Raw genomic sequence first — 340,342 nt, forward strand, 5'->3', positions numbered from 1 at the left:
TGATTATCCTTTGATCAGATTGTCAGACATCATTTTGATCAAAGCTGAAGCTGCTTTCCGTCAAGGAAAATTAGATGCTGCTTTAGCTGCTATCAACCAAGTGAGAACTAGAGCAAATATGCCTGCGTTCACTACCTTGACTTTAGATGACATCTACAATGAAAGAGGTTATGAATTGTTTGCTGAGGCTTCCAGAAGAACTGACATGATCAGATTCGGAAAATGGAATGAGCCTTGGTGGGAAAAAGGAGCTTCTGAACCATACAGAGCATTATTCCCAATTCCATTGCAACAAATCAATGCAAACCCTAACTTGACTCAAAACCCAGGTTATTAATAGCATTTGATAAATTAAAGTAGAGGAAGTGTACTTTTGTGCACTTCCTTTTTTTTCAAAACCCCATGAAAATTAGGACTTACATCCTATTTCTAACCCTTTTATCGATTTCCTGCTCACAACAAGACAGGAAAGAAATCCCCCTATACCAATTACTCTCTGAAGAGGAATCTGGAATCAGTTTTAGAAATGATCTGAATTACACCGAACAAGTCAATCCTTATACATTTAGAAATTTTTACAATGGTGCTGGAGTGGCACTCGCTGATATCAATCAAGATGGTTTGATCGATATTTTTTTTGCTGGAAATCAAACCTCCAATAGACTTTACCTCAACGAAGGAAATCTAAAGTTTAAAGACATTACAGTTTCGGCTGGACTGGAATCTGAAAACATCTGGTCCACCGGTGTTAGCATGGCTGATATCAACAGCGATGGATTAACAGATATTTTTGTTTGCAAATCAGGACCTCCAGGAGGTGCCAAAAGACACAATGAATTGTTTATTAATAACGGTGACCTGACCTTCTCCGAAAAATCTACATCCTATGGGTTGAATGATGCAGGTCTTTCCCAACATGCCGTATTTTTTGATTATGATAAAGACGGAGATCTCGATCTTTACCTTCTTAGCAATTCCACCCGATCAGTGGGTGTTTTCGATTTACGTGAAGGGCAAAGAGAAATCCGCGATGAAACGGGAGGAAACAAACTTTACAGAAACGAGGGAGAGAAATTTACAGATGTAAGCGAAGAAGCGGGAATCTTTGGAAGTGCGATTGGTTATGGGCTCGGCGTCACTGTAGCCGACCTCAATGCCGACAGCTGGCCAGACCTGTATGTTTCCAATGACTTTTTCGAGCGCGATTACCTCTATCTCAATAATCAGGACGGTACATTCAGCGAACAATTGCCAGACTTGATTTCAGAACTCAGCATGGGCTCCATGGGTGCAGATATCGCCGATCTCGACAATGATGGTAGACCGGATATTTTTGTCACTGAAATGCTTCCTGCAAAACTGGAACGGGTCAAAACAAAAACTCCACTTGAAGATTGGGATAAATACCAAGCGAATATCAAAGCTGGATACCATCATCAATTTACTAGAAACACGCTTCAAAGAAATCTTGGATTCAATCCAGAGACAAACAAACCCATATTCTCTGAAGTATCCCGGCAAACAGGCATGGAAGCGACAGATTGGAGTTGGGGAGCTTTGATCTTTGATGCGGATAACGATGGTCTCAAAGATGTATTTGTTGCCAACGGGATCGTTAAAGATTTGACTGATTTTGACTTCGTGGACTTCTATGTAAACAATCAGGAAAAAGTCGAAGGTTATAGAAAAGACTCTGTTCTTTTGACCAAAATGATTGATGAATTTCCTTCCAATCCGCAGCAGAATTATTGGTTCAAAAATTTGGGAAATTGGGAGTTCGAAAATCTCGCTGATTCCATTGGGCTTTCGCAAAAGACATTCAGCACAGGAGCAGCTTATGGAGATTTGGACAACGATGGGGATTTGGACTTGGTCATCAATAACCTGAACGAAAGAGCTTATATCTATCAAAACAACACACGAGAAAAAGGCGGGAACTCAAATTACCTAACAGTTGATTTGGGACAGGAATTTGGGGCTCAGGTAACTTGCTTCATCCAGAACAAAGAGCTCTATCAAGAATTTCAGCCAGTCAAAGGATACATGTCGTCTGTCGATCCCAGACTTCATTTTGGCTTGGGGGATGCCACCAAGGTTGACTCCATTCAGGTCAAGTGGTCTAATGGGGAAATCAGTCTTTTCAAAGAAATTGCGGCAAACCAAACGATTGGATTAAAACAAATTAGTCTCGCAACCAATCCACCAGTTAGTAGATCAGGAAATTCTTTATTCACTAAGTCGACTTACAATATTCCTTTCTCCCATGAGGAAAGCGAGTTTATAGATTTTGACAGGGATCGGCTTCGATTTTGGATGATCAGTAACGAAGGTCCTCAGGCCGCTGCTGCGGATATTAATGGAGATGGATTAGAAGATTTGTTTCTTCCAGGTGCCAAAGGCCAAAGCTCAAGTTTGATGATCCAGCATGCGAATGGTGATTTTAAGCCGGTTCAAGGCGACTTATTTTCAAAAGACAACTTAGCTGAGGATGTCGTTTCGCATTTCTTTGATGCCAATGGAGACAGCTACCCGGATCTGATCGTTGGTGCTGGTGGAATCGAGTTTGCAAATGGCGCGATCCAATACCAAGACCGTCTCTACCTAAATGATGGAAAAGGAAATCTGAAAGAAACTGAAACCAATTTCCCAACTCAACCAACTGGATTCATTCTTTCGGAGGATTTTGATTTGGATGGTGATGAGGACTTAATATTTGGCTATCGATCAATTCCTTTTGCTTATGGTTTACCAACATCCATCTCATTTTGGAAGAATGACGGACAAGGTAATTTTGAAGACGTTTCCAGTTCTTTCGGATTCGATTTTTCCAAAATCGGAATGCTTACAGCAGGAGCTTGGGCAGATCTAAATGCGGATGGTAAGCCAGAATTGATTGTGGCTGGCGAATGGATGCCAATTCGGATTTTCACATTATCCAATGGAAAGTTTGAAGAAAAGACTCTTGATTTTGGATTTGCCGAAACAAATGGTCTTTGGAACACTTTGCAAGTAGAAGATATCAACGGAGATGGTCAACCCGATATTTTAGCTGGAAACCTAGGCCTCAATAGCCGATTGAAAACTTCGCCTGAAAAGCAACTTCAACTCTACATCAATGACTTTGATCAAAATGGATCCTTAGATCCGATTTTGGTCAGCTCAAACGGTCAGCAGGCTATTCCTTGGCTGATGAAAAATACTTTATTGAAGCAGCTGCCATCATTAAAGAAACAATTGCCAACCTACGCTTCTTACCAGAATAAGAGTTTGCAAGAGCTCTTTCCAAAAGAAGTTTTGGCAAATTCTTTAATTTTGAAAGCAGATATCTTAAGTACAAGCGCTTGGGTGAATCAAGGCAATGGTACCTTTGAAAAACTCCAATTGCCACAGGAAATCCAATCTGCACCGGTATATGCCATTCAATCCTTTCAGGATCTAGAGGGCAGACAATTCCTGATCTTTGGTGGAAATCAAAGCAAGATCAAACCTGAACTTGGTAGCCAGATGGGAAGTTTTTCCTGGGTGCTTCAAAAATCAAAAGAAAATAAGTGGGAAGTTTTACTTCCGGAAAATAGCGGAATTTATGTCCCTGGTGAGATTCGGGACATTTTATCAGTCCGCATTAATAATGAAGATCATTTACTCTTTTTGAGAAATAATGAAAATACAATTGCATTCAAGATTCGTTAGTTTAGGATTTCTTCTCTTGTTGTGCCTTAGCGCTTGCCAGACTCCTTATGAAAAGATGGTCGCGGAAGAATTGGCGTCAGGAAAAGAAGTGAAAGAATTATTCCTCGGGTTGGAACTGGGAATGTCCAGAAAAGATTTCTTTGAAACATGTTGGGAGCTAAACAGCAAAGGCATCCTGACTAATGGACCAACGGAATTAAGTGTGGAATACGATGCTCCATTACCTTCAGGAAATGCAGCAAAAATGAGGTTTTACCCTAAGTTTGAAAATGATAAAATCTATATGATGCCAGTGGAGTTTGCATACGAAGGCTGGGCTCCGTGGAATGAGGAATTATCCGTGGAAAAATTGAGGGAAGATGTGCTCCAGCTATTTGAAAAATGGTATGGAAAAGGTTTTATCGAAGTGAGTAATGAAGACAAAAGTCAAATCGCATTTGTCAAAGTTGACGGCAACAGAAGGATCAGGATTTTCAAAAAACACCTTTCTATTGTCAGAGCTGAGATTTTGGATTTGAAAGTACAAGAAGAACTAGAAGCAGACCCATCATGAGAAAAATAATTGTTGGTTTACTCCTGTCTTCCGTTCTGTTCTCCTGCCAAGAAGAGCAAAAGTCAGAAACTACCCTATTCAAAAAGATAGACCCTAAGGAGTCAGGAATAGATTTCAGAAACGACCTTTCTTTTGATGAGGAATTTAACATCTTCACCTACCGAAATTACTACAATGGAGGTGGCGTTGCCTTGGGCGATATCAATAACGATGGCTTGCTCGATATTTACTTTTCAGCCAATCTAAGCGATAACAAACTCTATCTGAACAAAGGAAATTTCCAGTTCGAGGACATCACTGATCAAGCTGGTGTGGCTGGTAAAAGTGCCTGGAGTACCGGTGTAGCAATGGCGGATGTCAATGGAGATGGTTTTTTGGATATCTATGTCTGCAACTCCGGAGATATCGCTGGTGACAACAAGAAAAATGAATTATTCATCAACAAAGGAGACGGAACCTTTACGGAACAAGCTGAAACTTATGGTTTAGCAGATCAGGGGTTTTCCACCCATGCGGTTTTTTTCGACTATGATAAGGATGGAGATCTCGATGTCTATTTATTGAACAACAGCTACGAGGCTATCGGAAGCTTCAACAAGATGCAAAATGAGCGTCCAAAAAGAGACGCTGTAGGTGGGGATAAATTATTCAGAAACGATGGTGAAAATTTCACTGATGTCAGCGAAGAAGCGGGGATTTTTGGATCAATAATCGGTTTTGGACTGGGAATTACTATCGGAGATGTCAATCAGGATACTTGGCCGGATATCTTTATCTCAAACGACTTTTTCGAAAAAGATTACCTCTACATCAACAATCAAGATGGAACTTTCACAGAGTCTTTGGAATCCAGTATGAGATCTATCAGTGCTGCATCCATGGGTGCTGATATTGCAGATATCAACGGGGATGGGCTTTTGGACATCTTTGTGACTGACATGCTACCTGAGATTCCTACAAGACTGAAGCAGGTAACGACTTTTGAAAACTGGGACAAATTCCAGTTCAATAAAACTCACGGATACCACTATCAATTCTCCCGAAACATGCTTCATGTCAATAATGGAGACGGAAGCTTTAGTGAAATGGGAAGACTGGCAAATGTAGAAGCTACTGACTGGAGTTGGGGAGCTTTGATATTTGATATGGATGGAGATGGGATGAAAGATCTTTTTGTTGCCAATGGAATTTACCAAGACATCACCGATCTGGATTACCTGAATTTCATCGACGATGAAGAGACCAAAATCAAAATCATTTCTCAAGAAGGAGTGGATTACAAAGCTCTGATTGATCCGATTCCAATTAATCCTGTCTCTAATTATGCTTATCACAACTTAGGAGACTTGCATTTTGAGAATAAGGCAAATGATTGGGGATTGGGAGAACCGATTCAATCCAATGGCGCTGCTTACGGAGATCTGGATAATGACGGGGATTTGGATCTTGTGGTGAATAATGTCAATGATCCAGCGCTATTATTCAGAAATGATACCCGTGAATTTTTCCCAAATCATCATTTCCTACAGTTGCAGCTGAAAGGAAAAGGTAAAAACACGGAAGCAATCGGTACACAGATACTTGTCAAAGCCGGAGACAAAAAGTTCTATATGGAACAAATGCCAAACCGTGGCTTCCAATCATCTGTGGATCCAAAATTGACTTTAGGGCTTGGGGAGCTTTCCTCAGTTGATGAAATCAATGTGCTTTGGCCTGATGGTTCATTCACACAAATGAAATCCGTTTCAGCCGATCAATTGATCCAACTGGACTGGAATGAAGCTGGTGAGATGCCTGATAATTTTGATTTTTTTGAAAAACCAGCCGGAGATTTCTTCGAAAAAGAAACAGCTTCCAAATTGGAATTTACACATCAGGAAAATCCAATGGTTGATTTTGACCGAGATCGACTTACCTACCACATGCTTTCAACAGAAGGCCCCGCCTTTGCCAAAGGCGATGTGAATGGAGATGGTTTAGAAGATCTTTACCTGGGAGGTGCGAAAACCTTTGTTGGTAAGTTATTCCTGCAACAAAGGGATGGCAGCTTTAAACTATCTGAGCAATCTGCTTTTGCCATAGATGCTCTTTCTGAAGATACTGACGCACTTTTTGTTGATGTAAACGGAAATGGGATTTTGGATTTGGTTGTTGCTTCGGGCGGAAATGAATCCGGTTTGGGTTCGCCTGATCTGATGGATCGAATTTATATCAATGACGGAAAAGGGAATTTCGAGAAAAAACAAAACACCGGATTTGCTTCAGTTTTAGGAAGCAGTTCTGTCATAAAAGTTTTGGATATCAATTCCGATGGAGCGATGGACCTGTTTATGGGGGGAAGATTGGTGCCTTTTGTTTACGGAGCTCCTGCCTCAAGTACACTTTGGATCAATGATGGGACAGGAAGTTTTACTGATCAAACGGATCAAATAGCACCGGCTCTCAAAGAAATCGGCATGGTAACAGATGCCGCAGTATTGGATTATGATCAGGATGGAAAAGAGGATTTGATCTTGGTGGGAGAATGGATGGCGCCAACTTTCCTAAGAAACACAGGAAATAAACTGGATCTGATTGAAATGCCGGAAATGGAATCCCTAAAAGGCTGGTATAGAAGTCTGGCTGTTGGAGATTTTAACGAAGACGGTAAACCTGATTTGATTCTTGGAAATCATGGCTTAAACACCCGGTTCAAAACTGATTCGGAGCATCCAATTTCAATGTATTTAAATGATTTTGATCAAAATGGAGCGGTGGAACACATCTTTACCCGCCAAAATGATGGCTTGCAGGTCCCCTATACTTTGAAGCATGAACTGGAAAAGCAAGTGCCAGGTATCCGGAAAAAATACATGCGGTATAGCAATTACAACAATGAAATGCTGACGGATTTATTCCCAGAGGATGCCATTGCCAATTCTATCCGCAACCAAATAAATCAATTGGCATCCGGAATTCTGATCAATGAAGGAAATGGAAAATTCACGTGGAATGCTTTGCCAAGAATGGCTCAGAAATCCTGGATTTTCGCAATTCAAACCACAGATCTCAATGCAGATGGGCATTTGGATTTGATCCTTGGAGGAAACTTGACACAAGCGAAACCTGAGGTCGGAAAATATGATGCCAGCTATGGTGAAATCCTACTAGGAAATGGTGATGGGACATTTACCTATTGGCCAAACTCCCAGCACGGAATGAAGCTGGAAGGAGATATCCGGGCTATTGACAAGCTAGACGAGGATCAATTCTTGATTGTTAAAAACAGCGGTACAGCTGAAATTTGGAAGGTTACAAATAAGTAAAATGAGAATTAAATCACTTGGTTTACTGGTCTTGGCTTGTGCTTTCTTTTCCTGTGAAAAAGAAACCGAACAAGCGACCAAGCTTTTCGAACTCCTACCTTCTGAACAAACAGGAATCAATTTTGAAAACAACCTGACCTCCACGCCTGAATTTAATATTCTCGAATACCTGTATTTCTACAATGGAGGAGGCGTCGCTGCCGGAGACATCAACAATGATGGATTAATAGATCTTTATTTTACTGGCAACCAAGTTTCAAACAAACTTTACCTCAACAAAGGGGATTTTAAGTTTGAAGATATCACAGATAAAGCCGGGGTGACAGGCGAAAATGGCTGGTCTACTGGAGTCACGATGGCCGATGTCAACGGAGATGGATTATTGGACATCTACGTTTCGCAGGTCGGAGATTACAAAAGCATAAAAGGCAAAAACCGACTTTATATCAATCAAGGAGACGAAACCTTCCTTGATTTGGCATCAGAATATGGCCTTGATTTCGTTGGATTCAGCACCCAAGCTGTATTTTTTGATTACGACCGGGATGGAGATTTGGACATGTACTTACTTAATCATTCCGTCAAATCGCCTGAGGTTTTTTCCAAAGCTTCTACCCGCCAAACTCCCGATGAGAAAGGAGATAAACTTTTCAAAAATCTAGCAGCTGAAGGTGAAAACAGGTTTGAAGATGTGACAGTCGAATCAGGAATTTATTCCAGTATCCTAGGTTTTGGACTGGGTGTTGGGGTAGCTGATTTCAACAGCGACGAATGGCCTGACATTTACGTTTCCAATGATTTCACCGAAAATGATTACCTCTATATCAATCAGCAAAACGGAACTTTCCTTGAATCCTTAGAAGACAAAATCGCCAATACCAGCCGGTATAGTATGGGAAATGATTTGGCTGATTTGAATGGAGATGGAATGCCGGAAATCTTCACAACAGATATGCTTCCTGAAAACCCTGAAATCTGGATGAAATCAGTTGGAGAGGATAAGTCTGAAGTTTATCAGATCAAAAAGCAATTTGGATACAATGATCAATATGTGAGAAATCACTTGCAGGTCAATCTTGGAAATGGGGATTTCAGTGAATTGGCATTGTTTGCAGGGGTATCAGCTTCAGATTGGAGTTGGTCGCCATTGATTTTCGACATGGACAATGATGGTCTCTCGGATATTCATGTGACAAATGGAATCGTCAAGCGACCTAATGATCTGGATTTTATCCAGTATAGCCAAGAAGTGGACCCGAACAGCTCGATGGAGCAGTTGAGGAAAACCCAGATTGACATGCTGCCAACAGTTAAGCTGTCCAATTATGCATTCCAGAATACTGGGGAATTAAAATTCACAAACAAAGCAAGTGCTTGGGGATTGGATCAACCAAGCTATTCCAATGGCTCGACTTACGCAGATTTGGATAATGACGGTGACCTGGATTTAATTCTAAATAACCTCAATCAACCTGCTTTTGTCTATAAAAATCATTCAGAAAAATCTGGGAATAACTTTCATTCTGTTACCCTAGAAAATCAAGCTTTTAATCAATTCGGTATTGGATCCAAAGTGACTGTCTTCAGCGGCGATCAACTTTTTTCACAGTATGTTGGGAATAGTCGTGGCTTCCAATCAGCAGTTAGTCCAGAGCTGGTTTTTGGATTAGGAAATTCTGAAAAGATCGATTCTGTTTGGGTTGAATGGCCAGAAGGCGAAAAAGAAGTTTTTCTTGATCTTAAGACAAATAGCAAAGTAACGCTTGAAAAAGGAAGAGGAAAAGCTTTTGTAACTTCTTCTACCCAAAATTCAAAAGAGGAAAAATTCCCATCCATTGACTGGATGCATGAAGAAAAGACAGAAGTGGATGAAGTCAAAAGAGAGTATTTGATACCACGTTCTTTTTCGGTTTTAGGCCCTGCTTTGGCAGTAGCAGATGTAAATTCTGATGGATTAGAGGATGTCTATTTAGGAGGTGCTAAAGATCAGCCTGGAGTTCTTTACCTTCAAAAATCCTCAGGTGAGTTCGAAGCAGTTTCCAATCCTATTTTCCAGCAACTTGCCAAGGCGGAGGATGTCGTTGCTGAGTTCGCAGATTTCAATCAAGATGGATTGATGGATTTGATCGTGGGAAGTGGCGGCAATGAATATGATCCAGGTAATCTCTTCCTTTTCGACAGAATCTACTTTGGTAAAGGAAATGGCCAATTTCAGTTTATTCCAAATGCCCTGCCTCCTATAGGAGAAAACACCTCCACGATCGCAATCCATGATGTGGATGGAGATGGGGGTCTAGATCTGTTTCTGGGTGCTTCGGTTGTTGCGGGAGATTATGGAGCTTCACCAAAAAGCAGCTTGTTGATCAATTTAGGAAATGGCCAATTCAGGGATGAAACTAGTGACTGGATGGGAACTGAAGGCAATCTGGGCATGATCAATTCAGCAGTTTGGGCTGACCTTGACGGGGATTCTATCGAGGAATTGATCCTTACTGGAGATTGGCAGCCAATCAGAGTATTTAAATTGACCAGCGATAATCGCTTGAAAGAGACTTCGATTCCTGGTTTAGAAAGATCAGCAGGATGGATCCAATCTTTAAAAATCGCTGATATAAATGGTGATGGTCGTCCTGATATTTTAACAGGGAATCTGGGAGAAAACTCAAAATTGAAAGCGAGTTATGAAAATCCACTTTGGCTTTACCATGCAGATTTTGATGGAAATGGACAGGCTGATCCATTGATTTTTCATTACATGGAGAACAAGCTGGTTCCTTTTGCAACCCGAGACGATCTGATAAAACAGATTCCGGGAATCAAAAAACTTCATGGCTCTTATGCTGATTATTCCAGGATCTCCAAGCCAGAAGAATTATTTCCTAGCCCTGCATTGAATGCAGCTAATAAGTATCCGGTTTTTGAATTGAGGTCTGGGGTTTATTTCCAACAAGAAAATGGAAGTTTTGTATTCGAGCCATTTCCTAGTTCGGTTCAATGGTCTCCTGTCATGGATATGTATTGGGATGACAACCAAAAAACCTTGCATTTGGCTGGGAATTTCTCAGGATTCAGGGTTGATCTTGGAAAAACAAACAGCCTACCTTTCCAATCTTGGAATTATCAGGGAGGATCTTGGAAGAAAATAAATTTGAACTCTGATATTCCAAATCAATCAGAAATCAGAAGAATCCGTCCTATTTCAGTTAGTGGAGGAAATTATTTGTTGGCAGCTCCAAATTCATCTGTCCCTTATTGGGTCAAAATCCCTTAATTGAAGCCCTTCAATATTTGCAAAATCGTTAATTTCCAATACTTTTGACCACCCAAACGAATCAGAACAAACGTTAAAAAGTTTGAGCTTGGCCGCTGATTATCTTAAATTTACGGTCTATTACTACCCTATCACTTGTAAATATCATGCGTTTTATAAAAATCATAGCAAGTCTTTGCTTGCTGATTACTGTAATATCCTGTCAAGAGAAAGTTGATTATTCCAACGTAATTACGGACGGAACTTATCTCAGCAATGCCCAAAATAGAATTACTGAAGTAATTATCCACGACATCTTTTCTCCTCCAGTTGCGGCTAGAATTTATTCTTATTCCAGCTTAGCAGCTTATGAGGTTGCTGCAGCAGCAGATCCAAATTATGTGTCTTTGTTAGGCCAGTTAAATGGTTCTGAAAAGACGACTTTCAATCCTTCTGAAAAAGTTTACTTGCCTTTGGCATCTTTGGCAGCCTACTATTATGTAGGAACCGGACTTATCTTCTCTGAGGATATGATGAATGAGCATAGAGATGCAGCCTATGCCGAATTGAAAGAAAAAGGTATTCCAGAGGATGTATTTGAAGCATCTATTGCCTTCGGCAAAGAAGTTGGAGACGCAATCAAAGCGTACTCCTCTAAAGACAATTACCATCAGAGCCGTTCTTTTCCAAAGTACACAGTGACTGGAGAATTTGGCACTTGGGAGCCAACTCCACCTGCTTACATGGAGGCGATTGAACCTCATTGGAACAAAATCAGAACTTTTGTTTTGGATTCTGCGGCACAGTTCAAACCACTTGCTCCACCTCCATTCTCTATTGAGCCAGGATCGGAATTCTACAATGCTGCCAAGCAGGTTTATGATGCTGCTGTGAATGCCGGAACAGAACAAAAGGAAATCGCTTTGTTTTGGGATTGCAATCCTTACAAAATGAATGTCAAAGGCCATGTGATGTTTGCCGAGAAGAAAATCACTCCCGGTGGTCATTGGATGAGCATTGCATCTATTGCAAGTAAAGCGGCAGGCAAAGACTGGAAAGGAACAGCCGAAACTTTTGCTCTGACAGGAATTGCCCTAAATGAGGCATTTATTTCCTGTTGGGATGAAAAATATCGCAGCAACCTGATCAGACCGGAAACTTATATCAATCAATACATAGATGAGGAATGGGTTCCACTTTTGCAGACTCCACCTTTCCCAGAGCATACAAGTGGACACAGTGTTGCTTCATCAGCAGCTGGCTATACTTTAGGACAACTTTTCGGGGATGAATTCCATTTGGTTGACAGTTCGGAAGTAGCTTACGGTCTACCTGTTAGAGAGTATAATTCCTTTAGCCAAGCTTATAAGGAGGCTGCAATCAGCAGATTTTATGGAGGAATCCATTATATGCCAGCTATAGATTATGGAGTCTCCCAGGGACTGTCCATCGGAGAGTTTATCTGGAAAAATATCAGTACAAAGCCAGAAAGATTGGCAGAGGCAAAATAAAGGAAAGCAGCTCATTTAGGGCTGCTTTTTTTTGCTCATACCCTTTCCGAAAATTATCAAAATCCTAAGAAATCGTTAACAAAGGGGGGTTTAGCCCTGTTTTTGTTTTATATCACAGGGATATTCCCTATCTTCTGGAATACGCCCATTTGAATGGATTTTATTTCATTCTCGTTTTTTAACTAGCAAACCACCCATGGCAAAAACCATTATAGTATCCAACCGCTTACCTATCAGTTTACGACACCGGAACGGCAAATTTGAATTCAAACCCAGCGCCGGAGGATTGGCCACAGGATTGGATTCGATTTATAAATCAGGAGAAAATATCTGGATTGGCTGGCCCGGAAATACCGTAGATGATGCCGAGCAGAGAGCTGAGATTATTTTGGAGCTTTATGATCTAAAAATGGCTCCTGTCTTTCTTACTAAAACAGATGTAGAACAGTTTTATGAAGGTTTCAGCAATGAAACACTTTGGCCGGCATTTCACTACTTTACCCAGTACATGATTTACAATCCCGAGCATTGGGAGGCTTATGTCCGGGTGAATCAAAAATTCTGTGATGCCATTGTCAAAAAAGCAGATCCCGATGATACCATTTGGGTGCATGATTATCAGCTGATGCTTTTACCCCAAATGCTTCGTGAGATATTACCAGATGCCACTATCGCATTTTTCCAGCATATTCCTTTTCCTTCCTATGAGATTATCCGAATGATTCCTTGGAGAAGGGAGATTCTCGAAGGTGTTTGCGGAGCTGATTTGATCGGTTTTCATACCTATGATGATATGCGGCATTTTCTCAGTGCAGTAGGTAGAATTACCGGAATGTCAGGCGAAAGCGGCTATATCCAAGCAGAAAACAGAATTATAAATGTGGATTCATTCCCAATGGGAATTGATTATCACAAGTTTGCGAAGCAGGCTAAAAGCAGAAAAACACAAAATATAGTCAAGGATTTCCGTCAGAAAGTCGGGGATCAGAAACTTCTTTTGACCATCGATCGACTGGATTATTCCAAAGGAATTCCTCAGCGGATTCATGTCTTTGACCAATTGCTGAAGCAGCATAAAGAACTCCGTGGCAAGGTCTCCATGATTATGGTTGTGGTTCCTTCCAGAGACAAGGTACAGTCCTACAAAGAACTCAAAGAAGAAATTGACTTATTGGTCGGAAGAATCAATAGTGAGTATTCAACCCTAGATTGGGTTCCTGTGCATTATTTCTACAGAAGCTTTCCTTTCGAGGAACTGAGTGCTTTCTATAGCATGTCAGACATTGCTTTGGTCACTCCTCTTCGGGATGGAATGAATCTAGTGTGTAAGGAATTTGTCGCCAGTAAAAATGACCAAACGGGTGTATTGATTCTCTCTGAAATGGCCGGAGCCTCCAAAGAGCTTCAAGATGCTATTTTGGTGAATCCAAATGACAGGCAAGGTGTCGTAGATGCTATCTATGAAGCCCTTTCCATGAAGGAGGAAGAACAGAAAGAGCGAATCGCATCTATGCAGGAAAGCCTCAAGAAATATGATGTATTCCAGTGGGTAAAAGTCTTTATGGATCGGGTAGGCCATGTTAAGGCCAAGCAAGCCGAACTTACCTCCAAAGATGTGGATGCCAAAGTCATCAATGAAATTCAGGCAAGCTTTAAAAAGGCCAAGAACCCGATTTTCTTTTTGGACTACGATGGCACATTGACAGGATTCAAGTCAAATCCTCAAGATGCAGTTCCTGATGCAGAGTTAAAAAGTCTGGTGAAAGATCTGAGTGGAAAAGCTCAGGTAGTTATTATTTCAGGGAGAGATAAAGACACCCTCGGAAAATGGTTTGCAGGTCAAAATATCGACATGATCGCAGAGCATGGAGTTTGGGTACATCTCAAAGACCAAGAAGAGGATTGGCAGCTCTATGCTGAAGTGGATGATAGCTGGAAGGAAGACATCAGAAATGTGATGGAATATTATGTGCTACGTACCCCTGGGGCATTTATTGAGGAAAAACACCATTCTTTGGTTTGGCACTATAGAAAAGTGGAAAGTGGCTTAGGAGACCTGAGAATGAGAGAGCTTTTCAGCCACTTGAAATACATGGCCAGAGGACATAACTTACAGGTATTGGAAGGAAATATGGTCTTGGAAATAAAGCGACCTGATATCAACAAAGGCAGAGCCGCAACTTCCATGATGAAAGGACATGACTTTGATTTTATCCTGGCAATCGGAGATGATTGGACAGATGAAGATACCTTTAAGGCCATGCCTAAAAATGCCTATTCAATCCGAGTTGGATACGCATATACCCAAGCCAATTACAATATTAAATCGGTGAAGCAAGTAAGACAGTTGCTTCATAAATTGGCTGACTGATACATTAATGCCTCTATCAAAAAATACCTGTAGACAATCCTACAGGTATTTTTTATATAGATTTTTTAAGATTCTGATATCTAGATCCGTCAATTCTGAACTGACCTCTTGCTGAACGAAATGCAATTTGAAGGATTGGATTGCCAAGGCTGGGTTGCTCACATCATAGCCGATAATTCGAAGAGCAATAACCGGATCAAAAGCATCTAGAGGCAATGAATCACTGCTTTGCAAAGGAATGGAAGTATTGGTATCCAATGGATTTATCTGAGGGTAAACCACCTCTTCATCGTACCAAAAACCATATCCTTCCTCAGCCAATTTCTTCCATGGGAAATATTTATTCGGATCTACTTTTCGGGAAGGTGCAATATCTGAATGACCAATAAAATTGGCTGTTGGAATTCCATATTTCCACTTCAACCGCTTACAGAGAATCAAAAGACTTGCTATTTGCTCCTCGGAAAAAGGCTCGAAACCATTATTATCCAATTCAATCCCAATGGATACGGAATTCAAATCTGTGACATTTCCCCATTTACCTCGACCTGCATGCCAAGATCTAAGGTAATCATTGAGCATTTGGACGATCGTACCATCTCTTCCGATCACATAATGAGAGCTGACCTGTGTGCTGGTTTTGGTAAACGTGGAAATGGTTTGACCTAAGGAATCCTGAGCAGTATGATGAATGATTACAAAATTGGGGCGACGAATGCTGAAATTCGTGGTTCCAACCCATTCATCTGTGATGCTGAGCGTATCGTAATTCAGTTCTTCTTTCGTCTGTGGGATTTCTAAATATGCTTTTGCTACCTCTTTGACATTCTTGCGGTATTCCTTATTGATTTTTTTGTAAGGATTGGATGCACAGGAAACAACCATTAGGGAAATGCAAAAACCTAAAAGAAGCCTTGTGATTCTCTGAATATTCATAGAAAACAATAATTAATAAACAGATGAAGCTACAAGTATTGTACTAGTTCTTAAATGCCATTTAAAAAATAAAGGCTTTCCAAAAAACAGACCTTCGAGGTTTTGAGAACCTCGAAGGTCTTAATCAATTATAAGAAATTTGGTCTATCCAATTTTTTACCGATTCGGAAAGCGGCATTCATCAAGCCCACATGAGAATAAGCTTGTGGGAAATTTCCCCATTGGCTGCCGGTTTTTTGGTCTACATCCTCTGAGAACAGCTGTAAATGATTGCAGTATTTGGTCAAAGTTTCAAAGCCTTCCACAGCTTCATCGATTCTTCCTACACAAGCCAAAGCTTCTATATACCAAAATGCGCAGATAAGGAAAGTAGTCTCTGGTACCCCAAAATCATCCATGTGTTTGTATCGGTAAAAGAGGAAATCTTTTGCCAGCAACTCTTCTTCCAAAGCTTTCAAATGTTCATTGGCTCGCTCCAGATCATCTCCAAAATACCCCATGGTAATCAACTGGAGGGTAGAAGCATCCATGTAAGTTGAACCTACCGCTTGTGCATAAGCTTTCTTTTCTGGCAAATAGCAGGACTCTATCTTTTTGGCAGCTTCATCTCGCAGATAAATTGCTTTTTGATACATGTCATCGCTTTTTAGTCGGATCCCGATTTTAGCAGCGGCACTTGCTCCCGCCCAATGGAAGAGAAAAGTATAGCAATGCTCTTGGGCAAGGTTTCTAAACTCCCATAGCCCGGCATCTTTTTCATTCATGGTCGCCTCAATCTTATCCAACAGATTCATGATCATTGGCTTCGAATTACTCCTCTCCTCCTCCGTAAATCGCTGATCAGAATAAAGCGGTAAAAGCGAAACCAAAACCTGACCATACAGGTCATTTTGGATATGGGTATAGGCTTGATTGCCAAAGCGAACGGGCTTATTCCCCAGATATCCATCCAAATCAGAAATTTCCTCTGTCAACAAGGAGTCCCCAGTAATGGAATAAAGCGGTTGATATCTTCCGTCAGCGCCAGGCCTAAGGTTATGGATAAATTCGAAATACTTTTCCAGCTCCTCGAAGTGTCCCAGGCTATTGAAACAAGTCAAGGTATAATAGGTATCTCGGATCCAGCAATAGCGGTAATCCCAGTTTCGGGTCGAGTTTGGAGCTTCTGGTAAGCTGGTCGTCGAAGCCGCGATAATAGCCCCAGTATCTTCGTATTGATGGATTTTTAAGATGAGTGCAGACCTCAAAACCAATTTCTGATGAAAGTTGGGTATGCTGGTAGACTTCACCCATTCCTGCCAGTAGGCAGTGGTGGCATGAAGAAAGCGCTCGGAAGTTGTCTCAATTGGAGCTTCCAAAGGTCTTCCATAAGTAAGGACCAAGTAGATCGGACGATGAAGCGCAAAGGCCTTTTCATCCATAATATAGCTCATGGGAGCATTGGTGGTCAGTCTGAGTTCCTGATCAATTCCCATGTAGCGGATGTGATTACTTCCCAGACTTGGAGTTAATTTCAGATTGCCATAATCTGTCACTGGCTCACATTTGATCTTTATCCTAGGCGAACCTTGAATCGATTCTATTTTTCGGATCAGCATCAAGGGTTTATAGTAGCGGTCAAAGTTTTTGAACCGAGGCGCAAAATCAGTGACTTTATAGCTACTATCCCCATAGCTTACCGTGGTTTCCAAGATATTGGTATTTTCCCGGTAGGCCTGAGTAGATTCAAAATCCCCAGATTCTGGAAGAATGGTAAACTGCCCTCCTCGCTCCCTATCAAGCATTCCTCCGAAAATAAAATCCGAATCAAATCTAGGTAGGCACAACCAACTGATATTCGTGTCCTTTTCTACGTGGGCGATATAAGCACAATTGCCGATCAACCCACTTCCGTAGGTGTGTTTTTTCATTAAAGTCTTTTTTGATGATTGAAAAAATGTTTGGCTACCGGGTTTGACTTCAAGAAAACAAAAACTAGGCCCTATTCCAAGGTTTTATTGGATTTAGGTAGTCCTGACTTACAAATACAACTTCTTATCCCTGATATAATCTTCCACTGAATCGGGAAGCAGGTATTTGACGGATTTGCCGGCTAAAATAGATTTGCGGATAAAAGTTGCCGAAATATCCAATAAAGGAGCATCGATGAGTTTGATATTCGGATGCTCAAAAACTGTGGTTTCCCCGGGTCTTGGATAGACAAAAATCTCATAATTGTCCAAGATCATCTGGTAGTTTTTCCAGCGCTTGAGTTGCACGAGATTATCCGAACCCAAAAACAAACAAAACTGATGCTGTGGATATTGATCTGTCAAATAGGCAAGGGTATCGATAGTATAGCTCGGCTTAGGCATTCCAAACTCCACATCTGAAGCTCTGAAATGAAAATTATCCTCTATGGCGAGCTCTACCATTCTCAGTCTATCAAATTCATGAATCAGCGACTGTCGTTTTTTTAATGGGTTTTGGGGACTTACCACAAACCAAACCTGATCAAGGTCTGTCCGGTCATGAAGGGTATCGGCAATGATAAGATGACCGATATGGATGGGATTGAAGGAGCCGAAATAGAGTCCGATTTTCAAAATTCTACTTAGCTAAAAAGTCTCCGACTAATTGCTCTGCCTCTGCTGAGGATACCGCAAAGTCATCATTGACGATGGTCACATCAAATTGAGGTTCAAATTTCGCCTCAAATTCAGCCTTGAATAATCTTCTGGATAATGATTCTTCAGATTCCGTTCCCCGGTCGTTAAGTCTGGTCTTTAGCACTTCCAGACTGGGCACTTTTACAAAAATTGCCAAAGCCTGCTCTCCAAAATATTTTTTGAGAGCCAAGCCTCCTTTTACATCTACATCAAAAATAACGGCTTTGCCTGAGTCCCAGATGCGCTGGATTTCCTCTTTGAGGGTTCCGTAGAAATTCCCTTCATAGACTTCTTCCCATTCTATAAAGGCATTTTCATCAATCTTTTTTTTGAATTCTTCCTGAGAGAGAAAGTAATAATCTTTGCCATGTACTTCATGTCTTCCTCTTTTGTCGCGGGTACATGCTGAAATAGAAAATCCCAAGTTTGGGATTTTTTGGATCAGATGTCTGACGAGTGAAGTTTTTCCTGAACCGGAGGGTGCAGAAAAAATGATGGCTTTGCCTTGGGTCATAAATTACTTGATCTCCTGAATTTTTTGGCGAATGCAATCTGCCAATTCATTCGGTACCTCTTGCTTGGTACACTTTGTTTTCAACACATCCCGGATAGCCTGCTCTAAGTGAAAATGCTCAAAACAAGGCTGACATTTCGCCAACTTCTCTTTCAGGACTTCTTTGGAGTTATCCATTTCCCCGTCCAGAATGCTTTCTAACAGCTCAAAGCATTTGCTGGTGTCATCGCATTTCAGCTTTCTTGCACCGGATGTTTCTTCATTCATTGCCATGTGTAATTCTGATTATATTTCCTCCTCTTCTTCCGTATTATATCCCATATTCTGGGCATAACCTCTCAGTTTTTCCTTCAATAGGTTCCTTGCTCTATGAAGTCTGGATCTTACAGTTCCGATCGGAATATCCAGGATCTTTGCCATTTCCTCATATGTAAAGCCTTCAAGATCACAAAGGATGATCACTGTACGGAAATCCACTGCCAAGCTATTCAATGCATTGGAGATCTCATCTCCCAGCATATCTTTGACAGAATCCGCACGCAGATCAGTAGTACTTTGATACTGAACATCATCAGAGTTGTAATAAGTTTCAACTTCCTGATAATCTACTTTGGCAGGCTGTTTACTTTTCTTACGGTACTCGTTGATAAAACTGTTTTTCAGGATGCGAAACAACCAAGCTTTGGCGTTGGTTCCTTGCTCGAAGGAATTGATAAACCGATAAGCTTTGAGATAGGTGTCCTGTACAAGATCTTTCGCATCATCCTCATCAAAGGTGAGTCGATAGGCAAAATTGTACATGGAGTCTATGTGTGGCATAAACTCTCCATCGAAGATGGTGTTTTTCTCTTCCTGAGAATATTTCCTTCGCTGTACTTCCGACATAAGTTTCAAAAGTAATAATTGAGTCAATTTATAACTAGGAATCGGGAACTTTTCCCTTCTTTTCCTTTATTTTGTTTGATGAAATGGCTTTAGCAGCCAAATTCCCCGCTTACATTCTATGTTTTTCTTCCGGCTGTTCTCAAGACTACCTCTTTCTGTCCTTTATTTGTTTACAGATGTGCTTTATTTGGTAGCACGTTATGTGATCCGATACAGAAAGAAAGTCATAGACGAAAACCTTTTGCATGCTTTTCCAGAGCTCTCAGACACAGAGCGAAAAAAGATCCGAAACCGTTTTTACAGGAATTTTACTGACACATTTGCCGAAACGATCAAAATACTGACAATTTCGGAAGAAGAATTCAAGAGAAGGTTTGTCATAGTAAATCAGGAAGGTTTAGATGCTCCGGTGAAAAAAGGGATCAGTTCATTGATGGTCACGGGTCATATTTTCAATTGGGAAATGGGTGTTGTCGGTACCAACTTGTACTCCGAAGTACCGATTGAGACAGTCTATTTGAAAGTCAACAATCCCTTTTTCAACGAACTGATCAAAAAAATCCGGACACGATTTGGCGGATATGTGACAGAGAAGAAGGAGTTTCGAAGAGCGATGCTTACTTTGGGAAGAGATCCACGGATCGTCTTGCTGGGATCCGATCAAAGACCGCCGGCATCGGAAAACCGATACCAGAGGGATTTCATGAATCGTCCGGCAGTTTTCTTTGAAGGAGCAGAATTTCTTTCTAAAAAAATGAACCTGCATGTTCATTATGGAAAACTTAAAAAAGTAAAGCGGGGTTACTATCATTACGAATTTATCCCCTTGGCTCAGCCTCCATACGATCAACATCAGCCTCATAGCATTACGGATTTGTTCTGCGAAATGCTGGAGCAAAATATCCGGGAGCAACCTGACATGTACCTCTGGAGTCATAAGCGATGGAAGATCTCCTGATTAGGTAAATAGAAAAACGATTAGAAGCTAGAATGGATTACCTAGAAAGCCTTAACCCACCCCAGCGTGAAGCTGTAGAACATACCGATGGCCCTGTCATGATCATTGCAGGTGCCGGTTCCGGCAAAACCAGGGTGCTTACTTATAGAATTGCACATTTGATTTATGCCAAAGGCGTAGATGCCTTTAACATTCTTTCGCTGACTTTTACCAATAAGGCTGCCAGCGAAATGAAACATAGAATCGAAGCTTTGGCGGGTCTGGAAGCAAGAAATACCTGGATGGGTACTTTTCACTCGGTCTTTGCAAAGATCCTGCGGGTGGAATCTGAAAAAATCGGCTACCCCTCCAACTTTACCATTTACGACACCGATGATTCCAAATCGCTCATCCGCTCTATCGTAAAAGGAATGCATCTGGATGATAAAGTTTACAAAGCCAACACAGTGCTTTCCAGAATTTCCGGAGCAAAAAACCGTCTGATTTCCTGGCAGGCATATCAGGACGATCCATTTGTGAAAGCAGATGATGAGGCTGCCATGAAGCCAAAAATGGGAGAAATCTACCAGAGATACCAAGAAAGGCTTTTCAAAGCCGGGGCGATGGACTTTGATGATTTGCTATTCAATACCAATATCCTTTTTCGGGATCATCTGGACGTGCTGAACAAATACCAGCAACGATTCAAATACATCATGGTAGACGAGTTTCAGGATACTAACGTGTCCCAGTATTTGATCACTAAAAAACTTGCTGCTGTACACCAGAATATCTGTGTGGTAGGTGATGATGCTCAAAGTATCTACGCATTCCGTGGAGCGGATATTCAAAACATCCTAAATTTTGAAAAGGATTATCCAGACCTTTTTGTGGTCAAACTGGAGCAAAATTACCGTAGCACTAAGACCATTGTGGAAGCGGCAAATTCCATCATCGATAAAAATAAAGCCCAGCTTAAAAAAGTGGTTTGGACTTCCAATCCGGACGGTGATCAGATTGAATTGATCAAAGCGAGTTCAGATAATGAGGAAGGAAGAATTGTGGCCACTACAATTTTCGAAGAGAAAAATAACAAAAAACTCAGCAACAACGATTTTGCGATTCTTTACCGCACCAACTCACAATCCAGATCGATAGAAGAGGCGCTTCGCAAAATGAACCTCACCTATAAAATCGTCGGTGGACTTTCCTTCTACCAAAGAAAGGAAATCAAGGATCTGATGGCATACATGAGATTTACCGTGAATCCGGCTGATGAGGAGGCTTTTAAACGAGTGATCAATTATCCCAAAAGAGGGGTCGGCGATTCTTCTGTAGAAAAAATGCTGGTGGCAGCCTACGAACATGACATCCCGCTTTGGGAGGTTGTAACCAATGCCCATAGCTTTTTACCGGGAAGAGCTGGAAATGCCGTGGATGATTTCGCAACCATGATTAAAGCTTTCCAAATTGATGTAGAGCGAAAAGATGCTTTCGAAGCAGCCAATAATATCGCAAAGCAAAGTGGTTTGCTGCGTGAACTCTACGAGGATAAGACGATCGAGGGCCTCAACCGCTACGAAAACGTCCAAGAATTACTGAATGCCATCAAAGAGTATGTTGACAATCCTGAAAATGAAGATAAAAGTCTTGGTGCTTTTTTACAGGAAATAGCACTCTTGACAGACAATGATCAGGACAAAGATCAAACTGAAGCAATCACTTTGATGACCATTCACTCGTCCAAAGGCCTGGAATTCAAACAGGTATTTGTGGTGGGCTTAGAGGAAGATCTTTTCCCCTCTCAGATGATGATGCAAAGCCGGGAAGACCTGGAAGAAGAAAGGCGATTATTTTATGTGGCGACGACAAGAGCCATGGATAAATTATACTTTACCTATGCTTTGACTCGTTACAGATTCGGAAGATTGCTGAACTGTGAGCCAAGCAGATTTTTGGAGGAAGTGGATCCGGCTTGCATCAAGGTAAACAAAAGGATGGCGGCGACAAGAGAAATGCCTGGCGCTCTGCGAAAAGAAGGATTACCTGGAAGCTCTGGATTTATCGGCATTAAGAAAAAACCAGAAACAAGAGTTGCCACGACGATGAAAGTCCATACGCCTAGTCCGGACTTCAAACCGTCCAATACCAATAACCTGCGAGCAGAACAATTGGTGGAGCATCCAAAATTTGGATTTGGAAAAGTACAAAAAATTGAAACTGAAGGACTTAATAGAAAAGCAACGATTCAATTCGAACATTTTGGTGAGAAAACATTATTACTTAGCTTTGCGAAGCTCAGAATTATAGACTAATCACTTGCCTACCTGCCTTTTGGTATTTTTTTGCTACCTTTTACTATGCAAAAATGGGAGGCCACATGGAGCAACTTGAACCTGACAAACAAAAACTCATTTTGAAAGAATACGGCAAAAACGTTCAACGCCTGGTTGATCATATCACGGGTATTGAAGACCGCGAAAAACGCACCGCTAGTGCGTATACGGCAATAGAAATCATCAAGCAATTGAATCCTTCTTTGAAACAGGAGAATGATCAAAAGCTTTGGGATGACTTATACATCATGTCTGATTTTAAATTGGATGTGGACAGTCCCTTTCCGATGCCGGAAAAAGAACTTTTAGGCAAAAAGCCTGAGCCGATTGGATATCCAAAAGGAGAAATCAAGTTCAAACACTACGGCAGAAACATAGAGAAACTAATCGAAAATGCCATCACGATCGAAGACGATGAAGAGCAGGAAGCTGCCATAATCTTTATCGGCCAGCTGATGAGAAGTTTTCATACCACTTGGAACAGAGACAATTTCGACGATGGAATCATTTTGGATGACATCAAGACGCTGTCAAAAGGAAAACTCCATATTGATTTGGAAAAAGTGAAAGAAAACGGCCTTTTTGAATCAAATACTCGCCGTGATTTCAAACTTCCAATCCAGGAAGAGCACAACCACAAAAACAAGCGCCAACACAACAACAAGCGCAGAAACAATAACAACCACAACAAAAAACGTAGAAATTAATGGCATCTTTTCGGGTCAAAGGGGGAAATCATCTAAAAGGTGAAATCATCCCACAGGGAGCGAAAAACGAAGCTTTGCAAATCCTCTGTGCTGTCCTGCTCACCCCTGAGGAAGTCACTATTCATAAGATTCCAAATATTCGTGACGTCAATAAACTGATCGAACTTTTGGGAGATATGGGAGTAAAAGTGACCAAATTGGGACCTGAGTCTTATTCTTTCAAAGCAGACCAAGTCAATTTAGATTATTTGGAAACAGAGGACTTTCTGAAAAAAGCCTCTGCCCTACGTGGTTCAGTAATGATCCTAGGTCCTCTTTTGGCTCGTTTCGGTACGGGTAAATTATCCAAACCAGGAGGAGACAAAATTGGTCGACGCAGAATGGATACCCACTTTTTCGGCTTCCAAAAACTAGGTGCCAAATTCCATTACGATTCAAAAAACGAGATATTCCACATCGACGGAAACAACCTGAAAGGTTGCTACATGCTTTTGGATGAAGCTTCTGTAACTGGTACCGCCAATATCGTCATGGCCGCTGTGATGGCTGAAGGCAAAACGACTATTTACAATGCTGCCTGTGAGCCTTACCTGCAGCAGCTTTGTGATATGCTCAACCGTATGGGGGCAAAAATCACGGGAGTTGGTTCTAACTTACTCCATATAGACGGAGTAAAGAAACTGGGAGGCACTGAACATAAGATGCTTCCGGATATGATTGAGATCGGTTCTTTCATTGGCTTGGCAGCCATGACTCAATCTGAAATCACCATTAAAGATGCGCAAGTTCATAGGCTAGGAATCATCCCTGAGACCTTCCGAAGAATGGGTATCAAACTGGAGATCAAAGGTGACGATATCTACATTCCAGCACAAAAACATTACGAAATAGAGACTTTCATTGACGGTTCAATTTTAACTGTTGCGGATGCTATTTGGCCAGGCTTTACCCCTGACTTATTGAGTATCGTGCTGGTTACAGCCACTCAAGCAAAAGGAACTGTTTTGGTTCACCAAAAAATGTTTGAAAGCCGTTTGTTCTTCGTGGATAAATTGATTGATATGGGAGCACAGATCATCCTTTGTGATCCGCACAGAGCAACAGTGATCGGCCTAGACAGAAAATATCCTTTGAAAGGCATCCGAATGACATCTCCTGATATCAGAGCAGGGGTTTCTCTACTGATCGCTGCCCTTTCTGCCAATGGAACCTCCATCATCGATAATATCGAACAAATCGATCGAGGATATCAATACATCGATGAACGCCTCAATGCTTTGGGTGCTGAAATCGAACGAATCGCTTAATCTAATCCGGCCAAGTGCCGGGTTACCTTTTTAAAAATTCAACGCATCAATATTGTTGGAAGAAGTACAAGTCAAAAGAAAACCTCCTGTAAATCTTCGGCCCGAAGATGAACGACTTTTTATTGACGCGTATGAAGTGAATTTTCAAATCAGGCCTATACTGCATCTTGAAAATGTTGCTGTACTTCAGGACACGGTTTTTTCACCTTCGCACATGAGTTTTTATGCCACCTATACACATGTGAATTCGCTGGGTCCACTTCCTATAGGAAAAAGAATAGCTCATTGTCTTTTAAAAAAATGGAGAAAAATTCCCCACGGCATCTGGATCAAAGATGAATGGAGTGCCAATTATTTCCATTGGATGACTGACTGTTTACCGAGACTTTGGCTGGGATTGAACACGGAAATTTCCGATCGGGTTTTTCTGCATGATTCTTACCGACACCTACCTTATGTCACCCAAAGTCTGGAAATGCTCAAAATCAGACCTATTTTCTATCAATCCAATGAAAATCTTTGGGTAGAAAACCTAGTGCTTACACCAAGAACTGCCACTTTTCCAAACTTCCACGAAGAGCTTACTCAAATGACTAGGGAAAAGCTCAGCTTAAAAACCTCGAAAGAGCCTTTTAGGAAAGTTTATATCAGCAGAAAATTCGCACCGAAGCGAAAAACCCACAACGAGGTAGATGTGGAATTGCTGATGATTCGCCATGGTTTCGAAATAGTTTATACTGAAAAGCTTACTCTGAAAGAGCAGATTCGCTTGATGTCCGAAACCAAAATTCTGGTTTCTCTTCATGGTGCCGCATTGACCAACATGATTTTTTTACCAAAAGGTAGTTCAGTAGTCGAACTCCGAAATCAGGGGGATTCTAAGACACAGTGCTACTACAATTTGGCAAATGCCCTTGAACTCCCTTACTATTACACTTTGAATCAGGGAGATACAGACGATTCCATCATGACAGATTTCACTGTAGATCTTGTGGCTTTGGAAGAGGTACTGGAATCTCTTGCTGATTAATTTTCATACAATCCCAGCTCCTTTCTTTCCTTCTCATTTTTTTTGGTAAATTCTCATCCAATTTGCCTAATTAACCTATGAAAAAGAAAAAGCTCCGCAGCCAAGAATGGTACGGAAGAACCGGAAAAGACGGTTTTATTTATAGATCTTGGATGAAAAACCAAGGCTTTCCCCATCACTTATTCGAAGGAGACAAACCTGTCATCGGGATCTGTAACACTTGGTCAGAACTCACACCTTGCAATGCACATTTCAGAGATTTAGCAGAAGCCTTGAAACGAGGCATCTGGGAAGCTGGTGGCTTTCCATTGGAATTTCCTGTGATGTCCTTGGGTGAATGCTCCATCAAGCCTACTGCCATGCTTTTCAGGAATCTTGCCAGCATGGACGTGGAAGAGAGCATCCGAGCTAACCCAATGGACGGAGTGGTGCTGATGTGTGGTTGCGATAAGACTACCCCTTCCCTAGTTATGGGAGCAGCCTCTGTGGATATTCCAGCGCTGGTTGTTTCAGGTGGCCCTATGTTAGTCGGTCGTTTCAAAGGAAAAAAAATAGGCACTTCAGATGTCTGGAGGTTTGCTGAAGATTTTAAAACTGGCAAGCTTTCGCAGGAAGATTTTATCGAAGCAGAAGCAGCCATGTCACGATCTGTGGGGCATTGTGCTCCAATGGGAACAGCCTCCACTATGGCGGCAATGGTAGAATCCTTGGGCTTAGCACTTCCAGATAATGCAACAATCCCAGCTGCCGATTCCCGTAGGAAAGTTTTGGCACATATGGCCGGAATGAGAATCGTGGAAATGGTCAATGAGGATTTGAAAATGAGTAAAATCCTGACCAGAAAAGCCTTCGAAAACTCTATTATGGTTAATGCAGCTTTGGGTGGTTCTACCAACTTTATCTTGCACTTGACCGCCATTGCCAAACGAATCGGAGTAGAATTAGACCTGACGGATTTCGATCATTTCTCCTCTAAAATACCGTTGATTGCCAATGTCCAGCCTTCTGGTGAGCATTGGGTGGAAGACCTTTTCTATGCAGGTGGATTACCCGCTGTGATGAAAGAAATGGAGAAACATTTGCATACGGATGCTTTGACAGTAAATGGAAAAACTATCGGAGAAAACATCCAAAAAGCCGAGTGCTATGACAGAAACCTCATTGGCACCATGGAAAAGCCAATTAAACCCGATTCTGGAATAGCAGTTTTGAAAGGAAATCTTTGCCCCAATGGCGCAGTGATCAAACCTTCTGCTGCCAGTCCACATTTATTGACTCATACCGGAAAGGCTGTGGTTTTTGAAACCATCGATGAATACAAAGCGATGATCGATAATCCAAATCTGGATATTGATGAAAACTCCATAATGGTCATGAAAAATGTCGGTCCGAAAGGTTATCCCGGCATGCCGGAAGTAGGTAATATGACCCTTCCTAAAAAAATCTTGGACAAGGGAATCAAGGATATGGTTCGGATTTCTGACGGAAGAATGAGCGGCACTGGCTACGGAACAGTCGTGCTCCATGTTTCCCCAGAATCAGCCGTCGGAGGCCCACTTGCCTTAGTTCAAAATGGAGACATGATTGAATTGAATGTGCCAAATAGAACTTTGAACCTTTTGGTTTCTGAAGAAGAAATGGAAAAAAGAAGGGCGAATTTCAAACCAACTCAATTGCCTTATGAGCGCGGCTATGTGAATCTGTTTTTGGATAAAGTGAACCAAGCGCATGAGGGAGTGGATTTTGATTTTCTCCAAGGCAGTTCCGGATCTGAGGTCAAAAGAGATTCACATTAGAATTTAAAGGATGTCCAAAAGAAAAACAGCCATCATCACAGGCGCTGGGCAGGGAATTGGACTGGCTATCGCCGAAAAACTAGCAGCTCAAAGCGTCAACCTCATCCTTAATGATCTGGAAGAAGGTTTGATCGAAGATGCCTGCAAAAGAATCTCTGTTCACCACGGGATGCCAGCTATTGCCATCCCGGGTGATTCGAGTTCTCAAGCTGTCATTGATGCGATGATAGAGGCAGCGATTTCTAATTTTGGTTCGGTGGATATTGTTATCGCTAATGCAGGGATTACTTTATTTGGCAGTTTTCTGGAGTACAAGCGAGAGGATTTTATGAAGGTAATGCAAGTCAATCAAGCTGGCACTTTCTTCCTGGCGCAAGCAGCGGCAAATCAAATGAAATCCCAGCCAACTGGGGGAGCAATTTTATTGACTTCGTCTGTGACAGCTCATCAAAGCCATGAAAACCTTGCTGCCTATGCAATGAGCAAATCAGCCATCGAAATGCTTGCTAAAAATCTGGTTTTGGAATTAGCACCTTTGGGAATCAGAGTGAACACTATTGCCCCGGGAGCCACTATGACTTCCCGAACGGCTTTGGATTCTTCCTATGAAAGTACCTGGTCGAAATTGACCCCTCTTGGAAGACCTGCCTCACCGGAGGATATTGCTGCAGCAGCGGCATTTCTGGTTTCAGATGAAGCAAAGCATATCACGGGTCAAACTTTAATCGTGGATGGAGGCTGGACCAGCATCAGCCCTTCTCCCTACAACTAAGAACATCCTGATTTCAAATAATTTACAAACGGGGATTAATTTTTGGCCCAAAAAACAATTGAATTCAATTGCCTGTTATATTTACTAAAAAACCACTGCGCTATGAAAAATTTTAGTTTTGTAATCCTATTAATTTGGGCTTTGAGTTCTTGTCAACCTAAGGAAACCATGCCCGATACTTTACCTATGAAAGTGGCTATTGCCTATGGTTTTGATAAAATGGATCAGGTAAATAGCATTGGCTTTACTTGGAATGTTCAGCGTGATTCTGTGAATTCTGTTTCCCGAACTTACCTATGGAACCTGAAAGACAAGACAGTAGATTTCACTGACTCAGATACAACTTATTCCTACAGCTTAATGACAGATTCTCTGCCTCCAGCTGACAAAGCTTTTATCAATGATAAATACTGGGCTATGATGCCTTTCCAATTGGGTTGGGATTCTGGCTATACCTTCGAGACAGAAGAAGGAGTAAGTACGCCTTTGAAAGGAACTACATCTACAAAACTGACTATCCTTTATAACTCCAATGATGGCTATACACCAGGAGATGCTTACGATCTATATCTAGATGAAAACAATAAAATTTTGGAGTGGACATTCCGAAGAGGCAATGGAGAACAAGGTGCTACTTGGACTTGGGAAAATGAGACTCAATTAGGACCACTAACTTTTGCCCAGGACCATATGGGAGCCAATGGTAAACGCTTTATTTGGATATCAAATCTCTCAGTGAACTAAGTCTAAAAATTTATAACTCAAAGCCATGGCAAACGTCATGGCTTTTTTTTGCCAATTCCAATATATGCTTCTTGAATATATTGACGAAATTTTTAATTTTATCAAAGCACTCCTGCTAGTTGTGGATAATTACGATATAGACGCAATAGAGGAAGGGAGTGGCGTATATACAAGTGTTGTAAAACATTTGAACAAACCAACAACTATGGAAATAGACCATATATTCATCTTTTCAAAAAATTACGGAAAAGAAGCCGATAAATTGGTTGAGTTTGGTTTTATTGAAGGAAGTAGTCGAACTCATCCAGGACAAGGGACAACGAATCGAAAATTTTATTTTGAGAATTTTTTTCTCGAAGTTCTGTGGGTCATTGACGAAGCTGAAATACGAAGCGACTTGACTTCTAAATCAAAACTTTGGGAACGTTCACAATTTGACAAAAATCATTTTTCCCCTTTTGGTTTGTGTTTAGTCAACTCAAAACGTACTGACAAGCTTTTTGAGCGAAGCGAGATTTATCAGCCGAATTACTTTCCAGAAGGAATGTCAATTGACATAATTACAAACGAAAAAAATCCAAATTTACCTTGGACTTTTAGACTTCCATATCGTGACGAAAAAAAAGCCCATAACGAGCCAACCAATCACAAGAATGGAATACGGAAACTCACTCAGGTGGAATTTGAAATACCATTAAATAAAGACGAGATAGAATTTAAGACCTTTTTTAAAAGTAGTGAATACATTGATTTCAAAGGTGGTCAACGAAATCATTTAACTCTTGAATTTGATAACTTTAATCAAAAGCAAGTGATGACATTTGAAGGACTAAATTTATCCATAAAATACTGAAAAAAAACGTTTTACAACAACGCATATAGCTTATGGCGAGTGAACGGCTATCAGCAAGGAATTCGCTCCGCAGGTAGCTTTTGTTTCGCTGGACAGGAAAGTGCTTTGAAACCGCCACAAGCCATATGAAAGCCGTTCTCCCAATCTGGAACCTTATAAAATCCTTCTAAACGTAGATTGCATCCACGTTTTTTCTGAAAAGTCAGAACCTCTTTAATTCCCCAATTTTTTTTTAAATCTCCAATTCTCTTATTCTTCTGAGTCTACCTCACCCAAAATAAAAAGGCTTCCTTATCTTTAGATAAACCAATCTAGCTATGAAGCCCAAACAAAACCGCCGTGATTTCCTTCTAAAAAGCTCAACCCTATTAGGAATAGGTATCTTTTTAAATCCTTTGGATCTCTTTTCAGCTCCGAAAAAAGTAGAATATATGGTAGGAGATATCATGGATCTGTTTATTTCTAAAGTCCCAAATGCCCCATTTAGTCCTACGGTAGACACTTTAAAAGCAGGTTCCAGAGATCAAGTTGTCACCGGAATTGTTACGACCATGTTTGCTACGATCACTGTAATTCGGAAGGCAATTGAGCTAAAAGCCAACTTTATCATCGTACATGAACCTACTTTCTATAATCATCAGGATGAAACTGCTTGGCTGGCTTCAGATCCTGTCTATCAGTTTAAAGCTGATCTCTTGAAAGAAAATGGAATTGCGGTCTGGAGAAATCACGATTATGTGCACAGCCTACCAATAGACGGAGTTCAAGCAGGAGTGGTCGATGAATTGGGCTGGAATGAATATTATAATCAGAATGCTGTCCTGAACCTTCCGGAAACTACTCTAGGAAATTTGATAGATCATATCAAGTCGAAACTCGGGGTTCCAGCTTTGAGGTATGTGGGTGATTTGAATCAAAAAGCCTCAAAAATCCTTTTGTTACCTGGCGCGATCGGTGGAAGAAGACAGATAGAAATTATGATGCAAGAGAAGCCAGATGTACTGATCTGTGGAGAAAGCCCGGAATGGGAGACCCCAGAATATGTCAGAAATGCCAATGAAATGGGAGAAAGCCTTGGCTTGATTGTTATTGGACATTCTGCCAGTGAAGAAGGAGGATCAGAATTTATGAAATCCTGGATTGAGGAAAACGTGAAAGGAATACCTGTTTATCACATCCCAAGTAGTAACTCATTGGAAATCATTTAGTATCTTCAGATAACTAAATTTTTCAAAAGTGAATAAATTTGCAAGAGCAGTTATTACAGTCTTTACTTTTTTAGGAAGTTATTATTTCTCCTATTGGCTAATAGTAATTCTCTTAGCAGTCTTATTTGGTGAGGAATTCGACCTTAAATGGGGAACAATTCTAATCAATGTCGTAAGCCTAGCACTCGCTGTTTACCTTGCAAAAATCGTTTGGAGCAAAAACATTTTAACCAAGAATTCCACAATTCCATTGGGGAAATATATTCTTACAGGTGCCATTGCTGTAGGAATTACAGGTTTTTTGATTGGTTTTATTGGGCCTATGATTTTTACACCTGATTCAAATCAAGGACCGATGTTAGGAATTTTTATTACAGGACCTGCTGGATTGGTTTTGGGAGCTATCGGTGGATTAATTTTCGGGTTAATCAAAAACCAAATGATAAAAAAAGCTGCCAAGAATGATCCAGGCAGCTTAGAATAGTTTGAGAATCTACAAACTCCAGGTATTTCCCACATCCGAAAGCGGAATACAACCGAGGTATTCGCCTGGAATAGGATCATAGCTCAGGATGTTTTTTCCAACTTCTTCCGAGGAAAAATAAGCCCATAGCGCCATGGATTTAAGCTGGCGATAAAAGGCAACAGGTTTTTGCTCTCCGACAGCAGTTCCCCAGACACCTGGGTTGAATTTAGCCGTTTCTGCCTCTGCTTTTTTCAAAACTGCAGTTTTGTCTTCCTCACTTAAATCCGCGAAAACGCTTCCATATTCATCCTTGCAGGCTGCATTGAATTTATCAATTTCAGCTTTTACATATTCTTGAGCAGACTGATCATAAGCTTTGGCATACATCAGATCCATGAAAATATCTACTTTCACATCCAATGCCCCAGGGGTTTCTGTTCTTGGTAAAATCGTATCTACAAAGGAAGCCAAAAAGACTGCCTGATCTTGATTTAAAAACTGAGGAACCCAATCCACACGCTTTTGCTCCTTGCATGATTGAAGCAGGGAAAGCAAAGTAGGTGTAGCAACTGCTGACCCTGCCAGCAGGGCTGTTCTCCGTAATGCGTTTCTTCTGTTCATAGGATTATAGGTTATTTTTCTTGAGTTCGGATACTGCGAAATTTGCTGCTCTGGCTGTCAATGCCATGTAAGTCAGGGATGGATTCACACAGGATGAAGAAGTCATACAAGCCCCATCTGTCACAAAAACATTCTTTGCTCCATGGACCTGATTGTTTCCATTCAGCACGGAAGTCTTGGGATCTCTGCCCATTCTTGCTGTACCCATTTCATGGATCCCATAACCCATTTCATGCTCGTTGTCAAAATCCATGATATCTTGAAGACCTGCTCTTTCAAGCATTTCCTTGGCATCTTCTCGAATCACTTTGTTCATCGCCAACTCATTTTCTCCCCACTCGGCATCAATGCTTAGGGTCGGCTGACCCCACTTATCCAAGACTTCTTTATTCAAATAAACTTTGTTCTCATGGTTTGGAAGACATTCTGCAAATCCTGTAATGAAAAATTCCCAAGGCCCTGGTTTCATCAGGCTATCTTTAAATTCCCCTCCGAAATTTTCCTGATTCGATCCAGCTCCCCAGCCAGCTCTTCCTCCACTTCCTTGGAATCCAAATCCTCTTACAAAACGATCTGTTTTGGTTTGTTCATCCAGATTATAATAGCGAGGAATATAGATCCCATTCGGTCTTCTTCCCTTGTAATATTGATCATCGAAGCCTTCCACTTTGCCCATGGCCCCAACACGATAAGTATGATCCATTAGATTATGGCCTAACTCACCACTGTCATTTCCTAGTCCATTTGGGAATCGGTCTGAAGTAGAATTCATCAGAATCTGCGTGGTGCTTAAAGTAGAAGCATTGCAGAATATAATCTTTGCTTGATATTCCAGCATCTCACTTGTTTCAGAATCAATGATTCGTACTCCACTTGCTTTGCCAGTCGTTTCATCATAAATGATAGACTGAACGATCGAGAAAGGTCTAATTGTCAAGTTTCCGGTTGCATTCGCAGCAGGCAAAGTCACCGCATTACTACTGAAATAGGCTCCATAAGGACAGCCTCGGTCACATCGGTTTCGGAACTGACATTTGCCGCGACCATTTAATGGTTCAGTCAAATGTGCCACCCTTCCAATGATCATATTTCGACCATTGTATTCCTTTTCGATTCGCTCCTTCACATGCTTTTCCACACAATTCAATTCCATTGGAGGAAGAAAATGGCTATCTGGCAATTGGGGCAAGCCCAAAGCCTCTCCAGAAATTCCGGCAAACTTTTCCACATGGGTGTACCATGGAGCAATGTCCTTGTATCGAATTGGCCAATCAACTCCATGACCATCTTTTAGATTTGCTTCAAAATCAAGATCAGACCAGCGGTAGCATTGCTTTCCCCAAAGTAAAGATCTGCCTCCCATCTGATGGGCTCTTACCCACAGGAAAGGTTTTACTTCTGTGTAGGGATTTTCAACATCATTCGCATGAAAATGCTCATTATTTGCCCCGATAAATCCAGAGCGGATGCCTTTGGGATGTCTTGCTTTTTGCTCAGGTGTCAGGCTTCCTCGCAGCTCAGTGTCCCAAGGATCCAAAGTCATCGTTGGATAATCTGTCACATGCTCTACAATCCTTCCGCGCTCAAGAACTAGCGTTTTCAGCCCATTCTCGCATAATTCTTTTGCTGCCCAGCCGCCGCTGATGCCCGACCCAATGACAATGGCGTCATAGGTCATCTCTTTTTTTGCGTCAATAATAAAATTGGCCATGGTTTGAGTTTAATAGGCTTGTAAGATAAACAAATCCCCAAAATGAGCGAGGGGATTAAATCGAAACAAATGGTAGCCCATATGTTAAATTCATGGCAGTAATGCTATAGAATTTCTGCAAGAAGTCAAAACTACCTTCTTCAGCTCTTATAATTCACCAATAGTTGCTCTCCTTCTATTTTGAAACATGGCTTTACTCCGTCGATTTCATTTCCTGAAAACTGATTTGCTTGAAAAGTACCCAGATTAGGAGCTGATAAAACTTTATACCATTTGGAAGGATCGATAACTTCACCTTTGACAGGATAAAACTCAAAAGTCATCTCAATCGAATGCATTATCAGGCCCTCAGAAACCTGCAGCATTACGTCTTTCCTTCCAAGCTCCATTAGTAAAATTCCACCAGCTAGTTCCAAACTTCCGATACTGATATTTTGTGAAAGCCAGCCCAGATCTAGTGTTCCATTTCCAAATAACTGGATTTTTGCATTTCCACCCTGAGCCTGATCACTGAAGCTGATCTTTCCTCCCTTTCCTCCATTTAGCCCTCCATAAGCAATCAGCAAGGCATCTCCGGCAGATGCAATACCTGCAAAGGATGTCAAACCTCCTTCAGCTCCAGGAATACTTCCACCAAAATTCAAAAAAGTACCTTTTCCAGCTGTTGGAACCTTATCCTTGGGATGATCTGCCATCAGATCCGGACCATTTGGCGTAATAGCATCCTTATCTACATAAACAGCAAATTCGGTAAACCCTGGAGCGCCGCCAGAAGCTTCTGCAGGCTGATTTCTATAAGTACCATGGCCTGCAGTAGGGAAATTATCGGTAGGTAGATTTATTGAAAAGATCGTATGACCTGCTGAGGATTTACCAGAAATCATACTTCCGTAATTGATGAAATTGGCTTTTGCTCCCGTTGGACAGCCATATTTTGCAGTAAATTCCGTATGTCCTCCACCTCCGGTTTTTTCGGTAGTTGCACCATAATTGTGATAAAAAGCATGACCCGCTGAGGCTCCTTGTTGACCCATGATGGGAGGATTATTATTGAAACTGGTAACTCCGCCATTTCCTCCCTGAACTGAAGCTGGATAGTTATGGAAATGAGCATTTCCACCATCAGCGATTCCATCAAAAGCCACATCTCCGCCATTCGCTTTGTAAAATGTCCCTCCATAATTATGGAATAAGCCATGGGCGGCATTGGATGATCCATAGAACTGGGTATTCCCACCATCACCACCTGCGACAGTGCCACCAATATTTGTGAATTTGGCGTGAGCTGCTGTGGCATTGTCATGAAAAACAGTGTTCCCAAAAGTATCCCCATCTATGCCTAAACTTCCATAAATGATAAAGGAAGCATTTTCCGCAGTGGAATAATCACTAAAACTCACTTCACCTCCCACGGTACTTCTCTCAGTCTTTGGAGGAGCTTGCTTTCCTGTTCGCACCACAAAATTAGCTGATCCGGCTGTGGCATGATCTGCAAATCCTATGATTCCGCCTCCGTACCCATTTTCCAAAGATTCCGGTCCTGAATGATAGGTCATCTCATGCCCTCCCGCTGTGGCGTTATTTGCAAATTTTAATTGTGGGAATTTGAAATTTGCTCCAGTTCCCGCCACCACAAAACTTTGGGTGACTTTAGAATGATTGACTATCCCGTAGCCCTCGATGGTCAATGCAGGTTTGCTGGGTGTAGAACCAAAAAGAAATGTAAAAGACGGTGCTTCTGGGGTAAATTCAATCTCATCAATTTTGGCAGTTTCTAAAGTTGAAAAGGTAATGAGAGTCTTCTTTGATTTTGAAAAAATAGCTTTGGTACTTGGCACTTGCTGAGTATCCCAATTTCTTGAGTCATTCCACTCCTCTGTTTCTGCCCCATCTGTCCAAATTGCTTTACTTTCTTGATTTTTCATGTTCGATTCTATTAAAAGTTTTGATTTTTCTAAGCTATCCTTGGCAATAGGCTAAAAATAATACCAAGTCATCTGCTTAAGTTACTAATTTATCTTTCGATTCTATTCTTCATGGAAAGATTTTGAACAGCAGAAATTCCATGGATCGGTTCAACCAAGTTTCATTTATCTCAACAGAAATCAAATTCAATTCTAGCTAAGTCTTTTCCGATCATTTCGCTTATTTTTCAGTCATGAAAAAATCTGTAAGCATTCTCTGTTTTTTGATCTGTCTATCCACCCACGCTTTTGCACAAAAACTAAGTCGTGAGGAGGAAAAATTAATCGCTGAAGTAGAAAAGAACTATGCCTCCACAGTGGCTTTGTTGGAAGAGGTAACGAATATCAATTCAGGTTCCTTGAATTCAGAAGGAGTCAAAGCTGTTGCAGATGTTTTTGCCAGAGAATTTGAAAAAATCGGCTTTGAAACAGAATGGCTGGTGTTGCCTGCTGAAGTCAAGCGTTCAGGACATTTCATTGCCAGTAGAAAAGGTAGCAAAGGAAAGAAAATCTTTATCATTGGCCACTTAGATACGGTTTTTGAAAAAGACATGCCTTTTTCTCCCTTCACTTACCTCAATGATTCCACAGCTACTGGACAAGGTGTAAATGATATGAAAGGTGGAGATGTAATGGCTTTTGCCAGTCTAAAAGCCTTGCATGATTTGGGTTATTTAAAAGATCGAACTGTAACGGTTTATTTTACGGGTGATGAGGAAAGCTCTGGTAATGAAGAATTGTCCAGAAAAGACTTTATCGCAAGAGCCAAAGAACATGACGTTGCGCTCGGTTATGAGACAACGCAAAGCTTTGGGATTACCACTGTTGCAAGAAGAGGCAGTAGTGGCTGGCAATTGAGAACAAGTGGTAGACAATCACATTCCAGTGGTGTATTTAGAGAATCTGTGGGATACGGTGCCATTTATGAAGCAGCGAGAATCTTGACTGAATTTCAGGAAGAATTGGCTGGAGAGCAATATTTGACATTCAATCCCGGCCAAATAATCGGGGGCTCGGACATATCCTATGATGCTGAAACAGGCAAAGGAGAAGCCTTGGGCAAAACCAATATTGTTGCACGTGAGGCATTTGTAACTGGAGATTTGAGGTTTTTAGGAGAAGACCAAAAAGCTGCCGCCCGCCTAAAAATGCAAGCCATTGTAGACCGCCATTTGAATAAAACTGATGCCGAAATCATCTTTAATGATGGACTACCCTCTATGGTTCCTACAGAAGCTAATTTAGCTTTGGCAGAAATCCTCAGCGAATTAAGTCTGGATATGGGCTTAGGAGAAGTAAAACCAGGAGACCCAGGAAGCCGAGGTGCGGGAGATATCTCCTTTGTGGCCGACTACTTGGATTGCCTGGATGGCTTAGGTGCATCGGGTTCGGGTGCCCACGCTCCAGGAGAAACAATTAACATGAAAGAATACCCAGAATTGATCAAAAGAAGTACCTTATTTTTGTACCGTCTGACGAGGTAAGTCTGATCAAATCCTACTTGAATGCCACGGAAAAAGTCTAAAAAGATACCCGCAGGTCTTATTCTGCTTTTGATTCTATTGACCTCAGGTGCGGGCTATTTAATCTTCACCACTTGGAATCAGCTCCATAATACTCCCTATTATGCCAATTTGCCTGCTTCTGAACAGGAGGAATTGAAATTTGACTATGTCTTCAAAACCCAACCAGAACCAATTCTTGGGATTGACATCTCGCATTATCAGGGAAAAATTGATTGGAAAAACCTGGAGCTTCAAATTAAAGATAAGCCAGTACAGTTCTTCGTTTTCAGAGCCACAATGGGCTACGATCAAGATAAATTGTTTCGGGAATATTGGAATGCTTTGGATACGATGAATGTGATTCGTGGGGCCTATCATTATTACCGACCCAATGAAAACAGCACGAAACAAGCAGAAAATTTCATCAAGCGTGTGAAACTAAGTCGGGGAGATCTAAGACCTATTTTGGATATCGAAAGACATTCTACCATTCAGTCTAAGGAAAGACTCAGAACAGGAATTCAGAATTGGCTGGAGCTGGTGGAAGCGCATTATGGTGTAAAGCCCATCATTTATACCGGCGATACTTTCAACAGACATGTTTTAGTCGGGAATGGCTTTGAAGATTATCCACTTTGGATAGCAAATTATAATCCCGTGAAACATCCCGAAAGCGATAATTGGGTGATTTGGCAGTTTTCTGAAAAAGGGAGAATGAGCGGAATCAAAGAAAATGTGGACTTGAATCTTCTTAGAGGAGGAATGGAAAGCTTGGAAACACTCCGCATTGATTGAGTAGATTACCATCAGAAGACACTTAAGATTCTTTGGAATTGGATTATAGAGCAGAAGATTTTAAATTCCTGAATAGCCCTGTTCCAAATGAAAAAAAATCTTCTAGCCACTCTCTCCCTTTTCTTCACTTTTTACGCTGCCTTTAGCCAAGAGAAAAAACCCAACATTCTATTTCTGATCGCTGATGATTGGTCTTTTCCTCATGCTGGGGTTTATGGAGATCCTTTAGTCCGCACACCGACATTTGATCGCTTGGCAGCTGAAGGTGCTTTGTTTAACAATGCCTATACCGCTTCCCCTTCCTGCTCGCCTTCCAGAGCAGTTGTATTGTTGGGTAGATATCCGCATCAAAATGAAGCCGGAGGAAATCTTTGGTCAGAATTCCCAGCCCAATATCCTACCTATGTTGGCATGCTGGAAAAAGACGGCTATTTGACCGGCTCAACTCGCAAAGGTTGGGGACCTGGAGAATTCAAAGTCAGTGGAATGGAGCATAATCCGGCAGGTAAGAGTTTCAAAGATTTTAAAACCTTTCTTGCACAAAGGGCAAATGATGAACCTTTTACTTTTTGGTTTGGAAGTACTGATCCTCATCGGGAATATGTTCCAAATACCGGGATCCAAACTGGAATGTATCTCGAAAATGTAAGCGTACCAGGTTTCTTCCCGGATAACGATTGTGTCAGAAATGACATTTTGGATTACTTTTTTGAAATAGAAAGATTTGACCGGGAATGCGGACAACTGCTAAAAATGCTGGAAGAAATCGGGGAGCTTGACAATACCATTATAGTCATGACTAGTGACAATGGGATGCCTTTTCCTCGAGCAAAGGCCAATTTATATGATTATGGAACCCGCATGCCTTTAGCTATTAGATATCCTAAGAAAATCAAAGCCGGGACTGTAATTGATGATTTTGTAAATTTTGTTGACTTCGCTCCCACTTTTGTAGAATCCGCAGGATTAGAACATCCCACCATGAGTGGACAGTCACTTTGGCCGCTTTTTGCAGGGGAAAAGCAAAACAGAGATCAGGTTTTCCTAGAAAGAGAAAGGCATGCCAATGTGAGGAAGGGTGATTTGTCTTATCCTATGCGGGCTGTAAGAGATCATCAGTATTTGTACATCCGAAACATGATGCCTGAAAGAAATCCTGCCGGTGATTCAACGGCCCATCAATCCGTCGGTCAATACGGAGACGTGGATAATTCCGTCACCAAGTATTTGATTATGAGTCTAAAGGGTAAAAGCCAAGCAGGAAAACCTGATTACTTCAAACTGGCTTTTGAAAAGAGGCCAGCTGAAGAGCTCTATGATGTCATAGCTGATCCCTATCAATTGAATAATCTGGCTGAAGATGAGACTTATGCTACCGTAAAAGCAAAAATGAACAGTCAACTACAAGACTGGATGGCAAAAACAGGTGACCTGAGAGCAAAAGAACCTAGATCCCTTTATTGGGACCAGGTCCGATACACACCAACTTATCAATTTCAGGATTATGATTTTGAGCAAAGACTTCAAGAATACCGAATCAAGCCTCCCTTTGGAAAGGATTCAAGAGAGGGAATTCCTTGTTTAACAAACCTTCAATAATTCCTATTCCTCCACTTCCTCCACTTTTAAAACAATGGCCTTTTCACTTGGCTCATATCCAATTCTATGAGCCAAAACGTACAAGGAATCTCCAGCTGCTGCCTCAAATGGCTCTTGGTAGACAGACCATACGTCTTTAGAAGATTTTTTATAACCGATAGAAGCGCTAGGTGTGCCGGATCCCAAGGCTACCAAACCATCTTCAAACAGCACAATAGGTTCTTCAGTGACCGGAGCAGTATCTTTTCCACCCCACCATTCTTTGACCATTTCCATTTCAGGTTTAGCACCCAGATCCCCATAATAGTTTATCCAATCCAAATGTGCTTTTCTCATTTCCTCCAACTTCGCATCATATTCAGGGTTTCCAACCAGATTATTGAATTCCCAGGGATCAACTTGGGTATCGTATAATTCTTCTTTTGGCTTTGTCTCATCAAACCAGCGCTCTTGATCAGGAGTAAGTTGCCCTTGTTCATGGAGCTCAAGTAAATGAACCATAAGTGGATTATTTAATCGATACCTGATGTTTTGATAGTTTGGCTGGTTGATCATGTAATTTCGGATATACTTATAGCGCCCATCACTTACTGCTCTCACCCGATCTACCTCTGAATCCATCCTATCCCGGGCAGCATAGACATATTTTCTAGGTGCTGATTTCTGAGGCCCCAAAAAAGGCTGACCTTGCATGGATGGAGGAATTTTGATCCCTGCCAATGAAAGTACCGTGGGAGCAAAATCAACAAAACTCACCAATTCGTCAGTTACAGATCCAGGTTCTAAAAAAGGAGCTTTGATTAAAAGCGGAATTTTTAACCCTCTATCATACAATTCTCTTTTGAAATAAGGCATCCCATCACCATGGTCTGAATAGTAAAAGATAATTGTGTTTTCATACAATCCGGCATCTTTCAGTTCCTGAATAATCTCTCCTACCTGGGTATCCATGCGCATCACATTTGTAATGAATCGCGCCATGGTATGTCTGGAAATGGAATCGTCAGGATAAACAGGAGGAACAGTTACATCAGCCGGATCTACCAACAAAGGTTCATCTGCTCTTGCCCAAACTTGTGACTCATGCGAAATCGTCAAGTTAAAAATGGAAAAGAAAGGTTGATTGGGATCAGGTCGATTTTTCCAGTGAGCATTGTTACTGCTCTCATCCCACATAGTTTTTGGTGCTACGAATTGGTAATCTTGCTTTGAATTGTTGGTAGTATAATACCCAATCATCCTTAAATATTCAGGAAAACCTTTCATTCCGTCCGGCAGAACAGTCGAATAAGATTTGAACCCTTCTGGATAAGCATCCAGTGCGTTGGCAGACATTCCCAATGTCCGCATATTATGTGCACCTATGGAAGTTTGATAGGCTCCTGTGATAATGGCAGCCCTACTCGGAGCGCAAACTCCTGCAGTGGAAAAAGCATTGGTATATTTTAAACTTTCGGTAGCAAACTGATCCAAAACGGGAGTTTTACCTCCAGTACCACCATAAGCTCCCAAATGCTCTGGAGACATATCTTCATTCACAATCCAAACGATGTTTGGATGGGTAGGATAATCTATCTCCATTTTTTGCTCCTCTGGCTCAGAACAAGAGAAAAATAAATAGCATAAAGCGAGAACTAAACTATTGATGCGCAAGGATGAAATTTTCATAGTTTTCTTTCAAAATGGGAAAAGTTAATTTAGGCTTTTTACCAGAAATATTCATCCCCCATACAGATAAATTCCAACAATTCTTAAATTGGATTATATGAATGGATCCATCCTTCCCTTATTTCTTGGAGGTCTTATTTTATTTATTTTTTCTATTTCCCGCTTGTCAGCGGTGCTGGAGAATTTTTTTTCAGAAAAATCCAAAACCTACATCCATCAATACACAAGGAACAGTTGGCTTTCTTTATTGGTGGGAATTGTAGTTACTGTCTTGATGGGCTCCTCATCAGCAGTGATTATTCTGACCATCATCTTAATAAATGCCAAAGCCCTAAACTTTAGACAATCAATCGGTATCATTCTGGGGGCTAACCTTGGCACAACCATGACCAGCCAATTGATTGCCTTGGACATTTCCAGTTTTTCAGTCATTCCCCTAGGCATCGGGCTAATTATTCAGCTTTTCATCAAAAAGGAGCCTTATTCTGAGTATGGAAAAGTCCTTTTCTATTTTGGAATGCTGTTTTTTGGAATGTTTGTCATGGAAGAGTCTGTCATGCCACTTCGGGAAAGTGATCTTTTTGAAACTTGGGTCACCAAAGTAGAAGGAAATCAATTTCAAGGTGCTTGGGTTGGAGGATTGATTACCCTACTTATACAGTCCTCCAGTGCAACGGTGGGAATTGCTATTCTCCTAGGAAAACAGGGCTTAATCAATGCAGCAGGAGGTGTTTCCTTGATGCTAGGAGCTGAACTCGGAACTTGTTCTGACACCCTACTTGCCACCATCAAAGGCAAAAGAGCTGCTATTCGAGCGGGGGTATTTCATTTGGCATTCAATCTGATTTGCATCACTCTAGGATTGATTTTTTTCTCCCAATTTCTAATTCTTGTCAGCTGGATTTCCGATTCATCTGAATTAGATCATCTCATAGCAAATGCACATGTGATATTCAATGGATTGGGTGTACTCTTATTTTTTCCTTTGATCGGCATTTTTGAAAAAATACTGGTCAAATTAATCCCTGATAAAGAATCGTTGACTCCCTGAAAACTTCTAAATCGCTGCAAGCTTTAAAGAGACTTTCTTTTGATTTGAAGCTTTGCTAAATTATATCCTCAACGAGAACCCAAAAAAAATGTCTTCACCCGAAAAGCTGAATCGACGCGAATTCATCGGAACAGCGGCAACCATTGCAGCTTCTTTTTCAATTGTCCCCTCTCATGTCATTGCAGGCTTGGGAAAAGTTCCTCCCTCTGATCAGATTACTGTAGCCAATATCGGTTGCGGCACTCAAGGTCTTCGAGAAATGGGAGGTTTATTATTAAATCCCCAAATCCGCGTGGTGGCAGTATGTGATTCAAATAAGTACACAGAAGATTACATAGACTGGTCACCTTACGGGATCAGAGATGATATCAGAGAGGTTTTGGGAGATGATACATGGTGGGAAAAAGCAAATGGAATCCCAGGAGGCAGGGATGTTGGACAGGCTTACGTTGAAAAATATTACGCAAAAAACAACCCCGGAGGAACATACAAAGGCTGCAGCTCCTATGAGGATTTTAGAGAGCTTTTTGCAAAAGAGCAAGGAATCGATGTTGTCAAAATCATGACTCCTGATCATACCCATGCGCCGATTGCTATGGCAGCCATGGAAAAAGGAATTCATGTGGTAACTCACAAACCCATTTCCAATAGGCTTTTAGAAGGAAGAAAAGTTATTGAACAGGCTAATAAAACCGGTGTAACCACCCATTTATTGGCATGGTCTGATCGTCCAGAATACCGCCAGATAAAAGCATGGATGGATGAAGGTTTGATCGGAGATCTTAAAGAAATCCACAATTGGTCTTATCGGCCTGTTTGGCAGCAATGGACCAAAAGACCCACAGAAACCAAACCAATACCCAAAGGATTTAACTGGGATTTGTGGCTGGGGCCAGTTCCCGACATGCCGTATCATCCTCACTATACCAACAACGTCTTTCGGGGCTGGTACGATTTCGGGGGCGGTTCGGTAGCGGACATGGGGCATTATAGTTTGTTTCCGCTTTTCGAAACTTTGGGCATCACAAATTCTCCAATAGTTGCAAAAGCATTTGGCACAACCACGCGGGAAGAAATTGATCATGTGTATCATTGGGTGGAAAATAATGTGGCCTTTCCTGCAAGCTGCATGATCAAATGGAAATTCCCTATGCAAGCATCTTTGCCAGAATTTGATCTCTTTTGGTATGATGGAGGAATGAAGCCCTTCGCTCCGGAAGAATTGGAAGCAGCAGGAAAAGACACCCCTGAAGAAGGCTTAATGCTGGTAGGCACAAAAGGCAAAATCTTAGGAGGATTCCGTGGCGAAAACCCAATATTACTTCCGGAAAGCAAAATGGCAAGTAGGCCTGACTCAGAAAAAATTAATTCCAGAGAGGTAGATCGGAACACGGATATGTGGGTTGAGGCTGTAAAAAATGGAAGTCAAACTCCCGGAAGCTTTACCAGAGCTCAAACTATTACTGACACGATCAACCTCGGTGCGATAGCCTTGCGAGCAAATAAAAGAATCGAATTTGATCCCGAACTTGTGAAAATCACAAATGACGAAGCTGCCAATCAATTCCTTAGCAGAACTTACAGAGCAGGCTGGGAAATCTAAAAACAGGCAATAAAATTACCGAACATATATTTTTCAAATCTTAACCCAAACATCATGAATAACCGAAGAACTTTTCTTAAAAATGCCGGTCTAGCCACTGCCGCAATTGGAATGGGCATACCGCAATTCAGTTTTGGTTCAACAAAAGCTGACCCTTTGTTTAAAATCTCACTTGCAGAATGGTCTTTGAATAAGGCCCTATTTGCAGGAAAAATCGATCATTTGGATTTTGCAAAACTTGCTAAAGAACATGAGATTGATGCTGTAGAATATGTAAATCAATTTTTCAAGGATAAAGCCAAAGACATGGCTTACCTCAGGGAAATGAAAACCCGTGCAGATGGAGAGGGTGTCACCTCTGTTTTGATCATGTGTGACGGTGAAGGAATGCTTGGAGCGGCAACTTCCGAAGGAAGAAAGCAGACGGTGGAAAACCATAAAAAATGGGTGGAAGCTGCCAAGTTTTTAGGTTGCCATGCTATACGGGTCAATGCCTATTCGGCAGTTCCCTGGAGTACCAATCCTGCCGATGCCAAAACTGCTATGGATATCACCAGCTCAGGATTGAGGCAGCTTTGCGAATTTGCTGAGGATTTTGATATCTCTGTGATTATTGAAAATCACGGAGGTTTCTCAAGTGATGCTAAATGGCTGGCAGAAATGATCAAAGAAACTGCGCATCCTTTAGCGGGCTCATTGCCTGATTTTGGCAACTTCCGAATCGCCAATGAAAACAACAAAGACATTTCTTACGATTCCTATCGAGGAGTGGATGAATTGATGCCTTATGCTAAAGGAGTCAGTCTAAAGCCAAAAGTTTGGGATGATCAAGGCAGGGAACATCCTTTGGATTTTACCAGAATGATGAAAATTGTGTTGTCCCATAATTTTCATAGCTATGTAGGAATCGAGCATGGAGTTGAAGGCAGGGAATGGGAAAGTATCTTCGAAATCAGAAGAGATCTGGAAGATGTCAGAAGAACTCTGGAAGCTCAAAGAAATAAGTAAACATTGGCTTAATTCTAAACTTTTTTCAAAGGATTCAGTAAAACAAACTGAGTCCTTTTTTTTATCAACTAATGAAAACTGAATTTTTAGCAACAGTCCCAGTTCTACCTTCCCAAAACATTGCCCGGGATTTGGAATGGTACGAGAAGAATCTGGGTTTTAAGAAGATTTTTGGAGATGATATGTACGTCGGCATTCATTTAGAGAATGTCTGGCTTCATTTACAATGGCATGCTGACACAGAGGATGATCCTTTATTGGGTGGCTCAGTTGCCAGGATTTTTGTCAATAATATTGAGCCTTATTTCAATAGTCTAGTTGCCAAAGGAGTACTTACGAAAGACAAGCTCCGAAAAAATACTCCATGGGGAACACATGAGTTTGGCCTTTATGACTTAAATAAGAATGCGATTTTCTTTGTGGAGGATGTTTGATAGGCAAACTTATTATTATTCTTTTTTCTTGATTAAAAAGTTAAATTCAAACTATTAAAATCTCTTTATAAATATTTGAGCCACCTAGCCTTCAGCATTATGACTGAAGAATTCAAGCTTTTCTCAAAAGCTGCTAGGTTTTATTTTATCAAATTTTATAAAGATTCAAATGAAAAAATATAATACTATCGCTGTCATCGGCGGAACAGGGAAGTCTGGAAATTATCTTGTTAAAGAACTCCTCGAAAGGAATTATAAAGTAAGGTTACTAGTCAGAAACCCAGAAAAATCTCCTCCCACTAAAGAAAATCTAGAGATAGTTTTTGGTGATGTTCTAAATCCGGCTTCTATTCGAGAATTACTAAAAGAAAGTGAAGCTGTGATAAGTACTCTTGGTTTAGGAATTCCAATAAGTCAAAAAACCATATTTTCAGAAACTACAAAAAGTATAGTTGAGGAATTTAAGAGAATTAATTTAAAGCGGTATATAGTACTTTCTAGTTTAAATGTTGATACAGACTTAGATGATAAAGGCGATTTTACTAAAGCTGCAACTAAATTCATGTATGACAATTTTCCCATTTCTACTCAAGATAAACAGGATGAGTATGATTTGTTGAGCAATTCGATTTTAGATTGGACAATTATCCGATCATCCATGATAGAATTAACAGATCAAAAAACTGATTATTTAGCCTCTACAATTGACTGCAAAGGGCAAAAGATTTCTGCCTCAAGTTTGGCAGAATTCCTAGTTGACCAATTGGAATCTAATGAGTATTTAAAAAAAGCACCATTTATTTGGAATAAATAATTGACTAATGGCGTGGGAATTCTCATGCCATTACTTTCCTTTTAAACCAAGAAATTGAAAAACGAAAATATTAACGATGAACCAACAACTAGGACAGCTTGCTCTCCTCGTCAAAGACTACGACGAAGCAATAAATTACTACACTCAGATACTCGGTTTTGAACTTTTAGAAGACACTAAATTATCAGAAACCAAGAGATGGGTCCGGGTCTCTCCTCCTGGATCAACTTGCCATTTACTTTTAGCGAAAGCTTCAAATGACAATCAGATAGCACAAATCGGATATCAGGCTGGAGGTCGTGTGTTTCTGTTTCTTTACACGGATGACTTCTGGAGAGATTACAAAAAATACACAGCCCGAGGAGTGGAGTTTATCCGAGAACCTAGTGAAGAAGAATTTGGGACGGTTTCTGTGTTTAAAGATCTTTATGGAAACCTTTGGGATTTGATCGAAAAGAAATAAGCTTCCAAAAAGTAAAAAATCGATAATTTTGATGGCATACCTTTAATCTCGATGGAAACCCAACCAAATAATCCGCTTCACGGAGTAAAACTAGCCGACATGGTCGCTCACTTAGTTGAGTTTTATGGTTGGGAAGAGCTCGGTCAAAGAATCACCATCCGCTGTTTTACGCACGATCCTTCCATCAATTCCAGTTTGAAATTCCTCAGAAAAACTCCCTGGGCCAGAGAGCGGGTGGAGGGATTGTATTTGAAGGCTTTGCGGGATGCGAAGAAGAAATAATTTTTTCTCGCAGAGTCGCAAGGATTGAGCAATTCCATCAAAACATAGAATTAGAATCCTCCAAACTTAGCTCAATTGGTGATTTCTGTTAAAGCTTTACTTTGCTCAACTCTGGGAAACCTTTGCGACCATCGCGGTAAAAAAATTTAGTCATTTAATCTTCTCAGATTTAAATGAAAAAAGCCCGAAGTATTCTCCGGGCTTTTCGTTTTATGGGTTGTGGTTGTTTATACGTAGTTATTCAACATCACTGGCATTACTAGCATCAGGATGTCTTCATTTTCGTCTTGCTCAGCTGGGACAATTAGACCCGCTCTATTTGGAGCAGAAAACTTCAAAGTCACTTCTTTGCAGGAAAGGTTATTCAACATCTCCACCAAGAATTTTGCATTGAAGCCGATTTCGATATCCTCTCCATCATGCTCACAAGACAATCTTTCATTTGCTTCATTGGAGAAGTCAAGATCTTCTGCAGAAATCAACAATTCGCTTCCTGTCAACTTCAATCTTACTTGATGGGTAGTTTTGTTGGCATAAATCGCAATACGTCTCAATGAACTCAAGATCTCAGATCTATCGATTGTCATCAAGTTAGGATTATCAGCAGGGATTACATTTTCATAATCAGGGAATCGCTCATCAATCAAACGACAGATCATCTTGATGCTGTTGAATTTGAAATATGCGTTTGACTGATTGAATTCTACAGTTACTGGAACGTTTTCAGAAGGCAAAGTAGACTTCAAAAGATTCAAAGCCTTTCTAGGAATAATCAAGCTTGCTGCACTGGAAGAAGCTACATCCACTCTTCTATATCTGATCAATCGGTGACCGTCAGTCGCAACAAAAGTTGTATTTGTTGGGCTCAGGTTAATATAAACCCCAGTCATTGCCGGTCTTAATTCATCAGAGCTCGTTGCAAAAATCGTATTTGAAACTGCGCTGGCAAGTACTTCAGTAGACATATCCACGGTAGTAGCATTGCTGACAGTTGGTATTTTAGGGAAATCAGTCGCGTTTTCGCCTGCCAATCTGTATCGACCATTATCAGAACTGATTTCTACAGCGTAAGTATCATGATCGATACTAAAAGTCACTGGTTGTTCCGGTAGATTTTTTAGAGTCTCGATCAATATTCTAGCAGGAACTGCAATATTTCCATCCTCTTTAGCCTCCACGTGAATCTCAGTGATCATCGAAGTCTGAAGATCAGAAGCAGTAATGGTCAAAACACTGTCTTGAATCTCAAAAAGGAAGTTTTCCAAAATAGGAACAACAGGGTTGGTAGTCACCACGCCGTTGATCGCTGAAAGCTGCTTGAGTAAGGCAGAAGAGGAAACAATAAATTTCATATCGAAGGGCTTATTAAATTTAATTCTTGCAATGGGGGTAAATTTATAAATAAAATCGATTCAGAACCGTCCCGATTCAGAAAGACTCGAAATTATTATCCACAAATAGCACTTTTTTAGCTAGTTTATTTTTCGGGAGTAATTTTGAACCCTGGTCCACCAGACCAAAGCCCCGATTAAAAGTAATACTAAAACTGGCGCGACCACATTAATCAGTTGCCAAAACGTTTTTTGCTCTACTATTTTCACCTTGTTCAATGGCCTGATCTGGAAAGTCCTGGTTCTGGAAGCAATAATCCCTTCCGGATCCACCAGGTATTTGACCATATTTCTAAGGAAAAGCTTATTGGCGTAAGTGACTTGACTAAAGGGATCCTCTCCCAAAGGCAAAGGACTGCCATCCTGAATACTTCTTTGGCTTTGAAAGACATCTCCATCCCCAATGACAACTACTTTTCCGGAACCAGACTCTTTAAAATCAGCTTTTGCAAATCCTTCAGGCAAAAACCTATTCTTGAAGAGCGATGTAAAATTTCCCTCCAGGAGGTAGGCCAAAGGAAGGTATTTCTCCGTGAAACTGGCAATCGGAGGGGCTTGCTCCATGTCGCTAAAGGCAACTCTAGCTGGTGCAGTTAGGATTTTGGAAGCCTCTGAGGTGAAAATCAAAGGTGTTTTCCTCACACCTTCTGCCATCACGGTATCTAGGCTGCTGGCAAAACGAAAATAAACCACATCAAGTCCTTTGGTAATCGGATGCTGCTGCATGCTTCCCGCCTGAATAAAAAAGGGCCAAGGCAAAGGAACCATTTGATCTTGGTTACCAAAATTCCCTGCCATCACGGGAAAGTAGCCAAAATTCAAATCTTGGATCAGGTCCTTGTTGATTCTGATTCCATACTTAAATAATAAATTTTCAAGTCCTGAATCTACGGGCATCGCGAAAGTGCCTTCTCCTCCAGCTTGAGCCATATCAACAGCCACTCCATCGACCATGACCACCAGATTCCCTCCGTTCATGACATATTGATCCAAAAGATAAATTTCCCTTTCAGAATAAATCTCTCTAGGCCCTTCGATAAAAATGATTTTGAAATTAGCTAAATCAGCAGCTGTCTTTGCCTGTTCCAGAGGAACTTTAAAAAGCTCAAACTCTCCATCCAAAGCCTCTACTAATCCAAATCCTTCATCTTCTGACATTTCTCCATGCCCCATGATCATGGCAATGGAAGACTCCTCGGGATTTACCAATTTATTGATGGCATTACTGAGTTCAAATTCTAAGTTCTCGATAGACTGATTCAGAATTTCATCAGGCCCCATGCCTTTCTCACCCTTCAAAATCAAAGCACCTGTTTCGAATTCTGCATCACTGACCAAAATCCCTGGAAAAATCAAAGTTGCCTGCTGCCCTGCGGTTTGGTTTACATATACATTGGTAGGATTTATCCCATAAGTGGTCAGAGATCCTATAAATTCTTCTTGTTGAGATGCCTCTACACTCAATGGATCAAAGTAGGAAAATGTAATCGGCTCTGGGCTGTAAGCATTAAATGTTCGCACGGTTTCTTCCATAGACTTTTGAAGTCTTCTCATTCCCCCAGGAAGATTTTCTCCAACCAAAAGGATGTCCACATGGATAGGCTCGGTGATGCTTTCCAAGACTTTTTCAGTAGCCGGATGAAGGGAATATCTTTTCTCCTCTGTCAGGTCAATTCGGAAATTAACCAACTGGGCAAGTAGGGCAATGACGATAAGTCCTCCGAAGAGAATAATCCAATATTTAGGGCTATTTGAACGGTTACTTTTCATCTGTTCTTCAAGACTAAAACACTGGATCCCAAAAACAACCAAATCATTCCCAACATAAAGAATACATCACTGGAATCGATTACTCCCCGGCTCAGATTGATGTAATGAAAACTCAGGCTCAATTCCTCCACCCAATAGGCAAAATTACCTACTTGCAGATCAGCCAAAGCTGAAAATCCGAAATACAACAGAAAGCAAAGAAACACTCCCAAAACAAAAGCGAGAACCTGTTGGGAGGTCAAGGCACTGGCGAATAAACCGACCGCTGCGAAAACAGCTCCGATCATGAGTAAACCAATCCATGAACCAAAGAATCCTGCCTGATCTAAATTCCCAACTGGATCACCTAGCTGGATAATACTATAGCAATAAATAAGTGTGGGCAATACTGCCAAAACCACCAAAAACAGCAAAGCCAAATACTTGGCAAGGATGATTTCGACCAGATTCAATGGAGAAGTTCTAAGCAATTCCCAGGTACCTGTTTTTCGTTCTTCGGAGATCGTCCGCATGGCGATGGCCGGAACCAAAAAAGTAAAAACGTAAGGTGTATAGGTAAATAAAGCTTCTAAGTCGGCATATCCATATTCCAACACCGAGCTTTCCGGAAATACCCAAACTATCAAGCCAATTGCTATTAGAAACAAAGCCAACACCAAGTAGCCCAGAAGGCTCCCAAAAAATGCATTGATTTCTTTCAGAAACAGACTATTCATCGGGTTATAACTGTTTTTCAGAGGTCCTCTGGAAACTCGCATGGCTAATAACGATTCCAATGTATAGATTCTTCGTTATGCTTGATTTCATTTCGTGATTTCTCTGAAGATTTGTTCTAAATTCTTTTTGTTTTGGTTCAGGCTGATCAGATTTAGATTTCTTTCCTGCACTATTTTCATAACGGATTTCCTCGCCTCAGCTGCGTCTTTTGCGGTTATCAGGAGTGTTTTATCGCCTTTCTTGCCGAAAGCAATTTGACCGAGATTCTCAAACCAAATCAACTCAAGACTTTCCTCTGTTTCCAATTCCAGCACCACTTCAGTGGCTCCAGATTTTAAATTTTCCAAAGGTTCAGATATGAGGATTTTTCCTTTGTTGATAATCACTACATCCTGGCAGATTGCTTCCACTTCCTGCATGATGTGGGTAGATAAAATCAGCGTTTTATCTTTTGCAATTTCTGAAATCAGGTTTCGGATTTCTACCAACTGATTTGGATCCAATCCAGTGGTGGGCTCATCCAAAATAATAACCTGCGGATCATGGATCAATGCTTTGGCCAGACCAACCCGCTGTCTATATCCTTTGGAAAGTTGTCCGATTTTTTTGTGCTGCTCTGGCTCCAATCCAACTTTACCCAAAATCTCTTTGATCCTTTGGCTTCTGTCCTTTCCAGTCACTCCATAGATCCCTGCCGAAAATTCCAGGAATTCTCTGACATACATATCTAAATACAAAGGATTGTGCTCTGGTAAATAGCCGATCATCGGGCTGACTTCTTTGGGATGAGCAAGAGCATTTTTTCCCAAAACACTAACTGCCCCGCTGTCAGCTTGCAAAAAACCTGTAATGATCTTCATGGTAGTGGATTTACCTGCACCATTGGGACCAAGAAATCCTAAAATTCTCCCAGGCATGGCTTTGAAAGACACTTGATCCAGTGCTTTCTGAGTTCCGTACAGTTTGGATAATTGGGATACTTCTAAGGACATGGGGTTATTTTACACGATCAAAAGTAAGCAAAAATTATAGTTTCAGAGCCTCATCTCGGCTTTGGAAGCTTATTGATCTGAGATAACAAACCAAGAAATAAAATAATTTTTCAGCCTTGGGCTGAAGCTTACTTTCCTCTGCTAAGATTTTCCAGCAACTGGTCAATTTCTGTGATGCCTACATACTCTGCGACCAATTCTTTTTTAGAGTTGTAGCAGAAAATGGATGGTACACTTCTGATCTGATAGAAACTTGCCACATTCATATCGGCATCCAGCAGAAAGTGAACAAAGCTTTTGTCTTTGATTCCAAGTTCCTCGACAAAGCCAATCATTTCTTCTTTGGGTTGGACCGTAGTGAAAATGAGGTTATAGTCTTTAAATTCATCAATTCTCTTTGAAATGGAGCCCAGCTCATCTTGGCACAAATGACAGGTAGAGTTGAAATAAATAAAGAGCGTCGGTTTGTCCTGAGCGAGTTGATGAATTGAATTTGCCTTTCCGTTGATATCATTCAATGTGAAATCCGGTAAATCCTTTGGAGCAGAAAGAGCTGGTAAAGCTTCAATTTCTCCATTTTGAGAGGAATAAGCCATATAAGCCGTGCATCCAAGAAGCAGCGTAAATAAGATGATCAGATTTACTTTTTTCATAGTATGATTTCAAAACGATTCAGGGCTCAAAATAAACACTAAACTTGCTGAAAGCAATTTAATCCCTTGCTAAAAGCTTTTAAGCAGTTTTGTTTTCATAGACTGTTATAAAAAGCAAACACCCACAAAGCAATTAAACTTTGTGGGTGTTTGGAGTTCATTATCAAATTTCCAGAAGAAATTACTTTTTCCCTTTTGGCCTTAAAGGTCTGCATTCCACATCTACCACAAAATAATTCGGATGGGTTTCCAGGGTCTGAACAATCGTGGAAGCCACATCTATTGGGCGCATCATATTTTCATGAGCATCCATACCTGGTATGTCATCAAAGAAATTAGTCTGGATAGATCCTGGGTATATGGTAGAAACTTTGATTCCAAAATCTCGAAGTTCCATGTACAAAGAATGTGAAATACCTCTGACAGCATGTTTTGTCCCAACATAACCTGCAAATTGGTTTACTCCATTCAGCCCGGCGATGGAGGCTACATTCAAAATATGACCTTCATCAGCAGCTTTCATGCCTGGAATCAAACGCTTGGTGACATAAAATATCCCATGCACATTCGTATCAAACATGGCTTTCCAATCTTCAGAGGAGAAAGTTTCTGTAGCTCCAGCAATTCCAAAACCAGCATTATTGACTAGAATACGGATGTCAGTTCCCAATTTGGAATTAGTCGCTTGAAATGCTTCTTCGACAGAATCCTCATTTGAAACATCACAAGTGAAAAAATGAAAGTTAGCATGGGTGAAGTCTGGCGCAGTTCTACCCCATCCGGCAACAGTGGCTCCTTTTTCCAATAATTGCTTTACTACTTCCAATCCCACACCTTTACTGACTCCTGTTACTACTGCTATTTTATCTTTTAAATCCATTTTTGCTCTGTTTAAACTATCCCATTCTAAAGCATTTCAAATCAAAATAGTTCTCTTTTGAAGGATCAATTTCTGATTATTGGGGATTCAAGAACTGTTCTTGTCTGTATTTTTCTAAATTTGATCAAATTGGATTTTAACCATCAACCATGAAAAAATTATTATTACCCTTACTACTAATCTCAGGATCTGCCTTTGCGCAGTCTAAATTAAAACCTGCGATAGATTCCAAGGCCAGCTCTATCGAATCGAAAGTTGTGGAGTGGAGAAGAGATATCCACATGCATCCGGAATTGGGAAACCAGGAATTCAGAACAGCCAAGAAGGTTGCAGATCATCTTCGTTCGCTGGGAATTGAAGTAACAGAAAATGTAGCGGTGACTGGCGTCGTAGGTTATTTGAAAGGTGGAAAACCAGGCCCGACAGTAGCACTTAGAGCTGATATGGATGCGCTGCCTGTGACAGAGAGAAATGATCTTCCTTTCAAATCCGTAAATACTGCCACCTATAATGGCCAGGAAACCGGAGTAATGCATGCCTGCGGACACGATACCCACGTGGCCATTTTGATGGGTGTTGCAGAAGTATTGGCTTCTATGAAGGATGATCTTCAAGGCAATGTGAAATTCTTCTTCCAACCAGCAGAAGAGGGAGTTTATGACGGAACCACGGCCGGAGCAGAATTGATGGTTGAAGAGGGTGTTATGGAAGATGTTGATGCTGTTTTTGGACTACACATCGCTTCCCAAATGGAAGTGGGTAAGATCGGATACCGGTCTGGACCTGCTATGGCTGCAGTTGATAATTTAGAAATCAAGGTTAAAGGTCGTCAAGCTCACGGAGCTTCACCATGGTCAAGTGTTGACCCAATAGTGACCAGCTCACAAATTGTCATGGGGCTTCAGACAATCCTATCCAGAAGTGTAAACATCACTGAAAACCCTGCTGTGGTTACAGTCGGAGCAATTCATGGTGGAATTCGTCATAATATCATTCCTGAGGAAGTGGATATGATTGGAACCATCCGAACTTTCGGAGATGAGCAGCAAGAACTAGTGCACAAAAGAATTACTGAAATCGTAACCAATATCGCTGAGAGTGCTGGAGCAACTGTGGATTTGAAAATCGAAAAGCTTTATCCATCTACAGTAAATGATCCGGCTTTGACCGCTGAAATGCTACCATCTATTGTTGCTGCAGCTGGTGAAGGAAATGTTATTTCAATGCCTCCAATTACAGGAGCAGAAGATTTTAGCTTTTTCCAGAGAGAAAAACCAGGACTATTTATCAACCTAGGCGGTATGAAAAAAGGTGGCGATCCAACAACCACACCTTCCCACCATACCCCTGGATTCTACATTGATGAGGGAGGTTTTGTACTCGGTATGAAAGCCCTAAGCTATTTTGTAGTGGATTACATGGGAATGAAAAAATAATCATCAAAGCAAAAAACCAAAGCCTCGAATCAATTATTGATTCGAGGCTTTTTTATTGGTCAAACCACCATGGAGGCGTGTCATTGCTGCTGTTTTTAAATTCGCTACATCGCAAACAGGTCTTTGGATAATCATCCAGTGGGCGATTAGGGGCGTAAGTACATACTTCTGGATTGAAGAAAGGAACATCAGCCCGGGTAGTATAAATCCTTGTCAGATTTACTTTGGCCACTTCAAAATATCCCAAAACTACTTCCTCACTATCATCCACATTGTAAATATTCCCATTTACCGGAGCTGGAGGGGTATCAAATACTGACCCTGTATTATTGACCAGTTCCTTGATTCTTCGCCAATACTCAAAAGCCTCCCGATCAGTGCTGACCTGTCTTACATTGAAATAATGCCTGCTGAGAAAAGACTCATCAATCACGCGCTGGGCTACAATTTGGCTGGTCATACCTCCAGGGTTATTTAGCAAATCCCCATTTACTAAGGTTATCCTACTCGGATCAGGATACCCAAAAACATAGCAATCCGGTGGAGCCCTATTAAAGGGATTGGGGAAAAAAGTCAGATTCCAATAATAGGCTTCATCCACATCCCATCTTAAATAATATCCTCCAGTTTCCTGAGGAAGCGTGGCGGTTGTCTCGATAGAGATAAAAGCAGTTTCAGGTTGATCTTCGATAATCCCTCGGGTAAAGGAGTAAGACAATTCATCAGAACCCACGATTTTCGGCATGACTTGAGGCTTTGACCGGTAAGTCCTTCCCTGAATTTCTATTTCAAGATAAATATCAGTTGCCCGCTCCAGGTCTAAACCGGTATTCATTTCATATTGCCCGATTTTGGTTTCAGTGTAGACTACATTCGATCTGCCTTCTGGGTTATTTGCAATAAGCTTAACAGTGGCTCCAGAAACCGGTCTTGGCAAATCATTGAGCGTAAAATAATCTCCTGACAGTAAGGGTTCTCGGTCCGCTGAGGTTGTTTCGGAAAGGAAAACCAATTGTGGTTCATTCAAATTATTGACCTGACCAGATACTATCAGTTTTTCTACTCCTTTATTCAAAGGAAAATCAATTTGATCCACGCAACTCACGCAAATCAAAGTGCTCCACAAAAGCAGATATTTTAAAATTGTCTTATTCATCTGCAGCTCCTCCAAACTTTATACTATAGGTAATTGATGGGAAAATTGCCCCAAGAACCGCCAATCGATAAGGCCGTAATTGCTGGGAATCCCCGTCTTTTTGCCAAAAAACCGAATAGGCATTTCTTCTACCAAGTAAATTATAAATGCTAAAATTCAAGCTGTCGCCTTTTTTGGAAAACACTTTTTCTACGGTGTAAGAAAGGTCTACCCGAAAATAATCGGGAACACGATATTCATTCCTTCCGGTGTATTCCGGTACAATCAAACCACCAAGAACATAGGAAGAATTTACAGCTGAAATCGGCCTGCCAGTGGCGTAGTTGATACTTAAATTAAACAAGCCTCTCGGGTACATTTTTCTGCTGAGAATAAAATTGACTTCATGCGGCTTATCAAAATTTGAAGGAAACCAATCTCCATTGTTGATCTGCTCTTCGGAAAACTCGCTGATCGTTCTAAAAAAGGATCGGGAGTAAGTATAAGCAAGCCAACCAGTTACTTTCCCAAGATTTCTTTTGATCAAAAACTCCAAGCCATAAGCTTTCCCGTCTCCAAAAACCAGTTCGGTTTCTAGATGTGGGTTTTGGAAAATCTTCGCAAAATTCCTGTATTCCACCTGGTTTTCCGTCAACCTATAAAAAGCATCAACAGAGTATTCCCAGGTATTTCCTTCTGAATTATGAAAAATCCCCAAGGAGAAATTATCTGATTTTTGAGGTGGAATGTAAGTCGTGCTCAATTGCCAGAGATCAATAGGCGTAGGACCAAATGTATTACTTACAGACTGAATATATTGAAACAAACGGGCGTAACTCATTTTGACAGAGGTGCGATTTCCCAAATTCCTTCTTAAAGATATCCGAGGTTCAAGCCCGGAATATCCTTTGATTTTTCCTTTTCCTTCTACAGTGTTTGAGATGATATTTTCTTCAGAAATTGAAGCATTTGGAGCGTATTGAAAGACTGTATCAGGTCCCAATTGTGAAAACCCTGAAAATCTCAATCCAGCAACTACACCGGTATTTTCATTGATATCCCATTCCATAGTCGTAAATCCAGCTGTTTCCAAACCCTTTTCTTTCCCTACTTCAGAAGGTTGAACAGACGAAAAATCATCATATGGAGTCAGTTTTTCAGGTTTGCTGGCGTAATTAATTGCTTCTGCACCAACTGTAAAAGAGAGGTTTTCATTTGCCCAAACTACTGAGAGTTTCCCTTGCTGGTACCGCATTCCATTGGAAACATTCGCAGCCTCAGCTCCCACAGGATCAAAAAATGAATTTTGGAAATCTCCATCCGCAAAAAGCGCTGAAAGAGAAAGATTCTCATTAAGAATCCCTCGATACTTCAGTGAACTGACCCTGTTCACCCAATCGTACCCAAACTCCTCCGAAAACTTAAAATAATCACTGGTCAAAAGTGTGTTTGCTTCCAGATTATGCCCCTTTGCCAACTCCCAAGCTAAACCTACATAGCCATCATAAAAATTCAATTTGCTGTTTTTGATATCAAAGTTCCGCGCCTGTTTCAGCAACCAATTGGTATTTGAAACTCTGGCACCCAAAATGATACTTGCTTTATTTTTTGACAATGGACCTTCCAATAAAATCCTTCCATTGGATGTACCGATTCCTAACTGACCTCCCCAGTTTTCTTTATCTCCTTCCCGCATTTGGATATTCAGAGCTGAACCAGCTCTTCCTCCAAAATTTGCCGGGAGATTGCCTTTATAAAGAGTGAAGTTTTCAGTGACATCAGTATTGAATGCAGATAAGAACCCAAGCGCATGATTAGAGCTTAAGACCATGACTTCATCCATCAAGAGTAAATTCTGATCAGTTTTTGCACCTCTTACATTTATTCCAGAAGTGCCTTCCCCGACAGTACTGACACCGGGAAGTAATTGAAGCCCTTTGAAAATATCAGCTTCGCCCAAAAAGGCAGGAATAGCTTTGAGCTCTCTTGTTGTAAGTTTTGTAACACCAGTTATTGGATCCCTTACATTCCTATCCGGTTGATCAGATAGCACCACCACTCCTTCCAGTTCAAAGCTTTTGTCTTCCATCTGCAGATCCAAAACTGCATTTTCATAGATAGTAATCTGAGTGGCCAAAGGGATTTTGGACAGACTTCTAAATACAACTTTGTGAGCTCCTGGCTTGAGATTTACCAAATAAGTCCCAAAACGATCAGAATTAATTCCCGAATAAGTTCCATCAACATGTAAACCCACACCTTCGATGGGCTCTCCCGAATATTTATCAGTCAACTTACCTGTAAGTATGTATGAGCTAGCAGAATTGCCAGTATTCTTACCGAAAGAAAATGAAAGTGAATCGGTTTGCCCGAAGGCAGGAAAACATGCTACCAATACAAGAAAAATGGTTCGTTTGATGGCATGCAGCATAGCTGAAAAGTTTCAGATCAAAATTGGGTTTATCACTCTTACCTAAACTACTAAAAATGAGCTTTGTTCGGAAAGATTACTTGATGATTGGAAGAAATTAAATGTATAAAGGTCAGGTTTAGTTTACATCTGCTTGACCAATTCGGACATGATCTTTGCTAATACAGGTTCCGCTTGCTTGGCCGCAGCGATGACTTCTTCTAAGGTAATTTTCTTGATTTTACCCTCCACTCCCAAATCCGTTATGGCTGACATACCAAAAACTTCCACTCCCATTTGTCTTGCCACAATCACTTCAGGTACCGTACTCATTCCCACAGCATCAGCACCTATAGTACGAAGGTATTTGTATTCAGCTGGTGTTTCCAGATTCGGTCCCTGCACTCCTGCATAGACTCCTGTATGAAACATAAACTTATGCTCGACAGCTATTTTTTCTGCCAATTCTATCAATCTTCTAGAATAAGCATCACTCATATCAGGAAATCGTGGACCGAATTGATCCATATTTTCCCCTCTCAAAGGGCTTTCAGGGAATAAATCAATATGATCTGTAATGATCATCACCTCACCGACATGTTGAGAAGGATTAAGACCTCCACAGGCATTGGACACTAATAAATGCTTGATACCAAGAGATTTCATCACTCGAACTGGGAAAGTCACTTCTTTCATGGAATATCCCTCGTAGTAATGAAATCTTCCTTTCATGGCTACCACTTTTTTATCTCCAATGCTTCCAAAAATCAATTTTCCAGAATGACTCTCTACTGTAGATAGTGGAAAGTGGGGAATCTCGCTGTAATCAATTTCAAGGTCTACATGAATTTGATCGCCTAGTTTTCCTAACCCTGTTCCCAAAATTATCCCGATATTCACGGCATTGGGAAAAAGGTTTTTGATAAATAAGGCGGCTTCTTGAATCTGGTCTGCGTAGTTCATAAGGACAAAAATTCTATTCAGGTAAAGATATTAAAATTGGCCTTTGTTCGAACCATTCCATTAAACAGCTTGTATTAGTTGACAAATAATTCTCGCATGATCAAAATTGTCGTCGGCACCAACCGAAAAAATTCTGTCTCTAAAGTAATCGCTGAGCTTTATCAGGCTATCCTAAAAGAAAAAGGAGCTGAATCCGAAATCTTGGAATTGGAAAATCTTCCGATAGATTTTATTGAAACGGCCATGTATGAGAATAATGGCAAAAATGAGGAATACAACCAGTTTCATGATAAACTGGAATCAGGGAAAAAATTTGTCTTTATCGTGCCCGAATACAATGGATCCTTTCCGGGAATTTTAAAAACATTTATAGATGGGATGACCTATCCCAATACATTTAGAAATAAAAAAAGTGCCCTAGTGGGCATCTCTTCTGGAATCGGGGGAGGTGGCCTCGCTTTGAGCCACCTCACCGATATATTCCATTATCTGGGTATGCATGTCCTTGCTCTCAAGCCGAGGCTCGCTAAAATAGAGCAAAATATGTCAGATAACCTGCTCACCAACAGGTTGTACTTGGAATTGCTGCATACCCAAGCAGAAATGCTGCTTGAATTTTAGGACTTAGTCCACATTATCATGCAGGAATCTGTTGTTTCCTAAGATCTCATTGTCATCGTTCAGATTGTACTTACTGATGTTTTGCTCTGAACTATGCTGAGGCTCATTCAACTTTACGTTTTTACGCTGATAAGCAGGAACTTCCATTTTCTCCTTTAATTCTTCTGGAGTTGGGTTAAATGACCTGTTTCCTCTTAGCTTTTCAAAACGCTCATGAGCTCTTTGAATAGCTTTTTGCTTCATTTGCTCATAGTAATCATTTGCAAAAGCAGGTGCAGCTGGTTCAGATTCCTCTTTCTTAGGCTCTGGCTGATTTTCTGGCTCTTCTTCGTAAAGATCATGCACGATTTTTTCCGGCTCAGGCTTTACAAATTCAAACTCAGACTTTTCTTCCTGCATTGGCTTTACTTCAAAATTAAACTCAGACTCAGTCTCTTCTTCTTTCTGAACTGGTTTCTCTTCCTGCTTTTTCTCAGTAGGTGTTACTTTTGGAAAAGAGAATACAAAAGTTGAATTATTGGCAACCGTCTCTTCTTTTACTTTTTCGCTTTTTCCGGAATCAAGGTTGATCACTGTCTTCACAGCTTCTTGTTCAGGTGCTTTTTCTTTTACGCTGGGAGCGATTACCGGAGTAGGAAGAGGAGTTTTCATTTCTGCCTTTTTAGCAGCTCCTTCCAATCTGTCCATTTCAAAACCTGTAGCAATAACAGTAACTCTGATTGCTTTGCCTAGTTCAGGATCGATACCTTGACCGAAGATAACTTCTGCATTGTCACCTGCTTTTTCCTGGATGTATTCAGTGATTTCACTCAATTCGTCCATAGACAATTCCTCATCTTCCCCAGACATGATAGAAAGCAAGATTTTTTCAGCTCCTTTGATATCCACATTGTTCAATAATGGAGAGGAAATAGCAGCACCAGCAGCGCGGATCGCTCTGCCTTCGCCTTCTTCTGTAGAAGATCCCATGACAGCAGCTCCAGCATCTTTCATTACTGTTTTCACGTCTTCAAAATCGACGTTTACGTCTTGATGAATTGTGATGATTTCAGCAATTGATTTGGCAGCGGTGGTCAAAATATCATCTGCTTTGCCGAAGGCAGTTCTGATAGCCAGGTTGCCATAGATCTCTCTCAATTTATCATTGAGAATAACCAATACAGTGTCACAGTTTTCACGCAAAGATTCGATTCCTTGCTGTGCCACGTTCATTTTCTTTTTACCCTCAAACATAAATGGAGCAGTGACAATACCTACTGTCAAAATGTTGAGTTCTTTAGCGATTTTAGCAATCACCGGAGCAGCACCAGTACCGGTTCCTCCACCCATACCTGCGGTGATGAAAACCATTTTGGTGTTGTCTGCCAATAGCTCACGAATCTCATCCTGAGATTCAATGGCTGCGTTTTTACCTTGCTCAGGATTTGCTCCTGCGCCTAAACCTTCTGTAAGGTTTGCTCCCAATTGAAGTCTCAAAGGAACCGGACTGGATTTTAAAGCTTGTGCATCGGTATTGACTACCACAAACTCCACATCTTTGATTCCTTGGCTGAACATGTGGTTTACGGCATTAGAACCGCCACCCCCAACGCCAATTACTTTGATAATCGACTTCTGATTTTTTGGAAGATCAAATCTGTAATCTTTCATGTTATCTGACATATTTATTTATTGGTGAATTAGTTTCTGTTGTTAGTGTGAAAAGGTATACAGGGAAATAAGCGGCAGAGCTACTTATCTCCCTCAATCATAAGCCCTAGTAGGTAATATCGTCTCCGATGTCATCGGTAATCAAGCCTTTCAGCTTTGCTCCGATACTTCGGAAAATATCTTTGGATATAATTTCTTTATGCTCTGGTTTGGATACCGGTCCTGTATTGGCAATTCGCTTTCTATAGCTTTCTTCGCGATCATCTAAGGATTTGAAGCCAGCTAAAACAAGACCTACAGAAGTGGCATACATTGGCGACTTCACTTCCTCCACTACTGATTTACCCAAGTGCTCATTTGGATAGCCGATTCGGGTATCCAAGCCAGTCATGTATTCAAATAGCTGGCTGATGCACTGGAGTTGAGATCCTCCTCCAGTCAATACAATCCCTGCAGCAAGTTTCTTATAATGGCCAGACTGCATGATTTCGTTTTGGACGATCTCGATGATTTCCTCCATTCTTGCCTCGATAATGGATGCAAGATTCCGAATAGAAATCTCTTTAGGAGGTCTGTTTCTCAATCCTGGAATCGACACGATTTCATTTGGATTAGCTTCATTGGCAATGGCTTTTCCAAATCTTGTTTTCAATAATTCAGCTTGGTTTTGCATCACCATACATCCTTCTTTGATGTCAGTAGTGATGATATTTCCACCCAGTGGAATGACAGCCGTGTGGCGAATTATATTTTCATAGAAAATCGCAATGTCTGTGGTTCCACCTCCAATATCTACCAAGCAAACGCCTGCTTCTTTTTCCTCATCGCTGAGAACGGAAAGTGAACTTGCCAATGGCTCAAGAATCAACTGCTTGGAAGTGAGGTTGCCTCTTCGAACACATCGGTTGATGTTATTAATAGCGGTGGTTTGGGCAGTAATGATATGGAAGTCTGCCTCTAGGCGAGTTCCAGACATCCCTACCGGATCTTTGATTCCACCTTCATAATCCACAGTATAATCCTGTGGCATGACGTGAATGATGCTGTTCCCTGGAGGAACAACAATATTTTCCATGTCGCTGGAAAGTCTGCGGACATCCTCTACCGTAATCTCATCTTCAGTAGGGGTACGCATGATACTTCCATGGACAATTTTGCTTTGGATATGCTGTCCAGCAATACCTACAATGACTTCAGCGATATCCACATCGGCCATTTCGGAAGCATCTTCCACTGCCTTTTGGATCGCGTGAACAGTCTTGTCAATATTGGTTACCACACCACGGTTTACACCATCCGAGACGGCTTTACCCATTCCGAGTACTTCGAGTTTGCCAAACTCATTTTTTCGGCCGATGATCGCACAGATTTTGGTTGTCCCAATATCTAGTCCGACGATTAGTCTGTCATTTTCCATTCCCAAGCTATTATTCACAAACAATTTGATCTTTAAACTTTACACTCACCCTCGAATAGGCATTCCAGCCTTTTCGCGGTAAAATCTCTTTATAGAAGACTTCTATTTTTTTAAATTTTTCTTTTATATCCTTCGCATCTCCAAACTCTATCACCTGCTTGCCCACTTGCTGCATCATTCGGATATCTGTTTTGGAGTTGATTTCCAACTCCGGTATCTGCGCTGCCCAAAACTCATCTTCCACGATGAAATTGATCAGCTCCATTAATTCAGGCATCTGCTCCATAACATCTCCCTTTTCCATCAACTGCTCGGCATGTTTCCCCTGCAAAATCAGCACTCTACTGGTGTAGGATGGAGAGGTTGGAATAACTTTCCCCTCAATTGTGATGTAAGCATCAGCAGCATAGGGCCTAGCAATCCTTGCAATCGGCTGATGCTGTTGGATTGTCAAATAAAGAATCCCTTTTTGACCGATTGATGCCTCCACTGATTTAATGAAAGGATGTCCGCTCAATCGATCCTCAATTGCCTTGAGCTGCACTTCCTCCAGCATCAAACCAGCTTTCAATTCAGGGAAAGCTGCTTTCAGCATTTCCGTCACTTCTTTTTCTTCCACGAAATAGACTCCGCTGACACCTTTGATATTGATTTCGGTACCTTGAAAAGTCTTATAAGTGGTCTGTTTTTCCACAAAGCCTATGAAGCCGACCAGCACCAGGCTTAGTACCAGAAAAACAAGCGTCTTTTTGATTCTGATCTTTTTCATACTGTGTTCATTTTTTGTCTGGAATTCATCCAAGAAGCGATTCCCGGTACCAAACGATCAATATCTCCAGCTCCCAAAGTCACTAAAACCTCAGGATTTGACTTTCCTAAATAATCCATCAAATCAGCCTTGCTCACTAAGGACTTCTTTTTAGATTGGATTTTCTCCAGCAGCATTTCAGAGCTTACTCCTTCTATCGGTAATTCTCTAGCCGGATAGATATCCAGCAAAATCACCTCGTCTGCCAAGGACAAACTTTCAGAAAATCCCTCTGCAAAATCTCTTGTTCTGGAATACAAATGCGGTTGGAAAATCACTGTCAGTTTATTCATCGGATACATCGCAATCACCGAACTTAGACATGCTCTGATTTCCTCAGGATGATGAGCATAATCATCGATATAAACCGAATGCTTCTCATTTCTATGAATTTCAAATCGCCTCTTGACACCTCTAAAAGATGCAAGCCCTTTTCTGATCTGATCATCTGAAATCTGATGCTCGGTGGCTACTGCAATTGCTGCCAAGGCATTTTCCACATTATGAAATCCCGGAATAAACAATTCCAAATGAGGGATTACTTTTTGTCCATCGACGTAATCAAAAACAAAAGACCCAGGTCTTGCCTGAATATTTTCAGCTCGGATTCCTTCGGATCTTAAGCCATATTTTCGAGTGAATACCTTTGGCATCCGCTCCTGTCCCAGTCTTTCAGCGGCATTGAACTGGATGAAGAGTTTCCCCTTCTTATCAATCAGTTTGATGAATTCCCCGAAACCATCTAATATGGTATTCTCATCTCCGTAGATATCCAAATGATCTGCATCGGTACTTGTGACTACAGCCTCATTTGGATGAAGTCTCAAAAATGAGCGATCAAACTCATCAGCCTCCACTACCACTAGACTCTGCTCTTTTGCCTTCTTTTCGCCAAGAATCAAATTGCTTTGATAATTCTGCGTGATACCTCCCAAGAATGCTGCAACAGGTTTACCTGCCACTTTCAACAAATGGGCAATCAGGGATGAGGTTGTCGTTTTGCCATGAGTTCCTGCCACAGCGATGGTATGGAAGTTTTTGGTCACGATTCCCAACACCTCAGATCTCTTCTTCAGGTCAAATCCATTCTCACGGAAATATGCCAGTTGCACACTATCCTTGGGCATGGCCGGAGTCCAGACTACCAAAGTAGAAGCCGGTGACTCTTTTACTTCGTTTGGAATTGTGTCCAACGAATCCTCAAAAGTAACCTGCATTCCTTCGGTGATTAATTCATCTGTCAAAGTAGATGGCGTCTTGTCATATCCAGACACAACAAATCCTTCATGACGGAACCATCGGGCCAAAGCACTCATGCCTATGCCGCCGATACCGAGGAAGTGGACGTTATGTACAGATTCGAAGCTCATGCTACTAGTTTTTCTAATTCTTTTCGAATGGCAATCGCAGCATCTGGTTTTGCCAATTCTTTTATGTTTTTCCCCAATGCTTCTCCAATAGCCGTATCCTGCATCAGTTCATCAAGTTTTGTTTTAAGTGCTCCCACTGCCTCACGATCTTTCAAAAGCCAAGCAGCTCCGTGGCTCACATAGGCCATCGCGTTTTTGGTTTGATGATCTTCAGCCACATTTGGAGAAGGGATGAAAATCACCGGCTTTCCAACAAGAGACAATTCTGAAACTGACAAAGCCCCGGCACGCGAAACGATGACATCTGCCGCAGCATAAGCCAAATCCATTTCCCGGATAAATTCTCTCAAGTGGATATTTTTCAGTCCAGAGGCCGAAGTCTTCTCAAGCATTTCCTTGAAATAAAACTTACCCGACTGCCAAAGCACCTGATACCCTGCTTTGTCCAAAGCTTTCATATCCTTCAAAACAGCCTGATTTAAGGTTCTTGCTCCTAATGAGCCTCCTAAAATCAGAATGCATTTTTTTCCTTCTTCTAATCCAAAATGTGCTAGCGCCTTTTCCCGCTTTCCTTCCAACTCAAGAATGTCTTTGCGAACTGGATTTCCAGTGTAGGTTATTTTTTCCGCAGGGAAAAACTGCTCCATGTTTGGATAAGCCACACATATTTTTCTTGCCTTTTTTGCCAAAATCTTATTGGTCAAACCAGCATAAGAGTTTTGCTCCTGAACCAAGGTTGGGATTCCTTTACTTTGAGCAGCGTACAAAACAGGTCCGCTGGCATAGCCTCCCACTCCCACTACAACATCTGGCTTAAAATCCTTTACTATCTTTTTCGCCTGGTTAAGACTCTTGAGCAGTTTGAAAGGGAATTTCAAATTCTCCAAAGTCAATTTTCTCTGTAATCCTGCCACTGGCAATCCTTCAATTCTATAGCCAGCTTCCGGTACTTTTTGCATTTCCATTTTGCCCAAAGCACCTACAAATAGAACTTCGCTGTCTGGATATTCTTCTTTCCAGGCATTCGCAATGGCAATAGCAGGATAGATGTGGCCACCTGTTCCTCCTCCACTGATCATGATGCGATATGTTCTTTTCGTTTCGATGTTATGCAGTTTTTAATCTTGACTTATTCAATGCACCAACTGTACTCGCAGATTCCTCATCCTGATGGTCTCCCCGACTCACAGAAAGGATAATACCGAGAGAAATCCCGGTAAACACCAAGGATGTTCCTCCCATACTCAATAGAGGTAGTGGCAATCCTGTGATAGGACCTAATCCTACAGCAACAGCCATATTGACTAGGGCCTGGATAACCAAAGCGAAGCTGAGTCCTGCGGATAGCAGACCTCCGAAGGCCTTATTGGAATTTGCGACGATTCTCATGCCGCGGTATAGCAATGCCAGATATAGGAAAAGCACTGACACTCCTCCCACCAATCCATATTCTTCGATGATAATGGCGTAGATAAAATCTGAATAAGGATGCGGCAAAGAATTTCTCTGTTCACTGTTTCCTGGACCTTTGCCAGTCACTCCTCCAGTTGCTATGGCGATATAGGATTGCTCCGCTTGGAAAGGCACTTCCTCCTCATCCATAAAGGCTTCAATTCTGGAAAAGAAAGTTTCTCCACGTTGTCCCAAAAAGACAGCCGCAGTTAATCCCAACATTCCCACCATGACAACCATGGCTAGATATTTTACCGGAACTCTTCCTACAAACATGATCAGCAAGCAAGTCAAAAGAAGAAGGATCGCTGTGGACATATTCGCAAGCGCTATCAATAGGCAAATGATACCGATGGCAATGATGATTGGGACAAAGGTGTTTTTGAAGTCCTTAATATTATTCTGTTTTCTGGCCAACATAGCTGCCAAAGCAGCAATCAGGGCTAATTTGGCTAAGTCAGAAGGCTGGAAAGCCTGATTGATCACAGGGATAGTCAACCATCTATTCGCTTCATTGATGTTGGATCCAAACATGTAGGTCAACAACAATAGCGGAATAGATAAATACATAGCCAATCTGGCATACAGCGCATAATTTCTATAAGGAATCTTGTGCGCAAACCACATCACTACCAAGGACACCAAAACCAAGAATGAATGTCTGAATAGATATACTTCTGTATTTCCTCCGGCATACTTATAGGCCAAAGAACCTGTAGCGGAATACACTACCAGAATACTGAAAAGCGAAAGCAAAATCACAATCCCCCAGATTAAGGGATCGCCTTTGAAATGCTCATCTATCCATGCTTTAAACTGATTCATGCGATGGTTTCTGGTTTGAGTTCTTGAACAGCGGCACGAAATTGATTGCCGCGATCTTCATAATTCTTAAACAAGTCAAAACTTGCACATGCTGGCGAAAGCAAGACCACATCACCAGGCACGCCTAGAAGTTGTCCCCAGCTTACTGCTTCTTTGATATCCTGAGTTTCCCGGATATCATTGATCAAGGGATGAAATGCTTTTTTCAGCTTTTCATTATCCTTTCCAAGGCAGATCAGACATTTCACCTTTTCTTCTACAATTGAAGAGACTACACTGTAGTCATTTCCCTTATCCACACCTCCAGCTATCCAGATCAATGGATTTTTATAGGCATCTAATGCATAAGCTGTTGCTTCTACATTCGTTCCTTTGCTGTCATTGATGAATTTTACTCCATCAATTTCTCTTATAAGTTCCATGCGATGCGGTGCATTCTTAAATGTGCCAAAAGCTTTAATCATTGAAGCTTCATCCACACCAGCCATCAAAGCTGCCATTCCCGCGCAAAGGGCATTCATGAGGTTATGCTCACCTTGGATCGAAAGTGCATCCACTGGAATGGTTGCAGATCCTTCGGGAGTTTTTAGGACAAGAGCATCCTCAGAAACAAATGCTCCTTTATCAACTTTTTGATCCTTAGAAATCCAGAAAGTTTCTGGCCTGAACTTCGCTTTTTTCAATCCTTCTTGAGTAAAAGGATCTGCTACATTCAGAATAGCCTGGTTTCTGGAACTCATATTTTTAAACAGTCGGAATTTCGACTGGATATAATTATCGATTTGGTAATCGTACCGATCCATATGATCTGGCGTGATATTGGTCAAAATCGCAATGGAAGGTTTGAAGCTGAAGAATCCATCGATCTGAAAACTGCTGCATTCTATGACCCACCAATCGTGATCTTTTTCAAGCAACTGAGCTGCCCAACTTTTACCTACATTTCCTGCCAATCCTACATCCAAACCTGCTTCCTTGAGCAAATGATAGGTAAGTAGTGTTGTAGTGGTTTTCCCATTAGTACCGGTAATCGCAATAATTTTACCTGCGCTAAAGCGATAAGCAAATTCAAGTTCATCGATAACTGCAATACCTTCTTCCAAGGCCTTTTTGACAATAGATGCACTAGTCGGAATTCCTGGTGATTTGATGATCAAATCAGAATTCAGAATCACCGCCTCGGAATGCAATCCTTCCTCAAAAGGAATCTCTTCCATCTCCAGCAGAGCTTTTCTGGCGTCGGAAATTTTACCGGCATCAGAAACCCAAACGGCAAAGCCATTCCGTTTTGCGAGCATCGCTGCTCCCAATCCGCTTTCTCCTGCTCCCAGAATGGCTATTTGTTTCATTTTCTTTTTATCTCAACTTTAATATTGCAAGCGTAATTACTGCTAATAGAATACCTACAATCCAAAAGCGAGTGACGATTTTGGCTTCAGGAATATTCTTTTTCTGATAATGATGATGCAGGGGCGACATCAGGAAAATCCTTCTTCCCTCCCCATATTTTTTCTTCGTGTATTTGAAATAACTCACCTGAAGAATCACACTAACATTTTCGATAAGGAAGACTCCGCACATGATCGGAATCAAGAGTTCTTTTCGAAGTGTCAATGCCAAAACAGCGATTACTCCTCCCAGCATCAAACTTCCAGTATCTCCCATAAACACCTGGGCTGGGTAGGCATTGTACCAGAGGAATCCGATACAAGCTCCGATAAATGCCGAAGTGAAAATCACCAACTCACCTGAATTAGGGATAAACATGACATTGAGGTATTGGGAGAAAATGGCGTTACCGCTGATGTAAGCAAAAATGGCAATGGTCAGACCGATAATAGCAGAAGTACCCGCCGCCAAACCGTCAATTCCATCGGTTATATTGGCCCCATTTGATACCGCTGTGATAATGAAAATCACCACTAGGATATACAATACCGGAGTCATTGATTCCCCCAAGAAATCCAACAATGTCTCGTAGTTCAGCTCATTGTTCTTGACAAATGGAATGGTGGTTTTAGCCACGTTGACATCTTTGAAAGCTGGTGTTTCCACAACTCCTTCTTCGATTGAAACAGGGTTTTGGAATTCCCGGATGACAACATCTTCATTGAAATAAAGCGTAGCGCCGACGATGATACCAATCCCTATTTGTCCAACGATTTTGAACCTTCCGGCCAGTCCTTCTTTGTTTTTCCTGAATACCTTGATGTAATCATCCAGAAAACCGATTCCGCCTAACCAAACAGTGGTAATCAACAATAATAGGATGTACACATTATTGAGATCTGCAAATAGCAAAGTCGGGATCAAGATCGCTGCAATCATCATCAGACCTCCCATTGTCGGAGTTCCTTTTTTCTGGGATTGTCCTTCCAAACCCAGATCTCTGACAGTCTCCCCAATTTGTTTTCTTCTGATCCAATTGATGATATTCTTACCAAAAGTGATTGTGATAATCAGAGAGAAAAACGCAGCCATACCCGCCCGGAAGGAAATGTATCGAAACACTCCTGTGCCCGGGATGTCTAAGACTTGATCTAAATACTCAAAAATCGGATACAACATTCTTAGTTCGAGGTCAATTGGGTTAAATACTCTGTCACCACTTCTGCATCATCGAAATGGTGTTTTACTCCCTGAATCTCCTGGTAATCCTCATGTCCTTTACCAGCAATCAGGATGATATCTCCTTTATTAGAAAGCATACAAGCTGTTTTAATTGCCTCTCTGCGATCTTCAATTGTCAATGTTTTTCTAAGTTCTGTCGGGCCAATACCTGCCTGCATATCTTTTAGAATAGCCATCGGTTCTTCAAATCTTGGATTGTCCGAGGTCAAAATCGCTTTATCGCTCTCCTGAACAGCAATTTTTGCCATGATCGGCCTCTTGGTTTTGTCACGATTTCCTCCACATCCTACGATCGTGATCAATTGCTCATTTCCAGTCCTTACGCCATTGATAGTTTTCAGCACGTTGTCCAATGCATCGGGCGTATGTGCATAATCTACAATCGCGGTAATGCCACCTATTGAAATTCTATCGAATCGACCTTTGGCACCTTTTATTCCTGAAAGCTCCCGCAAAACTTCTTCTTCATCTTCTCCCAAGAGGATCGCTGTTCCCAGCACTCCCAAAAGGTTGTATGCATTGAAAGATCCTATCATTCTGAACCAGACCAACTTTCCGTTGATATCCAATTCCAATCCTTCTAGTGTATTTGAAATGATTTTTGCTTTGAAATCAGATGGAGTCTTCAATCCAAAAGTCTGATGAACAGCCTTGCAGTTTTGAAGCATGACCATTCCTCTTTTGTCATCCCCATTCACTAAGGCAAATGCATCTTTAGGCAGATCATCGAAGAGTTTTTTCTTGGCTTTGATGTATTCATCAAAAGTCAAGTGGTAGTCTAGGTGATCATGGGAAATATTTGTGAAAACGGCTCCTGCAAGCTTTAAACCTGCTATTCTCTCCTGCACTATGGCATGTGAACTCGCTTCCATAAAGCAATGAGTACATCCAGCATCGACCATTTTGCGAAGCAAAGCCTGTACGCTTACCGAGTCAGGTGTGGTATGAGTCGCAGGAATTACTACTTCATTGATTTTATTTTCAACAGTGGAAAGCAAGCCAGTGCTATAACCCATACCTAGGTAAAGCTGATGGAGTAAGGTCACCGTGGTGGTTTTTCCATTGGTTCCCGTAACTGCTACTACTTTGATCTTCTCTGATGGATTGTCAAAATAATTTGCAGCCATGATTCCCATCGCTCGGGCAGCGCTTACTACTTGGATATAGGCTATGCCTTCAGTAAGTTTTTCGGGTAGCCTCTCGCAAATGATCACGGTTGCACCTTTTGCCAAGGCAGCATCAATGAAATCATGCCCGTCGACTTGGGTTCCCGGGATTGCCACAAAAACAGAACGCTCCTGTACTTTGCGGCTATCAAAGACAATATCCTGAATCCGCAACTCCATATCACCGGTGGTGCTGACCAAGGAAACTTTATATAATATGTCTTTAAGTACTTTCATTAGCCCAATACAAGGTTAATAGTGGCATTCTTTATTACTTCGGTTCCTGGCGTAAGTGATTGGTTTTTGACCACTCCCTTTCCAGAATAATTTACTTTCAGTCCTTTGTTTTCAAGGATAAATAAGGCATCTCTAAGAGGCAATCCTGTCACATCTGGTATTTGAGGCGTATCAACCTCTGTGTTCTGCCATTGGATAGTTTCACCTGTAGAAACTGTTCTTACCCATTGCTCGGAATTTGCAGGACTGGCTTTTACTCCCAGTTCTTCGAAGATCTCATTCATTTCTTCACCTCTTCCGGCTCGGATATAAGGCATTTTTGGATTTGTATTTTCAGCCTGGAAAATCTGACTTTGATTGTGAGGATTCAATTCAATATCCAGCGCATAGATTCTGTCTGCGATTTCTTTAAAGACTGGAGCAGAAACATCGCCACCGTATGCCGCAAATCCTTTTGGATTATCAATCACCACGATCATGGAATATTTCGGATGATCGGCAGGGAAGTAACCCGCAAAACTGGTGTAGTACTTTTGGGTATATCTCCCGTCAATTAGCTTCTGTGCAGTACCTGTTTTACCAGCTATTTTATAATCTGAATTCGCAATATTTTTGGCAGTTCCTCTTACTACTACACCCTCCAATAATTCCTGCAAAAGTTTGATTGTCTTTTCGGAAGCAATAGCTTTTCGAACAATTTCAGGTTCATATTCTTCTTCCAGGGTATTACCTTTTGCAATTGCCTTCACGATGTATGGTTTCATCATGGTCCCACCATTCGCTACGGCATTATATAATGCAAGTGTATGCAATGGATTCACCTTGATTTCATACCCTATTGAAATCCATGGAAGGGAGGTTCCATACCAGTTTTTATCTCCTGGCTTTTTGAAATAAGGTTTTCCTTCTCCGACGAGCTGGAATCCAAAAGGCTCCTTTATCCCAACCTGATCCATGTAAGCCATGAACTTGGAAGGACTTGACCCAAAATGCTCATCCACCAATTTGGATACAGCCACATTGGAAGATTTTTCAAAAGCCTCACGGATTGTAAGCGTACCATAACCGCCATTTTTGGCATCACGCATGGTTCTGTCATAGAATTTATGCGCTCCGTTTCCAGTTTCTATCTTATCATTCAGGCTGATTTTATTCTCTTCCAAAAGAGCCAGCATAGAAAGCAATTTGAAAGTGGATCCAGGCTCAGTATTTCCCTGATCGCCGATGGCAAAATTGTAGTTTTCACCATAGCCATTTCCACTCTTGTTCTTTTGAAGGTTTGCGATGGCTTTGATCTGTCCTGTTTTTACTTCCATCACAATGACAGAACCGAATTCAGCTTCTCGATCCACTAATTGTCTTAAAAGAGCGGTTTCAGCAACATCCTGAATGTTGACATCCAAAGTCGTAATGACATCATACCCATTTTCAGGCTTGACATCTTCCGCATCAAATACCGGCTTCCAACTTCCTCCAGCCAATCGCTGGAATAAAGCTTTGCCATCCTGACCTTTCAGGTAATCATTGAAGGAATATTCGATTCCGGCACCGTACTCATCTTCATTCAAAAAGCCAACAGTTCTGCTGGCAAGTGAATTAAATGGTCTATATCGTTTTTCGACTTTTTCAAACAAAACTCCGCCGCCAAGTCTACCTCCTCTGAAGATGGGCCATTGAGACATTTCCTGCATGTCTTGGTAGCCGATCTGCTGTCGGTTCAAAACCAGATAGCGTTTGTGATCTTTTCTAGCATCGGTGATCATCCGCTTGTATGCTGTAGCAGATTTGTCTTTGTAGAAAGCTGAGAGCTTTTGAGCCAATGAATCGATTTTGGATTTAAAGCGGTCTTCCTTGACAATAGTCGGATCGATGGCTACTCTATAAAAAGGTAAGCTTGTAGCCAAAAGACTTCCATCGCCAGCATAAATATTGCCACGAGTGGCAGGTACTTCGCGGTACTGGAAATTAATTGTCTCAGCCTTTTCTCTCCATTTATCTCCGTCTTTCAGTTGTAACTGGGCAATCCGATAAGGTATTGCACCTGCTACCAGTGCAACCAGGATGAAGACCACCCTCACTCTTAATAATATGGATCGCTTTATATTCACTTATCTACCTCGATTTTGATCGGTGGTTGATTTAATTCTTCTATTTCTTGTGCCGCTACTTTTTTTGCAACTTCTGATTGCATGCTACTCAGCATGTATTCTGCTTCCAGAGTGGTGACATCTGCTCGCAAATCCTCCACTTCTTGCTGGGCTTTTTCTATTTTTCTCACCATGTTTTCAGCACGGTGGTTACTCCATATATAGATGAGCGCCAAGATCACTACAAATCCAACCGGCGGAACCAGCTGTACTGGTACTCCCTCGCCAAGCAAACCTGTGACATTTAACTTTTCCTCTATCCAAGTGAAAATGGTCTTTCTAGGACCTCCGCTCTTTTTAGGAGCATTTCCAGTTTTCAGTTTCTTTTTAAATGTATTCTCACTCATTTTCCTGTCTTTTTGGCTACTCTCAGCTTTGCACTTCTGGCTCTAGGGTTTCTAGCTACTTCTTCTTCATCCGCCACTTCTGCTCCCCGGATCACCGGTTCGAGAGGTCGGATCAGATTTCCATAAAAATCCTTTTCCACTTCACCCTGAAATTTTCCTTTTTGGATCAGGTTCTTGACCAATCGGTCTTCCAAGCTGTGGTAACTCATCACCACCAGCCTACCTTCGGGTTTTAGAAGCTCCACCGCATCCAGCAACATCTCCTCCAAAGCACCCATTTCATCGTTTACTTCTATTCTCAAGGCCTGAAAGACCTGAGCATAGTATTTGAAATCTTTGCCCCGAGGAGCATATTTCTTCAGGAAAGACGTGAATCCTTCCGTAGTTTCAAATGGTTGAGAAGCTCGCTCTGACACAACTGCTTGTGCTAAAGTTTTTGCATTCTTTATTTCTCCATAAATGCCAAAAATCTTATGAAGCTTAGACTCCTCATAAGTATTCAAAACTTCCTTTGCCGACAGCTCCGCGGACTGATTCATTCTCATGTCCAGATTTCCACTAAATCGGGTAGAAAATCCCCGAGCCGGTTCATCTATTTGATGAGAAGAAATCCCCAAATCTGCCAAGATCCCATCTACCTGTCTTACTCCATGTAGTCTGAGGTATCTTTTTAAATCCCTGAAGTTGGCCTGAACAAATGTGAAGTTGCTGCTTTCAGGAATGTTTGCCATTGCATCCTCATCCTGATCGAAGCCATACAGATGTCCTTTGTCCAAATACTTCAGAATCTCCCGGGAATGACCTCCACCACCGAAAGTGACATCCACATAGATTCCGTTGGGATCTATAGCCAAGCCTTCAGTGCATTGGGCTAGCATCACTGGGATATGGTAAACAGACTCTGTCATAGCTTTAGGAGAGATATTTTTCCATCAGTTGAGACAAGTCTGCAGGATCAGCAATGATGTTCTGCAAATATTTCTCTGGATTCCAGATTTCTATTCTACTGCCCATTCCCACGACCACTACGTCTTTTTCTAGCTCACCATAGTTGAGGTATAACCTTGGAATCAGCAATCGACCCGCACTATCCAGCTCCACCTCTACACTGGTGATGAAAAATGAACGCTGCAACTTTCGCTGCTCTGCATTATTGATGGACAGGGATCTAACCTGGCTTTCTAATTTCTTGTACTCATTCATTGGATAAAGAGCCAAGCATTTGTCCTCTGCCATACGAAGCATTAGGGCAGACCCATTCGCCTCAGGTATCGCCGCCTTTATTTTGGCAGGCAACACCAGACGCCCTTTGGGATCCAGCTTGCAATCGTATTGACTATTGAACATCGCGCTCTTTATTTCTTGAATAAGTGGTAAAGACAAAAGTAATAAAATGATATACACATTCTACCACTTTCCCCCACTTTTTCCCACTTTCTCTTAAAAGTAGCCAAAACTTTCATCCAAGCCAATATTTAGACAAATATTTCAAGGATTTTTTTAAAGGTATTCGGATGATTAACAGGTCTTTATAAAGTTCAAAAACCATCGATTTTAGGCCGTTTGGAGGGTTTTTATTCCAGAATAATCCAATTTATGATTTGATAGCACTTTCAGTTGATGAAAAAGTGGGGCGTTTTCCCATAAATTTTTGTAAAATTTTATTTGAGTGGGGCATTTTCCCATTTTAGAAAAATAGTACCCTACAAAAACTGTAGGGTTAATTAAATTTTCGGATTAGCTTTGTCGATCTACCTCCAAACCTATGAAACAACTGACCTTTATTTCATTCCTGATTTTGGCGATGGCCTGCAATTCTGTCCAAAAAGAGCCAACCAATTTTGAAGGAGAATGGCATGGGTACCTCGATATTGGAGATGATCAGCTTCCCTTTTGGATGACCTTGGAAAAATCTGGAGATGACTGGACTGCTTACCTTCAAAATGATTTAGAAAGACTGGCAGTACCGGACGTTTCGATCAAAGGAGACAGTATTCACATTGTCATGAATGCTTTTGATTCAGAGGTATTTGCAAAAATGGATGAGGAGGGGAAAATCGTTGGTAGATATGTCAGAAACTACCAAGAAAATTACAAATCCGGTTTTGTAGCAGAGCGAAATGTTGAAACTCGATTTCCGGTGACTGCTCCTCCAAAATCCGACTTCACCGGCAAATGGGAATTTGAATTTACGAGATCAGACAGCAGCACTTATGAGGCGATTGGAGTCTTCAAACAAGAAGGGAACAAAATCTCAGGAACGATATTGACCAATTTTGGAGATTATAGATTTTTGGAAGGAAATGTCAGCGAAAACACTTTTTCACTGAGCGCTTTCGACGGTGGTCATGCCTTTTTATTCGTTGGTTCGGAGGATGAATCAGGTTCTGTGCAAGGTAGATTCCGATCCGGTCCCATTTATTTTCAGACTTTCAAAGCCAAACGAAACGAGGATTTTGAACTCCCGGAAAATGCTTCCTTGACACAACTAAAAGAAGGCTATGAAACTTTGGATTTTAGCTTTCCAGATGCGGATGGAAATGTTATTTCTTTGAGTGATTCTGTTTTTAAAGACAAAATAGTTTTGGTGCAGTTATTTGGAACCTGGTGCGCCAATTGTATGGATGAAACCAACTTTTTGGCACCTTGGTATCTGGAAAACAAGTCAAAAGGAATTGAAGTTGTTGCCTTGGCATTTGAGAGCAAACCGGATTTTGAATATGCAGCTGGACGTTTGAAAAAACATGCAGAAAGATTTGAAGTGCCTTATCCACAGCTCATTGCAGGAACTTCAAATAAAGAAGAAGCTTCGAAATTTTTACCTGCTCTGAAGCAAGTTTTAGCATTTCCGACTTTGATCTATATGGATAGAAATCATCGGGTTAGAAAAATTCACACAGGATTCAGCGGACCAGGAACAGGCGAATATTACGACCGTTGGAGGGAGGAACACCAATTATTTATTGACAAGCTTTTATCAGAATAAAAAAGGTAGTTAAACAAAAAAGACCTGTTCATCGAACAAGTCTTTTTTAAAGCATCAACACACAATTTTACCTTTTCAGGCAATTATCTTTAAGAAAACGACGAGTTATTTGTTATCGTCTTTTTTCTTCAATTCTTCTTGTAGCTTTTTTTGGAACTCCTCTATTTTGGCAGCATTCTCTTTTTGCCATGCTTCCATTCTACGCTGGTATTCCTCCATTTTAGGCTGCATTTCTTTTTCCCAAGCCTTCATCTTTTCCTCAAACTCCTTCATCTTCGGCTCATTGGCTTTTTGCCATTCCTGCATCTTCGCTTCAAATTCTTTCATTTTTGGCTCATATGCTTTCTGCCACTCTTCCATCTTCATCTCAAACTCCTTCATCTTGGGTTCATTGGCCTTTTCCCACTCCTTCATCTTCTGTTCATATTCCTTCATTCTTGGAGCATTCTCTTCTTCCCAAACCTTCATTTTCTCCTCAAATTCTTTCATTTTAGGCTTCATGGCTTCCTCCCACTCTTTTGCTTTTCTCTCCATATCAGCAGCTCTAGCTTCAATGTCTTTCTTCCACTTTTCCTTTTCCGCTTTGGTCATTCCCACTGTATCTTTCTCCAAATTCTTCCAATCGACACCAAAGTCCCAAAAACCTTCCATCCCTTCAAATTCTATTGGAGGCATTGGGGCCATCTGAAACTCCATTGGTGGCATTGGTGCCATTTCAAAGCTAGGTATTGGGGCCATTTCGAAGTCCATCATAGGAGCAACACCAATCTCAAAATCCATTACTGGAGCCATGGCCTCAGCAGGAAATTCAGGCATTGGAGAAAGTGCCAACTCGGGCATATTTTCTAAAACTAAAACTTGTCCATTATGCTTGTAGACATAAGATCCTTTCTTATTGTTTTTCAAGATCACAGTATCTCCGTTGCGGATAATGGTATCTCCATTTATTTGAAAACGGTATTCTTTTCGATCTTTCAACTCAATGACTTCTCCCTCCTCATTTATCCAAGTAGGAACGCCATCGGTGATAATCACCTTTTCGGTTTTTTCTTCAATAGTATCCTGAGCAGCAAGAACTGATACAGATTGAGCTTTTGCTGCCTTTTCAACAACTGACACCTCACTTATTGGTCGGATACTTTCAGCTTTAGCTGGCGAGTCTTGTTGTGCACTGGCCATTAGACCTGCACTGAGTATTAATGTGATTAACATAGGGATAGAAATTATAGGGTTCTGAGGATAGGTCTGAGCAGGATAGCCCAAAATTCTTTTGATGCGTTGTAATGTAGGATTTCGCTTCTTGCCGGCAGCTAGGGCTAATTCAGGAGGATTTTGCTTTGCAAAATTCAATACCTCTGCCAAGCCATAGGCTAGTTCTTTGGCTGAAACACCAGCTGAAACCGCAAGATCATCGGAAGCATTTTCACGCAATTCTTTGACAGTTTGGCTCATCCACCAGAAACAAGGATGGTAGAAAAATACCACTTCCAAAGAAGACTGGATCAGGTTTGCCAAATAATCATTTCGCTTGACATGCGCCAATTCATGAGCAATGATTGCTTCTAATTGACTTGGTGAAAGTTGGAAAATCAAACCCGCCGGGATTAAGACGATTGGTTTTAAAAAGCCAAATGTGATGGGAGACTGACCAAATTCTGTGATTCTTAATTGGACTTTTTTGCGGAGTCCCAAGCGGCTTCCCACTTCTTCCATCATGTGATTGAGATCAGGATTTAGATTTAGATTGGAAGATTTGCGCAGAAGACGGATTTCCGAAAGGCTATTAAAAAGTCGAAACATGAACAGCAAGGCTCCCAAAAACCAAAAATTAACTAAAAGCGGCAATTGAGTTTCGATCCAAAAGATCATTCTTGGTATAAAAGCTTCCACGCTCATTGATGAGACTTGGGTAGACTGCTCCAAAATCATCGCGTCAACCACCATTTTATCGAAAATCGAAGCTGGAGCCTGAGAGGCCAGTTGGTAGAGGAAAGTCCCAAATGCTACAAAAAGGGACAAGCCCAAACTCCCCAATGCCATGTTGTATTTAAAATTGGGGCTTCTTTTGGCGAAGACTTTTAAGGAGAGCCAAAGTGCAGCTCCGATTACTACCAATTGCCAGATGGAATGAACCAAAGTCCATCCAAGGGCATAGAGTAAATTATCCGGTATCAAATCGTTTAAAATTGTCATCAGGATTTCCGTTCTAGTTGGTCTAAAAATTCTCTTATTTCATTTAATTCTTCTTTGGAAGGATTCTCTTGTCCAAGCGCCTGCATCACCAACTTCTTGGCAGATCCACCAAAGGCTGTTGCCATCAGATTTTTCAAAAGAGACTTCTGGGTTTCCCCTTGGTTAGTCGCTGGTTTATAAAGATGCGTTCTGCTTTTCTCATCCCGGGTCACCATACCTTTGGCATGCATAATCTGCATGATCTTCAGCGTGGTGGTATAACCCGTTTCTTTGGTTTTGGAAATCTCCTCATGTATCTGTCTGACACTGGCTTCCTTCTTCTCCCAAAGCAGGGATAAAATTTCTAATTCGGCTTCTGTAGGTTTGCTCATGATTAGCTTGTACGATATCTTTCGTACCAAAGTTATACGAAGACAATCGTAATTTCAAAAATTCTACGAAAATAATCGTATTAAAAAGTGTTAAATACTTATAAATCAACTTTTAATAATTTTTATTTATCGATTAACGAATCTATTTAAATTGATTGCGCCAGATCTGAACTTTCTTACCGAAACATTAGTTGTATATACATTGAATTTTTGGACAAAACCAACTAATACCATGAGTAAAAAACAACACTTATTACAACCTATCCAGGTTGGAGATCAGACATTTTCTAACCGCGTTTGGATGGCTCCAATGACAAGATCAAGAGCTGCCAATCCTGAAAACAAGCCATTTGATTTACATGCTGAATATTATAAACAGCGATCTTCTGCTGGTCTAATTATTACCGAAGGATCACAGATTTCAAAAAGAGCTGTCGGTTATATAAATACACCCGGAATCTATTCCCAAGAACAAGTAGAAGGATGGAAGGAAGTGACCAAAGCAGTTCACGAGGAAAATGGTCACATTTTCATCCAGCTTTGGCATGTAGGAAGAATCTCACATCCGGACTTTCATAATGGAGAGTTGCCATTGGCACCATCTGCCATCAATCCAAATGAAAAATCATATACTCCTGAGGGCTTTAAAGAAACCGTGACTCCAAAAGCAATGAGTCTGGAAGAAATTAAGCAGACAATTCAGGATTTTAAAAATGGAGCGAAAAACGCTATGGAAGCAGGTTTTGACGGAGTAGAAATCCACTCTTCCAATGGCTATTTATTGCATCAATTCTTCAATGCTACGAGCAATGTACGAACAGACGGGTATGGTGGAAGCATTGAAAACAGAGCAAAAATCCTTTTTGAAGTCATTGATGCCATCAAAGAAGTCATGCCTGAAAACAAAATTGGTGTAAGATTGAATCCTTCATTGAACGGAGTATTCGGAATGAAAGCGGATGAACAGACAATTCCAACTTTCGACTACATCATCAACAAATTGAATGAGTACGATCTGGCTTATCTGCACCTATCAGAGCCATTTTCAGACGTATCCGATATTCCTTACTTAGAGCCAAACATTGCCAAAAGATACCGTCCGATGTACAAGGGCACTTTGGTAATCAATAATTCTTTTGATCAGGAAAAGGGTAACAAAATCATCGAGGAAGGACTGGCTGATGCCGTAGCATTTGGCAAGTTGTTTATTTCTAATCCAGACCTTCCAGTTCGCTTTGAAAATGATGCGAATTTGGAAGAATGGGATCAGGACACTTTCTATACCCCAGGAGAAAAAGGATACACAGACTATCCTTTATTGAAGGAATCTGAAGTTGGATAATCACCATTAAGGCCGGATATTCCGGCCTTTTTTTTACATTTAAAATATGTGTCTAGTAGCATTGTCCTGGCAAAACCATCCGGAATACCCCTTAATTATTCGGGCAAACCGAGATGAGTTTTTCGAAAGACCCAGCCAGAAAATCCACCAATGGGAATCGGGTTTTTATGGTGGTAAAGATTTAAAAAGCGGTGGAACTTGGATGGGATTTCATCCAAATGGTAGATGGGCATTACTCACCAATTACCGTGATTTTAAGCATCCTAAAACTGCGCAGATCAGCAGAGGAAAATTGGTTCAGGATTTTTTAGAAAATACAATTTCTCCAAAAGCTTACCTAGAATCTGTCAAAGCCAACCAAGAAAAATACGATGGGTTTAACTTGCTTGTCTCTGATGGAAGCGAAGTGTACTATTTCAGCAATTTTGGAAAAGAGATCGTCAAAGTAGCTCCGGGAATTCACGGCTTGAGTAATGGGTTGTTAGATGATCCCTGGCCAAAAGTTGAACTAGCAAAATCAGAAATAAAGCAAAAACTGGAAGAAAGTATCAATGTGGATTCACTTTTAGACACACTCACTTCCAAAGCAACTTACCCAATCACTGAGTTGCCAGATACAGGCGTTCCCAAAGAAATGGAAATCGGGCTTTCTGCCCAATTCATCCGTTTGGGGGATAATTACGGCACAGTTTCCGCGACTGCTCTTACTTTAGACAAATCCGGAGAAGTATGCATGAAAGAGCGCAGTTTTCAGCCTGATTACAGTAAATTCACCGATGAAACTTGTTCGTTTCAAGTACTCAAACCTAGAATCTAATGCTAAATAAATTATATGATGTTTTGATCGTGGGAGGAGGCCCAATTGGCCTTGCCTGTGGAGTTGAAGCCCAAAAAGCGGGTTTGGATTATGTGATCCTGGAAAAAGGAGCATTGACCAATTCGATATATAATTACCCGATCAACATGACTTTTTTCTCCACTTCTGACAGATTGGAGATGGCAAATATTCCATTTATGTCAATTGGAAATAAGCCAACCCGAACAGAAGCATTGGAATATTACAGAAGGATTTTCTTCCATTTCAACCTGAATGTAAAGCTCTATGAAGGTGTAGAAACTTTGACTAAAAAAGGAGACATTTTCGAAGTCAAAACATCCAAAGGAAGGTATCAAACCAAGAAAATCATCTTGGCAACAGGCTTTTACGATTTGCCCAACTTAATGAATGTACCCGGTGAAGACCTACCCAAAGTCCAACATTATTACAAAGAACCTTGGCCTTTTATTGGTCAGAAAGTGCTGGTAGTCGGTGGGGCGAATTCAGCTGTTGATGCAGCGTTGGAAACTTGGAGAAAAGGCGCCGAAGTCAGCATGGTTCTTTTGGAAGAGGAGGTGGACCAAAATGTAAAATATTGGGTTCGCCCGGATATTATGAACCGCATCAAGGAAGGCTCAATCAAAGCATTTACCAAATCCAGAATCAAAGAAATCCGAGAACTTGAAGTAGTGATTACAACTCCTGAAGGAGAAGTCACCGTCGAAAATGATTTTGTACTCGCTATGACAGGCTACAAACCAAATTTCGCTCTATTAGATCAATTAGGCGTGGAAATGAGCCAGGATGAGAAAAGACAGCCATGCTACGACGAATTGAACCAGGAATCGAATGTCCCTGGAGTCTATCTGGCTGGTGTGGTCTGCGGAGGCTTAAATACCCGAGAATTCTTTATTGAGAACAGCATCGTGCATGCTGAGATGATTATGAAGGATATCAGGGAGAAATTGGGTTAATCCTGACTTTCCACAGGTACTAGCTTTCCCCAATAAACTGTAAATTCCTCGGCCTCAATGTTAGGATCCGGTTTTTTCATCCACACTATTTTGCCGTTTTCAACCATAAACCCATTTTGGTACATCTTAGGAAGATTAACAGGAATCATTTCTCCATTAGGTTTCCTTAGAACAGTCCGCATTTTAGCCTCTTCACTAAGCCTTTCCTTGGTTTCATCCGGCGCATCACCCGCCACAACCAAGGCAATAGCCCCTTTATCTTTTGGACTTGGCGAATAAGTGATTAATAAATCTTCTCCGTATTGGGCTAAGTTAATAATGGAAGATGCATAAGGACGCTTTTCAAAACTATTAATCTTACCTAATTCAATAGAACCTTCTTCAAAACCGGGATGAGTCTCAAACCCTTCAAGTTCCAAACCTATTGATTCTATCAACTTAGGAGTCTCATCAGCCCAATCATAGATATACAAAGTTGGTTCTCCTTTAAACATCAGGTAGAGCAAATTACTTTTCTGATCAAAATGAAAGATTGGTCTGAAATCTCTAAAATAAAAAACATTCCCATTTAGAAACTGGGAGCTTTCTGGAAATGAAATCAACTTTTTGGTCTCATTTGTCTGAATATCTGTCATCAATACATTCTTTCTTTCCTTCAAAAAATCTGGATCATACTTCCCATCATACTCTTCTATAATATCTAAAGAATAGAGGAGGTACTCTTTTCCATTCTTCTCTATCAGCTGCTCACTATCAAATAAAGAAATAGCTGAGCCTAAACTTACTTGATCTTGAAATATTCTAAAATCCTGAACTACTTCCCCATCCATCTCTAGAACTTTCAGACCATGCATGATATCAGCTACCACTATTTTTCCATTCTTACCAAATGAGAAATTTGAAGATGCCATTCCAAACCGACCAGGAACATCTCCTTCTTTTTCCCATTGATCTACCAGTTGCCCATCTTTATTAAAAATAAAAACCTGTGAAGAAGCCATATCCCTAAAAACATATTGATCACTTTGTGATCCTTGATATAAAAAAACTCTTGCCAATATGTCTTTTACAGTGAGAGAATCAATTTTACGGAATTCATAGTTTAATTCTTGAGTGAATTCAATTTCTGAAGATTTTTTTGAGTCACATGAAAACCACAAAGCAAGTACAGCAATTAAAAACGAGTATTTTTTCATAGGTCAAAATTAAAACTGATAATAATGAATAATCCTTAGTTATTCAACTATTCCTAATGAGAGAATTTATTCTTCTCGCTAACTCATGCGAAACCCTTATCTTTGTACCTGATTATGAAAAAGAAACCATTCACCGTTGTCTATGAAGACAACCACCTATTGATCGTCAATAAAGCTGCCGGAGTATTGGTGCAGGGGGATAAGACGGGCGATAAGACTTTGACGGACTACCTGAAAGATTACATTGCCAAGAAATATGATAAGCCGGGAGCAGTTTTCTTGCATCCTATCCACAGACTGGACAGACCTGTAAGTGGTTTGGTGGCTTTTGCCAGAACATCCAAAGGCTTGGAGCGCATGATGGAGCTTTTCCGCAAGCGAGATATACATAAAGTTTATTGGGCCATCGTGAAAAGAAAGCCTCGTGAAGAGCAAGGAAAATTGACACATTGGCTAGTCAAAGACGAGCAAAAGAACTTCGTCACAGCGCATGAAAAAGAAGTTCCAGGCTCACAAAAAGCGGAATTGAATTATAAAACCTTGGGATTTATGAATGACCACTGGCTCTTGGAAGTTCGTCCGGTTTCCGGCAGACCTCATCAGATTAGAGTTCAGCTGGCATCCATGGGTTGCCCGATCCGAGGAGACTTAAAATATGGATTTGCAAAAGCTAATCCTGATGCCAGCATTAATCTACATGCATTTAACCTGGTCTTTGTTCACCCAATCAAAAAAGAAAAGCTCTACTTAAGAGCTGCTGTTCCTGAAGAAGAGTTCTGGGAGCAATTCTTGGAGTTTGAAACGGTAAAAACAAAAGACCAGCATTTAAATAACTCCTTCTCTGGATAAAAGAATTTGAAATGATCCTGCTTTCGTGGGATCATTTTATTTTTATACCTTATTTTTAATTCCGTTTTCTTCTTAGTCCCAACTCAATATGAAAAATCTGCTTTTCCTTTTCTTCGGTCTTTTTCTCTTGGCCTCTTGCGGTTCAAAATCAAATGAAAAAACCATTTACATCGTAAGGCATGCAGAAAAGGAACTTGTGGGTGATGATCCCAAGCTACTTCAGGTTGGTCAAATCAGAGCTGCAAAACTGGGACAGATTTTAGCAGATAAGGAAATCAAGCATGTGTTCAGCACAGATTACAGAAGAACAAAAGAGACTGCAGCTCCAACTGCAAATGCCGCTGGTTTGGAAATTCAGACTTACGATCCTAGAAATAATGATGCTTTGGTTGAGCAGTTAAAAAGTCTGGAAGGAAATGTTCTGGTAGTGGGACACAGTAATACAGTCGGACAAATCGCAAATTATTTTGTGGGCGATGGAGAAAAATATGGAGATCTAGAAGATACCCAGTATGAATTTATTTACATCGTGACTTTGGATAAAGAAGGTAAATCTGCAGTGGAGCGAAAGACTTACAAGGATTATTAAACTAAAGAAAATCCACTAATTCATTGCCTATTTTTTTATGCTGGATACTATAAAGTGGTCCAGACCTTACTTTCTTCTAAGAAGAAAAGAAGTGATTTACATTTTACTCTTTATTAAACGACCCTTCTACCTTAAAGGAATGGTACCGAAATGAATTCTCATCTGGCATTTCATTTGAAATCGCAAATACTTTAGATTCATTTGGAAGAAGTCTCCCCAATTTGCTTTCTATTTCAATTTCTCCCCAGCTTCCATCCCTTTGAATCACTGTCAAAAAATCCTTCCCAGTTGAGACTCCGTCTCTGTAGGTTCTATGCCTTCTCAAAATCTGATTTTTTGAAGGATCAACTAATAAATCAATAAATTGAGTTGATTCTCCCACTTCTCCTATTTTTGATCTCGAATAGTCTTTATAATAGGTAGATTCCGTTTCCTTGAAATTTGTTGGTTTAATCAAATACTCTTTGGTTTCGCCGGTATTCAAATCTAATAGATAGACCTCTGGTAAATATCGAAATGCATAGGCCATTTTCCCTCCATAGACTGAAATTAAGGGAGGTAGAGATTTGTAATATCCTTTTCCTTCTTGAATGAGGTTTTCGGGAACATCAAGTTTTAAAAATTCAGCTCTTTCATCAATTATAGAATACTTCAAGAGGTCAATCTCTTTGTCATAAGATTGAAATCTATTTTTATGTGAATTAGAATCCTTAATCCAAAGATAAACCTCACCTGTAATTGGGTCCCAATTGGACCTGAAAATCACGCTAATGCTTTTACCTGAAATCCCTGAATTTTCGAGAATATCTTTATAGTAAATCTCTTTAAGCTTTTCTCCTTCAAGATTGATTATGGCAAGACTTTCAGAAGTTGAAATAAGAATTTGACTCTGAAATAGAATAGATGAAAAAACATTGGAAGGGATTGAATTTGGTCCATCAAAATTAACTTTCACTCGACCGATAAGCTCATTTTTGACTAAATCAAACAACTGAAACTCTTCTCTACCCCTATCAAAAGAAAGTAATACTCCCTGACTATTGATCTCAGAAATTCTGGGTATACTTAAAAAAGGCTCTTCTTTTTCTTGAACTTGAAAATCCTCCGAACTGACAATTTGATAAGTCTTACTTAATTCTTTTTGACTACAGGAAAATAAAAGAATAAAAACAATTGAAAAGACTTTATTTTTCATTGATGTTTTCCAAAAAGATATCCTCAATGTGCTAAACCTATTTTTTTAATAATTTAAACTAAGATTTTTTTATTCCTAAACCAAAACCAGTTCAATGCCCTTTTCCTCCAATTTTGACTTATACAAATCCGGAATGCCTGAGTCCGTGATAATTACATCCACATCTTCTAATTCACAGATTTTCCCAAATCCCTTTTTGCCAAACTTTTTAGAGTCAGCCAATACAATAGTTTTTTGAACATTCTTGATCATCTGTGCATTCAGATGCGCTTCCATCATATTGGAAGTGGTCAATCCATGCTCCAAACTCACGCCATCTACGCTTAAAAAAAGTTTACTGCAGGCAAAATTCTGGAGCATTTCCTCAGCATAGTGCCCTACAGCAGAGCTGCTGCTTTTTCTCACAACTCCTCCCAATTGGACCAATTCCACTTCAGGAGAATCTATTAAAGCCAATGTCACATTCATCGCTGCCGTAAGAACAGTCAAAGGCATATTTTTGGGAATTGCTTGAGCGAATGCTACCACGGTGGTTCCTGAACCTATTAAAATCGCTTCGTTATCTTCTAAATATTCCAATGCTTTTTGAGCAATCTTGCTTTTCTCCTCTACTTGCTCAAGCTTTTTGACACTAACTGAGCGATCGGAAACGTAAGGGGAAGCGGGTGTTGCACTCCCATGGGAACGATAAAGGAGTCCTTTGTCTTCCAACAACTTCAAGTCCTTTCGAATGGTCACCATGGTTACTTCCATGTTTTTCGCAAGATCAGATACCGACACAAAACCGGCCCGATTCAACTCATCAAGAATATACTTATGTCTTTCAGCGATTGTCATTTGCTTTTCTTTCTGACCTAAAATTAAACAAAACAACAGGAAAGAATAGAATAATCAAGATTATTTACTTTTCTTTTATTTCTTTTTCTTTCTTTTTATATTACTTTTAAGTCGATTTAGAAAGAAATGAATAGAGAAGAAAACATAAACCAACTCAAAGACTCCACAAAAATCTGGGATATTGCCGTGATTGGTGGCGGTTCATCTGGATTGGGAGTAGCATTGGATGCTATTTCTAGAGGTCTTTCAGTTATATTATTGGAGAAAGCTGACTTTGCCAAAGGCACTTCCAGCCGAAGCACCAAATTGGTCCACGGTGGCGTCCGCTACCTAGCGCAAGGCGATGTAATGCTTGTTTTGGAAGCATTGAAGGAAAGAGGAAAGTTGCTTAAAAATGCCCCACACCTTGCGCATGACCAGCCTTTTATCATCCCTATTTATACTTGGTTTGATCGGATTCAATACAGTATTGGTCTTAAACTTTATGACTGGATGTCGGGAAGGTTGAGTTTGGGTAAATCTGAATTCATTTCTAAAAAAGAAACAATCAAGAGACTGCCAGCCGTTTTGCAAAAAGGACTGATGGGTGGTGTGGTGTATCATGACGGCCAATTTGATGATGCAAGATTGGCTTTGGATATTGCACAGACAGCCGATGAGGCCGGCGCTTGTATTCTTAACTATACCAAAGTCAGTAGTCTGGAAAAGAACGAATCCGGAAAAATCACAGGATTGAAGGTTCAGGATGTCCTGAGTGGTAAAAAATATCCCCTTCAAGCAAAAATGGTCGTAAATGCCACGGGAGTTTTTGCAGATAAAATCCTTCAAATGGATAATCCTGAGGCTCCAAAAATGATTCAACCAAGTCAAGGAATTCATTTGGTCTTGGATCTGGGTTTTCTGGGAGGAACTGATGCACTGATGATTCCAAAAACCAGGGATGGAAGAGTGCTTTTCGCAGTTCCATGGCATGGCAAACTGGTGGTTGGAACGACTGATACTCTTCGGGAAAAACCGAAACTAGAGCCAGAAGCCTTGCAGAAAGAAATAGATTTTGTATTAGAGACCGCAGGTGGCTATTTAACCAGAAAACCAACCCGAGATGACGTCAAAGCAGTTTTTGCAGGCTTAAGACCTTTAGCCAGACCAAAGGAAGGTAGCACTAAAACAAAAGAAATTTCAAGATCCCATAAAGTAATCGTCTCAGAGAGTGGACTAGTCACTTTGACTGGTGGAAAATGGACGACTTTTAGAAAAATGGGAGAAGATACGGTAGACTATTTTCAGCAAGTGACCGGCGAAAGCCCCGCCGCCAGCAATTCCTTGGACATGAAAATTCATGGCTACACAGATTCGCTGCCTTCTGGACATTGGCAGCTTTATGGAGCTGATGCCAAAGCCATTCAGGGCCTGACTTCTGAAAACACGGAATTTGCAGAAAAACTACATCCTGACTTCCCAAATATTGCCGCTGAAGTAATTTGGGCAGTTAGAAAAGAAATGGCTGTCAAAGTAGAAGATGTGCTATCAAGAAGAATTCGTATTTTGATCCTGGATGCTCAGGTAGCGATCGATGCAGCGCCAAAAGTAGCTCGATTGATGGCTGCCGAACTTCAAAAAGATGAAGCATGGATCACTCAGGAGTTGGCTGATTTTCAGAAAACTGCCGAGAAATATTTGATTAAAAAATAACCTAACATGACCCAAGAAAAACCCTACTTAATGGCTCTGGACCAAGGCACAACTAGTTCCAGAGCAATTATTTTTGACAAAAAAGGGCAGATTGTTTCTGTTGCCCAAAAAGATTTTAAACAACATTTCCCCAATTCCGGCTGGGTAGAACATGATCCACAGGAAATCTGGACCAGCCAATCCACAGTGATGGTGGAATCTCTGATCAATAAAGGAATCAGAGCAGATCAGATCGCAGGAATCGGAATTACCAATCAGCGGGAAACCACAATCGTTTGGGATAGAAAGACGGGAAAAGCTATTTATAATGCTATCGTTTGGCAAGACCGACGAACTGCAAGCTTTTGCAATCAGCTCAAAGAAGCGGGGCATGCTGAAATGATTGCATCCAAAACAGGACTCATTATCGATGCCTATTTTTCGGCTACCAAGATTCGTTGGATTTTAGAAAATGTAGAAGGTGCCAGAGAAAAAGCTGAAGCCGGAGAATTGGCTTTTGGTACGGTAGACTCTTGGCTGATTTGGAAACTTACTGCTGGAAAAACGCACATCACTGACATTACCAATGCCAGCAGAACGATGATTTACAACATCCACACTCAGGAATGGGACAAAGAGCTTCTTGATCTTTTTGACATACCGGCTTCTTTACTTCCAGAAGTAAAATCCTGTAGTGAAGTTTATTGCGAAACCGCAGGAGATGTTTTGAGTGTCAAAATCCCAATTGCGGGAATAGCCGGAGATCAGCAAGCTGCCTTGTTTGGTCAACTTTGCACCCAACCTGGCATGGCCAAGACTACATACGGAACAGGTTGTTTTTTAGTCATGAACACAGGAACAGAAGCCGTCAGATCTCAAAATCAATTATTGACGACAGTAGCCTGGAAAATCGGAGACGAGATTAATTATGCTTTGGAAGGTTCGGTTTTCATCGGTGGAGCGGCAATTCAATGGCTTCGTGATGGGATAGAGCTATTCAAAGACGCCAAAGAATCAGAGAACCTGGCAACTAGTCTGGATGATAACGATGGGGTTTATTTTGTCCCGGCCTTAACCGGATTAGGTGCTCCTCATTGGGATCAAAATGCAAGAGGTGCTTTTTTTGGGATCACGAGGGGAACCACCATTGCCCATTTGACCAGAGCTGCCTTGGAGGCAATTGCTTATCAAGTTCATGATGTGTTGAAAGCCATGGAAAAAGACTCAGGCAAACCCACTCAGGAACTTAGAGTAGACGGTGGCGCGACAGCTAATAATTTTTTGATGCAGTTTCAAGCTGACTTGCTAGACTGCGAAATCAAGCGGCCTAAAATCATTGAAACCACCGCGATTGGAGCAGCATTTTTGGCTGGGCTGGCAGTAGGATTCTGGAAAAGTCAAGATGAACTCCAGTCACTTTGGGAATCTGATAGAAACTTTCAGCCGGAAATGAAATCGGAAACACGTGAAAAAATGCTACATTTTTGGCATAAAGCAGTTGAACGATCTAAAAACTGGGTAGAATAATGAATCCATACATCGCAGAAATCATAGGAACCGGCCTGCTCCTTTTGTTAGGATCTGGGGTTGTTGCCAACATGCTTCTTCCAAAAACAAAAGGACATGGTGGAGGAATTATGGAAATCAGTACTGCTTGGGCTTTGGCTGTTTACGTGGGAGTTGTAGTAGCAGGGCCATATAGTGGCGCACATTTAAATCCGGCTGTTACTATCGGGTTGGCTGTTGCGGGAAAGTTTGATTGGAATTTGGTACCTGGATATATCGGTGCGGAAATCCTAGGAGCCATGATCGGCGTTGGGATCGCTTGGCTATTTTACAAAGACCATTATGAGGCTACGGACGACCCTGGATTGAAAGCAGCACCATTTGCAACCTCTCCAGCCATCAGAAACCTACCGCTCAACTTCTTTTCCGAGTTAGTTGGGACCTTCGTCTTAATTCTAGTTATTCTTTACAATGCGGGAGTAAAAATCGGTGATGCTACTGAAACTCCAATTGGAATGGGTTCATTAGGAGCTATTCCGGTTGCCTTTTTGGTTTGGGTGATTGGTTTGGCATTGGGTGGAACAACCGGTTATGCCATCAATCCAGCGAGGGATTTTGGACCGAGATTGATGCACTCGATTTTACCTATCAAAGGAAAGGGAAGTTCGGATTGGGAATATTCCTGGGTACCTATTTTAGGACCTATCGCGGGAGCAGCTCTTGCGGCGGGTCTCTTTTTGGTAGCAGGATCTTAAAATCAAGACAAGAAAAAGCCTGAGATTTTCTAGATTCTCAGGCTTTTTATATTTCAAATTATAGGTTTCCTATCCCTACTTCAATACTTCTCTTGCAATTACCATTTTTTGGATTTCTGAAGTCCCCTCGCCTATTGTGCAGAGCTTGGAATCTCGATAATATTTTTCAACAGGGTAATCCTTTGTGAAGCCATAGCCTCCAAAGATTTGAACTGCATCATTTGAAACTGAAACACAGACTTCCGAAGCATAATATTTTGCCTGAGCAGAAACCAAAGTCACTTTTTCCCCTCTATTCTTTAAGTCAGCCGCTTTCATAATCAATAGTTTGGCTGCCTCCACCTGAGTAGCCATATCCGCCAGCTTGAATGAAATCCCTTGAAACTTACTGATTGACTTTCCAAACTGCTCTCTTTCTTTTGAATAACTAATGGAAGCTTCTAGAGCTCCTTCCGCGATCCCAAGGGACAAAGCAGCAATTGAAATTCTCCCTCCGTCCAAGATCTTCATGGATTGGATAAACCCTTCCCCAACATTTCCTAAAATCTGGGATTCATGAACTTTACAATCTTCAAAAATCATTTCCGCAGTCTCAGACGCACGCATCCCCAACTTATCTTCTTTTCGACCTCCTGAGAAACCTTTCGTACCTCTTTCTACAATGAAAGCTGTCATTCCATGAGAATCTCCAACATCACCTGTTCGAGCAATAACTACTGCCACATCTCCGGAAACCCCATGCGTTATGAAATTTTTCGCTCCATTGATCACCCAATGATCTCCATCTTTTACTGCCACTGTTCGCATATTTCCAGCATCAGAACCTGTGTTTGGTTCAGTCAAGCCCCAAGCACCCAGCATTTCGCAAGTAGCCAATTTGGGAAGGTATTTTTGCTTTTGATCATCATTTCCAAACATCATTATATGTCCGGTACATAATGAGTTATGAGCAGCCATAGATAGCCCAATAGATGGATCCAACTTGGAAAGTTCTACGATAGCAGTGACATATTCATCATAACCAAAGCCAGCCCCTCCGTATTCAGTTGGGACCAACACTCCCATGAGTCCCAGCTCTCCAAGTTTTTTAAAAAGTTCTTTTGGAAAATACTGCTTATCATCCCACTCCTTTCGAAAGGGGGTGATTTCTTTTGCTCCGAAATCCCGGATCATATCAGCAATCATTCGCTGATTTTCATTTTCATTAAAATTCATAGAGTAAGCTATATGGGTTTATATATTCATTTAACCCTAAGATTCAGAATAAGTTTGGTTTCCCCAAATCGGATAAAACCAACTATTATTTTTAAAATATGATTCTTTTCTTCTCTATGCATTGTCGAGACTTAATTTACCCTACTATTTTTCGAGTTATCTCCCTAAAATCAATTTTATATTTCCTTTTTACAATCAAATAAATTTGATTTATTCGGCTTCAAATCAATATTTTATGACCTTTATTAAGCGACTAATCCTAGTCAGCCTTTTTCAGATCCTTGCTATTTCCAGTTTTGCACAGTCCATTTTTGATGTATTGGATAGCTTAAAAAACGAATTACAACTCAAAAAAAATCCTGCCGAAAAAGTCCCGATTCTCTCTGATCTAACATGGTATTATGTGCAAGTGTCTTTGGATACAGCAATTCTTTACGGAGAAGAAGCAATTGAACTTTCGAAAGAAATAGATGATCCCGTTTTACTCAGTCAGGCTTACAGTGATCTTGCTTATGCTTGGATGGAAAAGGGAGAACTGGTAAATGCCCGTCAAAATTATGAAGCCGCTTTGGAGCTTCGCTATGAAATTGGTGATTCCTCTAAAATCTATGGTACCATCACCAATCTTGGCTCGGTCTATCAACGGGATTTCCAATCTGACTCCGCCATGTCAAATTACCTGAAGGCGCTTTCATTTTTTGAACGGGAAGGCAATGAGAAAAATGCGGACTTTATCCGAAACAACATCGGGGTTATTTATTTGGAACTTAAAAATTATCCCAAAGCTCTGGAAATTCTCGAGCAAGTGGCTAAATACAGGGAAGAAAATGAGGATTACCATAACCTAGCCACGACACTCAATAATCTCGGAAGTATTCATAAGCATTTGGGAGATGATGAAAAATCAGAAGAGGTCTACAAACAGGCTTTGGAAATCTACCAGGATATAGGAGATGCATATTACACTTCCACGACCTATAATAACCTGGCGACTTTATACAACTCACAGAAACGAAGTAAACTGGCAATTGAATTTGCAGAGGAAGGTCTAAAACTAGCGGAGCAAGCAGGAGCCAGCTATGATTATACACTTCTATTATCCAACCTGGCCCAATCCTATCGAGATCTCCGGGATTTTGAAAAATCTCGCGAATACTATCTGAAATCGGTAGAAGGATTTAAAGCCCAAAATGCAGAAGAGGACCTGATGACCATGTATCTTTTGATGTCGCCAGTGTATGCTGCACTGAATATGCCTGACAGCTCAGCTTATTATACAGATGAATATATAGATCTCCTTCGTAAACTGAATGAACAGGAAATTCTAGAGCTGACTTCAGACCTTGAGACCCGATATCAAACTGAAAAGAAAGACCGAGAAATTGCCGAACAGCGATTAGTTCTACGAACCAAAAACATCCAACTTTTTGGCTCTTTGGGCTTGGCATTGGTCCTAGCCTTGGTTGGATATCTACTTAACAAACAGCAGAAACTCCGAAACCGCCAGCTGCAACAGGAAGCTGACTTGAAAGCCGCTTTGGCACAAATAGAAACCCAAAACCAGCTTCAGGAGCAACGGATGATCATCTCCAGAGACCTTCATGACAACATTGGTGCTCAGTTGACATTTATTATCTCTGCGATCGAAAACCTCAAATATTTTGATCCTATCAAAGACTCACTCACAAAGCGTTACGATTCTATTGCTGATTTCACTAAGCAAACCATCACAGATCTTCGGGATACAATCTGGGCTATGAATGCCGGGCAGATCACTTGGGAGCAGCTTTCAGGTAGGATTTCCAACTTTCTGCAAAATGCCAAAACGAGTGCATCACAAGTTGATTTTGAGTTTCAAAAAGATGAATCCATCGATTCTGATTTCAGGCTTACTAGTTCCTCAGGAATCCAAGTTTATAGGATAATGCAGGAAGCCATTCAAAATGCGATCAAATATGCATCTCCAGATCAAATCAAAGTAACTGTGGTCCGAGAAGGGCAAAACTTCCTTCTAAACGTTGAGGATGACGGGACTGGATTTGTTGAGTCAGAAATCACTCCGGGAAATGGACTATTCAATATGCGTAAAAGAGCCGAAGAGCTGGGAGGAAAGATTTTGATCCAGTCTAATCGAGGAAGAGGAACTTCCATTCAATTGACTTGCCCCCTTGGCTGAATTCGACTAATAGAAATAGGCAATTTGCCGTATTCTATATCCAACAGCTAAATTCTAGATTTGAGTCTTGCCAAAAGGCATGTCTCAGAAGAATTTATGCTACAACCTGTTCTGGAAAATGGAGGAGTGGAATTACTGGTGCTACTGGTTTTGGTTGCGATCGCGATCCTACATATTCTTCTTTTCAGGGAATATATGCACCAAGATAAAATCCAAAAAGAACGGCTAAAAGCAATGGAAAAGCTGGTAAACTCCGAGCTTTTCAGATCCAAATCCTTAACGATTCAAGTGAAGAAATTAGCTTCTATTAAAGAAAGAACCCAAGACCAACTAGACTTGATCAAACTGGAAGTCGAAGCGATAAAACTGAATGAAGATCCAAAACTGGAGGAAAAGAACAAACAATAACCGAAACCTTATTCACTTCAAGAACTTGTTCAAACTCACATGGGGTAGTTCTTTTTGATATTTCGGATCAAATCCTCCAGACCATTTACTTTGACTTCGTAAATCGTCTGCAACATTTCTCCCAGTTTGCCTTCCGGAAATCCTTTGGAATGGTACCAAATAACATAAGGTTCTGGCAGATCAATAAGGTATCGCCCCTTGTATTTTCCAAAAGGCATTTTGGTATGGGCAAGCTTGATCAGAAAAGTTCTATCTGGCTGTATCAAATCGTGGATAATTGGATTTTATGAAAAGCAGAATCTAGGATCATCCTTGTTAATTTTCAAACTAGGACTCTAAATTCAATTTGATCTTCTTACTTTAGGAATATCACAAAGAAAGGAAAAGAGTGCTAAATCATGACTCTTTCAAGATTGCATTCTTTCTATTATTTCCTTTTGTATTCCAATTTTAGCTATCCAACGATGAAAAAAATCACTTCCCTTTTCCTCTTGTTTTTTGTTTTTCAATTTGCCTACTCCCAAGAAATTATCGGGCAATGGAATGGCGTCTTGAAAGTTCCTGGCGGTCAATTAAGGCTGGTTTTCAATGTTTCCGAAACAGAAAACGGTTACTCCTCCACCATGGATAGCCCGGACCAAGGTGCAAAAGGAATCCCAACTACCAGTACCAGTTTTGAGGATGGGGTTTTGAAAATTACGATAGCGAATGCCAGAATTGAGTATCAAGGAACTTTGGGAGAAGACAATAAAATCGTGGGAACTTTCACCCAAGCCGGACAATCCTTTCCAATGGATCTATCCAGAGAGATTGTCCAAAAAGAAGTTCCAAAACGCCCTCAAGAGCCTCAAAAGCCTTTTCCTTATTATTCCGAAGACATCAAATTTGACAATGCTAAAGCGGGTATTACGCTGGCAGGAACTCTAACTTTACCCGAAGAAAAAGGCAATTTCCCAGCAGTGGTGCTGATTACCGGCAGCGGTCCCCAAAATAGGGATGAGGAAATCCTGGGACATAAACCTTTCTTGGTTATCTCTGATTATCTGACCAGAAACGGAATTGCAGTATTGCGATTTGATGATCGAGGAACGGCAGCTTCTGGAGGAAATTTTGGAACTGCTACCAGCAACGACTTTGCAACGGACGTTCAAGCTGCGGTGGAGTTTTTGAAAACCCGAAAAGAAATAAACAAAGATAAGATCGGCTTAATCGGACATAGTGAAGGAGGATTGATTGCACCAATAGTAGCCAAGGATTCACCCGATATCGCTTTTTTAGTTCTTTTAGCTGGCACAGGAATTCCTGGAGGTGACATTCTCTTACTGCAGCAAAGACTTATCGGAGCATCTTCTGGAATGACCCCAGCTCAATTGGATGAAAATGAGAAGATGAGTTCAAAGACTTTTGAAATTGTAAGAAATGCTGCTTCTGATGAGGACCTCAAGAGAGAATTAGCCGGATTAATGATTCAGACTTTCCGGAGCATGCCAGCAGATCAGGTTCCCGAAGGATTGACAGAAGGGGATTTTGTAAATGCCCAAATGAAGCAGTTAACCAGCCCTTGGATGATCAATTTTATCAAATATGATCCAGCCCCAACTTTGGAAAAAATCAAGATTCCTGTGTTGGCAATCAATGGATCCAATGATCTTCAGGTTCCACCCAAAGAAAATCTCGGAGCCATCAAAGCTGCTCTTGAAAAAGCAGGAAACGAAGATTTCACAATTCAGGAGCTTCCAGGTTTAAATCACCTTTTCCAGGAAAGCAGCACCGGAGCAATCAGCGAATATGAGACGATTGAACAGACCTTCTCACCTGATGCCTTGGAGCTGATCTTAAAATGGATACAATCGAAGGTAAATTGATTTCAAAAATCACCAGTTGGTTTTTGATTATAGAATTTAAGCAAAGAAATCCTACCATTTGCTAACCAAGATTTACAAAAAAAAGTCCTAGCATCTGCTAGGACTTTTTTGTTTGGTTTATGATTATTTCATTCCATCAAACTGCTTTTTGATGGCTTCAAATTTAGATTTCAGTTCCTCTAATCTTTCATAAGCATCTTGTCCAGGTTTTTGATCAGCCTGTCCTAACATAGAATATAAATAGCTCGCCTGATCTTTTAGCATTGGCTCCATATAGGTTCCGTCAGGTGTAACCAACTCATTGTAAATCGCATCCAGTCGATCTTTTTTCAACTGGACATTTTTGGCTGGACTTTCCTTTTCCAAAACCATTTTTAATGCTTCTTTTTCCTCTTCTACCGCAGCGATTAGTTTTTCTATTTCATCTCTGAAAGCTTGAACTTCCAAAGTCAAAGCTTCTTGCTCGGCTACCTCTTCTTCTGAAACCATTGTCACTCTTGGGTCCAGTCTCACTTCCACATCTTTCACCACCACTTGATCGCCTGCAACAAGTCTAGCCTTGTAAGTACCAGTTGAAACCAAAGGTCCATTTCCGGTGTAGGCTCGCTTAGGATCTTTATCCCATCCGCCTTGATGTCTCATATTCCAGGTAAAGTGATTCATACCGGCATTATTTGGCAAACCTCCCGAAGCTGGTGGCTCTGAAAATTCAGTAGACATATTTCTAGTCGTATCCACCTTCTCTCCTTTTGGCGCATCGGCTCGGAAAGCTCTCACCACTTCTCCTTTTTCATTGATCAGTTCCAATCGAAGATTATCCTGCTTATCTGCTAAATAATAATCCAATTGAGCTCCTCCTCTTGGGTATTCCGGCCCATTTGTTTCGCTTCTAGCGTACAGTGTATTTCTGAATGCAGGCTTCGTATCAAACATTACCACAGCCTGCGAACCAATAGAATTGACAGCTCTCAAACTAGTCAGGTTATCCAAAATCCAAAAACCTCTACCCATAGTGGACATGACCAAATCATCTTGATGGATTTTGATATCGGTGATTGGAGTGACTGGTAAATTACTTTTAAAAGGAGTCCAAGTTTCGCCATCATTTAGAGATATAAATAGCCCAAACTGCGTTCCTGCATATAAAACACCTTCTTTTTCTGGATCCTCACGAACCACCAAGGTTGGGAAATCACCGGGAATCCCATTTGTACCGTCAGTCAGCAAGGACCAAGTTTTGCCATAATCCTCAGTCTTATAGATGTATGGTTTATCATCACCCAATAAATACCTCAAAACTGCCACATAGGCTTTGGCGGGATCATGAGGAGAAGGTTCAACTGCATCGACTCTGCCTCCCTTTGGCATATTTGGCGTAACATTATCCCAGTTCTTGCCACCGTCTTTGGTCACATGAACTGGTCCATCATTGGCTCCTACCCAGATTAGACCTTCTTTGAGTTTGGACTCTCGAATAGCATAAATAGTACTGTAATATTCCTCACCAGTAATATCTCTGGTAATCGGTGCACCTGAAATAACCTGAGCTTCTGGATCAAAAGCAGTTAAATCCGGCGAAATAATCTCCCAGGTTTTCCCGTCATCCGTGGTCTTATGCACATACTGCGAAGTATGGTAAATCACATCTGGATTGTGCTGGGAAACATGGATCGGAGCAACCCGCTGAAATCTGAATTTCAAATCAGTAGGATTATGCCCGTAAATATTTGAGGCTCCAACATAATATTGCATTTCCTGACCGGAGGTCTTGTCATAGACTCCAAATCTTCCTTTACAATTCGAATAAACGATGTTTGGATTGCCTGGCTTTGGCACCGCTGGGCCTGTTTCGCATCCACCCACATTGATGATATAGGAATTACTTCCAGCCTGTACACTGATTGGAGCCATGCTAGGAACGGCAATAGCGCTGTAATTATCCTGTTGCCCTGCATATAGCCAATAAGGATACTGATCATCCACCTCCACTGTATAGAGTTCTGCAGTCGGCTGATTGAATTGGGTAGACCAGCTTTTCCCTGAGTTTTGAGTCACATTAGCTCCTCCATCATTTCCCTGAATCCAAATCGTGGTATCATTTGGGTTGATCCAAATATCATGATTGTCTCCATGTGGAGTAGAAATAGATCTCCAGGTTTTACCTCCATCATAAGAGCGAAGGAAACGCAGTGAATTGTTATAAACCGTATTGGCGTCTTTTGGATTTGCCTCGATATTGGTATAGTAAAAAGGTCGGTTTGTCAAATTTGGATTGTCTGACACAAACTCCCAGCTCTCTCCCCGATCAGCGGATCTATACAAACCACCTTGGTTTTCTGATGCTTCGATATTGGCATAAACGACATTAGGATCTGCTGGTGAAACTGCAAAGTCAATTTTGCCAGTCAAGGCAGTTGGTAAGCCATTGGTCAGTTTATTCCATGTTTTTCCAGCATCTGTCGACTTATAAACACCACCCTCGGAAGATCCGGAAATGATGGTCCATGGTTTTCTTTCGCCTCTCCAAGCGCCTGCATAAATGGTATTAGGATCATCCGGTGCCAGCTCCAAATCGGAAATTCCCACACTGTCAGAATGATAAAAAACCTTATCCCAAGTCTTTCCTCCATCTGTGGTTTTAAACACACCTCTTTCTTCATTTCTGGCGAAAGCCTGACCTATCGCTGCTACATACACGATATCAGGATTTGATGGGTGAATCTCCACCGCACCTATTTGCCCTGATTCTTTCAAGCCAATAAACGCCCAGGTTTTACCTTCGTCAACTGACTTGTAAACTCCTTTACCCGTAATCACATTGGATCTAAGACCATCAGAGCCTGTTCCTACATAAATGATTTCAGGTTGTTTTTGATAAACGGAAATGGCCCCAATCGAGGGAGTTGGAAAATATCCATCTGAAATATTTTCCCAAGTGATTCCATAGTCATCCGTTTTCCAAACTCCTCCTCCGGTAGCACCCATGTAAAAAACAGAAGGCTTAGATTCTACCCCTGCAACAGCCGTCACACGGCCTCCACGAAGTGGTCCAACATTTCTGAATTTGTAGGTATTTAAAATAGGAGTTAGATCTTGAGAAAAAGCAAGAATGCTAAGGGGAAGTAAAAAGGCGGTGGTCAGTAGCTTTTTTAGCATAAGAATTACATTTAAGCGAGAATATAATTCGAAAATGCATGAAATAACAAGGCAATTATAGGAATGGATCAGACCACTTGATTTTACTGGTTTGATGAGAAGACTAATTGAAAAATCGTTCGGCTTTTAATCTGCTTTTTCAAAAACCAGAAAATGCTGGATTTTTAAAAATTTCCCATTTTCCACAAGCTGAAATCCATTGTCTTCCAGTTCTTTCTTCACCTGTTTCACAGTCATTTTATGTAAAGGCTTTATGGGAATGGTCGGATCTTCTCCACGGTATTCTAACAAAATCAGCTTTCCAGAAGGCTTCAAGGATTTTCTGATGGAACCCAGCATTTCTTTAGGATAGGACAATTCATGATAAACATCGACCATAATGGCCACATCGATGGCATTTTCAGGAAGATTAGGTGTAGTTTCTTCTCCCAAAACTGCTTCTACCTGCTCAAAGCCCAATTCTTTACTTTTATTTTGAAGGTACTGGACAGCAGCACTTTGAATGTCGACTGCATAAACTTTCCCATCTGGTACTTTTGGTGCGATTCTGAAAGTATAGTAACCCGAACCTGCTCCAATGTCTGCTACCACACTGCTTGAATTAATCGGTAAATTTTCAATTGCTGCGGTGACGCGTTCCTCTTCTTCTCTACTATCTCGCTCGAGCCAGTTTTTCCCAGCAAAACCCATCACTTGAGAAATTTCCCTTCCAAGATAAATTTTACCTGTTCCATCCCGACTTGGAGATTTAAAAGTGTAGGAAGAATCCTGAGCCTGACAAGAAAAACTGACCCATCCAAAAATCAACAAACTGAATAAATACCTCATTTTTAGCTCTTTCTCTTTACAACTCAATTTTACCAATGCAGGTTTTGAGAATTATTTCGAATAAAATTAATTTTTCTTCCCTTCGTCGTAGGGGTAAGATGCTTTTCTGTTGTCCTATTTATAAAAACCCCTCAAAACCTTAACTTGCAGGACCAGCAACTTTGCCTCCATGCAATCCACAGATCAAATGATTTTTCAGTCGATCAAATCAGGTGATGAAAAAGCACTGGAGATGTTATTTAAAGAATATTATCAGCCTTTATGTCGCTATGCGAATTCCTATCTACCAGATCCCGATGATGCGGAAGAGGTGGTACAGGGTTGCTTTATCAAACTTTGGGAAAAGCGCGAAAACATCCAGATCCAAAGTTCCGTCAAGTCGTATCTCTATCAAATCATCCGAAATGCCTGTCTGAATGAAATCAAGCATCAGAAAGTGAAGAAAAATTACGGTGAAATGATGACTTACGAGGGAACTCCGCAAAGCGAATCTTCAGATCAATCCACTTTAAAGGATGAATTGGAGCAAAAAATTGCCGCTGCCCTTCAGTCACTTCCGCAACAGTGTCGACTGATATTTACCATGAGTAGATTCGAGGAATTGAAATATCAGGAAATTGCGGATCAATTAAATTTATCCATTAAAACAGTCGAAAATCAAATGGGAAAAGCCCTCAAACTGATGCGAACCCAGCTTCAGGAATACCTCCCTTTGATTGTGATACTGTTTAACTTAGTCTTGGAATGATGAGCGAGCAGGAAGAATATTACATAGATAGCCTCATCGCCAAATACATTGTCGGTGAAATCAGCCCTAGCGAAGAAAAAGAGCTGATGGATTGGTGTGCTCTATCCAAAGAAAACCAAAAACTCCTAGATGATGAGGTCTTGATTTATCAAAAAGCGAATCTTGGGGCTTCCCAAAGTTTTGACACGGAGCTTGCTTGGCAAAAAATCCAACCACAAATCCAAAAGTCTGGAAAAGCCAAAATCATCACATTCCCAGTCTGGAAGTTAGCTGCAGGTTTCCTTCTTATCTGCGCGATGTCCTTCTTAATCTATCAGCAATTCGGCTCCACACAAGAATTTGAATTTACCAGCAAAAATGAGGTAGAAACCCAAATCCTTCCTGATCAAACAAGCCTTGCTATCAACCGAGGTTCAGAAGTAAGCATCGCCTATAATGAGCGCAAAAAGACCGGTCTTATACAGCTAAGTGGAGAATCCTTGATTTCCATACCGGAGAGCAAAAAAGTCAACTGGCAAGTGCAGGTAGAGCAGTTATTTATAGAGGATATAGGCACAGTGTTTAATGTCAAAGCCTATCCAGAAAGCCCGATTGTAGAAGTTTCAGTTTTGGAGGGAGTGGTGCGTATGTATCAGGAAAACGAGGAAGGAATTCAGTTGAAAGCTGGAGAACAAGGCATTTACGATAAAGCTACAGGGGTATTTTCTAAAGCAGAGGCAGATTCTAATGTAGATGCTTATTCCACCAAATCTTTCTCTTATTTCAACGAAGACTTGGCAAGCATCATCTCTCAACTTAGCGAAGTTTACCAGACATCCATTCGGTTGGAAGGAAACATTGGCGGATGTAGGTTGACTGTGGATTTTGAGGAAGAAGAACTATCTACCATTCTGGCGATCATCTCTGAAACTCTAAATTTGGAAATCAACGAAACCGGAGAAGAAATCATCCTATCTGGCACAGCTTGTAATTAATTTTTTGATATGAAAATCTATCGGAACCGGCTTATTCTCGCCTTTTTACTGGTTTTTGGAAATTACTTTGTTGCCGTTTCCCAACAGAATTATTTGCTGGAAAAGAGGGTCAATCTGACTGCTCAGAACGAACCCATGGACGGATTTCTCAACAGACTTTCCAAAGAAGTCGGAGGAGTTTTTTCCTACAGTCCCTCCACGGTGGATATTAACAAAAATGTATCAGGAGAATTCACCGACCTTTCCTGTAGGGAAGTTTTAGAGGAGATTTTTGAAGGCTCAGTCAATTATAAACAAAAAGGAATTTACCTGATTCTTACCCCTGCTCCGCCTTCAGATAAAGAAATAACGATCAGTGGCTATGTCGTAGACCAGAAGTCAGGAGATCGAATCAAAAATGCAACTGTCTATAATCCAATTACATTACAATCCTCAACCACAGATGAGTTTGGTTTCTTTGAATTCCAAGTGAAAAATCCTGCTGCTGAAAACTTTCAACTGGTGGTTAATAAAAAGGATTATGCAGATACTTTACTCGTGGAAAACAGACAATCCCGATTTCAGAAAATATTTCTCAAATCCGAAGGAGAAAACGCTTCGCCCATCGTCCAAAGTCTGACGGAGCCAATGAAGAATTTCTGGATTTGGACTAAAAATTCGGTAGGCTTTACCAACCTGGAAAATGTTCAGGATACCATCAACAGAAAATTCCAGGTCTCCTTTGTTCCATTTATTGGTACAAACAGGAAAATATCTGGTTCTGTAACCAACGATTTCTCTTTCAATATTCTGGGTGGTTTTTCCGGCGGCACAAACAAAGCTGAATTGGGAGGACTTTTTAATATCAACCGTGGCGACGTGGGAAAACTACAACTCGCAGGTTTATTTAATCAAGCAGGAGGAACCGTCAGTGGTTTGCAAATAGCAGGTCTCGTTAATGCCAACCTCGATTCAGTGAAAGCAGTACAGTTGGCAGGGGTTTCTAATTTTACCACTGGCCCTGTGCGGGGAGTTCAAGGCGCTGGTGTCCTCAATATCGCAACTTCAACAGTCAATGGCACACAACTCGCAGGGGTGATTAATTACACACATCGAGATGTCGAGGGTGCGCAGATTGCAGGTGTGATGAATATTGCCAGAAATGTGAAAGGCCTGCAATTGGGATTATTCAATTATTCTGACAGCATTTCTGGAGTTCCTATCGGCTTGATCAGTTTTGTAAGGAAAGGTTATCATAAACTGGAAATCGGTACTGACGAGGTACTTCCATTGAATTTTTCGCTTCGAACAGGAACTAGAGGATTTTATAACATGCTTTTTGCAGGAATACGACCTGAAAAGGCTGATTCGGTAACTTGGGCATTTGGCTATGGCGTAGGAAGTTCTCCCAAATTAGCCAACAAACTTTTCCTCAATTTGGAATTGAGTTCGCAGCAATTGATCAAAGGAAATATACAAGCCCTTAATCTGATCAGTCGCGCTTACATTGGTCTGGATTACCAGTTTGCCAAACATGTTGGAATCTATGCCGGTCCTAGTTTCAACCTTCGCTATTTCGACAACTCCTTTACGGATCATCCAGAATTATTCAGCATTACAAACCCGAAAATCCGCTCTGAAAAAACTCTTGCAGACAATTTTAAAAGCCAGACTTGGTGGGGATTCAGAGCTGGAATCCGCTTTTTTTAATTTTTTTTTAAAAAATCCACATCATTCATAGGGGTAAAAAAGATTTCGATTGTCTTAAAAACGAAATCTAAACCAACACTATGAAAACGTTTAACAAATTGTTCGGGGCATTGATTTTCTTTGCCCTGAACCCACTTTCAGGATTCACACAAACCGAGGAAAATTCATCTTCCAATGAAATTCGCCATACGGAATTACAAATTTCGATTTTGCCTTATGTAGGTACCAATGGCACGAATTCAGGCAATTATATCAATGACTTTTCCTTCAATCTGCTGGGTGGATATTCTGCAGGAACTTCGAAACTGGAGCTTGCTGGACTATTCAATATCAATCGATTTGATATGCAGTCAGTCCAAATGGCTGGGCTTTTCAATCAAGTAGGCGGAAAGGTATCAGGAGTTCAGTTTGCCGGTTTGATAAACACAGCTATCGATTCCGTCAAAGCGGTACAGGGAGCTGGACTTGTCAATTTCACCGCTGCTTCTTTAGAAGGCGCACAACTTGCAGGCTTGGTTAATTTCGCCGGTCAAAGCACCCGTGGATTTCAAGGGGCTGGGTTGGTGAATTATGCAGGAAACAGTCTCGAAGGGGTACAGGCAGCAGGTTTGGTAAACTTTGCCAGAGGTGAGGTCAAAGGAACCCAACTAGCAGGTTTGATAAACTTTACTCCAAAGGATATTCAGGGTGCCCAAATCGCTGGAATCCTAAACTTTGCGAGAAATGTAGAAGGCACCCAGATCGGTTTAATAAATTATTCGGATAGCATTTCAGGCGTACCGATTGGTCTACTTAGCATCATCAAAAACGGGTATCATACTTTTGAGATCAGCACTAATGAAATTCTTCCATTAAATCTAGCCTTCAGAACTGGAACGCGAAGTTTCTACAATATTCTCTTTGCCGGGATCCGTCCAGAAAACACTGAATTCACCACTTGGTCCTTTGGTTATGGTATCGGATCTTCTCCCAGACTTGGCAAAAAAACCTTCCTCAACGTAGAGCTAACTTCCGAGCAACTCAATCGTGGAAATGTGGAAGCTTTAAACCTGATCAATCGATTCTACATTGGATTTGACTTCCAAGCAGCAAAGAAATTCGGGATTTTTGTGGGCCCAACAATCAATTACAGATTGTATGAAAACTCCTATGATCAGCATCCAGACCTGTTTTTATACGACAACTTTAAGCTGATTTCTGAAAAGACCTACCGATACAACTCTGATCTAAGTGGCCAATTCTGGTATGGCTTCAGAGCTGGAATCCGATTCTTCTAACCCTCAACTATTTCTCGACCCATTAGCATCCTGAAATTTCCTCAGGCTGGAATTCTATTCTCAAAATTAAACCAACCTACTATGAAAAAGATTGTAAAACTTTTCCTGATTCTTTGGATCATACTATTATCAGGAAGTGTAAAAGCCCAAGTACTTACGCAGACTATCCGAGGTCGAGTGCTTGATCAAGTAACCCAAGCTCCCATGCCTGGCGCAACAGTAATGCTCCTAAATACAGAGCCTATAGTTGGAGTGATCAGCGATGATTCCGGAGAATTCAGGCTGCCAAATGTACCTGTCGGTCAGCAATCCTTACGAATCAGTTTTGTAGGCTATAAAGACCTTGTTCTCCCTTCGGTTTTAGTGAATTCTGGAAAAGAGGTGGTCTTGGAGGTTTCTCTGGAAGAAGATATCACCCAGATCCAGGAATTTGTAGTGACGGCAACTGATAAGGATCGGACTGTAAACGACATGGTTGTGGTCAGCGGAAGGACATTTTCTGTAGAGGAAACGAGAAAATTTGCAGCAGCTGTCAATGATCCTGCTCGAATGGCAGCTTCTTTTTCAGGGGTAGTAAGCACGGATGACGGAAACAACAATATTTCTATCCGAGGCAATAGTCCTAATGGTTTACTCTGGAGAATGGAAGGCATTGAAATCCCAAATCCAAATCACTTTGTCAATCCCGGAACTTCAGGCGGTGGCGTCTCGATATTGAGTTCTCAGTTGTTGGCGAATTCAGATTTCCTTACAGGAGCTTTTGCAGCTGAATATGGTAATGCTCTTTCCGGAGTTTTTGATTTGAATCTAAGGAAAGGCAATAATGAAAAGCAGGAATTTACTGTTCAGGCAGGTTTTCTAGGTCTGGATCTTGCGGCCGAAGGACCGATTGCAAAGAATTACAGAGGTTCTTATCTAATCAATTACCGATACTCTACTTTATCCCTCTTGTCCAAGCTAGGATTGCCTTTGGGAGATTTTGTAACCAATTTTCAGGATTTGTCCTTTAATGTTTTTCTTCCAACTGGTTCAAAAAGCAGTATTTCTCTATTTGGATTTGGTGGTTTGAGTGATCAAAAAAGCCAAGCCAATCTAGACTCCTTGACTTGGGAAAGTGAAGGAGATCGCTACAGTTCAAAATTCCTTTCCAATACTGGAGCAGTTGGAATCAAGCATTCACTGACTTTGAATAAATCTAATTTCCTGCAGACAACTGTTTTGGCTTCTGGAAATACAATCGGTGATCAAGGATCCAGACTTGACAATGAATATGTAGATGAAAACCGATACGATGAAAAATTCAACAACTCAAAAATCACCTTTAGCTCAGTTTTGAATTCTAAACTATCTGCAAGATCTAGCTTGAGAAGTGGCATTTACCTAAACCAACTCTATTATAATCTTTATCAAAACAATTTTCATGAAGAGTCAGAGGAAATGGTTAAGGAGATTGATTCTAAAGGAAATACCCAAAGTATTCAGGCTTTTTCTCAATGGAATTACAAAGCCAATGAAAGACTGACGCTGAATTTTGGATTACACTATCTGCAGCTACTTCTCAATAATTCAAGCTCATTTGAACCAAGATTTAGCGCTGCTTATGAACTGGATGAAAAGCAACGAATCAGTTTGGGGTATGGACTCCATAGCCAGGTTCAGCCACTCGGAACTTATTTCGCAGAGGTAGAAAAGGATGGAATTATTTCACTTCCGAATAAGAGTTTGGATTTAAGCAAATCACATCACTTTGTGCTTGGATATGACCGCAGCCTGAATCCTTATCTCAGAATGAAAATTGAGGCTTATTACCAGCATCTGTTCCAAATTCCAATCAAAGAGGGTAGCGATGAAACCTATTCCATCATCAATCAGCAATGGTCATTTACGACAGATCCTTTGATCAATGAGGGATTGGGCAAAAACTACGGTATAGAATTGACTTTGGAGCAGTTCACGAATAACAACATGTATTTTTTGCTGTCTACTTCTTTGTATAATTCCCAATACAAGACGCAGGAAAATGTCTGGAGAAACACCCGATACAATGGAAATCTGAACATCACATTTACTGGGGGAAAAGAATTTGCTCTTCAAAAGAACAGGGTTTTGGGAGTTAATCTCCGTGGAATTTATGGAGGAGGCCTTCGGACTACTTCCATTCTCTTGGATGAGTCCATTGCAAAAGGCGAGACTGTTTTGGATAATTCACATGCCTTCGAAAATCAAAACCCAGCTTATTTCAGAACTGATCTTCGATTTAGCTTAAAAAGAAACAAAGAAAAATCGACGAGAACCTGGGCTTTGGACATCCAGAATGCAACAAATAGAAAAAACATTTACGGGGAATATTTCGAGCCTATGGATGCGGAAATCAAAACAGCATATCAATCTCCCTTGATTCCTATTCTGAGCTACCGAGTTGAGTTTTAATCAAAAAAAAGGATGGTAGAAAATCTCTACCATCCCTTTCCAATATCATAAAAAGGGTTTTAGCTCAATTCTTTCTTCAGGATCTTACCCGTTGCTGACATTGGAAGTGCATCCATAAACTGGATGATCCTTGGATATTTATAAGAAGCGATATGCTCTTTGGTCCAAGCGATCAAAGTCTCTTCTTTCAACTCAAACCCTTTATTCAAAACCACACAAGCTTTGATTTCCTCTCCGGATTCTTCACTTGGGACGCCAATTACAGCCACCATAGAAATCGCATCATGCTTCATCATCACTTCCTCGATCTCTCTCGGATAGACATTCAGCCCCTTTCGGATGATCATCTCTTTGGTTCTATCCACGATGAAAAAGAACCCGTCCTCATCTTTTATGGCAACATCACCTGAATAAAGCCAGCCATCTTTCAAGGTTTTGGCTGTTGCCTCAGGATTGTTGTAATATCCTTTCATCACATTATGACCTCGGTAAATCAGTTCTCCTTTTTCGCCAACGGGCAACTCTTTTCCTTGATCATCTACGATTTTTACTTCCACTCCCCAGATAGGTACACCTACCGAACCAGGCTTTTTCCCGAATTCTCTTTGGTTAAATGTCACAACTGGTGATCCTTCAGACATGCCATAGCCTTCATAAATCGGAACATTAAACTTTGCCTCAAAATTTTCCAGCACACTCACAGGTAAAGCTGCTCCCCCAGAGACACAAGTTTTTAGATTCTTGGCAATTCCTTTCAGGTCAAATTCCTGACTTTCAAAGTTCAAAAGTCCCCAATACATAGTAGGTACCCCAGCAAAAATGCTGACTTGGTGTTTCTGCATTAGTCCCAATACTTGGGATGCATCAAATCTCGGCAGTAAAACACTGGTAGCCCCAACATTTAAGCCTGCATTCATAAGCACTGTCATGGCAAAAATATGGAAGAGAGGCAAGACAATCAGTTGCGTATCCTCCTTATGCAAATCCAGAATCTTGACAGAAAGCATGGCATTCAAAGCCAAATTGGAATGGGAAAGCTCAGCCCCTTTTGGTTTCCCAGTTGTCCCAGACGTATAGATAATCACAGCCGTATCATCTGCTCCAGTTTGAACCGTGTTATACACTGGAGACTGTCCAGCCATCAACATTCCTAGTGTTGAAGTTCCTTCGATGGGAGAAGGATCAGTCATTTGCGGAGTGATGACAAAAAAATGCTCGCATTCATTCACTTTTTGAAATCCCTCGAAACCTTCTTTTGCCATGGGAAGCTCTTTTGTTCCCTCAAAGCAGAAATAGGCTTTGGCTCCTGAATTTTGCAGGTGATATTCTATTTCATCATGTTTCAACAAAACCGAAAGTGGAACAACTATGGCCCCAGCTTTCAAAATCCCATAGTACACCATGGGGAAATAAGGCAAGTTCAGGCAACTTAAGGCAACCCGGTCCCCTTTTTGTATCCCTGCAGCATTGAGACCATGGGCTATCTGATTGGCAGCACCATTGATCTGCGCAAAACTTAAGTGCTTGTCCATAAAAATAAAAGCATCTTTAGAAGGATACTTTCTGGCACTTTCTTCCAGCAAAACGGAGAGATTCATCATTGGATTATTGCTTTGAGTGAAATGATAAACAGGAAGCCTGATTTATTAAACCTTCTTCAATCTAAGTATTTTTTGACTCTTGAAGGAATTTAAGCGAGATCAATCCGGTAGTGAAAAAGCCACATAGGCATCAGAACTTTTGGTTCCTTTGCCTCCGCCGCAGGCAATTACTAGAAATTGTTTCCCATTCATTTCATAAACTGCAGGAGTCGCATGCCCGGAGGCTGGAAGTTTTGCTTCCCAAAGAAGCTCTCCGGTTTCTTTGTCAAAAGCTCTTATTTTTTCGTCTTTGGTAGCTGCAATAAACAAAACCCCTCCAGCAGTGGCTACTGGACCACCATAATTTTCAGTACCAGTTGGCTCAAAACCTTGAGCACTTAAGGAATCTATCTCACCCAAAGTCACTTGCCATTTCTTTTTACCGGTATTCATATCTATGGCCGTCAATAATCCCCAGGGAGGATTGGAACCATACAAGCCTTCTTTGGTCACCAATCTTTTGTAACCATTCATGAAATACCTTGGACTAAGTGGAGCATTTTCTGACTCCAGTTCCTTTTTATCCCCAGAATCTGCTTGTTTATCCAAAAGAAAATTCACCAAGACCTTCCTGTTTTCTTCAGAAATATGATCAAAAGCTGGCATCGCACCTCTTCCTTTTCTAAGCAATTCTGCCAAAGAATCTGGTTTATATTTTTCCTGTAATCCGAGCAGAGAAGGGATGGAAGGAGGGTTGCCTTTTCGCTCTAATCCATGACAATTCCCACAATAGGTGGAATAAATCGACTGACCTATATTTTCAAAAGCTGCATTCGGGGTCATTTCAATGAGCCATGGTACTTGATTGGCATTCACATAGAGTGTCTGATTTGTCGGATCGAATGAGGCTCCTCCCCATTCTCCACCACCGTCCATACCAGGGAATAAAACAATCCCATGCTCAGCACTTGGTGGTGCCCAGGTATCACCAATTTTGACATTGGAAAGCTGAGCTCTTATATCCGCTTCCCATTCAGGCTTAAGATTTAAAATATCTTGGTCCTGAAAAGTCATGTTCATAAATGGCTCCGGCAAAGTTGGAATCGGTTGGGTTGCTGCCGTTTTCTCGCCTGCAAGCTCGCTTTGCGGCATCGCTATTTCTTCTATCGGCCAAACAGGTTCTCCCGTCTCCCGGTCAAAAACATAAGTCATTCCTTGCTTTGAAATCTGAGCGACAGCATCAATCCATTTTCCATCTTTCTGGATTCGGATCAGATTTGGATTTGCAGGGAAATCCCTATCCCAAACATCATGGTGAACTGCCTGAAAATGCCAGATTCTTTCTCCGGTATTGGCATTTATCGCTATTAAGGAATTGGCAAAAAGATTATCGCCTTTTCTATATCCTCCCCAAAAATCATAAGTTGCAGACCCTGTCGGAACAAAAACAATTTCTTTTTCCTGATCTACAACCATCCCTGCCCAGTTGTTTGCCCCTCCAATTTTCTGGATAAATTCCGGGTCCCAGGTATCATATCCAAACCCTCCTTCATGCGGAATTGTATGAAAAATCCATTCCCTCTCTCCCGTTATTACATTATATGCCCGAATATGTCCCGGTGCTGCATCCAATCCTTCGGAAAGCCTCATTCCGATGATAATCTTATTCTTGAAAATAACTCCCGGAGCATTAGCAACAATCAAAAAATCTTCTCGCTCTGTATCCAACCCTTTTCTAAGGTCAATTTTCCCACCATCTCCAAAAGAAGTTATTGGTTGTCCAGTAAGTGCATCTACCGCCATGAGCCAGTTTCCTGCTCCAAAAAGGATCCTTTTGTCCTCTCCCTCTTCCCAGTAAGTAACTCCTCGATTTGTTCCAGCCCAGGAATTTTCTCCTCCCAAAATCTGAAACGGATCAAATCGCCAAAGCTCTTTCCCAGTGGCAGCATTTACTGCGAAAACATTCAACTTTGGCGTGGTGCCATAGAGAAGTCCATTCACCACGATTGGTTGGCATTGAATCTGGGAGCGCTCTGTAGCATCTCCTGTCCTATAGGTCCAAGCTACCTCGAGCTGGTTGACGTTTTCTTTGTTTATCTGATTTAAAGAAGAATACCTCGAACCATCAGCTGGCCCCCCATAGTGAGACCAATCTGTGTAATCAGTTTTCTCACTGGACTGCGTACATGCTACAAATCCTAAAAAAATCAGGAAAAACAAAGCCTTAATAATCTTCATGGTTTCGGGTCTAAGCTAATTCAAGCAAGAATATCGCTTTTTTTTGAGGCCATTCAAAATCCCAAGTTCAAGAAGAATTCAATAAGTATAGGCTATAGAAGTCTAAGGATTGTAAGGAAAATCCAGCGGGTCAGGATACTGAAATTGAAACCCGAATTCAACTATTTTCTTTGAGTCAATCAGTCTGTCCTCGCCTTCTTTTGGAGTTTCGTAGCTTGCTGGTGGTTTGATCCCTAGGTCTAGCGCATTTTTTTCATAAATCTCTTTGCGCAGAGGATGGATAGGTGCCACCACGTTGAATGTCTCCTCCCAAATCTCGTTTTCCAGAATCCATGCTATAGATCCAACCGAATCAACTTGATGCAAATAATTGACACGGGTATGTCCAGCTACATTTTCTTTTCCTGAAAAATACTTACCAGGTATCCGGCTTTCCCCCATCAAACCTCCAAATCTGAGAATACTCAGGTTATAGGATTTACTTTTAAGCATCATTTGCTCACCTTCCCAAAGGGTGGTATTTCCTGAGTTTTCTTTCGTCAGCGGAAAATCTTCTGAATATGCTGATTCAATACTTTCGTTGGGATAAATTCCAGTACTGGATATAAAAACAACTTTTTTGGACCCAGCCTGATTAATCAGGGTTTTAAGATACTTGAGTTGCTCCAGATAAAAATCAGCACTTTGAACCCTAGATCTAGGAGGAATATTGATTACTAAATATTCTGATTCGAACAGCTTTTGGAATCCAATTCCTTCTGGATGGGGGTTCAATTTAAATTGAACTGCCTCAATCCCACTGGAGGAAATTTCATCCCTTTTCTGTTCCGATGTGGTGCTACCTAAGACTTCCCAGCCCTTTTTCTGTAAAAAATGAGCTAAGGGTAAACCCGTCCAACCTAATCCTATTATTGAAACTCGCTTCATAAATATTATAAAAAAACCTCCGATCAGGAGGTCTCATTTTTAGCTTTTCTTTGGCATAGTCCCTAAGAGAATGTCCCATAAAGGAGTACTCACTCCAAATGCTACATCAGGGTCTTTGTAATGGTGGATTGCATGATTCACCCAAAGAACCTTCATGAAATTTTTAGGTGGTGCAAGAGCATGTACCAAGTAATGAAATCCCAAATAACTGGCATAACCAATCAAAAATCCAGGTAGAAAATAATAGGCATAATCACCCATGATCAATTTGAAAACCAAGTAGAATATCGCTGCATATGCTGCCGAAACGAAAGGAGGCATTGCTAAACGATACTTATCTTTTGGGAAATCGTGGTGAACACCATGAACGGTGTATTGCAATTTATCTTTGACAGGATTGCTAGGTTCCATGTGGAAAAAGTGCTTATGCATCATGTATTCCACAAAAGTGAATACTATATAACCAATAGCTGCAATGCCTAACCCCACCAATAAATCGATAGATGTTTCCGTAAGAGCAATGTATAAGGAATAACCTGCAAAGATCACAAACATCGTAATAGGAATGAGTATGTGTGTTCTCGTCAATCTTTCCAAAATCGGGTTGGTAAACATCTGAGCGGTTCGGAAATTATCCGGTTTATCCAATCTTCCAATCTTTTTCATAAAAAGGCTGTCTATACTGTAATCAAGTTCTTAGCTCTCAGGGTTTGAAACCTTCGATGCACAAAGTTAAGGTATTTGAGTTACTTAAGGGTTTAAATGTGTTTCTATAATTCAAGAAAATATTAAATACGTGCTAAAGTAGACTCTATCGTCTTCTGATAATAATCTACATACATTGGTAAAATCGCTGAAATATCAAATTCCAGTGCTCTATTTAATGCGTTTTGTTTGAATGTAGGCAAATTTTCGTCGGCAAGGATAAAAAGCGCTTTATCTTTCATATCTCGCACATCTCCCACTTCACAAACAAAGCCTGTCACTCCATTTACGTTCAATTCAGGAATACCTCCTGCATTGGAGGATAAAATTGGAACCTCACAAGCCATTGCTTCCAAAGCAGCCAAGCCGAAACTTTCTTTTTCAGATGGCATCAAGAATAAATCAGCCACAGACAAAACTTCCTCAACAGCATCCAATTTACCGAGGAATCTTACATCATCGCATGTACCAAGTTCCCTGCAAAGACGCTCCATTTTATCTCTTTCCGGGCCATCACCTACCAAGAGTAATTTTGCAGGTACTTTTTTCCTTACTTCATAGAAAACACGAATTACATCTTCCACACGCTTGACTTTCCTGAAATTTGAAGTATGAACCAAGAGCTTCTCACCATTTGGACAAATAGCCAATTTGAAATGCTCTTTCTTTTGCTTTTTGAATCGTTCTAAATCAATAAAATTAGGGATTACCTGAATATCCCTCCTGATTTGAAAATGCTCGTAGGTTTCTTTTTTGAGATCTTCTGAAACCGCAGTTACTCCATCTGACTGATTGATACTGAAAGTAACGACAGGTTCATAGCTTGGGTCTTTACCTACCAATGTTATATCCGTACCGTGAAGTGTAGTCACCACAGGAATCTGTATTCCTTGCTCCTTCAAAATCTGTTTTGCCATATAGGCTGCAGATGCATGGGGAATAGCATAATGCACATGAAGCAAATCCAGTTCTTCGTATTTGACCACCGAGACCATTTTGCTGGCCAATGCCAACTCATAAGGAGCATGCTCAAAAAGCGGATAGCTTTTTATATCCACTTCGTGGTAAAATAGATTTTCACTAAAAAAGTCCAAGCGAGTTGGCTGTCGGTAGGTAATGAAGTGCACCTCATGGCCTATTTTAGCTAAACCTTTTCCAAGTTCTGTTGCTACTACGCCGCTACCTCCAAAAGTCGGGTAGCAAACTATGCCTATTTTCATGTGATTATTATTGATTTACTATCGCCACATGGAATCTCGCATTGTCTGAACTCATCAACATACCAGGTAGTATAAGTCTTGCTTGATTTCATATTTCAGATAGTGTCGGTGTTTAAACCTGATTTTAAACACGGTTTGGGCTTATTTTTGTTCAAAATAAAGATTTTAAAAACAAAAAGATTTACATTTTTAGATTTTGACCTCATACTACATCTTGGTATCCAATGATTTGTATACTTTTTAAGTATCTAAAAAACTTTGAAATATGACTAAAATAAGATTTCAAAGTCTCGATTTTTTCAATACCTCTGCTTATCAACTCTCATTTCATTCTATTGTTAAGTGATTTATTCTTTAATTGAAACTTAGTTGTTCAGTCTATAAAATTCACAACATGGGATCTGACTCGAAAATAAAATTGCTGGAGGCGATGTCAATTGGGATTGGCGGAATGGTTGGAGGGGGAATTTTTGCAGTTTTAGGACTTGCTGTTTCTTTAGCAAAAGGAGCAACTCCGATCGCATTTTTGGTTGCCGGCGCTTTGGCTTTGATTACATCTTACAGTTATGTGAAACTCTCTTTAGGATTTCCTGATAGAGGTGGAACAGTCAAATTTATCAATCAGGGATTCGGAAAAACTGTATTTAGCGGAGGTATTAATAATCTGTTGTGGATTAGCTACATCATCATGCTCTCACTCTATGCCTCAGCTTTTGGTTCATACGCCCCAAACCTTTACTCAGTAACAGGAGATTCAGGAATCGATTTTCATATCTATGCAAGTGCTGTGATTTTATTGGCTACTGCTATTAATTACTATAGCATCAAAGTAGTGGGAGAAATCGAATCCACAGCAGTCTTCATAAAACTATTCATCTTGATCGGCTTTGTGGGAGTAGGCTTGTACGGTTTGATCGGAAATGAAAATCTCGAGCAATTATCACCTAGCAAATGGGAAAACACATTTCAGATCCTTGGGGGAGGAATAGTCATTTTTGTGGCCTATGAGGGCTTTGAATTGATTGCCAATGCTGTTCCTGATATTATCAACCCTAAAAAAAATGTCCCAAGAGCTTATTACTATTCAATTGGCTTCGTCATTTTATTATATCTCCTGATTGCAATCGTTACGGTAGGATCATTGCCGTTTTCAGAAATTGCTAAAGCTGAGGATTACGTACTTGCCGAGGCAGCTAAACCGATGTTAGGTCAAATCGGATTTACGATAATTACGGTGGCGGCATTGATTTCAACTTTTTCTGCCATTAATGCCTCACTCTATGGAGGTAGCAGAGTCAGTTACGAAATCGCTGAAGACGATGAACTCCCTCATGAATTAACTTCTCAATTTTGGAATCAGCCGATTGGACTTATGATCACCTCGGCCCTGACATTAGTCCTTTGTAATTCTCTGGATTTGGAAAGCATCTCCACTTCTGGGAGTATAGGTTTCTTGATTGTATTCGCCATGGTCAATTACTCTGGCTTTAACCTATCAGATCAAATTTCAGGCAACAAAATCATCCCGATTATTGGGTTTTCCTTGTGTGTTATTGCTTCCATTACATTAATAGGCCAACAATATGTTAGCAATAAATTAGGAGTTATTGTTGCTTTATCGATTGTATTCACAAGCTTCCTGATCGAATTCTTCTACAAAAAATCTGAAAGCTACCTTAAGAAAAAGAAGCAATAAATCTTTTACTTCTTTCCCATCGCCTTGTAAATGATATCGTGGATTTCTGTTCTGATGCCTTCTTTGAGTAGCTTGGTATTATTTGCATCAGGATAGACCCGGTTGGAAAGGAATACATAAATCAAATTGTTTTCAGGGTCTGCCCAGACACAAGTCCCTGTAAATCCAGTATGTCCAAACGTACTTTTTGGAGCCAAATCACCTGCCGATCCGCCTTTTCCAGCCTCAACATCTGGTTTATCCCATCCCCAGCCCCTACGGCTTTGGTTCGATTGTCTTTTTGTAAACTGCTCAATTGTTACAGGCTTAATCAATGAGACGTCGCCATAGTAGCCTTTATTCAGCATCAATTGCATCATGACTGCCAGATCATTTGCCTTACCAAAAAGTCCAGCATGCCCCGCAACTCCTCCAAACATGGCCGCTCCAGGGTCATGTACATATCCACGAACCTGTCTTTTTCTAAAAGCCACATCATCCTCAGTTGGAGCGATATTATCGACGGGCATTTTTTCAGTAGGTAAAAAAGTCATTGTATAAAGCCCTAGAGGCTCATAAAAATTCTGATCCATAAATTCGTTGAGAGGCTGATTGACGATTCTCTCCACTACAGCCTGCATGAGGTACATGGTCAGATCAGAATACACGTATTTGTACCTTCCTCCTGATTTTGGAAGCAACTTAGATTCAACTGTCCAATTCCAGATGCTATCTCTCAAATCATCTCTTCCAAACATATCATTCGAAACTGGTCTACTAAATCCTGTTTCAGCAGACGGTTTGTAATAATCCCCTCTCCAACTTCCATTTTGAACTGTTTTTACATAGTGAGGTATATAAGCCACCAAACCAGATTCATGGGTCATTACATCCTTCAGAACCAATTTTTCTTTGTTGGTGCCACGAAGCTCAGGTAAATAATCCCCCAAGGTTTTATTCATATCGAGCTCCCCCCTGCTTTGTAAAAACATTACAGCCTGAGTTGTGGCCAATACTTTTGTGATGGATGCCAAATCATAAACAGTTTCAGAATTTACTTTTGGGCTGTCTTTATATTCCAGTTTGCCATAAGATCTTTCAAAAACTACCTTTCCATCTTTTACCACCAAAACATTTGCTCCTGGAGTCGCCTGGATACGAATAGCTTTTTCTGCAACTGCGTCAATTTCATTTAAAACCTCACTATCCAAACCTACACTTTCCGGAGTCCCGTATGAAAGTCTGTGATTTCCTGCCAAAAATCCTCCCACACCTTGGGCGAACTGATCACTGACAGAAACAGGGAGAATCCCCTGCGCCGGTCTTCCGCCAAACAATACTTGAGGAGCCAATTCTTGAGTTATCTCATTATTTTCAAAAGCAAAAACTACGTTATCCAAGCCTTCTAGGTATTGGGCGGCATATGCATTTCCAAAGAGTACAACCACAACTTTTTGTCTCTTACTTAAGTCTCTTAGCAAATCTACATCCGCAGGGGCTATCCCGAATTTCCGCTTGGGACTATTTGTAATTCCCATCAAACCAACTACCACCACATCAAAGTCCTCCAACTTTTTCATGGTATTGTAATGGGTAGTCTGGTCGGCGGCTTTGCGGATTTCAAAATGTTCAAATTGAGAGTATTTGGACAAGAATTTTTGAAATTCCTTCCCTTCATCTCCGATAGTCAAGCTCGCGAATTTCTTTAGGTCCAATTGCTTAAAAGGAATAAGACCATCCTTATTTACAGCCACAGTAAAGGCATCCGCATAAAGCTCTTCTGTGATTACCTTCGTTTCAGCAGTATTTAATCTTTCGATCAAACCAGCTGTTTTAATTGGCTTATAATTATTTAATCCTGCCCAATATTTAGCTTTCAATACTTTTTTTACGCGCCGATTTACCTCGCTTTCGGCAATGACGCCATCCTCAACAGCGCGTTTGATCATGGCTTTAGCCTTTGGCACATCTTGAGAATAAAGCAGGATGTCATTTCCTGCCAAAAGTGCTTTCAAATCTACCTCTCCTGGTGCATTGGTATTAGCAACCCCTTTCATATTTAAGGCATCCGTAAAAATCAAGCCTTGGAAATTCATCCTGTTTTGAAGCAGGTCAGTCACAACTTTTTTGGAAAGACTGGTAGCCATATTGGCTGCTGGATCCAGACTTGGAATATTCAAGTGTGCAACCATCACTGACATCAGATTTTCTCTGAAAAGCTCTTGATAAGGGTATAAATCCACGTCCCAGATTCGCTGCTCTGGATTTTTGATCACTGGTAAAGAATAATGGCTATCCACTTCGGTGTCTCCATGCCCTGGAAAATGCTTTGCATTAGCGATGACGCCGTGATCTTGCAAGCCTTTCATATAGGCAACGGCTCTTTGCGTGACCAATTCTTTATTTTCCCCAAAAGCTCGGTAACCAATTACAGGATTATCAGGATTTGAATTGACGTCTACCACTGGTGCAAAATTGATGTGCATCCCTAGTTCTTTGAACTGTCGCGCCATCTCTGTACCCATTTTATAAATCAACTTAGAATCCTGAACGGCTCCCAATGTCATTGCTTTTGGAAAGTCCGGAACAGAATCCAAGCGCATACTGATACCCCATTCGGCATCCATAGCGATAAATAAAGGCGTTTTGGCCTGGGCTTGGTAATAATTAGTCAGCCTTGCCTGTCTCTCGGGCCCTCCTTGAAAAAATATAAGTCCACCCAGGTTTTCATTTTTTACCAATTCGGAAATTTCATCTACGTGTTTTTGGTCTTTGTTGGAATAAGCTGCAACCATGAACAACTGACCTAAGCGTTGATCAAAATCCAGGGCATTAAATACGCTGTCCACCCAATTCAATTGTAATAATGCATCCTCACTGATCAGTGGATCTTCCACAGCGACCATCTTGTCAGATCGCCCTGAGGTAAAAAGAAATGCTATCAATCCAACGGTCAAAACCCTCCAAAGCTTCATGCTCATTCCCGAGTAAAATTTTTAATCCTTAACTTTTAAAATAAATTTGTGAAAACGGCCAGCCGGGAAAATTCGTTTGATAGAATTCCGCACCTTTGTTCCTGGGCCGTCAACTGGTCTTAATTAGTGGAACTAAAGGATAATTGAAGATATAAAAGTTCGAGCAACATTAACCGCTTTTTAGGGTTTAAATCGCTAGAAATTTGATATCCGGTCTTTGATTAGGAACTTAAACCCAAACTGAGCCTTTACCCTAACGTAAAGTTTCATCAAAATATACATTGCCATGAAATTTCCATCCGTATTCCGTACTGCCAGCCCTATGCGATTTGACATCAAACCGAGGTATTATGATCCGATTAAGGAGGAAATAGACCAGAGGACATCGAGGATCAAACAGGAGCTTAAAGCTGAAGGATTACTTACTTCAGAAGAACTGGATGGTGACAAAAGGTTCCAATCTGGCATCAGGGGAGCATTTGCCCAGCACAGAGGGATCAAAGAACGCAGTAGCAATCCTTTTACATCGGTAGCAATGATTCGTTCTTTCATCTTTTTCATCCTTTTGGGAGGACTGGGAGGTTACATTTATTTGGGTCCGGTAATTTTCGAATACATCCTTTACTTTACAGGAATAGTAGCTGGGATTTATTTTTTCTTCAGGCTAAAACCAAAAAGTAAAGATGAGTGACATCATTCAGCTCTTACCTGATGCCATCGCCAATCAGATTGCAGCGGGTGAGGTTGTGCAAAGACCTGCTTCTGCGCTAAAAGAATTATTGGAAAATTCGGTGGATTCAGGAGCAACTCAGATCCAAGTCATCGTCAAAGAAGCTGGCAAACAGCTGATTCAAGTAATTGATAATGGGAAAGGAATGTCCGGAACTGATGCCCGCATGAGTTTCGAAAGACATGCCACTTCCAAAATCAGGACAAGCAGCGACCTTTTCTCCATTCGGACCTTCGGGTTCAGAGGAGAAGCTTTGGCATCCATTGCTGCTGTGGCACAAGTGGAATTGAAAACCAAACAAGCTGATTCAGATTTGGGAACTTTGATCCAGATAGAAGGATCTGAGGTAAAAAAACAAGAACCAGTTGCAGCACCCAATGGGACATCTGTGTCCATGAAAAATTTATTTTTCAACGTTCCTGCACGAAGAAATTTCCTAAAGTCCAACCCAGTGGAAATGCGCCATATGGTGGACGAATTCCAGCGTGTGGCCCTTTCCTATCCAGAAATTTCTTTTTCCTTATATCAACAAGATTTAGAGGTCTACAACCTTCCTTCAGGAAAGTTGAGCCAGCGAATCGTGGGAATTTTTGGTAAAAACTACCAAGGTCAGCTCGTTCCCTGTGAAGAAATTACTCCTCATATCAACGTAAAAGGCTATATCGGCAAACCTGAACACGCTAAAAAAACACGAGGAGAGCAGTTTTTCTTCGTCAACAATAGATTTATCAAAAGCAGCTACTTGAACCATGCGGTTTCAAATGCTTTTGAAGGATTGATTCAATCCGATCAGCATCCTTTTTATGTGCTTTTCTTGGAAATCGATCCAGCCCATATCGACATCAACGTACATCCCACTAAAACCGAAATCAAATTTGATGACGAGCGAACAGTATATGCCGTGGTAAGATCTGCCGTAAAGCAGGCTTTGGGAGCGCATCATGTCGTACCATCTCTTGACTTTTCTTTTGATGTGAATTTTACAGATAACTGGACTAAGGATCCGGATAAAAAAGATCAGGTAGACCGAGAATACAGCTACAAAAGCTATAATACCCCTGAATTCAAAAAATCAAACACTTCTGGATGGGAGCGGCTTTTTGAAGCCAATAACTCTTCACCAAGCCCATCTGCCAAACGTGAAATCCCAGACGAAGACACGGAAATACTCACCTTCCCAAGTCGAGCTACACCAGAAGAAAATCGGGATTACATTCCTAGAAATCCAGATACTGAATCCACAGGCACCACCTTTCAGGTTGAGTTATCCTACATAGTTGCTCAATTATCTACAGGAATGTTGATTTTAGATCAGCAGATTGCGCATGAAAGAATCTTGTACGAGCGATACATCAAGCAATTGAATTCTGCTCAAGGTCCTTCCCAGCAATGCCTTTTTCCTCCTACCCTTCAATTAGGAGCGTCAGATTTTGCCTTGGTGATGGACATTTTACCAGAGCTGCATAGTTTGGGCTTTATGGTTTCAGAATTCGGTAAAGACACCATCATTATTCAGGGCGTTCCGGCTGATGTGCAATCCAAAAGTGAAAAGGAATTATTTGAGGGATTGCTAGAGCAATACAAAAACTTCAAGAGCGAACTCTCACTTGATAACAGGGAAAATTTAGCTCGTTCACTAGCCAGAAAATCTTCCTTAAAAAGAGGACAAAAATTAACATCCCAAGAGATGGAAACCCTCGTTGGGCAATTATTTGCTTGTCAAAACCCAAATTATGGGCTTTCGGGGAACAAAACCTTCGTAAAATTGGATTTATCCAGCATCCACTCCTTCTTCGGAAAATAGTATGTTTAGAAATATCACACCTGTAGTTCAGAATCTATTAATCATCAACGTGGTCCTTTTCCTGGTTTCAGGATTTTTGTTTCCACAGTTGGGAGATATGTTTGCCTTGTACTACATCAACAGCCCTTATTTCCAGCCTTTCCAGTTTCTGACTTACATGTTTATGCATGCTGGGTTTTGGCACTTGTTCAGTAACATGTTGGGCTTGGTTGTCTTTGGACCTCTTTTGGAACAATTTCTTGGCCCCAAAAAACTTTTGATTCTGTGGATGGTTTGCGGCGTGGGCTCCGGCGTTTTGTATTCGGCTTATACCTCATACAAAATGAATTCGCTTCAAACTAAAGTGGCAGCCTTTCAGGCTGACCCAGACCCAGAAGCATTCAACAAATTAGTGATTGAAAATCGAGGCTTTTTTGATAGAGCCATTTTTGATTTTGTGGATGACTACAGCAGAAACCCGAATGATCAGGTAAAAATCAGCAGGGCAAGCCAAACCTTGGATGCTATTCTTGATATTCAGGGCAATATACCTATGGTTGGTGCATCCGGGGCATTGTTTGGGATTTTGATTGCCTTTGCCATGCTTTTCCCCAATACGCAGTTATTCCTGCTCTTTCCTCCAATGCCTGTCAAAGCAAAATATTTAGTGCTTTTCTATGGACTTTACACGATTTACAACGTACTGGTAAATAATCCTACGGACAATGTCGCCCATTTTGCCCACCTTGGAGGTTTAATAATCGGCGGAGTTTTGGTTTACTTCTGGAAAAAAGACAGAAACTGTTTCTATTAAATTATGTACGGGAATTTTTGGGAAAATCTTCGGAATGCCTTCTGGCATGACAACAACAGTCTCTACAAACTGCTAGCCATCAATATTCTGGTATTCATGGTGGTTTTGGTAGCAAGAGTAATGCTGACCATCACAGGCTTTGGAGATATTTATGCTGCAGGTATATCTCATTTGATGATGCCTGCCTCCCTTTCTAAATTGGCTACCCAACCTTGGGCTATTTTTTCTTATATGTTTCTACACGAGGGGATCTTTCACATCCTCTTCAACATGCTTTTTCTATTCTGGTTTGGTCAATTGGTTCACCAGTTTTTGGGAAGTAGAAAATTGGCCAATCTGTACATTCTCGGTGGAGTTGCAGGAGCCTTGTTTTATGTCCTGATTTATAACTTGGCACCCTATTTCCGTGGATCGGTAGATAGTTCTTTGATGTTGGGAGCAAGTGCAGGCGTTTTTGCAGTTGTTGTGGGAGCGGCCACTTTAAGCCCAAATACCACCTTTTTTCTGATCCTACTTGGACCGGTAAAAATCAAATACATCGCCATTTTCTATGTAGTACTATCTTTTGCCAAATCTGCTGGAGCAAATGCAGGTGGAGAACTTGCGCATTTGGGTGGAGCTCTGCTAGGCTACTTGTATATTATTGAGCTGCGAAGAGGAGTAGATTGGGGAGCTCCAGTTCAGAAAGTCGGAATATTCTTTGAGAATTTATTAAGCAAAAGACAAAAGGTTAATGTGTCCTATCGCAAACCAAAATCTTCTGGTGGATATAAACCATTTTCAAAGGCAGCCGATACAAAACCCGCTATTAAATCAAGTGATGCTTCTCAGGAAGAAATCGATGTGATTCTTGACAAGATTGCAGAGAAAGGCTACGAGGCCCTTTCCAAAGAAGAGAAAAGAAAGCTTTTTGAATTCAGCAAAAAGTAAAAATCATAAAGGAAATGCCAGTCCAAATCTAAATCCTGCCTCGCTGGGTGATTGGCTTTGCACTTTGAATTCCGTGCTTAATCCTACCCAATCAGTCATTCGGATATAAGCTCCAACTCCCACGTTTGCTCCTTTGATATTTCTTTTGGTGCCTGCCCCATCTGGATTGTTGTTTTCCCAGTTCTGACTGTATCCAGCCATAAAATAGAGTTGGGAGGCTCCTGTGGAAATATAATAGCGTAAGTCTGCACTGAAATTGCTCATTTTACCAACGTTCGGAAAAATCTTCGTGTAACTCGGCATGATGGCAAAATTGTCTACGAAAAAATATTCAATTCCTCCACCGACTCCAAAATACTTATATCTCAAGCCATAAGTTCCTAAAAGATGGGCTCTGCTATCTCCTTGCACCTGGGCTGAAGCAAAGTCAGAAAAAGCAAAACAAACAAACAGCAAAACAATTACTTTTTTCATAAGCTGGAGATTAAGATTTAAAAAGATAAATGGCTTTTTGCAGGATTCAAAACCTGACTTTATTAAATCGCTGCTACTTCATTTTTATTAGCCAACTGACCACAGGCAGCATCAATATCCTGTCCTCTGGATCTTCTGACTTTTGCGATAATCCCCTGACTTTCCAAAACCTTTACATACATGTCCACAGCCTCTTGTTTGGCCTGCCGGAATTCCCCTTCGTCAATCGGATTGTACTGGATGATATTCACTTTTGAAGGAATGATTTTACAGAATTTTGCCAAAGCTTTTGCATGGCGTTCATCATCATTCACACCATCCCAAATCACATACTCATAAGTTACTTTTCGACCAGTCTTCTGATACCAATATTTCAAGGACTCACCCAATTCCTCGATAGGATTTGAATCGTTGATCGGCATCAAACGGGAACGCGTCTCATTGATAGCTGAATGAAGGGAAACTGCCAAGTTAAACTTGACCTCGTCATCAGCCATTTTTCGGATCATTTTTGTGACGCCTACGGTAGACAAAGTAATTCTTCTAGCTGCCATTCCTAGTCCCTCAGGAGAGGTAATCTTATCAATGGCAGCAATCACATTGGCATAGTTGAGCAAGGGCTCGCCCATTCCCATGAATACAATATTGGTCAAAGGCCGCTGAAAATAAGTTTCAGCTTCTTCCTTGATTGCTACTACCTGATCATAGATTTCGTCAGGGTTCAAATTTCGCATGCGTTTCAATCTGGCAGTCGCACAAAAATTACAATCCAAGCTACAACCTACTTGGGAAGAAACACAAGCAGTAATTCGCTTACTGGTGGGAATTAAAACAGACTCAACGATTTTATCATCATATAGCTTAACAGCATTTTTAATGGTCCCATCGTTTGAATGCTGCATCAAGTCCACGCGGATATGATTGATTGAAAAATGCGTTTTCAGCATTTCCCTTGTACCCAAAGAGATATTGCTCATATCATCAAAATTCTTCAATGATTTGTGCCATAGCCATTCATAAACCTGTTTGGCTCGAAACTTCTTTTCCCCATGTGAAAGAAAAAACTCTTCCAGTTCAGGGAGGCTAAGTTTACGAATGTCTCTTTTCTGAATTTCTTCCATGCCGCAATTTAGGTATAATGACTGGAAAATAGGATTTATCCTTTCTCCGCCATGAGTTCGCAAATTAACAAGAACTTGTAGAGCCTTTGTTCCTGACTTTGTAAATTGATTTCAAAATCAGCATTTATGAAACTCAAGGTTTGTTTGATCCAGGATAGCCCGGTTTTCTTTGACAAAGAAAAAACAATGCAAAAAGTCGAAGAACTATGCATTATTCATGCGAAAGCAGGGAACCAGCTATTGGTTTTTCCTGAATCTTTTATTCCTGGCTATCCCAGAGGATTTACTTTCGGTGCCAAAATCGGAAGTCGAAGTGAAGCAGGTCGAGATCTTTATTTGGAATATTATCAAAACAGCTTTGAATTAGGAACTGCCGATCAGGAAAGGTTGGAAAGACTTTGTCGGGATTTAAAAATCTATTTGGTAATCGGTGTGACAGAGCGGTACTGCAAAAACGGGAGTTTGTATTGCTCTATGTTATATTTTTCACCGAAAGGATTACTCGGTGTTCATCGTAAAATCAAACCTACTGGCACGGAGCGTTTGATCTGGGCTGAAGACTCAGGTAAATCCCTCGTCAGTTTTGATACCAAAATAGGCAAACTGGGTGGACTGATCTGTTGGGAAAACTATATGCCCCTTGCCAGAATGGCCATGTATCAACAAGGAGTGGAAATCTACATTGCCCCGACAGCAGATGCCCGGAAAAACTGGACAGCCACCATGCAGCATATTGCTTTAGAAGGAAGGTGCTTTGTCTTGGGGTGCAATCAATATTTCAAAAAATCCATGTACCCAGAGAGATTTCAAGAAGAAGTTTCAGAAGAGCCTGAGGAAATATGTAATGGTGGAACAGTCATAATATCACCGATGGGAGAAATTCTAGCAGGTCCATTGTTCGGAGAAGCTGGGGCTGTTTCCTATGAGATTGATTTAGATCAGATAATAAAAAGCAAATTGGATTTTGATCCTATCGGGCATTATGGAAGAGATGACATCTTTCAATTCCATGTTTTGGGGCAACCCAAAATAAAAAAAGAAGAATAACCAAAGCGTACACAAAGTCTCAAATTGGGGAATTCTTGTTTTTTGGAAGAGTTTTCTATTGTCCTTAAGTAGCTTTTTGGCCTTTGCATCATATTTGAGGCGCTTGCAATGGACGAGAAGAATGAAACATGAGCGAATTTTTAAAAAACTGGGGAGAAGCGGCGAATACAAGTTTTGGATTTTTTTGGATGGCTTTATGGGCTTTTTCACTGGGCTACCTCATCAGTAGCATGATTCAGGTTTTTGTAACAGAAAAAAAAATGCAGCAGTTGATGGGAGACAAAGAAGGCAAAGGAATTTTGCTCGGAACCATCTTTGGCTTTATCAGTAGCTCATGTAGTTTTTCTGCGCTGGCCACTACCAAATCCCTTTTTAAAAAAGGTGCAAGTTTTATCTCGTCAATTGCATTTTTACTTGCCTCCACCAACTTGGTAATTGAATTAGGAATCATCATTTCCATATTTCTAGGATGGCAATTTGTAGTGGGAGAATATGCAGGCGCTGTTTTACTCATTTTGATCAGTTGGCTTTTGATTAGAATCATAAAGCCAAAAAAACTGATTGAATCAGCTCGAAAAAACCTGTCAGAAGGAGAAATGGGAATGGGTGAAATGGGCACCTCCGATCAGGAAACCCTGAACTCCGAGAAAAGCTGGGCCAAAGTAGGTCGTCAATTTGGAATGGAGTGGAAAATGGTCTGGAAAGATGTGACCATAGGATTCACTATTGCGGGGATCGTGGCAGCTATAGTTCCTGATTCATTTTTCCAAACGCTATTTATCAATAGCGGTCAAGGAAATACAGACTATTCATTTCTGGAAATTCTGGAACATATTATTGTCGGACCAGTCGCTGCTTTTTTGACTTTCATCGGCTCGATGGGAAATATCCCATTAGCTGCACTTCTCTTTGGCAAAGGAGTAAGTTTTGCCGGTGTCATGGCTTTTATTTTCAGTGATTTGGTTGTATTCCCAGTTCTTCGAATCAATGCCAAATATTACGGCTGGAAAATGGCCTTGTTTATACTCTTACTGCTTCTTTCTGCATTAGTTATCACTTCCTTGGTACTTCATTACTCCTTTGATTTTATTGGAATTCTACCTGACCCATCACAGGTCAAAATGGAAAATGAATCTTTTTTCAAAATCAATTACACTTTCTTCCTGAACATAGCATTTGCAATAGGATCCGCATTTTTGATTTGGCTTGGATACGGTAAGTATCAAAAAATGAAATACATGAAGGAAATGGCTCCTAAAAGTAAGACTCTGGAGACTGTTCTGAAGTATGTCGCTTTCCTTTGCTATGTTTGGCTGATCGGCGGAATGGCCGTTCATCTATTCATTGGGTAAGGCTACTTATGATTAAGCATTAACCAACCTTTTGGGTCTACTTTCAATTCAAACAAACTAGGTACAAAAGTAGGTTTTGAACCTAAACTGATTTTTTCTAGGCCATTAGAAGTTTGAATTTCTACCGGAATCTTAAAACCTATTCCTTTCAAGCTCACCAAATAACCTGATTTTCCTTTCTTCTTGATGTTAACTTCTGGGATCTCAGTAGTTTTTAAATAATAATTCAAAAATTCACTCAGGTCCTGGCTCGTATAAGCGTTCACAAAATCAATAAAATCCTGGGTTGTCACTTGATTTTGATAGGTAAATCTTTCGTCGTTATTGAAAGCTTTTAGCATCGGAAAAAAGACCTCATCCCCAAGAACACCTCTCAGACCATGGACCACAGCCGCCCCTTTGGAATAAATTTCTCCATGATAAGCTTCTTCCTCAGTACTATTTGGTGGACTTACAACTGGTTTTGCGTGTGGAATGGATTGAATCACAGACGCTGCCTGATTAAAATAGGCCTCCGAACCTCCATGTTCTTCAAAAAACAACCAATCTCCAAAGGCAGTAAATCCCTCGTGAATCCACATATCTGCCCAATCCCCAACTGACATTTTATTCCCAAACCATTCATGTCCAAGTTCATGATGGAGTAGCCAATCATACTGCACTTTTCCCATTGGTACAAACTGGAAATTATTCCCATAAGCATTGATTGTCTGGTGCTCCATTCCCAGATAGGGAGTTTCGACCACGGCGATTTTATCATTTGGGAAAGGGAACGCCCCAAAATATTTTTCATGGGTAGCTGTACTGACTTTTAATACCTCTAAAAGTGCTTCAGCTTTTAAACGATCCTCCTGCAGCACAAAAACCTGCATCATAATATCTTGTCCTGAAATGGATCTAAAAAGAGTATGCGCTTCATGAAATACTCCCAATGTAAAATTGACACCATAATTATTGATGTGATAATCTGTAGCCCAATGATAGGTTACCAAATCACCCTCTTCTATCTTTTCCAAAAGTCTCCCATTCGCAGCAACGAAATAGGGCTTTTCAACAGTAAAGAATAAATCCACTCCTTGACTAGGCTCGCTAGAAGGATGATCCAATGCAGGCATAAAAATCTTTGCTCCTTCTCCTTGGGAGGAAAGTCCCATCCAATGGTTTTCCAAAAGATCAATCTCCCAAGTAAAACCTCCAGTCCAAGGTGGATTCAAAGCTATTGGAGTGACACCTCCATAAAAAATCTCCACTGAATTGCATGTGCAATCAATAGGTAGAATATCCAAGAGATCGTTTTGGTGTACAAATGACACCTCTTGCCCATTCATCAGTACCTTTTCTACCTGATATTCATCGATTAAATTAAGTCTAAGTGTATCGAGTTTTTCTGCAGCTTCAAAAGTCACCAGGTTCTTGCCCTGAATAGATTTTGTATTGGGTATGATTTGTAAAGACAACTCATAGTGCAAAACCTTAAATTTTTCCTGCAAAGGATCCATAGGACCACCCCAATCCCAGTTTTGAGCGAAAACGGTATTCAGCAAGTTGCAGCAAAAGAAGGCGAGAAGGATGATTCTTTTCATAGATTAAAGGTAGGCGATCAGAGATACTTATCGTGTTTTATGTTTAAGATCAAGTCTCTATTTTGTATTCAGCCGATACAAAACTTCCAGCATTGGAAATCCAAAGTTCTCAGTCATTTCTTCAGAAATTCTGACAAATCCATTTCGCTCATACAGACTTACCGCTGGATCCAAACCGGAAGTCGTATACAGGTAGGCTTCTTGGTAGTGTTTTTCGTTGAAAAAATCCATCCACTCCTGCATGAGTTTCTTTCCAAGGCCTAACCCTCTGAATTCCTTCTCAAGTATAAAATATCGCAATTGGGCCTGGTTATTTGATCGATGCATCAGCAATAAAAAACCAACCATCCTACCGCCTGATTCAACCACCCAAACACGATCCAATTCTGGATTGTAATCATGATAAAATTCCACCAAACTCTTCATCACATAAGCTTCAAAACCGATCGGAAAGCCATGTTCCTCCCCATAAATTTTCCCATGCAGAAAAGCTACTTGACCCAGATCTCCAGCTTTTAGATAATTGCGGATAGAAATTTGATTCGCCTGAAATTCCATAAATCTTCAATAAAAAAACCGCCCTTCCAGGCGGTTTGAATTTAGTCTTCGGAATAGTTAAAGCTATCCACTTGTTCTTTTACCCAGTCCAGGTATTTCGAATTTTTATATTCATACCATTCGCCTTTGTATTTGGAATCGTCAATCAGGAATTTAAAACCAGTAGCTGCTTTGGGTTTACTCAAAGCATTTACCAAGTCTTCTGCCAAGACTTTTTCCTTCACTTTTCTATCAATAAAATCCTGCATCATCTGATGTTCTTGAGCAGGTTCCATTTTTGTGAATTCGGCGAAATTGTCAGGATTTTCTTCTATTTCATCTAGAATATCCTCTTCCTCCTCGGTAAGGTCATAGTTGAAATAATCTTCATCATCAGGCATATGATGTATCTTCTTTTTATCGATTTGGTAGAAGACAACATTGCCTTTCAGCAATTGGGCGGAAATTAATCCCACCTCTTTTTCAGTAAGCGAAAACATGAATGAGTTACAAAATTTTTGGAAAAATAGTGAATGTCAGATTTGCATCAAATTGTTTTTAATCAAGCAATTGAAAAGGATTGAAAATAATTCTTTCTATTTACTTAAAAAGGCCCCTTAAGACCTCAGAATCAATAAAATGACCTCCAGAAAAGTTAAGTATTTCTGGAACTTTGCCAAAAGATTTTATGAAATCTTCTTGTTTTTTGAGCCTTTCCGGCGTCAAAAACTCATCTTGGTCTCCCAACACGATAGTCATGGTGGTATTTTCGAATCTTTTTCGGCTTTCTTCGATGTTTAAATCATGGGCAAAACCTCCTGCCCAAAGGATCAATTGATCAATTTCTCCTGTCCAGCGGCTTGCCCATCGAGTGGCAGTGGCCGCTCCCTGAGAAAAGCCCAAAACATTTACTTTTGGTGAATTTTTATACGCTTCTAAAAACCCCTCGACCAATTTGTCCAAGTATCTATGGTTGTTTTCGATAGCCAATTCACGATCATGACTGGTCATCCAATTGGCTCCCACTCTTCCATGAAAATCTTTCAGGTAGGAATAATTCGTTCCTTCCGGGGCTAAAAAAATCCTTTGTTCACTATCAAAAGGTAAAAACTTCCGGATGAAGAATTCTGTCAACTGCCCATAGCCATGAAAGAGAATCCAAACTTCAGATTCTTCAAAATTAGGTTCATGTGAAATGGAATAAACTGCTTCGAAATTAAACTGAATACGCTTTTTCAAATTTTCAGCCATTTAAGTCATCAAATTTAAACGGTAAAATAGAAGCCACTCCGGGCACCTTGATCACATGGCCATCGGGTTTTAAAATCAGCAATTCGATCGATTGATTGAATCTCATTTCTGTCTCGCTGATAGTTTGTCTGCAAAGTCCACATGGTGAAACAGATGCCCATTCCTCCTCCCCTGATCTCTGGGCAACTATAGCCATTTTTTTGACAGGGCTATTAGGGAAATTGGCGCCTGCAAAGCCCAACAAAAGTCTTTCGGCACAAACTCCTACAGGAAAACTCACATTCTCTTGGTTACTAGACTGAAGAATTTCCCCTGAATTCAAAAGTAATGCGGCTCCTACATGAAATTTGGAATAGGGAGCATAAGCATCTTTTGAGATAGACTTTGCACGATCAATCAAGGTTTGCTCCACTTCGGATAACTCATCCCAGGTACATTCCTCAATTTCGGTTTCGATTTTTAATTTCTTGCTCATGATAGTTATGGAGCTTTCCTAACGTCCAAAGTACTGATTTGTTCCAATTTTCCGCCATCTCCTTTTGAGACTTAAAATTATTAATCAATTTAGATCAGCGAATTCTTGAAGACTATGCAGACTATTTTGATCCTCGGAGGAGGTAAATCCTCCACTTTTTTAATTGATTACCTAGTTGATACATGTTTGTCCAAATCACGCAAAGTGTTATTGGCAGATTTAGACTTGGAACTCGCAAAATCAAAGCTAAACGAAAGAAAAAACACGGAAGCCAAATCGCTGAATATCGAAAGTGAGCAGGAACGTGAAAAGCTGATTTCAGAAGCAGATCTGGTTGTTTCTATGCTTCCTGCATTCCTTCATCCAATCGTGGCAAAAACCTGTTTGGAACTCGGAAAGCACTTTTTTTCTGCCTCCTATGAGTCAGATGAAATGAAAAGCCTGAAATCAGAAATTGAATCTAAAGGGCTCTTTTTCCTTAATGAATGCGGACTTGATCCTGGTATTGATCACATGTCCGCAATGAAAATAATCCATGAGGCAAAAGATAAGGGGGATGAAATTTTGTCTTTTAAATCTTATTGTGGTGGTCTTTTGGCTCCGATGAGTGAAGACAATCCTTGGAAATATAAATTCACCTGGAATCCCAGAAATGTTGTTCTGGCAGGTCAAGGTGTTTCAAGGTATATTGAAAAGGGCGACTTGAAATTTGTCCCTTATCATCAAGTTTTCAAAAGAACAGAAACACTACACTTTGATCGCTTAGGGGATTTTGATGGGTATCCAAATAGGGATTCACTCAACTATCGAAAAGTTTATGGCTTGGAAAACATCCAGACCATGCTGCGAGGAACCTTACGAAGAGCGGGTTTTTGTAAAGCTTGGGATGTTTTTGTTCAACTAGGGTTAACTGACAATTCCTTTGAAATGGAACTGCCAGAAGGAAGTTCATTAAAGAATTTTTTAAACACTTTCCTTCCATTCAATCAAGATTTATCCGTTGAGGAAAAATTGGCTGAGGCAATTCCAACCATGGATTTTCCGACTTTTGAAAAGATCCAATGGCTGGGATTCTTTGGTAATAGAAAGCTTCCAAAAACAAAAGGGAGTCCAGCTGCGATCTTACAGGCTATTCTTGAGGAAGATTGGGCTTTATATCCTGAAGATATTGACATGATCGTCATGCAGCATCTTTTTGAAATCAAAAGTGCTACATCAATCAAAAAAATCACTTCAAGCTTGGTTTGCTTTGGCGAGGATTCAGTCTATACCGCTATGGCAAAAACCGTAGGACTTCCACTTGCTATTGCAGTAGATCTCTTTTTGGATAAAAAAATCAGATTAAAAGGTCTATATGTGCCTGTACTTCCTGAAATCTACGAACCCATTCTTTCTGAACTCTCAGCTCGAGGAATACACTTTGTAGATAAAGAAGAAATCCTAACTGGAACAGGCTCCAATTAAGGATTCCAATCAAACGGAGGATTGATAGAAGAATCTTCCACTACCCTGCAATCGTCTGCGATGATTTTCCTCGGCTGTCTAAAATCTAAGTCAGCCCCATTGATATAGATTCTTTCTTTGACCTCTCCAGCCGCCATAAAGAATCCCAAAACAGTTTCATCGGGATTGTCCAGACTAATCATATTGCCACGGATATTGGCAGGCGGCGGATCAAAAACAGAACCGCTTAACTCTGATTGTTGCTTTACCAACCTTAGGAATCTATACGCTTCCTGAGATATACTGAATTGGGAAATATCAATTCTGAAAGTATTGACAAACCGTAGCCCATTGTCCAAAACAAACCCTGCTGGCAACCGAGTACTTAATCCATTGAAATTATCATCCTGAGCAATGAATATTGCAGTATTGCTGGTTTTCTCTGTTTTATAACATACTTCACAGCAATCCTTTGGTGCAGGAGCACGGCTTGGAGGTGGTTCGGTATAGAGGTCTGGCCTTGTTTCTAATACATGAACAGACTCACCCTTTTTCCAAAAATAAAAATTGTTTTCATCTGCAGGATCCTTTAAATCCACCAAGAATTGTACCCCTGAATCCTCATTGATTTCACCCTCTACAGGGATCCGCTCTACTTGATAAGAAAGATTATCTATGGGAGGTACAGCACTTAATTTCTCAGGAAGAGAGGTATAAACTTTTCCATCTGACAATTGAATCTGCAAAGTGTAAGACCTTCCAACTTCACCTGAAAATGAAGCAGGAGTCAGATAATTCCCTCTATTTTCATTGTCCTCGGTCAGAAATATAACCTTTCCTGTGTCGTCCCGCACAATGACTGTAGCACCTGCCACCGGCCTAATCAATCCTTCAAAAACACTTCCATAAGTATCACTTCGGGTGAGTTTGATGTTATGTGGACCTAGTTGATCAGTAATGATACCCTCAATTGTCAGCAACTGCAATCCTTCCTCTACCGTAACTTCGTAGGGATCTATGCAGCTGGCTAACGCTAAGATTATGATGAAAATATATTTTTTCAAAAATTCTGTTTTAGGCATTTAATCAGGGATTCCAATCTGCCGGTGGATTCAATTGCGAGCCCTCAATCACCCTACAATCGTCCGGGATAATGGTTACTGGCTGTCTAAAATCAAGTTGATTTCCGTCAATATAAACGGTCTTTCGAGTTTCTCCAGCTGCTAGAAAATACCCTAACACCACTTCTTCTGGATTATCCAGACTGATCATATTACCTCTGATATTTGCAGGAGGTGGATCAAAAACAGAACCTGAGATTTCCACTTGCTGCTTTACCAATCTCAAAAATCGATAAGCATCTTGCGATATACTTAACTGTGATAGAACTGTTCGGTAGGTTTCTACAAATCGATTTCCATCATCCTCAATAAACCCTGCAGGAATTTTAGTACTCAAGCCATTAAAATTGTCATCCTGCGCAAGATAAATTCCTTGATTCCCCAATAACTCTGTTCTAAAGCAAGTGATACAGCAGTCTTTTGGTTGAGGATCACGGCTCGGATTTGTTTCAGAAGGACGAGGGGTAAAAAGATCAGGCCTGGTCTTCAAGACGTAGGTCGATTCTCCAGTTCTATAATAATAGAAATTATTCTGGTCAGATGGATCGTCAATTTCAGCTATCAATTGCACCCCAGATCTTTCATTTATTTCGCCCTCCACTGCAATTTTCAAAACATCCACAGAAATATTCTTAAGCTCTGGACCAGATTCCACCCGCTCTGGAAAGGAGGTATATACTTTTCCATCAACCAGTTGGATTTGCAAAGTATAAGCTCTTCCTATTTCTGCAGAAAAATTTGCAGGGGTATAATAAACTCCTCTATCTTCCGCGTCCTCGCTCAGAAAAGTGACTTTCCCCAAGTCATCCCTTACAATAACCGTAGCATTTGACACTGGTCGGATCAATCCTTCAAACACGCTTCCATAGGTATCACTTCTAGTCAATTTAATACTATGAGGACCTGGAGCTGAAGAGATAAATCCATCAACAGTAAGCAATTGAGCACCCTCTTCAATTTCAGCAGAATAGGGCTCAATACAGGCCGCCAAAAGAAATAATAGAATTACGTAGTAATATTTTCTCAGCATCTTCTTAGAACTTAATTGAATAACTGATACTTGGTAATGGAACTCCCAAAACTGCCAACTTCAAGGCCTGAGGCGGTGCTCCTAACTCATCCACAAAGAACAAGGAGAATGGGTTTTTCCTACCATACACATTCAGAATAGAGAAGGTCCAATCGCCATCATAGAATTTGCCTTTACCCTTCAGTTTAAAATTGACTGCTAAATCCAATCTATGGAAATCAGGTAGGCGCTGTTCGTTTCTTCTGTCAAAATACGCAAGGCTATTTCCAGAATAGTCAAATTTCGCTTCTGGGAAAGTAACCGGACGACCAGTGCTATATCCGAAAGTTGCTGACACGGAAGTATTGGTACTCACCTTATAATTACCAATTAAAGTCACGTCATGTGGCTTATCAAAATTGGAAGCATACCATTCTCCATCATTGATTATTTCCTCTTCGAATGGAGTAATAACCTGTCTTAAGCTTCTTGAGTAAGTATAGGAAACCCAACCAGTAAGACGTCCCAAATTCTTTTTGACATATAGCTCTATCCCGTAAGCTCTGCCATTGGCTGGGACAAGTTCCGTTTCGATATGGTTTTGAAGGATCAGGTTTGCTCCGTCTTTGTATTCCACCACATTTTGGATGTCTTTGTAGTAAACCTCAACGGATGTTTCAAAAATATTCCCCTTGAAATTGTTGTAAAAACCTAAAGAAATCTGATCCACGATTTGTGGTTTCAGGTAATTATCACTCAACTTCCAAATATCGGTTGGTGCAATTGTGGCTGTGTTTGAAATCAAATGAATGAATTGGTACATTTTATTGTATCCAACTTTAATAGAGCTGCTTTTGGAAAAGGAATATCGAAGAGATCCTCTTGGGCCTAAACCATTATAAGATTCAATTTTTTCACCATCAGCATAGGTGGTTTCACTGATAGCAGAACCATCTGAAATAGGTTCGTTTTCAGCATATTGTCTTACCACTCGCGGACCATAGTAGTTGTACATGTCATATCTTAAACCATAAGACATCCCGAATTTTTCCCCGATTTCAAATTCATGCTGAAAGTGAACCCCTGATTCTCTACCCAATTCATCCTGTACTTTCTTCGGTAAAATTCCAGACTCTTGACCTTGAGAAGGAATCAATTCCCCTGGCTGCAATTTGACCTGCTTAATATCAGCTCCAAAAGTAATTTTATTGGTTTCACTGAACAGGTAATACATATAAGCTTTCACTCCGAAATCCTGTATTCCAGAATTCAGATCAAAATCATTGATTCCCGATCTATTGAAAATACTGTAATCATATTGGGTGTAATAGCCTAAGGCTTCAATACCCATTTTTGTGTTAAATCTGCTTTTCCACTGAAGTGAATGGCTGTTATTTTTCCAGGAAATGGTTGTATCTGAGGCAAAAGCAAAGTCATCGTAAGAGGTGTAATAACTGTAGGTAAACTCTGTGTTTTCAGAAACTGGGGCAGAGATCACCAAATTACCATCATAGAAATTAGCTTGAGAATTTTTCAAATCCGGATTGCTCAAGGCTCCCAAGAACCAATTGATATAAGATCCCCTGAAACCTCCACGGATGGAAACTTTTTCCTTAACAAGTGGACCATTGAATCCGACTTTTCCAGAAAAATTACTCAACATCAAATCACCACCCCATCGATCGATCGAACCGGCTTTTGGTAAAATATCCAAAATACTGGAGCCTCTCCCACCGAATCTTGCAGGAATAACAGATTTGTACAAAGTAACATCGTTAACAGCATCCGCATTGAAGGATGTGAAAAGTCCGAAAAGGTGTGTTGGATTATAAATTGGAGCACCTGCAAACTGTATCAGATTTTGATCTGCTCCTCCCCCTCTGACATTCAAACCTGCTGCTGCTTCACCCACTTGGCTCACTCCTGGAAGTGTCGCCATGGACCGGATGATATCTACTTCTCCTAAAAATGGGGGCAATTCACGCATGGTATTCATGCTCAATGTAATCGCTCCCATATCGGTAGATCGGATGTTTTTCTCAGGATCTCTTCCGTAAATCACCACATCATCCAATTGAAAATCTTCTTGGATCATCCTTATTGCAATCCTTCCATCGCCAACGGCAGTAATTGGATAGATTATAGTTTCGTAGCCTACATACCTAAATTGGAGATTGTACTCTGCCCTTTCCAAAGTCAATTCAAAGGCACCATTATTATCAGTGATCCTATTAATATTTAACTCAGGAACTGTGACAGTGGCTCCAACCAATGCATCTCCTGTGATCTCATCAGTAATCCTTCCACTGATTTTGATCCCCTTTAATTGACCAATATCCCGTCCAACTACTTCGCGCTTGACTTCCGTTTGCGCGAAGCTCCAATGACTGGCTAGTATAAATAGAACTAGTAAAAGTTTTTTCATATTCAGAGATTATAGTCCATTTGGATCAAACTTGTAAAGATTCATAGGGAAACTACCAGCTATTGTAATGTCAGGCATTCTCATAATATATAGGAAGCCATCTTTTTCAAAATGAGCCACAGTTATATCTTGTGCCGTTCTAGGAATATCATTTTTTGATATCCATGTCATGGTGTTCAGATTTAACTCCCACAAATCAGTCGTTCTTCTATATAAACCAACATAGGCTTTGTCCCCAATGACTTGCCCCATTCCATACCCTTGGCCTAGGTTACCTGGGTAAGTGGAAACAGAATTCCATTGCCCAGAACTCACATCATACTTCCAAAGAATCGCCTCGGAATCCACCACATAAAAATTTCCTTCGTATACGAAATTTGCATTGGTTGCTGAAAACTCGACTGGACTTTCAGGAAGATTTTGCCAAGCCTTAGTGGATGGATTATATTTTCTTAATGCTAAAGGGTTTCCTTCTTTACTACCCAAAACGTATAAACTTCCATTGGACTCAAAAGCAATTGATTCTCTACTTTCAAATGGTAAATCCGGAAGCCTTTCAAAACCCCCTCCGTTTATTCTCCAGAAAGACTGATTAATTGTATAGGGATTGGGAGTAAGCGCTGCAGTTCCTCCTCCGATATAATTATTTGTAAAAAATGCAAATGACCTTGAACTTCCTGGAAATGAAACTTCTTTCCATGATTTAGAGCCTAAATCAAACTGCTGAAACTTTGAATAAAAACTATTTTTTGAAACGGTCCCAAGCCCAATAATTAGACCATTGGAGGCATTATAAAAAACATTATCGTAGATTCTAACTGATTCAGGGAATTTAGAAATCAGTTCATAAGTACCTATTTGATATTCAAAGGAAGTAGGGAATTCTAGGGTTTTGTCTTGAACTACCACCCTTATTGGAACAGATACATTGCTAGCACTAGGAATTGTAACCTTAATTCTAGATTCAAAATCCAGAGAATTTATAACTGCTTCATTTTCTCCAAAAAACACTTTTGTGTCAGCTGTGAAGTTTTGACCGATTATATCTAAGGTTTGACCAACAGCTCCGAATGTAGGAGAGAAACTTTCCAAAACTGGACCAAGTGTGTTCAATTGAATTACGTTTCCAAACTGGATCTCTCCTCCTAGATCCATAAACGTCTTCGCGAAATAGCTCTTGGAATTTGTCAACCCGTTTGCCTCCCCGATGAATCTACCAGGACCATCCTTAGGACCAAGAGAAATTATAATTGGCGAAGCAAAAGCCTCATCTTCCGAAAGATAAAAACCATGATCGGCAACAGTGATTGTTTGATTTGTTATTAAGCGACCAAGAAGTCTGACATTTTCGGCACTTGTGTAAAGCACCTCTTCTGTAACCAAAACAGTTGTTTCGGATTCTTCTTCAGTACAAGCCCATCCCAAAAAAAGCACAATTAAAATGCTCAGAGATAGAAGTTTTCGCATGAGTTTTTTCTTGTAATAAATTTATTAACCAAAAATATAGAAATACTGATCACAAACAATTTTTAGCTGGAATCAAATTCTAAAAATTCGGAATTGAAAGGTCAAAAATTACTGATTTCACAATGAAAAAGTGTTTTAATTGAAAAATATGGGTCAAAAGCAGATAATTAATATCAAATTTTTGCACCTTTTTTTAACCTTAGGGTATTTAAAAAATCAAAACCTCGGAAACTCAATCAGAACCCCAAAAGGAATCCAGAAACGACGGAACTATAGGATTCATGCGGGGATCCATCTGGGTTTTTGATGATGATTTCTGAGACAAATAGCTCTTTTGAATGAAAGGAAAAAGAACATATCATACGAAGTATTTTCTTTTCTTGCCGATCGCGGATCAGATATTTCCTGTTCAAAAAGAAGGATTCTTTGGCAGCTACTTTCTCAAAATCCATCATTTGCCTTTCCGGTAAAATCACCCAAAATTCTCCATCTCTTTCCAATAACTTGGATGCGGAAATCACTAAATCTTCAAATGACAATTCATCCGTATGAAGTGCCTGATTCCGCTGTTGATCCTGAGATTTGAGGTGATGTGGAAAATAAGGGGGATTACTGACGATTAGATTAAAAAGATCAGGGGAAGAAAAGTCCTGAAACTTCCCTCTCCAAATACTCAATTGTTTGGCAAAGACACTTTCCTCAAAATTATCCTTTGCTTGATCTGCTGCCTCTTGATCCAGCTCAACTGCTGTTATCTGCGCCTCGTCAAAACGTTGGGCTAACATCAAGGCAATCACACCTGTTCCTGTACCAACATCAAGAATCATTTTTGGATTTTCAGCTGTCGCTAATCCTCCCAACAAAACCGCATCTGTGCTGATTTTCATGGCACATCGGTCCTGATTGATCCGAAATTGCTGAAATTGAAACCAGCTATTTGCCATCAGGTTCTGGCTTTGCTAAAAAAGCTCATATTAAAGCGTGGCTTATCATCCATCACATTCAATTCATCCTCTGAAACCCGCTTCACGCTTTCTATTGTATAAAAGGCCTTCTCATCCAGGCTTTTCACTTTTTCTATGAATTTTGCCAAGGCCTCTCTTTTCATCACTGTAAAGGTCAACTGAACTTTGCCATACCTTCCTTCCGCTCCTACATTGGTAAATCTAAAGTCTTCATTTTTCATGTATTCCATGAGCTCAGGGTTTGGCTTAGGAGTGATAATTCGTACTAAAACTCGACCTAACGCTAATTTTTCTTCAAAATACATCCCAACGTAAGTTCCTGTTCCAAAACCTGCAGCATAGGCGACATAAGACATGGGATTATTGATATTCTGAAAAATCTGCCCGATGGCCAACAACCAAATTAATGCCTCAAAAAACCCAAGAAACGGAGCAATATTCTTTTTCCCATTCATCATAAACATGATTCGAAGGGTATTGATCGAAACATCGCCAACACGTGCACAAAAAATCAAAAGCGGCATTATCAGATAGTTGAATAAATTTTCTGAAATCCCCAGTGAAAGCATGAAATCTTGCATTTTTTTCGGTTTTGGTTGTCCAGGCAAAATTACATGGTAATCCTCCATAAAAGAAGGAAAGAAGAGGATATTGGCAAATACTTAGATCTTCCTGTCTCTACCTGCGGCCATCCCAAATCCAGTGAACAATACGGAGAAAAAGACCAAAAACCAGATTAAAATATTCCAGGAACCGAAAAGGTCCAAAGAAATGCCAAAAAGCATGGGACCCAAGGCGGCTAAATAATATCCAGAAGATTGAACCATTGCCGATAATTTGGCTGTAGTCTGATCTTCTGAAGTCCGCAATGAAATCAAAGTATAGGCAATACTTAAACTTGCTCCCATACCAAGTCCAATAATAGTCAGGGACAAATAGGTGATCCATTCGGTCTCGAAAAAGAGCCCAAGAAATCCAAAAATATAGGCTATACCTACAATCAGAACAACTCCTGATTGTTGTCTGAGTCTGATCAAAACCGAAGGTGCAAAATAAGACCCTATTAAAGAAACCAGCTGCATGATGGATGAAACAGCTCCGGCTTCTACTGGCGACCAACCTCTAGCTACCAACATATCTGGCAACCAAGCTGTCAGTGTGAAATACATTACGGATTGGCAACCCATAAAAATCGTTATTTGCCAAGCCAATTTTGATTTCCAGACGTTTTTTGCTGGTTTGGATTGAGTGTCCATTCCTGCTTTTGGACGACTTAGTTGAGGAATCCAGATAAGTAATGCCAAAACCATGAAGATTGCCCAAAAGGCTAAGGAGCCTCTCCAACCGAAATTCAAATCAACAGCGATTGGTACGGAAGTTCCAGCAGCAATAGCAGCAAATAAAGACATCATTGTTGCCAATAAAGCTGTCATTAATCCCAGCTTTTGGGGCAGTCGAACTTTAATTAAAGGGATCAATAGGACATTCGCGATCACTATTCCTATCCCAGTCATAGCTGTCCCAAGCAACAACAATTCAATTCCTCCTACTACACGAAGTATGACTCCAGCGGTCAAAATAGAAATGCCTAAAAAAACGGCTCTTCCCATTCCCATTTTCTTTCCGATAGCCGGAGCAAAAAGGGAAAAAGTAGCAAAGGTTAATAAGGGTAAAGTTGTCAGGAATCCGGCCAGCCCATTTGATAATCCTAAATCCTCACGAATAAATGGAATCAAAGGCCCAACGGAGGCTATTGAAGTCCTCAAATTAATGGAAATCAATAAGATCCCTGTAATTAAGAGAGACTGGGAAGATGGAGATTTTATCAAGATCGGAATTGAAAACTGGAGATGGAATATATAAAATTATCTCAAGCTCTAGACTCGACAAGCTCTTTTACGCATGCCACCCAAGTATCTCCTGAATTCAAGCTTGGTACCAAATCCCAATGCTCTCCTCCCATTTCCTCGAATTGCTCTTTGTATTCTTGGCCTACCTCGACAGTGGTTTCCAAGCAATCTGCCACAAAAGCAGGAGAGAAAACAAGAACTTTCTTAACTCCTTCAGAAGCCAGTTTTTTGATCATATCCTCTGTGTAAGGTTGGATCCAAGGATCTTTACCAAGTCGGGATTGAAAGCAGGTCATTACTTTATCCTCTGGCAAACCTAGCTTTGCAGCAATAAGTCTGGTCGTTTGGAAGCATTGTGCCCGGTAACAAAACTGATTAGATGGGCCATATTTATTACAGCATGCACCCAACTGACAGTAATTATCAACCGACCCTTTTCTGATCTGGCGCTCTGGCAATCCATGGTATGAAAAAAGGAATCGATCGTATTCTTGTTTTTCCATCATTTCCTTGCCAAGCTCTTCCCAAGCTTTAAGGAACAGAGGATGATCAATAAAATTGCTGATAAAGGAAATTTCAGGGATGATCTGCCATCTTTTCACAATTTCCATCACCTTGTCAATCACTGATCCATTGGTTGCAGAGGCGTACTGCGGAAAAAGTGGCAAGACAATAATCTTCTTGACCTTTGCCTTCATCAATTCTTCCAAAGCTGATTCTATAGACGGGCTTTGATAGCGCATCCCCATGGTAACAACAAACTGGGTTGGATCTAAGACCTTTTCCACTTTGGCTTTTAAATCTTCGGTATGAAAAAGTAGAGGAGAACCTCTGTCCGTCCAAAGTTTGCGATACTCTCCGGCTGATTTTGGGGATCTGAAAGGAGCTATAATGAGATTGACCAATAACCATCGCGGAAAGGAAGGAATGTCAATCACTCTTCCGTCCATAAGAAATTCGCGAAGATATTTTCGTACATCCCCAGTAGCGGTACTATCGGGAGTTCCCAAATTCACCAGCAGGACGCCGGTTTTTCCGGATTTGATCATTTTCTTTTGATTGTGGGTAATTCCAAAGACAACCCAAAATTACATCCCTTTGTTAACTTAAGCCAATTGATCTGACAAATGAGCCATTGAAAAAAGCATTTATATTTTGAGTTTTTGTGCCCAGTTCATCAATGGGCCTGAACTGATACTAGAGATCAAAGCCAAAATTACCAATCCTATAAATAAGGATTCAGATACTAAGCCTGTTTCTAAAGCAATCAATCCCAAAATGATATCCATACTTCCTCTGGTACTCAAGCCAAAGCCAACGATTATCGACTCTTTCCTTGGAATTCCCGCATACCTGCCTCCCAGATAAGCACCAAAGTATTTGGTCAATAGACCAAGGATAACCACGACTCCGGTCACTCCCGGATCAAATGCCTCCACGAAATTCACTTTCAAACCTATGGAAACAAAGAAGATCGGGGCGAAAATATTATTGATAAACTGGTGCAGGATTTCTTTTGCTTTTTCTGTCAAATACTCAGAATCACCCAAAGCAACACCTATAATAAACGCACCAAAAATGGCGTGAATCCCGATAAACTCTGTAAACGAAGCTGCCAAAAAACAAATCGCAAGTGAGAGGGACAATAACCCACCCGGCCAAGCCAGATTCTTATTGATCCAGGGTAAAACTCGATTGATTAATCCCTTGCCTAAGGTCAACATAAAGAAGGTAAAGAACAGAGTCAGGCCTATAGTCGGCCATACTCCCAACCCTTCACTACCAGATTCGGAAAGAGATAAAATGACGGAAAACACAATCCATCCAAGAATGTCCACAATCATCGCCGCTGCGATAATGAGCAAGCCTGTTTGGGTTTTGAATATCCCTAAATCCATGAGGATCCTAGCAACTACAGCTAATGCCGTAATCGAAATCGCCAAACCAAAAAACGTGGATGCTACCGCCCTGTCATGGATATTTACTCCCAAAAACTCAGGGAAAGCATACGCCAATACAAAGCCTGCTATGATGGGGAGAGCCATCGAAGCTGCGGCTATTTTCAGGGCATTTTTACCTTGATTCCATACCACCTGAAGCTCGACTTCCAATCCTGCGATAAACAATAAGAGGACTACAGAAATCTGGACAAAGCCGTCCAAGGCAACATTTGACAATTCATGGGAGCCAAAAAGATATTCTTGAGCTCCTGGGAAAAGCGTTCCGAGTATTGTTGGTCCAAGAATAATCCCAGCAATGATTTCACCTACCACAGCGGGTAACTTAAATCTTCTGGCTAATTCTGAAAAAACGCGGGCCATGATCAGCATGGCTGCGAGTTGGAGGAGTAGATTAATAACCTCCTTATGGTTTAAAGTTTCCATGGGAGATTATTTTTTTACGATTAACAGATTACAAGGAAGAGTACTTAAAAGGTCTTCAAGATCATGAGGAAATATACGGTCAAAGAAATTCAGCTTGTGTTCATCTCCCACTACCAACAAGTCTGCTCCGATTTTTTCACTGAATCTTGCCAATTCTATGGCCCATCTTCCTCCGGTTACTTTGATGCTTATTTTCAATTCGCCTTTATCCAATTTGCTTAAAATCCCCTCCACATATTTGATTTCGTCCTGCACCAATTGCCTTCTGGTATGTGCTACTTCTTGTTCTGAATCTTCCGAAGCAGTCCCCATTTGTAGGCCATACATCTTGATTTCGTTCAAAATGAAAATCTGATCAGCATGTACTTTTTTGGCGAAATCAATCCCATGCTCAATCAAGTAAGGGGTGATGGGAGTTTGTGTTCCATTAAAAACTATCTGGGAAAAACCTGTGGTTTCTATTTTTGGTTCAATTAAAGTCAAAACCGAGCAAGGTGCTTTTCGGATTATTTTTCTCCCCACGGATCCCAGGTAGTAGGTCAAAAAGCTTTCATTCTTTAATGCACCAGCTACCAACAAATCCACTTTTTCATCCCGGCAAGCCTCAAAGATCATTTTCGCTGGCTTTCCTTCTTTCCAGATAATTTGTGTTCGAGCCTGATCTAGCGCTGCAGCCTCAATAATTCCATTCAATTTAGCTTCAAGCTCATCCGTTTTTTTTCCGATATGAATCAAAATCAGATCTGCATCAAAAAGTGAAACCAGTCTTTTCGTTTCAGAAATCAACGCCTCCATTCTAGGAGAAAACGCGATGGCAAGGGCTATTTTGTGGTACATGGCAAAAGTGCTATTTGCCTGAAATAAGCGAATTTTCCCGATGTGTACAACAACTAGAAGTATCTTCCCCACTTATCCCGAGCAATGTCCATTTAAGTGGCATTTAAGCAAGCGAAAAAAGTACTTCCTGAAAAATGAATAAATTATGACAAAATTTAATGAAAGTTAGGGCTTAAGGCCCCTCCGAAAACACCATGTATAACCCTAGAATTTTATGAGAAAATTATTACTAACCGGCTTACTCATGGGTAGCTTAGGTTGGTCAGTAAGTGCATTTGCACAAGCTGATTATCCGACGCTCGCTCAGGTAAACCAAAGGCTTCAAAAGCTTGGTTCCGGTGCTTCTGCGGAACTCAAATCACTTACCAAAACTGAAGGTGGAAAAGACATCTGGGTTCTTAAAGTGGGAACAGGCGCACTTGATGAAAAACCTGCGATTGCTGTTGTGGGCGGAGTAGAAGGATTTCATGTTTTAAGCGTGGAATTAGCACTACAATTCGCAGAAAAACTGGTAGCTGACCATTCAGAAGCATTGGAAACTACCACATTCTATGTGTTTCCAAACATGTCTCCAGATGCATATGAGCAATATCATGCAGCATTAAAATATGAAAGAAGAGGAAATGCAGTAGCGGTAGACCATGATCGGGATGGAACTCCAGGAGATAATGGATACACTGACCTCGATGGAAATGGGATGATCACTTGGATGCGAGTTGAGGATCCAATGGGAGAATATGTAATCTCTAAAAAGGATGAGCGCGTGATGCAAAAAGCGGATCGAAGCAAAGGTGAAGCTGGAAAATACATTCTTTTGAAGGAATCAAAAGATGATGATAAAGACGGCAAATTTGCGGAAGATCTAAAAGAAGGGATTGCTTTCAATAAATCCTTGACTTACAAATTCCCTGTTTTTGAACCGCTAGCTGGAGATATCCCTGTTTCGCAAAAAGAATCCAGAGCTCTTTTGGACTACCTATTTGACCAATGGAACATTTTCGCTTTTGTTACTTTTTCACCGGCAAACAACCTGTCAACACCTTTGAAATACAATGCAGGGGATGCAAGAAAACGTATCGTAACCTCAATTTTGGAAAAGGACCAAGCGATCAACGCGATGGTTTCTGGAGTTTATAACGAGACCATCTCTGAAAAAGCCTACCAACAAACCAACCAGGGAACTGACGGGGACTTTTTCCAGTGGGCTTACTTCCACTTTGGTAGACTGAGTTTCGGTACGCCTGGCTATTGGACACCTGAGTTTAAAGGAAAGACAAACCCTGAAGAAAACTACCTTGCATGGGCAGATTCACTTGGCTGGAACAATGTCTATACTCCTTGGAAAGAAATCCAACATCCTGATTTCCCAGGCAAAAAAGTAGAAGTCGGTGGGATCAACCCATTTGTAATGGTCAACCCTCCTTTTGAAAAAGTAGGAGAAATTGCTGAGGAACACACAGATTTTATTTTGAAGCTGGCAGAGATGCAGCCGAAATTAGAAATGCACAACATCAAAATTGAAAGCATTGGAAATGGATTGACTAGAATTTCAGCAGACTTGTTTAACAATTCGCCAATCCCTACCCATTCTCAAATGGGAGAAAGATCCAGATGGCTGCGTAAAGTCCGAGTCGATCTGAATGTACCTGCTGAAAGGATCATTTCCGGAAATAAAATCGAGCTCATTGATGTGATTGGAGCTTACGAAAAAGTGGAATTGAGCTGGATCGTAAAAGGAAACGGAGATGTACCGGTAAAAGCTGGAGCTTCTCACGTAGGTTTTATCAATGCTAATTTCAAACTCTAAACTCTAAAAATCATGAAAACAACAAAATTAATCGTTGGGCTGGCTTTTAGTGCTTTGAGTCTGACTACACTACCCACACAGGCTCAGGAGAAGTTCTTCCAAGCAGTGGGAACTCCATACAATCCGAAGGTAGAAATAGCTTTCAACCGCTATTATACTTACGAGGGTTTAGTGGACAACATGAAAAAAATTGCGGCTGCCCACCCTGATATCGCCAAGATCGAATCGATTGGTAAATCCTATCAAGGAAGGGATATGATGACTTTGACTATCACTGATTTTTCAGCTGGTAAAGACACAGACAAGCCTGCCATGTGGATTGATGGAAACATTCATTCCAACGAAATTCAAGGTGGAGAATTCGCGCTTTATGCTGCTTGGTATTTGACAGAAATGCATGCTGACAATGCTTTTATCCAACAATTATTGAAGGATAAGACATTTTACATCACACCTTCTATCAACCCAGATGCTAGAAATGATTTCTTTAACGAACCAAATACTGCCAATTCGCCAAGATCTGGTATGATGGTTTTGGATAATGATGGAGATGGCCAAAACGGAGAAGATGGCATGGATGATCTAGATGGAGATGGACATATCACGATGATGATCAGAAAATCCCCAACCGGTAGATTCATCAAAGATCCTCAAGATCCAAGGAAACTGATCATGGTAGGTGCTGATAAAGTAGGCGAATATGAAATGCTAGGACAAGAAGGAACTGATGGAGATGGAGACGGCAGAGTCAATGACGATGGCGTAGGTTATTATGACCCGAATAGAGACTGGGGATGGAATTGGCAACCTGATTACATCCAAAGAGGTGCCTTGCGTTATCCTTTCACACTTCCGGAAAATCGCAATATCATGGAGTTTGTAATGAAGCATCCAAATATCGCCGGAGCTCAAAGTTTCCATAATTCAGGAGGTATGATCCTGAGAGGTCCTGGAGCAGAAGAAGATGTGAGTACTTATAACAGAGAAGACATCAGAATCTACGATGCCATCGCTTCTAAAGGAGAAGAAATGATTCCGGGATACAGATATTTAACAGTTTACAAAGATCTTTATTCTGTGTTTGGAGGAGAATTGGATTGGTTTTATGGCACCAGAGGTGTTTTCACTTATTCCAACGAGCTCATGAATTCCTATTTGTATTTCCACAAACAATCGGAAGGAAGAGGTCAGGATGAAATGTATAAAGTGGATGAGTTATTGACCATGGGAGATGCCTTTGTGATGTGGCATGAATACGAGCATCCTCAGTTTGGAACAGTAGAAATCGGGGGTTTCAAAAAGACATTTGGAAGAGCACATCCTGGTTTCTTATTGGAGCAAGATGCGCATAGAAATGCAGCATTCACGATTTATCATGCCTATCATACTCCAAAACTATCTGTCATGGATGTGAAAGAAGAAGATTTGGGAGGAGGATTGAAGTCTATTACAGCGACTATCTTCAATGAAAGACTAATGCCAACGCATGCAAGTCAGGATTTGAAATACAAGATTGAAAGACCAGACTATGTTACAATCTCTGGCGCTAAAGTGGTAGCTGGATTTGTAGTGGAAGATGAGGATTTCAATAAGTATACTGAACAAAAAATGAATCCTGAAAAAATCGAAGTAGCAAATATTCCTGGAATGACAGGCGTAAAAGTGAAATGGATTGTTTCTTCTGGATCTAACTATTCCATCTCAGTAGATTCTGCCAAAGGCGGAAAAGCAAGCTGGAAAAAGTAAGATTTCCTAAATTTAATATCATTAAGCCTCGGGGAAACTCGAGGCTTTTTTGTTTTAAAGCTTTGGCATGGCCTGCTGCTTGCGGGAATTAAGGCATCAAATAAGTTTTCAATTCATAAAATCATAGCATTATGTCTAAAAAACATGGCCCAAGTATCAAAAACAGCGATCAATACGAAGCTTTGCTTGACAAAGGAATGAGTAAAGAGAAAGCTGCCAGAATATCCAATGACCCCAATTCGGGTAAAAAGGGTGGCAAAGCCCAAACTTATGAAGAGCGAACCAAAAAAGAACTCTATCAAAAAGCCAAAGAAGTCGGAATCGAAAATCGCAGTAAAATGACGAAGGCTGAATTGATCGAAGCCTTACGGAATAACTAAAAAAAAGTCCCGCACCTTTGCAGGAGCGGGACTCGGATAAATAATAGCTGGTTTCAATTATAGGCTGGAAACGTAAGTTTCAAAACCACTAGCGGTTGATACTTTGAAAGTAATGCTTTCGCTAGGCTTAGCAATTGAATAGATTTTATGAAGTCCTTGAGGATTATCGATTCTTTCAGTGTGGATCAAGTGACCACCATCGTAAATAGAAACCAATACTTCTTTTGCTTCCAAGTTGCTAACTAGCAATCTGTACTTGTTATCTGCCATTTTAGAAACTCTTGAGAATACTGCTGGAGCTTCTGCAACGAAAGTATCGAAAGTAGCTGTTCTCAAAACACCTGACTCATCCAATACTTCTACTGAATAAGTACCTTCTGGAAGCGCATTTAGATCATATCTCTTAGCGAAAGCTTCCTCTTTGTTGATTTTATCTCTCATCACCAATCTGTCTTCAGAGTCAGTGATTTTAACGATAACTGTTCCTTGTGGAACCGCAGTGTAAGTAACTGCTACCTTTTTAGCTTCAGTCTGTCTGATGCTTACAACTTTGTCTTCGTCTGTTGCGAATGCTCCTGTCGCGATCCCCGCAGCAAAAAGCAATGTGAATAATTTTTTCATTTTAATAATTGGTTTAATAGGTTTTAGATTCTGTTTGTAACCTCTGGATGGCTGTTCCATCTAGGGGGGATATTTTGGGGTTACAGGGTCTCCGAGATCATGTCCGGACATTGTTTACTCTACAAAGGTACCTAACGGAATCTATTTTGCAAATGTTTCAACAAAAAATACTTTTCATTGTTGAATTCGTAAGAATTTTAATGATTTGTTAACGATAACATATTTTTCTTCCGCTATCGATTGCGGAACTCGCTTCATTTGGACTTTTGACCCTTCTGCAGAATTTTATATACTAATTATCAATTTAAACCAAATGATGTTGCCACACTAAATTCTATTTACGGCTGAAAAAAAATTGTTCTTTGGATAAAAAAAAATTTAAAAAAGTTTTTCAATCCCCGTAAAACCTACTGTTAAATATGTAGTTATCCCGATTTTCATAAGGATTTGCCACATGATTTTAAAAAAAATACCAGCTTTTTGAGCTGGTATTTTCATTATTCTTTAAGAAATGAAGCTATTTCAGTGAATCCCTTTACTTGTAGCTTTTGCTATAGTTTCAGAATCAAACTCACCTTTCAACTCAACTACCATCAGGTCTCCCTCATCACCACCTACCAAAACCACTAGGTCGGAAATGGTTTTTCCACCTTTTGAATAAACCAAAACTCCGCCTTTGCCTTCTGAAGCTTCCATTAGCAATTCATATCTTTCTTTTTCCAATCCCTTTTGAAGCGCCTTAAACTCTGCTCTTTGATAATCCGCATTATCAGGAAGTGTGAAGAAATTTAATTTCTCTACGGATTTTGCCACAGTTGCCATGTCATTTTTGTCCATGTCAATTTTAAATCCGTCAGCAAAATTCATAAAGTTGCCTCCCAGCTCCAGGTGAAAAAAATCATCATCACTTTTATATTTATCATAAAGTGCCTTGACGCTTTTACTTTGTGCCTGAACCGCCATCACCGATCCGATGAAGGCTAGTGTTAAAATCAATTTTTTCATGTGTAATAAGGTTTAGTTTTCTTTTATTTATTTCCTTTTGGCCCCTTGCTCCCTTTACTATAGGAGTCCATTCCAGGGATATCTGTTTTTTCTGCCAACAAATTCAAATCTTCATAAGTGAATGTCCCAAGCATGGAGAGCAAAGTAAAATCCCCATCACTGTCTCCTGAAAGCATCAAGAGCTCACGCACCAGACCTCCCTCTTCCCTCACCATGAACTTGAGATTGGAGCCCTTGTCTTGAACGTCCATCAGCTCTTCGTATTTATTTTTGGTCAATGTGCTCATCGCTTCCTTATAGAGTGATTGTCCATTTACTTCATCCGAACTCAAGATCCGAATGCCCTTTACTTTCTGGATCAAAGCTCCCAAGTCTTCGGCATCCTTGTCATTTTCTGCGTTGCTTTTCAAAAACCCTCCAGCCATCTGCATCATTTTTGGAGAGATATAAACTCTCGAAAATCTATCATCCTCCATATACTTGGAGAAGAATTTCTGAATAGCGTCATCTTGTGCATGGGCTTTGAAAACCAGTGCCATCAGGATTATTGGTAGTATTAATAATTTTTTCATGTCTTTATTTTTTAACCGTTCCAAACATTTGGTTGGTTGTATTCAAATACTTGATTTCATTCATGACTTGCATTTGCTCCTGACCTTTGGCCATATTGGATTGAATCAGGGCAAAGGCCTGCATTACTTCTACATAAGCTTCCCGCTCTTCTTGCTTTTGCTCATATACTCTCCATCCTACAAATGATGCTGTGAAAATCGCCACCGAAGCTGCCCAACTCATCCACATAGTATCGATTTTTCTCACCTTGGTTTTTGGAATCACTAAGTTCACAGGCTCTTCTTTCTTGAAAGATTCGAAAGCGCCAAAAAAGGCTTTCTCCTCTTCAAAATCTGATTGGGATGATAAGAGCGATTTCAATTCCTGCTCTTCTTGCAGTGAAGTCTCTCCTTCCCAGTATTTTTCAAGCAATTGTTCTATTTTCTCTTTCATGGCTTAATACTTTTTTTGACCAAATGAAATCTCCTATGATTTCTTCCCCTCTTCTTTCCTATCATTTTCATACCTGATTCCATCATCCGGCCTTCATCGCAATCATTTTTTCCCTGATCTTAGTTCTGGCCCGATGCAAATTGACTTTCACCTGCTCCATGCTTATTTCTAAATAATCAGCGATCTCTTCATAACTCATACCCTCCACTTCTCTCAGTTGAAATATTTCCTGCTGTTTCAGTGGCAAGTCCTTCATGAGGATCATCACTTTTCTCACCGATTCTTTTGTCTCTTCATTGACAGGTTCATTTACCTGAATTTCTTCGAGGCCATCGAGATCTTCCCATCGCTTCGAGGATCTGTAATGCATCAGAACTTCATTTTTCAAACTCTTGACTAGCCAGCCGGATAAATTGGGATGGTTCTTCAATTCCCCTTCCTTTTGAAAGGATTTTTCGAAAACATTTTGAATCAGGTCTTCAGCCAAAGCTCTATCCCTAATCCAGAGATAGACCAAGCGGTAAAGCTTTGATCGCTTGGGCCAAATATGTGTTTCAAAAAATGACTTCATTTTCTTAGGTGATGCATTAAAAACGGGATTGTTACAGATTCACAGAAAAAAAATTAAAATAATTTGAAATTGGTGATTTCTTGGGTTTTAGCCAAAGGACAGAATGGCGATTCGCATATAACAAAAGTCAAAAACAGCAGGCGAGGGATTTAATTTTCTAAAGAAATTTAGTATGCATGCAGAGTATTTATTACTTTGCTTCTGCAAAATCCAGAAAAAATGAACAATCTTCTTAATCAAAAAGTCATAAAAAAAGCCCTGTCTTTCAACAGGGCTTGTGGTGATGAGTGGATTCGAACCACCGACTCACGGATTTTCAGTCCGATGCTCTACCAACTGAGCTACATCACCTTTTCTTAAAGTGATGCAAAGGTAGGTATTTGAATATTTGAAGCAAATCATTTGAAGAAAAAAATAAAGGTATTATTCCAAGAAAATAGCTAATCTCATCAATATGAGCTTTTTACCACAACTAGTATTTCTAATAATTTTAATAGGAGCGGGTTGGTTCCTGAGCAAAAGGGTGAAATTCTTACGCAGAAATATCCTTTTAGGGAAAAACACCAGCAGAAATGATCAACCAGATGCCCGCTGGAAAACCATGCTACTTGTCGCTTTTGGACAACAAAAGATGTTTAAGCGTGTCATTCCTGCCCTACTCCACTTTTTTGTGTATATAGGTTTTCTGGTGATCAACTTGGAGGTTCTTGAATTTGTATTAGATGGGATTTTGGGGACACATCGTCTATTTGCTCCTTTCTTAGGTGGAGTTTATGTGGCTGCAATGAATTTTTTCGAATTCTTGGCAGTAGCCGTTCTGGTTTCCTGTGTTGTTTTTCTGATAAGAAGAAACGTGATCAAAGTTCCACGATTCACCAAACCGGAAATGAATGGCTGGCCAACAATGGATGGAAATCTGATTTTGATTATCGAAATCATATTAATGGTTGCGATTCTTACTATGAATGCTACCGATCAGATTCTTGCAGAAAGAGGCGTAGGGCATTATTTAGCTTTGGGTGGCCTAGCATTCAGTGGGCTCATCAAACCGCTTTTTGAAGGAATGGGCGATGGTGCCCTCATTTTCATTGAGCGATTTGCCTGGTGGTTCCATATTGTTGGGATTTTGGCTTTTGCCATTTATGTCACTTATTCCAAGCACTTACATATTTTCTTGGCCTTCCCAAACACCTGGTATTCCAACCTGAAGCCAAAAGGGGAAATGCCCAATATGCCTGAAGTGACAAATGAAGTGAATATGATGTTGGGAATCCCGACAGATACACCAGCCGACCCTCCTGCTGAAATTGGTAGATTCGGAGCTAAAGACATCAATGACCTTTCTTGGGTAAATATCCTGAATGCTTATTCCTGCACGGAATGTGGCCGCTGCACTTCGGAATGTCCAGCAAATATCACTGGCAAAAAACTGTCTCCTCGAAAAATCATGATGGATGTCCGAGACAGGGCTGAAGAAGTTGGAAAGAGCATCGATGTAGGAGGCGCTGGACTTGAAGATGGCAAATCTTTATTGGGAGATTACATCAGCAAAGAAGAACTGAATGCCTGTACCAGCTGCAATGCCTGTGTGGAAGCTTGTCCTGTCAACATTGATCCATTGTCCATTATCCTTCAAATGAGAAGGTATGTTGCCATGGAAGAGTCGGGGACACCTGCACAATGGAACGCGATGTTCCAAAACATGGAAACCAGTTTCTCTCCGTGGAAATTCAGCCCTTCGGATCGATTTAACTGGGCAGAAAAAGTTAAGGATGAAGAAATGAAATGATTTCAGATTTCAGATTTCAGATTTCAGATTTCAGATAACGGAACTTGAATAAAGTCTTCAGGTTTCATTTTAAGTGAAAAAATAAATTAAAAATATGTCTACCTATAAAGTCCCAACCATGGCCGAAATGGCCGGAAAAGGTGAAAGCCCTGAAGTATTGTTCTGGGTAGGATGTGCCGGATCTTTTGATGAACGATACAAAGCCGTCACACAGGCTTTTGTCAAAATTCTAAATAAAGTCGGCGTAAGTTTCGCTGTTTTGGGTCCTGAAGAAGCCTGTACTGGCGATCCAGCAAGAAGAGCTGGGAATGAGTTTTTATTCCAAATGCAAGCTGTTGCCAACATTCAGGTCATGAATGGCTATGAAGTCAAAAAAGTAGTGACTGCTTGCCCTCATTGTTTCAATACGATCAAAAACGAATACCCGGCTTTAGGAGGAAACTACGAAGTTATCCATCATTCCCAATTCCTTCAGCAACTGATCAATGAAGGCAAGGTAACCTTGAAAGGAGGCGGAGAATTTAAAGGTAAAAAGATCACTTTCCATGACTCTTGCTATTTAGGACGTGCCAATAATGTCTATGAAGCCCCTCGAGAAGTAATCCAGGCACTTGATGTGGAATTGGTAGAGATGAAGCGTTGCAAAACTAAAGGGCTTTGCTGCGGTGCAGGGGGAGCTCAGATGTTTAAAGAACCTGAGCCGGGCAAAAAAGACATCAACATCGAGCGAACTGAGGAAGCTCTGGCTACAGGAGCGAGCACGATTGCGGTGGGATGTCCTTTCTGTCTCACCATGATGACTGATGGAGTGAAAAACAAGGAAAAAGAAAATGAGGTAAAAGTATATGACCTCGCAGAGATGATTGCCAAAGAAATGGGAATTTGATGATTCCGGATTGAATCAATTTGACCCTTTTTGCCGTTAGGTAGAAAGGGTTTTTCTTTGTCTATCTAATAACAGAAAAATGTACGTTGACTTTAATAAAATGCCTGAACATTCCAGAATCTGGGTTTATCAGGCGGAAAGAGCACTCAATGAGCAAGAAGCTGCTCAAGTCAGAGCAAAAATGAAAGCCTTTTGCGAAGGTTGGAATACCCATGGCAATTTGATGCCCACTTCATTTGAGCTCTTGGACAACCAAATTATCCTTCTGGCAGTAGATGAAAGCAATCTTGGGGCGAGCGGTTGTTCGATTGATAGTTCTGTCAGGACTCTTCGAGAGCTGGAGTCCCAACTGGGAATAGACCTAACAAACCAAGGCAAAGTAAGTTATAAAAACCAGTCTCAAATCCATGTTTCCCCAGCTTTAGGAATCAAATCAAAAGTCCTTGCCGGAGAAATTTCCGTAGATACTGAAGTAATCAACCCTTTGATCAAGGAAAAGTCCGACCTAAATAAATTATGGATTCCTGCAAAGTCTAGTTGGTTAAACAAATATTTCCCAAATTAATTAGTAATATTCAGCATAGATCGATCATCAATAGCCCTTTCAAATGAAATCGAGCATCTCTAGAAAGTCTTCAATTGACTTCATCAAAATGCGAGATTCCGTGTGGCCATAGAAAATCAAATAATACACACATGAAAAACCATTTTTTGTGGATCACTTTTCTTCTCATTTTGAGCTTGAATGCCTGCAAAAGTATTCAGGAAAAAGCCAATGACCAGTTCCTTTCAGGACAATACCAATACGCAATCAATTCCTATTCTCAGATTTTAGAAGAGGATCCAGATAATCCTGAAGCCAATTTGGCTATAGCGGAGAGTTATAGATTGTCTAATAGAATCGAAAAAGCTGGTCCATACTATGAGAAGCTAGCTGAAGAAGATCCAAGTTTTGAAACGCTGTATCGTTTGGGTTTGAGTCTGAAGGCACAGGAAAAACCTGAAGAAGCGAAAGCAGCTTTCGAAAAAGCTAAAGGCTTTACCCAAGAAGAAGAATATCTAGCCGAAACTCAGCGTCAAATCGAAGCTATCAACCTTGCGAAGGGAATTGATAATTACTTTCCAAATCATGTTTTGGTCAATTACAAGGACCTAAATACTCCTGGCGCTGATTATGCACCGGTTACCAGTGAAAATTTCATTTATTTCACCAGTGGCAGACAGGCATCTGGCTTATATCCAGCGGATGGAACTCCATACACAAAGTTGTTCAGAACCAGAGCTGAAGGAATCAGAGTTGATGTTGGCAGCATCCAATCTTTACCGGAGTTCCAGAATGAGGAAGGTTTGAATCAGGCAGCCATTGCAATCAGCCCTGATGGAAATACCATCATTTATGCGAGAGGAAATTCAACCTCTCCGAAAGACATTCCTGAAACAGCCCTATTCGCCTCCTATTTTAGAGGAGCAGGATTTACCCAGCCGATCTGGATGCCAGTGAATGAAGATGAAACTTGGTGGAACTCTACTCCAGCATTTTCACCTGATGGATCTGAACTTTACTTTGCTTCAAATAGACCTGGAGGATATGGTGGAATTGACCTCTATAAAGCCACAAAACTAGCCAATGGGGATTTTGGAAATGCAGTCAATCTTGGCCCGAATGTAAATACACCAGGTAATGAAATGTTTCCTAGGCCAGCAGCAGATGGGAAATTCTTCTTCTCTTCTGATGGGCACCCTGGTTATGGAAAATTAGATCTGTTTGTTGCGGAAAATGATGCTTCAGGCAAGCAAGTGATCAAAAATCTTGGCGAGAATTTCAACTCACCAAATGATGATTTTGGTATTTTCTTCACAGAATATCCTAAAACTGGATTTATTTCATCCAATCGCGAAGGTGGTGTTGGAGATGATGATATTTATTTCTTTGAAGACAAAACTCCTAAGCCGAAAATCGTCAATGTGCTCTTGAATGTTTATACCAAACAGCGAGTGGCTGGTGAGCCAGATGCAGTTTTGGAACAAGCAAGGGTAGTGCTTTACGATAGTGCCAACAAGCAAACAGGTGGCGACTTTTCCAATACCAATGGTCGTGTGAGATTTACGCTAAAGCCAGATGCTGACTTCACTATTATCGCTTCAAAGAGCGGATATTTTTCCAAATCAATCCCTTATACGACAGTTGGAAAAACTCCAAGACCAGAGGACTTGGTTCAAGAGGTTACCAACATAACTTTGGATACAACCATTGTTCTGGATCAGTTGATTTTGGAGAAGTCAATCGTACTTGAAAACATTTATTACGATTTGGATAAGGCTGATATCCGACCAGATGCAGCAAAAGAGCTTGATAAATTGGTTCAGATCCTGAAAGACAATCCTTCTATTAGAATCGAATTGAGTTCGCATACAGATGATAGATCTTCAGATCAGTACAATCAGGATCTTTCTCAAAGAAGAGCTCAATCGGCAGTTGACTACATCGTTTCACAAGGAATTGATCCGAGTCGACTGGTGGCAAAAGGTTATGGAGAAAGTCAGTTGATCATCAAAAATGCTCAAACAGAAGAAGAGCATCAGGTCAATAGAAGAACAGAATTTAAAGTCATAGAAATCCGGGAGTAAATAAACAAAACCCGGAAAAGATGGCCTGCAAGAAGTAAAAGACTTTGCAGGCCATTTTTTATGGGCTTAACTTTTCCCAAACATCCTCCTGATTTAGGAGGGAATACTTAACTTTGTACCCATGAACGAGCGATACATGCAGCGCGGGGTTTCCGCCTCCAAAGAAGATGTACATCAGGCAATTTCCAAGCTTGATAAGGGGCTTTACCCAAAAGCATTCTGCAAAATTGTCGAGGACACTCTTGGCAACGATCCCGATTATTGCAACATCATGCATGCCGATGGTGCAGGTACCAAGTCATCTCTGGCTTATTCCTACTGGAAAGAAACCGGGGATTTGAGCGTATGGAAAGGTATTGCCCAAGATGCAATCATCATGAATACAGATGATTTGCTTTGTGTAGGAGCGATCAACAATATCCTCGTTTCATCCACTATTGGCAGAAACAAAAACCTGGTTCCAGGAGAAGTTATTTCTGCGATAATCGAAGGAACTGAAGAGGTTCTTCAAATGCTTCGTGACAATGGCGTCAATGCTGTTTTAACCGGAGGTGAAACTGCAGATGTGGGCGACTTGGTTCGAACCATCATCGTGGACAGCACAGTCACTTGCCGCATGAGAAGAGATGAAGTCATTTCCAATGATAAAATCCAAGCAGGAGATGTAATTGTAGGTTTGGCTTCATTTGGTCAAGCTAAATACGAAACTGCTTACAATGGAGGCATGGGAAGTAATGGTTTGACTTCTGCCCGCCACGATGTTTTCAATAAAGTTTTGAAAACTAAATACCCTGAAAGTTTTGATCCTTCTGTTCCTGAAGCGTTAGTGTATTCAGGAAAATACAATTTGACGGATGCAGCACCTGGTTCGCCCGTCAATATCGGCAAACTCGTTTTATCTCCTACCCGAACCTACGCTCCGATCATGGTCGATGTATTGAATTACATGAGACCTAGGGTTCACGGCTTGGTTCATTGCAGCGGTGGTGCCCAAACGAAAGTCCTACATTTTGTAGACGACGTGCATGTTATCAAAGATAACTTGTTTGAAACTCCTCCTTTGTTCAAGATCATCCAGGAGGAAAGCGGTACAGATTGGAAAGAAATGTACAAGGTTTTCAACATGGGTCATCGAATGGAAGTTTATTTGGATGAGCGATACGCGGAAGAGATCATCGATATCGCGGAATCCTATGGAGTTGAAGCTCAGATTATCGGAAGAGTTGAACCGCATGAAGGCAAAAAAGTAACCATCAATAGTCCATACGGCACATTTGAATATTAATTGAATGTCTGCTAAAAAGCTGTTTAAGATACTCGGGAAAATCCTTTTGGGGGTTTTCCTTTTTATTTTTCTAGTCGGTATTCTGACCCTGACTACGGTGGATAGAACGCCTATTCAAGAGCAGGAATTCTACAAGAACACCATGGCTGAATTGTCTGGTATTAAGCTGAAGGAAAGCGAAGCATCTTTTTGGCTGGCTGGCTGGGGCAAAGCAAATATGACCCCCTCTCATCCCGTGGAACTGGTAGGCTATGCACCAAGAGGGAATTATGAGTTTGTTCAGGACAGCAGTTACGTCAAAGCGCTTTCTCTAAGCAATGGGAAGACTACTGTTGCGTGGCTGAGTTATGAACTGCTGATCGTCCATCCGCATTTGGCAGCAGCCGTAGAAAAAGCAATCCAAGAGGCAAAACTTCCCGTCGATCAGGTGATTTTTACAGCTACCCACACACACGCCGGAATGGGAGGATATATGCCAGGGCCCTTGGGTGAAATGGCTTTTGGTGGATACAATGAAGAGACAGTGGAACTGATAGTGAAGCAGTCTCTAATTGCTTTGGGAAGTTCAATTCAAACGCAGGACACGGTTTCTATTCAATACAAAAAAATCGATGCAAGTGAGTTTGTTGCCAATAGATTCATCAAAGACGATCCTATTGAGCCTTCGATCCGTCAATTGATTTTCACCAAAAACTCTGGTGAAAAGGCGACTTTCTTCACCTATTCGGCACATGCAACAATACTCAGCTCTAAATTCATGGGGCTTTCAGGGGATTACCCTTTTTATTTGATGCAGGATCTGGAAAAGGAGGAGTTTGATTTTGCCATGTTTGCGGCAGGAACAGTCGGTAGTCACAAGCCATTAGCTTCAGGTAATTCACCCGAGCAAATTCAGCAATATGCCCATAGCCTAGACTCGATCATGCAGGTAAAAATGACCTATTTTTCCACCATCAATCGTCACCGGATTGCCTACGGAAAACTCCCTTTGCAATTGCGGGAGCCACACCTTAGGATTTCTGATGGCATTCGACTTCGCCCTTGGTTATTCAATTACCTTTTGGGTGAGACAAATGTGCATTTTGACATTACCTTGATTGGAAACACCTTGATGATTGCTTCCAGTGGTGAAATCTCTGGCGTCTTTTTTAAAAAATGGGAAGACTTGGCAAAAGCTGAGGGTTTAAATCTGATCATTACCACTTTTAATGGTGGTTATATGGGCTATATTACTCCAGATGAATACTATGATCGGAATTTCCATGAAGTGCGGGAAATGAATTGGTATGGGCCAGGCAACGGTTCTTATTACGATGATTTGATTACCTCATTAATTCAAAAAGTAGCTAATTGACCTTGGTCAGTTTTGTCCTGATTTAAGTTCGATTTGTCCTAACTGATTCGCTAAGGCTAGCTTACTTTTGTTAAAAAAAGAATCATGAAAATTCTAAGTCAAGATTCCTACCTAAAAAGCATCAGCACTTGTAAATGTCCAAGATGTCACCAAGGTGATATGTTTGAACCTATGAGTCTAAAAAAGCCTTCCAGTTTATTTGAAATGAAAAAGAACTGTGAGGTTTGTAACCAAAGCTTCGAACCTGAGCCAGGTTATTATTTTGGGGCCATGTTCATCAGCTATGGCTTAAATACAGCACTTTTTATTGCCATTTGGGTGGGATTGGAATTATTCTACAGTGAATATTCATTGACATTACTGCTGGTTCTAATTTCTATTTCAGCCATTTTACTTTTGCCGCTTTTCTTTCGAATCAGCCGCTCTTTATGGATCGCCATATTTATTCCCTATCGGGCAAAGGAACCCAGCAATCAATCCTAAACTAGATTCCTGAGGAATTCTGCAGGTTTTTTAGGAAATTCCCAAATGCCTGAGAAAACCTTACCCATCTATCAGATTCCGGATTTTGAGACGGAGAAAATCAGCAGTTCTGAATTTTATTATTCCAAACTGGACTTTCATCTCCAAAAACATCTTTTTATCCAGAAGCCTCACAAGCATGATTTCTACATTCTCTTGCTAATCTCGTCGGGTACAGGAACTCATACCATTGATTTTAAATCTTATCCTGTAATGCCCGGTTCTGTGTTTTTCTTATCCCCTGGACAGGTACACTCCTGGCAGCTTTCGGCAGATACAAATGGCCATATTCTGTTTTTTAAAGGCTCTTTCTACAGTGCCTTGTTTACTCAAAGAAAGTTGATGAGCTTTTCTTTTTTTCATTCAAACCATGCAATTCCTGTGATGGAAATAGAGGCTGAAAAGGTGAGGGAGTTGACCTTTTATTTTGAGCGGATCGATAAGGAAATCACAGATCCAGGTTGGTCAAGCATCACTCAACTGGCATCGTACACAGATCTACTTCTCACCAACTGCTATCGCTACTATTTGGAAAAAAATCTTAATTCTAGCGCTTCAACTATGCAGCTTGATTTATTTCAAAAAATTGAAGTTTTGATCGAATCAAACTTTTTAGAAAACCGGGAAGTCTCCTTTTATGCTGACCAAATGAATATGAGTATCAAACAACTCAATTCGGTTACAAAGAAAGCTGTCGGAAAACCTATCTCACAACTGATTCTGGAGAGGGTGATCCTAGAATCTAAAAGGCTTTTGATTAATTCCAGCTTAACGATTTCAGAAATCGCCACACATTTCAACTTGGATGATCCCTCTTATTTCAGCCGTTTATTCAAAAGAAAAACCTCCTATACACCAGAAGAATTTAGGAAAAGTGTGCAATCAGAATGATTCCGGAATCCATATTTGGGCTTTGACCCAGCCTTTCCTAAAGAGTTTTTCAGAAGTTTTTTTCAGGTCATTCCGTTGGAAAATTTGCTCATAATTAGGAATATCTTCCCGCTTATGTGCCGTTACTATTCTAAAGAATTGAATCATTGCTAATGACACAAACCGCTGATATCCGGTTTTCGCTTCAAAAAAATCAGCCAAATAAATCCTCCCATTTTGATTCAGGCTTTTTTTACAAAAGACTAGCAGGGCATCGATTTCTTCATCACTTAGCGTATCCAAAACAAAATGAAGCCAAATTTCATCAAATCGGATTTCCGGTCGAAAATGATAGACTCCAAGATGAAAACTCAAGCGACTATCCTTCAGATTACTTTTAGCCAAAGAAAGCATGGATTGCGAAAGCTCCCAGTATTCTCCCTGCAGTTGTTTTTGAAAAGCCTTGTAATCCAGGCCGTCTCCTCCACCAATTATTAGTATCTTTTTAGCAGAAAGCCCTTCCAAAAAGCAGGTTTTAGAAAGCTTCAACTGCGAACCAAAGACCAGTTTGGCTAGGGTATTGTAAATAGGTGATATAAAACTATAGTGATCTTTCATTAGTTTAAACCCTAATTAACTTTCAACCCAAAACACTTTTTATGATTTCGAGCATGGCAGGATATGAGAAGCTTTGGGGCGACTAAAATTATTTTGAGAATCCTTTTGTCCATAAAATAACAAGCTAACAGATGAAAAATATATTTAAATCCATCTCGGGATTACGTCAGATTTTATCCAGTGTAGATCTTGATCAGATTTCCAAGCTATCTCAAAAAGTCGATTTAGCCAAAATGGTAGGCCTTGTCTCAAAAATGAGTGAAGAGGATCTTTCCAAAATGATGGGAATGCTAAAAGGTGGTAGTAAACCAAAAGTAATTCCTCCAGTCAATGGAGATTTCTACGAACTTGGAAAAAGTCTCCCCCATCACGAGCGCGAAATCCAATTGCGGGTTCGGGAATTTATGGAGCGGGAAATCAAACCCATTGCCAATCATTATTGGAATCGAGCGGAATTTCCGATGCAGATTATCCCAAAAATGGCTGAATTGGACATCGCGGGATTGACCTATCAGGGTTATGGTTGCCCTGGACATTCTGCACTCTTAGAAGGATTTATAGCCATGGAAATGGCAAGAATAGATACCTCAATTTCCACATTTTTCGGAGTCCAAAGTGGTCTAGCTATGGGTTCTATTTACCTCTGCGGTTCTGAGGAGCAAAAGAAAGAATGGCTTCCAGCGATGCAGAAATTAGAAAAAATCGGTGCTTTCGGTCTGACAGAACCTGAAGTAGGTTCTGGAGTTGCTGGTGGATTGACTACTACCTGCAAACGGGAAGGCGATGTCTGGGTCTTGAATGGGCAGAAAAAATGGATTGGGAATGCAACTTTTTCGGATATCACTATTATTTGGGCTAGAGATCTGGACGATCAGCAAGTGAAAGGTTTTATTGTGAGAAAAGACAATCCTGGGTTCAAAGCTGAAAAGCTGGAGGATAAAATGGCCCTTCGAACAGTTCAGAATGCATTAATCACCATGACGAATTGCGAAGTCCCTGAATCTGATCGTCTGCAGGAAGCAAATTCATTCAGAGATACTTCTAAAGTGCTTCGGATGACCCGTGCAGGTGTAGCCTGGCAGGCAGTTGGCTGTGCCCGAGGTGCATACGAACTAGCTTTGGCCTACACCAATGAAAGAAAGCAATTCGGAAGACCTATTGCTTCATTCCAGCTGGTACAGGATATTTTGGTAACGATGCTGGGTGATTTGACAGCCATGCAGACAATGGTTTTTCGACTTTCAGAGATGCAAGATTCTGATTTATTGAAAGATGAACATGCTTCCTTGGCAAAGGTTTTCTGCACACTGAGAATGAGATCGATTGTGGATCATGCGAGAGAATTATTTGGAGGAAATGGGATTTTGCTAAAGCATGATATCGCCAGATTTGTGGCAGATGCGGAAGCAGTCTATAGCTATGAAGGCACCAAAGAAATCAATTCCTTGATTGTCGGCAGAGCCATTACTGGGCACAGTGCTTTCGTCTAATCACCAGAAAAGCAGCAGCCAGGGTATAAAAAAGGTGGCTTCCATTCGGAATCTGATTTGGGAAGCTGTCAGTTTCTTATCGTAAAAGGTCAAGTAATGGATCAATGCCATTAGAAGAAGTAAACTGGCAAATACTCTGTAGAAAGAAGGAAAAAAGACAAGGCAAAGTAGGAAAGCAGCAATGAGAAAAAAGGCAAGTCTGCGGATCAGGCTGCCTACTTTTTCTTTGGAAAGTACGCTAAGCAACGAGCCAAAACCTGAAGCTTGATCTTTCCCTGAATCCAGCCAGGAAAGCATGATTAAATTCAGGTAAGCCAAGCCGATATAACCGGTCATAAGCAGGCCTATTTGCCATTCCCAATCTTCAAAAGAAAATCTAAGGAAAGGGAGCAAAGCAATTCCCAAAACATAAAAAATCGCGGTATTTGCCTCCTTCAGCCAGTGAAAAGAAATTGGCAACATTCGGATCAAAAGCATCAGGAGAAGAATCATTCCTCCCAAAACTGAAGCAACCAAGAGTTCCTTTCCAATTCCAAAGGTGACATAGGCTCCATAAAGACCGATCACAGAATTGATGATTAAGAGAAACCAAAGCGCAAGTGCATGCTTTTGATGGAAAGTATGGCGATCCATATTCGTTCCTTTTGAAAGCTTGCGGGAATCCATCAAATGGTCAAAAGTATAAATCACCCAAACGGCCATCCCCAACAAAGCATAAATCGTCCAAGGCAAGGGAACTCTCAAAAGCTTGGAAAAGAACAGCAGACCTCCCATCGCACCAAAAACAACATCTAGGGAAAGCCAAGTAAACCGCTGGTATAATTCTTCAACTGAAATCACACTTAAAGATACCCATGCATTCGGATTTGGTAGATATTGCCTATTTTAAATTTGACAAAAACCCATTGCAATGAAAAAAACCTATTTCATCCTACTTCTCATGCTATTGAGCGGCTTATCCTATGCCCAGAACCCCATTAAAATTGCCTGTGTGGGCAACAGTATCACCCAAGGACCGGGGAGAGATAATCCCGACAGCTATCCCCTGCAGATGCAAGCGCTTCTGGGAGATGCCTACGAAGTGGTGAATTTTGGAGTGAGTGGCAGAACCTTGCTTCGAAAAGGAGATTACCCCTACTGGAATGAGCCACAGTTTCAACAGGTCAAAGACTTTGCTCCGGATATTCTGGTAATCATGCTGGGAACGAATGATTCCAAGCCTCAGAACTGGCAATATGCTTCTGAATTCAGACAGGATTACCTGGATATGATTGCTGAGTTTAAGAAAACAATGCCGGTAGATGGAAAAGTCTATGTGGTCATGCCTGTACCGGTGACAAAGGATAATTTTAATATCAGGGCTGAAGTGATGAACAATGAACAGCGGATGATGATCATGGATATAGCGAGAGATTCTGGTTCAGAAATGATAGACCTCTATACTCCCTTGATGAATAAAGGCGAATTGCTACCCGATGGAGTCCATCCAAATACCGAAGGTCTGGGCATTATGGCCAGTGTGATAGCGAGAGCGATACGGCTTTAAGATTGTTGATGTCAGATTTCAGATATCAGATGTTTTCCATAAACCCTTCAGATGTTAGAAATCTGAAGGGTTTTGTTTTTTCCTATTATCAAGAACCTTTATTTTTTATGAGGAAATCACTTTATTTCCTGCTAAAGACGGTTAAAATGATGCTAAATAAAAAGCTACTAATTGCTTTCGTGCTTTATCAATTTTCAGTGGATTTTGTTTTTGGACAAAATAAATCAGATTTGGATAGCCTAAGGACTTATTACCAGAAGTGTCTAGATAAAGGTCAGTTTATGTCTGACTGTGCTCGAAACTATTTTTATACAATTAATTCAATGGATTCAATCATTTATAATAAACTATATAATTCCTTGGATTTGAATAATAGACAAAATTTAAAAAAGGAACAGAATGATTGGCTTAAGAAAAAGGAAGAATTCCTAGAAATGGGACAAAAAAAATACGAAGCAAGCAATGGAGGTTTGGATGAATTGATGTTCATGTACGATAATAATGCAGCTTTTATTGAAAAACGAATCTTAGACTTGATAAATCGGATGAAAAATAAATAGGATTAGCTTGCTACAGTTAAAATGCTTTTAGTTTTCGTGGTAAATGATATCTTTAGGAATGAATTTTTATCTGCTTTACCAAAATACATCTTTTTCAAAGTTCCATTCTCAAAAAAAAAGTGCCGTTCATTTTCCTGCTTCTCAAGAAGCAGCGAATAAAAAATGCAAAATGTGTATTTATCCAGCTTATTTTGACAGATATATAAACCAAAGGCATATAAATAAATAAGTTAGGTGCAATGCGAAAACATAAATATTGATTCATCATGTATCAAGAAGAAAAATGGAAAGAATTATGTAACGATACACTAGTACGGATGAAGGATCATGTGGAGCCATTCATTACACCAATTTGGAAATATAATGATGTAGATGAAAAAGACATTAAACTGCATGGCTCAGGTTCATATTTCGAAAATCCTTATGGACAGTTTATCATTACAAATGAACATGTAGCAAAATACAACCAAGGTTTTCGACTAACTCATTCATTCAAGGGAAGCCAAGACATTTTAAATATCCGTAATCCATTCCTTAGCGAGTTACCACCAATTGATACAGCTATAAGTAGAATTGATAATGATATATGGTTAGATCATAAATGTGAAGGAGAGGCTATTCCATTAAAAAGATTCGCAACTAAGCATTCTCCTGTTGAGAACGAATTACTTTTTTTTGCCGGCTTCAGTGGAGAAAGATCTCGAGTATTATTTGAAAATTGTTTCAGTCGTGGAACACCATTTTTAACGCAAGAATGTCCATTTCCTGTTTCCATAGAGAAGCAGGCTGATCAAACTTATCACATGTCTATTCCTTATCCACCTGAATTAGCAGAAACTAGTGATTCTTCTGAACCACTTCCTGACCCACACGGGTTTAGTGGGTCCTTGTTGTGGAATACTAAACGCATTGAATGCAAAAAAAAAGAAATTGAATGGTCTCCATCGATGGCAGAAGTTACTGCAATAATCTGGGGATGGCCATCCTCTAGTGTTTGCATTCTAGCAACAAAAATTGAGCATATCAACCTGGAAGAAATGACTCGAGAATATCAAAAGTTATAAATCGAATACATTGGAATTCATAACTAGAGGGACATATTACATTTTAGGTAACGGAATTGATTTCGAGGGTGACGAAATTGAGATATTACCTTATTTGAAGATTAGAAAAGTAAAAAAACTATCTGTTTTCGAACTTGCGAGTTTAGGAGCAAAAGGTTTTAGCCAGTGGTCATTAATTGAGCCTTTTTGCTATCTAAAAAACAATTTTGAAATAATAAGTTCCGAAAACGAATCCACATTTGGATATGACATTCTCAATAGAGCTTGGCTCTTAAATACATTACTAGTTCTTAGAAAAAAAACAAACGTTAATTCAGTTGCTCTTCTTAATCAATCTTGGAATAATTTAAAGAATGTAAATGATGTCAAAGCTAACCTTTGCGATTATCATGTCAAAATGCTGAAAACAGAAAGCTTAAATGAATTAAAAGTTGAAAGTGCTGATCTTAAATGGATAAAAGTCCATTATGAAAATGCAAATACTTTGGCTTTTGAAAATGAAAAATTCAGATACGCTTTGGAAGTAATCAACTCTTGGCGATACTCTGTAGATATTAAGAGTGCAATTGCAATTTTATGGGCTGCAATAGAAAGTATAGTGGATGTATCGATTGAAATTAGTTATAGATTATCATTAAGCATTTCATCTCTCTTATGTGAAAGAGGAGATGAAAGATTTAAGAAATTTAAGGAAATAAAAAAATTATATGGATTACGCTCTAAAGTAGTTCACGGTGCAAATTTAAAGGAGTCCGAAATTGAGAAAGCCCTAGTTGAATCTTTCAAGTTACTTTCTGAATTGATAGTTCATATGATTGAAAAGAATAAATTGGTTAAATCTTCGGATTTTGAAAATGCAATATTTAAATAAAAACACCTAACAAGGTGTATAGTGCATACCCCCACTGGGAGTAGGAACTTTGACTAAGCGTAGACCTCGATAGCAATCGGGTGCATCTACGCTTTTTTTTCATGGAATTATAGAAGAAATTATTGAGCCTTTGCGTCTTCGGGGGAGTCTTTTTAGCCTTTTGCGTTATTTTTGGCAACAAAGAAACACTCCAACACTCTCCCGAATGTGTTCAACACATTAATTATCAACTCAATCACTTAACGGAATGTGTTTACCACTTTAATTAAAGTCTCAAAGAGTCTCGGGAATGTGTTCAACACATTAATTAATATCCCAATGACTTAAAGGAAGGTGTTTATCACATTAATTATCCTCTCAAACACTTTACGGAATGTGTTCATCACTATAATTAAGGACTCAATGACTCTCCGGAATGTGTTCAACACATTAATTAATGTCCCAAAGACTCAAGGGAGAGTCCTAAACACTTAAATGAGGGAAGCAAGGAATTTCCGGAACTTTTGAGCATAAAAAAGCCGGAACTTTCGTCCCGGCTTTCGAGCGTTAAGCAACTTATCAGGCTGCTGCGGGGTCACCGCCCCGACGTTTGGACCGCTTCTCGTAGCGAACCCGCAGGTCCTCATAGATAGGCTTGGCATTCGGTAAATTCGCTTTTACTGCCTGCTGAACAGAGGCATAATAAATATTGCCTTGGTCCAGAAGCTCGGCTCCTGCTTCCATCAGCGTATCATCCAAGTTGGTGACTATCTGATTTAGAATATTATACAATGGCCCAAGCTGGTTGATCAATGTCCAATCTTTTTTCATTTCATCCACCTTATTAAAAGGCGAAATCAACTCGGGATTGGTGTCTAGGTAATCCATGACCTTTCCTACAAAAGGTCTGGACGCTTCCCCCATCTTATTGAGCGATCTTCGCTCATCTACTGTCAGGGAAATTAGATTAGGGTCCAACTTGGCCACTAATACGGCGATCGCATCTTTGATCGCTTGGAGATCTGCCGGTGAGATCTCTACGGAAACTTTGTTATCCATAAAAAAAGAAGTTAATAATGAAAGAATAGTTAAAAACGTACTAAAAGCTAAGTAGAAGAAATATAAATACCAAGCATTTAGTCGAAAAATATTAAGCCTCTAGTTAAGATTTATTTCACTGGCTATAAATGACTTACACTTACTCTCTGCAGGAGTATTAGTGTTCTTCGCGGTAAAAAAGAAAATTTGATAGTATAAAAATCTCCTGTTCTGTGAGATCCAGACCACAGCGACATTGGTTTGAAGCTGAGCGACTTAGCCTCTGAAACCCTAAAAAATAAAGTTCAAAGGGGGTATTGTATTATGTCTGCAAAATGAATAAATAGCGCGATGTTTACCCAAAGAAAAAAATTGGAGGGTAACAGCTAACTCAATCATTTAGCAAAATGCTGAAACACTTAATTTTATCCTGGCTGTTACTCACTCTTGCTGGGTATTCCTTTGCTCAAACCACTGCACCTGGTTACTATATTACTTTGAATAATGACAGTATTCCAGCGCAAATCAAAATGCCAAAATCTGTTTTTGGATCCGTTGACTTTTCAAAATTCCTATTCAAAGTAGATGTACAGGATAGTAACAACAGCATGAAGAAATTTAAACCTGAGGATATCAAGCGCTTTGGATTTATTTATAATGATGAGAATTTCACCCTCTATTCAAAACCAATTTTTACAGAAACTACCTTGAGGTTTTTACAGCCGACAGTCCTTGGAGAAAAGTCTAGTCTCTATCAATTTCAGACATACGACCAAAATGGGGTTCCACTTGGCATTTTTTATACATTAGAAAAAAGTGACGGCACCTACGCATTCCTTACTACCGGATTAAAAAGCTTAGATAAATTTAAAGAATTGCTAAAAGAATTTTACGAGGAAAATCCTGACCTACTCCAACTGATCGATTCTAGATTTACAGAGCGAAAGTCAGTTCAGGCAGACATGGTCGAGCTTGTCGAAACGGCAAATAAATAACCTGTTTTTCGAAGAAGCTTCTCTATTATTCCCCTATAAAACTAATTTGCTTCCATTCTCCCTCAATGGGATCATTTTGCTGAGCAGCGCCTGGAGTACTTCTACCTTCTTTGATGTATTTGATCAAAAGAGCTTTCATTGCCGCTACTTTTTCAGGATTTTCGGCATAAACATTTGTCTTCTCACCCGGATCGGAAGCTAAAATATAAAGTTGAACATCCGGAAGTTCTTCCTCTGCTGGATCCCCTGGTTTCGGAAAACTCCAACCCCCAGAACCTTTAGCCATAATCAGTTTCGAGTCACCTTGACGGATCGCAAAACTTCCATTGATGGAGTGATGAACCGTCGCTTCTCTGAATTCTTCAAGCGGATCATCATAATCAAACAGCCTCATTAGACTATAGCTATCTTCCCCTTCATTATCTTTTAATTGATAACCAGTAATCTCGGCACTAGTTGCCATCATATCAGTGAGGCATATTGTGTGAGTTCGGGTGGTTCCTGCTTGGATTTTTGAAGGCCATTTTGCGATAAATGGAACGCGATGACCTCCTTCGTAGGTATCTGCTTTATGTCCTCTATAAATGTAACTTGAAAAATGCCCTGCGGCTTGCATCACATCTAAGCCAGCTGCTGGTGAGCCACCATTATCTGAAGTAAAAATCACCAAGGTATTTTCTTCAATCCCAGCTTTTTTAATGGCTTCATTTACCTGACCGACATAATCATCTATCATCATCATAAAATCCCCAAAAGGTGCCAATCCGCTTTTTCCTTGCCATTCGGCTGGAGGTAAAATTGGTGTATGTGGAGAAGGCAATGCCAAGTAAAGGAAGAAAGGCTTCTCCTCTTTCGCTTGCTCTTCGATGTACTGAATGGATCTTTGGAAGAAATTGGGAGTAACTTTCTCATGGTCAAAATCCGGAGAAGTCGGACCCTCCCTCCACCAAGAATACTTGCCCGTATTTACAGTTACCGTGTCAGGAATGGCTGTGGCAGTTCCGTTCTCTACATAGACATAAGGTGCCATATCTAGCGAACCTGAATGTCCATAGGCATAATCGAAGCCCAGATCATTAGGGGTATGGGTGACAGTTTTGGAAAAATCAATCGCATCAAAATCCTGTGGTTCCCAGCCTTCGCCTTGATTTTCCTCCCCTTCTTTGATTCCCCAATTCCAACCTAAATGCCACTTTCCAATAAAAGCAGTATGGTATCCCGCATTTTTCATCACATCCGCAATCGTGGTCCGCTCGTCTTCGATTAAAGCAGGTGATTTGCCAGTGAGAACCCCACTTTTTAGAGTACTTCTCCAATTATATCTACCCGTCAAAAACCCATAGCGAGTCGGCGTACAAACAGCTGATGGCGTATGTGCATCCGTAAACTTCATTCCCTCCGCTGCCAATTGATCGATATGTGGAGTTGGGATTTTTCCTTCGGGATTAAAAGCATGAATGTCTCCATAGCCAAGATCATCTGCCAAGATCACGATGATATTAGGATGATTTGTTTCAGCTTTTTTTTCTTCCTCACAGGAAAAAAGACCTAAAAGAAATAAAAAAAACAAAGAGAAATTCCACTTTCGGTTCATGGCTTTTGGGTTTAAAAGATCGCTTTCTTTCAATATGGAATTTTTATTCTAGGCTAAATAAAAACTGAGCACTATTTCTCCAAATCAAATCGGGACAAAACCGCATATTCCGCAGCAAATGTAAAATTAAACATCCCCTCAGTATTGTTTTTGGCTTCCTCACTGTCCCAACCTTTCAATAAATCGGTTGGAAGCATTCCTTGGTGTAAAAAATTCTCGTATCCAAAGTCCAGATTTTTTTGAAACGAAGTGATATAAGTTTCAGCTTTCGGATAGTATGGATACACATCCACAAATGCCCGCATCAAGACGCCATTAAACCAATTTCTGAAGCCATTAACTTCATAAGTGTAATAACCGGGAATAGTCTGATCTCGTTTTGCAAAGAACTTAAAGCTCGCATCAGCCAATTTTTTGGCATCTTTCAAAAACCGCTTTTCACCGGTGGCTCTATATAGATCAGCAGCTCCAGAAAGCATTGTCCCACTGTTATAGGTAAACTCGGTTCCTACTGCATCTTTACAGCTTATCCCAACTCGGTATTCCACCCCATCGATGATTTCTGTTTGTGGTTTACCAGGCGTACATCCTCCCATCATATCCACATAGACACCTTGTTCACCCAGTAATTCTTCCTTTTGCCAATCATAGATCTTCTTGGCAAACTCTAGGTAATACTCACTCTTTTTGACCTGCTTTGACTTCCTTGTTACTTTGTCAGTGGGATCGATAAATCTTTGCGTGATCTGATCATTTTTTCCTTCGTAGATTTCATGAAGCCAAACCAGTGGACTGATCATCGGTCCATTACTACAGGAATGTTTGGTGACATATCCAGGGCCCCAAGTAATCCCTCCACGCTCATTTCCATCTTCGTCACGTGTAGTATCCCAACCATCCAAGACATAATCTGTAAGGTATTCTGCCTTTTCAAGGTAGTCTTCATTACCGGTAATTTTATAAGATTCCAGCAATTCACGAATCAACCACATTTGATCATCGTAGACATTTTCTATCCCCTCAACTTTAGCAGTACCTTTACTTTTCCCCCTATTTACTCCATAGACTGTCCATTCCTTTGTCTGAGTGTAGGAAGTCAATTCAAAAGTCCCCTGATAGAAATCAATGTTCTGATAAAGGTCCTGTAGTAATCCTGCATATTTTTCATAATTCTCCTCATAAAGAAGAGTATTCCCATGTTCCTTCTGCTTTTGTAAGCCATGCAAAACCGCATTTACAGCCTCTATCGCTGAAGAATACATCCATACACTGCCTGTTTCCTCAGACTTGGTTTTGGTAAAAGGATTGTAAAATCTAGCCATGGCCATGTCCTGACCTACAAAATGAGAATTGGTTGTATGGTCCAAAATCTCCATGGCTCGGTTCAGATTTTCTTCTGCTAAACTTTCTTTTTTGGAAGCCCCATCAGAAACATTATCGGTGCTGTGAGGCTGGTAATTGGTAAGCCCATAGACATGGATGAACAAGAAAAGTGAAGTTGTCAAAAATTTCATTGAATGGAAGTTTAATAGGATGATTAAAGATTCGATAAATGCATTGCTAAAAAAGTGAATTTTGATCTATTCAGGAAAGAGTATTTGATCTGCGGAATCCCTTAAAACAAAAAAACCACAACTCTAAAGAACTGTGGTTGGGTTGGATCTATTGCAATTAATAATTACCCAAGTGCTTCCGCACCGGCAACAATCTCTAGGATTTCGTTGGTGATAGCAGCTTGACGGGTTCTATTATACATTAATCGAAGTTCTTTCAGCAATTCTCCGGCGTTTTCAGTTGCCTTATCCATTGCTGTCATTCTTGCTCCATGCTCAGAAGCATTGCTTTCCAAAACAGCTTTGTAAAGCTGGATTTTCAAAGATGTTGGCACCAATTCTTCAATGATATAAGCTCTTGATGGTTCCAAGATATAATCAACTTCAGAAGTCTTTTCTTCAGCTGAATCTTCTTTTGCCATTGGCAGGAATTGCTCAGTTCTTACAATCTGAGTAGCCACGTTTTTGAATTCGTTGAATACCAAAAACACTTGGTCAAAATCTCCAGCCACGAATGAACTCATTGCATATTCGGCAGCTTGACGAACATTGGCAAAATTCAAATCCTGGAAAATCTGGAAGTAATCAGATACTACAGGAAGTCCAGACTTTTTGAAATACTCATGAGCCTTTTTCCCTAGTGGAAGAACTGTAATCTCAGTACCAGCCAACTGATCTTTGATGGCAGCGTTGGTAGCTTTGATAATATTGGTGTTGAAAGCTCCACAAAGACCTTTATCCGAAGTAACTGGGATCAAAAGCACCTTTTTTACTTCACGCTTTTCCGCATATACAATGTCAGCTGCACCTTCAGATGCCGCAGAAACATTGTTCAGGATATTCGTCAACTTCTGAGAATAGGGACGCATCTGAACAATTTTATCCTGCGCTCTTCTCAGTTTTGCCGCAGACACCATTTTCATTGCTTTGGTGATCTGCTGGGTAGAGACTACCGAGTTAATTCTTTCCTTTACTTCCTTGAGGTTAGCCATCAGTGATTGCTTTGTAAGCTATAGAAATTCCGATAGGCTATTTCAGCCTACCGGATTTTGAATATTTAATTATGCGTATTTAGGAGCTAATTCAGATGCTGCTTTTGCAAGAATCTTACCTGCACCATCGATATCACCTTTTTTGATCAAATCAAGAGCTTCTGGGTAAGAAGCGTCAAGAAGCACATAGAATTCTTTCTCGAATGCTCTTGCTTTCTCTACAGGAACAGTATCCATCAAACCTTTTGTAGAAGCATAGATGATCGCTACCTGATGCGCTACAGATACTGGAGAGTACTGAGGCTGCTTCAAGATCTCCTGGTTTCTTCTACCTCTTTCGATTGTTCTCTTAGTAGTTGCATCCAAGTCAGAACCGAACTTAGCAAATGCTTCCAATTCACGGAATTGAGCCTGATCTAGCTTCAAAGTACCTGCAACTTTCTTCATGGATTTGATCTGCGCGTTACCACCTACTCGTGATACTGAGATACCCACGTTAATCGCTGGACGGATACCAGAGTTGAAAAGGTTTGTTTCCAAGAAGATCTGACCATCTGTAATCGAAATTACGTTTGTCGGAATGTATGCAGAAACGTCACCTGCCTGAGTTTCGATAATTGGAAGAGCGGTCAAAGAACCACCACCTTTTACCAAATGCTTGATAGAATCAGGCAAATCGTTCATTTGAGAAGCGATTTTATCAGACTTGTTGATTTTCGCAGCTCTTTCTAGCAATCTTGAGTGAAGGTAGAATACGTCACCTGGATAAGCTTCACGTCCTGGAGGTCTTCTCAAAAGAAGAGAAACTTCACGATACGCTACAGCTTGCTTAGACAAATCATCATAAACAACCAAAGCTGGACGTCCTGTATCTCTGAAGAATTCACCGATAGCAGCACCAGTAAATGGAGCAAAGAACTGCATTGGAGCTGGATCCGAAGCTGGAGCAGCTACAACCACAGTGTAAGGAAGTGCACCACCTTTTTCAAGGGCTGCTACCACGTTTGCAACAGTAGAAGCTTTCTGACCAATCGCAACGTAGATACAGAATACTGCTTCTCCTCTATCGTAGAATTCTTTTTGGTTCAAAATAGCATCAATAACTACAGCAGTTTTACCTGTCTGACGGTCACCGATAACCAATTCTCTTTGTCCTCTACCGATAGGAATCATGGCATCGATAGATTTGATACCAGTCTGAAGAGGCTCAGTTACTGGCTGTCTGTAGATTACACCTGGTGCTTTACGCTCCAAAGGCATTTCATACAATTCACCAGTGATAGGTCCTTTACCGTCGATTGGGTTACCCAAGGTATCCACAACTCTTCCCAACATTCCTTCACCTACTTGTAGGGAAGCAATCTTTTTGGTTCTTTTTACGGTATCTCCTTCTTTGATTTCTTTAGAGTCACCGAAAAGTACGGCACCCACGTTGTCCTCTTCAAGGTTAAGAACCATTGCTTTCAGACCATTGTCGAACTCAATCAATTCACCGGCCTGAGCCTTAGAAAGTCCATAGATACGTGCTACACCATCCCCCACTTGAAGGACTGTACCCACTTCTTCAAGTTCCGCTTGAGTTCTTGCTCCTGAAAGCTGCTCCCTCAAGATCGCTGAAACTTCATCTGGTCTTACTTCTGCCATGATATGATAAGATTATGATTATTGCTTATTGATTTAAAACTGTTTTTCGTAATGATTTTGAATAAACTGAGATTTCAAAGTTCTCAATTTGCTACTCAAGGAATCATCAAGCTGACGATCGTTTACTTTCAAAACGAATCCACCAATAATGGCAGGATTGATTTTTTCTACCAGCTGTACGTCAGTCATGCCGGAAATTTGTTTTACCACATCCATAAATGCTGCTCTTTGTTCTGCAGTAATCGGAGTGGTAGTAGTCAATTCAGCTACCTGAATAGACTTATAAGTATTGTATTGAACTTCAAATTCCTTTGCTACATCTATTAAAATTTCCTCTCTGTTTTTTCGGGAAATAATCTCGAAAAAGGTCAAGGTCATTTTTTGAGAAGTCTTTTCTGGAAAAAGAGCCTTCAATACATTCAGCTTCTTTTCTGAATTGACAATTGGATTTTTCAACAACAACACCAAGTCATAATTGCTCTTGGACATTGCAGTCAATTTTTGAAAATCCGCATGAACCTCCTCCAGCTGTCCCTTTTCAAGGGCTAGCTCCATAATAGACTTGGCATAGCGGGATGCTACTCTATGATTTGACATGGAGGTAGATTAGTTTAGCTTAAGATCTTTGATGAATTCATCCACAAGCTCTTTCTGAGCTTTGTCTTCTGACAAATTCTTTCTCAATAATTTCTCTGTTACTTCAAGTGTAAGTGTTGCCACCTGAGTTTTCACATCTGCCAAAGCAGCTTTCTTTTCAGTTTCGATTACTGCTTTCGCATTTTCGATCATCTGAGCACCTGTTTTCACAGCTTCAGCTTTTGCTTCTTCAATCATCTTTGCAGAAGCATCATGCGCTTTTTTCAGAATTGTATCTCTTTCCAATCTAGCCTCAGCAAGAAGTTTTTCATTCTCAGCTTTCAAATTGGCCATTTCATTTCTAGCAGTTTCAGCTGCTTTCAAGGCATTTTCAATGCTGCTTTCTCTTTCGTCTAGCGCTGCAAGCATCGGCTTCCAAGCAAACTTGATCAGAATGAAAAGAAGGCCTAAAAAGCCAAATAATTGCCAGAAAATAAGACCGGAACCTGGTGTGATTAAATCCATGGTGGTATAATTTATTTCGGATTGTTCAATAATAGAAAGAAAAGGGAAAGGCCTAACGCCGATCCCTTTTCAAGATAAATTATGCGATCTCCGCGATGTTTAGCGCGATCAACAAACAGATTACCGCTGCGAACAGGGAAACCACCTCGATCAAAGCCGCGATGATCAACATAGCGCCTTGGATCTTACCAGCAGCTTCAGGCTGACGAGCAATAGATTCCATTGCTTGACCACCAATACGACCGATACCTAGGCCTGCGCCAATCGCAACAATACCAGCACCGATACCTGCTCCCATTAGAGCAAAACCAGCAGTCAACAAGATAGAAGTTAACATAAGAGTTAGATTTATAAATTGAACAAAGAAATTCCTAATTAATGATGATCGTCATGCGCGTGCTCAGCTACCGCACCACCAATGTACATTGCTGAGAACAGCGTAAATACATAGGCTTGGATTGTTGCCACTAACAATTCGATGATATTGATAAATGTCACCATCAGCGTACTTGCGATACCGATGGAGTAAGATTCAAAGATAAAGGCCAAAGCTATAAAGCCTAAGATTACAATGTGTCCTGCTGTGATCGCTACAAAAAGTCGAACCATCAAAGCAAAAGGCTTGGTGAACAAACCGATAATTTCTACCGGTACAATGATCAACAACATCGGAATTGGAACTCCCGGAGTAGCAAACACGTGCTTCCAATAATCCTTATTTCCGTTCACATTGGTAATGATGAATGTCAAAACTGCCAACACCATTGTCACTGCGATATTTCCTGTCATGTTTGCTGCACCTGGTAACAATCCAAGTAGGTTACCAAACCAAATGAACAAGAAAAGTGTGATGAGGTAAGGGACAAATTTTTTGTATTTCGGACCAATTGAGTTTTTAGCGATTTCGTCTCTTACGAAAATTACGATTGGCTCGATTAGAGCAGCAGCTCCTTTAGGCGCAACAGCACCGTTTTTCTTGTAATGATTCGCTGCAGAAAGTGCCAAAGACGCTAACAAAATCATCACCAAAAACATCATGACCACATTTTTTGTGATGGAAAGGTCTATGAAGCTTGCTCCGTCAACTCTTCCTAAATGATCGTGCTCGTCGATGTAATATCCTTCGTGAGCGAACTCTTCTCCGAAAGCGTGGGTCTCATGATTTTGAAAGTCTGAAGAACTAAAAAACTCCAAACCTCTATCTCCAGAATAAATAATTACTGGTAAAGGTAAAGTCACATGAGTATGCCCAAAAGTAGCGAAATGCCACTCGTGAGAATCTTTCACGTGATGCATGATAAAGCTTGTCTTGTCTTCTTCAGAACCTGCTGCAAAAGTCGCAGTGGAGAAAGTCGACATAAATGCCAACAATAATAGACTTAGAACCAATAGTTTACGCGTCATCAACTCTTCTTTTTGAGGGGCTACTTCGAAATCGGGCGCAAATTAGCTAGAAAGGCGTAGATATCAAAAACTAAGTAGAATAAAAAAATGATAAAGAAATCCGCGATAAACAGAATAATATTCTCCATTCCGGGCCAAACCTCTATTCCTATGAATACTAAGGAGGCAATAAATCTTAAAATCATTGCCAGAACCATGATATTAAAGAAATTTTCAGCGAAGGATTTTAGCAGAAATCCATTCAGTAAACTGATCAAAAATGAAATGATCAGCATGAAAAAATATATTTCCCAAATTTTCTCATGAATTACCTGAGGTAAGACCAGGCCTAAAATGAAAATTAAACCAGCAACAGACAGAGACAAAATCAGAAATTTGAAATGGATATTTTTTGTGAGTGACATCTACTGTTTTTTTTGCAAAACTACCTCTTTTCCCAAAAAGCACCTATCGATCCTGCTTCATACTTTGCCAAAGTTGATAAAAAGCAATTCCTATTGAAAGAAAGCAAAAAAGCAGGAGCCAGACTGGAAACTTTATACTACTTCTTTGCTGAATCAACAATCCTAAATAAGTCCCGCCTCCTATCACACCAAAAAGTTGAAAAGAAAGCCCGATGTACTTCACATAGACAGGGGTTCCATTAGTCTTTTGTTTATCCTTTTCGGGGGTTTCTTCTGACATTTAGTAGGTGAGTTAATTGTTAAAACTAGCAAAAATTTTAGGGAGTAAACCGCTCAAAATGACTTCAGAAAATATTTGAATGCGAACATCGTTCGGTAAGTAAGCCAAAAAACCTATTTTGGTACTTTAATTGGGGTAAGAGATCTATGAACAAATTTTCAAAGTTAGGGTTGGCCGTATTGCTTTTTGCCAGTGCTTGTTCATCCGAGCGGGATACTTTTACCAATCGTACTTTCCATAACCTTACTGCACATTACAACGCGTATTATTTAGCGGATCTCAAAATCAAAAATGTAGAGGAAATAGTAAAGACTAATTACAAGGAGGATTACACGCAAGTGCTTCCGGTTTTTATTCCAATCGACTCTGCAAGTATTCAGGCGGGTGTTGACACGCTGCAATCAGCAAGAGAACTAGCCTCCAAAGCAGTGGAATGGCATAAAATCAGTAAATGGGTAGATGACAGCTATTATTTGCTAGGCAAAATAGATTACCTGCAAGCCCAATTTGACGATGCCCAAAACACCTATAAATATGTCAATGTAAATAGCAAAGACAAAGACCTACGACACAAAACCCTGATTTCGCTGCTTCGATTGTATGTCGATTTACAGGAGTATGAAAACGCGAATTTCACCATTGATTACTTGAGTAAAGAGTCTGGAATCAATGAGGAAAACCGCTATGAGCTTTACAGAACCCTAGCCTATTATTATGAATCAAGAGGCGATGAAAATGGAGTTATTGGGGCCTTAGTTAAAGCTTTAGAATACGTAAATGACAAAAAAGAAGAATCGAGAATCAACTTCATCTTGGCGCAGCGCTATCAAAGAGAAGGACTCGATGCTCTTGCCTATGATTTCTACAATCAGGCCTTGGCAGGAAATCCACCTTACGAAAGAAGTTTCTTTGCGCAGTTATTTGCGCAGCAGGTAGCCGAATTGAATGCTTCCAAGGATTTGAAAAAAGTCAGAAACTACTACGAAGACTTATACAAGGATCCAAAAAACAAGGATTTGAAAGATGTGGTCGTGTATGAAATGGCGCTCTTTGAAGAAAAACAAGGTGAAATAGAAAAGACCTTGGCGCTTTTGCATCAAGCAGCCAAAGAACCTGGAAGCAATCCACGTCAAAAAGGATATATCTATCAAAAGCTGGCAGAAATCAATTTGGCCAAATTCAAAGACTATCGGGCGACTAAATATTATTTGGACAGTGCCTTGACCTTTATCAAGGAAGCAGATCCCGTAGCAATTCAGATTCAAGAACAAAAAGAGACACTAGATCAATATGTCTTTCACGTCGAGAGAATCCAGGGAAATGACAGTCTTATCAGCCTTTCCAAATTGAGTCCAGAGGAGCAGCAGCTGATCGCAGAAAACTTCATTAAAGATGAAGAAGAGCGATTATTGGCTGAGGCAGCAGCTCAGGAACAACCCAAAAGCACGAGCATTTTTGACAATTTGCTAGCCTTTAATGACCGAGGATCAGGTTCAACTTTTTACTTTGACAATGCAGTTGCCATGCAGCAAGGAGCGATTGACTTTTACAGAACCTGGGGAAACCGACCATTACAAGATAACTGGAGAAGAAGTGCGGTAAGTTTTCAAAGTACGGAGCCAACCATAGCTGAGCCAAGTGAATCGGATTCCACTGCTACAGACGACAGTTCAAATCCATTAAATCAATTACCTGATTTGGAAACACTATTGGATCAGATTCCAGATTCTGAGGAAGAGATTGCCACTCTTAATTTGGAGCTTGAAGAATCTTATTTCGAATTGGGAAAATTGCTCTATTTCGACTTGGCAGAACTGGAACAAAGTGTAGATAATCTTGAGACCTTGGTTCGGGAATATCCCACTTCCACTCGAAAACCTGAGGCATACTACTTGCTTTATTTAGCGCAAAAAGATCTTGGAGGGAACTTTCAGCAATACATTACACGTCTTAATAATGAGTTTCCTGACTCTCAATACACTTATTCGGTCAATAACCCGGATGCTGCATCAGGAAACCTTGCCTATTTAGCCTCTTCAAAAAATTACGAACAAGCATATCAGGCTTATTATCAATCAAACTATCGAGAGGCAAGATCTATCATCCAGAAAACACTGGAAGAATATCCGCTTACCAGAAATACTGAGAGATTACTGCTGCTTGATATCATGGTCACAGGCAAGCTGGAAAGCAGGCAGAGATATAGGGAACGACTGGAAGCCTATATTCAAAACAGCAAGGAAGAGGATTTGGTAGAATTGGCAAGAAATATGCTACGACCCATGATGTCTAGCGAAGAACTTGCCGAGCTCAACAAATCAGACAGTACAGCTTTAGATTCTGCTGATTTAGCAAATCCAGATTTAGTTGAAAATCAAGGAGAAGATGAACTTCCGGAATCACCTTATAAAATAAATGATTCCAATACGCACATCTTTGTGCTGGTTATGGCTCCCGAGGAAATGGAAAACGCTCCGAATTTGTTAAGTGATCTGGATAATTTTCATGCTAAAAATTTCCAGAATGCTAGACTACGAACAGGGAATATGAATATGAATCCTCAAAATTCGATTTACATCATATCACCTTTTGGAGATGCTGAAAAGGCAAAAGAGTATTACAAACAGTTTTTGAATGATTTCAAATCAGAAGGTATAAGTGAAGAAATCAAGAATAAATCTTTTGTGATCTCTATAGAAAACTTTCAGCAATTGAATAAGACAAAAAATTTAGATGAATACAGGACTTTCTTTAAGTCAGTTTATAAGTAGCTATGAGTAAAAATACAAAACCTGAATCTACCGACTGGGCCAAGAAAACAGTCAAATTTATATGGCTTGCCTTTTTGGCTGGATTTTTCGGTTTCATCCTTTTCGTGTGGATGGTCAGTATAAACTTCTTGGGTTTATTTGGCTCTTTGCCGGATTTCAAGGCACTTGAAAATCCGGAGAGTGAATTAGCTTCAGAATTATATTCATCTGATGGAGTCTTATTAGGTACTTATTTCAGAGAAAATAGAAGCCCGGTAAATTACGAAGAGCTTTCTCCAAATTTGGTCAATGCTTTGATTTCCACCGAGGATGTGAGATTTGAGGATCACTCAGGCATCGATATGATCGCGATGATGCGTGTTTTTGTGAAGTCAATTTTATTGGGACAAGATGCCGGCGGTGGATCAACTTTGAGTCAGCAGACTGCCAAAAACCTTTTTAAAACCAGAACAGATGCTTCTCAAGGAGCCCTGAGCTCAGTACCTGGACTTCGGATGTTGATCATCAAAACCAAGGAATGGATTGTAGCTACTCAACTGGAAAAAGCTTACACCAAAAACGAGATTTTGACTTTATATCTCAATACCTCAGAATTTGGTTCCAATGCATACGGTATTAAAACTGCCGCAAAAACCTTTTTCAATAAAACTCCAGCAGAGCTTGAAGTACAAGAAGCAGCTGTTTTAGTGGGTTTGTTTAAAGCTCCTACTTATTACAGTCCAGTTTATAATCCAGAGAATTCTTTGAGAAGAAGGAATACCGTTTTGAATCAAATGGTGAAAAACGATGCACTGACACGAGAGGCATATGACTCCCTGTCTAAACTTCCGATCGAGTTGGATTACAATGTTGCAAACCAAAACAAAGGTTTAGCTACTTATTTCCGGGAAGTTGTTAAAGCCGATTTATTACGCTGGGCAAAAGAAAACCTAAAATCAGATGGTTCTTCTTATGATCTATACGGCGACGGTCTTAAAATTTATACAACCATAGATAGCCGAATGCAGCGCTATGCAGAAGAAGCAATTTCGGAGCACATGGCTACCCTTCAAAAGAAATTTTTTAAAGAAATGGGAGATCGTGATCCTTGGATTGATAGCGATAGAAGAGTTATTCCGAATTTTATTGAGGATGCAGTAAAGAGAACTGAAGCTTATCGTCTTCTTAAGATCCGATATGGGACAGACACTGATTCCATTGATCTGAAGCTGAATGAGAAGAAAAAAATGAAAGTCTTTTCATGGGAAAAAGGTGAAATTGACACCTTGATGAGTACCATGGACTCCTTAAGATATTATAAAAAGTTCCTACAAACAGGTTTCATGAGTATGGATCCACATACTGGTCAAATCAAAGCTTGGGTAGGTGGAATGGATCATAAATACTTCAAGTTTGATCACGTCAAAAATGGTAAAAGACAACCAGGATCTACATTCAAACCATTTGTTTACGCCGCAGCAATTGAAAACGGCTATAGCCCTTGCTACTCTGTAATCGATCAACCTGTTGAGGTTTATATCCCTGGACAACCAGCATGGAGCCCATCAAATGCAGATGGCAAATTCTCCTATGAAAAAATGACCATCCGAAAAGCAATGGCTCAATCTGTCAATTCGATTACCGCTTACATGATGAAAAAGCTGAGTCCAAAAATCGTGGTAGAAACAGCTAGAAGATTGGGGGTAACAAGTGATTTAGAAGAGGTCCCTGCTTTGGCACTCGGGGTAAATGATGTTAGTATCTATGAAATGGTAGGAGCATTTGGAACCTTCGTCAACAAAGGTGAACATACCACACCTTTCTATATAGATAGAATTGAAGATAAAAATGGAAATGTAATTCAGCAATTTACCGCTAAAAAGCGTCCTGCAATGAGCGAGGAGCATGCTTATTTGATGACTTACATGCTCCGAGGTGGATTTGAGGAAGAAGATGGTACTAGCCAGGGTGTTCCATGGTCTTTAAGAGAAGGAAATGAATTAGGTGGAAAAACTGGTACTACTCAAAACGCATCTGACGGATGGTATATGGGAATCAGTAAAGACCTTGTTAGTGGCACATGGGTTGGAGGAGACGACCGAGCCATTCACTTTAGAAGTTGGATTGACGGCCAAGGCGGTAGAACTGCTAGACCTATCTGGGTAAAATTCATGGAAAAGGTGTATGCTGATAAAAGTTTAGGATACACTAAAGGTCCATTCCCTAGACCAGAAAGACCATTGAGTATAGAAATCAATTGTGATGTTTATGAAAAAGAAAGTCAGAGATTTGCAGACTTTGATTACGATGCAAAAAAGAATGATTTCTAAATTTTAATAAACTCAAAAAATAAAAACAGCCTAAAACCAAGGCTGTTTTTTTAATTTTAAGCCATGCAGGCATCATCGTATAAACCCGAAGAACATTTATCTCTCCCAGACCAGCCAGGCGTCTACCGTTACTACAATGCGGACAATGAATTGATTTACGTTGGCAAGGCAAAAAGCCTTAAAAAGCGAGTCAGTAGTTATTTTAACAAGAATACGGGGGTCAATCTCAAAACCCGAAGAATGGTGAAAGAGATTGTCAAAATCGAGATTACTATTGTAAACTCTGAGTTTGATGCTTTGCTGCTTGAAAATAATCTGATCAAGAAAACCCAACCGAAATACAATATTCTTCTGAGGGATGATAAAACCTATCCCTACCTCCTTTTGACCAAAGAGAACTTTCCTAGGATTTTTCAGACAAGGAAAATGATTCCTAAAAGGGGTACTTATTATGGGCCTTTTGCAAGTGTCAAGGCTATGAATAACGTTTTGGATTTGATTCGGAGTCTATTCACAATCCGCACATGCAATCTCGATCTTTCCCCTTATAAAATCGCTGAGGGGAAGTATAAAGTCTGTTTAGAATATCATATAGGGAACTGCCAAGGTCCTTGTGTGGGGCTACAAAAGGAAAGTGATTATTTGAAAGATCTAGAACACGCCAAACACATTTTAAAAGGAAATCTAGGGATTGCAAAATCGCATTTCAAACTTGAAATGCAGCAACACGCGGAGAATTTAGAATTTGAAAAAGCCCAAAAAGTCAAAGAGAAACTAGATCTACTTGAGAAGTACCAGGCCAAATCTTTGATCGCAAGCCCAAGCATTGTGAACTTGGATGTCTGTACAATTGTAACAGATGAAAAAGACGCCTATGTAAACTATCTCCGCGTAAAAAACGGAGCTATGATAGTTTCCAAAAATGTAGAGCTTAAAAAGCGATTAGATGAAACTGAAGAAGAACTCTTGCTAACAGCATTAGTAAGACTTCAAGACCAATTCCAAAGCGATGCAACCGAAGTTTTGATCAATATTGATTTGGAAGAACCAATAGAAGGGCTTAATCTGACCCTACCGAAAATCGGGGATAAGAAGAAACTGATAGAACTGTCTCTTATGAATGCCCTATTCTACAAAAAAGAGAAAGCTCTTCTAAAAGGTCTAAATGAGGATAAAAAAGACAGGGTCATCAAACAACTTCAAAAAGATCTAAGTTTACCTGAAATCCCAGATCATATTGAGTGCTTTGACAACTCAAACATACAAGGAACAAGTCCCGTGGCTAGTATGGTATGCTTTCTAAATGGAAAACCTGCCGTCAAAGAATATAGGCACTACCATATTAAAACGGTGGTTGGTGCCAATGACTTTGCAAGTATGAAGGAAATCGTCACTAGACGATACCAGCGCTTATTAGACGAGAATAAGCCTATGCCTAAGCTCGTTGTCATAGATGGTGGGAAAGGCCAGCTATCGTCAGCTGTAGAGGCTTTGCAAGAACTTGGAGTATATGGCAAAATGCCTATTATAGGAATAGCCAAAAGGTTAGAGGAAATCTATTTCCCTGGAGATTCCTATCCTATTCACATCGATAAAAAATCTGAAAGCTTAAGGCTTTTGCAAAGAATACGAGATGAAGCCCACCGCTTTGCCATTACTTTTCACAGGAAAGTAAGAAGTAAAAATGCTTTTGGAACTCAGCTTACAGCCATACCTGGAATCGGAGAAAGCACAGCTGAGAAATTATTGTCGCATTTTAAATCTGTAAAAAAATTGAAAGAGGCTTCTATCGAAGAAGTCAGTGAGGTAATCGGAGCCAGTAGAGCAAATGCTTTTTTCGAATGGATAGAAAAAAATAAAGGGGCTTAAAAGCCCCTTTTATTATTACCACTCCCAAAGAGTGTTTTCGTATTCTAATAGTTTGTATTCAAACGCCAGTGAATTAATATAGGCCTGGACTTCTGGATTCGGACTATCCGCATCCACTAAGTCAGCAATCAATGCTTCATCTGGGTTTGTGAACCTTCTCACTACAGATCTAAATAATCTTGCGTCAAAAGCCTCATCGTAAGTCAAGCTTTTTGCAATATTCTTGTAATTGATCCAACGCGCTTCTGGATGATCCTTGAAGTAATTATAGAAATCTTTATAGCGAATGTAAGCGATTGTCTTTTGACCAGCATTTGCATTAGTCTGAGAAGGCATCACAAGTTCGATATACTTGATATCAAATACCATATCAGAATGATGCTTGTCAAAAACAAAGTCTTCTTTGAAATCAAGATAATAAAGTTGCTTTACGAAAATACTGTCTCCAATTGCGTTTAACCAGAAATTATCCTGGAATTCTGCAATTGAAAGTGGCTCAGTAAAGTCTTCATCAGCAAAAACCTCCAATGCATTTTCATCTACTACGGCTTTGTAAATGTGGGTGATGATTCCATTGTCTTTGGCATCACCAGAACCGTAAAGAGAAAGATTGTACTTTTCTCGAAGGTCAATTCTTCTCCAAACTGCTACTTGGTACATCTTATCATCTTCGCGAATTCTTTTCGCAGAGAAGACAGTATCCATGTCAAATGTTCTATCCCCATAACCTGAAGGATTTAAACTTGTACCAACCTGTGCCTCACTTGAGAATGGAGCAAAAGCTGCTGCCATCAGAAGAGACAAGATTATTTTTGGAAGAAACTTTTTCATAATATTTTTATCTTGATTCTAATCAGGAATTATTTCACTCCGATTCGAATAACTCTGTTCAATGTCGAAGGAATTTTATTTCCTCTGAAGTTGGTTCTTGTAACTTGGGTTACCACAATTACAATATCATCACCAGCTCTAGCACTTTCCATCAATGAACGCATCGCAATGCTATTTCCATTGGAGATTGGAACTGTCTGACGTGGTACGTCATTTCTCAACAGTCTGACTTCTCCTCCAGTAACATCAAAGTTCGCATCTTTAGCCATGGTTCTACCGAATGTTGCTTCAGGCTTAGCCAAAACTTTTAATCCAGTTAAAGATCCAATAGCCTGTGCTTGTGCTTGATCGATTTCAGAACCATTTGATAATGTAGGAACCAAAGTTGGCTCTGGAACTGGTTTAATATCATACGTCACATCTCCAATTTTATTGCCTCCGGAGCTAACGCCAATCGTAACTTTTCCAGAAGCTCCTGGAACTACTGTCAATTGTCCAGGTCTATTCCCTTTAATGGATTGACCATTGCTAACTGCAAAATCAGGAGAATAGGTATTTCCTAAAGCTGGAACTTCAATTAATAATTCATTTGCACAATCAGCATAAAGCTGCTGAACTACCTCAGAAGATACTTTAATTACAGGCTGGGCTACATAATATTCATATTCTACTGGAAGAACTTTATCTTCTCCACCAACATTGGTTACGATTTCACCTTTCAGCACTCTTTTCGCAAGTCCTCTGTCATCATATTGACCAGCTGGAGTTACAGTAAATTCAATTTTACCAAAGCCGTTTTCTACAGGTACAGATCTTCCATCAATACTCATTGCTGGAGCTGCAGCCGAAGAACTGGAAGCGATAAACATATCTCCTTCAAATTTGGTACCGGCAGCCACCACATTGGAAGTAGCAGCAATTCTTGCTTCTACGATATCAGCCTTGAAATAGAATGTACCAATTGAACTTGTAATTTGAGACAATGCCTCACTTTCAATGTTCAACACTTCATTTTGATACTGAGAAATCAAAGCCATTACAGCTCCAACTGGAGATTTCACAAAATTCAAAGCAACGAAGTCTTTATTTCTAACTTCACTGTCATTTGCAAACAAAGGAATCTCGCCAGCATCTTTAGCGATAGGCTGGAAAGTCATATCAATCCCAATTCCACTTAAAATCTGAGAAATTTGAGTAGGATAAGCATTTAACTTTGCTTTCATTTCCTCACCTTTTCCATTGTTGGCAAACATGTTGCCTGGAATCTCAGTGTTTTTCAAGCTTGAACTCACGAAGTTTCCTTCCTCGTTTATTGCATTTGATTGAGTAATCAATTGCTGCTTTAATTCCTCTAGGTAAGTGAAAATCTCTTTAGAAGCGTTTCTTACTTCTTCAGCTGCACCTACTTTAGGAACATCTTTTTCATTATTTCCTTGCTGCTCAACGGTTGACTTAATAGAGCTTACTGTAAACTCATTTTTGGAAATATAATTCCTGGAGGTACGCTCCATGCCATCGTTTAACAATACAAATTTCTGGAGAATCTGGTTACTTACCTGGAGGGCCAATAGGGCCGTCAATACCAGGTACATCATCCCGATCATCCGCTGTCTAGGTGTCTCTTTAGCTCCTGCCATCTTTAATTTTTTAGTCTATTCTAGATGATTGAGTATAATTAACCTTTCATAGCGGATAACATTCCACCATAGATTTTATTCAATGAACTTACGTTTTGATTAAGCTTAGCCAATTCATTCTTGAAAGCTTCTGTTTCTTTTCCGGCTTCAGTAAGACCTTCCATAGCAGCAGTCATATTTGAATAGAACTTATTCAAAGTTTTCACATGGCTATTTGCGTCCTGAAGTTCCATCTCATATACTGCATTCAATGCAGAAAGATTTTTAGTTACCGTCTGAACTTGAGTATGATATTCTTTAGCATCCTGAGAAGCAGAAGACATTTCTGTCAAGGCTGCAGCAGTCTTGCTATAAGAGGCATTCATGTCGATCAACGTTTTAGCAGCTGACTTCACATTCGTAGCATATTCATTGGTAGCTACAGCTGCGTCAGATAAATTACCCATTTTCTCAGCTGAGGTAGCAAGATTTTGCATTCCTTTACCCAAGCTTTCGATCAATTCAGGACCTACTTTAGCTTTAGCTAGCATATCGTCCAATTTTTGAGAAACGCTATCTCCAGATGCTACTGCAGTTTTTCTGCCTGTTGGCTCTCCACCAGCTAATTCTGGATAAACTTTTGACCAGTCTACTTCCTCATGACGAGGCTCGAAAGCTGAAAGGAAAAAGATTGCAGCTTCCGTAGTAAGACCGATGGTGATCATCAAGTTACCTCCAGCCCAATCCAAAATCTTGAACATTGCTCCGAGAATAACTACTGCTGCACCGATACCATAGATTTTTGGCATGATGCTGCCGTAAAATTTTGACTTAAATGAATTGCTGTTGCTAGCCATGAGTAAATTTGTAATTAAGGTGTTAGGTTTTTTATCGTTGGATTTTACTGTTTGGTATTATCTTTTTCTTCTTTTTGCTGATTTAACATCCATTGAACCAGATCTACCAATAAATGTCATCACTGTTCTGAATCCGATGTGTGCTTGAGCTACATCTTCATATTCGTATGTTCTTGTACTTGTCTCTAGGTAATGTGCGATATCTTTCCAGCTACCACCACGTACAATTTTTCTTGGTTCGTTTGGATCATCATAGACTGGGTTCAAATCCCATGTGATAGAGTTAGAAGTTGCTGCATATGCATCAAGCACCCATTCCGCCACATTTCCAGACATATTATATAGTCCAAAACCATTTGGAGCAAAAACGTCAACTGGTGCAGTGTAAGGGAATCCATCATCTATGTAATTTCCTCTACCTGGCTTAAAGTTTGCCATCAAGCAACCTCTCTTATTTTTAAGGTAAGGACCACCCCATGGATACTTAGCCACATCTTTGCCACCTTTTGCTGCGTATTCCCACTCAGCTTCCGAAGGTAATCTAAATGGAGTCATGTCATACTCAGATTCGTCATTTGCTCTCATGTGATAGGTTCTCCATTCACAGTACTGCTTTGCTTGGTCCCATGAGATCCCAACTACTGGATAATTATCAAATGCTGGATGATCAAAATAGAATTCCATCAAAGGGTCTCCATAGTGATAAGAAAAGCTCGTCGACCACACAGTGGTATCAGGCTTTAGCTCATCAAGATTGAATGTAGGTGGTTCTTTAAGTGTAGTAGGAGTACCTGTTTCTAATTGACCGTTTTTCACAGCCTCTAAAAATTGTCTGTATTTATTATTGGACACCTCGTACTTGTCCATAAAAAATTCAGAAATGGTAATCTGCTTGTTCATTGAGGATTGAGTGTAAGCAATATCTTCATCAGATTGCCCCATCCAAAAAGTACCTGCCTTAACGGGCACCATGTCAATTGGTAGGTTTTGTTGCCAACTTTCCCTCTTAGGAACTCCGGTTACTTCTCCTCTTCTATTAGCCTTTTCGCTAGCAGTTCCCTTCTTGTTAAAGAGACCGCAGCCTGGTAATAGTGTCGCAACCGCCAACCCTAGAGTGATCGGCAAAATGCGAAAATTCATTTTTTTATACATAAATGACGTTTTTGAGTTCATCAAATTAGTGCCCAATATAAATTAGTCTCAAGCAGCGAAATTTAGCTGAATTTCGCACAATAATGCAAATAACCTGCCAAATTTCTCGGCTACGAAATTGTTGGGTTTATAGTTCAAAAATTGGGCTTTTTTAGGAAATTTTCACAATTCAGAAATTTTTAAAATCTGAATCTTGGAGTTCTTTGTATCACTCTTTCCACTTGCCTGCTTACGTCTGATAACGTGTAACGTAGCATTAGTTCATGACTTGTAGGAGCCTTTGCTTCCACTCCGCCAACGACTAAATCAAATGCATATCCCAATTTTAGTGAATTATCTCTTAAAATACTGTATCCTAGTATAAAAGAAATAGATTCTTCTCCTCTATAGGCCAATCCTCCGCTAATTTTATTCTGATGTGTAGCAATAACGCTTACATCGTATGAAAAATTATTAAATGAAACTGACTTTATTAGAAAACTTGGTTCTATAGCTAATTGCCCTACAGGTCTCAACCTATAACCAAATTGTAAATAGGTATGATTTTTTAACTGATTCGCATAGGAGCCATCTCCAAAGTCAAAATTAGGCTCGTTTAGATGCCGACTGCTTAATCCTATGTAATAATCTCCCCTATCAAATAAAATTCCGGCACTGAAGTTAATATTCATTTGATTTTCCTTCCCCAATGTAGGCAAGTTCGGCTCTGGGTTTACCACAATGAGCTCACCATAATCAATAGAACTTGAAAACATTCCAATAGAAGCACCAAAGCTTAAGGTGGATCTCCTGATTTGTTTATGATATGCGCCTTGTAAGTTGATTTCAAGATTGGAACTTGCACCGATATTATCATTGACGATAGTAAGACCATAGCCAATGTTTTTTGCATCAAGTCTTCCTTGTGCAGTCAAAAGCTGACTTACAGGCGCTCCTCTCTGACCAGAGGAGGTACTGTAATTTGCCCATTGTGATCTATGGAGTGCTGAGAACCTAAAGCCACCCTCTTTCCCTGCATAAGCAGGATTATAATACATGCCATTGTACATGTATTGGGTAAACTGGGCGTCTTGCTGAGCTAAAACCGGAAACGATCCGGCAAAAAGCATCAAGCAAATAAGACTTTTAAAAAAGTAATTCCATTGGCCGCTTTGAATCATTATGGCGTGGTTTGGTCTAATCTGAAAACTATTGTAATGATTTAAACTGAAAAACCACAGATTTTGATTCTAAGATTTACAAATTATTCGCTTTTTTAATGTAGAGCTCCAATGCACCAGTCATACTAGGGGCATTTGGAAGTGGTGCCTCTATATCTAAAATCAAATCCAAATCTCTTACAGCTTGAGCTGTGGTAGGACCAAAAGCTGCAATCCTTGTTTTACCTTGTACAAAATCCGGGAAATTTTGTTTCAAAGATTTTATACCAGATGGACTGAAAAAAGCTAAAATATCATATTTGACATCCGCTAAATCAGATAAATCTGCAGCCAAAGTATGGTAGATAATTGCCTCAGTGAAAGCAATTCCATTCTTTTCCATGTATTCTGGAATCACATCCTTGCGGATATCAGAGCATGGAAACAAATATTTTTCGCTTTTGTGTTTTTTGAAGTAATCAAATAAATCTTCAGCAGTCTTTTGACCTACGAATAATTTACGCTTACGGATTACAATATATTTTTGAAGGTAATGTGCTGTCTGATCGGAAATACAGAAGTACTTCATTTCTGCAGGCATTTCAATTTTGAAATCCTTGCAGATGGCAAAGAAATGATCAATAGCATTTCGACTGGTAAAAATAATTGCGGTATGCTTTAGGATATCGATTTTCTGCTTTCTGAATTCCTTCGGTGGAACTGGCTCCACCTTGATAAACTGTCGGAAATCAATCTTCAACTTATACTTCTCTGCCAATTGAACATAGGGAGAATTTTCACCCGCAGGTTTTGGTTGAGAAACAAGAATACTTTTTACTGGTCTAAACCTGTCTTTGCTATTCGCACTCATGCTGATTTTATCCTTTGAATGTCTAAATCTTATTGACCCAAAACCATGATCCACTTGGCCATGATCAAAAAGGGCACTAATTCCGCGATGCAAAGGTAAGTAAATAAATGATATTTCTTAAAGCTCAATCTATTCATCATAATTAAGAATAGGCCTAAGACACCTGCAATGTAAACCCAGAAAAAAACTGATAATGAAACACCTATCGCTGATTTGGCAGAGGAAAAATCATTGACTAAAAAAAATGCTATCACGAGAACCAATCCCGCAATTGTAATTACCACAAGGCGTAAAAGGTAGAAGAAATGAGCGAACTCCAATTTCCCCAAATCAAATAAATAGGCAATGACCCGAATGCCAATAAATTTGATCATTGTAAGTAATAGTAACCCTACTGCTCCAAACAACCATAGCAACATCAGGGAATTAAAATCTACTCCAATCCAAGTCTCCAACCATTCTTGACGGTTAAAAACTAACCCAATTACCGCCACCAATGAAGTCATCAGATTGACCATCAAGATGTAAAAAAGCACATCCACCGAAAAAAACTTCTGCAAACTTCCCGAGTCCGAAAAATCTTCAGCTGTCAGCAAAGATTCTGGTCTGATCATGGATGCAAAGAGGTATGGGTAAATCACTTTATAAATCGCCAGGATCACTAAAACGATTAATACACCTACGAAGAAAAAGTCTCTCAGATCCTGCCGGTTAAAGCGTCTATTTTGACTGACAAAATCTTTTACTTCAGCACTTTTTGTTGGTTTGTCAAAATCTGAAGAAAGAACCTTTAGCACTGAAGCGTCCCCAACACTTATCCCCTTTTTGAAAACTGTAAGCGTGACTTGATCTTCTCCAAATTCTTTGGATAAATCCTGAATATTTCTGGCAAATGAGGTATCGTTTTCTGCGTAAATCCAAAGCTTCTCTCCTATGAAAACCACAGACTTACCCGGAAACTCAAAGGAAATATTTGCTAAAGGGAAAGTTTGAAGATCCAGTGGAAGCACCAAACGGTCATTTGGGCGGATCAAAGACTCATCCATTCCTTTTTCCCACGAACTGTTAAAATCCTGAAGAACTTGCGCTTTAGCAAAAAGGCAAAAGGAGTTGACAGCTATGAAAAAAACAAAAATTTTAAACAAAGGATGCTTCATGCTCAAAATCTGGCCAAGTAGCCAAAATGTATTTTGGAATAAGAGAATGACAAAGGTTGCAAATTTGATTTTCCCAATCCATAAATAAATCTAAAAACTCCTGTGCCTGTTTCTAGATTGACTCCTGCTCCAAAGGAAATCGGGAAATCTCTTGAAGGAGCAAAGTACAGGTTTTCTAAGACACCAAAATCAGTGAAGGCCATCAAGTAAGAATTTTCACCGAAAAATAAGCGTTGCTCCATATTGATAAAACCATATGATCTAGCAAAGAAAAAGTTTTCGTTAAATCCTCTGATACTTTTTAATCCGCCAATTCGAAAAATGTCATTTTGAAGTAAATTCTTATTTCGAATCAGCCCAGTGCTACCTCGCAGCCACATTCCCCAATTTTGCTTGATGAAAAGATGTTTTTCTAATTCCAGTTTGGATGTTATTTGAGGGGAGTTTAAATCCAAGTTTGTATACACTTCTTCTGGAATCCCTGTATTTTGAATAATGCGTTTGTTTCCTGCAGCAAATTCTCCCTGAAATAAGAATCCTCTTCTCGGGAAGAAAGGAGAATCCAATCGATTCACTTGGATACCAATTCCATATAAGTTCCATCGGTAATCAGCAACTTCCGGGAGCTCGGTAGCCTCTCGATAAGAATAAGTTGAGATCAAATCACTTGCTTGGCGTCTAGTGAAAAATCGAATGGCTCCATATTTCGAAAAATCATAAGAGAAATCAAGCGAAATAAACCTACTGATAAAGGTGCTATCCTGCTTCAAAAGACTAAAGCCACCCATGATACTCAAAGGTGATCGAAAAACGAAGGATTCCTTAGCCTGAATTGCAAGTGATTGAGTTTCTGGATTCATCCGCTGCCAATGGACTTCAAAATCCCGTCCTTTCCCTCCCAAATGATACAATTCAAGATCTAATTGCCCTGTAATCAAAACTTTTCCAGGCTCATTTTCATTGGGCAACAAACCAATTACTCCATCAATCAGATTGACATTCCTATCACGAAGGAAATACGTTGGCCGAGCATTTTTAGTTTGGAAACTCAAGTTGGGTGCCTGCGAAAGTTCTACATACGGCGATCTCCGAAGAGCTTCCGTTGCCTCCTCAAATTCTTTTTGTGAAAAAGCTTCTCCAGGTTTCAATCTGCTGACCTGCTGAACATACTGGGCTTTGGTTTTTGTATTACCCGCTACCTCCACACTATCCCAAGTAATAAATGGTCCTTTTTCAAGCTTTGCTGCTGCAGTTAAATGCTCACCTTCCCTTTCCAAGCTATCGAGCTGAACTTGAGCAAATGGATATCCGGAATTCTCCAATTCCTCCAAAACAGTGGCAGTCCATTTATTCCAGTCTAAAAATCCTTCTTTTGGAAGGAAAGTGCTAAAGGCAAAATCCTCTGGGACATTTCCTTTTCTGATTTCAATTAATTGATACTTCTGGCCCGCGATGAGTTCATATTCCAAGGAATCTTGGTTTTCTAAGTTTTTCACCCAAAAGGCAGTTAGATAACCTTGCGAACTGATTTCGTTTTTGACAGCCTCAAGCTTTTCATCCACCAATTCTCTATTTTCATAGAAACTCCAACCCTCCTCTAATTTGGGACTTTCACATTCCCATTTCATCCAATAGCCGCTTTGCCCCAATCCAGGGAACGAAAACAGCAAAGTTGACAAGAGGATAAGTAAAATTGACTTTCTCAAGAGTGAAATGGGATTCATTATATTCGCAAAATAATAGAATTACAGTGGCAGGCATCTACATCCATATCCCATTTTGCAAACAAGCTTGTCATTACTGTGACTTTCATTTCAGTACCAATCTGAAATCCATGGAGGACATGGTGGAAATGATCCAGCAGGAATTGATCCTGCGCAAGAATTACCTTGGGACTGAAACGATCGAAACGGTTTATTTTGGAGGTGGAACTCCCTCTCTTCTAAAACCGGAAATGATCCACTCCATCCTTGATCAAATCCAATCTACCTTTTCCAACCAATGGAAAGAAGTAACAATTGAGGCAAATCCGGATGATCTGACTGATTCAAATTTAAAGGCTTGGAAAGAGCTTGGCTTTGATCGATTAAGCCTTGGAGTTCAAAGTTTCAATGCAGAAGTTTTGAAATTTTATAATCGGGCTCATACATCAGAGGAGTCTAAAATTGCCATTGACAAAGCAAGAGCAATCGGATTCGAGAAATTCAGTTTGGATTTGATTTATGGTTATCCTTCTGACAATCATAAGATTTGGGAGAATGACTTAAAAGAAGCACTGATTAGGGATCCAGGGCACATTTCGAGTTATGGGCTGACCGTAGAACCCAAAACCGCTTTGGGGAATTGGGAAAAAACGGGAAAGTTCACCCAAGCAAATGAAGAGTTTGTTTCCCAACAATTTGAAATGCTACAGGAAGCCATGGATCAAGGGGGGTATATCCAGTATGAGATTTCAAATTTTGGGAAGCCTGACAATTTTGCCCTCCACAACACGAATTACTGGAAAGGAATCCCTTACCTTGGAGTAGGGCCAAGTGCTCATTCATTTGACGGGAAGCATCGCGGATTTAATCCGAGAAGCAATTCAAAATACCTGAATTCATTGAAGGCTGGAGTCATTCCTTTTGAAATCGAGGAACTTAGCCCTGAGGATTCCCTCAATGAGTATATTTTAACTGGATTAAGGACCATTTGGGGTATTGACCTAGATTTGATTGAGGAAAGACATCAAATAAATCTCCGAGCGGAGAAATCCTCGGTTTTAGAAAAAATGAATGATCAAGGCTGGCTGTTATGGAAAGACAATCAACTATCTTTGAGCAAAAGCGGAAAGCTCCTAGCCGATTGTATCGCAGCAGCGCTTTTTATTTGAATCATCCAAACCATGAATAACAAGTACAATCCTTTAAGTCGAAAAAAAGAAGCCGCTCCGTTGGAATCTGCCTTCAAGGATTTGCTAAAAGCATATCGCATCGAGGATAAATTTCAGGAAAAAAGTCTGGTGCAGGCTTGGCCGAAATTAGTGGGAAAAACCATCGCAGATAGAACCACTTCGGTATTTGTAAAAGAAAAAAAACTTTTTGTTAAACTGAGCTCTGGACCCATCAAAAAAGAACTGATGATGAATAAAGGGAAGGTAATGGCTTTGATAGAAAACCAATTCGGCAAAGGAGTCGTTGACGACTTGGTATGTTTCTGATTGAAAAGTAGTTCTTCTGTCAAAAGTTTACTTTTTTTAACATTCATTCCCAATAGCTATCTTTTAGTCCTACTCTTAATTTATTTCAGTTTGAGTATTATTGTGGGACCGAATCCATGATCAAACTACCAACCATTCATATAGGTAAACTCAGCATGCTCCTGGCCATTTTGGTCTGGCTATCGCTCCTTTTTGTGGATTTGGTTCGTTTGTTTGGGATTCTCAATGAACTTGAGTCCGGTATCGCTCAGGAATTCACCTGGACACTTGAAATCCTTTTCTTTTTGACCGTTTATCTCTTTTACAATTATTCGATAAACAAAAACAGTCAAAATGATTTTTTAAACCTGATTTGGAGGGCAGCTTCTACTGGAATAATTGCAGTATTTGTCTCGATCATCATCGATATTTTCTATTCGCTCTTAGGAGACAGTAGCCTATTGAATGAGCCATTTTTAAGGAATTTCTTCTACCATGTCAACTTCGCACTGATCTCGATCTTTTTGATTTCTGGGGCCTTGCTCTGGAAGCATCTGATCCTTTATCAGAAAAACAAAAGAGTGGTCAAGCAGTGGCAAGCCTATGAGTTTGCTATGCTGATAGCCATGCTTTTTATTTATTTCAATAAAAACTCGCTAGATTATAGTTTTCTGTTTGGCTTTGTCCTCTTAGTGGGATTGGGAATTATCCTGTCGGGAAACCTCAAATGGATCCCTTATCTGACTTTTAGGGAAAAGTGGAAATCTCTCTTATTTCTTTTTATCATCATCAATTGCTGTGGATACCTGTTTTACCAAGTCATTATCTACAATGACAGAAGCAGATATGTAGTAAACCTGACAGATAACCTTTTCTTGGTTTCGCTCTTCAGTTTCATCTTTATTTATGCCTTATTTTGCTTTTTGGTCACCTTATTCAATTTGCCAACCTCATCAGTTTTTGAACAGAAACTAACGGAAGCCATCAGTTTTCAGAGATTGAGTCAGTCAATTCAGCCCGAGGAAAGTGAGGAACAGGTTTTGGATATTTTGGTCGACTCTTGCATGAGTGCGTCTTATGCTGACGCAGCCTGGCTGGAGATGGGCGACGGAGAAGGTCCCAAAGGAATTCTACAAGAGCGCTTCTTGAACAAAGAGCAAAGGGAAGAACTCAGCGATTTGATTCAAAACCTAAAAGCCGCTCAAGACTGGGCTGTGGAGCACAGACCTGATAATTTGACTCCTCTCCCGCTCCGGATCAATCACAGCCAATTTGAATCTGTTCTTTTAGTGCCTTTGGTGATCAATAAATCCGCAATCGGTCGGATGGTGCTTTGCAAAGAAGTGCGTGATGGCTTCAACAAGGAGATGATCAACATCATCAGCACTTTTGTAAGACAGGCCTGTATTGCAGTAGAAAACCACAGACTTTTGAACCAGGCAATTCAAAATGAACGCTACCAAGAGGAATTGAAAATTGCTCAGCGGGTTCAAAAATCCCTTTTGCCAACCAAACTTGATCACAATGACACCTTCGATATCTGCGCATATTCTAATGCCGCGGATGAAGTAGGAGGAGATTATTACGATACTTTTAAACTTGATGAGGATCGATACGTAATGATCATCGGCGACGTTTCCGGCAAAGGAACTTCAGCCGCATTTAACATGTCCCAAATGAAGGGGATATTCCAAAGTTTAATCCAATTGAACTTGGGCCCTGCCCAATTTATGATCAAAGCCAATGCAGCTTTAAGTCGCTGTCTGGAAAGAAATCATTTTATCACCGCATCCATCTTTCTCATCGATACCAAAGCACATACCATCTGTCATGCTCGTGCAGGACATGTCCCTACGCTGATGCATCAGGTTAAAAACAAAAAAACTGATTATCTGGGAATTGATGGCCTTGGTTTGGGGATTTTGAGAAACATGCAATATGAAAAACACGTTGAGGAAAAAACATTCAACTACTCAGCAGGTGACATTTTGGTTCTCTTTACAGATGGCATTGTAGAAGCTAAAAATGAGAAATCACATCAGTTTGGATTTGAGAGAATCAGATCATTGGTGGAGGTCTATCACGAGCTAAGCCCAAAGGAAATTCAAAACAAAATAATCGATTCTCTTCATGCCTACGTGGGTGGAGATGGACTAATAGATGATGATTATTCGATCATGGTGGTCAAATTTTCAGAATAAAAAAGAAACGCATTCGTCATGCTCACTATAGAAAAGCAACAAGAAAACAGCTCTTACATTCTCGTCCTCAAAGGCGAAATAGATGCCAGCAACTCCGTCATGCTAGATCAGGCAATGCAGGATCTTATCGCCACGGGGACCAAGTCAATTTTGGTGGATTGTGAAGGGTTGGAATATATCTCCTCCGCAGGATTGGGCGTGTTCATGTCCTATCTGGAGGATTTTCAAGAGCAGGAAATTGACCTGAAAATTTATGCGCTGTCCACTCGGGTTTTTGAGGTTTTCAAAATTCTCGGTCTGGATCAGTTGATCTCAATTTATGCCAATAAAAAAGCTGCACTAGAAGCTTGAAAATGAAGCATCAGTTAAAAATATATTGCCAAACTACTGCCCTTTCAGACCTTAGGCTGTTTATGCAAACAACTTTGCGTGAACTTCAGGTTTCTGAAAAAGATCAGCATCAATTGACACTTGCTGTGGAAGAGGTCTGCGCGAACCTGATCATCCATTCCCACCAATGCAACGGCAAAGATCAAATCCAACTGATCATCAAAGACTCACCCGAAAAGATAATTTTTGAAATAACTGATGAAGGAAAGGCATTCAACTTATTGGATTATGAGGTGCCAGACCTGAAAAAAGTCGTAAGCGAAAAGCGAAAAGGTGGTTTGGGCATCATTTTGGTAAAGACCATCATGGACGAGATAGAATTCGAGTCCAATAAAGGCACAAATACCTGTAGATTGATCAAGTGGTTTCGATCCTAATTCTTGTTAAATACTTGACATCGCATTCATTTCCCTTTATTATCTGATAAATTTGTAAAATTGCACTGAATTTAAGGCACTACAGTACATGATCTACCGAACCCTTTCGGCATTTGTATTTTCTCTAATATTGGTTTTAGCGAATTTTTTCCCCGCTTTGGCATTTTTCCAAAGTGCAGGACAGGAAGAAACGCTTCTAACAATCGGTGGAAAACCTATTGAAAAAGATGAATTGATTTATCTCATTTCAAAAGGGAAAAACTCTGAACCATCCTCTTCGGGAATGTCTAGGGATGAGTTTGAAGAAAATCTGAACCTCTTTATTAACTATAAACTCAAAGTTCGAGAAGCAGAAGAGCTTGGCTTGGACAAAACCGATGAGTTTAACAGAGAATTCAATTCTTTCAAGGAGAATTTAAAAGCTCCTTATTTAATCAAAAACTCGCTAGAAGAAGGTGAGCTTCGTAAAGCATATTCCAGAATGCAGGAAGTGGTGAGAGCTAGTCATATTCTCTTTCAATTTCCTTCCAATGCATCCCAAGAAGATAGCTTAATCGTTCTTCGCATGGCATTGAAGGTTCGTGATCAAATCAATGCAGGTGGAGACATCAACGAACTTGCGGTCGAATATTCAGACGATCCTTCTGCCAAAGTCAACAAGGGAGATCTGGGATATTTTACTGCTTTGCAGATGGTTCAGCCATTTGAAGATGCAGCTTTTTCTCTTCAGCCGGGTCAGGTTTCTGATCCTGTGATGACCAATTTTGGCTATCATATCATCAAAGTATTTGATAAAAGACCAAATCCAGGCCAGGTGCGGGTTTCCCATATTTTGGTTAGAATCGATGAAAATGATCCCAACAGTGAGGATTTGGCGAGAAGAAAAGTAGCAGATATCTACACAGAGATCCAGAAAGAAAGTACGATTTGGGAAAATATTGTCAAAAACTTCTCTGAGGATCCTTCTTCCAGTGAAAATGGAGGAATGCTTCCTTGGTTTAGCGTAGGTTCAATGATTCCTGAATTTGAAATGGCAGCTTTTTCTTTGACAGAAATCGGAGAGGTTTCCCCTCCAGTAAGAACAAAATATGGATACCACATTTTGAGATTAGAGGAGAAAAAACCAATTGATTCCTTTGAAAATCTGGAAGAAAGCATACGTTCCAAAATCATGAGAGATTCAAGATCTACTATGATACAGTCTCAGGTAATGGCGATCCAAAAAGCCCGTTACAATTTTGACGAGAACGAAACTTCTGTGGCAAACCTAGAAAACGAACTGAAAACCTTTACCAAATCGCAAATCCCTGGAGCTGTAGCTGCAAAGGGTTTGGGAGATCAGGAGCTTTTCACTTTACAAGGAAAAACTTATACAGCTGACGATTTGGTGACTTTTATAGAGGAAGAAGAATTGAGTATTCGCTCCAAAACAAGTGTCTTCGATGCTTGGTATGATCGATTTACCGCTTCTATCCTGAACCAAACTGAGGACGCCGATATTCTGGCAAATAACAAAGAGTATCAGATGCTACTGAATGAGTACCACGATGGAATCTTACTCTTCTCCCTGATGAATGATGAAGTTTGGCAGAAAGGAATTGAGGATTCCGTGGGCCAAAAAGCATATTTTCAAGAGCATATCCAGGATTATCAATGGGATGATCGGGTGGACGCTTTTATTGTAAAAGTATTGGACATTTCTCAGCTGGATCCAGCTAGAACCAAACTGAAAGGTCAGGATCTGAGTCAAGATTTGGTTCAGGCATTTAATACTGATTATAAGGAAAAAATGCCTTTGGCTTATCAAACCGAAACTGGATTGATCGAATTCAAGAAACATCCGATTTTATCCAAAGCCAATCTTTCTGAAAGCTATCAGGAAGTAGAAGCTGATGGACATTTGCATCTTATTTTATTGGGACAAAAAGCTCCGGCAGGACCTAAGAAATTTCATGAAACCCGAGGAATGGTTATTCGGGACTACCAAGAATATTTAGACAGCATGTTAATTTCTGAATTGAGAGAAAAATACCCAATTCAAGTAAACGCAAAAGCAAAAGAAGAGGCATTTGTCTCCCTCAATCAATAGACTGAATCAATACTCAATCGAATCAAAAGGTTGGACGAATACGAATGAAAATACTAAACCGATTTACACTTACTTTACTCGCATTTTCAATGCTATCATCTTTGGCAGCACAAGAATCCGCTACTCCTGCCAATGGCCAGGTATTGGATAAGATTGTAGCCAAAGTAGATAATTACATTTTGCTGGAGTCAGATGTACAAAAGACCTACATGGAAGCTTTGGCCCAAGGCCAGCAAGGTGTTACCCCTCCTACCCGTTGTGAGGTGTTCGAAACTTTGATGGTCAACAAGCTTATGGTGGCAAAAGCTGAGATTGACTCAGTGATGGTGACTGATGCAGAAGTGATGCTTCAGACAGATCAGCGCTTCAACATGGTCATGCAGCAGTTCGGCGGAAATGAAGAAACACTTGCAGAGGTATATGGTAAAACGGCCGAGCAATTAAAATCCGAAATTGAGGAAATCATCAAAGAACAATTGATTGTGCAGCGTATGCGTGCAAAAATCACAGAGGGGCTTACAGTTTCTCCAGCAGAAGTTCGTGATTTCTACAAAAGCATACCTTCTGATTCCCTTCCTTTCTTTTCAGCAGAGGTAACTGTTGGTCAGATCGTGAAGAAACCAGATGTAAACCCAAATATCAAAGAAGAAATATTTGCTAAGCTATCCCAGTTTAAGCAAGATATCTTGGATGGAAAGGCTGATTTTGCTGATCTGGCAAGAGCATATTCTGAAGATCCAGGTTCTGCAGCGCAGGGTGGTGATCTTGGCTTTTTCAGAAGTGGCGAATTAGCTCCTGAATTTGAGGCTACCGCCATGGAACTTCGTCAGGGTGAAATTTCTGATCCAGTGGAAACAGCCTTTGGTATTCACTTGATCCAATTACTTGAAAAAAGAACTGGGTCATTTAATACCCGACATATTCTGATGATCCCTAAAGCATCTGAAGATGATCTTTTGAAAGCGGAAAGATATCTAGACAGTTTAAAAACTGAAATCCAGGCTGGCAACATTGAATTTGCGAAAGCTGCAAAGGAGAATTCCGATGATAGAGGAACTTCTGATAATGGAGGATTTTTCGTAGATCCATCCAATAATTCAAAAAGATTGACACTTAGAACACTTGAAGATCCCGTTTTATACTTCACTCTAGACAGTATGGAAGTGGGCACTGTGACTAAACCAATCCGATTTGAGGATCCAAGAGAAGGTACTAAAGTGAGAATCCTTTATTACCAATCGAAATACCCTGCACACCGTGCAAATCTGGAGGATGATTACGAAAAAATGAAAGCTGCTACTCTAAGAAAGAAAGAAGATGAGCTTTTGAGTAAATGGTTTATCACAGCTAAGGAAGATGTCTTTATAGATATTGATCCTACCTATGATCGATGCCAAGCACTCGAGAGTAAGTAGCGAAACAAAAAAGCGGAAGATTAATCTTCCGCTTTTTTTTATGTCACTTGAAATTATTTCTTTCCAAAGAGCGCTTTTAAAGCAAGTCCAAATTGTTTGAATCCCTCTTTTAGGAAGCCTTTAGATTCTTTAAGCTTCGGTTCAAACTCTTCCTTCTTCTCTTTGAACTCTTTCTCTAATAAGTCTTTTCCTTTTTTAAGTTCGTCTTCTAAAGTCGTTTTCTTTTCTTTCAGATCTTGGATTTTCTTTTCAATATCTTCTTTTACTTCCATTCCAGCTTCTGAACCCTTTTGTACCAACTCTTCAATTTTGGCACCTATCTCTTTGAGGACTTTCTCAATATCCTTTGTGGTGGATTTTTGCTCTTCCATAATAAAAGTGATTTAATAGATTGATTTCTATCAAGTTAATCATTTTTCTGAAAGAGCCTGAGTGCTATTTAAAATACCTTAGAGAGACGTTCCTTCTATGGATTCTCCAGCTTGGGTTTGTTTTTCAAAAAGCTCTGCATATACACCTCTTTCAGCCATCAGAGATTCGTGATTCCCGCTTTCGATGATTTTGCCATCATCCAGGACAATGATCTGATCCGCTAGTTTCGCAGAAGAAACTCTATGTGAAATAATCACTGAAGTCCTGTTTTTCATGATCTTTTTCAAGGCATTCAGAATCACATTTTCAGTTTTGGTGTCAACTGCCGAAAGGCAATCATCCAAAATCAGGATTTTCGGTTCTTTCGCAATGGCTCTTGCAATGGAAACCCGTTGTTTTTGCCCACCAGAAAGTGTGATACCTCTTTCGCCTAGCATGGTCTCAAACCCATTTGGGAAATCAATGATATTCTGATAGACATCCGCATCCTGAGCAGCCTTAATAATTTTGTCTTTATCCGCGTAATCCAAACCAAACGCTATGTTATTTCCAATCGAATCTGAAAACAGAAACACATCCTGTGGTACATAGCCAATCTGTTTTCTAAGGCTGGAAAGGTTATATTTTTCAATCGTTCTGTTATCAATCTTGATAGTTCCAGAACTAGGATCATACATCCTCATTAGGAGGTTGGCAATGGTGGATTTTCCGGAACCTGTGGTTCCAATTATTCCCAGCGTCTGTCCGGATTGAATTTCAAAACTTACATTGTCCAAAGCTTTGATTCCTGAATCCGGATAGACAAAGCTTAGATTTTCCACCTTGATCTTCCCAGCAATTTCTGTCTCGATGTTTTCAGTGCTTAGGATGTCATTTTTCTGGTCTAAAAATTCATTGATCCGGGTTTGGGAGGCTGCTGCCCTTTGGACGATGCTTGTCACCCAACCTAAGGAAGTAACCGGCCAGGTAAGCATGTTTACGTACAAGATAAATTCCGCAATGATCCCATAACCAATCTCTCCACTGATCACTTGCATCCCGCCCACATACACGGTAATGATTGTAGAAATACCCACCAAAGCCATAATGATTGGGAAAAACAATGCATTCACTCGAGTCAAGCGAATGGATTTAATCTTATAATCTTCACTGGCATCTGTAAAATCCCTGGCGCTATCCTCTTCCCTTACAAATGCTTTGATTACCCGGATTCCTGAGAAAGCTTCCTGAACAAAAGTGCTCAGCCCTGAAAGACTCCTTTGTATTTTTTCGGAACGCTCATTGATCAGATTATTCACAAAGTAAATACTCAAAGAAAGTACCGGCAGAGGCAATAGAGAATACAATGTCAATTCAGGATTGACAGAAATCATGTAGGTGATTACCAAAGGAAACAGGATCAACAAATTCAATCCGTACATAATGGCTGGACCAAGATACATTCTCACCCGGCTGACATCTTCTGTTATCCTGGCCATTAAATCTCCTGTACTGTTTTTCCTGTAAAAGCTGAGAGGAAGGTTTTGATAATGTTCAAAAATTTCGTTTTTCATGTCGTATTCGATTCTTCGCGACATGATGATGATTGTCTGGCGGATCAAAAAGAGGAAAAAACCTCTCAACAAAGCCATGACAAGGATCAGTATTCCAAAAACAAATACGAATTGAAGGAAAATTTCTCTTGCATTTTCACCCGATCCACCGAGCTCCAAAGGCTTAAAAATAGAAAAACTCTCAACCACATAATCTATGGCAAGTCTGACTAACTGCGCAGGGATAATTACGAAAATATTGGATATCACCGTAAATACTATCCCCAAAAGCAATAAGCCCTTGTATTTGTACAAATACTTATTAAGTCTCCAAAGTGGTTTCACCAAATAAAAATTTTAAAATCAAGAAATATGTTTGCAGAAACTAGATATATTAATCCTTTGATGGCCAATAAAAGTATTTAATTTTGTATCGGCCTTTTCATTGAGGTTAAGTCCCAAATATAACACATTCTAAAAAGCTAAGTTCACATGTACGAGATTAAAGCTACCGAAACTGTGCGTGAAGGCTCCATCTTTGGACAAATCAGCACCATGAACCACGAGCAAGTCGTGATTTGTCATGATCAACCAACCGGTTTAAAAGCAATTATTGGGATTCATAACACCATTCTGGGGCCAGCTTTGGGAGGCACAAGAATGTGGCCATATACCTCAGAGGCGGAAGCTATTACCGATGTTTTGAGATTATCCAGAGGCATGACTTTTAAAAACTCTCTGGCAGGATTGAATCTTGGCGGTGGAAAAGCAGTCATCCTTGGAAACCCTTCTTTGAAAAATGAGGCATTCCTAAGAAGATTCGGAAGATTCATCGAAAGCTTAGGCGGTAGATACGTCACTGCAGAAGATGTGAACATGAATACTTCAGACATGGAGTACATCAGAATGGAAACCCGTCACGTAGCCGGATTACCTGAAATCAAAGGTGGTTCTGGAGATCCATCCCCTGTAACTGCTTACGGAACCTACATGGGAATGAAAGCAGCTGCAAAAAAAGCTTTTGGTTCTGATTCCTTGGAAGGAAAAAAAATCGGAGTTCAGGGTGTAGGCCAAGTGGGTAAATATCTGATCGAATATTTGGTGAAAGAAGGTGCTGAGGTCATGATCACAGACATCTTTGAAGACAAGCTCAAGCAGGTAGCGAAAAACACTGGAGCTACAGTAGTAGATCCTACTGTTATTTATGATCTGGATATGGATATTTATGCCCCATGTGCCCTTGGAGCCACAATCAACGATGAAACCATCGACAGATTAAAGTGTAAAGTGATTGCCGGAGCTGCCAACAACCAATTAAAAGATGAGGCCAAACATGGCCAGATTTTATTGGAAAAAGGAATTGTATATGCTCCTGACTTTTTGATCAACGCCGGTGGTGTAATCAATGTAGGTGCTGAATACTTAGGAGGATTCATTAAAGAGATTGTTTACAAACAAACTGAGAAAATATACGATACCTGTCTGGGCATTCTTGAAAAATCAGAAGCTGAAAATATTCCGGCTCAACAGGCAGCTATTGAGACTGCTAAGGCAAGAATCGAAGCGATGGGAAACGTTAAACTTCCGTTTTAAAGTATAAACCAACTTATTAAACACCACCGAAAAGCGATTTTCGGTGGTTTTTTTGTCTATAAAGTCATGGGTATAGCCCATTCAAATTGCCTATATTTGCAACTCCATTTCTAAGATATGCTAAACAGAAGAATACTAAGGGTCAAGGCTTTCCAAAACCTCTACGCTTATGAGCAATGTAAAGGATCAAACCTCAACTTGGCCAAAGATTTCATCAAAGAATCTTTTTTACCTGATCTCAACAGTATGGAGGTTCAGGATAAAGTTGCCTTAAATAAAGAAGCAGAAGAGGCTTTAAAGTTATTTGATGAGAATCTGGGAAATACACAGGCACTCAGTTCAAGTGATGCAAGTCCCAAAATCAAAAAGGTAGTCTTAGATGCTTTGAAACAATTTAAGCTTGCCAATGAAAAGGATCGAGAGTTCCTTTTGAAAAATATGGTGACTTCAGCTGAGCGAATTCCTCAGCTTTATTTATTGGCGATTCAGTTGCTACAGGCATTTGCAGCTCATGTTGGAAAAGAATTTGAGAAAAAGAGAAAATTCAATGGTGATGATCCGGCAGGATTTGCAAATGAATTGAATCTTGCCAACAATAAAGTCTTGAAGCATATCCGCGAATCGGCTTCGTACAATGCTGCAGTGGCAAGAAACAATGCAAATCTGGACGACCTCGAACTTGAAATCAGAGAGTGGTACAGAGATTACGTAAAACCGTCTGAGGAATATCAGGTGTATTTGAAAGTTACCAATCCTACCTTAGAGCAGGATTTTGAAGCAGCGGACGATATTTTGAAAAAGATCATTTTCAAAAATGAAGTCATGTTGAATTACTTTTCAGAAAAAGATCTGAACTGGACTGAAAACAAATCTGTTGTTAGAAGTCTGGCTTCCAAGGTGTTGAAAAATGCAGCATTACTAGATGAGGCAGAAAGCAGTAACCTTCCGGAGATTGCAATGAACTGGGACGAGGATAAGGAGTTTTTTCAAAATATCTTTAACTTCACCATTGAAAATGATGCCGAAAGCAAAGCATTGATCTCTCAAAAAACCAAAAACTGGGACATCGAAAGGCTTGCTTTTACAGATAAAATCATCATTTCTATGGCACTTGCAGAAATGAAAAATTTCCCAAGTATCCCAGTGAAAGTGAGTATTAATGAATACATTGATATCTCAAAAACATACAGTACGCCCAAGAGCAAGCAATTTGTGAATGGATTACTGGATGTCATGTCAAAAGAATTAACCGAAAGTGGCAAAATCCGTAAAAGCGGAAGAGGCCTTTTGGACAATAAATAAAAATATTATGAGCAATAACAGTAGTAGCAACTCATTCCTAGCATTTTTGGTTGGCGCCGGTGTCGGTGCTGCATTGGGAATACTTTTTGCACCAGATGCAGGAGAAAATACCCGTGACCGTCTGACTTTCAAACTTTCAAAGTATAAGAAAGAATTAGAGGATCTGATCAGCGAATTAGTGGAAGGAAAAGAAACACATTTGAATGAGGCAAAAACCGAAGGTAAGCGTGTGATTTCTGAAGCAAAAAACAAAGCTGAGAATCTTTTGAACGACGTAAATAAACTAATCGATCAAATAAACCAAGGAGACAATTAATATGAAAATCAACATGTTAAGTGCTGCTGCTCTATCCCTTTGCCTTGCCTTGGGAACAGCTTGTAGCCAAAAAAACGACCAAGAGGCTAAAATAAAGGCTCTTGAAGAGAAGATCGCTGCTCTTGAGACAAGCAATACTTCTGTGACACCAGTGAATGCGCTGGCTTCTCAGGCTGCAGATCCAAGTACTTTGGGTCAGTTCCAGTTTCCAGAAATGGAATATGATTTTGGTGCTATCAAAGAAGGTCAGATCATTGAGCATGAATTTACGTTTACCAACAGCGGTCAAGCGCCATTAGTTATTTCTAACATTACTGCATCCTGCGGATGTACTACACCTGATTGGACCAAAACTCCAATTAAACCAGGAGAAGAAGGTTATGTAAAAGTAGTGTTCAACTCTACCGCTAAATCAGGTTCTCAAGCTCCTACAGTGAGTATCCAGGCCAACACAAACCCAACTGTTACCCGATTGAGAATGAAAGGTACAGTTACTCCAAAAAATGCAACCGGTGTGGCTCCAGTAGGCCCAGTTAAAAAATAAACATGATTTCTACAGTATTGGCACAAGCCGCCGCAGGTGGTGGCGGCATCCTCGGACAAGTTTTCCTGTTCGGTTCTATTATTCTGATTATGTACTTTTTCATGATCAGACCTCAGCAGAAAAAACAAAAGGAAAGCAAAAAATTTATTGAAGAAATCAAAAAAGGAGATGCAGTAGTGACCATTGGTGGGCTTCACGGAAAAGTGAGCAGCGTGGAAACAGATACTGTAGTCCTTGAACTAGATAGAGGGTTGAAAGTAACTGTTGAGAAATCAGCTATTTCTTTAGACTTCTCTAAGAAAACAACTACAAGTAAATAAATTGAATTTTGCCGGAAACTAAAAAATCCTCCAAAGGGATTTCTCCTAAAAAACTCTCTGATCTAAAAGTGGTAGTCCTCTGCATTGCAGCAGCTACCACTTTTTGGATTTTAAACGCCCTTAATAAGGACGATTACAATACCATTGTGGATTTTCCGATTGAGATAGTTTACGATGAAGAAGACTACATGCCTGTCAAAAAATTACCGGCAAGTATTCAGATTGAAATAAATGGAAATGGCTGGGATTTATTGAGAAAGTACTTCAACATCAATGAGAGCCCTTTTCCCATCAACTTAGAGAATCCGGCAGAAAGAAATTATGTTTTGACAAGCGACCTGAAAAGACCTCTTGGTGAATTTTTAAGTCCTACCCAATTGATTTCTGTCTTGGAAGATTCCATCTCTTACCAGATTGATGCCATCAAAACCATCAAACTTGTTCCTAAGTTGGATTCATTGAGTTATTCTTTGGCAAAGAACCACAGAATATTAGACGACATTACCTTCACTCCTACTACTATATCTTTGAAGGGACCAACCTCCGTTTTAGAAAAGTTTGATGGCACTTATCCTGTTCAGCTCAACGAGAATAAAATCACAGAAAATGTGAATAAGAACTTGACCTTGGAGGTGCCAGAAAATCTAGAAAATGTAATTTCTTTGGTCGAAGACCAAATCAATGTTCAATTCGAGGTGATTAGTTTCTTAGAGGGAAACAAACGACTCAAGGTGAAAAAAATCAATTTCCCTAGAACAGTAACGATGGAAAATGAAGAAGTCACCATCATGATGAGTTATTTGGTGGATGGTAGAAAGGTGAATGAGTTGAAAGACTTGGAATTTGAGGCCATCCTTGACTATTCGAAAAGAAACAGAGAAGACAGTACTATCAATGTGGTGGTAAAACCTATGCCGGATTATCTGGAACAGGTAAAAGTTACCCCAGAAATCATCAAACTCAAGTATGAGTAAAGTCACTCCAAAACTGGTTGGGCTTACCGGTGGAATTGGTTCAGGAAAATCTACCGTTGCAAAAATTTTTGAAATCTTGGGTATACCTGTCTATTATGCGGATGCCAGGGCAAAGTGGCTAATGGCTCACGACCCCGCATTAACGGCAAAAATCAAATCAGCTTTTGGAGAGGAATCGTATCTTGAAGACGGCTCAGTCAATCGAGCTTACTTGTCTAAAAAAGTCTTCTCAGACCCGGAAAAGGTAAAACTTATTAATTCATTTGTTCATCCAGCCGTAGGTTCAGATTTCAAAAACTGGGCTTCTTCACAGACAAGTTCTTATGTATTAAAGGAGGCTGCCTTGATTTTTGAAACAGGCAGTTTTAAAGAATTGGATTTTGTAATTAATGTCAGTTCACCTCTTAAAGTAAGAATCGCTAGAGTATTGATGCGTGATAGTCATCGAACCGAAGAACAACTCAACCAAATTATTGATCAGCAACTTCCTGACGAAGAAAAAAATGAAAGATCTGATTTTGTAATCAAAAATGTGGACAATAAACTTTTGATTCCCCAGGTATTAAAAGTGCATCAGAGTTTGATCTCTTCAGACAATTAAGCATTCTGCTTAAAACTTTTTTAAATTTTCTCTACAGCTTTTTCTCAGACCAACTCTTATTGACAATTTTCCACTGTCCATCAATTTTCATCAAAGTCAAAAAATCATAATAATAAATCCCTGGCCAATACAATTCTGTTTCCACTGAGGCAGCATTACCCTGCACACGTATCGAAACAATTTCATTTTTATGGGTTGCCGGATCCCGAGGCTCTCCTTTGCTTGTCGCTTCAGCCCAAGTATCAAAAGTCGTCAGTGTAAAATCCTCTCCTCGATATCCAATTAGCCTAGCCTCAGGGATAAACGCTTGTCTCAATTTTGCTTTATCCCGCATCATCATCCCGTCGAAATAAAGCTGGACTGTTTCGGAAATAGCTTCTCGATCATTTGTTGATTGGGCGATTGCTAGCTCAAAGCAACTGTAAAAAAGTAAAATTGTAAGGATGGTAGTTTTCATGATGACGATTTTTATTTCCTGAGTCAGACAAATTCTCTCTACACAAATCATTCCTAGGTTCAATTTCACCCCTTAAATTTCCTTTAGCAAATAAGTCTTCCTTCCCCGATTTTTTTTTCTTTATTTCAAAGATGGAAAATATCCAAAAGCTGAGAACCGTCAATGTGACCCGATACATTCTCCCTTTGCGAGAAGGAGGTTCTTTGCCTGCTTTGGCAGATGCAGATGATGGCTTCAAATACGTCCTCAAGTTCAGAGGGGCTGGACAACGCGAAAAAGCACTGATCTCAGAATTTTTGGGAGGTGAGATCGCCCGAAGATTAGGTTTAAAAGTCCCTGAATTGGTTTTTGCCAATTTGGATCCTGCTTTCGGCAGATCCGAGGGAGATGAAGAAATCCAGGATTTACTCAAAGGAAGCCAAGGCTTGAACCTGGCTTTGCATTTTCTTTCTGGAGCGATTAATTACGATGCTTTGGCCATGCAAATTGATCCTCTTTTAGCTTCAAAAATAGTATGGTTGGACATGTTGATCACCAATGTGGACAGGACCTTCAGAAATACAAACATGCTTCTTTGGAAAAGGGAGTTATGGTTGATTGACCATGGAGCAGCTTTTCTATTTCATCATTCTTGGAATAATTGGGAGAAAAATGCTAAAGGTCCCTTTCCAATTATCAAAAATCATGTTTTGCTCCCACAAGCAAGCCAATTGGAAGAGGCGAATGAACTATTTAAAGGTTTGCTGAATGATGACTTTTTTGAGGCCTTGGTAGCTGAAATACCCGAGGAATGGCTCCTAGCTGGAGGGGATTCTGAGGATGTTTCTGCGATACGAAAAGTATATGCAGGTTTTCTTTCGCAGCGACTTTCTTATTCTGATCAATTCACTAAAGAGGCTCAAGATGCAAGGTAAACACTTATATGAGTATGCCGTGATCCGGGTAGTTCCTCGTGTGGAGCGGGAGGAATTCATAAATGTTGGTGTAATTCTCTGTGATTGGAAGAATGGCTTTCTTGGCTCAAAAATTCATTTAAATCCAGAGAAACTTCTGGCGATAGATCCGGAGGCGGATCTGGAAATGATTCAGCTCAACCTACAATCATTTGAAAAAATCTGTCAAGGAAAATCCCAAGGTGGATTAATCGCTGAGATGGATTTAGCTTCAAGATTTCGCTGGCTTACAGCTGTAAGAAGTTCAATTATTCAGACTTCAAGACCTCATAATGGGTTCAGCGATGATTTGGAAAAAACCCTCCAAAAGCTCTTTGAAGAACAAGTTGCTTAATTAAGAAACCTAAAACACAAGAAAAAAGACCATGAAAAACCTAAAGCTTACCGCTGTAGCGATACTCTTCTTTTCAGTTTCATTTACTCTCAAAGCTTCTGTTGACACGGTTTCAACTTACAGTAAAGTGATGAACAAAGAGATCAAAGCGGTAGTCATCACTCCTGATTCTTACAATTCAAATCAAGAATATCCCGTCGTTTATTTGCTGCATGGTTATTCAGGCAATTATGCCTCTTGGATCAAAAGTGCTCCACAGATTGAAGCATTGGCAAATCAATACGAAATGATTTTGGTAACTCCCGACGGGAACTTTGATAGTTGGTATTGGGACAGTCCCGTGGATCCAAGGTCCAAATATGAGACTTACTTCACTGAAGAACTGATCCCATTTATAGACCAGAATTACAGTACCAAGTCCAGCAAAGAAGGAAGAGCTATCACCGGATTAAGTATGGGAGGTCATGGAGCATTGTATTTGGCAATTCGCCATCAGGATATTTTCGGAGTGGCAGGCAGTCAAAGTGGCGGGGTAGATATCGGTCCTTTTCCGGAAAACTGGAACATGAAAAGCTACTTAGGATCAAGAGCAGAGTTTCCCGAGAGATGGAAAGAATATTCTGTCATGGGTCAACTTCATTTATTGAGTAGAAATAATCTCCCGCTAGTCATTCACTGCGGTACTGGCGACTTTTTCTATCAAGTCAATTTGAAACTACACGAAGAGCTGACTTACTTAAATATCCCGCATAGCTTTACTTCAAATCCCGGTGGACATACTTGGGATTATTGGAGAGAATCTGTTCAATATCAATTGTTGTTTTTTCATAATTATTTTGAAAGTGCAACAGCTAAATAGGGTGAATAAAGAAGTTGAGATTTTAAAGATGAAACAGCTCCCGTGAATGCTACGAAATTAACCAGACAAATGGGGCTTTTGGCCCTAATTGCTACGGGAGTTTGCTCCATGCTTGGGGCGTCTATTAACGTTGTTCCATTTATGATTCAGCGTAATGTTCCCGGTATCGGGCCTTACGTTTTGCCAGCATTTTTATTTGCTGCTATCCCTGCCTTATTTGCTGCTCTAGCTTACGGCATTCTGGCTTCAGCCATGCCCCGTGCCGGCGGAAGTTATATTTATGCAAGTCGAGGCCTCAATCCCTATATGGGTTTTGTAGCCAGCTTTTCCCAATGGTTTGGTTTATCGATTGTTATTGGTGTCATCGCTTATATCACTATTCCTTTTATCCGGGATGTGACCTCTAGTTTCGGTTGGGAAAATGTTTCTCATATATTGGAAAAAGGATGGGTAAGAGTTGGACTGGCTTTGGGACTGATTTGGGGTTTTGTGGGAGTAAACATTCGCGGCTTAAAATCTTACGAGAGGATTGTATTGCCTATGATGTTTTTGATGTTTGCGCTTGGAGGGATTGTAATCATATCAGGACTTCTATTTGATTCATCTGATTTTTTAACTGCTCTTCAGGAAAAAGAAGGAAGAACCTTTACACCCACAACAGATATCGCATTTGATTGGCGAATCTTTTTATCAGCAGCGGCATTACTCTTCTCTAGTTTTATTGGGTTCGATTCTATTGCCCAAGCAGGAGGAGAAGCCAAAAACCCGACTAAATCCCTACCTCAGGCAATTTTACTTGCAATTCTTGGGGTCGGAGCTTTCTACTTTTTATTCGCTGCGGCGGTTTATCATATTGTTCCATGGAGTTTTGTGGCGGCAGAAGCGATGGAAAAAGACATTACAGCCCCAGGACTTTTAAGCTATGTATTGCCTTCAGGTTGGGGGATTGCTATTTTGGTAGGTGCAGCAATAGCTTTAATCAACGATTTACCAGCCATGCTTTTATCAGTTTCCAGATTAATGTTTGCCTGGGCAAAAGATGGGATTTTCCCAAAAGCCATTTCAAAAATCCATCCGAAAAACAACACGCCATATGTAGCTCTCGTTGTTGCCGGACTTATGGCGAGTATAGGCGTTTTGGGTTCACATTTTGCCGGGGATTTCTTTTTGGGAATAGATATCATGGTAACTTCAATGATGGTCAACTTCCTACTAATGTGTATTACTTTGGTATCTATCACCAAGGTTAATTCGAAAGTTGCAGAACGAATCTCTGTGATAAAAAACAGAACGATTCAGTTAAGTATTGGCTGGCTAGGCATCCTTAGTTTAACAGGCTTTCTCGCCATACATACCTACAAAGATTTGACATCAGAGGTCAAAGAATGGTATTTTCATTCTACTCCTATTTGGGTTATAGTGATGGGATTGGCCAGTATAATTTTCATTTATAACTGGAGAAGATTGAAAAAAAGTGAACCCAAATTATCAGAACGATTTTTAAACCTTCCAGAAGAATAATCATGATTGGAAAAATTGAATTAGCCAACAAATTGGAGATCTCTCGAATAGTTACGGGCCTATGGCAAATAGCTGATATGGAACGGGATGGTAAAACTTTAGATCCCGTTGCCACCTCAAACTATATGAAGCCCTATTTAGACGCCGGACTTTCTTCTTTTGATATGGCAGATCATTATGGTTCGAGTGAAATTATAGCTGGGACATTTAAAAACAGCCTGTCCAATAAAAATGAGGTCCAACTTTTCACTAAATGGGTGCCAAAGCCAGGTAAAATAAGCCGAGATGATGTTCGTGAGGCAATACAGACTGCATTGGATAGGATGCAACAAACTTCCATTGACTTGTTACAATTTCATGCCTGGTTTTACCCTGATCCAAGTTGGCTTGATGGTTTATTTTACTTAAAAGAACTTCAGGAAGAAGGGCTTATCAAACATCTTGGAGTGACCAATTTTGATTCTGCCCACCTTCGTATGGCTTGTGCAAGCGGTATACCTATTGTCAGCAATCAAATCTGCCATTCAGTAATCGACCAAAGAGCTTCGCATCAAATGAAAAAAGTCTGTGAAACTTATGGTGTAAAACTTTTGGCATTCGGCACTTTAGCGGGAGGATTTCTGACTGATAAATGGCTAGGAAAATCAGAGCCTAAAAATGAAGAGTTGACCACTTGGTCTCAAATGAAATACAAGCGTTTCATTGATGCAGCAGGCGGATGGGCCCCTTTTCAAAATGTTTTGAGTTCACTTAAGAGCATTGCTGATAAACACCAAGCATCTGTTGCCAACATAGCCACTAGATATATTCTGGAAAACCCAACTGTCGCGGCAGTAATCGTAGGAGCTCGACTAGGAGAAAGCGAGCATATTGCCGATAATACCAAAATGCTGGAAATAGATTTATTACCTGAGGATATCGAAACAATAAAAAATGCTCAAAGTCAATTAAAACCCATTCCCGGAGACTGTGGGGACGAGTATAGGAAACCTCCTTTTTTAACTGCTTCTGGTGATTTAAGTGATCATTTGGAAACTATTCCCAAAGCTTTTACTCCAATCAAGACCGGAAAAAACAGAGAACAGATTTTTAGTGGGACAGAATGGGAAGAATATGCAGGTTACTGTCGAGCGGTGAAAGATGGAAATAGAATCCATATTTCAGGCACTACTGCTACTCATGGTTCCATGATGATCGGAGGAAATGATCCAGCCGCACAAACTCATTTTGTGATCGACAAAATAGAAGGGGTATTGACTTCTTTTGGGGGCTCCTTGGCAGATGTCGTGCGAACTCGGATTTTTGTCAATGAGTTGAAAGACTGGGAGCCTGTTGCCCGTGCTCATGGAGAAAGGTTCAAAGGAATCAACCCGGCAAATACCTTGGTAGAAGCAAAACTAGTGGGTGAAGGCTATATGGTTGAAATTGAAGCAGAAGCTGTTTTAAGCTAAGACATAAAAAGTAGGCTCCATTAAATTAATGGAGCTTATTTTTCTATTTCCACTTCAACTCCCGCTTTATTTTGCTCGGTAATCCATGTATCAACCCATTCAATTTTCTTATCAATTGCCTTAAGGTCTTTGGTTAAAATTGCAACTTGGGCATCTATTTCTTTTCTGATTCCTCAAGAAAAAATCAAACAATCCTAGATTCGGAATATAAGTCATAAGCAGCAACCAATAATTGTCTACCTGGAGTGTTGGTGTATCTATCATACTGGTCAATATCTGTCCGATCTTCCGCGTAAACAGGTTGATATGCCCCTTCAATATCATCCCAAATCACCAATAAATAAGCGTAGGGAATTCTACTTTTGCGGCCATTTTCCAACCAATCTTCAAAAGTCTGTTCATCCAGGGATTTAGGAAAGCTGGCTCCTTCAAACATAGAGATTAAATTTATAGGGCATTATTTAGTACTGACAAATCAGTTCTTTCTAATAAAAAAGCGTGAAGAGTATTTCTCCTCACGCATTTCTTATGTCGAAATTCAGTTTTTAGATTTTATCAAAACCCAAATAAGGATGCAATACTTTTGGCATATTGATTCCATCTGGAGTTTGGTTATTTTCTAAGATAGAAGCCACTATCCTTGGCAAAGCAAGTGCACTTCCATTTAGAGAATGTGCCAATTGGGTTTTCTTATCTTCTCCTTTGTATCGAAGTTTCAAACGGTTGGACTGATAGGTCTCGAAATTAGAAACAGAACTTACTTCCAACCATCTTTCTTGAGCTGCAGAATAGACTTCCATATCATATGTCAAGGCAGAAGTGAAGCCCATATCACCTCCACAAAGTCTCAAAACCCGGTATGGCAATTCGAGCTTTTGCAATAATCCTTGCACATAGCTACTCATACTTTCCAATGTCTCGTAAGACTTGTCCGGATGCGTAATCTGAACAATCTCGACTTTGTCGAATTGATGCAATCTATTCAAACCTCTTACGTGTGCACCCCAACTTCCAGCTTCTCTTCTAAAGCATGGCGTGAAGCCTACATTTTTTATAGGAAGATCAGACTCAAAAAGAATGACATCTCTGTACAAATTTGTAATAGGAACTTCTGCCGTAGGGATCAAATACAAGTTATCTGCCGAAGCAAAATACATTTGTCCTTCTTTATCTGGCAATTGTCCTGTTCCGTAACCAGAGTCTTCATTGACTAAAATAGGTGGCTGTACTTCCATGTATCCCTGTGCCATAGCCTCATCTAAGAAGAAATTGACCAAAGCACGTTGAAGTCTGGCTCCTTTACCCTTGTAGACTGGGAAACCAGCTCCTGCTATTTTTACTCCTAAATCAAAATCGATGATATCGTATTTTTTGATCAGCTCCCAGTGGGGTTGCTTGTCAGGATGCAAAGAAGGGATTTCTCCGTGTTCTAAAACGACTTCATTGTCCTCAGCAGATTTTCCTGCTGGTACTGAAGTATGTGGGACATTCGGGATGGTGTATAACAAAGCTTTTAGGGATTCTTCTGCGGAAGAATTTTGATCCTCAAGCTCTTTAATCTGGATTTTAATTTGAGCAGTACGCTCTTTGATCTCCATTGCCTCAGCGGCTTTTCCCTCCTTCATCAGCATTCCTATTTGCTTGGAGATCGAGTTGGATTCTGCCTGTATTTGATCACGTTGGGTTTGAGTTGATTTTCTCAAATCATCTAAACTCAACACTTCAGCAAGGACAGCTTCAGCATTTGGGAAATTTCTTTTTTGGAGTCCGGCCAATACACCGGCGTAGTTTTCTCGAATTTGATTAACTAACAGCATTTGAAAATCTTGGAAATTGAAGCCCCAAAGATAAGCATGTTATCGAACTATCACTGATTTACTGACAGATGAGAAGGGTCCTTCTAGCTCTTTCCCATCAGTTCTAAGCAAATTCACATGAACTTGATAAGATCCTTTCGGTAGATTGGCTACTCTTACAGGTTTCATCTCATCTATTTCGTACTGGTAGTCGTTGATTTTGACCTGAACTTTAAGCCCATCAAGTTCCATGTCACCACCTATAACTAAAAAATCTACGATGATTTCTTCACCTTCAGTATAGGCCTGCTCATTTCTAGGATAATTTACCGCCAAATAGGGTTCTGCTGAATATGGGAAGGGTCGGGAATCGCCAACTTGGAAATCTCTGTCAACATAATTTCCAAAATTCTTCAGGGCAAAACCTTCATCATCCACCAAATAAGCAACTACTCTATAACTCCCCTCTGTCAATTCCCTTTGAAAAATAGGAGAATAAAAGCCAACAGGATCGCCTCCATTAAGGATATTGAAAAGCTTGAAACTCTGATTACCCTCTTGCTCAAACTCATAATTCTTGATGTTAAATTCAAAAGGAACTTTGCCTGGTTTAAAAACCTGGTTGCCTAATGGGGTGTACAATTCCAAAATCGCATCTGGGTAGCTCGATGAATCTTCGTATTGATAAAATGTTACTTTTGGTATATCCTGACTATCAGATGCATTCACATCTCCGGTTTCGACTACAGATTCATTTATTTTCTTCTTTTCCTCCGAACAGCTGAAAACTAGAACAGAAAGCAGAATCAATGAAACGAGTATTTTATTCATAACAGGACTAATTTGATACTAAAGATATTTAATTTTAAAGAAAAAAAGAGTTCTACCATATTTAACATAAACCGACATGGATATCCTTTTTGATGAAATCCCAAGCTTGGATTTAGCCGATTTCACATCGGGTTCACCTGAAAAAAAAGCAGCATTTGTAAAGAAGCTTGGTGATGCATACGAAAATATCGGCTTTGTGGCCATCAAAAACCACGGTCTTTCACAGGATCTTCAAGATCGATTATATCAATCCATCAAAGATTTCTTTGCCTTGCCAGATGAAATCAAGACGAAATATGAAAAGCCAGAAATCGGTTTTCAAAGAGGCTATACCGGAAAGGGCAAAGAACATGCAAAAGGTAGAAATACAGGGGACCTGAAAGAGTTTTACCATGTGGGACAGGAACTCTCCAGAATCCCAGACTCTGATCCAATTAAGTCAGAGTACCCTGCCAACCTTTGGCCGGAGGAAATCCCAGCTTTTCAACAAGATGCAACAGAAGCCTACCAAACTTTGGAAAATGCCGGAAAAGCCATGCTTCGAGCAATTGCTCTAAATCTAGAACTTCCAGAAAACTATTTCGAGGATAAAGTAGCCTATGGAAATTCAATTTTGAGACAGATTCATTATTTCCCAATTGAAAACCCAGATGCTGTGCCAGCAGATGCGGTTCGCGCGGCTGAGCATGGCGATATTAACCTGATCACCTTACTCATGGGCGCAAGTGCAGATGGTTTACAGGTGTTGAGAAAAGACGGAAAATGGATTCCAATCACTGCTTTGCCTGATCAATTGGTTGTCAATGTGGGTGATATGCTGGAACGCCTCACCAACAAGAAACTAAAATCCACCATTCACCGGGTCGTAAATCCTCCAAAGGATAAAATGAATTCGAGCCGTTATTCAATCCCATTTTTTATGCATCCAAGATCCGAGATGGATTTGACTTGTCTTGAATCTTGCGTATCAGCAGAAAATCCAAAACAATTTACCGATGCTACTGCAGGTGAATTTTTGGATGAGCGATTGAGAGAACTTGGCTTGAAGAAATAAGATGTCCGTCAAAAAGGTACGATATTACCTTTTTCTGAAAGACATTCTTTTACTTTCAGTCACTGCTTTTGGGGGACCGCAAGCATTCCTTGCCATGCTCTTGGAGCGAATGGTGAAAGTAAGAGGGTACATTTCGGAAGATGATCTTTGGGAGCTGAATGCTTTATGCAATATGCTCCCAGGGCCATCTTCTACTCAATTGGTCTCAGCAATCGGGTTTAGAGTTGGTGGTCCTAACTTAGCCTATCTAGCGTTGATTGTCTGGATTCTTCCTGCAACCATGCTGATGACAGGCGCAGCCTTGTTGATCTCCTTTTTACAACAGAATACTCCCGGAGCGCTAAATTTTGCAAGGTTTATCCAACCAATGGCTATCGGTTTTATCATTTTTGCTGCTCAAAAGACAATAGGAAAAATGGTACAAAGTACCGAGGCAATGGTGCTAATGATGATCTCAGCATTCGTTTCATTTTTCTACAGTTCTCCTTACATTTTCCCGGTTCTATTGCTGATCGGAGGAATTAGTACTTCCATCAAGTATAAAAAACAGCCAAAATTGGAGAAAGATGCTCCATTGAAAATCCAATGGCCGAACTTCTATCTATGGGGCGGAGTGCTGGTTTTGGCAGCAATTCTCGGTGGGATAACCAAATCCCATGAAATCTTGCTTTTTGAGAATTTCTATCGAAACGGTTCTTTGATATTTGGAGGGGGGCAGGTCTTGGTTCCTTATCTCTACACTGAGTTTGTTGATTTTAAACATTTTCTGAGTTCAGAGGAGTTTTTGACTGGCTATGCTATTTCACAGGCTATTCCAGGGCCTACTTTCAGCATTGCTTCTTACGTCGGCGCGCTTTCCATGCGCGAAGGAGGAACCCTAGGATTCCTTTTTGGAGGACTGATCGGAGCCGCTGGGATCTTTTTGCCAGGGATCTTTCTGATATTTTTTGTAATTCGATTTTGGGATCAATTGAAAGTATATAGACCAGTTCGAGCAGCGCTGGAAGGGATCAATGCGGTTTCATGCGGGATGTTGATTGCAGCAGCCTATTTACTTTTCGAACCTTTGGAAGCAAACGGAATGAATATATTTTTCATTTTGGCAACATATTCCATGTTGCAGTTTACCAAAATCTCCTCTCCTGCAATTATTGCCGGCGGGGTAACTTTAGGAATTCTATATAATTACTTTCTTGCCTGAAGTGGACGAAAAACCTTCAAAAAATAAGGTGAAGGAACAAGTTTAGCCACTTCGGCGTTTTATTATCTAAATTCATTCCCTATATTTCATCTATGCAGGCCTACGAATTCATCAATAATCTTATCCCACCATTGAAACTCAGTGATAAAACTGGGATGGCTTTGGCGTGGATGGAAGAAATTCGTACCGACATACTTCCTGTCGTAGATCAGGGAAATTTTTTAGGATTAATCCGGGAAGAAATGATTTTTGACATGAACAATGCTGAAAAACTCATTTCAGAAGTGCAGTTGGATAATCAAATGTGCTGGGTTTATTCAGATAAGCATATTTATGATGTGCTGAGAGTGGGTGCCGAGCAGCATAGCAATGTAGTAGCTGTCCTTAGCAGAGATCAGCATTATTTGGGTGTGGTGACTATGGAAGACTCTATAGCTGCATTTGCAGATAGCCTTTCTATCCAATCCCAAGGAAGTGTTTTGGTGCTTTCCCTTTTCATGACGGATTACAGCTTATCGGAAATTTCAAGGATCGTAGAATCTGAAAACACCAAAGTACTGAGTTCATTTATCACCAGTGATCCTTTGGACGATGCCAAGATCAAACTAACTTTAAAGCTCGACAAACCGGAACTCAGACATATCAAAGCAACTTTAGAGCGCTTTGGATACAAAATATTAGATCATTACCAAGAAGAAAGCGGAATCAGCGGGGAAGAAGACCGAATCGGTAACTTGCTTAGATTTTTAGATATTTGATGCATGAAGGTAGCCTTACATGGCTTGGCTCTAAAAGCTGAATATTTTCAGCATGTGCAGATTCTTTTTGATGAGCTAAGCAATTATAATTTCGAAATTTTTGTCACCGAACAGTTTGACCGGCAGCTCCGGATGCATGGCAATAAAGCTTTGCTATATTGGGTTATCGAGAGCGAAGTTGATATGGGAATGATGGATTTCATGATTTCTATTGGTGGAGACGGCACTTTGCTGGATGCAGTTTGTCAGGTAGGGTCACTTGAAATACCGATTTTGGGATTGAATACTGGCAGATTAGGCTTCTTGGCCACAGTTGCCACAGCCGATATTTCCACTGCGATCAATCAATTGGCAAATGAAAATTTCCAGATTGAAAATAGAAGTCTGATTTCTTTACAATCCCACAGAAGGTTATTCAATGGATTGAATTTTGCCCTCAATGAATTCACCATTCATAAGCGAGATACTTCCTCGATGATTACAGTTCACACCTACATCGATGATAAATATTTGAACAGTTATTGGGCGGATGGGCTGATTGTTTCTACTCCTACAGGTTCTACAGGCTATTCACTTAGCTGCGGCGGGCCTTTGATTTCTCCTGAGGCAAAAAATCTGGTCATCACTCCTGTGAGTCCACATAATCTAAATGTACGTCCGATTATCGTTTCGGATGACAGCGAAATTAGTTTCGAAATAGAAGGAAGATCCGAGAAGTTTCTGATTTCTTTGGACTCAAGGTCAACTTCCATTTCTTCGGAAGTCAAGCTCAGCGTCAAAAAAGAATCATTTCAGGCAAAATTAATCAAGCTGCCACATTATCATTACTTTGATACACTGAGACAAAAACTGAATTGGGGATTTGATATGAGAAACTAGATTTACCAAAAGATTGGTAAATTCACCCTAATTAAGCTTAACAATTATTAACCCGGTAAATACTAGTAAGCGTTTTTTAAACGTTAGCTACTTCATAACTTGCATCGTCTTGAAAAAGGTCAATTTTCAGATTTTCAATCACTTAATCATTTTCTTGTTTGTTTTCTCAGGCATTTGTCTGGAAGCACAAGCACAGAAGTATGAGATTGGTGGTGGATTGGGAGTATCAGCTTACTCCGGAGACATCATTCGAAAAATTGATCCTGGCCAATTGGGCCTTCAAGGAACGTTGTTTGGCAAGAGAAATTTTGACAATGTTTGGACGCTGAGAGTGGGCCTGAGTTTGGCAAGCTTAAATGCAGCAGACAGTATTAAACCGATCGATCGATTGGCGCAGGCAAGAGATGGAAGATTTCGAGCTGGAATCATAGAGGGTTCCGCTATCATGGAATTTAATTTTCTGGATTTTCTAAGAAACAATTCCGAATTCCGCTTCTCCCCTTATGCCTTCTTTGGAATAGGGTATACTTTCGCCTTAGCCAAAGGAAACACTTTTCAATACAATGTATCTACAAGATATAGTTTGGGAACAGTTGTTATTCCTTTTGGGGGTGGTGTAAAGTATCGAATCAATGATCGATGGACTTTGGCAGCTGAAATGGGCTTTAGACCTACTATGACAGATTATCTGGACAAGATTGACAGCACAGAGCCTGCAATCCCCCGATTCCCAGACCCTAACAATCCCGATTCCCCATATGGAATTAATTATGGGAACCCTAATGATAAAGATTGGTACTATTTCTTAGGGCTTACAATAAGCTACACTTTCGCCAGTACCAAGTGCTATGCCTATTAATTAATTGACCCTTAGGGGTAAATTATTGGAAAAGAAATAGCATTTTTGTACCTCCAAAAATTAAGGTATTCGGAAAAAACTGGAATGAAGGAAGAATTAGACCGAAACAGAATCCCCCGACATATTGCAATCATCATGGACGGAAATGGCCGTTGGGCCAAGAAAAAGGGAGCCATGAGAATCTTCGGACATCATCATGCCATTAAAGCGGTAAGAGATGCGATAGAAGGTGCCAATAATTTAGGAGTAAAGTATCTTACCCTGTTTTCCTTTTCAACAGAGAACTGGTCAAGACCCAAGGATGAAGTAGAAGGTCTGATGGCTTTATTGGTAAAAACGATTGCAAATGAAGTTCCGATGATGATGAAAAACAACATCGTCATGGAAAGCATCGGCGATATCGAATGCCTACCCCAGTCCGCATATAACCAACTCATAGAAGCAAAAGAAAAAACCGCTTCTAACACAGGTCTCAAACTCGTTTTAGCACTCAGCTACAGCGGGCAATGGGAACTCACTCAAGCAGCCCGACGCATTGCTCAAAAAGTCTCAGAAGGGAAATTGAAAGTCGAAGACATCACTCAAGATGTTTTCGCCGATCATTTAGAAACTCGTGGTATTCCAGATCCAGAATTGATGATCCGGACTTCAGGGGAATTTAGATTAAGCAATTTCCTACTTTGGCAACTGGCCTACACAGAATTACATTTTACCCCTGTGTTGTGGCCAGATTTTAGAGAAAAGCATCTTATCGCTGCAATCCTCGACTACCAAAAAAGGGAGCGAAGATTTGGCAAGACAGGTGAGCAAGTTAAATCTTAAGTAATTGATGAAAAGAAGTTTACTGATTCTGTTTTGTCTGGTTTGGACAAGTTCAGCAATGGCGCAAATACGTTTGGGTCAAAGCCGCTATGCGTCTACCAAGCCAGTCAATATCCTGGAGTTGAATTATCAAAAACCTCAGTCGTATAGAATCGCAGAAATAAAAGCGGTTGGTTTGACAACGCTTGATGAAATCGCGATCATTTCACTTTCAGGATTGAAGGTGGATGATACCATCGAAGTTCCGGGTGAGGCTATCTCCAATGCCTTGAAGAAGCTTTGGGGACAAGGAATCATCGGGGATGTCAAAATCTTGGTGACCAAAGTAGAAGGAGATGATATTTACTTGCTTTTGGACCTTACCGAACGACCTAGATTCTCGAGAGTTGAATTTTCGGGGATGAATAAAACCCAAGAAAGTGAACTTCGGGACAAAGTAAATATCAGAGGTAGAGTAGTACGGGACGATGTCTTGAATACTGCCAAAAGAACGATCGAGAAATATTACCTTGACAAAGGATACCTGAATACCGATGTTAAAATCATTCAGGAAAGAGATACAACGCTTCCAAATTCCGTCAAGCTTCGCTTTGATGTGGATATGAATTCAAAGGTTAGAATCAATGCCATCAACATCTATGGCAATGAGGAAATTGCCGATTCTAAAGTCAAAAAGAAATTAAAGAAAACGAAAGAGCATGCCAGAGTCAGCGTGTTTAAGGATGTATATTCCCGAATCACAGATGCCAACGCTTCTGATTATGCCAATTCACTTTTCCATACGGACTCTGCTTCCAAAGAAGACGTACAGAATTATATCAACAAAAATTTCAAATTGAATTTCTTCAGTGGCTCTAAATATATTCCAAAAGAATACATTGAGGACAAGAAGAACATGATCAACTTCTATAACAGTAAAGGCTTCAGGGATGCAGAAATCCTAGAAGATTCTGTTTATGATTTTTCGGAGGATAAAATCAACATTGACATTGAAGTAGAAGAAGGAAGAAAATATTACTACAGAAATATCACCTTCACAGGTAATTACATCCACCCTGCCCCTGTCTTGTTGGCTAAATTAGGCATTCAAAAGGGAGATGTATATAACAAAGAACTATTGGACAAGCGTCTGAATTATGATCCTCAAAAAGGAGATGATGTCAGTTCCCTTTACCAAGATGATGGTTATTTATTCTTTAACATTGACCCAGTTGAGGTAAATGTAGCGGGCGACTCCATTGACCTGGAAATGCGAATTTTCGAAGGTCCACAGGTAACCGTAAACAGTGTCAATATCAAAGGAAATGAGCGTACTTCTGACCACGTGGTCATGCGTGAAATCCGAATTCTTCCAGGACAAAAGTTTAATAGAAGCTTACTTGTAAGAACCATCCGAGAACTTTCCACTTTGGGGTACTTTGATCCGGAAAAAATCAATCCTGATCTAAGACCTAATTTTGAAGCGGCAACAGTTGACATTACGTTTGAGCTAGAAGAAAGACCAAATGATCAGATAGAATTGTCTGGTGGTTGGGGAGGTTTCTACGGTTTCGTAGGTACAGTAGGATTGGTCTTCAATAACTTCTCAATCCGAAATATCGGAGATTTCTCCAAGTGGGATCCACTACCAGTAGGTGACGGTCAAAAGCTTTCCCTACGAGTTCAGGCAAATGGTAGAAGCTTCCAAAACTATTCTGTCTCCCTGACGGAACCTTGGTTTGGAGGTAAAAAGCCACAGGCCTTGAGTTTCAGCTTCAACCATTCTGTTCAGAGACAAGTTGATTTCTACAATCAACAAAACTTTGGAAATGAACTTGGTTTCTTTAAAATCACAGGGGTGACTTTAGGTCTTGCCAAGCGTGTTACTTGGCCAGATGATTATTTCAGTATCAGTAACTCTCTGCAGTTCCAGGTTTACGAATTTGATCAGTTTGGTACATCATTCGGTTTGAGTTATCCAACTGGTACTTCGAAGAGTATTACCTTCAACAATACAATTGCAAGAAACAACGTAGATAATCCAACTTTCCCAAGATTTGGATCGAACATAATCCTTTCAACCTCTTTCACTCCTCCTTATTCTTCATTGAATAAGAATATCGATGGGGAGTCTACCGATCAAGAGAAATACAAGTGGTTAGAATATCACAAGTGGATGTTTGATGCGTCTATCTATACTCCATTGTTTGGTTCATCTAAATTTGTGGCCAGTGCAAGAGCTCACATGGGCTTCTTAGGATCTTATGGCAGCAAATTGGGAATTATTCCACTGGAAAGATTCGTGATGGGTGGAGACGGTATGACATTTAACAACTTTGCTTTGGGCCAGGAGATCATTGGTCTTAGAGGTTATGAAAACCAATCCATTACACCGGGTAGGGATACCAGAGGTCAAGAAAATGCAGATCCTTATGGTGGGGTGGTTTATAACAAATATGTGATGGAATTGAGATTCTTGGTTTCTCCTAACCCATCTGCCACGATCTTCTTGTTAGGGTTTGCCGAGGCAGGAAACAACTGGGGATCTTATGCTGATTTCAACCCATATGATTTGAAAAAATCTGCTGGTGTCGGTGCAAGAATCTTTATGCCTGCATTTGGTCTTTTGGGTGTTGACTGGGGCTATGGTTTTGATGCAATTCCTGGATCAACCCAAAGAAGTGGAGCGCAATTCCACTTTACGATCGGACAACAATTCAGGTAAGCATGGAAATCGGGCGTGGATTAGTTAATTTATGCAAAAATTTCGTTCTGAATAAGAATGAAAAACAAGCCTTTAAAACTTTCCCTCAGCCATGAATAAATCATTGAAAATAGTATTTTTGCTGCTCTTTGCACTGCAAGTACTGCCTGCAAACGCTCAAAAGATCGGTTATGTTGATTCGGAGTTTATTCTGAATAAGCATCCAGATTATAAAGTTGTCCAACAGGAGCTTCAGAACCTGAGTGATGCTTGGAGGAAAGAGGCACAAAATTTGGATAAAGAGATCAAAGACCTCTACGTCCAATTGAAGGCTGAAGAAGTACTACTAACAGAAGAGATGTATCAGCAAAGGCTGAAAGACATACAGCAAAAAGAACAGGAAGCTCAGGCCTTTTATAGTAGAATCTTTGGTATTGACGGGCAATATTATCAAAAGCAGGCAGAACTGCTTCAGCCCCTTCAGTCTAAGATCTATGATGCGATGGAACGGGTTTCGAGAAAAAACAACTTGGCCATGTTATTTGACAAGGCCTCAGTACCTTCGGGAATTATTTATACAGATCCAAGACATGATTATTCTGAATTTGTCTTGGATGAATTAGGAATTGAAGACAACAATTAAATACAAACACAGAATGAACAAAGTAAAAGTTATCCTTTCAGCAGTAGCGTTGCTTTGCGTAGGATTCACGGCTCAGGCTCAAGAGATCAAAATTGGTTATACCAATGTGGAGTTTATCATGGACTTGATGCCAGAAATGGAACAAATCGGAGCTGATATCCAAGATTATCAAACTCAGCTTCAAACTAATATCCAGACAAAAGCTGCAGATTTCCAGCGTCAGGTACAAACTTATCAGCAGGCTGCTCAGACTATGACTGAAGAAGCAAGAGCTGCAAAAGAAGGTGAGTTGACCAAACTTCAGGCTGATCTTCAGAAATACGAGCAAGATGCTCAGGTTTCTTATCAGAGAAAATTAGGCGAATTGCTTGAGCCTGTACAGACTAAAGTAATCAATGCTATCAATGCTGTAGCAGCTGAAAACAACTACACTCATATCTTTGCTGAAAGCGCAGGTACTGCTCCTGTTTTGCTTTACACTAAAGAAGAAGACAAATTCACTGAATTGGTATTGGCAAAGTTAGGCCTTCAAATGCCTACTCCTCCAGCTGGAAACTAAACCAAGCATCTTCAATAATTAAAACCGGTTTTTCGATGATTCGAGAAACCGGTTTTTTATTTTTACCCATGCCAAAAAAGAAACCTAAAGATATTATCAGTAAAAGCCTTGATGCAATTTTGGTAGATTTCCGGGCTGACTGGTGTGGCCCCTGCCAGACTATGGATCCTATCATTGAAGAGGTTTTAGATGAGCTAGGAGGCAAAATCAAACTCCTCAAACTAGATATCGATAAGCATCCCCAGATGGCTCAGCAGTTTGCAGTCCGATCTATTCCTCACTACATCTTATTTAAAAAAGGAAAAATACTTTGGAGAAAAGGAGGATTAATTCCAAAGAGGGATTTAGAGAAAGCTTTAAAAGGGTTTATATAAAAAAAGCTCCCGTTTGGGAGCTTTAACTTTTAACTAAAGTATTTCAATCTGATCACTTCCTGTTCTGAAAGGAATCGATAATTTCCTCTTTTCAAGTCCTTTTTATCAAGACCTGCATACATGACACGGTCCAAGGCAGTTACTTCATAGCCAAGATGAGCAAAAATCCTTCTGACAATTCGGTTTCTTCCCACATGGATTTCCAATCCAAGAATCTTCCGATCTACAGACAAGACCTTCATATCATCTACAGCCACTTCACCGTCCTCTAAAGTCAAACCTTCCAGAATATCTTTTTCATCATTATGCGTCAAAGGCTTATCCAGAGTCACCTGATATATTTTTTTGATCTGGTTGGAAGGATGAGAAAGTTTGGCAGCTAATTCTCCGTCATTCGTGAATAGCAACAAACCGGTTGTATTTCTGTCCAAACGACCTACTGGAAATATTCTTTCCTCACAGGCATTACCTACCAAGTTCATCACCGTTTTTCTTTCCAAAGGATCTTCCGTTGTTGTGATGAAGTCCTTCGGCTTATTCAAAAGAACGTAGACAGGTTTCTCAGGATTTATTTTCCTTCCTTGGTAAACTACTCGATCACTTTTGCTGACTTTGTATCCCAATTCGGTAATCACTTGTCCATTGACAGAAACCAAACCCTGAGCAATCAATTCATCTGCTTCTCTTCTACTGCAAATCCCTGAATTAGCGATATACTTATTTAGTCGAAGCTGAGAATCATCTTCTTTTCCTTTTACTTTTCTTGCTGGGAGCTGATCGAAATTGTAATCAGGCCTATCGTTTTGAGCTTCAGCATTTGATTTGAAACGCTTCTTCCCAAATCCTGAAGCTTCAGATTTACCCTCAAACTTCTTTGCTTTACCAGGCGCGAATACAGGCTTCTGATCTCTTCCTCTTCCTTTGTAAACTAAGCCTGCAGCATCATCCTTTGAACCATAATATTCAGATTTCGAATCTTTGGAGAAAGGCTTTCCCGATTTGGAATCAGATTTTTTTCCAAATTTCTTAGCTCCCGGTTCACTCTTTTTATAGTCTTCAAAGGATTGAAATTTTTCATTTTTGCCTTTGAAACTTCCCTTTTTTTGGAATCCAGAGTCCTCTCTTTTCTCAAATTTGTTTCCTGAAAAGCCTTCTTTTTTATCACCAAACGAGCTTTTCTTTCCAAAAGAACCTGACTCTGATTTTGGAAATTTGTTTCCAAATTTCTTCTCACCGAAAGACTTTGGTCCATCCTTTTTAAAATTAGGTTTCTTGCCAAAAGTGCTGTTGGAATTACCTCTTTCCTTGGAATCAAAAGATCTTTTGCCCAAGTCAAATTCATCTGCTGCGGAATCCGATTTTCTGGATCTTCCTCTGGATTCTCTTCTTCCAGCACTGCTTTTTGGCTGGGACTCGGAATCGTCCGATTTGAAAAATTGCTTTTTTGGATTGTTATTTTTCATAAGTATGCAGCATCACTGCTGGATTTTTGTTTAAAATAAGCGATTGACTATCAAACGCTTAATCGGGGTGCAAAGATAAGTCCATTCCTCAAAATAATTGCAATCGCCCCAAAAAATAAAAGACCTCTTAGGAAGTCTTATTTTTATAATAGTATTCGGTAGCTAAACGAACTGATCCCTGACTTATCAGAAGTTCTTTCGCCTCTGCTTCCTCGACACCCGTAACTTCCATAATCATTTTGGTACCTCTTTCCACAAGTTTAGAATTGGAGAGTTGCATGTCCACCATTTTGTTACCTTTCACTCTCCCTAGCTTAATCATCACAGTGGTTGAGATCATATTCAAAACCAACTTTTGGGCTGTTCCAGATTTCATTCGGGTACTTCCAGTCACAAATTCAGGTCCCACCACAACTTCCACAGGAAGCTCAGCCACCTCTGCCAATGGCGATCCTAGATTACATGTAATACAACCAGTGAGCAATCCATTTTCTTTGGCTTTGCGAAGTCCTCCAATCACATAGGGAGTAGTACCAGAAGCCGCAATACCAATAATCGTATCGTCAGGATTGAATCCATATTTTTGAATATCGATCCATGCTTGTTCAGGATCATCTTCTGCATTTTCAACAGCTTTTCTGATCGCTGTATCTCCACCTGCGATAATTCCAATAACCCATTCATGGGGAACCCCATAGGTAGGAGGACATTCTGAAGCATCTAAAATCCCTAATCTTCCACTGGTGCCTGCACCAATGTAAATCAGTCTGCCTCCAGCTTCCATTCTCGGCACTATATTCTCAACCAATCGAGTGATTTCAGGTAAAACCGTTTTCACCGCAGCAGGCACAACATGATCTTCGGTATTGATATTTAACAGCAATTCACTCACCGTCATCTTTTCTAGATTGTCATAGTGGGAAGCACTTTCTGTTACTTTCATAATTTTTCCTGATGATATAGCGTCAGTCCTGAAATTGGACTTTCGATGATGAGATTTGTTTTGATTTGAGAATCCAAAGCAGCTTTTCTTAAGATATCGCTATTATAGTAAGCGATGGATCCTACGAAATTAACAGGCTTGTCTCGATAATTCTTGTATTTCATGACATGAACTTTAAAAAAGTCCACAAAGGAATTATAATAAAGCATGTAGCAATAAGGATCTGATTTATGCTCCGTAATAAATCTGCAAAAGCTAGCCATGTACCTATTCGGAAAAGGCTGGCGATACACATGCTCTTGGATGGTAGTTGCTGTCAGCTTCAGTTTATCCACTAGCTCTTCTTTTATCTGAACTGGCATTTCATCGTTGATGAAATCCATTAGAAATTTTCTGCCAATGTATCCTCCACCGCCTTGATCTCCCAAAATATATCCTGGTGCAGGTCTGGTATCTATAATTTCAGAGCCATCATAATCACAGCTATTGGAGCCCGTTCCTAAGATGCATGCAATACCAGCTTGATGTCCACAGGTAGCTTTGGCTGCCGCAGATAGATCGTGATCAACATGAATTTTGGCTTTTGAGAAAATGGTCCTCAAGGCATTTTCAACTTCTTTCTTTCTTGAGTCAACTGAACAGCCCGCACCGTAGTAATAAATCTCTTCTATTTCGGATTCAAGATTAATCAAAAACTCATGGCGCATATTAATCGCCATTTCTTCTGAGGTTTGGTAATATGGATTGAATCCCACACCTCTGTATTGGCTGATTTTTCCATTTTCATGGATTACTCTCCAATCTGTTTTTGAAGAACCACTATCTGCAATTAATATCATGTTATTCCAATTGGCCTATAGCCGTGAATTTTTCAAATACCTGTTTTGAATGTGGCGCATCTTCCAATTCTTCGGTGAGATCCTGCCCTGCCCAATGCTCATAATGCTTCCCATTTCTCCACATTTTTGAGGTAGTGACATCGTAAATCACTCCTTGAAAGGCAATCCAAATTTCAGGCTTATCCTGCCCATTTCGAAGAGCAAGTTGCTGTTTTGTATAAATTTTCATCAGAGCAATTTGATCTGGGCATTGACCCATCTTTCAGGAATCTCTCCTTTTTGGGCTACTTGATAATCTGCGTAGCTGCAAGGAACTGTACTCACTCGATCAAACTTCTCTGTTTCATTATGGGGAATTTCCATCCACCATTTCCCGCTCTTTTTACTCTTGTAAAATACCAGGGTATTTGGTTTGGAGTCCAGAGAAACAGTATACTTTATGTAATCATTGCTTTTAAAGGAAAGACTGTCTTTTCTGGAATAGAATCCTTCGATAAAATACCAAATCATCACAGCCACAACTTTTGCTGTTTTATTATGGGCATCATCATAATAAGGTTCGTAGCCATAAATCCCAATTGAACTTAGCTTTTCATTTGTTCCTGCAAACCAACAAATTTGACAGGCTTCTTCGGCAGTAAGCCCAAAAGGCTGTGCATCGACAGCACCAGGAGCATCAGTGGACTGAATTGCTGCTAAATCAAAACTCACAAAATCAGCATTTCGGATCAAAGGTTCTATTTCTTTAAATTCTGATCGAACCTGACCCAATCTCACATGATCGAAGTATAATTTTTCCATCACATTGATCAATGATGGATCAACCAGAAAGCTTTGATATGCTAAATGCGAATAGGAAAACAAGAAATTTGGCTGGTGTAAAATGATCTCTTGGGTGTGCTGATCAGCCATTGGACCGGTTTCTTCCATATCCAATTTTGCATCCACTGTCAGAAGACTGACCAATTTCTTCATCTTTTTATAAGACAAATATTGGCCGTAATCCAGATCATGCGTTCCCCCAATGTAAATCGGAAGTATCTGCTGCTTCATCAAATATTCACCTACTTGCTGAATAGCCTCACAAGTTTCTTCCAGAGTTTCTCCAGATATCAAATCCCCCAAATCCGCTACCCGAATAGCACCAAACCCTCTCTTCAGCTCATAAAGCTTTTCTCTGATTTCCGAGCTGGACCTATCTAAACTTTCATATTTCTTTATCCCTCGTGTTTCTTTCAGGCCAACGATAGCGATCTGCATTCCCTTTAGTTCGGGGAAGCTTTCACCGTAAAAATGGATTTGATGGAAGAAGGTATTATCCGGATATTTTTTCTGCCAAAGAAAATCTGCAACCGGTTCAAAGAAAGATTGAATATTCATAAGGGTGTGGTAATAGGTAAAAATAATGAAAAATTGACAGGGTTCTCAAGAGATTCTAATCCCAAATTGAATCCCAAGTCAGTTTTAAAAAGTGAAACAAATTCCTTGCCTCATCCCAATTTCAACAATTCTTTAGAAGTCAAATGCTTAGATAATTAAAAATGAACAAAAAAAATCCCGCCGAAGCGGGATTTATATTTTATCCTCCGAAATCATCGAAGCGGATATTTTCCTGTGGAATTCCTAGATCATCCAACAGTTTCAATACTGCAGCATTCATCAAAGGAGGACCGCAAAGGTAATATTCTACCTCATCTGGCTCAGGATGATTCTTTAAGTAGTTATCATACAGTACTTGGTGAATGAAACCTACATATCCATCTCCTTCTTTGTCATCAAGAGATTTTTTGATTTTCCAGTTGTCTTCAGGAAGTGGTTCGGATAAACCAATATGGAACTGGAAGTTCGGGAAATCTTCCTCAATGGCTCTGAAATGAGGGACATAGAACAATTCTTTCTTAGATCTACCTCCATACCAGTAAGAAACTTTTCTGCTTGTTTTCTCTGTATGGAAAAGGTGGAAGATTTGTGCTCTCAATGGAGCCATACCGGCACCACCACCGATGTAAACCATTTCTCTTTGAGTTGGATTGATATGGAATTCACCATAAGGTCCAGAAATAGTTACTTTATCACCTGGCTTTCTAGAGAATACATAAGAAGAACAAACACCAGGATTTACATCCATCCATTTGTTATTAGCTCTATCCCAAGGTGGAGTTGCGATACGAATTGTCAACATTACGATATTACCTTCAGCTGGGTGGTTAGCCATGGAGTAAGCTCTGAATAGCTCCTCATCATTTTTCATGACAAGATCCCAAAGACCAAATTTATCCCAATCACTTTGGTAAACATCAGCTGGGTGACCCAATTCCGGATGTGGAGTGATATCCATCTCCTTGAAATTAACGGTCACTACAGGTACGTCAATCTGGATATATCCACCAGCTTCGAAATCCAAAGTTTCTCCCTCAGGAAGTTTTACTTTAAATTCTTTAATGAAAGTAGATACGTTGTAATTTGAAATAACCTCGCAATCCCACTTTTTGATACCAAAAATCTCTTCTGGAACGCGGATTTTCATGTCATTCTTCACTTTCACCTGACATGCCAGACGAACGTTTCCTTGCTGCTCTGCTCTGCTCAAGTGACCAACTTCAGTTGGAAGAACTTCTCCTCCACCTTCTTCGACCACACATTTACACATAGCGCAAGTACCGCCACCACCACATGCGGATGGAAGGAAGATTTTTTGACCCCCTAAAGTAGACAGCAAAGTAGTCCCTGCTGAAGTAACGATTGGAGAACTTTCATCACCATTGATTACAATGCTGACATCCCCTGAATTGACCAATTTGGATTGGGCAAAAAGGAGAATAAATACCAGTAGCAATATGATTACTGTAAAAGCTACTATGGATGTGATAATTACTGAACCCATGAAATATTGGTTTTATTTTCTCGTATGGATTGATTCCAATTTTGGAACACAAATATATTTATTAATCCTATAAACAGGTCAAAACCAAAACCAAATTTGGCTCGAAACCTGAATTCATTTGATAGAATAACTGATTAATTATGCAAGAGGTTTAGCAAAGTGGTCAATCTGTTTTTTAATTGACGTCTGTCAATAATAAAATCAAGAAAACCATGCTCTAAAACGAACTCTGAGCTTTGGAAACCTTTTGGCAAATCTTTGCCGATAGTTTCACGAATTACACGAGGTCCTGCAAATCCGATCAATGCTTCCGGTTCTGCAATATTAAAATCCCCCAACATTGCATAAGAAGCTGTCACGCCTCCTGTGGTAGGATCTGTCAGTAAAGAAATGAAAGGAATTCCAGCCTGATCCAATAAAGCAAGCTTGGCAGAAGTCTTTGCCATTTGCATCAATGAGAATCCCGCTTCCATCATTCTAGCTCCTCCTGACTTAGAAATCATCAAGAAAGGAATTTTGTTTTTAAGCGAATGATCAATAGCGCGAGCGATCTTTTCACCCACTACTGATCCCATAGATCCACCGATGAAATTGAAGTCCATACAGGAGACTACGATATCCAGGCCATTCATTTTACCAACTGCTGATCTAACGGCATCATTCAGTTCTGTCTTCCGAATAGTCGCTTCGATTCTAGAAGTATAGGGTTTTGTATCTGTGAAATTCAAGGGATCTCCAGACTTCATGTCTTTATCCAACTCCTTGAATTTATTCCCATCAAACAGAATCTCGAAATATTCTTTAGAGCCAATTTTCACATGAAAATCGTCATCAGGACATACATAAGCATTGTTTTTCAACTCACGCGTATGAATGATATTTCCGTTTGGGGTTTTAAACCAAAGGCCATCAGGAGTATCCTTTTTCTCCGCTGTGGAGGTTTTGATGCCTTTGTCTGTTCTTTTAAACCAAGCCATAATATGATTTTAGGTCGTTGTTTTGACGAATCAAAGGTTACAAATTTAGTCCATATCTCCATTAAATAAAACCAGTAATCAAATAGCAACCCATTTATTCCAACTTAAATTCTTTTTGATTTCGTATACAATTCCTTTTTTACTCCTTCTTTATTTGCTTTATTTTGAGTTATAATTGATTTACAGCACTTTTCAGCTGTGATTTCAGCATTTACCCAAATACCCAACTATGAACCTCCCTTTGCTTTTACTTGCTTCTGGAATCATTCTTTTTGTAGCCTATAAATTTTATGGCTCCTATGTCTATAGAAAATTTGGGTTGACAGATGATAAACCTGCACCCTCTCATGAGTTCAAAGATGGAGTAGATTACGAGCCTAGTAAACCGATAGTCGTATTGGGCCACCACTTTGCCTCCATCGCTGGCGCGGGACCTATTGTTGGACCAATCATCGCTATCACTTTCGGATGGATCCCTGCGGTTATCTGGATCTTAATTGGCGGAATCTTTTTTGGAGCTGTTCACGATTTGGGAAGTATGGCAGCTTCACTGAAAACAGATGGAAAATCCATCGGAGTTATCATCAGAAAGCAAATTGGTCCCCGAGGCAAGCAATTATTCATTCTCTTTAGTTTTTCCACACTAATTTTGGTCATCGCTGTTTTTGCGGATATTATCGCTAAGACATTTGTAAGTAATCCAGGCGTAGCCTCGGCCTCCATTTCCTTTATTTTCTTGGCTATGGCTTTTGGATGGGTGAGTAAAATCGTAGGAAATAAAAAAATTGCTTTCGTTATCCTAAGTACGATCGGAGTAATCCTCATGTACTTTTTTGTCTATGTGGGAATGCAAATTCCATTGCTTTTAGATTATAAAATCTGGATTCTTGCTTTACTGGGCTATGCATTTATTGCTTCAGTGACTCCTGTCAGTCTGCTTCTTCAACCCCGGGATTACCTAAACAGCTTCTTATTATATGGGATGATCTTAGCGGCAGTTTTAGGGATTTTTGTTGCAAATCCAGAAGTCAAAATGAGCAATGAAATCGTGATGTCTTCTGAAAGTCTAGGCTATATTTTCCCAGTATTATTTATCACCATAGCCTGCGGAGCAATCAGTGGTTTCCACTCCCTAGTCGCTTCAGGAACCACTTCCAAACAGTTGGATAAGCCAAGTGATGCAAAAGTCGTAGGATTTGGAGGGATGTTGATTGAATCTTTCTTAGCCATCATTTCTGTAAGTGCCGTTGTGGTTCTGGAAAGAGGAGATTTCATGAGCAGATTGAGTGGAGAAGGCCCAGTTGCGTTATTTTCTACTGGTCTCGGAGGGATGATCTCAAGTTTGGGTATTCCCGAAGAATTTGCAGTTGCATTTGTTGCATTGACCGTGTCTGCTTTTGCCCTGACTACTTTAGACACTTGCACCAGGTTGGCAAGATTTACCCTTCAAGAATATTTTGAGGACATTCCTCATCCTGTAGCAAAAACAGTCGCAACCAATCGCTATTTATCAACAAGTATTGTTGTAGGCTTTTCTATTCTATTGTTGGCATCGGGAGAGTTTACCACTCTTTGGCCAATTTTTGGTTCAGCCAATCAATTATTGGCGGCTCTAGCTTTATTGACCATTGCAGTGTGGATGATTCGACAAAAAGTAAACGCTTGGTTTGTCACCATTCCTATGTTTTTCATGTTTACAGTGACGCTGGCGTCTTTGGGATTATTTGCCTGGAGAAACTTCCAAGACGAAGTTTATGTACTTTCTCTTATCGCCGCGGCCTTGTTCATCCTTGCAATTTCGCTAATGGTACTGGCTACAAAAAGTCTAAAATCTGAAGTCAAAGAACCGGCAAAGGCTCTTTGACTTCAAGATAAATTATAATGAGTTAAAAGGAGTAGCAACTTTTCGAGGGATTCTCCAAGCCAAGGAAAAATTGATCAAATAATCTGCGAAAGCTGCATCTCCGTGCACAACATCATCTGGAGTTGAGTTTTCGATATCAGTAACACTTTGAGTTCTATTTCTAAGTAAAGCGATTGGCACATTCAAGGTTCCAGTTACATTTCCTTTCATATAGCTGATCCCTGGCTCCACTGAAACAATATATCCAGGTCTTCTAAAACCGTTACTGCCTCCGATAGCATCACGTACTGGAATTCCCTCCATGCGGCCGCCAAGTGAAATCCCCAATCCATGGATTTTCTCGAAAGATTTGAAAACACCGGTTCTCACTGCATACTGATCCGGCACGCTCATGATAGCCTCATTTTCTCTTCTTCTATTGGTTGGGGTTCCATTCATTTCTTTTGGATTAAACATGTAGAAACCATCATAATACCAGAAATAGGTACTTTTAATATTCCACAAACCCTGGAAATCTACAATCAAACCTGTACCGCCATCGCCAAGTTGGATAGATTGATCTACTGTTTTCACTTCAGCAACCCCTTCAGTCCCTTGATTATAAAAGGTACTGGTAGCGGCATAATCACCTGTTGGAAATTTAATCCCCAAGCCAATGGCAGTATTGCCTTTTTTAGCTTTTTCCCCTGAAAGCAACCAATATCCAGCACCGATTCGCATGTCTCCAAATCCTTTTGAATAAGTTGTATGTCTTTCAGTACGCCCATGTTCATACAAAGAACTGCGCTCATTGTACTGCAAAGGCAGAGAAATGATTCCGTAGATTCTTTCATTAAATGCATAACTGATATTGAAATCAACACCATGTTGATGGTTGATTACCTCAGTTCCATCCTCCACACGATTTGTTTCTTCGTGTGTTCCTCTGAAGTGTCTAAATGATTTGAAGTACCGGTAATTTGCTGAAATATTCCATTCGCCTTTTTCCAGCATATTTCCTTGTCCTACGGCATTTCCCAATCCAGAAAACTGGCGAATGGCTACACAGCCCTGGCCGTATGAATTTATTGTACACAGTAACATGGCTACTGCTATAATAGTAGTAATTTTTTTCATTGTTATAGGGTAAATTGTTAAGTACTTGAAATGAGATACTTTCAAAAGATTAAAATTCTCTTATTCAGAAAATCAATTAGTTATCGAATAAGATGTATTCGAATAAAAAATCAAGAAAACTGGGGAGGTGGTGAATCAAGGGTGAACACCGGATTTTGATAAGCTGAAAAAATAAACCCTATTAAATTATTATCGATTCTTGTAGAATAAGCCTTAAATGTAAAATCTTCACTTTGAATGTAATCCTTCACGAAATTCTTCAATAGTGATTTACTTCCCTGATCGGAAGGGAGTTCATCATCTACTAAGGATGAAATCCATTTTTTAACTGTATTGTCAAGTACTTTTCTTGCAGTATCAGGCACATAAACTATCTGCAATTTGTCATTGATGTATCGTTGCTTAATGGCACGATAATACTTTCCGTCTTTTTCAAATCGGGTATTTGTCACTTGAAAATCCTCTTGAAAAGACATGTATGGAACTGACAATGGGACTTCCATTATTCTCTCTTCCAAATCTCCATTTTGCATGCTATACACTTTATCCTCCCACTTGGATTCAAGGTGGCTATCAAAGGATAAATAGAAAGCGTAATAGCCAAAATGGTAGATGGCAAAACACAACAGAAGTAATATGGAAGAGAATTTTTTCAATTCAGACACTTTACAATGCGAAAAGTAAATATAAAATCAGGCTTTCCCCAATAAATAATTAAAAACCTCTCTGGAAATAATTCAATTTGGGTTAATCCAAATTTTAATTGGTATTTCTATGTTTTTTCAAAACAAAAATCAACAACAAAATAAATACAGCTTAATACTAGAATTGCAGTACCAAAGATCTTCAGAACTTTCAATCGATTCGATCTATCCAAAAACCATAGGACATATACTGGCTTGATCAATCCCAAAACCAGTTGTAGGATGGAAATTCCAATGAAAAATTTGAGAAGAAAAAGAATTGCCTCTATCATAGGTCAAAAATAAAAAAGGAACGGCTTCCCGTTCCTTTTCTTAGTATTTATTCGAGCGAACTTATTTTTTTCGCTTGATTTCACGCATTTCGTAGCCTTCAATGGTATCATCAATTTCAATGTTGTTGAAATTCTTGATGGAAATACCACATTCGTAGCCTGCTTTCACTTCAGCTACATCATCTTTGAATCGCTTCAATTGATCGATTTCACCTTCATGAATCACAATACCGTCACGGATAACCCTGATCTTATTTTTACGGGTGATATATCCGTCCATTACATAAGAACCTGCAACGGTACCGATTTTAGAAATCTTGAATACCTCACGAACTTGAATGTTACCAGTGATAACCTCTTCAAATTCTGGCTCAAGCATTCCCTCAATCGCATCTTTGATTTGGTTGATCGCATCATAGATGATTGAGTAATGTCTAATCTCGATTTCTTCCTGCTCAGCCAATTTCTTAGCATTCGCAGAAGGTCTAACCTGGAATCCGAGGATAATCGCATCAGATGCAGAAGCTAGCAATACATCAGATTCTGAGATCTGACCAACACCTTTGTGGATGATGCTCACTTTTACTTCATCTTTAGAAAGCTTCAATAAGGAATCAGAAAGCGCTTCAACAGAACCGTCCACATCACCTTTGATGATAATATTCAATTCCTTGAAAGATCCGATTGCCAAACGACGTCCAATTTCATCAAGGGTAATGTGCTTCTTCGTACGAAGGTTTTGCTCTCTTTGAATTTGCTCTCTAGAGTTTGCAATTTCTCTTGCTTCTCTTTCAGTATCGTAAACTTTGATGATATCGCCTGCTTGAGGAGCTCCACTTAAACCAAGTAACTGTACCGGAGTAGAAGGTCCTGCAGTTTTTAGCTTTTTACCTTTGTGGTCAAACATAGCCTTCACACGGCCGTAATGTTTACCTGCCAAAGTAATATCACCGATATTTAAAGTTCCACTTTGAACCATGATGGTAGTCACATATCCACGACCTTTATCCAAGGAAGCTTCAATTACAGTTCCTACCGCATTTTTGTCAGGATTTGCCTTCAGTTCTAAAACTTCTGCTTCAAGAAGTACTTTTTCAAGCAACTCATCGACACCTTCACCTGTCTTCGCTGATAATTCCTGAGACTGGTATTTACCACCCCACTCTTCGATCAACAAATTCATATTTGCCAGCTCTTCCTTGATTTTATTAGGATTGGCATTCGGCTTATCAATCTTGTTGATTGCAAAAATCATTGGAACACCCGCCACTTGTGCGTGATTGATAGCTTCCTTAGTCTGAGGCATGATGCTGTCATCGGCAGCGATTACGATAATTGCCACGTCAGTAATTTTAGCACCTCTAGCTCTCATCGCGGTAAACGCTTCGTGACCCGGAGTATCAAGGAATGCGATTTTATGACCTGTTTTGGTCATCACATCATAAGCACCAATGTGCTGTGTGATACCACCCGCCTCATCTGCAGTAACTTTTGAAGTACGGATATAATCCAACAAGGAAGTTTTACCATGATCGACGTGACCCATGATCGTAACGATCGGAGCTCTTTCGATCAAATCTTCCGGATCATCTTCTACTTCTTCGACAATTTCATCTTCGATGGATTTGGTGAATTCAACATCATATCCAAACTCATCTGCGATGATAGTAATGGCTTCTGCATCAAGTCTCTGGTTGATCGAAACGAACATACCCAAAGACATACAAGTAGAGATAATCTGGTTTACAGAAACGTCCAACAAGGCCGCCAAGTCATTTGCAGAAATAAATTCTGTGACTTTAAGCAATTTTGTTTCTTCGTTTTCAAGATCAGTCTCTCGCTCTCTTTCTGCTTTCTTGTCTCTTCTTGATTTGGATTTTCCTCCACCAGGCTTATTGCCTTGCAATCTTGCAAGAGTCTGTTTGATTTGATCCTGTATTTCTTTTTGAGTTGGCTCGGCCTTCTGAACACGGTTCTGGCCGCCACCTCTATTTTGGTTGTTTCCTTTTTGACCTTGAGGGCGGTTACCGCCTCCTTGTCCTGGTCCACCGGCATTTCTATTTCCGGCATTGTTAGAACCACCTTTATCTATACGTTTTCTTGGACGCTTTTTATCTCTTCCTCTTTCGTCAGAAGATGCTACAGGTCCACCTTTTTTCTTAGGCTTATCTGCAGGAAGTTCGATTTTGCCAAGTACTGTTAGACCTTTTAAGGAATCTGCTTTTGCAGAAATCAATTCGCTTGGAGTTGTTTCGTCAGAGGCTGGGTTAACCGGAGCTTGTGCAGCTGGTTTAGGAGCTTGCGTAGGCTTAGCAGGAGGTGTATTTTGCTTGGGTGCATTTTGTTGGTGCGGTGCTCCAGGCTTCTTGTTTTCCTGACCAGGTCTTTGTTGATGCTGAGGCTTTCTATTGTCGCCTCCAGGCTTATTGCCTTTATATTGATTTCCTTGGCCACCTTGTTTTTGATTTTGAGTTGGCTTATTGCTACTTAAATCAATTTTACCAAGCACCTTAATTCCCTCTAATTTCGGAGACTCAGTCTCGAGTTTAGCAGGAGCAGGCTCAGCTTTAGGTTCTGCAGCTGGCTTAGGTGCAGGCGTAGGCGCAGGTTCTTCAGCCTTCACAGGCTTAACTTCTTCTTTCGGCGTTTGCGTAGGCGCAGGTGTAGAAGCTGGAGCCGGCGTAGGTGCTGGCTTCGGAGTCTCTACTGGAGCTGGGGCTGGTTCAGGAGCCTTTTCTTGCTTTGGAGTTTCTGGCTCCATCGAAATAGGCTCATGGCGCTTCCCTATCGAGAGGTGGGAAGCCTCTTCTTTATCGAGGGCAGAAGACTTGAATTCCTTTCTCAGCATCTCAACTTGTTCCATACTGATTTTGGAATTCGGATTATTCTCCACCTCAAAGCCTTTTTTAGCCATTGACTCAACTATGGTCGCCGTTCCCACGTTGAGTTTTCTGGCTATCTGGCCTAATCGCATCATTTTTTCTTCTGACATAAGCAAAAACCTCTTTCGAAATCTTAAGTAAAATAGGGTATTTAAATTGGGAAATCCCCTGTATTATTGTTCAAATTCTTGTCTGAGGATACGGAATATCTCATCGATCGTCTCTTCCTCAAGTTCTGTTCTTCGGAGTAAATCCTCCTTACTTAGGGTTAAGACACTTTTTGCAGTATCCAATCCTGTTTTTTTCAATTCTTCGATGATCCAAGATTCGATTTCGTCTCCGAATTCTACCAGATCAACATCTTCCTCTTCGTATTCATTCAATTCGCGGAATACATCAATTTCGTATTCTACCAATTTACTGGCCAACTTGATATTGAATCCTCCTTTACCGATAGCAAGGGATACTTGATCCGGCTTCAGGAATACAGAAATCCTTTTGGATTCTTTGTTGACAGTAATAGAAGATACCTTAGCAGGGCTCAAAGCTCTGGTTACATATAATTCCAGATTATCTGTGTAATTGATTACGTCGATATTTTCATTTTGAAGCTCGCGAACTACTGCATGGATTCTAGAACCTTTCATCCCAACACATGCTCCAACTGGATCAATTCTGTCATCATAAGATTCTACAGCCACTTTCGCTCTTTCTCCTGGCTCACGAACAATCTTCACAATAGTGATTAATCCGTCATATACCTCAGGAACTTCATTTTCGAATAATCTTTCCAAGAAAACCGGAGAGGTTCTAGACAAGATGATTTTAGGATTTCCGTTCATCATATCCACTCTGTGGACGATAGCTTTTACGGAATCTCCTTTTCTAAATCTGTCTTTTGGTATCTGCTCCCCTTTTGGAAGAATCAATTCATTGCCTTCACCATCCATGAGTAAGATCTCTCTTCCCAAAATCTGGTAAACTTCAGCTGAAACGATTTCTCCAACCTGCTCTTCATACTTATTATATAGGATATCTTTTTCAAGATCCTTGATTCTCTGGATCAATGTCTGACGAGCCATTTGTACAGCTCTTCTTCCAAATTCTTCCAGTTCTATTTTCTCGTATACTTCTTCACCGATCTCAAAATCAGGCTCAATCTTGCGTGCATCAGACAAACTGATTTTATCGAAGTCCCAAATGTCTTCAGAATTATCATCGACGATTTCTCGGATTCTGAAAATCTCTAGGTCACCTTTATCAGCATTGATTGTCACATCGAAGTTTTCGTCTGTTTCAAACTTCTTTCTAATCATTGCTCTGAACACATCTTCCAGGATACGGATCATGGTTGGTCGATCCACATTTTTAGATCTCGCAAACTCTGCGAAAGATTCTATTAAGATTTTGGCATCCATTTGAGTTATTTAAAAGATACTTGTACGATTGTTTTTTTCATTTCTTCAAAAGGAAGCTCAACTTCCTCCTCTGTGGCTTTTTTGCCTTTTTCTTTCTTCTTCACCAGCATTTTCACGCTGGCTTCTTCTACCTCTACTAATTTCCCTAGCAACTCCTCTCCACTGGTTCGCAAAACTTTGATGTCACGGCCAATATTTTTTTGAAATTGTCTCTTACTGTTCAATGGAAAATCCAACCCAGGAGATGAAACTTCCAAAACATAGGCACCAGGCATTAGGTCTTTTGCTTCCAACTCCTCAGAAACAGCTCTGCTCACATCGGCGCAAGTCTGAATATTCAATCCCTGATCTGCATCAATCAAGATGCTAAGGGTCGTTTTTCCAGCTTTAGAGGCCATGTTGACATCCACAATGAAATGAGATTCATCAGGAAGATGCTTTTCTACTATTTCTTCTATAGATTGCTTCAGTTCGGACATAGTATGCATAATGAAAGAGGGGACATGTGGTCCCCTCCAGAAACTTTCGAATACGGCACAAATGTAAAATAAATTTGGTGTAAAAACAATTTGAGTAAAAAATCTACAAAGAGCCGCTTTTATAAGCGGGCATTCAGAAACGACCTAAATTTTCAGGACTCGGAATAGGATGAGCTTATTGATTATTTCACTATTAAACCCAAAAAATATCGGGTTTCTTTCAGAATTCTAACATTAAGGTAATAATTTTGCCGACCCCCGTTTAATAAAGAGTGCAAGTCGTACTATATTAAACATCAAACTCCAATTCAAGCCAACAAAAAGTCAAAAATGGGATTATTCGATTTTTTCTCTAGTGATATAGCCATCGATTTAGGTACGGCCAATACCCTGATTATCCATAAGGATAAAATAGTGGTGGATGAGCCTTCCATCATTGCTATTGACAAAACAACTAACAGAGTTTTAGCTGTTGGTCGAGAAGCAATGAACATGCATGAAAAAACGCATGAAAACATCAAAACCATCCGTCCTTTAAAAGACGGTGTGATTGCTGATTTCTATGCTGCAGAACAAATGATCCGTGGCTTGATCAAAATGATTCCTGGTCAGAAAAAAGGAATGTTCCCCCAATCCCACCGAATGGTGATCTGTATTCCTTCAGGGATTACAGAAGTGGAAAAAAGAGCGGTTCGAGATTCCGCCGAACATGCCGGGGCAAAGGAGGTTTATATGATTTTTGAACCGATTGCAGCAGCAATTGGTATTGGCATTGACATCGAAAAACCTATGGGTTCGATGATTGTGGACATCGGGGGAGGTACAACAGAAATCGCTTTGATTGCACTTTCAGGAATTGTGGCTGATCAGTCTATCCGTGTGGCAGGAGATACTTTTACAAAGGATATCCTGGACTACATGAGAAGACAGCATAACTTGTTGATTGGCGAGCGCTCTGCTGAAAAAGTAAAAATCGCGATTGGATCCGCTCTGACTGAACTTGATGAGCCTCCGGAAGATTACGAAATCAGAGGTCGTGATTTGATGACTGGTATACCGAAAGTAATTAAGGTTTCTTATTCAGAGATTGCATTTGCTTTAGACAAATCTGTTTCCAAAATTGAAGAGGCAGTTCTTAAAGCGCTTGAAATTGCGCCACCGGAACTATCTGCAGATATTTATGATAACGGGATTCACCTAACAGGTGGTGGAGCTTTATTAAAAGGGCTGGATAAGAGATTGCATCAAAAAACCAAGTTGCCAATTCACATTGCCGAAGATCCACTAAGAGCTGTGGTTAGAGGTACTGGCACTGCCTTGAAAAATGTACAGAATTTCAGAACAGTATTGATGACATAAACCCTGAATGCTACGCATCCTTCAATTCCTTTATAGTTTAAGGTCTTTTCTTCTTTTTGTCTTACTTGAAGTAGTGGCAATTTGGCTTTTAGTCGCAAATAATTCTCCTCAGGGTGCAGCTTTCTTTAATAGTTCCAATGCTGTAGTCGGTTCTGTTTTAGAAACCAGATCCGACATCTCTGACTTTTTCTCACTTGCCCAAGCGAATGAAGCTTTGGTAGTAGAAAACGCGCGGTTGTTGGAACAGTTAAAAATCTTAAGTTCAGATCCTGATAGCACAGCGATCAGTTTGGATTCTGCTTTAGCAACAAACTATGAATTCATAGGCGCTCGTGTAATCAGTAATTCCTTGCGCTACGCCCAAAATCACCTGACCATCAATAAAGGTAAAAATCAGGGTGTGAAACCAGGCATGGGGATTTTCAATGAAAGTGGTGTAGTAGGAAGAGTAAAATCTGTTTCCAACAATTATGCGGTTGGGATTTCGTTGCTTAACACAGGACTACTCGTTTCCTCCAAAATCAAAACCAATGAAGTTTTTGGATCCATCAATTGGGATGGGAAAGACTCCAAAAAAGCGAAAATGCTTTATGTGCCCCGTCACGTAAAAGCAGAGGCTGGAGATACGGTGGTGACTTCCGGTTTTAATGCGGTATTTCCAAAAGGTATTAAAATAGGTGTCATCTCCGCTGTGAGTCAATCCCAAGATCCCAATTATTTGGATATTGATATTGAGCTGACCACAGATTTCAGTAAAATTTCATACGTCTATCTTGTAGAAAATAATCAAATCGAGGAACTAGATTCTTTATACCAACAATCAGAAGTACCCAATGAATTTTAGAAACCTGATTTCATTTATTTTTCTCCTTTTGATTTTAGGATTAGTGCAGATTCTTTTGCTAAAGAACCTGGCCTTATTTGGTGTGGCTTTCTGTTTTATTTATTTGATCGGGATCCTCAGCTTACCGATGCAAATTCAACATGTTTCTTTGATTCTAATCAGTTTTTGTATTGGACTCTTAGTGGATGTGTTTTACGATACACTGGGATTGCATGCCGCATCCGCAACATTTCTAGCTTTCTTAAGACCTTATTGGCTGAAAATATTAAAGCCGAATGGAGGTTATGATGATTCCAGCAACCCAACCCTTCAGGAATTGGGAATGGGCTGGTTTATCAGCTACTCCTTACCTCTCATATTTGGCTTTTGTCTGGTATTTTTCATAGCTGATCAGTGGGGAACTGGAGGCTTTTTTGGAGTTTTAAACAAAAGCTTGTTCTCCTCGATTTTTACAGTGGTTTTGGCTATTATTGTACAACTACTGTTCTTCAAAAGAAGGAGGGGAATCTGATGAATGACCAAAGACCTGTAGCAATCGTAATTTTTATTTTCTTGGTCGGTGTAGTGCTTTTAACAAAGCTCTTTCTGATTCAAGTGGTGGATGACAGCTTTATGAAAAAAGCTGAGAGGAATGCTATTCAAAGAGTGGTAGATCATCCATACCGAGGGCTTGTTTATGACCGCAACGGAAAATTGCTGGTTTACAACAATCCTATTTTTGACTTGATGCTGGTACCAAAAGAATTTGAAGTTGGGGACACCACTCGATTCCTGGATATTTTTGGCATTACCAAAGAAGAGCTTATTGAAGCATATACGGCTGCAAGGAAATATTCGCCAGTAAAACCTTCTCCCCTCATCAAGCAAATTTCAACGACTGATTTTGCAAGAATTCAGGATTATCTGATTGATTATCCAGGCTTGTTTATCATGACAAGATCAGTCAGATCCTACCCTCTTCCCATTGCAGCACACGCCTTAGGCTATATCGGTGAGATAAATGCCCGACAGTTAGAATCTGATTCTTCCAACTATTACCGTCAAGGGGATTATGTTGGTTTGAGTGGAATGGAGCGATTCTACGAGAATCAACTCCGTGGACAGAAAGGTGTGAAATACAAAATGGTAAACGTCCGAGGAGTGGATAAAGGCCCTTTCAAAGATGGGGAATACGATACCGCCTCTGTAGCCGGAACCAACATTACTTCTACCATAGATATGGAGTTGCAGCGCTATGGCGAAATGCTGCTGAATGGAAAAAAAGGTTCAGTAGTAGCTATCGAGCCAAAGACAGGGGAAATTTTAGCTATGATCTCTGCTCCTTTTTATGATCCAAACGATCTAACTGGAGCTGACTTTAGCAACACTTATAGAAGTCTTAATTCGGATGAAAGCAAACCGCTTTTCAACCGTCCAATTATGGCTACATATCCTCCTGGTTCAATTTTCAAAGTAGTACAAAGTTTAATAGGTCTGCAAGAAGGGATTCTGACTCCCGAAACAACCTTTGCCTGCAACAAGTCTTTGGTTGCTTGCCATAATCACCCCTCTCCGGTCAATTTATTCGGAGCGATCAGAAATTCTTGTAATCCTTATTATCATCAGGCTTTCCGACAAATCATCAATCAAGAAAAATCTTCAAACACTTACAAGGACACTGAAATCGGCTTGAATGCATGGAGAGAAAAAGTCCTAAAGTTTGGACTTGGCGGTAGATTGGGAGTAGACATGCCAAATGAAAAAGGTGGAGACGTTCCTTCCAGTAAATATTATGATAGATTTTATGGAGAAGGAAGATGGAAATATTCAACCATTTACTCTCTTTCAATAGGCCAGGGAGAAATGCTTGTCACTCCACTTCAAATGGCGAATTTGGCTGCAATTTTTGCCAATAAAGGATATTACTACACTCCTCATTTGGTGAAAGCTATAAATGGAGATCCGAATCAGATTCCAGAAAAATACCAGATCAAAAACGAAGTGGGGGTTGATTCCTATCATTTTGATATGATTCAAGATGCGATGGCGCAGGCACTCTATGGAACAGCGACCAGAGCTATTATCAAAGACATCGAAATTGCCGGTAAAACAGGGACTGCGCAAAATCCACACGGGGAAGATCACTCGGTCTTCGTTGCTTTTGCACCAAAAAGTGACCCTAAAATTGCTATCGCAGTATATGTGGAAAATGCTGGTTGGGGTGGTCGTGCAGCAGCAAGTACTGCTTCATTGATGATCGAAAAATACATCCGTAAAGAAATAACCAGACCTGAATTGGAGCAATATGTGCTAGCAGGTAACTTCATTTATTAATGCGGGAATCAGACATACATATTGATCGGGTTGACTGGCTAGTTGTGGCCATTTATTTTGCATTAGTCATTTTTGGCTGGTTCAATATCTATGCTGCAGTATATGATAGTCAAGCCCCTCAAAGCATGTTTGACATGTCTATCAACTCCGGTCAGCAGCTTGTAAGAATTGGTATATCTGTGGTTTTGATTGTACTGATCATGGTGGCGGATTACCGTTTCTTTGAAAACCTATCTCTATTTATCTACATTTTTTTCATTGCCTTATTGGTCGTCACTCCATTTATAGGAAAAGAAGTAAACGGTCAGGTTTTGACTGTCGGCGTTGGTTCCTTCCGAATTCAGCCAGGTGAATTTGCAAAATTGGCTACTGCATTAGCACTAGCCAAGGTGATGGAACGGCCTACCTTTGATTTGACCAAAACCAAAAATCAACTCATCGCTTTTGGTGTCTTACTGCTTCCTGTGGCTCTGATCCTTTTGCAGCCAGATACTGGAACAGCAATGGTGTATTTTTCTTTGCTTGTGATGTTTTATCGTGAAGGATTGCCCCAACGCTATTACATCCTAGGTTTTGGATTTATTGCTTTGACACTTCTATCCTTGGGCATAGAAAACAACCTTTATCTGGTCGCAGCAATTGCCATAATAATCCTGATTCTTATCCTAATGGGGAAAAAGACCTGGCAGAGGATTGTGGTATTCTCATTAATTGGATTGGGCATGATTGCCTATAGCTACAGTATCGATTTTGTTGTTTCTAAACTTCCAGACCACCAGCAAAACCGGGTTATGGTCCTTTTCAATCCCAATTTGGATCCATTAGGAGTGGGTTGGAATGTAACACAGTCTAAGATTGCTATTGGATCCGGGGGATTATTAGGAAAAGGCTATTTGGAGGGAACGCAAACAAAATTTGATTTCGTACCTGAGCAGCACACAGATTTTATTTTTTGCACACTAGGAGAGGAATTTGGCTGGATTGGTAGCTTGATAGTAATCGGACTATTCGTAACTCTTTTGGTGCGATTGGTAATAATGGCTGAGCGCCAGAAAACCAGATTTTCCAGAATCTATGGATATGGGGTCATTTCCATTCTGCTTTTTCACTTTATGATCAATATTGCAATGACCATAGGACTTTTCCCTGTGGTAGGGATTCCTTTACCATTTTTTAGCTATGGGGGTTCTTCGCTTTGGTCCTTTACCATTTTGCTTTTCATCTTCGTCAAAATGGATTCTTCGAGAGCAATGCAATTGGGAAGATTGGGATAAATCAGGATTCAAGAAGCTTTTTAAGCCATTCCTGTTTTTTCGGCTCCCTGTTTTTCACAGCGAAAGGGGTTTGAAAATGATGCGCTTTCAAAAAATTAATCTGAAGATTTTTCCACTGTTCTTCAGTTTCCAAGACTTTCATGTATTTCAATTCCTGATAGAGCCTGCTGCTTATTTCCGGATAGTCCGAACGACCTAAATAATCCAGGTCTGCATCACAGATTATTTTTTGAAGATCATTTAAAGGTGTCTGGGGAATTTTTGTAGCCATTACGAGACCTTTTACCTCTGCAATATAATTTCCCGGCATTCCGAGATCAGTCATGATTTCAGCTGCCATTTCCGAGCCAACAGCTTCATGATTGGCAGGTCCTTTCAAAAAACCCATGTCATGTACAATAGCTCCCATTCTTAACAAATACCTTTCTTCCTCGTTGAGCTTGAGTCTTTTGATGTATTGCTCACAAACATTCAGCACATCCAATGTGTGATCCATGCCATGGTATGATAAATAATCAGGCAGGTTTGCCTTTAATTTATCCAATACAATTTTTCTCAGTTTTAGGTATCCTTTCATTTATTTGAAAAAGATTTTTCAGCCTTGTAACGCTGTTCTTAAGGCATAATACAAAATAAAAACAAACAATAGGCCAATATTAAAGGAAAGAAAGCGAATTGATAGGTTGACATTACGGAATTTCGCTGCTGTAATCTTTGCATTGATATAAACTTGTTCCCCTAATTGATCCAAATAGGGTCTTCTTTCTATACTAATTTTTTCAAGAACTCTAACATATTCCTTGATCGTACCATAGGAATGGATAATATCACCAAAGAAGAAAACGCTCTTATCGAACTTGCTTTCTATCTGCGGCATAAAACATCTAAAGCTATAATAAATGGAGATAACGCTAAACAAAAACCATAAGGATAAAAAAATGTAAATGAACGGATCACTTCCAGCCACCTCAATCAAATGGTCAGAAAACTGAAAGAAAACATTGATTAAAAGACCATAAAATGAAAGGACCAAGCCCGCTTTGATTTCAGAGGCTTTAATCAGATCTCTCAAGTAATTGATCAGGTACCAATAATTATCAACGATATCTAACCCTTCATCAAACTCAGGAATATCATCTATTCCCTTTTGCTTTTTGGCCATTTATATTAAATATTTCTACTAAAAATAATTTCTTCAAATTCTAGATAATCTGTGATTTAAACAAATACTCTGAGTTTAGAAAGAGATTGAAAAAAATTTTAAAAAAAAGGGCATTAAAAAATGCCCTTTTCATCAATCAAACAAATGAAGTTTAAACTTCATCAAATTTTCTGTAGATCAATAACAGAAATTCCTGAACAGGTTCTGTATCGGTCTCCCAATTCAACTCATGCACATATCTCTGATTAACAAGCTGAATGGCTTCATTAAAGGTACGGCAATCATCTATTGATTTCAAGGCATGGGTCAATAAATCCGAGTTTCCGTCAAAAAGCTCTTTGGTAAACATAAACCGTTGGTTGATAGCCAAACTCTCAGAGAGCTCTCCAATAACCCCTTTCATACCTTTATAAGATTGAGAAGCAAACCTGGATTTCAAAGTCGAAGGATTAAGATCTGCTCCATTGGATGGTTTTGAAACAGGCTCTGCATAAACGGGCTCCTTATAAACAGGTTCTTCCACCTTTGGTTCTTCCACTTTTCGCTCGACTGGCTTTTCCTCCTCCATTTGGTCAAAAAATGAAGAACTGGTTTCCTGAACAGGTTTGGTTTCCGGAGCAGAAAAAGTCGGTTCATTCTCTTTTTCCAAGTAGGCATCCAAGTTGAATGCCTTCACATCACCCAATGTGGCTAATAAAAGATTCTCTGATTCCAAGGAGTCTTTTACTACTTGATAATTCGCACTGATTGCTCTTAAATATTCTCCTTTGTCATGTCCAAACCCTGCTTTATCGATCAAGAAAGAAACAGCGCGGTCATGCCATTTGTAATATTTTTTATTCTCCTTGAGGTAATCATTTATTTTGCTGTCTGGTGCTTTGGAAACCTCGGATTGGTAGTATCCAACCGGATCAGTTGCCAAAAACACAGCTTGGGAGACAGCAGCTTCAACCAATGGTTTTAAATCGTCCTTCTCCACTTTGATTCTGCGGGAAAGCACATTCATAAACTGTGTAAGAGCATCATGAACAGCGATATCCCGATAATCGAAATAGGGATTACTTTTTAGCTTGGCCAATTCTTCCTGCCAAAGCTCAAACAACCTTTTGATCACAAAGAAATTAACCTGCGTACTACTGGTCAGTTTGATAATATCCTGACCCGTGATGTATTTCTTATTGGAAAAAAATCTTTCGCAAACGATGCTAGCGTATTCGCTGGCATATTTTTCTAAATAATTGCTGTTAATTTGAATTGTCATTGATGAGTTCTGTTTTTAAAAACAACGAACAAATGCCTCGAATCGTCATTCAAAATTTATTTAATCGCGAGATTTATTCGAAATCCCCTGGACGTAAAGTTATCGAATTAATTCATGAAAATGGAATTGATTGGATGCATGCCTGCGGGAAAAAAGGCAGATGTACTACCTGTAAAATTATTTTGAAAAAAGGTTCAGAAAACCTGAGTCCCATGACAGCCGCAGAAGAGAATTTTTCAAAATTGGGAAGGTTAAAAGCCAATGAACGGTTATCTTGCCAAGCTCAATTAGATTCTGGAGAAATAATAGTCAGAGTAGCTGAGATCAATAAATTTCCTCATTTAGAATACAGCGAATAGGTATGTTTATCGAACCTTCATTTGGAAGGAATAAATCTCCTGAAAAGAAAGGTCAGATTGAAGTGATCTGTGGATCCATGTTTTCCGGGAAAACGGAAGAACTGATCCGTAGACTGAATCGGGCGAAAATCGCACGCCAGAAAGTAGAGATTTTCAAACCTTCTGTAGACAAAAGATACAGTGATACAGAGGTAGTTTCCCACAATGAAAATGCGATTCGATCCACCCCTGTGAATTTTGCAGGGGACATTCTTTTATTAAGTGGAGACTGTGATGTGGTGGGAATAGATGAGGCCCAGTTTTTTGATGCTGAGATCGTAACAGTTGCCCAAAAGCTAGCCAGACAAGGAAAGCGCGTAATTCTAGCTGGATTAGACATGGATTTTGAGGGTTCCCCTTTTGAGCCTATGCCAAAACTAATGGCCGTAGCAGAATACGTCACTAAAGTGCATGCGATCTGTATGAAGTGTGGGGATTTGGCTGCATTTTCCTTCCGCCTTTCTGATTCAAAACAACAGGTGATGCTGGGCGAAAAAGATGCATATGAAGCAAGATGTCGGAAGTGTTTTTTTGAAGATAAAAAATAGGCCGAAATGCTCCATAAGACTTCTGGTATTGTACTGAATTACATCAAATACAAAGAAAGTAGCATTATTGTCAAAGTCTTTACCAGAGAGTTGGGATTGAAATCATACTTGGTAAATGGTGTAAGAAGCGTACAATCAAAATCCAAAATTGCCCTATTTCAGCCCATGACCTTGTTGGATATGGTAGTTTATAATAAAGAAAACTCAGGTTTGCAGCGAGTCTCTGAAGTAAAACTTGCTCAGGCAAATCAGATGACTCCCTTTGATATGAACCGAACTGGGCTAGCACTCTTCATGACCGAAGTGATTTCAAAATCCATTTTTGAAAATTATCAAAATGAATATCTGTTTGATTTTTTGGCGTTGAGTATTTCAAAACTTGATAAGAAAGAAACCTCTTTGGGGCATTTTCCTATAGTTTTCTTATTGGAACAAGCCAAATATCTGGGATTCGCACCGGAGGATGCTTCAGGCTTTTTATATGAAAATCAAGGTCAGCCTTTTACTCCCGAGGAATTCAGTGCGGCTGAGAATTTGATGGAAATTTTGATGCAGGAAGCCTATGATTGCAAGGTCAAATCACCTTTGCTACTTCGAAGAAAGCTCCTCGACCACTTACTGGAATTCTATAATCAACAACTAGAAAATAACCAACCTTGGAAGTCCATGGCCATTCTTCGGCAGTTAATGAGCTGAATTAAAATTAATTAGAAGTAAAATTGTCTAAAAAAAATAAAAATTTGCTAAATCCAACCTGATCCTTTAATATTGTGACGTAACGCGATTGAGCAAGTCAGCCCACTTTGACTTGAGTTTTTCCTGCAGACCTTTTTTGCTCAGAAAATCAATCACGATCCCAAATACCGCATTTTACAATATCTTATTATTTCATACCCTCTTTATGTACAACATAGAAGAACTCAGAATCAGACTTCTGTCTGAACTGAAGGAAATCGCAGAGGAATTGGGAGTCAAAAACCACAAGACTCTTAAAAAAGACGACCTAGTCTATGCGATCCTTGACCAGCAGGCAATCACCCCCGAACAAGCCTTGCCAAAGAAAAAACCATCTGTAGCTGAAACTCAAGCCCCTGAGCCTACCAAATCAGCCGAACCTGCAAAAGCGGAAGAAGAGCCAGAATTTAAACCTAAATTCAAAAGACAAAACGTAACTGAAATACCAAAAGAAGTTACCCCTGAGGCTGAATCGACCGAAGAAGTAAAAAAAGCTGCTCCTAAACAGGATTGGAAGCAGAAAAAAGAGCAGCCAGCAAAAGCTGAAAAGAAAAACACGGACACTCCGGTTGCTGAAGATGCAAAAACCTTCAGACCAAGAAAGCGGGTTTTTGACGAAGTGAACAAAGAGGAGGAATCTACTCCTACCCCACCCGCTCCAAAAGCTACTGAAAAGCAAGAAACAGAAGTTGAACTGCCAAGAAGGAAAAACTTCAAATCACAAGACGAAGTGATGGCACCTGCAGCGGAAACTTCTTCTCACCACTCTAATAGAAAAAGACCTTTTGTGAATCCACGTGAATTTGACGGAGTGATCGAAAATGAAGGTGTTTTGGAGATGATGCAAGAAGGCTATGGATTTTTGAGATCATTGGATTACAATTATTTAGCATCTCCGGATGATATTTACGTTTCTCCAAGCCAGGTTAAATTATTTGGATTAAAGACTGGTGATCATATTAAAGGCTCTATCCGTCCTCCAAAAGAAGGTGAAAAGTATTTTGCCTTGTTGAAAATAGCCACTGTCAATGGCAAAACAACTGACGAAATCAGAGATCGTGTTCCTTTCGAATACCTTACTCCACTTTTTCCAGAGGAGAGATTAAACCTATCTACTTCTCCAGATAAAATGTCTACTAGAATTCTTGATTTGTTTGCTCCGATTGGAAAAGGACAAAGAGGAATGATTGTAGCTCAACCAAAAACTGGTAAGACGGTTCTTTTGCAGCAAATTGCCAATGCGATCACCAAAAATCATCCGGAAGTTCACCTGATGATCCTTTTGATTGACGAACGTCCTGAAGAAGTAACGGATATGGCAAGATCTGTAAATGCTGAGGTTATCTCCTCAACTTTTGATGAGACAGCTGATAGACATGTAAAAGTTGCCAACATCGTTTTGGAAAAAGCAAAAAGAATGGTAGAAGTAGGTCATGATGTAGTGATTTTACTTGATTCTATCACCAGACTTGCAAGAGCCCACAACACCGTGGTTCCAAGTTCAGGAAAGATACTTTCCGGAGGTGTGGATGCAAATGCGCTTCATAAGCCAAAGCGTTTCTTTGGTGCTGCTAGAAATGTTGAAAACGGAGGGTCTTTGACCATCATTGCAACAGCTTTGGTTGAAACCGGGTCTAAAATGGATGAGGTAATCTTTGAGGAATTCAAAGGAACCGGTAACATGGAATTGGCACTGGATCGTAAGCTTTCTAACAGAAGAATCTATCCTGCCATCGATGTATTGAGTTCTGGAACCAGAAGAGAAGATCTCTTGATGGATAAAGAAGAAATGCAAAGAGTTTGGATCCTTAGAAAACTAATGAGCGATATGACAGCTCAAGAATCTATGGAATTCCTTCTTCAGCGAATGAAAGGCACTAGAGATAATGCCGAATTCCTGATCAGTATGAACGGATAAGTCCATTTCTAATTCAAGCAAAAAGCCTTTGATTTTTAAAAATCAAAGGCTTTTTCTTTTTTGAAAATTTCATCAATTTTTTGAAACAGGTTTTTCAATATTTATTCGGCATATTTTTTGGTACGAATGTTGGAAATAGCTTTTTGCTAATTACATTTGGATTACCCTAATCACCTGATTTTCACCAACTGGCTTAGTTAAATAGGCCAATTTATTTTCCGACAAATTTGAAAAGTAGAATCACCCTAATTCTTCTGCTTTCATTGTGTGGAATTTTCTCTTTTCAGAGAACATTTGCTCAATGTACAGGATGTATTGTCAATAAAACCTACACCGGAGGAAATTCTGTAGGGAACTCATGGAGTCCATCAGGAGCACCAAATTCTACAACAGTTGCCAGATTTTCAGGACCTGGACCTTTCGTATGGAATGCCAGTGCCAATAATTCCGTTTCAATTTCAGGATTAGTTTTGGAACCAAATGTCAGCTTAGAAATTGGTAGAACAAATAATAATGAAGTAGCTGCATTTAATATAGTCGGGGGTTGCATTACAGTTGGAACAAATTCAACGCTATATTTTTCGTTTTTTACTAAAATGGAAAACCTGACCATTTGTGTAGAATCTGGTGGTAAATTAATTTATAATAGTGATGCTACAGGAGGATCTGCAGGCATGAGAGATGATTTCAACTTTGATAATGTTGTTATAAATCTCGCAGATGCGACCTCAACTATCGAATTTGGGGATGCTGATGTGAATGTCGGTTCTCGTGGACTTGAAATCACTGGGTGGACAGGAACAGCTGTTTGTAATGGCAGCACTCCTCCTAGCTCATCTGGTTCATCTGGAAATATTTCCTGGACATCTGACACTGATATCTGCGAGGTCTTGAACGGAAGAATTTTACCTGTCGAATTTGTCTCTTTCGATGCAATATTTGACCAAAATCTTGGTAGTTCAAAATTACAATGGGCCACTGGAAAAGAGTGGGGAAGTTCTCATTTTGAAATTGAGCGAGCTGAAAACTCCGTAAAAAATTGGGAGAAAGTTGCCACAGTTGAATCTAAAGGATTTAGCGAGGAAATTACCGAGTACCAGTTTATTGATAATGACTTGGCATTAGTTAACGGAAGTGTTTTTTACAGAATTAAACAAGTTGATTTAGATGGCAAATTCAGTTACAGTAATACTAAGGGAATTCAAATAAAAAATTCCCGATTGGATAAATCTGTATGGGTTTCATTTCCAAATCCAAGTTTAGTTGGAACTGAACCTCAAATTAAACTAGTCCAATCAGAAAGCTATAATGATGAGCCTATTCATTTCAAAATCATGAATTCAATAGGTTCTGGTATTTCAGGGATAGCAAATTCACCAATAGAATTGGATGAGATTGCTTCTTCTTTTCTAAAAAAGAACGAGATTGGTGTCTTCATCGTAAATTTGAATTGGGGAGAAAATTCTCAGTCACTGAAATTGATTAGAAATTGATTTTTCAATTTCCCAGAAACATTATTTTTATATCTAAATCCGGTATTGCATTATTTAAAACATAAAATAAGAGATTAAATAAATCCAATTTTTTACCATAACTCGTATTTATTACAGTTAAAAATTAAGCGCTAGAATATTTGCCAATAGCGTTTTTATTTTTAATTTCAGAGCCCAATTTTTAATAAAATCAAAATATAATTTTATTGATTCTATTTAATTGGTTTTTACATCATAAAAAATGCATGTTAAAAAAGTAATAGTAGACATGATATATTTCAATTATTATATTGGATTGAATAATTTGATTTCTTCGTAATTGACAAAAAAATATTTATTAACCCTTTGCTAAATAAATTTTGAAGATTTTCAAATTTCTATAGACGATTGTTTATCAATCTTTTACCCAACAATTCTTTATAGTCTCAATTCAAAGTTCTATATTTGAAATACATTTTTATGATGTTAAAATTCATTTTAATCTTAAAATGAAAATATGGCAAAACGTCTACTCAAAAGTATTCTAATTTTTCTTCTGATTTTGATCGGGTGGCATGCTTATGGGCAAACTCAGATAGTAATAACGCCAGATCCTGCTGTAAGACAATTTACAGTTCCTGCTGGTGTAACCTCCATTACCGTTGAAGTTTGGGGTGGTGGTGGAAGTGGTGGATCCAAATCAGGTTCAAATGGAGCAGTAGGTGGTGGTGGTGGTGGTGCATATTCTCGAAGTACAATCTCCGTTACGCCAGGCCAAGTAATAAACTATTATGTAGGGTTTGGAGCGCTTACAACAACAAACGGTGAAGACTCTTGGTTTGTAAACAATACCACTTTAATGGCTAAAGGGGGCGGCTCAGTACCAATGAATTCCACAAATGGAGCTGCTGGAGGTTCTGCGACAGCAGGTTTTGGTAGTGTAAAGTATAGTGGAGGAAATGGAGCAAATTCTTCAGGATCTGATGCTGGAGGTGGTGGATCATCTGCGGGGATTTCTTCTAATGGAACTAGTACAACAACGAGAACCGGGGCCTCATCTCCCAATGGAGGGGGAAGTGGCGGTGATGGAAAAGCGGGCGGTACTGGCCAAAGTGGACAGGGACGTGGTAATGATGGAACTAGTCCTGGCGGAGGCGGAGGTGGATCAGTAAGAAATAATGCTTCAGGTACAGAAATAGTAGGAGGTTATGGTGGGAACGGCCAGATTCGAATCTCCTATATTAGATTGACTTCTGCAACTGGTACCGATAATCAAACAGTTTGTGAAAATGATCCAATTGTCACAACAACCTATTCTTTTCCTCCCAATTCTACAGTCAGCGTTTCAAATCTCCCCGCTGGTTTAACAGCTGGTACTCCCAACTTAACGGCAGGAACAATTTCCATTTCTGGTACTCCTACTGCGAGTGGAACTTACACCATAAATGCAACTCCTCCTTATAATTCTTTTTTTACACTTACTAGAAATGCTACAGTAACGATGGTCAGGAGACCCAATATCACTCCTAATATTATGACAACCACAGTGTGTAGTGGGCAAACCTTTACTGTAACTCCCGTTGATGGAACAAACGGCTATGTTCCTTCTGGAACTACTTATTCTTGGGGAGCTCCCTCTATTTCAGGAGGATTAACTGGGGGAGTTGCGGGGAGTGGAAATAATATTTCCGGTACTTTGACCAACACAACCAATACTGTACAAAAAGCTACCTACACCGTAACTCCTATTGTCAACGGCTGTACTGGCCCAAACTTTACAGTCGAAGTTACAGTCGATCCTGTTCCAACAATTAATGATTTTACTGATACAATTTGTACTACAGAATCCTTTACAATCGATCCAATCAATATAACAGATGGTATTGTGCCTTCAGGAACTACCTATTCTTGGAATGCGCCTACTATATCAGGCGGATTGACTGGAGGGGTAGCAGGAAGTGGAAACTCTATTAGCGGTACTTTATCTAATCCAACAAACACTCCAGGAACTGCAACTTACACTGTTACGCCTACTTCTGGAAGTTGTATTGGTGCTGATTTTACTGTAACTATTACAGTCAATCCTGAAAACACTGCAACTCCTGTTGGAAGTGAAGATCAGTCCCAGTGTATCAATGAAGCATTAGTTGATATTAAATTCAATACTACTGGAGCAACTGGAATATCAAATGATGGAGTTGATGGTGCAAACGGACTTCCTCCAGGTGTCTCTGCCACTTGGAACGCTGGAGTAATAACTATTTCAGGAACCCCTTCATCTGCCACAAATAGCCCCTACAATTATTCGATTCCACTCACTGGTGGCTGTGGGAATGTAAATGCGACTGGAACTATTACTGTATTTGAAGATAATACTGTTTCTCCAAATACCTCAGTTGATCAAACAATTTGTATAGATACACCATTAACACCAATAACTTTCACTACTACTGGAGCAACAGGAATCGCAAATGATGGTGTGGATGGAGCAAACGGACTTCCTCCAGGCCTTTCAGCTACTTGGGCAGGAAATATTATTACGATTTCAGGTAATCCAACCGAGCATATTAATAGTCCATATAATTACTCAATTCCTTTACTTGGTGGTTGTAATGACTTATTCGCAGAAGGAACAATTACTGTAAACCGTGCTTCGGAAATCACATCCGAAAATATGGCAGATCAACGAATCTGCGATGGCACCACTTTTAGTGAACTTTCTATTAACGCTGTTGGAACTGGAACTCTTAACTACCAATGGTTCAGCAATAGTACCCCAGGTAAAACTGGATCCACTATGGTTGGATCAAATTCACCAAATTTTACACCTTCAGCAGCTTCCATTGGAACGACCTATTATTATGTCGAAGTTACCAGTGATTGTGGTCCAATAGCCACATCTAGTTTTATGGAAGCAACTGTGGAGCCGAATACAGTTATCACTACTCAAATAGATAATTCAGATGACGTCGAATGTTTTGGAGATGGGTTTGATCCATTAACAGTAGTAGCGGATGGCGCGGATTTGACCTATCAGTGGTATACTAAAACAGATAATCTTGACCCAGTAACAAATCCAGGTACTGCTGTTTCTGGAGCAACTTCTGCATCTTTTACTCCACCTTCTACAACACCACAAAATGTTGGTTATTATTACTATGTTGTAGTTTCTGGATTCTGTGGTGTGGAAACATCAATTATCTCAGGCGAATATATTGTTTTACCCCCAGTTACGCAGATCACTCTTCACCCATCCACAAATGATGTAGAAACATGTAAAGATGGAGTATTTCCTGAATTAGAGGTTACAGCGATAGGAGAAACTGATCCAATTGATTTTCCTGATATACTCTATCAATGGTATAGTAATACCACTCCAAATAATACTGGTGGGACTGCTATTTCTGGTGCTACATCTGCAACTTATACTCCAAGTAGCTCAACAGTTGGAACATTATACTATTATGCCACAGCTGCTTCTAAATGCGGTACTGTTCCTACGAATGTTTCAGGAAAATTTACTGTAAACCAACCCTCTGTTGTTATAAGTGAATCTCTCAGCGCTCAAGAAATATGCGAAGACAATACTTTTACACCTATTTCTGTTGTTGCTGATGGACATGGTACCATAAACTATCAATGGTATAGCAACACCTCTGCAGTAGCTGATACATTAGGCGCAAACGTAGTAGAGATTTCAGGAGCAAATTCAGATTCATTTACCCCCCCAACTACTTTAGGAACATTATATTATTTTGTAAAAGTATCCAGTGATTGTGGAGAAAATGTTCTCTCAAGTCCATCTGGAGCCTTTTTAGTAAATCCCCTTCCAGTACCTACATTAACTTCAGACATTGATTCTGATCCATTTGTGTGTGTAGGGACACCCGTAACTTATACTACTGAATCGGGCCAAACCAACTATATTTGGGAATTCCCGGGACAAGTTCTAAATACAGATTACACCGTTACATCTGGCGGTACATCAAGTTCTAATTCAGTTACAGTTACTTGGCTTTCTGATGGTGCAAAAGATGTTTCTATCTATTACACAGACCCTAATGGATGTACGGCAGACACACCGATTGTTAATTCTATTACAGTTGATCCGTTACCTGTTCCTATTTTGACATCCAGTATAGATGCTGATCCCTTTGTTTGTGAAGGCAGTAGTGTCGACTATACAACAGATGCTGGACAAAATAATTACACATGGGACTTTCCTGGTCAAGTAGAAAATGTAGACTATATAATCTCTGCCGGAGGCACATCCACATCGAATACAGCTACTATCACATGGTTAACAAGTGGGGTAAAAGATGTTACAATTTCTTTCACCGATTCAAATGGTTGTACTCCTTCTACACCTACAACTAACTCTATTACAATTGATCCATTACCAATTCCTACATTTACCAACTCCCCTAGTTCTGATGTTTGTGCAGAGATTGAGGAAGTAACATATACTACTCAGCCAGGTCAATCAAATTATAATTGGTCTATACCAGGCACTGCTGGTACTGATTATACAATTACAGCCGGAGGAATAGGTGCAGGTAGTAATACAGTCAGCCTTATTTGGTTATCAAGTGGAACAAAAGATGTAGAAGTTAGCTATACCGATAGTAGTACTGGGTGTATAGCTTCTAGTCCAGCAACCATTACTACAAATGTTGAAGCATTGGCAACTGTAGGACCAACTTCAAATTCTTATCCTAGTGTTTGTATCAGTAGCCCGGATTTATCATCATTTACTCAACAGACCAGTGGTGTAACTGGAATTGGAACTCCGACAGGATTACCAACAGGAGTAACAGTCAATTTTAATTCCACAACTGGTCAAATTGAATTTTCAGGCAATGTAAGTGGTGCTACACCTGGGCTTTATTCCTACAGCATTCCATTAAACGGAAATTGCACGAATGGATTAGTCGCAACTGGAACTATCGATGTAACACCTAATTATTCTCTTACAGCAATAAGTGCCGTTTCAGCAACTGTATCCGGAGGATCAGCCAGGGTTAGAATTAATGGAAATCCATCAACTCTTCCAAACGGACAATATATTGTTACCTATGAATTAGATGATGGCACACCTCCTCCGGTTGATTATACTACTACTGTTCCTTTCAGTGTAACTAATGGGACTGGCGTTTTTCCAACAGTAGCATTAACTGACTTGGATGTAGAGGTATATAAAATCACAATTAAATCAATTAAAAGAACCACAGATGTTTGCGAGATTGATTTAACCACCAATAATACAGCCTTTTTTAGTGTTTGTGGGGCAACCTTTGACCAAAATGGCACCTTCACGGTACCAGCTAATATTTATGAGATAACAATTCAAGCAACAGGGGGAGGAACTTCAGGTCAAACCGAATTAATTACAATACCAGTTACTCCTGGAGAATCTTTGGGAGTCTTTATTGGGCAAGGGGCTGGAACTGGTGCAGCAAGAAATACCTATGTCACTAGAGATTCTTCCTCGCCTGATCCTCAAAACACAAGTTTGATTTATGCTAACGGCGGTGGTGGAACATCAATAAATGGCTCAGTTATTATATCTTATACTTGCCCTGACCCAAATAAAGATGATTGTATTGAAATTATTGATGATGGGGCAAAATCAGGAACAACTGTTATAAGATTTAATTGTGACTACAATTGGTCAATTCCAGAAGGACTTTCTGAATTTTCCATTTTCTCAATTGGAGCAGGTGGTGGAGGTGGAATGGGTCCAACAGCTGGTGGTGGTGGTGCTGGTGGCTTTGCATCTACCACAATTACTAGCCCAAATCCATATGGAATGCCCGCAGGAAATTCCATTAATATAAAAGTTGGGCAAGGAGGCACAGGAGCAACAACTGTTAACGTAAAAGGAGGAAACGGTGGAAGTACCACTGTAACTTCTGACATTACAGATTCTTATGGAAACATTAACATCAATTTAAATTCCTTAGGTGGTGGTGGAGGTGGTTCATTCAATAACCTAAACGGAAGTAATGGGGCATCAGGTGGTGGCGGTGCATATAGTGATCAAACTTCAGATACTCCAGGTATAGGTGGGACTGGTATTGCAGGACAAGGAAATAGCGGAGGAAATGGTGGAAGAGGTCAACAAGCTAATCACGCCCGAGGTGGAGGTGGTGGAGGTGGTGCTGGTGCCATAGGAGGGAGCGGAAGTGGTGCTGGTGTTGGTCAGTCAAAATCAGGAGTTGGTGGAGATGGGGCCTCATTTAATTTGAGTGGAACCACCTATGGTTATGGAGCTGGTGGAGGTGGAATTGGGTTTAACTTTAATGGAAATCCTAATGAGCCTGGATTGGGTGGAGAAGTAAACGGCGTAGTTTTAGGAGGAACAGCTTCTGACAACGGTGTTGGTGGAGCAGGCACTATATATACAGGTTCAGGTGGGGGTGCAGGAACTTTAGGTGGAGGACAAGGTGGCTCAGGTGTTGTTTACATTACTTATTTTAATTTCAAAATCCTCGAAGTAGAATACCAAAGCTTTGAAGCTAAGTATAATGAAGACAATCGATCTGGAATCTTAGAATGGACTACCTCCCAAGAATGGGAAAATGACCGTTTTGAAATCGAAAGAGCGACCAATGGGGATTTGACATCTTGGAAAAAAATCGGTGAGGTAAAAGGTCAGGGTTATAAGGACACGCCTACTTCCTACAGTTTTGAAGATTTGGATTTGCCTGCTTCAGGTGGTGATATATTCTACCGTCTGAAACAAATAGACATCGATGGAACTTATGCCTATAGTGTAACCCGATCTATTCAGGTGCCTAGCTTAAATGGTAAGTCCAGGTGGATCGTGTACCCTAATCCTAGCAGTTCTGGGAATTATGTTTCCGTAGACCTTCTGGATAGAAGCAAATACCGAGATGAGCCTATTTTGGTTAGAGTTTCTGATGTGAAAGGAGTTTTCCAATCTTATTCAGTTACCACCATTGAGGAAGTAAGTGAAGCTGTTAATTATTATTTAGAATCTGCGGCTCCAGGTATTCATATTGTTCAATTGATCTGGGGTGAAAATACTGAGCAATTAAAAATCATCAGAAAATAAAAATCCTTTCTTCCAAAAAGAGCTCTTATGGAAAATCCATAAGAGCTCTTTTTATTCATTTGCCTGAAATCCTTTTCTATTCTTCCTCTTCTTTTCTTCTCGGAACTTTTGCTTGCCCCAATCCTAAGGCACCCTTTAACCCACTAAATGTAGCTCTCCACCAACCTCCAAAAATGAATTTGGATTGATCTCTCTCGTAATAGATTTTTGAGGTAACTGTGTTGTTAAAGAACTTACGTGGGTTTGAATTCTTTGTAAATGTATTAGCTAAAAAGGTCAATAGATTTAATTTTCCAGTGCCTCGCTCTAATGTCAAACTATCCAAAAACTCTATTTTGAGATCCTCATAATGGAAATTCATTTTCCCTTGGGCAATTTCATCATCGACAGTGAAATCCCATTTACCATCCGTGACTTTACCTTCTAATACCTTGACAAACACCCCACGGGAAACCATATTGTTGATGCTAGTTAAATCAAATTCTCCCATCTCTACCTCAATATCCATTGGGTATGGGTATTCATAAAAAAGTTTGCCATTCAGGACCACATCCCCTTCTCCCATTAGCTTGGTTGTAGCAAATAGATCCGTTGACATAACCGGATACTCCTCCCCTTCTTTGGTCATAATAAAAGGAGTCATTGCCAAGTTTAAATCACCGAAATAAATCGAACCAGGCAACATGGCTTTGGGAGCAAATTCCTGATATCTGATAATTCCATCTTTTACCAATACAGTATCAATCTCTACATCAATTGCCGCACTCCTTAATAAAGCCTGTGGCATCGGCTTATATACTCCTTCTTTGAGAGGAAGTCGCTTATCCCTAAAAACATCTAGTTCCAAACTATCAAAAATCAAACGCTTTGCCTTTAACTTCTTGGTAGAGAAATAGGTGTCAAAATCAATTTTTTCAAGCTTCACAGTTTTAACCATAGCGTCTATGGCATCAGCTTGAAAACCTTGTTGATTTAAATAATTATATCTGCCCACAGCTGGACCAAAGACAACATCATCTAAAATCAAATCATTACCTAAATACCTGATTTTTCCAATTTTCACCTGGCTCAAACTATCATCACTCATCAGATGATAATTTGTTAAAGAAAGGCTCAGGTCTTTCTCCAAAAGCAACTGAGGATTTACATTCTTAGTATCTCCTAATAAATCCAAGTTAAGGTCATCCAACTGAAAGTTTATTCCCTCAAAAGCCAATCTATCAATAGGACCAGTTACCTTGTTGAATAGTTTTATTCTTCCATCTTTTATGGCAAGATCTTGCAAAAGTATTGATTGAATCAAACCATCAGCTTTCTTAGGTTTCGCTGACTTAACTTTTGACTCTTTTTTGACTGAATCAAGGTAAACCTCAATCTCAGGTTCATTTAAGGTAATTTTTGAAAGATCAAAAATCCCGGTGTCCTGAATTTCTTTTAAAGTATTATTCTGAATTAAAACACTTTTGATAGTAGCAGCCACTATAGGATTGCCTGGAGATCCTTTCGTGTTTTTTGGAACAATCTGAAAATTCGAAAATGTAGTGGCGTCAACCGTATTATCTACATCCACATTCGAAAATTTCAAAGTATGCATGCTATCAGGCAGAGCAAAAGAAAAATCCTGAAGGGAAAGATTAATCGTGGAAAACAAGCCTGACAAATCTTCTCTGGTGTTCGAAGCAGAATCAAATAAAAACCCTTGGATATCCAAATCAAAATCAGTTTTGATGGATTGGGCACCGGTTGTTCCTGATCTAAAATTTATTCCCAATGTGGAATTGACGGCCTCAATAGAATCGATCTTGATCAGTTCAATTGACTTGGGCAATGCCTTTTTCCCATCTGAACGCGTTCTCGAAGAATCCTTTTTGTAATTCCTGTCTATTTCCAGATTGATCTCTCCTCCCATGACCCGGAGTTTATTCAGGTCTAGTTTATTTTCAAATAAGAAGGATTCAATATCCACTCCTCTAAATGCGACTTGAGGCAAATCCAGTGATAGAGCAATTTTACTTTCCAAGTTATCTCCTGGATTCAATTGTAAATTATCGATAAGAATCGTCTGATCCAGTGAATTATATCCAAGACCACTCGTAGTCGCGATATAATTACCGCCAGCCAGATTAAAGGCATAATTTTCTAAGCGCAAATCAATCTCTTCAGAAAAAAATGTCCTTTCTTTCTCTTCCAAACCATTTTCATTGACATAAAACCCTTTCAACTTGAGGGATAAATTATCCTCCTGAAATCCAATATTATCTTTGCCTGAAAAATTTTCATATTTGATTTTTCCGTTTGAAAAACTCAATGAATCAATTGCTATTTCCTTAAAGTAAGAGGTAAGTAGACTTCCGATTTCTCCGCTTGATTCGAGATTTGAAGTGTTGGTTTGAGTTTTCTTTTTCCGAAATCTTGTCATAGAGATTTCCGGAGCGGGTATCAGAATTTGCCGAATCTCCAATCTTTCCTCCTCAAAGGCTGCCTGCACATTGAACCCTTCTGCTCGAAATTCAGGGATATGGACGTCCAAAATGACACTTTTCCCATAAGCATCTAAAATCTGCTGGACTTGAGATTCGTTTTCAGGCTTAATCGTTAATCCTCTAATCGATAAAAGAGAATTTTTGGAATCAATAGTGACATTATCTGCCAGAAACTCATGCAAATTATCTCGAAGCTTCAATCGATATTTATCCAAGCTCAATTCTACATTTTTAGCAAAGAGGAATTCACTGATATTTCTGGAAGAATTAGGTTGAAAAAATACATCTTCCAAAGCCAGGCTGAAACTCTCAAACCCAATGTCATCACTTCGTTGACCTGCCTCATTCTTAAACTGGATCTGACCATTATCAAGATCAAAATAACCGATTTTGACATCCGATAAATACCCTTCTAATAAAGCTTTCGCTGAAAGGTTACTGGTAGAATCTGCTTCTTTTTTCCTCAACTCAACAATTTCAACTTTAGGAGAATTGAGTTTCATTGTATTCATCTCAAACTTACCCTCATTGTATAGCAACTTCAGGTTTGCTTCTGTAAGTTCAACTTTTGGCAGCGCTATCTTTATAAGATGATCTGGATCCCTTTCCTCCAAAGCCCCTTCTCTAGGTTCAAAAACCACGTTCTCAATATCAATTTCATCTTTAAAGGATGAAACACTGATTTTATCTCCTTTGATTAAATGAATCTCGTCAGAGAGGTATAGACTTGCATTTCTTATCTCCATTGAGGCATCTTCTCCATAGAAAAACTGATTTTTCTTCAATTCTTCATCATCTCCTAAATAAAACTCGATCATTTTAAAATCCAGGCCTTCAATATCGATCCTGTTTTTTAGCGTATCTATAGCATTTGATGTGATGAATTTTCCATTATTAATAGCGAGTTCCGAAATAGAAATTGATTCAAGTAGCCCTTCAATTAATTCGTTTAAATCTCCCGTGGCAGCACTGTCTTTTTGAGTCTCAGCCATTCGCTCCACTTTGATGTCTGGGTTGTTCAAAACAATTTCATCAATTGCAACTCTCGAAGTCATGAATGCTTGGTTCAAATCCACATTCCCAACCCTCAGTTCATCTAGCTCTACTGTATAGTAAGCTTTGCTCTCCTTAGTCTTATTGGGACTGAGGTAAAACTTTTTTATGTCCAGCTGATTCTCCAAAGAACTTACAAAAACCTTATCTGAATTGATCGAATGAACTCCATCTGGCAACGGGAAATTGACCTTCTCCAGCTCAAATTCAAAACCTCTTGCATTAAAGGGAGCTTCCCACTCAGCTTGGGTGGTCAAATTGATGTCTTTAATTAAAAGCCTGGTATTTTCCGCTTCCAAAGAATTTTCACTCAAAAAATTCAGGAAAAACAGGTCTGCATGGTTGATAGCAATCTCTCTAATCACCAAAGCATTGATTTTCATCTTCTCAATACTTTTTTTGACTTCTGCTTCTAAAGCTTTTACGGGTGATTCCTTTTTAACTTTTAAAGAATCACTTTTCTTACCCTCCTGACCTTCAGGCAAATTAATGTTAAAATTAGGATTGTCGAATTCCAGCTTTCCTATGTAAAAAATATTATCAGAAAAGCTGTACCATAAACTTTTAAAAGCCAGTTCATCCAAGGAAAAATCAAATAAGGTTTGGCCAGGTTTGGCCACAATCCCATCCACGGGTTTCATGATGATCCCATCCATGAAAACCCCGCGACGTAAAAGTGAAAAATTGATTCTATTGAATTCTACTACATAAACTTCTTCCGTCGCTTCATTGATCTTTCTTCTGGCCCAATTAGAAAGTAAAAGGTTGGATCCAAAGTAGACAATGAACTCCAAAAATAGTAACGCTAAAAAAACCACCATTCCCCACTTCAAAAGCTTCTTTCTGATGGGATGAGCCGATTTTGTATGATGAACTTCTTTAGACATTCCTTAGAATTTTAGCCTAAAATAGGAAATTAGAGCCATATCCTAACAAAAATAAATAGGTGTGGAAATGAAAATAGCAGCCCAAATGAGCTGCTATTTTTTTGCTGTAGGAGAAGGATTCGAACCTCCACGGGGCAGTTAGGCAATAGTCCGGTTTGAATTACGCTTTGTGCTGGGTTCCCCACCCCCGAGACAGGAGGGCTTGTCTGCCAATTTCAACACCCTACAATGATTAGAATAGGTTTTTAGGCTTGAGAGCAGAAATTCTGATGCAGGATTTTCAACAAAACTTATGAAAAATTGCATTTACTCAGATCATTTTCTTTTAAATGACTGCCCAAAATTAGAAATACCTGCCGTTTTTTAAAATTTTGACAAATTTTTCTTTTATTTTTTACAGATTATTTATTATTCGAGAATTTATTTAACGAATTCATATTTAAGACTCAAAATTTCAATGGTTTATTATAAAATCCATAATATTTTCCGAAGAGCCAATAAAGCCATATTTAATTAGGCAAAGTGTCTAATAGGCCAAATCTAATGTAAGTACCTCAGAATCAATTAGACATAAAAAAAACCACGAAACAAAGTTTCATGGTTTTAGTCAATTAACAATAAACCCAAAATAACCTGCTGTAGGAGAAGGATTCGAACCTCCACGGAGTAGTTAGGCAAATTTACGAGCTCGCTAAATGCTTTATCCTATGACCTCCACCCCCGAGACAGGAGGGCTTGTCTGCCAATTTCAACATCCTACAGTATGTGTCAGAAGAGATCTTTTATCTCTGTTGATGATTCAAATATAGGGAGGTCAAGACGATTATTGCAAATTATCTAAAAAATAAACTTAATTTTTACAGTATTTTTAATGGAAACGATTGAAAAATATCTATTCGGTAATTTGAAGAGTAAATAGAGTAATAATTTTAACGATTTTTCAATGGAAGGATAAAGAATTACTAAATCAGCATCAAAATGTATTGAAAAATGATTTTTTTTCAATAAAAAGGCGATTTTATTGATTATTTGATCAGTAAAAATTATTCAAAATTGACATATGACTCCCATTTTTCTAATACAGCGGCAAAGTCTGAAGGTAAAGGAACTTCATAATACACCTTTTCTTTGGTAATAGGATGAATAAAGCCCAAAGACATTGCATGTAAGGCCTGTCTTGGCATTAAGTCAAAACAATTCTGAACAAAAGTCTTGTATTTAGAAAATTGTGTTCCCTTTCGAATCTTATCTCCCCCGTACATTGCATCATTAAATAAGGGATGTCCCAAGTATTTCATATGGGCTCTGATTTGATGTGTCCTTCCAGTCTCCAAATTGCATTGAATCAAAGAAACATATCGCAATCTCTTAAGAACCTTCCAGTGAGTAACGGCATGCTTCCCCTGACTTCCATCCGGATACACATCCATAATTTTGCGGTTTTTCGCACTTCTTCCTACATGACCAGTAATTGTTCCTTCGTCCAATTCAGGTTCGCCCCAAACCAAAGCCAAGTAAGTCCTATCAATGGTGTGATGAAAAAACTGAGCCGCCAAATGGGTCATGACCTCTTCAGTTTTAGCAATCACCAATAAACCAGAAGTATCCTTATCAATTCTATGAACCAAGCCCGGTCTTCCCACATTTCCCTTCATTTCCGGGAGATTCTCAAAATGATAAACCAAGCCATTAACCAAAGTTCCCGACCAATTACCATGAGCTGGGTGGACAACCATCCCTGGAGGCTTATTAACAATCATCAGGTATTGGTCCTCAAAAACAATATCCAATGCAATATTCTCAGAATAAACTTCTGTTTCCTTGGGAGGACTTTCCAGCATTACCTTGATCTCATCTTGCGGCTTGATCTTGTAATTTGATTTGGTGGGCTTCCCATTCACCAATACGGAACCTAAGTCTATTGCACGCTGCACTTTGTTTCGTGTAGCATTTGCAATTTTATCACTTAAGAACTTATCAATTCTGGTTAATGTCTGGCCTTTATCTACAGTGAGGCTGTAATGCTCAAACAATTCAACTTCATCGTCCTCAAAGTCTTCCTCTGGAATATTACTCATAGTACAAAAATAGGAGGATCAATCTTAACTTTACTAAAATCTTTGAATTCCCCGAAATGCTTCAGGCAAACCCGATCTTCAATCAACCTCTAAACCATGATTTGTTTGACAAAAAACAAGTCCATGTTGAGATCAAAAGACTGGATCTGGTTCACCCTGAAGTATCCGGAAATAAATTTTATAAGCTTAAATACAATCTAGAGCAGGCAAAAAATCAAAATCTAGATACAGTGCTAACCTTTGGAGGAGCTTATTCCAATCATATTGCTGCCGTAAGTTCTGCAGCGAAGGCACTGGGTTTAAAATCAATTGGCATCATCAGAGGAGAGAAAATCCTCCCTTTGAACCCAACACTTCTTCATGCCGAAGCCAATGGAATGAATCTGCAATTCATCAGTAGGGAGGCATATCGTTCAAAAAATGAGAAAGATTTCCTAGAAAGCTTAAAAGAAGAATTCGGTTCTTTTTATGTGATTCCAGAGGGAGGAACAAATGAATTGGCTATAGCAGGTACCCAAGAAATTCTCACAGAGAATGATTCAGATTTTTCATATATAGTTTGCCCCATTGGTACCGGAGGGACTTTTTGTGGGCTGGCAAAAAGCATCAATACTGCTCAAGCTTTGATTGGGATTTCTGCTTTAAAAGGGGATTGGATTTTTGAGGAAATGGAAGATCTATACAAAAAATACAAAATCGAACCAGAAGGTAGTTTCCAAATTGAAAATGAATATCATTTTGGGGGTTATGCAAAATCGACAGAAACCTTGATAGATTTTATTTGGGGCTTCTATGAGGATTTCCAAATTATATTAGATCCAATTTATACCGGGAAAATGGTCTATGCTATATGGGAAATGATTGAAAAGGATCAATTTCCAAAAGGATCAAAAATTTTGCTTTTGCATACAGGTGGATTACAAGGAAATCAGGGTTTTACCGAAAGAACCGGCATCAAACTTCCACCTCTTTTAACGTAAAATAATCATCTGATTCTTGTGGATGAATTTTGAGAACATTAGCCAAAACAAGTCTTACCAAGGTTTTTGAAGCTAAAAATTTTGGTATCCTCGCCAATTTAGAAAATTCCTTAAGTGTGATTTTCTCCTTTTCATTCAAGGCTTTTAAAAGTATCTCTTCCTTTCTGCCGTAAGTAAAAACCATATCCTTTGGCGATTTACTCCTTTTGAGAATTTCCCAAACTTCAATACTCGCTTGCACACTTCGGTCGGCAACTCTGATAAATGCCTGTCTTTTATTCTGATACTTTAAATAATGTGGACGATTGCCACTTAGTTCAATTTTAAAAATTGCCACTCCTTTCTTAGGGTTCAGTGGAAGCGTAATTAAATCGTATGATAACTCTGGAAAAATCAGCTCTTTGATCGCTTTCTCCATCACATAAACTTCTTCCTCAATAAATCGCTGTCCCGAAACGGTCCCATCATCATCTACCCCAATCATCAAAACCCCTCCGGCTGTATTGGCAAAAGCAATCAACTCCCGAACGATTTTATCTGGGTGTGCAGCTTTCTTTTTAAATTCAATTTTCAAACCCTCCCCTTTTGCGGCAAGGCTTTTTACTTCCTGAAGGGTCATGGTTTTTGATTTTCAACTTATTTTCCCGGCCCTCGGGACAATTCTTCAAGTCTACCTTTTTGTGATTGCCATTCGTCTCTCAGTCTAGCAGCCTCCATAAAATTCAACTCCTTGGCTGCTTTTTCCATTTGCTTTTGTGTCTGAGCAATGAGTTTTTCCAACTTGTCCTTACTCAAATATTGAACTACCGGATCTGCTGCCATTACACTATCTCCAGGCATTGGCTCAGCATAAATTTTAGCATTTCTTTTTGAATCGGCAACCTTCGTTTGTCCCATGATCTTGTCTCTAGACTTGATCACCGTGGTTGGAGTGATTCCATGTTCCTCATTATAGGCCACTTGGAGAGCTCTTCTTCGCTTGGTCTCATCAATAGCCATTTTCATGGAAGGAGTAATTTTATCGGCATACATAATCACTCGGCCTTCTTGATTTCGAGCTGCTCTACCAATTGTCTGAACCAAGCTTCGCTCATTCCGAAGGAATCCTTCCTTATCTGCATCCAAAATAGCAACCAAAGAAACCTCAGGAAGATCCAAACCTTCCCTCAATAGGTTTACTCCAACCAAAACATCAAAGATCCCCAACCGAAGTTCCCTTAAAATCTCCACTCTATCCAAAGTTTTGACTTCTGAGTGAATATAACGGGATTTTACACCCGCTCTTTCCAAATACTTTTGGAGTTCCTCTGCCATTCTTTTGGTCAAAGTAGTCACTAGAACACGTGCTTCGGTTTTGATCGTCTGATCAATCTCTTCCAGCAAATCATCAATCTGATTTTGGCTTGGCCTAACATCTATCGTTGGATCCAATAAGCCCGTTGGACGAATAATCTGCTCCACTACAACACCTTCCGTCAAGCTAAGTTCGTAATCTGCCGGTGTTGCGGAGACATAGACCACTTGATTGGTGAGCTGCTCAAATTCCTCAAACTTCAAAGGTCTGTTATCCAAAGCTGAAGGCAGTCTAAAACCAAAATCTACCAGATTGACTTTTCTGGAACGGTCTCCACCCCACATAGCCCGAACCTGCGGCACAGTCACATGACTTTCATCGATCACTAATAAAAAATCGTCCGGGAAATAATCAATAAGGCAGAAAGGTCTATCGCCAGGTTTCCTGCGGTCAAAATAACGTGAATAATTCTCTACTCCTGAGCAATAACCCAGCTCTCGAATCATTTCTAAGTCAAACTCTGTTCGTTCCTGCAGCCTTTTCGCCTCCAAAAACTTTCCTTCCTTTTCAAAGAAATTCACTTGATCCACCATATCATGTTGGATTTCATGAATCGCTGTTTGCAAAGTGTCTTTTCCAGTTACAAATAGGTTTGCTGGGAAAATAGAAATGATCTTTTCGTCATTTAATTTTTTCCCGGAAATAGGATCGATTCGCTGAATTGCTTCAATCTCATCTCCCCAGAAAAATATACGATAGCCCCAATCGGCATATGCCACAAAGATGTCAACTGTATCTCCTTTGACTCGAAAAGTACCATGAGTCAGATCATGCTGAGTACGGCTGTATAAAATATCTACCAGTTTGAAAAGCAGTTGATTTCTGGGAATTCTGTCTCCTTCCTGAAGTCGAATCACATTTTTGCCAAATTCCACAGGGTTTCCTATACCATAAATACAGGAAACAGAGGCAACCACAATTACATCTCTTCTCCCGGTAAGCAAACTGGAACTGGCACTTAATCTAAGTTTTTCGATTTCCTCATTGATGGATAGATCCTTTTCTATATAGGTCCCTGAACTTGGAATAAATGCCTCTGGCTGATAATAATCGTAATATGAAATAAAATATTCGACAGCATTCTCAGGAAAAAACTGTTTGAACTCACCATAAAGCTGTGCTGCCAAAGTCTTGTTATGGCTCAAAATCAAAGTAGGTTTTTGAACCTCTTGGATTAAGTTGGCGATGGTAAATGTTTTTCCAGAACCTGTTACTCCCAGTAAAACCTGAGCTTTTTCACCTGATTCAACCCCCTCAGTCAATTTCTTGATTGCGGTAGGCTGATCCCCTGTGGGCTGATATTCTGAAGTTAATTTAAATTCCATGGTTTAATCTTAGCTTTTCCAACACGCAAACACATACGAAAAGTTTAAAATCATCGAGATATCAGACAGCAACTGTCCTATAACGAGCGATGTTGTAGTAGAGGTAATTGGTCCGAAGGATGATAACCAAAAACAGCGGGATCAAACTTGGATGAAAAGACTGCCATCCTAAAATCCAGAAAACCACAGCTGCATCGGCCAGGATTAAAGCGAAAAGCAGATATTTCCTAACCCAAGGCTTCAGAGTCTTAGCCATCAATCCAGGGATCAAAATCAAATGTCCTGGAAAAGCCCATAAAATATTCCAGTTCCATTTAGTAGAAGGGATTTCTGAAAATATCCAAAGATAAGCCAACACCAACCCTATTATCCCCAGAAGCCCAAATAGCGCTAAATCAAAACCTAGAAGGAGTTTTTTCTTTTTGAAACCAATAAATGTGATAGCTGTAAAAAGAATGGCCACAACCCAAAAAAGCAGATAAGGATTCATCAAACCCATACTTTTTTCCTTGTCTCCAAAATCCAGAATCGACAGACTTTCTTTTACCAAAGGCCTCGTTGGCCCATCACCCTGAATCTCAGCTCTAGCAAAAGCTTCTTCCATGTATTGAGGCAAAAACTGCTCTTCTCGAGGTGCGGCATCTCGGTCAATAACTGAACCTAAAGCTATATCGATTCCAAGATCTGCCCAGGGCATATATAATACCTTTTCGTCAATCAATTCCCGGAATGTTTTCTCCACTCCTTCTTGCTCCCCGTCTTGCCAGATCAATTGGTCACCCAAAACCTGCTCCAGTGCATCTCTAATTCGTGTAGCACAGTTGTCAAAGAAAAACTCATAGCGATAATTTCTCCTTTCCGGAAGGTAATTGATCTCAAGAAAATTCACCAAATCTCTACTTTGCTCAGGATTCAAGTCCAAAACCTGCTCCCGGACATTTCGCTCGAAGTACTCATACTCGTAAATAAAATCCCGATAGGTACTTACACTCAACATGTAATCAAGCTTCCCTGAAGCAAATTTCCCATAGAAGTTTGGAGTCTTAAAATTGAATGTACCATAGTTAAAGACCAGGTCTCTTCCACCCTGTAGATCCATGACGCGAACGGCGCTATGACCAAAAGCTGAATACAACTCATCCCCGGCATCACAGGTAAGCAAGCTAATTCGGTATTGCTGTGCTGACAGATTAGGTAAACTAATGAGCATCAGTACAAAACATAAAAATAAATGAAAGAAACTCTTCTTTTTCAGTTTCATATTTATTATATTAGTTACACTTTTTAAATAGTTTTTTTATGATAGCAAAGGCTACATACAATTCTATTCAGGATTTTTTTCTCTGCCGAATATACAGGATTCTTATGGCAGTTTTATTGGTTTGTGCCTTTGAAGAGAAGATCCTATCTCAAGAAATTGGTTCATATAAAACAGTTCAATCTGGAGATTATTCAGTTTTGAGCACTTGGAATACTTTCACAGGAGGTTCTTGGATCCCGGCAATTTCGAAACCCAATTCGTCTACAGATATTTACATTGATCAAACTCATACACTTCGCTTGGTAGGGAATGAACAAGTAAAAAATGTGTTCATCAATGCAGAAACTGGTGCAAATCAAAAGTTAAATTTAAATGGCTACCAACTAGAGGTATATGGCTCTTTGAATGCTTTCTCAGGAGCAGCTCCAGGAACTCCGTCTGGAACTTGGAATAGTCAAAACTGGATCGGAAATTCCATAAACAGCAAAATTATTTTTAGAGGTTCATCTAGAACAATCATTCCAAAGAACTCTTGGAGTGGTTTCTCGACAAATAGTAGATACGCTGTTGAATTTGATCCCGGACCTGGTGTTTTGCTTCAAATTGAAGAGCCTTTCAAAGCTCTAAAATTTACTATTAAATCTGGAACTGTAGTTCAAACTCTGGATACCTCTGTCATTCCGAATACTTGCTCCACTTTTTCTTTTAATAATGAAACTAGCTATGGAGCCAGCAATTTTGGGGATTTTGTAATTGAATCAGGAGGGACTCTCCTTTCAAAATGTAATTCTGGTATTCTATTCCGATCTGGAACAAATAGCGCTTCCTTATTTGACTTACAGGAAGGTGGTCAACTCATACTAGAAGGCATCTCGCCGCAAATTGAAGCTACCAACCTACTTTTGAATGGGAAACTGATTTATAGGAACACTGTTTCTGCACAAAACTTTCTCTCCAAATCTTATCTTACTTCCTCCACACCAACATCTATTCACGACCTAGAGTTACAAGGAACACAAAATCTTTCATTTCCAACTTACCTCAATATTTCAGGAGATCTTACCAAAACCGGATCAGGAAACTTTCTTTTGGCTTCTACAAGGTTGGAGTTTTCAGGCGCTGAAAACCAAGACGTTACTGGGTTTGGATTGGCAGTCGGAAATCTAACCTGTAATAAATCTGATGGAAATATTAAGTTTGAGCAAGACGTTTCAGTCTTAAATGAATTGGAATTAATTTCTGGAGTATTGGACCTTCGGGGAAATGATTTGAGCATCAATACCTCACTAACAAGTCAACTATCATACTCTGGAGGGTCTTGGAAAAATGTTGGTCTCTTTACCTATTTTGGCTCGCCTCTACTTCTAAATGCTTCAAATGCTACTTTTCCATTCGAAGATGTTTATCAAGGCGGGATCAGAAAAGTCCAGTTATTGGGATTATCTGCTGGTGGTAATCTTCAAATCTCTTTCACTGAATATAAGGGAGCAGAATACAATTCCTCTTTTTCAGACAATGACGGTACGCCTATTTTATATCGCCTTTTCAGCTATTTCCAGTTTTCAGGTCTCAATCTTTCCACCAATTTATTGGAGTTACGAATATCTGCAGACAAATTGATTGTGGATCAAGTGGATGATTTGAGAATCGTAGGAACAGGATATGCCGCCCCTGGTTCACATCTCCCTGGATTGGATCCTATTGAACTTTGGGCTAGAAGAAACTTAACTTTTAACGATTTAGCTGGAATTAACTTCACAGTTGGGAGCTATAGAACGCTCTCAGTTTTACCGATTACTTGGTTAGAAACTAGGGCCATTTATCTTGGGCCGCATGCTAAAATCTATTGGAAAGCCACGGGAATTATGCCAAAATCAAGTTTTGAAATTTACCGATTTGAAAGCTTGAAAGAAGAAAAGTTTCTGGTAGGTGTGTTGAATAACGAGGAAATTGAAAATGAGTTGGGTCTGTTTGAATTTGAGGACAGAAATATTCCTCCATTAGCTGAAGAAATTTTTTATCAAATCAAGTACAATGACTCAGATGGTTCAGAAAAATGGAGCAAAGTTTTTCGAATGGAAGGCAATAGAAATCAAGAATTAGACTACTTTATTTTCCCTAATCCTCATCTGGGTACCCAAGAAATACAACTTCATATCCCTGGATATTTTCATCCTCAAAAAATCCTTATTCTTGATTTTCAAGGAAGAGTTATCGAATCCTTCACTTATGAGAAACTCGAATTTTCCAGAAAACTCAGCAGTTTAAAGCCTGGAATTTATTTGATCCAAATCCTCGAAAGCACGAACAGAAAAACCCTTAAATTCATCAAATTTTAAATTTATCTATTGCTTTTTTCAGGATGGAAACGGCCTTTCCTGCAAAATTTTTATCTTGGTCGATAAACCCGCCACTAACCTATGACCATCCTACTTGTCCTCCTTAGTATTGCCATCCTTGTTTTACTGATTGTCTGGGCAAAACTCAATCCCTTTCTTGCTTTTATCATTGCTTCAATCGCCGCAGGCTTGCTCTTAGGACTTCCTGCCAATGAAATCGCCGGTTCAGTCCAAAAAGGAATGGGCAATTTACTAGGAGATTTGGTTATTGTGATTGTGATGGGAGCCATGCTAGGCAAACTAGTGGCAGAAAGTGGTGCAGCCCAGCGAATCGCAGGGTTCTTGATGGCGATTTTCGGAGAGAAAAATATTACCTGGGCAATGTCAATAACCGGTTTGGTGGTTGGTATCCCTTTATTTTATAATGTAGGCTTTGTGCTCTTGGTGCCTTTGGCTTTTACAGTAGCCTATCAGTACAAAATCTCTGCAGTGTACGTTGGAATTCCTCTTTTGGCATCCCTTTCTGTCACTCATGGGTTCCTTCCCCCTCACCCTTCTCCTGCAGCCTTGGTGGCGCAGTTTGGTGCCAATATGGGATTAACCTTATTCTATGGATTTATTGTTGCCATCCCAACGATTATTGTTGCTGGTCCAATTTTCGCCAAAACACTGAAGAATGTAAAAGCCAGCCCTCTGAAAACATTTCAGGCGGAGACAAGACCCGAATCAGAGCTTCCAGGAGCTTTCAACAGCTTTTTTACTGCCTTATTACCGGTTTTCCTTTTGGTGGGAATGACGGCTTTAAATTTGAATATCAGTCCTGATAGTGGTGTTGCACCCTTTATAGAATTTGTGGCCAATCCCGGAATCGTAATGTTGATTTCCGTTTTGGTAGCCACATATACTTTGGGTTTGAGGAGAAAGTATAAAATGACTCAGCTGATGGATATTTATACCATCGCTACCAAGGATATCGCTATGATTTTATTGATCGTAGCTGGAGCAGGGGCTTTGAAACAGATATTTACGGATACCGGCGTGAGTCAGGTAATCGCTGATGGTTTAAGCACATGGAACATCCAACCTCTCATTTTAGCTTGGATCATTACAGCAATAATTAGAGTTTGTGTTGGCTCAGCCACTGTTGCTGGATTAACTACAGCAGGAATCATTGCTCCTTTGGTGACAACCATGAATGTGGACCCAAACCTCTTGGTTTTATCAATTGGGGCAGGAAGCTTGATGTTCTCCCACTTCAACGATGCAGGATTCTGGATGTATAAGGAATTCTTCAACGTTTCGATCAAAGACACCATTAAAACCTGGTCCTTAATGGAGACCTTGGTAGCAGTTATTGGCTTGATTGGTGTCCTTATTTTGAATCTATTTGTATAAATAAAAAATCTAGCTCATGGAAACCCCTGAAAGCAACTTTTCAAAACTTGGTCTGAATTTACCGCCCGCTCCAAAACCATTGGGAGTATATAAACCTTGCCTTATCGATGGCAAATACCTGTATTTATCCGGGCATGGAACTGTTCAAGACGATGGTAGCCTTATCATCGGTAGAATTGGCCAGGACTTGGATATTGAGGCAGGTAAACTTGCTGCTAGGCAGGTAGGACTAGCTATGCTAGCTACGATTAAAGAAAACCTAGGATCATTGAATCGGGTCAAGCGCGTCATAAAAGTCTTGGGAATGGTAAACTGTACCCACGACTTTTTAAAACACCCTTATGTGATCAATGGCTGCAGCGAATTATTCGCTTCCGTTTGGGGAACTGAAAATGGGATAGGTGTGAGATCTGCAGTTGGAATGGGCTCTTTGCCAGATAATATCCCTGTGGAAGTGGAAGCGCTATTTGAATTGCACGAAGGCGCTTAAGGCTGAACCAAAGCTTTGTAGGAGTCAAAGATACTCATGATATCTTTCACGTAATTTACTGCTAGATGCCCTTTTGCAAACCCGCTTTTTACAACCGGGTCCTTGTAATATTTAGGGTCGGATTTTAAATCCAAAAATTCTGAGACATCCTCCCAGCTTTGGGTATTTCCTCCATATTTCATGGTCAAACGCCACGCATCCTCCACATGGCCATGGCCTATATTGTATGAGGCTAAAATGAATTTGATTCGCTCGTTTGTTTCCGGAACTCGCTCCATCCAAAATTTATCTAGGTACCGTAGATACCGCACTCCTCCTGTAAGGGATTCAATTGGATCATGGGGATTATCCACCCCAAACCGCTCCAAAGTAACGGGCATTAATTGCAACAGTCCCGTCGCCCCAGCATAAGAAGTTGCAGTGGTATCAAATCGGGATTCTTTGTAAACCAAGGAAGCTAAAAGTCTCCAATCCCAACCCAATTGCTCTGCACCATTCTTAATCAATTCATCAAATTCAGAAATTCTATTTCCCGCTAATGATGAAAAAGGACTTGTTGATCGGAAATAGCTGTTTTTTGAGTTTAGGAAATATTTTGCGTACAAATCCGGAATAAAACGAGCCTGTTTATCCTCCACCCATTCATCCAAAGAAGTCAGAAGTTGAGGAGAATTTTTACGGACAACCCATGATACTTCCCCTTCTTGGTCTACTTTCCAAGAAATATCCAACCCTTCGTAATAAGTCGCATTTGCCTGTGCAATATTTTGATCCGCAACGGTCCATTTGATCTCTCCTTTGACCACTTGGTCGATTAAAGCCTCTTCATGTTCTGTGCTCTCAAGGACCGTAAACTGAACCTGCGTTGAATCTTTGACGGCACAGAGCTGGGATTTATAGATGGATCCTTGGCGCACAACAATGGTGTCGCCTGCGATATCTTCCCAAGAATTAATCTTATTTGAGGATTTCTTCCCTACAAGAACGGTACTCATTTTACCTAAAGGAATGGTAAACTCAGCTCGTTCAGTTCTTTCAGCATTTTTCTCCAAATTCATTGCAATCAGATCCACTTGTCCTTCCTCTAAATATTCGAAAGCTTTGTCGATGTCTGACACAAGAACCAATCGAAGTTGAACTTGAAGTCTTTTGGATAAATCACGAAGGAGCTCGTATTCATAGCCCATTCGTCTGCCGCGATAAATGTAATAACCCGTAGAATTGTTATCCACTGCTGCACGAATAAAGCCTCTGGCTTTGATTCCCGGTAGATCCAGGATATACTCGTCCTTATCCAGCATTCTCCCAAAATTCTTTTCTAAGAAGGTGCATTGCACCCCAAAGATCAGAAGGGACATAACTGATATAAATAAGACTACTGCTTTCTTCATGCAAAAGGATCGATTTTGATCCGGATGTTTCTCGATTGCAGCATTTGGCAAATGCTATGCCAAAAGAATTATTAAGCATTTCTTAAAAAAAGCAAATAAAAAAATGAGCCTGATTAAATCAGGCTCAAAATATTTCTTAGTTCTCGGTAGGTAAGTCTAGCTCTTCGTAACTGTTTTCAAAAAAGATCTTGCCGGAGAGTCTCATTAGTTCAATTTCCATTTCTTTGATATTGAAAATTGAGGTAATCAATCTGTTTTCTGCTGTCAGTAAATTTACCTGGGCATCTCTAAATTCTAAGTAAGAAGAAATTCCCAATCTGAATCTTTCCAAAGCAATATCAGTGTTCTCTTTGGCCACTTCATAATTCTTCTTTTCAATTTCCAACAGGTTCTTGTTGGTCATATAAGTGTTGAACGCCCGATGGATATCAGATTTTAGCTGGATTTCATATTGATCTAAAGCCAATCCCTGCATTTTTTGCTGGACTTTTGCATTCTGGATCCTTCTGTTCAAAGTCAATCCACTGAACAGGTTCATGGTAACATTCCCTCCAAAATTCAAACCCTGTCTTTGGTTTTGAAGCAAGAACCCTGCATCTGAATTAGAAGTGTTATTCACATAGGTGCCGGTCAGGTTAATTTGAGGGAGTCTGGAAGCTTGCAGTTCTCTCATTTGAAGGAAAGCTACATTTTCCTGACGCTGGGTAATCAACAATTGCTTATTCTGGATGTATGCATTTTCTTCCAATTCTATAAGCTGCAAAGGCTCTCCAATTGTGATTGTGTCATTGACAGCGAATTGAGTATCTGGACTAAGTGCCATTAACTCGTTCAAGTTAATTCTTGCTGCATTGATGATTTGCTCCTGGTTTACCAAAAGCGTCAAATCTGAATTGTAATCCACCTCAGCGGTCAGGAAGTCTCGCTTTCCAGCGCCTCCAAGTTGATACTGCGCCTCTGCGATGTCTAACCTGGACTGACTCAACTCAAGAGTTCTCTTTAAAACCTCATAGCGTTGAAGTTCCAAAACCAATCGATAGTAAGCAGAAGAAATTGAGGCTACCGTATTTTCGACTACGATTTTTGCATCAAGTTCAGAAATTTCTGTCAGCTGTCCCAATCGCTTCATTACCACGATATTTTCTGGCTGAAAACCATAAATAGCAACTACTGAGAAATTCTCGGTTCTGGACTTCGCTCCGTCAATCGTTCTCGGTTCCGGATCATTGACGAAACGTTGCTCTACATCTTCATTACTGAAATTCCTTGCATAGGTAGCATCCAATTGTGGCAAGAAATAATCCCCTACCCCAATCTTTTGGTTTGTTTCGTTTACAGTGATATTCTCTACTGCAATCTTAATGTCCAGGTTTTTTTCCAATCCAATCTGGATGGCTTTTTCCAAGTCCAAAGATTCCTGGCTTTGTGCAAATACTACAGATCCTATGCTGCTCACGAAGAGCATGGCAATCAATTTCTTCATTAAATTCTGGCTAATCTTCCTTCTTTGGAAGTGAGATAAGTATAAATAGCTGGGATGACAAAAAGAGTCAGAATCGTCGCGAAGGTCAAACCTCCAATAACAGCAGCTCCCATTGGAACCCTACTTTCTGCTCCTGCACCTAGACCAAGTGCGATTGGTAAAATCCCTAGAATTGTGGACAAGCTTGTCATCAAGATTGGTCTGAAACGTGCTACTGCTGCACCATAGATTGCTTCATAGACTGACATTCCACTAGCTTTTCGCTGGTTGGCAAATTCCACGATCAAAATACCGTTTTTGGTCACCAGACCAATCAACATGATTATACCAATCTGGCTGAAAATATTCAATGTGAACCCTAAAGCCCAAAGAGTAAACAATGCTCCAAAAATCGCTAGAGGCACAGTAAACATAATGGTCAAAGGATCCAAGAAACTTTCGAACTGAGCGGAAAGAACCAAGTAGATCAAGATAAGTGCAAAAAGGAATGCAAAAAGCAAACTGTTAGAACTCTCTCTGAATTCTTTGGAAGCTCCTGCTACATCGGTAGAGAATGAATCATCCAAAACTTCAGCTGCGATTCTATCCATCTCATCCAAACCATCTCCAATCGTGTAACCATCCGCCAAGTTGGCTGAAACGGTTCCACTCACGAATCTATTAAATCTGTATAACTGGGGAGGAGTACTTTTTTCCTTTACTGTTACCAAGTTGTCCAACTGAACCAAATTTCCATCTTCAGCTCTTACATAGAGCATTCTTAGGTTAATCGGTTCGTTTCTGTCTTCCAGTCTCATTTCACCAACAACCTGATATTGCTTTCCATTTTTAATGAAATATGCAAATCGCTGTCCTGAATAAGAAAGCTGAAGTGTTCTGGCTATTTCCTGAACTGAAACTCCAATATTTCTGGCTTTCGCCCGGTCGATTTCAATTTCTAATTCTGGCTTGGTAAACTTCAAGTTGATATCAGAGAAAATGAATACTGGACTTTTCCCTACTTCTTCCATGAAAGTAGGAATCACTTCTTTCAATTTTTCCAAAGTTGGAGCCTGAAGTACATATTGAACAGGCAAACCACCTCTTCTATCACCAATTGATTGCGGTTGTGAAGCAAAAGCCCGTACCGCTGTATAGTCTTTCAATTTGGCATTTATCGCATTGAAATAATCTTTCTGAGTAGATTCTCTGTTTTCCGCATCGGTCAAAATAAATCTTACGAAACCTGAGTTAGTACTCGAAGAACCGAAACCAGGAGATGTTACTGAAATCAAACCAGTCACCTCATCAGGTGGGAAATTTTGTTTGAAATCAGCCACCATTTCATCAATTACTCGGTCCATGTAGCCAAAAGTAGCTCCTTCAGGGCCGCTCAATTGAATTCGGATTTCTCCACGATCCTCTACTGGAGCCAATTCATTTGGGATTTGATTAAACAACCAATAAATCCCTAAACCCATAAATCCTATTAATAGGAATGAAACCCATCTGAATTTCATAAATCCACTGAGCATTCTGTCATATCCATCGTTTAGCCAAACAAAGATTGGCTCAGTGGCATTGTAGAATCGATTGTGCTTTTCTCTTCGCTTTAACAATTTTGAACTCAACATTGGAGTCATAGTCAAGGCTACAAAAGAGGAAATGATTACAGATCCAGCTACCACGATGCCAAATTCACGGAATAGTCGACCTGTGGTACCTGTCAAGAAAATTACTGGAAGGAATACGGCTGCAAGAGCGACTGTAGTTGCAATTACGGCAAAGAAGATTTCTTCAGAACCTTGTCTCGCAGCTTCCATAGGTTTTTCACCCTTTTCTATTCGTGCATAGATATTTTCCAAGACCACAATGGCGTCATCGACGACGAGTCCAATGGAGAGCACTATACCCAAAAGGGTCAAAACATTGATCGAGAAATCCATCAAATACATGATGAAAAACACCCCGATCAAAGAAATAGGAATGGTCAATACAGGAATAAAGGTAGTCCTCCAATCCCTCAAGAAAAGGAAGATAATTGCTACCACTAGGATAAATGCCGTGATGATAGTTTCCTGAACTTCAGCAATTGAACTTCTGATATAATCCGTAGAGTCAAATCCGATCTCCAATCCTACATCAGCAGGGAGATCCTTTTTGATGAATTCCAATCTTCTATAAAATTCATCTACGATTTCAATGTTGTTTGATCCTGGAAGTGGTACCAAAACTACCCCTACCATCGGGACACCATCCCGCTTTAAAACTGTTCGCTCATTAAGAGCTGCTAATTCGGCTGTACCTATATCCTGAAAGCGGACGATATTATTTTGATCTTCTTTGATGATCAAGGAATTGAACTCCTGTGGACTACTTAGCCTACTCTTAGTTCTTACAGAAAGTTCAATGGTCTCTCCTTCGATTCTTCCTGATGGAAGTTCCACATTTTCACTTTGAACTTTTGAAAGCACATCCAGAGGAGTAACGCCATAGGATGCCATCTTCAACGGGTCCATTCTCAAGCGGATTGCATACTCTTTCTCACCCCAAATCTGAACTCTACTGACTCCAGGGATAGTTTGCAATCTTTCTTTAAATATATTTTGAGCGATGTCTGAAAGGTCCAAAAGGCTTCTTTCGTCACTCTTTACATTCAAAAACACGATAGGCTGAGAATCCGCATCTGCTTTGGAAACTACAGGTGGTTCTGCATCTGGTGGAAGGTTTCGCTGTGCTCCTGACACTTTATCACGAACGTCATTTGCAGCTGCTTCCAAATCGGCACCTACATCAAATTCCACAGTAATACTACTACCTCCATCATTACTGGTGGAAGTAAGAGATTTGATCCCTTGGATACCATTAATTGCCTCTTCCAAAGGTTCGGTAATCTGGGCTTCAATAACATCCGCATTTGCACCGACATAAGTAGTCCGCACATTGATGACTGGGGGGTCTACGCTGGGAAATTCCCGGATACCCAAAAATGAAATACCGATGGCACCAAAAAGTATGATGACAAGAGACATCACAATTGCCAATACCGGCCTATTGATACTTACATTTGATAAACTAGCCATGTTAGTTAATTTGAGTGTACTCTACAGGCGATCCCTGTCTTGCTTGCAAAACACCAGTGGTGAGCACCAGATCTCCCACTTCCAAACCACTAATGATCTGAACGTGAGTATCTGTACGAGTACCGATTTCCACTGATCTTTCTTCAGCTTTATTATCAGCACCAACAACAAAAACTTTATAACCTTGCAACTCCGGAATCACTGATTCTGAAGGTACCATCAATGCATTTTCGGTTTCGCCCAAAACAAATCGAATTCTGACGAACATTCCCGGAAGAAACTTTCGCTCTCTGTTCGGACTTTGCGCTCTGAGTTTCAGTGTTCGGGTCGCAGCATCAATCTGTGGCTCAAATGCATACACCTCGCCAGAAACTTCTTCCTGAGAAGATTCATTTGAAAAATAAATCGTTGAACCTACAGAAACCTGATTTGCATAGCGCTCAGGAATTGAAAATTCGATTTTAATCGGATCGATATTTACAAAATTGGCGATGACATCATTTGTGCCTATCACACTTCCTTCACTGACTTGTCTCAAACCCAAAATCCCATTAAATGGCGCTCTGATGATGGTTTTGGCAAGTTGAGCTTCTACCAGTTTCAAATCAGAAAGCGTCGTATTGTACTGATTCAATACAATATCATATTCCTCCTGACTGATCGCTTCTCTAGCCAGCAATTGCTTTTGTCTGTTTTCCTGACTTTCAAACAATTTCTGAGTGTATTCCAATCGCTGAAATTGAGCCTGAAGCTCGTCATCATTCAAATACAACAAAGGAGTTCCTTTTGTTACATATTGGCCTTCTTTGAATGAGATTCTTGTAACCAATCCTGAAATTTCAGACCGTAAATCCACAGATTCATTAGGGATAATAGTACCTGTAACAGATAGTTGATTTCTCAGCGTTTCTTTTTGAAGCTTGACCACTTTCACAGGCAAAGCAGTTGGTGCACCTGGTCCTGCTCCTGCAGCGGCCACGCTGGTATCGTTTGATTTACGATTGTCCAGCCTTGGGTATAAAAAAGCTGCGATTACAATGAGGACAATCCCTACAATCAGGATAATCTTAGTCTGGTTTTTCATAAATAATGAAAGTACTCCGTTTTAAATTTGATTTTGGATAAAAGCCAAAGCGTATTGGTTGAATCGTTTAGGTTGCTCCACATTGACCACATGGCCGCACTTTTCGACAATTTCCAATATTGAATTTTTATGTTCCGTTACAATTTTTTTCACTGGTTCCAAAAACATCACATCTTGATCCCCCATCACATATAAAGTAGGTATTTCAATGGCTTTTTCTTTGAAATACCGGAGCAGTGGATTGATATCTTTGGTGAGCTTAAACCATCGGATAAACTCTTTTTGACAAAGCTTTTTGGCCTCATTGATAAATAGGTTTCTGGATTCAGAATGCTGCTTTCTCGGCATGATAATAAAAGCAAACAGACTGTAGAGCCACATGTAAGGAATTACTTTCTTAAATGTATTCCCCAGAAAAACCAAAAATCTGGACTGGATATTCAGCCGGGTGATAGCTCCAGCTAAAATCAGCGATTTCACCCGTTGAGGTTCTAGCTCAGCCAGATTTCTCGCCAGAATGGTCCCTAATGAAACTCCTGCAAAATGAGCAGGCGGGATTTTCCAATAGTCCAAAACTTCAATGATATCCTTTGTGATTTCACCAAATGTATATTCTTCATTCCAAATGGCCTGATGCACATCGGCTGACTTACCATGACCTCTCAAATCAATCAACATGAGATTATATTGCTCACGAAAGTCTTTCAGCTGTTTAAACCACACTACGGAAGATCCACCTGCACCATGAATGAAGACTACCCACTCTTTGCTGCTCGGATGATGATACCTTTTACTATATAGCATGATGTTAAAACACCCAGATTAATCAAAGGTTGTCAAAGGGCTAATTTAATTCCATATTTTTTGGTTTGATGAGATAAAAGATACTGGAGGCAAATCTTCCCCATCAATGGAAAAAAAAGGTGATGTTTTATTTTGTGAATCTTTAAAAAACTTAAAATTTCCAACCTAGGGTACTTTGCACCACATAATCAAAATCACTGGCTCCCAATGTTGGCATGTTATCATAGTTCATTGACACACCCACTTTCAAAAAAAAGTCCTCAATAAAATTGTACGTCACATTAAAACCGGCATCGGACCTATACCTTCCTTTTTCGGAAAAACTTTTATAGCCAATCAGACTACCACTGAGGGAAAAAACTCCCACATCATAAAAGTTTATATCCGTGCCGAGGAAGGCTTCAAAAGTCTGATTAGATGGCAGATCGCCCATAAAATCCTCATCATTGTTGTTGATACCTGCTTGAAGATTCCAATAGGAGTGATTGGTATGAATTAAGTACTTACCAACACCCACCAAGGTATTTGCTCTCAGTTTAATCAGCTGCTGTGTATTGCTCAAGAGAGTTTCAGAAAACAATAAAAACCAGTCTTTTGGCAAAAAGAAAAGAACAGTTCCACTTGCCTGATATCTCTTGATGGGAGATGTGGATTCCTGTATTGAGCGAATGGCATTAAATGATACTCCTCCACCCCATCGGCTACCAGAATAGTTCACATGACTCAATACTGAAAACTGTCTGAGTTTATTGGATCGAGCCAAATTAAATCCCAAACTGATGTCTCCATTAAACCTGCTGGCAAATGATTCATTGATTTCATTTAGCAAAACCAATTCGTCTTTTGCGATTTTAAACCGGTTTTGCTCATCCAAGGGGATTACCTTTAAAGTTCTGGTTCCAGGATCAATTACTTGAATTTCCAAAGAGTCTTTGGAAATGGACCTTAGGTTACCTTCCAATCTTTCTCCATTTTCCAAAGTGATGAAGAACCGACTAGGACTATTTAAAAAAGTCACTTCTTTCCATTTGACTTGGATGTCTACATTGGAATAAACTGTCTTGATAAAAATTATTCCTTTGTCCAAATAAGTGATTTCCCCAACAATGACATCTTCGTTGGAAAGCTTAAGGGTATCATTCTGGGCAAGCAGTTTCGTACTTAATCCAAGAAAAAACAGGTAAAAAAAAGCTACTCTACTTCCTAACCTTATAAACTCCATCCAACAGTAGTTTGGAAAATATAATCGAGAGAAGTTGCTCCTTCAATAGGTCTGTTGTCATAGTTCATGGTAGTCCCAAGCTTCACATAAAAATCATCCAAAAATTCATATTTGACATCCAGCCTAAAGTCTGTTCTAAATCTGCCAGATTCAGAGAAACTAGGATAGGCTACCACTTGACTGAATAAACTGAGGTCTCCAATGTCATACAAGTTAAGCTCTGACCCAATGAAGGCTTCCCCTGTTTTTCGGGATGGGGTATCATCTAAATAAACTTCATTGTTAAAGTTGACCCCAGTCTGGAATCCAAAATAGGTTTTGTTGGTATGGACAAGGTATTTACCGATACCGACTTTATTACCTGTTCTTAACTTGATCAACTGCTCCGTATTGGATAGGAAAGTAATGTTATAGAGCAAAAACCAATCTTTAGGAAGGAAGTAATTAAAAGTAAAATCTGCATCAGTTCGCTTTACAGGATCCACTTCATCTTGGTTAGATCTCAGGGAATTGTATGTACTATTCGCTTTCCATCGGTCTGCTAAATAACCCAAGCCACTTCTTACATTAAACTGTCTCAGATTGTTGGCTTTTGTCAAACTCCATCCCAAGTCAATATTAGCAGAAAGCCTGCTCCAAAACCCATCATCCAAGGCATTTAGGTAAACCACTTGATCAATGGGAACCTGGACCTTACCGCCTCCTATATCTTCTGTATTTTGGTTACTCCTTCTCTTTAAAGACAAAAAATTCTCGGGATCGTAGGTGTCAATTTCTATCGTTTTATCATCCACGCTATTGACAGTGCCGTTGTAGCGTTTCCCGTTGGAAAGTGTAATTAGGTATTTTGCTTTTGAAAAAATCTGGGAAATGCCATCCCATGTAATTTTAAAATCGGAATCACTATAATCTGTTTCGATAGTCAAAACGCCTCTATCCATGCTTTTAATTTCTCCAATAATTAAATCCTTGTTTTTAAGGATCAATGAATCCGTTTGGGAATAGGCTTGAATAGATAGGCCAAAGGCCAAAAACATCAGTAAAATTCTTCTCATAGTTATATGGTTCTAAAAATCATGACATATAAAAATAAAAAAAAACACCTCTAAAAAGAGGTGTTTTAAAAATTTGTTTTGCTTTACTATTAGTTGAATATATATCTAACACCAACCTGCATTCTCCAAGTATCACCTATTGAAGTGGTATTTCGGAAAGTTTCAGTTGGGAATTCACTAGTCCCAGGAATAGTATTCAGTCTATATTCTGGTTGACCAGCACTATTCACTCCTCTATAATTCAGTAAGTTTTGCTGGAAAGCAAATTTTTGAATTCCCCATGAGGAATTAAACATATTTCCAATGTTTAGGATATCAATAGAAAGCTGAAGCTTATTTTTCTGATCTTTTGAGAAGACCAAATCTTCAGTAATTCTTAAATCGAATCTGTTCACAAAAGGTCTAATAGCACCATTTCTTTCAGCTATAGATCCTCTGTTTTGGCTTAAATATTCATCCTGATCTATGTAGTCATTTAGAATTTGAGCCTGCTCTGCTGCAGTGATTGTTCTACCTCCAACTGAAAACTCTTGGAAATTCAATTCATTTGCATTGTTCGGAATATACATCAGACGGTTAGAAGCATCTCCGAAGTTTCCAGAGTAAGAATAAGAGAATCTACCAGCATCAGATCCTTCGTAAAAGATTGATATTGTTGTATTATCTGTTTGATAAGCAATATTTGCAATTACTCTATTCGGAATATCAAATCCAGCGAAGCTTAGTTCAGGATCATTTCTATCAGATTTAACTGTAGCTGGCCATAATGAAATAGCCTGAGAACCACTTGAAGCATCTAAATCTCTTGATCTAGAACGTGTATATGCTACCATTGTAGAGAAACCATTATCAAACTGCTTTTGTAACTGAGCAGTTAGTGAGTAATAGTCTGCTTTTTTCTGGGCATTTGTCAAGTAGAATACATTTCTAAAGTCTGAATCATTAGAATAGTTTGTGCCATTCCAATATGGTCTTTGATCCGGACCATTAAAAGTACCATCCGGAGTTCTAACTACAGGGTTATAGGCGATTGGAGTAGAAACGTCTTTTGAATAAATAAACTCAAGCGTTCCTATAATTCCGAAAGGTAATACCTGGTCTACAGCTAGATTAGAACGCCAAACTTGTGGAAGTTTAAAATTCTTATCAGTAAGGTTTAATTCATTAGATAATGATTGACCAGGATTTTCAGGATTACCATAAGTAACATCCGGATTGAAAACATAATTAGGGCCTAAAGCATCTACAACATCTTCACCCTCATATCCAAGGCCACCTCTAACAACACCCGAACCGTTTACTTGATTAGATAACCAAACAAAAGGAATTCTACCTGAGAATATACCAGTTCCACCACGCACTTGAGTCGTTCTATCACCTTTTGCATCCCAGTTAAAACCAACTCTTGGAGACCACAATGGATTCACTTTTGGGAATTGGCTTACATCAGGAGTAATTGTTCCATCAGGCGTTTCAAAAGTTTTGTTCAAATCATCTAACAGATCATTTGAAGGAATGTCGATTGGGTAGAATGGAAAGTCAATTCTTAAACCACCTGTAACTTTTAAGTTCTGTGTTACTTGATATTCATCCTGCACATAAAAACCTATTTGTCCAAACTTGGTATTATCTACTGGAGGAGTTGTAGAACCATCCAATGCATACCCTTTTGCAAAAGCCTCAGGATATGAACCAGGTGTTTTATTAATTACAGTTGCTACAAAATCATCATAAGAATTGAATCTATAGAAACCGTTAAAGACAGGGTTGAATGCATTTTTGAAAGTCATATATTCAAAATTCACCCCGAAAGTATAAGTATGATTTCCTTTATAAATGGAGAAATTATCTGTGAAATTGAAGATATTATTCTCTAAAAGATTACCTACGGTAAACAATTCGTTACCCATAGACATATAATAAAGGAGATTACCAGATGCATCTGGTTCCATTACTTCTATGAAAGGGAAGTTTTGCCCACCTGGAATACCTCTCTTAGGATCTGTAATAGATGTATATCCTACGTTGATTTGATTTGACATATTTACTCCAATTCTGGAGTTAACTTCAGCAACCCAAGACTGTACTTTTCTATCGTTTGTATAGTTTGCATTTCTGAAATTCATCGCCTCGATCCCTGTTCTGTTTGTATTTCTATATCTCGTAGAAATATACCTTACAGAGTTTCCGTTAGTAGGTACATCAGTAAACGCTGAATAATTATTGTAACGTAAGGATACTTTATGATTGTCATTGATATTCCAGTCAAGTCTCGCATTAAATCTTTCTTGTTCTGAAGCAAATGCATAATTCTCATAAGGACCTGTCTCGTATCCATACAATTGAGAAAGGCTTTCTCTCACAAAATCCAATTGGGAAGCCGGTACTCTTGATACTGTTAAACCATCTGGTTCAAGTCCAGGACGTGCTGCAACTTTAGTAAAGCTTGGTACAGCTTCCGTCTCCTTTTCATAAGAAACAAAGAAGAATACTTTATTTTTAATGATTGGACCACCTAATCTAAAACCGGCAATTTCGTTTTTAGAATCACCTACGTTTAATCTAGTATCTCCAACTTTATCACCGATCATTTGATCATTTCTAAGAAAATAATAGGCGGATCCTGAAAAATTGTTTGTTCCCGATTTAGTAATCGCATTGACAGATGCTCCTGTAAAACCTGCCTGTCTTACATCAAAAGGAGCTAAGTTTACTTGAACTTCTTCGATAGCATCCAAGGAAATTGGATTTGCTCCAGCAAACTGACCTGATCCTAGGCCGAAGTTATTGTTGTAAATATTACCATCAATCGTGTAGTTATTAAACCTGCTTGAGGTACCTGCAAATGAAGTCCCATTAGATTGAGGAGTTAAGCGAGTGAAATCGTTGATGCTTCTGTTTACAGTTGGCAAGGAATTGATCTTTTCATTATTAAGGTTCAAAGCCGCTCCTGTTCTATCTGAATTCATGATTGCATCCTTAGTTGCAACAACTTCCACAAGATCCAATTCCAATCCATCTGACAATTGAACATTTAGAGTATAGGTAGAACCCAACCCAAGTACAATCCCATCAAAAACTCTTTCTTCGAATCCCACAAAAGAAACAACAACATGATAAGGACCACCTACTCTCATGTTTGGAAGAAAAAATCTTCCTTCTAAATTACTCACAGCACCGTAGCGAGTACCTGAAGGCTCATGTGTTGCTACAATGTTTGCCCCGGGAAGAGATTCCCCTGATTCGTCAATGACAGATCCTTGAATGTTTGCAGTAGTGACGCCTTGCGAAAAAGCTACACCACAACTCACAACAAGGAAAATAATCGACAACAAATTTTTCAGTAAATTTTGCCTCATAATTAATTTGTTTTGATATAAGTTGGTTTGAAATAATTCTTGTGCAAAAGTAAAATTGAGATGCGGTATTTCGGGGTAGTTATTGTTAAGTTTCACTGTTCAAATTTCACACTTTTTAACAATTAAATAATATGTCTGAGCGAATAAAATTTTCTTTTTCTTAAAATTTCTTCCATTTCTTTATCAAAAATTTGAATTCATTCCTTGATTTTTGAAACATTATTAATGTCTTTGAATCGAGTGTTATGAAATTGTAAATTCACCAATAACCAAAATATCATTTCATTACATTGCATTTATGATGCTTCAAAAGTTCAGATTCTGTCAAAAACACAAAATTTAATACGTCTTGAGAAATAAAAATTTTGCCTGGCTTTACCTCTTTCTCTTTGCCACTTTAGTGGACTTATCTTTTATTCTTGAGAAGAAACAAGAATTACGTTATTTCTCTAAACCATTGATAATTATTGGTTTATTAATATATTTTTTTCAAATCACAAAACCAATAGCCAGCACACTTTTAACAAAATCAATTTTGGGAGCATTGGTTTTTTCATGGATAGGAGACGTGCTTCTTTTGTGGCCAAACCTCTTCGCCTATGGTTTGGGAGCATTTCTTTTGGCACATATCTGCTACATTATCGGATTTAAAGTAGCCCAAAAAAATCCCGGAGAAATCGGGCAAATCAACTTTATCAAATCCTTTTTGCTAAGCCTTCCTTTTTTTATTCTCGCAGCTTTCGTGTATTACCTTATTCAACCCAACCTCGGAGTCCTAAAAATTCCTGTGATTATTTATGTCATCACGATTGTTTCGATGGTCAATACAGCTAGAGAAAGATTTGGGAAATGCCAGAATTCTAGTTTTTGGCAAGTAATGATCGGCGCGACCTTATTCTTTATTTCAGATGGTGTTTTAGCAATTGATAGATTTTACATGGAATTTCCAGAAGCAGGAATCTTGATTATGGGTACTTATGCAGTTGGCCAGTTATTGATTGTTATGGGCATCAGATCATTTGTTATCCAGCCGAAATAATCAGGGATCAAAAAATTGTTGATTTTCTTTTTAAACCAAGAATGAAAATGAGGCACCTAACCTTAGCTAGAAAGTAATAAAAAAGAGGCCGAAGCCTCTTTCTTAATTTTTCAAATTTACCAGGATAGACAGCTCTTTTAACTGCTCATCTGCAATGGTACTCGGAGAATCGATCATCACATCTCGACCTGAGTTGTTTTTCGGGAAGGCGATGTAATCTCTAATCGAATCAGAACCTCCAAAAATGGCGCAAAGCCTATCAAAACCAAAGGCAATCCCTCCGTGTGGTGGAGCTCCGTATTCAAAGGCTTCCATCAGGAATCCAAATTGCTTTTGAGCCTCTTCATCTGAAAATCCAAGGTGCTTAAACATCAATTGCTGGGTTGCTCTGTCGTGGATACGAATGGAACCCCCACCGATTTCCACGCCATTGATTACCAAATCATAAGCATTGGCACGAACAGCCCCTGGATCAGTATCCAATAATGGGATGTCCTCTTTTTTAGGAGAGGTAAATGGATGGTGCATGGCATGGAAGCGGTTCGTTTCTTCATCCCATTCCAACAAAGGAAAATCAACAACCCATAAAGGTTTGAATACATTTTTATCTCTCAATCCTAAGTCTTCGCCCATTTTCAGACGAAGTTCGGAAAGTTGCTTTCTGACTTTATTGGCTTCTCCGCTAAGAATTAGCATCAAATCTCCTTGCTCCGCACCGAAGGCCTCAGCCCAAGCTTGAAGATCTTCCGCGCTATAGAATTTATCTACTGTTGATTTGATAGTACCATCAGCGTTGTATTTGGCGTAAACCATCCCCTTAGCGCCGATCTGTGGTCTTTTCACCCAATCTGTCAAAGCATCTAATTGCTTCCGAGTATACTCAGCTGCGCCTTTGGCACAAATCCCAACTACTAACTCAGCATCATCAAAAATTCCGAAGCCTTTGCCTTTTGCTAAATCATTCAACTCAACAAATTTCATGTCGAATCGAAGGTCTGGCTTATCATTGCCATAATACTTCATGGCATCAGCAAAGGTCATTCGCTTCACTTCTTCCAGCTCAACTCCTTTGACATTGGCAAAAAGATGTTTGGTCAAACCCTCAAATGTAGAAAGGATATCCTCTTGCTCCACGAAAGCCATTTCACAATCGATCTGGGTAAATTCAGGCTGACGATCAGCCCTTAAATCCTCATCTCTAAAACACTTCACTATTTGGAAATACCTGTCAAAACCTGAAACCATCAGCAATTGCTTGAAGGTCTGAGGTGACTGGGGCAAGGCATAAAATTCTCCAGGGTTTACACGGCTTGGAACCACAAAGTCTCTGGCTCCTTCAGGAGTAGACTTGATTAATACAGGAGTTTCAACTTCTATGAAGTTTTGGGCATCCATGTATTTTCTTGTTTCCTGCATCATTTTATGGCGAAGCTGCAGTTTTTCCCTAACCACATTTCTCCTTAGATCCAGATAACGGTATTTCATCCGCAGTTCATCCCCTCCATCGGTTTCATCCTCAATGATAAAAGGAGGAACTTTCGCTGCATTTAATACTTCTAGCTTCGCAACTTTGATTTCAATAGATCCTGTAGGAATCTTATCATTTTTTGAAGTTCGCTCGATGACAGTTCCGGTAGCCTGAACGACAAATTCACGTCCTAGTTCTGCAGCTTTATCAAGCAATTCTTTCTCGCTGGAATCTTCTTCAAAAATCAATTGAGTCAATCCATATCGATCTCTCAAATCAACCCAGATCAAGCCACCTTTATTTCTGACACGCTGTACCCAGCCTGCAAGTGTTACTTCTTGATCCACGTTTTCAAGGCGCAATTCGCCACAAGTATGCGTTCTCAGCATGATATTAGTTTTTTTTGGGAGGTCAAAGATAAAGAATTGAGATTGAGTACACCACCATCTTTTTTGGATTCTCTAGTATTTTGGAGAATTCGCTGTGAAATGCGTTTTATTTGCTCCTATTCTTTGAAATTATCTCAATTTTCTGCCGAAATATCTGAAGCTTTATCTTTTCAACCTCAATTTATTTCAAAATAAATCCAGCCTTCAATTCGTTGGCATTATAGTTGACAATGTTAAAGGCTTAACGAATCTGCCCCAAAACTTGGAAAATATTCCCTTTTTTCCTTGATTAGAGGTTATTCAATCATCCCCCACAGAATTATAGATTAATGAACAAAAGATGGATCCTTGCTGCTTCCCTTTTACTCACCTTGAGTGCGGCAGCTGTATTCCAATATTTTGGGTTTTCACTTGAGTCCAAACCTCTACCCTCTCCGACAGAAGAGCTTGTGGTAGAAGATGTATCTGAGGAGGTTTACCTTTATGGGATTAATGTGACTGGCCTGAATATCGTGGAAGGAAAAGTTAGCAAAAACCAGACTCTAGCTACAATTTTGGCACCTTTCAATGTTCCTTATCAGATTATCGATGAGCTAGCCAAAAAATCAAAAGAAGTTTTTGATGTTCGTGGCATCGCTACCAATAAAAAGTTTACCATCCTTACACCTTCTGATTCTGCTCAAGCACAATTTTTTATTTATGAGCCTAATCCTGCAGAATATGTAGTTTTCAACTTAGACTCCATGAATATATACAAGGCCGAAAAGCCTGTAGAATATGTTCAAAAAGAAGTGGCAGGAATTATCGAGGATAGGAGTAATCTTTCTTCAGAAATGCTTAAGCTAAATGTCGGATATGATATTGTCGATCAATTCGCGGATTTATATGGTTGGTCTGTAGATTTTGGGGCTCTGCAAGCTGGAGACAAATTTAAAGTAGTTTATGAAGAGAAAATGATTGAGGGGAATGTTGTGGGTGTTGGTGACATTAAACTTGCCTACATGGAACACCGAGGTGAGCCATTCCATGCAATTCCTTTTGAACAAAACGGTGAAATGAATTTCTTTGATCAGGAGGGAAATAGCTTGAAAAAAGCCTTTCTAAGAGATCCTGTGAAATATACCCGAATCAGTTCAAGATATAATCTGAGAAGATTCCATCCAGTACAAAAAAGATATAAAGCTCATTTAGGAACGGATTATGCCGCTTCCAAAGGAACAGAAATCCGTTCAGTTGGAGACGGAGTTGTTACTGACGCGAAGTACACTTCTGCTAATGGAAACTATGTGAAAATCAAACATAACGGAACTTATACAACCCAATACCTTCACATGTCTAAAATCGCTTCCGGTATGAAACCAGGCCAACGTGTAAAGCAAGGTCAAGTAATTGGATATGTGGGAAGCACGGGATTAGCAACAGGAAATCACCTTTGCTTTAGATTTTGGAAAAATGGAAAACAAGAGGATTGGTTGAGAGAAAAGATTCCGCCATCCGAACCTATTTTAGCTGCCAATAAAGCTGCATTTGAATCGAAAAAATTTGAATCCCTGCAATTACTGGCAAACATCACTTATCCAGGTGAAGCTCCAAAATTGGTAGCAAAAGCAAATGAAGTTCCTGCTATTCCTACATTAAAAGCGAAAACAGATTGATTCATTTATATATCTAGAATTAAAAAGGGTTCCAAATTATTGGAACCCTTTTTAATTTCTATGAAATATATCCTTTACAGGACATCGACTTTCTTCTGTCTTCCTGAGTAGGTGAACTGGGATTTGCCTACCCTCAGTTCGGTCCTTCTGTTCAGCTGGTGCATCGCCGGGGTACAGGTCACCTCGTTGCAGTCATGAACAGGTTTTGTCTCTCCGAACCAGGTCTCTTCCATTCTGTTGTCCTCGATTCCCCTTTTGGTCAGATAAGCCTTCACCGCATCCGCTCTGCGCTCAGAAAGTCCCTTGTTATACTCATCGTCGCCCCGCTGGTCGGTGTGGCCCTCGATGTACAGCATCAGGTTCGGCATACGCTTCAGCATGATCGCCGTACGCTCCAATTCTTTCTTGTGAACGCTTCTCAGCATGCTCTTGTCAAAGTCGAAGTAGATCGTCGGGATCTGCGCGATCTCGTCCTGGATCTGGGTGAACAGGTCCTCCGGATCACAGAAGTCCTTATCCTTCAGCTCCTCCGGTATCTCATACTGCTTGCTCGGATCCGAGAATGCCTCCAGTACCAGTTCCGATCTTCTGTTCAGCTGGTGCTCGCTCTCCGGACACGGTACCCCGTTGCCGCAGTCGTTGATCAGGTTCTGCTCCCCGAACCATTCCAGTCTGATCCTTTCGGCCGGGATGTTGTACTGCGCCATGTATTCGGTCACTGCCTTGGCCCGGTTGTTTGACAACGTGATGTTGTACTCGTCACTCGCTCTGGAATCCGTATGGGATCCTACCAGCAGGTCCAGGAACTTGTAGCGGTTCATCAGCTCGCCCAACTTGTCCAGTACAGGCTTCGCATCTTCCCGGATCACATATTTGTCCAGGTCGTAATACACGATGTCCACGTATACCGGTAGCTGGTAAGGGATCGGAATCAGTTTGTATTCACGCTTCAACGTGTCTCCTGTAAAGCCTTTGGTCGTGATGTCCTCGTCGGTGATGCTGAAGTAGCCCGGTTTGCTGATCTTGATCCCGAAGTCGCTGTCAGGTTCCAGTTCTGCCGTCAGCTCTCCTTTGCCGTTTCTTTGGGTCTGTACGTTCCCGTTCTGGGTCTTGTCCCGGAGCGTGGCCAGGTAGCTGTCGCTGATCACCACGCCTTCGCAGTCGATCACACGTGCCAGAAACTGTTTGTAAACCTCTTCCACGCTGTAGATATCATCCAGTCCCATTCCTCCCTTTCGGTTTGAGGAAAGGTACACTTCTGTCTTTCCGTCTTCCTTGTCCACTTCCCTGTAGGCAAAGTCATCGGCCAGCGAGTTCACAGGCGCGCCCATGTTCTTCACATTGCTGATCCCTGTGGCGCTGTAGTCCGCCTGGTAGATGTCCATGCCTCCCATCGTCGGGTGGCTTCCGCCTTTCGAACTGAAGTAGAACTTGTCTTCTTTCCTGAACGCATGGGATTCATCACCCGGGGTATTCACCGAGGCTCCCAGGTTCACCGGTGTGCCGAAGCTCATGTTGTCGTCATATTCCGAATAATACAGGTCGTAGCCTCCCATGCCGCCGGGCATGTCAGAAGTGAAATACAGTCTTTTTGCTTCTTCATCGACAAAAGGGTTCATCACCGCATAGCCGATCGAGTCGTTGAACGGTACCGGGGTAAAGCCTTCCAGTCCCCCTTCCGCGTTCACCTTGCTGTAATAGATCTCCGGCTGTACCGTGATGTTCCGGTTCTTCTTCACCTTGGTGATCCCGCGGGTCACCGAGTAGAACAGCACGCCGGCTTCCTTCGCATAGCTAGGATCCGAAAAATTGTAGGTGTTCGGTACATTCGATACCACTTCGCTCACGTTCCCGTCCTTGTCCTGGCGGTACACCGTGAAGTATTCCCTGCCCGTGTAGTCCTGCTTCTCCTCACTGAAGATCCTGTTCCTGCCGTCGATCCGGATTCCGGGCATCTCGTCCACAAAGCTTCCGCCCCTGTCCGATACAAAGTACTTGTTCCCGTTTCCGTCAACGGTCAGGTCAAAGTCCGACTCACTCGAGTTCAGTCCTTCCACTCCTGCCACTTTCAGCTTCCGTGGGCTCTGCATCTTCAGCAGCTCGGCCACCTGGATGCTGTCAGGGCCTACCCCTTTCGATTCCAGCAGGCTCTGGGCCTCCGACAGGTTGTCTGTCAGCTGCGCATAGCGCAACAGCTGGGCAAAGTCCTCCGGCGTAGACTCCTCGTAACCTACAGTCGTCTTCCACCAGTCATACGCGTTGTCGTAGTCTCTGAGTACATCATAGGCTTCGGCCGTCTTCTTGGCCGTCTCGTAGTTCGGCTTCTTCGCATATGCCTCCTGGTAGATGGCAATGGCCGTCTCGTAGTTCATCTCAGCCATCTGCTCATCGGCATACCGTACCTTGCTCTTCTGGGCCTCTGTCGTCCCTAGTGATCCAAAGAGCAGGCCTGAGGTTATTATCAGTAGTGTTAGTGTCTTTTTCATAATCAGAACCATCTTTGGTTTTTCATCACTGCTTTTCTCGGGGTCATGTAGAAGCCTACCGACAGCTCGTGGGAGTTGTTCTTGTAGTCACTCAATACGTTCAGGTTATGGTCATACGCATAGCCCAGACGCAAACGGTCCGTGGCAAAGATCTCGATGATCGCAGCCACTGCGTTCCGGTTGTTCAGGTTCTCGGCTAGGTTGTCGTTCCAGATCTTCATGTTCGAACGGTAACTGCCACCCAGCCAGATCCTGTCATAGAACAGGAACATCGCGTTCAGGTCGTAGTTCGTCGGTGCTCCCTTCACCTCCTTGATCAGGAAGCTCGGCTTGAACTGTACCTGGTCGGACAAAGGGATCATCACACCTGCGGTCAGGTAGTAGTGGAAATCATGGTAGGCCAACGCCACATCCTCCTGCTCCAGGCTCTTCTTGCCAACCATGTTGTACATACTGAAGCCCGCATAGAAACGGTCGGTATGGAAGAAAAGTCCCGTGTTCAGGTTCGGACTGAACAGGTTGATGCGGCCGTCAGGAATCTCACTGTCCGGATAATCGTTCGGATCCAGCATGCTCCCATCTATCGAGTACTGGCTGAAACCCGCACTCACTCCCAGACCCAGCCAGCTCTTGGCTCCAGTCTGGATGCGGTACGCATACGTCAACAGTCCCCCAGTCGTACGGGCCGGTCCCAGGTTGTCGCTCAGGAAACTGATCCCGAAGCCCATCGTGCCCTCGTTGGCCGATAAGTCCGCCGTCACCGTGAACGTCTCCGGAGCACCAGGGAAATTAACCCACTGGCTCCGGTAAGTGCTCTGGATATACGGCTCCCCCTTGTATCCCGCATAACCCGGGTTGATGTGCAGCCCGTTGAATATGTACTGGCTGAACTGAGGAAGCTGCTGGCCCAAAACTTCTCCACCGGTAGTCATCACTACAAGCAAAGCAGCCATACCTAGAATTTTAAAAAGAGTTTTCATATCGCTGGAGGGTTATATGCTATAAAAGATTGAGAGGAAATTAGCTTTAATTTCCTCTCTTTTCATGGGTTCTATTTTTTGATTACTTGGATCCAACCTTTGAATTCATGGTCTTTACCATCCTTATCTTTTGCTGATAAAACATAAAAATAAGTACCTGAAGTCTGATCAGGAGCATCCCAATCATTTTGATAATTTTCAGTTTCAAAGACGTGATCTCCATATCTATTGAAAATGACAATCTCATTGCTCACAAACTTGCCTAATCCCTGGATCTCGAAGGTGTCATTGTCTCCATCATTGTTTGGAGTGATCACATTCGGAATGTGGAATGGTAAGATCTCATTCACATCGTCATCCTGATTGTTTGACTCATCAGTGTCTGTTTCAGCTGCGCTGATCTCTGCCAGATTGGTAATCAAACCAGGATCACCTGCTTTTACTTTTACACTAAATACTATCTCACTATCTGCAGCAAATACAGGTATTGTCCATGTCAGCTGATTTCCAATAACAGCAAATGTAAACTCCGTTCCACCTGTGTTAGAAATGACTTCATTGCTCAAATAAGTCACATTCTGTGGCAGGTTATCGATAAGAATCACATCCGTCGCATCAAAACCACCGATATTTTTGATTGTAATCTGGTATTCGAATTCATCTCCTTCGAAGATTTCCACTTCAAAAGAAGTCTTTTCAACTAATAGATCGACATCATCCGGAACAGTGAAGCACCTCACACCATAATCAAAATTGAAGTTGGTTGGGTCTTCCCTACTTACAGATCCTGATTGAACCAAAGGAGTCGTCACCTCACATACCAATCCATTAATATCTTGAGTGGCCAGTACTCTTCCTGAAGGATCAGGTAGGACTTTCACCAATCCAGAAGCTCCAAAGGTCAATGCTTGAGCATCAAATACAGGATCAGGTACAAGGGTCACTTCGTACTCACCATAAGGAAGAGTTTGTGTCAAAATATGTCTCCAGTATCCAAATTGACTAACAGATTCTGTTGCCTCATATCCATTAGGTCCTTTGACCAGAATATTCTCCCCTCCTGGATTTCCAAAACCAGCTTTGTTCAATTCTCCTTGGTTTTCGTCTCCTTCATAGCTACCATCTCCATTGAGATCAATCCATTCCCAATTGGAAATACTTATAGACTGTCCTGATACGATGGTGTTTTTAGTAACCTCCCCATCATCATTGGCATCAAACCACTCATTTTCGATTCCATCTCCATTGAGATCATACCATATAAATCCTCTCAGCGATGGATTTTCTACAGCGGTTCCAGAACCTACTCGTGCATATCTAAAATCAACAGGATTATAAACGCATGGCTCAACAGTGATTGAGGCCAAATCCCCATCGATAGCCCTCAGACCTTTTGTGATTTCTAGATTTTCATCCAATACTTTTATCGTGAAGTCACCAGTGGCAACACCTTTAAATTCATATCTGCCTGATGCATTGGTGATGCTAATCAAGGTATCTCCTGGCGTGTTTTCTCCTGGAAGAAGGATAACAGGAACATTTGGAAGTCCTTCCTGACCAATGATATTATAAAGTAGACCGGTCACTAAAGTCTCTCCATTACAAGAAACCTGACTTATAGCATCATCTTCACCAGTCAAAGGATCTCCGCCCACAGGATTAGGAGCTGTCACGAAGGCAATATTTACAATTGTATTATTGGCTGCAACATCTGCCTCAGTCACGGTGTAAGTGGTTACAAAATCAAGTGATTCTTGAGGAGCTAGGCTCGGAATCGTTGTATCAAAACCTGTCAGTGGATCCGTTACCTGGACATCAGCTAGTTCTACATTTCCAGTATTTGTAACTGTAATTGTATATGTGATTACTTCACCGCTTGCAATAACAAGATCCTTGTCTGCTGTTTTGATAATCTCAACAGCTGGTTTAGCATCTGTAGTTATGATTACTGTATCATTTGCTTCGACATCATTTCCAGATGGATCTTGTGCTATGACAGAAGCAATATTAGTAATGCTTCCAGCTTCCAAATCGGTCTGTGTAACAGTATAAGTTGCAGTAAATGTCACCGTCTCTCCTGGAACCAAAACTGGATTAGTTTCTACTAAACCAGCTAATGGATCTGTTGTAAGAACATTGCTTAAGGTCGTGTTGCCTGTATTGGTTACAGTCAAAGTATAAGTAATCACATCACCTACTTGATCATAGGTCGTTACATCTGCTGTTTTGCTCAGATCAATTCCAGAAGACTGAACTGCTGTCACAGTAGCAGTCGCAGTATCGCTTAAGTTGGTATTGGTGGCATCCGTTGCTGTCACTGTTGCTACGTTTACCACTTGACCAGCATCAATATCACCTTGTACAATTGTATAAGTTTCTGTAACTGTCACTACTTGGGCGGGTACCATTGAACCGATAGCTTGATTCAATCCAGTTAATGGATCGGTCAAAGTAACATTTTCAAGTGTTTCATTGCCAGTATTGGTCACGGTCAAGGTATATGAAATCACATCACCAACCGCATCGTAAGTTGTAACATCAGCGGTTTTCGTCAGATCAATTCCAGAGGACTGGTTCGCTGTTACTGTTGCAGTCGCAGTATCGCTCAAGTTGGCGTTGGTTGCATCCGTTGCGGTCACAGTTGCCACGTTCACTACCTGACCTGCATCGATATCAGCTTGGGCAATTGTGTAAGTTTCAGTTACCGTCACCACTTGGGAAGGAATCAAGGTACCGATAGCCTGGTTCAGTCCGGTCAATGGATCGGTCAAGATTACATTAGTCAAGGTCTCGTTGCCTGTATTCGTCACTGTCAAGGTATAAGTGATCACATCACTCACTTGATCGTAAGTGGCTACATTTGCTACTTTCGTCAGATCAATTCCAGGAGACTGAACCGCCGTCACAGTCGCAGTCGAAGTGTCGCTCAAGGTGGAGTTGGTAGCATCTGTCGCGGTAACCGTTGCCACGTTCACTACTTGACCAGCATCAATATCTCCTTGAGCAATCGTGTAAGCTTCTGTTACCGTCACCACTTGTGCTGGTGTCATTGAACCAATTACCTGATTCAATCCTGTCAATGGATCAGTCAAGGTTACATTAGTCAAGGTCTCGTTGCCTGTATTCGTCACTATCAAGGTATAGGTAATCAAATCACCTACCTGGACATATGTCGTTACGTCTGCTGTTTTCGTCAGATCAATTCCAGAAGACTGAACTGCTGTCACAATAGCAGTCGCAGTATCGCTCAAGTTGGTGTTGGTTGCATCAGTTGCAGTCACTGTTGCAATATTTACTACCTGCCCAGCATCAATATCACCTTGTACAATCGTGTAAGTTTCTGTTACCGTCACCACTTGTGATGGAGTCATCGAACCGATTGCTTGATTCAATCCTGTCAAAGGATCACTTAGGATTATATTATCCAAGGTTAAATTACCTGTATTAGTTACAGTCAAGGTATAAGTAATCACATCACCTGATTGATCGAAAGCGGAAACATCTGCTACTTTCGTCAGTTCAATAGCAGGGCTCTGAACTGCTGTCACCGTAGCTGTTGCCGTAGCTGTCTGGATCACAGTGTTTGGATCTTCTCCAGTAACAGTCGCCGTATTCACATAGCTGCCGCCATCCACGTCTGCCTGAGTAACCGTGTAAGTGGCCGAAACAGTTGCCGACTGACCAGGTAACAAAGTGCCTACGGATGGGCTACTGATTGTAGTTCCCGCATCGCTCACCGTCACATTGTCCAAAGTCACGTTGCCTGTGTTTGTCACTACCAGACTATAGCTTATCTGATCCCCTGCCTGTGAATAGGTAGTCGGATTAGCTGTTTTAGATAGGCGGATACCTGGGTTTTGAATTGCGGTGACTGTCGCCGTAGCCGTGGTCAACTTATCTGCACCTTTGCTGTCTTTGGCAGTTGCAGTCGCGATATTCACCACTGATCCTGCATCGACATCTACCTGGCTTACTGAATAAGTTTCATTTATCGTAGCATTCTGCTGTGGTGCCAGCGTGCCTACGTTGTATGTTAGGTTGGTCAATGGGTCTGTAATCACCACATCGTTCAGAATCAGATTACCTGTGTTGGTAACCGTCAGGGTATAGTTGATTGCATCTCCAGCCTGATCGAAAGTCGTCGGGTTGGCTGTCTTAGTAAGCTCCAGTCTGGAAACACCGATTGCTCTGACTACTTCACTGTCTGTTGTGCTCAAGGTCGTATTGAACGGATCCGTACCTTCGCCTGTGGCCGTGTTGGTCACCGTTCCATTGTCCAGATCCGACTGTAGAATCGTGTAGCTGGTCGGAATCACCGTCATTGCTCCCGGCACCAATGTTCCAATGTTCTGGTTCAAGTTGGTCAACGGATCGGTAATGGTCACATTGTCCAAAGTAAGATTACCTGTGTTGGTCACTTCCAAGGTATAATCAATCACTTGGCCTGCTGTGACATAAAGTTTCGGCGTAGCAGTCTTAATCAACTGGATTCCACCTGCGCGAACTGCTGGAACGGTTTCTCTATCTTTTGATGAAACTGTTCTTCCTCCTGGACCTTCACCGCTCACACTTGCTGTGTTGTCCACTTCGCCTGCATCAATATCTGCCTGACTCACTGTATAACTGGTTGCTATTACAGTCACTGCTCCAGGAGCTAGTTTGTCTAGAGGAAGCTGGACAATTCCAGTTAAGACATCAGACAATTCGACATTGTCCAGCGTAACATTTCCAATGTTTCTTACCGTCAATGTGTAGTCGATCACATCACCCGGTTGGGCATAGCTTGTTGTGCTGCTTTGTTTATCCAGTTTGACACCAGGTTGTCTGCTTGCGACAGACACCGCATTGTCCTTATCACTTACAGGTCTTGCTAAAGGAGTGTCTTCTACGCCGCTGGCAGAAGCCACATTCGTAATCAGGCCTGCATCCAGGTCAGACTGCTTCACTGAATAAGATGTGGTATAAACAGAACTTGCACCTGGCGCCATAGTGCCAATTGACTGCGTCAATCCGGTCAGATCATCAGTCAAGACAACTCCGGTTACCGTCACGTTACCGATATTGGTCACGATGATCTCATATTCTATTAGCTCGCCTAACGTGCTGAATACCTTATTCAGCGATACCTTATCCACTTCTATCGCACCGAAGTCCTGTGCTGCGATCAAGGCTCTGTCAGTTGCGGTTGCCGTGCTATTATCAGGAGCAGTTCCAGTCACTGTTGCCGTATTGATCAGGAACTGATTGTCAATATTCGTCTGAGTCAGTGTATAAGTCGCAGTGAAGGTCTGGCTGTCGCCAGGTACCATCGTGCCCAGACTCTGGCTGTATGGAATTAGCGGGTCGCTCAATACAACATTGTCCAGAGTAACATTGCCCACGTTGGTCACCTCAAAGGTATAGGTAACCACTTCGCCAGCATTCACGAAGATCTTCGGGTTGGCAGTTTTTATCAGATCCAGAGCAGGTGCTACGTTGGCAAGAACCAGCTCATCATCCGTTGCATCCACAGTCACATTTGCAGGGGAAACACCTGTCGCCGTAGCCGTATTCAAGATACTTCCCGCATCCACTTCTGCCTGGGTCACCGTCAAAGCAACTGAATAGCTTGCCGTCTGGCCAGGAGCCAGTGTTGGCAAAGTCGGAGAGGTAAAGCTGCTGAGAGGATCGGTCACGACCACATCGTACAGAGTCACATTACCTGTATTCTCCACTTCAAGCGTATAGGTAATCACATCACCTACCTGATTATAAGTCTGCCTGTCAGCTGTCTTTTCCAGACTGATCGAAGGACTCTGACCTGCAGTTATTCGCTCAGGGGCAGTCACCGTCAAGACCATGCTGTTAGGATCTGTGCCTACTGCTGTGGCAATGTTATCCACATAGCCTCTATCCAGGTCTGCCTGGGTAATGGTCAGGATTCCTGATACCGATTCGGTCTGACCCGGAACCAGTGTAAAGCTTGGAGAAGTATAGTTGGCAAGTGGATCATTGACCACTAAATCGGTCAAAGTCACATTACCTGTATTTTCTACTTCTAAAGTATAATTGATCAACTCACCAACCTGACTGAAGGTAGGCGGACTGGCCGTTTTCTTCAGATCCAATGCAGGAGTCTGAACAGCAATCACGGTTGCTGTTGCTGTTGTGCTCAGAGTTGTAGATGCAGGATCAAGGCCAGTTGCTGTGGCTGTATTCACAAAGTTTCCGTTGTCAATATCTGCCTGTGTAATTGTATAGCTTCCTGCAACTGTTGCACTCTGTCCAGGGAGCAAAGTACCTACATTTGGATTGGTCAAAGTAGTGCCCGGATCGCTTACAACAACACTACTTAAGGTTACATTTCCTGAGTTGGTAACCACCAGCTCGTAACTGATCACCTCATCTAATTGGCTGTAATCCCCCGGCGTAGGAGTTTTCGTCAGTTCAATAGCAGGGCTCTGAACTGCTGTCACCGTAGCTGTTGCCGTAGCTGTCTGGATCACAGTGTTTGGATCTTCTCCAGTAACAGTCGCCGTATTCACATAGCTGCCGCCATCCACGTCTGCCTGAGTAACAGTGTAAGTGGCCGAAACGGTTGCCGACTGACCCGTTAACAAAGTGCCTACCGATGGGCTACTGATTGTAGTTCCCGCATCGCTCACCGTCACATTGTCCAAAGTCACGTTGCCTGTGTTTGTCACTACCAGACTATAGCTTATCTGATCCCCTGCCTGGGAATAGGTAGTCGGATTGGCTGTTTTAGTAAGACTGATACCTGGGGTTTGAATTGCTGTAAGTGAGGTAGAAGCAAAATCATTTACTTTTTGCTTTTTAGGATCTATACCGCTAACTGTTGCAGAATTATAGATAATGCCAAAATCTACATCATTTTGAGTAGCAGAATAAACGGTGGTAACCGTCTGGGAAGCACCCGGTGCAAGGCTTCCTAAGCCTTGGCCTAAACCAGTCAGCGGATCAGTAATGTTTACTTTATCCAAAGTTACATTTCCTGTATTCCTCACGACAAGAGTAAAGTTTATGGCTTCTCCAGCTACAGCATAAGTTGATTTGTCTGATGTTTTAGTCAACTCAATATCTGGCTGCCTAATAGAGAATAGGGTAACCTGATCGCTGTCGGTAACTGGTATTAGGCTAGGATCCAAGCCTATGGCTGTAGCTGTATTTACCAAACTTCCCTGATCTACATCAGCTTGAGTGAAAGTATAGGAAGTAGTATAACTATTGATAGCTCCTGGAGCCATATCACCTACATCCACTGTCAAGTTTGTTAATGGATCAGTGACCTCCACATCTGTTAAGGTGACATTTCCATTATTCGTGACAGTGAGTGTAAAGGTCGCAACTTGATTTTCAGAATTATAGAGAGAAATATCCGATGTTTTTGTGATCGTTATTTCAGCATCTTTAGCCGCTGTTACTGTTACAGAAGCGGTCTCTTGAATAGGCTGATTAGTTGGATCTTCACCAGTAACTGTCGCCACATTTATAACTGCCCCAGCATCAATATCAGATTGAATTACCTGATAAGTTTCTGTATCCCGTACAACTTGCCCCGGTATCATTGTTCCGATATTGGAAGATAGACCAGTCAGAGGATCAACTAACAATACATTTTCCAAGGTGACATTTCCGGTATTAGTCACAACCAAGGTATAGTTGATCACATCGCCAGCAGCGTTTACCTGATTTACATCGGCAGTTTTCGTCAATAAAATATCAGGGAGTTGATTTGCATCGATTGTCACGGATGCCTGTCCATTTACAGCTGTACCTTGAGGGGAGAAGCCTGTAACTGTGGCAATATTGGTAAGTGAACCAGCATCAATATCTGCCTGGGTAATTGTATGCGTAGCAGTATAAGTCCAAACTTCACCAGGTACCATACCTGCTTTCACCTGTACAATTGGAATCTGCTTATCTACCAAAGTAACACCTACCAAAGAAGTATTACCTGTGTTGGTAACTTGTAGGGTATACTCGATTAGATCTCCTACATTTTGGTAAGAGTTTACATTGGCTGTTTTTGTAATTCCGATTGCAGGAGCATTAGATGCCGTGATTCTTTCTGTATCGATGGCTCTAAAGTCTTTTCCTTTCGGACCAGTTCCAACAGCAGTTGCTTCATTGAATATAAAGCCTCTATTCAGATCCAAAAGAGTTACTGTATAAGTAGCAGTGGCAGTTGCTGTCTGTCCTGGGGCAAGACTATTGAAGTTTTGAGTAAATGAAAGTGCAGCATCCGACAATGTAACCGGAGCCAAAGTGATATTTCCAGTATTTTCAATTTCAAACGTATACGTGATGACTTCACCTGGCACCGCATAAGTCTGTGGATTTGCTGTCTTAGTGAGCGAAATACCTCCACTTTGCGAAACATTTACAGTCGCATCATCTGTATCGGTTCTAGTAAATCCATATTGGGTTATTCCCTCAGCAGTGGCCACATTTAGGATGCTACCTGCATCAATATCCGCTTGTGTCGCTGTGTAGGTAGTCGAATAAGTCACTGATGCTCCAGGAGCAAGTGATACTAAATATTCACTTAATCCGGTTTTCGCATCATCAGTAGTAACATCATTCAGTGTCAGGTTGCCAACATTTGAAACCACCAGCGTATAAGTGATTACCTCTCCAGCTGTTGAAATGGAAGCTTTATCGGCTGTTTTCTGAATATCTATTGCTCCATTTCTCTGAACAAGCACCAAAGCATCATCTATATCAGATACAGCTTTCAGATTTGGATCATTTGCTTTCGCTCTGGCAAAATTCAGAATGAATCCTCTGTCAATATCTGCTTGCGTGGTTTGATATACGGCAGTGATAGTTACTGATTGGGCTGGATCCAGATCAAATGGAGCCGGACTAAATCCAGGAAGCATGGTATCTGCCAATTCCGTATCCGTCAATGTCACATTTCCAGTATTGGTAACTACAAATGTGTAGGTCAAATCAACCCCAGGAGTCGAAATCACCGATTGATTTACTGATTTGACAAGGCTGATTTGTGGGTTTTGCGAAGCATCCACGAGCGCATTATCCGTATCAGATTGTTGCTTGCTGTTAGAATCAGTTGATGTAACAGTCGCTGAGTTGAAAATAGAACCTGCATCAATATCCGCTTGAGTAACGCTATAGGTGGCAGTAAATACTTCCGTCTGTCCTGGAGCCATGGAAGCAATTGTCTGGCTGTAGCCTATTTTGCTGTCATCCAATTGGACATTATCCAAAGTGAGCGTACCGATATTGGTAATGGAGAATTCATAATCAATCGTTTCATTCACCTGAGAATAAGTATTGGAAAGAGCCGTTTTCGTCAGTTCTATTCCACCTTTTCCATTCGAAATTGCAATAGCATCATCCTGTCCAGTCACCTTATTTCCATCAGGCTTATTGGCTACGGATTGAACCGTATTTCTAAACAATCCATTGTCAACATCCTGCTGAGTTACCGTATAGGTCGTAGAATAGGTCAAGGTAGCTCCAGGTGCCAAAGTAGGTTCAGATGCAACCAGACCTGTTTTTGGATCTTCAGTCTTCACTAGACTTAAGGTCACATTGCCATTATTGACTACGGTAATTGCATAATTTAAAATCTCCCCAGCATTGGTAAAGACTAGAGGATTCACAGTCTTTTTGACATCCAGGATACTAAACTGAACAGCTGTAGCAGTCCAAGAATCCGAAGCTGATAAGGTAGGTCCAGCTGGTTGGGTAGCTTTTACCGAAGCTGTATTCACATAGCTACCATTGTTTAGGTCAGCCTGAGTCGTGGTATAAACTCCAGTGTAGGTAAATGAGGCACCAGGTGCCAATGTACCTGTTTCAGATATTCCGAGTTTAGAATCTGTTGTGTTGACGTTAGTCAAGGTAACATTACCCGTATTTTCAACTACGATACTGTAATTAATTGGAGTTCCAACAGCAGTAAAGAACGATTTATCTCCTGTTTTTGTCAGTTCAATTCTTGCAGCTTGATCCACATCTACTGTCACTTGATCAGTATCGGTGATCTGTTGTCCAGTAGGAGCATCTCCAGTAACAGTTACATTATTATCAATGGAACCGCTATCAATATCAGCTTGAGTAACTGTATATACTGAAGAATATGTTTCGGTTTGACCAGGTACTAGTGTTCCTACAACTTGATTGAAAGGAATTCTCGGATCATCGATCTCTACATTTCTGAGGGTCTGGTTACCGGTATTTTCTACCACAAAAGTGTAGGTAATCAAATCTCCTTCATTTCTTACCAAACTTACATCAGCAGATTTCTGAATGTCAATTTGAGGATCCTGAACTCCTATAGATTCTTCCTTATCCGTAGCTGTGACTGTCACTGTATTTGGATCCACCCCAGTTACGGTAGCAGTGTTTGGAACCGAACCGGTATCCAGGTCATTTTGAGTAATGGTGTAGGATGCCGTAGTAGTGTAAGTCTGTCCAGGTGTTAAGGTACCAATCGTATCATCTACTGAAGTGAGAACATCCACTAAATTCACCTGATCCATGGTTACATTTCCAGTGTTTTCGACAACCAAAGTGTAGTTGAGAACCTCTCCTAGGAAATCATAAGACAGTGGATTTACTGTTTTGGAAACCTTTATTTCGGCATCCTGAACAGCTGTTACAGTCACTGAATTTGTGATTGTACTGACTGGATCGGAATTCACATCTACCCCATTGACAGAGGCGACGTTAACAATACTTCCCGCATCGATATCAGCTTGAGTTACTTGATAAGAAGCAGAAACATTTAAAGTCTGTCCAGGATTTAAGCTTGCAATTGGGCTACCTCCGTTGACTGTCGCTTTAGCATCTGTCGTCACTAGATTTGTGAGTGTGACATTTCCAGTATTTGTCACCGCGATCAAATATTGAATAGTCTCTCCCACTTGACTATAGGTCTGAACAGAAGAAGATTTGACAGCTTGAAGACCTGAAGTTTGCACTGCAGTCAGGGTAACAGTATTGGAAACAGCAGATGCCTGAGCTCCTTTCGGATCAATTGCCTGAGCAGTTGCAATGTTAACTATTTGGCCAGCATCGAGATCCGCCTGTGTGACAGTATGTGTGGCAGTTACAGTCCTTACCTCGGTTGGATTAAGGACAAATGAATTACCAGCAACAACAGTAGTATTGTCAATTACTTTCGTATTTGTAAGTCTGACATTACCTGTGTTTGAGATTACAAATTCATAATTGATGACTTCATTCAAAGTCGAATAAGTACTTTGTGCAGCAGACTTCACGATATCCAAACTTGGATTCTGAATTGCTGGTACAATTACCTGATTCGAATTTCTCTTAAACTCTTTAGAATTAGTATCCTTTGCCTTTACAGACGCTGTATTTACATATTGCCCTGCATTCAGATCAGCTTGTGTGACAGTGTGAACTCCTGTAACAGTAACCGATTGACCAGGTGCAAGTGTGGTAAATTGATTCGAAGAAGTAAGCTGTGCCTTTGGATCTGTCAATTCAATCTCACGTAAAGTAACATTACCCGTATTCTCAACTACAAAGGTGTAATCTATTACATCTCCAACTTGATCATAGTTAGGAGTTGGGCTATCCTTTTTAACATTGATATTAGGGCTTTGAACTGCCGGAACTCTTATCTGATTGGTTTGCGCCGTAATCACAGTTGCATCCGGCTCACTTGCTGAGACAGTTGCTGTATTTAGATATTTACCGGCATCAAGATCAGTCTGAACCACAACATGCTCCGCATCTACAATAACGGTCTGGCCTGGTGCAATTGAGGAGATCGGTAGCGTGCTGGTAAAGGTCACATTCGGATCTTGAACCTGAACATTAAAGAGAGTTAGATTTCCTGTATTTGTGATCGAAATATGATACTCTATAATATCACCTACTGCATCATAGTTTTGAGTCGGAGTGGTTTTGGAAACCTTCATTTTTGGATCTGGTGTTCCAATCAATGTTTTGGAATCCGTCGCCGTCAGGATATTTCCATTGAAATCCCTTCCCAAAGCAGAAGCAACGTTTGTAATACTTCCCAAATCTATGTCTACCTGAGTGACCGTATAATCGACATCAAATCGAACAATCTCGGAAGGTGCAAGAACAGCCAATGTCGTATCCAAGCCTACTTTGTTGTCAACTACATTTAAACTGAAAATATTGATGTTTCCAGGATTTTGGACATAAATGCTGTAGTTGATGACTTCACCCGGTTGAGAATAGCCGCTTTGCTGAACATCTTTGAAAAGATTCAATCCAGGCGTTTGGGCTCCGTTTATGATTTCAGTGGCAGTATCAGATACAGTAGTCAAGTCAGGTTTAGTACCCGTTGCTGTGGCTATATTTTCTATCTGACCCCGATCGATATCAGTCTGAGTCACTGTATACGTTTCCTGATAGGTTTTACTATCTCCAGGATTCATTTTTACAATGGTATCAGAAAGCCCTGTATTCGGATCTTCCACCAAGACATTTGTCAGTGTTACATTGCCATCATTTTCTACTACCAAGGTATAGTTTAATACTTCACCTACTTGGAAATACCCATTTTGGGCTACTGACTTGGTAATGTCAATGCTTGCATTTTGAACTGCTGGAATAATTTCATTATCTGTCGCTATTCCCAAAGTACCACCCGTGGCTTTACCCGTGGCTGTAGCGGTATTTTCGTATTGGCCGGCATCTATATCTGCCTGCTTAGTAGTATAATTTGCTGAATAAGTCCAGGATTCGGTTACTTCCAAAACCTTGTTATTGTTCGTATCTCCAGATCTGTAGGTAGGCCCAGATGTCGCTCCTGGATCTGTAACATTCACTGACTTGATACTTACATTACCTGTATTCCTCACAATAATATTGTAAGTAAGACCTTGGCCTACTTTGTTGTAAGAATTAGGCTGAGTCGTACTCACTTTGTTGAGAGTCCAGGATGGATTTTGTTGTCCGGTAACTGTTTCCGAATCTGTCACATTTGGAATGCTGCCACTTGTTAATTGTCCAGAAGCTGTCGCAGTATTCGTGAAAGTACCCAAATCCAAATCAGCTTGGGTGACGGTATGCTCAGCAGTATAGGTCCAAGTTTCATTCAAATCCAGTTTGGTATCAGTATTAGTATCCCCAGATACATAAACTGGACTGGCATCTGCTTTTGGATCGGCTACGGTAATATTGCCAACTCTTACATTTCCAGTATTGGTAATAACAATTCGATAATCTAAAACATCACCTACAGCGGAATAAGAAGCCGGACTTGTTGTTACTGATTTATCGATTGACCAATTAGCCTGAATATCAGCAGCTACTCTAATGTCAGTTTGATCAGTGACCGGACCTGCTGTAGAAGTCGTTCCAGAGACATTCGCATCGTTAGTGAACCCTCCATTATCTACATCGTCTTGTGTGACTGCGTAGCTAGTGGAAAAGATCCAAATCTCACCTGGAGACATGATATCATCCCCTCCAGTATCTCCAGACACATAAGTCGGAACATTGGTTTTTGGATCAGTAACCAGCAGGTTTTGAATAGAAATATTACCAGTATTTTCTACAACAATGGTGTAATTGATTACATCGCCAACAGCATCAAAAGAGCTGACATCAGCGGTCTTGGTGATATTGATTTGAGGGCTTTGATTTACATCAGTCACTGTAGATGAGTTTCTGTTGTAGTTATTACCCAAAGCATCAGAGCCTACAAGTGTAGCCGCATTTGTGATACTTCCAGCATCCAAATCTGCTTGGGTCACTGTATAGGTTCCAGTATACGTCTCCACTTGATTAGGATCCAATCGAGCGATTGTTTCATCAATCGAAATCAAAGGATCTGTAACTCTCACATTAAACAAAGAGATATTACCTGTATTGGCAACTCTCAAAGTATAGGTGATCACATTGCCTACTGCATCGACCACCTTAGGAGTGGAAGTCTTGACAAATACAATGTTTGGATTCTGAGCGGCATCCACCAGTGCTTTATCAGTGGAGAATACCCGCTGTCCTTTTGGTCCTGTGGCTTCCGCTTGCGCAGTATTGGTCACAGATCCGGCGTTAATATCATCCTGATTTACAGTATAGGAAGCTACTCTGGTATAGGTGGCCCCAACTGCTAAATCTGGTATTACCAATAACGTAGGGCTAATCAGCGGATCTGAAATGCGAACATTACTTAGGGTAACATTTCCGGTATTTCTTAAAGTAAATTCATATTCAATAATATCGCCTGCCGTATCATAACCAGTGGTCAAAGCCTGCTTTTTCAAGCTGATTTTTGGAGTCTGACTACCTACTAAATTTGCAGCATCAACATCGGCTACTGTTACTCCAAGGGTTGTTTCTTCCCCAGATACAGAAGCTAAGTTTAGAATTTCTCCTAAGTCTATATCTTGCTGAGTGACAATGTAAGTTGGAGTATAGGTTCGTTTCTCGCCTGGTGAAAGTGTACCAATGGCATCTTGGAAATTCAATTTGGCATCTACCACATTGACATTATCCAAGGTGGTATTTCCATTATTGACAACCACGATTGAATAAGAGATTACCTCTCCTGCAAAAGAATAACCTGCAGCATTGGCTATTTTCTCAATGTCAATTCTTGCCGTAGGGTTACTATCAATCCAATGTGTGTCTTGATCAGTAATATCTGTGCGACCTGGATCTAATCCAGTTACCGTTGCAGTGTTGACAATTTGTCCCCGATCAATATCTGCTTGAGTCACGGTATAGGTAGCAGTCACCGTAGAAGACTGTCCTGGATCTAAATCTCCCACCACAATGGTCGATGGAGTAGCTATATTATCTGTGATCTCAATGTCTGTAATGGTCACATTTCCAGAATTGGTCACGATAAATTGGTATTCTACCACATCCCCAACAGCAGGGTCAGTATTTACAAAATTGACATTAGTTTTCTCTAAAGTCAGCCTTGGATTTTGTGAGCCACCCAATACATCATCTGCAGTATCGCTTACAGTACCTGCCTTAGGATCGGTTCCTTCCACAGTAGCAGAATTGGTAATTGTCCCGGCATTTACATCCGCTTGGGTGACGGTGTATTGCAAAGTATAGGTCAAAGTCTGGCCAGGGGCCATATCTCCTACCAAAATATCATCACCAGTCAATTGATCAGTTAATTCAACTGCACTTAAATCAACATTACCCGTATTTTCTATGACAATGACATAATCCAAAATATCTCCTGCCTGATCAAAGCCAGTATTCAGAACTGTTTTACTAATATCAATCGAAGGAGTAAATGCACCTTGAATAGTAATATCATCAGTACCTGTGATTGTAGCTCCACCCGGAGTCAATGCTGAAATGTCAGCAGTGTTGGTAATAGTACTGTTATCAACATCAAGTTGGGTGACTGTATAATTGGTATGTACCGTATAGGCCTGACCCGGTGCCAAAGAAGGTCTAGTAACATCCAATCCAGTTTGTACATCCGTGACATTTAGGCTACTAAGTGTAACATTGCCTGTATTTGCAATTACAATGGTAAAGTCAATGACTTCTCCGGCATTGGTGTAGCCTGAGGCATTGGTGGTTTTTCGAATTTCCAAATCAGGATTTTGGACAGCATTGGCATCTACCTGAGTATTGTCAGTCACAGAATTGTTATCCGGATCTGTTCCAGTGGCAGTCAACGTATTGCTGATCGAACCACTATCTATGTCTGCTTGAGTAACCGTATATGTACCAGTCAAAGATTTGCTTTGACCAGGAGCAAGTGTTGGAATGGTCTGCGACAAATTGATTTCAGGATCAGATACCTGAACTCCTGAAAGTGTCACATTACCAGAGTTAGTCACTTCCAAAGTGTAAGTGATAACCTGACCAGGGGTGTCGTAAGTGGATGGAGTTACTGTTTTATTGACAGAAATGTTTGGATTCCTATCGGCCGTAATCGTCTCACTTGCAGTTATTGAACTCAATGTTCCTTGAGCAGGTGTACCTGCTGCAGTTGCAGTATTGGTAAAAGTACCAGCATCAATATCAGCTTGGGTAATCTGATAGGTAGCTGTATAAATCCAGGTTTCGGATGGCTCCAGTTTGTTATTGCTATTAGTATCCCCACTCTGCAGAGTAGGTGCTGTTGTGACTTTTGGATCAGTCAATATCACATTCGAGATACTTACATTACCTGTATTGTCCAAAACAAAAGTATAGGTAATGGTTTGGTTTGCCTGATCGTAGGTTGGCTGAGAAGCAGACTTGTCTAGGGTCCAACTTGGACTGCTTGTCGCAGTTACTGTTTCGCTGTCTGTCTTTTCCGGTAAAGTCCCAACTACCGAACTACCATCTATCGTGGCCGCATTAGTAAAGCTACCGGCATCAATATCCGCTTGGGTAACTGTATAAGTTGCTAGATAAGTCCATGATTCCCCAACATCCAGGACACCTGTATTGGCAACATCCCCTGAAGAATAGGTAGGACCTGTGCTTGCTTTAGGATCATAAACATTTACGGTGGAGATAGAAATATTCCCCGTATTGGTGACAATGATATCATAGGTGAGTATCTCTCCAGGGTTCGCAAATCCACTTGGTGAATTGGTATTGATTTTTTCTACATCCCAATCTGGGTTTTGATCCCCAGGGGTGGTGACTTCAGAAATAGCAGGAGTTAAAGTACCAGCCACTGGAGTACCGCTGGCGGTGGCAGAGTTGGTAAAGGTACCTGCATCTACATCCGCTTGAGTTACCGTATGACTAGCCTGGTAAATCCAGATTTCCCCTACATCCAAGACTCCTGTATTTGCAAGATCCCCCGAAATATAGGTAGGTCCTGTATCAGCATTTGGATCGGTGACAACTGGATTGTTTATCGTAATATTTCCAGTATTCTCAATAACAATCGTGTATGGAATCACCTCACCTGCATTCGCAAATTGAGTCGTGGTAGTCGATTTATCGATCGTAATTCGAGGAGTCTGAGCAGCATTGATGGTCAGGTCATCTCCCCGAGCTAAAGGTGTACCATTTGGATCGGTTCCCGAAACACTGGCAACATTGGTAATGGAACCTGCATCAATATCCGCTTGAGTCACTGTGTAAGTGACAGTATAAGTTCGGGTTTGGCCAGGCGAGATATTAGGCACATTAAATGAATCACTTGTGGTGATATCCTCTACTGTGAAATTGGTTAGTGTCACATTTCCTGAATTATTGATATTCAAGAAGTATTCTATTGTTTCACCTGCCTGACTGTAACCAGTTTTATTGGCGGTTTTAATGATATTAATATCTGGATTAAGAACGGCATCTACCGTCACCGTATTGGAAATCGCAGGAGTGAGCATTCCCCCTGCTGGGGAACCTGTAGCAGTAGCTGTATTACTGTAGCTTCCCGCATCAATATCCGCTTGCGAAACAATATGGAATGCAGTATAAGTCCAAGTTTCACCTACATCCAATGTATTCAAAGGCGCTAAATCCCCTGACTTTGTGGTAGCAATATTGGTATTTGGATCTGTCAAAGTCACTGATGAAATCGAGACATTTCCAGTATTTTCTAACTGAAGTTCATAGGTAATTATATCTCCAACACTACTGTAATCTAAGGTAGGTGAGGATTTTGTTAATGTCCAAGCCGGGTTTTGGACAGCGTCAACCGTCACTGTATTGGAAATCGCAGGAGCAAGCGTTCCACCAGCCGGTGTACCTGAAATCGTTGCAGTATTTTCTACAAAACCCCTGTCTAAATCCGCTTGTGTTGTTGTATGTAAACCTACATATCTCCAGGCCTCTCCTGGACTCAAAATCCCATCGTTCCCAATATCAGTTCCTTGGATTGGGGTTTGTAATAAGTTTGGAATCAGTGGGTCATTGATAGAAATTCCTGAGATACTAACATTTCCAGTATTGGTTGCTATAAACTCATAAGGCAATCCAAAACCAGTTGTACTAAAGGATGTTGAAGAACTTCGTTTGGTTAATGTCCAAGAAGGATTTGGATCTGGGCCCCTTACCGTAACTGTATTGGATATTCCCGGAGCCAAAGTTCCGTTATTAGGAATTCCGGTAGCTGTAGCGGTGTTGCTGTAGCTACCTGCGTCGATATCTGCTTGGGTGACTCTATGAGTGGCGAAGAAGGTCCATGTCTCTCCTACATTCAAGATTCCAGATGGAGCAAAGTCGCCTAGTATGGTTTGTGAAAGAGTCGTGTTTGGATCGGTAAGGGTCACCCCGGTGATGGACACATCTCCAGTATTCTTCACTTCAATTTCATAACTAATCAAGTCTCTCACTTGATTATATTCTAGGGTAGTCGTTGATTTGGTAACAGTCCAAGAAGGATTTTTATTCGCAGTGACCCTTACTGTGTTCGAGGCGGCATCCTGCAAATTTCCACCAGCCGGTGTACCTGAAATCGTTGCGGTATTTTCTACAAAACCACGGTCTATATCCGCCTGAGTGGTAGTATAGGCACCTACATATCTCCATGCCTCACCGGGACTTAAAATCCCATCATTTCCAATATCAGTCCCTTGAATTGGCGTTTGTGACAAGTTGGGTATCAAAGGATCACTGATTGAAACACCTGAAATATTAACATTCCCAGTATTGGTAGCCACAAACTCAAAGCTCAAACCAAGCCCTGGAGCATCAAAGGTTGAAGAAGATGCTTGTTTGGTTAATGTCCAAGACGGAGTTTGATCGGCATTTGCCGTCACTGTATTGGATATTCCCGGCGCCAAAGTTCTGCTTGCAGGAGTTCCGGTAGCGGTAGCGGTGTTGCTGTAGCTACCTGCGTCGATATCTGCTTGGGTGACTCTATGAGTGGCAAGAAAGGTCCATGCTTCACCTACATCCAAGACTCCAACTTGAGGAAAGTCACCTAGTATGGTTTGTGAAATAGTCGTGTTTGGATCCGTAAGGGTCACCCCGGAAATGGCCACATTTCCAGTATTCTTCACTTCAATTTCATAGCTAAGCAAGTCACCTACTTGATTGTAAACTGGGGTAGTCGTGGATTTGGTAACAGTCCAAGAAGGATTTGGGTCGCCGGTAACAAAGGTAAAAATCACTCCATCAGGAAGATTCACTCCATTGAATTTCAACTTGGAACTGGCAATGGAATTTGGGATAATTTGCTGAACTGTACCTGTGGTGAAGTCTCCATCTCCATCCTGATCAATCAACAGTCTGTAATTATTGAGATTTGTAGTGACTCCGCTTGTTGTCAGTCCATTCAAATCAAACTCTAGATCCACAGTTCCAGGGTCCATTGTGCGCTGAACTTTCCACTCCCTCCCTAGTCTGAACGTATTCAAACCGGCTGGAAGATCCGAGGTTTGCTCGACTAAGCCCCCGTTGTCATGTCCAATGATTAAAAAGTCGCCATCATCCAAAGAACTTGGGTTGCTGATTACAATATTTCCCTTGCCGCTTTGACCTATTCCATTGCCGCTTCCACTGCTGACACTGTTGGATGAGACTTGGTTTAAGCCACTTACATCATCTCGTCCGATCCCAAACACATCATTCCAATAATTGGTATCGGTCCAGATTTGATTTCCGTCTGAATCCACATAGGCATTGACAGAAGGATCAAGAGAGACACCATATTTAATGGCCAAATAGGACTGAATTATGGCTTTATCAGATTCTGGTAGAGCAGTTGGAAATATGAGCAATTCGGCCAAATCTCCATTAAGTCGCCCTGTAGTCGCCCCTCCACCAATGACAGGGGTTAGGTCAATGGATGAAAAATCGACTCCGGAGTCTTGATTCACTGTGACAGATTGTCCATTTACCCTTGCATCTGCCAAAGCAGGATTTAAGTCAATGGAACTAATAGAAAATGTTGTACCCGAGTTAGGATTAGTGAAGGCTTGTTGATTGCCGTTGCTATCTTGATTTTTCAGGCTATTTGATAAACCCACAAAAAATCCACCTGGTCCCACTGTATTTCCAATAACCGTTCCTTCAAAGGTGGAGTTTTGATACTTAAACACTCCATAGGCTTCCACCCCGCTGATTTGGGTATTTCCCAATAGACCATCGTCAGGAAGTCCATTACTCTGCCGTTGGAAAAAATTGACGGTTGGGTAAAAATTCAATGAGCTGTCATTGACAGCAGGAGTGCCTGCCACTGAAAAATTATTGGAGAAACTCTGATCGACCCAGTTAGTTAATTTTCCGGAATTTGTGCTTACACCTTGATCACTTTTTAACCAGAGATTTGGCGATTGAAAAAGGGTGGCATTCAATGAACTGACCAGTGTAAACACTGAATTGTCCGGCAGTGCCACATTTGAAAAAAGTAGCACTCCGTTAAAGGAATCGGGAGTGACTTCCGTGACCGTACCCGTGGTAAAATCCCCATCTCCATCTGTGTCTACCAATAATCTGTAGTTATTTGGCTGATTGCCTCCCAGCGAAATACCCACCAGATCTAGGCTCAGATTTACTGTACCTACATCATTGGTGTGACTTACCTTCCATTCGCGTCCGATCCGTTTTGCATTTGTCAATCCGGAAGGCAATTCACTGGTTTGCTCTGCTATTGCACCGTTGTCATGACCGATCAGCAAGAAGTCACCGGGATCCAATGAAGAAGGGTTGCTCAAAACAATATTCCCCTTTCCAATCTGCCCGGTACCATCACCGCTACCGGTATTCATGCTATTGGATTGTGTTTGGTTTAATCCAGAGTCCCCATCTGAGCCAATCCCGAAGACATCATTATGATAGGAGGCATTCGCTGTTGCATCCCAAATAAGATTTCCAAAGCCGTCTAGATAAGACCCTGGTAGATGAATACCATATTTAATTGCGAGGTATGATTCAATTTTAAGTTTATCAACCGAAGAAAGTCCCGCAGGAAATGTAATTACTTCTGCCAGATTCCCATTAAACGGAATCCATCCAAAACCATTACCATTATTATTTGTCCCCCCAATCATTGGGGTCAATAAAATATTGGAAAAATCACCTCCAGATGCTGTTGTTACAGGTTGGGCAGTACCATTTAAACGGCCAGTAGCAAAGGGTGAGGTGGATAAGGATATATCTAGATTGTTGATAGTATAAGCATTTACAAAATCAGTATTTTCAAAACTTTGGTAGGTACCATCTCTACCATCGCCCACATAAACCCGAAAATCACGTGACGAGCCAAAAATTGCCTTCCCATAATTAATACCTGCAGTAGCTCCACCAAGAATTGTACCTGCATTGCCCAAACTATTATGCTTGAAAACAGCAAAGGCATCTACGTAAGAAATTTCTGTATTCCCGGTCAGCCGATGAGTAGGCAATACAGTTTGACTAGTAGTGTTATTGAAGCCAACTACCGGATTAAAGTTAACCGCATCAGAAGTAAAGGTTGGTGTGCCAGTAATGGTAAAGGTATTCGTACCTGTTTGATCCACCCATCCACTTAAATTCCCTGAATTTTGCGAAGTTCCTTGATCAGCTCTTAGCCAAAGATTTGAGGTTTGAAGCGGGGGACTGTTCAAATAAGTAACCAGTGTAAAAACCGCATTATTTGGAAGTGTAACATTTGAGAAAGATATTATATCTGATGCATAAGCATCTGCTGCCAGCTCAGTTACCGTACCTGTTGAAAAATCTCCATCTCCATCCGTATCGATCAAAAGTATAAAATCCGAAGCTCGAGTGCCAGAAAAAGTCAAACCAAGGGCATTGAAAGTTAAATCTATTGTACCTAAATCATTGGTATGACTTACTCTCCATTCCCTTGTCAAGCGTTGAGCTCTTGAAAGAGTGACAGGGAGATCGGAAGATTGCTCGGTTAAGGCTCCATTGTCATGCCCTATCATCAAAAAGTCGCCATCATCCAAGGAAGACGGATTGCTGAGAACTATGTTTCCTTTTCCAGATTGACCTGTTCCATCTCCAGAACCCGTATTAATACTATTGGACTGGGATTGATTTAAGCCACTAGCATCCTCTCTTCCTATTCCAAAAACATCGTTCCAATAAGCTGTGTTGTTCCAAATCACTGTTCCGCTGGAAGCTTCATAATTTAAAACAGACGGTTCCAGAGTAATACCATATTTTACAGCCAAATACGATTGGACCTTTTTCTTTTCTACATCTGAAAGAGAGTTTGGGTAAACTACTAATTCCACCAAATCTCCACTTAGCTTGCCTACATTTGCTCCACCGCCAATAGCAGGGGTTAGATTAATTGAGGCAAAGTCACTTCCATTATCTTGAGTAACACTTGCGACTGCTCCATTAACTTTTGCAGCGGCAAGGGTTGGTGATAAATCTATTGTATTTATTGAAAAAACAGAGGATAGGTTTGGATTTTGAAATGTTTGATCATTTCCATTGGTATCCCGGACCTTCATCGTATTAATTAAACCAGCAAAAAATCCACCATCACCCGAAGTGTTGCCTAGGATGGTTCCTTGATTTAATAGGTCCTTATATTTAAAAACACCAAAGACTTCTACACCATTAATTTCGGTAGTGCCTATTAATCCATTATCGGGCAATCCGTTACTTGTAGTATTGGTGAAATTAATAGACGAATTGAAATTAATGGAATTATTAAGGACTGTTGGGGCTCCATTCACACTAAAGGTGTTAATACCAATTTGATCCGTCCAACCCGTTACGTTGCTTCCTGAAGTTGTAATTCCAGCATCTGTTTTTAACCAGAGGCTGGCACCTCCAACACCTGGTCCAGGTGTTTTTGTAACCAAGGTAAATACGGTTCCATCAGCCAAGGAGATCCCTGGGAAGGTCAATATATTGGAAATGAAGCTAGTTGGGATCACAACAGTGGCTCCTGAAGAAAAATCTCCATCGGCGTCTAATAATAATTGAAAGTTATCAAGAGACCTTGTACTGAAGCTTAACCCAGTCAAATCAATCGTAAGATCAACTGTACCAACATTCCCTGTATTTTTTACTTTCCATTCCCTTGCTAATCGGGCACCTGCTCTATAATTAGTTGGCAAGTCAGTCGTTTGTTCGTTTAAGGCTCCATTGTCATGACCTATCATCAAAAAGTCGCCATCATCCAATGGAGATGGATTGCTGAGAACTATGTTTCCTTTTCCAGATTGACCTGTTCCATCTCCAGAACCCGTATTAATACTATTGGACTGGGATTGATTTAAGCCACTAGCATCCTCTCTTCCTATTCCAAAAACATCGTTCCAATAAGCTGTGTTGTTCCAAATCACTGTTCCGCTGGAAGCTTCATAATTTAAAACAGACGGTTCCAGAGTAATACCATATTTTACAGCCAAATACGATTGGACCTTTTTCTTTTCTACATCTGAAAGAGAGTTTGGGTAAACTACTAATTCCACCAAATCTCCACTTAGCTTGCCTACATTTGCTCCACCGCCAATAGCAGGGGTTAGATTAATTGAGGCAAAGTCACTTCCATTATCTTGAGTAACACTTGCGACTGCTCCATTAACTTTTGCAGCGGCAAGGGTTGGTGATAAATCTATTGTATTTATTGAAAAAACAGAGGATAGGTTTGGATTTTGAAATGTTTGATCATTTCCATTGGTATCCCGGACCTTCATCGTATTAATTAAACCAGCAAAAAATCCACCATCACCCGAAGTGTTGCCTAGGATGGTTCCTTGATTTAATAGGTCCTTATATTTAAAAACACCAAAGACTTCTACACCATTAATTTCGGTAGTGCCTATTAATCCATTATCGGGCAATCCGTTACTTGTAGTATTGGTGAAATTAATAGACGAATTGAAATTAATGGAATTATTAAGGACTGTTGGGGCTCCATTCACACTAAAGGTGTTAATACCAATTTGATCCGTCCAACCCGTTACGTTGCTTCCTGAAGTTGTAATTCCAGCATCTGTTTTTAACCAGAGGCTGGCACCTCCAACACCTGGTCCAGGTGTTTTTGTAACCAAGGTAAATACGGTTCCATCAGCCAAGGAGATCCCTGGGAAGGTCAATATATTGGAAATGAAGCTAGTTGGGATCACAACAGTGGCTCCTGAAGAAAAATCTCCATCGGCGTCTAATAATAATTGAAAGTTATCAAGAGACCTTGTACTGAAGCTTAACCCAGTCAAATCAATCGTAAGATCAACTGTACCAACATTCCCTGTATTTTTTACTTTCCATTCCCTTGCTAATCGGGCACCTGCTCTATAATTAGTTGGCAAGTCAGTCGTTTGTTCGTTTAAGGCTCCATTGTCATGACCTATCATCAAAAAGTCGCCATCATCCAATGGAGATGGATTGCTGAGAACTATGTTTCCTTTTCCAGATTGACCTGTTCCATCTCCAGAACCCGTATTAATACTATTGGACTGGGATTGATTTAAGCCACTAGCATCGTCTCTTCCTATTCCAAAAACATCATGCCAGTAGGCAGTATTGTTCCAAACAACCGTACCTGCAGAAGAGGTATAATTGCTTACTGATGGGTCTAAGGAAATACCATATTTAATGGCCAAGTATGACTCTACTTTTAGCCTGTCGCTGGCAGAAAGTGAGTTGGGAAAGAGAATAATTTCTGCAATATCACCATTCAATCCTCGCCATTGATTTCTTGCGCCACCTATCATTGGTGTCATGGTTAATTGTGTGTAATCAGTGGCTGTACCAGTTTGACTAATGCTTTGTATAGCACCATCCAACCTTGCTGTGGTATATGGAGCTGTGGTAAGGGCTAGATCATAGTTGTTGATGGTAAACTTTGACTGAAGATTTGGGTTGTTATACCCTTGAAAAACATTAGGAGTGCCATCACTTACAACTGAATTGGGAAAACTAATTCCTCCAAAAAATACTCGAGAAAATTGACCATTAGGTGCCTCTATTGACCCGACTACCGTTGCATTGCGATTAGAATTAGTCTTGTAAACAGCAAAAGCCTCTACTGCAGAGATAGAAGTGTTACCCTCTAATCTATTGACTGGGGGTTCTGCAATGGTTGTATTGGCCATACCCACAGTAGGGTTAAAGTTTACCTCATTTTGCTTATAAACTACGGTACCAATTTTGGTAAAAGTATTAATACCTGCTTGATCTTGCCATCCTGTCAAATTAGTTCCACTATTGGTTACGCCTTCATTGGCTTTTAGCCAAAGGTTGGCTCCAAGTACTCCTGGGCCGGCTTGCGGTTTTTTTGGTGTAAGTAAGGTAAACACAGCTCCATTGGGCAGGTTTACTGCATTGAAGGTAAGTTCATCTCCCGTAAAAGAAGATGGAGTAACCTCAGTCACTGTTCCATTGGTAAAGTCCCCATTGCCATCTGCATCTATCAGCAATTTGAAATCCGCAGCGGTCGTTCCTGACAGTGTCAAGTCAAGCGTGCTAAATTTAAGCGTGACAGTACCTACATTACCAGTATGGCTCACTTTCCATTCGCGGCCTATCCGTCTAAATCCAATCAGAGAAGTCGGCAAATCTGTGGTTTGTTCGGTAAAAGACCCGTTGTCGTGGCCGATTAGCAAAAAGTCATTGTTGTCTAAGCTGGAAGGGTTACTTAGCACTATATTTCCCTTCCCGCTTTGCCCAGTTCCATCACCAGATCCGGTGTTGATGCTGTTGGATTGCGTTTGATTCAAGCCACTAGCGTCATCTTTTCCAATTCCAAATACATCATTCCAATAGGTCAAATCAGTCCAAATTAGCGCCTCAGACGAAGATAGATAAGCTGATGCTGAAGGATCCAAGGAAATGCCATATTTAATGGCTAGATAAGATTGTATTTTGGATCTTTCCCTAACCGTATGGGCTGCAGGATACATAATGATCTCAGCTATTTGCCCATTATAAAGATCCTGTTCGTTAGGATCGGTTGAACGCCCGATATACGGAATAGCAGAAAATGGATTCATTGCGGCATTTGACCCTGCTAACAAAGCAGTAGCATGAAAAGTACCATCAATGTATGTTTTGTGGTTAGCAGGCAATTGCCCTGCGACGAGTTCAACGACAGAAAGCCTTGCTAAACTTGTCCCTAAATCACCAGTAGAATTAAAATAGATTCCTTGATTATTACCAGTCCGTAAATTGGTTCCTTTGGCCATATAGCCTCTGTTGGTAGTCGAACCATCTGATGACAAGGTTGAACTAATTAAGGTCAGCTGCCCACTTGTTCCAAGTTTTGAAACTGCATAAAGGGTTTGAAAGGTAATGGCTTTATTCCCGGTCAGATAATCACCATTACCATCAAAATCAATTGCATTATTGAAGTTTATTTTAGTGGCGCCTGTTTGAGGATCTCCAGATACAGTAAAGGTATTAGTTCCACTTTGATCTACCCAACCTGTAAGATTACTACCACTATTAGTTACCCCTCCATCGGCTTTCAGCCAGAGATTGGATCCTGTAACACCACCGGGAGCAGATGGCTGAGGAACTCCAGATACAAAGATTTGATAAGTCCCATCTTGAATTGCAACCGGATCATTCAGCCAAATAGCCAAACCTGTCAAATTTTCCGAGCTATTCCAGGTTACAACATGGGTTTCATAAAAATCATAAAAGTCAATCGATCCACCTGGTTGATATCCAACTGGACTGACACAACCCGCTGGACCTAATTTCTGAACTTGCCAACCTCCAAAATCAGGTTTTTCAACCCTTATTGATATAGAACCGGATGGAATACCTGCCAGATTAATAAACCAAAAGTCATCTTGGTCACTAGAAGTCAATAAACCAGAATAAGTGCCATCAGCAGCAATTAAATTGGCAGTTGAACAGCTATTATTTGGTTCGGTCTCCGTTTGGGCAAATAGCGGAAAGGATAATAATCCTAAACACAAGGCAAAAAATGAAATTGAAGAATTTTGTAAAAATCTTATCATATAATCAACTCAGGGATACTAAATACAAATTAAACTCGATGTGAAATTGCTAAGAACTACCTTTTAAATGATTTAGATCACTTAGTAAATAGATCATAGAAATCGTATTAAAATCATTATTTCTAAGACTAGTTGAATTAAACAACTCACTCATATACAATGTTTTAATTTCACGTCGCTTAAGGGCTTATTGTGTTTTAAACTTGATTTAAGTCATTCTGCGTTTTAAATGACTTGGATTCAACTTGACTAAAGTAAAAAAATGTTAATTCAAAAAGAATCTACTTCTATTCAAATAGAAATAATTCAATTAATTTTTGCAATAAAATAATGCTTAGAAAACATAAAGGAAAAATTCAAAAGCCAAGTAGAATGATTCTAATTGGCTTTTGAATTTTTATTAAAATCTTAATCCAGCGGTTAGGAAAAAGCCTTTCGTATTACCCAAATCAATATTGGATACATCCTCCTGGATATTGGTCACCGACCATTGATAAGATGCATCGATATAGAATATGGCTATGTCCAAGCCAGCTCCTGCAAATACACCCCATTGAGGTGAAGTAAGTTCATCTTTATCAAGGAATTCACTGCTTGTGCCAGTCACAATGAAAGTGGATCCACCTCCAAAAATCCTAAGACCAAATGCTGAATCAGCATTTCCCAATACATCCAAACCCACCGCAACTGGAATTCTAAATCCATGATAGGCAGCATCTGTTACTGGACCAGAATCGACTGTGGAATACTCAAAAGATGAATTTTGATAAAAAACTCCCGGCTCAAAATAAAATTTCTCACCAAAAGCTACACTGGCACCTAACTGCCAACCTGCTTGGCCTTTGGCATCAGCACCTTCACCTGTCACATTGGTAAAATTTAAACCAACACCAGGTTTAATTTGAGTTTGAGCTACAGAAAAAGAACAGCCCAACGCAAATGCAGCAACAACTAATAGAATTTTTTTCATTGTAAAAGAAGATTTAGTATGCCGCTAAATTCAGCATCCAAAAGGAATCTCTGAATTAAGTTCAAGTATCTTTTATAACAGAGGCTGTTTTTTTTATTAATCTTGTTATTTTTAATTGTAATTTTTGAGCATGAAACCTATATTTTTAACTATAAGCATGTTTTTGAGCTTTTTGCTAAGCTTAAAAGCACAGGATACGGTTTTTGTAGCCAAACATACATTTCCTTCTCCGGTAAGGAATGTATTTAACGTGGGGGAAGAAGTCTATGTGAAGACTGGAGAAAACCTCTATCTTCTGGAAGGTGAGGAGTGGGAATCTCAAAAAATACAGTTTAAAAAAGCCTATGTTTTTTATAAAGACGGCTTTTACGAATCAGATTTTATCCCTAATACAGAGCTTTTTGAGGCCAGAGGAATGAAAGATCTAATTCCCCAAAGAGGATTGTTCATCACTACTTCAGCCACCAAGGGATCGAGATTTTTTATTGCTACAGGAAGTAATTTATATGAATACGAAGTATTCGATTATTATTCTAAAAGCTATTTCAATACCTCCATTAGAGATATTTATATCAACGACAGTATCAAGGTCATTTCAACATACTCGGGGATTTTTGTCAATGATAGCATCAAATTAAAAAATCCAGGCTATTCTAATGGACCATTGACTGTAATTAATGATACCTACTTTTTGAATAGCGATGATTTATTTCAGTTTATTCCTCCTGATTCAACAATTTTAATAGAAAATGCCACTAATACTTTTGCAGGGAATATCAGAAAAACAGTAGCATGGAAAGGGAATTTGTACTCTCAAAATACACAATCCATCAATTTACTTGGAGATGATTATGAGCTCAATCCAATCCATAAAGAATATGAATACTTGGATCTTGAGCCAATTCCTGAAGGCTTGATTTTTTCCACTTCGGGCGGTAAGTTCTTATTGTTTGATGGAAGCGAAGTTATTGAATTAGTCGACTTAGGGAATCGAATAAGAGATATCTACCCTACTGAAAATTCCATCTATTTAGCAGCTGATGATGGAGTCTATAGTATCGAAAATCTAAAGCCAGAATCATTGAAAAAAATTTCAGATACTAGATTGAACGTCCATGTAGAAAAAGACAATTTTGGAAACACTTGGATTTCAACCGAAAACGGGCTCTTCATCCTCAGTAAAGAATATCCTGAACCTTTACCTCTTATTCCTGGTGTAGAATTCAATCGAGATGCATTTTTCTATTACCATGACTCAGTTTATGTGGGTGCTGTAGATGGGCTCTATATTTTGAATTCAGTTGAAGTGGCCAAAAGTTTTATCCCAGCAGCTATCAATAAAGTAATTCCTCGCAAGAGATTGGGGCTTATTCAAATAGTAGTCGGAATAATTGTGACCAGTCTTTTGGTATTGGTTGGATTTCTTTATTTCAGAAAAAGTAAAAACCCGACAAGTCAGACTGATGAATCCAAACCAAATAAAATTGATCTCCTGAAGCTAGAAAGTACAATTGTGAGCAATAAAATTAACTCAGTCGAAGGGCTTGCAAATTACCTTGAAACAAATACCGTTCAGCTCAATAGAAATTTCAGGGAGTTTAATATTACACCTGGAAAGTTCCTGAAAAGAGTAAAATTGAATTATGCTAAAAAACTACTGGAAGAAGGGAATTCAATTGAGGAAGTAGCAAACAGAGTTGGTTACTCTACAAGGTTCTTGAAAAACGAATTAGAAAATGATAATTAATCCTATTACAGGAATCTGTAAAAGATGAGTCTTTAGAAGCTTTTTGAAGTCCTTATCCTCTTTGAAAATATTATCTGACTCTATAATCAAAAAGCTAATCCAAAAAAAAGCCTGCCCTTGAATATCAAGAGCAGGCTTTTTCTATTTCTATAATTCTTATCCCTTACAGGACATCGACTTTCTTCTGTCTTCCTGAGTAGGTGAACTGGGATTTGCCTACCCTCAGTTCGGTCCTTCTGTTCAGCTGGTGCATCGCTGGGGTACAGGTCACCTCGTTGCAGTCATGAACAGGTTTTGTCTCCCCGAACCAGGTCTCTTCCATTCTGTTGTCCTCGATTCCCCTCTTGGTCAGATAAGCCTTCACCGCATCCGCTCTGCGCTCAGAAAGTTCCTTGTTGTACTCATCGTCGCCACGCTGGTCGGTGTGGCCCTCGATGTACAGCATCAGGTTCGGCATACGCTTCAGCATGATCGCCGTACGCTCCAGCTCCTTCTTGTGCACGCTTCTCAGCATGCTCTTGTCAAAGTCGAAGTAGATCGTCGGGATCTGCGCGATCTCGTCCTGGATCTGGGTGAACAGGTCCTCCGGATCACAGAAGTCCTTGTCCTTCAGCTCCTCCGGTATCTCATACTGCTTGCTCGGATCCGAGAATGCCTCCAGTACCAGTTCCGATCTTCTGTTCAGCTGGTGCTCGCTCTCCGGACACGGTACCCCGTTGCCGCAGTCGTTGATCAGGTTCTGCTCCCCGAACCATTCCAGTCTGATCCTTTCGGCCGGGATGTTGTACTGCGCCATGTATTCGGTCACTGCCTTGGCCCGGTTGTTTGACAGCGTGATGTTGTACTCGTCACTCGCTCTGGAATCCGTGTGGCTTCCCACCAGCAGGTCCAGGAACTTGTAGCGGTTCATCAGCTCGCCCAACTTGTCCAGTACCGGCTTCGCATCTTCCCGGATCATGTATTTGTCCAGGTCGTAGTACACGATGTCCACGTAGACCGGTAGCTGGTAAGGGATCGGGACCAGTTTGTATTCACGCTTCAACGTATCTCCCGTAAAGCCTTTGGTCGTGATGTCCTCGTCGGTGATGCTGAAGTAACCCGGCTTGCTGATCTTGATCCCGAAGTCGCTGTCAGGTTCCAGTTCTGCCGTCAGCTCTCCTTTGCCGTTTCTTTGGGTCTGTACGTTCCCGTTCTGGGTCTTGTCCCTCAGGGTCGCCAGGTAGCTGTCGCTGATCACCACGCCTTCGCAGTCGATCACACGTGCCAGAAACTGTTTGTAAACCTCTTCCACACTGTAGATATCATCCAGTCCCATTCCTCCCTTTCGGTTCGAGGAAAGGTACACTTCTGTCTTTCCGTCTTCTTTGTCCACTTCTCTGTAGGCAAAGTCATCGGCCAGCGAGTTCACAGGCGCGCCCATGTTCTTCACATTGCTGATCCCTGTGGCGCTGTAGTCCGCCTGGTAGATGTCCATCCCTCCCATCGTCGGGTGGCTTCCGCCTTTCGAGCTGAAGTAGAACTTGTCTTCTTTCCTGAACGCATGGGATTCATCACCCGGGGTATTCACCGAGGCTCCCAGGTTCACCGGTGTGCCGAAGCTCATGTTGTCGTCATATTCCGAATAATACAGGTCGTAGCCTCCCATGCCGCCGGGCATGTCAGAAGTGAAATACAGTCTTTTTGCTTCTTCATCGACAAAAGGGTTCATCACCGCATAGCCGATCGAGTCGTTGAACGGTACCGGGGTAAAGCCTTCCAGCCCGCCTTCCGCGTTCACCTTGCTGTAATAGATCTCCGGCTGTACCGTGATGTTCCGGTTCTTCTTCACCTTGGTGATCCCGCGGGTCACCGAGTAGAACAGCACGCCGGCTTCCTTCGCGTAGCTAGGATCCGAAAAATTGTAGGTGTTCGGTACATTCGATACCACTTCGCTCACGTTCCCGTCCTTGTCCTGGCGGTACACCGTGAAGTATTCCCTGCCCGTATAGTCCTGCTTCTCCTCACTGAAGATCCTGTTCCTGCCGTCGATCCGGATTCCCGGCATCTCGTCCACAAAGCTTCCGCCCCTGTCCGATACAAAATACTTGTTCCCGTTTCCGTCTACGGTCAGGTCAAAGTCCGACTCACTCGAGTTCAGTCCTTCCACTCCTGCCACTTTCAGCTTCCGGGGGCTCTGCATCTTCAGCAGCTCGGCCACCTGGATGCTGTCCGGGCCGACCCCTTTCGATTCCAGCAGGCTCTGGGCCTCCGACAGGTTGTCTGTCAGCTGCGCATAGCGCAACAGCTGGGCAAAGTCCTCCGGTGTAGACTCCTCGTAGCCTACAGTCGTCTTCCACCAGTCATACGCGTTGTCGTAGTCTCTGAGTACATCATAGGCTTCGGCCGTCTTCTTGGCCGTCTCGTAGTTCGGCTTCTTCGCATACGCCTCCTGGTACACCGCAACGGCTGTCTTGTAGTTGTGGTCAACTGCCATCAGCGAGTCTGCATAGCGTACCTTGCTCTTCTGGGCCTCTGTCGTCCCTAGTGATCCAAAGAGAAGGCCTGAGGTTATTATCAGTAGTGTTAGTGTCTTTTTCATAATCAGAACCATCTTTGGTTTTTCATCACTGCTTTTCTCGGGGTCATGTAGAAGCCTACCGACAGCTCGTGGGAGTTGTTCTTGTAGTCACTCAATACGTTCAGGTTATGGTCATACGCATAGCCCAGACGCAAACGGTCCGTGGCAAAGATCTCGATGATCGCAGCCACCGCGTTCCGGTTGTTCAGGTTCTCGGCTAGGTTGTCGTTCCAGATCTTCATGTTCGAACGGTAACTGCCACCCAGCCAGATCCTGTCATAGAACAGGAACATCGCGTTCAGGTCGTAGTTCGTCGGTGCTCCCTTCACCTCCTTGATCAGGAAGCTCGGCTTGAACTGTACCTGGTCGGACAATGGGATCATCACACCTGCGGTCAGGTAGTAGTGGAAATCATGGTAGGCCAACGCCACATCCTCCTGCTCCAGGCTCTTCTTGCCAACCATGTTGTACATACTGAAGCCCGCATAGAAACGGTCGGTATGGAAGAAAAGTCCCGTGTTCAGGTTCGGACTGAACAGGTTGATACGCCCGTCAGGAATCTCACTGTCCGGATAGTCGTTCGGATCCAGCATGCTCCCGTCTATCGAGTACTGGCTGAAACCCGCACTCACTCCCAGACCCAGCCAGCTCTTGGCTCCCGTCTGGATGCGGTACGCATACGTCAACAGTCCCCCAGTCGTACGCGCCGGTCCCAGGTTGTCGCTCAGGAAACTGATCCCGAAGCCCATCGTGCCCTCGTTGGCCGAAAGGTCCGCCGTCACCGTGAACGTCTCCGGAGCTCCCGGGAAATTAACCCACTGGCTCCGGTAAGTGCTCTGGATATACGGCTCCCCCTTGTATCCCGCATACCCCGGGTTGATGTGCAGCCCGTTGAATATGTACTGGCTGAACTGAGGAAGCTGCTGGCCCAAAACTTCTCCACCCGTAGTCATCACTACAAGCAAAGCAGCCATACCTAGAATTTTAAAAAGAGTTTTCATATCGCTTCTTGATTATTCTTTGATTACCTGAATCCATCCTTTGAACTCGTGTGTTCTTCCTGAACTATCTACCGCTGTCATCACGTAGAAGTAGGTTCCTGCCACTTGTCCTGGAGCGTTCCAGTCATTTTTATAATTCGTCTGTTCTAGAACATGGTCCCCGTATCTGTTGAAGATCGTGATCTCATTGCTCACAAACTTGCCAAGTCCCTGGATCTCGAAGGTGTCGTTGTCTCCGTCATTGTTTGGAGTGATCACGTTCGGAATATGGAATGGTAAGATCTCATTCACATCGTCATCCTGATTGTTTGACTCATCAGTGTCATCTTCATCAGATCCAACTATTACTGTATTTGTAATAGTACCAGCGGCTCCTGCTTTCACTCTTACTCTTATTGTGATAGAGGCTTCCGGTGCCAATGCTGGGATAGTCCAAGTAATGGCAGTTCCAGATACAGTAGCATTAACTGTTGCTCCTGAGGTATTTGCAGTGACAGTATTACTCAAGTATGTCACACCTGAAGGAAGATTATCAGTTACCACCACATTGGTAGCAGGAGTATCTCCATTCGTGATCACGATTTCGTATTCAAACTCGTCACCTTCAAAGATCTCAGCTTCGAATGAAGTCTTGGTTACTGAGAGATCAACTTGATCATTTTGCAACCTAAAGACAACGAATGCATCATCACTATTAGAAGGATTGACTACTTCACGAAGTGTATACTTCAATGTATATTCTCTTGCTTCATTAACTCCTGGGATCAAGCTCAACTCACCGTTTTCATCGATGATCAAACCTATAATTCCATCCAGTTCAGTGAATTCAAAGTCAACATCTGCATCGTCTGGTCTTACACCATTCAATCTATCATTGTCAAGGATATTACCTAGTCTACCACCGTAGCTTAGGAAGTAGGTTCCAAAGTCATCATCATTTGCAATGATTGGGTTATAGCTTACTCCGATTTCTACAAAGGCTGTTTCAGAAACACCTTCTCCGGAAATTTCACCGTCACCTGATGCAGTTGCAAAGTTGAAGAAGGATGTGTTAGCCTCAAGATCTTCTGAAGTCACAGTGTAAGTACCTGTTACGGTAACTGTTTCACCAACCGCTAGTAGATCAATGGTTTCATCCACGTTGATCATTCCATCGACAATATTGACATTCACCAAGTTTTCTTCTCCAGTGTTTGTAACAGTCAAAGTAAATGTTATCACCTGTCCTATTTCAGACACTGTTGTTACATCAGCTTCTTTTATCAAGGAAATTCCTGGTACTGGATCTGGCTCGTCTTCGATAGAGATCAATACTTCCACAGAATCCTGATCACTGACAATTACTTCGTTCGGAGCAGCACCTGTCACATTCGCAACGTTTACAACTGATTCGCCAACAACGTCTTCTTCAGTCACCGTGTAGGTGATTGTATATTCTTTCACCTGACCAGGAAGGAACAGATTAATTTGTTCTTCGAAGTTTAACATCGGATCGGAAACAACCACATTAAGCAATGGTGCATTACCAGTGTTGGTAACAGTCAAAGTATAAGTGATCTCTTCTCCTATTGCTGTGATTTCAGATTTATCAGCAGTCTTCACAATGTCAATTGCAGGATCATATTGAATATTAACCGTAGCCTGACTTTGTGCTTGAACCGGAGTTCCAGACAATGCGTCTACTGCATTCACAGTAGCCACGTTCAAGATTGGCTGACCACTCAAGATATCTTCCAATGTCACAGTGTAAGTAGTCGAGAATGACTTCATTTCACCTGGTGCCAAAGTTATATTTGGAAGGGAAAGTCCAGTCTTAGGATCGACTAAGTTACCGCTTGATAAGGTCACATTACCTGTATTGGTCACTTCCAAGGTGTAGTTCAGAACTATACCTTCTCTGCTCACAGACTCAAGATCTACTGTTTTATTCAAATCAATAGATGGTTCTCTAACAGCCTCAACAGTTGCATCGTCTTGGTCTGTCACAGTTACCTCTTTATTAGAAGTACCAGTTACAGAGGCAACGTTAAGAATTGAGCCACTATCCATGTTTTCTTGAGTCACTGTATAAGATGTCTCAATAGTTCTTACTTCTCCTGGAGCCATTGTTCCAAGGTTTTGAAGTAAGTCTGTCAATGGATCGCTTACAGTTACATTGTTCAAAATTACATTTCCAGTGTTTGTGACTGTCAGAGTATAGTTGATAACATCACCTGCCAAGTCAACAGAAGTTGGATTTGCTTCTTTCACAATGTCGATAGCAGGACTCAACGTCACACATTCCACAACTGAATCAGTATCCTCAGCAAGAACAGTTGATTGTTCTTCACCATCTTGAGGAAGATAAACCGTAGCAGAAGCAGTATTGGTTACACATTCACCTTCAATGACATCTTGAGTTATTTCAAGCTGAGCAGAGAAGTTAACAGAAGCACCTTGTGCCAATGTTGGAATGTTCCAAGTATTTCCTGTCAAATCATCCTTCACTTCAACATCGGAAAGATCTACAGTTCCGTTATTCGTCACATTGATGTTATAGGTAATAAATCCACCTAATTGATCATCATTTGAAACAACTGTTTTCGTTACCTGGATTGAAGGCTGAACCACTAGAACTGTTACTACAGCTGTATCACAGTTTGTCGGGTTAGGATTAGTACAGATTCTATACTCTAGAGTATAAATACCTGGGGCCAATCCAGTTGCAACACTTACTAATCCTGTATTAGTATCCAAGATCAATGCTCCAGGAGTACTTTCTGATACTAGAGTGATATCTACCAAAGTAGTATTCAATCCAGTTAGAGCACCTAGTTTATCATTGTCAAGTACATTTACTATATCAGTGAATCCAAACTGGCTATACACTGGGATGCTTGTCATATCATCATCCACAGCAATCGGTGGATTTGGATTTGGATTACAAGCTGCAGTTGCTCCTGGATATGCTATCTCAGAACTTACTTCAGGATTCAATTGGAACAACACATATGCTCCTGGCTCTCTTACCGCTGCAAAGTTGAAGTCTCCAGATTCCCATTGCTCATTTACAAATCTCCATCCTGGCCACTGGCTACCATATCCACCTGGTAAAGTATCCGCACCTGGGAACAACATGTACCCTTCCAATGGAATATTTTCAAATCTGATGATCTCCTGATCATTGCTATCATACCAGATCATAGTCAATGGTGCAGGGTTTCCTGGAGCCAAGTCTTGAAGGTTAAAGTTTGCTGGCTCTAGCAACCATCTTAGATATGGTGCATCCAGCTCACAATAAGATTCAATCTCATCGATAATAAGGACTGGCTCAACAACTGCAGTGATGATTGCCTCATCATAGTTTGCAGAGTTACCATTTTCAGTAATTCTATAAGTCAATTGGTAAGTACCTGCTGTAGCATTTGCTGCAATGGTAATTACTCCATTAGCATCTACAGTCAACACTCCTTCTGGATCTGGAATCACTGTAGTCAATGTGACATTTCCAGGATTTGCGGCTCCTCCCATATAGGAGTCGTTGTCGAAGGCATTGATAGTAGCTACTCCACCTGTTATAGTATAAGTACCTGCGTCATCGTCATTGGCAATGATTTCATTAAACAATGCTTCAGCAGTTGCCTGGTCAGGATCGGATACAACTTCATCTTCTCCAAAATATCCAGTGGCTGTTGCAATGTTTGTTACAGAACCATTAGTCAAATCCTCCTGAACTACTGTGTAGCTTGCAGTTAATGTAATTGATTCGTTTGGAGCCAATTCAGTTTCAGCTGCAGCTGGTATTCCAGGTACTTTATCATCACTTACTGTGAATGGACCATCAAGTGTCACATTACCAGTGTTTGTAACGATGTATTGATATTCAACCACGTTACCCACTAAACTATATGGATCTCCGCTTAGAATTGATTTAGCAATTGATAGTTCTGGTGTTTGAGTGAAACACTCAACTACAGAATCAACATCTCTTGCAATCACAATATATTCTGCAATTGGATTTTCAGATCCTGGCTCAGACTGTTCCTCAAGATATTCTCTTGCTTCAGCGAAAGCAGTGTTTTCATAGCATTCACCGTCAAGCAAATCTTGAGTGATTTCAACATTCACAGTGAATGTCTCAAATGCCATTGGCGCCAGTTCTGCTATAGTCCAGTTATCACCAGTGGTCTCATCTTCCACATAGATATCATACAAGGTCACATTACCTGTATTCTCAACCTTGATTTCGAAACTTAATTCTCCACCTAGCTCATCGTCATTAGAGATAAGAGTTTTGGTAAGGTCAAGGGATGGGTTCTGACACAAATCAACCTGTGTTTCATTATCAGTGTCAACTGAATCACCAGATAGATCATCTACAGTCATTCCATCACCATAGGTAGCAGTAACTTCTGCTTGATTGTTAATGAACCTTGTATCAGTATCTTCCTGAGTAATCACATATTCTGCAGTGTAAGTAGCAGTCTCTCCAGGCAACAAAGTACCCTCTGTATTACTTATGCTACTGCTTACAAACATTACTGCTCCCAATGTTCCTGTTCCAGTGAAGTGATAAGTTTCATCAACTATCACATTTTCCAAAGTCACGTTTCCAGTATTGGTTACCACAAATGTGTAGGTCACTACATCACCAGTGTCATAGCAATCATCTTCAGAATCAACAGATGCTGATTTCACTATTGCAATGCCTGGTTGTTGACAAAGATCTACTTGAGTTTCATTATCAGTGTCAACAGAATCACCAGATAGATCATCCACAGTTATTCCATCACCATGGGTAGCAGTAACTTCTGCTTGGTTGTTAATGAACCTTGTATCAGTATCTTCTTGAGTAATCACATATTCTGCAGTGTATGTAGCAGTCTCTCCAGGCAACAAAGTACCCTCTGTATTACTTATGCTACTGCTTACAAACATTACTGCTCCCAATGTTCCTGTTCCAGTGAAGTGATAAGTTTCATCAACCATCACATTTTCCAAGGTCACGTTTCCAGTATTGGTTACCACAAATGTGTAGGTCACTACATCACCTGTGTCATAGCAATCGTCTTCAGAATCAACAGATGCTGATTTCACGATAGCGATGCTAGGAGTCTGGATCGCATCCACCGTCTCGGTGTCTGTATTCGAGGTCACTCCGTTGCCACTTGCGCTTGCAACGTTGGTAACAAAGCCTGCATCCAAGTCAGCCTGGCTAATAACATAGCTGCCTGTCGCCGTCACACTC

At 40.5% G+C, this 340,342-nt stretch carries 255 protein-coding genes and 1 tRNA gene (1 of these 256 only partly in view); 124 read left to right on the plus strand and 132 right to left on the minus strand.

Annotated features, from left to right (window positions below):
- The 7 genes from J0A69_RS00550 to J0A69_RS00580 form a co-directional block, all read left to right on the plus strand.
- Nucleotides 1–337: the final stretch of a RagB/SusD family nutrient uptake outer membrane protein gene (locus J0A69_RS00550; protein ID WP_206584560.1), read on the plus strand. Its footprint begins 1,154 nt before the window's first position; the window shows 337 of its 1,491 coding nt (coding positions 1,155–1,491); its start codon lies off the left edge, out of view; the stop codon is at nucleotides 335–337.
- A 65-nt stretch (nucleotides 338–402) separates the two neighbouring features.
- On the plus strand, nucleotides 403–3,690 hold the full coding sequence (locus tag J0A69_RS00555; RefSeq protein WP_206584561.1) for a VCBS repeat-containing protein: 3,288 nt from the start codon (nucleotides 403–405) through the stop codon (nucleotides 3,688–3,690).
- Complete coding sequence (locus tag J0A69_RS00560; RefSeq protein ID WP_206584562.1) at nucleotides 3,659–4,243, plus strand: hypothetical protein; 585 nt, start codon at nucleotides 3,659–3,661, stop codon at nucleotides 4,241–4,243. Before J0A69_RS00555 ends, J0A69_RS00560 begins: the two co-directional genes overlap by 32 nt.
- Nucleotides 4,240–7,548, plus strand: coding sequence for a VCBS repeat-containing protein (locus J0A69_RS00565; protein ID WP_206584563.1), 3,309 nt, complete (start codon nucleotides 4,240–4,242; stop codon nucleotides 7,546–7,548). Before J0A69_RS00560 ends, J0A69_RS00565 begins: the two co-directional genes overlap by 4 nt.
- 1 nt (nucleotide 7,549) lies before the next feature.
- On the plus strand, nucleotides 7,550–10,819 hold the full coding sequence (locus tag J0A69_RS00570; RefSeq protein WP_206584564.1) for a VCBS repeat-containing protein: 3,270 nt from the start codon (nucleotides 7,550–7,552) through the stop codon (nucleotides 10,817–10,819).
- A gap of 146 nt (nucleotides 10,820–10,965) precedes the next feature.
- Nucleotides 10,966–12,309 (plus strand): vanadium-dependent haloperoxidase, encoded by a 1,344-nt coding sequence (locus J0A69_RS00575; RefSeq protein WP_206584565.1) that lies wholly within the window; start codon nucleotides 10,966–10,968, stop codon nucleotides 12,307–12,309.
- Nucleotides 12,310–12,505: 196 nt separating this feature from the next.
- Nucleotides 12,506–14,680, plus strand: a complete 2,175-nt coding sequence (locus J0A69_RS00580; protein ID WP_206584566.1) for a bifunctional alpha,alpha-trehalose-phosphate synthase (UDP-forming)/trehalose-phosphatase — start codon at nucleotides 12,506–12,508, stop codon at nucleotides 14,678–14,680.
- 39 nt (nucleotides 14,681–14,719) lie between these two features.
- Here J0A69_RS00580 and J0A69_RS00585 read toward each other — a convergent pair whose 3' ends face one another.
- The 6 genes from J0A69_RS00585 to J0A69_RS00610 all read right to left on the minus strand — a co-directional run bounded on the left by J0A69_RS00585 (nucleotide 14,720) and on the right by J0A69_RS00610 (nucleotide 19,663).
- Complete coding sequence (locus tag J0A69_RS00585) at nucleotides 14,720–15,616, minus strand: N-acetylmuramoyl-L-alanine amidase (RefSeq protein ID WP_236032560.1); 897 nt, start codon at nucleotides 15,614–15,616, stop codon at nucleotides 14,720–14,722.
- A gap of 128 nt (nucleotides 15,617–15,744) precedes the next feature.
- Complete coding sequence (locus J0A69_RS00590; RefSeq protein ID WP_206584567.1) at nucleotides 15,745–17,526, minus strand: glycoside hydrolase family 15 protein; 1,782 nt, start codon at nucleotides 17,524–17,526, stop codon at nucleotides 15,745–15,747.
- Nucleotides 17,527–17,634: 108 nt separating this feature from the next.
- Nucleotides 17,635–18,201 (minus strand): nicotinate (nicotinamide) nucleotide adenylyltransferase, encoded by a 567-nt coding sequence (gene nadD, locus J0A69_RS00595; RefSeq protein ID WP_206584568.1) that lies wholly within the window; start codon nucleotides 18,199–18,201, stop codon nucleotides 17,635–17,637.
- 4 nt (nucleotides 18,202–18,205) lie between these two features.
- On the minus strand, nucleotides 18,206–18,778 hold the full coding sequence (gene gmk, locus J0A69_RS00600; protein WP_206584569.1) for a guanylate kinase: 573 nt from the start codon (nucleotides 18,776–18,778) through the stop codon (nucleotides 18,206–18,208).
- Nucleotides 18,779–18,781: 3 nt separating this feature from the next.
- The gene (locus J0A69_RS00605) at nucleotides 18,782–19,051 is read right to left on the minus strand and encodes an anti-sigma factor (protein ID WP_206584570.1); all 270 of its coding nucleotides are present in this window, start codon (nucleotides 19,049–19,051) and stop codon (nucleotides 18,782–18,784) included.
- A gap of 12 nt (nucleotides 19,052–19,063) precedes the next feature.
- On the minus strand, nucleotides 19,064–19,663 hold the full coding sequence (locus J0A69_RS00610) for a sigma-70 family RNA polymerase sigma factor (RefSeq protein ID WP_206584571.1): 600 nt from the start codon (nucleotides 19,661–19,663) through the stop codon (nucleotides 19,064–19,066).
- Nucleotides 19,664–19,781: 118 nt separating this feature from the next.
- Between J0A69_RS00610 and J0A69_RS00615 the strand changes: the two genes are divergently transcribed.
- From J0A69_RS00615 to J0A69_RS00665, 11 genes are all read left to right on the plus strand, one after another.
- Nucleotides 19,782–20,621 carry a lysophospholipid acyltransferase family protein gene (locus tag J0A69_RS00615; protein ID WP_206584572.1) on the plus strand — a complete coding sequence of 280 codons (840 nt, stop codon included), beginning with the start codon at nucleotides 19,782–19,784 and terminating at the stop codon, nucleotides 20,619–20,621.
- Nucleotides 20,622–20,653: 32 nt separating this feature from the next.
- Nucleotides 20,654–22,915 carry an ATP-dependent helicase gene (locus tag J0A69_RS00620; RefSeq protein WP_206584573.1) on the plus strand — a complete coding sequence of 754 codons (2,262 nt, stop codon included), beginning with the start codon at nucleotides 20,654–20,656 and terminating at the stop codon, nucleotides 22,913–22,915.
- Between the two features lie 65 nt (nucleotides 22,916–22,980).
- Nucleotides 22,981–23,643, plus strand: coding sequence for a DUF4290 domain-containing protein (locus J0A69_RS00625; RefSeq protein WP_206584574.1), 663 nt, complete (start codon nucleotides 22,981–22,983; stop codon nucleotides 23,641–23,643).
- On the plus strand, nucleotides 23,643–24,950 hold the full coding sequence (murA, locus tag J0A69_RS00630; RefSeq protein WP_206584575.1) for a UDP-N-acetylglucosamine 1-carboxyvinyltransferase: 1,308 nt from the start codon (nucleotides 23,643–23,645) through the stop codon (nucleotides 24,948–24,950). Before J0A69_RS00625 ends, murA begins: the two co-directional genes overlap by 1 nt.
- A gap of 52 nt (nucleotides 24,951–25,002) precedes the next feature.
- Nucleotides 25,003–25,980, plus strand: coding sequence for a glycosyltransferase family 61 protein (locus tag J0A69_RS00635; protein WP_206584576.1), 978 nt, complete (start codon nucleotides 25,003–25,005; stop codon nucleotides 25,978–25,980).
- A 77-nt stretch (nucleotides 25,981–26,057) separates the two neighbouring features.
- Nucleotides 26,058–27,776: an IlvD/Edd family dehydratase gene (locus tag J0A69_RS00640; protein ID WP_206584577.1), complete on the plus strand. Its 1,719-nt coding sequence runs from the start codon at nucleotides 26,058–26,060 to the stop codon at nucleotides 27,774–27,776.
- Nucleotides 27,777–27,786: 10 nt separating this feature from the next.
- Nucleotides 27,787–28,548: an SDR family NAD(P)-dependent oxidoreductase gene (locus J0A69_RS00645; protein WP_206584578.1), complete on the plus strand. Its 762-nt coding sequence runs from the start codon at nucleotides 27,787–27,789 to the stop codon at nucleotides 28,546–28,548.
- Nucleotides 28,549–28,650: 102 nt separating this feature from the next.
- Complete coding sequence (locus tag J0A69_RS00650) at nucleotides 28,651–29,292, plus strand: hypothetical protein (protein WP_206584579.1); 642 nt, start codon at nucleotides 28,651–28,653, stop codon at nucleotides 29,290–29,292.
- Nucleotides 29,293–29,317: 25 nt separating this feature from the next.
- Nucleotides 29,318–30,145 (plus strand): VOC family protein, encoded by an 828-nt coding sequence (locus J0A69_RS00655; protein WP_206584580.1) that lies wholly within the window; start codon nucleotides 29,318–29,320, stop codon nucleotides 30,143–30,145.
- A gap of 317 nt (nucleotides 30,146–30,462) precedes the next feature.
- Nucleotides 30,463–31,353: a Nif3-like dinuclear metal center hexameric protein gene (locus J0A69_RS00660; RefSeq protein ID WP_206584581.1), complete on the plus strand. Its 891-nt coding sequence runs from the start codon at nucleotides 30,463–30,465 to the stop codon at nucleotides 31,351–31,353.
- 28 nt (nucleotides 31,354–31,381) lie between these two features.
- Nucleotides 31,382–31,837: a hypothetical protein gene (locus tag J0A69_RS00665; protein ID WP_206584582.1), complete on the plus strand. Its 456-nt coding sequence runs from the start codon at nucleotides 31,382–31,384 to the stop codon at nucleotides 31,835–31,837.
- A gap of 9 nt (nucleotides 31,838–31,846) precedes the next feature.
- On the opposite strand, the gene J0A69_RS00670 is transcribed toward J0A69_RS00665, so the two are convergent.
- From J0A69_RS00670 to J0A69_RS00680, 3 genes are all read right to left on the minus strand, one after another.
- Nucleotides 31,847–32,440, minus strand: a complete 594-nt coding sequence (locus J0A69_RS00670; protein ID WP_206584583.1) for a gluconate 2-dehydrogenase subunit 3 family protein — start codon at nucleotides 32,438–32,440, stop codon at nucleotides 31,847–31,849.
- Between the two features lie 4 nt (nucleotides 32,441–32,444).
- On the minus strand, nucleotides 32,445–34,151 hold the full coding sequence (locus tag J0A69_RS00675; protein WP_206584584.1) for a GMC oxidoreductase: 1,707 nt from the start codon (nucleotides 34,149–34,151) through the stop codon (nucleotides 32,445–32,447).
- A 140-nt stretch (nucleotides 34,152–34,291) separates the two neighbouring features.
- Nucleotides 34,292–36,076, minus strand: a complete 1,785-nt coding sequence (locus J0A69_RS00680; protein WP_206584585.1) for a hypothetical protein — start codon at nucleotides 36,074–36,076, stop codon at nucleotides 34,292–34,294.
- 233 nt (nucleotides 36,077–36,309) lie between these two features.
- Here J0A69_RS00680 and J0A69_RS00685 point away from each other — a divergent pair, with 233 nt between their 5' ends.
- From J0A69_RS00685 to J0A69_RS00695, 3 genes are all read left to right on the plus strand, one after another.
- Entirely contained in the window at nucleotides 36,310–37,599 is a 1,290-nt protein-coding gene (locus J0A69_RS00685; RefSeq protein WP_206584586.1) for a M20/M25/M40 family metallo-hydrolase, read from the plus strand.
- Nucleotides 37,600–37,620: 21 nt separating this feature from the next.
- Complete coding sequence (locus J0A69_RS00690; protein WP_206584587.1) at nucleotides 37,621–38,415, plus strand: glycoside hydrolase family 25 protein; 795 nt, start codon at nucleotides 37,621–37,623, stop codon at nucleotides 38,413–38,415.
- 87 nt (nucleotides 38,416–38,502) lie between these two features.
- Nucleotides 38,503–40,014 (plus strand): sulfatase family protein, encoded by a 1,512-nt coding sequence (locus J0A69_RS00695; RefSeq protein WP_206584588.1) that lies wholly within the window; start codon nucleotides 38,503–38,505, stop codon nucleotides 40,012–40,014.
- A gap of 3 nt (nucleotides 40,015–40,017) precedes the next feature.
- Here the strand turns inward: J0A69_RS00695 and J0A69_RS00700 are convergent, their stop codons facing one another.
- The gene (locus J0A69_RS00700) at nucleotides 40,018–41,682 is read right to left on the minus strand and encodes a sulfatase family protein (RefSeq protein ID WP_206584589.1); all 1,665 of its coding nucleotides are present in this window, start codon (nucleotides 41,680–41,682) and stop codon (nucleotides 40,018–40,020) included.
- Between the two features lie 97 nt (nucleotides 41,683–41,779).
- On the opposite strand from J0A69_RS00700, the gene J0A69_RS00705 reads away from it, so the two are divergent.
- The 7 genes from J0A69_RS00705 to J0A69_RS00735 all read left to right on the plus strand — a co-directional run bounded on the left by J0A69_RS00705 (nucleotide 41,780) and on the right by J0A69_RS00735 (nucleotide 47,337).
- Entirely contained in the window at nucleotides 41,780–42,733 is a 954-nt protein-coding gene (locus J0A69_RS00705; RefSeq protein ID WP_206584590.1) for a Na/Pi cotransporter family protein, read from the plus strand.
- Nucleotides 42,734–42,821: 88 nt separating this feature from the next.
- Nucleotides 42,822–44,336, plus strand: a complete 1,515-nt coding sequence (locus tag J0A69_RS00710) for a Gfo/Idh/MocA family oxidoreductase (RefSeq protein ID WP_206584591.1) — start codon at nucleotides 42,822–42,824, stop codon at nucleotides 44,334–44,336.
- Between the two features lie 54 nt (nucleotides 44,337–44,390).
- The gene (locus tag J0A69_RS00715) at nucleotides 44,391–45,344 is read left to right on the plus strand and encodes a sugar phosphate isomerase/epimerase family protein (protein WP_206584592.1); all 954 of its coding nucleotides are present in this window, start codon (nucleotides 44,391–44,393) and stop codon (nucleotides 45,342–45,344) included.
- 71 nt (nucleotides 45,345–45,415) lie between these two features.
- Nucleotides 45,416–45,778 carry a VOC family protein gene (locus tag J0A69_RS00720; protein WP_206584593.1) on the plus strand — a complete coding sequence of 121 codons (363 nt, stop codon included), beginning with the start codon at nucleotides 45,416–45,418 and terminating at the stop codon, nucleotides 45,776–45,778.
- Nucleotides 45,779–45,947: 169 nt separating this feature from the next.
- Nucleotides 45,948–46,592 (plus strand): NAD(P)-dependent oxidoreductase, encoded by a 645-nt coding sequence (locus J0A69_RS00725; protein ID WP_206584594.1) that lies wholly within the window; start codon nucleotides 45,948–45,950, stop codon nucleotides 46,590–46,592.
- Between the two features lie 76 nt (nucleotides 46,593–46,668).
- The gene (locus tag J0A69_RS00730) at nucleotides 46,669–47,055 is read left to right on the plus strand and encodes a VOC family protein (RefSeq protein WP_206584595.1); all 387 of its coding nucleotides are present in this window, start codon (nucleotides 46,669–46,671) and stop codon (nucleotides 47,053–47,055) included.
- 51 nt (nucleotides 47,056–47,106) lie between these two features.
- Entirely contained in the window at nucleotides 47,107–47,337 is a 231-nt protein-coding gene (locus J0A69_RS00735) for a VF530 family protein (RefSeq protein WP_206584596.1), read from the plus strand.
- A 227-nt stretch (nucleotides 47,338–47,564) separates the two neighbouring features.
- On the opposite strand, the gene dnaN is transcribed toward J0A69_RS00735, so the two are convergent.
- The 6 genes from dnaN to J0A69_RS00765 form a co-directional block, all read right to left on the minus strand.
- Nucleotides 47,565–48,689, minus strand: a complete 1,125-nt coding sequence (dnaN, locus tag J0A69_RS00740; RefSeq protein ID WP_206584597.1) for a DNA polymerase III subunit beta — start codon at nucleotides 48,687–48,689, stop codon at nucleotides 47,565–47,567.
- 120 nt (nucleotides 48,690–48,809) lie between these two features.
- Nucleotides 48,810–50,498, minus strand: a complete 1,689-nt coding sequence (gene gldG, locus J0A69_RS00745) for a gliding motility-associated ABC transporter substrate-binding protein GldG (RefSeq protein WP_206584598.1) — start codon at nucleotides 50,496–50,498, stop codon at nucleotides 48,810–48,812.
- Nucleotides 50,495–51,214 carry a gliding motility-associated ABC transporter permease subunit GldF gene (gene gldF / locus J0A69_RS00750; protein WP_206585763.1) on the minus strand — a complete coding sequence of 240 codons (720 nt, stop codon included), beginning with the start codon at nucleotides 51,212–51,214 and terminating at the stop codon, nucleotides 50,495–50,497. Before gldF ends, gldG begins: the two co-directional genes overlap by 4 nt.
- Before the next feature lie 87 nt (nucleotides 51,215–51,301).
- On the minus strand, nucleotides 51,302–52,207 hold the full coding sequence (gene gldA, locus J0A69_RS00755) for a gliding motility-associated ABC transporter ATP-binding subunit GldA (RefSeq protein ID WP_206584599.1): 906 nt from the start codon (nucleotides 52,205–52,207) through the stop codon (nucleotides 51,302–51,304).
- Between the two features lie 128 nt (nucleotides 52,208–52,335).
- Entirely contained in the window at nucleotides 52,336–52,860 is a 525-nt protein-coding gene (locus tag J0A69_RS00760) for a peroxiredoxin family protein (protein ID WP_206584600.1), read from the minus strand.
- A gap of 181 nt (nucleotides 52,861–53,041) precedes the next feature.
- On the minus strand, nucleotides 53,042–53,740 hold the full coding sequence (locus tag J0A69_RS00765) for an SDR family oxidoreductase (RefSeq protein WP_206584601.1): 699 nt from the start codon (nucleotides 53,738–53,740) through the stop codon (nucleotides 53,042–53,044).
- Between the two features lie 149 nt (nucleotides 53,741–53,889).
- Here J0A69_RS00765 and J0A69_RS00770 point away from each other — a divergent pair, with 149 nt between their 5' ends.
- The gene (locus tag J0A69_RS00770) at nucleotides 53,890–55,176 is read left to right on the plus strand and encodes an amidohydrolase (RefSeq protein WP_206584602.1); all 1,287 of its coding nucleotides are present in this window, start codon (nucleotides 53,890–53,892) and stop codon (nucleotides 55,174–55,176) included.
- A gap of 52 nt (nucleotides 55,177–55,228) precedes the next feature.
- Here the strand turns inward: J0A69_RS00770 and J0A69_RS00775 are convergent, their stop codons facing one another.
- The 3 genes from J0A69_RS00775 to J0A69_RS00785 form a co-directional block, all read right to left on the minus strand.
- Nucleotides 55,229–56,332 (minus strand): DUF4249 family protein, encoded by a 1,104-nt coding sequence (locus J0A69_RS00775; protein WP_206584603.1) that lies wholly within the window; start codon nucleotides 56,330–56,332, stop codon nucleotides 55,229–55,231.
- Nucleotides 56,325–58,742, minus strand: a complete 2,418-nt coding sequence (locus J0A69_RS00780; protein WP_206584604.1) for a TonB-dependent receptor — start codon at nucleotides 58,740–58,742, stop codon at nucleotides 56,325–56,327. Before J0A69_RS00780 ends, J0A69_RS00775 begins: the two co-directional genes overlap by 8 nt.
- A 123-nt stretch (nucleotides 58,743–58,865) precedes the next feature.
- Nucleotides 58,866–59,684 carry a purine-nucleoside phosphorylase gene (locus tag J0A69_RS00785; RefSeq protein WP_206584605.1) on the minus strand — a complete coding sequence of 273 codons (819 nt, stop codon included), beginning with the start codon at nucleotides 59,682–59,684 and terminating at the stop codon, nucleotides 58,866–58,868.
- 96 nt (nucleotides 59,685–59,780) lie between these two features.
- On the opposite strand from J0A69_RS00785, the gene J0A69_RS00790 reads away from it, so the two are divergent.
- Nucleotides 59,781–60,305: an NADPH-dependent FMN reductase gene (locus J0A69_RS00790; protein WP_206584606.1), complete on the plus strand. Its 525-nt coding sequence runs from the start codon at nucleotides 59,781–59,783 to the stop codon at nucleotides 60,303–60,305.
- 3 nt (nucleotides 60,306–60,308) lie between these two features.
- Here J0A69_RS00790 and ftsZ read toward each other — a convergent pair whose 3' ends face one another.
- The 13 genes from ftsZ to mraZ form a co-directional block, all read right to left on the minus strand.
- Entirely contained in the window at nucleotides 60,309–61,955 is a 1,647-nt protein-coding gene (ftsZ, locus tag J0A69_RS00795; RefSeq protein WP_206584607.1) for a cell division protein FtsZ, read from the minus strand.
- Nucleotides 61,956–62,061: 106 nt separating this feature from the next.
- Nucleotides 62,062–63,372 carry a cell division protein FtsA gene (ftsA, locus tag J0A69_RS00800; RefSeq protein ID WP_206585764.1) on the minus strand — a complete coding sequence of 437 codons (1,311 nt, stop codon included), beginning with the start codon at nucleotides 63,370–63,372 and terminating at the stop codon, nucleotides 62,062–62,064.
- A 10-nt stretch (nucleotides 63,373–63,382) separates the two neighbouring features.
- Complete coding sequence (locus tag J0A69_RS00805; protein WP_206584608.1) at nucleotides 63,383–64,141, minus strand: cell division protein FtsQ/DivIB; 759 nt, start codon at nucleotides 64,139–64,141, stop codon at nucleotides 63,383–63,385.
- The gene (murC, locus tag J0A69_RS00810; protein WP_206584609.1) at nucleotides 64,138–65,550 is read right to left on the minus strand and encodes a UDP-N-acetylmuramate--L-alanine ligase; all 1,413 of its coding nucleotides are present in this window, start codon (nucleotides 65,548–65,550) and stop codon (nucleotides 64,138–64,140) included. The genes J0A69_RS00805 and murC overlap by 4 nt, the downstream gene beginning before the upstream one ends.
- Nucleotides 65,547–66,629, minus strand: coding sequence for an undecaprenyldiphospho-muramoylpentapeptide beta-N-acetylglucosaminyltransferase (murG, locus tag J0A69_RS00815; protein WP_206584610.1), 1,083 nt, complete (start codon nucleotides 66,627–66,629; stop codon nucleotides 65,547–65,549). The genes murC and murG overlap by 4 nt, the downstream gene beginning before the upstream one ends.
- 28 nt (nucleotides 66,630–66,657) lie before the next feature.
- A complete protein-coding gene (locus J0A69_RS00820) occupies nucleotides 66,658–67,827 on the minus strand; it encodes an FtsW/RodA/SpoVE family cell cycle protein (RefSeq protein ID WP_206584611.1) in 1,170 nt (389 codons plus the stop codon).
- Entirely contained in the window at nucleotides 67,824–69,176 is a 1,353-nt protein-coding gene (gene murD / locus J0A69_RS00825) for a UDP-N-acetylmuramoyl-L-alanine--D-glutamate ligase (protein WP_206584612.1), read from the minus strand. The genes J0A69_RS00820 and murD overlap by 4 nt, the downstream gene beginning before the upstream one ends.
- Before the next feature lie 7 nt (nucleotides 69,177–69,183).
- Entirely contained in the window at nucleotides 69,184–70,395 is a 1,212-nt protein-coding gene (gene mraY, locus J0A69_RS00830; protein ID WP_206584613.1) for a phospho-N-acetylmuramoyl-pentapeptide-transferase, read from the minus strand.
- A gap of 2 nt (nucleotides 70,396–70,397) precedes the next feature.
- Entirely contained in the window at nucleotides 70,398–71,861 is a 1,464-nt protein-coding gene (locus J0A69_RS00835; protein ID WP_206584614.1) for a UDP-N-acetylmuramoyl-L-alanyl-D-glutamate--2,6-diaminopimelate ligase, read from the minus strand.
- Nucleotides 71,861–73,969, minus strand: coding sequence for a penicillin-binding protein (locus J0A69_RS00840; protein ID WP_206584615.1), 2,109 nt, complete (start codon nucleotides 73,967–73,969; stop codon nucleotides 71,861–71,863). Before J0A69_RS00840 ends, J0A69_RS00835 begins: the two co-directional genes overlap by 1 nt.
- Nucleotides 73,966–74,355: an FtsL-like putative cell division protein gene (locus J0A69_RS00845; RefSeq protein WP_206584616.1), complete on the minus strand. Its 390-nt coding sequence runs from the start codon at nucleotides 74,353–74,355 to the stop codon at nucleotides 73,966–73,968. Before J0A69_RS00845 ends, J0A69_RS00840 begins: the two co-directional genes overlap by 4 nt.
- Nucleotides 74,352–75,263: a 16S rRNA (cytosine(1402)-N(4))-methyltransferase RsmH gene (gene rsmH, locus J0A69_RS00850; protein WP_206584617.1), complete on the minus strand. Its 912-nt coding sequence runs from the start codon at nucleotides 75,261–75,263 to the stop codon at nucleotides 74,352–74,354. The genes J0A69_RS00845 and rsmH overlap by 4 nt, the downstream gene beginning before the upstream one ends.
- Before the next feature lie 4 nt (nucleotides 75,264–75,267).
- Nucleotides 75,268–75,702, minus strand: coding sequence for a division/cell wall cluster transcriptional repressor MraZ (gene mraZ / locus J0A69_RS00855; protein ID WP_206584618.1), 435 nt, complete (start codon nucleotides 75,700–75,702; stop codon nucleotides 75,268–75,270).
- A 418-nt stretch (nucleotides 75,703–76,120) separates the two neighbouring features.
- Here mraZ and J0A69_RS00860 point away from each other — a divergent pair, with 418 nt between their 5' ends.
- The gene (locus J0A69_RS00860) at nucleotides 76,121–77,341 is read left to right on the plus strand and encodes a TlpA disulfide reductase family protein (RefSeq protein ID WP_206584619.1); all 1,221 of its coding nucleotides are present in this window, start codon (nucleotides 76,121–76,123) and stop codon (nucleotides 77,339–77,341) included.
- A 105-nt stretch (nucleotides 77,342–77,446) separates the two neighbouring features.
- Here the strand turns inward: J0A69_RS00860 and J0A69_RS00865 are convergent, their stop codons facing one another.
- The gene (locus tag J0A69_RS00865; protein WP_206584620.1) at nucleotides 77,447–79,534 is read right to left on the minus strand and encodes a M56 family metallopeptidase; all 2,088 of its coding nucleotides are present in this window, start codon (nucleotides 79,532–79,534) and stop codon (nucleotides 77,447–77,449) included.
- Nucleotides 79,534–79,908: a BlaI/MecI/CopY family transcriptional regulator gene (locus tag J0A69_RS00870; protein WP_206585765.1), complete on the minus strand. Its 375-nt coding sequence runs from the start codon at nucleotides 79,906–79,908 to the stop codon at nucleotides 79,534–79,536. The genes J0A69_RS00865 and J0A69_RS00870 overlap by 1 nt, the downstream gene beginning before the upstream one ends.
- Before the next feature lie 229 nt (nucleotides 79,909–80,137).
- On the opposite strand from J0A69_RS00870, the gene J0A69_RS00875 reads away from it, so the two are divergent.
- Genes J0A69_RS00875 through J0A69_RS00885 form a run of 3 tightly spaced genes read left to right on the plus strand, consistent with a single transcriptional unit; the run spans nucleotide 80,138 to nucleotide 83,038 of the window.
- Nucleotides 80,138–81,247 carry an alkene reductase gene (locus tag J0A69_RS00875; RefSeq protein WP_206584621.1) on the plus strand — a complete coding sequence of 370 codons (1,110 nt, stop codon included), beginning with the start codon at nucleotides 80,138–80,140 and terminating at the stop codon, nucleotides 81,245–81,247.
- A gap of 46 nt (nucleotides 81,248–81,293) precedes the next feature.
- Nucleotides 81,294–82,064, plus strand: a complete 771-nt coding sequence (locus tag J0A69_RS00880) for an NRDE family protein (protein ID WP_206584622.1) — start codon at nucleotides 81,294–81,296, stop codon at nucleotides 82,062–82,064.
- Complete coding sequence (locus J0A69_RS00885; RefSeq protein ID WP_206584623.1) at nucleotides 82,064–83,038, plus strand: YpdA family putative bacillithiol disulfide reductase; 975 nt, start codon at nucleotides 82,064–82,066, stop codon at nucleotides 83,036–83,038. Before J0A69_RS00880 ends, J0A69_RS00885 begins: the two co-directional genes overlap by 1 nt.
- Here the strand turns inward: J0A69_RS00885 and J0A69_RS00890 are convergent.
- Entirely contained in the window at nucleotides 83,035–84,234 is a 1,200-nt protein-coding gene (locus tag J0A69_RS00890; RefSeq protein ID WP_206584624.1) for an NHL repeat-containing protein, read from the minus strand. The two genes, J0A69_RS00885 and J0A69_RS00890, sit on opposite strands and share 4 nt — an antisense overlap.
- A gap of 114 nt (nucleotides 84,235–84,348) precedes the next feature.
- On the opposite strand from J0A69_RS00890, the gene J0A69_RS00895 reads away from it, so the two are divergent.
- Entirely contained in the window at nucleotides 84,349–85,083 is a 735-nt protein-coding gene (locus J0A69_RS00895) for an RluA family pseudouridine synthase (RefSeq protein ID WP_206584625.1), read from the plus strand.
- 88 nt (nucleotides 85,084–85,171) lie between these two features.
- Nucleotides 85,172–85,672 (plus strand): SixA phosphatase family protein, encoded by a 501-nt coding sequence (locus J0A69_RS00900; protein ID WP_206584626.1) that lies wholly within the window; start codon nucleotides 85,172–85,174, stop codon nucleotides 85,670–85,672.
- Nucleotides 85,673–85,775: 103 nt separating this feature from the next.
- Here J0A69_RS00900 and J0A69_RS00905 read toward each other — a convergent pair whose 3' ends face one another.
- Together J0A69_RS00905 and J0A69_RS00910 are read right to left on the minus strand one after the other, a co-directional pair.
- Nucleotides 85,776–86,867 carry a DUF4221 family protein gene (locus J0A69_RS00905; protein WP_206584627.1) on the minus strand — a complete coding sequence of 364 codons (1,092 nt, stop codon included), beginning with the start codon at nucleotides 86,865–86,867 and terminating at the stop codon, nucleotides 85,776–85,778.
- 75 nt (nucleotides 86,868–86,942) lie between these two features.
- Complete coding sequence (locus J0A69_RS00910; protein ID WP_206584628.1) at nucleotides 86,943–87,704, minus strand: DeoR/GlpR family DNA-binding transcription regulator; 762 nt, start codon at nucleotides 87,702–87,704, stop codon at nucleotides 86,943–86,945.
- A gap of 126 nt (nucleotides 87,705–87,830) precedes the next feature.
- Between J0A69_RS00910 and J0A69_RS00915 the strand changes: the two genes are divergently transcribed.
- The 3 genes from J0A69_RS00915 to J0A69_RS00925 are packed head-to-tail and all read left to right on the plus strand — an operon-like array spanning nucleotide 87,831 to nucleotide 91,636.
- Nucleotides 87,831–89,396: a glycerol-3-phosphate dehydrogenase/oxidase gene (locus J0A69_RS00915; RefSeq protein ID WP_206584629.1), complete on the plus strand. Its 1,566-nt coding sequence runs from the start codon at nucleotides 87,831–87,833 to the stop codon at nucleotides 89,394–89,396.
- A 6-nt stretch (nucleotides 89,397–89,402) separates the two neighbouring features.
- On the plus strand, nucleotides 89,403–90,902 hold the full coding sequence (gene glpK / locus J0A69_RS00920) for a glycerol kinase GlpK (RefSeq protein ID WP_206584630.1): 1,500 nt from the start codon (nucleotides 89,403–89,405) through the stop codon (nucleotides 90,900–90,902).
- Nucleotides 90,902–91,636, plus strand: a complete 735-nt coding sequence (locus J0A69_RS00925) for an MIP/aquaporin family protein (protein ID WP_206584631.1) — start codon at nucleotides 90,902–90,904, stop codon at nucleotides 91,634–91,636. Before glpK ends, J0A69_RS00925 begins: the two co-directional genes overlap by 1 nt.
- Nucleotides 91,637–91,711: 75 nt before the next feature.
- On the opposite strand, the gene J0A69_RS00930 is transcribed toward J0A69_RS00925, so the two are convergent.
- On the minus strand, nucleotides 91,712–92,851 hold the full coding sequence (locus J0A69_RS00930; protein ID WP_206584632.1) for an acyl-CoA dehydrogenase family protein: 1,140 nt from the start codon (nucleotides 92,849–92,851) through the stop codon (nucleotides 91,712–91,714).
- A 235-nt stretch (nucleotides 92,852–93,086) separates the two neighbouring features.
- Between J0A69_RS00930 and J0A69_RS00935 the strand changes: the two genes are divergently transcribed.
- Both J0A69_RS00935 and J0A69_RS00940 read left to right on the plus strand, forming a co-directional pair.
- Nucleotides 93,087–95,027: a tetratricopeptide repeat-containing sensor histidine kinase gene (locus J0A69_RS00935; RefSeq protein ID WP_206584633.1), complete on the plus strand. Its 1,941-nt coding sequence runs from the start codon at nucleotides 93,087–93,089 to the stop codon at nucleotides 95,025–95,027.
- Between the two features lie 96 nt (nucleotides 95,028–95,123).
- Nucleotides 95,124–95,435 (plus strand): hypothetical protein, encoded by a 312-nt coding sequence (locus tag J0A69_RS00940; RefSeq protein ID WP_206584634.1) that lies wholly within the window; start codon nucleotides 95,124–95,126, stop codon nucleotides 95,433–95,435.
- 35 nt (nucleotides 95,436–95,470) lie between these two features.
- On the opposite strand, the gene J0A69_RS00945 is transcribed toward J0A69_RS00940, so the two are convergent.
- Complete coding sequence (locus J0A69_RS00945) at nucleotides 95,471–95,701, minus strand: DUF3820 family protein (RefSeq protein ID WP_262897709.1); 231 nt, start codon at nucleotides 95,699–95,701, stop codon at nucleotides 95,471–95,473.
- A 132-nt stretch (nucleotides 95,702–95,833) separates the two neighbouring features.
- Between J0A69_RS00945 and J0A69_RS00950 the strand changes: the two genes are divergently transcribed.
- Nucleotides 95,834–97,300 carry an alpha/beta hydrolase family protein gene (locus tag J0A69_RS00950; RefSeq protein WP_236032563.1) on the plus strand — a complete coding sequence of 489 codons (1,467 nt, stop codon included), beginning with the start codon at nucleotides 95,834–95,836 and terminating at the stop codon, nucleotides 97,298–97,300.
- Nucleotides 97,301–97,423: 123 nt separating this feature from the next.
- On the opposite strand, the gene J0A69_RS00955 is transcribed toward J0A69_RS00950, so the two are convergent.
- Nucleotides 97,424–100,456, minus strand: coding sequence for a WD40/YVTN/BNR-like repeat-containing protein (locus J0A69_RS00955; protein WP_206584635.1), 3,033 nt, complete (start codon nucleotides 100,454–100,456; stop codon nucleotides 97,424–97,426).
- Nucleotides 100,457–100,582: 126 nt separating this feature from the next.
- Nucleotides 100,583–101,284 (minus strand): class I SAM-dependent methyltransferase, encoded by a 702-nt coding sequence (locus tag J0A69_RS00960; RefSeq protein WP_206584636.1) that lies wholly within the window; start codon nucleotides 101,282–101,284, stop codon nucleotides 100,583–100,585.
- Nucleotides 101,285–101,453: 169 nt separating this feature from the next.
- Between J0A69_RS00960 and J0A69_RS00965 the strand changes: the two genes are divergently transcribed.
- The 5 genes from J0A69_RS00965 (at nucleotide 101,454) to J0A69_RS00985 (ending at nucleotide 108,402) form a co-directional block, all read left to right on the plus strand.
- Complete coding sequence (locus J0A69_RS00965; RefSeq protein ID WP_206584637.1) at nucleotides 101,454–102,032, plus strand: RNA polymerase sigma-70 factor; 579 nt, start codon at nucleotides 101,454–101,456, stop codon at nucleotides 102,030–102,032.
- Nucleotides 102,029–103,006 (plus strand): FecR family protein, encoded by a 978-nt coding sequence (locus tag J0A69_RS00970; RefSeq protein ID WP_236032565.1) that lies wholly within the window; start codon nucleotides 102,029–102,031, stop codon nucleotides 103,004–103,006. The genes J0A69_RS00965 and J0A69_RS00970 overlap by 4 nt, the downstream gene beginning before the upstream one ends.
- A gap of 9 nt (nucleotides 103,007–103,015) precedes the next feature.
- The gene (locus tag J0A69_RS00975; protein ID WP_206584638.1) at nucleotides 103,016–104,695 is read left to right on the plus strand and encodes a peptidase associated/transthyretin-like domain-containing protein; all 1,680 of its coding nucleotides are present in this window, start codon (nucleotides 103,016–103,018) and stop codon (nucleotides 104,693–104,695) included.
- Between the two features lie 80 nt (nucleotides 104,696–104,775).
- Nucleotides 104,776–105,972, plus strand: a complete 1,197-nt coding sequence (locus tag J0A69_RS00980) for a hypothetical protein (protein ID WP_206584639.1) — start codon at nucleotides 104,776–104,778, stop codon at nucleotides 105,970–105,972.
- An 81-nt stretch (nucleotides 105,973–106,053) separates the two neighbouring features.
- Nucleotides 106,054–108,402, plus strand: a complete 2,349-nt coding sequence (locus J0A69_RS00985) for a TonB-dependent receptor (RefSeq protein ID WP_206584640.1) — start codon at nucleotides 106,054–106,056, stop codon at nucleotides 108,400–108,402.
- Between the two features lie 59 nt (nucleotides 108,403–108,461).
- Here the strand turns inward: J0A69_RS00985 and J0A69_RS00990 are convergent, their stop codons facing one another.
- The 5 genes from J0A69_RS00990 to bshA form a co-directional block, all read right to left on the minus strand.
- Nucleotides 108,462–110,003, minus strand: coding sequence for a long-chain-fatty-acid--CoA ligase (locus tag J0A69_RS00990; RefSeq protein ID WP_206584641.1), 1,542 nt, complete (start codon nucleotides 110,001–110,003; stop codon nucleotides 108,462–108,464).
- Between the two features lie 99 nt (nucleotides 110,004–110,102).
- Nucleotides 110,103–112,220 carry an outer membrane protein assembly factor BamB family protein gene (locus J0A69_RS00995; RefSeq protein ID WP_206584642.1) on the minus strand — a complete coding sequence of 706 codons (2,118 nt, stop codon included), beginning with the start codon at nucleotides 112,218–112,220 and terminating at the stop codon, nucleotides 110,103–110,105.
- Nucleotides 112,221–112,322: 102 nt separating this feature from the next.
- Entirely contained in the window at nucleotides 112,323–113,147 is an 825-nt protein-coding gene (locus J0A69_RS01000; RefSeq protein ID WP_206584643.1) for a Rossmann-fold NAD(P)-binding domain-containing protein, read from the minus strand.
- Between the two features lie 39 nt (nucleotides 113,148–113,186).
- Nucleotides 113,187–113,813, minus strand: a complete 627-nt coding sequence (locus J0A69_RS01005; protein WP_206584644.1) for a sterol desaturase family protein — start codon at nucleotides 113,811–113,813, stop codon at nucleotides 113,187–113,189.
- Nucleotides 113,814–113,935: 122 nt separating this feature from the next.
- Nucleotides 113,936–115,072: an N-acetyl-alpha-D-glucosaminyl L-malate synthase BshA gene (bshA, locus tag J0A69_RS01010; RefSeq protein ID WP_206584645.1), complete on the minus strand. Its 1,137-nt coding sequence runs from the start codon at nucleotides 115,070–115,072 to the stop codon at nucleotides 113,936–113,938.
- Nucleotides 115,073–115,466: 394 nt separating this feature from the next.
- Here bshA and J0A69_RS01015 point away from each other — a divergent pair, with 394 nt between their 5' ends.
- Nucleotides 115,467–116,768 carry an APC family permease gene (locus J0A69_RS01015; RefSeq protein WP_206584646.1) on the plus strand — a complete coding sequence of 434 codons (1,302 nt, stop codon included), beginning with the start codon at nucleotides 115,467–115,469 and terminating at the stop codon, nucleotides 116,766–116,768.
- A gap of 5 nt (nucleotides 116,769–116,773) precedes the next feature.
- On the opposite strand, the gene J0A69_RS01020 is transcribed toward J0A69_RS01015, so the two are convergent.
- Nucleotides 116,774–119,728, minus strand: coding sequence for a glycoside hydrolase family 3 N-terminal domain-containing protein (locus J0A69_RS01020; protein ID WP_206584647.1), 2,955 nt, complete (start codon nucleotides 119,726–119,728; stop codon nucleotides 116,774–116,776).
- A 280-nt stretch (nucleotides 119,729–120,008) separates the two neighbouring features.
- Between J0A69_RS01020 and J0A69_RS01025 the strand changes: the two genes are divergently transcribed.
- Genes J0A69_RS01025 through J0A69_RS01040 form a run of 4 tightly spaced genes read left to right on the plus strand, consistent with a single transcriptional unit; the run spans nucleotide 120,009 to nucleotide 123,979 of the window.
- Nucleotides 120,009–120,413: a hypothetical protein gene (locus tag J0A69_RS01025; protein WP_206584648.1), complete on the plus strand. Its 405-nt coding sequence runs from the start codon at nucleotides 120,009–120,011 to the stop codon at nucleotides 120,411–120,413.
- Nucleotides 120,406–122,256 carry a DNA mismatch repair endonuclease MutL gene (gene mutL, locus J0A69_RS01030; protein WP_206584649.1) on the plus strand — a complete coding sequence of 617 codons (1,851 nt, stop codon included), beginning with the start codon at nucleotides 120,406–120,408 and terminating at the stop codon, nucleotides 122,254–122,256. Before J0A69_RS01025 ends, mutL begins: the two co-directional genes overlap by 8 nt.
- Nucleotide 122,257: 1 nt before the next feature.
- On the plus strand, nucleotides 122,258–123,049 hold the full coding sequence (locus J0A69_RS01035) for a rhomboid family intramembrane serine protease (protein WP_206584650.1): 792 nt from the start codon (nucleotides 122,258–122,260) through the stop codon (nucleotides 123,047–123,049).
- 3 nt (nucleotides 123,050–123,052) lie between these two features.
- Nucleotides 123,053–123,979: a rhomboid family protein gene (locus tag J0A69_RS01040; protein ID WP_206584651.1), complete on the plus strand. Its 927-nt coding sequence runs from the start codon at nucleotides 123,053–123,055 to the stop codon at nucleotides 123,977–123,979.
- Between the two features lie 3 nt (nucleotides 123,980–123,982).
- Here J0A69_RS01040 and J0A69_RS01045 read toward each other — a convergent pair whose 3' ends face one another.
- Nucleotides 123,983–124,453: an outer membrane beta-barrel protein gene (locus tag J0A69_RS01045; protein ID WP_206584652.1), complete on the minus strand. Its 471-nt coding sequence runs from the start codon at nucleotides 124,451–124,453 to the stop codon at nucleotides 123,983–123,985.
- Between the two features lie 62 nt (nucleotides 124,454–124,515).
- A complete protein-coding gene (gene rlmN / locus J0A69_RS01050; RefSeq protein WP_206584653.1) occupies nucleotides 124,516–125,574 on the minus strand; it encodes a 23S rRNA (adenine(2503)-C(2))-methyltransferase RlmN in 1,059 nt (352 codons plus the stop codon).
- 126 nt (nucleotides 125,575–125,700) lie between these two features.
- On the opposite strand from rlmN, the gene J0A69_RS01055 reads away from it, so the two are divergent.
- Nucleotides 125,701–126,621, plus strand: coding sequence for a carbon-nitrogen hydrolase family protein (locus tag J0A69_RS01055; protein WP_206584654.1), 921 nt, complete (start codon nucleotides 125,701–125,703; stop codon nucleotides 126,619–126,621).
- Nucleotides 126,622–126,749: 128 nt separating this feature from the next.
- The gene (locus J0A69_RS01060; RefSeq protein WP_206584655.1) at nucleotides 126,750–127,973 is read left to right on the plus strand and encodes a permease; all 1,224 of its coding nucleotides are present in this window, start codon (nucleotides 126,750–126,752) and stop codon (nucleotides 127,971–127,973) included.
- A gap of 2 nt (nucleotides 127,974–127,975) precedes the next feature.
- Here the strand turns inward: J0A69_RS01060 and J0A69_RS01065 are convergent, their stop codons facing one another.
- From J0A69_RS01065 to J0A69_RS01085, 5 genes are all read right to left on the minus strand, one after another.
- A complete protein-coding gene (locus J0A69_RS01065) occupies nucleotides 127,976–129,556 on the minus strand; it encodes a M1 family metallopeptidase (protein ID WP_206584656.1) in 1,581 nt (526 codons plus the stop codon).
- A 57-nt stretch (nucleotides 129,557–129,613) separates the two neighbouring features.
- Nucleotides 129,614–130,114: a GNAT family N-acetyltransferase gene (locus tag J0A69_RS01070; protein ID WP_206584657.1), complete on the minus strand. Its 501-nt coding sequence runs from the start codon at nucleotides 130,112–130,114 to the stop codon at nucleotides 129,614–129,616.
- A 41-nt stretch (nucleotides 130,115–130,155) separates the two neighbouring features.
- Nucleotides 130,156–130,593: a UPF0158 family protein gene (locus J0A69_RS01075; RefSeq protein ID WP_206584658.1), complete on the minus strand. Its 438-nt coding sequence runs from the start codon at nucleotides 130,591–130,593 to the stop codon at nucleotides 130,156–130,158.
- A 100-nt stretch (nucleotides 130,594–130,693) separates the two neighbouring features.
- Nucleotides 130,694–131,344 (minus strand): alpha/beta hydrolase, encoded by a 651-nt coding sequence (locus J0A69_RS01080; RefSeq protein ID WP_236032566.1) that lies wholly within the window; start codon nucleotides 131,342–131,344, stop codon nucleotides 130,694–130,696.
- Nucleotides 131,337–131,819, minus strand: coding sequence for a cytidine deaminase (locus J0A69_RS01085; RefSeq protein ID WP_206584659.1), 483 nt, complete (start codon nucleotides 131,817–131,819; stop codon nucleotides 131,337–131,339). The genes J0A69_RS01080 and J0A69_RS01085 overlap by 8 nt, the downstream gene beginning before the upstream one ends.
- A gap of 114 nt (nucleotides 131,820–131,933) precedes the next feature.
- Between J0A69_RS01085 and J0A69_RS01090 the strand changes: the two genes are divergently transcribed.
- Nucleotides 131,934–133,283, plus strand: a complete 1,350-nt coding sequence (locus J0A69_RS01090; RefSeq protein ID WP_206584660.1) for a saccharopine dehydrogenase C-terminal domain-containing protein — start codon at nucleotides 131,934–131,936, stop codon at nucleotides 133,281–133,283.
- Here J0A69_RS01090 and J0A69_RS01095 read toward each other — a convergent pair.
- The 10 genes from J0A69_RS01095 to J0A69_RS01140 all read right to left on the minus strand — a co-directional run bounded on the left by J0A69_RS01095 (nucleotide 133,280) and on the right by J0A69_RS01140 (nucleotide 145,320).
- Nucleotides 133,280–134,326 (minus strand): DUF4249 domain-containing protein, encoded by a 1,047-nt coding sequence (locus J0A69_RS01095; protein ID WP_236032568.1) that lies wholly within the window; start codon nucleotides 134,324–134,326, stop codon nucleotides 133,280–133,282. The genes J0A69_RS01090 and J0A69_RS01095 overlap by 4 nt on opposite strands.
- A 22-nt stretch (nucleotides 134,327–134,348) precedes the next feature.
- Nucleotides 134,349–135,413 (minus strand): DUF4249 domain-containing protein, encoded by a 1,065-nt coding sequence (locus J0A69_RS01100; RefSeq protein ID WP_206584662.1) that lies wholly within the window; start codon nucleotides 135,411–135,413, stop codon nucleotides 134,349–134,351.
- 4 nt (nucleotides 135,414–135,417) lie between these two features.
- Nucleotides 135,418–137,817 carry a TonB-dependent receptor gene (locus tag J0A69_RS01105; protein ID WP_206584663.1) on the minus strand — a complete coding sequence of 800 codons (2,400 nt, stop codon included), beginning with the start codon at nucleotides 137,815–137,817 and terminating at the stop codon, nucleotides 135,418–135,420.
- Between the two features lie 9 nt (nucleotides 137,818–137,826).
- Nucleotides 137,827–139,284: an IPT/TIG domain-containing protein gene (locus J0A69_RS01110; RefSeq protein ID WP_206584664.1), complete on the minus strand. Its 1,458-nt coding sequence runs from the start codon at nucleotides 139,282–139,284 to the stop codon at nucleotides 137,827–137,829.
- A 236-nt stretch (nucleotides 139,285–139,520) separates the two neighbouring features.
- Nucleotides 139,521–140,228, minus strand: a complete 708-nt coding sequence (locus J0A69_RS01115) for a tRNA1(Val) (adenine(37)-N6)-methyltransferase (protein ID WP_206584665.1) — start codon at nucleotides 140,226–140,228, stop codon at nucleotides 139,521–139,523.
- Nucleotides 140,228–140,830, minus strand: coding sequence for a DUF2179 domain-containing protein (locus tag J0A69_RS01120; protein ID WP_206584666.1), 603 nt, complete (start codon nucleotides 140,828–140,830; stop codon nucleotides 140,228–140,230). Before J0A69_RS01120 ends, J0A69_RS01115 begins: the two co-directional genes overlap by 1 nt.
- 81 nt (nucleotides 140,831–140,911) lie before the next feature.
- Complete coding sequence (locus J0A69_RS01125; RefSeq protein ID WP_317194845.1) at nucleotides 140,912–142,021, minus strand: CynX/NimT family MFS transporter; 1,110 nt, start codon at nucleotides 142,019–142,021, stop codon at nucleotides 140,912–140,914.
- A 98-nt stretch (nucleotides 142,022–142,119) separates the two neighbouring features.
- A complete protein-coding gene (gene hemH, locus J0A69_RS01130; RefSeq protein ID WP_206584668.1) occupies nucleotides 142,120–143,148 on the minus strand; it encodes a ferrochelatase in 1,029 nt (342 codons plus the stop codon).
- A gap of 99 nt (nucleotides 143,149–143,247) precedes the next feature.
- On the minus strand, nucleotides 143,248–144,483 hold the full coding sequence (locus J0A69_RS01135) for a cation:proton antiporter (protein WP_206584669.1): 1,236 nt from the start codon (nucleotides 144,481–144,483) through the stop codon (nucleotides 143,248–143,250).
- 6 nt (nucleotides 144,484–144,489) lie between these two features.
- Nucleotides 144,490–145,320, minus strand: a complete 831-nt coding sequence (locus J0A69_RS01140) for a universal stress protein (RefSeq protein ID WP_206584670.1) — start codon at nucleotides 145,318–145,320, stop codon at nucleotides 144,490–144,492.
- 214 nt (nucleotides 145,321–145,534) lie between these two features.
- On the opposite strand from J0A69_RS01140, the gene J0A69_RS01145 reads away from it, so the two are divergent.
- The 3 genes from J0A69_RS01145 to J0A69_RS01155 all read left to right on the plus strand — a co-directional run bounded on the left by J0A69_RS01145 (nucleotide 145,535) and on the right by J0A69_RS01155 (nucleotide 149,253).
- Nucleotides 145,535–147,127 (plus strand): M14 family metallopeptidase, encoded by a 1,593-nt coding sequence (locus tag J0A69_RS01145; protein ID WP_206584671.1) that lies wholly within the window; start codon nucleotides 145,535–145,537, stop codon nucleotides 147,125–147,127.
- Nucleotides 147,128–147,139: 12 nt separating this feature from the next.
- Nucleotides 147,140–148,873 carry a M14 family metallopeptidase gene (locus J0A69_RS01150; RefSeq protein ID WP_206584672.1) on the plus strand — a complete coding sequence of 578 codons (1,734 nt, stop codon included), beginning with the start codon at nucleotides 147,140–147,142 and terminating at the stop codon, nucleotides 148,871–148,873.
- Between the two features lie 131 nt (nucleotides 148,874–149,004).
- On the plus strand, nucleotides 149,005–149,253 hold the full coding sequence (locus J0A69_RS01155) for a DUF7218 family protein (protein WP_206584673.1): 249 nt from the start codon (nucleotides 149,005–149,007) through the stop codon (nucleotides 149,251–149,253).
- A 57-nt stretch (nucleotides 149,254–149,310) separates the two neighbouring features.
- On the opposite strand, the gene J0A69_RS01160 is transcribed toward J0A69_RS01155, so the two are convergent.
- From J0A69_RS01160 to J0A69_RS01185, 6 genes are all read right to left on the minus strand, one after another.
- Entirely contained in the window at nucleotides 149,311–149,874 is a 564-nt protein-coding gene (locus J0A69_RS01160) for a hypothetical protein (RefSeq protein ID WP_206584674.1), read from the minus strand.
- A gap of 522 nt (nucleotides 149,875–150,396) precedes the next feature.
- Nucleotides 150,397–150,879, minus strand: a complete 483-nt coding sequence (locus J0A69_RS01165; protein WP_206584675.1) for a DUF4252 domain-containing protein — start codon at nucleotides 150,877–150,879, stop codon at nucleotides 150,397–150,399.
- Nucleotides 150,880–150,902: 23 nt separating this feature from the next.
- Nucleotides 150,903–151,451, minus strand: a complete 549-nt coding sequence (locus J0A69_RS01170; protein ID WP_206584676.1) for a DUF4252 domain-containing protein — start codon at nucleotides 151,449–151,451, stop codon at nucleotides 150,903–150,905.
- 4 nt (nucleotides 151,452–151,455) lie between these two features.
- Entirely contained in the window at nucleotides 151,456–151,884 is a 429-nt protein-coding gene (locus J0A69_RS01175; protein ID WP_206584677.1) for a hypothetical protein, read from the minus strand.
- Nucleotides 151,885–151,966: 82 nt separating this feature from the next.
- Nucleotides 151,967–152,455 carry an RNA polymerase sigma factor gene (locus tag J0A69_RS01180; protein ID WP_206584678.1) on the minus strand — a complete coding sequence of 163 codons (489 nt, stop codon included), beginning with the start codon at nucleotides 152,453–152,455 and terminating at the stop codon, nucleotides 151,967–151,969.
- Between the two features lie 278 nt (nucleotides 152,456–152,733).
- Nucleotides 152,734–152,806 (minus strand) — tRNA-Phe (locus tag J0A69_RS01185).
- A gap of 103 nt (nucleotides 152,807–152,909) precedes the next feature.
- On the opposite strand from J0A69_RS01185, the gene J0A69_RS01190 reads away from it, so the two are divergent.
- The 8 genes from J0A69_RS01190 (at nucleotide 152,910) to J0A69_RS01225 (ending at nucleotide 161,810) form a co-directional block, all read left to right on the plus strand.
- A complete protein-coding gene (locus J0A69_RS01190; protein ID WP_206584679.1) occupies nucleotides 152,910–154,244 on the plus strand; it encodes a 4Fe-4S dicluster domain-containing protein in 1,335 nt (444 codons plus the stop codon).
- A 94-nt stretch (nucleotides 154,245–154,338) separates the two neighbouring features.
- Nucleotides 154,339–155,130 (plus strand): (Fe-S)-binding protein, encoded by a 792-nt coding sequence (locus tag J0A69_RS01195; protein ID WP_206584680.1) that lies wholly within the window; start codon nucleotides 154,339–154,341, stop codon nucleotides 155,128–155,130.
- A gap of 79 nt (nucleotides 155,131–155,209) precedes the next feature.
- The gene (locus J0A69_RS01200) at nucleotides 155,210–155,695 is read left to right on the plus strand and encodes a hypothetical protein (protein ID WP_206584681.1); all 486 of its coding nucleotides are present in this window, start codon (nucleotides 155,210–155,212) and stop codon (nucleotides 155,693–155,695) included.
- Between the two features lie 131 nt (nucleotides 155,696–155,826).
- Nucleotides 155,827–157,758: an OmpA family protein gene (locus J0A69_RS01205; protein ID WP_206584682.1), complete on the plus strand. Its 1,932-nt coding sequence runs from the start codon at nucleotides 155,827–155,829 to the stop codon at nucleotides 157,756–157,758.
- A gap of 121 nt (nucleotides 157,759–157,879) precedes the next feature.
- Nucleotides 157,880–159,043 (plus strand): AIR synthase related protein, encoded by a 1,164-nt coding sequence (locus J0A69_RS01210; RefSeq protein ID WP_206584683.1) that lies wholly within the window; start codon nucleotides 157,880–157,882, stop codon nucleotides 159,041–159,043.
- A gap of 4 nt (nucleotides 159,044–159,047) precedes the next feature.
- A complete protein-coding gene (locus J0A69_RS01215; protein WP_206584684.1) occupies nucleotides 159,048–160,397 on the plus strand; it encodes a neutral/alkaline non-lysosomal ceramidase N-terminal domain-containing protein in 1,350 nt (449 codons plus the stop codon).
- Nucleotides 160,398–160,481: 84 nt separating this feature from the next.
- The gene (locus J0A69_RS01220) at nucleotides 160,482–160,880 is read left to right on the plus strand and encodes a DUF983 domain-containing protein (RefSeq protein ID WP_236032573.1); all 399 of its coding nucleotides are present in this window, start codon (nucleotides 160,482–160,484) and stop codon (nucleotides 160,878–160,880) included.
- A 45-nt stretch (nucleotides 160,881–160,925) separates the two neighbouring features.
- Nucleotides 160,926–161,810 carry an AraC family transcriptional regulator gene (locus J0A69_RS01225; protein ID WP_206584685.1) on the plus strand — a complete coding sequence of 295 codons (885 nt, stop codon included), beginning with the start codon at nucleotides 160,926–160,928 and terminating at the stop codon, nucleotides 161,808–161,810.
- On the opposite strand, the gene J0A69_RS01230 is transcribed toward J0A69_RS01225, so the two are convergent.
- Nucleotides 161,802–162,407 carry a class I SAM-dependent methyltransferase gene (locus J0A69_RS01230; RefSeq protein WP_206584686.1) on the minus strand — a complete coding sequence of 202 codons (606 nt, stop codon included), beginning with the start codon at nucleotides 162,405–162,407 and terminating at the stop codon, nucleotides 161,802–161,804. The two genes, J0A69_RS01225 and J0A69_RS01230, sit on opposite strands and share 9 nt — an antisense overlap.
- Before the next feature lie 131 nt (nucleotides 162,408–162,538).
- Here J0A69_RS01230 and J0A69_RS01235 point away from each other — a divergent pair, with 131 nt between their 5' ends.
- Nucleotides 162,539–163,897 carry an acyl-CoA dehydrogenase family protein gene (locus J0A69_RS01235; RefSeq protein ID WP_206584687.1) on the plus strand — a complete coding sequence of 453 codons (1,359 nt, stop codon included), beginning with the start codon at nucleotides 162,539–162,541 and terminating at the stop codon, nucleotides 163,895–163,897.
- Here the strand turns inward: J0A69_RS01235 and J0A69_RS01240 are convergent, their stop codons facing one another.
- Nucleotides 163,898–164,737, minus strand: coding sequence for a hypothetical protein (locus J0A69_RS01240; protein ID WP_206584688.1), 840 nt, complete (start codon nucleotides 164,735–164,737; stop codon nucleotides 163,898–163,900).
- Between the two features lie 70 nt (nucleotides 164,738–164,807).
- Between J0A69_RS01240 and J0A69_RS01245 the strand changes: the two genes are divergently transcribed.
- The 4 genes from J0A69_RS01245 to J0A69_RS01260 all read left to right on the plus strand — a co-directional run bounded on the left by J0A69_RS01245 (nucleotide 164,808) and on the right by J0A69_RS01260 (nucleotide 167,938).
- Nucleotides 164,808–165,443: a DUF459 domain-containing protein gene (locus J0A69_RS01245; protein ID WP_206584689.1), complete on the plus strand. Its 636-nt coding sequence runs from the start codon at nucleotides 164,808–164,810 to the stop codon at nucleotides 165,441–165,443.
- A 107-nt stretch (nucleotides 165,444–165,550) separates the two neighbouring features.
- A complete protein-coding gene (locus J0A69_RS01250; RefSeq protein WP_206584690.1) occupies nucleotides 165,551–166,003 on the plus strand; it encodes a hypothetical protein in 453 nt (150 codons plus the stop codon).
- Between the two features lie 266 nt (nucleotides 166,004–166,269).
- The gene (locus J0A69_RS01255) at nucleotides 166,270–167,067 is read left to right on the plus strand and encodes a hypothetical protein (RefSeq protein ID WP_206584691.1); all 798 of its coding nucleotides are present in this window, start codon (nucleotides 166,270–166,272) and stop codon (nucleotides 167,065–167,067) included.
- A 10-nt stretch (nucleotides 167,068–167,077) separates the two neighbouring features.
- Entirely contained in the window at nucleotides 167,078–167,938 is an 861-nt protein-coding gene (locus tag J0A69_RS01260) for a HEPN domain-containing protein (RefSeq protein WP_206584692.1), read from the plus strand.
- 558 nt (nucleotides 167,939–168,496) lie between these two features.
- Here J0A69_RS01260 and J0A69_RS01265 read toward each other — a convergent pair.
- A complete protein-coding gene (locus J0A69_RS01265) occupies nucleotides 168,497–168,976 on the minus strand; it encodes a hypothetical protein (protein WP_206584693.1) in 480 nt (159 codons plus the stop codon).
- Nucleotides 168,977–169,362: 386 nt separating this feature from the next.
- On the opposite strand from J0A69_RS01265, the gene J0A69_RS01270 reads away from it, so the two are divergent.
- On the plus strand, nucleotides 169,363–169,950 hold the full coding sequence (locus J0A69_RS01270; RefSeq protein ID WP_206584694.1) for a hypothetical protein: 588 nt from the start codon (nucleotides 169,363–169,365) through the stop codon (nucleotides 169,948–169,950).
- 25 nt (nucleotides 169,951–169,975) lie between these two features.
- Here J0A69_RS01270 and J0A69_RS01275 read toward each other — a convergent pair whose 3' ends face one another.
- The 8 genes from J0A69_RS01275 to atpB form a co-directional block, all read right to left on the minus strand.
- Entirely contained in the window at nucleotides 169,976–171,544 is a 1,569-nt protein-coding gene (locus J0A69_RS01275; RefSeq protein ID WP_206584695.1) for a sulfatase family protein, read from the minus strand.
- 71 nt (nucleotides 171,545–171,615) lie between these two features.
- A complete protein-coding gene (locus J0A69_RS01280) occupies nucleotides 171,616–173,058 on the minus strand; it encodes a glycoside hydrolase family 76 protein (protein ID WP_206584696.1) in 1,443 nt (480 codons plus the stop codon).
- 164 nt (nucleotides 173,059–173,222) lie between these two features.
- Nucleotides 173,223–174,089 (minus strand): ATP synthase F1 subunit gamma, encoded by an 867-nt coding sequence (gene atpG / locus J0A69_RS01285; protein WP_206584697.1) that lies wholly within the window; start codon nucleotides 174,087–174,089, stop codon nucleotides 173,223–173,225.
- Between the two features lie 69 nt (nucleotides 174,090–174,158).
- Entirely contained in the window at nucleotides 174,159–175,733 is a 1,575-nt protein-coding gene (atpA, locus tag J0A69_RS01290) for a F0F1 ATP synthase subunit alpha (protein WP_206584698.1), read from the minus strand.
- A 33-nt stretch (nucleotides 175,734–175,766) separates the two neighbouring features.
- On the minus strand, nucleotides 175,767–176,330 hold the full coding sequence (atpH, locus tag J0A69_RS01295; RefSeq protein ID WP_206584699.1) for an ATP synthase F1 subunit delta: 564 nt from the start codon (nucleotides 176,328–176,330) through the stop codon (nucleotides 175,767–175,769).
- Between the two features lie 9 nt (nucleotides 176,331–176,339).
- Nucleotides 176,340–176,834, minus strand: a complete 495-nt coding sequence (locus tag J0A69_RS01300) for a F0F1 ATP synthase subunit B (RefSeq protein WP_206584700.1) — start codon at nucleotides 176,832–176,834, stop codon at nucleotides 176,340–176,342.
- A gap of 79 nt (nucleotides 176,835–176,913) precedes the next feature.
- Nucleotides 176,914–177,171, minus strand: a complete 258-nt coding sequence (gene atpE, locus J0A69_RS01305) for an ATP synthase F0 subunit C (protein WP_206584701.1) — start codon at nucleotides 177,169–177,171, stop codon at nucleotides 176,914–176,916.
- Between the two features lie 38 nt (nucleotides 177,172–177,209).
- Nucleotides 177,210–178,238: a F0F1 ATP synthase subunit A gene (gene atpB, locus J0A69_RS01310; protein WP_206584702.1), complete on the minus strand. Its 1,029-nt coding sequence runs from the start codon at nucleotides 178,236–178,238 to the stop codon at nucleotides 177,210–177,212.
- Between the two features lie 150 nt (nucleotides 178,239–178,388).
- Here atpB and J0A69_RS01315 point away from each other — a divergent pair, with 150 nt between their 5' ends.
- Nucleotides 178,389–178,544 (plus strand): hypothetical protein, encoded by a 156-nt coding sequence (locus tag J0A69_RS01315; RefSeq protein WP_206584703.1) that lies wholly within the window; start codon nucleotides 178,389–178,391, stop codon nucleotides 178,542–178,544.
- 141 nt (nucleotides 178,545–178,685) lie between these two features.
- Here the strand turns inward: J0A69_RS01315 and J0A69_RS01320 are convergent, their stop codons facing one another.
- On the minus strand, nucleotides 178,686–178,922 hold the full coding sequence (locus tag J0A69_RS01320) for an AtpZ/AtpI family protein (protein WP_206584704.1): 237 nt from the start codon (nucleotides 178,920–178,922) through the stop codon (nucleotides 178,686–178,688).
- A gap of 146 nt (nucleotides 178,923–179,068) precedes the next feature.
- Here J0A69_RS01320 and porW point away from each other — a divergent pair, with 146 nt between their 5' ends.
- From porW to uvrC, 3 genes are all read left to right on the plus strand, one after another.
- Entirely contained in the window at nucleotides 179,069–181,693 is a 2,625-nt protein-coding gene (gene porW, locus J0A69_RS01325) for a type IX secretion system periplasmic lipoprotein PorW/SprE (RefSeq protein ID WP_206584705.1), read from the plus strand.
- A gap of 2 nt (nucleotides 181,694–181,695) precedes the next feature.
- Nucleotides 181,696–184,002, plus strand: a complete 2,307-nt coding sequence (locus tag J0A69_RS01330; protein WP_206584706.1) for a penicillin-binding protein 1A — start codon at nucleotides 181,696–181,698, stop codon at nucleotides 184,000–184,002.
- 63 nt (nucleotides 184,003–184,065) lie between these two features.
- Nucleotides 184,066–185,871, plus strand: coding sequence for an excinuclease ABC subunit UvrC (uvrC, locus tag J0A69_RS01335; protein ID WP_206584707.1), 1,806 nt, complete (start codon nucleotides 184,066–184,068; stop codon nucleotides 185,869–185,871).
- Nucleotides 185,872–185,886: 15 nt separating this feature from the next.
- On the opposite strand, the gene porN is transcribed toward uvrC, so the two are convergent.
- From porN to J0A69_RS01375, 8 genes are all read right to left on the minus strand, one after another.
- Nucleotides 185,887–186,702 (minus strand): type IX secretion system ring subunit PorN/GldN, encoded by an 816-nt coding sequence (gene porN / locus J0A69_RS01340; RefSeq protein WP_206584708.1) that lies wholly within the window; start codon nucleotides 186,700–186,702, stop codon nucleotides 185,887–185,889.
- A 29-nt stretch (nucleotides 186,703–186,731) separates the two neighbouring features.
- Nucleotides 186,732–188,339, minus strand: coding sequence for a type IX secretion system motor protein PorM/GldM (gene porM / locus J0A69_RS01345; RefSeq protein WP_206584709.1), 1,608 nt, complete (start codon nucleotides 188,337–188,339; stop codon nucleotides 186,732–186,734).
- Between the two features lie 38 nt (nucleotides 188,340–188,377).
- Entirely contained in the window at nucleotides 188,378–189,175 is a 798-nt protein-coding gene (porL, locus tag J0A69_RS01350) for a type IX secretion system motor protein PorL/GldL (RefSeq protein ID WP_206584710.1), read from the minus strand.
- A 57-nt stretch (nucleotides 189,176–189,232) separates the two neighbouring features.
- On the minus strand, nucleotides 189,233–190,327 hold the full coding sequence (gene porK / locus J0A69_RS01355; RefSeq protein WP_206584711.1) for a T9SS ring complex lipoprotein PorK/GldK: 1,095 nt from the start codon (nucleotides 190,325–190,327) through the stop codon (nucleotides 189,233–189,235).
- A gap of 179 nt (nucleotides 190,328–190,506) precedes the next feature.
- The gene (locus tag J0A69_RS01360) at nucleotides 190,507–191,487 is read right to left on the minus strand and encodes a PorP/SprF family type IX secretion system membrane protein (RefSeq protein WP_206584712.1); all 981 of its coding nucleotides are present in this window, start codon (nucleotides 191,485–191,487) and stop codon (nucleotides 190,507–190,509) included.
- Nucleotides 191,488–191,563: 76 nt separating this feature from the next.
- Nucleotides 191,564–192,337: a uroporphyrinogen-III synthase gene (locus J0A69_RS01365; RefSeq protein WP_206584713.1), complete on the minus strand. Its 774-nt coding sequence runs from the start codon at nucleotides 192,335–192,337 to the stop codon at nucleotides 191,564–191,566.
- Between the two features lie 29 nt (nucleotides 192,338–192,366).
- Entirely contained in the window at nucleotides 192,367–193,494 is a 1,128-nt protein-coding gene (locus tag J0A69_RS01370) for a DUF4271 domain-containing protein (protein WP_206584714.1), read from the minus strand.
- Nucleotides 193,495–193,496: 2 nt separating this feature from the next.
- Nucleotides 193,497–195,122 carry a POTRA domain-containing protein gene (locus J0A69_RS01375; RefSeq protein WP_206584715.1) on the minus strand — a complete coding sequence of 542 codons (1,626 nt, stop codon included), beginning with the start codon at nucleotides 195,120–195,122 and terminating at the stop codon, nucleotides 193,497–193,499.
- Between the two features lie 122 nt (nucleotides 195,123–195,244).
- Here J0A69_RS01375 and hemW point away from each other — a divergent pair, with 122 nt between their 5' ends.
- The 7 genes from hemW (at nucleotide 195,245) to J0A69_RS01410 (ending at nucleotide 203,144) form a co-directional block, all read left to right on the plus strand.
- Entirely contained in the window at nucleotides 195,245–196,366 is a 1,122-nt protein-coding gene (gene hemW, locus J0A69_RS01380) for a radical SAM family heme chaperone HemW (RefSeq protein WP_206584717.1), read from the plus strand.
- A 12-nt stretch (nucleotides 196,367–196,378) separates the two neighbouring features.
- Nucleotides 196,379–196,693, plus strand: a complete 315-nt coding sequence (locus J0A69_RS01385) for a DUF721 domain-containing protein (RefSeq protein WP_206584719.1) — start codon at nucleotides 196,379–196,381, stop codon at nucleotides 196,691–196,693.
- Between the two features lie 116 nt (nucleotides 196,694–196,809).
- Complete coding sequence (locus J0A69_RS01390; protein ID WP_206584720.1) at nucleotides 196,810–198,873, plus strand: GAF domain-containing SpoIIE family protein phosphatase; 2,064 nt, start codon at nucleotides 196,810–196,812, stop codon at nucleotides 198,871–198,873.
- An 18-nt stretch (nucleotides 198,874–198,891) separates the two neighbouring features.
- On the plus strand, nucleotides 198,892–199,224 hold the full coding sequence (locus J0A69_RS01395; RefSeq protein ID WP_206584722.1) for an STAS domain-containing protein: 333 nt from the start codon (nucleotides 198,892–198,894) through the stop codon (nucleotides 199,222–199,224).
- A gap of 2 nt (nucleotides 199,225–199,226) precedes the next feature.
- Nucleotides 199,227–199,640, plus strand: a complete 414-nt coding sequence (locus tag J0A69_RS01400; RefSeq protein WP_206584723.1) for an ATP-binding protein — start codon at nucleotides 199,227–199,229, stop codon at nucleotides 199,638–199,640.
- An 88-nt stretch (nucleotides 199,641–199,728) separates the two neighbouring features.
- Nucleotides 199,729–201,729: a peptidylprolyl isomerase gene (locus J0A69_RS01405; RefSeq protein WP_206584725.1), complete on the plus strand. Its 2,001-nt coding sequence runs from the start codon at nucleotides 199,729–199,731 to the stop codon at nucleotides 201,727–201,729.
- Nucleotides 201,730–201,773: 44 nt separating this feature from the next.
- Nucleotides 201,774–203,144 carry a peptidylprolyl isomerase gene (locus tag J0A69_RS01410; protein WP_206584726.1) on the plus strand — a complete coding sequence of 457 codons (1,371 nt, stop codon included), beginning with the start codon at nucleotides 201,774–201,776 and terminating at the stop codon, nucleotides 203,142–203,144.
- Between the two features lie 53 nt (nucleotides 203,145–203,197).
- Here the strand turns inward: J0A69_RS01410 and J0A69_RS01415 are convergent, their stop codons facing one another.
- Entirely contained in the window at nucleotides 203,198–203,515 is a 318-nt protein-coding gene (locus J0A69_RS01415) for a hypothetical protein (RefSeq protein WP_206584727.1), read from the minus strand.
- A gap of 78 nt (nucleotides 203,516–203,593) precedes the next feature.
- A complete protein-coding gene (locus J0A69_RS01420; protein ID WP_206584728.1) occupies nucleotides 203,594–205,393 on the minus strand; it encodes an ABC transporter ATP-binding protein in 1,800 nt (599 codons plus the stop codon).
- A 147-nt stretch (nucleotides 205,394–205,540) separates the two neighbouring features.
- Here J0A69_RS01420 and J0A69_RS01425 point away from each other — a divergent pair, with 147 nt between their 5' ends.
- The 7 genes from J0A69_RS01425 (at nucleotide 205,541) to coaE (ending at nucleotide 210,698) form a co-directional block, all read left to right on the plus strand.
- Nucleotides 205,541–206,641: a Glu/Leu/Phe/Val dehydrogenase dimerization domain-containing protein gene (locus J0A69_RS01425; protein ID WP_317194825.1), complete on the plus strand. Its 1,101-nt coding sequence runs from the start codon at nucleotides 205,541–205,543 to the stop codon at nucleotides 206,639–206,641.
- Nucleotides 206,642–206,758: 117 nt separating this feature from the next.
- Nucleotides 206,759–207,943, plus strand: coding sequence for a transcription antitermination factor NusB (gene nusB / locus J0A69_RS01430; protein WP_206584729.1), 1,185 nt, complete (start codon nucleotides 206,759–206,761; stop codon nucleotides 207,941–207,943).
- Nucleotides 207,944–207,950: 7 nt separating this feature from the next.
- Nucleotides 207,951–208,259, plus strand: a complete 309-nt coding sequence (locus tag J0A69_RS01435) for a YtxH domain-containing protein (RefSeq protein WP_206584730.1) — start codon at nucleotides 207,951–207,953, stop codon at nucleotides 208,257–208,259.
- Between the two features lies 1 nt (nucleotide 208,260).
- Nucleotides 208,261–208,803 carry a DUF1573 domain-containing protein gene (locus J0A69_RS01440; protein ID WP_206584731.1) on the plus strand — a complete coding sequence of 181 codons (543 nt, stop codon included), beginning with the start codon at nucleotides 208,261–208,263 and terminating at the stop codon, nucleotides 208,801–208,803.
- A gap of 2 nt (nucleotides 208,804–208,805) precedes the next feature.
- On the plus strand, nucleotides 208,806–209,123 hold the full coding sequence (gene yajC, locus J0A69_RS01445; protein WP_206584732.1) for a preprotein translocase subunit YajC: 318 nt from the start codon (nucleotides 208,806–208,808) through the stop codon (nucleotides 209,121–209,123).
- An 8-nt stretch (nucleotides 209,124–209,131) separates the two neighbouring features.
- Nucleotides 209,132–210,097 carry a YbbR-like domain-containing protein gene (locus J0A69_RS01450; RefSeq protein ID WP_206584733.1) on the plus strand — a complete coding sequence of 322 codons (966 nt, stop codon included), beginning with the start codon at nucleotides 209,132–209,134 and terminating at the stop codon, nucleotides 210,095–210,097.
- Nucleotides 210,090–210,698, plus strand: a complete 609-nt coding sequence (coaE, locus tag J0A69_RS01455) for a dephospho-CoA kinase (protein WP_206584734.1) — start codon at nucleotides 210,090–210,092, stop codon at nucleotides 210,696–210,698. Before J0A69_RS01450 ends, coaE begins: the two co-directional genes overlap by 8 nt.
- 31 nt (nucleotides 210,699–210,729) lie before the next feature.
- On the opposite strand, the gene J0A69_RS01460 is transcribed toward coaE, so the two are convergent.
- Nucleotides 210,730–211,155 carry a nuclear transport factor 2 family protein gene (locus J0A69_RS01460; RefSeq protein WP_206584735.1) on the minus strand — a complete coding sequence of 142 codons (426 nt, stop codon included), beginning with the start codon at nucleotides 211,153–211,155 and terminating at the stop codon, nucleotides 210,730–210,732.
- A gap of 131 nt (nucleotides 211,156–211,286) precedes the next feature.
- On the opposite strand from J0A69_RS01460, the gene J0A69_RS01465 reads away from it, so the two are divergent.
- The 5 genes from J0A69_RS01465 to J0A69_RS01485 are packed head-to-tail and all read left to right on the plus strand — an operon-like array spanning nucleotide 211,287 to nucleotide 216,273.
- Nucleotides 211,287–212,069 carry a HipA family kinase gene (locus J0A69_RS01465; RefSeq protein ID WP_206584736.1) on the plus strand — a complete coding sequence of 261 codons (783 nt, stop codon included), beginning with the start codon at nucleotides 211,287–211,289 and terminating at the stop codon, nucleotides 212,067–212,069.
- Nucleotides 212,059–212,442 (plus strand): DUF3037 domain-containing protein, encoded by a 384-nt coding sequence (locus J0A69_RS01470; RefSeq protein WP_206584737.1) that lies wholly within the window; start codon nucleotides 212,059–212,061, stop codon nucleotides 212,440–212,442. Before J0A69_RS01465 ends, J0A69_RS01470 begins: the two co-directional genes overlap by 11 nt.
- 31 nt (nucleotides 212,443–212,473) lie before the next feature.
- The gene (locus tag J0A69_RS01475; RefSeq protein WP_206584738.1) at nucleotides 212,474–213,301 is read left to right on the plus strand and encodes an alpha/beta hydrolase; all 828 of its coding nucleotides are present in this window, start codon (nucleotides 212,474–212,476) and stop codon (nucleotides 213,299–213,301) included.
- A 42-nt stretch (nucleotides 213,302–213,343) separates the two neighbouring features.
- Nucleotides 213,344–214,822 carry an APC family permease gene (locus J0A69_RS01480; RefSeq protein ID WP_206584739.1) on the plus strand — a complete coding sequence of 493 codons (1,479 nt, stop codon included), beginning with the start codon at nucleotides 213,344–213,346 and terminating at the stop codon, nucleotides 214,820–214,822.
- Between the two features lie 2 nt (nucleotides 214,823–214,824).
- Nucleotides 214,825–216,273, plus strand: a complete 1,449-nt coding sequence (locus J0A69_RS01485; RefSeq protein ID WP_206584740.1) for an aldo/keto reductase — start codon at nucleotides 214,825–214,827, stop codon at nucleotides 216,271–216,273.
- Between the two features lie 184 nt (nucleotides 216,274–216,457).
- On the opposite strand, the gene J0A69_RS01490 is transcribed toward J0A69_RS01485, so the two are convergent.
- The 3 genes from J0A69_RS01490 to J0A69_RS01500 all read right to left on the minus strand — a co-directional run bounded on the left by J0A69_RS01490 (nucleotide 216,458) and on the right by J0A69_RS01500 (nucleotide 218,900).
- Nucleotides 216,458–216,709, minus strand: a complete 252-nt coding sequence (locus J0A69_RS01490) for a hypothetical protein (protein ID WP_206584741.1) — start codon at nucleotides 216,707–216,709, stop codon at nucleotides 216,458–216,460.
- Nucleotides 216,710–216,818: 109 nt separating this feature from the next.
- The gene (gene serS / locus J0A69_RS01495; RefSeq protein ID WP_206584742.1) at nucleotides 216,819–218,090 is read right to left on the minus strand and encodes a serine--tRNA ligase; all 1,272 of its coding nucleotides are present in this window, start codon (nucleotides 218,088–218,090) and stop codon (nucleotides 216,819–216,821) included.
- A 39-nt stretch (nucleotides 218,091–218,129) separates the two neighbouring features.
- Nucleotides 218,130–218,900: a hypothetical protein gene (locus tag J0A69_RS01500; protein WP_206584743.1), complete on the minus strand. Its 771-nt coding sequence runs from the start codon at nucleotides 218,898–218,900 to the stop codon at nucleotides 218,130–218,132.
- Between the two features lie 76 nt (nucleotides 218,901–218,976).
- Between J0A69_RS01500 and J0A69_RS01505 the strand changes: the two genes are divergently transcribed.
- The 10 genes from J0A69_RS01505 (at nucleotide 218,977) to J0A69_RS01550 (ending at nucleotide 228,732) form a co-directional block, all read left to right on the plus strand.
- Nucleotides 218,977–219,954: an isopenicillin N synthase family dioxygenase gene (locus tag J0A69_RS01505; protein ID WP_206584744.1), complete on the plus strand. Its 978-nt coding sequence runs from the start codon at nucleotides 218,977–218,979 to the stop codon at nucleotides 219,952–219,954.
- 1 nt (nucleotide 219,955) lies between these two features.
- On the plus strand, nucleotides 219,956–221,155 hold the full coding sequence (chrA, locus tag J0A69_RS01510) for a chromate efflux transporter (protein ID WP_206584745.1): 1,200 nt from the start codon (nucleotides 219,956–219,958) through the stop codon (nucleotides 221,153–221,155).
- Between the two features lie 92 nt (nucleotides 221,156–221,247).
- A complete protein-coding gene (locus J0A69_RS01515) occupies nucleotides 221,248–221,913 on the plus strand; it encodes a cbs domain containing protein (RefSeq protein ID WP_206584746.1) in 666 nt (221 codons plus the stop codon).
- Between the two features lie 3 nt (nucleotides 221,914–221,916).
- Complete coding sequence (locus tag J0A69_RS01520) at nucleotides 221,917–222,792, plus strand: NAD kinase (protein ID WP_206584747.1); 876 nt, start codon at nucleotides 221,917–221,919, stop codon at nucleotides 222,790–222,792.
- A 109-nt stretch (nucleotides 222,793–222,901) separates the two neighbouring features.
- Nucleotides 222,902–223,651 (plus strand): type IX secretion system protein PorG, encoded by a 750-nt coding sequence (gene porG / locus J0A69_RS01525; protein WP_206584748.1) that lies wholly within the window; start codon nucleotides 222,902–222,904, stop codon nucleotides 223,649–223,651.
- A gap of 45 nt (nucleotides 223,652–223,696) precedes the next feature.
- Entirely contained in the window at nucleotides 223,697–224,473 is a 777-nt protein-coding gene (locus J0A69_RS01530; protein WP_206584749.1) for an isoprenyl transferase, read from the plus strand.
- A gap of 7 nt (nucleotides 224,474–224,480) precedes the next feature.
- Nucleotides 224,481–227,177, plus strand: a complete 2,697-nt coding sequence (locus tag J0A69_RS01535; RefSeq protein WP_206584750.1) for a BamA/OMP85 family outer membrane protein — start codon at nucleotides 224,481–224,483, stop codon at nucleotides 227,175–227,177.
- 91 nt (nucleotides 227,178–227,268) lie between these two features.
- Nucleotides 227,269–227,799 carry an OmpH family outer membrane protein gene (locus J0A69_RS01540; protein ID WP_206584751.1) on the plus strand — a complete coding sequence of 177 codons (531 nt, stop codon included), beginning with the start codon at nucleotides 227,269–227,271 and terminating at the stop codon, nucleotides 227,797–227,799.
- A 13-nt stretch (nucleotides 227,800–227,812) separates the two neighbouring features.
- Entirely contained in the window at nucleotides 227,813–228,358 is a 546-nt protein-coding gene (locus J0A69_RS01545; protein WP_206584752.1) for an OmpH family outer membrane protein, read from the plus strand.
- Nucleotides 228,359–228,426: 68 nt separating this feature from the next.
- Nucleotides 228,427–228,732 carry a thioredoxin family protein gene (locus J0A69_RS01550; protein ID WP_206585772.1) on the plus strand — a complete coding sequence of 102 codons (306 nt, stop codon included), beginning with the start codon at nucleotides 228,427–228,429 and terminating at the stop codon, nucleotides 228,730–228,732.
- 29 nt (nucleotides 228,733–228,761) lie between these two features.
- Here J0A69_RS01550 and J0A69_RS01555 read toward each other — a convergent pair whose 3' ends face one another.
- The 7 genes from J0A69_RS01555 to accD form a co-directional block, all read right to left on the minus strand.
- Nucleotides 228,762–230,195, minus strand: a complete 1,434-nt coding sequence (locus J0A69_RS01555) for a pseudouridine synthase (RefSeq protein WP_206584753.1) — start codon at nucleotides 230,193–230,195, stop codon at nucleotides 228,762–228,764.
- 127 nt (nucleotides 230,196–230,322) lie between these two features.
- Entirely contained in the window at nucleotides 230,323–231,138 is an 816-nt protein-coding gene (gene murQ / locus J0A69_RS01560) for an N-acetylmuramic acid 6-phosphate etherase (protein WP_206584754.1), read from the minus strand.
- Nucleotides 231,135–231,977 carry an N-acetylglucosamine kinase gene (locus J0A69_RS01565; RefSeq protein ID WP_206584755.1) on the minus strand — a complete coding sequence of 281 codons (843 nt, stop codon included), beginning with the start codon at nucleotides 231,975–231,977 and terminating at the stop codon, nucleotides 231,135–231,137. Before J0A69_RS01565 ends, murQ begins: the two co-directional genes overlap by 4 nt.
- Nucleotide 231,978: 1 nt before the next feature.
- Complete coding sequence (locus J0A69_RS01570; protein ID WP_206584756.1) at nucleotides 231,979–232,206, minus strand: cytochrome b5 domain-containing protein; 228 nt, start codon at nucleotides 232,204–232,206, stop codon at nucleotides 231,979–231,981.
- Nucleotides 232,206–233,357 (minus strand): formimidoylglutamase, encoded by a 1,152-nt coding sequence (locus J0A69_RS01575; protein WP_206584757.1) that lies wholly within the window; start codon nucleotides 233,355–233,357, stop codon nucleotides 232,206–232,208. Before J0A69_RS01575 ends, J0A69_RS01570 begins: the two co-directional genes overlap by 1 nt.
- A gap of 199 nt (nucleotides 233,358–233,556) precedes the next feature.
- Entirely contained in the window at nucleotides 233,557–234,861 is a 1,305-nt protein-coding gene (nqrF, locus tag J0A69_RS01580; RefSeq protein ID WP_206584758.1) for an NADH:ubiquinone reductase (Na(+)-transporting) subunit F, read from the minus strand.
- Between the two features lie 134 nt (nucleotides 234,862–234,995).
- Entirely contained in the window at nucleotides 234,996–235,838 is an 843-nt protein-coding gene (gene accD / locus J0A69_RS01585; protein ID WP_206584759.1) for an acetyl-CoA carboxylase, carboxyltransferase subunit beta, read from the minus strand.
- A gap of 229 nt (nucleotides 235,839–236,067) precedes the next feature.
- Here accD and J0A69_RS01590 point away from each other — a divergent pair, with 229 nt between their 5' ends.
- On the plus strand, nucleotides 236,068–237,702 hold the full coding sequence (locus J0A69_RS01590) for a carbon starvation CstA family protein (protein WP_206584760.1): 1,635 nt from the start codon (nucleotides 236,068–236,070) through the stop codon (nucleotides 237,700–237,702).
- Between the two features lie 12 nt (nucleotides 237,703–237,714).
- Here J0A69_RS01590 and J0A69_RS01595 read toward each other — a convergent pair whose 3' ends face one another.
- The 5 genes from J0A69_RS01595 to J0A69_RS01615 all read right to left on the minus strand — a co-directional run bounded on the left by J0A69_RS01595 (nucleotide 237,715) and on the right by J0A69_RS01615 (nucleotide 244,573).
- Complete coding sequence (locus J0A69_RS01595) at nucleotides 237,715–238,818, minus strand: transporter (RefSeq protein ID WP_206584761.1); 1,104 nt, start codon at nucleotides 238,816–238,818, stop codon at nucleotides 237,715–237,717.
- Nucleotides 238,819–238,928: 110 nt separating this feature from the next.
- Nucleotides 238,929–239,474 carry a hypothetical protein gene (locus J0A69_RS01600; RefSeq protein WP_206584762.1) on the minus strand — a complete coding sequence of 182 codons (546 nt, stop codon included), beginning with the start codon at nucleotides 239,472–239,474 and terminating at the stop codon, nucleotides 238,929–238,931.
- A 381-nt stretch (nucleotides 239,475–239,855) separates the two neighbouring features.
- The gene (infB, locus tag J0A69_RS01605) at nucleotides 239,856–242,786 is read right to left on the minus strand and encodes a translation initiation factor IF-2 (protein WP_206584763.1); all 2,931 of its coding nucleotides are present in this window, start codon (nucleotides 242,784–242,786) and stop codon (nucleotides 239,856–239,858) included.
- A gap of 63 nt (nucleotides 242,787–242,849) precedes the next feature.
- Entirely contained in the window at nucleotides 242,850–244,094 is a 1,245-nt protein-coding gene (gene nusA / locus J0A69_RS01610; RefSeq protein WP_206584764.1) for a transcription termination factor NusA, read from the minus strand.
- Nucleotides 244,095–244,099: 5 nt separating this feature from the next.
- Nucleotides 244,100–244,573: a ribosome maturation factor RimP gene (locus J0A69_RS01615; RefSeq protein WP_206584765.1), complete on the minus strand. Its 474-nt coding sequence runs from the start codon at nucleotides 244,571–244,573 to the stop codon at nucleotides 244,100–244,102.
- Nucleotides 244,574–244,903: 330 nt separating this feature from the next.
- Here J0A69_RS01615 and J0A69_RS01620 point away from each other — a divergent pair, with 330 nt between their 5' ends.
- The 5 genes from J0A69_RS01620 to rodA are packed head-to-tail and all read left to right on the plus strand — an operon-like array spanning nucleotide 244,904 to nucleotide 250,363.
- Complete coding sequence (locus J0A69_RS01620) at nucleotides 244,904–245,932, plus strand: rod shape-determining protein (RefSeq protein WP_206584766.1); 1,029 nt, start codon at nucleotides 244,904–244,906, stop codon at nucleotides 245,930–245,932.
- 7 nt (nucleotides 245,933–245,939) lie between these two features.
- Nucleotides 245,940–246,776: a rod shape-determining protein MreC gene (gene mreC, locus J0A69_RS01625; protein WP_206584767.1), complete on the plus strand. Its 837-nt coding sequence runs from the start codon at nucleotides 245,940–245,942 to the stop codon at nucleotides 246,774–246,776.
- The gene (locus tag J0A69_RS01630) at nucleotides 246,766–247,287 is read left to right on the plus strand and encodes a rod shape-determining protein MreD (protein ID WP_206584768.1); all 522 of its coding nucleotides are present in this window, start codon (nucleotides 246,766–246,768) and stop codon (nucleotides 247,285–247,287) included. Before mreC ends, J0A69_RS01630 begins: the two co-directional genes overlap by 11 nt.
- A complete protein-coding gene (mrdA, locus tag J0A69_RS01635; protein ID WP_206584769.1) occupies nucleotides 247,287–249,089 on the plus strand; it encodes a penicillin-binding protein 2 in 1,803 nt (600 codons plus the stop codon). The genes J0A69_RS01630 and mrdA overlap by 1 nt, the downstream gene beginning before the upstream one ends.
- Entirely contained in the window at nucleotides 249,089–250,363 is a 1,275-nt protein-coding gene (gene rodA, locus J0A69_RS01640) for a rod shape-determining protein RodA (protein WP_206584770.1), read from the plus strand. The genes mrdA and rodA overlap by 1 nt, the downstream gene beginning before the upstream one ends.
- A gap of 1 nt (nucleotide 250,364) precedes the next feature.
- Here rodA and J0A69_RS01645 read toward each other — a convergent pair whose 3' ends face one another.
- The 3 genes from J0A69_RS01645 to J0A69_RS01655 all read right to left on the minus strand — a co-directional run bounded on the left by J0A69_RS01645 (nucleotide 250,365) and on the right by J0A69_RS01655 (nucleotide 252,786).
- A complete protein-coding gene (locus J0A69_RS01645; protein ID WP_206584771.1) occupies nucleotides 250,365–250,940 on the minus strand; it encodes an HD domain-containing protein in 576 nt (191 codons plus the stop codon).
- A gap of 18 nt (nucleotides 250,941–250,958) precedes the next feature.
- The gene (locus J0A69_RS01650; protein ID WP_206584772.1) at nucleotides 250,959–251,525 is read right to left on the minus strand and encodes a Pycsar system effector family protein; all 567 of its coding nucleotides are present in this window, start codon (nucleotides 251,523–251,525) and stop codon (nucleotides 250,959–250,961) included.
- Between the two features lie 151 nt (nucleotides 251,526–251,676).
- The gene (locus tag J0A69_RS01655) at nucleotides 251,677–252,786 is read right to left on the minus strand and encodes a hypothetical protein (protein WP_206584773.1); all 1,110 of its coding nucleotides are present in this window, start codon (nucleotides 252,784–252,786) and stop codon (nucleotides 251,677–251,679) included.
- Nucleotides 252,787–252,818: 32 nt separating this feature from the next.
- Here J0A69_RS01655 and J0A69_RS01660 point away from each other — a divergent pair, with 32 nt between their 5' ends.
- From J0A69_RS01660 to J0A69_RS01685, 6 genes are all read left to right on the plus strand, one after another.
- Entirely contained in the window at nucleotides 252,819–253,145 is a 327-nt protein-coding gene (locus J0A69_RS01660) for a 2Fe-2S iron-sulfur cluster-binding protein (RefSeq protein ID WP_206585773.1), read from the plus strand.
- Between the two features lie 2 nt (nucleotides 253,146–253,147).
- On the plus strand, nucleotides 253,148–253,732 hold the full coding sequence (locus J0A69_RS01665; protein ID WP_206584774.1) for a thymidine kinase: 585 nt from the start codon (nucleotides 253,148–253,150) through the stop codon (nucleotides 253,730–253,732).
- A gap of 6 nt (nucleotides 253,733–253,738) precedes the next feature.
- The gene (gene recO, locus J0A69_RS01670) at nucleotides 253,739–254,428 is read left to right on the plus strand and encodes a DNA repair protein RecO (RefSeq protein WP_206584775.1); all 690 of its coding nucleotides are present in this window, start codon (nucleotides 253,739–253,741) and stop codon (nucleotides 254,426–254,428) included.
- A gap of 205 nt (nucleotides 254,429–254,633) precedes the next feature.
- Nucleotides 254,634–256,385 carry a transcription termination factor Rho gene (gene rho, locus J0A69_RS01675; RefSeq protein ID WP_206584776.1) on the plus strand — a complete coding sequence of 584 codons (1,752 nt, stop codon included), beginning with the start codon at nucleotides 254,634–254,636 and terminating at the stop codon, nucleotides 256,383–256,385.
- Nucleotides 256,386–256,612: 227 nt separating this feature from the next.
- Nucleotides 256,613–257,878, plus strand: a complete 1,266-nt coding sequence (locus J0A69_RS01680; RefSeq protein ID WP_206584777.1) for a fibronectin type III domain-containing protein — start codon at nucleotides 256,613–256,615, stop codon at nucleotides 257,876–257,878.
- 496 nt (nucleotides 257,879–258,374) lie between these two features.
- The gene (locus J0A69_RS01685) at nucleotides 258,375–264,935 is read left to right on the plus strand and encodes a beta strand repeat-containing protein (RefSeq protein WP_206584778.1); all 6,561 of its coding nucleotides are present in this window, start codon (nucleotides 258,375–258,377) and stop codon (nucleotides 264,933–264,935) included.
- A 76-nt stretch (nucleotides 264,936–265,011) separates the two neighbouring features.
- On the opposite strand, the gene J0A69_RS01690 is transcribed toward J0A69_RS01685, so the two are convergent.
- Together J0A69_RS01690 and J0A69_RS01695 are read right to left on the minus strand one after the other, a co-directional pair.
- Nucleotides 265,012–269,358, minus strand: coding sequence for a hypothetical protein (locus J0A69_RS01690; protein ID WP_206584779.1), 4,347 nt, complete (start codon nucleotides 269,356–269,358; stop codon nucleotides 265,012–265,014).
- Between the two features lie 1,043 nt (nucleotides 269,359–270,401).
- A complete protein-coding gene (locus J0A69_RS01695) occupies nucleotides 270,402–271,436 on the minus strand; it encodes an RluA family pseudouridine synthase (RefSeq protein ID WP_206584780.1) in 1,035 nt (344 codons plus the stop codon).
- Nucleotides 271,437–271,492: 56 nt separating this feature from the next.
- Here J0A69_RS01695 and J0A69_RS01700 point away from each other — a divergent pair, with 56 nt between their 5' ends.
- The gene (locus tag J0A69_RS01700) at nucleotides 271,493–272,416 is read left to right on the plus strand and encodes a 1-aminocyclopropane-1-carboxylate deaminase/D-cysteine desulfhydrase (protein ID WP_206584781.1); all 924 of its coding nucleotides are present in this window, start codon (nucleotides 271,493–271,495) and stop codon (nucleotides 272,414–272,416) included.
- Here the strand turns inward: J0A69_RS01700 and J0A69_RS01705 are convergent.
- The 3 genes from J0A69_RS01705 to J0A69_RS01715 form a co-directional block, all read right to left on the minus strand.
- Nucleotides 272,391–273,035: an AlbA family DNA-binding domain-containing protein gene (locus tag J0A69_RS01705; protein WP_206584782.1), complete on the minus strand. Its 645-nt coding sequence runs from the start codon at nucleotides 273,033–273,035 to the stop codon at nucleotides 272,391–272,393. The genes J0A69_RS01700 and J0A69_RS01705 overlap by 26 nt on opposite strands.
- Before the next feature lie 17 nt (nucleotides 273,036–273,052).
- A complete protein-coding gene (gene uvrB / locus J0A69_RS01710; protein ID WP_206584783.1) occupies nucleotides 273,053–275,095 on the minus strand; it encodes an excinuclease ABC subunit UvrB in 2,043 nt (680 codons plus the stop codon).
- 61 nt (nucleotides 275,096–275,156) lie between these two features.
- Nucleotides 275,157–276,305, minus strand: coding sequence for an Lnb N-terminal periplasmic domain-containing protein (locus J0A69_RS01715; RefSeq protein ID WP_236032579.1), 1,149 nt, complete (start codon nucleotides 276,303–276,305; stop codon nucleotides 275,157–275,159).
- A 155-nt stretch (nucleotides 276,306–276,460) separates the two neighbouring features.
- Here J0A69_RS01715 and J0A69_RS01720 point away from each other — a divergent pair, with 155 nt between their 5' ends.
- The 3 genes from J0A69_RS01720 to J0A69_RS01730 all read left to right on the plus strand — a co-directional run bounded on the left by J0A69_RS01720 (nucleotide 276,461) and on the right by J0A69_RS01730 (nucleotide 280,580).
- The gene (locus tag J0A69_RS01720; RefSeq protein WP_206584785.1) at nucleotides 276,461–278,695 is read left to right on the plus strand and encodes a T9SS type A sorting domain-containing protein; all 2,235 of its coding nucleotides are present in this window, start codon (nucleotides 276,461–276,463) and stop codon (nucleotides 278,693–278,695) included.
- Between the two features lie 81 nt (nucleotides 278,696–278,776).
- The gene (locus J0A69_RS01725; protein WP_206584786.1) at nucleotides 278,777–280,090 is read left to right on the plus strand and encodes a gluconate:H+ symporter; all 1,314 of its coding nucleotides are present in this window, start codon (nucleotides 278,777–278,779) and stop codon (nucleotides 280,088–280,090) included.
- A 16-nt stretch (nucleotides 280,091–280,106) separates the two neighbouring features.
- Nucleotides 280,107–280,580, plus strand: coding sequence for a RidA family protein (locus J0A69_RS01730; protein ID WP_206584787.1), 474 nt, complete (start codon nucleotides 280,107–280,109; stop codon nucleotides 280,578–280,580).
- On the opposite strand, the gene J0A69_RS01735 is transcribed toward J0A69_RS01730, so the two are convergent.
- The 8 genes from J0A69_RS01735 to J0A69_RS01770 all read right to left on the minus strand — a co-directional run bounded on the left by J0A69_RS01735 (nucleotide 280,577) and on the right by J0A69_RS01770 (nucleotide 294,040).
- Complete coding sequence (locus tag J0A69_RS01735; RefSeq protein WP_206584788.1) at nucleotides 280,577–281,971, minus strand: MltF family protein; 1,395 nt, start codon at nucleotides 281,969–281,971, stop codon at nucleotides 280,577–280,579. The genes J0A69_RS01730 and J0A69_RS01735 overlap by 4 nt on opposite strands.
- A 136-nt stretch (nucleotides 281,972–282,107) precedes the next feature.
- Nucleotides 282,108–283,454, minus strand: a complete 1,347-nt coding sequence (locus J0A69_RS01740; RefSeq protein ID WP_206584789.1) for a TolC family protein — start codon at nucleotides 283,452–283,454, stop codon at nucleotides 282,108–282,110.
- The gene (locus tag J0A69_RS01745) at nucleotides 283,454–286,516 is read right to left on the minus strand and encodes an efflux RND transporter permease subunit (RefSeq protein ID WP_206584790.1); all 3,063 of its coding nucleotides are present in this window, start codon (nucleotides 286,514–286,516) and stop codon (nucleotides 283,454–283,456) included. The genes J0A69_RS01740 and J0A69_RS01745 overlap by 1 nt, the downstream gene beginning before the upstream one ends.
- A gap of 1 nt (nucleotide 286,517) precedes the next feature.
- Nucleotides 286,518–287,600, minus strand: a complete 1,083-nt coding sequence (locus J0A69_RS01750; RefSeq protein ID WP_206584791.1) for an efflux RND transporter periplasmic adaptor subunit — start codon at nucleotides 287,598–287,600, stop codon at nucleotides 286,518–286,520.
- 21 nt (nucleotides 287,601–287,621) lie between these two features.
- Nucleotides 287,622–288,404 carry an alpha/beta fold hydrolase gene (locus J0A69_RS01755; protein ID WP_206584792.1) on the minus strand — a complete coding sequence of 261 codons (783 nt, stop codon included), beginning with the start codon at nucleotides 288,402–288,404 and terminating at the stop codon, nucleotides 287,622–287,624.
- 151 nt (nucleotides 288,405–288,555) lie between these two features.
- On the minus strand, nucleotides 288,556–289,626 hold the full coding sequence (locus tag J0A69_RS01760; RefSeq protein ID WP_206584793.1) for a DUF481 domain-containing protein: 1,071 nt from the start codon (nucleotides 289,624–289,626) through the stop codon (nucleotides 288,556–288,558).
- The gene (locus tag J0A69_RS01765; RefSeq protein ID WP_206584794.1) at nucleotides 289,614–290,681 is read right to left on the minus strand and encodes a DUF481 domain-containing protein; all 1,068 of its coding nucleotides are present in this window, start codon (nucleotides 290,679–290,681) and stop codon (nucleotides 289,614–289,616) included. Before J0A69_RS01765 ends, J0A69_RS01760 begins: the two co-directional genes overlap by 13 nt.
- Nucleotides 290,682–290,770: 89 nt before the next feature.
- Nucleotides 290,771–294,040, minus strand: coding sequence for a TonB-dependent receptor (locus tag J0A69_RS01770; protein ID WP_206584795.1), 3,270 nt, complete (start codon nucleotides 294,038–294,040; stop codon nucleotides 290,771–290,773).
- A gap of 349 nt (nucleotides 294,041–294,389) precedes the next feature.
- On the opposite strand from J0A69_RS01770, the gene J0A69_RS01775 reads away from it, so the two are divergent.
- Nucleotides 294,390–295,079, plus strand: a complete 690-nt coding sequence (locus J0A69_RS01775; RefSeq protein WP_206584796.1) for a lysoplasmalogenase — start codon at nucleotides 294,390–294,392, stop codon at nucleotides 295,077–295,079.
- Nucleotides 295,080–295,181: 102 nt separating this feature from the next.
- Here J0A69_RS01775 and aspS read toward each other — a convergent pair whose 3' ends face one another.
- Nucleotides 295,182–296,936, minus strand: coding sequence for an aspartate--tRNA ligase (aspS, locus tag J0A69_RS01780; RefSeq protein WP_206584797.1), 1,755 nt, complete (start codon nucleotides 296,934–296,936; stop codon nucleotides 295,182–295,184).
- A 329-nt stretch (nucleotides 296,937–297,265) separates the two neighbouring features.
- On the opposite strand from aspS, the gene J0A69_RS01785 reads away from it, so the two are divergent.
- On the plus strand, nucleotides 297,266–298,591 hold the full coding sequence (locus J0A69_RS01785; RefSeq protein WP_206584798.1) for a M23 family metallopeptidase: 1,326 nt from the start codon (nucleotides 297,266–297,268) through the stop codon (nucleotides 298,589–298,591).
- 74 nt (nucleotides 298,592–298,665) lie between these two features.
- Here J0A69_RS01785 and J0A69_RS01790 read toward each other — a convergent pair whose 3' ends face one another.
- The 4 genes from J0A69_RS01790 to J0A69_RS01805 all read right to left on the minus strand — a co-directional run bounded on the left by J0A69_RS01790 (nucleotide 298,666) and on the right by J0A69_RS01805 (nucleotide 329,810).
- Nucleotides 298,666–301,077 (minus strand): OmpA family protein, encoded by a 2,412-nt coding sequence (locus tag J0A69_RS01790; RefSeq protein ID WP_236032580.1) that lies wholly within the window; start codon nucleotides 301,075–301,077, stop codon nucleotides 298,666–298,668.
- Between the two features lie 2 nt (nucleotides 301,078–301,079).
- Entirely contained in the window at nucleotides 301,080–302,057 is a 978-nt protein-coding gene (locus J0A69_RS01795) for a PorP/SprF family type IX secretion system membrane protein (protein ID WP_206584800.1), read from the minus strand.
- Nucleotides 302,058–302,128: 71 nt separating this feature from the next.
- Nucleotides 302,129–328,798: a DUF7507 domain-containing protein gene (locus tag J0A69_RS01800; RefSeq protein ID WP_206584801.1), complete on the minus strand. Its 26,670-nt coding sequence runs from the start codon at nucleotides 328,796–328,798 to the stop codon at nucleotides 302,129–302,131.
- A 442-nt stretch (nucleotides 328,799–329,240) separates the two neighbouring features.
- Nucleotides 329,241–329,810, minus strand: coding sequence for an outer membrane beta-barrel protein (locus J0A69_RS01805; RefSeq protein WP_206584802.1), 570 nt, complete (start codon nucleotides 329,808–329,810; stop codon nucleotides 329,241–329,243).
- A gap of 130 nt (nucleotides 329,811–329,940) precedes the next feature.
- Between J0A69_RS01805 and J0A69_RS01810 the strand changes: the two genes are divergently transcribed.
- Nucleotides 329,941–331,557, plus strand: coding sequence for a helix-turn-helix domain-containing protein (locus J0A69_RS01810; RefSeq protein WP_206584803.1), 1,617 nt, complete (start codon nucleotides 329,941–329,943; stop codon nucleotides 331,555–331,557).
- 163 nt (nucleotides 331,558–331,720) lie between these two features.
- Here the strand turns inward: J0A69_RS01810 and J0A69_RS01815 are convergent, their stop codons facing one another.
- From J0A69_RS01815 to J0A69_RS01825, 3 genes are all read right to left on the minus strand, one after another.
- On the minus strand, nucleotides 331,721–334,135 hold the full coding sequence (locus J0A69_RS01815; protein ID WP_236032584.1) for an OmpA family protein: 2,415 nt from the start codon (nucleotides 334,133–334,135) through the stop codon (nucleotides 331,721–331,723).
- Nucleotides 334,136–334,137: 2 nt separating this feature from the next.
- Nucleotides 334,138–335,115, minus strand: coding sequence for a PorP/SprF family type IX secretion system membrane protein (locus J0A69_RS01820; RefSeq protein ID WP_206584800.1), 978 nt, complete (start codon nucleotides 335,113–335,115; stop codon nucleotides 334,138–334,140).
- A 12-nt stretch (nucleotides 335,116–335,127) separates the two neighbouring features.
- Nucleotides 335,128–340,342, minus strand: a 5,215-nt coding sequence (locus tag J0A69_RS01825; RefSeq protein WP_206584805.1) for a DUF7507 domain-containing protein, incomplete at its 5' end; no start/stop codon positions are given.

Source organism: Algoriphagus pacificus (genome assembly GCF_017254845.1).
In the GTDB taxonomy this organism is placed as follows: Bacteria; Bacteroidota; Bacteroidia; order Cytophagales; family Cyclobacteriaceae; genus Algoriphagus; species Algoriphagus pacificus.

What these genes read in the sequence shown, in the direction of transcription:
- J0A69_RS00555 (WP_206584561.1), top strand. Translation starts at nt 403, where the DNA reads ATGAAAATTAGGACTTACATCCTATTTCTAACCCTTTTATCGATTTCC.
- J0A69_RS00560 (WP_206584562.1), top strand. Translation starts at nt 3,659, where the DNA reads ATGAAAATACAATTGCATTCAAGATTCGTTAGTTTAGGATTTCTTCTC.
- J0A69_RS00565 (WP_206584563.1), top strand. Translation starts at nt 4,240, where the DNA reads ATGAGAAAAATAATTGTTGGTTTACTCCTGTCTTCCGTTCTGTTCTCC.
- J0A69_RS00570 (WP_206584564.1), top strand. Translation starts at nt 7,550, where the DNA reads ATGAGAATTAAATCACTTGGTTTACTGGTCTTGGCTTGTGCTTTCTTT.
- J0A69_RS00575 (WP_206584565.1), top strand. Translation starts at nt 10,966, where the DNA reads ATGCGTTTTATAAAAATCATAGCAAGTCTTTGCTTGCTGATTACTGTA.
- J0A69_RS00580 (WP_206584566.1), top strand. Translation starts at nt 12,506, where the DNA reads ATGGCAAAAACCATTATAGTATCCAACCGCTTACCTATCAGTTTACGA.
- J0A69_RS00585 (WP_236032560.1), bottom strand. Translation starts at nt 15,616, where the DNA reads ATGAATATTCAGAGAATCACAAGGCTTCTTTTAGGTTTTTGCATTTCC.
- J0A69_RS00590 (WP_206584567.1), bottom strand. Translation starts at nt 17,526, where the DNA reads ATGAAAAAACACACCTACGGAAGTGGGTTGATCGGCAATTGTGCTTAT.
- gmk (WP_206584569.1), bottom strand. Translation starts at nt 18,778, where the DNA reads ATGACCCAAGGCAAAGCCATCATTTTTTCTGCACCCTCCGGTTCAGGA.
- J0A69_RS00605 (WP_206584570.1), bottom strand. Translation starts at nt 19,051, where the DNA reads ATGGCAATGAATGAAGAAACATCCGGTGCAAGAAAGCTGAAATGCGAT.
- J0A69_RS00610 (WP_206584571.1), bottom strand. Translation starts at nt 19,663, where the DNA reads ATGTCGGAAGTACAGCGAAGGAAATATTCTCAGGAAGAGAAAAACACC.
- J0A69_RS00615 (WP_206584572.1), top strand. Translation starts at nt 19,782, where the DNA reads ATGTTTTTCTTCCGGCTGTTCTCAAGACTACCTCTTTCTGTCCTTTAT.
- J0A69_RS00620 (WP_206584573.1), top strand. Translation starts at nt 20,654, where the DNA reads ATGGATTACCTAGAAAGCCTTAACCCACCCCAGCGTGAAGCTGTAGAA.
- J0A69_RS00625 (WP_206584574.1), top strand. Translation starts at nt 22,981, where the DNA reads ATGGAGCAACTTGAACCTGACAAACAAAAACTCATTTTGAAAGAATAC.
- murA (WP_206584575.1), top strand. Translation starts at nt 23,643, where the DNA reads ATGGCATCTTTTCGGGTCAAAGGGGGAAATCATCTAAAAGGTGAAATC.
- J0A69_RS00640 (WP_206584577.1), top strand. Translation starts at nt 26,058, where the DNA reads ATGAAAAAGAAAAAGCTCCGCAGCCAAGAATGGTACGGAAGAACCGGA.
- J0A69_RS00645 (WP_206584578.1), top strand. Translation starts at nt 27,787, where the DNA reads ATGTCCAAAAGAAAAACAGCCATCATCACAGGCGCTGGGCAGGGAATT.
- J0A69_RS00650 (WP_206584579.1), top strand. Translation starts at nt 28,651, where the DNA reads ATGAAAAATTTTAGTTTTGTAATCCTATTAATTTGGGCTTTGAGTTCT.
- J0A69_RS00655 (WP_206584580.1), top strand. Translation starts at nt 29,318, where the DNA reads ATGGCAAACGTCATGGCTTTTTTTTGCCAATTCCAATATATGCTTCTT.
- J0A69_RS00660 (WP_206584581.1), top strand. Translation starts at nt 30,463, where the DNA reads ATGAAGCCCAAACAAAACCGCCGTGATTTCCTTCTAAAAAGCTCAACC.
- J0A69_RS00670 (WP_206584583.1), bottom strand. Translation starts at nt 32,440, where the DNA reads ATGAACAGAAGAAACGCATTACGGAGAACAGCCCTGCTGGCAGGGTCA.
- J0A69_RS00675 (WP_206584584.1), bottom strand. Translation starts at nt 34,151, where the DNA reads ATGGCCAATTTTATTATTGACGCAAAAAAAGAGATGACCTATGACGCC.
- J0A69_RS00680 (WP_206584585.1), bottom strand. Translation starts at nt 36,076, where the DNA reads ATGAAAAATCAAGAAAGTAAAGCAATTTGGACAGATGGGGCAGAAACA.
- J0A69_RS00685 (WP_206584586.1), top strand. Translation starts at nt 36,310, where the DNA reads ATGAAAAAATCTGTAAGCATTCTCTGTTTTTTGATCTGTCTATCCACC.
- J0A69_RS00690 (WP_206584587.1), top strand. Translation starts at nt 37,621, where the DNA reads ATGCCACGGAAAAAGTCTAAAAAGATACCCGCAGGTCTTATTCTGCTT.
- J0A69_RS00695 (WP_206584588.1), top strand. Translation starts at nt 38,503, where the DNA reads ATGAAAAAAAATCTTCTAGCCACTCTCTCCCTTTTCTTCACTTTTTAC.
- J0A69_RS00700 (WP_206584589.1), bottom strand. Translation starts at nt 41,682, where the DNA reads ATGAAAATTTCATCCTTGCGCATCAATAGTTTAGTTCTCGCTTTATGC.
- J0A69_RS00705 (WP_206584590.1), top strand. Translation starts at nt 41,780, where the DNA reads ATGAATGGATCCATCCTTCCCTTATTTCTTGGAGGTCTTATTTTATTT.
- J0A69_RS00710 (WP_206584591.1), top strand. Translation starts at nt 42,822, where the DNA reads ATGTCTTCACCCGAAAAGCTGAATCGACGCGAATTCATCGGAACAGCG.
- J0A69_RS00715 (WP_206584592.1), top strand. Translation starts at nt 44,391, where the DNA reads ATGAATAACCGAAGAACTTTTCTTAAAAATGCCGGTCTAGCCACTGCC.
- J0A69_RS00720 (WP_206584593.1), top strand. Translation starts at nt 45,416, where the DNA reads ATGAAAACTGAATTTTTAGCAACAGTCCCAGTTCTACCTTCCCAAAAC.
- J0A69_RS00725 (WP_206584594.1), top strand. Translation starts at nt 45,948, where the DNA reads ATGAAAAAATATAATACTATCGCTGTCATCGGCGGAACAGGGAAGTCT.
- J0A69_RS00730 (WP_206584595.1), top strand. Translation starts at nt 46,669, where the DNA reads ATGAACCAACAACTAGGACAGCTTGCTCTCCTCGTCAAAGACTACGAC.
- J0A69_RS00735 (WP_206584596.1), top strand. Translation starts at nt 47,107, where the DNA reads ATGGAAACCCAACCAAATAATCCGCTTCACGGAGTAAAACTAGCCGAC.
- dnaN (WP_206584597.1), bottom strand. Translation starts at nt 48,689, where the DNA reads ATGAAATTTATTGTTTCCTCTTCTGCCTTACTCAAGCAGCTTTCAGCG.
- gldG (WP_206584598.1), bottom strand. Translation starts at nt 50,498, where the DNA reads ATGAAAAGTAACCGTTCAAATAGCCCTAAATATTGGATTATTCTCTTC.
- gldF (WP_206585763.1), bottom strand. Translation starts at nt 51,214, where the DNA reads ATGAATAGTCTGTTTCTGAAAGAAATCAATGCATTTTTTGGGAGCCTT.
- gldA (WP_206584599.1), bottom strand. Translation starts at nt 52,207, where the DNA reads ATGTCCTTAGAAGTATCCCAATTATCCAAACTGTACGGAACTCAGAAA.
- J0A69_RS00760 (WP_206584600.1), bottom strand. Translation starts at nt 52,860, where the DNA reads ATGAAAAAAGTAAATCTGATCATCTTATTTACGCTGCTTCTTGGATGC.
- J0A69_RS00765 (WP_206584601.1), bottom strand. Translation starts at nt 53,740, where the DNA reads ATGGATTTAAAAGATAAAATAGCAGTAGTAACAGGAGTCAGTAAAGGT.
- J0A69_RS00770 (WP_206584602.1), top strand. Translation starts at nt 53,890, where the DNA reads ATGAAAAAATTATTATTACCCTTACTACTAATCTCAGGATCTGCCTTT.
- J0A69_RS00775 (WP_206584603.1), bottom strand. Translation starts at nt 56,332, where the DNA reads ATGAATAAGACAATTTTAAAATATCTGCTTTTGTGGAGCACTTTGATT.
- J0A69_RS00780 (WP_206584604.1), bottom strand. Translation starts at nt 58,742, where the DNA reads ATGCTGCATGCCATCAAACGAACCATTTTTCTTGTATTGGTAGCATGT.
- J0A69_RS00785 (WP_206584605.1), bottom strand. Translation starts at nt 59,684, where the DNA reads ATGAACTACGCAGACCAGATTCAAGAAGCCGCCTTATTTATCAAAAAC.
- J0A69_RS00790 (WP_206584606.1), top strand. Translation starts at nt 59,781, where the DNA reads ATGATCAAAATTGTCGTCGGCACCAACCGAAAAAATTCTGTCTCTAAA.
- ftsZ (WP_206584607.1), bottom strand. Translation starts at nt 61,955, where the DNA reads ATGAAAGATTACAGATTTGATCTTCCAAAAAATCAGAAGTCGATTATC.
- ftsA (WP_206585764.1), bottom strand. Translation starts at nt 63,372, where the DNA reads ATGGAAAATGACAGACTAATCGTCGGACTAGATATTGGGACAACCAAA.
- J0A69_RS00805 (WP_206584608.1), bottom strand. Translation starts at nt 64,141, where the DNA reads ATGAAAAAGATCAGAATCAAAAAGACGCTTGTTTTTCTGGTACTAAGC.
- murC (WP_206584609.1), bottom strand. Translation starts at nt 65,550, where the DNA reads ATGAGCTTCGAATCTGTACATAACGTCCACTTCCTCGGTATCGGCGGC.
- murG (WP_206584610.1), bottom strand. Translation starts at nt 66,629, where the DNA reads ATGATCAGTGGAGGAGGAACAGGTGGCCACATCTATCCTGCTATTGCC.
- J0A69_RS00820 (WP_206584611.1), bottom strand. Translation starts at nt 67,827, where the DNA reads ATGAATCAGTTTAAAGCATGGATAGATGAGCATTTCAAAGGCGATCCC.
- murD (WP_206584612.1), bottom strand. Translation starts at nt 69,176, where the DNA reads ATGAAACAAATAGCCATTCTGGGAGCAGGAGAAAGCGGATTGGGAGCA.
- mraY (WP_206584613.1), bottom strand. Translation starts at nt 70,395, where the DNA reads ATGTTGTATCCGATTTTTGAGTATTTAGATCAAGTCTTAGACATCCCG.
- J0A69_RS00835 (WP_206584614.1), bottom strand. Translation starts at nt 71,861, where the DNA reads ATGAAAGTACTTAAAGACATATTATATAAAGTTTCCTTGGTCAGCACC.
- J0A69_RS00845 (WP_206584616.1), bottom strand. Translation starts at nt 74,355, where the DNA reads ATGAGTGAGAATACATTTAAAAAGAAACTGAAAACTGGAAATGCTCCT.
- rsmH (WP_206584617.1), bottom strand. Translation starts at nt 75,263, where the DNA reads ATGACAGAGTCTGTTTACCATATCCCAGTGATGCTAGCCCAATGCACT.
- mraZ (WP_206584618.1), bottom strand. Translation starts at nt 75,702, where the DNA reads ATGTTCAATAGTCAATACGATTGCAAGCTGGATCCCAAAGGGCGTCTG.
- J0A69_RS00860 (WP_206584619.1), top strand. Translation starts at nt 76,121, where the DNA reads ATGAAACAACTGACCTTTATTTCATTCCTGATTTTGGCGATGGCCTGC.
- J0A69_RS00865 (WP_206584620.1), bottom strand. Translation starts at nt 79,534, where the DNA reads ATGACAATTTTAAACGATTTGATACCGGATAATTTACTCTATGCCCTT.
- J0A69_RS00875 (WP_206584621.1), top strand. Translation starts at nt 80,138, where the DNA reads ATGAGTAAAAAACAACACTTATTACAACCTATCCAGGTTGGAGATCAG.
- J0A69_RS00880 (WP_206584622.1), top strand. Translation starts at nt 81,294, where the DNA reads ATGTGTCTAGTAGCATTGTCCTGGCAAAACCATCCGGAATACCCCTTA.
- J0A69_RS00885 (WP_206584623.1), top strand. Translation starts at nt 82,064, where the DNA reads ATGCTAAATAAATTATATGATGTTTTGATCGTGGGAGGAGGCCCAATT.
- J0A69_RS00890 (WP_206584624.1), bottom strand. Translation starts at nt 84,234, where the DNA reads ATGAAAAAATACTCGTTTTTAATTGCTGTACTTGCTTTGTGGTTTTCA.
- J0A69_RS00895 (WP_206584625.1), top strand. Translation starts at nt 84,349, where the DNA reads ATGAAAAAGAAACCATTCACCGTTGTCTATGAAGACAACCACCTATTG.
- J0A69_RS00900 (WP_206584626.1), top strand. Translation starts at nt 85,172, where the DNA reads ATGAAAAATCTGCTTTTCCTTTTCTTCGGTCTTTTTCTCTTGGCCTCT.
- J0A69_RS00905 (WP_206584627.1), bottom strand. Translation starts at nt 86,867, where the DNA reads ATGAAAAATAAAGTCTTTTCAATTGTTTTTATTCTTTTATTTTCCTGT.
- J0A69_RS00910 (WP_206584628.1), bottom strand. Translation starts at nt 87,704, where the DNA reads ATGACAATCGCTGAAAGACATAAGTATATTCTTGATGAGTTGAATCGG.
- J0A69_RS00915 (WP_206584629.1), top strand. Translation starts at nt 87,831, where the DNA reads ATGAATAGAGAAGAAAACATAAACCAACTCAAAGACTCCACAAAAATC.
- glpK (WP_206584630.1), top strand. Translation starts at nt 89,403, where the DNA reads ATGACCCAAGAAAAACCCTACTTAATGGCTCTGGACCAAGGCACAACT.
- J0A69_RS00925 (WP_206584631.1), top strand. Translation starts at nt 90,902, where the DNA reads ATGAATCCATACATCGCAGAAATCATAGGAACCGGCCTGCTCCTTTTG.
- J0A69_RS00930 (WP_206584632.1), bottom strand. Translation starts at nt 92,851, where the DNA reads ATGAATTTTAATGAAAATGAAAATCAGCGAATGATTGCTGATATGATC.
- J0A69_RS00935 (WP_206584633.1), top strand. Translation starts at nt 93,087, where the DNA reads ATGACCTTTATTAAGCGACTAATCCTAGTCAGCCTTTTTCAGATCCTT.
- J0A69_RS00940 (WP_206584634.1), top strand. Translation starts at nt 95,124, where the DNA reads ATGCTACAACCTGTTCTGGAAAATGGAGGAGTGGAATTACTGGTGCTA.
- J0A69_RS00950 (WP_236032563.1), top strand. Translation starts at nt 95,834, where the DNA reads ATGACTCTTTCAAGATTGCATTCTTTCTATTATTTCCTTTTGTATTCC.
- J0A69_RS00955 (WP_206584635.1), bottom strand. Translation starts at nt 100,456, where the DNA reads ATGCTAAAAAAGCTACTGACCACCGCCTTTTTACTTCCCCTTAGCATT.
- J0A69_RS00960 (WP_206584636.1), bottom strand. Translation starts at nt 101,284, where the DNA reads ATGAGGTATTTATTCAGTTTGTTGATTTTTGGATGGGTCAGTTTTTCT.
- J0A69_RS00965 (WP_206584637.1), top strand. Translation starts at nt 101,454, where the DNA reads ATGCAATCCACAGATCAAATGATTTTTCAGTCGATCAAATCAGGTGAT.
- J0A69_RS00970 (WP_236032565.1), top strand. Translation starts at nt 102,029, where the DNA reads ATGATGAGCGAGCAGGAAGAATATTACATAGATAGCCTCATCGCCAAA.
- J0A69_RS00975 (WP_206584638.1), top strand. Translation starts at nt 103,016, where the DNA reads ATGAAAATCTATCGGAACCGGCTTATTCTCGCCTTTTTACTGGTTTTT.
- J0A69_RS00980 (WP_206584639.1), top strand. Translation starts at nt 104,776, where the DNA reads ATGAAAACGTTTAACAAATTGTTCGGGGCATTGATTTTCTTTGCCCTG.
- J0A69_RS00985 (WP_206584640.1), top strand. Translation starts at nt 106,054, where the DNA reads ATGAAAAAGATTGTAAAACTTTTCCTGATTCTTTGGATCATACTATTA.
- J0A69_RS00990 (WP_206584641.1), bottom strand. Translation starts at nt 110,003, where the DNA reads ATGATGAATCTCTCCGTTTTGCTGGAAGAAAGTGCCAGAAAGTATCCT.
- J0A69_RS00995 (WP_206584642.1), bottom strand. Translation starts at nt 112,220, where the DNA reads ATGAAGATTATTAAGGCTTTGTTTTTCCTGATTTTTTTAGGATTTGTA.
- J0A69_RS01000 (WP_206584643.1), bottom strand. Translation starts at nt 113,147, where the DNA reads ATGAAGCGAGTTTCAATAATAGGATTAGGTTGGACGGGTTTACCCTTA.
- J0A69_RS01005 (WP_206584644.1), bottom strand. Translation starts at nt 113,813, where the DNA reads ATGAAAAAGATTGGAAGATTGGATAAACCGGATAATTTCCGAACCGCT.
- bshA (WP_206584645.1), bottom strand. Translation starts at nt 115,072, where the DNA reads ATGAAAATAGGCATAGTTTGCTACCCGACTTTTGGAGGTAGCGGCGTA.
- J0A69_RS01015 (WP_206584646.1), top strand. Translation starts at nt 115,467, where the DNA reads ATGGGATCTGACTCGAAAATAAAATTGCTGGAGGCGATGTCAATTGGG.
- J0A69_RS01020 (WP_206584647.1), bottom strand. Translation starts at nt 119,728, where the DNA reads ATGAGCATGAAGCTTTGGAGGGTTTTGACCGTTGGATTGATAGCATTT.
- J0A69_RS01025 (WP_206584648.1), top strand. Translation starts at nt 120,009, where the DNA reads ATGAAATTTCCATCCGTATTCCGTACTGCCAGCCCTATGCGATTTGAC.
- mutL (WP_206584649.1), top strand. Translation starts at nt 120,406, where the DNA reads ATGAGTGACATCATTCAGCTCTTACCTGATGCCATCGCCAATCAGATT.
- J0A69_RS01035 (WP_206584650.1), top strand. Translation starts at nt 122,258, where the DNA reads ATGTTTAGAAATATCACACCTGTAGTTCAGAATCTATTAATCATCAAC.
- J0A69_RS01040 (WP_206584651.1), top strand. Translation starts at nt 123,053, where the DNA reads ATGTACGGGAATTTTTGGGAAAATCTTCGGAATGCCTTCTGGCATGAC.
- J0A69_RS01045 (WP_206584652.1), bottom strand. Translation starts at nt 124,453, where the DNA reads ATGAAAAAAGTAATTGTTTTGCTGTTTGTTTGTTTTGCTTTTTCTGAC.
- rlmN (WP_206584653.1), bottom strand. Translation starts at nt 125,574, where the DNA reads ATGGAAGAAATTCAGAAAAGAGACATTCGTAAACTTAGCCTCCCTGAA.
- J0A69_RS01055 (WP_206584654.1), top strand. Translation starts at nt 125,701, where the DNA reads ATGAAACTCAAGGTTTGTTTGATCCAGGATAGCCCGGTTTTCTTTGAC.
- J0A69_RS01060 (WP_206584655.1), top strand. Translation starts at nt 126,750, where the DNA reads ATGAGCGAATTTTTAAAAAACTGGGGAGAAGCGGCGAATACAAGTTTT.
- J0A69_RS01065 (WP_206584656.1), bottom strand. Translation starts at nt 129,556, where the DNA reads ATGAAAAGAATCATCCTTCTCGCCTTCTTTTGCTGCAACTTGCTGAAT.
- J0A69_RS01070 (WP_206584657.1), bottom strand. Translation starts at nt 130,114, where the DNA reads ATGGAATTTCAGGCGAATCAAATTTCTATCCGCAATTATCTAAAAGCT.
- J0A69_RS01075 (WP_206584658.1), bottom strand. Translation starts at nt 130,593, where the DNA reads ATGTTTTCGCTTACTGAAAAAGAGGTGGGATTAATTTCCGCCCAATTG.
- J0A69_RS01080 (WP_236032566.1), bottom strand. Translation starts at nt 131,344, where the DNA reads ATGGCTGAAAATTTGAAAAAGCGTATTCAGTTTAATTTCGAAGCAGTT.
- J0A69_RS01085 (WP_206584659.1), bottom strand. Translation starts at nt 131,819, where the DNA reads ATGAGCAAGAAATTAAAAATCGAAACCGAAATTGAGGAATGTACCTGG.
- J0A69_RS01090 (WP_206584660.1), top strand. Translation starts at nt 131,934, where the DNA reads ATGCAGACTATTTTGATCCTCGGAGGAGGTAAATCCTCCACTTTTTTA.
- J0A69_RS01100 (WP_206584662.1), bottom strand. Translation starts at nt 135,413, where the DNA reads ATGCTGAGAAAATATTACTACGTAATTCTATTATTTCTTTTGGCGGCC.
- J0A69_RS01105 (WP_206584663.1), bottom strand. Translation starts at nt 137,817, where the DNA reads ATGAAAAAACTTTTACTAGTTCTATTTATACTAGCCAGTCATTGGAGC.
- J0A69_RS01110 (WP_206584664.1), bottom strand. Translation starts at nt 139,284, where the DNA reads ATGCGAAAACTTCTATCTCTGAGCATTTTAATTGTGCTTTTTTTGGGA.
- J0A69_RS01115 (WP_206584665.1), bottom strand. Translation starts at nt 140,228, where the DNA reads ATGGCAAATAGCTGGTTTCAATTTCAGCAATTTCGGATCAATCAGGAC.
- J0A69_RS01120 (WP_206584666.1), bottom strand. Translation starts at nt 140,830, where the DNA reads ATGCAAGATTTCATGCTTTCACTGGGGATTTCAGAAAATTTATTCAAC.
- hemH (WP_206584668.1), bottom strand. Translation starts at nt 143,148, where the DNA reads ATGATCAAATCCGGAAAAACCGGCGTCCTGCTGGTGAATTTGGGAACT.
- J0A69_RS01135 (WP_206584669.1), bottom strand. Translation starts at nt 144,483, where the DNA reads ATGGAAACTTTAAACCATAAGGAGGTTATTAATCTACTCCTCCAACTC.
- J0A69_RS01140 (WP_206584670.1), bottom strand. Translation starts at nt 145,320, where the DNA reads ATGTACCACAAAATAGCCCTTGCCATCGCGTTTTCTCCTAGAATGGAG.
- J0A69_RS01145 (WP_206584671.1), top strand. Translation starts at nt 145,535, where the DNA reads ATGAGAAAATTATTACTAACCGGCTTACTCATGGGTAGCTTAGGTTGG.
- J0A69_RS01150 (WP_206584672.1), top strand. Translation starts at nt 147,140, where the DNA reads ATGAAAACAACAAAATTAATCGTTGGGCTGGCTTTTAGTGCTTTGAGT.
- J0A69_RS01155 (WP_206584673.1), top strand. Translation starts at nt 149,005, where the DNA reads ATGTCTAAAAAACATGGCCCAAGTATCAAAAACAGCGATCAATACGAA.
- J0A69_RS01160 (WP_206584674.1), bottom strand. Translation starts at nt 149,874, where the DNA reads ATGAAAAAATTATTCACATTGCTTTTTGCTGCGGGGATCGCGACAGGA.
- J0A69_RS01165 (WP_206584675.1), bottom strand. Translation starts at nt 150,879, where the DNA reads ATGAAAAAATTGATTTTAACACTAGCCTTCATCGGATCGGTGATGGCG.
- J0A69_RS01170 (WP_206584676.1), bottom strand. Translation starts at nt 151,451, where the DNA reads ATGAAAAAATTATTAATACTACCAATAATCCTGATGGCACTGGTTTTC.
- J0A69_RS01175 (WP_206584677.1), bottom strand. Translation starts at nt 151,884, where the DNA reads ATGAAAGAGAAAATAGAACAATTGCTTGAAAAATACTGGGAAGGAGAG.
- J0A69_RS01180 (WP_206584678.1), bottom strand. Translation starts at nt 152,455, where the DNA reads ATGAAGTCATTTTTTGAAACACATATTTGGCCCAAGCGATCAAAGCTT.
- J0A69_RS01190 (WP_206584679.1), top strand. Translation starts at nt 152,910, where the DNA reads ATGAGCTTTTTACCACAACTAGTATTTCTAATAATTTTAATAGGAGCG.
- J0A69_RS01195 (WP_206584680.1), top strand. Translation starts at nt 154,339, where the DNA reads ATGTCTACCTATAAAGTCCCAACCATGGCCGAAATGGCCGGAAAAGGT.
- J0A69_RS01200 (WP_206584681.1), top strand. Translation starts at nt 155,210, where the DNA reads ATGTACGTTGACTTTAATAAAATGCCTGAACATTCCAGAATCTGGGTT.
- J0A69_RS01205 (WP_206584682.1), top strand. Translation starts at nt 155,827, where the DNA reads ATGAAAAACCATTTTTTGTGGATCACTTTTCTTCTCATTTTGAGCTTG.
- J0A69_RS01210 (WP_206584683.1), top strand. Translation starts at nt 157,880, where the DNA reads ATGAACGAGCGATACATGCAGCGCGGGGTTTCCGCCTCCAAAGAAGAT.
- J0A69_RS01215 (WP_206584684.1), top strand. Translation starts at nt 159,048, where the DNA reads ATGTCTGCTAAAAAGCTGTTTAAGATACTCGGGAAAATCCTTTTGGGG.
- J0A69_RS01220 (WP_236032573.1), top strand. Translation starts at nt 160,482, where the DNA reads ATGAAAATTCTAAGTCAAGATTCCTACCTAAAAAGCATCAGCACTTGT.
- J0A69_RS01225 (WP_206584685.1), top strand. Translation starts at nt 160,926, where the DNA reads ATGCCTGAGAAAACCTTACCCATCTATCAGATTCCGGATTTTGAGACG.
- J0A69_RS01230 (WP_206584686.1), bottom strand. Translation starts at nt 162,407, where the DNA reads ATGAAAGATCACTATAGTTTTATATCACCTATTTACAATACCCTAGCC.
- J0A69_RS01235 (WP_206584687.1), top strand. Translation starts at nt 162,539, where the DNA reads ATGAAAAATATATTTAAATCCATCTCGGGATTACGTCAGATTTTATCC.
- J0A69_RS01245 (WP_206584689.1), top strand. Translation starts at nt 164,808, where the DNA reads ATGAAAAAAACCTATTTCATCCTACTTCTCATGCTATTGAGCGGCTTA.
- J0A69_RS01250 (WP_206584690.1), top strand. Translation starts at nt 165,551, where the DNA reads ATGAGGAAATCACTTTATTTCCTGCTAAAGACGGTTAAAATGATGCTA.
- J0A69_RS01255 (WP_206584691.1), top strand. Translation starts at nt 166,270, where the DNA reads ATGTATCAAGAAGAAAAATGGAAAGAATTATGTAACGATACACTAGTA.
- J0A69_RS01265 (WP_206584693.1), bottom strand. Translation starts at nt 168,976, where the DNA reads ATGGATAACAAAGTTTCCGTAGAGATCTCACCGGCAGATCTCCAAGCG.
- J0A69_RS01270 (WP_206584694.1), top strand. Translation starts at nt 169,363, where the DNA reads ATGCTGAAACACTTAATTTTATCCTGGCTGTTACTCACTCTTGCTGGG.
- J0A69_RS01275 (WP_206584695.1), bottom strand. Translation starts at nt 171,544, where the DNA reads ATGAACCGAAAGTGGAATTTCTCTTTGTTTTTTTTATTTCTTTTAGGT.
- J0A69_RS01280 (WP_206584696.1), bottom strand. Translation starts at nt 173,058, where the DNA reads ATGAAATTTTTGACAACTTCACTTTTCTTGTTCATCCATGTCTATGGG.
- atpG (WP_206584697.1), bottom strand. Translation starts at nt 174,089, where the DNA reads ATGGCTAACCTCAAGGAAGTAAAGGAAAGAATTAACTCGGTAGTCTCT.
- atpA (WP_206584698.1), bottom strand. Translation starts at nt 175,733, where the DNA reads ATGGCAGAAGTAAGACCAGATGAAGTTTCAGCGATCTTGAGGGAGCAG.
- atpH (WP_206584699.1), bottom strand. Translation starts at nt 176,330, where the DNA reads ATGTCAAATCATAGAGTAGCATCCCGCTATGCCAAGTCTATTATGGAG.
- J0A69_RS01300 (WP_206584700.1), bottom strand. Translation starts at nt 176,834, where the DNA reads ATGGATTTAATCACACCAGGTTCCGGTCTTATTTTCTGGCAATTATTT.
- atpE (WP_206584701.1), bottom strand. Translation starts at nt 177,171, where the DNA reads ATGTTAACTTCTATCTTGTTGACTGCTGGTTTTGCTCTAATGGGAGCA.
- atpB (WP_206584702.1), bottom strand. Translation starts at nt 178,238, where the DNA reads ATGACGCGTAAACTATTGGTTCTAAGTCTATTATTGTTGGCATTTATG.
- J0A69_RS01315 (WP_206584703.1), top strand. Translation starts at nt 178,389, where the DNA reads ATGAATACTAAGGAGGCAATAAATCTTAAAATCATTGCCAGAACCATG.
- J0A69_RS01320 (WP_206584704.1), bottom strand. Translation starts at nt 178,922, where the DNA reads ATGTCAGAAGAAACCCCCGAAAAGGATAAACAAAAGACTAATGGAACC.
- porW (WP_206584705.1), top strand. Translation starts at nt 179,069, where the DNA reads ATGAACAAATTTTCAAAGTTAGGGTTGGCCGTATTGCTTTTTGCCAGT.
- J0A69_RS01330 (WP_206584706.1), top strand. Translation starts at nt 181,696, where the DNA reads ATGAGTAAAAATACAAAACCTGAATCTACCGACTGGGCCAAGAAAACA.
- uvrC (WP_206584707.1), top strand. Translation starts at nt 184,066, where the DNA reads ATGCAGGCATCATCGTATAAACCCGAAGAACATTTATCTCTCCCAGAC.
- porN (WP_206584708.1), bottom strand. Translation starts at nt 186,702, where the DNA reads ATGAAAAAGTTTCTTCCAAAAATAATCTTGTCTCTTCTGATGGCAGCA.
- porM (WP_206584709.1), bottom strand. Translation starts at nt 188,339, where the DNA reads ATGGCAGGAGCTAAAGAGACACCTAGACAGCGGATGATCGGGATGATG.
- porL (WP_206584710.1), bottom strand. Translation starts at nt 189,175, where the DNA reads ATGGCTAGCAACAGCAATTCATTTAAGTCAAAATTTTACGGCAGCATC.
- porK (WP_206584711.1), bottom strand. Translation starts at nt 190,327, where the DNA reads ATGTATAAAAAAATGAATTTTCGCATTTTGCCGATCACTCTAGGGTTG.
- J0A69_RS01360 (WP_206584712.1), bottom strand. Translation starts at nt 191,487, where the DNA reads ATGATTCAAAGCGGCCAATGGAATTACTTTTTTAAAAGTCTTATTTGC.
- J0A69_RS01365 (WP_206584713.1), bottom strand. Translation starts at nt 192,337, where the DNA reads ATGAGTGCGAATAGCAAAGACAGGTTTAGACCAGTAAAAAGTATTCTT.
- J0A69_RS01370 (WP_206584714.1), bottom strand. Translation starts at nt 193,494, where the DNA reads ATGAAGCATCCTTTGTTTAAAATTTTTGTTTTTTTCATAGCTGTCAAC.
- J0A69_RS01375 (WP_206584715.1), bottom strand. Translation starts at nt 195,122, where the DNA reads ATGAAATGGGAATGTGAAAGTCCCAAATTAGAGGAGGGTTGGAGTTTC.
- J0A69_RS01385 (WP_206584719.1), top strand. Translation starts at nt 196,379, where the DNA reads ATGAATAACAAGTACAATCCTTTAAGTCGAAAAAAAGAAGCCGCTCCG.
- J0A69_RS01390 (WP_206584720.1), top strand. Translation starts at nt 196,810, where the DNA reads ATGATCAAACTACCAACCATTCATATAGGTAAACTCAGCATGCTCCTG.
- J0A69_RS01395 (WP_206584722.1), top strand. Translation starts at nt 198,892, where the DNA reads ATGCTCACTATAGAAAAGCAACAAGAAAACAGCTCTTACATTCTCGTC.
- J0A69_RS01400 (WP_206584723.1), top strand. Translation starts at nt 199,227, where the DNA reads ATGAAGCATCAGTTAAAAATATATTGCCAAACTACTGCCCTTTCAGAC.
- J0A69_RS01405 (WP_206584725.1), top strand. Translation starts at nt 199,729, where the DNA reads ATGATCTACCGAACCCTTTCGGCATTTGTATTTTCTCTAATATTGGTT.
- J0A69_RS01410 (WP_206584726.1), top strand. Translation starts at nt 201,774, where the DNA reads ATGAAAATACTAAACCGATTTACACTTACTTTACTCGCATTTTCAATG.
- J0A69_RS01415 (WP_206584727.1), bottom strand. Translation starts at nt 203,515, where the DNA reads ATGGAAGAGCAAAAATCCACCACAAAGGATATTGAGAAAGTCCTCAAA.
- J0A69_RS01425 (WP_317194825.1), top strand. Translation starts at nt 205,541, where the DNA reads ATGTACGAGATTAAAGCTACCGAAACTGTGCGTGAAGGCTCCATCTTT.
- nusB (WP_206584729.1), top strand. Translation starts at nt 206,759, where the DNA reads ATGCTAAACAGAAGAATACTAAGGGTCAAGGCTTTCCAAAACCTCTAC.
- J0A69_RS01435 (WP_206584730.1), top strand. Translation starts at nt 207,951, where the DNA reads ATGAGCAATAACAGTAGTAGCAACTCATTCCTAGCATTTTTGGTTGGC.
- J0A69_RS01440 (WP_206584731.1), top strand. Translation starts at nt 208,261, where the DNA reads ATGAAAATCAACATGTTAAGTGCTGCTGCTCTATCCCTTTGCCTTGCC.
- yajC (WP_206584732.1), top strand. Translation starts at nt 208,806, where the DNA reads ATGATTTCTACAGTATTGGCACAAGCCGCCGCAGGTGGTGGCGGCATC.
- coaE (WP_206584734.1), top strand. Translation starts at nt 210,090, where the DNA reads ATGAGTAAAGTCACTCCAAAACTGGTTGGGCTTACCGGTGGAATTGGT.
- J0A69_RS01460 (WP_206584735.1), bottom strand. Translation starts at nt 211,155, where the DNA reads ATGAAAACTACCATCCTTACAATTTTACTTTTTTACAGTTGCTTTGAG.
- J0A69_RS01465 (WP_206584736.1), top strand. Translation starts at nt 211,287, where the DNA reads ATGGAAAATATCCAAAAGCTGAGAACCGTCAATGTGACCCGATACATT.
- J0A69_RS01470 (WP_206584737.1), top strand. Translation starts at nt 212,059, where the DNA reads ATGCAAGGTAAACACTTATATGAGTATGCCGTGATCCGGGTAGTTCCT.
- J0A69_RS01475 (WP_206584738.1), top strand. Translation starts at nt 212,474, where the DNA reads ATGAAAAACCTAAAGCTTACCGCTGTAGCGATACTCTTCTTTTCAGTT.
- J0A69_RS01485 (WP_206584740.1), top strand. Translation starts at nt 214,825, where the DNA reads ATGATTGGAAAAATTGAATTAGCCAACAAATTGGAGATCTCTCGAATA.
- J0A69_RS01490 (WP_206584741.1), bottom strand. Translation starts at nt 216,709, where the DNA reads ATGTTTGAAGGAGCCAGCTTTCCTAAATCCCTGGATGAACAGACTTTT.
- serS (WP_206584742.1), bottom strand. Translation starts at nt 218,090, where the DNA reads ATGCTGTTAGTTAATCAAATTCGAGAAAACTACGCCGGTGTATTGGCC.
- J0A69_RS01500 (WP_206584743.1), bottom strand. Translation starts at nt 218,900, where the DNA reads ATGAATAAAATACTCGTTTCATTGATTCTGCTTTCTGTTCTAGTTTTC.
- J0A69_RS01505 (WP_206584744.1), top strand. Translation starts at nt 218,977, where the DNA reads ATGGATATCCTTTTTGATGAAATCCCAAGCTTGGATTTAGCCGATTTC.
- chrA (WP_206584745.1), top strand. Translation starts at nt 219,956, where the DNA reads ATGTCCGTCAAAAAGGTACGATATTACCTTTTTCTGAAAGACATTCTT.
- J0A69_RS01515 (WP_206584746.1), top strand. Translation starts at nt 221,248, where the DNA reads ATGCAGGCCTACGAATTCATCAATAATCTTATCCCACCATTGAAACTC.
- J0A69_RS01520 (WP_206584747.1), top strand. Translation starts at nt 221,917, where the DNA reads ATGAAGGTAGCCTTACATGGCTTGGCTCTAAAAGCTGAATATTTTCAG.
- J0A69_RS01535 (WP_206584750.1), top strand. Translation starts at nt 224,481, where the DNA reads ATGAAAAGAAGTTTACTGATTCTGTTTTGTCTGGTTTGGACAAGTTCA.
- J0A69_RS01540 (WP_206584751.1), top strand. Translation starts at nt 227,269, where the DNA reads ATGAATAAATCATTGAAAATAGTATTTTTGCTGCTCTTTGCACTGCAA.
- J0A69_RS01545 (WP_206584752.1), top strand. Translation starts at nt 227,813, where the DNA reads ATGAACAAAGTAAAAGTTATCCTTTCAGCAGTAGCGTTGCTTTGCGTA.
- J0A69_RS01550 (WP_206585772.1), top strand. Translation starts at nt 228,427, where the DNA reads ATGCCAAAAAAGAAACCTAAAGATATTATCAGTAAAAGCCTTGATGCA.
- J0A69_RS01555 (WP_206584753.1), bottom strand. Translation starts at nt 230,195, where the DNA reads ATGAAAAATAACAATCCAAAAAAGCAATTTTTCAAATCGGACGATTCC.
- murQ (WP_206584754.1), bottom strand. Translation starts at nt 231,138, where the DNA reads ATGAAAGTAACAGAAAGTGCTTCCCACTATGACAATCTAGAAAAGATG.
- J0A69_RS01565 (WP_206584755.1), bottom strand. Translation starts at nt 231,977, where the DNA reads ATGATATTAATTGCAGATAGTGGTTCTTCAAAAACAGATTGGAGAGTA.
- J0A69_RS01570 (WP_206584756.1), bottom strand. Translation starts at nt 232,206, where the DNA reads ATGAAAATTTATACAAAACAGCAACTTGCTCTTCGAAATGGGCAGGAT.
- J0A69_RS01575 (WP_206584757.1), bottom strand. Translation starts at nt 233,357, where the DNA reads ATGAATATTCAATCTTTCTTTGAACCGGTTGCAGATTTTCTTTGGCAG.
- nqrF (WP_206584758.1), bottom strand. Translation starts at nt 234,861, where the DNA reads ATGGGTTCAGTAATTATCACATCCATAGTAGCTTTTACAGTAATCATA.
- accD (WP_206584759.1), bottom strand. Translation starts at nt 235,838, where the DNA reads ATGGCTTGGTTTAAAAGAACAGACAAAGGCATCAAAACCTCCACAGCG.
- J0A69_RS01590 (WP_206584760.1), top strand. Translation starts at nt 236,068, where the DNA reads ATGAACCTCCCTTTGCTTTTACTTGCTTCTGGAATCATTCTTTTTGTA.
- J0A69_RS01595 (WP_206584761.1), bottom strand. Translation starts at nt 238,818, where the DNA reads ATGAAAAAAATTACTACTATTATAGCAGTAGCCATGTTACTGTGTACA.
- infB (WP_206584763.1), bottom strand. Translation starts at nt 242,786, where the DNA reads ATGTCAGAAGAAAAAATGATGCGATTAGGCCAGATAGCCAGAAAACTC.
- nusA (WP_206584764.1), bottom strand. Translation starts at nt 244,094, where the DNA reads ATGGATGCCAAAATCTTAATAGAATCTTTCGCAGAGTTTGCGAGATCT.
- J0A69_RS01615 (WP_206584765.1), bottom strand. Translation starts at nt 244,573, where the DNA reads ATGTCCGAACTGAAGCAATCTATAGAAGAAATAGTAGAAAAGCATCTT.
- J0A69_RS01620 (WP_206584766.1), top strand. Translation starts at nt 244,904, where the DNA reads ATGGGATTATTCGATTTTTTCTCTAGTGATATAGCCATCGATTTAGGT.
- mreC (WP_206584767.1), top strand. Translation starts at nt 245,940, where the DNA reads ATGCTACGCATCCTTCAATTCCTTTATAGTTTAAGGTCTTTTCTTCTT.
- J0A69_RS01630 (WP_206584768.1), top strand. Translation starts at nt 246,766, where the DNA reads ATGAATTTTAGAAACCTGATTTCATTTATTTTTCTCCTTTTGATTTTA.
- mrdA (WP_206584769.1), top strand. Translation starts at nt 247,287, where the DNA reads ATGAATGACCAAAGACCTGTAGCAATCGTAATTTTTATTTTCTTGGTC.
- rodA (WP_206584770.1), top strand. Translation starts at nt 249,089, where the DNA reads ATGCGGGAATCAGACATACATATTGATCGGGTTGACTGGCTAGTTGTG.
- J0A69_RS01645 (WP_206584771.1), bottom strand. Translation starts at nt 250,940, where the DNA reads ATGAAAGGATACCTAAAACTGAGAAAAATTGTATTGGATAAATTAAAG.
- J0A69_RS01650 (WP_206584772.1), bottom strand. Translation starts at nt 251,525, where the DNA reads ATGGCCAAAAAGCAAAAGGGAATAGATGATATTCCTGAGTTTGATGAA.
- J0A69_RS01655 (WP_206584773.1), bottom strand. Translation starts at nt 252,786, where the DNA reads ATGACAATTCAAATTAACAGCAATTATTTAGAAAAATATGCCAGCGAA.
- J0A69_RS01660 (WP_206585773.1), top strand. Translation starts at nt 252,819, where the DNA reads ATGCCTCGAATCGTCATTCAAAATTTATTTAATCGCGAGATTTATTCG.
- J0A69_RS01665 (WP_206584774.1), top strand. Translation starts at nt 253,148, where the DNA reads ATGTTTATCGAACCTTCATTTGGAAGGAATAAATCTCCTGAAAAGAAA.
- recO (WP_206584775.1), top strand. Translation starts at nt 253,739, where the DNA reads ATGCTCCATAAGACTTCTGGTATTGTACTGAATTACATCAAATACAAA.
- rho (WP_206584776.1), top strand. Translation starts at nt 254,634, where the DNA reads ATGTACAACATAGAAGAACTCAGAATCAGACTTCTGTCTGAACTGAAG.
- J0A69_RS01685 (WP_206584778.1), top strand. Translation starts at nt 258,375, where the DNA reads ATGGCAAAACGTCTACTCAAAAGTATTCTAATTTTTCTTCTGATTTTG.
- J0A69_RS01690 (WP_206584779.1), bottom strand. Translation starts at nt 269,358, where the DNA reads ATGTCTAAAGAAGTTCATCATACAAAATCGGCTCATCCCATCAGAAAG.
- J0A69_RS01695 (WP_206584780.1), bottom strand. Translation starts at nt 271,436, where the DNA reads ATGAGTAATATTCCAGAGGAAGACTTTGAGGACGATGAAGTTGAATTG.
- J0A69_RS01700 (WP_206584781.1), top strand. Translation starts at nt 271,493, where the DNA reads ATGCTTCAGGCAAACCCGATCTTCAATCAACCTCTAAACCATGATTTG.
- J0A69_RS01705 (WP_206584782.1), bottom strand. Translation starts at nt 273,035, where the DNA reads ATGACCCTTCAGGAAGTAAAAAGCCTTGCCGCAAAAGGGGAGGGTTTG.
- uvrB (WP_206584783.1), bottom strand. Translation starts at nt 275,095, where the DNA reads ATGGAATTTAAATTAACTTCAGAATATCAGCCCACAGGGGATCAGCCT.
- J0A69_RS01715 (WP_236032579.1), bottom strand. Translation starts at nt 276,305, where the DNA reads ATGCTCATTAGTTTACCTAATCTGTCAGCACAGCAATACCGAATTAGC.
- J0A69_RS01720 (WP_206584785.1), top strand. Translation starts at nt 276,461, where the DNA reads ATGGCAGTTTTATTGGTTTGTGCCTTTGAAGAGAAGATCCTATCTCAA.
- J0A69_RS01725 (WP_206584786.1), top strand. Translation starts at nt 278,777, where the DNA reads ATGACCATCCTACTTGTCCTCCTTAGTATTGCCATCCTTGTTTTACTG.
- J0A69_RS01730 (WP_206584787.1), top strand. Translation starts at nt 280,107, where the DNA reads ATGGAAACCCCTGAAAGCAACTTTTCAAAACTTGGTCTGAATTTACCG.
- J0A69_RS01735 (WP_206584788.1), bottom strand. Translation starts at nt 281,971, where the DNA reads ATGAAGAAAGCAGTAGTCTTATTTATATCAGTTATGTCCCTTCTGATC.
- J0A69_RS01740 (WP_206584789.1), bottom strand. Translation starts at nt 283,454, where the DNA reads ATGAAGAAATTGATTGCCATGCTCTTCGTGAGCAGCATAGGATCTGTA.
- J0A69_RS01745 (WP_206584790.1), bottom strand. Translation starts at nt 286,516, where the DNA reads ATGGCTAGTTTATCAAATGTAAGTATCAATAGGCCGGTATTGGCAATT.
- J0A69_RS01750 (WP_206584791.1), bottom strand. Translation starts at nt 287,600, where the DNA reads ATGAAAAACCAGACTAAGATTATCCTGATTGTAGGGATTGTCCTCATT.
- J0A69_RS01755 (WP_206584792.1), bottom strand. Translation starts at nt 288,404, where the DNA reads ATGCTATATAGTAAAAGGTATCATCATCCGAGCAGCAAAGAGTGGGTA.
- J0A69_RS01760 (WP_206584793.1), bottom strand. Translation starts at nt 289,626, where the DNA reads ATGGAGTTTATAAGGTTAGGAAGTAGAGTAGCTTTTTTTTACCTGTTT.
- J0A69_RS01765 (WP_206584794.1), bottom strand. Translation starts at nt 290,681, where the DNA reads ATGAGAAGAATTTTACTGATGTTTTTGGCCTTTGGCCTATCTATTCAA.
- J0A69_RS01770 (WP_206584795.1), bottom strand. Translation starts at nt 294,040, where the DNA reads ATGAGGCAAAATTTACTGAAAAATTTGTTGTCGATTATTTTCCTTGTT.
- aspS (WP_206584797.1), bottom strand. Translation starts at nt 296,936, where the DNA reads ATGCTGAGAACGCATACTTGTGGCGAATTGCGCCTTGAAAACGTGGAT.
- J0A69_RS01785 (WP_206584798.1), top strand. Translation starts at nt 297,266, where the DNA reads ATGAACAAAAGATGGATCCTTGCTGCTTCCCTTTTACTCACCTTGAGT.
- J0A69_RS01790 (WP_236032580.1), bottom strand. Translation starts at nt 301,077, where the DNA reads ATGAAAAAGACACTAACACTACTGATAATAACCTCAGGCCTGCTCTTT.
- J0A69_RS01795 (WP_206584800.1), bottom strand. Translation starts at nt 302,057, where the DNA reads ATGAAAACTCTTTTTAAAATTCTAGGTATGGCTGCTTTGCTTGTAGTG.
- J0A69_RS01805 (WP_206584802.1), bottom strand. Translation starts at nt 329,810, where the DNA reads ATGAAAAAAATTCTATTAGTTGTTGCTGCATTTGCGTTGGGCTGTTCT.
- J0A69_RS01810 (WP_206584803.1), top strand. Translation starts at nt 329,941, where the DNA reads ATGAAACCTATATTTTTAACTATAAGCATGTTTTTGAGCTTTTTGCTA.
- J0A69_RS01815 (WP_236032584.1), bottom strand. Translation starts at nt 334,135, where the DNA reads ATGAAAAAGACACTAACACTACTGATAATAACCTCAGGCCTTCTCTTT.
- J0A69_RS01820 (WP_206584800.1), bottom strand. Translation starts at nt 335,115, where the DNA reads ATGAAAACTCTTTTTAAAATTCTAGGTATGGCTGCTTTGCTTGTAGTG.